Source organism: Devosia chinhatensis, assembly GCF_000969445.1.
Lineage (GTDB): Bacteria > Pseudomonadota > Alphaproteobacteria > Rhizobiales > Devosiaceae > Devosia > Devosia chinhatensis.
In genome coordinates this window covers 1,592,225-2,046,062 of record NZ_JZEY01000054.1, presented here as the reverse complement: position 1 = coordinate 2,046,062, position 453,838 = coordinate 1,592,225, and the positions used below count along the sequence as shown (strand labels likewise).

Sequence of the window (453,838 nt, the reverse complement as noted above, 5' to 3'; positions counted from 1 at the left end):
GACGGCAATGACCGGAACCTCGGCCTCGACCTTTGCGGAGAGCAGGGCGTCGAGCCCGCCTTCGCCCAGATCGGCCGCGCCGGTTGCAATCTTGGTGATGGCGTCGGACGAGCCACGCCCGGCAATGAGGGTAACATCCAGATCTTCGGCGGCGAACAGGCCCTGCTGCTGCGCCAGGTAATAGGCAGCGCGATCGCCGCCCGGAAGCCAGGAGAACTGGAACCGCACGACATCGGCGGCCAGCGTGGACGACGTTGCCAACAGGCTGGCGAGGAGAGCGGTCGAGACGAGAGAAATGCGCATTGTGACCCTTTCGACGGGGATGGGGATGAGCCGTTCGCGGTGGACGCCGTTTGCTGCGACGGCGCTATCAGGCCATGCAGGGCTGCATCGGAAAAGCGTTGAATTCCGCCACGTGTGCTGCAAAAAAGAGAACGCCGAACAGGAGTGTTCCACGTTGCATGCCCGCATCCTGCGCTATCTCGACGAGGTCGTGCGCACCGGCTCGATCCGCAAGGCGGCGGCTCGCCTGGGGGTGGCGTCGTCCTCGATCAGCCGGCAGATCACCGATCTCGAGGGGGAGCTGGGCAGCCCCGTGTTCGAGCGCATGCCGGGCAAGATGCGGCTGACGGCAGCCGGGGAAATGCTGATCAGCCATATCCGCCAGACCCTCAAGGATCATGAACGCCTGATGGCGCGCATCGGCCAGATGCAGCATCCCGGTGGCGGTCTGGTTCGGCTCGCAACGCAGAATGGGCCGATCAGCGGCCTCGTTCCGCGGCTGGCGCTGGACTTTTCGGAACGGTTCCCGGCCGTGCGGTTCTCGATCAATGCGCTGACCGGCCCAGCCCTCATGGCCGCGATCAAATCCGGCGAGGCCGATATCGGGCTGGGCTACAATCTGCCCAACGACGCCCGGGTCAAGGTCTTGCACCGGGTCGAGGCGCGACTGGGTGCTGTCATGCATCCCAGCCATCCCCTGGCCCGCAAGGCCAGCCTTCGACTGGCCGAATGCGCGCAGTATCCGATCATCCTGGCCGATGCGAGCCTGTCGCTGCGCCAGGTGATTGACGACGCCGCGCTGCGCATTCGCACGGTTCTGCACTCGACGGTTGACACCAATTCCACCGATCTGATGAAGGGTTTTCTGGACGACGGGGAATCGCTGACCTTCCTGTCCGAGCCGGACGTGCTGGACGATGTGCGGGCCGGCCGGCTGATCTACCTGCCGTTGCTCGACAAGAGCCTGACCGTGCAGACCCTGTCCCTCGTGCAGCGCGAAAATGCCGTGCCGGACTTTTCAGCAGCGCTTTTCGCCGAGGAAATCATGCGGGCGATGACAAGCCTGCCGGGTCGCGCGGCCCGGGAATGATCTGGCGCAGCTTGAGCTGAAGCCGATCCATGAACAAGGCCGCCGAGGGGTTTTCGCTGCCGCCAGGCCGTTCCACGAGAAGCAGGGGATTGGGGGTGAGCCGGTCCCTGAGCGGAATATAGACGAGGCTTCCACTTTCCACCTCGCTGTCGATATCGGGCGGCGAAAGAAAGGTGACGGCCCGCCCTTCGACCACGAGGTGCTTCATCATCTGCACCGAATTGGTCTCGAACGGGGCAGGCAGGTCGACGCCCACCTTGCGGCAGGCCTCATCGACGATTGCGCGGATGGTGAGCATGGAATCGGCGTGCACCAGCATTTCGCCGGCAAGGTCGGAGAGGCGGAGCTGCGCGCGGTCGGCCAGTTTGTGGCCGGGGGCAGCCACGACGCCAAGCTGAGCCCTGAAGGTTTCGACGACGCGCAGACTGGGTGAAGGCGCCAGATTATAGCCCAGCCCGAAGCTGACCTCGCCATCGGCAACGGCGCTGACGATCTCGGGCGCCAGAAGGCTTTTCACCTCGAAGCGGACACCGGGAAAGCTGCGCACGAAGTTCCGGCACAAGTGCGGGAGCAGGCCGCTGGCAAGCCCGTTCATCGTGCCGATGCGTATCGTACCGCGCCCGACCCCGCCCAGCTCGGCAATGCGAAAGCGGGCGCGATCATGGTCGCGCAGCGTCTGGCGGATGTGGTTGATGAGGATTTCGCCGGCGGCCGTCAGCCGCAGGCGGCGCGGCAGCCGCTCGAACAGCGGCGTGCCCAGTTCGGCCTCCAGCTCGATGATCTGCCGGTTGATCGAACTGGACGCGACGTTGAGCTTTTCGGCGGCGCGGCGGATGGACCCCGAGCGCACCACTTCGTCCAGATAACGCAGCAGGCGGGAATGCAGCATGGTGGGCGAGGTCCTTATCGCCTGCACCTTGCCGCGCTGCGGTTGCAAACTCAAGCGCTCAGCGCCGCGGCAAGGACCAGGCCGCGAATCGATGCTGGACGAGATCGACCAGCTTGAAAAAGGCCAGGCTCAGCAGAACCAAGACGACGAGGCCGGAAAAGGCCGCCGGGATGCGGAAGTTGGATGTTGAGAAGGTGATGTAATAGCCCAAGCCGCGGTCTGCCGCCACGAACTCGGCCACCACCGCACCGATCAAGGCCAGGGTGGTGCAGATGCGCAGCGCGGAAAACAGGTGGGGCAGCGCATAGGGCAGGCGGATCTGCCACATCTCGCGGCTGCGCCCCGCCCGCAGAGAACGGGACAGTTCGATCAGTTCGGGCGGCGTGGCCATGAGACCGGTGGTGGTGGACACGACGATGGGAAAGAAGGTGATGAGAAAGGTGATCATCACCCGCGGCAGGTCGCCCGAGCCCATGGTGACCACGATGATGGGCGCGACCGCCACGATGGGCATGGACTGGATCACGATGAGAAAGGGATAAAGCGTTCTCGACAAGGTCCGCGATGTGGCCAGGCCGATCGCCAGCGGCACCGAGACCAGAATGGCGATGGCGTATCCCAAAAGGGCGACCCGCACCGTCGCCCAGATATGGCCCGCCCAGAGGCCGGCATCGAGCCCGAACAGCGCTGAGACGATCATGCTGGGCGCGGGCAGAAGAAAGGTCGGCACCTGGAAAAGCCTGGTTCCGCCCTCCCACAGAACAAGCAGCACGACAAAGGCCAGGACGGGCAGGCCGGCATCGACAAGGCGCAAAAGGCGCTGCCGGATGGGACGGCTGGGCAGGTCAGTCATTGCAAGGGCCATGGGTCATGCCACCATCGGGCGGGTGAAAAGCTGTTCGCGAATATGGTTCGCCAGCTCGGAGAAGCGGGGCTCGGAAAAGCTCTGCATGGTGCGCGGGCGCGGCAGGTCGACATCGATCACCTCGCGGACCCGGCCGGGGCGCGATGACATCACCACGATCCGGTCCGCCAGCAGCACGGCTTCGGGGATGGAATGGGTGATGAAGATCACGGTCTTGGGTCGCTCCTGCCAGATGCGCAGCAGCTCGAAGCTCATTTCGTCCCGGGTCAGCGCATCGAGCGCGGAAAAGGGTTCGTCCATGAGCAGGATATCGGGGTCGAGCAGCAGGGCGCGGGCGATGGCGACGCGCTGCTGCATGCCGCCCGAAAGCGTTTCGGGCAGGCGCGCGGCAAATTCGGTGAGGCCCATCATGGCCAGCAAGGCGTCGGCGCGGGTGCGATCCTCGGCGGTGACACGACCGTATTTGTGGCGCATGGGAAAGGTGACGTTGTCGCGAACAGTATACCAGGGCAGCAGGGTCGGTTTCTGAAACACCATGCCGATTTCGTCGCGCGGTTCGCTCACCGTGCGTCCATAGATCGAGACGGTGCCGCTGGTGGGCAGCAAAAGGCCCGCGATCTGCCGCAAGAGCGTGGATTTGCCACAGCCCGAGGGGCCGAGAACGGCCAGGAATTCATTCTTGCGAATGTCGATGTCGAGGCCCGAGAGAGCGGTGACACCCGCGCCGGACGGGTCGGCAAACGTCTGGCTGACGCCATCGAAACGAATAATGGATGGAAGTTCCGGCATTAAGGCCTCCGGGTTGACGGGTGAAGCCTAGCCCCTGGGATCGGCGCAACAAGCGTCAATATTCGTCCCGGGCGTTGCGTTTTACGCAACGTATCGCTGTTGCCCGAAAGGCAACGCCTGGCGCTGAATTTGACGCTGGATGCGCAGCGCACATCGGGTTCAGTGTGGGCCTGTCGGTTCGGCAGATCGCCGTGAACCAACGCTGAAAGGACCGAAATCCCATGCGGATGGACCTTCTCAATGCTTCCGAAGCCGGAAAATCCCTCTGTGCGCGTGACTGCGCCACATGCGCCCTGCGGCCCTGCCAGTCGCCAGCGCCCGCGGAGAAGGATGCCGGATCGGCCAAAGCCAAAGGCTCGCACTAGCCTATGGCGCCTTCGGAGTAGAAGCAGTCAGACGCCCCAGGCGTCCGGTCATTGCTCCAGCACATACATTTCCAATGGAGACAATCATGACAGCACAGGCAGCGGCAGCCGAATATGGCTTGGCCGAACTTAACAAGGAAAAGGGCATTGGCGGTGTCGGCACCGTCATGCATCGCGACGTTCCGCAGATCGACATGAGCGATTTCGACAATCGCAAGGGCGAGATCGCCGACCAGCTCTGGGATGCGGCCACCCGGATCGGGTTTTTCCAGCTGATCAATCACGGCATTCCGCAAAGCCAGATCGATGCCGCCTTCGACATGACGGCAAAATTCTTCGATCTGCCCGAAGAGACCAAGGCGCAATACCCGCTGGGCAAGGGCACCAATGCCGGATGGGAATACAAGGCGCAGGTGCGCCCCTCGACCGGCACGGCCGACAACAAGGAATCCTACCAGATCACCACGCCGCGCATGGCGGGCCTGTGGCCAAGGGGTTCCGAACTGGCCGGGTTCAAGGCTACGATGCTGGCGTTCGAGCGGGCCAATTGGGCCTTGGGGATGCAGGTTCTCTCCTGTTTTGCCATGAAGCTCGGTTTCGAACCGGACTTCTTTACCGATGCCCATGACCCGCTGTCGCCCGAATATCAGAGCACGCTTCGGCTCATCCATTATCTGCCCATGGAAAATGCCAAACCCGACGACTTCAAGGGTTGGCGCGCCGGTGCGCATACCGATTTCGATTGCCTGACCCTGCTGCACCAGCGTGTCGGCCAAGGCGGATTGCAGCTTTGCCCGGGCAAGGAATCGGACGGGGAACTGGCCTGGACCGACGTGGAGCCCAAGGCTGGGGTGGTCACCTGCAATATCGGCGACATGCTGATGCGCTGGAGCGACGACCAGCTTCTGTCCACGCTGCACCGGGTGCGCATGCCGGCCGCGCATGAATATCTGGGGCCGCGCTATTCGCTGCCCTTCTTCTGCCAGGCCAACAAGGATGCGATCATCAAGGGGCCGGGCGGCAAGTACGAGCCGATCACGGCCCATGATTACCTGCAGCAGCGCATCGCTGCCAACCGCCTCTGAGAGCGCTAGTCGCCGGTGTCCGGGCTTTCTGCCCCGGGCCCCGGCAGATCAAGCGCGACCTCGAAGCCGCCAGCGATTACCCGCCCCCCGTCGAAAACCGGTTCCTCGCTCATGGTGGCCACTATCCGGGGGTCAGTGGCGACAGTCTTGACGGCCCGGTCGCGTATCTCTCGGCTTGGCCACTCGATCACCGAAACCACCACGGTCTCCGCGGCATCGGCTCCGGCCAGCCTTTTCATGTTGGGAAGGCTGGCCGGGGCATAATCGTCCATCGCATCGGCTGCATGGAAATCGGCGTCGTCGCTCGCCTCCTCGGACTGCCAGCAATCGAGCACACGCAGCGCGCCATGCTCCCGGTAGATCTCGGCGATGCGGGCGGAGAATGCGAGATAGGCTGCCTTGCGCTCGGTGCGCACCGGCACAATCGTAATGTCATGAAAGGGCATTATGTGTCTCGATCGTGTACGCGCCGAAGGATGGATCATTGCGGCGCCCATGGCAATTCATAGCCGGCGGGGGCAGGCCATCCCAATCCCGTGCTTGCATCGAAAGCGACCATGCGGCTAACGCTGGGGCGACCCACCAATCCATGGCTGGTCCGCTAAGACATGAAGGCAGACGGATGCAGGACCGTGACTATCCCACCCTGAGCGAGGCTATTCGCATCTGGGCCCGCATCGGCCTTCTCAGCTTTGGCGGCCCTGCCGGGCAGATTGCGCTCATGCATCGCATTCTCGTCGAAGAACAGCGCTGGCTGGGGGAGAAGCGGTTCCTCCATGCGCTCAATTTCTGCATGCTGCTGCCCGGTCCGGAGGCGATGCAGCTGGCCGTCTATATCGGCTGGCTGATGCATCGCACGCTTGGCGGGCTGATCGCCGGTGTGCTGTTCGTGCTGCCCGGCATGGTCGCGATCATGGGGTTAAGCTGGATCTATGCGCTTTACGGCGATGTCGGCCCGATCGAGGCGCTGTTCTTCGGGCTCAAGGCGGCTGTGCTGGCCATCGTCGTCCAAGCAGTGATCCGCATCGGGTCGCGGGCGCTGAAAAACACCGCGATGATGGGGATCGCCGCTGCTTCCTTCGTCGCGATCTTCGTTTTCGGCGTGCCGTTCCCGCTAATCATCCTGGCTGCCGGGCTGATCGGGTTTATCGGGGCGCGTCAGGGCCTGCCCGCCTTCCAGGGTGGTGGTGGCCACGGCAAGGTCGGGCAGGCAGAGGTCGATGACGCCGACACGCTGCTTGGCGAAGAATCGCCCGAGCACACCCAGGTCAATCGAGGCTGGGCCTTCCGGATCTCGGCCGTTTTTCTGATCTTCTGGCTGGCCCCTGTGGCCCTGCTGTTCGCGCTGTTCGGACCGGCCAATGTCTTCGCGCAGATTGCCGGATTTTTCAGCGTCATGGCCGTGGTGACATTCGGAGGCGCCTATGCCGTGCTGGCCTATGTCGCCCAGGAAGCAGTGCAGAATTTCGGCTGGCTGGCGCCGGGTGAGATGCTCGACGGGCTGGGCATGGCCGAGACCACGCCGGGTCCCTTGATCATGGTCACCCAATTCGTCGGCTTCATGGGCGCCTTTCGCGATGCGAACGGGCTCTCGCCCCTGGTGGCGGGCACATTGGGCGGGCTTTTGACCACCTGGGTCACGTTCATGCCCTGTTTCCTGTGGATTTTCCTCGGCGCGCCCTTCATCGAGCGGCTGCGCGACAATCAGGTATTGTCGGCGGCTTTGACGGCCATCACCGCAGCCGTGGTTGGCGTCATCCTCAATCTTGCCGTCTGGTTCGGCCTGCATGTGATCTTTGCTGAGGTCCGCACGATTGGCGGCTTCGGGCTCGATCTCGACGTGCCGGTCTTCACGTCGATCAATCCGGCAGCGGCGGCCTTGGCGCTCGCCGCGATTGTCGCTGTCTTTCGCTTCAAGCTCGGCCCGGTCAAAGTGCTGGCCGGCTGCGCTATCGCCGGCCTCGCCTTGCACGTTGCGGGCCTGGCCTAAACGCGGTTCAGCATATCTCGGCCTTGGATGGCGGAACCCGGTGAATTCCCTGCGTTCTAGGCTCTTTGCACGGTCGGAGCGCTGCGAATGAAACCGAGGATCGCCTGGGAGAGCGTGGGGATTTCGGCGGGGGTGATTTCGTGCCCGACCTTTTCGAGCACGGTCAGTCTTGCGTTGGGGATCAGCTCGTGAGTCTTTTTCGCTGCGGCGACCGAGATGAGCGGATCGCCCGCGCCATGGATGACCAAGGTCGGCCGGGTGATGTCGGCGGCGTGGAGGCCCGGGTCGATCTTGCCTTCCAGCATGGCGTGATTGAAGGCGCTCTGGATGGCGGATGTATGGTCCAGCTCGCGGCCGATGCGCTCAAGCGCCGCATGCCGGTCAAAGGGGCGATCGGGGGCGGCACTCAGCTCGGCAATGCGCAGCAGGAATTGGGTGACATCTTCGCGACGGCTCCAGTCGAGCGTGGCCATGCCGGAGAAATGCTCCATGATCTCAGGCGGCATGCCCTCGCCATCATAGGCGCTGTTCAGCGGCTCGCCGGCAAAGACGGTGAGGGTCGCGACGCGGCCGGGATGCTGGAGGGTGACGATCTGCGCCACCAGACCGCCCAAAGACATGCCCACGAGATGGACGGACGAGACCGCATAGGCGTCGAGAATGGCGATGACGTCCTCGACCAGGTCGGGGAGGTCGTAGGGTGGGGTTCCCGGAGGGAAAAGGGTGGAGCGGCCCGTGTCGCGGTGGTCGAAGACGATAACCTGGTAGCCGGCACCGGCCAGCGCGTCGATCAGGGCGATTGGCCACCAGGCCGAGGAGGCGGTGGCGCCCATGGCCAAGAGGATAGTGCCGCGCAGCGGCTGACCCCATGCCTGCGTGTAGAGCTGCGCATTCGGTCTTTGGACGTATTTTTCGATCATTGCCGGGAGCGCTCCAAGGAAAGACGAACAGGGTGCCGGAGGCACGGGCTCAAGTCATTACGGTTTGGCGCAACTTTGGGGCAGTTCGGCGGCAAGTGGTCCCAGACGATCTAGGCTGTCTGGGCGAAGCGTTCGTCGAAGGCGTAGCCGGCACCGCGGACGGTTCGGATCGGGTCGACCTCCTTGCCGCGATTGATCGCGCGGCGGAGGCGGCCGATATGCACGTCGACAGTGCGCTCGTCGACATAGACGTCATTGCCCCAGACGCCATCGAGCAATTGCTCGCGCGAATAGACGCGGCCGGGATGGCGCATGAGATATTCGAGCAGACGGTATTCGGTGGGGCCGAGATGGACGTCGCGGCTGGCGCGGCGCACGCGGTGAGTGGTGCGGTCGAGTTCGAGATCGCCGACCTTGAGGGCGGCGGTGACGAGGTTGGGGTTGGCGCGGCGCAGGAGGGACTGGATGCGCGCCAGCAGCTCGGGGACGGAGAAGGGCTTGACCATGTAGTCGTCGGCGCCGGTGGTGAGGCCGCGCACGCGCTCTTCTTCCTCGCCACGAGCGGTCAGCATGATGATCGGCACGTGGCTGGTTTCCTCGCGGGCGCGCAGGCGGCGGCAGAGCTCGATGCCGGAAATTTCGGGCAGCATCCAGTCGAGCAGGATCAGGTCGGGGAGTTTTTCGGCAATGGCATGGGTGGCTTCGTCGCCGGTTTCGGCGGTAACGACGCGAAAGCCCTCCGCTTCGAGATTGTAGCGGAGAAGGAGGGCGATGTCGGCTTCGTCTTCGACGATGAGGATGGTCGCGGGCATATGGGCGTGCTCCGTCGGTCGGCGCCGTAGGCGTGCCGTGTATGTGGTTATTTCCCGCCATTCGAGCCTTGTTCCCTCAATTCTTTCCACTGGAGAGAATTGCCTTGCGGGACGTTCCAAGCTCTTATGGCCTTAGCGGCCTGAAAGGCTCCACTGGAGCCTTTCGTCTGCTGCGCGGACCGCCCGCTAAGCCTTGATCTGCGTGCGGCGCAATTGCTGTTCCTCGCTGGTCAGCTGCTTGCCCGTGGCCAGGTAATAGGCGCGTTCGGCGATGTTGGTCGCGTGGTCGCCGATGCGCTCGAGATTCTTGGCGCAGAAGAGCAGATGGGTGCAGGTGGTGATGTTGCGCGGATCTTCGAGCATGTAGGTGAGCAGCTCGCGGAAGAGAGAGGTGTGCATGGCATCGACCTCGTCATCGCGGTTGCACACGTCGACGGAGGCGGCCGCCTCGCGGTTGCCATAGGCGTCGAGGCTGTCCTTGACCTGCCGCAGCACCAGGGCGGTCATGTTCTTGACGCCATTATAGAAGGTGGGCTGCAGGCTGATGCCTTCGAGCTTGAGCGAGCGCCGGGCCAGCTGCTTGGCCATGTCGCCGATGCGCTCGAGGTCATTGGCCACGTGGATGGCGGTGATGATCGACCGCAGGTCGGACGCCATGGGCTGGCGGCGGGCGATCATGGAGACGGCCATCTCGTCGATCCGGCGCTGCATGTCGTCGATGCGCTGATCGGCAATGATGGTGACATCGGCCAGCTCGCGATCGAGCTTGAGCAAGGCGCGGGTGCCGTTCTCGATGGCGACCTCGACCTGGCCGCCCATTTCGGCAATGGCCTGGGCGAGGGCGAGCAGCTCTTCATTGTAGGACGTGACGATGTGTTCGGCGCCGGTATTTGGCATGTTCTGATCCTCTCCCGCGCTTAGCCGATGCGGCCCATGATGTAGTCCTGGGTCTGTTTGTTCACCGGGTTGGTGAAGATTTCCTCGGTGTCGCCTTTTTCGATGAGGTTGCCGAGGTGGAAGAAGGCGGTCTTCTGGCTGACGCGGGCGGCCTGCTGCATTGAGTGGGTGACGATGACGATGGTGTAATTGGTGCGCAGCTCGTCGATCAGCTCTTCAATAATGGCGGTGGCGATGGGGTCGAGCGCCGAGCAGGGCTCGTCCATGAGAATGACTTCGGGGCCGACTGCGATGGCGCGGGCAATGCAAAGACGCTGCTGCTGGCCGCCGGAAAGGCCGGTGCCGGGTTCGGTCAGGCGATCCTTGACCTCTTCGAAGAGGCCGGCCTTGCGCAGCGAGGACACGACGATCTCGTCGAGATCGGTCTTGTTTCTGGCCAGACCGTGGATGCGCGGGCCATAGGCGACGTTGTCGTAGATGGACTTGGGGAAGGGGTTTGGTTTCTGGAACACCATGCCGACGCGGGCGCGCAGTTCGACCACGTCGAGATCGTTGGCGTAGATATCCTGGCCGTCGAGCTCGATCTTGCCGCCGACCTTGGCGCCCTCGATCGTGTCGTTCATGCGGTTGATGCAGCGCAGGAAGGTCGACTTGCCGCAGCCCGAGGGTCCGATAAAGGCGGTGACGGCGCGGTCGGGAATGTCGATCGAGATGCCATGCAGGGCCTGCTTGGCGCCGTAGTGCACGGTGACGTCGCGGGCGGTGAGGCGGATATTGGGCTCGATCATGTCCATGGGGTCCAGATTGGCGCTCAGGGTCTTCTTGGGGGCTTTAACCTTGCCGGCAAGCATATCCATTGTGGTTCTCCTTAAGCGCGCTTTTCAAGGCGGGATCGCAGGAAGATTGCGATGGCGTTGAGAGTGATCATGAAAGCCAGCAGCACCATGATGGCGGCGGAAGTGCGCGGCTCGAAGAAATTGCGGTTCTCATTGCCCTGCCAGAGGAAGATCTGGACGGGCAGGGCGGTGGCCTGATCAAGGGGCGTGCCCGGTACGGAGGCGACGAAGGCATTCATGCCGATGAGCAGCAGCGGGGCGGTTTCCCCCATGGCCTGTGCCACGCCGATGATGGTGGCGGTGAGGATGGACGGGAAGGTCACGGGCAGGACGTGGTGGAACACCATCTGCGTCTTGCTTGCACCCATGCCCAGAGCGGCCTGACGGAGGGCCGGGGACACGCCCTTGAGTGCGGCGCGGGTGGCGATGATGATGGTGGGCAGGGTCATCAGCGTCAGCACGAGGCCGCCGGCCAGGGGAGCCGAAAGCGGCAGGCGGAACCAGTTGATGAAGACCGCGGCGCCCAGAAGGCCAAAGACGATGGAGGGCACGGCGGCGAGGTTGTTGATATTGACCTCGATGAGATCGGTCAGCCGCGACTTGGGCGCGAATTCCTCGAGATAGATGGCGCTGCCCACCCCGAGCGGCACGGCCAGCACGATGACGATCAGCATCATCCAGAACGTGCCCATGAGCGCGCCGAGCAGGCCAGCGGAGGCGGGCGCGGAGCGGCTGTCGACATTGGTGAAGAGCGACCAGGCAAAGCCCTGGGTGATGGTGCCGTTTTCCTCGAAAATGTCGATGAGCGCACGGGCGGGGGCCGAGAGCTGCTGCTGGGCGTCGCCGAGGTCGCGGTTGATGTTGCCCTTGGCCCAGTTGTCGGTGTTTGCCGAGCCGAGCACGTCGATGGTCACGGTCTGCCCAAGCAGGCCGGGGTTTTCTACAAAGGCCTGGCGCACGCGGTGGCGGGCATCGCTTTCGGGGATGGTGAGCAGCTGGCGGCTGTCGATCTCGAAGCCTTCGGGCGCAGCCCGGCGCAGGGCCGCCTCGATGACAGTGTTCCAGTTGAGCATGGCCACCTGGCGCTCCCAGGCGAGACGCTGCGAGCGGTAGTCCGCATCGGACTGTCCGGCGGCGCGGACAGGCGCGGGATCGACATTGAGGACCTCGGGATCGAAGGTCACTTCAAGGCGCAGATTGGCCTGGGTGAAGGCCGGAATACCCTTGCGCAGCACATCGGTGAACAGCAGGGCGACAAAGCCCAGCGCCAGGCAGATGGCGACGATGCCGAACAGTCGGAACAGGCGTTCGCCCAGATGGCGGCGGGCGAGGCCGGCGCGCACCAGTTTGCGCCGTTCGGCGGCGGAAGCGAGCGTGGTGTCGGTCATTCGTACTGCTCCCGGAAGCGGCGGACGATGTAGAGGGCGACGATGTTGAGGCATAGCGTCATGATGAAGAGCGTGAGGCCCAGCGCGAAGGCGACCAGCGATTGCGGGCCGGTGAAATCGGTATCGCCGGTGAGCTGGTTGACGATGGAGACGGTAATCGTCGAGACCGGCTCGAGCGGATTGCCGCGCAGGATCGGGGCGTTGCCGGCGGCCAACACCACGATCATGGTTTCGCCGATGGCGCGGCTGACGGCGAGGAGGAAGGCGCCGACAATGCCGGGCAAGGCGGCAGGCAGCAGCACATTGCGGATGGTTTCGGACTGGGTCGCGCCCAAGCCATAAGCGCCATCGCGCAGGGTGCGCGGCACCTGGTTGAGAATGTCGTCGGAAAGCGAGGAGATGAACGGGATGATCATCACGCCCATGACGAGGCCCGCTGTCAGGGCCGAGGTCGCGCTGATGGAGAGGCCAACCGCATTGCCGAAGTCGCGCAGGAAGGGGCCGACGGTGACCAGGGCGAAGAAGCCATAGACGATGGTGGGAATGCCGGCGAGGATCTCGATGATCGGCTTGACGATCTTGCGCACATTGGCGTGGGCATATTGATTGAGATAGATGGCCGCCATCAGCCCCACCGGCACGGCCACGAGCATGGCGATGGCCGAGATCATCAGGGTGCCGGTGAGCAGCGGAAGAAGGCCATACTGACCGGCATCGCCGGTGCCGGTGGAGCTGAACCGGGGCGCCCAGACGGTGCCGAAGAAGAAGTCGAGCGGGTTGATATAGGTAAAGAAGCGGAAAGCTTCGGTGACCAGCGAGGCAACGATACCCACGGTGGTGAAAATGGCGACGGCCGAACAGGCGATCAGCAGCACAGAAATGGCGCGCTCGACCTCGTTACGGGCCCGAAGGCGGGGGCTGATGCGACGGCGGGCCAGGGTCAGGCCCAGAACGCCGAGGCCGGCAGCCGCAGCCAGCATGATGAGGAAGGAGAGAAGCTGGAAGCGGGCGAGGTTTTCGCCGGCGGCCTGCTCGAAGGGCTGAACTTCACCGGTCACGCCAAAGCCGGAGGCCAGATCGCGGATGCGCTGCAATTGCGCGTTGAGACCGAGCTGGTCGAGGCCCGTCAGCACTTCGGTGGGAAGCAGGGATACGGTGTACCAATGGGTGACGCCGGGCGAAAAGAACGCCCAGATGGCGAGAAAGAGAACAACAGGCACGAGGGTCCAGAGGGCCACCAGGGTGCCGTGATACTGGCCGCGCGAATGGACGCGCACGCCGTTTGCCGTCGAGAGCGCCCGGCTCTTGGACCAGCCCAGCTGATAGGCCAGGCCGAGAAGGACGATAAGCAGACCGGCGACGATGAAGGTGTTCACTTGTCAGACGTCCTCGATGGAGTGCCGCGCGAATATGCAGGCCGCGGACCCTGACAAGGCAGAGCCCGCGACCGGCAGATCTGGGTTACTGGCCGGCCTGGAAGGCGGCGAGAACTTCAGCGGTCTTTTCGGCCGGCTGGGGGATCAGGCCGGCGGATTCCAGAATGCCGCCCATGCCGGAAACGCCTTCGGACAGGAAGTATTCGGTGAACTCGGCGAGGCCCGGAATGGTGCCGATGTGCTGGCCCTTGACGTAGAAGAAGAGCGGGCGGGACACGGGGTACTCACCGGCAGCAACGGTTTCCAGCGACGGCTCGACGCCATCGACGGTGGCAACCTTGAGGGTGTCGCGGTTCTGGTCGTAGAAGGACAGGCCGAAGACGCCGACAGTGTTGGGATCGGCAGTCAGGCGGGCGAGGGTCTCGGTGTAGTCACCGGCGATCTCGACCACGACGTCCTGGCGGAACGTGGTTTCGACGGCTTCGATTTCCTCGTCGGAGAGGCCTTCGGGCAGCTCGGCTGCTTCGGCGCCGGGGGTCACGACGCGCTCCTGGAAGACTTCACGGGTGCCGTGATTGGAGCCCGGAATGGCCAGCGCGATCGGCTGCTCGGGGAGCGAGGGGTCGATCTGGTTCCAGGTGGTGTAGGGATTGTCGACGAGCTCGCCATCGACCGGCACCTTGGCAGCAATGGCCTTGAAGACCTGAACCGGGGTCAGGGCGAAATCGGGGCCGTTGGACGAGGAGGCGAAGACGATGCCGTCAAAGCCGAACTGGACCTCACGGATATCGGTGACGCCGGCGGCGGTGCAGGCTTCGCGTTCGCTGTCGCGCATGGCGCGGGAGGCATTGGCGATGTCGATGGTGTTTTCGCCAACGCCTTCACAGAACTGGCGGAAGCCGCCGCCCGTGCCGCCCGAACCGACGACCGGAGTATTGAACTCAGGGAACGTGGCGCCGAATTCTTCGGCGACGATCGAGGCAAAGGGCAGGACCGTGGACGAGCCGGCGATCTGGATGGTGTCGCGCGACTGAGCGAAAGCCGGAGCAGCGCCGAAGGCGGCGAGCGCGAGGACAGCGGCACTGGCGTAGAGTGCGGTCTTCATGGAAGTTCCCTTTCGGAATTCATTTGCAAACATGGCCAGCCGCTTCTGTGGGCCGCCCTGTGACGCGGCAGACCATAGGAGGGCTCGGCAACGGTTTTATTGCAGTTCCATGACTGGTTTGTGACAGTGCAAGTCCCGGAAATTGTTCCCTAATTTCTGGAATAACCTGCCGGCATGACGGGCGCCGCCACATAGAATGTGACGCTCGCAGGCGAGTCCACATCTGTCGCCGCTGGCCCATGGCCGGGATGTGACATCCCACTCCTCAGCGCAGGAGCGGGCGCAGCTCGGCCTGGACCTTGCGCATGAGCGGCAGGAAATGGGCGATCATCCGCGACGTCGGGGCGCGAGCCGTCTGGGCCCCGATATTGATGGCGGCGACCACCCGGCCGGTCGCGTCGCTAAGCGGCACGCCGATGGAACAAAGGCCCAGTTCCAGTTCCTGATCGATGACGGCAAAGCCCTGAGCCGCCACGACGGCGAGTTCGGTGGTGATGCTGGCCATGTCCGCCTTGGTGCGGTCGGTATAGGCGATGAGTTCGGAGCGCTCGAGAATGGCCTCGGCCTCGGATGCCGGCAAGGCGGCCAGAAGGGTGCGGCCCATAGACGTGCAATAGGCGGGCAGGCGGGCGCCGGGGGCAAGATTGATCGACATCACGCGACGGGTGGAGGCGCGGGCGACATAGAGAATGTCAGTGCCTTCCAGCACGGCGGCAGAGGTGCTTTCGCTGGTGGCGCGCGACAATTCCTCGAGGAAGGGCTGGATCAGCCGGGGGAGGGGCGTTGCCGCGAGATAGGAATGGCCGAGCTTGAGAATGCGCGGGGTCAGTTCGAAAAACTTGCCATCATAGGTGGCATAGCCCAGATGCACGAGCGTCAGCAGGCATCGTCGTGCGGTGGCGCGTTCCAACCCGGTGCGCTCGGCCACGTCGGTGATCGACATGCGGGCATGTTCCTCGTCGAAGCATTCGACCACGGCGAGGCCGCGAACCAGTCCATTGATAATGTCGCCGTCTCGCATGGGCGGGCCTCGAACATTGTGCGCATGGCGAATTATACGACGCGAAGGCGAGTGCGGGAAGGCGCGAGAGGCTAGGATGCAGGCGCGTCGAACGGGGTCATATCTCTCCCGTCGGAGCGATGCGAGGGGAGGCGGAATGGCGCGCCTGCGCGGCCCCGCGGGCAGAGCGCGCGTGGCTGGTGCTGCCAGGTGAAGATTTTTCCACCGGCAGCACAAACTTGCTGACAAGTCCTCTTTGACAGAGGGCGCGTCCCTGCTAAGACCCCCGGCAAGGGCCTATAGCTCAATGGTTAGAGCCGACCGCTCATAACGGTCTGGTTCCAGGTTCGAGTCCTGGTGGGCCCACCAGTTTGAGGCCGTTTCAGCTTTGGCTGAGACGGCCTTTTTGCTGGCGCTTTTCTCCCTGGCCTAGAGAGAGGTCGCCATCAGCGAGGCGTTGCCGCCGGCGGCGGTGGTGTCGATGCAGACATGGCGTTCCAGATAGAGACGCGCGGCATCGGCGGGGCTGGTGAGCAGGGGCAAAAGGGCGCCGTTGCGGCGGCTGAGCGCACGGCGGACCGCGGCAAGGCTCTCGCTATCGCCGAACCAGGCGACCGCGTCGAAGCCGGTGCCGGTTTCGAGCGCGGCAATATCGGCATCGGCTTCCCGTGTGGATACATTGGCAAGCCGCGCCATTTCCTTCTGCGCTGCCACGTCATCGGGGCTGGGGCCGAGGCAGAGAAGAGTGCCGCGCGGTCGGGTGGACAGACGATTGCTCTCTCCGGTCGGTCCGGGCAGGTCGAGGCCTTGGGGCAGGGGGGCAGCGCCGGTCAGGAAGCGCGGCAGATAATTGGGGCCACCCGCCTTGGGGCCCGTTCCGGAGAGGCCTTCGCCGCCGAAGGGCTGGGAGCCGACGACGGCGCCGATCTGGTTGCGATTGACATAGACATTGCCGACATGGACCGCGTTGGCGACCCGATCGATGCGGGCCGATATGCGGGTATGAAGGCCGAAGGTCAGGCCGTAGCCGGATGCGTTGATGGCGGCGATCACCTGATCAAGCGCGTCGGCCTTGAAGGTGGCCACATGCAGGACCGGCCCGAAGATTTCCTCGGGCAGATCGGCGATGGACTTTACCCGCAGCAGGGTGGGAGCGATGAAATGGCCCTCGGCAGGCGTGGCCAGCCGGTGCACAAGGGCATCGGGGCGCGCTGCGACGTAGTCGGCTATGCGGGTCTGTGCGGCCTTGTCGATCACCGGGCCGATGTCGCTGGCGAGGTGCCAGGGATCACCCAGGGTGAGTTCGTCCATGGCGCCCTGCAGCATTTCGAGCGTGCGCTCGGCCACGTCTTCCTGGACATAGAGGATGCGCAGGGCCGAACAGCGTTGGCCCGCGGACTGGAAGGCCGAGGCGACGATGTCGCGCACAGCCTGCTCGGGCAAAGCGGTCGAGTCCACGATCATGGCATTAAGGCCGCCGGTTTCGGCTATAAGCGGGGCACGCGGATCGAGATGGGTGGCCATGGCCTGCTCGATGCGGCGGGCGGTGGGCAGCGAGCCGGTAAAGGCCACCCCGGCAATGGCCGGATCCGATGTCAGGGCCGTGCCGACATCCGGGCCACCGGGCAGGAGCTGGATCGCATCAGCCGGTATGCCGGCCTCGTGCATGAGCTGGACGGCGCGGAAGGCGATGAGCGGGGTCTGCGGCGCGGGCTTGGCGAGAACCGGATTGCCGGCGACAAGGGCCGCGGCGATCTGGCCGGTAAAAATGGCGAGCGGGAAATTCCACGGCGAGATGCAGGCGACGGGCCCGATGGGAGACCCGGACTGGATCAGCGCCTGATCGGCATAATAGCGCAGGAAGTCCACCGCTTCGCGCAGTTCGGCGACGGCATCGGCCCAGGTCTTGCCGGCTTCGCGGGCCAGGAGGGCGAAGAATTCGGCGCTGTTGGCCTCATAGAGATCGGCAACGCGGCGCAGGCGGTCGGCCCGCTCCGCCACGGCGATTTCGGACCAGCCGGAATTGCGTGCCGCCGCGATGGCGGCATGGACCCGGGCGGTATCGGCTTCGCTCACACTGCCGAGCCGATCATCGGGCCGGGCGGGGTTGACCATGTCGCGCGGGGCCTGGGCGGAGCTGCCGGCCGCCAGGGGGAAGGCAGACCATTGGTGGGTGCGATAGGGGTCGCGGCGGGTATCCATGGTGCCGAAGGCGACAGGATCGGTCAGGTCGAGGCCATCGGAATTGCGGCGCGCGCCGAAAATGGCCGCGGGCTGGGGGATTGCAGGATTGGCGAGATCGTCACCGAGGGGGAGCAGCTTCTCGATTGGATCGACGGCGACGTCTCTTGCCGGAATGGTTTCGTCGGCAATCTGGTTGACGAAGGAGCCGTTGGCGCCGTTTTCGAGCAGGCGCCGCACGAGATAGGCCAGAAGATCCTTGTGGGGGCCGACCGGGGCATAGATGCGGGTGGTGGTGCCGCTATCCTGGCGCAGGATCTCGTGCAATTGCTCGCCCATGCCATGCAGCCGCTGCAATTCGTAGGTGTCGCTCGGGCGGCCTTGTTTCTTGGCCAGATGAAGGACGGCGGCCGCCGTGTGGGCGTTGTGGCTGGCGAACTGGGGATAGATGTTGGCGGTAGCAAAGAGGTGGCGCGCGGCCGCGATATAGCTGACATCGGTCGATGCCTTGCGGGTGAAGACGGGGAAATCGGGCAGGCCAAGCACCTGGGCGCGCTTGATCTCGGCATCCCAATAGGCGCCCTTGACCAGGCGCACCATGATCTTGCGACCGAACTTTTCGGCGGTCGCGTCGAGCCAGTCGATCAGCGGCAGGATGCGCTTGCCATAGGCCTGGACCACCACACCGAAACCGGTCCAGCCGGCAAGGTCTGGCGTGGCCAGGACGGCTTCGATGACGTCGAGCGACAGGTCGAGGCGATCGGCTTCCTCGGCGTCGATATTGAAGCCCATATTGGCCTTGGCGGCGGCGCGCGCCAGCGTGCGGGTGGTCTCGACCAGTTCTGCCAGGACCCGGTCGCGCTGGGCGAATTCATAGCGCGGATGCAGGGCGCTGAGCTTGATGGAGATGCCGGGATTGTCGCGGACAGCGGCGCTGGTGCAGCGGGGCGCCAGAGTGGTGATGGCCTTGAGATAGGCGTCGAAATAACGGCGCGCATCGTCGGCGGTGCGGGCGGCCTCGCCCAGCATGTCATAGGAGAAGCGATAGCCAATGGCCTCGGGCTTGCGGGCATTGGACACCGCTTCCTCGATGCTGCGGCCAAAGACGAACTGGCTGCCGAGAATGCGCATGGCCTGGCCGACCGCCGTGCGGATCACCGGCTCGCCCAGCCTGGCAATGGCGCGGTGAAGGGCGTTTTTCGGGCCCACTTCGGGGGTGCCGATGACGCTGGAGGTGAGGCCCAGCGCCCAGGAGGAGAAATTGACCAGAGGATCGGCGGAACCGCCGGCATGGCGAGCCCAGTCGGCGCCGCCGACCTTGTCCTGGATGAGCGCATCGACGGTGGCGCTGTCCGGCACGCGGAGCAGCGCTTCGGCAAGCGACATCAGCGCGATGCCTTCTTCGGTATCAAGACCATATTCGGCGAGGAAACTTTCCATCAGGCCCGGACGGCCCTTGCCGCGCACGGCCTCGATCAGGCGCGCCGCTTCGGCAGAGATCGCGGAGCGCTCTGCGCTGTCGAGACCGGTCTGCTCGATCATGTGCCGAACGAGCGTGTTCTCGTCGGCATAAAGGTGGTCGCGAAGGGCCTGGCGGGCGCGGATCTGATCCATGGGGGTGCTCGAATGTTGACGGTACAAGAATGCCAGAGATCAAACAGCGCTTTTGCCTATCTTGGGCTACTCGGCTAGGAAGAAGAAATGTTGATGAGGGTTGCGGCAGGTAAAATGCCCATGAAAGACGGTATGGATAGTGAATTGGACGCCCTGGATCGGCGTATCCTGGCGGAGCTGGAGCGCGATGGGCGGATCAGCGTGGCCGAGCTCAGCCGGAAAGTGAACCTGTCCAAGACGCCTTGCGCGGCGCGTATCAAGCGGCTCGAGCAATCGGGCCATATCCTGGGCTACCGGGCGGTGATCAATCCGCAACGCATGGGGCTTTCGCACGTGGCCTTCGTGGAAGTGCGGCTCAGCGACACGCGCAAGCCGGCGCTGGAAGCCTTCAACAAGGCGGTGCGGGCTTTGCCGGAGGTGGAGCGGGCGCATATGATCGCGTCCAATTTCGACTATCTCCTGCAGGTGCGCACCAAAGACATCGCCGCCTATCGGGAAGTGCTGGGCGAAAAGATTTCGGCACTGCCCCATGTGGCCCATACGTCCACGCATGTGTCGATGGAGGCGGTCAAGGAAGACGAAGGCTAGGTGCTTGCCCCCCGGGGATGGCGGGTCTATACCGGCGGGACGGTCTGCAGTTCACCGAGGCGTCGCCGTCCCGCGAGGGAAGCTAAACCTGCCCGATCCTGATCCTTCGACAGCGCATCTTCCCGTGCCCGTCGCAAGTCGGCGACCCTGACACCGCCTCCGCGCGGAACGGCACGCTTCAGGATGAGCCATGTCGAGACAAATCCAATCCATGACCATTGCCGATCTTTCGGCCTTTGCCCGAACGCTGCGCGAGCAGATCGGCAAGCATGACGGCCTGCCCAGCCATGTCGAAATGCTCAATATGCTGGCGAGGGCTGCCGGCTTCCGCAATTTCCAGCATTTCAAGGCGGCCAGCGCCACGGCGGTGCCGCTCGAGCCGGTGGACCTCAAGCTGGTCGAGAAAGTCAGCCGGCACTTCGATAGGCAGGGCGTGCTGATGCGCTGGCCGGCCAAGAACAGCCTGCAGCCCCTGTGTCTCTGGGCGTTGTGGAGCCATATGGAGCCGGGCCGTGACTATAGCGACGCCGAAAACACCGCGCTGCTGAATGCCTGGGCCAGCTTTGGCGATCATGCGCTGTTGCGACGGGCCATGGCCGATATGGGCTATGTGGACCGGACGCCGGACGGGCGCACCTATCGGCGCATCGAGCAGAAGCCACCCGGCGAATTGTCGGCGTTGCTGAAAAAGATCACCACGCAGGACGCATGACGGCGGCCGGGCCTTGTGCCCGGCGGCTTGGCTCAGACCCGCTTGGAGATGATGCGCGCCATGGCGATGCGGGAGCTGATATCGCCCATGCCGATGGCCTGCTGTTTCTGGATAGCGCTGAAACCACTGGCATGGGCATTGAGCCGAGCGGCGTCTTCCCGGGCGAGAGCGCGCCGCTCGCGATGGAAGGTCAACTGCTCGTAGGACGAGCGTTGGTAGGCATTCCAGCGCGTCATTTTTCCCGATATGGCCATGGATAAAGCATGGCCCGCACCGGTTAATGCGGGCTTAACGGCTAATGTTGGAGCACGACCAGGCCAGCGGCACCGGCCATCATGGCGCCTGCAGTCTTGTTGAGGCGCCCCAAGGCCTTCTCGCTGCGGAACATGTCGCGGGCAGCCGAAGCCAGCCAAGCATAGCCACAGCCGATGATCAGCAGGACGATCACCACGATCGCAGTGAGTTCGATGAAGGCGAGCGGGTTCATTTCGCCCAGTGGGACCACGGTGGGCAGAATGGCGAGATAGAAGACGATGGTCTTGGGATTGCCCATGGTCAGCGAAAAGCCAGCGAGAAAGGTCTTCCAGGGTGCTTCGTTCTTGGGCTTCATCTGTTCGGCGCCGGGCTTGGCCGTCCAGAACTTCCAGGCGATGTAAAGCAGATAGGCCGCGCCGGCCCAGCGGACGATCGTGAAGATGGCGCCGAAATGGGTAGCGATCGCGGCAAGACCAAAGACGGCAAAGAGGAAATAGACCAGATCGCCCGCGAGGATGCCGAGCACCATGGGGAAGGCGCCGCGGAAGCCGCCGCCCAGGGCGCGGGCGACCACGGCAGCAACGCCTGGGCCCGGAACCAGAACGGCAATGGCATAGGCCAGGGTGAAAGCGGCGAGCGTGAAGAGATCCATGGCCAAAGCGTCCAGACGAGAGAGTGCGGACATTATTCCGAGCGCGGGTCCTTGACCAGAGCGGTTGACGTGGGGCGCGGGACGATTATGTTCTAGCGATCGCAACCCGACCGGACGGTATCCAATGGATCGCATCCCACACGCACAGCCAACCTGCTCTGCCACTGGGAACCTTTCGATCCATGCCCCTATCCGTGACGATTTCGCATCTGACCTATACGGGTCCTGATAACCGCACCCTCTTTTCCAACCTTGACCTGACCTTCGGCCCCGGGCGCACCGGGCTTGTGGGTCGCAATGGCGTGGGCAAGAGCACGCTGTTTCGCCTGATCTCGGGCACGCTGACGCCTGCGTCAGGCGCCATCATGGTCAGCGGGCGTATCGGCCTGCTACGCCAGCAGGTTCAGCCCCAGCCCGAGGAAACGATCGCCGATCTTTTCGGTGTCCGCGACGGGCTCGCGCTCGTCGAGCGGGCGATGGCCGGGCTGGCTGAAGCCGAAGAGCTGGCCGAAGCGGACTGGACCCTCGAGGCGCGGCTGGGGGAGGCCCTGGCGGCCCTCAAGCTTTCGGTGACGCCACAGACAAGGCTGTCGACGCTTTCGGGCGGGCAGCGAACACGGGCGGCGCTGGCGGCGCTGGTATTCGACGGACCTGACCTGATCCTGCTCGACGAGCCAACCAACAATCTCGATGCGGAAGGTCGTGCGGCGGTCACCGAGATGCTGGCGCGCTGGCGTGGCGCCGCCATCGTGATCAGCCACGATCGCGACCTGCTGGACACCATGGATGCCATAGTCGAACTGACAGGGCTGGGCGCGACGACCTATGGCGGCAATTGGAGCTTTTACCGCGAGCGCAAGGCGCTGGACCTGGCCAATGCCCAGCATGATCTCGACGTGGCAGAGAAGCAGGTTCGCGATGCGGCCCGGGCGGCACAGGACGCGCGGGAAAAGCAGGACAAGCGCGATGCCAGCGGCCGGAGGAAGGGCGCCAGGGGCGACATGCCCAAGATCGTGATGGGCGGCCTCAAGCGGCAAGCGGAGGCGACGGCCGGCGGCCTCGACCGGCTGGCGCAGAAACAGGCCGATGCCGTGGAGGCGCAAGCGGAGGCGGCACGGGCGCGAATCGAGGTTTTGGCGCCCTTCGCGGTCAAGCTGCCCTCAAGCGGTGTGCCGTCGGGCAAGGTGTTGTTGCGGGCCAGCGGACTGACCGGCGGGCATGACCCGGAGCATCCGGTGATCCGCGATTTCGCCATGGACATGATCGGACCCGAACGTGTGGCGATCACCGGGCCGAACGGCGTGGGCAAGACCAGCCTGCTCAAGCTGCTGACGGGGCAATTGCAGCCGCTATCGGGATCGGTGCAGATCGGGGGCAAGCTGGCTTTGCTCGACCAGCAGGTCGGGCTGCTGGACCGGGGCGAGACCATTCTCGAGAACTTTCGGCGGCTCAATCCGGAAAGCTCGGTCAATGATTGCCGCGCGGTTCTGGCGGCGTTCCAGTTCCGCAATGCGGCGGCCCTGCAAGAGGTGGGTACCCTGAGCGGCGGGGAAATGCTGCGGGCCGGGCTCGCCTGCGTGCTGGGCGGCGGCGTGCCCCCCATGCTGATTGTGCTGGACGAGCCGACCAACCATCTCGATGTGGCGGCGGTGGAAGTGGTGGAGGCGGGGCTCCGTGCCTACGACGGGGCCCTGCTGGTGGTCAGTCACGACCGGGCGTTTCTGGAAAATATCGGCGTGGGCCGGGAGGTGCGGCTCTGACCTCTCCCCGGGGGGAGAGGGTAGCCTTCGGCTATCAGGGCAGGCGGGCCAGCCTTTCGGTCAGCAGCTTATAGAAGCCCTCGGCGTTACCGGAGCGGAAATAGGTCGCGTTATAGGCGCGACCGGTGACGTGCCAGTAATCCACCACGGTCATGCCGACCGTCAGCTCGCTGGCGGTTTCGATGGCCACGTTGCAATGGCGACCCTCGAACAGGTCGGGCTGGAGCAGGTAGGCAATGACGGTGGGGTCGTGCAGAGGCGCGCCGTCCCAGCCGTATTTCTTGAGATCGAAGCTCTCCGAGAAGGTGAGCATGTCATGGACGGCCTGCCCGCTCTTGTTGCCAATGGCCTTGATGGCGGCGAGGCGGGCGGGCGTGGACTGGATCATGTGGGTGACGTCGAGCGGCTGAATGGTGATCGGTGCACCGCAGCGCATGACGACATCGGCCGCCTCGGGGTCCACATAGATGTTGAACTCGGCGGCCGGGGTGATGTTGCCCACCTCGAAATAGGCGCCGCCCATCATGACGATTTCCTGGATGCGCTCGGCAATGGCCGGCTGCTTGACCAGTGCCATGGCGATATTGGTCAGCGGCCCCAGAGTGCAGAGGGTGATGGTCTTGGGCTCGGCATTCATCAAGGTTTCGATGATGTAGTCTACGCCATGCTGGGCCTGGAGCGGAATGGTGGGCTCGGGAAGGTCGGGGCCGTTGAGACCAGTTTCTCCGTGCACGTGTTCGGCCGTGACCAGATGGCGGCGCATGGGGCGCGAGCAGCCCGCATAGACGGGGATGTCGGTGCGGCCGGACAGCTCGACGACCTTGCGGGCATTGATGGCGTTCTGATGCACGCCGACATTGCCGGCAACGGCGACGATGCCCAACACGTCCAATTCCTCGGGCGAGGCCAGGGCCAGCAGGATGGCGACGGCGTCGTCCTGGCCGGGATCGGTGTCGATGATGATCTTGCGCGTCATGTCTGTTCTTCTGGGCAAAGGAGCGGATTCGGGCCGAGCTTATCCAAGCGCAAGGGCATGGTCGATGACCGAGATGGGCGCAGGAACGAATGTCCCCGCCGAAACGTTGGCTGGCATTCCCAAAGGTGGACACAGTATGCTGCAGCCAGGCGTCAAGGGGCGTCCCATCGACATGAATGAAAGCCAGTTCGAGCGGGTGCTCGGCAACGCGTCGCGACTGGCCATCGTCTTTGTCGGTTTCGTCGTCCTGCTGATGGCGCTGCAGGCCGGACAGGTGTTCCTGGCGCCGGTGACGCTGGCTATCGTCATCGGGCTGATGTTCGGCCCCGTGGCTGATCGGCTGGAACGCTGGGGCGTGCCGCCGGCGCTGTCGGCGGGCATCGTGGTGCTTTTGCTGCTTGGTGTCATCGGCGGCTTTGGAACATTGTTCGCGGTGCCGCTCAGCGACTGGGTGGCGCGGGCGCCGCTCATCTGGGAAAAGCTTCAGCAGCAGATCGCCAATCTGCGGGAGCCGCTGCAGTCGATCAGCGACTTCCAAGCGCAGATCGGCTCGATTCTGGGCACGGGTGAAGCCATGTCGGTGACCGTGGAGGATGGCAGCGCGGTGACGGGTATGGCCATGCTCGCCCCGGCAATCCTGGCGCAGATCGCTATTTTCCTCGCCAGCCTCTACTTCTTCGTCGCGACCCGCGACCATATCCGCATGTCGGTGCTCTCGATGTGCGTGACGCGCCGCATGCGCTGGCGCACGGCGCATGTTTTCCGTGACGTCGAGTTCAAGGTCAGCCGGTTCCTGCTGTCAGTGACCATGATCAATATCTGCGTCGGTACAGCTGTGACCCTGGCCATGTGGGCCATCGGCATGCCGTCGCCGCTCCTGTGGGGCGCCATGGCCGGCGTGCTCAATTATGTGCCCTATGTTGGGCAGGCCATCATGGTGACGACGCTTGTGGCTGTGGGGCTTGGCACGCAGACCAATCTCGTGGACATCCTGCTGCCGGTCATCTGCTATGCCAGCATCAACTTTGTCGAAGGCCAGATCTTTACACCGCATTTCATCGGGCGGACGCTGACGCTCAATCCCTTCGTAATCTTCCTGTCCATCACCTTCTGGATCTGGGCCTGGGGACCGGTGGGAGGGCTTGTGGCGGTGCCGACACTGCTGATCGCGCAATCTATCATTTCGCACGCCCTGCCAAGCAAGCCGGTGCAGCCCAAACGGCCGGTGCGACGAACCAAATATATGTCCGACCGGGACGAATTGCTGGCCAATGCCGCCCAGGTCATCCGCGAAAAGCGACATGGCGACGATAACGAGCAGCGCAAGCAGGAGCGGCTCGAGCCCCCATCGGGCACAGCGCCGAGCGGTATCGAGCCGGGCGGGACCTGAAGGCAAGCCATGCATCGGTGATGCTTGACGGCAGGGCCAAAGCGGCACCACTCTGGTGATCCAAGCGCTCTGGAGATTTCAATGGCAGGCGAGGTTGTTGCGCACGCGGCGGAAGCTGCGCATCACGGCGTGGACCTGATTCCGATCGTGGCGCTGCTGGCGGCCGGAACGATCGCGGTGCCGATCTTCAAGCGGCTCGGCCTGGGCGCCGTGCTAGGTTATCTGGCGGCCGGGCTGTTGCTCGGACCGTCCGGGATCGGACTGATCTCCGATCCGGCCGCGGTGCTTGCGGCCGCCGAACTGGGCGTCGTGCTGTTCCTCTTCATCATCGGTCTCGAAATGGAGCCCTCCAAGCTCTGGGCGCTGCGCAGGCAGATTTTCGGGCTGGGGGTGATCCAGGTGGGTCTGTGCGGGGCCTTGCTGACGGGAACGGGGATCCTGCTGGGGTTCACGCCCGTCGTCGCCTTCGTCTTCGGCATGGGCTTCGTGCTGACCTCGACCGCCATTGTCATGCAGATCCTGGGCGAACGGGGCGAGCTGGCCACCGATGGGGGCCAGAAAATGGTCTCGATCCTCCTGCTCGAGGATCTCGCCATCGTCCCATTGCTGGCTGTCGTGGCGCTATTGGCGCCATCGACGGGGGAAACCGACCTGCTCACGCGGGTGGTCGCGCTGGGAATCGCTGTCGGCGCCATCGTGCTGCTGATCTTTGTGGGGCGAAAGATCATGAACCCTTTCTTTGCGCTGCTGGCGCAGGCACGGGTGCGCGAGGTGATGACGGCCGGCGCGCTGCTGGTGGTGTTGGGGGCGGCGCTGTTGTTCCAGGTGAGCGGGTTGTCCATGGCCATGGGCGCGTTCCTCGCAGGGGTGCTGCTGTCCACCTCGACCTTCAAGCATCAGCTGGAGGCGGACGTCGAGCCGTTCCGAGGCCTGTTGCTGGGACTGTTCTTCCTGGCGGTAGGGATGTCGCTGGACCTGGCCGTCGTCTGGTCGAACTGGCAGATCATTGCCACGAGCGTCGTCTGCTACATGCTGGTGAAGGCCATTGCCATCTATGTCATCGCCCGGGTACTGCGCTCGGGCCATGCCGAAGCGCTGGAGCGCGCCGTGCTGATGGGGCAGGGCGGTGAGTTCGCCTTCGTGCTCTATACGACAGCGGTGGCCACTGGCCTCATCGATGCGCCCACCAATGCCATCTTCACCGCCACGGTCATCCTCTCGATGGTCCTGACGCCGTTCGCCATTATCGGCATGCGGTTCCTGATGCCCAAGACTGTCCAATCCATGGACGGCGTCGAGACGGCCAATGGGCTGTCGTCCAAGGTGCTGATCATAGGCTTCGGACGGTTCGGGCAGATTGCCAGCCAGCCGCTTCTCGCGCTGCGCCATTCGGTCTCGATCATCGACAACGATACCGACATGATCCGAGCCGCCGCCCAGATCGGCTTCAAGGTCTATTATGGCGACGGCACACGGCTCGACATCCTGCGGGCGGCGGGAGCAGGCACCGCAGACCTGATCCTGGTCTGTACCAACAACAAGCAGCAGACGACCCGGATCGTGGAATTGCTGGCCGAGGCGTTTCCGCTGGCCAAGGTGGTGGCGCGGGCCTTCGACCGACCGCATGGTATTGAGCTGGTACGGGCGGGCGCCGACATGCAGGTGCGCGAGACGTTCGAATCGGCGTTGGTCTTCGGTAGCGCCGCCGTCACGATGCTGGGCGCAACCCAGGAGGAGGCCGACGAGGTCATCGAGGGCGTGCGCAGTCGGGACCGGCAACGTTTCGAGCGGCAATTGGCGGGTGAGGACTGGCGCAATCTCAGCCAGCTCCTGATCAGCAATGCCCAGGAGCAGGCGCGCGAGAGCGGGGTTTCCATTTCACAGGAGAGCGCGGAACGCGCCGTTAGCCAAACACAAAGCAGCTGAGGGGAAGACTCTCGCGAGGGGGCTTTTCGATGCACAAATTAAGTGCAAGACTATCTCCATTCTGAGGGGAACATCGTCATGAACACTGGATTGCGATATGCCGCAAAAGCCGATCGTCTACGATGCGCCCACGCCCGAGCCCCGTGCGACAAATGTTGAAGCGCTGCAGTCGGAAATTCTTGAACGCCTGATTTATTCAGTCGGCAAGGACCCGATTGTCGCCCGTCCGCACGATTGGCTGCGCGCCACGATTCTCGTGGTTCGGGACCGCATCATGGACCGCTGGATGGAATCCTCCCGCGAGACATGGCGGACGTCCAACAAGCGCGTCTATTATCTAAGCCTTGAATTCCTAATCGGGCGCCTGATGCGCGACGCGATGAGCAATGTGGGGCTGATGGAGCCGGTCCAGCAGGCGCTCAAGAACCTCAATGTGGACCTGGGCGACCTCTTGAACCTCGAGCCCGACGCGGCTTTGGGCAATGGTGGCCTCGGTCGTCTGGCGGCCTGTTTCCTCGAATCCATGTCGTCAGTGAAGATCCCGGCCTATGGCTATGGCATCCGCTATGTGCATGGCCTGTTTCGCCAGGAAATGAGCGAAGGCTGGCAGGTCGAACTGCCCGAGGACTGGCTGGCTCATGGCAATCCCTGGGAATTCGAGCGCCGCGAAAGCGCCTATGAGGTGGGCTTTGGCGGCCATGTCGAGCCGGTGACCGATCCCGACGGGACCGAGCGACAGGAATGGCGGCCGAACGAGCATCTGCTTGCCGTTGCCTATGACACCCCCATCGTGGGCTGGCGCGGCGCGCGGGTGAACACCCTGCGGCTGTGGAGCGCCCAGCCGATCGACCCGATCCTGCTCGACAAGTTCAATTCCGGCGATCATATCGGCGCGCTGGAGGAGAGCGCCAAAGCAGAGGCGATCACCCGCGTCCTCTATCCCGCCGACTCGACGGCGGCAGGACAGGAATTGCGGCTGCGCCAAGAATTCTTCTTTTCCTCGGCGTCCCTTCAGGACATCGTGCGCCGGCACCTGCAGCAATATGGCGATCTCGGCTCACTGCCCGACAAGGTGGCCATCCAGCTCAACGATACCCATCCGGCCATTTCCGTGGCCGAGCTGATGCGCATCCTTGTGGATGACAACGGGCTCAAATGGGCCGAAGCCTGGAAGCTGACCAAGGGCACATTCGGTTATACCAATCACACACTGCTGCCCGAAGCGCTGGAAAGCTGGCCGGTGGCGCTGCTGGAGCGGCTTTTGCCGCGGCACATGCAGATCGTCTACCAGATCAATGCCGATGTGCTGACGGAAGCCCGCGGCAAGGCCGGCTTCAGCGACCAGCAGGTGGCCGCGGTGTCGCTGATCGACGAGCATGGCGGAAGGCGCGTGCGCATGGGCCAGCTGGCCTTTGTTGGCTCGCATTCGATCAATGGCGTTTCCGCGCTCCATACCGAACTGATGAAGCAGACGGTGTTTTCCGATCTGCACAGCCTCTATCCGGACCGCATCAACAACAAGACCAACGGCATTACGCCGCGTCGCTGGCTGATGCAGTGCAATCCGGGCCTCACCAAGCTCATCACCGAACGGATCGGACCGGATTTTCTCGACGATATCGACAAGCTCAAGGGGCTTTTAGCCCATGCCGAAGATCCCGGCTTCCAGCAGCAATTCGCCGCGGTCAAGCTCGAGAACAAGAAGCGCCTGGCCAAGCTGATCAAGGACCGGATGAATATCTCGGTGTCGCCAGACGCCCTGTTCGACGTGCAGATCAAGCGCATCCACGAATACAAGCGGCAATTGCTCAACATCATCCACGCCGTGGCGCTCTATGCCGAAATCCGGGCGCATCCTGAGAAGAACTGGGTGCCCAGGGTCAAGATCTTCGCGGGCAAGGCGGCACCGAGCTATTGGAATGCCAAGCTGATCATCAAGCTGATCAACGATGTGGCGCGGGTGATCAATAACGATCCGGCCACGCGTGGCCTGCTCAAGGTGGTGTTCCTGCCCAATTACAATGTGAGCCTTGCCGAAGTGATCGTGCCGGCGGCCAATCTGTCAGAGCAGATCTCGACCGCCGGCATGGAGGCCTCGGGCACCGGCAACATGAAGTTCATGGCCAATGGGGCAGTGACCATCGGCACCATGGATGGCGCCAATGTCGAGATGCACAAGGAAGTGGGCTCGGACAATATCGTGATCTTCGGCCTCACCACGGAGGAGGTCGAGGAAAAGCGCGGGCGCTCGGAAGTGCCGCGCTCGGCCATCGATGGTTCTCCACGATTGCGCGAAGCGCTGGAATCGATCTCGTCCGGGGTGTTCTCTCCTGACGATCCGCATCGCTATCGCGACTTGATCGGCGGGCTCTACGATCATGACTGGTTCATGGTCGCCCGCGACTTCGACGCCTATGCCGAGGCCCAGGCCAAGGTCGATGCGATCTGGAGCGATCCGGCACGGTGGAACGCCATGGCGATCCGGAATACGGCAAGTGTCGGGTTCTTCTCTTCGGACCGAACGATCCGGCAATATGCGCATGACATCTGGAACGTGAAGACGAGCTGAGGTGACGGATGCGTGTGGTCATAACCTTTTGAACGATAACGAGTCCGTGCGCGTTGTTCGGTCCCGTCGGGTTTTCGGCGGGACAGTGAGTGGGGGAAAGTGGGCGTGACGTCAAACAAGGAAAACTGGCAGGCCGAGCGCAGCGATGTCGAAGCGGTGGTGGCCGGTCGCCATCCCGATGCCTTCGGGTTCCTGGGACTGCATCAGGTGGGCGCGGACTGGGTGCTGCGCGCCTTCGTTCCGCATGCCGAGACGCTCAATGCCTATACGCTGGACGGCATGCCGCTGGGACATATGATTCCCCGGCATGCGGCGGGGTTTTTCGAAGCCAGGGTTGAGGTCGATCGCCGGCAACCCATCCGCTACGAGGCCAAGAATGCTGGCGGCACCTGGACGCTTTATGACGCCTATTCCTTCGGCCCGGTGCTGGGACCGATGGACGATTATTATATCGGCGAAGGCAGCCATCTGCGTCTCTTCGACAAGATGGGCGCCCACGAAATGGAATTCGAGGGTGTGCACGGCACCCATTTCGCCGTCTGGGCGCCCAATGCGCAGCGCGTATCGGTGGTCGGCCCCTGGAACGACTGGGACGGGCGGCGCAATCCCATGCGCAACCGGCAGGGCATCTGGGAGGTGTTCATTCCGGTGCTGGGCACGGGGACGATCTATAAGTACGAGATCGTGGCGGCCAATGGCGACGTCCTGCCGCTCAAGGCCGATCCCTATGCGCGCCAAGCCGAGGTGCGGCCGCGCAATGCGTCCGTGGTGCCCGATCCTACGCCCTTCACGTGGACCGACCAGAAATACATGGAAGAGCGGGCGAACCACGACTGGCGCCGCACGCCGATGTCCATCTACGAGGTCCATCTGGGCTCGTGGCGGCGGCGGCCGGACGGGAGCTTTCTGTCCTATGACCAATTGGCCGAGCAATTGGTGCCCTATGCGGCGGACATGGGCTATACCCATCTCGAATTCCTGCCCGTTTCAGAGCATCCCTTCGATCCGAGCTGGGGCTACCAGCCGACGGGGCTTTTTGCGCCCACGTCCCGCTTCGGCGATCCGGCCGGCTTCGCGCGGCTGGTCAATGCGGCGCACGAGGCGGGCCTCGGCGTCATTCTCGACTGGGTGCCGGCGCATTTTCCCACCGACGAGTTCGGACTGGCCCGGTTCGACGGCACTGCCCTCTATGAGCACGAAGACCCCCGGCAGGGTTATCATCCGGACTGGAACACGGCGATCTACAATTTCGGGCGCAAGGAAGTCTCCTCGTTCCTGACCAATAATGCGCTGTTCTGGTTCGAGACGTTTCATATCGACGGGCTGCGGGTGGATGCCGTGGCCTCCATGCTCTACCTCGACTATTCCCGCCAGCCCGGCGAATGGGTGCCGAACAAGCATGGCGGCAACCAGAACCTGGAAGCAGTCGCCTTCCTGCAGCGGGTGAATGCGGAGGTCTACAAGCAGTTTCCCGGCGCCTTCATGATCGCCGAGGAATCGACGTCCTGGCCCGGCGTCAGCGCGCCCACCTTTGCGGGCGGGCTGGGCTTCGGGTTCAAGTGGAATATGGGCTTCATGAACGACACGCTGCGATTCATGAGCCGCAACCCGATCCATCGCCGCTTCCATCACCATGACCTGACCTTCGGCATGGTCTATGCCTATAGCGAGAATTTCGTGCTGCCGCTCAGCCACGACGAAGTGGTGCATGGCAAGGGATCGCTGCTGACCAAAATGCCGGGCGACGATTGGCAGCAATTTGCCAATCTGCGCGCCTATCTCGCCTTCATGTGGGGTTATCCAGGCAAGAAGCTTCTGTTCATGGGACAGGAATTCGGCCAGCGAGACGAATGGTCCGAAAACAAGGCGCTGGACTGGTGGCTGCTCGACGCCCCGGCGCATGAAGGGCTGCGGCGGCTGGTTGCCGACCTCAACGCGGCCTATCGCAGCCTGCCAGCCCTACATGAACGCGATTGCGAGCCGGAAGGCTTTGAATGGGTGATCGCCAATGACCATGCCAATTCGGTTTTGGCCTGGCTGCGTCAGGCGCCCGGCGCTGATCCGGTGCTGGTGATCTCAAATTTCACGCCGGTGCCGCGCAGTAATTACAAGGTGCCGCTGCCGAAGGTGGGGCGCTGGGTCGAGCGGCTCAACAGCGATGCCGGCTGGTATGCCGGCGCCAATACGGGAAACCAGGGTGCGATCGAGGCCTATCCGGTCGAAGGGCGCCATCTGCCGGCCGAGGCGGAGCTCTATCTTCCGCCGCTGGCAACCATCTTTTTGAAATTCGAGCCGGCGTGAGCCGGGTTCTGGTTACGGTAAGACCCGGCGCAAACCGGGCAAAGAGGAGAGCGTAAAATGGTAGATCAAAGAGTTCCGTCCTCGCTGGCTCGTGAGGCCATGGCCTATGTCCTGGCGGGTGGCCGCGGGACACGGCTGATGGAATTGACGGATCGACGCGCCAAGCCGGCCGTCTATTTCGGTGGCAAGGCGCGTATTATCGACTTCGCGCTGTCCAATGCCATCAATTCGGGTATCCGCCGCATTTCGGTGGCAACGCAATACCAGGCCCATAGCCTCATCCGCCACCTGTCGCGCGGCTGGAACTTTCTCCGCCAGGAGCGCAACGAGAGCTTCGACGTGCTTCCTGCCAGCCAGCGCGTGTCCGAGACGCAGTGGTATGAGGGCACTGCGGACGCCGTCTACCAGAACATGGACATCATCGAGGATTACGGTGCGCGCTATATCGTCATCCTGGCGGGCGACCACATCTACAAGATGGACTACGAAATCATGCTGCGCCAGCATGTGGATACCGGCGCCGACGTGACCATCGGCTGTCTCGAAGTGCCACGCATGGAAGCGACGGGCTTCGGCGTCATGCACGTGGACGGTCGGGATCGCGTCGTCGATTTCGTGGAAAAGCCGAAGGATCCGCCGGGCATACCGGATCGCCCGGACATGGCGCTGGCTTCGATGGGCATCTATATCTTCGAGACCCGCTTCCTCATGGAGCAGCTCAAGCGCGACGCGGCGACCGAAGGGTCGAGCCGCGATTTCGGCAAGGATATCATTCCCTATATCGTCAAGAACGGCACGGCCTGGGCGCACCGCTTCAACCGCTCCTGCGTGCGGTCGAGCAACGAGAAGGTGGCCTATTGGCGGGACGTGGGCACCGTCGACGCCTATTGGAAAGCCAATATCGACCTGACCGATATTACGCCTCAGCTCGATCTCTACGATCGCGACTGGCCGATCTGGACTTATGCGGAAATTACCCCGCCGGCGAAATTCGTGCATGATTTCGACGGCCGGCGCGGCTCTGCGGTCAATTCGCTGGTTTCGGGAGATTGCATCATTTCAGGCGGTCACCTCCAGCGTACATTGCTCTCGACCGGCAGCCGCGTGCACTCCTATTCGGTGCTCGAGGAGGCCGTGGTGCTGCCCTATTGCGATATCGGCCGCAATGCCCGCCTCAAGAAGGTGGTGATCGATCGCGGCGTCAGCATCCCAGAGGGTCTGGTGGTGGGCGAAGACCCGGAATTCGATGCCAAGTGGTTCCGCCGGACCGAAGAGGGCGTGACGCTGGTTACCCAGGCGATGGTCAACAGGTACCTGGCGGATCGATGATCGAAGTTCTTTCGGTTAGCTCGGAGGTCTATCCTCTCATCAAGACCGGTGGACTGGCCGATGTGGCCGGTGCACTCCCCGGCGCGCTGTCGGGAACCGGGGTGAGCATGCGCACCCTCGTGCCGGGCTATCCGGCGGTGATGGGCAAGATGAAGGGCGGCCGGGAAGTCGCCCGCTTCGAGGACCTGTTCGGCGTGCCGGGACGGCTGATTGCCGGGCGGGCCGAAGGGCTCGATCTCATCGTGCTTGATGCTCCGGCGCTCTACGACCGGCCCGGCAACCCCTATATGAGCCCGGAAGGCTGGGACTGGCCGGACAATTGGAGACGCTTCGCCGCCCTGAGCTGGGTGGCATCGGAGCTCGGTCTCGGGCTGGTGGACGGCTATCGTCCGCAGGTTATCCATGCCCATGACTGGCAGGCGGGGCTGGTCCCGGCCTATGTCAAATATGGCCCTTCATCGACGCTCAAGACGGTCATGACCGTGCACAACATGGCTTTCCAAGGCACGTTCGGCGCGGACATCTTCGCGCAATTGCGTCTGCCGCAGCACGCCTTTTCGGTGGAAGGCGTGGAATATTACGGCGGCGTCGGCTATCTCAAGGCAGGCGTCGAATGTGCGGACGCGGTGACCACGGTGTCGCCCACCTATGCCGCCGAAATCCGTACACCCGAATTTGGCATGGGGCTGGACGGCCTTCTCAACAATCGCTCGGCCACCGTGTTCGGGGTGCTCAACGGCATCGACATGGATGCCTGGAATCCCGCGACCGACCCGGCCTTGGCGCAGACCTTTACCGCCAGCACGATCCAGAGCCGACAGGCCAACAAATGGGCGGTGATGGAAGCCTTCGGGCTCGACGTGCTGGACGGGCCGCTCTTTGCCGTCGTCAGCCGGCTGACCTGGCAGAAGGGCATCGATCTGCTGGCAGCCAATATCGACCTCATCGTCAATGAAGGCGGCCAATTGGCGGTGCTCGGATCGGGCGATGCCGAGCTCGAAAATACGATCCGTGCCGCTGCAATGCGTCACCCCGGCCGTGTTGGGCTGATCACCGGTTATAACGAGCCGCTCAGCCATCTGGTGCAGGGTGGCGCGGATGTGCTGATGGTGCCGTCGCGCTTCGAGCCATGCGGGCTGACCCAGCTTTACGCCCTGCGCTATGGCTGTGTGCCATTGGTCAGCCGGGTGGGTGGCCTCAACGATACCGTCATCGACAGCAATGTGGCGGCGCTTCAGGCGGAAGTGTCGACGGGCGTGCAATTCGCCCCGCCTGACGAAGGGGCGCTGGCCACGGCGATCCGTCGCACGCTGGCACTTTATGCCGACCAAAAATCCTGGAAAAAAATGCAGAGGCGCGGGATGAAATCGGATGTCAGCTGGGCGACCAGCGCGGCCCGATATGCCCAGCTCTACAGCTCCCTCAGCGGAATGAGCCTTCATGACAATCCTGACAGTTAAAACCACGCCCTATTCCGACCAGAAGCCGGGGACCTCCGGCCTGCGCAAGCGCGTTACGGTCTATCAGCAGCCCAATTACGTCGAGAATTATATCCAGGCCATCTTCGATAGCCTGGAAGGCTTTGGCGGGCAGACACTGGTGATCGGCGGGGACGGGCGGTACTACAACGACGTCGCCATTCAAAAGGCCATCCGCATCGCCGCGGCCAATGGTTTTGGGCGCGTGCTTGTGGGGCAGGGCGGATTGCTGTCGACGCCCGCTGCCAGCCATGTGATCCGCCACAACAAGGCGTTCGGCGGGCTGGTGCTGTCAGCCAGCCACAATCCGGGCGGACCGGAAGGCGATTTCGGCATCAAGTACAATATCGGCAATGGCGGGCCGGCGCCCGAGAAGATTACCGATGCGGTGTTTGCGCGGACCAGGGTCATCGAGAGCTACAAGACGCTCGATGCGCCCGATATCGATCTCAACGCCATCGGCCAGCAGCAGGTTGGTGGGATGGTGGTCGAGGTGATCGATCCGGTCGCCGATTATGCCGCGCTGATGCAGACCCTGTTCGATTTCGAGGCGATTTCCGCGCTGTTCCGCACGGGCTTCCGCATGACGTTCGACGCCATGCATGCCGTGACCGGGCCTTATGCCCACGCCATTCTGGAAGGTATGTTGGGCGCGCCCAAAGGCACGGTGATCAATGGCGAGCCCTCGCCATCGTTTAATGACGGCCATCCTGATCCGAACCTGGTCTATTGCAAGGACATGTATGACCTTCTGATGACCGCGGATGGCCCCGATTTCGGCGCGGCTTCGGATGGCGACGGCGACCGCAACCTGATCATCGGCAAGAACCGCTTCGTCACCCCTTCGGATTCGCTGGCATTGCTGGCGGCCAATGCCCATCTGGCGCCGGGCTATAGGGATGGTATTGCCGGCATCGCCCGTTCGATGCCGACGAGTGCCGCTGCCGACCGGGTCGCGGAAAAACTCGGCATCGAAATGCACGAGACGCCCACTGGCTGGAAGTTCTTCGGCAATCTGCTCGATGCCGGTCGCGTCACCATCTGCGGTGAGGAAAGTGCCGGCACCGGGTCCAACCACGTGCGCGAGAAGGATGGGCTCTGGGCTGTGCTGTTGTGGCTCAACATTCTGGCCGTGCGCAAGCAGGGCGTGGACGAAATCGTGCGCGAGCACTGGAAGACTTATGGCCGCAATTATTATACGCGGCACGATTATGAAGAGGTCGACAGCGCAATCGCCAATAGTCTGGTCGACGACCTGCGCGCCAAGCTTGGTTATTTACCCGGCCAGACGCTGGGCGAGGATATGCAGGTCGCCTATGCCGACGACTTTACCTATCACGACCCTGTCGATGGCTCGACCAGCGCAAAGCAGGGCATCCGGATAGGCTTTACGGATGGATCGAGAATAGTCCTTCGCCTGTCAGGAACCGGGACGGTAGGCGCCACGTTGCGGGTCTATCTCGAACGTTACGAGGCTGCCGATGGACGCCACGATCTCGACACCCAGTTTGCCCTCGAACCGCTTATCGCGATTGCAGAGCAGCTGGCAGGGATCAAGGCCAGAACCGGACGCCTCGAACCCAGCGTCATCACCTAGATCGGCTCTATCCATGAAACCAGAATTGGTGCCCAATGCCGGGCGTACCGAAACGCTTGGCGCGACGGTGACCCCTGAGGGGGTGAATTTCGCAGTCTATTCCGAAAGTGCCACCAATATCTGGGTGTGCCTTTTCGACGAAGCCGACCAGGAAATCGATCGGTTCGAACTGGATGTGCACCAAGATCACATCCGGGCGGGCCTAATCGCCAATGTCGGCGCCGGCGCGCGCTATGGCCTGCGCGCCGATGGTCCCTATGATCCGGACCAGGGCTTCTTCTTCGACCCGAACAAGCTTCTGGTCGACCCTTATGCGCGTCATCTGGACCGCGTGTTCGTGCGGTCGCCGCGCCTGCGCCTCGCCCGCGAGGATGCGGTGGACACCGCGCCTCTCGTTCCCAAGGGGATCGTGCGGGGGGTCGCCGAAGACCTGGCCAAGCCGCGAAAGAAGAAGGCGCCGGGCCTGTTCTACGAGCTCAACGTGCGCGGTTTTACCATGCGCCATCCGAGCGTACAGGGGCCGTTGCGCGGTACCGTTGCCGCTCTCACCACAAAGCGCGTGATCGATCACTTCAAGTATCTCGGCGTCGACACCGTCCAACTGATGCCGACTGCGGCCTGGATCGACGAAGGTCATCTGCCGGCTCTCGGACTGACCAATGCCTGGGGTTACAATCCGGTCGCCTATTTCGCCGTCGATCCGCGCCTCGTGCCGCGCGGGCCGCAGGAATTGCGGGTAATGACCGACGCCTATCGCAAGGCCGGTATCAACGTCATCCTCGACGTGGTGTACAACCATACCGGCGAGGGCGACCAGCAGGGCCCAATCCTGTCGATGATGGGACTCGATCCGCAGACCTATTATCGCTGGGTCGACGTCGACGGAAAGAAGTATCTCGTCAACGACACAGGCACCGGCAACACGCTGCGCTGCGACCACCCCGCCGTCCAGCGGCTGGTGATCGAAAGCCTGCGCTATTATGTCGAGGAACTGGGCGTTGCCGGGTTCCGGTTCGACCTGGCGACCATCCTCGGACGTGAGCCGGCTTTTAATCCGGAAGCCGAGATGCTCAAGAAGATCAAGGCAGATCCGGTACTGAGCAAGGTGATCCTTGTAGCCGAACCGTGGGATCCGGGCCCGGGCGGCTATGCCGTGGGCAAGTTCGGTGAAGAGTTCCAGGAGCACAACGACACCTATCGCGATGAAGTGCGCGCCTTCTGGAAGGGCGAGGGCAGCAAGATCGGGGCGCTGGCGGGCAAGGTGTCCGGCTCGGCGGAATTGTTCGATTTTGCGGGCCGCAAGCCGAGCCACGGCGTCAATATGCTGGCGGTTCACGACGGTTTCACGCTGCGAGACCTTGTGAGCTACAACGACAAGCACAACGACGCCAATGGCGAGAACAACAAGGACGGGCACAACAATAACCAGTCCTGGAATTGCGGCGTCGAAGGTGAAACGGATGACGAGGGCATCAATGCCGCGCGCAAACGCGACGTCCGGGCGATGCTGGCGACGCTGTTCCTCTCGCGCGGGACACCCCTGATCCAGCAGGGCGACGAGCTGTATCGGACCCAGCAAGGCAACAACAACGCCTATGCCCAGGACAATGAAATCACCTGGGTCGATTGGGACAATGCCGATGGCGCCCTGGTCGATTTCGTCGCTGCGGCCAACGCCTTCCGCAAGGCGCATCCGGCGATCCACCACGACCACTGGCTGAGCGGCCAGGATCGCAATGGCGAGCGAGACGTGATCTGGCTGCATCCCGACGGCCGCGAAATGAATGAGGGCGACTGGAACGATGCCGGCGCCTCGGTGCTGGGCATGCAGGTCTGGCACAAGGAGGACGAGGTCATCGTCTGGTTCAACCGCCGGATCGAACCCGTGGTCGCGCGTCTGCCCGAGGGCGATTGGGTTGTCGGCATCCAGTCCGATGATGGTCTCGAGGTGCCGCTGACCGAAGGGACGGCAACGCTGCCGCCGCGTTCTGTCGTGGCCCTGGTTCGGCCCAAGGCCGAATAGCACGACGCTTGATTGAGGATGAGCCCGTTCGATGCCTCGGCGTCGAGCGGGCTCATTTTTTTGCGGACAGGCCCCTTAGTGCCAAAAATGCCATGTCGGCATAATCAACAATGGGGCGTGTGCCGCCATCGCTGCGCCATGCGTCGAGCGAAAGGCGCGTCACACCGATGGCAAAGAGCGCGGCGAGGCGTAACTGCATGTCGTCCTCCATCGGCCAACGGCTGCGTAGCGCCTCGAGAACGATTTTTTCGTCGCGGATATAATTGGCCTGCTTGCGGGCCTGTACGCTTTCGATCGACATCATCATGGCGTCGATCGCCCGCATCTGCTCAAGCGAATAGGACGCGGCAATGCCGCGCATGGCGGCAAAGAGCGTATCAAGTGGCGAGGCTCCGTCGGGTTGATCAGACAATGCACTGACCAATTGCTCGCCGAGACCGGCCTGCTGGGACAGCAGAATGTCGTCCTTGGACCTGAAATAATGAAAGAAGCTGCGCCGCGAAATCCCCGCCGCGGCCGCTATTGCGTCGAGCGTGGTTGCCTCAAAGCCCTGCTCGGCGAAGAGCGCCATGGCGCTTTGCGTGATGCGCCGCGCGGTTTCCTGTCGCTTTGCTTCGCGGATGCCCATGCCGGTTTCTAGCGCGGAACGAAGGCTCTTGCAATTCTGCACTGAGTGCAATATTTAAAAACATGCACTGAGTGCAGAAATATGGAGCAGGGTGATGGGTAAGTGGACTTTGGCGCATATGCCGTCGCAGCAGGGCAAGCTCGCGGTGGTCACAGGGACAGGTGGGCTCGGTTACGAGGACGCGCTGGCGCTCGCGCGGAGCGGCGCGGACGTCATCCTGGCGGGACGCAGTGCGCAGAAGGGACAGGCAGCGATCGCCCAGATCAAGGCCGCCGTTCCAGCAGCCAAAGTACAGTTCGAGAAGCTGGATCTGGCCAGCCTCGCCTCGATCCGTGCGTTCAGCGAGCGTCTCGGCGCCCAGCACGACAGGCTCGACCTTCTGATCAACAATGCCGGCGTGATGGTGCCGCCGGACCGGCAGGTGACCGAAGACGGGTTCGAATTGCAGATGGGCACCAATTATCTGGGCCATTTCGCCCTGACCGGCGGGCTTATGCCCCTTCTGCGCCAAAGCCCGTCCGCGCGTGTCGTCAGCCTGTCCAGCGTTGCGGCGCGAGCCGGGCAGATCCATTTCGACGATCTGCAGTTCCAGTCCAATTATGTGCCGATGACGGCCTATGGACAGTCAAAGATCGCCTGCCTGATGTTCGGGCTGGAATTGCAGCGCCGCAGCGAGGCCTATGGCTGGGGTGTCACCAGCATCGCCGCGCATCCCGGCGTTTCGCGCACGGACCTGCTGCACAATGCACCGGGCAAGACCAGCGTGCAGGGGTTGGCCCGAACGTATCTGTGGTTCCTGTTCCAGCCAGCGGCGCAGGGCGCATTGCCGACGCTCTACGCTGCGACGGCGCCCGATGCGCGGGGCGGGGCATATTACGGCCCTGACGGACTGGCCGAAACACGTGGATATCCGGCAGAAGCCAAAATTCCCCCGCAGGCTCTCGACAATGACGTGGCGCGTCGGCTCTGGGATCGGTCGATGGAGCTGACGGGCCAGGCGTTTTCCTAGGCCCTTATTCGGGGATTTCTGCCATGCCCAAGCGTGCATAGAGAGAGCGAGCGACGTGATTGTCCCTGGCTACCTTGAGATCGACATGGCTGGCACCGCGTCGGGCAAAAATTGTGAAGGCCTCGTTCATCAGCGCCAGGCCAAGGCCCTGTCCGCGAAAGGGCGGGGCCACGACAAGATCCTTGATGAAGGCGCTGGTCCAGCACTGGACAAAGCCGGCTATCACGCCATCTTCGGCGCGGACGACGATGCAAAGCGCGGGGTCATATTCGCTGTCGGTGACGAGGCTTTCATGCCAGATGTCAAAGGGCGCAACGTCGAAAGCTGCCGAGAGAATGGCGTGCACGGCACGCGGATCTGCGGCGTCGAGACGAACCGGGCGTACCCTGTCAGGCCAGGATGGCACCGAGAGGGGCATGTCGAGCGACTTGCGCAGCCGGGCATAGGGCCTGGCTTCGGCCAGTGTCATTCGGCCGCCTGGGCGACGAAGCCCCCGTGCTTTTCGATGAAGCCGACGATCTGGTCGAGACTTTCGCGGCGCAGCAGATCCGTGAACACGTAGGGCCGACCGTCACGCACCTTCTGCGTGTCGCTTTCCATGATCTCGAGGCTCGCGCCGACATAGGGGGCCAGATCGGTATGGGTGATGACGAGCAGATCGGACCTGGAAATGGCCGGGCCGCCCTTGCGAGGGACCTTCTCGCCCTGCGCGACGGAGATTACATAAATGGTGAGATCCGCCAGGTCCGGCGAGAAGGTGGCGGCCAGATTGTCGCCGCCGCTTTCGATGAGAATGATGTCGAGATCGGGGAACTTGCGGTTGAGATCGTCTATGGCAGCGAGGTTGAGGGAGGCATCCTCACGGATCGCGGTATGGGGGCAGCCGCCGGTCTCCACACCCACGATCCTGTCCTCCGAAATGGCCTGGGCCCTGGAGAGGATGAGCGCATCCTCCTGGGTGTAGATGTCATTGGTGACGACGGCCATCGAGTAGCGATCGCGCATCGTCTTGAGCAGCATTTCGCAGAGCGTCGTCTTGCCCGAGCCGACGGGCCCGCCGATGCCGATGCGCAGTGGACCATTGAGGCTCTTGGACATGATCGAACTTCCCGGGTTCAGGAGAGGCGGATGACGACCAAGGCAATATAGCCCAGGCCGAGCAGGAGACAGAGCGGAGAATAGACGCGCCGGTCGTTGAGGCGGAAATTGGGTTCGGGCGTCTGGGCGGCCCACCAGCCGGTATAGCCGACAAGGCCGCGGGCGAGAAACAGCAGGGCAAGGCCGCAACCGGTGATGGTCAGCCAGGCGCCGCCACTATCGTGATCAGCGAGCGCCAGCGCCAGAATGCCGGCTGCAAGGGTGGCAATGGCCACGCCGAGCGAAGCCCAGCGCGGCGGCATGTGTTGAACTCCAGCAGTGCCGACCACCGTCTGGGCCAGAAGTTTCTCATCGCGGATGGGCCAGGTTCGCCCCAGCGCCCAGAGAAAATGCGCCATCGATACGGCAAAGAGCCCAATGAACATGAAGGACGCGATGAACATGTTCATGAGCGGAAAATCCTTGTCGTCAGCATTTCGTGCTTCATTTGCGCAATATCGGCGCCATACGCCACGGTTCCGATATCGTCCAGTGCGGCATGCTGGCACAGATCAGCGGCGGCCGCGATGGCCGGCTCCAGGCTCGCCATGATCGAGAGCCCGTCAGTCTGTCCGATGGGGATAAGGCGTACAGCCACCGACACCTGGCTGTGCACCGTCGCCGTCAGAAAAGCGATCAGGCTCTGCCGCAGATCGATATCATGGGCGCCGGTCGATGCGCCTACGGCAATCGGGTAGGGGCAGGGCTGCGGCAGCGAGAGTGGCCGTGCCGTGGGCCATGCCGCGCTGGCCAAAACGAAGGCGTTTCCGGTGGTGATCGTTTCGGCGTGTCGTTCGCGCGCCGGCGTCAGTGCCAGACATAGATCTGCCAACGCCATCAGGGTTGCAGGTTCCATGTAGCTCTTATGGGCGTGGGCCAGCAGAATGGCATCAGTGCGCAACCCGCCATGGTTCAGGGTTCCGGCAATCCAGTCCTGAGTTGTGTTCCGATCGGTAACCAGACCTTCGACAATTGCGGTTTCGAGACCGGCCGACCAGGCAAAGGCGCCCACCGGGAAGGCAGGCGATAGCCAGGTCAGCAGTTTCTGCAGATCGGCGCTCACCGCCGGTTGAGGAGGGCATGGCCCTCCTCGGCATGGCCATGGGCGTGATAGGCGCCATGTTCGGCAAAGAAGGGTTCTGTCACGTTGGAGACGGTGGCACCAAGGCCCTCCAGCATGGTCTTGAGCACGTGATCGCGCTTGATGAGGATGCGCGTCGGCTCGAGCTGCGCCGGGGTGTGGCGGTTGCCGATATGCCAGGCCAGCCGCAGAAGATGGCCACCGTCGCGGGCCGCGATTTCGTAGAGCAGTTCTTCGGCAGCGACCACTGCAACGTTGCGGCCATCGTCCAGCGCGAGACGGTCCCATGGCGAAAGGGTCATGGTCTGCGGCAGGTCGATCAGAAGATCGAGGCCGCCTTTGGTTCGCAGCATCTTGCGGCGCAGCCGTCGCTCGTCATGCTCGAGCACAACGCTGTCGAATTCGGGCTCGGATATGGTTCCGGCAGGCCGGATGGCAGTGACGCGCAGCATGTCTGGGCAGGGTCTCGTCGGTTTTACGGTGTGTTGCTGACTTCAGTGCAGGTCGCCAGTGGCTCGGCATCTTCATCCTGCATCAGGTCGCGCAGGGTGCCTTCACCCTGATGGCTCCACCATTCATAAGGCCCGGACACGTAGCGGGCGCCGGAAGCCGAAATGGTCGTGGCGAAGACGTGGTTGACGCCATCGACCGGAACGATTGCGAGGAAGTTCGGCGCGGCGTTGACGTATTGCACGCTCAGCGCCTGCTCGTCCTCGCACTGATAGGTCACGATGCGGCGCTCAATGTCGCCGGCACTTTCGAGAGTGAGGGACAGGGAGGCGCCGGTAGTCGCCTGGGCGTGCGACAAGCCCGTGGTGATCAGCAAAGCGGCGGCGGCGAGCGGCAAGGCATGGAAATGGCGCATCGGACTGGTCCTTTCTCGGTCTTGCCTCATTATTTCCCGGCCGGACGGCAGAAGTGAGACAATCATCGATCGCGGGCGAGGATGTAGAGCGCGCCTTTTATGGGGCGGTTGTCTTCAAGGCGAATGTCATGATCCTGCCGCCGCAAGACGATCAGGTCGTGCGTTTTTGCAAGCCGCTCAATATAAGCCGCGGAGTGAGCGAAACGGCCGCTGGCTCGGATTTCGACATCGTCCCTATCAGCTGTTTCGATGGAGAAAGCGAATAGTCCTTCGGGAGCGAGCCGGGCCACAATGGCGGCAAACAAGGTTTCGATGGCGCCGACATAGATGAAGACATCGGCTGCGACAGCGGTGTCGTAAGGGCCGGCAAAGTCGGCCTCGGTCGCCAAAGTGCGCGCTGCTTCGCCGACGGCAAGATTGCGATAGAACCCTGTCTCCCGAGTCTTTTCGACCATGCGCGGCGCAAGGTCGATGCCGTCGATGGCGCTGGCGGAAGCGCCGAGCGCCGCACCGACAAGGCCGGTGCCGCAGCCGATATCCAGGGCCGCGCCAAGGGGGCGCCCGGTTTCGCGGAGCAGATCTGCCAACGCCTGTGGCACACGATACTGCAGCTTGCCGGTCAGATGCGCTTCGAAATGGCCGGCATATTTGTCGAAGAGATCGGCGACATAGGCATCGTTGGTGGTGCCGGGCTGAGACAGGGCGCCAACCATGTGCGCAGTGAAATGGTCATCGGGCAAAGTCTTCCGAGCGCGTCGGAAGCTCTTGAGCGCGCCGTCCCGATCACCCAGCTGCAACTGGGCCTGGCCCAATTCGCGCAGCAATTTGCCGTTAGCGGCGTTGAGCGCCAGCCCTTTGAGGAGAATGTCGCGCGCCTTGACAGTTTCGCCCGCCGCCATCAGCGCCTGACCAAGATCGAGATGGAGGCCTTCAGACCCGGGCTTCAGCGCCAGAGCACGCTCGAAACTGCCAACGGCAATTTCGGGTGCGCTGGTGGTCATCGCCAGCGAGCCCATGAGGCGGTGGGCCTCAGGGAGCTCTGGGGCAATGTTGACCAGTTCGACGCTGGCGCGGACCGCTTCTGCAACCTTCCTGGCCTTGATCAGAGCTTCGCTTTCGGCCAGCAATTCGCGGGCGCGCAGGGCGAGGACCGGATTGGCCGGCATGCCAGCCGGGGCTTTTGCAGACGCTTTCATCAGAACAGGAAGTAGCGCTGGGCCATGGGAAGCACCGTCGCCGGCTCACAGGTCAGCAATTCCCCGTCAGCGCGCACTTCATAGGTTTCGGGATGCACATCGATATGGGGCGTTGCCGTATTGAGCATCATTGACGCCTTGCCGATGCCCCCGCGGGTATTGAACACCGGCAGCAATTGCTTTTCGACGCCGAGGCGGTTGCGCAGGCCGGCATCGTGCGCGGCCTGGGAAATGAAGGTCACCGAGGAGCGGCTCACGAGCTTGCCGTAGGCACCGAACATGGGACGATAATGCATGGGTTGCGGGGTGGGGATGGAGGCGTTTGGATCACCCATCGGAGCGGCGGCGATGGAGCCGCCGAGCAGGACCATTTCCGGCTTGATGCCAAAAAAGGCAGGGTTCCACAGCACAAGGTCTGCGCGCTTGCCCACCTCGACTGAACCGATATGGGTGGAGAGCCCATGTGCGATGGCGGGATTGATCGTGTATTTGGCGATGTAGCGGCGGACGCGGAAATTGTCGTTATCGCCCTTTTCCTCGGGCAGGCGACCCCGCTGGCGCTTCATCTTGTCTGCGGTCTGCCAGGTGCGGATCAGCACTTCCCCGACGCGGCCCATGGCCTGACTGTCCGAGGAGATGACCGAGAAGGCACCCATATCATGCAGGATGTCTTCGGCCGCGATGGTTTCCTTGCGGATCCGGCTTTCGGCAAAGGCCACATCCTCGGGGATGGACTGGTCGAGATGATGGCAGACCATGAGCATGTCGAGATGCTCGGCAATCGTATTGACCGTGTAAGGGCGGGTGGGGTTGGTCGAGGACGGGATGACATTGGGCAGGCCCGCGACCTTGATGATGTCGGGAGCGTGCCCGCCACCCGCGCCTTCAGTGTGGAAGGCGTGTATGGTGCGGCCCTTGAAGGCGCCGACCGTATCTTCGACGAAGCCGCTCTCGTTGAGCGTATCGGTGTGGATCATCACCTGGACGTCGAAGGCGTCGGCGACGGACAGGCAATTGTCGATGGCGGCGGGCGTCGTGCCCCAGTCCTCGTGCAGCTTGAGCGCGGAGGCGCCCGAGAGGATCATTTCTTCGAGCGGCGCCGGGACGGCGGCATTGCCCTTGCCGGCAAGGGCCAGGTTCATCGGGAAAGCATCGAAGCTCTCGATCATGCGCTCGATGTGCCAGGCGCCGGTGCAGGTGGTGGCGAGGGTGCCATGAGCGGGGCCCGAGCCTCCGCCGAGCATGGTGGTGACGCCGCTCATCAGGGCTTCTTCGATCTGCTGAGGGCAGATGAAGTGGATGTGGGCATCCATGCCGCCGGCGGTGATGATCTTGCCTTCGCCGGCAATCGCCTCGGTGGATGGGCCGATGATGATATCCACGTTTGGCTGTGTATCGGGATTGCCAGCCTTGCCAATGCCGGCGATCACGCCGTTCTTCAGTCCGATGTCGGCCTTGTAGATGCCGGTATGATCAACGATCAGCGCATTGGTGATGACGGTGTCGACGGCACCTTGCGCACGGGTGCGCTGTGACTGGCCCATGCCGTCGCGGATGACCTTGCCGCCGCCGAACTTGACCTCTTCACCATAGGTAGTGAAGTCCCTCTCGACCTCGATGAACAATTCGGTGTCGGCCAGGCGGACCCTGTCGCCGGTCGTGGGGCCGTACATGTCGGCATAGGTTGCGCGTGAGATACGTGCTGGCATGGTGTGTCCCGTGATGCGCGCGGCAGATGCTTCCCGGTGTGACATTGGCTTATTGTCCGCAAGGCTGGCAAGGCCGGATCATGCCTTTGCGCCCAGTCTCCAGCGATTTCGGAACCGCTTCACGAACGACCCGTTGGTCCGCCGACACAAGCGGAGTTCCAACATGTTTCGATTTGCACTTGTCGCGGCGCTGACCTTTGCGAGCTTGCCCGCTCTGGCGCAGGGGATAGAGGGCGCCGGCACGCAGACCCAATCGCTCGACCTGCTGGGTGGAGCGGTATCGGTCGAGTTGCAGTCTGGCGGCGATGTGTCGCTTGGGCGCGGAGATGATGGTGGCTCGGCCGGCGCATCCGTTTCGGTCAACGGAATAGGGATCGGGCTGGGCAATAGCGGGGGGACGTCCGGTTCCGCCCAGTCGGTTACCTCTGTACAATCTCGCGAAGATCGGCCGGCAGCGAATGAGACGTCCCGCTCGGGCGCGGTACTCTCTCCCGACGAGACGGGTGCGGATGGGGAGGCTTGTATCGCTCCGTCTGCTTGGGAGCTCGGGCAGGCGCTGGATTATCGTCTGGAAGTTGTCGTCCGAGCGTCGGAATGCCAGTTCGAGCCAGCGATCATCGACGAGCTGCTAAGCTCGCAGCGCATTCTTGGTGAGGCGCTTTCAGCCGCAAATATCAACTCGGACGCCGTTCAGGCGATCACGATTGGTGAGAAGATAGTGATATCACTTCGATAGTGTCGGTCGCAACTCTTTGATTTTAAACGAAAATGCAGTTTCGAAACTAACACTTATTAGCGCAGCGGGCGTCGTTAAAATTGGAACGAACCGCTTTTGAAGTTGTTTTCCTCCCCGAACCGCCAAGGTTTCGTTAATAAATAATTAAATGGAGGAAGCCATGCGTGCTTTCCATAAGGTTCTTATTAGTTCTGTTGCTGCCCTTTCGCTGACTTCTGCTGTTGCTTATGCGCAGAGCGGTGACAGCACCAATATTCTTGGTGATACTCTCGATACCGTGACCACTACGGTCGATGGCACCGTCGATGCCGTGAATGACACGGTGAACAGCACTGTCGACGGTACTGTGGGCGACACGCTCAATAATACCGTCACTGACACGCTCGACAGCACCATCGGCGGCGTGACCAATTCCGGTGATGTCGGTGGCGATGCTTCGGGCACGCTTGGTGATGTCGGCTCGGTCGGCAATGTTGCCAACTTCTCGGATGTCCTGTCGATGATCGAAGCCGGTAACGGCGATATCAGCGGCATCTCCGATGTCAGCGATGTTCGCGTGGTCGATATCGCCGACGTGGCAAACTTCGATGCCAATGCGCTGAACGATGCCCTTAACGGCAATGCCAGCAACATCTCGGCTCTTCAGGATGCCGTGAGCAACAATTCGGCCCTCAACGATCTGCTGTCGGCCAACTCGATCGACATCTCTGATGTTGTTGCCCTGAGCAACGACCAGGATGGCTCGCTGACGATCTATACGAACGAGAGCAACAGCTAACCCGAACTCTTCGGACTAGCTCAAAGCGCCGGACCCCTGGGTCCGGCGTTTTAGTTTTTCGTGGCCGCAATCCCTTTGCGCGTTACCGAAACGGTGCGATCGATCAGCGCGTCCAGTAATTGTTCTCCGGCAGCAATATCGGCGTCATCGCTCAGTCCCTTGGCAACCAGCGACACACTCAGCGCCTGCAGCGCATAGACGTGACCTGACTTGCCCGATTGCTGCATCTGATTGCCGCGCAGGCGGAACGAGGTCAGCAATTCGTCGAATTGCTGTGCGCTGAGAATGGTCTTGGCCTGACTCCACGTGTTCTGCCCCAAGCGGTCAGCAAGCTCGGTGGCGAGGCTGCCGATCAGCGCCATGGCTTCGACATTGCGGACGCCGTCGGACTTGAGGTCGGCCAAAGTGCTGGCAAGCTGGAGCTTGAACTGTTCCTTGCGCTGGGTGTCATCCATTTTTTCAGGGTCCGGCAAATCGTTTGATGCGGCTTAGATCAGCTTTCGCGCGCCGAGGCCATGCTGCTGAGGGGCAAGCTCACACTTGTCCCATTACCATCTGACGAAAGCCGAATATCCTGCGGTCACCCAAAATCGGCACAAGGCGGACTTCGCGACGCTGACCGGGCTCGAAACGCACGGCGGTGCCTGCGGCGATATCGAGGCGCATGCCGCGCGTCTTTTCGCGATCGAAGCTGAGACCAGCATTGGTTTCATAGAAATGATAGTGCGATCCCACCTGAATGGGGCGATCGCCGACATTGGCGACTTCGAGCACCACCTGTTCGGCCCCGACGTTGAGTTCGATATCGCCCTCGGCCGGAATGATCTGTCCTGGAATCACAAGTCTTCTCCTCGTTGGCAGGCGGGCGGCGCTAGCGGATGGGCTGGTGCACGGTGACCAGCTTTGTCCCGTCGGGGAAGGTGGCCTCCACCTGTACATCGTGAATCATCTCGGCAATGCCGTCCATGACCTGCTCGCGCGTGATGACATGGGCGCCCGCTTCCATGAGCTCGGAGACGGCGCGCCCATCTCGAGCGCCCTCCACGACGAAATCGGTGATCAGTGCAATGGCTTCGGGGTGATTGAGCTTGACGCCGCGCTCCAGGCGCCGACGGGCGACATTGGCCGCCATGGCAATGAGAAGCTTGTCTTTTTCGCGCGGGGTCAGGTTCATCGGGCTTGATCCTAGAGATGCCAGAGACGGGGCAAGCTGCCCGCGCCTGTCAGTTCATATAGAGTTGGAACGATCATACGTCGCAATGCAAGCCCAGTTTCAGCCATGGCGCGTATGACGAGACGCGGTCCGTTGACGCTGAGCGCGATGGCGCCGTCGGGCAGACGTTGTTGAATCCGAGTGGCGAGGGCGGCAGCAGCGTCGTCGTTGGCCGCAATATGCAGAATGCTGGCAAAGGCCTTGTTGCCGGCGAGAAGGGATGGCGCATCGCGCTCGTTGCCCTGCCCGGAGAGGCTGGTGGCCTCCGCATGGATGAGGCGACCGTTGCGCCGGACCCGCCAATTGTCGCGCAGGATCGCATCGTATGCATCTTCGCCCATGGCATCCCGCCCGAGAAGAACGGCCTCGATGGCAGTCAAGGTCGCCGCTTCCTCGAGATCCACGTTCAGCCAGCGGTGCAGCTTGCTGGCTTCAAAAAGGATGGTCTCCTGGGGCAGCCAGTCGAGATGCGCACCGGCCCGGACCTTGAGATCGATATGGACCTGGGCGACATCGCCGGTAGAGCGGTAGCTGCGTTCGCAGGCCTGGGTCGTTAGCACCAGACGTCCGCCGGCTGCGACGTCCGCGGCCCATGCCAGGTGATCGCCCCCGGTGATGCCCCCGGCAGTGTTGATGAGCACAGCCTCGAGCGCTGAAGAATGGGTATTGGGCAGGCGGATCTTGCTGCAGCCTTCCTGGAAGAGCGTATCGAGAACGGTGCGGCTGTCGCGCTGCTTGGTGCTGATCCGCCCGATGCCACGTGCGCGCTGGAGCCTCGCGGCCGGGAATTTTTCAGGGACAGCAAATTTCAATGCAACGATCCTTGAGGACGCTCGTTTTATGGATGAGCAAACGCTCTTTCAAAGAGAATTTTCAAGAGGTTATTAAAATGACCATTAAGTCCGCATTGAGTGTCTTCGCCCTGGTTACCGCTGTTTCGTTCGGTGGTGCAGCCTATGCCCAGACCATGGTTGGCGACAACGAAGTTTCCGAAACCGATCTGCCGATCGTGCAGCAGCACTGCGATGCCCTGTCGCTGGCTGACGCCCAGGGCACCCCTGCTGGTCTCGACCCCTCCGATCCGGCTGCCAGCACCTCCGGCACCACGGATGAGCCGACCGGCGCCCAGGCTGACCTCGATAGCCGCAACTCGGCGACCACGGTTGACCTCGACACCATCACCCTCGAAGATTGTGTTGCTGGCGGCCTCGTCAACTAAGCATTCTTCTGAAGTCCAAGACGCCCGGCTTAGGCCGGGCGTCTTGCGTTCATACCATGAGATGTTGCCGGACGTCGGCACGGTCCAAGTCGGCAGCTGGTCCGTTGTGCATGATTTCTCCGCGATCCATGACATAGATGTCGTCGGCTATCTCCCGGCAAAAATCGAGATATTGCTCGACCAACAGGATCGTCATTCCCTTTTCGTCGCGCAGAAACTGTAGCGCCCGGCCGATGTCCTTGATGATGGAGGGCTGAATGCCTTCGGTCGGCTCATCGAGCACCAGCACCTTGGGCCGGGTGACAAGCGCTCGTCCGATCGCCAATTGCTGCTGCTGGCCTCCGGAGAGGTCGCCGCCGCGTCGGTTGAGCATGGATTTGAGCACGGGAAAGAGTTCAAAAATATATGCCGGTACGTTGCGATCGCCGCGGGACAGGCCGGCATAACCGGTTTCCAGGTTTTCCTTGACCGTCAACAACGGGAAGATTTCGCGACCCTGGGGCACATATCCGATGCCCAGGCGGGCGCGCTTATAGGGTGGCGCCTTGCGCAGGGTGTCGCTGCCAAAGGCAATCTCTCCTGCCGAGATGTGATTGATGCCGGTGACCGCGCGCAGTGTGGATGACTTGCCGACCCCATTTCGGCCCAGAACGGCGGTGATCCGACCAGGAGCGCAGGTAATCGAGATGCGCTTGAGAGCCTGGGCCGCGCCATAATGGAGATCGATGTTGGAAATCGTGAGAGCAGTGCTCATCGGCCAAGATACCTTTCGATGACGACGGGATTGCCACTGACCTGATCGAGCGTTCCCTCGGCCAGTACGGCGCCCTCGGCGAGGCAGACGACGCGCGAGCCGAGTTCGCGTACAAAGCTCATGTCATGTTCGACGACGACAACGGAGCGGGTCTGGGAAATCTCGCGCAGCAGTTTTGCCGTTTCCTCGGTCTCGCTGTCGGTCATGCCCGCCACGGGTTCGTCGACAAGGAGCAATTTGGGGTCCTGCGCAAGCAGCATGCCGATCTCAAGCCATTGCTTCTGGCCATGGCTCAGATTGGCCGCGAGCTCGTCCTGACGATGACGCAGGCGCACCGTATCGAGGATTTCTTCGATGCGGACGACGTCGTCCCGGCCGGCCGTATAGAACAGCGTCGAAAAGACGCCGCGCGGCTTTTTCAGCGCCATTTCGAGGTTGTCCCAGACGGTATGGCTCTCGAACACCGTCGGCTTCTGGAACTTGCGACCAATGCCGAGATTGGCAATCGCAGCTTCGTCGAGCCGGGTCAGGTCGGTTCGACCATCGAAGAGGACGTCTCCCGCATCGGGGCGGGTCTTGCCGGTGATGATGTCCATCATCGTTGTCTTGCCTGCGCCGTTCGGGCCGATAATGGCCAGCATTTCGGCCGGACCGACAATGATCGAGAGGTTGTTTATGGCCTTGAACCCGTCAAAGGCGACCGAGACGCCGTTGAGGTAGAGCATGGTATCCTGCGCAGTGCTCATCGCCTTTACTCCGCTGGCCGGGTTTGGATGCCGGTATCAAAGGTGGCCGGGTCTTCGCCTTTTTCCATGTCGGCAGATTGCTGCGGCGTCGATGGCGGCGGGTCGACAGGCTTGCGGCGCCGGCCGAGCAGCTGTTTCCAGAGACCGACAATCCCCTTTGGAAGAAAAAGCGTCGAGAAGACGAAGAGCGCACCCAACGCAAAGAGCCAGAGCTCGGGCAGGGTGGTGGTGAACCAGGACTTGCCCAGATTGACCACGATGGCGCCGATGATGGGGCCGATCAGGGTGCCGCGACCGCCCACAGCGGTCCAGATGACCACCTCGATGGAATTGGCAGGATCGAATTCACCAGGATTGATGATGCCGACCTGCGGCACGTAAAGTGCCCCGGCGATGCCGGCCATGATTGCCGATACGGTAAAGGCAAAGAGCTTCACATATTCAACGCGATAGCCGAGGAAGCGGGTGCGACTTTCAGCGTCGCGGACCGCCACCATGACCTTGCCCAGCTTGGAATTGACGATGGCCGAGCAGACCAGAACCGAAAGGGCCAGGGTGATCGCAGTTGCCGCAAAAAGGGTGACGCGGGTGGTCTGGGCCTGAACGGGAACGCCGAGAATGTCCTTGAAGTCGGTCAGCCCGTTATTGCCGCCAAAGCCCATGTCGTTACGGAAGAAGGCCAGCAACAGCGCGAATGTCATCGCCTGGGTGATGATGGAGAGATAGACGCCAGTGACGCGGCTGCGGAAGGCGAAAAAGCCGAAGATGAAGGCCAGAAGCCCCGGCACGAAAACCACCATGGCCATGGCGAACCAGAAATTGTCAAAGCCCTGCCAGTACCAGGGGAGTTCGCGCCAGTTCAGGAACACCATGAAGTCGGGAAGATTGGGATTGCCGTAGACGCCGCGGCTGCCGATCTGACGCATGAGATACATGCCCATGGCATAGCCGCCCAAGGCAAAGAAAGCGCCATGCCCCAGGGAAAGAATGCCGCAATAGCCCCAGACCAGGTCGAGTGCGAGCGCCAGGATGGCATAGGCCAGATACTTGCCCATCAGCGAAACCAGATAGGTCGGGACATGGCCGAACTGGCCGGGCGGGATCAGCAGATTGGCCATCGGCACAAGGATGGCCACAGCCAGGAAAATCGCGATGACCCAGATCGCCTTCTTGTCGAGTGCGCGGAACAGGGCTTGGGTCAGCATGGGTAATATCCAGTCGCTTTGAGAAGCATCCTCATCCGGCGCTGCGCGCCACCTTTCCCTAAAGAGGAAAACGAACAAGAGGGGTGCGCCAATCCCCTCCCACCCGGGGAGAGGGCGGATCGGGCACAGCCCGAGACGGGTGATGGGGCCTTGAGCTGCATTGTCATCACTGCTCCACCGCCCGGCCCTTGAGCGCGAAGAGGCCACGCGGCCGGCGCTGAATGAAGAGGATGATCAGCACCAGGATCAGGATCTTGCCCAGAACCGCTCCGGCATAGGGTTCGAGAAACTTGTTGGCGACGCCTAGCGTCAGGGCGCCGACCAGCGTGCCCCAGAGATTGCCGACACCGCCGAACACCACAACCATGAAGCTGTCGATAATGTAGTTCTGTCCCAGGTTCGGCGAGATGTTGTCGATCTGGGTGAGTGCCACGCCGGCAAGGCCGGCAATGCCCGAGCCAAGGCCGAAGGTCATGGCATCGACGAAGGGTGTGCGGATGCCCATGGACGAGGCCATGCGCCGATTCTGCGTCACGGCGCGCATCTGCAGGCCCAATGCGGTGCGATTGAGCACGACCAGCAGCAGGGCAAAAACGATGGCGGCGAAGATCACGATCCAGAAACGGCCATAGGTTATGGACAGGCCATAGAATTCGAAAGAGCCGCTCATCCAGCTCGGGGCGATCACCATCTGGTTGGTGGGTCCGAAGATCGAGCGCACCGATTGCTGCAGGATCAGCGAAATGCCCCAAGTGGCCAGGAGCGTTTCGAGCGGCCGGCCATAGAGCCAGCGGATGATGCCGCGCTCGATCCCGATGCCGATGGCCCCGGTGACGAAGAAGGCGGCGGGCAGGGCGATCAGCAGCGAATAATCGAGCAGGCCGGGAAAGTTCTGACGGATCGTCAATTGCACGATAAAGGTCGTATAGGCGCCCAGCATGACCATTTCGCCATGCGCCATGTTGATGACGCCCATGACGCCAAAGGTGATAGCAAGGCCGATGGCGGCCAGCAGCAGCACCGAACCTAGCGAAATGCCGAACCACACATTCTGCAAAGCCCCCCAGACCGCGCGTTCCTGTTCAAGGCCTGAAAGTGCCGACTGGATGGCGGGGCGAACCTCTTCCGGCGCGGTGTTGAGTGCGCTGGTGAGGATGGTGATGGCGCCACGTCCGGCACCTGAGGCTATCAGAGGAACGGCGGCAATCTTGTCTTCGATCCCGGCGTCGTCGTCGCGGAGGATCGTGAGGGCGCGTGCGGTCTGCATGGCGCGCAGCACCTCGGCATTGGTTTCGACCGCGATGGCCTCGTCGAGCAGCGGCATATTGGCCGGATCGGGGCTCGCCAGGAATCCGTTGGCCGCCCGGAGGCGCGTCCCGGGGTTGTCGCTCATCAGCGTCATGCCAGCGAGGGCGGAGGCAATATCGCGCCGCAGGCTGTTGTTGACACGGATACGCGACAGGTCGGCATCGGATCCGAGATCGACGGCTTCGCCGGTCAGCGGATCGAGATGGCTCGCGCCCCGCTGGATGACCACGGCGCCAGAGCTGTCGTCCTGATACAGGTTGCCGTCTGCCAGGGCCTGCAGGGCGGGAACAATTGCGGCATCGCCGGTGCTGGCGAGATCGGTGACGATCTGGCCCAGTTCGCGAAGGTTGGCTTCGCCCATGGCCTGGATCAGCGCGGGTATGTCGGCTTCCTGTGCCCTGGCCGTTTGCATCGAGATCAGCAGGAACGGCAGGGCCAGAAGCACCAGGCGAAGAGCGCGGAGGGTGGTCATGGCTATGGCGTCCTTGTGGTTCTGGATTGGTGGGTGAGGGGCCCCACCCAACCTCCCCCTCACGGAGGGGGAGGAGTAGATTTGTGCGTGGGTGAAAGCTTGCCTGGCGCATCGGCCGGTTCCTCCCCCTTTGCAGGGGGAGGTCCGTGGCGGTGCCTTACTGCGCAGTCGCGCCGCAGGTCTGGGTTTCGGTGTTGTAGTTGCCGCAGTTGATCGGGGCGGTCCAGTCGGCCTCGAGCATGGCGCTTTCCGGCAGGAAATCGGACCAGGCATCACCGGGCACGAGATCTTCGGTTTCCCAGACTACGAAGAACTGACCATCGTCCTGGATCTCACCGATCAGGACCGGCTTGGTGATGTGGTGGTTGGGCAGCATGGTGGCGATACCACCGGTCAGGTTCGGGGTTTCCAAGCCGACGATGGAGTCGATGACGGCGTCGGCATCGGTGCTGCCGGCAGCCTCGACGGCCTTCACCCAAAGGTTGAAGCCGATCATGTGCGCTTCCATCGGATCGTTGGTCACGCGGTCTTCGGAGCCGATGAAGGCCTGCCAGTCAGCGATAAAGGCTTCGTTTTCCGGCGTCTCGACCGACATGAAGTAGTTCCATGCGGCCAGGTGACCGACCAGCGGCGTCGTGTCGAAGCCCGAGAGCTCTTCTTCACCCACCGAGAACGCGACAACCGGAATGTCTTCGGCGGCAACGCCCTGATTGCCCAATTCGCGGTAGAACGGCACGTTGGCGTCGCCGTTGATGGTCGAGACCACGGCGGTCTTCTTGCCGGCCGAGCCGAAGGCCTTGATGTCGGAGACGATCGTCTGCCAGTCGGAATGACCGAAGGGCGTGTAGTTGATCATGATGTCTTCAGGCGCAACGCCGCTGTCGAGCAGGTATTGCTCGAGAATCTTGTTGGTGGTCTGCGGATAGACATAGTCCGTGCCAGCCAGAACCCAGCGCTCGACGCCTTCTTCGTTCATCAGATAGTCGACGGCGGGAATGGCCTGCTGGTTCGGAGACGCGCCGGTGTAAAAGACGTTGCGCTGGCTTTCCTCACCCTCGTACTGAACGGGGTAGAAGAGCAGGGAATTGAGCTCTTCGAAGACCGGCAGGACCGATTTGCGGCAGACCGAGGTCCAGCAACCAAAGACCGCATCGACACCATCGACTTCGATGAGCTGGCGAGCCAGCTCGGCGGCCAGCGGCCAGTCGGAAGCAATATCGACCACGACCGGTTCGAGCTGCTTGCCGAGCACGCCGCCCTTGGCATTCTGCTGCTCGATCAGGAACAGCATCGTGTCCTTCAGAGTGGTCTCGGAAATGGCCATGGTGCCGGAAAGCGAATGCAGGATGCCGACCTTGATGGTGTCGTCCTGCGCCATGACCGAGGTAATCGGCAGGCAGACGCTGCCAGCGAAAGCGGCGGCGAGCAGAGCGCGCTTGGCGCTGAATTTGAACATTGTGAAGTCCCTCTGAGATTTGAGCCCCGAAGACACCAAGGGAGGCGTCTGAGGGCACACTGGGACCATTGTTAACGAGAGCCCTATACGTCGATTGACGTAGCCACATGTCGCACAGTTTCATCAGGTGCAGCGAAGAGCCTGAAAAACCGCGTGATTTCGCCATCAGAGATGGTAAAGAGGTTGTGGTGATTTTTTGAGCATGTTGCTCGATTGGTTAAGGCCTAGGCGAATGGCGCGGCAGCGGATCATCCCGATCAGGCGAGAATATAACCGCTGGGTGGCGAACCAGACGCTGGAAGATTATGCGCTGCGTTTCACCGCCAAGTCGGCGCGGCGATTTTCCAATGACAGAATCTCGCAGACCGCGATCGGAGCCATTTCGTTCCTTGCCCTTGAGGCCATAGGCGGGGCCATCACGCTCTCCTACGGCACGACGAATGCGCTGATTGCCATTCTGGTGGCATCGATCGCCATCCTGCTCGTGGGCGTCCCCATCGCGCGCTATGCGACACGTCATGGCGTGGATGTAGACCTGCTGACGCGCGGCGCGAGCTTTGGCTATATCGGTTCGACCATCACCTCGCTGATCTATGCCAGCTTCACTTTCATCCTCTTTGCCATCGAAGCATCGATCATGGCGAGCGCGCTGCAATTGGCGTTCGGACTGCCGCTCTGGATCGGCTACATCATTTCCGCCGTGGCGGTCATCCCGCTCGTGACCCACGGCATTCGCATGATCAGCCGCTTTCAATTGCTGACGCAGCCGTTCTGGATCGTACTCAACATCCTGCCGTTCTTCTTCATCGCCTTCATGGACTGGGAGAAATTCGATCTCTGGCGCGCATTCAACGGGTTGGGACGGCCCGAGGGCGCTGCGGGATCGATCGCGGCCTTCGACGTAGCCAAGTTCGGAGCCGCTTCCGCGGTGATCCTTGCGCTGATGACGCAAATCGGCGAGCAGGTGGACTTCCTGCGCTTCCTGCCGGCGGAAGGCGCACCGAAATGGCGGCAGAAACTGGGGATCTTTCTGGCCGGTGCCGGCTGGGTCGTGGTGGGTGCGCCCAAGCTGATTGCGGGGTCGTTTCTGGCGTTTCTCGCCCTCTCCTCGGGAGTGTCACCGGAGCATGCGTCCGAGCCGGGCTACATGTTCGCCGTGGCCTTCGGCTACATGATCCCCAACGAGTTTCTGGCGCTGATGCTGATGGCGGTCTTCGTCGTTATCAGCCAGCTCAAGATCAATGTCATGAATGCCTATGCAGGCTCGTTGGCGTGGTCGAACTTCTTCTCGCGGCTGACCCATAGCCATCCGGGCCGCGTCGTGTGGCTTTTGTTCAACGTGGCCATTGCACTGCTGCTGATGGAACTGGGTATCTATCGTCTGCTCGAGGAAACGCTGGGCATTTTCTCCATCATCGCCATGGCCTGGCTCTGCTCGATCTCGGCCGATCTCTTCGTCAACAAGCCGCTCGGCCTCGCCCCGCCGGGCATCGAATTCAAGCGCGCCCATCTCTATGACATCAATCCGGTCGGTGTCGGGTCGATGCTCCTGTCGGCGAGCATTGCGCTGATTGCCCATTTTGGCGCATTCGGCGAGATGGCAGCCGCTTTGGCCCCTTACATCGCCTTGATCGTCTGCTTCGTGGCCTCCCCGACCATAGCGTGGGCGACCAAGGGACGGTATTATTTGGCGCGCAAGCCGCGCAAGGCCTGGGCAAGCAAAACGTCGTTGACCTGCTCGATCTGCGAGCATCCGTTCGAGCCGGAAGACATGGCGTGGTGTCCTGCCTATGCGGCGCCGATCTGCTCGCTCTGCTGTTCGCTCGACGCGCGCTGCCACGACATGTGCAAGCCCAAGGCGCATTTCCGGGCCCAGACTCATGCGGTGGCGGCCAGCGTGCTGCCGCAATGGGCCATCGACAAATTGCAGACCCGGCTTGGCCGCTATGGCATGTCCATGGGCATAGCCTCGGCTATCCTCGCCAGCATACTGGGCCTCATCTATTATTTTGCCAGCCGGTCTGCCCCGCATACATCCGATGTCGTGGGAGGAACGCTGCTCGTTGTGTTCTTCGTCTTTGCGGTGGCGGCGGGGGTGATGACCTGGTTCCTCGTGCTTGCGCATGACAGCCGGCTCGTCGCGGAGGAAGAAAGCACGCGACAGAACACGCTGCTGCTCAAGGAAATCGATGCCCATTCGAGAACCGATGCCGAATTGCAGCGGGCCAAGGAAAAGGCAGAGGCCGCCAACCAGGCCAAGTCGCGCTATGTCGTCGGGCTGAGCCACGAATTGCGCACGCCGCTCAATGCGGTGATGGGTTATGCGCAAATTCTGGAGCGCGACGCTGCGGTGCCGGAGCACCGTCGTGGTTCCGTACAGGTCATCCGGCGCAGTGCCGAGCATCTGTCAGGACTGATCGACGGCCTGCTCGACATTTCCAAGATCGAAGCGGGACGACTGCAGGTCTATACCGGCGAAGTCAATATCCAGGACTTTCTCGACCAGCTGGTGGATATGTTCCGGATGCAGGCGGAAGCCAAGGGGCTTGGCTTCCGGCATAGCCGAGCAGCCGCTTTGCCCACCTATGTGCGAACCGACGAGAAGCGCCTCCGGCAGATCCTGGTCAACCTGCTGTCCAACGCCATCAAGTTCACCTCAGCGGGGGAGGTACGCTTCGAGGTTGCTTATCGCATGCAGGTTGCCACTTTCACCGTCGAGGATAGCGGCAGCGGCATTGGAGAGGAGGACCTGCCGCATATCTTCGAACCCTTCGTGCGCGGGCAGGCCGAGAAAAACCGCTTCACACCGGGCCTGGGCCTGGGGCTGACGATCACCAAACTGCTGACTGAAACGCTGGGCGGGGAAATAATTGTGGCGAGCGCACCGGGCAGGGGTACTCGTTTCCAGACGCGCCTGATGCTCTCGAAGGTGGAACGGCCTGCCCAGCGCGTGGCGGCAGCGCAACCGGTAAAGGGATATAGCGGAGCGTCGCGCAGCATCATGGTGGTCGATGACAATGACGACCACCGTGGCTTGATGCGCGAAATGCTTGCTCCACTCGGATTTGCCGTCTTCGACGTTGCGAGCGGGGAAAAATGCCTCGCCATGCCAGGCATGGCCGACATGGATCTCTATTTCATCGATATCCGGATGCCGGGGATGAATGGCTGGCAATTGGTGCAATCCCTGCGCAGCATGGGCGTTAACGCCCCGATCATCATGCTCTCGGCCAATATCGGTGACGGAGCGAACCCCACGGGCGCTGACGCGGGTCACTCCGATAGCCTCGCCAAGCCCTTCGATCTCAACCAATTGCTCGACAAGATCGGCGCGCAATTGAGGCTGGACTGGATTTATGAAGAGACGCAGGCAACAGAACAGGCAACAGGCGCGATGCGGTCTCCGGGGGCGGAGCACCTGCGCGATCTCGCCAGTCTGGGTCAGATCGGTCATGTGCGGGGTATCGAGGCGAAACTGGCCCAGCTGGCGACCGATCCTGACAACGGACCATTCGTGGATATTCTGCGCCGCCATCTGGACCAATTCGACTTCGAAGCCTATGCCGAGACGCTGGAGCGCGTAAGCCATGAGCAGAATTGAGCAAGAGCAGGATATCGTCCTACTCGTCGACGATTCTCCCGAATCGCTTGGCTTTCTCACCTCGGCTCTTGAAGATGCGGGCGTTACGGTGCTTGTCGCCAGGTCGGGCGAAGCTGCCATCAATATTGTGCAGCGCGTTACGCCCGATATCGTGCTCATGGATGCGATCATGCCCGGGCTGGATGGGTTCGAGACCAGCCGCCGCATGAATGCAATGCCACAGCTCACCCATGTCCCGATCATCTTCATGACCGGGCTGACCGAAACCGAGCATATCGTCCATGCTCTCGAGAGCGGTGGGGTGGACTACCTGTCCAAGCCGATCAATCTCGATGAACTGCGGGCGCGCATTCGAGTGCATCTTGCCAATGCAAGGCGGGCGCAGAGCGCGCGCATCGCGCTCGATGCGGCCGGGCGCCACCTGGTTGCCTTCGCGGCCGACGGGACAGTCCTGTGGTCGACGCCCCAGGCGAACCGGCTGCTTGAGCGGTCCGGCATGGATTCCAATCTGCAGAATGCCATGTCCCACGCCTTCGTGACGTGGCTGGCACAATCGGGACCTCCGGTGCCGGTCGGCGCCAGCTTCGAGATGACCGCCAATGGACCGGGGCTTCAATTCTCCTTTCTCGGCACCGTTGCCGGGGACGAACATCTGTTTCGTCTGGGTGCGTTGCAACAAGAAGGTCAGGTACCTGGCCTGCGTCAGGCCTTCGGCTTGACGCAACGCGAGAGCGAAGTTCTTCTCTGGATCTCGCGCGGCAAATCGAACCGCGATATCGGCGATATACTTGGCCTCAGCCCACGGACTGTGAACAAGCATCTTGAACAAGTCTATTCCAAGCTGGGTGTAGAAAACCGGGCCTCCGCAGCGATCAAGGCGATTCAGGCGCTCCAATCCGCGTTCGACGCCTAGCCTTAAGGCGGGGCCGCTTATCTCATGTGAAGGCTTGGCTGTTGCTGCCAAGCGCTCGCAAGCGGTCTAAATGCTGGTGGCGATCACAAAATTTGCGAACCGGGATTTGTCGGGAACAAGTCCGGCGCTCTGCCGTTTTGCTGGCGAACCGGATGAACGATCCGGGCCAGACATGGTGGAAAGCCAATAGAGCCTCCATCATCCGAACGGCGGACGCAGGGGGAGGTTGACGCTCCTTCTCCGGCTCCCCGAAGGGGTGCGAAACTTCGGTTTCGCACCCTATTTTTTTGCCCTGAAACATAGATAAGTTCGGCAGCTTAAGTAAATATAGATTAAAAACTGACATATATTCAGAATCAATGATTTGGAGCTGAATCACATGGCTCACATATATTGTGATCTTACTGGTCGGAACGAATCCAACTCTTCCTCGTAATTTTTATGCGACGCCGTGTCGCACGAAAGGAGATGGATCATGAAGCTTTTTACTACAACAGTGCTTTCTGCCGCTCTCGTGGCAGCCACGTTGACTCCCGCTTCGGCGCAGTCACTTCTCGGGATTATCGGCGGTCAGGATGACAAGGCGCTGGTTACGATCGGGTCCGGAGATGCGGGCACGTCGGGCCTCGTCAACCTGGGTCTTGGTGGCGACAATCAAGTCCTCGATGCAAATATCGGCAATGGCAATCTCGGTTCGGCAACGGTGGGCTCGGGTGGGTCGTCCGGCCTTGTCGATGCCGATGTGCGGCTGCTCAACAACAACGCCCGGGTGGGTGTTGGTGTCGGCGGTGACAGCCTTGTCGATGTTGGGGTGGGTATCGGCAATCCCGGCAACGGCAACGGCAATGGTCCGGGGAACGGAAATGGCAATGGCCCCGGAAACGGGAATGGTCCCGGTAATGGCAGCGGGAATGGTCCCGGAAACGGCAATGGTGGGGTCGGTGTGGCCAATACGGGTTCGGGTGGCGCAGCCTGTGTCGGCCTGTCCAACCGAGAGCTCGAGCGGCTGCTGGGTTCTACCCGGCTTGATGGATCGTGGTCGCGTGCCAGCAATGTGCAGATCCGTCCGGTCTCGATCTGCCCCGAGCAACGCTCCTGGCTGGCTGCGGCGCTGAGCAGCACTAATCTGGGGCCGGCCCTGCGTTCGGCGATTGCCGGCGACGATCTGCTGGCCGCCTCGCTGCGCCGTTCCTCCTATGACGCAGACCGGGTTTTCGCCGTCGAGCGTCGCGGTGGCCAACTAACGGTCTTCGTCTACTAAATATTCGTCCACCGCTTGCACATTGAGCGTCGTCCCGGTCAATTCGGTGAAATATCCGAATCCTTCCGGGGCGATGAGCGATGAGCCTGCAAATTGACCTGATCGATCGAAAGTTGCTCCGAGAATTGCAGCTGGACTCTCGACGCAGCGTGCAGGTGCTGGGGGATGCGGTCGGATTGTCGGCATCTGCCTGCCATCGCCGTATCAGGGCGCTGGAAGATGCAGGGTTCATTTCTAGCTACGTCGCAAAGCTCGATGCCAGCCGCCTCGGCTACACGATGCAGTTCTTCATCGAGGTGGGGCTGACCAGTCAGAGCGAGGGTGTCCTGGAGGCATTCGAACTGGCGGTCGCCGAAATTCCTGAAGTGCTCGAATGTCACCTGATGGCCGGCCAATCCGATTACATCCTGCGCGTGGTTTGCCGCGACCACGAGGATTTCGAGCGGCTTCATCGGAGGCTGAGCGCACAACTGCCCGGCGTGGCTCGCATTCATTCCAACCTCAGCATCAGAACCGTCAAGGCGCGCACGGGTTTGCCCCTCTAGGTGCCGCACGGGGCAGCAGGATGCTCATTGATTGGGCATCTGTGTTTTTTGATGACATTATAGACAAAATTTGCTTGCACCTGAAAAGAAGCTGGGTTTGATTTGCTCCAGATTTATTGGGGACGTCATCTATGCTTTCTCGCCGCCACCTCACCTGGACCGCGTTTGGCGCGGCTTTGCTGCTTTCGGGCATGTCGCTGCCGGCCTTTGCGCAGGCTACGGACATCAAGTTTACCCTGGACTGGAGGTTCGAAGGTCCGGCAGCCGGCTTCCTACTGGCGCAGGATAACGGTTACTTTGCCGAGGAAGGGCTGAACGTCACCTTTGATATCGGCAATGGCTCGGTGGAGGTTATTCCGCGCGTGGCGACGGGCGCCTACCAGATGGGCTTCGGCGACATCAATTCGCTGATCAAGTTCCTCGACGAAGATCCATCCCAGCCCATCGAGGCGGTGATGATGGTCTATGACAAGCCCGTCTTCTCGGTCATCGGCCGCAAATCTCAAGGCATTACGGACGACCCGAAATCGCTGGAAGGCAAGAAACTGGGCGCGCCGCCTCCGGATGGTGCATTTGCCCAATGGCCGGCCTTCGTTGAAGCAGCAGGGATCGACACCTCCGATATCACGCTCGAATCCATCGGTTTTCCGGTGCGCGAACCGATGCTGGCTTCCGGTGACGTTGACGGCGTCTTCGGCTTCGCCTTTTCGGTTATCCTCAACCTCAAGGCCAATGGTGTTCCAGACGAGGATATCTCCACCATCCTCTTCGCCGATCATGGGCTGAACCTCTACGGCAATGCCGTGATGGTCAACGAGACCTTTGCCGAAGAAAACCCAGATGCGGTCCAGGGCGTGCTGCGTGCATTGGCCAAGGGCTTTGCAGACGCCGTTGCCGATCCGGCTGCCGGCGCGGCCGCTGTCCTGGCGCGCAACGAGACGCTCAATATCGACACCGAGACCGCACGCCTCACCATGGCGAACGATATGAACATCCGCACGCCCTATGTCGTCGAGAACGGCTTCGGCGATGTCGACCCCGAACGGCTCGCGGCCTCGATCGAGACGCTGAAGCTGTCCATGGGCCTCAAGGGCAATGTGACGGCAGACGATGTGTTCGACGCTCAATATCTGCCGCCGGCCGCAGAGCGTATGCTGCCGTGATCGCAGATCCGCGTCCCTTCCGGGGATGCGTTCGATAACCCGGCTCGGGCGATAAAGGGCGCCCGGGCTTTGTGCCCCGATCCGTTCATACCGAGGGAACGGGAGCGGATCGGGGCGGGTTCTCCGCCGAATTATCTGGAGTTCCTGATGACTGCTCCACTGGTTTCCATCGAAAATGTCGACATGCGCTATGGCGGACCGGACGGCACGCTGGCGGTAAGCGGGCTGGACCTCAAGATCAATCGCGGTGAGTTTGTCGCCGTTGTCGGGCCATCGGGGTGCGGCAAGTCCACGCTAATGAAGCTCACCACCGGCCTGCAAATTCCCCAATCCGGCGCGGTGATCGTCGCTAACCAGCAGGTAACCAAGCCTGTCTCCATCGTCGGCATGGCCTTCCAGAACCCCACCATGTTGCCCTGGCGCACGACGCTCGAAAATATCCTGCTCCCCCTCGAAATCGTCGAAAGACACCGCCATCGCTTGCGCAAGCACAAGGCTGAGTATGTGGCCAAGGCGGAGAAACTGCTCGAAACGGTTGGCCTCAAGGGGTTTGGCAGCAAATTTCCCTGGCAATTGTCAGGCGGAATGCAGCAGCGCGCCAATCTTTGCCGTGCGCTGATCCATGAACCCGAGCTGCTGATGCTGGACGAACCCTTCGGCGCGCTCGACGCGTTCACGCGCGAGGAGCTCTGGTGTGTGATTCGGGACCTCCATGCCAGCCAGGATGTCACCATTGTTCTCGTGACCCACGATCTGCGGGAAAGCGTGTTTCTGGCCGATAAGGTCGTGGTGATGAGTGCGCGGCCCGGCAGGGTCATCTCCGAACATTCCGTGCCATTTGCGCGTCCGCGCCAGCTCGAATTGCTCTATGAGCCAGAGTTCAACGACATGGTGCAACGGCTGCACGGAGAAATCGCAACGGCGCGGGTGGCGGCATGACTGTTCTGGAGACAGCAACACCGGTGGCTGCGCCGCCGCGCCCAGGGTTCAAGATCAACTGGGTCCGGCTCGCGCCGGTGCTCTATACGATCGGACTTTTCGCACTGTGGGAGATTGGAGTGCGTCTCTCCGGCTTGCCGCATACCATCCTGCCGGCGCCATCGCGGGTCTTCGAGGCCATCGTCCAATATTGGTCGCCGATCTGGAAGAACTCGATGCAGACCCTCTATACGACGGTGCTCGGGTTTCTGATCGCAGTTGTCGCAGGCCTGGGCATAGGTCTCTTCATCGGCTGGTCCAAAACCATCTATGCGGGTCTTTATCCGATCATGGTTGGCTTCAACGCCATTCCGAAAGTGGCCCTGGTACCGATCCTCGTCATCTGGTTCGGCATCGGTACGGTTCCCGCGGTGCTTACTGCCTTCCTGATCTCCTTCTTTCCCATCGTGGTCAATGTGGCCACCGGCCTGGCCACGATCGAGCCAGAAACCGAAGACGTGCTGCGGGCTCTGGGAGCCAAGAAAATGGACATCATGCTCAAAGTGGGTATTCCGCGCTCGATGCCCTATTTCTTCGGGTCCCTGAAAGTGGCGATCACCCTGGCCTTTGTGGGGTCGGTCGTCAGCGAGACGGTCGCCTCCAACAACGGACTGGGGCAGATGATGGCTTCGGCGCAATCGAACTTCAACGTGCCGCTGGTCTTTGCCGGTTTGCTCATGCTGGCGGTCGAAGGCATCGCCATGTATGCGCTGATGGCATGGGTCGAAAAGCGGATGACGGGCTGGGCGCATCGTTCGACCATGGCCAATTAGGCGATAATTGTCTCGGCGCCGCTGACCACGAGCGCGGCGTCGGGGCGGGCAAGCGCGACCAGGGTCAGGCCAGCGGAGCGAGCGCGCTCCACTGCAAGGCTGGTCGGCGCCGAGATGGTCACAAGCATGGGGCAGCCGGCGCGGACGGTCTTTTCGACCAGCTCATAGGAGCAGCGCGCGCTGAGCAGGAAAAATCCGCTCGCCGGGTCCATGCCGGCGCGGGCGAGGGCGCCGATCAGCTTGTCGAGCGCATTGTGACGCCCCACATCTTCGCGCACGAGCTGGATCTGTCCATCGGGCGTGCAGAAGGCGGCAGCGTGGACGGCGCCCGTTTGGCGACTGAGCGGCTGATGATGCGGGAGCTCGTCCAGGGCCGCCCCAATGGCTGCGCGCGTGGTCGTGATGCGCGCCTTGAGCTGGGGCAGGGGCCGCAGGACCTCGGCGATATTGTCGATGCCGCATAAGCCGCAGGAGCTTTCGCCGACACGCCTGCGGGCCCGGACCATCACCTTTTGCATGGCGTCAGGGGGCAGTGCCACCCGGGTCACCCAGCCACCTTCGACCGCGCTGATCACAAGGCTCCCGATTTCCCTGGAGCCTCGAATCAGCCCCTCGGACAGCATGAAGCCGGTCAGGTAATCTTCCAGGTCGAGCGGGGTGGCCATCATCACCGCATAGCCGATGCCCCCAATATCAATGGCAATCGGCGCTTCGACCGGCACGTCGCGCACGGCCGGGGCGTCGCCTTCTGTCGCCAGGCCGAGGCGCTGGACGGCAATGGTCTGGGTTGGCTCGTAACTATGGGCGCTCACGTGACCACGCGGATCGGGATCGACTTTGCAGCCGGCGTGCCGCTGATCCGGTCATAGTGGTCGAGCGGAAGCAGGGGGTTCAACTCGGGGTAATACCCGGCTACCGCGCCGCGCGGCATGGGATAGTCCAGCACCGTCAGTCCGTCGACGCGCCGGTGGATGCCATCATGATAAATGGTCTCGATAGCGATCTTCTGCCCCGCCTCCAGGCCCCGTTCCTTGCGGTCATCCTCGTTCATGAACAGCACCAAGCGGTCATTATAGACTCCGCGATAGCGATCGGAATTGCTGTAGATCGTGGTATTGAACTGGTCATGGCTGCGCACGGTGGCAAGCCTCAGCATGTCCGGATCATCGACCGGTGCGTCGACCTGCAACCCTTCAAAAACAAGGAAGTTCGCCTTGCCATTCGGGGTTTTCCAAACACGACGCCGCGAGGGCACGTCGAGATGAAAGCCCTTGGGATTTTTGATCTTTTCGCCGAAATCGGCAAAAATGGACGGATAAACCTCGGCAATCTTGTCGCGAATGGCCGTATAATCGTCGATGAAGCGGGCCCAATCCACCTTGCTGTCGGGAAGGGTCGCCATGGCCATGCGACAGACGATTTCCACTTCGGGAAGCAGATGCTCTGACGCCGGCTCAAGAACGCCGCGCGATGGCGTTACATTGCTCATGGCGTCTTCGATGGTGACGACCTGCTCGCCGAGCTTGGTTCGCACGTGTTCGGAGCGCGCTACCACCGGCAGGATCAGCGCGTCCTGTCCGTGCACGAGGTGGCCCCTGTTGAGCTTGGTGGCAATGCCGACCGTCAGCCGCAGCTTGCGCATGGCCGCGTAAGCTTCGTTGGTGTCCGGAACGGCGCGGACAAAATTACCGCCCAGCCCGATGAAGACCTTGGCCGTTCCGGCCTTCATGGCCTCTACCGATTCAACCGTGTGGTGGCCATGGGCCCGCGGCGGCTCAAAGCCGAAGACATCGCGGACGCGATCAAGGTATTCAGGGCTGGGCTTTTCGTCGATCCCCACCGTGCGGTCGCCCTGCACGTTGGAATGGCCGCGGATAGGCGCAATTCCTGCGCCGGGCTTGCCGATATTGCCCTTGAGCAAAAGCAGCGCAGCCAGCTGTTGAAGCAGGCGGGAGCCCTGTTGATGCTGGGTCAGGCCCATACCGTAGCAGATGATGGTGGCTTTGGACCGGATGTAGATGTCCGCCACGCGGCGGATCTGCTCTTCGCTGATCCCCGAAACAGCGACGAGTTCCGCCCAGTCCTGCTGCACGACGTCGGCACGCAAGGCGTCGAGACCTTCCGTGTGCTCTGCGATAAAGGCTTGGTCGAGCACGTCCTCGCCGGCGGCGTCGCGCTCGAACATCACCTTCATCAGGCCCTTGAGCAGCGCGAGATCACCACCGATCTTGATGTGCACGAATTCGCTCGCGATGGGCGTCGACCCAAGCGTGGCCATCTGCACCACGTCCTGCGGCTCGGTGAACTTGATCAAGGCCCTTTCAGGCATCGGATTGACAGCGACGATGGGAATGCCGCGTTTGCGGGCCTCGACCAAATTGGTCATCATGCGGGGCGAATTGGTGCCGGTGTTCTGGCCGATGATGAAGATGGCCTCGGCCTCTTCGAAGTCCTTGAGGACGACCGATCCCTTGCCGATGCCCAGAACGGGCGGAAGCCCACGGCTGGTCGGCTCATGGCACATGTTCGAGCAATCGGGAAAATTGTTGGTACCGAATTCGCGAACGAAGATGGAATACAGGAAGGCCGCTTCGTTCGGTGTGCGCCCGGACGTATAGAACTCAGCCTCATGCGGGCTGTCGAGCGCGCGTAAATGCTGGCCGATAAGCGCGAAGGCCTCGTCCCAGGAGCAGGGGACATAATGATCGGTGGCCGCATCGTAGCGCATGGGCTCGGTCAGGCGACCCTGCATTTCCAGCCAATAATCGGACTGGTCCATGAGCTGGCTGACACTATGTTCGGCAAAGAACTCGCGGGTAAGCCGGTGCCGGGTGGCCTCATGTGCCAGCGCCTTGGCACCGTTCTCGCAGAACTCCAGCTTCTTGCGCTCATCCGCATCCGGAAACGCACAGGACGGGCACTTGAATCCGCCGGGCTGGTTCATCTCGAGAAGCGCCCTGGAGCCTTTGGTGATGACGCTTTGCTCCATCAGCACCTTGGCAGTGGCTGCGGCTGCGCCCCAGCCGCCGGCAGGCTTGTTGTAGGGCTGGTAATGGGGCGTTTTGGTCATCTTCGAACTCTGTTCCGGCCTCGCTTCGTGCCACTAGACCACATATGGTCGTGCTGCGTCATCCACTCATGGCTGGGCGGACGAGATCTCGTCCGCCTGTGCACCTGGGCCCACAAGCATGAGGCTTGGTTCCTCGCCAAAAAGGCGGCTGGCGACAGCCTGCACATCCTCTGCAGTGACTGCGGAAATCAGGCTCTCGCGCTCTGTCACATAGTCCAGCGGCAATCCGCGCACCTGCTGGCCGACCATTGCCCCGGCGATCGACACTGACGAGCCCAGCTGGTTTATGGCGTAGGCGCCGATGAGGTAATGCTTCACGCGCTCCAGCTCGCTGGGATCGGGTCCGTTCTCTGCCATGTCCGCAATTGTCGACTTGATTACGTCAAGAGCCTGATCGACATTCTCGGGGTTGGTCGCGGTGCCGATGGTCAGGGCGTCGGCATGCTTTAGAGTCACGAGCCCGCCGGAAACCCCATAGGTCAGGCCGCGCTTTTCGCGCACTTCGACATTGAGGCGCGAGAGCAAATTGCTGCCGGCCAAAAGTTCGGTCATCACGTAAGCCGCAAAGAAATCGGGATCTGTCTCCGGCACTCCGGGATAGGCCAGGTTGAGCCGCGTCTGGGGTAGCGGATAGTCCACAGCCAGGTCCTGCCCAAAAGTCAGCGTGGCATCCGTCACCGGCTGGACGTCGCCGGCTTCAGGGAGGGCAGCGAAAACGGCGTCGATCATTTCGCCCGCGGTCTTTTCATCCAGAGCGCCCACGATGCCGATCTTGAGCGAAGCTCGGGTAAAAACCGAACGATGGAGGGATTGGAGGTCCTCCGCCCCGATGGCTGCAAGGGTGTCCGGCGTGCCCTCTACGGGCCGCCCATAAGGATGGTCGCCGAAGAGCGCCCGGTTCCACATCTGGCCGGCAGCATAATTGGGATCGCGAGACCGCGAGACGAGGCCGGCAATGCTCTGGCTGCGCATGCGCTCCAACGCGGGAGGATCGAAGCGTGGAGACTGGACGGCGAGGGCGAGCAACTCGGTCGCGCCTTCGCGCTCGTCGGAAAGCATGCGGGCAAAGCCGGAAATATCGTCCTGGCTGGCACCAAAGCCCATTTCCAGCCCTACCTCGTCGGCACGGATCTGAAACGCTTCACTGTCGAGATCGCCCGCACCCTCATCAAAAAGGGTGGTCATCAGGGCTGCGAGGCCCAGCTTGTCCTGCGGGTCCTGCGAGCTGCCGCCTTCGAAGGAAAAGGCCAGCGTAACAATCGGCACGGTATAATCCTCAACGAACCAGGCTTCTAACCCCTGGGGCGAGGTGATGCTGCGAAAGTTGACCTCAGCCTGAGCGGGCAGGGCGGAAAACAGCAGCCAGGCAGGCGCAAGAATGCCGGCAGCGAGCCGGGCGAAAGAACGAACGCTCATGGGGTTTCCTCCTGGGCGAGGGGCAACAGATAGCCGCTGACGGCAATTTCGGGTCGGAGGTATTTTTCAGCGACCGCCTGTACATCCTCGGCGGTCACTGCCTCGACGCGCTGGGGCCAGGCGGCGACATCTTCAATCGTGCGTCCGTTGGAGAGCCAGCTGCCATAGACCTGCGCCATGCTCGCCTGGCTGTCTCGGGCCAGAATGGTGCTGCGGATGAAGCGGCGCTTGACCCGCTCCAGCTCGCCGTCGGTCAGTCCATTGGTGATGATGTCGTCAACCTGGGCAAAGATTTCTGTTTCCAGATCGGCAAGTTCGACGCCTGGACGCGGGGTGCCGTAGAGGACGAAGGTGCCCATGTCATAGCTGTTGCCGCCGTAATAGGCGCCGGCTTGGGCCGCCATGTCGGTCTCGACCTGCAATTTCTGATAAAGGCGGCTGCGGGTGCCATCGCTGAGAACGGCAGCCAGAACGTCCAATGCTTCGGCCTCGCCACTGGCCTCGGCCGTCCTGTAGCTCGGCACGAGCCAGTTGCTCGAAAAGCTCGGAAGGGTGACGCGCGCATCCTTGAGGGTCACGGAGCGGCTCGTATCGTGCGGAGGTTCCACTAGGCGTTGGCGCTCGACCAAATCCGGACCGGGCTGCACTTGGCCGTAAGTGTCGTTGGCAAGCGCTTCGACATCCGCTGGATCGACGTCACCTGCAACCACGACCAGGGCATTGTTCGGCGCATAGTAGCGATCATAGAACCCAAGGGCATCCTCTCGGCTCAGTTGCCGGATTTCTGACTCCCAGCCGATCACTGGAACACGATAGGGATGGTTCTGGAAAAGGGTGGCGTTGACTTCCTCGGCCAAAATCCCCTGCGGGTTGGAATCGATGCGCTGGCGTCGCTCGCCAAGCACGACGTCCCGCTCGGCCGCGACGACTTCAGGGTCGAGCTCAAGATTGCGCATACGATCGGCCTCGATCGCCATCATATCGCCAAGCGCTGAGGGCGGAATGGTCTGGAAGTAGGCAGTGACGTCGGCATTGGTGAATGCGTTGGTATTGCCACCCAGCTCGCTCACCGTCCGGTCCAGAGTGCCCGCGGGATATTGCTCGGTGCCTTTGAACATCAGGTGTTCGAGAAAATGCGCTATGCCCGAATGCCCGGCCGGATCGTCCGCGCCGCCGACCTTGTACCAGATCATGTGGGTGACGATCGGTGCGCGACGATCGGGAATGACGACCAATTCCAGTCCGTTATCGAGCGTGAAATGGCTGATATCGGCTTGCGGCGTCGTGTCCTGAGCGGCGACGGGCAGGGTCAGCAAAAAGGCGGCGCACAGCCCGAGGGCATTTGCATTCATATGTGTTCAGGCTCCGTCTTCGAGGGGGCGGTTGCAATGCGCCTATCGTTCGTACAAGGCGAGCATAAGGCGATCGTTCATTCGCAAGTGCGGTCCGCGCCCCTTTTTTGAGTGCGGGAGCGCCGGGGAACCGGATCGCCCCGTTGCCCCTCTGGCCCTCTTGGCCTACATAGGCCGCAATCTCCGAACGCTTCCAAAGAGGTCTCGACGCCATGGCGCGCCAATTCATTTATCATATGCACGGAATGAGTAAGGCTTATGCCGGCGGTAAAAAGGTCTTGGACAATATCCATCTCTCTTTTTACCCCGACGCCAAGATCGGCATCCTGGGCCCCAACGGCTCGGGCAAGTCGACCCTGCTCAAGATCATGGCCGGCATCGAAACCGAGTTCACCGGTGAAGCCTGGGCTGCCGACGGCGCCAAAATCGGCTATCTGGCACAGGAGCCGCAGCTCGACCCCAATTCCGACGTGCTGGGCAATGTCATGCTGGGCGTCAAGGAAAAGAAGGACATCGTCGACCGTTACAACGAGTTGATGATGAACTATTCCGACGAGACGGCGGACGAAGCCACCAAGCTGCAGGACATCATCGACAGCCAGAACCTGTGGGATCTCGAATCGCAGGTTGAAGTCGCGATGGAAGCCCTCGGCTGCCCGCCGGGTGACGCCTCGGTCGAGAATCTATCGGGCGGCGAGAAGCGCCGCGTGGCCCTTTGCGCGCTGTTGCTGTCCAAGCCCGACCTGCTGCTGCTCGACGAACCGACCAACCATCTCGATGCGGAAACCACCGGCTGGCTCGAGCGCCATCTGCGCGAATTCGATGGTGCAGTGCTGATCATCACCCACGATCGTTATTTCCTCGACAACGTGACCGGCTGGATTCTCGAACTCGATCGCGGTCGGGGCGTCCCCTATGAGGGCAACTACTCGGCCTATCTCGACGCCAAGGCCAAGCGCTTCGCGCAGGAAAAGAGCGAGGATGCGGCGCGCGCCAAGGTGCTGGAACGCGAAAAGGAATGGATGGGGCAGTCGCCCCAGGCGCGCCAGGCCAAATCCAAGGCCCGTATCCGTGCCTATGACGAACTGGTCAAGGTCAACGAAGCCCGCACCCAGTCGCACACCGCGCAGATCATCATTCCGCCCGGCGAGCGCCTCGGCCAGAACGTCATCACTGTCGAGGGGCTCTCCAAGTCTTTCGGCGATCGCATGCTGATCGACGATCTCAGCTTCAAGCTGCCGCCCGGCGGCATCGTCGGGATCATCGGGCCGAACGGCGCGGGCAAGTCGACGCTCTTCAAGATGCTGACTGGCCAGGAAAAGCCCGACAGCGGCAGCGTCACCGTGGCGGAGAATGTCCATCTCGGCTATGTGGACCAGAGCCGCGATGCGCTGAACCCCAACAAGACTGTCTGGGAGGAAATTTCCGAGGGTGACGAGGTGCTCATGCTGGGCAAGCGCGAGATGAACAGCCGCGCCTATACCTCGGCCTTCAACTTCAAGGGCGGGGACCAGCAGCAGAAGGTGGGCAATCTTTCTGGTGGTCAGCGCAATCGCGTTCACCTGGCCAAGATGCTCAAGAGCGGCGCCAACGTGCTGCTTCTTGACGAACCGACCAATGATCTCGACACCGAAACGCTTGCCGCGCTCGAAGAGGCGCTGGAGGAATTCGCCGGTTGCGCCGTGATCATCAGCCACGATCGCATGTTCCTCGATCGCCTGGCGACGCACATGCTGGCCTTCGAAGGCGACAGCCATGTCGAGTGGTTCGAAGGCAATTTCCAGGATTACGAGGCCGACAAGGTCCGTCGCCTGGGAGCGGATGCGGTCAATCCAAGACGTGCTACGTACAAGCCGCTGACGCGGTAGCGACAGAAGGGCGGCCGAGAGGTCGCCCTTTTTCTCACCAGCCTGAATGGCAGGGTATTTTTCTCACATCCGAACGCATTTTGGTTCGGGCGCCTTGGCCATAGACGACCTGGCCAGTGTAGAAACAGACACCATCGTTCCTCGGAGTTTCTGCAATGCGTCTTGCATCGCTCGCCGCCGCCGCTGCCTTCCTTGTTGCAGCGCCTGTCCTCGTCCAGGCCCAGGACGTCACCCCGCTGGTGACTGCCGAGTGGCTCAAGGCCCATGCCGGCGACGAGAACGTCAAGATCATCGATATCCGCGACAATATCGCGGAAACCGATCTGGGCGAGTTGCCCTATATCGCCGATGCCGTCGTTGCCCCTTATGCAAGCTATGGCTGGCGCAGCGAAGTGCAGGGCGTGCCAGGCCAGATTCCCGGTGACGAAGAGATCGCAGACCTGATCGGTGGTCTCGGTATCGATGGCGACGATCATGTGGTGATCGTGCCCTGGGGCACGGATTCCTCCGAATTCGGCGGGGCGACCCGCGTCTACTGGACGTTCAAATATCTCGGCCACGACGCCGTCTCCATCCTCGATGGCGGCTGGCGCCAGTATGACGCTGCCGGTGGTGAGCGCGTTGCCGAAGCGGTCGTTCCGACAGCAGTGGAGTTCCCGATCAACGTTCGCCCTGAATTCCGGGCTACGACAGCTGACGTCGAAGCGGCGCTTGCCGCAGGCACGCCGCTGATCGACGGTCGTCCCGAAGAGCAGTTCCTGGGGCAGTCCAAGAGCCCGGTCGTGCGGATCGAGGGGACCATTCCCGGTGCGCAGAACATTCCCCATTCCAAGTTCTACAGCGCCGACTATGCCAGCTTCGCACTTCCCGAAACGGTGGCGACGCTGACGCAGGCGGTCGGCCTCGAGCAGGACGAAAAGAATATCGTCTTCTGCAATACCGGCCATTGGGCCTCTATCGCCTGGTTTGCACTGAGCGAGGTTGGCGGCAACAAGAACACGGCCATGTATGACGGATCGATGGCAGAATGGGCAGCTGACCCGGCCCGTCCGATCCAGTAAAGGCCACTTCCAGCCAATGACGTGAGTTTTGGATGTTGCACCCGAGGGCCGCAGCATCCAAAACCATTTTGAATGGGGCATTTCAGAATCATGAGCGATATTTCCGCTTCCGCGCCGAAATTCCTGCCACCCGCTACAGCGGATCGGGCGCCGCTATTGGTGGCCGCGGCCTTTCTTGTCTTCGGCTTCTTTTTCATCACCTGGCAGGTGGACCTCCGGCAGGGCGCCTTGTTCCTGATCGGCGGCGGACTGGGCGTGGCGCTCTACCATGGTTCGTTTGGGTTTACCGGCGGCTGGAAGCGCATGGTGGTCGAGAAGCGTGGACGCGGCATGCGGGCGCAGATGCTGACCATCGGCGTTGCGGCCCTGGCAATGATCCCGCTCGTGGCTGCAGGCAATATCGGTGGCCAGCCCATGGTCGGGGCGATGGCACCGGTGGGCGTGTCGGTGCTGCTCGGCGCCGCGATCTTTGGGCTCGGCATGCAGCTCGGTGGCGGCTGCGGCTCGGGCACGTTGTTCACCGTGGGTGGTGGATCGGCACGCATGCTGGTGACGCTCGCGTTCTTCATTATCGGTGCTGTCATCGGGACTGCCCATCTGCCGTTCTGGCTGGAGCAGCCGGCGCTGCCGGCAATCAGCATCGGTGCCGAACTCGGCGTAGGCTTCGCCCTTGCCGTGACGATTGCGGGACTGGCTCTCGTCGCCTTGATCACCGCGCTGATCGAGAAAAAGGCCCATGGTGACATCGAGGCCGAGCCGGCGCCGGCACGGCAAGGGTGGAACTGGGTTTTCCGCGGACCCTGGCCATTGGTCGGCGCGGGACTGGTTCTGGCGTTGCTCAACATCGCCACGCTGCTTCTGGCGGGCCATCCATGGTCGATCACCTACGGCTTCGGGCTATGGGGCGCCAAAATCGCGCAGGCGGTAGGTATCGATGTCGGCTCCTGGGAGTTCTGGACCTGGCCGGCGCAGGCGCAGGCGCTTAATGCCAGCGTGCTGGCTGACAGCGTCTCGGTCATGGATTTCGGCCTGGTGCTGGGCGCTGCGCTTGCCGCCGCCATTGCCGGTAAATTTGCGCCCAAAGCAAAGTTGCCCCTTGGCTCCCTACTCGCCGCAATCTGTGGCGGGCTGTTGATGGGATACGGCGCGCGCCTCTCGTTTGGCTGCAATATCGGCGCCCTGTTCTCCGGCATCGCCACGGGAAGCCTGCATGGCTGGCTATGGTTCGCCGCGGCCTTTGTCGGTTCGATCGGTGGCGTCTGGCTTCGTCCCGTGTTTGGTCTTGATGGATTCAAAAAATGAGCGGCCGCAATACGCTACTTTTTGGTGCCGCCCTGGCGGTGTCCACCGCTGCCATCGCTGCTGACCATCTCAGCAAGCCTGTCCCTCCGCGTCCGGTTTATGGCACGGCCAGCGCAACAAGTTCGGGCACGGCGCCGTGTGCAGCCGCCCCCTGCGCCGCTGGTGCGGTTTCATCGCCGTGCGCGGCCGGTGCGCCGGTGGCTCCTTGTGCGGCCGGGGCCGCTACTAAGGCGGCGCCCCCACCGCCACCAGCACAGCGTCCTTCATCCGAAAACCAGCTGATGGCGCCTCCACCGCCACCAGCGCAGCGTCCGACCGAACCTGCGGCGCCGACGCTACAGGCTCCTCCGCCCGCGCCGCTTGCCAAGCCTGCGACGGAAGAAGCGCCGGATTTGGTGGTCGCGCCCTGATGACGTCGACGCGCGACCAGGCGCTGGCCGAAATGACCTTTTGCGAGGCGATCCTCGCCAAAGGCGGCCTCAACGTGTTGTCCGAAACCTTTGCAGGCGTCGACGCCATAGCCGCCTGGGATCATTATCCGCCGGGCGATGTGTTCGATCCGGTCAGCAAGTCGCAATGGTTTTATCATTGCCACCCTGCAGAGGATGACAGCCGTGAGCACGGCCACTTTCATTGCTTCGTGCGACCGGAAGGAGCCGATGGTCCCATCCATCATCTCGTCGCCATTGGCGTCGATGCTCAAGGCAGATTGCTGAGGCTTTTCACCGTGAACCAGTGGGTGGTCGGCGATGACTGGGTGGGTGCGAAGGAACTTGCAGCGCTTTTAGAGAAATTCGACGTGCAGATGCCTAAGCCTTCCTACCTCGTCAATCGCTGGCTAACTTCGATCATTGTCGCATATGAAGACGAAATAAGGTCGTTGATTGAACAACGTGATGTCGTGCTGACAGGACAGGGTGAAAGTCTTGACTGCGCCCTTGCTGATCACTCGATCGAGGTCACGTCGGAACTCGTAATCGAAAATTAAATTTTCGTCGGAACCATTTCGACTGCCATCCATTTGTCAGGTTCGGCGGTAGCGACGGGATGTCGCGAGGAGCAATTCGAACATGAATGCGGTAGACTATGCAGCGGTATTTGAAGCGCTGCCTAGCCCGTTCATGATCATTGACCGCGACCTGCGCTACGTTGCGCTCAATCAGGCTTATCTTGATACCTTGAACCGTGCCCGATCGTCGCTGATCGGGGAGTATCTGTTCGACATGTTTCCCAATGATGACGAGAGTGGCAAACGTCTGAAGCAGTCTTTTGATCGCGTGCTTGCGACCGGAGAGGCAGACACTCTTGCCTATCTCCCCTATCCGATCGCCATGGAAGACGGGACGATCGAGCATCGATATTGGACAGCGGTGCATGTGCCGCTCTTCGGGGATGACGGCTCCGTTGCCTTCATCATGCAGAACACGGTCGATGTGACAGAATTCGCGCGGATCCGCGAGGCGGCAACATTACCCTTTCATTCGCTTTCCGCAGCAACACGGCTTATTGAACGTACACGGGAAGCAGACGCCGCCAGCGCAGATTTTCGTCGGCTCTTTCAGCAAGCTCCAGGCTTTTTTGCCGTGCTGTCCGGTTCCCGACACGTTTTCACCTTTGCCTCCGACTCCTATGTGCGACTGGTCGGCGGCCGGCAATTGATCGGACTTCCTGTGGCCGCTGCATTGCCGGAAGTTGAAGGGCAGGGCTTTGTTGCTCTGCTGGATAAAGTTTTCCGCGAGGGCTACACGCATCAGGCTGAGGAGCAGATGCTCATGCTGCAGCGTGAGCCGTCCAAGGATCCGGAGGAGACATTCCTCGATTTTTCCTATCATCCCATTCGGGATTCGGAGGGCAGGATTTCCGGCATCTTCGTGCAGGGTACGGATCGGACGGAAACGGTTCGGGCAGCACGTCGGCAACGCCTGCTAATCGATGAACTCAACCATCGCGTGAAGAATACCCTGGCGACGGTGCAGTCCATCGCCAGCCAGACCTTGCGCAACACGAACGATATCGCCAGCGCCAAGCAAGCCTTTGAAGCGCGGATCATCGCGCTGTCCAAGGCGCATAACATGCTCAGCGAGCGGCAATGGCACGATACCGAAATCGGGCATCTGGTCTGTCAGGAACTCAGCGCCTACGATAGTGCGCTGGTGCAATTCGGTGGGCCTGTCCTGCAGATCAACGCGAAGGCTACGGTTGCTCTTGCTCTCGTCTTGCATGAGCTAGCCACCAATGCTGCAAAGCACGGTGCCTTATCGGCACCGGAAGGTCGGCTGTCCGTAAACTGGGCAGAGGATGACGCGGATAACCTGATCATCGAATGGCAAGAGAGTGGGGGCCCACCCGCACATGCGCCCTCCCGCACCGGCTTCGGGTCGCGCTTGCTTCGTACGGTGATTACAGGGGAGCTCACTGGACAGCTCGAAATGAATTACGCGGAAAAAGGCCTCTCCGCGAGAATGGTCATTCCGCCATCTGCTTACTGCGCGAGGGTGCAGGAAATTGTCTGACGCGCCTATCAAGCGGATCTTTGTCGTCGAAGACGAGACCTTGGTCCTGTTCAATCTTCAAGACATTCTGAGCGATCTCGGCTGGACGCTCGTCGGCCAGGCCATGTCCTTACCGCAAGCGGAAGCGTTGGCCGCGAGCGTCGAACAACCCGATGCGGCCATTCTCGATGTCAATATCGGTGGCCAGAAGGTGTTTCCCGCCGCGACGATCCTGGCGGCACGCGGCGTGCCCATCCTGTTTGCCACGGGATATGGCCGGGAAGGTCTTCCGCCGGAATGGCAGGAGCGCCCTGTTATCGTCAAACCTTATAGCCAGCGCGATGTCGAAGTGGCCCTGCAAGCGCTAAGCGGGCTTTAGCAACGATATACCTGCGGATTGCAAGGCTTTACCAAGTCACGACCCCATGCGAAAAGCCATTGGGTTGGTTCCGGCTTGTGCGATAAGATCTGCATCAGCGGTGGGACCAGATGAGTTCGCGTTCTTGGGGGAATGCATGAAGATGTTCGTGACGGGGGCGGTGCTGCTGGTCGGCCTTGCCCTCGCCGCTCCGGCCAGCGCCGCGCCGGGGCAATGCTCGCTCAGCGGCATCGGTGAATTCAGCTGTGATGTCAGCGTCGATGGGGGCGGCATAACCTTCTCCCTGCCAGATGGACGCCTCTTCGTCTTCGCGCATGTGTCGAACGGTGAAGGCTTGGCCTATATCGGTTCCGGCGAGCCCAGCCCCGGGCAATACCCTTCTGAGCTTGGGGCGTTCGTGCCTGCACAGGACAGAGCCGGGTGCTGGATGCAAGAGGACGGCGAGATGACATTCTGCGCGGCGTTGCTGCAGTGAACGACGCGCCTTCGGACCTCAGCACGCTCTTTTCCCTCACTGTAGGCCAGGCCGATATCTCGGGTGTCGAGCACGGCGAAGGTCTGCCCGTCGTCTTTCTGCATGCCGGGGTTTGCGACAAGCGCATGTGGCTGAGCCAGATGCAGGCCGTTGCCGAAGACGGTTGGCACGCAATCGCCTATGACCGGCGCGGATACGGCGACACCGAGAGCGCTGACGAAGTGTTCGATCACGTCGACGATCTCAAAGCGGTTCTGGACCAGCGCGACATTCACGCGGCCGTGTTTGTCGGCTGTTCGCTCGGCGGGGGCGTAGCAATCGATTTTGCGCTGCAATATCCGGGGCGGGTGCTCGGCCTGGTACTCATCGGTACATCCGTGACCGGGGCGCCGTGGAGTGCGACCAACGAGGAAAGTGCCATTGAAATGGCCGAGGATGACGCCTGGGAGCGCGGCGATCTCGACTTGCTGAACAAGGTGCAGGCTCACGAATGGCTTGATGGCCCGCGCAGCGCCAGCGGAAGGGTCGGGGGCGAGGTGCGCGCACTATTCCTCGACATGAATGGCAAGGCGCTGGCCAAGTCCCCGCTGACGCTGGAAGAAGAGCGCGCCGATGCCTGGTCTCGCCTCGAGGCGGTAAGTGCCCCCACCTTGCTTATGGTGGGGAGCGAGGATTTCTCTGCTATCATTGATAGGCATGAGACCCTGTCAGAAACCATGCCCAATGCCTTTGCGGCCCTGCTGGAAGGCGTGGCACATATCCCCAGCATCGAGCATCCCGCGCTGGTCAATTCGTTGTTGCTGCAGTTTCTCGACGCATTCGACGATGACGACGACGATCCGGAAGACGACGATCCGGAAGACTAGGCTCCCCCCTCATTGTGGGCAGCGCAGCCGAAGCTGCGCTGCCCACATCGGGCTGCCTAGACTGCAATGATGCCATCCAGATGCTTGTCCAATTGCTGGGTTGGCAGATTGGTCAGATCCTTGTCCAGCTCCGCGACGATGGTTTTCTTGACATGATCGGACAGCACCTTGCGCAGATTGCCCAGTGCAATTGGCGCTGCTGCTATGACGAGGCGGTCGAAAGCTCCCGATTTGGCCTGACTGTCGAGAGCGCCAGCGACATTCCGCACAAATTCAGCCTCGCGGTGCTGTGCCGGGTCGGTGCGGGCTTCCATGGCGCCGCCTGTCGGACCGCGACCTGAGCGATCGGTGTCGATGTCCTGGGATTGCAGCGGCGGTATGGACCACCCGAGCCCTTCGACGGCGCTAAGCCCTTTGCCGGGGCCATTGTGCTGGAGTACTCGCGCTTGTGTTCCGTCCGCAATCAGTACCCAGGTCACGGTCTTCTTCATTTGCTGCTCCTCAAGTTCGGTCGACGGTGGGCGAATGTTCGCCACCCACAGGCAAACGTGTGACTGAGACGAAAGGTTGGCGTGATCGATCATCAAAGCGTACCGGTACGATCACAAACTCTGATTGGTGACGGTCGGGATGGGCTGGTAGAGGGGCGAGGCGTCTTTGCGACGCGGAGCCCATCATGACCGAGCCCAGACCTGAACCGTTGAATGCAAGGGCCGGTACCGCCCCGAAAAATGTCGGCGCAGATGAGGTGCGTCGGGGCACGATCGCTGCGCTCACGGCCTATATGCTCTGGGGCTTCCTGCCGATCCTGTTCCGATTGCTGGACCAAGCCGGGTCGGTGCTGATCGTCGCGGAGCGCAGCATCTGGTCACTGGTTTTTCTGGCTTTCGTACTTTTTGCGATGCGGGGCTTTCGCGACGTCGTCGATCTGCTTGCAGACTGGCGTCGCATGCGCGTTGTCGCGCTCTCCTCATTGCTCCTGATCGGCAATTGGCTGCTTTTCGTGTGGGCGGTGGAAACCGGGCAATTGCTCGAGATCAGCTTCGGCTATTTCATCAATCCGCTCGTCAATGTGGCGATCGGCATGATCTTGCTGGGCGAGCGGCAGAACCGCCTGCAAAGTCTGGCGATCGGGATCGCAACGATTGCCATCCTGGTTCAGGCAGCCGGACTGGGAAATATCCCTTTTGTTGCCTTAGGCCTCGCCCTGACGTTCGGCTTTTATGGCTTCATTCGCAAAACCGTGCAGGCGGGACCAGCGACGGGCCTTTTCGCTGAGACACTGGTGGCCGCGCCCCTGGCCTTGGGCTATGTGATCTATGATCTCAGCGCCAACGGCCTGGGCGTCCATAGCGATCCAGGCCTGCTTTTCGTGCTGATGCTCACGGGCCCGGCGACAGCTGTGCCATTGCTTTGCTTTGCCTATGGGGTGAGGCGTCTGCGGCTGACAACAATCGGGATGTTTCAATACCTCGCGCCGTCAATCCAGTTTCTCGTCGCCATTCTTCTTTTCGGCGAGCACCTCAATTCAACGCGGCTGTTCAGCTTCGCCCTGATCTGGGTTTCGCTCATGGTCTTTTCCTACGACAGCTTCCGTCGGCATCGCGCGCGCCTCGTCTAGGCCGCGGCTGGCGCGAATGACTTTGACAATGCGCTCGAAACTTGCGGCAAACGGCGTGCCCTCGCGCCAGGCGAGACGCAATTGCCGCCCGGCTGCGGGATCGTCCAGCTGGTGCAGGGCAATACGGGGGTCGTTGCCTTCCTTGCGAAGAGCGATCTGAGGCAAAAGGGTAACGCCTTGGCCGTTGGCAACAAACTCGACAATGGTCGAAAGCGAGGTCGCAGCGAAAGTCCGCGAGCTCGACGCGCCTTCCAGCCGGCAGGCAGATATGGCCTGGTCCCGGAAACAATGACCTTCGTCCAGCAGCAGGATTCGTTCCGGTCGCAGGGCGGCCAGGGAAACAGGTTCTGCCGGCTTTTCGTTCGATGGCGTGGCCAGCACGAAGGGGTCATCGAACAGGGCGCGGGTGGCCAGACGCGGGCCTCCTGCGGGAGGCTCGGTGGCGATCAGCGCAACGTCAAGGCTGCCGTCATGCAGGCCGGAAATCAGAGCATCAGTACGACTTTCGCTGATCGTGAAGCTGAGCTCCGGCACATCCCTGGTCAGCACCGGAAATATTTCCGGCAAAAGGTAGGGCGCAACGGTGGGGATAAGTCCGAACCGCAGGGGACGGCCCGGCCGACCAGCTTGCGCGAGCGCGAAAGTGTCAAGCGCCTCAGCACTGCGAACCGCCTCTCGAGCAAGGTCGACGAATTCGCGGCCGAATGGCGTAAGGCGGGCTCCGCTCTTGAGACGGTCGAAAACCGGCGTGCCGCACAGCGCCTCCAGCGCCAGAATCTGCTGCGACAGGGCTGGCTGGGAAACGGCGCAAGCTTCGGCCGCCCGACCGAAATGACTGAAGCGTGCCACCGCAAGGACGTAGCGCATTTGTCGTAGCGTGATGCCCACGATAATTTCTTCCTATTCTGCTTGGAAGTTTTATCGATTGGTCTAATCGATGTCACGCTCTTATAAGGCCCTATTCATTTACGGAGGCCCCCATGACAGATCCTAACCCGAAACCCGCGGGCGAGTGCCCGATGGGTCATGGCAAGCCCGGCAAGCCAAGCAACAAGAGCTGGTGGCCCGAAGCGCTGGACATTGCTGTCCTGCACACCAATTCCACCCTTTCCGATCCCATGGGGCCGGATTTCGACTATGCCGAGGAGTTCAAGAAACTCGACCTCGCGGCCGTAAAAGCCGACCTGCACGCGCTCATGACCGATTCCAAGGACTGGTGGCCGGCAGATTTCGGTCATTATGGCGGTCTTTTCATCCGCATGGCCTGGCACAGCGCCGGCACCTACCGCATCACCGATGGACGCGGCGGCGCCGGCATGGGCCAGCAGCGTTTTGCTCCGCTCAATTCCTGGCCTGATAACGCAAACCTGGATAAGGCACGTCGCCTGCTCTGGCCGATCAAGCAGAAATACGGCAACCGGATTTCCTGGGCCGATCTGATGATCCTCACCGGCAACGTCGCGCTGGAATCCATGGGCTTCAAGACCTTCGGCTTTGCCGGCGGGCGTGCCGACGTCTGGGAGCCCGAAGAGCTGTATTGGGGGCCTGAGGGCACCTGGTTGGGGGATAGCCGCTATAGCGGCGAGCGCCAGCTGGAAGAGCCGCTGGCCGCCGTGCAGATGGGTTTGATCTACGTGAACCCCGAGGGGCCGAACGGCAATCCCGATCCGGTCGCCGCTGCCCGCGACATTCGCGAAACCTTCCGTCGGATGGCGATGAACGATGAGGAAACCGTGGCGCTGATCGCCGGCGGTCATACGTTTGGCAAAACCCATGGTGCGGGCGACCCCTCCCTGATCGCGGCTGACCCAGAAGGCGCCGATCTCGAAGACCAGGGTCTTGGCTGGAAGAGCTCGTTCAACAGCGGCTCGGGCACCGATTCGATCACGTCGGGTCTTGAGGTAATCTGGACCCAGACGCCGGTCCGCTGGAGCAACTTCTTCTTTGAGAACCTGTTCAAGTTCGAATGGGAGCTGACCGAGAGCCCGGCCGGTGCCAAGCAATGGCAGGCCAAGAATGCCCCGGCCGACATTCCCGATCCGTTCGATCCGAACAAGAAGCGTCTGCCGACCATGCTCACGACCGACTTGTCGTTGCGCTTCGATCCGATCTACGAGAAAATTTCGCGCCGCTTCCTCGAGAACCCCGACCAGTTCGCCGATGCGTTTGCACGGGCCTGGTTCAAGCTGACGCACCGGGACATGGGTCCGAAGGTCCGCTATCTCGGCCCCGAGGTTCCGGCAGAGGATCTGATCTGGCAGGACGTCATTCCCGCAGTTGATCACCCGCTGGTGGATGAGGGCGATATTGCCAACCTCAAGGATCGGGTGCGCAACAGTGGCTTGTCCGTCTCTGAACTGGTGGGCACCGCATGGGCATCTGCGGTCACGTTCCGCAAGTCCGACAAGCGTGGCGGGGCCAATGGCGCTCGCATTCGCCTTGCGCCGCAAAAGGACTGGGAGGTCAACAAGCCTCAGCAGTTGGCCAAGGTCATTACGGCGCTGGAAACCATTCAGGGCGAGTTCAATGCCTCGTCAGGAAACGGAAAGAAGGTCTCCCTGGCCGATCTGATCGTACTCGCCGGCGGTGTCGGCATCGAAATGGCGGCGCAGGCCGCGGGTGATACGGTAACGGTTCCCTTTGCGCCCGGCCGCATGGACGCATCGGCCGAGCAGACCGACGTCGAGTCGTTTGCGGCCCTGCAGCCGCGGGCCGACGCGTTCCGCAATTACCTCAGTGGCCGCCAGTTCATGCAGCCCGAAGAGGCTATGGTGGACCGCGCCCAGCTTCTGGGCCTGACCGGACCGGAAATGACCGTGCTGCTTGGTGGCCTGCGCGTCCTGGACATCGGGGTCACCCGCCATGGTGTGTTGACCGAGCGGCCCGGCACGCTGAGCAACGACTTCTTCACCAACCTTTTGACAATGGACATCGCCTGGCAGCCGCGTGCTGGCGAGGATGGGGTCTATGAGGGGCGGGACCGCGCAAGCGGGGAGCTCAAGTGGACCGGCACGCGCGTCGATCTGATCTTCGGCTCGCATTCGCAGTTGCGGGCCTTCGCCGAAGTCTACGCGCAGGCCGACTCGCCAGAAAAGTTCACGCGCCATTTCATTGCCGCGTGGACCAAGGTGATGAACGCAGACCGGTTCGATCTGCGCTGATCCAAGCCATTTGACAGACCGGCCCCGGAACCTGGTTCCGGGGCCGTTTCACGTCTGGGCAAGGGTCGGTACAATTTGAGTCAAATCCCCAATGCTGCCTTCAGGTCCCGCAAGACCTTCGCGGTCAAGGTGGTCGTGAACATACGGCAGAAGCCGGGAGAGACGATCCATGACCGATGTCACCACCGAACTGGACGAGAGCCACCGGGCCTTTGCCAATTTTCGTGTCTTGAACGGCGAGGATAACCATTCGGAACGCGAACAATTGTTCCGGAACATGGCGCGGCTGTTTAGTTTCGTTTCCGATCGGTGCGATGACGATCAGGTGGCCCAATATGACGAGGTGCTGTGCCAGCTGGCGGAGCTGGTCGAGGTCGAGGCGCGGGTTCACGTCGCCAAGCTGCTCGCGCCGCTCGACCGGGCTCCGGGGACGGTGGTGCTAAAGCTGGCGAACGACGATATCGAGGTCGCCCGGCCCCTGCTTGAATTTTCCAGCGTCCTCAGCGACGACGATCTCATCGATATCATCGCCAAGCAGTCCGAAGATCACCGCATTGCCATTGCCGGTCGCCCGGGCCTCAATGAACGGGTCGGTGGAGCCATCGCAGAGTTTGGGGATACCGCAAGCGTGGTGCGCCTCGTGCGCAATTCTCAAGCAGAACTGGACCGGTCCACCGTCGAAAAACTGGTGGAGCGGGCGAGCAAAGATGCCGAAATTGCCGCCGACTTGCGCGGCCGCACCGATATCGACTGGAAATCCCTGCGCGGCGAAATCGATGAAGTCGCCGGCAAGGTCCTGGAAGCTTTTGGTGAAGTGGAGCGCCGGCTGGATCCGGTGGCGGCCGGCAAGGTCAATTCGGTTGTCTACAACCGTATCCGCAACCGGGCAGGCTTCAACGCACAGGAATGGAAGGTCGCCTATAACCAGGTTCGCGGCCTGGCAGACCGCAAGCAGCTCAACGACCGTGCTCTGGCGCGCTTTGCCCGCTTCGGCTACGGCCATCATGCAGCGGCGGCCATGGGGGTGATGCTCAGCGTCTCGCCAGAGGTGGTGGTCAAGTGGCTGGCAAGCCAGGACTATGTCGCGGTGACCGTCGCTCTTCGCGCTGCCAAGGTGACACCGCAATTGTTCGAGGCGATCGTGTCCACGCTGCCATGGCGTGACCTGCCCAGCGAGGGCGACAAGCGCATGGTCCTGTCGCGCTTCGAGGCTCTGGATGGCGAGGACGCGCGGCACATCTTCGAGTTGTGGCGGGCCCATTCGTTTCGCAAGCGGGCAATGACCGAGGACCGGCAGAGCGCCTAAGCACGCACTGGGGTCTCCTGACGTTCCCATCCCGCTGGTGCGCTGACGCCTGCACTGCCCAGGCGTTGCATGTCGTGGCCCGCCGGGCTCTGGAAGACGCGCAGATCGAACTCGCCGAGGACGGCGTAAAGGTGGTCGAAAATGTCTGCCTGGATGCCCTCATAGCTCGCCCAAGCAATGGTGTCCGTGAACGCATAGAGTTCCATGGGCAAGCCTTCAGGGCCGGGGGCGAGCTGCCGCACCATGATGGTCATGCCCTGATGGATGTGGGGATGACTGCGCAGATACGCTTCGGCATAGGCGCGGAACGTGCCGATATTGGTCGAGCGGCGAGTATTGGCAGCATTCCGGGCCCTGTCGCCCAGCTTGCTGTTCCAGTCCGACATTTCCTCACGCTTCTTCTGCAAATAAGGCTCGAGCACGCCGATGGATTCGAGGCGGTCCAGCTCGTCCTGCGCCAAGAACCGGATGCTGCTCTGGTCGATGTGAAGCGATCGCTTGATGCGGCGTCCGCCTGCCTCCTGCATGCCGCGCCAGTTCTTGTAGGGCTCGGTGACCAGCTTGCGGATCGGGATCGTCGTGATCGTCTTGTCGAAATTCTGCACCTTGACCGTATGCAATTCGATCGCGATTACATCGCCGTCTGCCTTCTGGTCAGGCATTTCGATCCAGTCTCCGACGCGAACCATATCCGTGGAGGAAATCTGGATGCCCGCAACCAGGGAGAGCAGAGTATCCTGGAAAACCAGTATCAGGACGGCGGCCATGGCGCCGAGGCCCGAGAGCAGGATCAGCGGCGACTGATCAATCAAGGTCGCGATCATCAAGAGCGCGGCGACCACGTAAACAATGATCTTGAATACCTGAATGTAGCCTTTGATCGGACGGAGGCGCGCGATTGGCCGCCTGTGGTAGATGACGTCGGCGATGTTGAACATGGCGCTGATGGCCATGGCGACGGTGAGGATAATGGTGGCATTGGCGACATTTCGCACCACCACGACGAGGAAGTCAGGCAGGTTGGGAACGAAGGCGATACCGGTCGAAACCACGAGGGCCGGCATGACATTGGCCAGCCGTTCGATCACGCCATGTTTGCGCAATTCCTCGTCACGGCCATAAGGCGTGTAGGAGAGAAGCCTGTTCACCAGCCTGAGCAGGATCACCTTGATGACGAAATTGGCAAAGAGGGCTGCGCCCGCCAGCGCCAAGAGCGCGACCACTGTGCCAAGAATGGGATAGGTGTCGAAGATTTCGAACGGCATGTCTCTCCTTGCGCCCAATCAATAGCTGGAGAGGCAGAGCATCTTGTGGATGCCGCTCACAATTTTTCCAGCGTTAAGGGGGATGGTTTCGTTGCAAGACGCTTTTTTACTGAGCGGCTCGATAGCATGATTTTGTCTTGAGCTCAAACCGAGGGCAATATTTCGATATTTGCAGCGTGTCTTGTGGGCATCAGGGCCAATCAGCGCGCCTTTGAATTGAGATTGCAGAACGGGCTGGACCCGGACGCCGAAGTAGATATAAAGATGTCTTTATATCTGAGGTGTCCATGAGCGGTTTGAGTGATCTTGTTGGGGTGTTGAAGGCGGCGGGCGAAAGTACCCGCCTTCGCTTGCTCGCGCTTCTGGCCGACGGCGATCACTCGGTCAAGGATCTCACCGAAATCCTCGATCAGAGCCAGCCGAGGGTTTCGCGGCACCTCAAGTTGCTGGCCGATGCCGGCTTGGTCCAGCGTCACGCAGAGGGAGCCTGGGCCTATTATCGGTTGGCGCCCGAAGGGCAGGGGGCAGAGCTTGCCCGTTGGCTGACCGCACGGGTGGACTCGACCGATGCCGAGCGCCGCCGCGACCAAGAGCGGCAGGCGCAGTTGCGGGCGACGCAGCAAGCCCTAGCTGCAGATTATTTCGCCCAGGTTGCGGAAAGCTGGGACCTGCTCCGGACGCTGCATGTCCCGGAAGCGGCGGTGGAAGGGGCAGTGCTGGCAGAGATGGCTGGCCGAAGCGTGGATCTTCTGGTCGATCTCGGTACCGGCACCGGTCGCATGCTGGAGGTTTTGGCGCCGGCCTATCGGCGTGGCGTGGGTGTCGACTCGAGCCGTGAAATGCTCGCCGTCGCCCGGTCGCGCCTCGCTGCCGCGGGCCTGACCAATGCCCAGGTACGGCTGGGCGACATCGCCGCACTTGATCCCGCAATTGGTCCTGCCGATGTGATCGTCATCCATCAGGTGCTGCATTATTTCGACGACCCGGGCCGCATGCTGGCGCAAGCCCGGCGCCTGCTCAAGCCTGGCGGGGAAATCCTCATTGTCGATTTCGCTCCCCATCAGCTTGAGTTCCTGCGCGCCGACCACGCCCATCGCCGACTGGGCCTGTCGCGCGAGCAGATGAACGGCTGGGCCTCGATTGCAGGACTCGACGTGCTCGCGATGCGAGAATTTCCAGGTGATTCCAAGGATCAGGGGCTGACAGTCTGTCTCTGGCGCCTTCAGGACCGCAGCAGGACGGACTAATTGATGATCGACGACACACTTCGCCCCAGCCGCCAGACCGCAGACGAACGTCCGGACCTGCAGCTTTCCTTCGAGTTTTTCCCGCCAAAGACCGACGCCATGGAGGAGCGGTTCTGGGAAAGCATTCACAAGCTTGCACCGCTGCATCCGCGGTTCGTGTCGGTCACCTATGGGGCCGGCGGCTCGACGCGGGAACGGACGCTGCGCATGGTCAGTCGCATCAAGACGGATACGGGTGTCGCGGCTGCGGCCCATCTGACCTGCGTAGGCGCAACGCGTGAGGAAGTCGACGAGGTCGTCCGCGGTTATCAGCAGGCTGGCGTTAGCAGCATAGTGGCCCTTCGCGGCGATCCGCCGGAGGGGGTTGGCCAACCCTTCACACCGCACCCGGACGGCTACCAGAATGCCGCCGATCTCGTGGGCGGCATTCGGCGTATTGGCGATTTCGACATTTCTGTTGCGGCCTATCCGGAAAAGCATCCGCAAAGCGTCACTTGGGATGCCGATATCGACAATCTCAAACGCAAGCTCGATGCGGGTGCCAATCGTGCCATCACGCAGATGTTCTTCAGCAATGGCGACTTCCTGCGCTATCTGGAGCGAGCCCGAAAGGCCGGGGTGACGGCGCCCATCGTACCGGGCATCCAGCCAATTCATTCCTTCAAGCAGATTTCGGGTTTTGCAGCGCGCTGCGGCGCCTCGATCCCGGCTTGGCTGGCGGAGCGCTTTGAAGGACTGGAAGACGATCCCGATACGCACGCCCTGGTGGCGGCCGCCGTCGCGGCGGAGCAGGTCACGGAATTGTTGGACGAGGGTGTCACCGAGTTCCATTTTTACACGCTCAACCGCTCCAATCTGGTGCTCGCACTGGCCCGATTGCTCGGGCGGCGGCCCTGAGACGGGGCGTTCATCGTCCGTTCAGGCAGGGCTCTTCACATTGGCGCGGCCACCCTTCCATAATCTGGCCATGAAGAGGGGCATGTTCGCCGCCTTGAGGGCCACGCCGTTCCGGAATGATGCCAATGCAGTTTGATCGCCGTCGCGTAACCAATGGTCTGGCCTGGGCAGGGGCCGCACTCATCGTGGCTGTGCCGACCGCGGACCTGATCGCCCGCCAGTTTTCTTCGACGCCCGATCCGCAGGTGGCAGTGGTGGAAGAAGCGACGAGCGAGGTCGAGCCGCAAAGCGAGCAGGTTGCCGCCGTTGAGCCGTCTGCCCCCGCTGCTGAAAGTGTGCCTGAGGCTGCGCCGCAGTCGACGGCTGCACCGATTGCGACAAGCGGAGATGCCGTGGATTCGTATCTGGAAAGCGGCCGGGCGTTGCCCAGCTATATAAGCAATGGTGCGAGCCCTTCGACGGCCAATGCGAATGCCCCGGCACCGACGACAGTCGCTCCGCAATCTCCTCCGGCCCGTCCGAGTGCGCCCGAAGTCACCCAGAGCGCCGCGATTTCGCCGCAGCCGGCCCAGCCCTCTTCACAAGTCGAACAGACGACGACACGACCGATCATCACCGCGCCGCGTGCCGTTACCGGGTTTCCGACCCCTGTATCCGAACGGCCCCGCCCGGTACCGGTGCAAAGCGCCACTCCACAACCTGTGGTCCAGCCCGCAGCGCCCCCGCTCATCATCGATACGCCCGATCCGGTCATCACCGCCCAGGATCTAGAGGATTGGGAGACCGGACCCTTATCGGACTTTCTGGCCAATCGCAGTGGCCAGCGCGGCGGAGGCCAATCCAACCAATACACACCGGAGGGGTTCTGGCTCGATCAAGGCCCACAAGGCACGAGCGGTCAGTCCTATCCCCGCGCCTATGACGATTACTATTACCCGTTCGGCCAATAGGGCAGGGCTCACATGCGGGCCGGGCATGGACCTGAGGATCGCCAGCAGATAGTCTGCGCGCGAATACGAGAAGGTCCAAAAATGCTGTGCTGCGTGCGCAAGGCTGAAGAAAACCGGGATGTGTGGCACAAGTTCGCGCATTTTCTCGGCTCGTTCTCGGGCCGCACCGGGCTCGCCGGAAAAATCGCCGACATCCTCGATCCCGATACCTGGTTGCCCGGTGGGCGCGACGCTGCCTTCACGCTCGCCCTGATTGCCCTATCGGCCAAAATGGCCGTGGCCGATGGCGCGGTGACCGCGTCAGAAGTGCGCGCATTCAATGCTACTGTAGACATTGCCAAGGGCAGCGAACCGCAGGTCGAGCGGCTCTTCAACCTCGCCAAGCAGGATGTTGCGGGCTACGACGCCTATGCCCGCAAGGTAGCTCGGTTTTTTGCCGACACCCCCGAAACGCTCGAACACGTGCTCGATGGCTTGTTCTTCATTGCCACGGCAGATGGCCTCGTGCACGAGGCCGAACTGGACTATCTGCGCGATGTCAGCGCCATCTTCGGGTTTGATGAGGCGCGTTTCGAGCAGATTGCGTCCCAGCATGTGATGCTTGGTGCGGGTGTTGACCCATACATGGTGCTCGGCCTGTCTCATGATGCGCCACCGGAAGAAGTTCGCCGCGTCTATCGTCTGCTGGTCGCCGAGCACCATCCGGACAGGTTGATCGCCAAGGGCGTGCCCGAGGACCTGATCGACATGGCGACGGCGCGCATGTCGGCGATCAATCTGGCCTATCAGGCTATTACCAAGCCCAAGACGCCCAAGCTTCTGACAGCATAGCACGCTGCCGCACTTGACGCCGGCATTGGCCTCCCGCACATAGGCGCGGCCAGTTGACCGGGTGGCCGCTGGCATGGGGGTAACCTCATGCCGGAGGAAAGTCCGGGCTCCATCGAAACACGGTGACGGCTAACAGCCGCCGGGGGCGACCCCAGGGAAAGTGCCACAGAAAGCAAACCGCTCCGGCCTGACCGGAGTAAGGATGAAAGGGTGCGGTAAGAGCGCACCGGGCGCCTGGCGACAGGAGCCGCACGGTAAACCCCACCGGGAGCAAGACCAAATAGGGATGACGCGGGGAAACCCAGCCTGTTTCGAGGCCATGTCGTCCGGGTTGGTTGCACGAGCGCGCCGGCAACGGCCGCCGCAGATGAATGGTCACCACGTCGTGGAAACACGGCCCTACAGAACCCGGCTTATAGGTCAACTGGCGTTGACTCCTGCCGTCCATCGTCGCTAAACGATGCGCTTTCCTCCGCCGAACCACCGGCGGGCACACGCTGGTTGGAGTTTGGCGCGATGCCCCTGGCTACCCCCTATTATCTCGTCGACGAGCAGGCTCTCGACCGCAATCTTGCCCGGATCGACCGGTTGCGGGCTCTTTCCGGCGCCAAGTGCGTCATGGCGCTCAAAGCCTTTGCGACCTGGGCGACCTTCCCCCAGATCGCCCCCCATATGGATGGCTCGACGTCGTCTTCACTCAATGAAGTAAAGCTGGGCCGCGAGAAATTCCCCGGCGAAACCCATGCCTATTCCGTGGCCTGGTCGGATGGCGAGATCGATGACGCCATTGCCCATGCGGACAAGATCATCTTCAATTCGATCAGCCAGCTTGATCGGTTCGGCAGCAAGGCCAGCCATATTCCAGTGGGACTGAGGGTCAATCCCGGCGTCAGCCATTCGCATTTCGACCTGGCCGATCCCGCTCGGCCGTTCAGCCGATTGGGCGAGAGCGATATCGGTAAGGTCGAAGCGGTAATGGACCGGATTTCGGGCTTCATGATCCATTGCAATTGCGAGAACGATTCCTTCGCGTCCTTCGCTGCGCTACTCGACACATTCGAAAGCAAGCTGGGCCACCTTTTTGAGAGGATCGACTGGATCAGCTTCGGCGGGGGTATTCACTTCACGGGGGAGAACTACGCGCTCGAGGCGCTGGCCCAACGCCTCAAAGCTTTTGCGGCGAAATATGATCTCCAGGTCTATCTGGAGCCGGGCGATGCCGTCGTCACGCAGACGACCACGCTGGAGCTCTCGGTGCTCGATATTGTCGAGAACGGAAAGGCTATCGCCATTGTCGATAGCGCTGTCGAAGCCCATATGCTGGATCTGCTCGTCTATCGTGAGACGGCAAGCGTGGCACCAAATGCCGGGCAGCACCGTTATGTCATCGCCGGCAAGTCATGCCTTGCCGGCGACGTGTTCGGGGAGTTCGATTTTCCCGAAAAGCTAGAGATCGGCAGCCGCGTTACGCTGCTCAACGCCGGTGGATACACGATGGTGAAGAAAAACTGGTTCAATGGCGTGGCAATGCCCGCTATAGCCATTCGCAGAAAAAACGGCACGATCGAACTCGTCAAGGAATTCGATTATGCCGACTACGTCGCCAGCCTGTCCTGAGGACAGGCTGATCCCGTCCACCGAGAAAAAGGTGTTTCGTGCCAATTGAAAAAGAACCTGCTGATCATCGGCGCCGGAGGTGTCGCGCAAGTCGCTGCGTTTAAGGCGGCAATGCACAACGATGTGCTCGGAGACATTCACATTGCCTCCCGCACCCTATCCAAATGCGAAGCCATCATAGGCTCGATTTTGGAGAAAAAGGCGCTCCGTCGCCCGGGTATCCTCGCAGCCCACCAGCTCGACGCGATGGATATCGAAGCGACCAAGGCCTTGATCCGGCAGACCAAGTGCCAGATCGTTCTCAATGCCGGCTCGGCATTCCTCAACATGAGCATCCTGCGCGCCTGTATCGACATGGGTGTTGCCTATATCGACACGGCCATTCACGAAGACCCCAAAAAGGTCTGCGAGACCCCGCCCTGGTATGGCAATTACGAATGGAAGCATCGCGAGGCATGCGAGCGCAAGGGCGTTACAGCCGTGCTCGGCGCCGGGTTTGATCCGGGCGTTGTCAACGCCTATGCGGCGCTGGCGGCACAGGCCTATTTCGATCGTGTCGACAGTATCGACATCATCGACGTCAATGCCGGCAGCCACGGCCGTTATTTCGCGACGAATTTCGATCCGGAGATCAACTTCCGGGAATTCACCGGAACGGTGTGGAGCTGGCAGGAAAGCCAGTGGCGCGCCAACAAGATGTTCGAGATCAAGCGAACGGACGAATTGCCTGTCGTCGGCGCCCAGACAACCTATCTGACCGGTCATGACGAAGTGCATTCGCTGTCTGCCAATCTGGACGTCCCGGATATCCGGTTCTGGATGGGCTTCGGCGAGCACTATATCAATGTGTTCACGGTGTTGAACAATCTGGGTCTGCTGTCGGAAAAGCCGGTGGTTACGGCCGAAGGGCTTGAAGTCGTGCCGCTCAAGGTGGTCAAAGCCGTGCTGCCCGACCCGATGTCCCTGGCTCCCGACTATACCGGAAAGACTTTCATCGGCGACCTGGTGAAGGGAGTTCGCGACGGGGTCGAAGCCGAATTGCTGGTCTACAATATCTCAGACCACGAGGCCGCCTATTCCGAGACCAACAGCCAGGCGATTTCCTACACCGCCGGCGTGCCAGCCATCGCAGCGGCAATGCTGATCGCCCGGGGCGACTGGGATTGCCATCACATGGCCAATGTCGAGGAATTGCCGCCAGTGCCGTTCATCGATCTGCTTGGAAACATGGGCCTGCCCACCCGGATACGCGATGCGAAAGGCGATCGCGCGTTCAACGCGGCCGAGTTCTGCGGGGAACGCAGAAAAATCGCCCGTACCGGCGCATAAGCATCCAACACGGCCGGGCTTGTCCCGGCCGTGTTTTCATTGGGCCACATTTTTATGGCAGAAACGACCTGCCCTTGCGGGAGGTGCTTTGATCACGCGGCGAAGGTGACCAATACCTTGGTGCCGGGGCCGTCGGCATAGGCGATTTCGGCTTCCAGGCTATGCGCCATCGCGCGCACGATTCGCGAGCCCAGACCGGTGCCCTGAGGCTTGCCGACGCCCTTCCAGCCGATGCCGTCGTCTTCCACTACCAGGCGCACCTTGTCGCCCTCGCGCGCCATATGCACCCGGACTTCACCGGGATCACGGTCCGCATAGGCGTATTTCAGCGCATTGGTAACCAGCTCGGTGACAATGACGCCAAGCGAAGCCACCTTCTCGGTGCCCATGAGGAAGCCGTCCACATGCACTCGGATGCTGGGCGTGCGGTTTTCGGCCTGCATCGTGTTTTCGAGTTCACCGATCAGGCTATTGAGGTAGTCGCCGATCTGTACCCAGCGGGTGTCGTCGGACGTGTAGAGGTGGCGGTGGACCCCTGCAATTGCCTGGATGCGCGCCTGCGTTTCGCTCAGTGCGCGCTTGGCTTCGAGATCTTCCACGGCATTTGCCTGCAGTCCGACCAAGGCCGCAACCATTGCCAAGGAGTTGGCGACGCGGTGGTTGACCTCCCCCAGCAGCATTTCGGCGCGTTCGCGAGCGTCCTGCATCTCGCGTTCAGCAGTCGCCTTGGCGCGGGCAAGCCGCACATTGGCAATGGCCTGGTCGATAGCGGCCAAGAGCAGTTCCATGAACTCCTCGGTGCCAGACTTTGGTACGAAATCATTGGCCCCGGCTTTAAGCGCAGCAACGGCAATCGCCATTTCCGCAGAGCCGGTCACATAGACTACAGCGGGACGGTCGGGCATGCCCTCGAGCTTCTGCAACAGGTCAAGGCCCGTCCCGGTGGACAGGTAATGGTCCAGTGCCACGACATCGATGCCACCCTTGCCGATGATGTCGAGACCCGAGTCGGCGTCGTCAGCCTGGCTGAAGACGTAACCGCGACGCTGCATGGCTTTCTCGACCAGGCGCGTGAGACCCGGATCGTCATCGATGTAAAGAACATGCGGCGTGCGGTTTGGCATAATGTTCTATTCGGCCTCGGGAATCTGCATGACAGAGAAGAAGAGACCCAATTGCTTGATGGCGTTGGCAAAGCCATCATAGTCCACCGGCTTGGTGATGTAGACATTGGCGCCGAGGTCGTAACAGCGCTGGATTTCGCGCTGGTCGTCGGTGGTTGTCAAGACGACGACTGGAGAGCGGCGGGTATGCTCATTGGCTTTGACCTTCTCGAGAATGTCGATGCCGGTCATGTCAGGAAGATTGAGGTCCAGCAGGACGAGAAGCTGCCGGCCGGTATTGATCATGCCCGTACCGTCTTCCCCGAAGAGATAGGACAGGGCGTCGGTGCCATTGGTGAAGGGGACGATCTCGTTGGCGACACCGGCGCGGCGAATGTTCTTTTCGATGAGGCGGGCATGGCCTTCATCGTCTTCGATCATGATGATAGTGACCGGGCGTGCGTTATTCATGAGCTGGAATTCCCCAGGTAGAACCGCAGATCGCGCGGCAGATTGATGATGAAGGTGGTGCCTTCGCCCAACTTCGATTTGAGAGTGACGTCGCCGCCCAGACTGCGGACCATGGTCCGCACATGGGCCAGGCCGATGCCTTCACCCGGATGGTTCTGCGAACCGGAACGGCGGAACAGTTCGAACACGCGCTCGTGGTCGGTCTCGGCAATGCCGCGACCATTATCTTCTACTTCGATCAGGACGCGATTGCCCGGAACATGACGGGCACTGATCCTGACGCGAAGGGGGCGGCCGGGCTGCTGATACTTGACCGCGTTGTCGAGCATGTTGCCCAGGACCTGCTCGATCGAGAGCTTGTCGGTAATGATCTTGCCGATGCGAATATCGGTGGTGATTTCACCGTCATTGTCAGCCACCTGATGATGGACGGCTGCGGCACTGTTTTCAGCAATCTCGGCGACATCTACTGATTCCGCCTTGAGCTGGCGGCGCCCTTCGCGAGAAATCTTGAGAATAGCGTTGATCAGCCCGTCCATCTTGCGCGTGGCCGCGCGAATGAACGTGATCGCCTCCGGTAAGTCTTCGGTGGCTGCCAGCCGGGCATCCCCTGCCGTCGGATCGTCTTCTTCGGCGGGCCTTGATTGCATGTAAGCCTTGACCGATTCCACACTGGTCTCGAGCTCGCTGGTAAAGCCCATGATATTGACCAGCGGCGCACGCAGATCGTGGGTGACGATGTAGGCGAAGCGTTGAATTTCCTCATTGGCGCGGCCAAGGTCGGACGTACGCTCCTTGACCCGGTCCTCAAGGCTGGCGTTGGCCTCTTCGACAGCATTGCGGGCACGGGCCAGTTCCTGGGTGTAACTGAGTACGGCCCAGATCGCACCGCCTAGGACGAGAAGAATGATGATGCCGCCGCCAATCGAAACCCAGCGCAGTGCCGTGGTGGTGTTGCGTTGGTTGGCGACGCCCTCGACGAGACGATTGTCGATGGCCTCGATCAGCGCGTTGATGAAGAGGCGTGTGGAGTCCATTGCCTCCTTGCCGCGGTCGGTGCGAACCTGCTCGAAAGCGCCCTGAACGTCACCAGATTGGGCAAGGACGATCGTATCGCTCATTTCATCCAGCTTGAGCGCGATGTCCGCCTCGAGCTGGGCGACGGGGGCTTCCGCTTCGGGATAGGGCGCCAGGACACGCTTTAACTCGACCAGCTGGTCGTCGATTTGCTCGAGGGCGTTTTCGTATGGATCAAGATAATCGGGGTCGAGGGTAATAAGATAACCGCGCTGGCCGGTTTCGGCGTCCTGCAAACTGGTGCGCAATTCAATGGCTACCCGTCTTGCGATACGCCCTTCGAGCACTTCGTCAAAATAGACCTGCGAGCGTTCGACCAGCCACACATTGGTGCCCACGATACCGAGCAAGGTCAGCAAACCCACCAGCAGCAGCAGGGCTGTCGAGCGCACGAATGTCTTGCTGGTGATCGGCATTTCGCCTCCGGTTCGGCGCTCTTCATCGCCTGAACGTGATCGGAGGGCAATATGCATATGTTAAGTTGCCCTGTTTTCCGTAGCTTTGTCGGGAAATTGCCGTCCGCGAATGGGAAACAGAATCTTAAGCGTCGCCGTGGCAAGTTCGGTTGGAGTTTATGTATCCGGCTATTTGTCCGGGAGTGGAGTTGTGGCTGATATGGGCAAATTATCCCTGCCCGAAACCGAAGCGACAGAGGGACCCCATGTTCCCGTCTTGCTCGCCGAGGTGCTGGCGGCATTGTCGCCCGGGGTCGGCAGCCGCATTGTGGATGGCACATTCGGGGCAGGGGGCTATTCCCGCGCCCTGCTGTCCGCTGGCGCGCATGTCATTGGCATTGACCGCGATCCGAATGTAGCGCCGCATGTTGCTGCACTGAAGGCAGAATTTCCCGACACGTTCACCTTCGTCGCGGGCACGTTTTCCGAACTCGACAGCGTTGCGGCCGCCTTTGGGCCGGTCGACGGGGTTGTGCTCGATATCGGCGTTTCCTCAATGCAACTGGACGAAGCGGATCGCGGCTTTTCGTTCATGCGTGAAGGGCCGCTCGACATGCGCATGAGCCAGTCCGGCACAAGCGCAGCCGATCTTGTGAACGATCTCGACCAGGAGGCCTTGGCCAATCTGCTTTATGCCTTTGGCGAGGAGCGCAAATCCCGCCGCATTGCGCAGTTCATCGTCGCCGCGCGGCAGGATGGGCCGATTACAAATACGCTGCAGCTGGCCCGCATCATCGAGAAGGCCATTGGTCGCAAGCCCGGAGACGCGCATCCGGCTACCCGCTCGTTCCAGGCGTTGCGGATCGCGGTGAATGCCGAATTCGAACAATTGGTCGAGGGACTGTTTGCCGCCGAACGGTTGCTCGATGTGGGCGGGCGGCTGGCCGTGGTCAGCTTCCATTCCCTCGAAGATCGCATCGTAAAGCGCTTCTTCGACCCCGAAAAAGGTGGACCTGCGACCTCGCGGCACCTGCCGCAGACCGAGAGTGTACCAAGGCGTTGGAAGCCCGTTGCCAAGGCCCTCAAGGCTGGTCCGGACGAGTTGAAGCGCAATCCGCGTGCCCGCTCAGCCGTTTTGCGCAGTGCGGTTCGCACTGGAGAGAAAGCCCGCCCGGTCGATGAGACGGGGCTCAGTGTCCCCAGAATCGGAGGTGCTGCATGATCCGCACCATCAATATCATCCTGATCCTGGCATCCATCGTCATGCTGGCCAGCGTCTATGCGCTCAAGTTCTCCATTGAAGGCACGGCGTCCGAGCGCACGGCGCTGACCGCGTTGATCTCCGAGCAGGAAGGACAGCTCTCCCTGCTCAAGGCCGACTGGGCGGTGCTCAATCAGCCGGGCCATATCGATCCGATCGTCCGCCGGCACGAAGCGGAGTTGCAGATCGCGCAGGTCACGCAGGAGCAGTTCGGCTCGTTCACCGCGCTGCCGATGCGGCCTGCCAAGCCCGACAGCGCGGCCATGGACGCGCTTTTCGAGGCGATCGCGCAAGGCATCGACCCCATCGATGCAATCCTTGAACTTGAGGGTATCGAGTAATGGCCGTCGCTACGGAGGATTACACGCCCACGATCGCGCTCGACGGCGCCCGCAAGCAGCGTGGCAACCTTACGCAAGCCCGCATCCGCTGGATGATCCTGGGGGTTCTGCTCGGCTTCCTGCTGGTCGGAGGACGTCTCGTGCAATTGGGCATGGTGGAAACCGACCAGACGATCGAGGGCCAGACCCGGGATGCTATCCAAGCCAGCCGGCCGCCGATCCTGGACCGGAACGGGCTCGAAATGGCGCTCGATATCCGCGTGCCCTCGCTTTACGCAGAGCCACGCAGGATCATCGACGTCGAAGAGGCCGTGCAGAAGCTGCGCACCGTTCTTCCCAATCTCAGCGAAGAATGGCTGCGCAATCGTCTGAGCGGAGACCGTGGCTTTGTCTGGGTGCAGCGCGAACTCACCCCGGCTATCCAGGAGCAGGTAATGCGCCTTGGTATCCCGGGAATCGACTTCATCACCGAGTCCAAGCGGTTTTATCCCGGCATGAACGAAGCCGCCCATATCCTGGGCTCGACCAATGTCGATAACCAGGGCATTTCGGGCATCGAGCGGGCCATGGATAACGATTCCCTGGCCTTGCTTCAGGAATTGGGCTTGGCGCGCGGTAATGCGCTGACGCCGGTCGATCTTTCTGTCGACATGCGCGTGCAGCACGTGCTGCACAACGAACTGACCGATGCCATGCAGCGCTACCAGTCGATCGCGGCAGCCGGCGTCATCATGGACATCTATTCAGGCGAGGTCATTGCGCTGGCATCCTTGCCGGATTTCAACCCGAACGAGCCCGCCACGGCGCTGGTCAAAGATACTTTCAACCGCATCACCTCGGGCATTTTCGAGCCGGGTTCGATTTTCAAGACCGTCACGCTAGCCGGTGCGCTTGATGCTGGCGCTGTGCGGATGACCGACCAGTTTGATGCCCGCTATGGCGTGCGTTTCGGCCGGTATACGATCAGCGATTTCCACGGCAAGAACCGCATTCTCAGCCTGCCAGAGGTCTACAAATATTCCTCCAATATCGGCACCATCCGCATCATGCAGGAAATGGGCAAGGATAATTTCCGGGCATTCCTGTCGCGCCTCAAGTTCGACCAGCGCGTGGAGTTCGAGCTGCCGGAAATGCGTGTGCCGACAGTGCCCAAGGAGCTGTCCGAAGTCGCTGCAGCCACGGCATCGTTCGGGCACGGGCTTTCGGTCTCTCCGCTGCACATGGTTGCCGCCTATGCCGCATTTGCCAATGGGGGCAATTATATCGCCCCCACGCTCTACAAGCGGAGCGTCGCCGAGGCCGAGCAGCTTTATGAACGCGTATTACAGCCCCAGACCAGTGCCTATATGCGTTACCTCATGCGGCTCAACGCAATCTCGACCGGCGGCTCGGGCTCGCAGATGAATCGCGCTGCGCAGGGCTATCGCGCAGGCGGCAAGACCGGTACTGCCGAAAAGGTCGTGGATGGACGCTACTCGTCCAGCAAGGTCACGAACTTTTTCGCTTCCGCCTTCCCTCTCGACAATCCGCGCTATGCCATGCTGATCATGATCGACGAACCGCAGCGCGAGAATCCGCAATCGGGCACTACGGCCGGCTGGAATGCCGGTGCCATGACGGGCCGGGTGGTGCAACGCGTCGCGCCCATGCTTGGAATCGCGCCTGATTTCAGTGAAATGCTCGACCAGCAGATCGTGCCGCCAGAAGTCCGGCGCATCTTTCCAGAAGGATATTGATCGGTGTCTCTCAGCGTTAGCCAATTGCTCGAAGGATCAGGCGCCCGCCCAAAAAAAGGGCTTGGGGCCGTCTTCGGGCTGAATTCTGACAGCCGCCGGATCGAGCCGGGCGACATCTTCTTCGCATTGCCGGGCGCCAAGGTGCATGGCAATCAGTTCGTGAGCGATGCTGTCGACCGCGGTGCCCTTGCGGTCGTGACGGACACGGCGCCTCCGGGTGATCCGGGCGTGCCGATAATCGTGGTGAAAGATGTCCGGGCAGCCTATGCCCGCGCCGCCTCCCGCGTGTTCGAACCGCAGCCAGAAATCCAGGTGGCCGTCACTGGCACGAATGGCAAGACGTCAGTAGCCTCTTTTGTCCGCCAGATTTGGGAGCATGCCGGCATTGCTGGAGCCAGCATTGGCACGCTGGGCATCGAGACAGCCAATCGCCGCATCGAAGGTGCCCTCACCACTCCCGACTCCCGAACCCTTCACCAGGCCATGCGTGCGCTCAAGGCGCAGGGCATAGACCACGTGGCCCTTGAGGCCTCGAGCCACGGACTGGACCAACACCGGCTTGACGGCATTCACTTTGAGGCGGTCGCGTTCACCAATCTCAGCCGCGACCACCTCGATTACCACGCGGACATGGATGAATACCGCAACGCCAAACTGCGCCTCTTCACCGATCTTCTGGTGGATGGCGGTGCAGCTGTGGTCAATGTGGACGACCCCGAACACGAACAGTTCATGTTTGCGGCCCTGTCAGCCAGCGCGACGCTGCTGACGGTGGGTCGCGAGGGCGCCTATATCGAAATCTTGTCCATTGAGCCGGAGGGCTATGGCCAGCGGGTGGAAATTCGTCATATCGGCGAGAAAGTCAGTTTCCACCTGCAGATCCCAGGAGAATTCCAGGTTTCCAACGCGCTTGTTGCCGCCGCCCTTGCAATGTCGTCGGGCGTCGACAAGACAGACGCCTTTGCAGCACTTTCGCAGCTGGTAGGCGCGCGGGGACGGCTGGAACTGGTCGGCGAATACAATGGCGCTGCTATTTTCGTGGACTATTCCCATAAGCCCGAAGCGCTTCGGATGGCGCTCTCGACCTTGCGGCCATATGCCAAGAACAAATTGTCGGTGGTCTTCGGCTGCGGTGGCGATCGCGATAAGGGCAAGCGCCCTCAAATGGGCGAAATTGCCAGCGACCTTGCTGATGTGGTGATCGTCACCGACGATAATCCACGAACCGAAGAAGCAGCTTCCATACGCGCCGAGGTACTGGCCGGTGCAAAGGGGGCACGCGAAATTGCCGACCGCAAAGTCGCAATCAGGGAGTCTGTTCGGGCTCTTCAGCCAGGCGACGTCCTGCTGGTCGCGGGCAAGGGGCATGAGACCTACCAGATCATCGGGACCACGAAGCACCATTTCTCCGATCATGAAGAAGTGCTGGCCGCGATCAACACGTAGCGGGATCCTCTCATTCTCCTCGGGGGGCGCGGGAAGGGGTTGCGGCAGGGCCCTCGGCAAGCGTATCTCCTGCGACCCTTCCTCAAGCGTCGGCGAGCATTGATGACCAAAGCCCTTTTCACTCTCGACGCCGTCCTCGAGGCCACGGGCGGACGCGCCCAGGATGTCGAGGCGTCCGAGATCAACTCCATTTCCATCGACAGCCGCGAACTGGGCCCGGATGCCCTGTTCGTCGCCATCAAGGGAGACAGGTTCGACGGGCACGATTTCGTCGACACAGCCCTTGCCAATGGTGCGGTGGCGGCTCTTGTGAGCGAAGGCAATGGGAAGGGGAAGGGCCGCATCGTGGTGCAGGACGCGCTTGGTGGCCTGCGCGATCTGGCCCGGGCTGCCCGTCAACGCAATCGCGGCTTCATCGTCGGCGTGACCGGCAGCGTTGGCAAGACCACGACAAAGGAAGCGTTGCGGACGATCTTTGAGGCGGCGGGTCAGACGCATGCATCCATCAAAAGCTTCAACAATCACTGGGGCGTCCCGCTGACGCTGGCGCGCCTACCGGAAAGTGCCCAGTTCGGCGTGTTCGAAATGGGCATGAATGCGCCCGACGAAATCAGGCCGCTCAGCCAGATGGTGCGTCCGCATGTGGCGGTGATCACTGCCGTGGCGCCCGTGCACCTCGAGGGGCTGGGCAGCACGGAGGCCATTGCCCGTGCCAAAGCGGAAATCTTCGATGGGCTCGAGCCGGGCGGCACGGCCGTACTCAATGCCGATCACCAGCATCTGACGCAGCTTATGGATGCTGCAAAGGCCGCAGGCGTCGCCAACATCGTGACCTACGGGTTTTCGCGCGGGGTGGATTGGCAAATTCTGGACGCCCAATCGGCCGGCGAGCAGAGCTTTGCCACGATCCAGCATGCAGGCGAGCGTTTCGCCATGACGTTCGCCATACCGGGACGGCACATGCTGTCCAATGCGACAGCGGCCTTGGCTGTGGCGCATCTGGCGGGGGTGAGTCCCGAGGAGGGGCTCCGAGCGTTGGCAGGATTGCGAGCGCAGGCTGGCAGAGGACAGCGCCGCCCGTTGGGACCGGCAGAAAAGCCATTGGTTCTGATCAATGAAAGTTACAACGCCAATCCCGTTGCGGTGAGTGCCGCGCTGTCGGTTTTCGCCGATGTCGATGCCCCCGGAGGACGCAAAGTGCTGGTTCTGGGCGATATGCTGGAACTCGGCGACCAGGCAGAGGCGCTCCATGCCGGGCTGAACGAGGCAGTGCGCGCGAGCGGCGCCACGCGTGTGCACCTGGTGGGGCCGCACATGGCAGCACTGGCGGCAGCGTTGCCTGCAGCATTGGTGGCCAGCCATTTCCGGACGGCCGAAGAAGCCGAAGACGTTATCATCGCCGACCTTGCCTATGGAGACGCAGTTATGATCAAAGGGTCCAACGGTGTCGGGCTGTCGCGCATAGTGAATGCGCTCGTCGCGCGCTTCGAACACAGCTGAAACACCAAGCCAATAGCGGATCAGAATGCTCTATTTCCTCGGCCAGCTGGGCGAACAATTCACCGCCTTCAACGTCTTCCGCTACATCACCTTCCGCACGGCGGGAGCGGTGGTGACCGCGTTGTTCTTCGTGTTTCTGTTCGGTCCGGGCATGATCGCGCTGCTGCGCGTCAAGCAGGGCCGCGGCCAACCGATCCGCGAGGATGGGCCGGCCGGTCACCTGCTGACCAAGAAGGGTACCCCCACAATGGGTGGCCTGATGATCCTCTCGGGTGCAGTGATCTCGACGCTATTGTGGTCGAACCTGACCAATGGCTATGTCTGGGTAGTTTTGTTCGTCACCGTGGGCTTCGGTGCCATCGGGTTTTACGACGACTATCTCAAGGTTAAACGTATGAGCCATACCGGCTTTGGCTCCAAGCAGCGGTTGCTTTTGGAGGCACTGATCGGCGGCGTCGCGGCCTTTGCCATTTCCCAACTCGCACAGGGCGCCTACGGCACCTCGCTGCTCTTTCCGTTCGTCAAGGACTTGGCACTGAACCTGGGCTATTTCTACATCCTGTTCGGTGGGTTCGTGGTTGTGGCGGCGGGTAATTCTGTCAATCTCACTGACGGCCTCGACGGGCTCGCTATTGTGCCGGTCATGGTGGCTGCCGCCTGTTTCGGACTTATCGCCTATCTCGTGGGTTCGCAGAACTATGCCGATTATCTGCTGCTCAACGCAGTACCGGGTACGGCGGAGCTTGCCGTGGTGTGTGGCGCACTGATCGGTGCCGGCCTGGGCTTTTTGTGGTTCAACGCGCCTCCTGCCCAGATTTTCATGGGCGACACCGGTTCGCTCGCCTTGGGCGGTGCGCTCGGTGCCATTGCTGTCGCGACCAAGCATGAAATCGTCCTGGCCATTATCGGCGGACTGTTCGTGCTCGAAACTGTTTCGGTGATTGTGCAGGTGACGTCGTTCAAGCTCACGGGCAAACGCGTCTTCCGAATGGCGCCGATCCATCACCATTTCGAGCATATGGGATGGACCGAAAGCCAGGTGGTGATCCGCTTCTGGATCATTTCCTTCGTGTTGGCGCTGATCGGCTTGTCCAGCCTCAAGCTGCGCTAGAGCGGCGGGCGGGCAAAACCCTTGACGAGGATGGGGCCTGTGGGCCGGCCGGTGGGCGAACCGCCCTCGGGCTCCAGCGTGATCTCATACAATTGACCTGCCTGGGCCGGTGGCAGCCCGGCGCCAGCGAGGCGCAGCGTCTGCGGCTCCTCGAAAATGCCCAGCGATACCGGGCCGGTTTCCGCGTCCGGCAGCGTCCAGACTTCGAACACGCGATCTTCTGGCAGGATGAACCGCTCCAGCGGCACAAGCTGCACCGAGTCGTCGGCATAGGCTTCGATGATGGCCGCTGGCTGTGCGCCGCCGTCTTCTGTCAGAAGCACCGCAATCATCACGGGCTGCCGCTGACTCGTGAGCATCGTGCCCGCCAGGTATCCGACGCCGAGCGAGACGACGACACTTGCCGCCAGGGCCATGCGGCGCATCCAGCGATTGTCATTTGCGGCAACAGGCGCCGCAGGGTGCAGAGGATTGGCGGGCGAAACGCCGTCCAAGTGCAGTGCGATACGGTCCCAGAGCGCCGGGTCGGGTGCAATGCTCCCCGCGGTATCATCCAGTTTTTCGAGGTGTGTGCGGAATTTATCCAGCGCGGCGACCAGTTCGGGCTCTGCTGCGAGGCGGCCTTTGAAGGCGGCGCGCTCCGCGCCATCCAACAGGTCCAGGGCATATTCGCCGATGCGTTCGATGTCCTCGGGCGTCATGACAGGCACTCCTGCAGAGCGCTGACGCCGCGCCGCACCCAGGATTTTACGGTCCCCAGCGGCACATTCATGGTGGCGGCAGCCTCGCCGTGATTAAGGCCGGTCACATAGCAGAGCAGGATGGCTTCGCGCTTGGGTGCATCGAGTGACGACAGACAATGGCGAATGGCATCCTTGATCGAGAGCGCCTCGAAGGCATCACGCGCATCGCTGGCACGATCGCCCAGTTCCGCCAGCTTCTCACCATCCTCATAATCAATGCGAGCGCCGTCGCGGAGCATGTTGAGGGCACGGTTGCGCACCATGACGGTCAGCCAGCCGCGTGCCGTGCCGCGCTGCGGATCAAAGCCGGTCGCCGTCCGCCAGACGGACAGAAATGTTTCCTGCACAGCTTCCTCGGCCAGGTCGCGGCGGCGCAGCAGACGCTGCGCAATTGCCAACAGACGGCCAGCCTCGGCCTCGAAGAGACGCGCAAGTGCGTGGCGGTTACCCCTGGCAATGTCCAGGATCAAGGCTTCGGGCGTTTCGAGAACGGTCATTTTGGCAGGATGGCTTTATTTGGCACTCCTGTCGATTACCCGCGTATGGCCCATTGTGGATGCAGCGCGATTTTTTTTCGTCCCGGTGCATCTGCAGGGTGCCTCCCATGTGTACCCCCTTTGTAACGGCGCCCGGAGGCGCCCACAGAGGAGACGTTCAAATGACCAAATCTTCCCTTCTCGTCCTGCGCGCCGGCCTTGTCCTGGGTGCCACCGGTCTGTTGGCAAGTGCTGCCTATGCTGCTCCCGCTGTCGGCCTCGTGAATGGCACGACGCTGGTGATGTTCGATACCGAGACCCGCGCCGTTTCCGGCACGATGGATGTCACTGGCGTTGACGGTCTGGCCGGCATCGACGTGCGCCCGGCGGATCAGTGGCTGTATGGCGTGACGCTTTCGGGCGAAGTGGTGACCATCGATACCGCGACTGGCGAAGCAACCATGAAGTCGACGCTGTCCGAAAAGCTGCCGAGCTATGAAGGCGCTATTGTGGACTTCAATCCGGTCGCTGATCGCCTGCGTCTGATGGGCACCGATGGCACCAACCACCGCGTCAATGTCGATGATGGCATGGTGACCGTCGACGGTTCGCTCGCTTTTGAAGCCGGCGATATGCATGAAGGCGAGACGCCCGCAGTCGTGGCCGCCGCGTATACTAATTCCATCGGCACGCCCGAAGCCACCAAGATGTTTGACATCGACGCTACCATCGTCGCCCTGCTGCAGCAGGTCTCGCCCAATGACGGCACGCTTGCCGCCATCGGCAAGCTTGGTGTCGAAGGTGGTTCGACCTATGCCTTCGACATTGCTGCAACCGCCGAGCTCGAAAACACCGCTTACCTGGTGGTGGACAATGTCCTGCACACCGTCGATCTCGAAACCGGCGCCGCCGAAGCCTGGGGAGAGATCGAGGGCGTCGATGGCATGATCTCCGATATCGCCATCCTGCCGTAAGCGCTTGGCATAATATTGATACCCGGACCCAACCGGGTACTTCGTCCCCACCTGAAACCTTGGCAGTTTCGACCCCGGTCTGTCCGGGGTCTTTTTTTGACTTACGCCAGCCGGGCGACGAGTCGCAAAACGCAAAACCCTTGGCAAATCGGTAACCAAAGCCGCTTACAATTCGAGACAGTTTGTATCGAGTATCGGCTTTCCCATGATGTTTTCCCGCGCCGAAAAAACCCCGCTCGCAGAATGGTGGTGGTCGATCGACAAGGAATTGCTTGGCGCACTGATCATGCTTCTGACAGTGGGGGTCGTGCTTAGTTTCGGCGCCAGCCCGGCGGTGGCCGAGCGTATCGGGCTCGACGAGTGGCACTTCGTCATCCGTCACGCCCTGTTCGCTCTCCTCGCCGTGCCTGTCATGGTCGTCACGTCGCTGATGAGCCAGCGTCAGGCGCGCTTTGCTGCGCTGGGTGTGCTGATCGTGATGGTGCTCATGCTTTGGGCGACCCTGCGGTTTGGTACCGAGGTGAAGGGCGCGCGGCGCTGGCTGTCGCTGGCCGGACAGTCGTTGCAGCCGTCCGAATTCGTCAAGCCAGCTTTTGCGGTAATCGGAGCCTGGCTCTTTTCCGAATACATGATCCATCGCAACGTGCCCGGACGGCTGATCGCCACGGCAATCATGGCGGCCATTGTCGGCGCCTTGCTGCTTCAACCCGATATCGGGCAGACGGCACTGGTGCTGGCGACCTGGGCGGTGCTGCTGTTCTTTTCGGGTATTTCCTGGTGGATCATCATTGGGCTCGCCGGTGCCGGTGGCGCCCTGCTGGTGGGCGCCTATGTCTTCTTCCCGCACTTTGCGCGTCGTATCGATACCTTCCTCAACCCCGATGGCGGCGGCAATACCTATCAGATCGATCGGGCGTTGCAGTCTTTGATGGAGGGTGGCTGGTTTGGTCGCGGACCGGGTGAATCCCTGGCCAAGAAGCTGATCCCTGACGCGCATGCCGACTATGTATTCAGCGCGGCGGCCGGAGAATTCGGTATTCTGTTCTGCATGGGCCTTGTCGGACTGATCGGCTTCATCGTCGTCCGGGCCATGGTCGCCGCACAACGCCAGACCAGCCTCTTCGCGAGATTGGCTGCATCTACCATTGCGGTGCAGTTTGCGATGCAATCGGGCATCAACCTGGCGGTGAACCTCAACCTCATCCCGCCCAAGGGCATGACGCTGCCCTTCGTTTCCTACGGCGGTACCTCCATGCTGGCCGTGGCTTTCGGCATGGGCCTGATGCTGGCGCTGACCCGAACCAAGCCTGAAGAGCGCATGGCAACCGGGCTTCCCTCATACCGCAGTGCCGTGGTAGCGCCCGCAGAATGAAAACATTTGTCCTTATGGCCGGCGGTACAGGCGGTCACCTCTTCCCGGCCATGGCGCTGGCCCAGGAACTGCTGCGGCGCGGCCATGCGGTCGAGCTTATGACCGATCATCGCGTCGAGAGCTATGGCGCTGACTTCCCCGCCCGGCAGGTCCATATCATTCCGTCGGCAACGCCCTCGGGCAAGAACCCTCTCCGGCTTGTTCCGGTCGGCCTGACCATACTTCGGGGCATGGCCACGGCGCATGCAAAGCTACGGGCCATACGGCCCGATGCCGTGATCGGCTTTGGCGGGTATCCGACGTTCCCGCCGTTCATCGCCGCCAATGTCCTGGGCATTCCAGGCATCCTGCATGAGCAGAATGCGGTGATGGGCCGTGCTAACCGGGCCCTGGCCCGCTTTGCCGACATGTTGGCCATGAGCTTTCCGGAGACAAAGTTCGCCGATCAGAAGGGCCTCGATAAGGTCCTGACCGGTAATCCGGTTCGGGACCGCGTGCAGGCTGTGATCGGCACACCTTATCCAACTTTGGATGGCCAGGGCGTTATCAGGCTCGTCGTGACCGGCGGCAGTCAGGGTGCACGCGTTCTCTCCGATCTGGTGCCCGAAGCCATAGCACTTCTGCCACAGGACGTGCGCAAGCGCTTGCAGATCGTGCAGCAGGCACGTCCCGAAGACGTGGACAAGGTGGCCGACAGCTATCGGCGCTCGCGTACCAGCGTGGAAATCGCCAGCTTTATTCCCGACCTGCCGGACCGTATCGCAGGGGCGCATCTGGTCATCTGTCGCGCGGGAGCATCGACGGTAACCGAGCTGGCCGTGCTTGGTCGTCCGGCCATCCTCATCCCGCTGCCCGGATCGCTCGATGCCGACCAGAAGCACAATGCGCTCTTTCTCGAACAGGGTGGGGGCGGCTGGGTGATGGAACAGGCCACGCTTTCACCGCAATCGCTTGCCACTCGCCTTCACGAGCTCTTGACCGACCCCGCGCAACTGCAAAGGGCCTCGGATGTCGCGCGCACCCTCGGGCAGCCCAAGGCGGTAGAAAAACTGGCAGACCTCGCCGAGACCTTGGCGGGCAAGCCGATGCAGATTGAAAAAGGACCCAAATCATGAAGATGCCGCGCAATATGGGGCCGGTCCATTTCATAGGTATCGGCGGTATCGGCATGAGCGGTATAGCCGAAATCCTGCACAATCAGGGGTATATCGTTCAGGGGTCGGATGCGGCCCTCAATCCAAATGTGCAGCGCCTGCGCGACATGGGGATCAAGGTTGAGATCGGCCAGAACGGGGAAAACCTGGGCAAGGCCGAGGTCGTGGTGGTCTCCTCGGCCATCAAGCGCGACAATCCTGAGCTGATGGCGGCGCGGGCAAAGGCTCTCCCGATTGTGCGGCGCGCCGAAATGCTGGCCGAAATCATGCGGTTCAAGACCGCTATCGCCATTGGCGGCACCCACGGCAAGACCACGACGACGACGCTGGTGGCGACATTGCTGGATGCCGGCAATCTCGATCCCACGGTGATCAATGGCGGCATCATCAATGCTTATGGCACCAATGCCCGGTTGGGCGGCGGTGAGTGGATGGTGGTTGAGGCCGACGAAAGCGACGGCACCTTCGTCAAGCTGCCTGCCGACGTCGCCGTCGTGACCAATATCGATGCCGAGCACCTTGATCATTACGGCGACTTCGAAGGGGTCAAGCGCGCCTTCCACCAGTTCGTGGAAAACGTACCGTTCTATGGTTTTGCCGTGATGTGTCTCGACCATCCTGTGGTGCAGGCCCTGGTCGGCGAAATCCGCGACCGTCGCGTGATCACCTATGGCCGCAATCCGCAGGCCGATGTCCGTCTGATCGATCTCGAAAACCGCGACGGGGTGCAGCATTTCTCGGTGGAGATACGCGACCGCATCCGGCAGACGCAGCTGCGCATCGATGGGCTCGAATTGCCCATGCCCGGTATCCATAATGCGCTGAACGCCGTGGCCGCCATCGCCGTGGCCGATCAATTGCATGTGCCGGCAGAAGCGATCCGGCGCGGGCTCAAGGGCTTTACCGGCGTCAAGCGCAGGTTCACCAAGACTGGTGAGGTTGGAGGGGTGACGGTAATCGATGATTACGGGCATCATCCGGTTGAGATCGCTGCCGTGCTCAAGGCGGCACGGCAGTCTGCTCGCCGTGAGGTGATCGCCGTGGTGCAGCCGCATCGCTATAGCCGCGTCAATGATCTCTTTGATGACTTCGCCGCGTGCTTCAACGACGCCGACACCGTGATCGTCGCGCCCATTTATGCAGCGGGCGAGCAGCCCATTGCCGGTGTAACGCATGAGGAACTGGTCAACCGGATCATGGCGCGCGGCCATCGCGATGCGCGCGTGATCGACCGTCCGGAAGCACTGGCGCCTCTGCTGGCCAGTCGTGTCGAAGACGGTGATTACGTGGTTTGCCTGGGCGCCGGCAATATTACCCAATGGGCGGCTGCATTGCCGGCAGAGCTCGGTGAGCTGATCGGGGCAGAGCCGAAATGAGCAAGCATGTTGCCGTCCTGATGGGCGGGCTTTCCAACGAACGTCCGGTTTCCCTCAGCACCGGAAAAGGCTGTGCGGAGGCCCTGCGGCGGGCGGGATATCGCGTGACGGAGATCGATGTCGGCTACGACGTCGCCGAACGATTGCGCGACATCGCCCCCGATGTCGCCTTCAATGCGCTGCACGGCCGCTACGGCGAGGATGGGACGATACAGGGCGTACTCGAGTTCCTTCGCATTCCCTATACCCATTCGGGCGTTCTGGCCTCGGCTCTCGCGCTCGACAAGCACCAGGCCAAGATCATGCTCAAGTCGGCCGGCATTCCGGTCACCGATCACCTGATCGTCAGTCGGTCCGAAGTCGGGCGCGGTCATGTCATGGCGCCACCCTATGTGGTGAAGCCGATTTCAGACGGGTCCAGCTTCGGTGTCATCATCGTCAAATCCGACCAGTCGCACCCGCCCCAGGAAATCCTGGGGGAAGACTGGACGGGCGGCGAGGAAGTGATGGTGGAACGCTATATTCCTGGGCGTGAACTCACTTGTGCCGTCATGGGCGACGTAGCCCTGCCGGTCACTGAAATCGTGACCGACCTGAGCTTTTATAATTATGAGGCCAAGTATGTGCAGGGCGGCTCCCGGCACATCCTTCCGGCGGAAGTTAAACCCAAAATTTACGACAAAGTGCAAAAACTTAGCTTGGCTGCGCATGCGGCGCTCGGCTGTCGCGGCGTCACGCGGACTGACTTCCGCTACAACGACGCCGCTGGTGAAGACGGTGAACTGGTCTGTCTGGAAATCAACACCCAGCCAGGCATGACGCCGACCTCACTGGCACCCGAGCAGGCCGCGTATGCAGGCCATAGCTTTGAAGATCTGGTCTCCTGGATGGTGGAGGACGCGAGTTGCAACAGGTAAAGAGCGAGGCCTTTCTCGCCGGCGCGCAGATGGTGCATCCGCGCGCATTGCCTGTTCCTGCCCGCTCTCCCCACAGGCGCATCGCCAATCGTGTCAACCGCGCCTTTGTCCTGCATGGCAGGCTGATCCGCCGGGCTCTTATGGCCATGGCCCTTACGGCTGCCGCTGTCGCCGTCTATCAGGTTCGCGAGCCGATCGGCGTCATGGCAGCCACGGTCGGAGACCTGGCCCAGGGCAATTTCGCGCAGGCCGGCCTCGCCATCGGAGAAATCTCGATCTCGGGCCAAACCCTAACCTCCGAGCAATCTATCTTCGATGCTCTGGGTATCGCGCCACATACGTCGACGCTCGGTTTCGATGTGGAAGAAGCGCGTCAGCGGATCGCAGATTTGCCGGCAGTGGCAAGCGTTACAGTGCGCAAGACCTATCCGGGCGACGTTACCGTCAACATTACCGAAAAAGAGGCGGTGGCACGCTGGCGTGTTGACGGAGTGACCTTCCTGATCGACGGCCGGGGCGAGCAGATCGGAGAGGATGGCGGCGCCTATGGCGAGCTGCCGCTCGTGATCGGTGATGGTGCTGCGGACGACGCGCTGGTGATGATCCGCGCGCTGGATATGGTTCCGCAGTTACAGGATGGGCTGGTGGCGCTTTCGCGCATTGCGGACCGCCGGTGGGACATGATCTACGATACCGGACTGCGGGTGCAATTGCCCGAGCAGGGTGTTGCCCAGGCGCTACAAAGGCTCGTGGCCTATCAGAACGATTACCAATTGCTCGACCGTGACGTCGCGATCATCGATTTGCGTATCGATACGGTTGTCGCTATCCGACCCAACATCACCGAAGATCCCGACAAATCATGATGACCGATGCGATGACCTCCCGGCTGCGCCCGGTGCAGCCCGGCAAGACCACCCTGGTGGCGGTGCTCGATATCGGGTCGACCAAAATCTGCTGCGTCATCGCCCGCTTGGTCCCGCGTGCCGAGGGGAAGTCCCTTCGCGGGCGCAGCCATCAGGCGGAGGTCATCGGCTTTGGCTATGGCCCCTCCGTCGGGGTCAAGAGCGGCGTGGTTGTGGACATTGAAAAGGCCGAGCATGCCATCCGCAATGTCGTCGGCATGGCGGAGCGGGCCGCAGGCCTGACGCTTGAAAGCGTCGTCGTCAACGTCACTGCCGGTCGGCTCGGCTCCGAGACATTTTCTGCGGCAGTGTCCCTGGACGGTCAGGAGGTGGAGCAGGCCGATATCGTGCGCGTGCTCAAGGCCGTCAATTCCCGCTCGGTGCGGCCGGAGCGGTCCATCATTCATGCGCTGCCCATCGGCTATGCGCTCGATGGACAGAAGGGTATTCGCGATCCCAAAGGCATGGTGGGCGAAAAGCTCAGCGTCGATGTGGCAGTGGTCAGTGCGGAAACGCTGGCCATGCGTAATCTCGAACTGGTGCTGCATCGCTGCCACCTGCAGATCGAGGCGTTGGTGGCCACGCCCTATGCGTCTGGTCTGGCTACGCTGGTGGACGACGAGGCGCAATTGGGCGTCGCGTGCATCGACTTTGGTGGCGCGACCACCACTGTATCGGTCTTCAATGACGGACACATGGTCTATTCCGATGCCATCGCCATTGGCGGTCATCATTTGACACTGGACATCGCGCGACAGCTCTCGGTCAGCGTTGCGGATGCCGAACGGCTCAAGACCCTGCATGGTTCGGTGTTGCCGGGGCAGGCCGATGAACGCGAGATGATCGCCATTCAGCCGGTGGGTGCCAGCCATGACGAGGCGCCGGGCCAAATCCCCCGGGCCGTCCTAACGCGCATCATGCGTCCGCGTATCGAGGAAATCCTCACCGCTGTCCGCGATCGGATGCAGGCCACAGGCATGATGGATATCTGCGGTCGTCGCTTCGTGCTGACGGGCGGTGCCAGTGAAATGACCGGCCTGCCCGAAGTGGCGCGCAGGACGCTGGCGCGCAATGTGCGAAACGGCCGGCCCATGGGGATTTCAGGCCTGCCCGAGATCGCTAAGGGTGCCGCCTTTGCGAGCGTAGCCGGCATGCTTGTTTATCCGCAAGTTTGCGCTCAGGAATATGTCGAGCCACGCGGCCGCGGCAAGCTGACTGGTACCGATGGCTATATTGCTCGCGTCGGCAGCTGGCTGCGCAACAGCTTCTGAGGCTGGCCCGCCGGGCTGGTCGTGCCTGAGAGCATCTTTGCCTTCAGAAGGCGCTACAATGCGTCGACGTCGCCTGGTATCGGCAGTGGTCCTGAGCACAGCTGCGGCGTTCGGCGCTTCAAGCTCGACTGCTCCATGAATCCGCAATGAGAATTGCCTTTGCTCTAGCCAAGCGTGGGCGGGCGGACATGGTTAATGCAAACTCAATTTGTGATCGCAACCTGTCGCATTTTGCGCAGGAGTTAACCGGAAGGGTGGTTTTGTTAGGGTGGAGTTAACGAATGGGCGGGTAAATCTTAACCAACCACGCCACTATGGGGCCACCTATGACCATCAATCTGACCATCCCGGATATTCAAGAACTCAAGCCCCGCATCACCGTGTTCGGTGCCGGCGGTGCAGGCGGCAATGCTGTTAACAACATGATCGAGTCCGGCCTGGATGGGGTGGATTTCGTTGTTGCGAACACCGATGCGCAGGCGCTGGCACTAAGCAAGGCGCAGCGGATCATTCAGCTGGGCGTTGGCGTTACCGAGGGGCTTGGTGCGGGTTCGCATCCGGAAGTGGGTCGCGCCGCTGCCGAAGAAAGCTGGGACGAGATCAATGATCACCTCTCCGGCTCGCACATGGTGTTCATCACCGCCGGCATGGGTGGCGGTACCGGTACCGGTGCAGCTCCAGTCATCGCGCGAGCAGCTCGCGAGCAGGGGATCCTGACGGTTGGCGTGGTCACCAAGCCGTTCAATTTCGAAGGCAATCGTCGCGCGCGACTGGCTGAAGACGGCATTGATGAGCTGCATCGCCATGTCGATACGCTGATCGTCATTCCGAACCAGAACCTTTTCCGCGTCGCCAACGAAAAGACAACGTTCGCCGACGCCTTTGCGATGGCCGACCAGGTGCTGTTCTCCGGCGTCGCCTGCATCACCGACCTCATGGTCAAGGAAGGTCTGATCAACCTCGATTTCGCCGACGTTCGTGCGGTCATGCGCGGCATGGGTAAGGCGATGATGGGTACCGGCGAGGCTTCGGGCGAGGATCGTGCCCGGCACGCCGCTGAGGCTGCGATTGCCAATCCGCTGCTCGACGATGTCTCCATGCACGGAGCTCGCGGCCTGCTGATTTCCATCACCGGTGGCCCCGACCTTACCCTTTACGAAGTGGATGAGGCTGCCAGCCGCATTCGCGAGGAAGTTGACGCCGACGCCAATATCATCCTGGGCGCGACTTACGATCCGAACCTCAATGGAACGATCCGGGTCTCTGTCGTTGCTACCGGCACTGATGCCACGATGGTGCAGGCGCTTGAGCCCGCCAAGCCGCATGCTTCGCGTACGCCGCTGTCAGTCAAGCGCCATGTGCCAGCTGAGCGTTCCGTCGTGCCGCCGGCTCCCGAGCCGGTCATGGAAGAGGTGGAGGATATCGGCTACCAGGTCGAGGCTGCCGTGGCCGAAGCCTTTGCCGCTCAGCCCGCACCATCCTATGCCCAGGAAGACGATGGGGTCGTGGTCGAGCCCTATATGCCTGCCGCAGAAGCCATTGCTGAACCGGAAGAGGCTCCGATGGTTCAGGAGCAGCCGATTCCCAGCGTCTACGTGCCCTCGCACGCTGCTCGTCCCGACGGACAGCGCCGCATGCCGCGCACCGAGGAGCTTCCTGCTGTTGCGCGCCGGACACAGCCCGTTCAGGAACGGCAGGAAGCCGAGCCCCGCAACGCCCGGGCGCTCTTCAAGCGTCTCGCATCCAATGTTGGCCTCAACCTGAGCCAGCCGCAGCCACAACAGCGTAGCGAGCCGCGCTCTCCAGTGGCTGACGATGCGGCTGCGCGTAGCGCCATCGAAGCCGGTGGCGCAAGGGCTTCGCGGGTTTCTCCGGCGGTTGAGGGGGCTCGCGGTGCGCTCGATTCGCAGGGGCGCGCTCCCGCAGCTCCGGCAGCCAAGGATCACCTCGAGATCCCGTCCTTCCTGCGCAAGCACGGCTGATACGGGCTCTACCATCTTGCAAATCCTCTCTCGGTGCGGCTTCCGCACCGAGTTTTTTTTGGCTAACAGTTTTTTGAGCGTGACGTTTTCTCGGAGTATTTCATCGGATGAACAGGCTATCGACACGCCAGCGCACGCTCGCCGGCGAGATCAGTTTTGCGGGCTACGGCGTGCATGGCGCGCAGCCCGTCACTCTGACGCTGGGGCCTGCAGCGGCCGATAGCGGCTATCTCATTCGTCGCGTCGTCGAAGAGGGCAGGCTTACTCAGGCCGTGCCGGTGCACCATACCCGTGTCAGCCGTACGACGCTGTGCACCACGCTCGACTTGGGCGATAGCATCAGCGTTGCAACCGTCGAACATGTCGTGTCGGCGCTTTCGGGCATGGGCATCGACAATGCCATGATTACGCTAGACGGCCCTGAATGCCCGATCATGGATGGCTCTGCTTATCCATTCGCCGAGGCCATCCTTTCGCTTGGCATCGAAATCCAGCCGGCCCAGCGCAAGTTTCTCAAGGTGCTCCGCGCCGTCACCGTGCGCAATAACGACGCGTTTGCGGCTCTCGAGCCCTATAACGGCCGTGCACTCGACCTCGAGATCGACTTCGATTCCAAGGTCATCGGTCGCCAGCGCATGATTTTCGACTGGACGCCGCGTCGCTATTTCGAGGACGTCGCCCGCGCGCGCACATTCGGATTTGTACGGGACGCCAAGATCCTGCGTCAGGCAGGCTACGCCCTCGGATCCAGCCTCGACAATTCGATCACGGTGCACGAGGACAAGATTCTCAATCCTGGCGGTTTGCGTTTCGAGGATGAGTTCGTACGGCACAAATTGCTGGACGCCATCGGGGACCTGTCGCTGGGTGGATTGCCGATCTGGGGTCGCTTCCGCTCCTACAAGGGCGGCCATGCCCTTAACGCTCATGTGCTGGCCGGACTCTTTTCGAGTGAAGCCAATTATGAGATAGTGGGCGCTGAAGATCTGCCGCTGGAATTCGAAGCTTTCGATGACCAGCCGGATGGTCTGGAGGTTCATCATTATCTGCGATCCGTGCGCTGAACCGGTCCATACCGGAAGCGTCGCGCCACAGTTTTGATCCATTTGCCAACTACGCCGCAGCAAACATGCGGAATATCCAGGAACGGGGCAGTTCGTGAAACTTGTCGACTTGAGCCAGTTTTCCAGCCGGGCCGCCCGGGTTCTCAGCATTGGCCTGATGGCCGCGGTGCTTGCGGGCTGCAGCATTTTCGGGCCGCCCAAGGTCAAGGAAGAGCCTATCGTTCCGGCCGCCTCGCTTTATCAGGGTGCGTTGGACGACCTGGATCGTCAGTATTTCCAGACTGCCATCAAGAAGCTTGAGCAGCTCGAGCGTCAGCATCCGCGTGATCCGCTGACCGAGCAGGGCAAGCTGATGCTGGTCTATGCAAATTACCGCAGCGGCAAGCTGGAAGAGGCTATCCTTGCGGCCGACCGCTACCTGGCGCTCTATCCAAACGGCAAGGACGTGCCCTATGTGCTTTGGCTCAAGGGAACGTCGTACTTTGCCCAGATCAAGGACATCACGCGCGATCAGCAGCTTTCGCGTGATGCCATCGACACCTATCAGCTGTTGATCAACAATTATCCGCAGTCCGAGCATGCCAAGGACGCGCGAGAAAAGCTGCTGGTGGCGTCGGACCAGTTGGCGGGCAAGGAAATGTCCGTGGGTCGCTACTATCTTGGTAACGGACAGTATGCCGCAGCCATCAACCGCTTCCGAGAAGTGGTCGAGCGGTGGCAGACTTCGACCCATATCGAAGAAGCCCTCTATCGCCTGACGGAAAGCTATCTGCTGCTGGGCCTCACCAACGAGGCCATGTCGGCCGCCGCCGTGCTGGGTCACAATTATCCATCCAGCGATTGGTATAAGCGCGCCTTCGAACTTCTCGGCAAGCAGGGCCTCGCCCCGCAGCTCAATTCCGGCAGCTGGCTGGCGGCCGTCCGTCGCTGATGACTTAATGACGATGTGAATGAGGGGGCTCCGTGAGGGGCCCCTTTTCCATTGTCCGACACAGCACAATTGCGCAAGTCTGTTGCCAATTTGTTCTGATTTGCTATTGTCGGCACGTCCGTCTTGTCTGTGGACGTTACGCCGATCCATCCGCCTCGAAAGCCGGCTGGCTGATATACCGCATTGGTCCAATTCGGAAACTCGCGCATGCTCAACGCGCTCTCGGTTCGCAATATCGTCCTCATCGACCAGCTTGATCTGGCACTTGGCGCGGGCATGACGGTGCTGACAGGCGAAACCGGCGCCGGCAAATCCATTCTGCTTGATGCCCTAGCCCTGGCCCTCGGGGGACGGGGGGATGCTTCGCTCGTGCGCCAGGGACAGGACAGCGGCCAGGTCGTCGCGGTTCTGGAACTGGCGGCCGACCATCCGGCTCGTGCGCTGCTGCGGGACAATGCCGTACCCGACGATGAAGACGTCATCTTGCGCCGCGTGCAGTTTGCCGACGGGCGGACACGCGCCTTCATTAACGACCAGCCCGTTTCCGCTGCGCTGATGCAGAAGGTTGGTAGCCAGATCGTGGAAATTCACGGCCAGCACGATGACCGGGCGCTGGTGGACATGGCAACGCACCGGGCCGCCCTGGATGCCTTCGGCGAGTTGGGCACGGACGTCGCCGCCGTGCGCGAAAGCTGGGCCGTCCTGGCGGAAGTGCAGCAGGCGGTCGAGGAGCAGCGAGCCATGGTGGCCGAGGCCGTCGCTGCCGAAGATTACGCGCGCCACACTGTCGAAGAGCTTGAAAAACTCAGACCGGTTGCGGGTGAGGAAGAGGAATTGGCCGAGCGTCGCCAGCAATTGCAGCAAGCCGAGAAGGCCTCCGCGGACGTTGTGGAAATCGATGAGATCCTCAACGGCCCGAATGCGCCGGCCCCGGCCCTGGCGTCGCTGATGCGGCGACTGTTGCGGAAAGTCGACGGCGGGGCAGAATTGTTCCAGCCCATCGTCGATGCTCTCGATGCCTCACTGCAGGTGCTGGATCGCACGACCGACGCGCTTGAGGATCTCAAGCGGGAAATGGCTTTCGACCCGGCCGAGCTTGAGGCTGTCGAAGAACGTCTGTTTGCGCTGCGCGCTGCCGCGCGCAAGCATCAGACCTCCTGCGACGGATTGGTCGAGGTGCTGGAAAAATATCAGGCTGACCTAGATACCTTGCAGAGCGGGGAAGGGCGGCTCAAGGCCCTTGAGGGGCAGGAGGCTGCGGCGAGAGCGCGCTATCGGGAAGCGGCAGATATCCTCAGCAGCGGTCGGCAAAGGGCCGCCAATGCATTGAGCCAGGCGGTCGAGGCTGAATTGCCCGATCTCAAGCTCGGCGCGGCGCGCTTTATCGTGGACCATCAGATTGAGAGGGATCGTGTTGCCGCCAGCGGTTTCGACCAAATCGCCTTCCACGTGCAGACCAATCCCGGCACGGCAGCGGGGCCTCTGCTCAAGGTGGCGTCAGGTGGTGAATTGAGCCGGTTCCTGCTGGCGCTTAAGGTCGTGCTTGCCGATCGCGGGTCGGCTCCCGTTCTGATTTTCGACGAAATCGACACTGGCGTGGGTGGCGCAGTGGCCGATGCCATCGGGCGTCGGCTGGCTCGACTGTCGAGGGGCGTACAGGTGCTGACCGTTACCCATGCGCCCCAGGTCGCCGCGCGAGCCGACCGGCATCTTCTCATCGAAAAGCAGATGGTCGAGGAGGGCGCATTCATGCGCACCCATGTGCGACCTCTGGACAAGCCGGCGCGGCAGGAAGAGGTTGCGCGCATGCTGGCCGGCGCCGAAATCACCAACGAGGCGCGCGCTGCTGCCAAGAAGTTGCTCGGCGCCGTGGGATAACGCTTCTACCGTCCCTCCGGGTGTGGAACCTATCGGCTCCGATATTGCGATCAAGGGCTGGAAGACGAATAACGTGTTCAGGTCTATATCTGTCCCGAAGGTGAAACCCCATGCCGACTTTTAGGCTATTGGGCGATTTCACCCTGTCCTGCCAAAGGGTGGGAAGAGCGTAGCGAGTGTCTTCATGTCTGATTTGCCCCTAAAAGATGTCACCGAACTGACCGAGGACGAAGCCCGGTTGGAGCTCGAAAGGCTAGCATCGGCTATAGCGGCCGCGGACATTGCCTATCATCAGAACGATGCGCCCGAGATCACCGATGCCGATTATGATGCGCTGACACGGCGCAATGCGGCGATCGAGGAAGCCTTTCCGGAACTGGTGGGGAAGGACAGCCCAACAGGCAAAGTTGGCGCCGCGCCTGCAGAGGGATTTGCCAAGGTGCGGCATGGTGTGCCCATGCTGAGCCTGGCGAAAGCCTATACAGATCAGGATGTCGTCGATTTCATCGAACGCGGACAGCGGTTCTTCCAGCGTGACGAGGGGTTGGACCTGGCCTTTACGGCCGAGCCCAAGATTGATGGACTTTCGGCTTCCCTGCGCTATGTGAATGGGGTGTTTGTTCAAGGCGCCACGCGCGGCGACGGCAGCGTTGGGGAAGATATCACCGCCAATCTCCGAACGATCAAGGATATTCCCGAGAAGCTCGGCGGTTCAGGTTGGCCGGGAGAAATCGAAATTCGCGGTGAGGTGTATATGACCTATGCCGAGTTTCAGGCACTCAAGGAGCGCTCGGCTGCGGCTGGCGGACAAGACTATGTCAATCCGCGCAACACGGCAGCTGGCTCTTTGCGGCAGAAAGACCCGTCGATCACCGCAAGCCGCAACCTCAGATTCTTCGCCTATGCGTGGGGTCTGGCGAGCGAGGAGCCGGCGCAGAGCCAATATGAAGCCGTGCAGAAGTTTGCCGAATGGGGCTTTGCCGTCAGTCCGCTCATGGTTCGTGCCAGGTCGGCCGATGAACTCATCGCGCATTACCGGGCAATCGAAGCGCAGAGGTCATCTTTGGGCTACGATATCGACGGAGTGGTCTACAAGGTCGACCAGATCGAGCTTCAGAAGCGCTGGGGCTATGTGACCGGTGAACCGCGCTGGGCCATAGCCCACAAGTTCCCGGCCGAACGGGCGACCACCACGGTGCGCGGCATCGATATCCAGGTTGGCCGCACTGGCACACTGGCGCCCGTGGCACGGCTCGATCCGGTCAGCGTCGGCGGGGTGACCGTGGTCAATGTCACGCTCCATAACGAAGACTACATCGCGGGAAAGGACAGCACCGGACTGCCTATTCGCGAGGGCAAGGATATTCGTATCGGCGACAGCGTCGTCATCCAGCGTGCTGGGGATGTTATCCCGCAGATCGTCGATGTGCTGCTCGACAAGCGTCCGGCCGATGCTGCGCCGTATCAGATGCCCCATACCTGCCCGGTCTGCGGCTCTCCGGCAACGCGCGAAATCAACGAAAAGACCGGAAAGGAAGATTCGCGCCGCCGATGCACGGGCGAGCTGTTCTGTGCCGCTCAGGCGGTCGAAAACCTCAAGCATTTCGTATCGCGAGGGGCGCTCGATATCGAGGGTTTGGGCGCAGAGAACATCGAGCTGTTCCATTCCAAAGGCCTGGTGCGAAACGCTGCCGACATTTTCACGCTGAAGGATCGTCGTCTAGACGTTCAGAACGCCTTGGCAGAAAGGCGCGAAGAGCAGGCCCGAGCGCGCGAAGCGGCGACCGGCAAGACGCGGAAGAACGTGCGCAGCGTCGATGAGCGCAATTACGAGGGGCTGGACAAGCTCTTCGCCGCTATCGACGCTCGGCGTGAACCGGAACTCGATCGGTTCATTTTCGCGCTGGGCATTCGGCATATCGGCGAAACCACTGCGTCCGCTCTGGCTCGCACATTCGGCACAGTGGAGGACCTCTTGCGGACCGGCAAGGAGATCGCAGCTGCCGACGACCCTGTGGCGGCCTTCCCCTCCACGGATGGGATAGGAAGCACAGTGATCGAGGCGCTGGTGGATTTCTTTGGAAATGAGCGTAATGACGATGTGCTCGATGCGCTGCTGATGCAGGTTCGCCCGAAGCCCTATGTGATCACCATCTCGGCCGATAGTCAGGTCGCCGGAAAGACCGTCGTGTTTACCGGCACGCTCGAGAAAATGTCACGATCCGAGGCCAAGGCTATGGCCGAACGGCTCGGCGCGAAGGTTGCGGGCTCGGTTTCGGCCAAGACCGATATTCTCGTGGCCGGTCCGGGTGCAGGCTCCAAACTCAAGACCGCTCAGGAGCTGGGTATCGAAGTGATCACCGAGGACGAATGGTTCGAGCGCGTCGGCCGCTAGAACACGCGGGGAGAGGGCGATGAAACGATTTTTCGCTGCGATATTAGGCGTGGTATTGGCTGTATCGGGTGCGGCACGGCGAGTGAAGCTGGAGATCGGCTGCCGGATTTGCTCTATTCCGGCCAGGCTGTGGCAGAGCGCGGCTACTATGAGGATCGCTGCGCCGAGCTTCATGCAGATGCCTGCTTCGGTCTCGGCCTGATCGATCTCATCGATGGCTACCAGACACTGGCCCGCTCGCTTTACCGTCATGGTGCGACTGCCCCTCAAAGCTCGGCGGCGGCGATGTTCCTCGGTCTCGAGAGCGACCTGACACCTCGCACCTCCGGCAATGCCGATCCGGAACCGCTCACTTATGACGGGTTACGGACGATCCTGGCCACCTTCGTGGCTGATCTCGATCGTGCCGGCGAGGGCTTCGAACTTGCTGCGGCAGCGGATGATTATGTCGTTCTCATCGATCCCCTGCGGGTGCGTGTCGATCTGGATGGGGATGGCGAAGCAGACGAATCCGAGACGCTGGCTTTGCTGCTGCGCGACCTGCAGGATTTCGATGCTCTCGCCCCAAGGGACAAAACGAAGGGCAAGACCGCGACGCTCGACCTCAGCATAGGCTTCGACAGGGCGGACGCGATCTGGTTGGCAGGCTATTCGCAGGTGGCCGCGATCCCGTTCGACTTTATGTTGTCGCACGATTTCAGCCAGTTCTACGACGCGGTCCTGCATCGAGTTTTTCCCAAGGCTGGCTTGCCAATGCAGGATTTCGCGAGCAGCAGCGGTTCTCTTTTTCTGGACCGTGAAAGTGATGCCTTGCTGGCAGACATGATCGCAGCCATTCATGAGGCCAGTTTTCCGGTAGTCGATGCACGGCGTCTCGCCGGTGTCCTCGAACGCATGAGGATGGTGACCGCCCTGTCGCGGCAAAATTGGGACGCCATCCTTGCGGAAACCGATGACAATCGTGAACTCGTGCCCTCTCCCAAACAGACCTCGATCTTTCCCCAAGTCGAAGTAACGCAGGAAGTGGTCGACGCGTGGATGAGTACGCTCGACACTGTCGATCTGCTGCTCGCAGGCGACTTGCTGGTGCCGCATTGGCGCTTCGAGCAGGGCATCAGCCTCAAAGCTTATTTTGAGACGGCGATGGAGACGGACATCGTGCTTCTTCTCACCGGGCAAGGTGCCTTGCCGTTCCTTCGGGACGGACCCGCGGCAGACGAGAGCAGCTTTGAAGCCGGCAATTCTGTCTTCGGCGAAAACTGGCCTAATTTTATCGTTTGGTTCAACTGAACAATGGAGGCGCGATTGCGTCTGATAGCACTGGCGGCCGGATGTGTCCTCGCCATGTCGAGCCTGGCATGGGCACAAGGCTACGATTCTCCCGAGGCTTTGCTCGAGGCATTCTACGAGCCTTATTTCACAGACGATTTTGTCGACGACGAAAGTCTGTTCCGCTCGGCGCGGCTAAACGCGCTCTACGAGGCTGATGCGGAAAGCACGCCGGAGGGGGAAATGGGTGCCCTCAGCTTCGATCCCTATATCGATGGTCAGGATTACCAGCTGTCGAACCTCGAGATTGGAGAAGCAGAGGTCGATGGCGATAGCGCCGTGGTTGACGTCAGCTTCGAAAACTTCGATCGACCCACCTTCCTCACCTATGAGCTGGTGCTGGAGGACGATGGCTGGAAAATCGACGACGTGGTTTCCGAAGAGGGAGAATATCCCTATCGGCTGAGCGACATCTTCGCCTCCACGCTCGGCGAGTAAAATTGAGAGGGGCGCATGGCGCCCCTCGTCTGGTTACAGTTCGCGCATTTAGATGGCAGCAGTGGCGCGGGTCAGCCAGTCCTTGACCTTGCCATCGACCAGCGGCCCGATCTCGGCGAGGACGCGCGCGTGAAAGCCGTTGAGCCAATTTCGCTCGTCTTGCGATAGCAAGTCCATATCGATCAGCCTTGTGTCGATGGGCGCCAGTGTGATCGTCTCGAAATCGAGATAGCCTGGAAACTGCTCGGCATCCCGCACGACCACCAGGTTCTCAATGCGGATGCCGTATTCGCCCGCCTTGTAATACCCTGGTTCGTTGGAGAGCACATTTCCAACTTCGAGCGGGGTGGTATAGCGCGGTGCGATACCGACCGGGCCCTCATGGACGCCCAGAAAGGCGCCGACTCCGTGGCCGGTGCCGTGATTGTAGGTGATACCAGACTGCCAGAGAAACTGGCGGGCCAGAATGTCGATCTGCGCGCCGGTTGTGCCCTTTGGGAAACGCGCCATTGAAATGGCAATCATTCCCTTCAGGACGCGCGTATAGCGATCCTTCTGTTCGGCGCTGGCTGCGCCGGTAAAAAGCGTGCGCGTGATATCGGTGGTCCCGGACAGGTATTGTGCACCGCTGTCGACCAGCATCAGCTCGCCGGCGGCAAGCCGTCGATCGGTTCCAGTGGTCACGCGGTAATGGACTATGGCGCCGTTCGGGCCGGCACCGGAAATGGTGTCAAAGCTGGCGTCGATGCAGGTGGCCTCCTCTCGACGGAACGCCTCGAGCGCGGTGACGATACCGATCTCGGTCAATTCTCCCTTCGAAGCCTCTTCGTCGAACCAGGACAGGAACTTCGCCATGGCGATACCGTCCAGCCGGTGCGCTTCGCGCATGCCGGAGAGTTCGACGTCGTTCTTGCGGGATTTGGGGCCAAGAACGGGATCGCGCTTTTCGATTACGCGTGCGCCGCTGTCCTTGAGCCTTGCGGCAATGGCTGCCGGCGCTGATTGCGGGTCGACGATCACGGCTTTGCCGGCTTTGCCCAAGGCCGCCAAGGCCTGGTCCAGATCGGATGTCGCGGCGATGTCAGCGACGCCATCCAGCCCCTTGAGCAGCTCCGGCGTGATCTTGGCTGCATCGAGGTAGAGAATGGGCTGGCCGGTCACCGGCACAATGGCAAAACCCAGAACAAGAGGCGTATTGGGCACATCGCGCCCACGCATGTTGAACAGCCAGCAGATCGATTCCGGGAGCGTGAGCGCAACCGCATCAGCACCTTCGGCGACAAGGACATCGCGCATATAGGCGATCTTGTCCTGTGCGGTGCGACCGGACCGGTTGTGCCCCAGGAACTCGACGGGGCTCAAGGGGGGGGCAGGGCGATCCTGCCAGACAAGGTCGACGAGATTGGCATGTGGCACGACCTCTGCATGACCCGCAAGCTTGTCGGCGAGATCGCGGAGTTCGGCCGGCGTATGCAGCCAGGGGTCATAGGCTAGTCTGCCGCCGGCCCTCACATACCGATTTATCTCCGCGCTTATACCGCCCTGAACTTCGATGACATCGACCCGGGTGACATCCGTTTGGGCAGGCGCCTGAAGGGTATAGCGACTGTCAACGAACAGCGCCGCTTTCTCCGTGCCGACAATGGCCATGCCCGCCGAGCCGGTAAATCCAGTGACATAGGCCAGCCTGGCCTCGCTGGGCGGGACCGATTCGCCTCGATGCGCGTCAGCGCGCGGAATCAGGAAGGCGTCGATATCGGCCTCGACCATCGCCTTCCGCAGAGCGGCTAGACGCGGCGCGACCTGTGCCGGATCGGCCTTTTCCTCAAAGGACTGGAATTGGGCGGGCGGAAAAGGGGAGGCGGTCATGTCTATCCTTGGCGCCGGAGTGCGCTCCGGTCATGGTTGGTTTGTCGGATCGGCGATTTTGGCCGAGGCATCGGACACTATCTTACACATCGCGGACGGGAGAGAAAAATGAGTAAGGCACGCGAATTCGTCCAGTGTCATGCTGATCCGATCGTGGAGGTAGGAAGTGCTCTTCCTCACCCAGTTCACTGGCTACACTCAGCCCAGGAGAACAAGGTGAACGCCCGTTAACTGCGCCTTGCGCATTCGTCATGGCTGGCTTGTTCGCAAAGGGCTAACCGGGCCGGTGCGAACAGGCTAGATAGAACATGTCCAAGGGTAATAGACCCTCGACGCATGGAGTAGAAGATGACTGAGAGCAAGAATGGTTTCCGCACTGCACTGGGAGGTCTGATCGACGCCCGCGGTCGTGAAGCCTCCCGTCAGGTCAGCTACCGCATGCAGCATCAGCTGATTGGCGCGGTTACCAAGCGCCCCTAAGGCTGCTGCCTCTGCAACGCTGATCCAAGCCGATCCCCGAAGCCAGCTTCGGGGATTTTGCTTTTTGGGGGTAGGTTTGTTCTGACCGCAATCTTCATCGCGGGAAGGGCGCACTTTCCAGACATCAAGTGAACTGGCGCGTTAGTGCTTGCGCAGGACCAGTGTTGTCCAGTCTTTGCGCTTGAGATGCTCCACAAGGCTAAAGCCTGCAGCCTCATAGGCGGCAATTACCCCGTCTGCCTGAGTGTTCAGAATGCCTGAGAGGATTGCGATACCCGAACTGTCGGCAATCTGGCCCATGCCGGGTGCCAGGTCGGTCAAGGGCCCGGCCAGGATATTGGCAACGATGAGATCGTAGGGCGCCCCGTCGACAATTTCGGGATGGTCGAGGCCCGTGGCCTCAATGGAATGGATCTGCTCAGCTACATTGTTGTCGCGCGCATTTTCAATCGTCGTGGTGACCGCGATGGGATCGATGTCTGTCGCCAAAATCCTGGCCTCGACACGCTTGGCCAGAGCGATTGCCAGGACGCCCGTGCCGGTTCCGATATCGATCATGCGACGGGGCGTCCGCCTGCGCAGAATCATCTCAATGGCTTCGAGGCATCCGGTAGTTGTTTCGTGGTGGCCGGTGCCGAAGGCCTGGGCGGCCTCGATGCGCATCGGGGTCAAGCCTTCGGGAATAGCGTCTGTCGAATGGCTACCGTAGACGTAAAAGCCGCCTGCGATGACGGGCGCCAGGCCTTCAAGCGACTTGGCGACCCAATTGACTTCCGGATCGATCGCCTCGACTGAGAACGTGACGTCGCCTCCGAGAACCTGACGAGCAAGCGCAGAAAAGCCGTCCATGTCCGGCGGGCTATCGCAGGTGGCCTCGAAAACCCATTCGCCGGTTTCCTCGATCTCGTGCGCAGACGCGGTCAGCGCCAGGTCATCGCGCTCTGAAACGGCGTCGACCAGCGCATAGGCCTGGTCCTTGGAGAGGGACACGGAAAGCTGGTCTACGGACATCTGGCAACCTCGACTGGATGGCGCCTTCAATGCGGCAGGTGGGGGCGCCAGTCAATGGTGGCTAGAGCCTAACCGCTGTGCCCGAGACAGAGACCATCAGCATGGAGCCACCCTGTCCAACAACTTCATAATCGATGTCCACGCCAACGACGGCGTCCGCACCCATGCGGCGGGCTTCGTCAGAGAGTTCGCGAAAGGCTTCGCGACGCGCATCTCGTAGTGTCGATTCATAGGCACCCGCCCGTCCACCGACGATGTCGCGTACCCCAGCAAACAAGTCCTTGAAGATATTGGCGCCAACGATGACTTCTCCGGTCGCGATGCCGAGATAGTCCCGGATAGGGCGGCCTTCGAGAGTAGGCGTGGTGGAAATGATCATGGTCTCGCTCCTCTGTGAGTTGCCAAGACATGGTGTGCCGGCGCTACGCTACAAGACTTCCGAAGTCAGCCCTTGTTGATAAAGCTCTCCAGAACCTTCTTGGTGCCCGCCTTTTCGAAATCGATGGTGAGCTTGTTGCCCTCAATACTCATGACTTCGCCATAGCCGAACTTGAGATGGAAGACGCGGTCGCCCAAGGCATAGCCACTGGACTGGCCGCCCAGATCCACCGACCGGGCCACGAGTTCACCCTCGATGGTGAGAGGGCCGCCGCCCTTGCGCGTCGACTGGTTGGCGCGGGCTCGTTGCCAGCCGGGAGTGTCGTAGACGCTTTCGAAGGGATCGGCCTTGTTGAAGCGGCTGGTAGCGCCACCACCATAGCCATAGCCACCATAGGCCGAGCCGCGGTCGGTGACGGTGACGGCATCGGGCGGCAGCTCGTCGATAAAGCGGGAGGGCATGGCCGATTGCCACAGACCGTGAATGCGTCGGTTCTGCGCAGCGGAAATGCGCACACGTTTGCGGCCGCGGGTGATCCCGACATAGGCAAGGCGTCGCTCCTCCTCGAGACCGGCGCGGCCACTTTCATCCATGGTGCGCTGGCTGGGAAAGGTCCCTTCTTCCCAACCGGTCAGGAAGACGGTGTTGAACTCAAGCCCCTTGGCGGAATGCAGGGTCATGATCGTCACAGCGTCGCTGGCATCGGCATTGTCTCGATCCATCACCAGAGAGATGTGTTCGAGGAAACCGCCCAGGGTTTCGAAATCCTCCATGGAGCGACTGAGTTCCTTGAGGTTTTCCTTGCGACCTTGAGACTCAGCCGACTTGTCGGCCGTCAGCATGTCCATGTAGCCGCTCTCTTCCAGGATCTGCTCGACCAGCTGATAGGGGGGAAGGTTTTCTCCGCTATAGGCCCAGTTGTCGAATTGCGAGACAAGGCTGCGTAGGGTGGAGCGCTGCTTGGGCTTGAGCTCTTCTGTCTCGATCATCATCCGGGTGGCAGCAAGCAGAGGCACGTTCTGGTGCCGGGCCGCTTCCATCAACATCTTGACCGTGGAATCGCCTAGCCCGCGCTTTGGTACGTTGATGATGCGCTCGAAAGCGAGGTCATCGGCGGGCTGGGCCACAAGCCTCAGATAGGCCAGGGCGTCGCGGATTTCCTTGCGTTCATAAAAGCGCGGGCCGCCGACAACGCGATAATTGAGGCCAAGCGTGATGAAGCGTTCTTCGAGTTCGCGCATCTGGAAGGATGCACGCACGAGGATGGCCATGGAATTGAGCGTTTCGCCCGCACGCTGATATTGCTCGATCTCCTCGCCGATCGTGCGCGCCTCTTCTTCGGAATCGTAGACCTGCGTGAACGAAATCGGCTCGCCGGCCTCCGCCACATCCGTGAACAGGGTTTTGCCCAGGCGCCCTTCATTATGGGAAATCACGGTCGAGGCCGCCTTGAGGATATTGGCAGTGGACCGATAATTGCGCTCAAGCTTGATGACTTTGGCGCCAGGAAAGTCGCTCTCGAAGCGCAAGATATTGTCCACCTCGGCGCCGCGCCAGCCATAGATGGACTGGTCATCGTCCCCGACCACGCAGATATTGGCCTCAGGTGCGGGCTTGCCCTGCGCGAGCAGACGAAGCCAGAGATATTGGGCTGTGTTGCTGTCCTGATATTCGTCTACCAGCATGTATTTGAACTTGCGGTGATACTCGGCCAGAACATCGGGGTTTTCGCGGAAGAGCCGAATGCATTCGAGCAGCAGGTCGCCGAAGTCTGTGGCGTTCAGCGCCTTGAGACGTGCCTGATAGTCGTAATAGAGCTTGCCGCCCTTGCCGTTGGCGAAGTAGGCGCTGTCGGCCGATGGCACATCCTTGGGCAAAAGACCGCGGTTCTTCCAGGCATCGAGCATGCCGGCGAACTGGCGCGCCGGCCATCTTTTCTCATCGATATTCTCAGCGTCCAGCAATTGCTTGATCAGCCGGATCTGATCGTCGGTATCGAGGATCGTGAAGGTGGATTGCAAGTCCACAAGTTCGGCATGAGCGCGCAGGATGCGGGCTGAAATGGAGTGGAAGGTGCCCATCCAGGGCAGCCCATCGAGAAGTGGCACCTGTTCGTGGATGCGCTTTTTCATCTCGCTGGCGGCCTTGTTGGTAAAGGTCACCGCCAGGATCTGGCTGCCCCAGGCCAGCCGCTCATTGAGAATATGGGCAATGCGGGTCGTGAGAACACGAGTCTTGCCGGTGCCCGCACCGGCAAGCACCAGCAACGGCCCCTCAGTGGTCAGCACCGCATCGCGCTGCTCGTCATTGAGCCCAGCCAGATAGTCCGGGCGGTGGCCCTGGCGCAATTGACTGGTGATCGGCCCGCCGACAGGGCGGGGGAGGGGTGCAGTATCGGCCATGCGTGCTTTATCGTTTCGCTTCGCAAGGCCGACGGCACGGTGACGGCTGCGCCTTGACGAATCTCATTTTGTTCCGGGTGCCAATATAGGGACGCGGACACCTCCTGTACAGGCGCGCGGTCTTTCACGGCCCCGTCAGAGCGATGCCATAGTCGATTGAGCCGCGATGCGCGGAACGCAGCAAGCTTTATCGCATCGCAATGGTTCGGCGCTGCTCAAAAAGGGGTCATGCGACTTGCGCCTTGGCCCCAAGTGCCTACACTCCCGAGCGGTTTCAGCCGGGACAGAACGCACACAGTGCTCAATCGTATTTATATCGTGGTCGGCATCTTTGCCATCGTGGTGCTGACCGGCGCCTTCGTCGCGCCGTTCTTCATTCAATGGGGGGACTATCGCGACCGCATGGAGGCGCTTGCCACGACCGTGCTGGGGGCCGAAGTGTACATTCGCGGCGACATTTCGTTCTCCCTGCTGCCCAGCCCGAAACTCGAGTTTACCGATGTGGTAGTGGGAGATATCGAGTCGCCGACCGCACGGGTAGCGTCGGTCGAGGCACAATTTGCGCTCTTCGACTTCCTTCGAGACAATTACAACGTCACCTCGCTGACCCTAACCGGTCCGGTCGTTGATCTGGTGCTCGATGAGAATGGGCTGTTCAGCACCGGTGTGGACCTGTCGGCGGCGGGCAGCACCGTCATCCTTGGCCATGCCCGTATCGCCAATGGCAGCGTGCGTCTCACAGACCTGCGGGCTGACGAAACCTTTGCGATCAGCGGCGTCGATGGCGATCTCCGCCTGTCGAGCTTCGTAGGGCCGTTTCAGTTCCAGGGGGCGCTCGATTACGGCGCGGCGCGGTATGATGTTCGCTTCAATGCGGCCGCCAGCGACGCAGTGGGCGCCAACCGTATTGCGGCCTCGCTGCGTGAAGCGAGTGGTGCCATCGCCGTGACTGCGGACGGTACGCTTATTCCGGGTATGGCTCCCAAGTTCGACGGGACCCTCATCTATCGGCAGATGCCGAATCTGGAGGAAGAGGCCGATGACGTCCGCGGCGCCATGGTACTCGAGAGCCCGGTTTCGGCCTCCACCGACAGGGTCGTCTTCTCGGGATTTACACTGCTCGCCGACGAGAACCGGGCAGGGATGCGGCTGACAGGGACGGCCAATGTGCAACTTGGCGCGCGGCGCAGTTTTGACGCTGTCGTTTCGGGAGGCGTTTTCTCTCTGCCGCCCCGCCCGGCAACCGAGATCGCCGGGCAACTCCCCTATGAGCTTGTCCGAATGCTCGGCGAGCTTCCATCTCCCCCGTTGCCTGCCATGCCTGGAACGCTCGATGTCGACCTCGCCGAAGTGGGGCTCAGGGGCTTTGCCTTGCGTGATTTACGGCTTGACGCCAGCACCGATGGGCAAAGCTGGCAGATCGAACAGGCTGTCGCAAGCTTGCCGGGCGAAACGGAAGTGCGGCTTTCGGGGACCTTGGTCAGCGAAGGAGGACGTCCGGGTTTCAAGGGTGACTTCTCGCTGGTTTCTCGGCGGCTGGACGCGCTTGCCCAGCTTTGGCGCCGACCGGGGGATAACAACCCTCTGTTCAACCAACCCGGTTCCCTTACCGGACGCCTGTTGCTGGCTGGAGATGCCTTTGGCTTGACGAACGGTCGCATGGAATTTGCCGATCAGACCCACGCGCTGGAGATCAGGCTGGGTTTTGGCGACGAAAAGCGCCTTGATAGCGTCGTCCAGCTGGGCCGCCTCAATGCTGCGCAGACCGAGGCGTTCGCGGCCCTTCTGCCGAACGCGACCGCAGATGGATCCTTTGCAGCATCCTTTCCGGAGGGAAGTTTCGCCGTAAACGCCCAGGCCGTGGACGTACTTGGCCTGACGGCCGAAGCCTTTGCCATCGAAGGGCAATGGACACCGGAGGAGCTGCGTTTGTCGCGGCTTGCCACCAGCGGCTGGGGAGGGCTCTCCTTTGATGGCCGACTGCGACTAGCCGGGGCTCTCACCGCGCCGCGGGTGACTGGTTCGGGTCAAATGTCGGTTTCTGCCGCCGACAGCGAAGGCCTGATCGCCCTCTATGAAATGGCCGGCGTCCCGTATGGTTGGCAGGAGGGTTTTGCGGGCCTATGGCCGGGGTCACTGCAATTCGTGCTCTCCGATCAGGATGACGGTATCGGACAGGTTCTGACGCTCGGCGGCGATGTCGGCGCTGCAGCGCTCGACTTGAGGCTGGAGATGGCGGACGGCCTCAGCGAACTGGAGACTGGAGACCTTCAGGTCGCCTTGTCGCTGGAAGGCGAGGATGCCCTCGCCGTTCAGGAGCAGTTCGGCTTCGGCGCCGTGCCGCTGTTCGATGGAGAGGGCGCGATCCTGGCCAGTGTGTTTCTCGAGGGCAGGGGCGGAGAGGGCTTCGAGGGGCGTGCCGCAGTCAGCCAGGAGGGGCAATCGCTGAGCTATTTCGGTCATGTCGATGTCGCCGAAAGCGGTGAAATCAGTGGCGAGGGCACGCTGGATGTGTTGCTGGACGCCGGTAACGGCCTGGCCAGCCTGGCGGGCGTTACGGACGTTGCCTTACCCGCCATGGAGGGTGCGGCCGGCTTGAGGTTCACAGGCTGGCAGGACTTGACCTTTGACGACATCGCAGGCGTTAGCGGCGATACCGCTTTTGTCGGCCGCGTTTCCAAAAATCTGCTCGGCCAGCTCCCCACGTTCACTGGGTCGATACAGGCCGATAGCGTCGACCTGCGCAGCCTCGCGGAAGCGTTGTTCGGCGCTGTCGCGATTGATGTCCCTGGCGATGGTGTCTGGCCGGACGGTCCGCTTGCCGTCGATGCGCTCATGCACACGTCGCGTGGCGACATTTCCTTTACGGCAGGCGCGCTGACGGCCAATGGCTCTCCAATCCTTGGATCGACGCGGTTCGGGTTTGCCTGGACCCCTGATCGTGTCTCCATCGAGCAGTTCGTGGGCGCGGCTGGCGATGGAGAGGTCAGTTTCAACGTCAGCCGCTGCTGTGCCGGTGCCCTGACCGACCGTACGTTGTCAGGCCGGGTTGGGCTGGATGACGTCGACATCGGCGCGCTGAGCGTGCCAGGACTTGTCTTGGGCGTCTCCGGAATTATCGATGCCGGTGCTCAGTTCGAGGGGACCGGTGCCAGCCTTGCGAACGTCATGCGGGCGCTGAGCGGTGAAGGCAATTTCTCCGTGACCGATTTCCAGGCCAGCGGCCTGTCTCCGAGCGTGTTCGATACCATAGCGGGGATAGACGACGCCTTGACCCTAGAGCCGGACGCTCTGGAAACGCTGATCGGCATCGGTCTTTCCAGTGCAGGTTTTGCCGCTGAAGACGCGCGCGGTGCTTTTACCGTTGCCGGTGGGGTCCTGCGTATTGCGAATGTGATTATCGACGGTGATGGCGGCCGGCTGGCCGGTAGCGTCGGGCTGGCTTTAAGCAGCCTTGGACTGGATGGAAGCTTTGTGCTCACGCCACGGAACTTCAGCGACCCTTCAGGCCTCGTGGAGCCTGAAACCGCAAGGATCATCGCCCGAATAGCGGGCACGCTGGTGCAGCCGGCAGTGACGCTCGATCTGGCTGAAATTGTCGCGGCGGTCCAGGTGCGGGCCAACGAACTCGAACTGGAGCGGCTCGATATTCTGCGCCTCGAGGACGAAGCGCGGCAACGTGCAGCAGCCGAGGAACGCAATCGCCTGGCCGAGGAGCAGCGCCGACGGGCGCAGGAAGAGGCCGCGCGACGGGCAGCTGAAGAAGAAGCGCGACGATTGGAAGAGCAGCGAAGTCTTGAGGAACAGGCGCCGGCCGATGTGCCGGTCCTGCCGCCCGGCGCGCTTGATCTGGGTTTCCCGCCGGTCGTCAATAATCCGCAGATCTAGTAATTCGCGCTGCGGCGCCGCTCAAGGTTGGGGGCGATCGCGGTACCAGGCCAGTACGGCCAGTCGAACGGCGGACGAGAGATTGGTGGTGCGACGAGTTTCGTCGATTTCACGCACAAGCCCCGCAAGGCTCAACTCACGTGCTCCAGCCATGGCTTCGAGTCCAAGCCAGAAATCGGGCTCCAAGGCGATGGATGTCCTGTGCCCGGCAATGGAGAAGGAGCGCTTTTCCATGCCTCCCTCAGCGCCTAGGGTTTCTTGCGGAACGCATCCAGGCTGACGACTTTTTCACCCTTGGTCTCGTCCCCGGACTCGGCTTCTTCTTCTGTCGCAGCATCGGCGGCAGCTTCAGCGCCTTCCTCGTCACGCGTCGCGGTGGCAGGATCGAACTGCAGGCCGAACTGCACGGAGGGATCGAAGAAGCCCTTGATTGCCGAGAAAGGCACGACCAGAAGCTCGGGCTGACCGTTGAAGCTCAGGCCCACTTCGAATGTACTTTCGGTGACCTTGAGGTCCCAATATTGGTTCTGCAGCACGATGGTCATTTCCTTGTCGTACTGCTTGAGCAATTCTTCCGACAGCCGTACGCCCGGAGCGCGGGTGGCAAACGAGATGAAGAAGTGGTGCTCACCCGGCAGACCGGTGCGCGAGACCTCTGCCAGAACCTTGCGCACGACGCCGCGCAGGGCTTCCTGGGCGAGAATGTCGTATCGCATGTGGTCTTCGGCCATAATGCCCTTCACTCCTTTTCGGTGCGGGAGAATCCCGAACGGCCCATATCAGCCCTACGTGCCGAGAGATTTCAAGGACAAAGGCGACAAAGGTGAACAAGATTGGATGAAGTGCAGGCTTCTGTTGCCAGGTGCCTGCGAACCCCGCCTGCCGCCCGGCTAGGAGCGGAGGACTTTAATTCCCAGTGCTAGCACCGCTTACGCGGCGAGAGCGACCGGAGCCTTATTGTTGTCATTAGCAACTATAAGTTTCGGACCGATAACGGTGGTACCTCACCGAGCAAAAGCACACTCTTTACGCCCTCGTCGATCCTGTTTCGTCCCCATTGGCTTCCCCGGTAGGGAAGATGGTGGAGACGCCGGGTACTGCCCCCGGGTCCGATGGGTTTATTACAATGACCGTTTATTGCCATAGCCCTTGCGAGCACCCCTTATATAGGGGAGGCGCAGGTGGGATGCAAATGCCCGGGACAAAGAAAAAGTCCGGCGTGGATGACCACGCCGGACTGTGTCGTCGACTGCTACCGAGCCTATTGAGCCGGCGCAGGTGCCGGTTGAGTAGCCGGGGCAGGCGTTGCCGGGGCGGTCGGCTCGACGGGGGCAGGAGCCTCCGTGCCGATGGTCGGGGACAATTCCGAGCCATCTTCGAGCGTAATGCTCGGAGCGACGGTTTCCTCGATGCCCAAGCCGTCGAGGGCAGGAGTGTCGGTCGTGGCCGGAACCTCGACGCTCGAAGCCGGCGGCAGGGGCGTGCCGAAGGTGGTGCTGGCCGCAGGCAATTGCCCATCCGAACCGAAGTAACGGAAGAAGGCGCTGTCCGGGGAGAGCACCATGGTGGTGCCGGAATTGGCCAGAGCTATGCGATAGGCTTCCATAGAACGGTAGAACTCGAAGAATTCCGGATCCTGGCCATAGGCGGCCGCAAAGATGCGGTTTCGTTCGGCGTCGCCCTGACCGCGGATGATTTCGGCATCGCGGGTGGCTGCGGCGACAATTTCCACGGCCTGACGATCGGCAATAGCGCGCAGGCTCTGGGCCTGTTCCTGACCGCGGGCGCGGAGCAGGGCGGCTTCTGCCAGACGTTCGGCACGCATGCGTTCGAACGTGGTGGCGGAAACATCGGCATCAAGATCGGTGCGCAGGATGCGCACGTCGACAATGTCGAGACCCAGTTCGGCAAGGTCCGGACGGATTAGGTCGCGGGTTTCCTGCATCATCTGCGTGCGTTCATCCGAAAGAGCATCAGTGAACTCGCGCAGACCATAGACCTGGCGCAGGGCGGCATCAAGACTGGCCCCGATACGCGCTTCGGCCACGGAAAGCTGGCCGGTGGCGCGTTCGCGGAACAGGCGGGCATCGGCGATGCGATAGGTCAGGAAGGCATCGACCTGATAGAAGGCGTTGCCCGACACCTGAACGCGCATATTGGCGATGTCATAGCGCAACAGCCGGTCGTCGACGATCTGCACGCTATCCACGATATCGGTCGGGATCTTGAAGTAAAGGCCCGGCTCGGTGCGGATATCGGTGATCTGGCCGAACCGCATGACGATGGCCTGTTCGCGTTCGTCGACGATATAGATCGAGGAGAAGAGGACGTAGAGCGCGCCGACAATGACGGCGCCAATAATGAAGAGACGGTTTGTCATGGTCAGTTCCCCGTCGTGCTGTTAGCGCGCGAGCGCAGTTCAGGGAGCGGCAGGTAGGGCACGACGCCCTGACCATTCTGGCCGTTCTCGATGAGGACCTTTTCCGATCCGCCGAGCACTTCTTCCATGGTTTCGAGGAAAAGGCGCTGACGCGTGACGTCCGGCGAATTCACATACTCGGCGTAGATAGAATTGAAGCGTTCCGCCTCACCGGTGGCTTCCTGCACCACGCGGTTGGTGTAGGCAGCGGCATCTTCGCGGGCAGCCGCCGCTTCACCGCGCGCATTACCCAGCAGGGTATTGGCGTAGGATCGGGCTTCTTCCTGAAGGCGGGTTTCGTCCTGGCGGGCGCGCTGAACTTCGTTAAACGCGTCGATGACCTCTGCCGGTGGGCTCGCGTTCTCGATCAGGATCTGGCTGACAGTGACGCCGAGGCCGTAATTGGTCAGAGTGTTCTGCGTGATCCGCAGCACATCAGCCTGGATACCGGCACGGTCGTCGGAATAGACCTCTTGAGCCGGACGCCGACCGACGACTTCGCGCATGGCGCTTTCGGCAGCGTAGCGGACGAGGCTGTCCTGATCGCGGACATTGAAGATGTACTCGGTCGGGTCGCTGATGAACCAGAACACGGAGAACTGAACATTGACGATGTTCTGGTCGCCCGAAAGCATCAGCCCGTCGCTGGCGCCCGCGCGGGTGCCACTGGCATTGGCCACGCCGATCTGGATCTGATTGACGGTGGTGACCACGCGCTCGACGGTGTCGACCGGCCACAACATGAAGTGCAGGCCCGGGCCGGACAGTTCCGGCTTGGGCTTGCCGAAGCGCAGCTCGACACCCACTTCCTGCGGATTGATGGTGTAGATGGAATTGACGCCCCAGAATGCGAGCAGCGCAAGCACGCCGCCCACGATGGCCCAGCGTCCACCGGGCACGCCGCCCTTGAACTGATCCCGGCCCCTGTTCAGAATGTCTTCGAGATTGGGAGTGTTGTTCCCACCGGGACGACGTGGGCCGCCGCCACCTCCGCCACCGCCTGGGGCCTGACCCCAGGGGCCGCCGTTATTGCGGCCGCCTCCGCCTCCATTATTCTCCCAAGGCATCGCATTCCTTTCGGTGTCTAAGAGAAAACTGTGATGCCATATATAAGCAAGGCGCGTGCACGATCAATGCGCGCTACCGTGATAGCGCTCATAGACCTCGATTGAGTAGGCCGCCTCATCCTTTTCCGAGCGCGGTACATCCGGTCGGTCGACAATCGCCCAAGTTTCCGGGTCTATCGCGGGAAAAAAGACATCCCCCGGTGGCTCGAGGTCCACGCGAGAAATATAAAGGCGATCCGCCAATGGCAGCGCCTGCGCGTATATGTCGCCGCCGCCTATCACCATGATCTCGCTCTGGTGACTGGCCTCCGCCAGCCTGTGGCCAGCTGCAAGCGCCTCCTCAAGGTTGTGATGGATGATGACATCCGCCGGCGCATAATCGTGCTGCCGTGTGACGACAATGTGGGGGCGCCCCGGCAAAGGCTTGGAAAACGTTTCGAATTGCTTTCGGCCCATGATTATGGGTTTGCCCATGGTCGTTTGCCTGAACCAGGCGAAATCAGACGGGATCCGCCAAGGAATGGTTTGATGCGCACCGATTACGTTATTCCGTGCTACGGCAGCAATCAGGCTGATCTTGATCGTCATGACTGGCTCAAGCGTGCCAGCGCTTCACCCTCGACCCTGACCTTGGTCCATTCGTCCTGCATGACCCCGCCCTGGCTTTTGTAGAATTCGATGCTCGGTTCGTTCCAGTCGAGAACCCACCACTCGAAGCGGCCAAGGTCTTCGCGTATGCAGCGCTGCGCCAGGTTCACCAGGAGTGCCTTTCCAATGCCTTTGCCGCGCATGGCGGGGTCGACATAGAGGTCTTCAAGCCAGATACCGTGGCGGCCTTGAAAGGTCGAATAGGTGTAGAACCAGAGCGCAAACCCTCCCGGCCTGCCATCCCATTCGGCGATTTCACAGAACACTTTCGGATCCGAGCCAAACAGATCGCGCGTGATGTCCGCAGCACTGGCCTTTGCCTCATGCGCCAGCTTCTCATACGCAGCCAACGCCTTGATGAATTCGACGATCAGGTCGGCGTCGCCGGCCATGGCCGGGCGGATGGTTAGGTCTTTGTTCGCTGTCACGACGTCCACCAGGTTATCCCCGCAAGAGCGGGGACGTCTGTTTCATTCCGGGGCTTGCGCTTTGTTGGGCCTGGCCCTGCGCAAACACATGATCGCAGGATGCCTCAATAATCCATGTCATGTCGTTCCAGGATCAGGATTTCCAGCTCGCGTTCGGGCCAGAAATTCTCCTCGACCATTTCAAATGTGGTGGGCCCGATTTTTCTGACATTATTGCCGCAGAAGGAGACGAGGTTTCGCTCGTCGCCCTTATCCACGACGAGGCGAAACTTTTCGATGCCGCCACCGGCCCAATTGCCACCCGTGCTGAGAATGTAGGAAATCCAGCTCTCGAAAAATGGGGCCGACCAGACCTCGTCAGGATTCTTCAGCGTTTTTCTGACAGCCGCCAGAAATGCCTCGTCGGTGCAGTATTTGCGCGCGTAGTCGGCAGCCGGGTCGTAATTCTCATAGGGTTCGGACAGGAAGCTGACGCCGGTGGTGCCGCCGACGCTGGGCTTGTAGCGATGTTCGACGGTGACCCGTTCGCCGGCGGGGAAGGTGGCTTCCCACGTATAGGTGGCGCGATAGGTCCAGTTGGGCCAGTGATGCGTCTCCATGCCCTCGCCGACATCGTAGATGTCCGGAATGGCGAGGCCCAGATGGAGCAGTTTCGCGGTGGTTTCTTCGTCCAGTGCATCTACGGCTGCAATTGCTTCATCGCTTATGGACACGATGGGCAGGCCGAGTTGCCGGATCAGATCCGTGCGGTCGACACCGGCGGCATATGCATATTCGTGCAGCACTGCCTCGACCGGCTCTCCATTAAAGGTCGTCTCGAACTCAAACAGATTGTCCAGGGGGCCTGTCGGAAAGGCATCCGGAGTGAAATGGCTCGGTGTTATGTCAGGCATTGGAAAGGCGACGAGAAGCGACTGATCCTGATCGCTGTCATTGCGGAAGACATACGTGACGCGGATTTCATCACGCGAGATGTAAAGGTCTTCGCTTTCCATGGCGATTTCGCCGTGGCTGATAAACTCCAGCCCGCCGGTGGTCAGGACCGCGGCCGTGTCATTGGCGAAAGCTGGTGACGCGGAAAACACGATTGCGGCAAGTATAGCGTTTCTCATCCCGAACCTCCCGGATGTGCTGCCTTGGTGTATCACGACAGTCCGAATTGGACAGTGCAAACCTTTACGGAGTGCTGCCAAGGTATTGAAACCACTTGCGCTCCAGCGCCGTCTCGAGATCGATGTCGTTGTGGCGGGCAAACAGCAGCAGCATGGCCAGAACGTCCGCTGCCTCGTCTTGCATGGCAGTCCGGATGGTCGGCATATCCGCTCCTTTGAGGCGTGCACGGGATGTCGTCTTAAGATATTCAGCAACCAGCTCGCCCAGTTCTTCCTGCACCTTGAGCAGATACCAGTCATCGTCCCGAGCGATGACGTTACGCGATGCATAAATGTCGGACACTTCCGAAAGCAAATCGGTGAGCTCTGCAAGCGAGCGGCTCATACGGCGACGGCGGCCTTGATATGAGGATGGGGATCGTAGCCGTCGAAGGCGAAATCTTCGAAGACGAAATCCTCCAGGTTCCTGCGTTCCGTGTTCATGATCAAGCGCGGCAAGGGACGTGGCTCCCTGGTCAGTTGCAGTCGGGCCTGTTCGAAATGGTTGGAGTAGAGATGCACGTCGCCAAAGGAGTGGACGAAATCGCCGACGTCCAGATCGCATACCTGGGCTACCATGTGGGTGAGGAGCGCGTAGGAAGCGATGTTGAAGGGGACACCGAGGAAGGTGTCGGCGGAGCGCTGGTAGAGCTGGCAACTCAGCTTGCCGTTGGCGACATAGAACTGGAAGAGGCAATGGCAAGGCGGTAGTGCCATCTCGTCGACTTCTGCGGGGTTCCAGGCGGAAACGATGTGACGGCGGCTGTCCGGCTTGGTCTTTATGGAATGAATGACATTGGCGATCTGGTCGATCTGACGGCCATCGGGAGCAGGCCATGACCGCCATTGGCTGCCATAGACCGGGCCAAGGTCACCATTCTGGTCGGCCCACTCATCCCAGATCTTGACGCCATGCTCCTGCAGCCAACGCACATTTGTCTTGCCGCGGATGAACCAGAGCAGTTCATAAATGATGGACTTCAGGTGCAGCTTCTTGGTCGTCAGCAAAGGGAAACCCTTCGCGAGGTCGAAGCGCATCTGGTAGCCGAACAGGCTGCGCGTCCCGGTGCCGGTCCGATCAGCCTTGTCTGTGCCGTGTTCGAGAATGTCGGAGAGAAGTTGAAGATAGGGCTGCATGAGCGAAATCTAGCGCGATTCGGCCCGAGCGAAGCGCGTGCAGGGCGAGTTCTTCACCGTTGACAGATGCGGCAATAGAATACCGCATTTGTTCCTGTCAGGATGTGTGTGTCTCAAGGCTCATCCTGAAAGAAAAGGATAGTGCGATGAGCCCGAGACTTCGTCCGTTGAGACCTCGCGAGGATATGCCGGACTTCGTGCGTCTGGCACTGGAGACAAATGGTCTGCGTGCCCGTTACGACGCGCGGCCGCCTTATCAGCGAAACGATTACCTGCTCTGGATCAACAAGGCGCAGCGCGATGAGACAAAGCGGAAGCGGCTCGCCCAGATGCTGGACGAACTGAAGACCGGGGGCGTCTACATGCGGATGAGATGGAACGGCTAGGCCAGGGCGCTGTAGAATTCGGTCTCGTCACGTTCCCAGGTGTGGGATTGGTCGATGTGGGCAAGGGACCAGGCGAACATTTTCTGCATTTCGCGCAGGTCGCGCGCAGCCACGGCTTCCTCGAGCAATTCGTTCATACGCATCTTGGCGGGGAGGTGGCCCTCTGGTCCGACCCGCTCGAATTCCACCGAGATGCCTGCTTGGACCCATGCACCGACTAGGCCTGCAAATTCCTCCGAGACGAGGAATTCGGAAAATCGCAGCACCAGGATAGTGATGGTGTCGTTGTTGAAAGACTCCGAGCGGATCACGACACCACTGCGCTCGGGATGCCATTCCGGCCCGAGCTCGGGGAGAAAGAACCAACCGCAGTAAAAGCCCCGGCACACCTGCGGCCGCACATCGTAGACCGTGCAGCCCTTGTCCGCTGCACAGTGCGCGCAGAGCGTATTGGCAGGCTTTTTAAGGGTTTCGACGCGGATTGGCGCGAAGGAACAACAGGCAGTGCATGTGCCGCAGCTTCGTCCCTCCAGAATAGTCATCGACACTGATGCGCCTCCTGCGGTGTCTCCGCTGGGAAAAAGCTAGGCGGAAAACTCCGATGATGTCCAGCGTCAGGCCTACCGGACGAACTCATCCTCCGCATAGCCCTGCAGGTAGAGAAGAGCTGTCAGGTCGCCGTGATCGATCCGCAGGCCAGCAGCGTCCGCCACGGCAGGCTTGGCATGGAGGGCGACACCGAAGCCGGCGACGCTGATCATGTCGAGATCATTCGCCCCGTCTCCCACCGCCATGGACTGGTCGAGGGAGAGGCCGCGTTCGCTGGCGAGAGCCAGCAGGCGCTCGCGCTTGGTGTTCTTGTCGACAATCGGTTTGGACACTGTGCCGCTGAGTCGATCCCCGTCAAATTCGAGAACGTTGGCGATGGCTTCGTCAAAGCCGATGCGCCTGGCGAAATAGTCGGCAAACAAGGTGAAGCCGCCGGACACCAGCGACGTATAGGCGCCATATGCTTTCATCGTATGCACCAGGGCGCGGCCCCCAGGCGTCAGGGTTATCGTCTCGCGACGAACTTCCTCGATCACGCTGCGCTCCAATCCGCGCAGCAGCGCGACGCGCGTATCCAGCGCCTGGCCGAAATCGAGCTCACCACGCATGGCGCGATCGGTGATTTCGGCGACTTGCGGCTTGAGGTCGAGGGCTGCGGCAAGTTCGTCTATGCATTCCTGCTCGATCATGGTGGAGTCCATGTCGGCCACCAAAAGCAGCTTGCGGCGCCCCTCGGTCGGCACGACATTGGCATCCACGGCCCTGCCCAGAAGACTATCGCGCGCGATTTCCAGTGCGTCGGAAGCCTCTGGCTCGATGATGTCGCAGGCAACGCCATGGTTTAGCCAGTTGAGTTCGCCGCCCGTTTTTGCGACCACGGCGGCAACAAGCGCGGGGCTCAGTTCGGGGTCTGCAGGATTGGCGATCAGGGACAGAACCGGCATGATGGCTGAAACTTTCGGAGACGTGCGGTGAGCGACCAGAGACGCGCTGTGCTGATAGCGGGTCCCACTGCCAGCGGCAAGTCGGCCCTGGCTCTGGCCAGAGCCCGGCAGTCGGGGGGCGTGATCGTCAACGCCGATTCCATGCAGGTCTATGACACACTTCGCGTTGTCACCGCCCGTCCCAGCGTGGAGGAGGAGGGTATGGCCGAACATGCCCTTTATGGCGCTGTACCGGCAGGGCAACGATTTTCGACGGGGCAATGGGTGCGCGCAGTGACTGCGCTGATTGCTCAAGTTGATCCGGAGCGTGAGGTCATTTTCGTCGGTGGAACAGGACTTTACTTCGATGCCCTGACAAGCGGATTCGCGGACGTGCCCGATGTGCCGGCGTCTGTCGTGCTCGTGGTTCAGCAAGAGATCGATGCCTTGGATGAGGCAGGCCGTATGGCGAAGTTGCTGGCGGAGGATCCAGATACGGCCCGACGCCTCAAGGTCGCCGACCCCCAAAGGGTCGTCCGCGCTTTGGCCGTCAAGCGCGCCACCGGGCAGCCAATATCCCATTTTCAGCAGGATCAGCAGCCTGGGCTGCTGGATGACTGGCATATCGAGAAGACCATTGTCTGGCTCGAGCGTGAGGTGCTTCGTGCCCGGATCGCCAAACGTTTTGAAGCCATGTTCGAAAGTGGGGCTGTCGAAGAAGTCGAAGCGCTCATGGCACAGGGGCTCGATCCCTCTCTGCCGGCGATGAAGGCCATCGGCGTGCCAGAAATATCGGCCTGGCAGGCGGGCCGCATGACGCGCGCCGAAGCCATAGACCGCGCAATTATCGCTACGCACCAATATGCCAAGCGGCAGCGGACCTGGTTTCGCAACCGAATGGCAGATTGGCCGCGCCTGGAGATGGAAGCCAGGCCGCTCTAGACGATCTCAAGCGGTCGCAGCAGTCCCAGGCGTTCGCGCATGGCAAATCGGGCGACCAGAAGAACGGCCACGAATGCCAGGCCTGCCGCCAGACCGAGCCAGATGCCCACGCCGCGCAGCTCCAATACGAAGCCCATCAGATACGCTATGGGCAGCCCCACGCACCAATAGCCGAAGATGGCCATAAGCATCGGGATCTTGGTGTCGCTGAGCCCCCGCAGCGCATGCGCTGCCACGACCTGAGCGCCGTCGACAAGTTGAAACAGGCCGGCGATGGCCAGGAAGGACGCGGCCAGAAGCAGGGCATTGGCATTTTCTGGCACGCTCGGATCGAGGAAGACGGAAACGATCGCGGGGCCGAAAAGAATAAAGCACATCGCCGAGACGGCCATGAAGCAGGTGCCCAGGGCGAAGCTCATCCAACCGGCCTTGCGAATGCCTTCGGCGTCCCTGCGCCCATAGGCGATGCCGACCCGCACGGTGGCGGCCACACCGAGCCCCAAGGGGACCATGAACGCCAGCGAAGCACATTGCAAGGCGACGGCGTGCGCTGCGAGTTCGTCGGTCCCGAGGCGTCCCATGAGAATTGCCGCAGCGGCAAAGAGACTAACTTCGGCCAGAACGGTGAGGCCGATAGGCGTACCGATTTTAAAGATTTCGCTGAAGCGCGGCCAATCCGGCTTCCAGAACCGGATAAGAATGTTGAACCGCTTGAACCGACGATGCCGCAGAACATAGGTGAGCATGGCCGCGAGCATGAACAGGTTGGTGATGACCGTGCCAATGGCCGCGCCGCGCAATTCCAGGCGCGGCAGCCCGAAATGGCCGAACATCAGAAGGTAATTGGCGCCTGCGTTCAGCATCACTCCGCCGACGGTGATCAGCAGGATGATGCGGGTGGCGTCGAAGGTCGAGAGCAGGGATCGCAGTACGATGACGCCCATGGCGGGGAATAGCATCAGCACCGCGATCTGAATGTATTCCTCGGCGCGGGCCGCCAGGATCGGGTCCTGGCCGAGCCAGCTATACACCGTCTTGATCTGGAGAATGACTGGTGCAAGCAACAGTGCCAGGACAAAGGCTGCCCAGAAGCCTTGCCGTACGACGCGGCGAATGGCCTTGATGTCGCGAGCGCCACGAGCCTGTGCGGTGAGCGGCGCAACGGCGCCCACCACGCCGACGCCGAACAGAAAAAGCGGCATGATGAAGCTATTGGCAAGTGTGCCCGCAGCTAGGGCCTGCGGGCCGAGCCAGCCCATCATCAGAACGTCTGTAGCCTGCAAGGCATTCTGCGCCACCTGTGCGATGACCAAGGGCCAGGCCAGCGCAAAGGTGGCACTGAGTTCTGCTCCCCATCCACCCATCTTGGGCGGCAAGGCTTCCCCGGTATCGATCGCCGCGACTTTGTCACTCATTGTCGTTTCTCACACTCGCAGTGCATGCTCTAGTCTAATCCCCATGGCGGGGAAAGGCGTTCCGGCGCAGGGAGATTGGACCGTGCATCACCGCTTTCTCCTGGCAGCAGCCGGAATTGTTGGGGCCTTGGGCGTGGCCGCAGCCGCCAGTGCCTCCCATGCGACGGACTCGCGTAACATGCTGGCACTGGCTGCGATCTGCCTCTCGCATGGCCCCGCACTCCTCGCCTTGGGATTGGCGGGGCACTCGAAGGCATTGAGATATGCGGGCAGCGTTCTGGCCATCGGAACATTGCTCTTTGCAGCTGACCTTGTGGCCCGCGAGAGGCTGGGCCAGGGGTTGTTCCCAGCGGCTGCGCCTATTGGTGGAGCCGCCATGATCCTCGCCTGGGTCGGCATCGCCGTGGCAGGGCTGGCTGGAGCCAAAACAAATAAGTTCAAGAAAGATTAAAATGCGTCAGGAACCTTTGCACGAGCATCTGCATTCTTTCGACCGAGCATCTCGTCGGAGGAATTCCATGCATAAGATCCTGATCATCGCCGCCACCGCACTTTCGCTTGCGGCCTGTACGACCACCCAGCAGGGCGCCACTGTCGGCGCTATCGGCGGCGGTGTGGTTGGTGCCGCTGCCACCGGTGGTAGCCTTGTCGGCACCGCAGTCGGTGCTGGCGTTGGCGCCGTTGCCGGCGCAGCAGTCGGCGACTACCTGCGCGTCCATAACCGCGCCACCAACCAGTGCGTCTACCGTGATCGCAATGGCCGCGAATATATCGACGTCTGCCCGCGTGGCTAAGTCGGTTCCCTATGCCGTAGCGCCCCCTGCGGCGTAAGCGCCTCCAGGCGCCAGACACCCGGTTGGAGCTTCCAGCCGGGTGCTCTTCTGTGTGGAATGATCGATCTTGAAAAAATCCAAACAGCGAGAGATAATGTTCTTACGTGCCACTTGTCTTGCGCTACCTGAACGGCCGGCTTGCCGGAAACTAGGCTACCTCCTGATCTCGTGAATCGTAAGTCCGGTTCAGCCGGATAAACCCTTCCGCCGCATGTTGCGGCACAACAGACCAAGAGGTTTTCTACCATGGCCGCCATCACTGGGACCGTGAAATTCTTCAACACCACCAAGGGCTACGGCTTCATCTCGCCCGACAATGGCGAGAAGGACGCATTCGTGCACATTTCGGCTGTCCAGCGTTCGGGCCTGCAGGGCCTTTACGAGGGCGACAAGGTCAGCTTCGAGCTGCAGACCGGCCGTGATGGCAAGGTTTCGGCCACGGACCTCACCCTGCTGAGCTAAGAGCGGCGGATTTCCATCCGAAGCGCATCAATTTGAATGGGCCCCTTCGGGGCCCTTTCTCGTTGTAACCTAGACTCCTGCAGGCAAGCCATGCCACAGGGCCGGGGATGGAAGATTAGAGGCCAGGCGATGCGTGAATTTCTCAAGAATTGGAGTCCGAAGGTCGAGACACCCTCGGCGCTGCGACAGGCTGGGGCCTTGCCCTATGCCCTGGTCGATGGGCGTATGGCTTTTCTGCTCGTAACCTCTCGCCGTAGCGGAAAATGGATCTTTCCCAAGGGCGCCATCGAGCCTGGTCTTACGCCATGGGACAGCGCCGCAAACGAGGCCCTCGAGGAGGCTGGCGTTTCCGGCGCTATCGAACAGACGCCCGTCGGCAGCTACCGGGCCAGCATCGGCAATGATGGGGTCACGCTTGTGGATGTCGATCTCTACCCATTGCTCGTCACGCAACAGCATGAACATTGGCGGGAAGACAACCAGCGGCTTCGCCATTGGGTGACGTTGTCGGAAGCCAAGCGTCTCCTGGCGGATCGCTCTCTCGGACGGCTGGCTGCGCAATTGCATGCGCGCCATTTCGAGGCGGCTAAATAATCAGATCAAGGATCAGGTAGAGCAGGCTCGAGAGCAGAGCCGCCGCCGGCACGGTCACGACCCAGGCCGCAAAGATGCTGTAGACATGTTGGCGCCGCACCAGCAGGCGCCCTTCGACCTGCCTGGCATTGGCCAGAGCTTCTTCAGGCGTGCCGTTCAACTGGCTCGAATCCACAAAGCGCGCATTGACCGGCACCGAGCTGCCATGAGCATCCCGGCGGGATATGTATTCACGCAGGAAGCCGACGCCAAAGACGGCGCCCACGGCAATATGCGTGGAGGAGACGGGCATGCCCAGAGCCGATGCGACGAGCACGGTGATCGCAGCCGAGAGTGCAGCGCAATAGGCACGGATTTCGTTGAGCTTGGTGATCTGCTCGCCAACCGTGCGGATCAGGCGCGGGCCGAAAAGTGCCAAGCCCAGGGAAATGCCGACTGCGCCAATTGCGAGCACCCAAAGCGGCAGCACGATGCCGGCGACCTCGCCCTGGCCGGTCTGGACCGCGGTGACGATGGCGGCGAAAGGCCCAATGGCATTGGCAACGTCGTTAGCGCCGTGCGCGAAAGATAAGAGCGCTGCCGCTACGATCAGGGGTAGACGGAAAAGCGTTGCGACATGCTTCTTGCGGTTCTCCATGTTTCGCGATTGCTTGCGCACCCAAGGCATGGCCAGGAGCCACCCAAGCGCGGCAAAAACGATACCCAACCCCAATGTGGTCAGGAAGTCCGGTCTCCAGATGCGGCTTAAGCCCTTCGTGGCCAGATACATGGCAAAAATGCCGGTCATGGCGGCGACAAAAATGGGGACCCAGATCCGTGCTGCGGAAATCTTGTCGAGGCGATTGGTGATGGTCGTCTGGATGATGAGGAGGAAGGCAGCTGCAAAGATTCCGCCGAGAACCGGCGAGATGACCCAGCTTGCCGCGATAGTGCCGATCACGCTCCAATTGACGATGGCGAAGCCAGCCGAGGCGATACCCGAGCCCACGACGCCGCCGACCACCGCATGGGTGGTGGATACCGGGGCGCCGATGAAAGTCGCGAGATTGACCCAGAGCGCCGAGGCCAGCAACGCAGCCATCATGACCAGGATAAAGGTCGTCGTCTCGATTTCCGGCGTGAGCAGCAGGTCCCGTGCCACGGTGTTGACTACGTCGCCACCCGCCAGGAGTGCCCCGGCCGCTTCGAAAATTGCGGCGATCACCAGCGCGCCGACCATGGTGAGTGCGCGCGAGCCGACAGCAGGCCCCATATTGTTGGCGACGTCGTTGGCGCCGACATTCAGCGCCATATAGCCTGCAATAGCAGCGCCGATGACAACTATGTAAGTGGAGGGGCCTTGGCCGACCGCGAAACTGGCCCAGACCGCCACGACCAGCAGAAAGACGAGCGCTATGCCTGGTGCGGCCAGCGAACGGCTGAGGTCATGGGTCGCGGTCTCCAGACCGGAAACCCGCTGCAAGTCCTTGTCCAGCGCGCTTTTGCTCATGTCATCGAACTGTCATAAATTGCGATGGTTGCGGCTTTAACATCCTTGTGCGGTGCTGCAATCCCTTAAATGGGCAGCAATGGCAGTGTCCCCACTTCATATGAGCGCGCTTACATGTGATTGGCTTGACTTTTGCCGCTCGATGCACTTATCAATGCCGCGTCTAGAAATTTGGAGCGGTCCAGTGCGGTCACTCATTCTCGTAGTAAGCAGGCGCATCGGCAACGTGGGGTGACACCCCGCGCGATAGCTGGTGCGCCGAACATGAGGTCCCGAACGGGGCCTTTTTTATTGCCTTTTTTCCGCCGCGCGGGGAGGGGCGGAAAACGACGAACTGACCCCGGGAGGGGCAAGTATTCAGGAAGGGCTGACAATGGCCGAGAAAATGACCGGCGCTGAAATGGTGATCCAGGCGCTGACCGATCAGGGTGTCGAGCACATCTTTGGTTATCCGGGCGGCGCTGCATTGCCGATCTATGACGCCATGTTCCAGCAGGACTTCGTCAAGCATATCCTGGTTCGCCATGAACAGGGTGCCACTCACATGGCCGAGGGATACGCGCGTTCGACCGGCAAGCCCGGCGTGGTTCTGGTCACCTCGGGCCCCGGCGCCACAAATGCCGTCACGGGGCTGACCGACGCCCTTCTCGACTCTATTCCGCTGGTCTGCATCACCGCGCAGGTGCCGACCACGCTGATCGGCACCGATGGCTTTCAGGAATGCGATACCGTCGGAATCACGCGCTCCTGCACCAAGCACAATTACCTCGTGAAGAACGTCGCGGACTTGCCGCGCGTGCTGCATGAGGCTTTCCACATTGCCACCACAGGTCGTCCCGGACCTGTCGTCATCGATATTCCCAAGGACGTGCAGTTCGCCGTCGGCGACTATTACAAACCCGAGCCGGGTTCACTCCGCCACAAGTCCTATCGGCCCCAAGTCGACGGTGACCTCGGTGCCATCGAGGCGGCCGTTGACCTCATGCTCAAGGCGGAGCGTCCGATCTTCTATACGGGCGGCGGCGTGATCAATGCGGGTCCGGAAGCGTCCGAAAACCTGCGTGAGCTGGCCGAACTGACCGGTTTCCCGGTGACGTCGACGCTCATGGGCCTGGGTTCCTTCCCGGCGTCCAATCCGCAATGGATGGGCATGCTGGGCATGCATGGGACCTACGAAGCCAATATGGCGATGCACGATTGCGACGTGATGATCAATATCGGCGCGCGTTTCGACGACCGCATTACCGGGCGGGTGGACGCCTTTTCGCCTCACAGCACCAAGATCCATGTCGACATCGACCCGAGCTCGATCAACAAGATCATCCGCGTCGACTTGCCGATCGTGGGCGATTGCAATCGCGTGCTCGAAGAGATGATCCGGATCTGGCGCAGCAAGACCAATCAGCCGCGCACCGAGGCGATTGCGCCCTGGTGGTCGCAGATCGAGAAGTGGCGTTCGGTCAATTCGCTCGGCTTCAAGAATTCGGACGAGGTGATCAAGCCGCAATGGGCCATCCAGCGGCTCTACGAAGCCACGAGGAAGCAGGCTAAGGAGGTCTACATCACCACTGAAGTCGGCCAACACCAGATGTGGGCGGCCCAGCATTTCCATTTCGACCAGCCTAACCGCTGGATGACCTCGGGTGGTCTGGGCACGATGGGCTATGGGCTGCCGGCTGCGGTGGGTGTGCAGGTGGCGCATCCTGACGCACTGGTGATCGACATCGCAGGAGAGGCCTCGGTTCAGATGACGATGCAGGAGCTTTCCACTGCCGTGCAATACCGCCTGCCGATCAAGGTCTTCATCCTCAACAACGAACGCATGGGCATGGTGCGACAGTGGCAGGACCTGTTGCACGGTTCGCGCTACGCCCATTCCTATTCGGAATCGCTGCCTGATTTCGTCAAGCTGGCCGAGGCCTATGGGGCCAAGGGCATCAAATGCGACACGCCGGCAGAATTGGACGCAGCGATCGCCGACATGATCGATTATGACGGCCCCGTTTTGTTCGACGTGCTGGTGGAAAAGGACGAGAACTGCCTGCCCATGATCCCGTCCGGCAAGCCGCATAACGAGATCATCCTGCCCGACACCGCCAATATCGGCGACATCATCGACGAGAAGGGACGCGCGCTGGTCTAGGCCGGTCGTGGAGGTAAAGAACATGAACGCACATTTGCAACCCACCGGTTCCGCCTATTTCCTGACCCAGGAAACCCAGCAGGCCGAGCGCCATACCTTGTCCGTGCTCGTGGACAATGAGCCCGGTATCCTGGCGCGGGTCGTTGGTCTGTTCTCGGCGCGTGGCTATAATATCGAGAGCCTGACGGTCAGCGAGACCGAACACGACAAGCGACTTAGTCGCATCACTGTCGTCGTCGTCGCCACGCCCAAAGTGCTGGTGCAGATCAAGACGCAGCTCGAAAGGCTAGTACCCGTTCATAGGGTGCATGACCTCACGGCCGAAGGTGCATACCTCGAGCGCGAACTGGCGCTGATCAAGGTGAAGGGTTCGGGCGAACATCGAGCCGAGACCCTGCGTCTGGCAGATGCCTTCCGCGCCCATATTGTCGACGCGACCGTCGAAAGCTTTGTTTTCGAAGTGACGGGCAAGCCCGATAAGGTGGACAGCTTCATTGCACTAATGGCTCCGCTCGGGCTCGTCGAAGTGGTGCGCACCGGTCTTGCCGCGATCAGTCGCGGTCCCGAGGGCATGTAGCATCCTCACTGATCGAGCCTATCAAAAGGTTCGATTGGGCGGATCGTCCAGTGTGGTGTATGGCAGGGCCTGAACAGATCGAGTCCTGCCATGACCCTGCTTTCCGTCAATCTCAATGCTGTCGCGCAGCTTCGCAATCGGCGCAATCTGCCCTGGCCAAGCGTGACCCACATTGCGCGTGTCGTGCTGGATGCGGGGGCCAGTGGCATTACCATCCATCCCCGTCCCGACGAACGACACATCCGCCGGAGCGATGTCTACGATCTTTCAGCACTGTTGAATGCTGAATATCCGCGGGCCGAATTCAACATCGAGGGCTATCCGAGCGAGGACTTCCTTGCTCTGATCGAGGATGTTCGTCCGCATCAGGTGACCCTCGTACCCGACGATCCAGCACAGGCCACGTCGGATCATGGCTGGGATTTTCTGGGCGAGGGCAATTTTCTCACATCGGTCGTCCAGCGTCTGAAGCGACCCGGACGACGGATTTCCCTGTTCTGCGATCCTGATGCAGGAGAGGATGGCGTTGCTGCAGCTCACGCAACCGGCGCCGATCGCATCGAGCTCTTCACCGGTCCCTATGGTGCTTGCTTTAATGACCCTCAGGAAGCACAGAGGCAGCTGGAGGCGCTCTCACAGACCAGCGTCGCCGCTCGAGCGCTGGGCCTGGGCGTCAATGCCGGCCATGACCTGACGCTTGAAAACCTTCCAGCCTTTCAAGCCGCAGTTTCCGGTGTCGCTGAGGTGTCAATCGGGCATGGCCTTACGGCCGACGCACTGATCATGGGATTTGACTCGGCGACGCGTCGTTATATCTCGGTCCTGGCGGGCTAACCACGCAACCTCGTTCGCCAATATGGAACAATGCGTTTGCTGATCGGTTTTAAGACGGGCCGTGCTCGGAGCGAGCGGCCCTAAATGCAGCAGAAAACTCAGTACAACCGATACTTACATATGTGTGCCTGGGGTGCCATTTTGTTCCCGGCAGACACTGGCGTGCCCTCTTGAGGTTCTTTAGCCCAGGCACATATATCGCCTCAGTTACGATTTGTTACCAAGGAGGGCAGAGATGTCCAAACTCAAGATCGGCGTCGTTATTTCGTCCACCCGTGATACGCGCTTCGGCGAAAAGCCGGCTCAGTGGATTCTCGATAAGGCCAATGAACGCCCCGAGATCGAGGCCGAACTGATCGACCTACGCGATTTCGACCTGCCGTTCTTCAATGAGGCCGCGTCGAACCTCTGGATGCCCTCGAGCGACGAGCATGCAGTTGCCTGGCAGAAGAAGATCGGCGAATTCGACGGCTTCATCTTCGTCGTTGCCGAGTACAACCGTTCGATCACTGGCGCGCTTAAGAACGCCCTCGATCAGGCCTATAACGAGTGGAACCGCAAGCCCTTCGGCATTGTCGGCTACGGCGCTGTCGGCGCTGCTCGCGCCGCCGAGCACCTGCGCGGTATCGGCGTCGAACTGCAGATGGTTTCGACCCGCTCGGCCGTTCATATCGGTGGCGGCGACTTTTTCGCCGTGCACCCGCTCGGGCAGCAGAACAAGCCTTTCAGCGAGATCGAAGGTTCGATCGGTCCGTCCGCCAAGGACATGCTGGACCAGCTGGTATGGTGGGGCAACGCCACCAAGGCCGCTCGTTCCTAAGTCTTTCGAGGACTTCGACGTCTTCGCTTACCTGGCCGGGGCCGCTTCGCAAGAGGCGGCCCCGACTGGTTTATGAACCAATCGTTCGAGCAGGCATTGTGTGTGGCGGGCGGCGGGTGTATAGCGGCGCCCGCCTTGAAACAGTGAGAGCCCAAAAGCTCATGACGCGTACGGATGATGCCGGTCACAAGGCCGGTGACGTAGCGACCTCCCAGGCCAGCCACGCAAAAAGCAGTCTTCCGCTCCTGACAATCGGAGCAATCGGCGTGGTCTACGGCGATATCGGCACCAGCCCGATCTACGCCTTCCGCCAAGCCATGCATGTCCGGCCAGGCGCTGCGGCATCTCATATCGAGATTCTGGGGCTTCTCTCGCTCATCGTCTGGGCTTTGACCCTTACGGTCGCCGTGAAGTACGTTTTCTTCGTCACTCGGGCCGACAATAATGGCGAGGGTGGCACGCTCAGCCTTATGGCGCTTGCACGCAAGACCTTTGCAAAACCGCCTGCCTGGATTACCGGCCTCGGCGTGCTCGGCGCTGCCTTGTTCTTCGGCGATGCCATTATTACACCTGCTATTTCCGTGCTCTCAGCGGTCGAAGGCATCGATCTGGTCGCTCCAGGCATGGGCCGCTGGGTCGTCCCGATCACGCTCGTCATCATCATTGGTCTTTTCGCCGTTCAGCGGTTCGGTACCGCCAAGGTGGCCACGGTTTTCGGGCCGGTTACGGCCGTGTGGTTCCTGACGCTGGGTGTCAGCGGCCTCGTTCACATCATTGAATATCCTGCGGTCTTGCAGGCGCTGAACCCGTTTCTGGGTATCCAGTTTCTTGCCACCCATATCGGGATTGCCTTCGTCGTCATGGGCGCGGTGTTTCTGGCAGTGACCGGCGCCGAGGCGCTCTATGTCGATCTCGGGCATTTCGGGCGCAAGCCGATCGTGATCGCCTGGTTCGGCCTGGTTTTCCCGTGCCTGCTGCTGAATTATTTCGGGCAGGGCGCCTTCGTGCTCCAGGTGGGGGTGGAGAATGTGCAGAGCCCGTTCTTCGAGATGCAGCCGGATTGGGCGCTATTGCCGTTCGTCGGCCTGGCGACGCTCGCCACCATCATTGCCAGCCAGGCAGTGATCACCGGCACCTATAGCCTCGCGCAGCAGGCCATTGCCATGAACATGCTGCCGCGCATGATCGTGCAGCACACATCGGCGACGCAGAGCGGGCAGATCTATATGCCGCAGATCAATGCCATGCTGATGATCGGGGTGCTGCTGCTCGTGCTCATTTTCCAGAGTTCGGAAGCTCTTTCAAACGCTTACGGCATCGCCGTGTCCGGCGTGATGATCGTGACGCTGTCCCTGCTCGTGGTCGTCATGTGGCGCAACTGGAAATGGCATCCGGCCGCCGTCATCGGCTTCGGCGCGGTCTATCTTATTATCGACGGTGGTTTTTTTGCCGCCAATGCGGCCAAGCTGTTCCAGGGCGGCTGGGTTCCGGCAGTTGTGGCGCTGGCCGTCGCGCTGCTGATGTGGAGCTGGATGGCCGGGCGAAAGCGGCTTTCCGACAAGACGCGACGGGATGAGGTGCCGCTGGAATTTCTGGTCAACAACCTGGCCAAGAAGCGGCCGACGGTGGTGCCGGGTACGGCGATATTCCTGACCTCCGACGTCGAGGGTGCGCCGACGGCGCTGTTGCATTCTCTCAAGCATTACAAGGTGTTACACGAGCAGAACGTCATCCTGACGGTGCGGACTTCGACCTCGCCGCGCGTGCCGGACGATGAGAAGGTGACCATCGATGCCTATAACGAGCTGTTCTCGCGGGTGGTGGTGACCTTCGGGTTCATGGAAAGTCCCAATATTCCCAAGGCCTTGGCGCTGGCGCGAAAGCTGGGCTGGAAGTTCGACATCATGTCGACCTCGTTCTTCCTGTCGCGGCGCTCGCTGAAGGTGGGACAGAAGGGCGGGCTGCTAAGGTTCTGGCAGGACAGGCTTTTCATCCGCCTGGCGCGCAATGCCAGCGACGCGACGGAATATTTCCATATCCCGACCGGCCGCGTGGTGGAGATTGGCACTCAGGTTGTCATCTGAGGCCAATTCGTCAGCAGACTGTGCACGTTGAGTGTGTCAGCGGGGCATGTCGGGGCAAAGATAGGGCACACTGGCGGGAGCAAAGCGCACTTCCTCGTCGCCACCGACCAGCTTCATGGTCAGAACCAGCTCGTCAGGTGTCAGCGAGGTGATGTCGGCGCTGATGGTCATACCGTCCTCGTCCCACGAAATTTCGGTGTCGGACACCTGCTGCCAGTTGGAGAGGCGATAGGTCTCCCAGCACGAATCGCTGACCAGCGTGCCATCGGCCAAAAAGATCTGCATGCTGCCCGGCAGGCCCGAATCGGCATCGGAGCGGACCCAGACACGGTTGAGCAGCGGGTTGTCGCTGCCGGCCTCGCCGGCTTCCTCGGCGGCGGGCGCTTCGCTGTCCTGCGCCATGGCGGGCAGGGCGGTGCAGGCGCCCACGCCCCAGGCGGCCATCAGGGCCATGATTGCAGCCTTTTTATCCATGGCTTGTCTCCTCGTTGCGTCGAGCAGAAGGTGAACCCGCTACTGGGGCGGAATTAGGGTGAGCCGGTACGCGCATGCAGGAGCCTCTGTTCAACGGAGGTCTCACCTGCAGCGATCAAAGTGGGGGCGGGCCCTTATCCCGGCCGGCGCCCCCCGTTCTCGTCAGCCCTTGGCTGCGACCATCAGGCGATCGTAGTCGGCGACGCGCTGGGTCTGGACGGGCCAGGCGGTGTAGTCGCCGCCGAGCGCGGTATTGGCGTGAAGCGGCCAATTGGGATCGGCCAGGGCGCCGCGCGCCAGGGCGATGAAGTCCGCCTCGCCATTTTCCAGGATCGCCTCGGCGCCATGGATATCGCCAAGCACGCCGACGGCCATGGTGGGAATGTCGGCGCCAGCGCGCACGGCATGGGCAAAAGGCACCTGATAATTCGGGGCGGACTTGATGCGCCCCTGGGCGAGACCGCCGCTGGAGCAATCGATGGCGTCAACGCCACGGGCCTTGAGTTCGCGCGCCAGGACCACACTGTCCTCGACGGTCCAGCCGCCTTCGGCATTGTCGCTGACCGAGAGACGGGCGAGCAGCGGCTTGTCGGCGGGCCAGACAGCGCGAACGGCTTCGGCAATCTCGAGCACGAGACGCATGCGGTTCTCGCGGCTGCCGCCATATTCATCGGTGCGCTGGTTGGCCAGCGGCGAGAGGAACTGGTTCAGCAGGTAGCCGTGAGCGGCGTGGATCTCAACGGTGTCGAAGCCGGCCTTTTCCGCGCGCTGCGCCGCAGCGACGAAGCCATCGATCACCCGGCGAATACCGTCCTTGTCGAGGGCAGTGGGCACCTGGTAGTCGGCATTGGCAGGATCATGGGAGACGGCGCTGGGGGCGACGGGCTGCCAATGCTCGTAGCCGAGCTTCTGCTGTTGTTCCTCGGTGGCCAGATCGTCGGCGGTGAGCCAGGAGACGGGCGTCGAGGCCTTGCGGCCGGCATGGGCCAGCTGGATGCCGGCGGCAGCGCCCTGGCTGTGGAGGAAATCGACGATGCGGGCGAGCGGAGCGATGTGCTCGTCCTTCCACAGACCCAGATCCGCGAAGGAAATGCGCGCTTCGGGGAGGACGCCGGTGGCTTCGAGGATGACGAGACCGAAACCGCCAATGCCGAAGCGGCCAAGATGCACCATGTGCCAGTCGTTCACGAAACCATCGATGGCCGAATATTGGCACATTGGGGCAACGACCGTGCGGTTGCGCAGAGTAAGGCCCCGCAGGGTAACGGGGGACATGAGCTTGGACGATGTGGACACGTGCAATTCCTTGGCGGAGACAGCGGATAATCAAGAGCCTCTACATGGGGTATTTGCGTTTCATCGGCAAGTGCCGATGAAACGCAAAGATCACTGTCGTGCTTGTATGGAAGAGGCTAGTCTGGGGCAATTGTCGTTGACCCGGAGTCGCTTGTGAGCATTTCCCGAAGCCGTTTCCGCCAATTGCTGGCGTTCGAGGACCGGACCGTTGCCCTGATCTCGAGCCGCGAGGAAACTGCCGGCGATTATGTCATCGAGCATTTGCGCCTGCGGATCGGGGAGGACGATGTTCGCGGTATCCTGACCCGCCCGGCGGAGCCTTCCGGACCGATGCCTGCCATTCTTTACGGGCATTCGCATGGCGGCGGCTATGCCATCGGCGCCAGTGAACTGCTGGACGGGCGGGACTATCTGCTCGACCCGCTCGGGCCGGTTTTTGCCCGGGCAGGGTATGTGACGCTCTGCATCGACATGCCGGTGTTCGGCGAGCGGGCTACGGCGACGGAAAGCGCGGTGGCCAAGGCGCTGCTGTGGCAGGGCAAGTCCTTGTTCGGTGCCATGCTGTCGGACCACGCGGCAGCCCTGACCTATCTCGCGGGGCGGCCGGACGTGGATGCCACAAGGATCGGGGCGTTTGGCCTGTCGATGGGTTGTGTGCTCAGCTATTGGCTGGCGGCGCTGGACGAGCGGATCGCGGCGGTGGCGCATCTTTGCTGCTTTGCCGATTTCCGCACCATGATCGCGCTGGGCGCGCATGACGGGCACGGCATCTATCTCACCGTGCCCGGCCTGTTGCGCGAAGCCGACGGCGGTACCATTGCCGGGCTGGTAGCGCCACGGCCGCAACTGATCTGCGTGGGCGAAGAGGATGCCCTGAGCCCCATGCCTGCGGTCGAGCGGGCGCTGACGGAGCTTCGTCCCGCCTATCGAGGGGCGGAGGATCGGCTGGACGTCCTCAGCGAAGCCGGGGTGGGGCATCAGGAAACGCCAAGGATGCGGGAGGCCGTGCTCGCCTTTTTCGGGCGCTGGCTGAGCTAGTGATGGGCAGCGCCGATCAGCGCATGCCGATCATCGTCTGGGTCTGGGCCCACAATTCCTGGGCGACTTGCGGGTTGAACCACAAAAAGGCGATGGCGGCGACGATGCCGGCGACCAGAGCCAGGCCGAACAATTTCTTCAGCACCGAAAAAACCAGCCATAGGACGATGACCGCGCCGATTGCGAGACCGATCAGCGTCTGTGGATCATTGGGCATGGTGTGCTTCCTTTCGGCAGGGACGCGCTCGTAGGGCCAGCGCGAAACTTTGGCAAGTCTGTTGCATTGCTAAAGGGCCCCCACCTTGCAGAGGATGCGCCCGCGCACCAAATAGGACGCAGAAAAAGGAGACGAGATGACCGCTGATCGCGCCTATGCCCAATATGACATCGAAAAGAAATCCCTTGTGGTGGCCTACGTGCTCTGGGCGTTCCTGGGATATGTGGGGGCGCACCGGTTTTATCTTGGCAGGCCGCTGAGCGGGATGTTCATGCTGATGCTGTCCAGCATCACGCTGATCCTCACCTTCGTGAGCTTCGGGTTCCTAGGCTTTTTGTGGTTCATCGTCGGCCTCTGGTGGCTGATCGACGCGCTGTTGATCCCCGGCATCGCAGCCGGCCGCAACCAGCGGATCGCCGACCGGGTGCTGGGCTACCGGCGTTAAGCGCGTCACGACTGTAGGACCACCGGGACGACCCCGGTGGTCATGCTGGAAAAAGTGCACCTTCGGGATCAGTGCACCCTGCGGTGCGTGATCTTGAAGGCAGCGCTCAGGCGCGCTCTTCCCATATCTTGGCCAATTCGATGACTGTGGCGACCGCCTTTTCCATGTCCTGGCGGCTGATCCACTCGAGGGGAGAATGGAAGGCGTGGCCGCCGGCAAAGATGTTTGGGCAGGGCAGGCCCATGAAGGAGAGGCGGGACCCGTCGGTGCCGCCGCGAATGGAGCCGCGCACCGGAGCCATGCCCGCCCGGCGGATGGCGTCCACGGCATTCTCGACGATCTCCGGATACTGATCGAGCACCACTTTCATATTGCGATATTGCTGCTTGCGGGTCGCCGTGAGGGCGGAGCCGGGGAAGTCCGCAAGGACCTCCCGGGCAATGGTCTCGACCATGCCATGCTTTTCCGCGAGCCCGGCTTCGGTGAAGTCGCGCACGATGAACTGGAGGGTGGCGCTGTCCATGGAACCGGAGATGTCGACCGGATGAACGAAGCCGTCGCGGCCCTCGGTGCCCTCTGGTGAGACCTCGCGCGGCAGGCGGGCGACGATGGCCGAGGCGATCTTGATGGCGTTTTCCATCCGGTCCCTGGCGAAGCCGGGATGGATGGCGACGCCGGTGATCTCAAGGGTCAGGGCATCGGCGGAAAAAGTCTCGTCCTCGATGGTGCCGGCGGTTTCGCCATCGAGTGTATAGGCGAAGCGGGCGCCAAGCTTTTCGAGATCGACCTTGTCGACGCCGCGCCCGATTTCCTCGTCGGTGGTAAAGAGCAGGCGAATGGTGCCGTGCTTGATGGACGTGTCCCTGATGAGGATTTCGGCGGCGGTGATGATTTCGGCCAAGCCCGCCTTGTCGTCTGCGCCCAGCAGGGTGGTGCCATCGGTGGTGATGACATCATTGCCAATCTGGTTGTTCAGTTCGGGATGTTCGGCGACGCGAATGACGCGGCCTGAATTGCCCAGGGCAATGTCGCCGCCGGCATAGTTGTGGATGATCTTTGGGCGGACATCGGTGCCGGTAAAGTCGGGGGCAGTGTCCATATGCGCGCAAAAGCAGATGACCGGCACGTCGGGCTTGTCGGTATTGGCCGGGACGGTGGCATAGACATAGCCGTGTTCGTCGAGATGCGCGTCGGCGATGCCGATGGCCTGGAGTTCGTCGACCAGAAGGCGGCCGAGTTCCTTCTGCTTTTCCGTGGAGGGCTGGGTGAGCGAATTGCCATCGGACTGGGTATCGATGGCAACGTAGCGCAGGAAGCGGTCGAGAACGGTGTCGGTCATGTCAGGTCCGGCGTGGTGAGCTGGCCCCAGGGTCTAGCAGCGCCCGGGAGGAAATCAAACCCGCAGCCATCAGTCATCCCGGTCCGGTTGCGGCAATCGGGCGAACCACTCGGCATAGGGCGTATTGCGCGCCATGTGCCGATTGTAGTCGGGCGCGCCGTCATGCCACCAGACCGGGCCCCGTTCGCCCAGGGCTCGTTTGGCCGCATCCACCTCGGCGCGGGCGGCGGCCTTTTCGTCGCCGTCGTCGGAGCGGACGCGGCGGCGCGCGGCCATCAGCCGGTCCACCTGCGTCTGGCGCTCAACGGACGACAGGCCGGGATTGCTGGCGCGCCAGAGCCGGCCACGCACGACAATGTAACGACCATCGGGCGTTTTTGGCGGCTGGGTCATGATTTTCCTTCCGGGCAGGAATGACGGCGCCGAGGGGCGGGTTCCCGGAGCGGGGACGGAGACAAGATTCCACTTGCTTCGAACCGTACCGTACGGTACGCCAGCGAACGAATTGCCGCCGGACCGTTCGGCGCGACACGCAAGGGAGAGGTTCCCGTGGCCCTGGCCATCAAGGTCAACGAAGAGACGTTCACCCCGCGCCAGCAGGCTGTGCTGACCGCGGCGCTGGACCTGCTCGTCGAGAATGGCGACGGGCTCACCATGACGGCGGTGGCGCGGCGCGCCTCATGCTCGAAGGAAACGCTCTACAAGTGGTTCGGCGACCGCGAAGGCCTGTTGACGGCGACGGTGCAATGGCAGGCCGCCAAGGTGCGCATGCCCTATGTCGATCGCAGCCATCTCAGCACCAAGGCGCTGCGTGCCAGCCTCGAGCAATTCGCCCGCGACCTGCTGACCACCATTATCGGGGAAGTGTCGATCACCCTCAACCGCACCGCGATCACCCATGCGGCGCAGGAAAAGGACGATCTGGGCCATATCGTGCTCGAAAACGGCCCCATGGCGGTGCGCCGGCGGCTCAAGCCGATCCTGGAAGCCGCGCGCGACGCCCGGCTCCTGCGCTTCGCCTCTAGCGAGGAGGCCTATCGCACCTTCTATGGCCTGGTCGTGCGCGACGTGCAGATCCGTCTGCTGCTCGGCGACAAGGCCCTCACCCAATCCAATGTCGAGGCCAACATCGAAGCCGATGTGAAGGTCGCGACGGACCAGTTCCTGGCCCTTTACGGCGCCAAGGCAAACCCATAACAAGCCGCTTTTCCGAGGGAGAACCCCAATGCGCGTCTATTACGATCGTGATGCCGATCTCAACATCATCAAGTCCAAGAAGGTGGCCATCATTGGCTACGGTTCGCAGGGCCATGCCCATGTGCTGAACCTTCGCGATTCGGGCGTGACCGATGTCGTGGTGGGCCTGCGCCCGAATTCCCCGTCGGCCAAGAAGGCCGAGGGCGAAGGCCTCAAGGTGATGAGCGTCGCCGACGCATCCGCCTGGGCCGACGTCATCATGCTGCTGACCCCGGACGAGTTGCAGGCCGAGATCTACAAGAAGGACATCGAGCCAAATATCCGTGACGGCGCGGCGCTGGCCTTCGCCCATGGCCTCAACGTGCACTTCAACCTGATCGAGCCCAAGTCGACCGTCGACGTGATCATGATCGCGCCCAAGGGTCCGGGCCACACCGTGCGCGGCGAATACCAGAAGGGTGGCGGCGTGCCGTGCCTGATCGCGGTGCATCACGACGCCTCGGGCAATGCCCATGACATCGCGCTGGCCTATGCATCGGGCGTTGGCGGCGGCCGTTCGGGCGTCATCGAGACCAATTTCCGCGAGGAATGCGAAACCGACCTGTTCGGCGAGCAGGCCGTGCTCTGCGGCGGCCTGGTCGAGCTGATCCGCGCCGGTTTCGAAACGCTGGTGGAAGCCGGCTATGCGCCGGAAATGGCCTATTTCGAGTGCCTGCACGAAGTGAAGCTGATCGTCGACCTGATCTACCAGGGCGGCATCGCCAACATGAACTACTCGATCTCGAACACGGCCGAGTGGGGCGAATATGTCACCGGCCCGCGGATCATCACCTCGGAAACCAAGGCCGAGATGAAGCGCGTGCTGCACGACATCCAGTCGGGCAAGTTCACCAGCGACTGGATGCAGGAATACAAGGGCGGCGCATCGCGCTTCAAGGCGACCCGTCGCCTGGCCGACGAGCATCCGATCGAGGAAGTGGGCCACAAGCTGCGCGACATGATGCCGTGGATCAAGGCCGGCGCCCTGGTCGACAAGGCCAAGAACTGATCGCAGGTTTTCCGGTGCCGGCCCGCGCGGCCGGCAGGGAGCAAACAAGGGCGGGGGCGTAAGGCCCCCGTTTTTCATCATGACTGTCGACATCCTGCCCATCAACGGCACCGACGTCCGCCTGGTGCCCGGGACCTGGCCGCTGCCCGATGCCATGCGCGCCGCCGTGCCCCAGACCTGGGCGCGGATGAAGGCTGCAAAGCCCCATACCTGGGACGGGCGTATCCTGGGCTTTACGCAGCCGGTGATCGGGGCGGACGGTATCCTGCGGGCAGAAGCCCGCGAAGACGCCTATTCGGCGTTTCTCACCTGGCGCGAAGCGGGGTTTCCCGAGATCGGCATCCATCACGTGTTCGGCACGGCGCTGATCCTGTCATCGGACGGAGCGCTGATCATGGGCGTTATGGGCGGAGACACGGTCAATTCCGGACGGGTTTATCCCCCCGGCGGGTCGCTCGAGCCGCGCGACGTCACGGCGGACGGCAGCGTGGACGCGGAACGCTGCGTTACGCTCGAATTGTGGGAAGAGACCGGGTTGCGCGCCGAAGATGCCGAGAAGGGTCCGCTGCTCACCATCTTCGAGGGCCCCAAATTGTCGATCTCGCGGGTGTTCCGCTTCCCCCAGGATGCCGAAAGCCTGGTCGCGGACATCCGCGCCAATCTCGAGAAACAGGAAGAGCGCGAGCTGGCCGACGTGGTGGCGTGCCGCGATGTCGCCGATGCGGCCGCGGCCGGGGCCGTGGCGAGCTATGCCGCCGGGCTGCTCGACGCCATAAGTAGCGGCCGCGTCACGCTCTGACGCTTCAAATCCGGGCGCAAGTGGACTAGAGCTTTTGTCTTTAGGGGGGAAAAGCTCATGGCGTTACCAGACTTTCCAGTCGAGGGCGGATGTTCGTGCGGACGGGCGCGTTACCGGCTCAAGGCGTCGCCGCTCAGCGTCTACAATTGTCATTGCAAGGACTGCCAGCGCTATTCGGGCGCGGCCTGGTCGATGTCGATGATCGTTCGCGATGGCGACTTCGAGGTGCTTTCGGGCGAAACCGCGACCTATGATCGGCGGGCCGACAGCGGCAATGTCATTGCCATGAAATTCTGCGCCCATTGCCATGGCTGGCTGTGGAACGAGCCCCCCATGCCCGGCATCAAGGTCGTGCGGGCCGGCACGCTCGACGACCTGGACTGGGCCCGTCCGGTGGGCAATATCTGGACCGACAGCAAGGCAGGATGGGTCGATATCGACCCGGCCCTCACCAATTTTCCCAAGGGTCTCGTCGACCGCACACCGCTGTTCGACGCCTGGACCCGTTCGCAGCAGGACTGACGATGAGCGCTCAAGACGATATTGCCGTGGTCAAGCGGCAGGAAGCCGAACTGGTCCTGCCGGCATTCGACGAGGCCGTGGCTTTCGATATCGGTGCGGCGATCCGGAAGCGGGCGCTGGAAGAAGGCCTGTCGCTGGTGGTGGATATCCGCACCTGGGACCGGCAATTGTTCTTTGCGGCAACGCCGGGCACGAGCGCGGACAATGCCGAATGGGTGCGGCGCAAGGTCAATTCGGTGAAGCGCTTCCAGCGCGCCAGCTACAGGCTGGTGCTGGAACGGGGCGAAGAGCCGTTTTCGGTGCAATCCGGCGCCGACCCCGCGGATTACGTCATTGCCGGCGGCGGCTTTCCCATTCGTGTGCCGGGCGCGGGCATTATCGGCGCGCTGACCATTTCCGGGTTGCCGGGACGGAAAGATCACGGCGTGGCCGTTGATGCGCTCTGCGATCATCTGGGCAGGGAACGCAGTGATTTCGCGCTACCGGAGGCCAGCTCGTGAAACTGCCCTATCTGGTTCTGGACGTCTTCACCAAATCGGCGCTGTCCGGCAATCCGCTGGCGGTGGTGCCCAAGGCCGATGGCTTGCTCGACGGGGAGATGCAGGCCATCGCCAAGGAATTCAACCTCAGCGAGACGGTGTTTCTGTGCAAGCCGCAGAACGAGCGGAACTCGGCGTCGGTACGGATTTTTACCCCCTACACGGAATTGCCCTTTGCCGGCCACCCCACGGTGGGGGCAGCAGTGGTGCTGGGCTTGCAGAGCAAGGCAGCGGCATTGCGGATCGAAGAAAAGGTGGGCCTGGTGACGGCTTTGTTCGACCGCGTCGACCGCCGCACGGGGGAAGCACGCTTCACCCTGCCCAGGCTGCCGGCGCGCCTGGCCGAGCTGCCCAACAAACTGGCCATCGCGCAGGCACTGGGTATCGAGGTCGAGGATATCGGCTGCGATCTCTTCAAGCCCTGCGTGTTTTCGGCCGGGGTCACGTTCCACCTGATTCCGGTGCGCGACGCTGGCGTGCTCAAGCGCATTGCGGTCAATCGCACGGCGTGGAACCAGGTGTTCCACCACGATCATCATTCCGCCTATGTGTTCACGCTGACCCCCAACGAGCCGGAAAACGACATCGCCGCCCGCATGTTCGGCATGGGCCTGGGTGAAGATCCGGGGACCGGGTCGGCAGCTGCGGCCTTGATCGGATTGCTGGCCGAGCAGGAAATGGCGAATGGACAATTCGAGCTGGTGCTACGCCAGGGGGTGGAAATGGGCCGGGCCTGCCATATCCAGCTTCAGTTCCGCAAACAGGATGACAAGCTGACCCATGGCGCCATCGGCGGGCACGCGGTGGTGGTGGCCGAAGGTGTGCTCGACCTGGGCGATTGAGCGCGGCGTGAACCAAAGAGCCTAGAAATGACCCGTGAGACCGGCGGAGAGTTTGCCGCCAAAGGTACTGAGCCAGGCCGGGTAGGGGCCGAGTGGGGACGCGAGGCCCGGGCCGAAAAGGACGTCGCCCATGCCGTAAGTGCCCTGGACTTCGCCGGAAACAACGAGGGCCAGATTTTCTGAAATGGACCAGTCGTGGGCGAGGCCCGCTACGGCCGAAATCGTGGTGAAGCCGTAGACGATATTGGGTGTGCGCCCGAGATCGGCGCGCAGCAGATGGCTGTCGAAGACCCTGAGACGGCCTACGGCCAGTTCCCCATAGGCCGTGAACGTGCCGTGTGCGCCTTCGGTCTGCCAGGCGCCGCCGAGGCCGATATCTCCAGAATATATAGCCTGTTCGATAACCGCCTGGCCGGCGGGCAGCGGGCCTACGGCGCAGGCCAAAGTACAGATCAGCCCATGGGCCGTGAGCGCGGTGGCTTCAGCTGATGTGGTGACATAGGGTCGGAACTGACCAGCGCCGAGGGGGAAGGCGGCCATTTGCGGTGGCGCGAACTTGAGGCCCGCCTGGAGCTTACCGCCGCGAACATCGCTCCATGTATCGGAGAACAGCAGATTGCCGGCCAGATAATCGGTGTCGTGGAATGCACCCATGACAAAGGTCGTGGCCGTCAGGTCGGCCTTTACATAAACGGGGTCGAGCAGGCCTGTGCTTGCCGAGAGGGATAGACTTGGCCCGATCAAAGCGACGTGGTCGAGAATCGACGTCGGCGATCCCAGGATCGGAAATTGGGCACTGGCATCATGCCAGATGGTGAAGCGCTCAGCGGCAAGACCGGCATCGACGCTCACCTCGACTTCGGCCTGGGCCAGTGCCGGCCCGGCTGCGAGCAGAAAGAGGAGTGCAGCGGTCGGCTTCATCATCACATCCGTGCCCTCAGCCTGATGCCGATGTCCTGGCTTTCATAATCATAGAACACATTATCCGACACCTGCTTTGAATATTGATAATAGAGCATGGGAATGAAAGGGCCGAGAGCCAGCGCCTGATGGCCGATTTCGGCCCTGCCAACGGCAAAGACATCCACCTGATTTGGACCCAGGGAGAGGGGCGGGGGCATATTGTGCAGCCGCGTGCCCAGCGTTGCGCTGGCGCCCAGGACGAGGCCGTTGTGCCCCATATAATCGAGCCGGGTCATGATCTCGGCGGTGAGGCGATGCCGCTTGAGATCGTCGGGCAGATCGAGCGCGCCGCCAAGCTTGTTGGTCACGGTCAGTTCCGGCGTCAGGACATAGGCATGGGCAATGCTGGCTTCGAGATAGGTGCCATCGAGGTAGGTCTTGACGGGATAGCGCGCGAGATAGGCGGTGGTTTCGAGACTGAGCAAGGAGCCCGGCTGGACTTGCCAGGCGGCAAAGCCCCTGACGCCGATGCGCAATCGCTCAAGACCGACAGAGTCGAAATCGGCACCGAAAAGCGGGGCGAATCCATAGGTGACGGCGCCGCGCTGGAAGCTGACCGGCGTCTCGAAGGTCATGCGGGGGGCAAACGAGCGCGTGACCGTCGAGTAATCCAGTTCTCCCCGAACCAGCATCGAGACAGCCATATTCCCGGCATTGAAGAGCCCGAAGCTGACATTGGCGCCGCCGCGCAGGGTGACGCCCGAGGTCGCGCGGTTGGCGTCGGGTATGACCAGCCCATTGAGATTGGTGGCCGCCGTCTGCCGGTTGGCATTGGTCGAGGGAATGATGTCGCCATAAATGCTGAATACCGGTCCTGCGGCCACCGCAAGAGTGCGGCGAAGGGTCAGCACGACATCGCGGGCATCGCCTTCGGGCAGAAGGGCGAGCATGACGTCGAGCCGCTGTGCCGCCGAAGACTCGTCGCCCCGCTCGATATCGCACAGGTAGAGCAATTGGTGGGCGGACATGAAGCCGGGGCGGATCACCGCGAGGGTTTCCAGCAACGGGGTTGCGGACAGGCAGTCGCCGCCGGCAATGCGTCGCGTCGCCTCGACATAGACGACAAAGAAGTCGCCCGCTTCCGCCGTATCGAGACGCAAGGCCGCCTGCTCGGCGGAGACGAAATCACCGCCGGCAATATGTGCCTCGAGCTCGGCGAAACTGGCAGCGTAGGTCGCCATCGTCGCCCAGAGCAGGGCGACGATGGCAAGCAGGATGCGTTTCAGGCGCATGGATGCTTACGGGACCTTATTGCCGAAGAACCCGCCGCCGACCGGGACGACCGCGCCGTTGACCGTGCCATTGCCGCTGACGACGCCTGCGATTTCTTCGGCATTGGGGCCATAGAAGCTGCCGACCACCTGGGCACTGTCATTGACGCCGAGGGCGCCGAAAGCCAGCGTTCCGACGAAGCGGTTGCCATCGATGGTGGCGGTGCCGGTATCGGTGAAGCTGTTGTCGAGAGCGGTCGCAGTCCAGTTGAGGCTGCGATTGGCGAAATCGGCCTGTGCAAGGAAGTTGCCGTTTTCGAAGGATTGCGGCGTGACGGTGAACCATTGGCCACTGTAATGGACGATCTGGGACGGCATGCCGTTGATCGGGGTTTCCCCGCCCGTGGCGATCATGACGAAGCCGTCATTGACGTGAGGCTGGTTCTGCATCGCGTCCCCGGCATTGCGCAGGAACATGGCGAGGGAAGAATAGGTGCCGTTCACCAGGATCGCGGCGTCCTTGCGGTCAGCGTTCGAGGGGAAAGCGCCATCGGTGCTAAAGCCATAGGCGACGTAATCCTGACCATTGATTGTCACGGTCGCGGGCCCCGCGGTAAAGTCCTGCAGGGCGAAGGTGCGGCCCTCGACGGTGATCTCCAGGGATTGGCGATCCGGCGAGATCTTGACCACGGCGGTCTTGAAACTGCTGGCGCTGGCGGACGCGGTGGGCAGGCGCGGACCGGCCGCATAGCCGGCGATGCCCGTGGTCTGTGCTGCGGTGACGGAGGTGAAGGCGGGCGTCGCGAAGGTCTGCGTATAGGCTCTCAGGACCTGCGAGGAACTGAGATTGGTACTCGCGGCGGAGCCGGCAGCCGGGGGTGTCGCCGGCGCGGGCGCCACCGGGGCGGCATTGCTCATGAGATTGGCAAGGCTGCAGCCGGACAGCAGAGTTGCGCAGGTTACGGCCAGTACAAATTTTGCAAGCATTTCTGCCCCCACAGAAAAAATCAGGTCTTAACTGTTTCTTAAGGGGTGGCGGCAAGTGGCGTCATACCCTTTATTGGGGATGACCAGGCGAATGATGCGCAGGAGCGAGGCGAACGCATTTTGGCGGTTTGGTCTTGCATCCTATCGCCAGGTGACGCATTGTTCGGTCCAGACACACGCGCATCAGAGCTTGATCGTATGCAGCGCCGCCGGGCCAAAGCCATTGCCATCGCACACCAGCAGGTCATGACGACCCGACTGGTCGTTGCCGCTGGCCTGCTTCTGCTGCCCGCGCTTCTCCTCCTTCTTATCAGCCCCTGATCACCGGCAGCTCGGATCACCGAGCGGGTCGTCAGGGGATTGCGCCATAAACCGAACAAATCGATTGTCCGGTCCAGCGAGCCATTGCCTCGGGGCCGATAGGAAAAGAGCCTGAAATGTCTGCTTCTGCCACCCAGTCCAACAAAGACCGCGTCTTCATCTTCGACACCACGCTGCGCGACGGCGAGCAATCGCCCGGCGCGACCATGACGCTGGAGGAGAAACTCCAGGTGGCCGATGCGCTGGACGAGATGGGCGTCGATATTATCGAAGCCGGCTTCCCCATTGCGTCGGTGGGAGATTTCGAGGCCGTGGTGGCCGTCGCCAAGCATGTCAAGAAGGCGCGCGTGGCGGGGCTGGCCCGCGCCATAACGGCCGATATCGACCGGGCGGGCGAAGCGGTGCGCCATGCCCAGCAGGGACGTATCCATACCTTCGTGTCGACCTCGCCGATCCATCTGGCGCACCAGATGAAAAAGACCGAGGACGAGGTGATCGAGATCATCGCCCGCACGGTGGCGCAGGCGCGCAACCTGATCGACGACGTGGAATGGAGCGCGATGGATGCGACCCGCACGCCGCTGGAATTCCTCAAGCGCTGTGTGGAAACGGCCATCAAGGCCGGCGCGACGACGATCAACTTGCCCGACACGGTGGGCTACGCGGTGCCCGAAGAGCATTTCAAGATGTTCAAGGACATCATCGAGAGCGTGCCGGGCGCCGATAAGGCCATCTTCTCGGTGCATTGCCATGACGATCTGGGCATGGCCGTCGCCAATTCGCTGGCCGGTGTCGCGGGCGGGGCGCGGCAGATCGAATGCACGATCAACGGATTGGGCGAGCGCGCGGGCAATGCCGCGCTCGAGGAAGTGGTGATGGCCTTGCGCACGCGCGGGGATGCCATGCCCTATTACACCGAGATCGAAACCACCCAGCTGTCGCGGGCCAGCCGGATCGTGTCGGCGGCGTCGAATTTTCCGGTGCAGTACAACAAGGCAATCGTGGGAAAGAACGCCTTCGCGCATGAAAGCGGCATTCATCAGGACGGCATGCTCAAGAATGCCGAGACCTATGAGATCATGACCCCGGCGAGCGTCGGCATCAAGGAAACCACCTTGGTGATGGGCAAGCATTCGGGCCGCGCCGCGTTCAAGGACAAGCTCAAGGAGCTGGGTTACGAGCTGGGCGACAATGCTTTTCAGGAAGCTTTCGTGCGCTTCAAGGACCTGGCCGACCGCAAGAAGCATGTCTATGACGCCGATATCGTGGCGCTGGTCGATGACGAGGTCGGCTCCGTCGGGGACCGCATCCGGCTGGTGGATATGGAAGTGGTCAGCAAGACCGGCGGCACGCACAAGTGCAATCTGGTTGTGACCATCGACGGCGAACAAACCGCCGTGTCCTACGAAGGGACAGGCTCGGTCGACGCGATCTTCAACGCCATCAAGGCGGCCTCGGGACAGGACCCGCATCTGGTGCTCTATGCCGTCGATGGCGTGACCGGCGGTACCGACGCGCAGGCCAGCGCCCATGTGCGCCTCGAAATGAACGGGCGGATCGCTTCGGGCAATGCGGCCGAGCCCGATACGCTGGTGGCATCGGCCCGCGCTTATCTCAACGCGCTCAACCGGGTGATGATCGAACGCGGCGCTTCGGCCCAGGGCGCGCTGGCGGGCTAGGCGCGTCTCGCTGCCCTCGGCATTGAGTGTCGAGGGCGGTTTGAACGCCATTTTTTGCCGGCTGAGGGCTGGAGGCGTTCGTCGGGTCTCAGGGCATGCCGAGTGACATCGAAGGGGACGTCATGGCCTATGCATTGGTTGAAGTGTCCAAGCCCGGTGACTGGACCGATTTCCATGCCATTCGCCGGGTGGAGCTGTTTGAGTCCAAGGGCAGGATCGGGGTTTATAATGACCGGCATCCGGATGATTATGCCGATTTTGCGCATCCCTTCCTTTTGAAACTTGACGAGCGGGCGCTGGGCACGACCCGGCTCGACCTTTTTGGGGATGGGCGGGCGGCAGTTCGTTTGGTGGCCATAACAGCTTCCGAGCAGGGGCGGGGGCATGGGCGCGTGATGGAACACCTTGTGAGCGTGCGGGCGCGCGAGTTCGGCGTCGAGACGCTTCTGGTCAACGCTGCGGCCGAGGCTGTCGGCTTCTATGAAAAGACGGGATGGCAGCCCTTCGACTGGGACCCTACCGAACTCGTGAGCATTGCGGCTTCTTGCATCCAGATGCGGAAGCTGCTCTAGCCTTTTCGGGCTATGACCGGTTCGGAGGCTGGATGCTGAGCAAGGCTGAATTTCGCGGGGGCCTGCTGGCCGTATCGGCGATCCTGATCGTGGTGCTTCTGGTGGTGTCGCTGTCGCCCGGCTTGCCGGGCGAATTGCTGTTGCAGACGCTGCGATTCCATCTTTTGGCCGCAGGGCTGGGACTCGCTGTCCTCGCCATTCTTTTCGGTGCCCGCTGGCGCGGCCTGATCGTTCTGCTGATCGTGCTGGCGAGCGGCGCGCATGGGGCGCTTTTCGTGCGCGAATTCTACGAACGCCGCACGCCCGTCGCCGAGGCGCCCGCTGCCCAGTTCCGTTTCCTCAGCTTCAACGTGCTCAACGGCAACAGACAAGCGGCCCAGCTGGTCGACGCAGTGATCGCCGATCCGCCCGATGTCATGCTGGTCATGGAAACGCCCGGCATCGAAACCCATCTCGACCGGCTGGCACAGGTGCTGCCCTATCGACTTGGCTGCGCGGTGACGACGACCTGCGATATTTCCCTGCTGTCGCGCTTTCCCATCGAAGATGGCGAAATCCGCCGGCCGCCACCCTATCATTTCGAACGGCTGGCGATCGGCCGGATCGTGGTGGACGGTCAGCCGATCACCATTGCCGGCATTCATCTGTCCAAGCCCTATTTCGACCAGTCCTCGTGGATCGAGCTGCATTCGATCGGCCGCATCCTGAGTGCGGTGGAGGGACCGATGGTGGTCGCGGGCGACTTCAATTCGGCGTTCTGGACCGAGCCCATGGCCAATCTGGGCGCTCAGCTGGACCTTGCGCCCGGGCCCTGGCCGGCAGCGACCTGGCCAGTGCGGCTGGGCCCTCTGGGCGTACCGATCGATAATGTCTTTACGAGCGGCAATGCGCGCCTGCTGACGCTGGAGGCTGGCGAGAATTACGGATCCAACCACCGTCCGCTGTGGGCGGACGTGGCGATCTATCCCGGTTCGTAGGCTGCGCGCAGGGCTTGAGGAAGCGCGTCCGCAAAAAGCTCCAGCTCTGCGTCAGGGGCGGCGCTGACGCGGATATGGCGATCGAGACCGGGCGCCATTGGCTTGCGGATGAACACAGCCCGCTGGGCCAGCTCTGCCAGGACGCGAGCGGCGAAATCGCCGTCACCGCCACAATCGATGGTGACGAAGTTCGTCGCGGACGGCAGGGCCTCCAGCCCATTGGCGCGGGCAATGGCGGCGATGCTCTCGCGGCTGCGTCCGATCGCGGCAATGGCGCTTTCGAGATAGGGCCGATCCCCAAGGGCGGCAATGGCGGCGGCCTGACCAGGACGTGTGATGCCAAAGTGATTGCGAACCCGATTGAAGCCGCCGATCAGCGTGGGATGTCCGAATGCATAGCCCAGGCGCATTCCGGCCAGCCCATAGGCCTTTGAAAAGGTGCGGAAGCGGATGAGATTGGGCTGGTCGAGATCGATGGCGGGCAGGGTGCCGTCCGGGGCGGTCTCGCCATAGGCTTCATCGAGCAGGATGATGCAGCCTTCCGGCACGGAAGCGATGAACGCAGCGATGGCCGGCGCTGGCCAATGCGAGCCCATCGGATTGTCGGGATTGGCGAGATAGACCATGCGCGCCTTGCTGCGCCGGACTTCGGCCGCGAGCTGGTCGAGATCTTCGTGGTGACCGGCATAAGGCACGAACTGCAATACGCCGCCAAACCCCGTGACGTGATAATTGAATGTCGGGTAGGCGCCCAGCGAGGTCACGACGACATCGCCCGGAGCGATGAAGAGCCGCACGGCAAGGCTGAGAAGCCCATCTATGCCTTCTCCAGGCATGACGGCGTGGGCCGGGATGCCCAGATGCGCGCCGAGGGCGTAGCGCAGATCGTGATTTTCGGGGTCGGGATAGCGCCAGGCGTCGGCACCGGCCTCCGAAAGGGCGGCGATGACGCGCGGACTGGGGCCAAAACCCGATTCATTGGCACCCAGACGAGCGCGGATGGTGATGCCGGAGCGACGCTCCAAGGCCTCGGGGCCGACAAAGGGCACGGTTTCCGGCAGGGCGGCGACGAGAGGCGAAAACGGCGGCAGGGGCAAGGGGCGGCACCAACATGATCGATTCTCGAGCATTCTAATGCTGCAACGGCCAAGTGCCAGCGCGGAAAACGAGGCTCCGATTCGGCAGCCGGACAATGGCGAGGCGCATTGCAGCGATCGTCCCCAGTCTTGTGCACAAGAACAATAAAACTGTGATCGGGGGCAAAGCCCCGCCACAGCGGGAAAATTGGCGACGGCGTTCCCTGAGGACCCATTTGGATAAAATGCCATGGATTGGCGCAAGGAGTCGCCAACTAACCTGCTGCAGGTTGAGGTCACGCCTGCCTCCCCAGGCGTTTCATGACTTCCCGAGCTATATTGAAGGAGACCTCGATTGCCTCCCACCTACGTGCTTGCGCGTGACCATCTTCAGCGCGCCGCCACCATCCTGCAGGGGGCGGACCAGCGTTCGCGGCAACTTCGCCATATCATCGAGCGCACGATCGGGCTTATGGACGATTACCGCCCCGAGCCGCCCCGCGCCAATAACGTGCTCGAACTGAACGACTATCGGCACTTGCGGACATAGTATCAATGGCGCCCGGTCGGCATCGGACCGGGCGCATTGCATTTTATCCCCACAATCTGATGACGGGCGCTGGACAGGTCGGAATCGCTTTGCTAGAGAGGCGCCACTTTGGTGCCGGACGGTAACGCCGACGGGTGCATAGCTCAGATGGTAGAGCAGCTGACTCTTAATCAGCGGGTCCAAGGTTCGAGTCCTTGTGCACCCACCAAAGTCTTCCCGTAGACTAAAAATACTTTCGGCCCTCATGGATTTCGCAACCCTGCGGAATCCTCGTGCGTTGGCCCTACTCGTCTAACCGAGGAGGCCATGATGGCACAGGACCAGACCACACGCGGCCGCAACCAGGACCGCGACCGCGTTGCCGGTGGGCAGGACCATGAAGTCGATTACGAAGCCGGCAAGATGGATGCGAGCCGGAAGGATGTGCGAGACGCTGTAAAGTCCGAAGGCAATTCGCGCGCAGCCGTAGAGAAAAAATTGAAAGAATAGGGAACCTATCGCGATACAGGGACGTTGTGGCTGTATCGGAAGGCGATAGAAATATCCCCAACGATGAAAAAAGCCCCGAAGGCGTCAAGCCTCCGGGGCTTTTTCGCGTTCTGACGCCGGGTCGGTTTTCCAAAGTTTCATGTCCCGGACGCGTTGCGGAGAGGTGGCTGGTCCCAAGGTGCGGCCAGTGCATTGCTGAAGGACGCAAAGAAGATGAAGCAGGATCACGATGATCATCATGCTCACGATCCCGGTTTCGGCCACGATCTCAGGTTCATGCTGGGGCGGCGGCGCTTTCTGGCCCTGACCGGCGGCCTCGGCGCGCTGATGGTGGCCGGCGGACCGGCAGCCGCCTTGGATTGCGTTGCCTTGCCCTGGGAAACGGCCGGTCCTTATCCGGCGGACGGGAGCAATGCCAAGGCCGGGCAGGTGGTGAACGCGCTGACCCAGGATGGCGTGATCCGGCAGGATTTGCGGACCTCGTTCGGCGGACTCACGCCGGTCGCAGACGGCCTGCAACTCGATCTTGAGGTGACGCTGGTGGATGCCGATGGCTGCACGCCCCTTGCGGGGCACGCGATCTATGTGTGGCATTGCGATCCAGTGGGGCAATATTCGCTCTATGACGTTGTCGAGGCCAATTACCTGCGCGGCGTGGGTGTCGCCGATGCCGATGGGCGGCTCGGTTTCACCACGATCTTTCCCGGCTGCTATGACGGGCGGTGGCCGCATGTGCATTTCGAGGTGTTCGAGAGCATCGAGAAGGCGGTGAGCGGGGACGCGTCGCTGCTGACGGCGCAGATGGCCTTGCCCGAGGCGGAGTGTGCCGCGCTTTATGCCGCCGATGGGCGATATGCCAATGGCGTCGCCAATTTGGGACGGATCAGCATCGCCAGCGACAATGTGTTCGGCGACAACAGCGCCGAGGAGATCGCGCAGCAGACGCTGGCCCTCAGCGGCGATCCGTCGTCGGGCTATGTCGGCACGATCACCATCGCCATCGACCGCAATGCCGAGCGCAGCGCTGCCGGGCCCGGCATGCCGCCGATGGGCGAAGGACCGGGGCCGATGCCCGGAACCGAGGGCGCGCCAAAGCCGCCGCCGGGCTCCTGAGGCGGCCAGGGTGCAGCGGGATCCTGTCGCCTGCCTGTCCGGAAGTGGCCGGACATCGCCAAAAACGCCAAATGTGATCCGAAATCGGCAAGAAGGCCTTGCGGGCGACAAAGCGGAGGAGTAGCTGCAACGCGCCTTTTCCGGCGTTTCCCCGCAAGGACCCTTCCATGTTCGGCATCGATCCGAGTTTTCTGTCGTCGCTCTTCCAGGTGATCATGATCGATCTGGTGTTGGCGGGGGACAATGCCGTCGTCATTGGCCTGGCGGCTGCCGGGCTGGCGCCGAAGCTGCGGCGCAAGGCGATCCTGATCGGCATCCTTGCGGCAACGGTACTGCGCATCTGCTTTGCGCTGCTGACGACGCAATTGCTGTCGCTGGGCGGCGGCCTGCTCATCGCCGGTGGCGTGCTGCTGCTCTGGGTGTGCTGGAAGATGTATCGCGAGCTCACTGTTTCCCATGACGAGGAGCAGGAGGCGACCGAAGCGCTGGCCAATGCCGATCTCAATGCCGATGGCAGCGTAGCCTCCAGGGCACCCAAGAAAACGCTGCGGCAGGCGGTGACGCAGATCATCATCGCCGATGTGTCGATGTCGCTGGACAATGTGCTGGCGGTGGCCGGGGCGGCGCAGCACCATTTCGAGGCGCTGATCTTCGGGCTGGCGTTGTCTGTGGTGCTGATGGGCGTTGCCGCGACCTTCATCGCCCGCCTGCTGCATCGCTTCCGCTGGATTGCCTGGATCGGCCTCGTGATGATCCTGATCGTCGCCGTGCGCATGGGCCTCGAGGGACTGGGTGCCTTCGTGGCGATTCCGGAAATTCCGTTCCTATATACGCCTCATGCCGTCGCCGGCGCGGCGGCCGTCGCGCATTAGCCTTTGGTAACCAAGGCCGAAGGTTTGCGGCATTTGCACGCCGGCACTAGGAATTTGCACACCTGCGCCCATTAGGGTCCGGCTGAACACACACAGCCGGAAGATCCCGCCATGTCGGCCATTGCAGGTTTGGTTTCCGAAACCATGACGTTCTCGCGCCAGCAGGAGCAGGCCGCCAGTCCCGCCGGTGCGCTGCTCATGCACCGCGTCGAGGGGGCCTATTGGGACAGCGTGGTGGGCAGTTTCGATGGCGTCTGCCAGGAACAGCTGCATGGCTTTGCCGCCATCCGCTGGCCGGGCGTGACGCTGGAGCCGAACCTTTTCGCGCGCGACGGACGGATCGTGGGCGGCGCGCTGATCATGGTGCAGAAGCTGCCGCTGGGCGTCGGGCGGATCGCGCTCGCCAAGTGGGCGCCGATGCTGGCGGACATGCATGCCGAGGACGCTCCGGCGATCTATGCCGGGATGATCGACGCGCTGGTGAGCGATTATGCGAACAAGCGGGGCATGATGCTGTCCATCCTGCCGCATACGTCCGCAGCGCCGGTCAACGGCGATTACCTGGCCTTGCGGGCGCGCGGCTTCCGGCGCGGCTTTGCGCTGACCTACCCGCATCGCTATCTCGTCAACCTGCGGCTCAGCGACGAGGCGCAGCGCAAGAGCTTCCAGCAGACCTGGCGCCGCCAGCTCAACAAGTCGGAAAAGGCCGAGCTCGGCTTCGAGCATGCCGGACCCGAGCGCCTGGGCGAATTCAAGACGCTCTACGAGGCGATGTCGGACCGCAAGCAATTCCCCGATCATTCGGCCTATGACACGATCGACCAGCTGATGGGCATGGACGAGCCATTGCGGCCCGAGCTGTTCTTCGTGCGCGAAGGCGGGGAAATCGTCGCCGGGGCACTGATCTTCAAGGCGGGCGACCGGGCGGTCTATCTCTATGGCGCCACCAATGACCGCGCCCTGCCGCTGCGCGCGGGCTATTTCATGCATTGGCACATCATCCGCTGGCTGCGCGACCATACGCGCGCCAATTGGTACGACCTGGGCGGGACCGACGGTTTCCTGGGGCTGCACCAGTTCAAGAAGGGCATGGTGGGCGATGCGGGCCTGATCCAGCCTGTGCCGCCGGTGGCCAATTATGCATCACGCCCGCTGGCCTTCTGGCTGGGCAATGCTGCGTTCGGTGCACGCGAGGCGGTCAACGTGGTCAAGCGCCGGATCGATGCCGTGCGGCCCGGGCGCGCCAAGCCAGACCAGCCCGTGCCCGAACTGGACGATTACTTGCGATGAGCCTTGCCCGGAGGCTCGCCTCCCAGTCCACCATCATCTTTGGCGGGCGCCTGTTCGGCGCCGGTCTCATTTTTCTCGTTCAGGCGTTCATCGCGCGCTTCTGGGGCGCGGCAATCCTGGGCGAATATCTGCTGATCATCGCCACCGTGAACCTGATTGCGGTGGCCATGCCGCTCGGTTTCCAAACCGTGGGCACTTATTTTGCCGCGGAGTATCGGGCGCGCGGGGAAAAGCGGCAATTGGTGGCATTCATAAAGCGCGCCTATGGCCACGTGCTGCTGGCCTTCGTGGCGCTGGTGATCGTCGGGCCGCTCCTGCTGGGGGCGCTGGGGCAGGCCGGCGGCGTGGTGGGCAACCACTTCGTACCGGTGGCTCTATTGTCGCTGGCCACGGCACTTGTCTATGTCAACGGCGGGGTGCTGGTCGGGCTCAAGCGCCCGTTTGCCGGCTTTTTCGCCGATGGCATCTTCCGACCGATGGTGGTGCTGGGGACCTTCCTTGCCTGTGCGGCTCTGTTCGAACCGGAGACCGGGTTCGGCACCATGCTGTGGATCATCGCGCTGGGCTATGTAGCGATCGCGGCGGTCCATTTCGGCTTCGTGATGCGTACATTGGGGCGGCTGGAGGACAGCGGGCCGGAGCGGGCGAGCGAATGGCCGCGCTGGTGGCGGTTCGCGGCGCCCTGGGTGCTGATCACGCTGGCAACCGACTTCTTCTTCGACATCGACTTGCTGCTGCTGGCCACGCTGCTCGACAAGGAGGAACTGGCCATATTCGGGGTCTGTACCCGCATCTTTTCGCTCGTCTCCTTCGGGGTGGCGGCCGTCTATGCGGTGACCTTGCCGGATATGTTCGAGAGCGAGGCGCAGGACGATCGCGCCGCGTTCCACCGCAAGGTTGGCGAAGCAAATCTCGTGGCGACGCTGGTGTCGCTGGCTCTGCTGGTGCTGGTGATCCTTGGCGGCCCCTTTGCCCTGCTGCTGTTCGGCGACGGGTTCACGGCAGGAGCGACGCCGCTGGCGATCCTCTGCCTGGCGCTGGTCGTGCGCTCGGCGCTCGGGCCGGCCTCGATGGTGCTGTCGATCCATGACCGGCCTTGGGCGAGCCTGCCGGCGGTGCTGCTGGGCATGGGCACGCTGGTTGCCGGCAATGCGGTTCTGGTGCCGGCCTATCACCTGATCGGCGCGGCCATGGCAGCACTGATCGGGATCACCGTGTGGTCCCTGGCGCTCTGGGTCATTGCGCTGCGCACGGCCGGGATCGATGTGTCGATCCTGCAATGGTTTCGCAGCCGGCGTGTCGCGGCGCCCGCCGAATAGTAGACCGGTCCCCATAGAGCTTTTGCGGCTTGGCCGGACATGCAAACACCCTCAGGTGAGGCCCGAGGGTGTCGCTGGAGTTCGTCTTGGGATGGAGGCTTGCCCTATGCGCCGACGAGGCTCTTCAGGCGCTGCTTGAGCCGACCCAAACGGCCGACATAGCCGCTGTCATAGGGGCCATCCTGGCGAGTATAGAACTTCTCGATCAGCAGATAATCCTCCCCGAAGATGTGCTTTTCGAGAAGGGCGGTCTCGCGATAGCCATAGCGCTTGAGCAGGGCACGGGCGACCTCGTTTTCCGGGCGCACGAAGGTGTAGGCCTTGTGGAAGCGCGAATTGTCCCAATGCTCGTCGAAGGCCCGCATGCCGAACATGCCCAAGCGTGTCTGGCGGTGGGAGGGGAAGACCCAGCTCCAATAGCGGAAAACGGCGCCGCATTCGGGACCCGAGATCATGGCGCCGCCCGGCACGCCATCGGCGCACATGATCATGATGTGCCAGGGATCGATGGACAAAAGCCCCTTGAGGAAGGTCTTGTCGAGACGGCCCGCCTCGTGGCTCTTGAAGCGCTCGCTGTAATGGGGCGAGGACATGATGACGTCGCCCAGTTCGCGGTGGATCAGGTCTATGTCCGCCAGAGTGGCGGCGCGGATAGTCATCTCGGCCATGGGCAGCTCCCGATGAAAGGCCCGATCAGTCTAGTGCAAGTCGGTTAACGGCATGTACCCGTGCCCATTCGGCATATCCCCTTGCCGCAATAGGCATGAAGTCTCACCCGCAAGCCCTTGCCGCTCCGATGCGTGCTGATTAGAACGGTTCGTGGGAGAGACTAGGGAGGAAGACGATGAGCGACCAGCTCTTGTTCCAGCCAAGTGCGGCTGCGCTCGAACGCACCCATACCAATGCCGAGCAGTATGCGGCGCTTTATGAGCGTTCGATCCAGGATCCGGACGGGTTCTGGGCCGAGCAGGCCCAGCGCCTCGACTGGATGACCTTTCCCAAGACCATCAAGAACACCACGTTCGAGTATCCGGATGTGTCGATCAAGTGGTTCGAGGACGGCGTGCTCAACGTGGCTGCCAATTGCATCGACCGGCATCTGGCGGAACGCGGCGACGACATCGCCATCATCTGGGAGCCGGACAATCCCAATGATGCGGCCGAATATATCTCCTATCGCACCCTGCACGAAAAGGTCTGCCGCTGCGCCAATGTGCTGACGTCCCTGGGCGTCAAAAAGGGCGACCGCGTCACCATCTACCTGCCCATGATCCCGCAGGCCGCCTATGCCATGCTGGCCTGCGCGCGCATCGGGGCGGTGCATTCGGTGGTGTTCGGCGGCTTTTCGCCGGACGCGCTGGCCGGTCGCATCAACGATTGCGATTCGGCCGTGGTGATCACTGCCGATGAAGGCCGCCGCGGCGGCAAGACGGTGCCGCTCAAGGCCAATGTCGACAAGGCGCTGGAAGACTGTCCGGGTGTCTCCAAAGTGCTCGTGGTCCACAATACCGGCGCCGACGTTGCCATGAAGGGCAGCCGCGACGTCTGGTGGCACGAGGCCGCCGCCGGCGTCGAGCCGTTCCACGATCCCGAGCCGATGAATGCGGAAGATCCGCTGTTCATTCTTTATACGTCCGGCTCCACCGGCAAGCCCAAGGGCGTGCTGCACACCCAGGGCGGGTATCTCACCTATGCCGCGCTCACCCATGAGCTGAGCTTTGACTACAAAAAGGGCGAGGTCTTCTGGTGCACGGCCGATGTGGGCTGGATCACCGGGCACAGCTATATCGTCTATGGGCCGCTGGCCAATGGCGCGACGACGGTGATGTTCGAGGGCATTCCCTCCTGGCCCGATGCCAGCCGCTTCTGGCAGGTGGTGGAGCGCCACAAGGTCAATATCTTCCACACCGCGCCAACGGCGATCCGCTCGCTGATGGGCGCGGGCGCCGAATATGTCGAAAAGCACGACATGCCCAGCCTGCGGCTGCTCGGCACGGTGGGCGAACCGATCAATCCCGAAGCCTGGATGTGGTATCACAACAAGGTGGGCAAGGGGCGCTGCGAGATCGTGGATGCCTGGTGGCAGACCGAGACCGGTGGCCACATGATCGCGCCGTTCCCCGGCGCCATTCCGACCAAGCCGGGTTCTGCCACCAAGCCCTTCTTCGGCATCAAGCCGGCGGTGCTCTCGCCCGAGGGCAAGCTGCAGGACCAGACCAAGGCCGAAGGGGTGCTGGTCATCCAGGACAGCTGGCCCAGCCAGGCCCGTACCATCTGGGGCGATCACGGCCGGTTCGTTTCGACCTATTTCGAGACCTACAAGGGCAATTACTTCACCGGTGACGGCTGTCGTCGTGACGAGGATGGCTATTACTGGATCACCGGGCGCGTCGATGACGTGCTGAACGTTTCCGGCCATCGGCTGGGCACGGCCGAGGTGGAAAGCGCGCTGGTGGCTCATCCCAAGGTGTCCGAGGCCGCCGTGGTCGGCTTCCCGCACGACATCAAGGGGCAGGGCATCTATTGCTACGTTACCCTGATGGCCGGCGAGAACTATACCGACGAGCTGCGCGGCGAATTGCGCAATTGGGTGCGCAAGGAAATCGGCCCGATCGCTTCGCCCGATTATATCCAGTGGGCGCCAGGCCTGCCCAAGACGCGTTCGGGCAAGATCATGCGTCGCATCCTGCGGAAGGTTGCCGAGAACGATTTCGGCTCGCTGGGGGACACCTCGACACTGGCGGACCCTGCGGTGGTCGACGACCTGATCGCCAACAGGCAGCACAAGCCGGCCTGATCGCGGATCGGTGCAGGGGCAAGCGTCTTGGCGCTTGCGCTCGCCGATGGTGACCACCGGGTTTATCCAGGCGGTCCCGGCATGGGGTCGGCAAACCTGACCGCAGATAAAAACCGGGCGGTGGTCCCGAGACCGCCGCCCGAAAAGTTAGGTGGTGACCGGTTGGACGGTTGAAATCCCCCCGACATGCTCCACCAATGCCAATTGTGATGATCGCTCACGCATTCGGCATCCCCTAAATTAGGGGTGAACATTGTCTTGCCCGGTTTTGCCGGTCATCCTGCCCTCGATTTTTCGATTCATGTCCGGATATTGCCTTGAACCGCTTAGCTTGTTCCGCCGTCGCGCTGCTTCTCATGGCATCGTCCGCATCCGCCGCAACGCTCGAAGAGATGGCGGGCCAGATGATCGTCGTGGGGTTCGAGGGCGACAGCGTCGATGCGGCTGGCGTTGCAGCCGTGCGCACGGCGCTGGAAGAGGGCCGGCTGGGCGGGGTGATGTATCTCAAGAAGAACGTCGCGAGCCTTTCGGCCGTGCGCGAAATGAACGCGATGTTCCGGGCGGCGGCGCCGGACATCTTGCCCTTCATCACGCTCGACCAGGAGGGCGGGGCCGTGGAGCGCCTGACCAAGGATGTCGGGTTCAGGGAAATCCCTAACGCTGCCAGCATCGCCGCCAATAATACGCCGCAGGATGCCCAGACCATCTATGCCGAGATGGCAAAGGACATTGCCGCAGAGGGCTTTACGGTCAATTTCGGGCCGGTGGCCGATCTCAGCACCAATCCCGACAACCAGGTGATCGCGCGGTTCGGCCGCGCCTTTTCGGCCGATCCCGATACGGTCATAGCCTATGACGAGGCCTTCATCCGCGCTCATCATGCAGCCGGGCTCATGACCTCGCTCAAGCATTTCCCCGGGCATGGCTCTTCGACGGCCGACAGCCATGAGGGCTTTGTCGACATTACCCGCACCTGGTCTGAAAACGAGCTCGAGCCCTATCGGGTGCTGATCGCGGAAGGGCTGGCCGACATGGTGATGGTGGGGCACCTCTACCATGCCGACTACGCCGATGCGGATGGGGAGACACCGTCCTCGCTGTCGCCGCGCTGGATCGACGGAGTGCTGCGCGATGAGCTCGGTTTTGACGGGCTGGTGATCAGCGATGACCTGGAAATGGGCGCGATCCGCGATCATTTCACCCTCGAGCAGACGGTGACCAAGGCGGTGCGCGCGGGGATGGATGTGCTGCTGTTTTCCAATACCGCCAAGTATCGGCCTGAATTGTCCCAGGAAATCCTCGATATCCTGCTGAGCGAGGCCGAGGCCGATCCCGAATTCGCGGCGCGAATCGAACAGAGCTACGAGCGGATCGTGGCGCTCAAGACGCGAGCGGAGTAGGGCCGCGCGCCGGTGGCGCGATGTGTCACGCTGGATGGCCCGAAGTTTCCCCGGCTTTCTCCACGGGTGTGTTTGCATGGCCAGTGGCAACTTGTAATGTGCCCGCGAACCAGCAGGAGGCCATGGGGCTGATGGCGGAAGACCGCGAGGTCCGGCGCGTCCGGGCGCTGTTCCTGTCCGATGTGCATCTGGGCATGAAGCCGATCCGCAGCAAGCAGCTGATCGAGTTCCTGCGCGTGCACGATGCGGAGACCATCTACCTGGTCGGCGACATCCTCGATGGATGGCGGCTGGCCAAGCAATGGCACTGGCCGGCCGAATACAACACGCTGCTCGACCTGTTGCTGGCCAAGGCCAATGCCGGTACGCGCATCGTCTACCTTCCGGGCAATCACGACGAATTCCTGCGCGAATATCTGGGCACCTATTTCGGCGAAATCGAACTGGTGGATCGCACGATCCACACCTCGGCCACCGGCAAGACCTATCTCGTCATCCATGGCGACCAGTTCGACGTGGTGGTGATGAACATGAAATGGCTCGCCCATGTGGGGGACTGGGCCTATAACGCGGCGCTGCGCATCAATATCGCCATCAACTGGGTGCGCCGGCGGCTGGGCCTGCAATATTGGTCGCTGAGCGCCTGGGCCAAGCAGAAGGTGAAGAACGCCGTGTCGGTGATCGGGCGCTTCGAGGAAGCGCTGGTGCACGAAGCCAAGCAATCCGGCGTCGACGGGGTGATCTGCGGGCATATCCACTTTGCCGATATCCATGACCGGCTGGGCATCCAGTACATCAATACCGGCGACTGGGTGGAAAGCTGCACGGCGATCGTCGAGAATCACGATGGTGCGTTCGAGCTGATCAAGTGGACCGAGATGGTAACAGGCGAGGCGCGGCGGCTGCGGCCCAGGCGGGCAAACGGGCAATAATTTTCTGCACGCGGTTGCCAGAGGCGGTGCGCGGATAAAAGCCATCCGATAGCCTGCACAAACGCTTGCATTGCAACGATTTACAAGGCACGAAACGACACGCGGCGCGGTTTTGCGTCGGGAGTTGTTTTTTCCATGCCTTCGGCACTTTCGCGCTGGGACACTCCCGAGCTGCGCGCCTCCATTTATCAGTTCACCGTCTATGTTCCCGGCGGCGTCGCCTCGGTCTTCTTCGGCATCTGGCTCAGCGAGCACGGTATTCCAGCCGATCAGATCGGCATCATCAATGCCCTGCCGACGCTGTGCCTGCTGCTGCTCAACATCATCGTGGGGCGCATTGCCGACAAGGCGGACGACTGGCGCACGGCACTGCTCTATATCTCCTTCGCCTCGGCCCTCGCGCCGCTGCCGCTGTTCTTCGTTTCCGAATTCTGGGGCATCCTGACGATCTGGGCGCTGACCGCGACCAGCAATGGCCTTGTGGCGCCGGTGATCGACGCAGCGACGGTGCGGATGACGCGGCGCAACGGCACCGATTTCGGCGCCATCCGGGCATGGGCCACGGTCGGCTACGTGTTTGCCGCCGGAGGCATCGGGCTGTTGCTCGACGTGCTGGGTTCGAGTGCCTTCGTGACGCTCTATGTGGCGACGGTGGTGGCGCGGGCGGGCCTGGCGTTCCTGCTGCCGCGCTTCCGCGCGCCGGCGCCGAAGGTGACGCTGGCCAATACCGCGCCCGAAAGCGTGGCGCAGCCCAGCCGGCTGCGCGACAGTCTGCAATTGTGGTTCGTGCTGCCGCTGCTGGCCTTCGCGCTGGTCAATTCATCCAATGCGCTGATCGGCAGCTTTGCCGTGCTGGTGTGGCACGAGAACGGTATTCCGAGCTATTTCCTGGGACCGCTGCTGGGTATTGCGGCGGTGGGCGAGGCGATCCTGATGTTTGCCTGGCGGCGCTTTGGCGGGCGGGTGACGGCGCGCAACATGATCCTGGCGGGTGCGTTGGCGGGCCTGTTGCGGTTCACCATCATGGCGTTCAATCCGCCGGTGGAAGTGCTGTTCCTCACCCAGCTGCTGCACGCCTTCAGCTTCGGCATGGGCTATTTCGGGGTGGTGCACTTCATCGCCAACTGGACCAACGAGGCCAATGCCGCCGAGGCGCAGGGCTTTGCCAACATGCTCAACATGGCCACCGCAATGATCGCCCTGATCGCTTTCGGCGTGCTGGTCGAGCATTTCGGCACGCATGCCTTCTTCTATTCCACCGTCACCTGCCTGATGGCCATCGGCTGCGTGGTGTGGTCGCTGGCGCTGCGGCCGCCCAAGTCACTGGTCACCTGAAGGCTGGCGGACAGCGGTCAGTCAAAGGAGAGGCGGGCCGAGGTGCGATATTCGAGCGGCGCCTGACCGGCATGGCGACGAAACGCCTTGGCAAGGTAATTGGGGCCGGCAAAGCCGGTGGCCGTGGCGATGGCGGCAATGCCCAGATCGGTGGCGACCAGCAACCGCTCGATCCTCTCCATGCGCCTCAACCATACAAAGCGCGACGGGGGCATGCCCATGGCGGCGGTGAACTGGCGCACAAAATGGGCGCGGCTCAGTTCGGCCAGGCCGGCGAGGCGCTCGACATGCAGCGGCTCGGCTATATTGTTCTCGATATGGGCGATAACGCGCCGCAGGGCCGGCGAGAGGTCGGGTTCCGGCCGATCGGCAGCGGCAAAGGCGTGATCGTAGAGCGCGACCATGGCGCCGTAAGCCGACAGCGAAGCCGCGCCGGGACTGGTCATGGACTTGTCGAGCAGGGTCAGGCAGGAGGCCGCCAGGCGGTCGACAATGGCCGCGTCGGGCCTTAGCACCGGGCCATGGGCCGCGATAATGTCCCGCGCAAGGCGCAGCGCCTCGCGGCCATTGAGAACGAGCCAGAAATATTCCCATTCGCCGCCGCGCTCGAGCCAATAGCGATGCGCATGGGGCAGGGTGACGATCATGGTGTCACCGGGCCGAAGGCGATGGCGAACGCCCGAGAAGTCGAGCCTGCCTTCGCCCACCAGCGTATGCTGGACAATCACGAAGGGCGCGGTGCCGCGCTGGGTCCCATCCCAGGAATAGACCTCGTTGCGACGCTGCTCGTAGCCGGTGCTGATCGCCATGCAGTGGAGCGGCACCGGTGCCTTGGGCAGGCCCAGCACACGGATATCGTGGCCATGATCGAGCAGCTGGGCGAGCACAAAATTACCCTCGTTCGCACAAGCTTTCTCTATCACCGGGGGGCCGCTGAGCGCTAGCACATTACCTGAAATTCCCAGATGCCCGGAGGAGCAACACATGTCATTCAAGGTTACGGTGATCGGCGCCGGATCAATCGGCTTTACCAAGACACTGATCTCTGACCTGTTGAAGGTGCCCGAATTCGCCGATGTCGAATTCGCGCTGACAGACATCAACCCGCACAATCTGGATATGGTGAAGCAGGTGATCGAGACCATTGTTTCGGTCAACAAGCTGCCTGCCAAGGTGAGCGCGACGACCGATCGTCGAGCAGCCATTACCGGGGCGCGCTATATCATGAGCTGCGTGCGCGTCGGGGGGCTTGAGGCCTTTGCCAGCGACATTTCCATTCCGCTCAAATATGGCGTCGATCAGTGCGTGGGCGACACGATCTGCGCCGGCGGCATTCTCTACGGCCAGCGCAACATTCCGGTGATCCTCGATTTCTGCAAGGATATCCGGGAAGTGGCCGAGCCAGGTGCGCTGTTCCTCAATTATGCCAATCCCATGGCCATGAACACCTGGGCAGCCGAAATGTATGGCGGCGTCAATGTCGTGGGGCTCTGCCACGGCGTGCAGCATGGCGCTCACCAGATCGCCGAAGTGCTGGGCGTCACCGATGACGAGCTCGACTATGTCTGCTCCGGCATCAATCACCAGACCTGGTATATCGACATCCGCGCCAAGGGCCGCAAAATCGAGAAGGAAGAATTGATCGCCGGGTTCGAAGCCCATCCGATCTATTCCAAGACCGAAAAGGTCCGCATCGACGTGCTGAAGCGCTTCGGTGTCTATTCGACCGAGAGCAACGGCCATCTTTCCGAATACCTGCCCTGGTATCGCAAGCGTCCCGACGAGATCAATCGCTGGATCGACATGAGCCACTGGATCCATGGCGAGACTGGCGGCTATCTGCGTTATTCGACGGAGCGCCGCAACTGGTTCGAAACCGATTTCCCGGTGTTCAAGGAAGAGGCCAACAAGCCTTTGTCCGACTACAAGCGCACCAGCGAACATGCCAGCTACATCATCGAGGCCATTGAAACCGGCCGGGTCTATCGTGGCCACTTCAACCGCCGCAACAATGGCATCATTACCAATCTGCCCGATGACGCGATCATCGAAAGCCCCGGCTACGTCGACCGCTTCGGCATCAACATGATCGAGGGCATTACCCTGCCCACCGCCTGCGCAGCGACATGTTCGGTGTCCGTATCGGTGCAGCGCCTGTCGGTGGAAGCAGCGATGAGCGGGGATATCGACATGCTCAAGCTCGCCGTGCTGCATGATCCGCTGGTCGGAGCCATCTGTACGCCGGACGAAGTGTGGGCCATGGTCGACGAGATGGTGGTCGCCCAGGCGCAATGGCTGCCGCAATATGCCAATGCCGTGCCCGCCGCCAGGGAGCGCGTTGCCAAGTCCACGGTCAAGACGCGGGATTGGGAGGGGGCTGCGCGCAAGCGGGTGCGCTCGGTGGAAGAGCTTCGCGAGCTGAGCGGCAGCCACAGCTGATCTTGAATTGGCCGTGGCGGGCTCTGGCATTGAACGATGCCAGAGCTCGCCGCGGCCGTTTCGGTGCAAAGCGCGTGCGAGTTGTGCAGACGCATCCGGTGCTGACGCCGGGGGCGGACAGCACGAAGTCGATCTCGGAGGGGTCCGTCTGTCCCGGTCTTTTCTCCGGCTTTCTCAGAAACGCATGGAGACCGTGTTGCCCCCGCTTGTCGCCGATCCAAGCGCCTTCTAGCTTCTGTCCGAGGAGGAAAGCGGCATGGAAAAACCAGCGCATTTCGTGATCGTGGGCGGCGGAACAGCGGGCTGGATCGCGGCCTTCATCCTGCAGGATGAGGCGCGCCGGCGAGGGCTCAACATCAAGCTCTCGGTGGTCGAAAGCTCCCGCATTCCGACCGTGGGCGTCGGCGAAGCCACGACGGCCGCATTCCGCGTGCTGCTCAAGCATTTCGGCATCGACGAGTTCGAATTCTTCCGCAAGACCGATGCCAGCTTCAAGCTGGGGATCCGGCACGAGGATTGGCGGCGCAAGGGTTATACCTATTACGGGCCGATCGACGACCCGCACCAGGTGGTGCAGGCGCCGGCGGGCGCACCCAGCGACTACCTCAATGTCTATGCAGTGGCGGCTGGACGACCGGTTCAGGACATGCACCTGTTCCAGCCGCTGCTGGAGCAGAAGAAAGCGCCCTATGCGCGCAAGGCCGATGGATCGCTGATCCCGCTGGGGCCGTTTCATCATGCCTTTCATTTCGACCAGGCGCTGGTGGGCAAGTTCTTTGCCAGCAAGTCGCGGGGGGTCGATAAGGTCGATGCGCAGGTGGCGGGCGTCGAGCGGGACGGGGAGAGCGGCGATATCGCGGCCCTGGTGATAGATGACAATTCCCGGCTCGAGGGCGATTTCTTCATCGACGCCACCGGGTTCCGCAAGCAGATCATCGTCAAGGCGCTAGAGGCGCCATGGGTGTCCTATGCGCATGAATTGCCGGTCAATCGGGCCTTGCCGTTCTGGGTGGAGGTGAAGCCAGGGGAGGAGCTGGCCAACTACACGCGCGCCTGGGCACAGAATGCGGGATGGATGTGGCAGATCCCGACGCGCACCCGCTATGGCTGTGGCTATGTCTATTCGGACGAATTCTCGACATCCGAGCAGGCCAAGGCGGAAGTCGAGCGCGTGCTGGGCCACGAGATCGAGGTGCGGGGCGATATCCGCTTCCAGATCGGTCGGCTGGAAAAGGCCTGGATCGGCAATTGCGTGGCAGTGGGGCTGAGTTCGAGCTTTCTCGAGCCGCTCGAATCCACGTCCATCCATGGCACGATCGTCCAGATGATGCTGTTCGCACAGCGCTACATGGACCAGCCCGCGCGCATGACGCAGGACAAGCGGGACGATTACAATGCGCGGGTGGGGCGGCAGGTGGACGATTTCCGCACGTTCGTGAACACCCATTATGTCACCGAGCGCGACGACACGCCGTTCTGGCGCGAGGTGCGGGCAAACCGCATCCATCCCGAAACCAGAGAGCGGCTGGCGCACTGGCAGCGGGAAATGCCGCGCCATGAGCATTTCCCGAGCTATCTGGGCGGGCTGCCGCATATCGAGACGCAATTGCACTATCCGGTGCTCAACGGGCTCGGCCTGCTCGACCAGACCCTGGCGCGGCAGGAAATGGAGCGCGACCCCAAGCTGCGCCGCTTTGCGCAGGAGACCTTCGAGGGGCTGGTACGCGAATATCGGTCCGCGGCGCGGCAGGCGATGGGGCACGCCGAATTCCTGCAGGCCGTGCAGGACATGGGCTGACTTCTGCCGGCTGGTTGGGGCCGGGTTGGGGAGAAGCCGGCGAAAAAAGACCCCGGCGCGGGCGCGCCGGGGCTTCTGGAAGCAGAGGGAGGTCGATGCGTTGCCTCAGGCGACGCGCTGCTTCCGAGTTCCGCGCGCCCATTCGGGCAGCATGTCGCCATGCGCCTCGAGCAGATCGTCCACGAGGTTCCAGATCTGGTCGAGGTCGAGCTCTGCCGCCGTGTGCGGGTCCATCATGGCAGCGTGATAGATATGCTCGCGGTTTTCCTCGACGAGAGCCCGCACGGTCAGTTCCTGCACGTTGAGATTGGTGCGGATCAGCGCCGTCAGCTGGGGGGGCAGGTCGCCGATATAGGTGGGCTGCAAGCCGTTGTCGTCCACGAGGCACGGCACTTCGACGGCCGCATCATTGGGCAGGGAGGTGATGACGCCGTTATTGCGCAGATTGCCGTAGATCACCGAAGGTTCGCCGGTCCAGACCGAGTTGACGATCGAAGACGCATATTCCTTGGACTGCTTGACCTCGATGCGGTCGGCCCGCTTGTAGTCCTCGGAGGTCTGCTTCCAGCGGGCGATCTGTTCGACGCAGCGCTTGGGATATTCGTCGAGCGGAATACCGAATTTCTCGATCAGGTCCTCGCGGCCTTCCTTGATGAAATAGGGGGTGTATTCAGCGAAGTGCTCTGAGCTTTCGGTAACGAAATAGCCCAGGCGCGTCATCATTTCGTAGCGCACCTTGTTGGGGCAGCGCGGATTCCAGCCGGGCTTGGGCGCGCGGCCTTCGCGATAGGCGCGGTGCAGCTCGGGATAGAGATCCTTGTAGGTGCCGTCGGGCTGGCGATGCTCGAAATTGAGGAAGAAGGCCATGTGGTTGATGCCGGCCGAGCGGTAGCGGATGTCCTCGTAGGGGATGTCGAGGTCATGGGCGAGTTCGGCCGCCGTGCCCTGCACCGAATGGCAGAGGCCGACCTGCTTGATGGTCGGGTATCTCTCCGAGATGGCCCAGGTGTTGATGGCCATGGGATTGACGTATTGCAGCATGATGGCGTCGGGTGCCACCTCCAGCATGTCCTCGCAGATGCTCCAAAGATGCGGCACGGTGCGCAGGCCGCGCATGATGCCGCCCACGCCGAGTGTGTCGGCAATGGTCTGGCGCAGGTTGTATTTGCGCGGCACGTCGAAATCGATGACCGTCGAGGGCTCGTAGCCGCCGATCTGGAAGCAGACGACGACGAAATTGGTGCCGTCCAGCGCCTGGCGCTGATTGGAATAGGTCTGCACGGTTGCCGGCACGCCGAGGGTGGAAATCAGCTTGCGGGCGATGATCTCGCTTTCCTCGAGGCGGGTGGGATTGATGTCCATCAGCCGCACTTCGGCCCCGGCAAGGGCGGGGCGCTGCAGGATGTCACCAACGATGTTCTTCATGAACACCGAGGAACCGGCGCCGATGAAGGTGATCTTGGGATTTGCCATTTTCAGTGTAACTCCAGGGTCAGGCGGCAATTTCGAACGCGGCGCGCACAAGGCGGGCCGTGTATTCGGTTTTGGGATTGATGAGAACTTCGTTCACCGGCCCCTGTTCGACGATCTGGCCATGCTGCATGACCATGACCCGGTGACAGAGGGCGCGCACGACCTTGAGGTCGTGGCTGATGAAGAGATAGGACAGGCCCCGCTCGTTCTGCAGCTTGCGCAGCAGATCGATGATCTGGGCCTGCACCGACAGGTCGAGCGCGGAGGTCGGCTCGTCGAGCAGGATGAATTCGGGCTCCAGCGCGATGGCGCGGGCAATGGCGATGCGCTGGCGCTGGCCGCCGGAAAATTCGTGCGGGAAGCGGTTGAGGATCGTGTCGGGCAGGCCGGCATCGACCAAGGCCTGGCGGACGCGATCGATCCGCTCCTGAGTGTTGGCGCCGATGCCGTTCACGATCAGCCCTTCCTCGATGATCTGGCGGATGGACATGCGCGGATTGAGGCTGGCAAAGGGGTCCTGGAAGACGATCTGCATCCGGCTGCGCAAGGGGCGCATGCCCTTGCGGTCCTTCCCGTCGATGCGTTCGCCATCGAACCAGATCTGGCCACCCTGATTGCCGATGAGACGAATGAGGGCCTGTCCAAACGTGGTCTTGCCCGACCCACTCTCGCCCACGATGCCCAGCGTTTCGTGGCGCATGAGCTTGATGTCGAGATTGTCGACCGCCTTGAGCTCGAAGAAGTCGGGCTTGAAAAAACCGCCCCGTTTCAGCGTGAAGGCGACCTTGACCTCCTTGCCCTCGAGCACGACGTCATGCGCGCCCTCGGCCAGCGGCAGGGCCGTACCTTTCGGTTCGGATGCAAGCAGATGCCGGGTATAGGCATGGCGCGGATTGGCGAAAAGCTGTTCGGTCTCGTTGTGCTCCTGAACCCGTCCATTCTGCATGACATAGACATATTCGGAGAATTGCCGGACGATCGTCAGGTCATGGGTGATGAGGATCACCGCCATGCCGTACTTGTCCTTGAGATCCTTGATCAGGTTGAGGATCTGCGCCTGAACGGTGACATCGAGCGCCGTGGTGGGCTCGTCGGCGATGAGCACGTCCGGCCGATTGGCGAGCGCCATGGCGATCATGACCCGCTGGCGCTGGCCGCCCGAGAGCTGATGGGGGTAATTGTTGAGGCGCGCGCGGGGCTCGGGGATCTGCACTTCCTCGAGCAGCTTTTCGGCGCGCTTCATGGCTTCATCGCGCGAGACGCGATTGTGCAGGTGGATAATCTCGCAGATCTGCTGGCCTATCGTATAGACCGGATTGAGCGAGCTCATCGGCTCCTGGAAGATCATGGCGATGTCGTTGCCGCGCAATTTGCGCATGGCCTTGTCGCTCATGCCCACGACATCCTTGCCCGAAAGCGTGATGCGCGTGTCGGGCAGGATAGTGGCGCGCTTGGTCAACAGCTTCATGATGGTGCGGGCGGTCACCGACTTGCCCGAGCCGCTTTCGCCGACAAGGGCGATGGTCTCACCCTTGTGTAACTGGAAGGACACGTCGCGTACGGCATTGACCACGCCGCTCTCGACCTTGAAGTCCACTCCGATATTGCGTGCATCCAGGATCAGTTCGCGGCCGTGCTTGCCGAGATCGTGCCGTTCTGCAGGCGCCAGTTCCGTTTCGGTCATCTGCTGTTCCTCAATAGGGGTCTACGGCATCGCGCAGGCCATCGCCGAGCGCGTTGAAGGCAAAAACGGTGATCAGCACGAAGATGACGGGGCTCAAAATCCACGGATAGGAGCCGATCACCGAAAAGGTGCCGGTGTCCTGCAGCATGAGGCCCCAGGAGACGAGCGGGGGCTTCACCGCGAAGCCGAGAAAGCCAAGGAAGCTCTCCAGCAGCACGACGGAGGGGATGGCCAGGGTGATGGCCACGATGATGTGGCTGAGCACATTGGGCAGGATGTGCCGCAGGATAATGCGGCGATCGGTGGCACCTACGGCGATTGCCGCGCGCACATATTCGATGCGGGCCAGTGACAATGTCTTGGACCGCACCTCCCGGCTGAGCTGGGCCCAGCCAAGCACCGCCATCACGAAGATGACGAAGGTGAGGAAGACATTGGACGGCGCCGTAACCGGGATCAGCGAGGTGAGCGCCAGATAGAGCGGCAATTGGGGGAAGGCGAGAACGAATTCCACGAAGCGCTGCACCCAGGCGTCGACGGCGCCCCCGATATAGCCGGAGGTAATGCCCACGAGCGTGCCGACAATGGTCGTCATGGTGACCACGGCCAGCGCGATCATCAGGCTGATGCGCGACCCGATAATGCCGCGCGAAAGGATATCGCGGCCGAACTTGTCGGTGCCCAGCAATTGGATCGGGCGGCCGTCTGTGGACCCGAAGAAATGGATATTGGTCGGGATCACCCAGAACAGGCGATAGCTGTAGCCCTGCACGAAAAAGCCGGTTGGGGTCGGGTCGTCCTTCACCGCGCCGGTCAGTGGCTGGTAGGTGATGGGATCGAATTCGCCCGTGTCGCCGATGGGATAGACGTAGGGAATGAGGCTGAAATTGCCCTGGGGGTCTTCGAAGGCGATGAGGTCCGGCGGGGCAAAGGGCAGGTTGGTTGCCCTGGGGTCCATGGGCGCGAAGAAGTCGGCGAAAATAGACACCACCAGCAGGAGCATGACCAGCACGAGCCCGATCATGCCCATGGTAGAGCGACGGAACCGTCGCCAGACCAGCATGGCGTAGGTTTCGCTCTTGGCGCCGAAGCGGGTAACGACAGCGCTTGCCGACGATTCTTCGGCCGGCGTGGGTGCGGGGCCGCCTGCAGCATCGGTAGGCAGCGGAATGGACGAATGATTGTCGGTGCGGCTCATTCCTTGTTGCCTCCGAGGCGAATGCGCGGATCGAGCGCAACGAGCAGGATATCGGCGATGATGTTGCCGATGATGAGCGTGGCGGCCAGAACAAGCATGAAGCTGGCGGTGACGAAGACGTCGCCGACGGCCATGGAGCCGACAATGGCCGGGCCGACCGTGGCGAGGCCGAAGACGATGGCGACCTCGATCTCGCCCGTCAGCATGTAGGGGAGGACGACACCCTGATAGGCGACCAGGGGATGCAGTGCGTTGGGCACGGCATGCTTCATGATGACTGCGCCCTCGGGCAGGCCCTTGGCCCGGGCCGTCTCGACATATTGGGAATTGAGCACGTCCAGCAGATTGGCGCGCATCACCCGCATATTATAGGCGAGCCCGCCGAAGGTGGCGATGAAGATGACCGGCCACACATGGGAGACAAGGTCGACAAACCGGCCCCAACCCCAGGGCTGGCCGCCCCAATAGGCTGAATTGAAATTGCCGATTTCGTTGACGCCCATGCGGAAGACGAGAACGTAGAGGATGACGATGGCGAGCAGAAACCGCGGAATGGTCATGCCCAGGAAGGAGATGATGCCCAGAAGCGTATCGGCCCAGCTGTACTGGCGGGTGGCGGCGATGATGCCCAGGCCGATGCCCAGGAACGATGCCAGGAGGTGGCAGACCAGAGCGAGGGCAATGGTCGGCGGCAGGCGCTCGGCGATCACATTGCCCACCGGCTTGTTGTAATAAAGCGAGTGTCCGAAATCGAAGCGGGTGACGATGCCGGTGATCCAGCGGAAATATTGCATGACCAGCGGGTCGTTGAGGCCATTGGCTTCGCGATAGGCCTGAGCCTGGATTTCAGCCAGGTCGGGCCGCACCCCACCCTGATTGATCAGCATGGAGCGGATGTAATCGGCATAGTCGCCGGGCGGCGCCTGGATGATGGCGAACGTCACGACGCTGAGCAGGAACAGCAGCGGGATCGCGCCAAGAATGCGGAAGACGAGAAAGCGAAGCATAAAGGCCTCATTGACTAGGGATAAACCCCATACCCCGACCCTCCGCCCCTGAGGGCGAGGGGGCAGACCGCGCATTGGGCGCGATCTTGCCAAAGGTCACTGAGTTGGTTCCGGCCCTTGCGGGCAGAGGGCTGCAGAGGGGCGGCGGTGGCCGCCCCTCGTTGGTTTCCAATCAGACGGCGCCCGCGCCGCCCGGTTCACCCGGCAGGGTTTCAGGATGCAGCTCATAGCCGCCCTGCTGGTCCTCCGGCACGAACACCCGTTCACGGATGATGTTGTCCTCGGCCCAGTTGAACTGGAAGATCGGGGCGCCGGCCGGGATATTGGCAAAGCGCTTGTTGATGATCAGCGCGCCCGGATATTGGGTGAGCCCGATGGAGTAGATGTTCTCGGTGAAGATGCGCTGGTAATCCTTCATGATCTCGGCGCGTTCTTCATTGTCGCTGGTGGTGACGAAGCTGTTGACCAGATCGACCAGCTCCTGCTCGAACGGCAGGAGATCCAGCGTTCCATCGCTGCCGGCACGGTGGAAGGTGTGGATGCGCGGACCCGTCGGCGCCAGGGCCGCCGTGTTCTGCACGATGGACACCATTTCAGCGCCCTGACGCACCACCGACCAGTCAAACTGGCCCGAGGCCGCCATGTCGTCACGCGCATTCCCCTGCTGGAAGTTGGCGATGACGCGCAGGCCGAGCGGCTCCATCATGGCAATCACGCCTTCGGCGAGATTTGTATCGGTGCCGTAGTCGGAATTGGCCAGCAGCGTGATTTCCACGTCCGCCCCGCCGGCTGTGCCTTCGGGGAAATTGCGGACGCCATTGCCGTCGGTATCCATCAGTCCCAAGCCATCGAGAAGCGCATTGGCCGCTTCAAGATCGTAGGGATAATAGACGGTGGACTCCTTGTCGTAGAAGCTCGTGCCGGCATAGAGCCCGCCCGGATAGATGGCAGTGAAGGGACCACGCACCAAAGCATCGCCCAGGCGCTGCCGATCCAGGCCAATCGAGATCGCCTTGCGGAAATCGAGATCACGGTTCAGCTCGCGAACGGCCTGAGCGCGGGCATCGGGTTCGCCCCAGCCATTGCCCGACATATTGGGCTGGAGGGCATAGCCGATCGTGCGGGCGCCGAATTGCAGGCGGGCGGGCGCAGAATCCTCAGCGGAACGACGCAGCGATTCGACGTAGCTTTCGGCCTGCTCAAGGTTGGAGAAGTCGCCCGAGCCGGCAACGGCCTGGACGTCACGATCTGCCCAGGTGGAGAGCCGATAATGCATCTCGTTGAGATAGGGCAGCTGATTGCCGTTCTCGTCGACCTTCCAGTAATAGGGATTGCGCCGCATCACGATGATGTCGTCCGGGCGATATTCGACCGGCACCCACGCGCCCATGACCGGCATGTTCATATATTCGGGCGGGAAAGCGTTCTTGTACTGCTCGTAGGTGTTGTCCGAATAGTTCGGGTGCTGCGGCTTGAGCAGGTGGCTGGGGCCCGGACAGAACGTGCCATAGGCCATGGTGTAGAGATATTGGGTAGGGAAGGCTTCCTGGAAGGTCCACTTGATGGTGTAGGCATCAATGGCTTCGAGCGTGGTGCCGACGCCGAAGGATTCAGGGGTGGCGCCGTTGAGCGGGGACACGTTGGCATCCATGACGTTGTCGTTCCAGTAGAACATCACGTCTTCGCTGTCGAACGGATCGCCGTCGGACCACTTGGCACCCTCGATCAGGTGCATGGTCAGTTCCTTGCCGTCTTCCGACCATTCCCAGCTCTTGGCGAGGTTTGGCATGGGCTCGAGCTCTTCGGCCTTGACCATGAAGAGCGGGCCTGTGCGCGTCAGGCATTCTGAGAGGCCGATGTCGATGCCGCCCCAACCCTGGCTCTGGCCGCCGATATAGTTCCAGCCTTCGGGGCGGCCGCCGATGACGTGGCGCATGGTGTCGCCATAGACGCCGACGCCGTCGGGCATGTTGCCGACCTTGTAGACCATCGGCTCCTTGGGCAGGCGCTCGGCCACGGGCGGCAAGGTGCCGGCATCCACATATTTCGAGGTGACCCAATCGGGCTCATGATATTCGGGCAGAGCGCGGTATTCGAGGATGTCAGAAATGCTGACGAAGATCGGCTCGCTCTGCGCGGCAAATTCCGGCGGGTCTGGCAACTCGCCGCTGAGCTCCTGCGCGGGCAGGGCCAGCATGGATACGGACAGCAAAAGTCCTGCCCCGCCAAGGGCATAGATAGGCTTTCTCAAAGGAACCTCCCATTTTTGCCGGGGCTGCAAATGCAGAATGCGGGCCGCTCACTCCTCCGGCCTTGACCCCGTGCATGAGGGAAAGCCTAGCGCTTGCCAGTGTCGAAACAATCCGAAATAGTAGAGACTTCTTCCGGGATTCAAAGAAATGACGGAAAAGTATGATTGAGGATGGCGAGCGCATCAGCGTGACCGAAAAGCGGGCGCCGCGCCCCACGCCGCGGCCCGACCGAAGCTTTTATGCGTCGGGGAAAGCCTTCGGGCGGTTCGGCATCCGCATCTTTCCGCCCCAGATCATGGCGCAACCCCACACCCATGGGCATATCGAGTTCAACTGGCTGACCCAGGGCCGTATGGACTACGTGTTCGACGGCGGCGGGGTGAGCGTGGGGCCCAACCGGCTGATCGCCTTCTGGGCCGGCATTCCGCACCAGACGGTCAATCTGGATGCAGTTGGCGAGGGGCGACAGCTCAACATCTACCTGCCCATGGATTCGTTTCTCGAAATGTCACAGCTGGGCCGGCTGACCGAAACGCTGATGGGGGGAGGGGTCATCCAGCTCTCGCCCGAATGCGTGGGGCTGGAAACGCTCGAGCGCTGGCACGCCGATTACCGCAGCGGCAATTCTCTGCGCACCGATCTGGCGCGTACCGAAATCGGCTCCATGTTCCGGCGCGCGGCAATCATCGGCTGGGAAACATTGCTGCCGGCATGGCTGGAGAAGTCGGGAACGCGGACGCGCAGCGCAACGCCGGTGCGCTATGTGGTGCGCATGGTGCGCCATATCGTGGAGAACATTGCCGATCCGCTGACGGCGCAGGACATTGCCGAAGTTGTGGACCTGCACCCCAATTATGCCGCAGATCTGTTTTCCAAGGTCATGCATATCTCGATCCAGAAATTCGTGGTGCGCATGCGGCTGATCCGGGCGCGATCGCTGCTGTTCGACGGCAATCAATCGGTCGCCAATATCGCCTTCCAGGCCGGGTTCGGCTCGCAGACCCAGTTCTACGATCATTTCCGCCGCGCCTATGGCATGACGCCCAACCAGATGCGGCGCGACAATATCCGCTAGGCATGGCGCACGTGGTGTAACCGCCCAAGAAGAAGGCCCCGGATTGCTCCGGGGCCTTCGTCCTTTTTCGGATCTCGCGCGATCAGCTGAGGCGGCCGCTGGCATGGGCGAGGGTGGTATAGACCTTGCCGCGATCGGACAGCAGGTAATCGCGGGTCTCGCCCGACGGATTGGGCCCGGCGGCGGCGCGCTTGAGCAGCTGCTCGAACTCGCTCATGTAGGCCTGGGCCGTACGGGCGAAATCGGCGTCGCGCTGCATGCGGCGACGGACCTCGTCATAGGTGCCCTGGCCGGTCAGCGAATAGATCCTGCGGGTAAAGACGTTGGACTCGCCGGACTGGTATCGGGACCAGGCATCGGCGAGGGCGCCGTCATCGATGGCCCGCACGATTTCCTCGCTGAGACCGGAGAGGCCGGTTTGGGGTGCTGTGTTACCGGCCTGCTGCTTGGCGGAGGCATTGCGCAACACGTCGCGAAGCCAGCCGCCCTCGGCCTCGGGCTGTTGCTGAGCGGTGGGAGCTGCGGCAGGAGCGGGGGCAGGGGCCGATGCGGGTGCAGGTGCAGGTGCCGGCTGCGGAGCCGGGGCGCTGCGGATCGGATCGACCAGAACCTGACGGGCCGGCTCGGCGCGATAGGTTTCGCGCGGGGCTTCGACCTGCTGGCGCGGCGGCTGGTAAGACGGCTGCGGTTCAGCTTGGCGCGGCGCACGCTGCGGCGAGCGGCGGTCGATGAGGTCGTGGCTGGCGGGCTGGGCACGCACGATGGCGTTGAGCTCGCTCAGCGCCTCGATCTGCTCGGCCACGACGCGGCGCATTGCGGCGGCGCTGGCACGGGTTTCCTCCGGCAGCTCGTTGACGCCGCGGGCCAGCTCGGCGCGGGTGGCTTCGAGCTCGCCGCCGACTTCGCGCGCCGTGTCGCGCATCGAGCGGGCCGTCTCGGCGAAGCGCTTGGTGGCATCCTCGATGGCGCGCTGCATTTCCTCGACCATGCGCTGCTGGGCTTCCTGCAGGGCAGAGCTGGCGCGGCGGCCCTCGGTATCGGCAACCGAGTGGAATTCACCCAGCTTGCCGGTGACTTCGTCGGAGGTTTCGTCGAGGGCGCGGCGCAGGTGGCCGGTATTGGATGCAATGGCGCTGCGCACCGAATTGGTCGAGTCCGAGATGGTGTCGGCCAGGCTGCTGGTGGTGGTGGTGAGCACGTCGGTGACGGAACTGGCCGTCGAGGTGAGAACGTCGCTGACCTTGGCGGCATTTTCCTCAAGCGCGGAATTAACGTGATCGGTCTGGTCCGAAAGGGCGAACCGGATCGAGCTCGTCGTCTGGTTGAGCGCTGCAGCGGCGGCCTCGGCAGCGCGCTGGACGGCAGAGTCCATCTGCGAAACGCTGCTGTTGAGGTGCGAGTTGAAGCGCTCGCTGGTGCTGTAGAGGGCGTTGTTGACGCTGCTCGTATTGCTTTCCAGTGCCTCGGTAAGCGTGGTCGTTGTCTGCTCGAGAACGTCGTGCACGGAATGGGACGTGGCCTGGAGGGCGTCGTCCATGGCGCGGCGGGCCGAGATCAGGCGACGCTCTGTATCGTTGACCGTATCGGCGATGGTCTGGGCGAACAGACGCATGCGACCGTCGATATCGTCGGCGCGGGCCGCAAAGCTCTGGGCCAGGGCATCCATGGCGCCACGACGATCCTCGAGATTGTCGAGCGCGGTGCTGCTGCTGGTTTCCAAGGCCTGCGAGGCCTGGGTGAGGCCGACAGCTTCGGCGTCGAGGCGGCCGAGAATGGAGGAGAACTCGTCCACCATGCTGCGGATGGTGTTCTGCAGGGCGCCCACATGCTGGGTGACCATTGCGCCGGCCTGTTCGGTCTGGCCCATGGCTTCGCGCATGGTGGTCGAATAGCTCTGAGTCTGCTGGGCGACGCTGGTTTCGAGGCTCGCCAGGTTGGCCGTGGAGGCATCGAGAACGCGCTGCAGCAGCAGGTTGGAATCGTTGAGCTTGTTGAGGGCGTTGGTGACGTCGCTGAGAATGCGCGTGGTCGAGACAGACATGATCTGCTCGGCTTCATGGGCATTTTCGGCAAGGGCGTCGCGCAGCAGGTTACCGTGGCTGGCCAGGGCATTCTGCAACTCGGCTGAACGGGTCGTGACGAGTTCCGAGAAGTGAGAGGTCTTTTCCTCGACGGTCCGGTTGATGTCGCTGAGGCGCCCTTCGATAGCATCGACGGCACCCACGGCCTTGACCGAGACGATCTGGTCGATATTGGCGGCCGCAAGACGGATCTGGTCGAGCGCGTCGCGGACAGCCGAATCCATGCGGGTCGCGGTGGATTCGACATTGTCGGAAATAGCCGATGCGGCAGCGGTTATGCGCGTGGCAATGGTTTCCTCGATGCGGTCGGCGCCGGCTTCGAGGTCGGTCATGGACTGGGTGATCGAGGTGCTGATCGAGGCGTTGAGGGCGGCCAGGCGCTCGGCAGTGATGTCGGCGCGGGCGGTGATTGCCTCGGGCAGGGTGCCCAGGCGCTGATCGACCATTTCGGCAATGGCGTTGCGGGCCGAGGTCACTCCGCTCTCGATGAGGGCTGCGGCCTGGCGCGCACTTTCGCCCACGCTCTGGCTGGCCTGCTCGATGCTGGCGGCAATACCCTTCTCGGCGTCGGAAATGCGGACAATGGCCGTGTCGAGCCCGTCGCCGAGGCTGGTATTGACCTCTGCAACCTTGCCCGAGACGACTGTGGACATTTCATCGAGACGCGCCTGCATGGTGCTGGTGACCTGGCGCAGCGAGCCATCGATATTGTCGCGGGCGCGGGCACTTTGCTGTTCGAGCGTCTCGGCCAGCTCGGCCGTATGCAGTCCGATGGTCTCGCCGATCGACGTGGTGTGCGTGGCCAGCGTATCGGACAGGGCCTGGGTACGCCCGGCAAGCGCTTCGGACAGGAGCTGAGTGCGGTTCTGCACGGCCCCGGCCAGTTCCTGGGTGCGGGTGTCGAGGACGCCCGACAATTCCTGGCTGCGCGTGTCGAGAACATTGGCCAGTTCCTGGCCGCGGGTTTCCAGAACACCGGACAGATGCTGGCTGCGGCTCTCGATGGCACCGGAAAGAGCCTCGGTGCGGCTCTCGATGGCAGAGGAAAGGGCATCGGTGCGGCTCGCCAGCATGCCGGCGAGGGCGTCGGTACGGCTATCGAGTGCGCCGGAGATTTCCTGCGAGCGTTCTTCGAGGCGGCTGACAAGGGTGCCGGTGCGCTCGTCGATCTGGCCGTACAGGTCGTTGGTCCGGGTTTCCAGCTCGAGCGAAAGCGCATTGGTGCGCTCGGAGAGCGTGTCGGCGAGGCGCTGCGTGCGACCGGCAATAGCCTGGTCGAAGGCCTGGGTGCCGGTGCCGAGCGTCTGTCCCAGCTCCTGGGACCGGATGCGGATGGCTTCGTTCATCTGGCTGGCCTGGCCCGCAAGCGCCTGCTGCAGCTCGGCAGACCGCGTTTCGAGGGTTTCGGCGATACCGGCAGTCTGGGCACCCAGGGTCTGCTGCAATTCATCGGTACGAATGGCGATGGAGGCGGCGATTTCCGAGGCGCGGGCGGCCAGGGTCTCGTCCAGCTCGGTGGTGCGGATGCCAATGGCCTCGGTGACCTGGCTGGCACGGGCGGCCAGAATTTCGTCGATGTGCCCGGCGCGGCTGTCGAAGGTTTCGGCGAGCTGGCCGGCGCGGCTGTCGAGCGTCTCGGCAATTTCGCGCGTGCGGTTGCCGATGGTCTCGGAGACCGACTTGGTCTTGGCGCCAAGCACCTCGCTCAATTCGCGGGTCCGCTCGGAGACGATGTCGTTGAAGCGCCCCGATTCTTCATTAAGCGCCATTTCGAGCACATTGGCGCGGGCGGCAAAGCTCGTGCCCTGCTGGTCAAGGCGCGAGATCAGGTTTTCGCCCTTGTCGCCGATGACATTGTCGAGGGCATGCAGCTTTTCGTCGAGCAGGCCGGTGATTTCTGTCAGGCGGGTGTCGAACAGACCAAGTGAATCCTGGCCGGCGGTCGAGAGCGTCAGGCGGGCGCGTTCCGAGGTTTCGTCCAAGGCGCCGTTGATCTCGATGATCGCCGATTGGAGGCGACTATCGAGCGCATTGAGCTGAATGGAGACCGATTCATCGAGCTGGCGCGTCATGGTCGCGAGCAGCAATTCGGCCTCGGTGGCGCGACCGGAAATGTCACCGGAGACGCGGGCGCCGATCTCGGCGAGGGCGGCGCTGACTTCGTCGCCGCGGCTGCGCAGCTGGTCGAGCAGGGAAGAGCCGCCATCGGTCAGAAGATTGGCCAGCGTATTGGTGCGGTCATCGAGGGCCGAGGCCAGTTCGCCCGTGCGCGCCTCGATGAGGCCGGCAATGGTACGCGACCGATCTTCGAAACTGGCCGTGGCCGCATCTGTGCGATCGGCGATCTGCTGGGTGCGGGCGTCGATGGCGGAGGCGATGCCCGAGGCATGGGCGTCCAGCGCATCATTGAGAATGGCAATGCGGTCTTCGATGCCCGAATTGAGCTGGGCGGAACGCGCGTCAAGGGCACGCTCCATGGCGGCAGTCTGCTCGTCAAAGCCCAGCGAGAGGCGGTCGGAGCGCTGGTCTAGAGCGCCGAGGAAATCGGTGGTGCGATTTTCAACAAGACCGACAAAGCTGTCGGCGCGCTCGCTGAAGCCGCTATTGAGCGTATTGCCGGCAGTTTCGAGAGCGCGGGTGAGGTTGCCGCCGCTTTCCACGATGGTGCCGGCAATGCGCTGGCTGATCATGTCCAGATCGAAGACGAGGCCGGTATGGCTTTCGGTGATCGCTTCGCGCACGCGCTCGGTATTGGTGAGCACGCTTTCGCGCTGGCTGGCCAGTTCAGCGATGAGGGCGCGCATACGCGATTCGTTGTCGGAATAGGTGCGCTCGAGGGCGGTGACCTCGTTGTGGATCATCACTTCGAGCTCGCCAGCGCGCGACAGGGCCCGCTCCAGGCCATCGCCCAGGGCGTTGACCTCGCGGCGCACCGCCTGGCCGACGGACGCGACCTTATCGGCGGCGGTCACTTCAGGTTCGGCAAGGCGGATGGCCGCCTGGGTGATGGACGAGGCGGCGTTGCGCAGGTCGGCGGCGCGACGGAACAGGGTGGCGACCGCAAAAAAGCCCAGGACCGGAAGGACCATGATGGCGAGTACGGCGACAAACTCGATGGTGCCGACAAAGGCACTGAAATTGGTCATCTGCGGACCAAGGCGCAGCCATGCCACGACGCCAGTGGCGGCAACCCAGATGACGGAGAGCACGAAGGCCAGCCAGGTCGGGGCAGACGAGGAACGCGTCTGCAGACCGTAGAGCAGCTTTGACGCCGAAATGCGGTCGTCATTGGCGACGGCGCCGGCTTGCTGGGCGATCTTGTCAGCAGCACGCAGCCGCTCCGAACGCGCCGGCTCCGCAGCCTTCTTTTCGGATTTCTTTTCGGAAGGCGTGTCCAGGCTGAACACCGAATCCTTGAGAGCGTCCTCTACGGCCGAGAAGGCCAGGGCGGCCGGATCGTTCTGCGGGGTCGGATTCTTCGCCATACTCTTTACAACTCTCGCGTCGACATAGCAGCGACAAGGCGGTTTTCGGGAGTAGACATGACGCCATAGCCCTTTCCGGGCCCAAAGCCATTTCGGAACAATTCGATGCAATTGCCCCGCATCGTTCCCCCAACCACTCGCCGCCGCGCGCTGGTTCAAAGCCCATTCATACATTCAATTTTATGCAAACCGAACGGTTTCTTACCCAAAGGTTAATTTTTCGGGTGGAAACGTTAAGGAATGGACGGCTGAACCAAGGCGAAGATGTGGCTTAATCTCTGATTCACGCGCCGCCCCTAAAGTCTTCAACACCGAAATGGAGATGACGGTCGCAGCGCCGTCGGTTTGGAGAGCCCGATGGCCCAGAGAGCCGTTGCAGAAACGCCCGTTGCCCAGGGCATGACCCGACCGGCGCGACCGGTGGACCTAGTGCATCTGACCAAGCAATGCCTTGGCGACGAAAATCTCGAGCTGGAAATCCTGCGGCTCTTCGATACCACGCTCACCACCTATTTCGGCCGGCTCAAGCTGGCTTCCAGCTTCGACGACCTTGCCATCAACCTGCATTCGATCAAGGGATCGGCAGCGGGGGTAGGGGCCTGGGGCATCGTCGACATTGCAAAAGCCTGCGAGGCCGACCTGCGGGCAGGCCGACCGTTGCGAGCGGAGCGGATCGACGATCTGGGAATCGCGGTGGAGGAAGTGCGGGTCTTCGTGACCCGGATGCTGGCCGGCGTGGATGACTGAACCTTCGGCCCCGGGGCGCCGGCATTTGACCCAAAAAGGCTCTGCACCTATATAGCGGCCAGATATTCTGATGCGCCGCGCCGGTTGCGGTTGCCCAACAGTCCAGCGTTCCATGTCCATTGCTTCTGCTGCCGAGGTCTCGCCCCGGCCTGTTTCCGAACCATACCGCCTGCGGCGTACCTTTGCGATCATTTCGCACCCCGACGCCGGCAAGACGACGCTGACCGAACGCCTGCTGGCGGCCGCGGGCGCGATCCAGTCCGCCGGTGCCGTGCGCGGCAAGGCCGGCCAGCGCTCGACGCGCTCGGACTGGATGGAAATGGAGCAGCAGCGCGGCATTTCCATCACCTCATCGGTGATGACCTTCGATTATGACGGGCTGACCCTCAATCTGCTCGACACGCCGGGCCACTCGGACTTCTCCGAGGACACCTATCGTACCCTGACCGCAGTGGACGCCGCGATCATGGTGATCGACGCCGCCAAGGGCATCGAGGCGCAGACCCTCAAGCTCTTCGAAGTCTGCCGGCTGCGCGACATTCCGATCATCACCTTCATCAACAAGGTCGACCGCGAGGGCCAGTCGCCGCTCGACCTGATCGACGAAATTCAGGGCAAGCTGGCGCTGGACCTGACGCCGGTCCTGTGGCCGATCGGGCAAGGCGTGGATTTCGGCGGTTATATAGACCTCATCGAAAAGCGCGTGCTCAATCCGCAGGGCAAGATCATCGCCGAGTACGAGGCGCTCGAAGACCTGCTTGAGGTCGAGGCGCTGGTCGAAAACCCGGTCTTCATGACGGCGCTCGAAACGCTGGAAATGGCCCAGGCCATGCTCCCGACTTTCGATCTCGACACGTTTCATGCCGGTCATCTCAGCCCGGTGCTGTTCGGCTCGGCGCTCAAGGGCGTGTCGGTGGCCGAGTTGCTGCGCACGCTGGGCGACTGGGGCCCGGAGCCGCGGCCGCAGCCGGCCATCCCGGCGCCCATCGCTCCAGCGGACAAGAAGGTAACGGGCTTCGTGTTCAAGGTGCAGGCCAATATGGACGCCAATCACCGCGACCGCATTGCCTTCGTGCGCCTGTGCTCGGGGACATTCGAGCGCGGCATGCGGCTGAAGAATGTGCGTTCGGGCAAGGACATGGCCGTTTCGAACCCGATGTTCTTCTTCGGGAATAATCGCGAGCTGGCCGAAGAGGCCGTGGCCGGAGATATCGTCGGCATTCCCAATCACGGCACATTATCGGTCGGCGATACATTGACCGAAGGCGCCAATATCAATGTGACGGGCATTCCGAACTTCGCGCCGGAAATCATCCGCCGCGTGCGGTTGACCGATGCAATGAAGACCAAGCAGATGGCCAAGGCGCTTTCCGACCTCTCCGAGGAGGGCGTGACCCAGGTGTTCCGGCGCATGGTCGGTGCCGACTGGATCGTTGGCGTGGTGGGCCAATTGCAGCTCGAAGTTTTGTCGGCGCGGGTAGCCAAGGAATATGGCGTGCCGATCACGTTCGAATCGCTGGGATATGAAGTGGCGCGCTGGGTCGAGAGCGACGATCCCGAAGAGCTCAAGCGCTTCATCACCGCCCAGAAGATGAACATGGCGGAAGATCGCGCCGAGGCGCCGGTGTTCCTGGCGCAGAATGCCTGGTGGGCGGACAGGGCCAAGCAGGACTGGCCCAAGATTCGCTTTCTCACCACCAAGGAGCGACATTGACCACGCTCGACCGCATCGGCGAGTTCGTCGCTGCGGTGCAGCTCGCTTTCACCGAAGGAACGCTGACGCGCCTCAAGCTCGGTGGCTATCAGGGCCCGGAAGCGGAACTCAAATCGGCCGAGGCCCGCAAGGTCGCCATCAAGGCCGGGGAGCGGTTGAGCTTCGTTTTCCGCTACAAGACGCGCGACATCACCAAGAACCTGACGCTCAATGAAGCGGCGCTTTTACTGACCACCGGGCTTACCGAGGATTGGCGCAGCGCACGGCTGGAGACCATGGGCTTTGACCTGCAATTCGAGCGGCAGGGCGACACGATGCGGCTCAAGCGGAGGGATGTGGCTGGGCGAGAGGCAGCGTCAAGTGGGCATGATCGCGCCAAGAACAGACCTCTGGCCGAGACAAGCAAGCCTTGGCTGTACGCTCTTGGCATTACGGGCAAGGACGGTGCAGTGCGCAACACTGCCCAGGATAAGTTCCGCCAGATCAACAAGATGGTCGAAATCTTTGCGCCCCTGATTCAGGGACTTAAGGCAGAAAGTCCACGGATCGTGGATATGGGCGCAGGCAAGGGTTATCTCGACTTTGCGCTCTACGACTATCTCGCGAGCCAGGGCGCAAGGGCAGAGGTCATCGGCGTCGAGCTGCGCCCGCAATTGGTGAGCGACGGCAATGCCACGGCACAGGCGTCCGGTTTCGAGGGGCTTCGCTTCGAGGCGGGGTCGATTCTCGATTATGATGCCAGCGGCGCTAACGCCGTGATCGCGCTGCATGCCTGCGACACGGCGACGGATGATGCGATTTACCGGGGTATCTCAGCGGGGGCAGAGCTGATTGCCGTCGCGCCATGCTGCCACAAGCAGATCCGCCGGCAGATGGAGGCGGGTGTGCCGGACCAGAGTCTCGATTTCCTCCTGCGCCATGGCACGTTCATGGAAAAGCAGGCCGAGATGGTCACGGACGGGCTGCGCGCCTTGATCCTCGAAGCCTCGGGTTATCGGACCAAGGTCTTCGAATTCGTCTCGGACGCGCATACGCCCAAGAACAACCTGATCGTCGCGCAGAAGGGCGGCGCAGGGTCGCGGCAGGCCGCGCTTGACCGTATCGCGGCGGTCAAGACACTGTTCGGCATCGACAAGCATTATCTCGAAGGCCTTCTGGGCCTTTGATCTTCGAAAGACACACAGGCTCCCCATGACCAAGATCACCTATGTCACCTCCCAGGGCGAACGCATCGACACCGAAGGGGAGAACGGCTCGACCGTCATGGAAACCGCGATCATGAACGCGGTGCCTGGCATCGTGGCAGAGTGCGGCGGCGCCTGCACCTGTGCCACCTGCCATGTCTATGTCGACGACGCATGGCGCCAGACCGTGGGCGGCCCTTCGTCCATGGAGGAAGACATGCTCGATTTTGCTTTCGACGTGCGCGACAGCAGCCGGCTTTCCTGCCAGATCAAGGTGCGACAGGAGCTGGATGGGCTTGTCGTGCATGTGCCGACCCGCCAAGGCTAACTGGCAAAAATTTCTCTCCAGGCTATGTCCACAGATTCATTTGGCGGCACGCGGCAAAAGTCATTGTCGGCGTTCCAAAGGACGGCTCTGCAGGGAAATATAAAAGCGATTGATTCTCAGCGCCTTGTTGTGGGCGCTCCGCTTGGGGTATCTGTGCCTATCTCATGGACAAGGACAGCATGCGGCACCTCAACACATTTCCGTTGAGCTACAAGGTAAAGGGCAAGCGTATCATCATCGTCGGCGGCGGCGATGAAGCCCTCAATAAGGTCCGGCTGGTTTCCAAGACGACTGCTTTAGTCGAGATTTATGCCGAGCACGTCGAGGCTGATTTCTCCTCCTTTCCCGTGACGATTTTCAACCGTGCCCTTACGGCTGGCGATGTTGCCGGGGCGGCACTGGTTTTTGTCGGCGAGGAGAGCGCAGCGGCCGAGATCGCCAAGGCCGAAGCGCGGCGGCTGAACATTCCGCTCAATGTGGTCGACGTTCCGGCAGAGTGCGATTTCTACACCCCCTCCATCGTCGAGCGGGCGCCGCTGACGGTGGCTATTTCCACTGAAGGCGACGCTCCGGTGCTGGCGCGGCTGGTGCGAGCGCAGGTCGAGGCGCTGCTGGCGCCGGGGATCGGCAGAATTGCCAGGCTGGCCGGTGGGTTGCGCCAGCGGGTTGAAAGCCTGATTCACGACGGTCCGGCGCGTCGGCGCTATTACGAGGCGCTGGTGTCGTCCCCTGCCGTCGAGCGCGCGGTGTCGGCCAGCCCCGTGGCGGGGCTCGCGGAAGCCGAATTCCTGCTTTCGGCCCATGCCGCACAGGAACGCGGGCAGGGCGTCGTCTGGCTCATCGGTGCAGGTCCCGGTGCGGAGGACCTGCTGACGTTGCGGGCCCAGCGGCTGCTGCAACAGGCCGACGTGATCGTGCATGATCAATTGGTGCCTGCTGCCGTGGTGCAGATGGGCCGTCGCGATGCCGAGCAGATCTGTGTCGGCAAGGCGCGAGGACATCATTCGTTTTCGCAGGCGCAGATCAATACGCTGATTGTCCGGCTGGCCGGCGAAGGCAAGAAAGTCGCGCGTCTCAAGTCCGGCGATCCCATGGTGTTCGGTCGGGCGGGCGAGGAAATCGAGGCTCTGCGCAAGGCGGGGCTACCCTACCAGATCGTGCCCGGCGTAAGTGCGGCGCTGGCTGCCGCGGCCGATACGGCCACGCCGGTGACGCTGCGCAAGGTATCGAGCGGCTTTGTCATGGCGACGGCGCATGGCGCTGACGATAGCGATCTGGCGCATTGGGCCTCGCTGGCCCAATCTGGTTTGACGCTGGCCCTCTACATGGGCAAGGCCATTGCGGCGGAGACGGCATCGCGCCTGATGGCCCAGGGTGCTGCCGCTGACCTGCCCATCGGGATTGTCGTCAATGCCGGGCGTTCGGACAGCACCTCCTATGCAGGCACGCTGGGAGCCCTGGCAGCTGGCGCCGTGGATTTCGTAAACGGTCCGGCCGTCATCCTGGTGGGCCGCGCGGTGGCGCAGGGCGACTGGCACAATGCCGCCGCGGCGGCTGCGACTAATTTCAAGGTAGCTTAGGCATGGAAATTCTCACCGGCAATGAATTGACCTCAGGCGGTACAGTCTATCTCGACGCCAATGGCGCCTGGGTGGAAGATCTGCAGGCCGCACGCCTGTTCTCAAAGGACGAGATTGCCGAGCGCGATGCGGCCCTGGCCGCCACCAAGGCGACCGGACGCATCATCAGCCTTGAAATCGAAGAAGTGACGCAGGAAGGCGGCCAGATCGTGCCCAAGCGCCTGCGCGAACGCATCCGGGCGGCGGGCCCCACCGCTCCCCTAACTCTCAATGGGCAGGCGTATGATCGCCAGCACTTAGGTGACGACGGGCATGTATCGATATGACGAATTCGACGCCGCTTTCGTAGCGGGTCGCACGGCGCAGTTTTCCGACCAGGTGAAGCGCCGTCTTTCGGGTGAGTTGAGTGAGGACCAGTTCCGGCCTTTACGGCTTATGAACGGGCTCTATCTGCAGCTTCACGCCTATATGCTGCGGATCGCGGTTCCCTACGGCACGCTCAGTGGACGCCAGATGCGCAAGCTGGCCCATATCGCGCGGACCTATGACCGCGGCTATGGTCACTTTACGACGCGGCAGAACATCCAGTTCAACTGGCCCAAGCTCAAGGACATTCCGGTGATCCTCGAAGAGCTGGCGAGCGTGGAGATGCACGCCATCCAGACCTCGGGCAATTGCATCCGCAATGTTACCACCGACCAGTTTGCCGGCGCCGCGGCGGACGAGATCATCGATCCGCGCCCCATCGCCGAAATCCTGCGGCAATGGTCGAGCCTGCATCCGGAATTTTCCTACCTGCCGCGCAAATTCAAGATCGCCATCACCGGCTCGCCGAACGATCGTGCTGCGATCCGCTTCCACGACATCGGCCTGCAGGCGGCGGTGAATGCGTCGGGCAATATCGGCTGGGAAGTCTGGGTCGGTGGAGGCCTCGGCCGCACGCCGATGATTGCCAAGCTGATCAACAGCTTCGTGCCGAACGAGCATTTGCTGGCCTATCTCGAGTCCATTATGCGCGTTTACAACCGCTATGGCCGCCGGGACAACAAGTACAAGGCGCGCATCAAGATCCTGGTGCATGAAGAGGGCCTCGAAAGCATCAAGGGGCAGGTGGAAGCTGAATTCGCCGAAGTGCGCGGGGGCGTGCTGACACTGCCGCAGGAGGAGCTCGACCGGATCACGGCCTATTTCGCGCCGCCCGATTTTGCCGACCGCTCCGGCGACACGGTTGACGTGGCCTATCAATCGATCATCGACCCGGCCTATGGCCGCTGGCTCGACAACAATCTCCATCCCCATCGCGTGCCCGGGTATGCCTCGGTGACGATTTCGCTCAAGCCCATTGGTGGCGCGCCCGGCGATGCCACCGATGTGCAGATGGACGTGGTGGCGGATCTGGCCGAGCGCTATTCCCATGACGAATTGCGGGTGACCCATGAGCAGAACCTGGTTCTGCCCCATGTAGCGGTCGGCGATCTGAGGGCGGTCTATGACATCCTGGTGGCCAATGGTCTGGCGGAGGGCAATAACAACCTCATCACCGACATGATCTGCTGCCCGGGGCTCGACTTCTGCGCCCTGGCAAACGCCCGCTCGATTCCGATCGCGCAGGAAATTTCCAAGACCTTTGCCGCGCCCGAGCGGCAGAAGGACATCGGCGATCTCAAGATCAAGATTTCCGGCTGCATCAATGCCTGCGGGCATCATCATGTGGGCCACATCGGCATTCTGGGCGTCGAGAAGAAGGGCGGCGAGCTCTACCAGATCACCCTAGGCGGCGACGCTACGGAAGGTGCGTCGGTGGGCAAGATCATCGGGCCGGGCTTCGAAGCCGACGCGGTGCCGGGCGCCATCGAAAAGCTGGTGGACTTCTATATCGCCCAGCGGCAGAGCGCGGATGAGACTTTCCTCGCGACCTACCGCCGGCTGGGTGACGCTCCGTTCAAGGAGGCGTTGTATGGCAATGCCTAAACTCGCCCCTGTTCCGGTGGCCAATGACAAGCTGCGGGCCCTGGGCATTCTTGCGCTCAATGGCATGTTCGACGAAATGGATGCGGTCGGGGTGTTGCGCTATGCGGTGAGCGACGTCCTGCCAGGTGACCTCGCCATCGTTTCGTCCTTCGGTGCGGATTCTGCCGTACTGCTGCACATGGTGGCGCAGGTCGATCCATCCATGCCGGTCTATTTCCTAGAAACCGGCAAACACTTCGCCGAGACGCTGGACTATGTCGAAACGCTGAAGTCGCAGTTCGGTCTCATCAACGTTCATGCCATCCATCCCAATCCGGACGACGTGAAGCGGTTCGATCCCAAAGGCGATCTTTGGGAGACAGACCCCGATTCCTGCTGCCATATCCGCAAGACGGAGCCGCTGGAGCCGATCACCGAGCAATATGGCGGCTGGGTCACCGGGCGTAAGCGCTACCAGACGAAGGAACGGGGCGTACTGCCGCATTTCGAGTTGACCAGCGACGACCGCATCAAGGTCAATCCGCTGGCCTATTTCACCGATGCGGACGTGGTCGAATACCGCCAGAAGCATAACTTGCCCGAGCATCCGCTCTATGCCAAAGGCTACAAGTCAATCGGCTGCGCGCCCTGTACCTCGATCGTTGCCGAGGGCGAGGATCCGCGCGCCGGACGGTGGCGCGGCCTCAACAAGAAGGAATGCGGCATCCATTACGATTTCAGTGGAGCGATCGCCAATCCGATGAAAGCTGCAAACCGCCATAATCTGTTCAAAGACGGTGCCTTCATCGCCGACCCGTTCAAGGACTGGGAAGAGGGCGCCAATCCATCCGAAGCGCGCTATGTGCATGTGCCGCTGCCGGTCTTTCTCGCGAACCGCGCGGAGTTCCTGGCCAATCCGCATCCGCTCGGCCTCCTGGTGTCGCCTGGCGAAAAGATCGAAGACGTGGTTGACGACCTGACGCGCTTTGCTTCGGTGGCGATCCGGTTCCCGGCCTTTACAGATGGTCGGGGCTATTCCACGGCGCGGCTGCTCTCCGAGCGCTATAGATATGCGGGCGAAATCAGGGCTATAGGCGATGTTCTGCAGGACCAGATTCCGTTGATGCGTCGCTGCGGGATCAATGCGCTGGTCGTCACCCACGAGCCGACACGCGAGGCCTTGATCGAAAACCGTCTGCCGGAAGTGGCGGTGTTCTACCAGCCCGTCGGTGTCACGGAAATTCCGCTGGGTACGCGCCCCTTCCTTCGCCGCGTATCGTAAGATAAGTGGATTGAGTTAGTCGCCTTTACGGGCAGAGCCGGGGCCGCTGGTGACAGCGGCGGTTCCCATCAACACAAGCGGGGCAGCGTGCCCCGATGGGACCAAGTCCGGAACCCCATGCGGTTCCGGTGTCGAATGGACTTTGAAGATGAGCACTGAGATCACCACCGATGTCGTTGTCATTGGCGCGGGCCCCTGCGGGCTGTTCGCAGCCTTCGAACTCGGATTGCTCGACCTTAAATGTCACTTCATTGACATTCTCGACCGCCCGGGCGGGCAGTGTGCCGAGCTTTATCCGGAAAAGCCGATCTATGACATTCCCGGCTTTCCGGTCGTCACTGGCCAGCAGCTGACCGACAATCTGATGGCGCAGATCGCGCCATTCTCGCCCGAATTCCATTTCTCGCGCATGGTCAATTCCATCGAGAAGCTGGAAGACGGTTCGTTCAAGTTGCAGACCGATGCCGACGAGACCTTTTTCACCAAGGTGGTGGTGATCGCGGCCGGTGGTGGCTCGTTCCAGCCCAAGCGCCCGCCTGTGCCCGAAATCGAGCAGTATGAGAACAAGTCGGTCTTCTATGCCGTGCGCAAGATGGAAGATTTCCGCGGGCAGGACGTGGTCATTGTCGGCGGTGGAGATTCGGCGCTGGACTGGACGCTCAACCTGCAGCCCATCGTACGGACGCTGACGCTGGTGCATCGCCGCGACGCCTTCAAGGCGGCGCCGGCATCCGTCAACAAGATGAAGGAGCTGGTGGCCGAGGGTAAGGTCAATTTCCAGCTCGGCCAGATCGCCAAGCTCGACGGCGATGACGGACAGATCAACCATGTGCATCTGGCGACCGAGGCCGGTGACCTTTCGATCCCGGCGACGCGCCTGCTGCCGTTCTTCGGCCTCACCATGAAGCTCGGTCCGGTGGCCGATTGGGGGCTGGAGCTCAACGACAATACGATCGTGGTCGATACCGAGAAGTTCGAGACCTCGGTGCCTGGCATCTTCGCCATCGGCGACATCAACTACTACCCCGGCAAGCTCAAGCTGATCCTCTCCGGCTTCCATGAAGCCGCGCTGATGGCGCAGGCGGCCAAGGCCATCATCTCGCCGGGCGAACGAGTGGTGTTCCAGTACACGACCAGTTCGACAAAGCTGCAGAAGAAGCTGGGCGTGGCGTAAGGCACTATCCGCGCCTCCCGGGTCATTGGCGGACTTGTCCTGGCAGTACAGCTCAGCGGGAGCATGGACCACCCGGTAAAGCCGGGTGGTGCCGCAGGAAGGATAGCCTTGCGGGTGGCCCCTCAACCCGCTATCCCCATCGCGCTGTTGAGGAGCGCTTTTTCATGAAGATCATCGTTACCGACCAGGCTGGCGACGTGCACGAGCTCGAAGGGCTCGAGGGCTGGCGCGTCATGGAAGTGATCCGTGACTGGGGCCTCAATATCAAAGCCGAGTGCGGCGGGGCGCTGAGCTGCGCCACCTGCCACTGCTATGTGGATTCGGAGTGGCTCGACGCGGTTGGCGCGCCGAGCGACGAGGAAGAGGATATGCTCGACAGCGTCGGCGATGTGAAGACGAACTCGCGCCTCTCCTGCCAGATCCTGTGCTCAGACGCCCTGGACGGACTGAAGCTGACGCTGGCACCGAGCGCGGCCAAGGACTGATCACAAGTCATCGTCATTGGCGATGCGTTAAGGCCTGTTGCTGCAGGATGAGGAAAATTCCTTATTCTATAGTAACATAGGTTATCAAATGGGCACAGGTTGCCAGGGCTGCCGTGACGGCGAAGAATTTCCGTTGCCCTTTACAATGGCCTTTCACCCCATTGTCGACATGGGTGCCCAGCGCATCTGGGGCTATGAGGCTCTTGTGCGCGGGATGGACGGCCAGGGGGCGGCGTCGGTCCTCTCCGCCGTGACGGATGCCAACCGCTACGTTTTCGACCAGGCCTGCCGGGTCAAGGCCATCGAGCTGGCGGGCCAATTCCTGCCCGAAGCATCGGATGCGCGGCTCTCGATCAACTTCATGCCCAATGCCGTTTACGAGCCGCGCGCCTGTATTCGCGCCACGCTTGCCGCCGCCGCCCGCACCCGCTTCAATCCCACGCGGCTGATGTTCGAATTCACGGAGAACGAGCACATGGCCGATGCGGCCCATGTGGCCAATATCGTGGCCGAATACAAACGCATGGGCTTCATAACGGCGCTGGATGATTTCGGTGCCGGTTATGCGGGCCTTGGGCTGCTGGCCAAGTTCCAGCCCGATCTCATCAAGATCGACATGGACCTGCTGCGTGGCGTGGACACTTCGCCCGCCCGACAGGTTATCGTTGCCGGGATCGTCAGCATTGCGCGCCAGCTCGATATCGAGGTGCTGGCCGAGGGCGTGGAAACGGAAGCCGAACTGCTCACATTGCGGGGCGCCGGGATCAACCTCTTTCAGGGCTATTACTTCGCCAAGCCGCAGATCGAGGCCTTCGCCTCGTCCGAACAGCTGGCGCTAGCCGCCTGAGCCCTTGCCGGCATCCTGGGTAACCTTGACCAGTTCGGGAATAAAATCCCGGACCATGGGTTGGGGCAGGGCGTCGAAGGGCAGGGGGCGGACGACGCGCATGGCGGCGATGCCGACACGCACGGTCATGAGGCCATTGACGACGCCTTCGCCCAGCCGGGCGGCGAGCTTGGCGGCAAGCCCTTGGCCGACCAGTTGCTCCACGACGCCATCGGTGAGCACGAGGCCGCCGGTGACGGCGAGGTGGGCAAGCACGGAGCCTGCCAGCCGCCAGAAGCCGAAAAAGCCGGGGCGCGCGCCATAGAGCGCGGCGATGGCACCGGCGAGGCGGATGCTTTCATAGATGACGAAGGCGATGTCGATCAGCGCACGGGGCGAAACGGCGGTGACCAAGGCCACGCGCCGCGCGGAGGCGGCGGTCAGCGCCTTGGCGCGCGCATCGAGCGGGGCCATGAGGCTGCGTTCGGCCAGGGTAATGACTTCTTGGCCGTCGAAGAGATTGGGAAGATTGGTTATTACGGTTTCGCGGGCGCGGGCGAGATCGGGACGGGCGGCATAGACGCCCTCGAGGTGGTCGATGACTACCCCTGCGCGCTTTCGGTCGTTGTCGGCGGCGGCGCGGGTGGCGTCGGCCTTGAGCGCGTCGAGCACGCGGAGACGGCGCAGAGCGAGGACTTCGCGCAGCACCAGGGCCGCGATGGCGACGAGGAATGCGCCCAGCAGGCCGAGCCCGACATAGCCGAGATATTGGTTGCTGGCGAAAAGGTCGCGGATCAGCCGGTCGGCGGCAAGGCCGAGGCCGGCGGAAACGAGAATGCCGCCCGTGGTCCAGGCGACGCGCCCGATCCAGCCCATGCGGCGAGGCGGGGGCGTGATCAGCTCGGGATCCGGCGCGGGATCGAAGGCCACCTCGACGATTTCGGCGCGGTCGGGCGTGAAGGCGCGCGGGGCGCGGCTGGCACCGGCAGCATCCTCGGGGCGGGTGATCGTGTGGGCGACGGGGCGCTTCATGCCATCCAGTCTCCAATGAGGTAGTCGAGCGCCCGGTCGAGGCGGATATGGGGCAGGACGGGTTCGCCATCGGCATTGCGCTCGAGCCGCTGGGGCGGGGCGAAGCGCAGGAAATTCAGCCCGACCGGATTGCCGTTCTCGAACAATGAATCCGGACGCTCCGGCAGGTCACCGGGAAATAGAGCAATTTCGGTTTTGCCATCATAGCTGGTGCCGTCCAGCACTTCGCCATTGAGCGGGGTGCCGATCAGCGTGGGCAGGGTTTCGCCATTCTCGCGGATCGTGCCCTCGCTGGTGGAGCGAATGCCGGCCATGGCGATGGAGCGGGTTTCGGCGCCTGCGAAACGCGCGCGGTTTCGCGCCATGCCGACCAGGCGATTGAGGATGGCTTCGAGCCGGTCGTGACTGGTGTGATGGACATGGTCGGCCTTGGTCGCGGCAAAGAGAATGCGATCGACGCGGCGATTGAAGGGGCGCAGCAGCAGGTTGGACTCGCCCTGGCGGAAGCAGGCGAGAACCTCGGTGAGGGCGACTTCGAGGTCGTTGACGGCGGCCGGGCCGGCATTGAGGGCGCGTAGCGTATCGACCAGCACGATCTGGCGGTCGAGACGGGCGAAATGATCGCGGAAGAAGGGGCGGACGATGCGGTCCTTGTAGGATTCATAGCGGTTTTCCAGCATGGCATAGAGGCTGGAATTGCGGTGTGTGCCAACGGGCCGGGGCAGGGGCGCAAAGGTCAGCGCGGGAGAACCTTCGAGATCGCCGGGCAGCAGGAAGCGACCGGGCGGGAGGGTCGAGAGCGCGCCATGTTCGCGCGAGCGGCGCAGATAGGTGGTGAAGGCAGAAGCGAGGCGTTCCGCATCGATATCGTTGGCGTCCCTGGAGATATCGGTGCTGTCGAGCTCGCGGAGGAATTCGGTGGCCTCGGCTTCATGGCCCGGTTGGCGGGCCCGATCCAGCGCCTGGGCGCTCCATTCGGCAAAGGACAGGCCCAGCAAAGGCAGGTCGAGCAGCCATTCGCCGGGATAATCGACGATATCGAGATTGAGCGTGGCGGGGCCGCGCATGCCGGACCACCATTTGGCCGACTGATATTTGATGACAATGCGCAGCTGGGAAATCCGCCGCGTGCTTTCCGGCCAGAATGGGGGATTGGCCGTCAGCGCCGCCAGATGCTGCTCATAGGCAAAGCGGGGAATGGTGGCGTCGGGATATTCGGCCAGCTTGGCGCCGATGAAGCGGCCATCGGCCAGCGGGGCAAAGCCGGGCAGTCGCCCCTGGGTCAGCAGGTTATGCACGAGGGCAGTGATGAAAATGGTCTTGCCGGCGCGGCTGAGGCCGGTGACGCCGAGGCGAAGGGTGGGCGTGAAGACGCCCGTCGCGCTATCGGCCAGATTGGAGAGGGCTATGCCCAGTTCGTCGGTCAGTGTGGTCGGCGGCTGCGGCAAGGCGGAATCCCTCTTGTTCATGCAAGGTAGGGGCTCGTCCCGGCAATGCAAGAGCGGCGCGCCGTCATCCAATTGTCATTGCGTTGTTACCGGGACGTCAGGCGCAGCGCTTAAGCCCTCCCGGTCCGCCCCGACAGGCGGTTGCTGTGAGGAGCACCCGATGAACGACCAAACCCCGATCTTCAAGACGTCCCAGCTGGAGGCTGCCGATGCGGCGCCGCGGAATACGTCCGGCAATCCCACGATGGGCGAGCTGATCAGCGCCCGCTTTTCCCGCCGCGGTTTTCTCAAGGGCTCGCTGGCCGTTTCGGCCATCGCCGCCACGGTCAGCCCGCTGGCGATCCTGACCGCAGGCGACGCCAAGGCTGCCGGCAATTCGGCTTTCTCCTTCAATGAAGTCGAAGCCGGCGTGGATGAAACCCATCACGTCGCCGAAGGCTATGACGCCGATGTGCTGCTGCGCTGGGGCGATGGCCTCTTCCCCGATGCGCCCGAATTCGACCCGGCCAACCAGAGCGCGGCCGCCCAGGCGCGCCAGTTCGGCTACAATAACGACTATGTCGGCTATATCCCGCTCGATGGCTCGGACGAACACGGCCTGCTCGTGGTCAACCACGAATATACCAATCCGCACCTGATGTTTCCGGGCCTGGTGACCCTTGCCGAAGGCGAGATCACCATGAATGCGCTCACCAAGGAGCAGGTCGATATCGAGCTGATGGCCCATGGCGGCACGATCGTTGAGATCGAGAAGGTCGACGGCAAGTGGCAGGTGGTCAAGGACGGCCAGTACAATCGCCGCATCACCGCGGAAACCGAGATGCAGCTGACCGGCCCGGCCGCCGGCCATGACCGGCTCAAGACCAATGCCGATGCGACCGGAACCAAGGTATTCGGCACGATCAACAATTGCGCCGGCGGCGTCACGCCCTGGGGCACCTACATCATGGCCGAGGAAAACATCCACGGCTATTTCGGCGGCGAGTTGCCGTCCGATCATCCCGAGGCTGCCAACTATGACCGCCTGGGCATTCCGGAAGGCTCCTATGAATGGGCCGCGCATTACGATCGCTTCGACGTCTCCAAGGAGCCCAACGAGCCCAACCGCTTCGGCTATATCGTCGAAGTCGACCCGATGGACCCGAACTCGGTGCCCAAGAAGCGCACGGCGCTGGGCCGCTTCAAGCATGAAGGCGCGGAATCCATCGTCAGCAAGGATGGCCGCGTCGTCTTCTATCTCGGCGACGACGAGCGCTTCGACTATGTTTATAAGTTCGTGACGTCGGGCACCTACAATCCCGATGATCGTGCGGCCAATATGGACCTGCTGGACGAGGGCACGCTCTATGTCGCCCGCTTCGCAGAAGACGGCTCCATGGAGTGGATGCCGCTGGTTCACGGCCAGGGTCCGCTGACGGAAGATAACGGCTTTGCCAGCCAGGCCGACGTCGTCATTGAAACGCGCCGCGCCGCCGACCTGCTCGGCGCCACCAAGATGGATCGCCCCGAGGACATCGAACCCAATGCCAGCAATGGCAAGGTCTATGTCATGCTGACCAACAATACCCGCCGCGAGGCGGACCAGGTCGATGCCGCCAACCCGACGGCCAAGAATGCCTTCGGTCATATCATCGAAATCGCCGAGGCGGATGGCGACTTCGCTGCCGAGACCGGCAGCTGGGAAATCCTGCTTAAATGCGGTGACCCGTCCATCGCTGAAGTCGGCGCCACCTTCTCGACCGACACCACCGCCAATGGCTGGTTCGGCATGCCGGACAATTGCGCCGTGGACAGCGATGGGCGCCTGTGGGTGTCCACCGATGGCAACAGCCCGTCCGGCACGGGTCGTACCGATGGCCTTTGGGCCGTGGATACCGAGGGCGATGCCCGCGCGACGTCCAAGCTCTTCTTCCGCGTGCCGGTGGGCGCTGAAATGTGCGGCCCGGTCTTTACTGAGGATGGCGAAACGCTGTTCCTCGCCGTGCAGCACCCGGCCGATGGCGGCGACGACTGGGAAGGCTTCGGCCGTCCGTCCTACTACGAGGACCTCTCCACCCGCTGGCCTGATTTCGACGATGCCATGCCGACCCGCCCGTCGGTAGTCGTCGTCACCAAGCAGGGTGGCGGCAAGATCGCCGTCTGATCCGGTGGAATGCCAATAGGAAGGGGCCCAGCAGGGCCCCTTTTTTAGTTTCCGATCTCGTCCAGTCTATAGGGCGTGGTCTGGTAGATCTCGTTGATCCAGTTCTGGAACAGCAGATGGGCGTGGCTGCGCCAGCGGTTTTCCGGCTCCTGGCTGGTGTCGCCATCGGGGAAGAGATTGGCGGGCGGCGGCGTGTCGAGGCCAGCGGCGATGTCGCGCTCATATTCGTCGGCCAGCGAGCGGTTGTCATATTCCAGGTGATTGAGGAAATAGACCGCGCGTCCATCCTTGCGTTCGAGCATGCAGAGCCCGAGATCGGCATTGTCGATCAGCACGTCGAGATCGTCGCCGATGCTGGCGCGGTCGATGTCATTGTAGCGCGAGACCGGGATCATCGGGCTGTCGGACAGGCCGCGCAGCCAGGGCGAGCCGGGCTTGACGATCTGGTGCCGGAAGACGCCGAAAGCCTTGTTGTCCATGCGGTAGCGGCGCGCGCCGTGGAAATGGTGCAACGCGGCCTGTGCCCCCCAGCAGATGAACATGGTGTGGTGCACATTGGTGCGCGTCCACTCCATGATTTCGAGCATTTCGGGCCAATAGCGCACATCCTCGAAGGGGATATTGGCGATGGGGGCGCCGGTGACGATGAAGCCGTCGAACTTGCGCTCCTTCACCTCTTCCCAGGTCTGGTAGAAGGAGGTGAGGTATTCCTCGGACGTGTGCTTGGACTGGTGTTCGGTGATGCGCACGAGGCTGAGATTGATCTGCAGCGGGGTGGCGCCGATCAGGCGAGTGAACTGTGTCTCGGTGCGCTCCTTGTTCGGCATCAGGTTGAGCAGGCCAAACTCGAGCGGGCGGATGTCCTGCCGCGCGGCGCGGCTGGAATCCATGACATAGACGCCCTCGGCTTCAAGGGTTTTTCTGGCGGGCAGGTTATCGGGAATTCGGATAGGCATGACAGCCTCTTAGCTGGGTGCAATGAGAAAGCGATTCAAGCGTGGCGCGTACTCCGGGTGTTCCCGTAGAACGCGCTAGCGCATTCGCTTCTCGATGGCGGCGGCAACCAGATCGACGAATTCGTCGCCATCGCGGACGATGGCAAGATCGGAGGCTTCCACCACATAGCCGAAATTGTCGGCCAGCGCCTGATAGCGAGGCAGGCGGTCGCGCAGGAGGGCTTCGAAGCCCCAGGCGCCGAAGCCGGCAGGGTCCACGTCATCGTCGTCGTGGATGCCATGGATCAGTTTGTACTCGGCCCATTTCTGCACAAGAAATTCGGGGCGGTAATACATCGGTTTTGGCGACTTTCTGAACCGCTTGACCAGATCGACGGCATTATCCTCGGTGCCGCGGATATAGATGAGGGCCGTGTGATCGGTCAGCGTTTTGACCACCGCATCCTGCGGATCGGTGGGATCGATCACCTCGATCAGCGAGCCGCCGGTATCGGCGATGAAATCGTCATAGCCATAGAGTGTCTTGGCGCGGTCGATGAAATAGGGAAGGTCGCCCAGGGCGGCGATTTCGGCCACCCGGTGCTGCTCCTGACGACGCTGGTATTCCGCAAGCGGCAGGCCGCCGCGATTGGGATCGCCGGGCGTGCCCAGATAGGTCGAGAGCGGGTCGAGGTTATCGAAGGTGATATTGGATGAGATATAGATTGAGTCCGTGCGCAGCAGCTGCGCAAGGAACGGCACCTTCATCGCCTCGTGCTTGAAATTGTCGACAATGAACTCGCCCATGTAGCGCGTGCCGATGCGGTAGTCGGCCGAGTAGTGAAACCAGTGATTTTCGCGCAGCATGTTGGACAGGCGGGTCTTGCCGACACCGGCCATGCCAAAGACGGTGACCGCGCGGCGTGGGGCTTTGACAAATTCATCGACGCTGGAAAACAGCATATGCACCGCTCCGCAGGGCTGGCCGCCCAAATTGCAGCCGGGGCAGGGCGCCCCGTTTGGCGAAGGCAATAACCCAACGAGCCCTGCATCACAAGCGCACGGCAAATTCTGCCGCCCACCCGGATTCTTCTGCCGCCTTATCGCCGTATTCTGCCGCGTTCAGACGAAAAACCCTCAATGAATCAAGGGCCGAGCACTTTGGCATTTCCCTTGCATTGCTGGGTGGGAAAAGCGTCCAGGGGCGCGATCGGGTTTACGGAGTGACAGATGGGTATCTATGGGGCTCTTTCCAGCGCGGTGACCGGCCTGCGGGCGCAGGCGCATTCGCTGGAGAACATTTCGGGCAATATCGCCAATTCTCAGACCATCGGCTACAAGCGCATGGAGACGAGTTTTGTCGATCTGATCCCCGATGCGCCGCTGAAAGCCCAGGTGCCAGGCGCCGTCCTGGCGCAATCCCGAGCGACCAATAACCTTCAGGGCGATATCCAGACCAGTTCGAACGAGACGTTCATTGCGCTCAATACCAACGGCTTCTTCGTGGTGGAGCCCAAGGTCGGGCAGTCTGACGGTAATTCGGTCTTCGCCGGTTCGAACTACTTTACCCGCCGCGGCGATTTCGAAATCGACAAGGACGGTCTGCTGGTCAACGGTGCCGGCTATTATCTCAAGGGGCTGCCGATTGACCCGGCGACCGGCAATATCTCGGGTTCCGTTCCGGAGGTGATCCGGCTCTCCAACGCCTTCCTGCCCGCCAATGTGACGCGCACGGTCAATTACCAGGCCAACCTGCCGCAGATGCCCAAGCCGGCAGCCTACAATGCGACCACGCCAAACAGCGAGCTGCTCAAGCCCTGGACCTATTCCAACGTGCAAGGCGCGCCGGTCATTCCGCATACCAGCGGTGGGGCGCTGAACAGTTTTGCCTCGATGATTCCGGCCCGTGCGACCGGTGGCGAATATCTCGGCAATGCCGCTGCTTCCACGGTCATCAACGACCGTGACGTGATGCGCATGTCCGTGGGTGGCACGACCTACAATTTCCGCTTCAATACGGGTGGCGGTGTCGACCCCATGGTCAGCGCCGTCAGCGCCACGGCTGGCGACGGTATCACTGCCGGCACGACGAACCTGCGCATCTCGCAGGACGATCTGGCGGCCCTGCATGCCATAGGCACGTTCGATGTGGGCGGCGTCACGGTCAATTTCGGTGCGCAGACCGCCGATAGTGCCGGGCTGCAGGCTGCTACTCAGGCAGCCTTCGCCGGCTCCACAACGACCTATGATCCTGCCACAGGTGACCTAGCCATTACCCATGGTCTCGGCGTTCATCCGGCCTACAACACGGCCAGCGCCGGTGAAATCACCATAGACGCCACTGGCGATATCGATGCCACCCTGGCAAGCCTGCAGACCGCCCTCCAGGGCATCGATCCGACCATGACCGCCAAGATGCGCAATGGGAAGGTGGAGATCAGCGGTGGGGCCACCAGTACCGCTGCCCTGCAATTTGCTACATATCGCGCCGTCGGTGGGGCCACGACCGGCAACATGCTGGGTATTGGCGCCGGCCCGCACGTGCATGTGGTGGGAAGCGCGATGACTGCGGCCAACATGCCGGCAGACCTGGTCGTTTCCAACGGACAGACCATGAGCGTGACGGTTGGCAACATCACCCGCACCTATGTCTTCGATACCGATGGCACCGTAACGCCGACCGCCGGACAGACCGAGATCAATGCCGGCCAGTCCCTCGAGCAGATGCTGGCCGCAATCCAGGCCGATCTGCGCGCCAATGGAGGCGCAGGTGCTGCGGCGGTCGAAGTGGGCTATTCCAATGGCGCCGTGCAGGTGAACTTTGCCGGCAACTACCATTACGACGTGACTATCTCGGGCAATGGCGCCGTCGCCCTTGGCGTCGATGGCACCATGCCCGCAGCAACGGGTTCGCTCGACTACATCACGGCCGCCAACGAGGACCAGTTCATCGCCCAGTCGATCGAGGGCGGCGCGATCACAGTCTATGCCAGCAATGGCGCACCGGCGAACGTGCAACTGCGCTGGGCCAAGGTGGACAGTGCAGCGGCAGGCGGGGTGGATACCTGGAACCTGTTCTATCTCACCGACAGCAACGCAGTAGGCGGCGCGCCGGCCTGGCGTAATGTCGGCGAAACCTATCAGTTCGGCGCCAATGGCTCGCTGATGGGCAGCGGAACGCCGACAGTGATGATCAACAACCTGACCGTCAACGGTATCCAGATCGGCAATGTGGAGCTGCGGCACGAAGCCAACGGCGTTTCCCAGTTCGCTGACGTCAACGGTACGGTGTCGGTCTCGCGGCTCAATCAGAACGGCTACGGCGCCGGCGAATTCCTGTCGGTGGCGATCACGGATTCGGGTCGCGTCGTGGCTACCTATTCCAATGGTGAGCGCATCGACATGGCGCAGGTGGTGACCGCCCAGTTCAACGGCGTCAATTCGCTCAAGCGTCTCGATGGCGGCGTCTACCAATCGACCTCGGAATCGGGCGAGCCGATCTTCGATCTGTCAGGTTCCGGGATTCTGGGTGGAGCGCTGGAAGCCTCCAATACCGATATCTCGGACGAGTTCACCAAGCTGATCATCACCCAGCAGGCCTATTCGGCAGCGACCCGCATCGTCTCGACTGCCGACGAGATGCTGCAGGAAGCCCTGAACATGGTCCGCTGAGACGCGGTTCGAACATTCGGTTCGGGGCAGGACCCCGAACCGACGTCCTGGGGTTGAGGGCCGCCTAGATGGGTCTGATTTCGTCGCTTTCCAATGCCGTTTCGGGTCTGCGGACCAGCCAGGACTCGATTTCGGTCCTGAGCCGCAACGTGGCCAATGCCGGCACGCCCGGCTATCACAAGCAGTCGCTGAACGTTGTCGACTACAATTCGGTCAACTCGTCCTATGCCCGCACCACGGGCATCAATCGCGCCTTCAACCAGAGCCTGCAGACCTATTACAATCGCCAGGTGTCCGACACGGCCTCGGCCTCCGTCGCCGGCGACTATCTCAACAAGCTCCAGGCTCTTCTGGGCAAACCCGGTGCCAGCGGCTCGCTGGACACCATGTTCGGCTCATTCAAGAACTCACTCCAGGCGCTGGCAACCAGCCCCGATGATTATCCGGCTCGCGCCAATGTCGTCGCCGAGGCCCAAGGCATGGCCCAGCGGCTCAACATGCTTTCGGGCATGGTGCAGGAAATGCGCCAGGAAACCGAAACGCAGATCGCCAATAACGTCACCAACGTCAACGCAATGCTCGTCTCGCTCAACGAGGTGAACAATCGCATGCTCGATCTGGGCATGACGGATACCGCCAGAGCGTCGCTGCTCGACCAGCGCGACCGGCTCGTGGCAGGCATTGCCGGCGTGATCGACGTCCAGGCCGATTATCGGGCCAATGGTACGGTGGCCCTGATGACCCGGTCGGGCGTCGGTCTTATCGACAATGGCGCCAGCACCTTCAAATTCACCTCTGCCGGCGCTCTGTCTCCCGGTGCACTGGCAACATCCGAAGCCACCGACAGCCGCGTCGGTACCCTGCAATTGGTGACGCCATCGGGCCTTACCATCGACTTGATCCGGCAGGGCGTGCTGCAGGGTGGCGAGCTTGCGGGCCTGGTGCAGCTGCGCGACAAGACTCTCGTGGAAGCGCAGAACCAGCTCGATGAGATTGCCGGCGCGCTGGCGAAGTCGTTCTCGACCATCACCACTCCTGGCAGCTCTGCAAATGATGGGGCAGGGCGCACCGGGCTCGTCGCCGACATTTCGCACCTGCAGCCCGGCAATGACGTCTCCCTCACCTATACGGTGAACGGGGCGGAGCAGCGGGTGCGCATCGTCCACAGCACCAATGGCCAGGACTTTGTCGATGCCAGCGGCCAGCGCGTCATCTCGGTGGATCTGTCCAATGCCGGCGCGGCCGCAGCGATACTCCAGACCAAGCTGCCGGGCATCGCCATAACCAGCCCTGCCGCCGGCAAGTTGCAAGCACTCGACGACGGCGCCAACGGCACCCGGGACATTACCGGTCTGACCACCCGCGGCACGGCCAATGGCATGCAGACGGGCGAGCTCGGCATGGCCTTGTTCGTCGATCAGGGCGGGTCCGCCTTTACCGGCAATCTCAATACCGATCCGCCGCAGATCCTGGGCTTTGCCGCGCGCATCAGCATCAACCCGGCGGTCGTGGCCGACAACAGGCTTCTTGTGCAGTTTGATGTCGATCACACGCTGGGTGACGCCTCACGCCCCGAATATGTGCTCAAGCAGCTCAATTCTATGAGCTTCGTTTCCGGCACGACGCCGGCCCAGAATGCGGGGCGCCATCAGTTGAATGGCAATGTGGAGCAATTGATCGGGCAGGTACTCAACTATCAGGGCACCATGATCGGTGCGGCCCTGTCCCAGCGCGATGACCGGGTGCTGACCCTCGATACCATCACCAGCCAGATGGAAACCGAATATGGGGTCAACATGGACGAGGAGATGGCGCGGCTGACCCAGTTACAGAGCGCCTATGCTGCCAATGCCCGCATTGTATCGGTGGTCAAGGAACTGCTCGATACCCTGTTCCGGTCGACTTGAAGGAGTAGCGCGCCATGATCGTCAACAAGTCGATGTTTCCGCTGCAGACCGGCTTTGGGGTCATCTCCAAAATGCAGGACAAGTTCGCCACGCTGCAGATGCAGTTGGGGACGGGCGTGAAAGCGCAAACGCTTGCCGATATGGGCCGCGACCTGCCGGTCTCGCTGTCCGTTCGCTCCCGGCTCAGCACAATTTCAGGCTACAATGCCAGTATCGAGCAGGTGTCGTTGCGCCTCAGCTTCTACGACAATGCGCTCAGCCGCATGGACAAGATCGAGGGCGAGGCGCGCAACTCGGCGCAGCTGGGCCAGTACGGCACCAACAATATCAACATGGCTACCATCTCGGCGCAGTCGCGGGCACGGCTGGACGAAATGGTCACCATGCTCAATTCCGATGTCGGAGGCCGCTACCTGTTCGGTGGCTCGGTAACCGACAAGCCGCCGCTGCCGGATACCGATGTGCTCATGAATGGTGCTGGTGGCCGGGCCGGATACCAGACTGTGCTGACCGAGCGCCGCGCCGCCGATGCCGGTGTGAACGGAATGGGTCGCGTGGGCGCGAGCATCGATCCGCTCTCTCCCAACGTGGTCACGGTGAGCGAGGACGGTGTCCACCCCTTCGGGTTCAAGCTCTCCACCCTGTCGAGCACGGGCGGGGGCGTTACGCTGTCGGAGCCCAAGGCTGGTCCCGCGCCTTTGGGCGACCAGGTTTCGATCAGCTTCCACAATCCGCCGGCCGACACGGTCAAGCCAGGCCAGACCATTACCTTGGGGCTGACCTTGCCCGATGGCACGGAAACCCAGATCACCCTCACGGCGACCGATGCGGCCAATGCTACGGGCAAGCCGGGCGAGTTCATCATCGGTGCCGACGCCGATCCGGCGATCGCCGTCGGTCAGACAGCCAGTAATTTCATGGATGCCATGCACGCCAAGCTGGCCCAGACCGCGCCCGGTGAACTTGCTGCAGCCTCGGCTTTTGCTGCGGCTGAGAATTTCTTCAACGCGGCCGGCGAACCTGTCTTGCGCGTGAGCGGCAATCCGGCGACGGCGACAGCCCTGCGCGTGGCCAGCCCCAATGACACGGTGATGTGGTATGGTGGCCAGACGGCTGCCGTATCTGCCGTCGGAATGGGGCGACTGGAAGCGAGCCAGAGCTACGATGCCGATGCTGCGGGTGTGCCTCCCAGCCCGACGGGTCGCGTGTCGCTGACGGAAAACTCGCCGGTATCGCCGGCCCATGGGTTCCGCATCACCAGCGCGGTGACGGGGCAGTCGACGTCCGGTACCAGCCCGGCAACAACCTATTCGCCCGGCGTTTCCGGCGGTCCCGCCTCGATGAACGTGGTGTTCGACGGCACAGAGCAGCCCGGCGACAGCGTAACGCTGACCCTCAAGGAGCCGGCGCCGAGCAATCGCATGCGCGAAGTTACCCTGACTGCTGTTTCAGGCAAGGCCGGTCCCGGCCAGTTCTCTATCGGTGCATCGATCGAGGAGACCTCGAAGAATTTCGAGAAGGCCATGCTGCGCTCTGTCACCGAGGCAGCGGCCGACGCCGAAGGCAATCCGCGCCAATCCGTCTCGGCGTCGGTAGAAGATGCGGGCCGGGTCAATTACGGCATGCAGGCCAATGAAAGTGGCTATCTGCGCATGATGCGCTCGTTCGCGGCCATGTCGGCGGAGACCTATCCCGAGGTCCTCAACGCTACCGATCCCAGCGCCGCATCACTGGATCCCGCCAAGCAGCGTTTCGACGCCATGGCGCGCCGCCAGCAGCTGCAATTGTCCGAGGCGCGCAATGTCGAGCGCGGCTCTATCGAGCTGGTGGCCATGGAGATCGGCGTCGCCTGGTCGACCATGAATGCAGCCAGCCAGCGTCATACCAATTACAAGGCTCAGCTCGACAATCTGCTCAGTGATGTCGAGACGGTCAGCAAGGAAGACGTGGCCATGGAAATCATGGCCCTGCAGACTCGGCTGACGGCCAGCTACCAGGTGACCGCCATGGTGAGCAAGCTGAGCCTCGTCAACTTCCTCTAGCCCGCCAAAGCAAAAGGCCCCGCTTGCGCGAGGCCTTCCGGCATTTGCTGCTTTGGACCGTCTACATGCCGCGCAAGCCGGCAGCGATCTGGCGATTGAGGCGGACGAGAACCTCGAGTTTCTGAGCCCGTGGCTCCATCATCATCTCGCGGGTCTGGTTCATCACGAAAAGACCCAGATTGGCGATGTTCTGGCGGATTTCCTGGGGGAGGGGGTTATCTTCCTTGGTCACTGCAACCATGAAGATGGACCAGAGCTTGCGGTTGAAGGCCAGGGCCTGCTCCAGATCATCAAAGCTGTTGGGCCATTCGTCCTTTACCTTCTGCAAACTGGCCGCCGCGCGCATCAGCAGGGCCGATTCCCGCTCGCGTGGGGATTCAACGACTTTGGTCGTCTGAAGGTAGGCGTTGGCGCCCTGTTGATACATGGGAAAGGACTTCCTGTTCGTACTCGATCAGCTTCTGGCCAGCTTTTAGGGCTTTGTATAACTGCCCGGTTAATATCTCGTTGTTTATTTGCGTCACTATCTCGGTGGCCGATGGAACCGCCTGCACAAAGTCGTCCACGAGGCCAAAATATTCCTCGCGCGTCGTGCTGATATCGTCCTCGATATACATGAGCTGCACGGCCAGATAGATGCGCTTGGCGGGCGTGTCTGCGGTCTCTGCGGTCAGAATGTCCTTCTCGCGCAGGATGGGGGCGCGGCCTTCGATGAACAGGCGCGTCCGCTGATCGGAATTGGTGATGATGCAATTGCCGACGAGCAGTTTCTCGCCTGGTTTCAGTTCGACCTTCAGGGCCATTGTTTCGCCTCATGGACGTCCGGAATGGAAGTAGCTTACGCGCTGGAGGGAGCCAAAACAACAAAGGCGGGCACCTGAGCCCGCCCTGCTGGAATGGCGACGTCGATGGCGCCTTAGCGGAGCAGCTGGAGCACTGACTGGTCGGCCTGGCTGGCCAGCGACAGCGAGTTGGACGACAATTGCTGACGCGTCTGCAGCGCGAGAAGATTTGCGGCTTCTTCGTTCATGTCGGCCAGCGTCAGGTTGGCAGCGCCGGTTTCCAGCGTGTTGATCATGTTCTTGGTGAACGCCTGGCGATTTTCGACCATGGACAGGTTTTGGCCGAAGGTCGAGGCCTGGGTGCGCACCGAGGATAGCGCTATCTTGACCGTCGAAAGCAGTTCGTCGATGTCCGTATCGAGATCGAGCTCTTCGGGCTGGATGTTGAAGAGATTGAGCTTGGCCGAGTTCAGCGCCATCTCGTCCTTGGTCTGGACGTCGATCGAGGAGGTGCCCGTCTCGTTGAACATGATGGTCAGCTGGTCGCCGCGCAGCAGATTGACGCCGTTGAAGGACGCGTCGTCGCTGAGCTTGTCCAGCTGGTCGCGCAATTCATTGAACTGCCGCGTCAGGTCGGAACGGACGGTGTTGCCGATGATCTTGGCGCCGGTGGTGCTGCCACCGACAATGGTGCCGGCAGAATCGACGCCGTTGACCGAGAGTTCCTGAGTGGACTGGTTTTCGATGCGCAGCTTGCCATTGTCGTTGGAGGCCCGAACACGATTCTTGAGGTGCTCGTTGTTGTTGACTGCGTTGACCAGCTCGTCGGAATTGTAGTTGAGGCCGGAGATCGTTGCAGCGCCAAGCGATACCGAAGAGGCTGCGCCCGTCTGCTTGGATGTGACGGTTATGGTGTTGCCGCTTGCAGAGGCGGTAACGCCGTCGATCTTGGCTGCGAGGATTGCCGCGAACTCGTTGGCGCTGTCGATGGTGCCGTCGCTGTTGCCCACCCGCAGGACGTCCTTGCGAGTGATCTCGATCTGCTGGTTCACGCCATTGATATTGGCGGTGAAGCTGATGCGGGCATCGTTGTTCACCTGGATCGGAGTTCCCGACCAGGTCAGCGTGTTGGAGCCCGCGCTTGCCGGACCAGTGGCCTGACCGTCATCGGAAGTCGCAGCGGCAAGCCCGAGATTTGCGACAACGGCGTTGTCGGTGGTGTCGAGACCGTTGTCGGTGATCGTCGCTGCACCGAAGCTGACGGTAGAGGCGACGCCGGTGGAGGCGGATGTCACGACAATCTCGCCACCGACCACGGCGGCGGTCGCGCCTGTAAGCTGATCGTTGAGCACAGCAACCAGGTCGTCATTGTCGGTAATGTCGCCACCCACCAGACCCGCAGCCGTCAAGGCAGCTGCGTCCAGGGTAATGGGCTGAGCGACGCTATCGATCACCACATTGAACGACACCGTATCGTCACCCAGACCGAGAGGACCGGTAACGGAGAATGTGCCTGTACCATTGGTTGGGCCACCGGCGCTTCCGGCAGTGCCAGCGCCGCTCGGAGCGGCCATGCCCAGAGCCGTGTTGGTCAAGCCCAGGTTCTGAAGGGGAATGCTGCGGGTCATGGGCCCTACGGACCCGTCGGCGAAGGTGATATTGCCGGTAGCGCCTGGCGAAATCTCGTAGGAGGCCGTGTAGAATGTCTTGTCTTGCCGCGCCTGGCGCAGCACTGACTGCATCGATTCCAAGGTCTTGGTGATCGCCGACAGGCCATTATCAGCCGCTTGCAGCGTCTGGATGCCGTTGGCCATGCCGTCGAGCAATTGTCCAAGGTCACCAGCGCGGGCATTCAGCGCCGAGGCGGTGAAGAAGTTTGTGGGGTTATCGAGAGCCGAATTGACCTTGTTGCCGGTCGCCAATCGGTTCTGCGTCTTTTCCATGAGGGAAGCGGTGTTCTGCAACGACAGCAGGTTCGACCGGACCGCTTTGGACAATGAAATATCGGACATGGTGCTTCCCTCAAAACAGCGTCGGAATCAGAGCGATTCCGTCCCTGGACATGAGATAAGCGTTAATCAATGAATCCTAACGAGGTGTTAACTCTAACCTCTGGTTAACCATCCCGGTTAAGCTTTGGCGAGAAATTTAGCGGGGCGCAACGAAAAGGGCGGACCTTGCGGCCCGCCCCTTTGCGATCTGGTAGGCGTCGCTGACTTTTAGCGGAGCAGCTGCAGCACCGACTGGTCGGCCTGCGAAGCCATCGACAGAGCCGAGGAGCTCAGCGACTGGCGAGTCTGCAGGGCCAGCAGGTTGGCGGCTTCTTCGTTCATGTCGGCCAGCGTCAGGTTGGCAGCGCCAGTCTGAAGCGTGTTGATCATGTTCTTGGAGAAGTCCTGACGGTTCTGCACCACCGAGAGCGATGAGCCGAAGGCCGAAGCCTGCGAGCGCACAGTATTGATCGCAGTCTTAACACCGGCGATCAGCGTATCGATGTTTGAATCCCGGTCGAGATCGCTGGCCTGCAGGTTTGTGTTGAGGCCGAGGATGGCGGAGCTGATGCCCTGTTCATCCTTGGAACGGATATTCAGTTCCGACGTGCTGGTCTCGTTGAAGGTGATTTGCAGGTTGTCGCCGCGCAGCAGGTTGATACCGTTGAACGAAGCGTCGTCCGCCAGCTTGTCCAGCTGGTCGCGAAGATCGCGGAACTGTGCCGCAAGATCGGAACGAGTGGTATTGCCACCAACTTCAACTGGCGTGGCAGTGGTTCCATCAATCGCATTTTCTGCGCCGATGCCAGCAATGTCGAGGTCGGTGGTCGACAGGTTTTCGATGCGCAGTTTACCGTTATCGTTTGACGCACGGATGTTGCCGCGCAGGTCGGCGTTTCCATTAATAGCCGTCACCAGATCATTGACTGAACGCACGGTCCCTTCGCCAGTGGCGCCAGGCGTAACCGTCGGAGCGGTGTTGGCACCGAAGATGGCGTTCAAAGCAGCGGTGCTGCCGGTGATGGTAACGTTCGCCGAACCGTCAGCCGGTCCATTGATGCGGATGAAGCCACCGTCCTCCTCCGCAGAAAAGCCGTCGGCAGAGATTGCGGAGTTAATCGTGGCCGCAGCAGTGGTCGCATCGGATGCGTTAGTGCTGTTGAGGACAACTTCACGACCGGCAACAGTCACGGTGAAGCTTTCAGGCGCATCACCAGCGCTCGTGCGGTTGCCGACGGCAAAGCCTGCGAGCGCAGCATCAGCACCTGCAACAGTGATGCTGCTGCCCTCGGTGGCGTTGCTGAGGGTCAGTACGTCGCCGGTGGTGTCCACCACGATATCGGCCAGTGCTGCCTGCTGGGCGGCCGTACCATTGTCTCGAAGGTCTTCAATCTGCGCTGCGAGTGCAGCAACGGTTTCCCCGGCGTCGTAGTTCGCGCCGCTGCTATTTGTGATGGAAACGTCAACGCCGTTGACCGAGAACGTCATCGAGGCATTGTCATTCAGCGCGGTAGGCGCCGTGCCAATCAAATCGTCAGGTGCAGTGCCTGCGCTCGGAGCAGTGAAGCCGGTGCCGACTGCCGTGGAGACGGTCGGAGCTGCGTCCGCCGTGTTCAGGGCGACGTTGACGCTGCCGGTGATCGAACCACCCGAAAAGGTCAAGTTCTTGACGTCAGCAGTGTCGATCGACGTCGGATCGAAGCTGAACGACTCGGTCTTGAACGACTTGTCCTGACGCGCCTGGCGGAGGGTCGACTGCATGGACTCGAGCGTCTTGGTGATCGCAGAAAGGCCATTGTCGGCAGCCTTGATAGTCTGGATGCCATTGGCCATGCCATCGAGGAGCTGATTAATGTCGCCAGCGCGGCTGTTGAGCGATGCAGCAGTGAAGTAGTTGGTCGGATTGTCCAGAGCCGAATTCACCTTGTTACCAGTAGCAAGACGCTCCTGCGTCTTTGCCATCATGGAAGCGGTGTTCTGGAGGGAAAGCAGGTTCGAGCGAACGGCTTTCGAGAGCGAGATATCACTCATTGGCTGGGTCCTTTTCTAGGATTACGCATGTACGACACCTCTCCTGAGGCTTGCCGCATCCTGACCGTGAGACCATAAAGAAGCGTTAAGCCGCCGCGTAAGACTTGCGGCAATTCAGCTTGATCCGGACGCTCGGAATGCAAAAAGCCCCGGCTTTCGGGGCTTTTTAAAGTGGTGATGCGGCTTTTTCAGGCGGCGGTAACTAAGCCAGAATGTCTTTGAGGCGCGCCTCGGATTCCTGCGGGATTTCGCTCATGCCGATGCGACGGATCAATTCTTCCATCGACTTGGGCACCGGCGGCAATGCGCCAGCGATGATCGCGGCGGCAAACATGGATGAGGAGCTGCGCTGCGGCGGCTCGGTCCGCGCGTTTTCCTGTCGGCGGTCTCCTTGCCGCTGCTCGTTGCGTGGCTGCGGGCTGGGCTGCGGTCTGGCGGCGCTGTCCGGCAGCATCGTGCGCTCGCCCATGGCCGGGCGATGGCGGAAATCGTGAAGATGTGTCGTGCCCGGCAGCACCGGCTCTACAACAAGGTTTGTCACCATTGGCATTTCCCCGAAAGCACCAATTCAGGGAAACGCTATAACAGCCCGGTTTAGGGCCAGGTCACCGCCGATGCCTGCAATTGAATCAAATGCGCGGCTTTTCGGGGCCGGTCAAAGCGCCCTGTTGATGGCCAGTCCCCTGGCCGATGCGGCTGGATCGGCCGACACCTGGCCGCCCGTGCCATAGGTCCTGGTGCGGTTCTGCTGGCCAACCATGCGCGCCACGTCGGTGAGCACATCCTCGGTGACGGTCTTGGCCGTAGCCAGCACGCGCAGGTTCTCTGCCATCTGGGTGGCCAGGCTTTCATGACCGGAGCGCAGCCGGGTCAGCGCTTCTGGCGCCTCGGCGGCCAGCCGGGCGGATTGCCGCTGAATGGTGCGGGCCAGGGTGACATAATCCTGAGCCAGGCGAGCCTTGTCAGGCGTCAGCTTTCCGGCTTCACGCAGGTGTCCCGCACGCAGGAGCGTGGTTTCCTGGTTCATGACGTCGACCAGAGCCGCAAGAGCCGTTTCGGCATGACTGCACAGGTCAAGGGCCGGCATGGCGTCGAGGGCAGCAAGGCGGGCGGCTGCGGTCATTTTCCGTAAACTCCGTTACTGGGATACATCATCGTGCGGGACGCATTGGCCGCTTCCTGCGCGGCGATCATTTCGCCCATCAGCTGATCGGCAATGCCGACGCCGCCGCTGCGCGCAATGGTGTTGGCGAGTTCTTCCCCCTGCATGGAGCGCCAGGTCTCTTCACCGAAACCGCCGCCGAAATTCTCGTCCGGCTTGAGGCCGGAAAACATCTGCTTGGTGAGCATGTTGAGGAACACGCCCTCCATTTCCTCCGCCTGCTGGCGAATGCGCAGCGTCTGCTGCGGGGACAGGGCGCCGGCCTTGTCGATCGTGGTCATCACAGCACCTCGATTTCGGCCTGGAGAGCGCCAGTGACCTTGATCGCCTGCAGGATGGCGATGAGGTCGCGGGGAGAGATCCCCAGGGCATTGAGGCCGTCGACCAGTTCCTGAAGCGTGACGCTTTCCGGCACCACCTGAAGCGCGCTGTCTGTCTGGTTGACGTTGAGGGTGGTGTTGGGGTCGACATTGGTCTGGCCCTGGCTCAGCGGGTTCGGCTGAACCGTCTGCGGGTTTTCCGCAATGGTCACCGTCAGGTTCGACTGGGCGACGGCCACGGCCGAGACGCGGACGTCCTTGCCCATGACGATGATGCCGGAATTTTCGTCGATGACGATCTTTGCCGGCTGGTCGGTCTGGACAATCAACTGCTCGATGTCGGTCAGCAGGTCGACGATGTTGCCGTTGAAGCCGCGGGGCAGGGTGAGGCGCACCGTGGCAGGATCCTCGGGCACCGCCGTGGGCGCGCCGATGAAATCGTTGACCGCCAGGGCGATACGACGCGCCGTGGTCAGGTCCGGGTTGCGCAGGGCCAGACGCAGCGAATTCTGAGATCCGAGGTGAAAGTCGATTTCGCGCTCGATCAGCGCGCCCGAGGAAATCCGGCCCGTCGTCGGTACGCCCGAGACCACCGTGGCGGCGTCGCCCTGTGCCTTGAACCCATTGATCGATACCGAGCCCTGGGCAATGGCATAGACCTCCCCATCGGCGCCGAGCAGAGGGGTCACAAGGAGCGTGCCGCCCTGGAGACTGTCGCTGTCCCCCAGGGCCGACACGGTCACGTCCATGCGCGAGCCCTGGGTGGAGAAGGCCGGCAAGTTGGCCGTTACCATCACGGCCGCCACATTGGCGGTCCGGACATTTTCGCCCTGAGTGTTGACGCCCAGCCGTTCGAGCATGGATTGCAGCGACTGCTTGGTGAAAGGCGAATTGTTGAGGCTGTCGCCCGTGCCGTTAAGGCCGACCACCAGGCCATAGCCGACCAGCTGGTTCTCGCGGACGCCCTCCATGTCCACGATGTCCTTGATCCGCGCCGGAGCGGCCTGCGCCGAGAGAGGCTGCAAGGCCAGCGCGGCGCAAAGCGTTGCGGCGATCATGGTGCGGAACAGGCGTTTTGGCATCTTCAACCCCGGAACAAGTCGCGTCATGGTATGGCGCGGCCTTTGTCGTGACAGATGCCAGAAGCGTGCCAGACTGGCTGAGTACCCTTAAGGCATTGAATTTAAATATCTAAATTTTCCTGCTGGTGTCGGCTCTCCTGTCCCGGTGAGAGTGGTGTGCAATTCTTGCCGGGTAAATTAACGCTCTGTTAACGAGGCTGGGCAGATTTTGCCGTCATCGCTTCTCCGGCAGATGAGTCCGCCTTTGCGCATCGACGGCCCAAATCGCACCAATTCCGTTGCCGGCCGGTCACAAGCCAGCCGGTCGGGCAGCGGACCGGCTTTCGTGCCGGCTGGTGAGCATGGTGCGGCGCGCGTGTCCAATGCCACGCCGGTGGCGCCGACCGCTGGACTGGATGCCATTCTGGCGCTCCAGGCCGTGGGCGATTTTCGCGAAAGCCGCCGCCGCGCGGTCAAACGCGGCAGCCAATTGCTGGACCTGCTCGAAGATCTCAAGGCAGACTTGTTGGTCGGGGGTATCGGCGCCGGCCAGCTCGACGCCCTGGCAGGTCAGATTGCGGGCTTGCGCGAACGGGTCGACCCTGCACTCGATGCCCTGGTCGATGAAATTGAGCTGCGGGTTCTGGTCGAACTGGCAAAGCGCGGGCGCTATCCGCAGGGCTGAGCATCCCGGCCGTCATCACCTTGTCGTCACCTCTGCGCTAAGCGCCGGTAAAGCGGGCTCGTTGCCCGTTAACGAGAGGTAACTTGTGCGCTTGCCCGAGGCGGGCGAGCGGCATATATAGGCCGCCAAGGGGCGTATTGGAGTTGAGTCTGCTCATGTCTTCAGTTGACGTAACGGACTATCGGCCGAGCGAGGACGAGACGTTCATGAACCCGCGCCAGCGGGAATACTTCCGGAACAAGCTGCTGAACTGGAAGGACGAAATCCTGCGTGAGAGCAGGCTGACCCTCGAAAACCTGCAGGAAGAGAGCCAGAACCATCCGGACATGGCGGACCGGGCCAGCTCCGAAAGCGATCGCTCCCTCGAATTGCGCACCCGTGACCGGCAGCGCAAGCTGATCTCCAAGATCGACTCTGCCCTAAAGCGTATCGACGACGGCACCTACGGGTATTGCGAGGAAACTGGCGATCCGATCGGTATTGCCCGCCTCGATGCCCGTCCGACGGCAACTCTGAGCCTGGAAGCCCAGGAACTGCACGAGCGCCGCGAAAAAGTCTACCGCGACGAGTAGGCTGGCGCATCGGTCTTGAAAAACGCCCCGTAACGGGGCGTTTTTATTGAATTGAAGGGTTTATCGCCTCAGCGGGCAAAGTGATCGCGGTTGCGGTCATGGACGGCCTGGGCGTCCGGCGTCATGACCTCATCGAAGGCATCGAGCTCCATGATTGGACGAATCTCGATCTCGCTGTCGGTTGGCATCGGATTGGGGCAGCGTTTGACCCAGGCTATTGCCTCGTCCATGTCCTTGACATTCCAGACCCAGAACCCGGCCACCAATTCCTTGGTTTCGGCAAAGGGGCCGTCGATGACGGAGCGTTGGGTGCCGCTGAAAGCAACGCGCTTGCCATAGGATGACGGCCTCAGCCCGTCGCCGCTCTGCATGATCCCGGCCTTGATCAGCTCTTCATTGAAGTGGCCCATGGCCTCCAGCATTTCGGGCGACGGCATTGCGCCCGCTTCACTATCGGCAGTGGCCTTGACGAAGACGATGACGCGCATCTTGCTCTCCTTATGATCCGGGCGTGAATGCCCTGTTGTCTGCCGACGAATACAGGCGGCCGGCTTCGACATATCGAGTGCGAATTTTGCGCGACGCAGGGCAGGATGCAATCAGAAGCCGAAGACTGTCGTGATGCCGGAGAGGCCATTGCCCGATTGCAGGCATTGGGCATTAGTGCGCGTGCCGAACTGGAACAGGCCGCAGGAATTATTGTTGCCGTTCTGCTCGATGATCCCCGTATGGCCGTTACCATCCTGGATGATGATGCCCCTGTTGTTCCGGCCTTGCTGGGCGATCCCGGCGGCATTGCCGCTGCCATTCTGCTCGGCATAGGCACCCGACGATATACCCCGCACCAACGAATAGATCTGCAATCCAGTCGAGAGCGTCCGGGCTTGGTCCGGATTGGCAGGCGTAAAGCCGAAGGAAATCTGGCCGCCTGCCATGGCCGGCAATGTGGAAAGGCCGAGCGCGAGGAAAAGGCCGGCAATGGTCCTGCAAGTGCGTGTCATCATGTGCTCCCGTCTGTCTGGGGCCGAGGGGGCCGTTCTCTTGTCAGCTAGATTCAGCTCTGCGCCGTAAGGCGCTGAGAGCAATCGTAAGTTTGTCCCTTGGCGGTGACCGTGAAGTCGATGTCCACCCGCGCATCTGCATTCAGGCTGGCCTGACCCAGTATGGTGGATGTACCGGCTTCGATGCTGAAGGGACCGCCCTGGCTGATTGTGCTGGAGCCACCGTTGCTTTTGCCGACAAGGGCAAAGCGGTAGTCGCCGATGAGTTTGCCCGGGGCCTCGACCACGCCTTGAAAAGTTGTCATGCCATGGGCCGTGCGGGTCGCGACGCCACAGCTGACACCGCCCTGTGTGGGAGCGGGATTGCCACTTCCCGCAAGGGCTGCACCGCCCAAGGCGAGCAGGGCGATGACGCCGAGGGTAAAAGGCATCTGGACCATGGCTTCCTCCTGTCTTGTCGGGGCGGGCCGGCCCAGGGGCCGGCCACGTCCGGATGATTACTTGCAGACCTGCACGAAGGCGGTGACGTTGTTGGAGCCGCGCTGCACCACGTCCGCACTGCAGCCATTGCCCACCTGCACGCCAGCCGTGACGTTGCCGTAGCCGTCCTGGGTGATCACCGAGGTATGGTTATCGCCGAACTGGCCGATACCAGCGGCATTGTTGCGGCCGTTCTGCCAGACCTGGCCGAGATTGCGGTTGCCCTGCTGGCCGATGGCCGAGGTGTTGCGACTGCCGTTCTGCTGGCTGATGGCATTGTTCCACCAACCCTGCTGCTTGACGCCGAAACGATTGTTCCAGCCGGACTGGTTGCCGCCGACCTGATTGCCGTAGCCATACTGATCGATGATGATGTCATTGGCGGTCGCGGGGGCCAGGGCACCTGCCAGCAGGGTGGCGGTGAGGGCGCTGATGAGAACGGTGCGGATCATTTCAGTCTCCTTGAACTGCGGCCCCTCCGGCCGCGTCGTTGATGGAAACTGTTCTAGACCTCTGTTCTCGAACGGCGCCTGAGCAGCGGGTTCAGCTGGCGTTCATCGTGGTCAACGCGCGGAAACTGAATCCGCGCGTTGACCTAACAAATTGGAAGATAATAGGTTTTATGCGCCATAGCGCGTACGCAGATGCGCCTTGAAGTGATCGGCGTTGAGCGGCTCACCAGTGGCGCGGGTGATGAGGTCGGGCGTTGAGTAACGCGACGCCTGGTTCCAGACCCGGTCCGCGCGCCATTGATTGATGGCGGCGAACTCGCCCTTGCGCATCTGCGTGCCCATGTCGGGAATATCCTTGCGCATGGCAGCGCCGAGCTGAGCAGCGATCATGGCGCCCAAAGTGTAGCTGGGGAAATAGCCGAAGGCGCCGCCGGGCCAGTGCACGTCCTGCATCGGGCCGTCCTTGGGATCGTTCAGGGTCGAGATCCCCAGATATTCGGTCATCTTGGCGTCCCAGGCTTCCGGGATCTGGCTGGCCTCGATCCGGCCGGAGACGAGGTCCTGCTCGAGCTCATAGCGCAGGATCACGTGCAGCGGGTACGTCACCTCGTCGGCGTCGACGCGGATATAGCCGCGCTCGACGAAGTTCACCTCGGCCAGGATGTCGTCGATATCCCAACCGGCGATGGCATCTGCACCCAGATGCTGGTGCACCAGCGGCAGCATGAATTCCCAGAATTCGGCGCTGCGGGCGATCTGCATCTCCACGAACAGGCTCTGGCTTTCATGCATGCCCATGCCGCGCGCCTTGCCCAGCGGCCAATGCGACCAGTCCTTGGGCAGACCCTGCTCATAGAGTGCGTGACCCGTCTCGTGCAGAACACCCATCAGGGAAGACAGGAATTCGTCTGTGCGGTAGCGCGTCGTCATGCGCACGTCCGTCGGCACGCCGCCACAGAAGGGGTGGTGTGAGACGGCGAGCGAGCCATGGGTGAAGTCGAAGCCAGTGGCGCGCATGGCGGCAAGGCCAAGTTCCCGCTGCTTTTCGATCGGGTAGGGACCATTGAGGCTCTTGCGCGCCCGCTGGGCGAGACGCTGCTCCTGCACCGCGAGCGCCTCGGGCACGAAATCCTTGAGGAAGCCCTTGAGATCGGTGAAGACGCCATCGATCTCCGCGGTGCGGTTGCCCGGATCATATTGGTCCATGAGGGCATCATACGGCGCCAGGCCGGTGGCGTCGGCGCGCAGGGCCGCCTCTTCGCGCACCAGAGCCACCACGCCTTCCAGCGCGGGCAGGAAACTAACCCAGTCACCCTTGGCGCGGAGGTCTCGCCAGAGCTGTTCGGAGCGCATGGTGGCCGCGGTGCGGCGCTGAACGAATTCAGTCGGCAGGCAGGTCGCATTGACATAGCTGCGCTCGAACTCGGCGACGGCCAGGCGCTGGTCGCTGTCGAGGTCCTCGTTTTTGGCCTTTTCGATCCAGTCGCCAATTTCGGGGGCGGTGGCTTTGGCATGATACATGCCGGCAAGGTTGGACATGGCCTCGGCCCGCTTTTCACCGCCGCCCACGGCCATATGCGTGGCCTCGTCGGCGCCGAGGATGGAGAGGGCGTGTTCGAGCGCTTCCAGCTGGCGGCCGAGCGCGTCGAGTTTGGCAAAGGACATGGAAGGCTCCTGCAATCTTGAGCCTGATCTCTTCCATAGAGGTCCAGCAGGATCAAGGGTCGCGGCGGGCTTCGTTCAGTCTCGTCCGCCTCCTGCGCGGAAAGTCGTAACTCCTGCGTCCGGAAAGAAGAAACGGAAATGGGGAAAGGCGCAGCCGGGGAAGCTGCGCCTCTTTGGGGGGCGAGGCGACGCCATTGGGGGAACGCGGCGCCTTGCAGTCTGGCCGGGCAAAGTTCGTCGCCTGGCCGGGGGACGACAATGCCCTCGGGGAAGGGCATTGTCGGATGGGGGAAATCAGAAGGGGAGGATCGCGTCCATCACCTGCTGGCCGTAGCGGGATTGCTGGACGTCCGTGATCTGGCCGCGACCACCATAGGAAATGCGGGCTTCGGCGATCTTGCTGGACTGGATCGTGTTATTGGCCTGGATATCGGAGGGGCGGACGATGCCGGCGACGATCATGTCGCGGACCTCGAAATTGACGCGCACTTCCTGGCGACCTTCGATCACCAGATTGCCGTTGGGCAGCACTTGAGTGACCACCGCTGCGACCGTGGTTTCGAGGTTCTCCTTGCGATTGACCGAGCCGGTACCGGCATCGCGCATACCCGAATTGAAATCGATGGCGGCCGCAGGGTCGACGCTGGCGCCCACCACATTGGTGAAACCTGCGCCGAAGATCCCGCCCATGCCGGCGGAGTTCGAGGAGGTACGATTGCGCTGGGTCTGGTTATTGATCTGGGCGCTGTCGTCGATGGTAACGAGCACGGTCAGGATGTCGCCGATGCGGTGGGCCCGCTCATCCTTGAAGAAGCCCTTGGCCGAGGTGCGGTAGAGCGAATTGGGCTGGTAGGTGTCTGCGATGGGCTCGGGCATCGGCATGCGGACGGGCTGGTAGCCGGCCATGGCAGTCGGATCGTTGATCGCATTCAGCGCCGGGGCCTGGCCGACATTGGCGAGGCGGTCCATGGTCTGGCAACCGGCGAGACTGGCGGCGACGGTCAGGATGGCGGCGAGCTTGAAGAGGTTCATTGGTGTCGATCCCGAATTAGAGGCCGGCCAGGGTCATCGGCGCGGAAGTGACTTCCACGGCACCCGGGGCGATTGCTTTGGCAGTGATGACGCGCTTGGAGATCAGGTTCAGCACCTGCAGCGGCGTGTCCTTGGCAGCGCCGGTAACGGCCTGTCCACGAACGGTGAGGGTCATCGGACCCTGGCGATAATAGATGGTGACCAGATCGTTCTTGGCTACGGTCAGGGGCACGCTGACGTCGCTGGGGCGCACCAGCATGCCCTCGCGGCTCTGGCGGTTGAGCGCCATGCCGACCAATTGCTCGAGCGGCGCGATCCCCTGCGCATCGGCCTGTTGAAGCGAGATGGGGCGCATCACGAAATTATCAGGTTGGAGCACCGTACCGGCCGGCAGGTTCGAGGCCAGATGGGCGGCTTCCACGCTCAGTGCGATCGTGCCTGACAGATCCAGCGGCTGGGCCAAACCTGCGACGATGAAGCGTGCGGAGAACGAGCCGTTGCCGGGCAGGTAGCGCAGGGTATCGAGCTGTGCCGGCACGTCCCGGGCTTCGGCCTGGATAGGATCGAGTGGCCGGGAGAGCTGCACCTCGGCCATGGTGCCGCCGGCAAGGATGCCTCGGCTGCGCAAATCCTCGACGATGAGGCCTGACAGAAGGGTTTGATCCACCAGGGCTGAGGCCCTCGAGACGCGGACCATGGCCAGCCCATTGGCTTCGAAGCTCTCGAGCCCGATACGGCTGGTTGCCGCCTGGATCGCGGTCAGGTCGACATTGCCGGTGGTGCCGGGCAGGGGCGCGCGGAACAGCGGCTGCTCGGCCAGCGTGCCGGCATTTTCGAACATGTCGCCGACCGTGACGATCGGCTCGATCACCACGACGCTCGACTTGAGCACGGGATTGGCCAGGGCGCTCCCGGTGGAAAGCACCAGAGCAAGGAGGGCGATGATGGAGCGGTTCACTTTCATGTCGTCCTCCTAATCAGCGCAGCTGGCTCGTCGCCTGCATCATCTGGTCGGCACCGGAGATGACGCGAGCGTTCATTTCGTAGGCGCGCTGGGCTGCGATCAGATCGGCGATTTCGGTCACCGAGTTGACGTTGGCCAGTTCGAGATAGTTCTGCAGCAGGTCGCCGGCGCCATCCGCATTGGGCAGGCTGACCTGGGCCGGGCCGCTGGCGGCGGTTTCCAGGAACAGATTGTCGCCCATGGATTCGAGGCCAGACTTGTTGACGAAGCGGGCCAGTTGCAGTTGGCCAAGCTGGGTCGGAGCGGTATCGGTGCCGATATAGGCTTCGACGGTGCCTTCGGGCGAAATCGAGACGCCGCGGGCGTCGCCAGGCACGGTGATACCGGGGTCCACGACATAGCCGGAGGAATTGACCAGCGTGCCGTCGGCGCTGCGCTCGAACGAGCCGTCGCGGGTATAGCCCGTGCGGCCGTCGGGCAGCTGGATCATGAAGAAGCCCTCGCCGCGGATGGCGACGTCCAGCTCACGCTCGGTCATGTTCACCGAGCCCTGGCTCATGACGCGGGGGGTGGCCACGGTGCGCACGCCCGAACCAATTTCGAGGCCGGCCGGCACCATGGTGCCCTGGTCGGAGGTCTGCGAACCGGCGCGGGTGATCTGCTGGTAGAGCAGGTCCTGGAATTCGGCACGCTGGCGCTTGTAGCCGGTCGTGCGCATGTTGGCGATGTTGTTGGAAATGACTTCGACATTGCGTTCCTGGGCGCTCATGCCGGTCGATGCGATGTAAAGGGCTTTCATGGCTTCGGCTCCTCAGGATCAGGCGTTGGTGTCGCCGAGACGCTGGATGGCCGAGCGACGGAGCTCGTCCTGCTTCTGCGTCAGGGAGGCAATGGATTCATAGGCGCGGGTCACGCGGATCAGTTCGGCCATTTCCGAAACACCCGAGACGTTGGACTTCTCGATATGGCCCTGCATGACGCGCGTGCCGGCATTGGCGCCGGGCGTGCCGCCGGAGAACAGGTTGCTGCCTTCGCGCACCAAGGCCTGCGGATTGGCGAATTCGACGATCCGCAATTGCCCCTTGGCGCCGGCGCTGCTGGCGATCGATCCATCGGGAGCGATGGTGATGCCGCTTTCATCCGGGCCGAACTGGATCGGGCCGCCATTACCCAGAACAGGATTGCCGGAGAGGTCGACCAGGGTGCCGGCATTGTCGATCTGCAGCGAGCCGGCGCGGGTCCAGCGCTCGCCGGCCGGAGTCTGCACTGCCAGGAAGCCGTTGCCGTTCAGGGCAATGTCGAGCTCGTTGCCGGTCTGGACCATCGCGCCGCCGGACAGATCGTGGATCGTTGCCCAGTCCTGTACATAGGCCAGAGGCTGGTCGAGATTGGGGAAGGTGCGGTCACGGGCGACGGGCATCTCGTATTGCTCGAACAGGATCTGCTCGGCCTTGAAACCGGTCGTGTTGATGTTGGCGACATTGTGCGCCACCACATCCATCTGCCGCTGAAGCGCAATCTGCCGCGACAAGCTGATGAGTTGTGCATTCCCGATCATGACGATCCCCGTATTCAATCCCCGAAGTGACCCGCTTCCCCAAGCCGGCCGCCTCGCCATTTACTTTGCAGAAACCATGCCAAGGCTGGTATTTTAATAAAATCAGTGGGTTAGCAATCTCCTGGCTGTAAGCCTGTCGAGGTAACCCTTGGTGTGGCGGCAAAAGCTGCCCGGCAAAAACTGCCGGTTTGGGCTCGGTGGTAACTATTCGTTAACCAACTCGCCCTTAGCTGGTCGAGACGACGGAATTGTCCGGAATCGCTGGGTTGATGGGGCATTCAATGGCTGCGGAAGCAGAAGTCGCGACGGAAGCGCCGGAGAAGAAGGGCATTCCCAAGCTCTTCATCATCATCGGTGCCGCCGTGCTTGTGCTGTTGCTTGCGGGCGGCGGCCTCTTCTTCTTCATGTCCTCGTCTGGCTCGGCTCCCGCAGAGGGTGCTGCCGATGGGCATGGCGCCGAGCAGGCTGCGGCGCACGACACCTTCATTTTCAACCTCGCGCCCATGATGGTGAATCTCAACACCGAGGATGACCGCACTTCCGTCATGAAGCTCACCGTCGGGCTGGAAGTGGCCGACGAGCACATGATGACCGAGATCCAGCCGCGCCTGCCCAAGGTGATCGATGCGTTTCAGGTCTATATGCGCGAATTGCGGCGCAGCGACCTCGAAGGGTCGGCCGGCATCTATCGGCTCAAGGAAGAATTGCTGCGGCGGGTCAATCTCGCCATTTATCCTGGCCACGTGAAGAGCATCCTCTTCCGCGAAATCCTGGTGCAGTGATGCCCGGACCCAGCGACCAGGATAAGCTCAGCGACGATTGGGGCCTTGACAGCCTCGACATTGCCGGCGCTCCGGACAGCACCGAAAATGCGGAAATGTCGGAGGAAGAGCGCGCTGCAGCCGCGGCTGCGGAATGGGCCGCCATGCTCGAAGGCGGCGATGGAGGCGATGACGGCGGGCCGGATCGCGTCCTCAACCAGGACGAGATCGACAGCCTGCTCGGATTCGACGCCAGCGCTGCGGGCAATGTCGAGCTCAGCGGCGTCCAGGCGCTCATCAATTCGGCGCTGGTCTCCTATGAACGCCTGCCAATGCTCGAAATCGTCTTCGACCGGCTGGTGCGGCTGGCGACGACCTCGCTGCGCAATTTCACCTCCGACAATGTCGAGGTGACGATGGATTCGATTTCTTCGGTCCGCTTCGGCGACTATCTCAATTCCATTCCGCTGCCGGCGATCCTTTCGGTCATCAAGGCCGAGGAATGGGAGAATTACGGCCTTCTGACGGTCGATTCCAATCTCATCTATTCCATGATCGACGTGCTGCTCGGCGGTCGCCGGGTGGGTGGCAATATCCGCGTCGAGGGCCGGCCCTATACGACCATCGAGATGGCGCTGGCCCGGCGCATGATCGAGGTTATCCTCGAAGACACCCATCGTGCCTTCGAGCCGGTGACGCAGGTTCATTTCCGGCTCGAGCGCATGGAGACCAATCCGCGCTTCGCCGCCATTTCCAGACCCGGCAATGCGGCCATCCTGATCGAGTTGCGGATCGAAATGGACGATCGCGGGGGGAAGATCGAAATTCTGCTGCCCTATGCGACCATCGAGCCGATCCGCGAACAGCTGCTGCAGATGTTCATGGGTGAAAAGTTTGGTCGCGACCCCATCTGGGAAGGTCATCTGGCCACCGAAATCTATCAGGCCGACGTCGAGATCGAGGCGGTGCTACACGAGCAGAACCTGCCATTGTCCAAGGTGCTCAACCTAGAGCCGGGGCATACCTTGATGTTCGAGCGCACGCCCACCGACCCGATCCGGCTGCGCTGCGGCGATGTCGAGCTTACCGAGGCCATCATGGGCCATATCGGCAAGAATGTTTCCGTGCGGGTCACACGCCCGCTCAATCCGCCCAAGGTCACCATGGCGGCCTTCGAGGCAATAGACGAGACGATGGAAGGACGATGATGTTCGGGCTGCCGCTGGGAATTTTTGTCGAAGGCGCCGTGGCTGTGCTGCTGGCTTTGACGATCGGCTATTGCATTGTCCTCAACCAGCGCCTCAAGCGCCTGCATCAGGACAAGGACGCGATGCGCCAGATGATCGCCGATCTGATCGGGGCCACCAATCTGGCCAATCAGGCGATCAAAGAGCTCAAGTCCAGCGCGGTTGAGGCCGATTTGGCGCTGACGGCGCGGCTCGAGGAAGCCGAGCGGTTCGGCATCGAACTTGCCAACCACGTCAATGCCGGTACCGTGCTGATGGAACGCATTGCGCGCATCACCAGCGTGGCTCGCCACAGCCAGGCCGTCGAGCCGGTCGAAGAGCCCAACAAGGTCCAGTCGGCGCTGCAGCAATTGTCGTCACGTGTGCGGAACCGCGGAGCCGCGGCGTGAACAACATTCGCCTCCTGCCCATCGTCATCATGGCTGTCGCAGCCCTGCTGGTCCTCAAGACCGCAGGCCTGCTCACCAATGGCGGCTATGTGCTTGCAGGGGTGACGCGAGCCGAAGCCGCGGGTGGCGGCGGGCATGGCGGCGCGGCTCCTGCCGCGGCGCCGGGCGAGACCGTTTCGCTGCCGTCCGAACCGACGCTGGCGGACGTGACGCCGACCGTGACCGACACCACGCCGGTGCTTGGTGCCGAGGCGGCATCGGCCGGGCATGGCGCGTCTGCGGGGGCGCATGGGGCCCCGGCCGAAGCTCCTGCGACTGAGGCTTCAGATACAAGCGACCCCGAAGCGGCGCACGCCGGGGCTGAGCATGGCGGCGAGGTGACCAATGTTGTCGCTGCCGAGAATGCCTGCGCTCCCCGTCCAGTGGGTGAAGGCGAACAGACTGCAGCCGACGGCCAGCTGACGGTGATTGCAGGCGATTGCCCGCCTCCCGCTGATGCCCTGCCGCAATTGGTGACCTCCGAAGGCATGGTGCCCATGAGCGCCGGTGATAATGGCGCCACCGAGCAAGCGCTGCTCGAGCGTCTGGCCAGCCGGCGTACCGAGCTGCAGACCTACGAGCAGGAACTGGCCATGCGTGCCTCGCTGGTCGACGCGGCCGAAAAGCGCATCGAAGAGCGGCAGGCGACCCTGCAGTCCATCGAGGATCAGATCGCCTCCCTGGTCGAGCAGCGCAAGCAGATGGAAGAAGGCCAGTTTGCCAGCATCGTCTCCATGTACGAGACCATGAAGCCCAAGGATGCGGCAAAGATTTTCGACAATCTCGACATGGACGTGCTGTTCCGCGTCTCCAAGATGATGAACCCGCGCAAGATGGCGCCCATCCTTGCCGAGATGAGCACCGCGCGCGCCCAGGAATTGACGGTGCGCATGGCTTCCGCAGACGCCGACCCGCTCGACAGCATGACACCCGACGCCCTGGCGGCACTGCCGCAGATCGTTGGCCAGTAAATGCCGCCAATGCCCTTAGGGGGACGTTAAGCCCGCTTCGCTAGGGTCGAGCCATCTTGGTGTAAACCTCGCGTTTTAAGGCCTGGGGGCCAGAAGTCCTGGGCACAACACGTGCAGCATTATGGCGTCGGGCGGGCAGAAAGCCGGTGAAGACCGCATGTATCGCAGCTTTGCGACGGGCAAGAACTGCCCTGATCGCGGCGGCAATGACCAGTCTTCTGGCATTGGCGACGCCTGCCTTTTCGCAGGAAAAGGGCCAGCTTTTTGCGGCCGAGCAGGACGGATATGGCCGCCTGATCCTGAGCTTTCCTGAACTTGACGAACTCCCCAAGCATGATTTCCGCGTCGAGAACGGCGTCATCTCCATTGTTTTCGATCAGCCGGTCGAAGTGGTGCTGCCTGATGTCGGCGTCACCATGCCCAATTATCTCAGCGTCGCCAGGGTTGATCCCGATGGCCGCGGTCTTCGCATTGGTCTCAAGGCCGGGTTCAACTTCAACCGCATCGAGGCCGCCGAGCAGCTTTATATCGACCTGATGCCCTCCACCTGGCAAGGCATGCCGCCGCCGCTGCCGCAGGATGTCATCGACAAGCTGGCCGAGCGCGCGCGCCTGGCGGCGATCAATGCCGAGCGTGAACGCAAGGCCCGCATGGCCGCCGAGCTCGAGCCCGCCGTCAATGTGCGGGTCGGCCGCAACGCCACCTTCCTGCGCGTCCAGTTCGACTGGACTATCCCCACCGACGCCCAGTTCAGCAAGAAAGGCAATATTGGCGCCGCGACCTTCGAATGGCCGGTCGAGATGGACATGTCGGCGCTGCTTACCGGCCTGCCCGAGGAATTGGTGTCGGCCCAGGCTGGCCTGTCGCCGGACGGCGCGGCCGCGACCTTTGTCTTTGCCGAGGGCGTCGAGCCACGGTTCTATGAAATTTCTCCCAGCCAATATGTGCTTGATATCGACATCAAGGGGCAGGGCCTACCGGTCTTGACCCGCGCTGCGCTCGAAAGCGAAACGACCCACGCGGCAGCCGATGCACCAGAACATGGCGCAGGGCCCGCGATTGCGGCGCTTCAGCCGGCCGCCGCCGAAACCATCAAGCCCTTCGTCAACGTCCTGGGCTCCACTTTGCGCGTGGTGTTCCCCTTCGAGCAGGATACGCCGGCCGCTGTGTTCCGGCGCGGCGATACGGTCTGGATGGTTTTCGATACGGTGACCGGTATTCAGTCTCCGGCTCCCTCGACTGACCTTGATGCCCTGGCGTCCGAATTTGCCGTCATTCCATCGGGCGATACGCAGATCGTGCGTATCGATCTGTCTCAGGACCGTCTGGCCACGCTGGGTTCGGAGGGTATGGCTTGGGTGCTGTCCCTGGGCGACATGATGCTCAGTCCCACCGAGCCGATGACACTGAGCCGGCGGCGGGACATCGAGGGCTCGTTCGAGATGGTGGCTGATATTGCCCGTCCGGGTCGTGTGCATGATTTCCGCGACCCGCTGGTGGGCGACATGCTCAAGGTGGTCACGGCCTATCCGCCGGCGCGCGGGCTAACCCGCACGCTCGATTATGTCGACTTCACGGCCCTGCGCAGCGTCCATGGCCTTGTGGTCATGCCCAAGTCGGCGGGGCTTCGCGTGGCGGTGGAAAATCCTCTTGCAGTGATTGCAGACACGGGCGGGCTGACCGTGTCCGCCGCAGACGGGCCGCGCAATGTGGGCAGCGAAGCCCAGCAGACGGCCCGGGCGGGCTTCATCAACCTTTCCGCACTGGAAGAGCGCGATCCGCTCAAGCTCATGGAAAAGCGCGATGCACTTGAATTGGCGGCGTCCGCGGGTGAGGGGGCAGACCGCGATATGGCGCGGCTCGATCTTGCCCAGTTCTACCTCGGCAATCGTTTGGCATTCGAGGCACTGGGCGTCTTGCGTGTGCTCGAGGCTGATCTCAAGTCCGAAGACCTCATCAAGCCGATGCGCATGACGCAGGCGGTCGCCAATGTCATGGCAGGCCGTCCTCGCGAAGCTATGCAGGCGCTCAATGCGGCCGCGCTCAACCGCGAGACCGATGCGCTGTTCTGGCGATCCCTGGCCCGGACCGCCGCAAGCGATTTTCCCGGTGCTCGCGCCGACGCGATCGAGGCTCAGGACATCCTGCCGTCTTACCCGGAATGGCTGCGCAATGAGTTTCGTCTGTCTGCGGGCCGGGCAGCGCTCGAAACTGGCGATGCCGCCTTTGCCGAACGGCTGCTCGACCAGATCGAGTTTGCCAGCCTGAGCGTCGAGGATGCCTCTCGCTATCACCTGCTCGAAGCGCGCCTCGACGAGGCCAATGGCCATATGCAGGAGGCGCTGGACACCTATGGGCAGGTCATTGCCGCCGAGGTCCGTCCGACCCGAGCCGAGGCTGTTTATCGGACGCTGCTCCTGCTCGACAAGGAACAGAGGCTGGATCTCAACAAAGCGACCCAGACGCTCGCCGCCGAAGCCATGCTGTGGCGTGGCGATGCGCTGGAGGCCGAAATGCAGACGCTGCTCGCCCAGCTCTATTTCCGCAATGGCGACTATCGGCATGGCTTTGAAACCGTTCGCGATGCCATCGCCGGCTTTCCCGATAGCCCCGCCGTCAACACCTTGCGCGATCAGGCGCAAACCATGTTTGCCGATCTTTTCCTGAATGGGGTGGCCGATTCCATCCGTCCCGTCGAGGCGCTCGGTATCTATTACGATTTCCGCCAACTCACACCCTCCGGCGCGCGTGGCGATGAGATGATCCGCAATCTGGCCCGCCGCCTGGTGCGGATGGACCTGCTGCCGCAAGCAGCCGAACTGCTGCAATATCAACTCGACAATCGCCTGCGCGGCGTGGCGCGAACGCAGCTCGCTGCCGATCTTGCCGTGATCTATCTGGCCGACCACAAGCCGCAGGATGCTGCACGCGTGCTGGAAGACACGCGGTTGCCCGACATTCCGCAATCGCTGGAACGCCAGCGGCGCATTCTGGAAGCACGGGCCATGATCGATCGTGGCCGTGACCAGCTTGCGCTCGATCTCATTCGCAATCTCGAGGGCAAGGATGTTGCCCTGATGCGGGTCGACGCCAATTGGACGGCGGGTCGCTATCGAGAGGCGGGGGAAATGATCGAGGCGCTCTATGCCACCCAGTCTTCGGTACAGGCTCTCGACCGTCTCGGCAGAATGTCCCTCATCCGCGCTGCGGTCGGTTATGTGCTGGCCGGTGACACTATGGGCCTCTCGCGGTTGCGATCCAAATTTGGCGAGCAGATGGTCAATTCGCCCGAATGGCCGATGTTCGACTACGTGACGGGGCCGATCGAAGTCACAAGCCTCGAATTCAAGAAGGTCGCGGCCGAAGTGGCAGCGCAAGACAGCCTGACGGCATTTCTCGCTTCCTATCGCGAGGCCTATGCCGGAAACGGAGCGCTGGCTCCTGAAAATGCAGGTCCGGTCGCGCCGGCCCTGACCGCAGCCCGTTGATTGTCCGCTCACCCGAGTCGCTGCCCCCGGCCTGGGGATCAATGCTCACTTACAGCGTTGAACAGCCGGTTCGCCTTTCCATGCAGGCAAAGCATTTGCTAGACCTTTGGCGATGTCCCGATTCGGGACGGCCTCTGCCTCTTGGAGCAAGTGACCATGGCATCGACGCCGCTCGGCGAGGATAATTACCCGGAACCGGTGATGGATGCAGGGCGGGGGGCTGCCGGCATCTGGCGTGTCGTGTTGCTCGGGCTGGGTCTTGTTCTGATCGCGACGGCCTTTTCGCTGTTCGGCGATCGCATCCCGCCCGAAGCCGTTATGGCTTTTGTCGGCATCCTCGCGGTGGCGGGCGTCTTCTTTCTCTTCGGCCTCGTGGCAGGCCTGTTCCGCTTTTCATCGACCGACAGCCGGCGCACGCTCAGCAATGCGGTGGTGGATAGCCTTCCCTTCGGCACGGTGATTGCCGACCGCGAGGGCAAGATCACCTATGTCAATCAGCACTATGGCAACTTTCCGGGTGCGGTGAACAATGGCGTCCCGGTGGGCGTTCCGCGCCTGTTTGCCGGCCATGCCGATGCGGGGGAGGCCATCTACCGGTTGTCACGCGCGGCCAAGGATGGCCGCAATGCAATGGAAGACATCCGCGTGCCCGGTGGTCTTGGCGGATCGCAGGCCGAAGCGGGGCGAGTCTTCTGGTACCGGGTGGCCGTGCGGCCGCTGCCCGAGACAGATGAAACGCGCAAGGCTCTGGTCAGCTGGACGATCGAGGACATCACGCGCGATCGCGAAAACAACGAGACCGCATTTCGCGATCTGCAGCGCGCCATCGACTATCTCGATCATTCGCCTTCGGGTTTCTTCTCGGCCGATGCCCATGGCCGCATCCAATATCTCAATTCGACCCTTGCCGACTGGCTGGGTTACGATCTGGCCGAGTTCAATTCAGGGCAGCTGGACCTAAAGGACATCGTGCGCGGCGATGGCGCTTCCCTGCTCATGCGGGGCAGGGGCGATGGCGAAATCCGTACCGAGATCATCGACATCGACCTCGTCCGTCGCAATGGCACGGCCCTGCCGGTTCGCCTTTTGCATCGGGCAGCGCGCCTGGCGGACGGAGAATTGGGCGAAACGCGCACTCTGGTGCTGGACATGTCCAATGCGCCTGACAGCGAAGAGGAATTGCGCGCCGCTGAAGTCCGGTTTTCCCGCTTTTTCAACGACACGCCCTTCGCCATCGCGACGCTCGACGGCCAGGGGCGCATCATGCGCACCAATGCTCCGTTCGGACGGATTTTCCGCTGGTCGGGCGAAGAGAAGAGCCTCGAAATGCGGGCCCTGCAAGAATTGGTGGGCGAGGCCAGCCGCGACAAGCTGGGGCGCGCCCTCGCCGATGCCATTGCCCAGCGCACGGAAGTCGAACCGGTCGATGCCCTGCTGAGTGTCGAAGGCGACCACGCTGTGCGCCTTTATATTTCGACCTCCGAGACAAGCGCAGGCTCCCCCGAGCAGGTCAATGTCTATGCCCTGGACATGACCGATCAGCGCAAGCTGGAAGCGCAGTTCGCGCAGAGCCAGAAGATGCAGGCGGTTGGCCAGCTTGCTGGCGGCGTAGCGCACGACTTCAACAACCTGCTGACTGCCATCATCGGTTTCTCCGACCTGCTGCTGCTCAAGCACAAGCCGGGTGATCCCTCCTTCAACGAGCTCATGCAGATCAAGCAGAACGCCAATCGCGCAGCCGGGTTGACCCGACAATTGCTGGCGTTCTCCCGTCGCCAGACCCTGCGGCCGCAGGTGCTGGAATTGCCGCTGATCGTCGACGACCTCACGGTGCTGCTCAAGCGGATGATCGGGGACAAGAACGTGCTCTCGGTCGAGCATGGCCGCAATATCTGGCCTGTTCGCGCCGACGTGGTTCAGCTCGAACAGGTCATCATCAACCTTGTGGTCAATGCGCGCGACGCCATGCCCAATGGCGGCTCGATCACCATCCGCACCTCCAATGTCACCGAGGCCGACACTGCGGGCATGAAGTTCGAGGGCATGATCGCCGCCGATTATGTGCTGATCGATGTCGAGGACACCGGCACCGGAATGAGCACGGAAGTGCTCGAGAAGATTTTCGAGCCCTTCTTCACCACCAAGGAACTGGGCAAGGGAACGGGCCTGGGGCTTTCCACGGTCTATGGCATCGTCAAGCAGACCGAGGGCTATATCTATCCGGTTTCAACGGTGGGCGTCGGCACGACCTTCAAGATTTTCCTGCCGCGCTATGTGCCCACTGCCGAGGAAACGGCGGCTAAGGCAGCGGTCGCTGCGGCTCCGGCAAAGGATCTGACCGGACAGGAACGCATTCTCCTGGTCGAGGACGAGGAAAGTGTTCGCGCCTTCTCGGCGCGCGCCCTCAAGGCGACCGGCTACGAGGTTTTCGAGGCCGATGGCGGCGAAGAGGCGCTCGAAGTGCTCGAGGACCTCGATTACGAGGTCGACCTCATCATTTCCGACGTGGTCATGCCCGAAATGGATGGTCCGACCATGCTCAAGGTCATCCGGGAAAAGATGCCCAATCTCAAGATCATCTTCGTTTCGGGCTATGCCGAGGAAAGCGTGCGCCGCGACATCGAGGACGATCAGAGCGTGGACTTCCTGCCCAAGCCCTATTCGCTCGACCAGATCAATTCCAAGGTCAAGGAAGTGCTGCGCCGTCTGGACAAGGAGGGATAGGGCCATGACGGCCCATCCCCGCTTTGAGGGCTCAAACGAGCGCAATGTGCTGGGCGAAACGCTTCAGCCCTGCTCCAACGATCCGCTGACCGGCTTCTTCCGCACCGGCTATTGCGCCGCGGGTCCTGAGAGTGCGGCGGTGCATCTGGTCTGCATCGCCGCAAGCGATGACTTTCTTGCCTATTCGGCCAGCGTCGGTAACGACCTCTCGACGCCACGTCCTGAATTCGGTTTCCCGGGGCTCGTAGCAGGCAATCGCTGGTGTCTCGTGGCCGCGCGCTGGCTACAGGCCCACGAGGCGGGCAAGGCACCGCGCGTTTATCTGCGTGCCACCAACGAGAAGGTTCTGGGCTTGCTGCCGCTTGAAATCCTCAAGGCTTACGCGCTCGATCTCAATTAGTCAGGCGGTGCCCCCTGGGATCGGTGTGCCGGGCGTCAGCAGGCCTTTGTCGGCCAGTGCAGTCCAGAGGCCATCTGGAATCGGGGTTTTCCACCAGTCCAGAATAGCATCGAGTTCCGCCGGCGATCTTGGGCCGGGCAGGACGGTGCAGACAGCAGGATGAGCGAGTGGAAATTGCAGGGCGGCGGCGGGCAGGGGCACGCCGAAGTCGCGGCAGATCGCATCGATGGCCCGCACCTTGGTCACGATATGTGCAGGGGCCTTGGCATAGTCGAAGGTGTCGCTGCCGACCAGGATGCCGGAATTGAACGGACCGCCGATCACCACCGAGGCCTGCCGCTTGAGGCAGGTCGCCAGGAACGGCTCGAGCGATGTCTGCTCGAGTAACGTATAGCGCCCCGCCAGCAGGAACACGTCCCAGTCGCCCAGGGCGAAGGCGTCCATGAGTATTTCCCACTCGTTCACCCCAAGACCGATGGCGCGCACCACGCCACCATCGCGAAGTTCACGCAGGGCTTTGTACCCGCCGCTTTCGAGCTGCGCCCACAGGCGCCTGTTGTCATCGGTGCCATGGGTCATGGTGCCAATATCGTGGACGTAGACGATATCGACGCGATCCAGCCCCAGCCGTTGCAGGCTGTCCTCGAACGACCGCATCACCGCGTCATAGGAATAGTCGTAATGTTGGTCGAACGGCAGGGGATGGGCCCAATTGCCCTTGTCCTGACGCGCGGGCGCGACCGGCCGCAGCAATCGACCGACTTTGGTGGAAATAACGGGACGCCGCGCCTGGTCCCGCAACACCTCGCCCATGAGGTGCTCAGAGAGCCCCAGACCATATTGAGGGGCCGTATCGACATAGGTGATGCCCATCTCGAGCGCCCGGGCGATGGTTGCCCGGGCCTGATCGGCGGGAACGGCGCTGAAGATGCCGGCCAGGCTCGCCCCGCCCAGGCCGAGAGTGGTGACCTCGAGGTCGGTCTGCCCGATGCGGCGCCTTTCGAAACCTGGCATGGCTCTCTCCTTGCGCCTATTGTCGGATGGTCAGTAGAGGCCGCCGATGATGACTGGCTTTTCTTCCTCGACCCGCACCGGATTGCGCAGCGGCAGGCCGAACTGGCTTTCCTCGATCTCGAAAATATCGTTCGAGCGCGTCGAGATGCCGTCGGCAAAACTCAGCGTCGCCGTACCGAACATGTGCACATGCACGTCACCCCGCTGACGGAACAGCTCGTATTTGAAGTGGTGATATTCGAGATTGGCGATGGTGTGGCTCATATTGTCCTCTCCCGAAAGGAAGGGCTTTTCCCACACCACTTCGCCGTCGCGGATGATGCGCGATTTGCCCTCGATATGGCGCGGCAGGTCGCCGACGCGCAGTTCCGGGCCGAACGAACAGGCGCGCAGCTTGGAATGGGCGAGGTAGAGATAGTTGACCCGCTCGGTCACGTGGTCGGAAAATTCATTGCCCAACGTGAAGCCGAGGCGGCGTGGCTGGCCGTGCTGGTCGATGACGTAAATGCCGGCAATTTCGGGCTCTTCACCAGCGTCCAGTGCAAAGGACGGGGATGGGATCGGATGGCCCGGATTGGCCACGATATGACCATTGCCCTTGTAGAACCATTCCGGCTGCACGCCCCGTTCGCCGGCAGCAGGCTTGCCACCTTCAAGGCCCATGCGGAACATCTTCATGCTATCGGTCATCTCGCCGGCGGGCTTTTCGCCATTGGCTTTGTGCATGGCGTCGCGCGTCGCGGCCGAACCCAGATGGGTGAGGCCGGTGCCGGTGACATGCATGTGGGCGGGATCGGGATGGTCGATCGGGGCCAGCATACGGCCCTCGGCGAGCAAGGCCGCCTTGTCGACGGGCTCGCCCTGCTGCATCGTCGCGATCACGGCCGGCAGTCCACCGATTGTCGTCGTTGCCGCCATGGCCAGATCATAGATGCTGGAAGCCTCCAGCAGCTGGCGGGTCTGCCCACCTTCGGTGACGCCAACGGCGCGGTTTCCCTGGGAATCGAGATACTGGATCAGATGCATGGCGCAAGCCTCGGCTGGAAACCCCTCACCGGGGCGGTTGCCCGGCATAAAACGCATCGCCGCCGTGCCTGTCCAGCTAAAAATCATACTTATGCGCCGGCCGGCATGAACGGGCGACGCTGCACGTCGGGACGACAGGCATTCCGGAGCCGTGGACGCGACGCGCGGCTTGGCCTGTCCTTGTCAACCGCCGAAGGCCAGGGGGACATCAAAGGTCCAGCTGTTGCGCGCGGCGGCCGCCGGGATGGGCGGAAAGGGCGCGGCGCGCTGGACGAGCGCAGTGCCGGCCGCGTCGACCACGGGATTGCCGGAACTGCGCGCAACGCTGACAGCTTGCAGGTCGCCGCTGGCGCCCACGGTGAAACGGACGATCATCTCGCCCCGGTCACCGCCGCGGCGCATGGCATTGCGCAATTTGCCGATCACCTGGCTCGGATAGCGGGCAATTTCTGCCTGACCGCCTGTGCCTGTATTGGCTTGCTGCGGCGGCGTTCCGCCTGCCGAGGCAATGCTGTCGGCCTGACCGTCGCCGCCATTGCCTTCTCTCTGAGGCGCTATTGGCCTGGGCCTGGCTTCTTCCGGGGCTGGCCTGGGCCGATCTGGCGGGCGTTGCGAAACCGGTGTGGGCATGGCGGGCGGCGTTACCAATGTCTGGGTCTCGATGGGAGCCAGGTTTTCGGCAAGGCTTGCCAGCGCCAAGGACGCGACGTCTATTACCTGCTGTCGCGTCACGCGGGCCGGGGTTAAAGGCTGTATCGCGTCCGGGCTTTCCGCCGTTGTGCTGAGTTGAACCGTCTCGGCCGGATCAGCGGTGACTGCCTCGATAATTTCCGCCCGGACCGGCTCCGCCTCTCGGATCACCGGTTCCAGCACGGCGGGCGGCATCTCGCTGATCGTCTCCGGCCCTCCGGCCGAAAGGCTGCTGATCGTGTTGTCGGCAGACAGCACTTGGGTGGCATTGCTGGCCACGTTCGAGAGCGGGATGATGTTGACCGTTACCGGCGCTGGGGCCGCGGCATCGTCGGCCTGGGGCCAGACGAAACCCAGGCCGAGCAGCGCGACACAGCCAGCATGCGCAAGAGCCGATCCCGGTAAGGCGAGGCGCATCTAGGGCGCCTCTTTGCGGTCGGTGATGAGCCCGATCTGGCCATAGCCTGCGGCCGACAACGCACCCATCACCTCCATGATCGCGCCATAGGCGGCAGTGGCGTCACCGCGCACATAGAGCCTTTCGTCGGTGCCTTCGACGGCCAGGGCGCTTACGCTTGCGACCAGACGATCCATGCCGACCGGCTCTCCGTCGATACTCAGCGTGCCGTCAGCGGCCACGGTCACGGTAATGGGCTTGCGTTCGATCGGCATGGCCTGCGCGTCGGTTTTGGGAAGGGTGATCGGTACGCCCATGGTCATCAATGGCGCTGCCACCATGAAGACGATTAGCAGCACCAGCATGACGTCGACCATCGGGGTGACGTTGATCTCGCTGATCGGTGGCGCGCCGATGCGGCCCCGACCGCGCAGGTTTCGGCCGCCCCCCGGCAGGGATCCCATGCCCATCAGATGGCCCGACCGCTATCGAGTTGACGCGAGAGCAACGCCGATAGCCGGTCTGCAAAGGCGCCTAGCCGAAACGTAAGCTTGCCGGCGTCGGCCGTAAGCTTGTTGTAGGCAATGACCGCAGGGATCGCGGCAAGCAGGCCCAGGGCCGTGGCCAGCAAGGCTTCGGCAATGCCCGGCGCGACGACGGCTAGACTGGTATTTTCCGCCGTCGCAATGGCGGTAAAAGCGTTCATGATGCCCCACACGGTGCCGAAAAGGCCGATGAAGGGACCCGCACTGCCGACAGTTGCGAGGATGCCCAGCCTTTTTTCCAGCGCGGAAGCCTGTTCGGCAACGGCCAGATCGAGCGCGATTTCCAGTCGTCCCTTGAGGCCTTCGGGCGTGGCCGCGTGCGCGGCATGGCTGCGGTCCCATTCTTCGAGCCCCGCGCGGAGAACGGCAGCCAGTCCGGCTTGATGCTCGGCGCCAAATCGCAGGTTCAGTTCCTCAAGCGAGTGTCCTTGCGCAAAGGCTCTGTCGAACTCGCCCATCTGTTTGCGTGCGCGGGCAAAGGTCGCGGTGCGGTTGGCGATGATGGCCCAACACCAGACCGATGCCAGAAGCAGGCCGATCATGATGGATTTCACCACCCAATCGGCCTGCATGAACAGGCCGATCATGGAGAAGTCGTGTGTCGCCGCTTCCATCGGATCAGACCCCCAAGTCGATATTGGTGCGCGAGTGCGTGGCGAGGCCCTGCATGCAGCTGTCCGCAGCCAGGCCCTCGCCATCGCAGGCCGTGATGTCGTTGATCAGCACTCGGCTCAGATTGGTACAATCCAGCCCGGCCAGCTCGAATTGCAGAACCTTGGTCTTGCCGGGGCTCAGAGCCTTGAAATCGAGCGTTACGATGCGCTCGATGGCGCCGTCACTGTCAAAGAGGGCGGTTTCAACCGACGCGCGCTCCAGAGTGTCCTCGAAGCCGTTTACGGCAAGAAAGGTCAATCGGCAGCCCGCATCGGCAGGTTGCACGGCGTTCAGTTCAAGGGAGAGGCCTGCCGGAAGGGCCTCCTGTGCATGGGCAGGCACAAGGCTTGTCGTGGCGGCAATCGCAAGGGCAAAGAGGATGCGCATTCAGGCTACCTGGATGTGAGAAGATGAAGATTGTCCGGCAGATTGCGGGAGCACGAAGGGCTGGCTCGGCCGTGGCGTCACGCCGACGCGCAAGGGAGCGGCGAAGACGGCTTGGATATTGGCGTCGGTCAAAACGTCCGAGGGCGTGCCGCTGGCTGCGAGGCGGCCGCCGGACAGGGCGATGATGGTGTCCGCATACATGGCGGCCAGGTTGAGATCGTGTAGCACCGCCAGAACCCCGCCACCGGCATCGGCAAAGCGGCGGGCGACATCCATGACGATCAACTGATGCTTGACGTCGAGACTCGAGACCGGCTCATCGAGAAGCAGGAATCGTGGAATGCCATCCAGCACCGGCTGCCAGACCTGGCAGAGCACGCGCGCCAATTGCGCGCGCTGCTGTTCACCCCCGGAAAGGTCGCCATAATAGCGTGCGCCGAAGCCGGAAAGATCCACTTTATGCAGTGCTCGCTCCGGCAGGCTGCGCAGGCTTTCGCCGACCGGACCCGGGCGGCCGGCGCCGATGCCCATAGCGACCACTTCGCGGACCGTGAAGGGAAAGGGCAGGGTACTCGATTGCGGCAGCACGGCACGGATCGTCGCCGCTTCCATGCTGCTCATGTCCTGCAGGTCGCGCCCGTCAAAGCGGATGTTGCCAGAATAGGCATGGTCGCGGCAAAGAGCCTTGAGCAGGGTGGACTTGCCCGAGCCATTGGGGCCGATAATGGCCGTGAACCTGGCTTCGCGCGCCACAAAGCTGATATCCGAGAGGATGGTGCGGCCGCTGAGCGCCACGCCCAGGTGGTCGATCTCGATCATGGCATCACCACGCGATGGCGGCGCGGCGCCGCAGCAGGATCCAGAGAAAGAACGGACCGCCAAAGGCCGCGGTCACGATGCCGATCGGTAGTTCCGCTGGGGCAACGATCGTCCGGCTCAGGGCATCGGCCAGCAGCAGGAAGCTGGCTCCAAGAAGTGCCGTCGCAGGGAGCAGGTAGCGGTGGTCGGGACCGATCACCAGGCGCAGCAGATGCGGCACCACGATGCCGACAAAGCCGATGCCGCCGCTGACCGCCACCGATGCGCCGGTGGCAGCGGCCACCGCCAGGATGGCAACGCGCTTGAAACGCTGGACCGGGACACCGAGATGGGCTGCCGTTGCCTCGCCCAAAGTCAGGGCATTGAGTCCCTTAGCCAGAAAAGACGATGTGACCAACGCCAGGACGATGATGGGACCAGCGGCGAAGATCTTGATCCAGGTGGCGCCCGCTAGTGATCCCATGCCCCAGAATGTCAGATCGCGCAGTTGCGCATCGCTGGCGACATAGACCAAGACGCCCGAAATGGCTCCGGCCAATGCTCCCAGAGCAATGCCGGCCAGAAGCATGGTTGCGATTGCGGTCTGTCCGCCGCGCGTCGCGACCCTATAGAGGATGGCGGTGGTAAAAAGCCCGCCAAGGAACGCTGCGGCGGGAAGCGTGAAAATGCCCAGAGCCTGGGTGAGTGGGGCGAACATGGTCGTGCCCAGCACGATGACGCTGACTGCGCCAAGCGCCGAACCGCTCGACACGCCGACGAGGCCCGGATCGGCCAGCGGATTGCGGAAAAGCCCCTGCATCAAAAGGCCAGATACCGCCAGCCCGGCGCCGATCAGCATGCCCAGGAGCATGCGCGGCAGGCGGATATTGATGACCACCGCATGGTCACGCACGAGCTGGGTTGCGTCTGCGTGCCCAAAGCCGAGCCAGTGGCCGAGCAATGACCAGGCGGAGGCTCCCGAGGCGCCTGTGGTCATGGACAGGGCCATGGCCACCAGCAGCACGAAAGCCAGCACGATTATGGATAGCCGGCCCAGGTGCGCGCGGTCTCCGGCGGCCCGCACCGGCGCGGTTATCGCATCTGCCCCTGACAGTTCCGCCAGCATGGACGTCCCCTAATGTTCGCCGTAGATAAGGCCGGAGAGCTCGGCGGCCGCCTTGGCCGTGCGCGGGCCAAAGCCGAGCAGATAGGCGCCGTCGAGACGGTAGATGGCCTTGTTCTGTCCGGCCGGCGTCAGCGCGATGGCCGGATGCTCGAGCAGTTCGGCATCGGAAGCCCCATGGTCGCCGCCACGATCCATCATCACGATGACGTCCGGCGCCGCCTCGGTGATCGCTTCTTCCGAGAGCGCCTTGTATCCGGGATAATCGGTGACGGCATTGACGGCGCCGGCCAGCGCGATGATGCCATCGGCGGCAGTCCCTGTGCCTGACGCCTGGATCTGGCCGCCCTGATTTGAAAGAATGAACAGAACGCTTTTTGGCTCGGTGATGCCGGCATTTTGCTCCTTGAGAGCGGCAAACTCGGTTTCGAGCTCGGCGGCCAGAGCCTCGGCCTTGTCGGAAACGCCCAAGACCTCACCCACGGCGCGCACCTTGGCCAAAACGCCCTCGGCCGAGTAGCTTTCCGGCACGGTCTGGTAGGCGACGCCGGCATGGGACAGTACATCGAGTGCATCGGGCGGCCCGCTTCCCTCGAGCACGAGCAGGGCGGTAGGGCTGACGGACAAGACGCCTTCGGGCGCCAGCTGACGCATATAGCCCACATCGGGAAGCGCGGTGACGGCCTCGGGGTAAGTGGCGGTCTGGTCACGGGCGACTAGGCGGCCGTCCTCTCCCAGCGCATAGATGATTTCGGTCAGCGAGCCGCCGATGGACACAAGGCGCGATGTGTCGGCAAAGGCCGTCAGCTCCTGAGCAGAAGCCACATTGGGGAGTGCAAGGTAGGCGGCGAGCGCCAGGGCGGCGATGGGAAAGCGCATGGTTCTGTTCACGCAGCGTTGGAGGTGGAATGGAGCGGCAGCGTCTCGACGAGGCTGCGCCAGGGCGCACGTTCGTCGGTGCCCTCCTGGCGTTGCCCGAAGAACTGGATGATCAGCTCGCGGTCGGCGTCATAGAGTTCGACCGAGGTGACATGGCCATCGGCCGTTGGCTTGCGCACGGCCCAGGCAGAGACGACCTGGTCGAGCCGCAGGTGAAGGTGGAAGGTCTCATCCATGACGTTGAGCCAAGGGCCCATGGGCGCAACCTTGCTGATCGGCCCGGCATGGATCTGGATGCAGGCATGGTTCCCCACAAAGACCATGATCGGCAATTGCCCGGCAGCCGACTGGTCGAAGAGGCATTTGACGGCGGCGTGGTCGAGCTGCCAGGCATAGTCCTCGCCCACCATTTCCAGTGCATCGAGGCGGGGCAGGTTGAGCTTGCGCAGCATGGGGAAGAATTGGTGCGTGTCGGTCATCGCTGCCCAGTGTTCGCGCAGGCTGGCAAGGCTTGCAGGGTCTCCCAGGGCCTCGGCCACTGTGGGCTGCGACACGGCAATCCTATCGCTCTGTTCAGGATGGCGGAGATTCTCGACCAGAAGGGACCAGGCTTCGAGGTCCGTCGCCGGACGGGCGTGGACCTTGTGCGCGGCCATGCCCTGGGCATCGAAAAACTGCAGCGACCGCCGGACTGTGCCGTCGTCATTGGTCTTTTCCACGGCATAGCCATGGGCCCAGCGCTTGGGAAAAATGCGCAGGTCGATCTGCTCGCCCAGAACCATCGATGCCATCGGCCCGGTAACGATCTTTTCGTAGGGCCCGATCTTCTCGTGCACCGCGCTTTCGTTGCGCGTCAGCGCCATGACTTCGCCGACGGCGGTCAGGCCATTGAGAAGAACCTCCACGTCCGGCCTCAGGCGGACGGCACTGCGTCCCACTTCAGCGGCGACCAGTTCGGCTTCGGAGATGGAATGGATGCGGGCGAAATCGCGCTCGCGCATTTCGGGGTGCTTGGCCCGCAGGTCGCGGATCTCTTGAGGGGTTTTGCGCATGGTGAAGAGGTGACGCCTATTTGGTGAGAATGAGCTTGTCGTTGCGGGTCACCCGCAACCGATACGGCACGCCGGCATGCCAGACGATGACCTCTGTCGCGCCCTTGAACAGGTCTTCCGCAGCGATGGAGCGCGGCTGGAAATTATCGTTCTGGGACTCTGACATGGCGACGTCGGTGACCTTTTGACGTTTGAAAACAGTGGCTTGCTGTGACCACAAACGATGATGTCTGTGGATCAGAAAACTTGACTCCAATAGCCATATTATGTAGCAGGCGCAATAGGTGATTTTAATTGTCACCTTTAGCCAGCCAGCCGACGCCAGCCAGCCAACTCGAAAAACAATTGGAGAATGACATGGGGCTGGTTAGGTCGCGTGGCGTCGCATTGATGTGCGGCGTCGCGCTTGGAATGGGTGTGGTGCAGGGCGCTGCGGCACAGCAGAACATCAATGCGACGAACATCACGCTGCTCGAGCGGCTGGTGATCGGCCTCGGCGTCCCCAAGGTGGCGATCGATACGCCGCAAGCCGTGACGGTGCTGGAACAGGCCGATATCGACCTGCTGCAGGCCACGACCACGGGCGAAATCTTCAAGAGCGTTCCAGGCGTCACCATCGTCGGCAGCGAACGCCAGTTCGGTGAAGCCTTCAATATCCGGGGCATCGGCACGACCGAGAATTCGTCGGACGGGTCCCGCGTGGTCGTCAATGTGGATGGGACGCCCAAATTCAACGAGCAATACCGGATGGGCTCGTTCTTCTCCGATCCCGAGCTCTATAAGCAGGTCGAGGTTTTGCGTGGCCCGGCATCGGCAACGCTATACGGCGCCGGTGCCCTGGGGGGCGTTATCAACTTCACGACCAAGGACGCCTCGGACTTCATCCGCGACGGCTATACCGGCGCGCTCAACGTCAAGACCGGCTTTTCGAGCAACGGTCTGGGCACGGTCACCTCCGCCATCCTCGCGCAGCAGATCAGCGACACATTCGAGGTGCTGGCAGCCGGCAATTGGCGTCGCCAGAACGATCTGACCCAGGCCAAGGGGACGACGCTCGCCGGGTCCGGCTTTGACACCCTTTCCGGCCTCGTCAAGGGCACGGCGCATTTCGGCGACCGCAATGAGCAAAAGCTCACCTTGTCCTATCAGCACTGGACCAGCGACGCCGACAACCAGGCTTACGCCCAGACCAGCACGCAGGCGGCATTTGGTGTCGTCGACCGGGCTGTGCTCGACCAGACGGCGGTGTTGCGTTGGGAAAACCCTGCCACCGATAATCCCTGGGTCGACCTCAATGTGCAGCTGAGCTACTCGAATACGATCAATGACCAGACCAATCACCGCTATGCGCTGGGTGCACCGCGAACGGTCATCGGTCCTGTCAGCCCGGCCTCGCCGCAGAACGTGGCGGCGGACAGCATCCTGCTCGACACCCAGTATGGGTACAAGACCTGGCAACTGCAGGCGGACAACACCGTCGACTGGATCGGCGCGGGCTTTGAAAATTATTTCACCTTCGGTGGCCTTGTGTCCACGCAGGATCGAACGGCAGTTCGCCCCGGCACGGCAGCCGCGCTGCCGGCGCATCCACAAGGCACGGAGAGCAAGCTGGGCCTGTTTGCGCAGAACGAATTCATCTGGGATGAGCGGCTGACCCTGATTGCCGGTGCGCGCACCGACACGCATTGGGTGAACTCCACCACCGGGCTACCAGAGAGTGCCGACACCGCCTTCTCACCGAAATTATCGGCGCTCTACCAGATCAACGACACTTTTGGTGTGTTCGGTTCTGTGGCTCACACGGAACGTCTGCCCACGATCGACGAGCTCTATTCGGTTGCAGCGCCGGCACGAGGGTCGACGGCCAAGACGGCCAGCCTCAACCTCCGCAAGGAAATGGCCAACACCGTCGAGGGTGGCCTGACGATCTCGACCCAGGATCTATTCAGGTCGGGAGATGTGGCAAGCATCAAGACGACGGCCTTTTATAGCGATCTGACGGATCTGATTGTGTCCAACACTGCGCCGGCCCTGCCGGCTGCGCCCGTGCCCTATTACGGCAATGTCGGCAAGGCGCGGATCTATGGCCTCGAAATCGAAGGCGCTTATGACAGTGAATGGTTCTACGCCAACCTGGCCTATTCGGCGACGATCGGCGACAATCTGGTTACCAATATGCCGCTCAACACCGTGCCGCAGAGCAAGGTGGTCGCCACAATTGGCCTCAAGCAGGAAGAGTTCGGCCTCGACTATGGCGCTCGTCTTACCCTGGCCGATCTCGGGCGCTATGTGGCCCCTATCATCCAGCAAGGTCAGGTCGTGGCCGACGGTCCGGCAGTGGGTTTCGGCACGCTCGATCTCTTCGCCAGCTGGAAGCCGCAGAGCGGACCGCTCGCTGGTACTCAGATCCAGGCTGGTATCGACAATGTCCTCAATGCCGATTACCGCGAGAATCTTTCTTCAGACCGCTCGACCGGGCGAACCTTCAAACTCAGCCTCTCCAAGCAGTTCGACTATTAAGCTGGTACGCGGCCCGCTGCGGGCCTCACACTCTTGATCAACATGGTTGGAGCGGCCGCGTGCAGACGTGGCCGCTTGCCTCTCCGACGCGGCGTTCACCACCGTCCTCTTTAGCCGTCTCGCGACCGCTCAGTGGAGCCGCGGATGACCAGTTCACCGATCAGGCCCAATCTTTGGGGCGGCAAATCGTTGACGATCCCGTCAGGCCCGATCCGGGAGGCCAGCAGGCGCAAGGCGGCGATACCCATCTTCTGATACGGCACCCGCACGGTGGTGATGCCGGGGGACATCTGGCTGGCCACGGTATAGTCGCCAAATCCGGTGACGGCGGCCTGCTGCGGTACGGATATGCCCATGCGCATCAGCTCCGACATGACCATCACCGCCACCATGTCATTGCCGCAGACATAGGCGGTGGGCTGATAGCTGCGGGCAAACAGGGCCTCCATCGCCTGGCGGAATTCGACAGCGGCGCTGTCCTCTGAAAAACCGATTTCCTCGACTTCCATGCCCTCGACCGTCTCGGCAAAATCTCGCAGCGCCTCGCAGCGGAGAATGCGGCCGGCCAGGCCCGATTGGCCGTGCACATAGATGAAGCGGCGGTGACCGGCCGAAGCAAGATGGGCGGCGAGCCTGGCGGAGCCTTCACGGTCTGCGCCGGCGACGTGATCCATGGGTTCAAGCGGTGGCAGGGGGCCCCCGATGCGTACACAGGGCAACCCGGAGGTGCGGACGGCATCGAGCATGTCGTCGCCATGCGGGCCGATAAGCATGATGCCGTCCGTTTCGGCCGCCAATTGGGCGATCAGGCCCGGGTCATCGGTCCAGCGCGCCGTGGTGGTCACACCGCGCTTGGCGCCTTCCATCTGCGCTCCGGCCTGAACATGGCTCCAGAGCTCCCGGTACATGGAGCGCAGGTCGTGGTAGAGAATTTCGACGTGGACCGGCGCGGCCGCCCGTGCGCGCGGGATATAGCCGAGGGCCTCGGCCATCTCGACGACTGCGGCGCGGGTGGCATCGCTGACGCCGGAATGTCCGCTCAGCGCGCGTGAGACGGCAAATTTGGAAATGCCCAGCCTGTCGGCAATGGCCTGAACCGTCACGCGCGCCATGCATTTCCCCGTAGAACCAGGGACTGTTTATAGGGCTACTTGCCCGGCGCAGAAAGATGGTCGAGCGCCGCGATCAGGGCCGAATGGTCCTTATCCCCAAGCCCAATGGCAAGCGCAGCGTTCATCAATTGCTGTGTCATCGCCGTATTGGGCAGGGCCAGGTTCAGCGCCTTGGCCGCATCGGCGGCCAGCGACAGGTCCTTGCGATGCAGGCGAATGCGAAAGCCTGGATCGAATGTTTCATCGATCATCCGCTGGCCATGCACTTCCAGAATACGCGACGCCGCAAATCCGCCCATCAGCGCTTCGCGGACCTTTGCCACATCGGCGCCAGCCCGTCTGGCAAAAAGCAGCGCCTCGGCCACGGCCTCTATGGTGAGGCCCACGATAATCTGGTTGGCGACCTTCGCCGTCTGCCCGTCCCCAACGCCGCCGATATGGGTGATCGACTTGCCCATGATTTCCAGCAGGGGCAGCGCCCGCTCGAAATCGGTCTGTTCGCCGCCCACCATGATGGTGAGCGCGGCGTTCTTCGCGCCCATTTCGCCGCCCGACACCGGCGCATCGAGATAGCCAACGCCCTTTTGTTTCAATCGCTCGGCGAACGTCCTCGTGGCCATCGGTGAAATCGAACTCATGTCGATCACCAGTTTGCCGGCCGACAAGCCCTCGGCAACGCCATCGGCACCAAATAGCACGTCTTCGACATCGGGCGTGTCGGGAAGCATCAGGATGACGATGTCGGAGGCTTCGGCAACCGCGCGGGCATTGTCGAGCGCAATGCCGCCCTTATCGACCAGAAACTGGCTGGCGGGCTTTACGCGGTACAGCGCAACCTTATGTCCCGCGGTGATGAGATGCTCCGCCATGGGACGGCCCATGACGCCCAGCCCGATAAATCCGATCATGTGTTTCTCCTGCGCGAGGCTCAATATCCCGCCGCCTTGTCCACGCGATTGACGAAGTCGTCGCGCCCGGCGACATAGCGGCGGAGGTTGTCGAGAAAGATGGCGAAGCCGCGCTCCCGCGTGGCCTCGGTGGTGGCCCCGTTATGGGGTGTGATGAGAGTGTTCGGCAGGTCCCAGAAGGGGCTTTCGGCCGGCAGCGGCTCCTGTCCGTGCGCATCCAGTCCGGCGCCTGCGAGGCGGCCGTCCTGCAGCGCTGAAAGCAGGGCTGCATCGTCGATGATGCCGCCGCGCGAAAAGCAGACGATAAAGGCGGATGGCTTCATTGCCGCCAAGGCCGCCTTATCGATCATACCTTTGGTTTCCGGCGTTAGCGGCGCGGTCACCACAACGAAATCGCATTGCTCCAGCATTGCGTGCAATTGCTCGCGCTGGAAGAACTGATCGAAATTTGGGGCAGGGCGGTCGGAGCGGCGCAAGCCCAGCACCCGCATGTGAAAAGCCTTGGCCTTGAGCGCCAGATCCGTGCCCGAATGGCCGGCTCCGATGATCCCGAGCGTCAGGCCGTTGAGTTCTGCATGGGTGAAGCGATCCCATCTGTGTGCGCGCTGGCTATCGATCCAGCGCAGGGCGTTCCGGTTGAGCATGAGCATCAGCATCATGGCATGCTCGGCCAGGGGCACCGCGCCATTGCCTGCCGAAGAGGTCAGCATGGCTGTGTGTGCGGCAAATTCGGGATAGAGCTGATGGTCCGGGCCCGCTGCCCAGCTGTGCACCCATTTCAGGTGTTCCGCCTGCGCCAGCACGCGCTGCGGGACAGACCCCGCGACGATCTGGGCCTGAGGCAGATGACGCTCGAAGCTGGCGCCGTCGTTCCCGTGCAGGATCGTGGCGCCAGGCGCTGCCGCAGCGATGTCGGCAAGTCGTTCGGCGGCGACATCGGCACTGACGAGGATAGTGGGCTCTGTACGGGGCATGATTTATTCGCCTGGATCGGTCATGAGCTGGCGCAACCGCCCGCGCCAGGATCGGCTCGGGGCCGGGCCGGAAGATTGCCGCTCGACGAGATGGGGTACGAGATTGACGCGCTGCGGCGGCAGGCCTTCCAGCTCCGGGCTGTCATTGGCGCGGCCCAGCAACAGGCGTACCGCGGCCACGCCCATCTGCCTGTGGGGCATGTGAACCGTGGTCAGTTGCGGGGAAATCTGTGTGGCGATGCTGTAATCGGCATGGCCCACCACCGAGACGTCTTCGGGAATGCGCAGGCCCATGCGCATCAGTTCGGACAGCACCGTGACGGCCACGCCGTCGCTGCCGCAGAAAAAGGCGGTGGGCTCGAAGCCGTCCTCGATCATGGCGAAAATCGCCTCGCGCAGATCGTCGGCGGCCTGATCGTCGGAAAAGGCCACCTCGCGCACTTCCATGCCCTCGATGGCGTCGATCGCTTCGGCAAAGCCGCGCATACGTGCAATTCGTCCCGGATAGCCGAGGCGACCATGGGCGTAGACGACCTTGCGATGCCCGAGCCTCGCCAGATAGCGGGCGACATAGACGCCGGCCTCCACGTCGGTGGCGCTGATCTGGTCGAGCGCCAGCAAGGGTGGCACCACATGATTGACCACCACGGCCGGGGTGGGCCCGGCATCGACAGCTTCGAAGATCGCTGCGCTCTGCGGGCCGATCAGCACCAGCCCCGAAGCGTCTGCAGCCAGCCGCTCCACGAGCGAAACATCGGATGTCCACCGAACCGTCATCGCATAGCCGGCACGCTGCGCTTCGCTGTCGACCCCATCCTGTACATCGATCCAGAGCTCGCGGTTGGCGGTGGTGCGATCCTTGAAGATCACCTCAATGGCCTGGATGTTCTGGGGCGCACGACGGCGCTGGTCGTAACCGAGCCTGTCCGCCGCTTCGCGCACCTGCCGGCGTGTCTGCTCGCTGACGCCTGACTTGCCGGTCAGTGCCCGCGACACCGCGAATTTCGAGATGCCCAGGTGATCGGCAATGTTCTGAATTGTAACGCGCGCCATGGTTGGTGCCGATCGGCACACCCCTCCCGCTGCCGGTTATCGTTTGTTTTGTTATTTGTTATGTCCGGAGTTGATCTGTGTCAATCATTAACGCCCGATGCTGGAATTTGTTATTTTGTTATCAACATCAGCAATGCTGACCTAGCGGTCACTTAATCTTTGATTTATATGCATTTTACTGCGGTACGCTAGTCACTCCGGAGCATTTGGGGACAGGCCAGGCCCAAATTTGGCATTGACGCATTTTCGAGATGATGTATTCGTTAGCCTAACATTGTGCAAACAACGCAGTTTGAAGCGTGCACGAACTTGGGAGGAGGAGCGTGTCATGTCTGGCCCCTCTGGCGCTGGCGAGGCTTCTGCCGTGACAGTGTCTGATACCGCTACACGTCAGCCGGAACCGGCAGCCATCGGCCTGGCCACGCAGCGCCAGCTGGTCTGGATGAAGTTTACCGAGCACAAGCTGGCGTTGATCAGCCTTTATGTCATCGGGCTCATCTATCTGGTCGGGGCGTTCTGCGAGTTCGTCGCGCCGCGCTCCCCGGACTATTACAATTCCGCCTATACGATGCTGGCGCCGCAGCCGCTCAAGCTGTTCTACACCGACGACGCCGGCAATACGCAGTTCGGCCTGCATGTCACCGGGTTCTCCTCCCAGCGCGATCCGGCAACATTGCGGCGCGTCTTCACCGCCGACGAGAGCGTGCGCATTCCGGTGGGTTTTTTCGTCGAGGGAGAGGCCTATCGGCTCTGGGGGCTGATCCCGATGAACCGGCACCTGATCGGGCCGGTCAATCCGGAAGATCCCTTCTATCTCATGGGCTCCGACCGTCTTGGGCGCGACGTCTTGAGCCGCACCGTCTATGGCACGCGGGTATCGACCTCGATCGGGCTGATCGGCGTGGCCATCAGCCTGGTGCTCGGCGTCATCCTTGGCGGCATTTCCGGTTATTTCGGCGGCGCCATCGACAATATCATCCAGCGCGTCATCGAGTTCATCATGTCGGTGCCGACCATTCCGCTCTGGATGGGGCTGGCCGCCGCCATTCCGGTCACCTGGTCGCCGGTGCTGGTCTATCTGATCATAACCATCATCATCTCGCTGATCGGCTGGACGTCGCTGGCGCGCGAAGTGCGTGGCCGGTTCATGAGCTGGCGCAACGAGCCCTTCGTGGTGGCGGCGCGGCTCGATGGCACCAGCCAGATGACCATTATCGGGCGCCATCTCGTCCCCGGCTTCGTCTCGCACATCATCGCGTCGGTGACCCTGGCAATCCCGGCCATGATCATCGCCGAGACCTCGCTTTCCTTCCTCGGCATCGGCCTGCGCCCGCCGGTGGTCAGCTGGGGCGTGCTGTTGCAGGAGGCGCAGAACATCCGCTCGCTGGCTGAAGCGCCCTGGCTGCTGCTGCCCGGCTTCCTTGTCATCATTACCGTGCTTTGCCTCAACTTCCTGGGCGATGGCTTGCGCGATGCTGCGGATCCCTATTCATGACCAGCGAGCCCCTTCTCTCGATCAAGGACCTCAAGGTGCAATTCGCGCTGCGCGAGGGCGTCATCCGTGCAGTCGACGGTGTCGATCTCGACGTCGAGGCCGGCAAGACGCTCTGCATCGTGGGTGAAAGCGGCTCGGGCAAGTCGATGATGGCCCGCTCCATGCTCCAGATCGTGTCTTCGCCCGGCCGGGTAACCGACGGTGAAATGATCTTCCGCCGCCCCGGCCAGGAGCCGGTGGATATCGCCAGGCTCGACCCGAAAGGCAAGCCGATCCGCGCCATTCGCGGCCGCGACATCGCCATGATCTTCCAGGAGCCGATGAATTCGCTCTCGCCCGTCCATAGCGTCGGCAGCCAGTTGATCGAAAAGATCCTGCTGCACCATCCCATCGGCAAGAAAGCGGCCATTGACCGGGCGATCGAGGCGCTGGACCGGGTCGGCATCCCCAACCCCAAAGAGCGCCTGCAAAACTATCCGTTCGAGCTCTCCGGCGGCATGCGTCAACGCGTGATGATCGCCATGGCTTTGGCCTGCCGCCCCGCCTTGCTGATTGCCGACGAACCGACAACGGCGCTCGACGTCACGACACAGGCCAACATTCTCGACCTCATCGCCGAGCTCCAGAAGGAATTCGGCATGGGCATGATCTTCATCACCCATGACCTGGGCGTGGTGGCCGAGATCGCCGACAGTGTGGCGGTGGTCTATCTGGGCCGGGTGGTGGAGCGGGGGAGTGCGGAGGACATCTTCTACAATCCGCAGCATCCCTATACGCAGGCATTGCTCTCTTCCATTCCAAAGCTCGGCGCGCGCCGGGCACGCGGCCAGCGCCTCCATGCCATCGAAGGCATGGTGCCTCATCCGCTCAACCGGCCTGCCGGCTGTCCGTTCAACACAAGATGTCCCGAGGCACGGGCCGGTCTCTGCGACGTCAAAGACCCGCGACATCTGGAGCTTGAGCCCGGTCACATCGTCGCCTGCCACATGCGCGACCCCGCCATCATCGAGGACCTGGAGGTGAGCGCATGACGTCCCCGGTGACTAATGGTGCCCTGCTGATGCGCGCGACGGACGTCAAGGTGCATTTCCCGATCAAGCGCGGCGTGCTCAAGCGCACGGTGGGGCATGTGAAGGCCGTCGATGGCATCAGCCTCGATATCCGTGCGGGCGAAACTCTCTCCATCGTCGGAGAAAGCGGTTGCGGCAAGACCACGTTCGGGCAGAGCCTCGTGCGCGTGCTCGAGCCGACCCACGGCACTATCGAATACTTCGGCAAGGGGGATGGCGCCGACATCGCGCATCTCAGCGAAACCGAATTGCGGCCCTATCGCTCCGATATCCGCATGATCTTCCAGGACCCCTTTGCCTCGCTCAACCCACGGCGACGGGTCATCGACATCATCGGAGAGTCGCTGCGCAATTTTGGCGCGCTCAGCGAAGCCGAGGTCAAGGATCGTGTCGCCAGGCTGCTGGCCAAGGTCGGGTTGCAATCGGAATATATGTCGCGCTTTCCATACGCCTTTTCCGGCGGCGAACGGCAGCGCATCGGCATCGCACGAGCGCTGGCTGTGCATCCGAAGCTCGTCGTTGCCGACGAATGCGTCTCGGCGCTCGACGTCTCGATCCAGGCGCAGACGCTCAACCTGATGCAGGATCTGCAGGAAGAGCTTGAGCTGACCTATGTGTTCATCAGCCATGACCTCAGCGTCGTCGAATATATCTCCGACCGTGTGGCGGTGATGTATGCCGGCCGGGTGGTCGAACTGGCCGAAACCGAGCCGCTTTTTGCCAGGCCGCGCCATCCCTATACGGCGGCGCTTCTGGCCTCGGTTCCTCGGCCCGATCCGAGGCTGGCCAAGACGCGCAAGCAAATGCGCCTGCGCGGTGAAGTCGCCGATCCATCCAATCGACCTCCGGGCTGCGCCTTTCATCCACGCTGTCCTTTCGCCACCGATCTCTGCCGCCAGGAGGACCCGCAATTGCGCGGTGTTGGCGCCAGTCAGGTCGCCTGCCACCACGCCGAACGTCTCGACCTAGAGGGAGTGAGCAAAGATGCTGCATGAACATGAACAGGGATCGGCCAGCACCGACACCAAGACCTGGTGGCAGCGTCCCTACCGCATGATCCAGACCAATCTGCGCCAGCCGGACGCGCTGGTGGACCAGAAGATGCTGGCCCGGCAGGTCAAGGATTTCGGCGCCGATGTGCTGCTCTATAATATCGGCGGCATCTTTGCGTTCTATCCGACCAGGCTCGAGCTGCACGCCGTCAATCCTTATATGAAAGGCGATGCGCTGGGCGATGCCATCGAGGCGGCGCATTCCGAAGGGTTGGCCCTGGTTGGACGGTTCGACATGTCCAAGGCCACCCGCATTGCCTATGAGGCGCATCCGGACTGGTTCGTTCACAATGCCAGGGGTGAAAGCCTTGAATATAACGGCACCTACCAGGCCTGCGTGAACGGGGGCTGGTATCAGGACTATGCGCTCCAGATCATCTCGGAATCGCTGGGCAAGTACGATGTCGACGGCGTGTTCTTCAACATGTTCGGCTACACGAACTTCAACTATTCGGGCGAGTATTTCGGCACCTGTGCCTGCGCCAATTGCCAGCGCCGTTTCCATGACATGTATGGCAAGGCGCTGCCGCTGAAGGAGGACTTTTCCGATCCTTCCTATGCCGACTATCTCGAGTTTAAGGATCGCACGGCCCTCGAGCTGCGCTCGAAGGTCTATAAACACATCAAGCAGGTTGCCCCCAAGGTCGCCATGACCGGCTATCGCGGCGACAGCGATCTCATCCGCATGGAAACGCAGCGTGCGCTCGAGCGGCCGCAGCCGGAATGGGCCTATCAGGCCGGCGAGCAGGCGCGATGGGGCAGGGCCTATGGGCGGGGCAAGACCATGTCCTCCACCTCCGCCAATTTCATCGACTATGCCTGGCGCTTCACCTCCGAAACCGGAGCTTACCAGCTCGCCCGCGCCGCCCAGCAGCTTGCCAATGGCGCCACGCTCGACTTCTACCTGCTCGGCGTCATGGATCAGGATGACAGAAAAGCTTTCCCGGACACCTCGCGCCTCTTCAAGTGGCACCGAGACAACGAGCAGAGCTACAAGGGCCTCTCGAGCGGCGCAAAGATCGCACTCTATTCCTCGCACAAGTCCGGCATGTATCGCGGCCGCACCGCCAGCCGCACGACCGCAGCCGACGCGTTTCGCGGCGCCTATCGCGCGCTGGTCGAGGCGCGGCTGCCCTTCGATTTCGTCTCCGACGAGATCGTCGATGAGGATGGGATCAAGGCGCTCGAGGCCTATGAGGCCATCGTCATGCCCAATATCACCTGCCTGTCCGATGCTGAAGCCAAGGCCATCGACACCTGGGTATCCAAGGGTGGCGTGCTGCTGGTGACGGGCGAAACCGGTTTTTACGACGCACGCGGCAACCGGCGCGAGAGAGTCGCCCTTGCCTCGGTCCCCGTCGAGGGCCTGCCCATGCAGCGCAAGAACATGAAGGGCTCCTATTTCCGCATTGCAGATGGCGAATTGCCGCTGCCCGGCGTGGGCCTTCTGATGCTGGACGAGGATTACTATGTCGCCACTCCCGCATCGGGTGCGGAGACTGTCCTGACCCTTCTGCCGCCGCAGCGTTTCGGCCCGCCCGAATTGTGCTTCCCCGATTTCGAGAGCACCCTGCCCGGTGCGCTGGTGGGCGCTCATGGTAAGGGCAAGGCCATCTACGCGCCCTGGCATGCCGACGCGCTCTATTACCGCGACAGCTTGCCCGATACCCGCGTCTTCCTGACCGATCTGATCCTGCGTCACATCGCGCCCGCACCGGTAAAGGTGAAGGGTCGGGGCTCGATCGAGCTCACCATCCAGCGCCAGCAGGCATCGGGCAATATCCTGGTCCACCTCGTCAATTTTGGTGGCCAGCGCAACAATCTCTATGAAGATGCGCCGGCTTTGCATGGCCTGCGCCTCGGCGTCCGCGGCGCCGGCGCTAATGGCAGGGCGCTGGTCTCGGGCCAGAGCGTAGCCGCAGAGGGCCCGGCGGACAGCGAGGGCTATGTGTGGTTCGACCTGCCGCCCGTCGAGGCCTTCGAGGCCGTCGAGTTCGCACCGGCCTGACCAGCAAACAAAGGACGAGTGGAAGCCAATTCCACCGCACCCAACCGACCCAAGGAGGAAAACGACATGTCTCTCAGCCGTTCACCGCTCCAGCGTTTCGCTGCGGGCACATTGGCAACCCTGCTCCTGTGCGGCACCGCGCTGGCGCAGGATTTTTCCGAAGCCCCGGTACTCGCCGAACAGGTGGAATCCGGCAATCTGCCCCCGGTCGCCGAACGCCTGCCGGCTGATCCCATGGTGGTCGAGCCGTTTGAGAGCGTCGGCCAATATGGCGGTACATGGCGGCTGACGATGAATTCGGCCAGCGACATTTCCACCTTGGTCCGCACCATCGGCTACGAGAATCTCACCCGCTGGGAAACCTGGCAGCCCGACCAGGTGCAGGAAGACATCGTTCCCAACGTCAAGCCGAACGTGGCCGAGAGCATCGAGATCGAGGACGAGGGTCGCGCCTATGTCTTCAAGCTGCGGGAGGGCATGAAATGGTCGGATGGCGCCCCGTTCACCGCCGATGACATCATGTTCTGGTACGAGGACGTGTTCCTCAATACCGAACTCTTTCCGTCCCAGCCGCGCTGGTCGACCCGCGCCGGGGGCCTGACGGTCGAAAAGATCGATGACCTGACCGTCCGCTTCAGCTTCCCCGAACCCAATGGCATGTTGCTCCAGCAATTCGCCATTCCGGCCAATGCCACCGAGCCCAATGTGCCGACGGCCTATCCGCGGCATTACCTCGAGCAGTTCCATCCGGACTTCAACGAGAATGCCGAGAGCGAGGCGCAGGCATCGGGGGCGCAGAACTGGGTCACCAATTTCCACGCCATGGCCGATGCCTGGCGCAATCCCAATGTGCCGCGCCTCAATCCCTGGATCGTGGAAGTCGGCATCGGACAGGGCGCCGGCACGCAGGTCATCGCCCAGCGCAATCCCTACTATTTCAAGGTCGATACCGAGGGGAACCAGCTTCCCTATATGGATCGCGTCACCGTCGACATCATTTCGGATAACCAGGTGACCCTGCTCAAGGCCGCCAATGGCGACTTCGACATGGTGGACTCCTATATCGGCTTCGTCACCACGCCGGAAAACCGCGGCACGTTCTTCGACAACCAGGAACGCGGCCAGTACGAATTTTACGAGGTGCTGCCCAACCGCGCCAATATGATGATCATTTCGCTCAACCTGACCCACAAGGATCCGGTCAAGCGCGAGATCTTCAACAACCTGCAGTTCCGCCAGGCCCTGTCCACCGCGATCGACCGCGAGGAAGTGATCGAGCTGGTCTGGCTGGGCCAGGGCCGTCCGTTCCAGACCGTCGAGCGCCCCGAATCTCCGCTCTTCGACGAGGAGATGGCGACCCAGTTCACCACCTTCGATATCGCGCTGGCCAACCAGATGCTCGACGAGGCCGGCTTCACCGAGAAGAATGGCGAAGGCTTCCGCCTCGGTCCCGACGGCAATCCGATCCAGATCACCATGGACATTTCGGTCCTGCGTCAGCCCTGGATCGACAGTGCCGAGCTGATCAAGGGCTATTGGCGCCAGGTTGGCATCGATCTTCTGATCAACACGTCCGATACCACCGCACTCAACCAGCGGGTGCGGGCCAATGACCATGATGCGGCCGTCTGGTCGGCTTCAGGTGGTGCCGACACGATCTTTGATCCGAAATATTATGTGCCATCCAGTCAGGACGCCTTCTACGCGACCACCTGGGGCCAGTGGTATGCCGGCCAGCCCAATCCGGAGGAGCCCCCGCAGGCGGTTCAGGAGCAGATGGCGCTCTATGACGAGATTTTCCAGACCGTCGACGTGCCCCGCCGTCTCGAGCTGATGCGCCAGATCATGCAGACCGCCAAGGAGCAGCTCTACACGATCGGCGTCATGCAGCCGACCACCGATTACGGGATCATCAACCGGCTGATGCGGAACGTGCCGCAGGTCCTCTTGGCCAGCACGCAATACACCCATCCCGGCTCCGCCAATCCGGAGCAGTTCTACTACGCCTCCGAATAACCTCCCCAACGCGCCTGCCTCTCCCGTGCCCCGGCATGGGGGAGGTGTCACGCAGGAGTTTGAGACATGGCCGCCTTCATCGCCCGCCGCTTTTTCTACATGCTGATCACGCTGGTCGCCATTTCGGTGATGACCTTCGTCATCATTCAGCTGCCCCCGGGCGACTTCGTCACCGCCATGGTGGCGCAGCTCAATCTGCAGGGCGTGACGGTCGAACCCGAAGCCATGGCCGCCATGCGCGCCCGCTACGGTCTCGACGATCCGATCTATGTCCAGTACTGGAAATGGATTTCCGCCATCATCTTTGCCGGCGATTTCGGCTATTCGCTGGAATGGCGTCGCCCGGTATCCGAGCTGCTCTGGAACCGGCTGGGCCTGACCTTCGCCCTCGCCTTCATCACTCTCCTCTTCATCTGGGCCATTTCCCTGCCCATCGGCATCTACAGCGCCGTCAAGAAGAACACGGTCGGCGACTACATCGTCACCATCATCGGCGTGCTCGGCCTCGCCATTCCCAATTTTCTCTTCGCCCTCGTGCTCATGTACGTTTCGTTCCGCTATTTCGGCACGGGCATCGGCGGCCTGTTCTCGCCCGAATACGAGAATGCGCCCTGGAGTTGGGGCAAGGTCCTCGATCTTGGCCAGCACCTCATCATCCCGACAATCGTGCTGGGCACGTCGGGCACAGCCGCGCTGATCCGTATCCTGCGCGCCAACCTGCTCGATGAACTGAGCAAGCCCTATGTCACGACAGCGCGCGCCTATGGCTTGTCCGAGCGCCGCCTGCTGCTCAAGTATCCGGTGCGGATTGCGCTTAATCCCTTCATCTCCACTGTCGGCTGGGTGTTGCCGACACTGGTGTCCGGCGCGACCATCACTGCCGTTGTGCTCAATCTGCCCATGACAGGCCCATTGCTGCTGCAGGCGTTGATCAGCCAGGACATGTACTTGGCTGGCAGCTTCATCATGATGCTGAGCGCGCTGACGGTCATCGGTACTTTGCTGTCCGACCTGCTCTTGGCCTGGCTCGACCCGCGCATCCGCTATTCGTGAAATTGCGGATAGGCGATCGCAGCTCCCGGGTGAAAACAATCGCAATGGAGCGGTCATCGCCGGCCTGTGCCGCGCTAAGAAATTCAAACTTGATGTTCATATAATGAACATTTACACCGGGCTATCGACAGTCTGTGTGGAATGTTCTCCCGATGAAAAAACTGCTCAATTCTCCCGGTAGCTATGTGGACGACGTCCTCAACGGGCTGGTCCTTGCTCACCCCGACATGGTCCTCGATGGCCAAAGCAAGCGCGTGGTGCGGCGTGCAGCAGGGGCCAGGGCGGGAAAAGTTGGCATTGCATCGGGCGGTGGCTCGGGCCATTTGCCGCTGTTCACCGGCTATGTCGGTCACGGACTTCTCGACACCTGCTCGATCGGCAATGTCTTTGAGGGGCCCAACCTCGCCTCCTGCATGGATGCAATCCAACTGGCGAATGGCGGTGCCGGGGTTCTGCTGCTTTTCGGAAATTACGGTGGCGACAAGATGAACTTCGCCATGGCGGCGGAAATGCTCGAAGACGAAGGCATCGTCACCCGCACGGTGCTCGGCACCGATGACATTGCCAGCGCTGGCCCTGATGAAGCCGCAAAGCGACGGGGCGTCGCCGGGCTGATCTACGCCTATAAGATTGCCGGCGCTGCTGCCGAGGCAGGCCATGATCTCGACACCGTGGCGCGTCTGGCGCAAAAGGCGGTCGACCACACCCGGACGATCGGCGTTGCCCTCAGCTCCTGCCAGGTGCCCGGTGCCGCAGCGCCCAATTTTCAGATTGCCAACGACGAAATCGAAATGGGCATGGGCATCCATGGAGAGCCTGGAATCTGGCGCGGCAAGCTCAAGCCTGCCGGCGAACTGGTCGAGGAAATGGTCGAACGGCTGCTCGTGGAATTGCCGGAGGTCGAGGGCAAGCGCGTATCGGTGCTGGTCAATGGACTGGGCGCGACCCCGCTCGATGAATTGTTCATTCTTTATGCCGAGGCGGCGCGGCGCCTTGAAGCAGCGGGCCTCACCATCGTCCAGCCGTTGGTCGGCAATTACGTGACATCGATGGAAATGGCTGGCACCTCAATCAGCCTCATCGCGCTTGATGACGAGCTGCAATCGCTTCTGGCCGCCCCGGCTGATTGCCCTTTCTGGAAGGTTTGACCATGTCCCTCACCAGCGGAACGCTTCGCGACGCGGTCGCCCGTATCGCATCCGACCTGCCAGGTCTTGAGCGTGAACTGAACGAAGCCGATAGCAGGCTCGGCGATGGCGATACCGGCGGGATGCTGGCGCGCGTCGTTCAGGCCATCAACGAAGCAGCGCCCGACAATGGCGATGATGTGGGGGCGACGCTTTCCGGCTATGCCCGTGCTACGGCCGGAGCCACAGGGTCCAGCCTGGGTACGCTCATCGCCACGGCGCTGATGACGGCCGCGCGCCAGACCAAGGGCCGCAGCGAAATTCCGTGGTCGGAACTCGGCGCCATGCTGGGCGATGCCCGCGACGCCATGCTGGCCCGTGGTGGCGCCAGCCTCGGGGACAAGACCGTGCTCGATGCGCTGGATGCGGTCGCCAAAACCATTGCCGGGCTCGATCAGGGGTCGGTTATCCACGCTGCTGCGCTGGTCGCGGCGCGTGCCGCTCTTGAGGAATTTAGGGATCGCCCCAATAAGATGGGTCGGGCGCGCATGTTCGCCGAGGCCTCTAGGGGCCTCGATGATCCGGGCATGCTTGCAATGGTCAGGGTGATCGAAGCAATCGGGAGATAGACGTGGCGGCAGAACCGAAAAGCATAGTGGAAACGGCGCGGACCGAGGCCACTGGCCAGATGCTGTCCTATTTCAAGATGATGGCCGTGCTGGAATGCTTTTCGCGCAGCGACAAGGCATTGACCGTCCTGCAGATTTCCAAGCGGATCAACCTGCCCCGGACCACGGTTCATCGCCTTGTCAGCACGCTCAAGACCCTGGGTCTGCTCGAGCAGGATCGAGACCGCGAGCGTTACCGGCTCGGGCTGAAGCTGTTCGAGCTGGGCAATACCGTGCTGGCCAACATGGACGTGCAGCGCGAAGCCATAGAGAGCATCAACACCCTTTCCAACAAGACGGGTCTATCGGTTCACCTGGGTGTCTTCGACGGCCACGGCATCATCATGGTCAGCCGTCATGATTCGCGCGGTCTGAACAACGTCATCACCCTCGAGAGCGCCGCTGCCCATTGCAGCGCCACGGGCAAGGCGGTCCTTGCGCATCAAAGCCCGACCGTTGTCGAGCGGGTGATCAGTCAGGGCCTCCAGGCCTTCACCCCCCATTCCATCACCGAGCCGGAGGTCTTGCGCGAGGAACTGCGCAAGACGCTGGCGCGCGGCTATTCCATCGATGACATGGAATACGAGGAATGGCGGCGCTGCGTGGCAGCGCCGATCTGGAATGCCAGCGGCAGGATTTTCGCCGCCATCAGCGTCACCGGCGACAAGGCGCGTTTCGATGACAAGACCATTCCCGAGTTTGCCGCACTGGTGAAGCAGCAGGCCCGGCTGATCTCGACACGGCTGGGCGGCGATCCCGACCTGCATGGAGAATGAGATCCAAAGACCCGCTTGACCGCGAACAATATGTCCATTAATCAGACATCGTGTCCGGTTAATGAGGAAGTCATGTCGTCCGCTCAGTTTTACGGTGTCATCCCCCCCACCACCACGCCCTTCAATGCCGAGGGCGAGATCCAGTATGATCAGTTGAAGGCCCAGATCGACTGGATGGTCTCTTCGGGCGTGCATGGTGTCTGTGTCGGCGGCTCTTCGGCAGAAGGCCATACGCTGGACGCAGACGAGTTGCAGAAGCTGCTCGAAACCTCTCAGGATGCTCTTGCAGGTCGCGTTCCGCTGATCGCCGGCATCATCATCAATTCCACCCGCCAGGCCGTCGAACGGTCCAAGCGGGCGCGCGAAGCCGGCTCGGTGGCGCTGCAGGTGACCCCGCCCCATTATGTGTTCCGTCCCTCCGATGATGCGCTGGTCGATCACTTCCGCGCCATTGCCGAAGAGAGCGGATTGCCTGTCCTCATCTATAATGTCGTGCCGTGGTGCTATCTGCCGCCGGCGCTGCTGAAGCGGATCATGAACGAAGTGCCCGGCGTCATCGGCGTTAAGCAGTCGAACGGCGATCTCAAGCTGACCGCCGACCTGCTGCTCGACCTGCCGGAAGGCAAGCTGGTCTTCACGGCGGTGGACGCGCTGCTCTATCCCAGCTTCGCGCTGGGTGTGCATGGCACGATCGCTGCCAATCCCGCTGCCGCGCCCAAGGCCGTGGTCAAGCTTTGGGACCTGGTCAAGGCCGGCAATCATGCCGAGGCCAAGACGCTGCATGCGGGCCTGCTGCGCTTCTGGAACGCCATCCTGACCGACAATCTGCCGGCCAACATCAAGTATGCCCAGTCGCTCCAGGGTGTGCCCTTTGCCTATCCGCGCGCACCGATGCAGGCGCCCGACGATGCCCGCAAGGCGCTCATCGCAGAAGCGCTTAAGGCCATTCCGCACTGAACCTCATACCCAATACTGCCTCCGCCATCGGCGGAGGCAGAGATTAAGACGTCAACAAAAGGGAGGATCCTTTGAACAAACTCTTCGCAACCGCCTTCGCCGCCTCGGCCCTTCTGGGCTCGGTCTCGACCATCGCCATGGCCCAGGAATGGCCGCAGCGTCCAGTGCAGCTGGTCGTGGTGGCCGGTGCCGGCGGCGGCTCGGACTACACCTTCCGCCTGCTGGCTGCAGAGCTCGAAGCCGCGCTCGGCCAGCCCTTCCCGGTGGTCAACCAGGCCCAGGCTTCGGGCATTGTCGGTTACACCGCCTATACGTCCGCCGCGCCCGATGGCTATACGCTCGGCCAGCTGTCGCCGATCGCCCAGTTCACGCTGCTCGGTCAGGCCGACTTCCAGCCCGAAAGCTTCACCGCGATCGCCCAGTTCAATGCCGACCCATCGGCTATTCATGTCTCGGCCGATTCCGAATATCAGGACCTGGGCGCGCTGATCGAGGCGATCAAGGCCGACCCCGCCGGCTTCAATATTTCCTGTGGCGGCACCTGCAATGCCAGCTGGGACATTCCCTTCGTCTCGATGCTGCTGGGTGAGGGCGTCGATGTCAGCCAGCTCAACCTGATCCCGGCCCAGGGCTCCGCATCGGCGCTGCAGGAACTGGCCTCGGGCGGTATCGACATCGTGCTGTGTTCCATGCCCGAAGTCACCGCGCTCAAGGATGCTGGCGTGGTCAAGACCATCGCCGTGATGAGCGAGCAGCGTGTCGCCATCGATGAAGAGGTCCCCACCGTGGCCGAGGCCATCGGCACGTCCTATGTCGGCGGCACCTGGCGCGGCATTGCCGGCCCGGCGGGCATGGACCCGGCGCTGGTGGCCCAGATCGAAGCCGCCATCGCCGATGCCATCGAGCAGGAGCGCTTCGTGACCGGCATGCAGGATCGCGGTTTCGGCATTTCCTACCTCAATCATGAAGACTTCACCGCCTTCCTCGCCGACCATTTCCGCGAGACCGACACCGTGCTCAAGGCATTGTCCGGCAACTAGGCGCAAAGCAGGGATTGCGAACACGGCAATCCGCTCGCCTTATGGATGGAATGCCGGCGACAGGGTGCGTCGGCATTCCCCTTTCGGCAACAAAGCTGAGCAAATCGCATGACTGATAGAATGCTTGGGCTGGGGTTTGCCGCCCTTGGCCTCGTTATCCTGGTGCTGTCCCTGCAATTGCCGGCGCCGATAGCGGCGACGCGCATCGACTATGGGCCGGGCTTCTTTCCCACCATATTGGGCGTGGTCATCGCGCTGAGCGGACTGGCCATGGTGGTCTTCAAGCCCGAGCCTGTCGATCCGCAGGATGAGGAAGAGCCCAGCGACAAGAATTACCTCCGTCCGGCCTTCGTCCTGGTCGCCGCGCTCGTCTATATCTTCTTCAGCCAGCAGATCGGCTTCCTGCTGCTCGCGCCCCCGATCCTCTTCAGCCTGCTCATGGTCGGGCGCGCCGCGCTTGTGCCCTCCGTGCTGATCAGCATCATCGGCTCGATCGTGGTCTATTTCCTGTTTGCCAAGCTGTTGCTTGTGCCGCTGCCGCTCGGCCTGCTCACTCCTCTGGGAGGCTATCTCTGATGGACAATATCCTCGCCGGCCTGACGCTGCTCTTTGACCCCTATGTGCTCATGGTCATGGTCGCCAGCGCGGCCTTCGGCCTCTTCATGGGCGCGCTTCCAGGACTTACCGCAACCATGGCCGTGGCGCTGCTCGTGCCCGTGACCTTCTACATGGAGCCTGTGCCCGCCATTGCCGCCATGGTGACGGCGTCTGCCATGGCCATGTTCTCGGGCGATATTCCGTCGGTCCTGCTGCGCATGCCCGGCACCCCGGCATCGGCGGCCTATACCAATGACGCGTTCTCCCTCACCAAGAAGGGGCAGGCCCATATCGCCATGGGCATCTGCCTGCTGACCTCGGCGATCGGCGGGCTGTTCGGCGCGCTGGTCCTCGCCACGCTCGCGCCCCCGCTGGCCAGCGTCGCGTTGCGCTTTTCCTCCTATGAGTATTTCTGGCTCTGCCTGCTTGGCCTCACCACTGCCGGCTTCATGATCCAGTCCTCGCGGGCGCGCGGCGTTATTTCGCTGGCTCTGGGGCTGTTCGTGGCAACCATCGGCATTGATCCGGTCAGCGGTGTGCCGCGCTTCACCTTTGGCAGCACCGCCCTGATCGGCGGCCTTTCGCTCGTGCCGGTCATGATCGGTCTCTTCGCCATTGCCGAAATCTTTCGCTTCTATGCCAAGCGCGTTCAGCCCATGAAGCTCGAACAGGCCGAAATCAAGGGCGTGTTCGAGGGGCAGGGCAAGATCCTCTGGCAGGAGCGTCGAGCGATCGCGCAGGGCAATGTGCTCGGCACCGTGCTCGGTATCCTGCCCGGCGCAGGCGCCGACATCGCCGCCTGGATTTCCTATTCGCTGGCCAAGCGCTTCTCGCGCAATCCGCAGGAATTCGGCCGCGGCTCCAAGGAAGGGCTTGCCGCTGCAGGCGCCGCCAATAATGCAGCAGTCAGCGGCGGCTTCATTCCATCGCTCGTATTTGGCATTCCCGGTGACGCCATCGCAGCCATCATCATCGGCGTGCTGTTCATGAAGGGGGTCAATCCGGGCCCGACCATCTTCCTCAACAACCCGGCAGTGGTTTATGCGATCTTCGGCATCTTCTTTCTCGCCAACCTTTTGATGATTCCACTGGGCTGGGTGGCCATCAAGCTGAGCCGGCTGATGCTGTCGGTGCGGCTCAACATCCTGATGCCGATCATCTTCATCTTCTGCATCGTCGGCGCCTTCGCGATGGAAAACACCATCACGGCCGTGGGCGTGGCGCTCGTTTTCGGCGTGGTCGGCTTTGTCATGGAAGCCAACCGCATCCCGCTGGCGCCGTTCGTGCTCGGCATCGTGCTCGGGCCGCTGCTGGAGCAGAATTTCCTCACGTCGATGATGAAGTCGAACGGCAATCCGATGACCTTCATCGATCGTCCCATTGCCGGCGCCCTGGCCGCGCTGACCCTCCTCATCTGGACCTGGCCTGTGCTGCGGCGCCTGCTGAAAGGGCGGCAGCATCAAACCGGCTGACAGGCCCTGACGATCGACCTGGATTTTGCGGGTGTAGCGAGAATCGCTGCGCCCGCTTCTCGTTTGGGGACATAGACGTTCTCATTTTGTCTCTTGACGCCATGGAAACAAAATGAGAACAAATGAGGCACGGAAAGTACACACAGGCCAATTGTCCCTCTCGTTGCGTCACCATCGAGAGCGTGAAATAAGGAGACAGCATTATGGCAGCTTCGCCGCTTCGCGTTGTAGAGGGTGGATCGATGGACAAGGACAAGGCGCTGGCAGCAGCGCTGAGCCAGATCGAGCGGAATTTCGGCAAGGGCTCTATCATGCGCCTGGGCGAAGCCTCCTCGATCGAGGTGGAATCGATCTCGACCGGGTCGCTGGGTCTCGATATCGCTCTGGGCATTGGTGGTCTGCCCAAGGGTCGTATCGTCGAAATCTTCGGGCCGGAAAGTTCGGGCAAGACCACGCTCGCTTTGCACGTGATCGCCGAAGCCCAGCGCAAGGGCGGCATCTGCGCCTTCGTGGACGCCGAACATGCCCTCGACCCGATCTATGCACGCAAGCTCGGCGTCAACGTCGATGACCTGCTGATCTCTCAGCCCGATGCCGGCGAGCAGGCCCTCGAGATCACCGATACGCTCGTGCGCTCCGGCGCCATCGACGTGCTGGTGGTCGATTCGGTTGCGGCGCTGACGCCGCGCGCCGAACTTGAAGGCGAAATGGGCGACAGCCTTCCCGGCCAGCAAGCGCGCCTTATGAGCCAGGCCATGCGCAAGCTGACCTCCTCGATTTCCAAGTCGAAGTGTCTCGTCATCTTCATCAACCAGATCCGCATGAAGATCGGTGTGATGTACGGCTCGCCCGAAACCACCACGGGCGGCAACGCTCTCAAGTTCTATGCCTCGGTTCGTCTCGATATCCGTCGCATCGGCGCCCTCAAGGACCGCGAGGAGATTGTCGGCAACCAGACGCGCGTCAAGGTGGTCAAGAACAAGCTTGCACCCCCGTTCCGTCAGGTCGAGTTCGACATCATGTATGGCGAAGGCATTTCCAAGACCGGCGAATTGCTGGACCTGGGCGTCAAGTCGGGCATCGTCGAAAAGTCCGGCGCATGGTTCTCCTGGGAAAGCCAGCGATTGGGGCAGGGGCGCGAAAATTCCCGCCAGTTTCTCAAGGACAATCCCGAGATCGCGGCCACTATCGAGCATGGCGTACGCGAAAGCTCCGGTCTTCTGGGCGAGGTGCTGCTGGTCGCCGGTGGGGAAGACGACAGCTCCAGCGACGAATAACCTCCGACTGTCCCATGCATGTCTTGGCCCCCGCTCGTCGGGGGCCTTTTTTGTTCCAGCTTCTGGACCTAACCTGGGTCAAGGCCGGAACGGCGCCGTCCTGGGAGGATTGAGCCCGCAGTCACCTCATCCCGGAGAAGGGCATGCGCGCGCTCAATATCATCACTCTCATCCTTATTATCGTGGGCGGGCTCAATTGGGGCCTGGTCGGTCTGTTCCAGTTCGATCTGGTCGCGGCGCTCTTTGGCGGCCAGGATGCGGCGCTGGCGCGTATTGTCTATGTGCTGGTGGGTGCATCGGCCGTGTGGCAGCTGGTGCCGCTCATGCGGTCTTTCTCTGATGGAGAGACCGCGGCACAGGGCCGCCGTCACTAGCACGATCAAGCCTCTGCGCTGCTTTGGCTCCCGGTCCCTCGTGACCGGGAGCTTTCTTTTGAGCAGTGCGTGGCGGGGCTCACGGAAAAAAGCGCCACGCGGCGGGTCTTGGTCCGGCCACAATGCTGGACATGTCGCCCATGGGCACGATAAAAAGCCGCGTTTTTCCTAACGGGCGCGCTCGCGCCCGCTCGCCATGAAAGCCTCTGCATGACCAGCGTAAACGATCTTCGCTCGAGCTTTACCGGTTACTTCGCGCGCAATGGCCATGAGGCCGTAGCGTCGAGCCCGCTCGTGCCGCGCAACGACCCGACGCTGATGTTCACCAATGCGGGCATGGTGCAGTTCAAGAACGTGTTTACGGGCGTCGAAAAGCGCCCCTATTCGACCGCCACCACGGCGCAGAAATGCGTGCGGGCAGGCGGCAAGCACAACGATCTCGACAATGTCGGCTTCACCGCACGGCATCATACTTTCTTCGAGATGCTCGGCAATTTCTCGTTCGGCGACTATTTCAAGGATCGCGCCATCGAACTGGCCTGGACCCTTCTCACCAAGGATTGGGGCCTGCCCAGGGAAAAGCTCATGGTCACCGTCTACGAGGACGATGACGAGGCCATGGAGCTCTGGAAAAAGATTGCCGGCCTTTCCGAGGATCGCATCGTGCGCCTGGGCGCCAAGTCCAATTTCTGGCAGATGGGCGATACCGGGCCCTGCGGTCCGTGCTCGGAAATCTTCTACGATCACGGCGATAAGGTCTGGGGTGGCCCTCCGGGCTCGCCCGACGAGGACGGCGACCGCTGGATCGAGATCTGGAATCTGGTCTTCATGCAGTTCGAGCAGCACGCCGATGGGTCGCGCACCGGTCTGCCGCGTCCCTCCATCGATACCGGCATGGGGCTCGAGCGTATCGCCGCCGTCATGCAGGGTGTGCACGACAATTACGATATCGACCTGTTCAAGGCGCTGATCGGCGCGGCGGCCAATGCCACCAATGCCGATGTCAACGGCCCGGGCAATCGCAGCCTGCGCGTCATTGCCGATCATCTGCGGTCCATGAGCTTCCTGATCGCCGAAGGCGTGCTGCCCTCCAACGAAGGGCGCGGCTATGTCCTGCGCCGCATCATGCGCCGCGCCATGCGCCATGCGACCCTGCTCGGTGCAAGTGAGCCGACCATCTACAAGCTGGTGCCGACGCTGGTGCGCGAAATGGGCCAGGCCTATCCCGAGCTGAGCCGGGGCGAGGCCATGATCACCGAGACGGTGCGCCTCGAGGAGGGCCGGTTCCTCAAGACGCTGGGCCGCGGTCTGCAGATTCTCGAAGCCGAAACCGCCGACCTTGGCGAAGGCGCGACGCTGGATGGCGCCACCGCCTTCAAGCTCTACGATACTTATGGCTTCCCGCTCGACCTGACCCAGGATGCGCTTCGCTCGCGTAACATTGCTGTCGATCAGGTCGGCTTCGATGCCGCCATGGCCCAGCAGAAGGCCGAGGCGCGCAAGAATTGGGCCGGTTCGGGCGAAGCGGGCACGGACACCGTGTGGTTCGGCCTGGCGGACAAGCTCGGGCCCACCGAATTCCTGGGCTATGAAACCGAAACCGCCGAGGGCGAAATCAAGGCGCTGCTCGTCGATGGCAAGGAAGTCGACACGCTCGCATCCGGCCAGGATGGCGTCGTCGTCGTCAACCAGACGCCCTTCTATGGCGAAAGCGGCGGTCAGGTCGGAGATACCGGCCTCATCAAGGCCGAGGGCGTCGTCGCCGAAGTGACCGATACCAACAAGTATCAGGGCGTGTTCGCCCATCGCGTCTCGGTCCGGGAAGGTGCGCTCAAGGTCGGCCAGCCGGTGGAGCTGGTCGTCGACCACCAGCGCCGCTCGGCCATCCGTGCCAATCACTCCGCGACCCACCTGCTGCATGAAGCGCTCCGCCTGGTGCTGGGTGACCACGTCGCGCAGAAGGGTTCGCTGGTCTCGGCAGATCGCCTGCGCTTCGACTTCGTGCACACCAAGCCGATGAGCCCCCAGGAAATGGCCGAGGTGGAGGATATCGCCAATGCCATCATCCTGCAGAACACCACGGTTGAGACGCGCCTGATGGGCGTCGAGGAAGCCAAGGAATCCGGTGCCCGCGCCCTGTTCGGCGAGAAGTACGGTGACGAGGTGCGCGTCGTGTCCATGGGCGAGCCCACCGGCAACGGCCTCGGCTGGTCAGTGGAATTGTGTGGCGGCACCCATGTGCGCCGCACCGGCGATATCGGCCTGGTTTCGGTGGTCGCCGAAGGCGCGGTCGCGGCGGGGGTGCGGCGCATTGAGGCGCTGACGGGCAATGCTGCGCGTCACCGCGGCAATGCCAGCACCAATATCGTGGCGTCGGCCGCCGGCATTCTCCGGTCGGGCACCCATGAGGTGCTGGAGCGCATCGAGGCGCTGCAGAGCCAGCTTAAGAGCGCTGAAAAGGCACTCTCCGATGCCCGCCAGAAGCTGGCCCTGGGCGGCGACAATGGGGCCGGCGCCGCATCCGAGACGGTCAATGGCGTCACCTTTGTCGGCCGCGTCGTCGAGGGCGTTGCAGCCAAGGATATCAAGTCGGTGGTCGATGCTGAAAAGAAGCGCATCGGCTCGGGCGTTGTGGTGATCGTTCTCAAGGGCGAAGACGGCAAGGGCACGGTGGCCATTGGCGTCACCGAGGACCTGACCGGCACTTATGCCGCCGGTACGCTGATCAAGTCGGCAACGGCGGCTCTGGGCGGACAGGGGGGCGGTGGCCGTCCCGACATGGCCCAGGGCGGCGGCCCCGATGGCAGCAAGGCCGACGAGGCGATTTCGGCCATCCGCGCGCTGATCTAAACGTCTTTCCGTGACCTGAAAAACCCCGCGTCGACGGCGCGGGGTTTCTTGCTGCCCTATTCGCCGATACGGAAGAAGAAAATGCGCGGCTTCCAGCGGATCGGCCGTTTCTCGCTCAGCACGTTGGCGAGGCCCGCGCCGACGACGATCAGCATGCCGACAATGGCGATCCAGTCGGGATATTCCCCGAAGAACAGCGCCCCGAACAGGATCGCCCAGATCAACTGGCTATATTGCACCGGCGCGATGAGGTTGGCCGGCGTCTGCTTGCTGGCCTGGATCAGCAGCAGACCGCCCATGCCGCCGAGCAGGCCGATGCCGAGCAGAATGGCCAATTGCTCGAATGTGGGCACGACGAAGGTGGGGATCATCAGGATGGCGTTGAAGATGCCCGAATAGAGCACCTGCAGCCCCACGAGGCTGGTGCGCCGTTCGCGCGGCGCCACATGGCGCAGGATTGTCGTCGTGATGGCCCCGAGAACTGCGCCGATCATCATGATGTAATGGCCGGTTTCCAGCTCCTTCATGCCCGGCCGGATCACCAGGATCACGCCGAGGAAACTGATCAGCAGCAGCGCCCAGCGATGGGCGGCGACATGCTCGCGCAAGAGCAGTACCGAGAGCAGCGTCACGAAAAGCGGCGTGGTGAAGCCGATGGCATAGACATCGGCGAAGGCGATATGGGTGAAGGCGTACATCACGCACGCCGTGCCGCAGATTGCCGAGGCGCAGCGCAGGTGCACCAGATAGGGGTGGCTGAGCTTGTACATGTCCCGCCACCGCTCGCCGCGCTTGGTCACCATGGCGGGGATGATCGAGAAGCTCGTGGTGAAGAACGCGATCTCGAAGACGGACAGCGCCGGGCCGGTGGCCTTGATCAGGGCGTCGGCCACCGAAAAGCTGGCATAGGCGATGAACGCAAGAAGGACGCCGATCGGCATGGCAAGATCCGCGAGGGGGAGGGAATCAGTCCCCAAGCTCTACCATACGAGACGGGCCGCGCATCCCACCTTGTTGGGTGGCAATAAAAAAGGTGCGGATCGCTCCGCACCTTTCTGATCCGAGAGCCAGTAAAGGCTTACGCCATGGCCTTCTGCAGGTTCTGGTCGATGGCGTCGAGGAAGCCAAGGGTCGAGAGCCACGGCTGATCGGGACCGACGAGCAGGGACAGATCCTTGGTCATCTTGCCTTCTTCGATCGTGTCGACGGTGACCTTTTCGAGCGTGGCGGCGAACTTTGCCAGCGCTTCGTTGTCGTCGAGCTTGGCGCGGTGGGCGAGGCCACGGGTCCAGGCAAAGATCGAGGCGGTGGAATTGGTCGAGGTTTCCTTGCCCTGCTGGTGCTGGCGATAATGGCGGGTCACGGTGCCGTGGGCGGCTTCGGCTTCCACGATCTTGCCATCTGGCGTGGCCAGAACCGAGGTCATCAGGCCCAGCGAGCCGAAGCCCTGTGCCACGATATCGGACTGCACGTCGCCGTCATAGTTCTTGCACGCCCAGACATAGCCGCCGCTCCACTTGAGAGCAGAGGCGACCATGTCGTCGATCAGGCGGTGTTCGTACCAGATCTTGGCTTCCTCGAACTTCTCCTTGAATTCGGCTTCGTAGATCTCCTGGAAGATATCCTTGAAGCGGCCGTCATAGGCCTTGAGGATGGTGTTCTTGGTGGAGAGATAGACCGGCACGCCGCGGGCCAGGCCGTAGTTGAAGCTCGAATAGGCGAAGTCGCGGATCGAATCGTCGAGATTGTACATGGCCATGGCCACGCCGGCGCCGGGGGCCTGGTAGACTTCGTGCTCGATGACCTGGCCATCTTCGCCGGTGAACTTGATCGAGAGCGTGCCCTTGCCGGGGAACAGGAAGTCGGTGGCGCGGTACTGGTCGCCGAAAGCGTGACGGCCGACGATGATCGGCTGGGTCCAGCCGGGGACGAGGCGCGGCACGTTCTTGCAGATGATCGGCTCGCGGAAGATCACGCCGCCCAGGATGTTGCGGATCGTGCCATTGGGCGACTTCCACATCTTCTTGAGCTTGAATTCCTCGACGCGCTGCTCATCGGGGGTGATGGTGGCGCATTTGATGCCGACGCCGTGCTTCTGAATGGCATGGGCGGCATCGACCGTGATCTGGTCGTTGGTAGCGTCGCGGCTTTCCACCGACAGATCGTAATATTCGATCGGCAGGTCGAGATAGGGATGGATGAGCTTGTCCTTGATCGCCTGCCAGATGATCCGGGTCATCTCATCGCCGTCGAGGTCCACGACCGGGTTGGCGACTTTGATCTTGCTCATCGAAAAACTCCCTTTGAAATCCGTCTGCGGCCTTTGGCCAGTTCGAGCGCCCGTATAGCATCGCTGCAAAAAAGCGCAAAGGCAGCCTCGGCAAGGGGGCTTGCCGGATGGCGGTCTGGCCGTTTCCAGCTATTTGGCTGGCAGGCTCCGCACGAAGGCGAGCGCACTTGTCAGCCAGCCTTCGAGCGCCGCGTCGTCCTCCAGGGCGTCGCCATCCACCACGACGAAGCCGCTCATCCGCCGTCCGGCCATGTCCATCGTTGCGGCGCCCGGCTGCTCGAGTGCTGCGGCCATGCCGTCCTTGCCCACGCGCACGATAAGCTGGCCCTCCCGGGTCGGGCAGACCAGCATATTGCCATCGACCATGAAGGCGATCCCGCCGAACATCTTTTGTTCCCGCACCAATAGGGCCGGCGGCAACACGCTGCGGATGCGCTCGGCGAGGGCGTCGCAGGCCATGCTCATGTGCTTTTGTCCGGGCGATAGGCATCGTGGCGGGGCAGGGCATCATCGACCAGATCCCATGCGCAATGGCTGCGCGCGAAGATCAGCTGGTTTGGTGCGAACCAGTCGTTCTGGCCAGCGAACAGGCCAACCGGCAGGATGCGGAAAGCCGGTGCCCGCGAGGATTGGGCATAGAGCGTGGTGCCGCATTCCGGGCAGAAGTGGCGTGTGAAGGTCGCTCCGGAATCGGCTGGCCGCGCAGTGCTTTTGGTGGCGCCCACAAGGCGCACGGCGTCATTGGGCAGCAGCACGACCGAAGAATGGCCGCTTCCCGAAACCTTCTGGCAGTTGAGGCAGGCGCACTGAAACATCGAGATGGCCGTGCCTATCGCGCTGAGGGTGACGGCGCCGCAATCGCAGCTGGCTTTGAGATCGAGATGGGGCATCGTGCTCATGGGCCAAGGCTGGCATGCCGAAAGCGCGTCCGCAAGGCGCGTGCTTGCCAATGCAGACGTCACAGACCAGACTGCCCTGCGAGAAAGGCAATGCCATGGCCCTGCGCCCCGCCTATCCCATCGTTACCGGACGCCTCAGGCTCCGGCCTTTTACGCGCGGCGATGTCGACGCGGTCTTTGCCTATCGCAGCCGCGCAGATGTTGCCCGCTTTCTGTTCGATCCGCCGCTCAGTCACGAGGAATGTACCCTGGCGGTGCAGCAGCGCACCTGTCAGCTGGCGCTGGAAGCGGATGGTGATCGCATCATCCTTGCCGTGGAAACCCTGGCCGATGGCGCCCTCGTCGGAGAAGTGTCGCTGACCTGGCGTTCCGTCGAAGCCCGGCAGGGCGAGATGGGGTGGATTTTCCACCCCGACCACCAGGGAAGGGGCTATGCCAGCGAGGCCTCGATGCGGCTGCTTGACCTCGCCTTCGGTGAGGCAGACCTGCACCGGGTCTATGCCCGCTGCGATGCGGCCAACACGCCCTCCTGGCGGCTCATGGAGCGGCTTGGCATGCGGCGCGAGGCCCATTTCCGCGATCATGGGTTTTCAAAAGGTCGCTGGGACGAGGAGTTCTACTACGCCATCCTGCGCAGGGAATGGCTTTCTCGCCGGGAATCGGGGCCTTCCGGCCTCCATTAAGGGCCTGGACCCCCAGCAAAAATTTCTGCGACATATCAGGAACTTCCAGCTGAGACCGGCGTTTCTGGAACAGGGCTTTCCACCATTCCGCCCGGAGTTCCTGACATGTCTAGTTTGCGCTTGCCGATCGAAACCAGCCACCTTGTCCTGCGTCCGTTCGAGCGGGCCGATTGTGACGCGGTGGCGCGCTATCACACCTTGCCTTCGGCACAGCGCTACGTTGACCGTCCGACCCGGTACCCCGAAGAAGTTTCTGCTGCGGTCGCCATCATGCGAAAGCAGGTCGAGTTGCATCGTCCCGGCGATATCCTGTCGTTGGCCATGGTGCGCAAAGGTGATCATGCCCTTGTGGGTCAGGTCAGCCTCAAATGGTCGGATGCGACCTCGGGTCAGGGCGAAGTGCGGTTTCTGATCGATCCGGCCCATAGCGGTCGCGGCTATCTGACCGAGGCCATCAGCGCCATGCTGGATCTGGCCTTTTCCCATTTCCGCGTGCATCGCGTCATGGTCCGCTGCGACGGTCGCAGCCACCATTCGATCAAGCTGATGCAGAAGCTCGGCATGCGCCTTGAAGCCCATTACCGCGAACATGCTCTGTTCCAGGGTGAATGGGACGAGGAACTGCACTTCGCCATGCTGGATCGCGAATGGAAGCGCGACAGCAAGGTTCTAGACCTCCCCCTGCGCGATCGCGTCGCCTGATGGGCGGCGTGGCTCCGTCACCAGACTGAACCGGCGATTGTCGAAATACTTTCGCTTGCCGACCGGGCAATGTATGAGGCCAGGCGCGCGGGCCGCAATCGGGTATAATCCCGGCATCTGCCCGCCTGACCATCAGAAGGGCAGCAGCATGGCCGGCACGGATCGTTCCCAGGAAACCAGTTTCAAGGCGTGTCCCGCCATCATTCTGTGCGAGCCGCAGCTGGGTGAAAATATCGGTTCGGCGGCGCGGGCCATGGCCAATTTTGGTCTGTGGGACCTGCGTCTCGTGCGCCCGCGCGATGGCTGGCCCAATGAAAAGGCGGTCGCCGCTGCGTCGCGGGCGGATCATGTGCTCGACCGGGTACGTGTCTTTGAAACCCTCGAAGCGGCAATGGCCGACCTCACTTTGGTCTATGCGACCACTGCGCGCTCGCGCGACATGCAGAAGGAAGTGCTCGGCCCCGAAGAGGCGTCCGCCAATATGGCGGCCCATATTGCCGACGGAAAAGGCGTGGGCCTGCTGTTCGGGCGCGAGCGCTGGGGTCTGCTGAACGACGAAGTGGCGATGGCCGACGCCATCGTCACTCTGCCGGTGGAGCCGGCCTTTGCCTCGCTCAATATTGCCCAGGCCGTGCTGCTCATGTCCTATGAATGGCGGCGCACCAGCGCAGAGGGTAGGGCGCTGCCGTTTTCCGACGGGCTCGACGAGGCGGCGCCGCGCACGGAACTGGTGGGGCTGTTCGAGCATCTCGAAGGCGTGCTCGATCAGACCGGCTTTTTCACGACGCCCGACAAGCGGCCGAGCATGGTCAACAATCTGCGGACCGCATTGACCCGTGGCCGGTTCACCAGCCAGGAAATCCGCACGCTGCGCGGGGTGATTTCCTCGATCGACCGGCGCCACGAGCGGCCCAATCCCAATCGGCAGAAAAAGGTCGAGGAATAAACCCCGTCCGCCTTTCTGCGTCACCGAACGGTTTGCCCGGTTTCCGACTTTGACCGATCATCGCCGAAATGCGATGGCTGATCCATGAGCACGCCCGCAGCCGAACCGTCAAAATACGCCTTCCATTATCGCGGTTTCCGCTTTTTCTGGCTGACGACGCTCTTCGTCAGCTTCGCGGTGCAGATCATGGCGGTGTCCGTGGCCTGGCAGGTTTATGACGTCACCGGCAATGCTTTCCTGCTCGGCGTCGTGGGGCTGTGTCTCTTTGCGCCGGCTCTGCTGCTGATCCTGGTCACCGGGCTCACCGCCGACCGCTTCAGCCGCCGTGGCATCATGCGCATCTGTCTTTTGGTCGAAGCCGCCTGTGCAATTGGCTTCTTCCTCCTCGCCAATGCCGATGCCGACCAGATCTGGCCCATCTTCGCCATTCTGTTCCTTCTGGGTACGGCACGGGCGTTCTGGGGGCCGGCAGCGCAATCGCTCGCGCCCAATATCGTGCCGCCCCAGGCGCTGGCCAATGCCATCACCGCCAATGCCTCGGCTTGGCAATTCGCTTCGATCATGGGCCCGGCGGCCGGTGGGCTGCTTTATGGCCTCTCGCCCGAAATCGCCTTCGGCACCGCGGCCGCGCTGATCCTTTTCGCCGTGCTCATGGTCTCGCTCATTCCCCGCCCGGCGCAGATTCGCGACACGCAGGCCAAGAGCCTCGAAACCCTGCTCGGCGGGTTCCGCTATATCTTTTCCAATCGCGTGGTATTGGGCGCCATGTCGCTCGACATGTTCGCCGTCATGGCCGGTGGTGCCGTGGCGCTCATGCCCATCTATGCCAAGGATATTCTCCAGGCCGGCCCCGAGGAGCTGGGCCTGCTGCGCGCTGCGCCGGGCATCGGGGCGCTGGTCATGGCCCTCTGGCTCATGCGCCATCCGGTGCGCGACCATGCGGGCAAACTCTTGTTCGTCTTCGTGGGTCTGTTCGGTGTCTTCACCATCGTCTTCGGCCTTTCCACCAATGTATGGCTCTCCATGGCCGCGCTGGCGCTGGTCGGTGCGGCCGACATGGTCAGCGTGACCATCCGCGAAACCATCATGCAGCTCTGGACGCCCGAGGCGGTGCGCGGACGCGTCAATGCGGTCAATTCCGTCTTCATCGGCGCGTCCAACGAATTGGGCGATTTCCGCGCCGGGACAGTGGCCCACCTTTTCGGCCCGGTACCCGCTGCGGTGATGGGCGGCATAGGGGCGGTCGTGATAGCCGTGGCCTGGGCCGGGCTCTTCCCGCAATTGCGCGACCAGCGCAGCCTCGACAAGCGCATGGCCTAGGGGATCGGCGGGGGCAGCACTTGACTCGCCCCCTCTGCCCCTCTAAGACGCGCCCACCTATTCCGGCCTTCGGGCCCATAGGCGCACCCGGGATTCTCTGTTGGGAGTCTGTCGGTCCTGTCGCAAGGCAGGGCAGAGGAGGGCGCGATCCATTCAACGTTTGAAAAAGGATACGCGATGTCGAAGCGTCATTCCGTAAAGTACAAGATTGACCGCCGCCTTGGCGAAAACATCTGGGGCCGTCCCAAGTCCCCGCTCAACGCCCGTGCCTATGGCCCCGGCCAGCATGGTCAGCGCCGCAAGGGCAAGCTCTCGGACTACGGTCTGCAGCTGCGCGCCAAGCAGAAGCTCAAGGGCTATTACGGCTCGATCACCGAAAAGGGCTTCCGCCGTCTTTACGACGAAGCCAGCCGCCGCAAGGGCGACACCGGTGAAAACCTGATCGGCCTGCTCGAATCGCGCCTGGACGCCATCGTCTACCGCGCCAAGTTCGTGCCGACCGTGTTCGCTGCCCGTCAGTTCGTGTCCCATGGCCACATCCTGGTCAACGGCAAGCGCGTCAACATTCCGTCCTACCAGGTCAAGATCGGCGACAAGATCGAGATCCGCGATCGCTCCAAGCAGCTGACCGTGGTGCTCGAGGCCAACCAGCTGGCCGAGCGTGACATCCCCGACTACCTGGACGTCGATCACGGCAAGCAGACCGCCACCTATGTGCGCGTCCCGGCTCTGTCGGACGTGCCCTATCCGGTCCAGATGGAACCGAACCTGGTCGTCGAATTCTACTCGCGTTAATCGCGAACCGACCGAGACAGAATCGAAAGGGCCGCTCCTCGGGGCGGCCCTTTTTCTATGCCTTGCCGGGCTGAGCCAGCACGACAAGGTTTCCGTCCGGATCGCGCAGCTGCACGATGGTGGTGTAATCGGCCTCCTGCACCGTGCCGGGTTCAAACCCCGCTTGTGTCAGCCGCTCATGCTCGGCTCGCACATCGTCCACAATGAGGGTCAGCGTGCCATGGCCGGCCTTGTCCGGACCCTCGAACACTTGCAGGCCAGCCCCAGCGAAATGCCATTCTACCAATCCCTTCATGGGATTGGCGTCGGGCGAGCGGGCCAGGATGGTCTCGTACCAGGGGATGCTCGTTTCAAGGTGTGAGCAGCTGATATTGGCAAAGATGGCCTTTATGGACATTGCAAGTCTCCTCTCCGGGACACAAGCCGCATTGGTGTCCGGTCGTTCCATTGCAGCAAAAAGGCCGCCCATGGGCGGCCCTTCTTCGTCATCCTGTTCGACGCGGCGCTGCGCCCCGGTCAGAACTGTGCCGGCTGCTCGGGTATGGCGTCGCTGGTCTTGGGTTCCGAGAACACGAGGAAGCGCGGATCGTCGTAGTCGACCCCCGAGATCGCATCCTCGGGAATATTGGCCTCGAAGGCCCGCAAGCGCTTATAGACCGAGATCAGCGAGATGATCGTGGTCCAGGAATTGGCGAGGAACCGGAAGGAATCCTCCACTTGGCCAAAGGCATTGCTGACTTGCTGGAACAGGCCCAGCGTCATGGTCCCTGCCACGATGGAGGGCGCCATGGCGATCAGCGGTACGAAATTGGCGCCCTGGAGATAGAGGTAGCGGGCGACGTTGAAATAGAGATAGTGCCCGTAGAGCCGGAAGTAATTGTGCTGGACGCCCAGGAACAGCTCCCGGATCGTGGGCGGATCGGCCCGGTCCTTTTCGTCTTCGCCATAGACCAGCTCCTTTCGGAAGGCGGCCTCCACCCGCTGGTTCTGGAATTCGAGGCCGGGCAGGCGGATACCCACCAGGCCCAGCAGCACCGTGCCGAAGATGGCCGACATGAGCGCGACCCAGACAAGGCTGCCATTGACCGGGCCGACTATGGGCAGCTCGGTAATGTTCTGCGACAGCTCCCAGAGCAGGGGCAGGAACACGAGCAGGGTCATGATCGAGCCGACCAGCGATACGGCAAGACCCTCGACGATATTGGAGAAACGCTGCGCATCTTCCTGGATACGCTGGGACGCGCCTTCGATATGGCGCAGACGCTGCCAGTGGGTCTGGTAGAAGAACGTCATCGCCCGGCGCCAGCGGAACAGGTAATGCGCGATGAAGAAGGCGTTCAGCACGAGAACGGCGATACGCGGCAATAGCACGTAGAGCACCGTGCTCAGCTCGGACCAGAACCGCTCGATCGGCACGGAGCCCGGCGATTGCAGCGCACCCTGGATCAGGTTGAAGAATTCGCCATACCAGTCGTTCATCCACGCGCCGATCTGCACGTCGAAATAGACGACCTCGATGATGGTCACGGTGCCCACCACCGACCACCAATACCAGCGCTTGTTGGTGTTGAGAAAATACCAGGGTACGCAGAACAGGTATCCGGCCATCAGGATATATTGGTAGAGCCAGACGCGGTCGGCATTGAAGAAAGGCTCGCCTTCGGCACCGGCCGGCGGCGCACCGATCAGTGGGGCGATATTGAACACACTCTGCAATCGCTGGCCGAAGCCATACCAGAGGGCCATCGCCAGGATGGTCCAGGCGAGTGCGGAGGTGAAGAACAGTCGAGGCTGGGGGAAAAAGGAGCGAAACACCGTGAGACTCCAGAGGGTGCCGTTGAGACAGCACCATCTAACTGGGGCAACGTGATTAAAACAAGTTCGGGAAGTTAAACCTTGGTAAGGTTCTCCAACGCCGCTTTGACTTCCCATCGCCCCATATCGGCTGTATCAGCGTGGCGAACCAATATTTTGAGAGAGTTGCCATGAGCGCGGTGATGGATGCCCCCGCTACGCAGGACGATGCCGACGTTGCTGGCGCGCATCCGATCTTTGCTCACGCGCCGCGATCGGTGGAATTCAACAAGCTGCGCAAGCGGCTCATCCGCAATGTGCGCGAGGCGCTCGACAAATTCGCCATGGTGCGGCCGGGCGACAAGTGGCTGATTGCCCTTTCGGGCGGCAAGGACAGCTATGGCCTGCTCGCCATCCTGCTCGATCTTAAGTGGCGCGGCCTGCTGCCGGTTGACTTGCTCGCCTGCAATCTGGATCAGGGCCAGCCCAATTTTCCCAAGCACATCCTGCCTGAATTCCTCACAGGTCTCGGCATCGCGCATCGCATCGAGTATCAGGACACCTATTCCATCGTTACCGACAAATTGCTGGCGGGCGCCACCTATTGCTCGCTCTGCTCGCGCCTGCGCCGCGGCAATCTCTATCGCATTGCGCGCGAAGAGGGCTGCACGGCTCTGCTGCTCGGTCATCATCGGGACGACAGCCTCGAAACCTTCTTCATGAACCTCTTCCATGGTGGCAAGCTTGCCGCCATGCCGCCCAAGCTGGTCAATGATGAAGGCGATCTCGAAGTGCTTCGCCCGCTGATCTATTGCGCCGAGGAGGATCTGCAGCGGTTCTCGGACGCCATGGCGTTCCCGATTATCCCCTGCGATCTGTGCGGCAGCCAGGACGGCTTGCAGCGCAACGTCACCAAAGCCATGCTCACAGACATGGAAAAAGCCATGCCCGGGCGCAAGGATGTGATGATCCGCGCCCTGGGCAATATCAATCCCAGTCATATGCTTGACCCGCGCCTGTTCGACTTCGCAGGCCTCGCCCCTCAGAAAAAGGACTGATCGCATGAATATCGACCGCCTGGCCGCCATCCTCAAACAGGCCGCCAAGCAGGAGATCATGCCGCGCTTCCGGCGGCTGGACGAGGGCATGATCCACACCAAGACCAGCGCCTTCGACCTGGTCACGGAAGCCGATACCAATGCCGAGCGGCTCATCACCGCCGCTATCCTCGAGCACGCCCCCGACACCCTGGTTATTGGCGAAGAGGCGGTCGCCGCCAATCCGGCGCTGCTTACGTCCAACCTCGAAGACAGAATCACCATTTACGTCGATCCGGTTGACGGTACTGCCAATTTCGCCGGCGGACTGCCGCTCTTTGCCGTCATGGCTGCGGTGGTGCAGAACGGCGAACCGGTGGCCGGCATCATCTACGATCCGATGGGCGACGATTTCCTGATGGCCGAAAAGGGCTGCGGCACCTGGCAGGTCTTTCCCGATGGGCGCCGCGTCCGCATGAAATTTGCCGATCCCGTGTCTCTGGCCGAGATGGGCGGAGCCGCCTCCACCACCTATTTCCCGCCCGAGCAGCGCCAGGTGATCCTGGGCAATCTGGGCAAGGTCCGCATGCTCGCCGGCTATCGGTGCGCGGGCCACGAATATCGCTTCGCCGCCGGAGGCAGCCTGCATTTCCTGGCCTATGGCAAGCTGATGCCCTGGGACCATGTCGCGGGCGCGCTGATGATGCGCGAATGCGGGGCCCATGTCGCCAGGTTCGACGGCTCCGTCTATCGTCCCGGCGACACGGATGGCGGGCTGCTGGTCGCGCCGGACAAGGACAGCTGGAACGAGTTGCGGCGCGAGGTCTTCACCGTCTGAAGGCCGCACGGCCGGCCGTGTCGAAACCAGGTGGTGTAGAACGTCGTCGCTTTACCAGTCACGAACAGCGGGTGCGCTCATGTCCTTCCAGGCCTATCTCGATGCGGTCGAAGCCAAGACCGGCAAGACGCCACGGCAACTTGTCGACCTGGCCAGGGCTAAGGGGTTCGATGACCCAAAGGTCAAGGCCGGGACCATTCTCGACTGGCTCAAGGCCGATTTCGATCTTGGGCGCGGGCATGGCATGGCCATTGTCCACGTCATCAAGAAGGGCCCCGAAGTCGACAGCAAGCATGTGGGCACGACCGGCGCCCACCGCGACGACAGCGCTCTGCTCTGGCTCGACGGGGTGGCTACGAAGCCCCGCTGAGGGCCTTGGCCGCCGCCTCCAGCGCTCCTTTCCCATGCGGGATAGTCAGCGCCGTCAGGCCGGCTTCCATCGTGCCCAGCACGCCCATGACCATATGAGCGTTCACGTGGCCCATATGGCCGATGCGCAGGTAATCGCCATAGGCCGCTTCGCTGGGCAGCGCCATGCCGAGGCCGATGCCCAGCGTCACGCCCGCTTCCTGTTCCAGCCACGCCCGCAGCCGGCCGGCGCCGCCATTGGGGAAGGTGGCTGCCGTGACAGAATGACCACGCGCGGCCGGGTCGCGCACATTGAGCGCGATGCCCGAGCCATCCGCGCCCCAGGCATCGAAGGCGGCCCAGATCGACCGGGCCAGCCGACCATGACGGGCCCAGAGCGCTTCGAGCCCCTCTTCTTCGACGATCATGGTCAGCGCCTCGTGCAATCCATAAAGGTGCTGGGTGGGCGGTGTGCCGCCGAAATATTGCCAATAGGCATCGGGGCGCACGCGGGGGCCGATCGACCAATAGGGCGTTGCAAGATCGGCCTCGCCGGCCCGGGCCAGTGCCTTGTCCGAAAACCATAGTAGGGCCAGGCCAGGCGGCAACATCATCCCCTTCTGGCTGGCGCCCACCAGCACGTCTATCCCCCAATCGTCCATGTGCAGTGGGTCGCAACCCAGCGAGGCTATGGCGTCTACCGCCAGCAGGGCAGGGTGCCCGACGCTGTCCATGGCGCGGCGGATCGCGGCGATGTCGTTCTTGACGCTCGAGGCGGTGTCCACATGCGTCACCAGCACATATCGAATTGCCTTGTCCGTGTCGGCCTTGAGGGCTGCGGCGATCCGCTCCGGGTCTGCGGCCTGCCGGCCGAAATCGAGCAGTTCCACCGCCACGCCCATCCTCTGGGCGGCACTGGCCCAGCCCATGCCGAAAACGCCGGTCGTCACCCCCAGGGCCCGGTCGCCCCGCGAGAACATGTTGGTCAACGCCGCCTCCCAGCCGCCATGGCCATTGGCGATATAGATCGCGGCGTGGTGCCTGGTGCCGGCCAGCTGCTTGAGCCGGGTGAAGATCGTCTCGGTCATGCCGATGATCTCCCCCTCGTAGATATTGGGGGAGACGCGGTGCATGGCGTTGAGCACCCGGTCGGGAATGACCGAGGGGCCCGGAATGGCAAGATAGGTGCGGCCGGTAATGGGAGGCATGGAAGAGAGAATCCGATGGCAATACCCTCACGCTATCCTAACCGGCACACCGGGTCATTCCCATCAGTTCAGCCCGCAGTGATTCACCTCACTGGGCCGGCTTGCATGACTCATAAGTCTGTGCTTATTTGATTGCATGAACGACACCGAGATTTTCAAAGTTCTGGCCGATCCGACCCGTCGGGCAATTCTCGAACGCCTGTCCGGCACCGAGATGACCGCGACCGATCTGCGCGCGGGCTTTGCCATCACCCAGCCCGCCATGTCGCAGCACCTCGCCGTGTTGCGCGGCGCGGGTCTGGTTACCGAGCGGCGGGAGGGGCGTTACATCCACTATCGCATCACCCCGGACGGGTTTGCCCCGCTGCATGACTGGCTGGCGCGTTACCGCGACTTCTGGCCGGGCCGGATCGATCGCCTCAAGGACCTGCTCAGGGAGATGGATCAATGACCGACACCGAGAATTCCGTCGTGTTCGAGACCATTCTCGATGCGCCGCCGGAGAAAATCTGGCGGGCGCTGACCATCCCCGAATATCGCGATCACTGGTTGCAGCCGCCCGATGACGTTAGCCTGGCTTTGGTGACGGTCAACGTTAACAGGGTGCTGACCTATAGCTGGAAAGAGCGAGACGAAGAGAGCCTCGTGACAATCGAGCTCACCCCGCAGGACAATGGCCGTACGGGCTTCCGCCTAACCCACGTTCCGGTCCGCATTCCGGCCGCTGCCAACAGCAATGACGGTGCTCCCACCATGCTGCGCGCTGCCTAGCGTTGTCGCCTAAACCGTTGAAAATCAAAGGAGGTCGCCGATGCGCGACATGATGAATCTCGTCCCTATGGTGGTGGAGACGTCCAGCCGCGGCGAGCGGGCTTTCGACATTTATTCCCGGCTGCTGCGCGAGCGGATCATTTTCGTCAACGGCCAGATCGAGGATGGCATGGCCTCCCTGATCTGCGCCCAACTCTTGTTCCTTGAATCCGAAAATCCCGCTAAGCCTATATATCTCTACATCAATTCGCCGGGCGGCGTGGTGACCGCGGCGCTGGCCATGTACGATACGATGCAGTTCATCAAGGCCCCTGTCGGCACCCTCTGCATGGGCATGGCGGCTTCCGCCGCGACGTTGCTGCTGGCTGCTGGCGCGCCGGGAATGCGGGCCAGTTTGCCCAATGTTTCCATCATGTTACACCAGCCTTCCGGTGGCTATCAGGGCAAGGTGACGGACATCATGATCCATGCCGAAGAAAGCCTGCGGCTCAAGCGTCGGACCAACGAAATCTATGCCCGCCATTGCGGCCGAAGCTACGATGAGGTGGAAACGGCGCTGGAGCGAGATCGCTACATGGAGCCGGAAGAGGCCCAGGCTTGGGGCCTCATAGACCATATTTATTCCGACCGATCCCAGATCGAAGCTCCGGGACCGGTCGAAAAGTCTTAGTGCGCGTCCATGATCGGCGCGGCGTCAGACTTGGAATAGCCTTCTCCGACGCCGAACAGCCGGCCCTTTTCAGCGATCAGGATGCAGACCAGCGCCATGACGCCCATCAGGAAGTAGCCGGTCGCCGTGGGCACTGTGGTGCCGTCGAAAAGCTGGCCCGTATACGAGCCGATCAGCGCGCCGCCAACGGTCTGGATGAAGCCGAAGACGGACGCCGCAGTGCCCGCAACGTTGCCAAGTGGTTCCATTGACAGCGAGTTCATGTTCGACGCCGACCAGCCGAAGCAGAACATGATGATGGCCAAAAGGCTGAAAAACAGCCAGAGCGGCAACATGTCATTGAGCGCCAGTACCAGCCATAGGCCCGAAAACGCCGTAAAGATCAGCATGGCGCCATGGGAAAGGCGGCGCATGCCGAAGCGACGCACCACCTTGGAATTGGTGAAGGAGGAAATGGCCATCAGCCCTGCCATGGCTGCGAATGCGACGGGGAAATAGACGCCGAGGCCATAGATATCGACATAGATCTGCTGGGCGGAGGTGATGAAGCCGAACAGCGCACCGAAAAGGAACATGCCCGCCAGGCCATAGGAAATGGCGACCCGGTTGGTAAAGACGATGCGAAAGCTGTCCAGAATGCCGCGTGCGCTCAGCGGGCGGCGCTGGTTGACCGGCAGGGTTTCGGGCAGACGCAGAAAGGTCCAGACCCACAATGCCGCCGCCAGAAGGCCCATGAAAAAGAAGATGGACTGCCAGGGACCGGTCAGCAGCAGGATTTGCCCGATACCTGGTGCGATAATGGGAATGGCCATGAACACCATGAAGGTCAGCGACATGACTTCCGCCATTTCGCGCCCCGAATAGCGGTCGCGCACGACAGCCTGAGAGATAACGCGGACGCTTGCGGCGCCCATGCCCTGAATGAAGCGAAGCACAAGCAACATGGTGAAGTTGGGGGCGAATGCCGCGATTATCGCGGCCACGACGTAGATCGCAACGCCCACCAGCAGCGGGCCGCGGCGACCGAAGCGGTCGGTCAGCGGGCCAAAGGCAAGCACGGCCAGACCCATGCCGAGCATGTACGCACTGACGACGAATTGCCGCTCGTTCTCGTTACTGATGCCAAGCGCTTCACCCATATAGGGCAGGGCAGGCAGCATGACGTCGATGGCCAGCGCATTCACCGCCATCAGGGCAGCAATGAGGGCAATGAATTCAGGGCGCGAGAGCACCCGTGTGAAATGATCGGACATTATTGAAACTCGTCAGCGCTGCGCCAGGCGCAGCTGAAAGGAATGCTCGGACCATGAACGCAACCGCTTCGCATTGCAAGTCGTCAATCGGCATTAGCCGATGGAAGGCTAGGCTGCCCTTAGCGCAAAGGCACCGTCGCTGCGTTCATTGATCGGAATGTGGATGGCGGCCGATGCCAGGCCCAGGATGATGCCGAGATACCAGACGAGGTCGTAGGCACCGGTGAGGTCGTAGACGAAACCGCCAAGCCAAACGCCGAAGAATGATCCGATCTGGTGGCTGAGGAAGGCGATGCCATAAAGCATGCCCATATAGCGCGGTCCGAAGAACAGGGTTACAAGGCCAGCTGTCAGCGGGACGGTCGAGAGCCAGAGCAGGCCCATGGCGGCAGCGAAGGCGTATGCGGTGACTTCACTGACCGGGACCAACAAAAACGCGGCGATGGCAATGGCGCGCAGGAAGTAGATCGTGGCCAAAAGCAATTGCTTGGGAAGCCGGCTGCCGAGCCATCCCGAGAGGAGGGACCCGGCAATGTTGAAAAGACCGATAACGGCAATGGTCCATGACCCAACCTCCGGAGACAGGCCGCATTGCACGAGATAGGCAGGCATGTGCACGTTGATGAAGGCGAGATGAAAACCGCAGACGAAGAAGCCGATGACCAGGAGCCGATAGGACCCATAGCCCCAAGCGCGTGAGAGGGCCTGCATGAATGGCAGGTCCGCCTGGCCCGGCACCGACTCGGCGCGGCCGCGCAGGGCGGCAGAGAGCGGAATGATCAGGAGGAGCAGCATGGCGATCCAGACCAGAGCCATCTGCCAGCCGAACGCATTGATGAAGCCCTGTCCGAGAGGCGCGAAGATGAACTGGCCGGCAGAAGACGCCGCCGTGGCAATACCGAAGACAAAGCTGCGCTTTTCGGCGGGAACGACGCGACCGAATGCGGCCATGACGACACCGAAGGAGGCGATAGCGATACCGACGCCCGTCACTAGTCCCGCGGTCAGCGTCATGGTCAGTGTGTCGGTGGAAAAGGCCATGCCGAGCACGCCCAGCGCGTAAATGACGCCGCCCACAGCCAGAACCCGGCCGGAGCCATAGCGATCGGCCATGCCACCGGCGAAGGGTTGAGCGAGACCCCAGACGAGGTTCTGGATGGCCATCGCCATGCCCCATTGTTCACGGCTGAGACCGAGGTCGTCGGTGACCGGCAGCGTGAAGAGACCGAACGAACCCCGCGTGCCGAAGCCGATGGCGGCGATGATGCACCCGGCGATGATGACGAGCGGCATCGGTACAGCTGGGCGAACGGCGGTGGACATGAACGGAATCTCCGGAAGGCGCAGCAGCATAATCCCGCTGTCAGCCTTGCGTAAAACGATAATCGGCAATGGAACCCATCAGGCCTGATGATGGGTTGACCTTTGCGTCAAAGCGGACGACAGGAAGCCTCAAATACGGAGACTGCCTTGATCCGCCATATCGTTTTCTTCACTGCCAAGTCTCCGGACAAGGTGGATGCCATCTGCGAAGGCCTGTCCCTGCTGGCCGCAATTCCGTACAGCCTCACATTCGAGGTTACTCGCAACGATAAGGTCGATCTCTACGGCAACGAGATCGATGTGGTGGTCTATGCTGAATTTGCCGACCGCGCCGCCTTCGATGCCTACAAGGCCCATCCCAATTATGATGAAGCGACGCGACGGGTGCGGCCGCTACGCGAACTTCGCTATGCCGCCGATATTCCGGCTGAAAGCGCCGTGATGGCGTAAAAAAAAAGACCCCGCCGGAGGCGAGGCCTTTGAAAATTGGGAAAAGACGATCAGGCGCTCTGCTTGACGGCTATGCCGGCTTGCTCAAGTTGGGTCTTCAGTTCGCCCGACTGGAACATTTCGCGTGCGATGTCGGCGCCGCCGATGAATTCGCCCTTCACGTAGAGCTGGGGAATGGTCGGCCAGTTGGTATAAGCCTTGATGCCATCCCGCAGCTCTTCGCTTTCGAGAACATTGGCGCTGTCAAATTCGACGCCTAGGTAGTTGAGGATCTGGACGACCTGGCCTGAGAAGCCGCATTGCGGAAAATCAGGCGTGCCCTTCATGAATAGGAACACGTCGTTGTTCTTTACCTTGTCGTCGATGAAGGCATTGATGTCGGTCATGGCTGGAGCCTTTCAGAAATCCGGGTTCAAGGGCCGGTTGCGTTCGCCTTTAGATAGGTCAGGATTTCAGCGCTGTCGAGGGTATCGCGGAGTGCTGAATTGAGCTTGGCTCCAATGCTAGGGAGTACTTACGGAGCCAGTTTCTGAGCAATCCAGGGATGCGCGAGAAAGTCCTTCTGTGTCTCGAAAAGTGCCGCATCCCAACCAAAGGCTCTGGCACCGTCGATGACTTTGGGTGTGTCGTCGAAAAACAGGGGCGGCTCACTCTGTGGCCCCATTCGGGCCTGAGCGAACTCGAAAAAGTCCTTGTGTGGCTTCAATACGCCGGCGCGCGCCGAATAGAAAATGTCCTCGAACAGCTCCGACAGGCGTAGCGTTTGCCAGAGCCACTGCGCCCGCATGTGATCCTGGTTGGTTGCGATGTAGAGCCTGATACCGCTGCTGTCCTTGAGACGCCGGATGGCGTCCAGCAGCTCGGTATTCAATCGGCTGTCATGGCTCAGCCAATATTGCGCGAAGACCATCGACGACCCTGTAAAGCCCAGACCCGGCAGACGCCGGTCCAGCGCCTCGATCAGGGACATCTGGCCGATCACGACCTTCTTGATGAAAATGTCGAAGATGAACTCTGTGCGAAACCGCTCAGGGTCGACGCCCAGATCGGCCAGCAGGTTTTCGTCCCAGCGCTGCTGCAGTTCAGGTCTTGCGTGGTAGCCATGGACCAGGACGCCATCAACATCAAAGACGAGAGCCCGGCTCACTTGGATTTGGCTCCCATTGCGCCCAGCCCGTTCAGGACATCCTGTGGAATTGCCAAGTCCAGGATGACGTCCTGATGTCGCCGGAAGCCGATGATCTCGCGCTGGACGAAATAGGACCAAACGGCGTCACGAGCTTCGGACAGATAGGGCTCGCGCTCAGCGGCGGCATTGAGCGCAGCAATGGCTTTCTTGACGCGTGCTTCCGCGGCATTGACGGAATTGGCGCGCTCGGCATTGATCTCATGGTCAAGCGCTGCAGTGCCGGCTTCGGGCCGGACTATGCGGATTAGATCGAGCGAGTCGCGCAGCCCAGCCATCAGTCGGGCACGTTGGTTTGCAGTGCCAGGGCGTGCAAGGCGCCACCCATGTCACCCTGCAGGGCTGCATAGACCAGCTGATGCTGTTGCACGCGGGACTTGCCGCGGAACGCCTCCGAAATCACGGTTGCTGCGTAATGGTCACCATCGCCGGCAAGGTCGCGGATTTCGATCGTGGCATCGGGCAGGGCAGTCTTGATGCGGCGCTCGATTTCATTGGCGTCCATGGGCATGGGCTGTCTCCCGGAAATAGACGGCGCGGCCGGATGGTCGCACCTGTCCTTGATATGGCATGCGCGTGCGGCTGCTTCAACCGGGGGAGGGACTGAACCCTAAGGCGTTTCGAGCGCGCCCTCGTCGGGGAGAACCGAGGCGCCTACGCAGCAATCGGCATCGGAGCGGGTCGAGAAATTGGCGATGATGAAATCAACGATTGGACGGGCCTGTTCGGCTTGAGCGGCATCGAAAATGCAATCGAGAACATAACCGCGCCCGGAGGAGACGGCCTCCGTATGAACCAGCGTCAGGGGCATGCCCATGGCAGAATCCGTACTGGTACCCTCATAAGTCAGGGCCGTGGCGTCCTGATATGCCGTGGTGCCCTTGTTCGATATGGTGAAGCCCGGCAGCGGACCGGACCAGGAGGCGGCTATGGCGCCATCGTCCAGTTCGCCCAGCGCCGCATCTGCCGTCCAGTCGGTGTCGTCCACCGAGACCACGCTCAGATCGCATTGCAACGGGGCGCTTGAATGATTGATCGTCAGCGGCGCATCGCCGCCGCCGGATGCCACCATTTCGGCTGGATAAATCAATGTGTAAGGCAGATTGGTCAAGACCGAGCGCGTGACGTTCACACTCTGCGCCAAGGCTAATGGCGGCATCAGGGCCACGCACAATGCCGCCAGAACAGCCAGCCCGCGATTGTGCGTCATAGTCCACTCCATACCTGTTCGCCGTATTGGAGCAATGCGCTCCAAAGAACGGCGAACATAAGGCGCATGGCCGAGAATGGAAGCTCAGCCGTTCATATAGCTGGGGAACCAGCTCTCATGCGCCTGGGTCAAAGTGGCCAGAGGAACAGGCTGCGCCGCCCCGAGCGTCAGGGTGCTGCCGCCCGTCGTGCCGATCCAAGGCGCATAAACTCCCAGGCTCTCAGCCTCGGCCCAAAGGTCTGCAATCGCGTCGCCCTGAGGATCTAGATTGAGGGTGAGAAGATAGCGTCCCTGATCCTCGCCAAAGAAGGTCAGAACCGGATCATTGCCCTCGACATCGGTGACGTTGGCGCCAATGCCGCCGGCGATCGCCATTTCTGCCAAAGCGACGCCCAGGCCGCCATCGGACAGGTCGTGACAGGCTGTGACGACGCCCGAGCGGATAAGTTTGCGAACGAAGTCGCCAGCCTTGCGCTCGGCAGCGAGGTCGACATGAGGCGCGTCGCCATCGCGACGGTCAAAGAGATCGCGCAGATAGATGGACTGGCCAAGATGGGTGCCGCGCTCGGCAGGCCCGCCGATCAGGAGGATCGGCTGGTTCTCGGCGACAAATCCGATGCCGACGCTCTTTTCCCATTCTGGCAGCAGACCCACGCCGCCGATCGTGGGGGTCGGCAGGATGCCGCGGCCATTGGTTTCGTTATAGAGGCTGACATTGCCCGAGACGATGGGAAAATCGAGTGCGCGGCAGGCCTCGCCAATGCCTTCGACGGCCTTGACGAACTGTCCCATGATCTCAGGACGCTCGGGATTGCCGAAATTGAGGTTGTCCGTGGCCGCCAGCGGCTCCGCACCGGTCGCGGTGAGATTGCGCCAGGCTTCGGCGACCGCCTGCTTTCCACCCTCGAATGGGTTCGCTTCGCAATAGCGCGGATTGACGTCGGAGGTGAAGGCCAGGCCCTTGGTCTCAGCTCCGTCGACGCGGATGACGCCCGCATCGCCGCCGGGGCGTTGCATCGTATTGCCCTGGATCAGGGTGTCATATTGCTCATACACCCAGCGGCGCGACGAGCAGTGATGGCCACCGATCAAGGCAATCAGCGCTTCGGAGACGTCCATTTGCGGGACGTCGGTATGGGCCAGAGCCGCCGGGATTTTGGGCTCGGTCCAGGGACGGTCATATTCGGGCGCTTCGTCGCCCAACTCCTTGATCGGCAGGTTGGCGACTTCTTCGCCCTGCCAGTACACGCGGAAGCGCAAATCGTCGGTGGTCTTACCGACGGTGGCGAAGTCGAGTTCCCACTTTTCGAACACAGCGCGCGCTGCAGCTTCCTTGTCCGGATGGAGCACCATGAGCATGCGCTCCTGGCTTTCGGACAGCATCATTTCGTAGGCGGTCATGTGCGCTTCGCGCACGGGTACCTTGTCGAGGTCGAGTTCGATGCCGAGATCGCCCTTGGCGCCCATTTCGACGGCGGAGCAGGTGAGACCTGCCGCGCCCATATCCTGAATGGCGATCACGGCGCCGGTGGCCATGAGTTCCAGGCAAGCCTCAAGCAAACGCTTCTCGGTAAAAGGGTCGCCGACCTGCACGGTGGGGCGCTTTTCCTCGATGTCGTCGCCGAATTCTGCCGAGGCCATGGTTGCGCCGCCCACGCCATCGCGCCCGGTTTTGGCGCCCAGATATACAACCGGCAGGCCGACGCCTTCGGCCTTGGAATAAAAAATCTTGTCGGTATCGGCGAGGCCAGCCGCGAAGGCATTGACGAGGTTATTGCCGTTATAGCGGGCGTCGAACTCGACTTCGCCGCCGACGGTCGGTACGCCAAAGGAATTGCCGTAGCCACCCACGCCGGCCACTACGCCATTGACGAGGTGACGGGTCTTTTCGTGCTCGGGCGCGCCGAAGCGGAGCGCGTTCATCGCTGCCACGGGACGAGCGCCCATGGTGAAAACGTCACGAAGGATACCGCCCACCCCGGTCGCGGCGCCCTGATAGGGCTCGATGAAGCTGGGGTGATTGTGCGATTCCATCTTAAAGACAACGGCCTGGCCATCGCCAATATCGACGACGCCCGCATTCTCGCCTGGGCCCTGGATTACGCGCGGGCCCGAGGTCGGCAGGGTGCGTAGCCACTTCTTGGAACTCTTGTAGGAGCAATGTTCGTTCCACATGGCCGAGAAGATGCCGAGTTCTGTATAGGTCGGCTCGCGCCCGATCAGGTCGAGGATTTTCTGGTACTCATCCGGCTTGAGGCCGTGATTGGCGACGAGTTCGGGCGTAATGGCGATGTCGGTGCGAAGGGTCATTGGGTAACTGTCCGGGACGTTCGGGCAAGAAGCATGTCGGCTGCGATGACGAGAGCCGCCAGCACGGCTAGAAAGAGGCTCATATAGATGGCGTTGATGCCGACCTGGCCGTAGCCGAGCCGGACGGCGTTGAGGATAGGATAGGGATATTCCTGCACCCAGGCTCCACGGGCCATGGCATAGACGAAATAGACCAGTGTCGGGACCAGCATCATTGGCAGGCTGGACCATCGCAGCGATCCGTGGCGCTGGGTGATCGCCCACCAGGCTACATAGAGCACAGGGGCGATGTAATGCAGGATCGTATCCGCAACGAGGAACGCGCCATCCAGCGTTTGCAGGAAGCGCAGCACGAAGAATACATAAAGCCCCACCAGCGCGATATTGGCGGTTACGATGCCGCGCACCAGCGGGCCGCGGAACGGCGACAGCCAGCCCCATGACGTTGCGGCCGAAAGATAGACCAGGACCACCGCAATGTTGTTGAGGATCGTGTAATACGAGAAGAAATGGCCGAGCGCCCCGGGCAGATCCCGTCCACCAGCCATCAGGGCTTGCATGGAGATGGTGAATTGCAGCGTCAAGCCCGCCGCGCCGAGCAGCAGACCCAGCCAGGTCAGCGCGCGGCGCCCGCTCATTTATGCGACCTGCTGCAGCGCGGCCGCGAAAAGGGCGCGCCCGTCATCCCCGCCATGGGCGGCCTCGATCAGGTTTTCGGGATGGGGCATGAGGCCCAGCACATTCTTCTGCTCGTTGAAGACGCCGGCAATATTGTTCAGCGAGCCGTTGGGATTGGTGCCCTCTGCGTAGCGGAAGGCAACCTGACCATTGTCCTCGATGCGCTTGAGGGTTTCGGAATCGGCGAAATAATTGCCGTCGTGGTGGGCAACCGGGCAGCGAATGATCTGGCCCTTGGCATAGCCTCGGGTGAAGTCGGTCTGCGCATTGACGACCTCAAGCTTTACCTCGCGACACACGAATTTCAGCGAGGTATTTCGCATCAGCGCGCCCGGCAGCAGCCCGGCCTCTATGAGAATCTGGAAGCCGTTGCAGACACCCAGGACCTTGACGCCACGTGCAGCGCGTTCGCGCAGCTTTTCCATGATGGGCGAACGTGCCGCGATGGCTCCGCACCGCAGGTAATCGCCATAGGAGAAGCCTCCCGGGATGACGATGAGATCGGCGTCGGGAATGTCGGCATCCTGGTGCCAGACGACGGCGGGATTCGTACCCCCGATCTTGCTCAACGCCGCGATCATGTCGCGGTCGCGATTGAGTCCCGGAAACACGATGACAGCGGCCTTCATCGCTTGATCCTTTGTCTCTGAGGGGTATGCGAGGCCCTTGTGGTGAGTCTTGCGCAAAAAGGCAAGAGCCTGGCGCATGCCGGCCGGCAAAAGCTGGGCGGTTTGAACTTCTCCCGCCCTGCTTTTAGAGCTGGTAACCTTATTCAGCCGGCACCGCAGCCATTGGCTTTTCGCGCCGAGTACCAGGCAGGTGCGCCCATGCTGGGCGTTCGAACAGGAACCGGCCAAATCCGACCCTTTGCACGATCCACCAGAGGAGAAGCGGGGAAGTGATGGCGACGACCATGGTGATGAGACTGACAATGTTCGGGTTGTCGATGCCAAAACGCAGAAGTGCGATGCGGGCAATGCCCATGGGCAGGACGAAGGCTACATAGACGACCAGAGATTTCGAACCCAGCCATTTGAGCCAGGCCATCCAGGGCAGCTTCACCAGAAGCGAAGCCACAATGACAATGGCGAGTGAACCGGCTAGCGCCATGATCAGATGCAGGCCCGGCAGGGCAGCCCAACCCATCTGGATGTGGACGGGGTCGATGTGGAAGCCAGGGCTGAACACCATTACGGCGTTGCTCAAAGCCCAAGCGGCCAGAAGCGCGAGCGCTGCTGTCGTATGATCGGCTGCCCAGGCCGCTAGCCGGAAGATCTGCGGCGCCAACACGTAGCCCGCATAGAAATAGACGAAATATGCGGCGAACTGATCGACGAGGTAGCTTCCAGTCTGAATGCTTGCCATCTGCAAGAGGGCAGCAATGGCCAGCAAGCCCAGATGTGGCGCCTTGATGTCGTGCAGGAACTTGCTCGCCAGCCCCATAATGCCCAGCATGTAGATGAACCATAGAACGCCATACGGCGACACAACCGCCCATGCCAGCGAAGTAGCGGCGCCGAGAGGTTCGCGCCCCACAAGGGCTTCCTTGAAAAGAATGTGGATCAGCGCCCAAAGAGCATAGAAGTAAAAGTAATGGACGACCCTTCGGTCTGCATAGGCTCGCCAGGGTCGAGCAATTACGTTGCCCAGGAAAAGGCCGGAGAGCAGGAAGAACTCCGGCATGCGGAATGGCATGGCGAATGCGATCGTCCAGTGGAGGAACCCGATCTGACCGGTGTCCTCGCCCACGCTGGAAGCGCAATACATGATGACGACCAGAAATATGGACAGGCCCTTGGCCATATCCACCCAATCTAATCGAGTAATGCCGCGTTCCATCCTCACACCCCCAAAAGCAGATTGGGGTCAGCATAGACCACGCTGTCTCACTGCCGCGTTAAGCGCGCCAGGTCCGGCGGGAAAGTCACAGGCTTGGTAAGGATTTCGCTAAGCAGACCGATAAAGGCCAGTGCTTAGACCGGGACCGACGCATATGCTGCGAACAGCAGGCCAAGAGAGGCGAAGAACATGACGGAGAGAGCAATCTGGGTCTTACGCATGGCTATATGGTCCTGCGCCAAACGGGCGCGACTAGTAGTCTGCCGCAAAGCGGTTAATTTGAAATTTCGATCGCGTAGTTTTCGATCACGGTGTTCGCGAGCAGCTTTTCGCACATCGCACTGATCTGTGAACGCGCGGATTCCGTGTCGGTTCCGTGGATTTCTAGATCAAAAACCTTGCCCTGCCGAACACTGTTAACGCCGCCGAATCCGAGGCTTGCCAGGGAGCCTTCGATGGCCTGGCCCTGAGGATCGAGAACGCCGGTCTTGAGGGTGACGATGACGCGCGCCTTCATCTGATCTGTTCCCGAAATTACTGGACAAGGCGCGGACCGGTGGTCAGCGCATTGTCGTTTTCAACTAGGATGCCGAGGCGCTGGGCCACTTCGCGATAGCTTTCGACCAGGCCGCCAAGGTTCTCACGGAAGCGGTCCTTGTCGAGCTTATTGCGCGTCTTGATGTCCCACAACCGGCAATTGTCCGGGCTGATCTCGTCGGCCAGCACGATGCGCATGAGGTCGCCTTCATAGAGCCGGCCAACTTCGATCTTGAAGTCCACCAACTGGATGCCGACGCCCATGAAGAGGCCGGTCAGAAAGTCGTTGATACGGACGGCCAGGCTCATGATGTCGTCGAGCTCGGCGGGGTTGGCCCAGCCGAAGGCAGTAATGTGTTCTTCGGAGACCATGGGGTCGCCCAGTGCATCGTCCTTGTAGCAGAATTCGATGATCGAACGGGGCAGGCGGGTGCCGGGTTCGAGGCCGAGACGCTTTGCCAGAGAACCGGCAGCATAATTGCGCACGATGATCTCGAGCGGGATGATCTCGACTTCCTTGATCAACTGCTCGCGCATGTTGATGCGGCGCAGGAAATGGGTCGGAATTCCCAGATCGTTGAGCTTGGAGAAGATAAACTCGGAAATCCGGTTGTTCAGCACGCCCTTGCCATCGATCACTTCATGACGCGCGCCGTTTCCGGCAGTGGCGTCGTCCTTGAAGTATTGCACCAAAGTGCCCGGCTCGGGACCCTCGAACAGGATCTTGGCCTTGCCCTCATAGATTTTGCGTCGACGGTTCATCTCGAATCCGTTGCCTTTGAGAGGTGGGGTGGATTGGGCCGCTTCATGCGCCAGAACGGGACAAGAAAGCAAGGGCTTTCCTGCCACACTGGCGGGCCATGGCAAGGCGTCGCAGCCTTGGGGGCGGCGTTGATTTGCGGGAAAAGACCGCCTATGTCCAAGGTGACAGCCGCTTATGCGGCACCAGACAGACCTTGGGAGAGAACATGAGCCAGTTTGAAGATCGGCAGAAGGGCCAGGAAGCCAAGTTTGCCTTCGACGCGGAGAAGAAGTTCAAGGCCGAAGCCCGCCGTAACAAACTCCTGGGTCTTTGGGTGGCCGAAATGCTCGGCCTCAGCGGTGACGCTGCCAATGCCTATGCTGCGGAAGTGGTCGCTGCCGATTTTGCAAAGCCGGGTGACAGCGACGTTTTCGATAAGGTGTCGGGCGATCTCAAGGCGAAGGGCGTTGCCATCGATGATGCCGCAATTCGCGCCAAGATGGATCAGCTGGTAGGCGTTGCCAACGAGCAGGTCGCCTCGGAAGGCTAAGACCTGTGCCGGCGCACAAGTTCGAGGGAGTCGGCATTGCCGGCTCCCTTTTTCGTTGCGCTATGCTCAGCTGAGGTCGATACTTGTCACGTCGTGCGCCGAGCCATTCTGTTGCCAGTGGACGGTAACCTTCTGGCCAACCTTGATGTCGGGCGCCTTGTAGGCGGCGGGCATGTAGAACCAGCTGCCGTCTTCGAGCTCCAAAGAGCGGGCTTGGGTGTTGAAGAACTTGACCACTCCAGATGTGGTCTGTTCCGCAGCGCTGGTGGCCGCCGCCGGCGCGGCCGAAGCGGCGAAGCTTGCTCCGGCCGGAGCCAGGGCAATAAGGACGAGGAAGGCGGAAGCGATATGTTTGCGCATGATATGTCTCCGTAAAGACAGCGCGGGCCGAAGGCGGCCCATTCGTAGCCGGTTTTCGGGAAGCGTCGCGTCGCAGGTTTCTTTGCTCCTGCCGGCGTTTCCAAACCAGCGGATGTTGATTTAGGCCCGTGGCTTCGGCTTCTCAAGTTAAGAAGATTTAATGCCAAAGATGGCGCGAACGCCCAAATTACAGGGGTTTGCGGCGCCATTTCGGCGAAGTAGCGAGTGGATTCAGGCGTCTGAGCCCACTCGCCTTGCCATGCCGACGGATGCCGGCGTGACGAGTTGGAATCCGAACTTTGCGTAAAGGTGGCGAGCGTCGCCGTCCGCTATCAGGCTGACATAGGCGCCGCGCGGGGCGTGGGCTTCAAGACGCTCCGTCAGTGCGGCCATGATTTGCTTGCCGAGACCCTTGCCCTGATGCGCAGGCTCAAGTGCAATGTCAACGATCTGAAAGGCAGTGCCACCGTCTCCGATGATGCGGCCCATGCCGATGGCTCTGCCTGATGCCATGATGGTGACGCCAAACCAGGTGTTGGGAAGTCCCCGTGATGCTTGTTCTTCGGTCTTTGCGCTGAGGCCGGCCGATACGCGTAGCCTGAGATAGTCCTCAACCGTCGGGGTGCTGGGGATGATTTCGTAGCCGTTCATCACAGCCTCTGCATCAGCCGGGTAAACATGAGCAGGCCTTCCGGCCAGGGACCATGACCGGACTCGAGGTTGAGATGGCCGGCTTCGCCGGCTTCATGGAAATCTGAGCCCCAGGCGCTGGCCAGATCTGCAGCGCGCTCGAGACTGCAATGGGGATCGTTGGACGAGGCGACCAGGAGGGACGGAAAGGGCAGGGGGTCGCGTGGTACCGGCAGGAAATCGCGGACGGCATCGGGCGCATGCGGACGCTCGAGATCGGGAGGCGCGACCAGCAGCGCGCCGCGGACCTTGGTGTTCAATCGCGGGGCGGCACGTACCGCTGCGATGCAGCCGAGCGAATGGGCTACGATCACGGCCGGCTTGCCCGCCAGTTCGACGGCCTGCACGATGGTGTCGGCCCAGTCTTCGGGGTCTGGGTCATGCCATTCGGCCTGCTCGACGATTGCAGCCGTACGCATTTTCTCGGCCCAGCGGACCTGCCAGTGACCGGGCCCGGAATTGCCGAGGCCGGGAACGATCAGGATAGCGGCGTCGGCGATCCTCATGCGCCGAACACTCGCGCAAAGATCGTGTCCACATGCTTGAGGTGATAGGCGTCATCGAACATTGCATCGATTTGCTCATCACTGAGAGTCACTTGCGGGTCAGCCTTGAGGTTTTGCGCGAACAAGCCTGCGCGGTCGCCGCGATGTTCCCACACCTTCATGGCGTTGCGCTGAACGGCGGCATAGCTGTCCTCGCGGCTGTAGCCGGCCTGAGTCAGGGCCAGCAACATGCGCTGCGAATTGTGCAGGCCACCGAGCAGGTCGAGATTCTTGCGCATGTTCTCGGGATAGACGACGAGCTTGTCGATAACGCCGGTGAGGCGGGCCAGCGCGAAGTCGAGCGTGATGGTGGCATCGGGGCCGATCATGCGCTCGACCGAGGAGTGCGAGATGTCACGTTCATGCCAGAGCGCGACGTTCTCCAGTGCCGGGGTCACCATGCCGCGCACGAGGCGGGCAAGGCCGGTGAGGTTCTCCGTCAGCACGGGGTTGCGCTTGTGCGGCATGGCCGACGAGCCCTTCTGGCCCGGGGAGAAATATTCCTCGGCTTCGAGCACTTCGGTGCGCTGGAGGTGGCGGATTTCGACGGCAACGCGCTCGATTGAGCTGGCAATGACGCCCAGCGTCGCGAAGAACATGGCATGGCGGTCGCGCGGGATGACCTGGGTCGAGACCGGCTCAATGGAGAGACCGAGCTTTTCGGCGACATATTCTTCGACCGATGGGTCGATATTGGCGAAAGTACCTATGGCGCCAGAAATGGCGGCCGTAGCAATCTCATCACGGGCGGCGACGAGACGGGCGCGGTTGCGGCTGAACTCCGCATAGGCCTCCGCGAGCTTGACGCCGAATGTCGTCGGCTCAGCGTGGATACCATGGCTGCGACCGATGGTGATGGTGTTCTTGTGCTCATAGGCGCGCTTCTTCAGCGCTGCCAGCAGGGCATCTATGTCGGCCAGCAGCAAGTCGGCGGCATTCTTGAGCTGGACGGACAGCGTGGTGTCGAGAATATCCGACGAGGTCATGCCCTGGTGTACGAAACGTGCGTCCGGGCCGACGATTTCGCTGAGGTGGGTCAGGAAGGCGATGACGTCGTGCTTGGTAGTGCGCTCGATCTCGTCGATGCGCTCGACATCGAAACCGTAATCGCCCAACTCCGCCTTGCGAGCGTTCATCACTTCCCAGATCTTATCGGCGCTTTCCTTGGGCACGACGCCGAGCTCGGCAAGCTTGGACGTGGCGTGCGCCTCGATCTCGAACCAGATGGCAAAGCGGCTCTCGGCCGACCAGTTTGCGACCATTTCGGGACGGGAATAGCGCGGGATCATGGATTTAGCCTTGATGGGTGAGACATTGATTCAACCAGGAGGGCACATGACAAGATGCGCCCGCCTGGCGGCCCTTCACTACAGCGGCACCGCGCCGAGGGCCAGCCCCATGTGACAGGGCCGTGGCTGTGAACAATGGCATTTTAACGAACCGGTTATGATTCTCTTTGGCGACTCGGACCAGACCGGGGGCATGTTCAGAGAACGCCGCACCGCCGATCGCAAAGCCGTCAACACCCGTGCCATTGTCGTCTGGGGGGACGACCTGATGCGGGCTTTCGCCATCATTTTGGATATGTCGCAGACTGGCCTGCGGATACGCCTTGATCACGAGGCGCAGATCGAAACCGACGGCTATATCTTGTTCGACAATCGCATGGAGCCCTTCCGAGTCGCCTGGCAGGCAAGCCGGTCGGCAGGGCTACAGTTCACCATGCCGCTCGAAGGCTAGGCCCTGATACTCGCGGCATCGCGAATGGCCCTAATGCGGTTGCCATAGGTCTTAGGGTCATTTCCGGCATAAATGGCGGAGCCCGCAACAAGGACGTTTGCCCCAGCGGCCACGATTGCCGCCGCATTGTCGGCTGTCACGCCGCCATCCACTTCGAGATCGATGTCCCGCCCACCGATCAGCGCCTTGGCCTGGCGGATCTTCGTGAGGCTTTCCGGAATAAAGCTTTGACCGCCAAAGCCTGGGTTGACGCTCATGATCAGGACCAGGTCGCAATCGTCGATGACGTGCTGAATGACGGAAACTGGCGTGGCGGGATTGAGCGCCACACCCGCCTTCCTGCCCAGAGAGCGGATCGCCTGGAGCGAGCGGTGGAGATGAGGGCCAGCCTCGGCATGGACGGTGATGATATCGGCGCCCGCCTTGGCGAAATCGGTAAGATAGGGATCGACCGGTGCAATCATCAGATGAACATCAAAAATCTTATCGGTGAGCCCGCGTACAGCCTTCATGACCGGCGCACCGAAGCTGATATTCGGCACGAAATGGCCATCCATGACATCGACGTGGACATAGTCAGCACCGGCTTCGGCAATGGCCTGCACTTCCGCGCCCAGCCGAGCAAAGTCGGCGGACAGGATAGAGGGGGCGATACGAAGCGGACGTGTGATCATGAACGGTCTCGGATGGAGGAGATTGTCTTCTGCTTAACGCAGGAGGCTCTTCCGGGACAAGGCATTCGGCTCAGGCCGGGATGGCCGCGAAGCAAACGCGATTGCGGCCGGCGCGCTTGGCATCCAGCAGCGATTGATCGGCATGGCGGAACAGGTCTTCGTAATGCATGGTCGTGACGCTTCTTGCCGCGCCGATACTGACACTGAGCGGATAGGGCTGCCCACTGGGAGCAAATTCAATCGCGTCGATTGCCACCCGGATGCGCTCCGCCACCTGGGCGGCCTGATCGTGGTCGGCTGTGGGCAGCAGTACCCCGAATTCTTCGCCACCGAGCCGCCCAACAGCATCAACGGAGCGGACATTGTCACGAATGGCCTCTGCAATAAGCCTAAGGGCTACGTCGCCCGTGTCGTGGCCGAATTGATCATTGATGCGCTTGAAGTGGTCGACGTCGATCACCAAGAGCGCGCAGCCCTGACCAGAGGACCGAGGCTTTTGTGCAAATGACGAGAACGCCCGGCGGGTGAGGCACTGGGTCAACCAATCGGTCGAGGCGATCACGTCAAGCTGCCCATAGGCAAGATTGATCTGTTCAATCCGGGCAAAGAGCCACAGGCAGATTGGTGTCGCCAGCAGCAAGGGCAGCAAGACAGCCATCGCATATCCGAGGCCGGTCTCTGGGATATCCAGGAAGAGGTAGCACAGGAATGTAATGAAGACCGATGAAGCAATACACAGAGCCACAACTGATCCGGCGCGCAATGCGACGCGGATCCGATCCCGACTTGTCAATCTGGGCAGTATGTCCTGCATCGCCCGCTCCTTGTCGAAACCGTAATTCCGGCTTTCCATGTGTGCAACGAAAGGCTCTGGCGATAGGAAAGAAAGCGTCAAGGCCCGCCGGGATAGCCGAGCGAGCCTTGAACATTCAGCCGTTTTGGACCGGCGCGAAGTTGTTCCTGTCATCCAGCTTGGTCTTGAGCCTTTCCTGCAGCACAGAACGTGCCTGCCACCAATCCCTGCTGCGCACCGGCACGCGGGCCACCAGCGTCACCTTGTTTTCATCGAGGCCATCTACGAGCACTTCAGGGCTGTCCGCAGCATCGGAATAGTCACTGCGCAGGATCTCGGTGATTTCCGAGCGAACCTGTGCGAGATCGGCCGAGCGCGGCACTGTGAACTTGGTTTCGACAACGCGGCTTGCCTCGCGGCTGTAATTGATGATTTTTGCGTTGGAGAGCTTTGAGTTCGGCGCGAACATATAGACGCCTTCATAAGTGCGTAGCCGGGTCGCAAAGAGCTCGACCTCGACGACCCACCCTTCGATGCCGTCGGCGTTGATATAGTCGCCGACCTTGAAGGGCTTGAGGAAGACCAGCATGATCCCCGCGGCAATATTGGACAACGTGCCCTGCAAGGCCAGCGCGATGGCGAGCCCTGCGGCACCGAGCACCGCCAGGATCGAGGCGGTTTCTACACCGAATTGCCCCAGGACCACGATAATGGTGACGAAAAGAATGGAGTAGCGGACGATCTGTCCGACAAGCGGCGCTATGGTCGCGTCGTTCTTGAGGCGCGCATTGATCAGCGTCCGCACCTGACGGGAGATGAAGCCGGCCAGAATCCAGCCGACAGCCAGGACGATAATGGCGACGAGGACGTTCCACGCATTCGCGAGGACCCAGGCGGTGGAGACGCCGAAGAGATCGTTGTTATTCACGGTGCTTTCCCTGATTGCAATCACAGAGGCAAAGACAGAAACGCCCTCTATGGTTGCGTGATTTTTTGGCATGGCAGGCATTTGTTGCGCGAGGGCTGCCCGCGTAGAGCCTGCTCAAATGCCCGCGATGCGACGGTGCGGCTCATTGCTTTGTGGCTGCAAGGCGCTACACAGGACACCAAGCAAGGAGCGTCGCCGTGGAATTTTCCCTGCCTCTGGTCATCGGTGCGGGTGTCTTGAGCTTTCTTAGCCCCTGTGTCCTGCCGCTTGTGCCGCCGTATCTGACCTACATGAGCGGGGCCAGCTACGACCAATTGCGCGCCGAGTCGGCGGGCGTCGGCGGTCGCCTTCAGCTGCGGGTCGCCGTCACATCAATTTTCTTCATTCTCGGGTTTACGGTGATCTTCGTTGCCTTGGGGGCGACGGCGACCGCATTCGGCCAGGTCTTCCGCCAGCTCCTGCCCATCCTCACACCGATTGCCGGCATCGTCATCATCGCCATGGGCCTGCACTTTATCGGCGTCTACCGCATCGGTCTGCTCGACCGGCAATTGCGGCATAATGGGCCTGGAGTAGCCTCGGGGCCCCTGGGTGGATTTCTGTTGGGTCTGGCTTTCGCCATTGGCTGGACGCCCTGTATCGGGCCGGTTCTGGCGGCCATTCTGTCAGTTGCAGCCAGCCGTGAGACGGCATGGGAAGGGGCGTCGCTTCTCGGGCTCTATTCGCTGGGGCTGGGCATTCCCTTCTTTCTGGCCGGCATTGCTGTGGGACCTTTTCTGACCTTCTTCCAGGGGTTCAAAAAGCATCTTGGTGTCGTGGAAAAGGTCATGGGTGGGCTGCTTGTTCTCACCGGCGTGCTTTTTCTCACCGATAATTTCACCCGTATTTCTTACTGGTTCCTGGAGACCTTCCCAGTGCTAGCAACTTTCGGCTAGACGGCAAGCGCGCATTAACCCTTGGACAATTTGCCGGCTCTGCGCTGCTTGCAGGGTGCCAATTTTCAGGACTGATTTACCCGGCCGGACAATGCTGGCGACGAATTCGTTCGGGGGTCTTCGGTGAACGCCAATATTCAACCGCTTGCGGGGATCATGGATGGTCTGGTTATTGACCAGCCTGAAATCGCATCGATCGCGCTCGACCGCATTGCCATTCGCGTTACCCAGCGCATAGAGGACGTCGAAGGCGACTGGCGCCGGCTAACGGCAAGAGGGATCGAGTCACCCGGCCAGAGTTTCGACTTCATTCGGCTGTGGGTGCGCGACCGCGCGATTCCCGAAAGCCATCAGCGTTACGTCGTGGCCGAACTGGATGGTCAGGTGGTCGCACTGCTGCCGCTTCATCTCAAACGCGTTTTTGGGGTGCGCGTGCTGACCTGGTTTCCCGGTGCCAATGCCGGATGCTATGCCCCGATCGTCGATCTGGAGCGCCTTGAAGCGCTTGGGGCAGAGGGCCGGACCGCTCTCTGGCGCTCCGTGGCATCCCTTCTTTCCGGCGCGCATTTGCTTTTTCTGCGCTCTATTCCGCATCCGCAGACAGACAAGGCCAGGCTGTTCGGCGAATTGGGGACGGCGCTCGAAACCGAGAGCCTGTATCGCGCGGAATTCACCTCTTGGGAGCACTGTGACGCCGAGCAGCGCAGCCGCTCGCGCCGTAAGCATGATCGGCAGCAGGGCGACCGCCTGGCTGCCTTGGGTGCCGTAACATTCGAGGAAATCAGCGACCCGGAGCGTGCGCGTCCGGTGATCGACACCATGTTCCGCCAGCGCTCGGAGCGGTTTCGCAAACAAGGCATCCGCGATTGCTTTGTCGAGGACAAGCTCACAGGCTTTTATCAGGCGGCCATGGCGGCCAGTTCTGGCCTGGACGTGAGGTTGCACGTTCTGCGTCTCGATGGCGAGGTGGTGGCGGTGCGATACAATGTCGTCCATGGCGAGCGGATGTTCTGCCTGATTTCGTCAATGATCGACAGCGATCGCATCCAGAATGGCTCGCCTGGGAAGCAGTGCCTGCTACGGGTCATGCAAACGGTATTCGGTGACGGTATTCGAACCTTCGATATGGGCGCCGGTCTTACCGACGAGAAGCGGCACTGGTGCAATGTGCAGATCCCGCTGCGCCACCACTATATCAGCCTTTCTCCCTTCGGGGAGGCAGTGATCGACGTGCATACAAGCGTTCAGCGTTTGCGCAGGTGGGCCAAGTCCAGTCCAGCTGTCAAAGGCATGCTGCGCCGCGTACAGCAATGGCGCGACAGGGGCCAGGCCAAGGGCGCATCAGATCAGCTTGAGACCCCGAAGTGAGGCATGGCCGGATTTTCCGATGATAAGGTGGTCGTGCAGCACGATGCCCAGCGGCTTGGCAATGTCTGCAATTTCTCTTGTCATGCGCACGTCTGCCGATGACGGAGCTGGGTCGCCGGACGGATGGTTATGGACGAGGATCAGCGCTGTCGCGGACAGTTCAAGGCTGCGCCGGATAACCTCGCGGGGATAGACCGGCGTGTGGTCGACCGTGCCGACCTGCTGCACCTCGTCGGCGATCAGCCGGTTCTTCTTGTCGAGGAAGAGAATTCGAAACTGCTCGATGGTTTCATAGGCCATCTGGCTGCGACAATAATCGATCAGTTGCGACCACGATGCCAGAATCGGTTGTTCGCGGTCGATCTGGTCGCGGCCATAGCGCTGCGCGACGGCCTGGATGACCTTGAGATTGGTGATCGAGGTTTGGCCGAGCCCTTTGACCTCCGCCAGGCGGGCAGGGGATGCCCCAAGCACGGCTGAGAACGACCCGAAATGGGCCAGCAGGGTCTTGGCGAGAGCCTTGGTGTCACGCTGGGGCAGCAGGATATGGAGCAGCAGCTCCAAGAGTTCATAATCTGCAAGGGCCTCACCGCCCACAGCATTGAAACGTTCACGGGCGCGTTCGCGATGGCCGAGGTAATGCGGTTTTGCCGCCTCGGCCATGCCCGATTCCATGTCCGCGGTTTTTTTGCTCACGCTTTGGTCCGGCTCGCGAGGGGATTGAACAGGCCGCCGGGTGAGCCCGTGAAGATTTCACAGCCCGTTTCGGTAATGCCGATGGAGTGTTCGCATTGCGCCGAAAGCGTGCGGTCGCGCGTCACCGCCGTCCAGCCGTCCGAAAGAATTTTCACGTGCGGCCGACCCAGGTTGATCATCGGCTCGATCGTGAAGATCATGCCCGGCTTGAGCGGTACGCCGGTGCCAGGGGTGCCGAAGTGAAGGATATTGGGCTCATCGTGGAAGAGCTTGCCCAGCCCGTGGCCCACGAAGTCGCGGACGACGCTCATGCGTTCGGCTTCGGCCAAGCCCTGGATCGCCGCGCCGATATCGCCGGTCGTATTGCCCGGCCTGGCAGCGGCTATGCCCGCCTCCAGACAGTCGTAGGTCACCTCGATCAGGCGCTCGGCCTTGCGGGAGATTTCGCCCACCGCGTACATGCGGCTAGAATCTCCATGCCAGCCGTCCACCACCAGCGTCAGATCGATATTGACGATGTCGCCGTCGCGCAGCGGTCGTTCATCGGGAATGCCGTGGCACACGACATGGTTGATCGATGTGCATAGCGAATGGCGATAGCCCTTGTAGAAGATCGTTGCCGGAACCGCGCCATTGTCGCGAGCGAATTCATAGGCGATCTGGTCGAGCTTGGCCGTCGGCACGCCGGGTTCGACATATTCGGTCAGAATGTCCAGAGCCTGTGCGGTCAGGTTCCCGGCCTTGCGCATGCCCTCAAAGCCTTCGCTCCCATGCACAGGGATAACCCCGGGGGTGCGGCGGGCTTTGTTGCTAGCGTCGACGTAAGTGATCATGAGAGCTCTCCTGGCCGCAAAATAGGGGGATCGTCCTTCGATGGGAAGGCCACTGGGCGGCTTGACACTGCTTTGTCTGCCAAGGCATCCAGAAGGGCCTTATCGGAAATCGGACCATGACCCAGCCAGAACAACGCGTTACCGCCGGAATGATCGTCATCGGCGATGAAATCCTGTCCGGACGCACCAAAGACGTCAATATCGGCGCGGTCGCCGATTTCTGTACCGATCTGGGCATTGATCTCACCGAGGTGCGTATCGTCTCCGACGACATGGAAGCCATTGTCGAGGCCGTGAATACATTGCGCGCACGCTATACCTATGTTTTTACCACCGGCGGCATCGGGCCGACGCACGACGACATCACTGCCGATGCCATCGCAAGGGCGTTCGGCGTCGCGCTGCCCATCAATGCGCAGGCCCGCGCCATGCTGGAAGCGCGCTGGCAGCAGACCGGAACCGAGGTGAACGAAGCGCGGCTGCGCATGGCGAGAATCCCCGAGGGCGCTGACCTCATCGTCAATTCCGTCAGCGCCGCGCCGGGCTTCCGCATGGGCAATGTGCATGTCATGGCTGGCGTGCCGGTGATCATGCGCGCCATGCTCGAGGCGCTGGCGCCAACGCTCCAGGGTGGCAAGAAGGTCATGTCGGTGACCGTCAAGGCGGCGGTAGGGGAGGGCACCGTGGGCGGGCCGCTCGGCGCGCTTCAAGAGCAATACCCCGACGTCAAAATGGGCTCCTATCCCCAAATGGGCCAGACCCGCGTGATGACCGAACTGGTTCTACGCTCGTCCGATCCGGTGCGGCTCGAAGAGGCGGCCGGTAAGGTGCGTGAAATGGTGTCGGAAGCTCATCGCAAGGCTGGCATTGCGCCACCAGACGACGCTTATTAAGCCCTTGGTGCGGCAATAACGGGAAATTGCCGCTGGAGAATTGGCGGAACGCCCATGTTTTGCTAAGCACACTCCCTTATTTCGTTGCGCCGCCGCCAGGAGAGCCTTGTGAGCAACCCGAACCAGAAGTCGTTTCCCGTCACTTGGGATCAGTTCCACCGTGACAGCCGCGCGCTGGCCTGGCGCCTTGCCAGTGTCGGCCCGTTCGACGCCGTGGTCGCCATTGCCCGCGGCGGCCTCGTCCCGGCGGCCATTGTGGCGCGCGAGCTTAATATCCGCACCGTGGAGACCGTTGCCTGTAAGAGCTACGACCACCAGAACCAAAGCGGGATCAAGGTGCTCAAGGAGATCAGCCAGCCGGTGCTAGACCTGGCTCGCAATGGTGGCAAGGTGCTGATCGTCGACGATCTGGTGGACACCGGCAACACCGCCCGCGTCGTGCGCGACATGCTGCCGGGTGCGCATTTTGCGACCGTGTATGCCAAGCCAAAGGGCCGGGACATGGTGGACACGTTCATCACCGAGGTCAGCCAGGACACCTGGATCTTCTTTCCCTGGGACCTGGATGTAGCGTATGTGGCGCCGATTTCGGGCGGCACGGACTAACAGCTCAACTTATCCTCACCTGAACGCACAATGACATTCTGCCCTCTCGGCACAAAGAGGGCAGAACATGACAAAGCTATCCGCACGACTTCAATCGGTTCGTAAAGCACTTCAGGAACTGACCGAGTTAAAGGCGTTTGAGAGTTATATCCGTCTCGGGACGGTGCCTGAAGCATTACACAGACTCAGGACTTTAGCGGGCGACGAGCAAAAATTCCTCGACCTCTGTGCCGGCCTTTCTCTCAAGACGTTGAGGGATGGCAGACCCACAACACACTACACCTGGCGCACGGCTGGCGACGACAAGGTTCGCCATGCACATGCGGCTCTAAACGGCCGGATTTTCCCTTGGTCTGATCCGCCCGCTGGAGGGCATCCTGGCTCAGCGATAAATTGTCGATGTTGGGCTGATCCGTACTACGGGAATCCAAATGTGCCGGATTCGCTCTTGCAGCTTTCGCGCAGCCGGGAAGTTGCGACGAGTCTAACCCAGCAAATTGCCGCTATTGAAAAACTTGTCCGTCCCGATGGCAGCATTGCTGCGTCCATTATCGACGTCTTCGATGGCACGAGGATCATCTCCGTATTTCAAGCTGACAGCGTTTCACAAAAGGTATTGTTACCTGATGGCGCCGCATATCAATCGGTGAGATCTACCGGTGTTCAGGAGACAACAGTTCATGAGGTGGGACGACCGAAAGTAACTGTGGCACAGCTTCGCATTTTTGCTCCTTGGACCACACCGCCTCTCCCACTGGCATCGGCTGTATCTCAGATCGAACCAAGTGAGAACCAAACCGAGCCCATCACGCTTGTGGTTGGAATTGTTCCAGTTGCTCTCCGTGCCGCAATCAGACTGTTCAATGCCGCAGTAGCAGCCCCACATGCCTTGGGATTAGGCGAGGGCGACATACCAGTCATTGCATTTAGAGTTTGGACAGGAGGAACGGCGGGAGATGTGGTTAATCTGCAACAAGAATCTCTGACCGCGGAGCAAGTTGCTCAGGCTTGTAGGGCTCTGCCGAATGTCCAGACCTGGACTACTGAGGCTGCGACAGTGAACTTGCCGCAACGCTCGTCGATGTCGGCCCGGGAATGGGGAAACAATGTCCATTGGGCGATCCATAAGCGAGTAGAAGAGCTGAAGCGCGCCTTTCCGAGCACGTTCGCCAATATTTTTTCCGAACTGTCGGTGGACGGGCAAAGGCTGGATAGCACTGCAGCAGGAGGACCTCGCTATGGCCAGCGGGGGACCACCCGTCTCGACATCGTCGAAAAGGTGAATGCAACGATGTATTGCGTGTACGACGTCAAAACTGGGACATCCGGTCTTTCGGAATCACGAATTTTGGAAATTTTGAGCAAGCTGCCCAAGGATATCCTCGTCTACATAGTGGAAGTGCGACCATTTGAATGACAACCGACGCCGACGTAAGGAAAATTTCGCAACCGTTCTTGACCCGAAACAGAGAGTTTCGTTACCGGAAGCGCGAAATTTTTCGGCACCCTATCCAACACATGTGGACGGGGTTCTTTATAGATAGATTGTCTTCAGCCAGGGATGTCCGCACATCATGGTTCGCCGGAGTTTTATTCGGCCCGCCGCCCTCGTTCGTTGCCGGCATTGGAAATATGATAGACGGTGCGAGCGGATCTCTTGACGACCCGGCTTTCGCCGAGCAGTTTCTAGAAAATCTAGAACAGGTCACAGTCGAACTTTTCCCCCAGATAGATACACTCCGAGGTCTCCTCAGATATACGTGGGTGCCGTTTCTTGGAACCGGGAAGTCGCCAATTTCCAAAGCTTTACTACATACTGCGCTTGGAGAATTCGAAGCGGCAGAAAGTATACTTTCCGAGTGGGTTCATTCTGAAGAAAAGCATTTGCAGTGGAATGCCGCTCGCATTGCGCAATACTACAAGAAAGGAAGCAAGGGTTGGCAGCGACAGCAACGTTCCCAAGACGCCTTAGTCGAGAGGTTGTCCGAACTCGCGACGCTCCTCGAGTTAATATCTGGCTCAAAGTGCGCCTCAATTGCGTCGTTGCTACACCGGTGGGAAACGCTAAGCGTCCAAGAGCGCGGAGTTTTACGCTACTGGGAGCCTTCGCCTTTTCCGTTTGAGCTGGCCTGAATTTTTGTTGGCTCGGGATGTGTATCTCATTGTTCGAAGAGATCGGTAAAACTTGGTGCGGGCGGCGGGAATCGAACCCGCAAGGCTAGCGCCGAGGGATTTTAAGTCCCTTGTGTCTACCAATTCCACCACGCCCGCTTGGCCCGGCCGCCCGTCTTTGTCACAAGGCTCTGCGCAAGACAATTGCATGCTGACGATTCTTTGATGGAGAGCAGATGATCGAGCGTATTGAAACCGGTATCGCGCCCTCTTCGGCGCCCATCAATGATGCGGTGCGGGCGGGCAAGCATGTGTGGCTGGTGGCGATTGCAGAGGACCCAGAGACCGGGGACATTGTCGATGGCGGGATAGAGGTACAGACGCGTCGCTGCATCGAAAATCTCGAGATTGCAGTCAAGGCCGCGGGCGGCACGCTGGCGAACTTGGTCATGGTGCAGATTTTCCTCGTCGACAGCACTGATGCGCCAGGCATGAACGCGGTTTATCGTGAATTCTTCACGGCCCAACCCTTCCCGGTGCGCGCCACGGTTGTGGTCAAGGAATTGCTGGCCAAGGGCCTCAGGATCGAAATGACGGCCACGGCGGTGCTGGACTGATGCTGCTCAAGCGCGACCTGCTCGAAGAGATCAAAGCGGGCAAGGTGGATCTCATCTTCCGGCGCTGGAACCGTCCGACAGTCAAGGCCGGCGGCACGCTCAAAACCAAGGTAGGGCTGCTGGCGATCAAAGACGTCACCGATATGAGCCCCGACGATGTTACCGATATGGAGGCGCAGCGGGCTGGGTTTGCCGATCTGGCGGCGTTCTACCGCTGGCTCGACACGATGAAGGACGGCGCGCTCTTTCAGCGGATCGAGGTGGAATATATCGGGGAATAGAGCTCAAACGATTCAGAACGGCAGTGGCGCTCTGAAGGTCATGAACGCGCCCGTGGTGGGATGGGTAAAGCCCAGTTCTGCGGCGTGCAATTGCAACCGTTCGGCTGCTGAAAAGTCTGCAGCTTCAGCATAAAAGGCATCGCCCAGAATCACATGGCCAATGGCCTTCATGTGGACCCTGAGCTGGTGCGTGCGGCCGGTGAGCGGCACGAGCTTGACACGAGTGGCCGTGTCTTCGCGCTCAATGACCTGCCATTCGGTCTGCGACGGGCGTCCATGATCTTGATCGACGCGCTGGCGCGGCTTGTTCAGCCAGTCGGTGGCCAGCGGCAGATCGACGAGGCCAGTGTCATCTTTCATGATACCCGAGACGCGCGCCACGTAGTGCTTGGTGGTCTTGCGGTGCTCGAATTGGCTGCCGATGAATCCGTGCGCTTTCTTGTTGAGTGCCAGCACCAGGACGCCAGACGTGTCCTTATCGAGCCGATGGCACATGCCGGCGCTTGGCCAGGTCTGGCGCGCACGATGTTCGATGCAGTCCCATAGGCTCGGGTCCTTGCCCGGAACGCTCAAGAGCCCGCTCTGTTTGTCCACGACGAGGATATCGTCATCGACGTGCAGGACATTGAGGTAGGGATCGGTTGGCGGGTGGTAATCGAGAAGCGTGGGCATTGCTGGCATGGTGGATTGTCTAGCAGAGGCGGGAAGGATTGACCATTTGTGCCGACCGTCCGCGTGACTAACTTGTGATAAGTGCCGCAGGAACGGCCACGGGGCACTGCGGGTTGTATCGGCGAGTTTCTTGAAAGGAGACCGTCATGCACAAGGATGAAGTGAAGGGCGCCGGCAAGCAGGCCAAGGGTGCAGTCAAGGATGCCGTCGGCGGTTTGACTGGCAATAGCAAGCTGCAGGCTGAAGGCAGGATGGACAAGGCCGAAGGCAAGGTCCAGCAGAAGGCCGGCGAAGTTAAAGACAAGGCTGGCAAGGCCCTAAAGAACTAATATGATGCTGATTTCTCAGGGCCCCCTCGCGGGGCCCTTTCTTTTTGTGCCAGCCGCGGGGGCAGGATGTACCCCGGCTCAGAAGTCCGTACTCCTGGCACTAAGCTAAGTCCTAGTGCCCCGTCTGTTCGATTGCCTTGCCGTGTGTCGCTCGCTAGCGCCATCCAGTCACATTACGATACCATCGGGTCGGTCTCGGCAGGGCATTGTCGGGCCTTATCTGGCAGCGGGACACAGGGTGAGTGACATGGGCGTCGAGATTGAGCGAAAATTCTTGGTGGCGGGCGACGGTTGGCGAGCCTGCGTGACGTCCGTGTGGTCGATGCGCCAGGGCTATCTATCGACTAATGCCAAGGCCACGGTGCGCATCCGGATCGTGGACGATGCAAAGGCCATCCTCACGCTCAAGGGGCCGACCAGCGGCATTTCGCGGGCCGAATTCGAATATGAAGTGCCAATCGAGGAGGGCAGGGCGCTGCTGGAGATCGCGCGGCCAGACGTGGTGGAGAAAAGCCGGCATATTGTGCCGTATCGCGGCCTTGAATGGGAGGTTGACGTATTCGATGGCGCCCATGCCGGACTGATCATTGCCGAGGTGGAACTTTCGAGCCCAGATCAGGCCATCGATATGCCCGAATGGGCGGGGCAGGAAGTGAGCCAGGATGATCGCTACGCCAATGCAAGCCTCTCCCGCCAGCCAGGCGTGCCGCAGCCTCCAACCTCAGGCTGAACGCACTGTTCAGTCCCGACTTTGACCTCGATCATGGCGTGGCCGGGTTTGTGTCCCTACATCAAGGGTACAAACCAAGGAGATTACCATGAACAAGGATTTTGCAGGCAAGGTCGCCTTCGTCACCGGCGCAGCTTCGGGTATCGGCGAGGCTGTTGCCCGGCAATTGGCGGAGCGCGGAGCCAAGGTCGTCGTGGCCGATCTCAAGATGGATGCGGCTGAGAAAGTGGTTGCTGCCATCAAGGCATCGGGCGGGGAGGCCGCTGCCGTTTCCGTGGATGTAGGTCAGGCGGACCAGGTCGACAGCGCCGTGCAATTCGCGGTCGACACGTTTGGCCGGCTCGACGTGGCCGTGAACAATGCCGGCATCGGCGGCAAGGCCGCCGCCTTGGGCGATTACAGTCTCGACGACTGGCACAAGGTCATCGACGTCAACCTGCATTCGGTCTTTTATTCGATGAAGGCGGAAATTGCCGCCATGCTCAAGACAGGTGGCGGGTCCATCGTCAACATGGCGTCGATCCTTGGAACGAATGGCTTTGCCAGTGCCCCGGCATATGTCGCAGCCAAGCATGGCGTGGTGGGCATGACGAAGGCGGCGGCCATCGATTATGCGCAAAAGAACATACGCGTGACCGCCGTAGGTCCTGGCTTTATCGAAACCCCGCTTCTGGGCGCGAACATGTCCGAAGAGGCCATGTCGGGGCTCAAGAGCCTGCATCCCATTGGTCGGCTAGGCAAGCCGGACGAAGTGGCGGCGATGACGCTGTTCCTGCTGTCCGATGCCGCGTCCAACATCACGGGCTCCTACCATCTCGTCGATGGCGGCTACGCCGCGCAGTAACCCCCTGGGGATCGCATCCATGCCTGTCTGCGTTGGCCCAAGCGGCAACGGGGACCGGCATGGACAGCATCTTTACGGCAAATCTGCTCAACGTGATTACCCGCACCATCGAATGGTGCGGGATCGCCATCATAGTGGGCGGGCTGATCTATGGCAGCGTGCGCTTCGCGCTCAGCGTTGTTTTGGCCAAAGCCGATGAACCTAGGTTTCGACGCTACCGCGCCGACGCCGGGCGCGGTATCCTGCTCGGGCTGGAATTTCTCGTAGCAGCGGACATCATCGCCACGGTTGCCATCGAGCCCAGCCTCGAAAGCCTGGCAGTCCTTGCTGGCATCGTGGCGATACGCACCTTCCTCAGCCTCTCGCTTGAGGTCGAAGTGTCGGGTCGCTGGCCATGGCAACAACCCTCAACCGAAGTGCAGCAGCGGCAGCAGAGCAAATGATTATTGCCAGCGCTTGAACGTCTTGAGGTGATCGAGTGCACCAGTGACAGTCCGCACGATTTTCTCCGGGCTGTCGGTGACCGGGACATTCAGTACATTCTCGGTTGTCGGGTCGGGCTTTTCGAGGGTGGCGAACTGGCTGTCGAGCAGGCTGGTCGGCATATATTCATGGTTGCGCCTGGCCATGCGCTCGGCAATCACATCGCGGCTGCCATCCAGATAAACGAACAGCACGGCTTCGCCTGCCTTTTCCGTGATGAAATCTCGATAGGCCTTTTTCAGGGCCGAGCAGGCTCCGACGGCAACGCCCTTTTTCTGCGCGGCTTCCTTCAGCGCGGCGGTCAGGGCTTCTAGCCAGGGCCAGCGGTCCTCATCGGTCAACGCAATGCCATTACGCATTTTCTCGACATTGGCTTCGGGGTGATACCTGTCGCCATCGAGAAAGGGGGCATGCAATGCCCGGCCGAGCGCGGCGCCCACGGTCGATTTTCCTGACGAGCTAACGCCCATCACGATGATGATGCGAGCCGGCTCAAACCGTGGCTGTGAAGGCGCCGTCGACATAAAGAATGTGTCCATTGACAAAGCGTGAGGCCTCGGAGGCCAGGAAGACGGCAGCACCGCCCAGTTCTTCGGGCTGGCCCCAACGGCCCATGGGGGTACGGCCGGAAATCCAGGAATTGAACTTCTCGTCCTTGAGCAAGGCGTCGTTCATCTCGGTGGCGAAATAGCCGGGGGCGATGCCGTTGACATTGAGTCCATGCCGGGCCCAGTCCACAGCCATGCCACGGGTGAGATTGGCGACGGCACCCTTAGTGGCCGCATAAGGAGCGATGGAGGGCCGCGACACTTCGGCCAGTAGCGAACAGATATTGATGATCTTTCCGTGTCCGCGCGAGATCATGTGGCGCGCCACCGGCTGGGCGACGTTGAACACGGAAGTCAAATTGGTGTTGATGATCTGGTCGAACTTTTCCGGCGGAAACGCTTCCAGCGCCGAGCGAAACTGCATGCCGGCATTGTTGACCAGAATGTCGATCGGGCCGATCTCGTCTTCGATATGGCTGACTGCATCGTTGACGCTGTCGCGATTGGTCACGTCGAATGCCACCGCAGTGACCCTATGGCCCATCTGGCCAAGATCGGCGGCCGCGTTGCCTAGCGCGACGCTGTCTCTGGCATTGAGCACAATGGCAGCGCCTGCTTCTGCAAGAGCTTTTGCCATGGCAAAACCAAGGCCGCGGCTGGATCCAGTGACCAGTGCCCGGCGTCCCGCAAGGTCGAATGGCGACTTCGTGCTCATCTTGGCTCCCATGTTCCCTCCGAGCTTGTTAGTTTACGCTGACCAGGTGCGCAAGGATGGATAAAACTTCCATACAAGGCAGGGGCGATGGTCGAAAAGTGTGCATTCGGCCCTTCCTTCGCGCGCCATATTGTGGTCATTTCGCCGCCGCGCGCCATGCGCTGCATGCATGATACGACGATTTCGGAAGGACTTTGCGGATGTCGACTGCGGATATCGGCCTGATCGGCCTGGCGGTGATGGGTTCCAACCTGGCCCTCAACATCGCGGAGAAGGGCTATACCGTCGCCGTTCACAACCGGTCGCCCGGCCGCATCGACGAATTCGTTGCCGAAGCCAAGGCGCAGGGCCTCGACGGCAACACGATCCCGAAATATGACCTGGCCGATTTCGTCCAGACGGTGAAGGCACCGCGCTCGATCATCATCATGGTCAAGGCCGGCCAGCCGGTCGACGACATGATCGAGCAGTTGCTGCCGCACCTTGAGGCTGGCGATGCCATCATCGAATGCGGCAATTCGCTTTATACCGACACGCAACGCCGGTTCGACTATCTCAAGCCCAAGAATATCGGCTATCTCGGCGTCGGCGTGTCCGGCGGTGAAGAGGGCGCCCGCCACGGTCCCTCGATCATGGTCGGTGGTTCCAAGGAACAGTGGCACAATGCCGAGGCCGTGCTGACGGCCATCGCGGCCCAGTTCAACGGTGAGAGCTGCTGTGCCTATCTGGGTGAAGGCGGCGCCGGCCATTTCGTCAAGATGATCCATAACGGCATCGAGTATGGCGACATGCAGATGATCGCCGAAATTTACGGCGTGATGCGCGATGGTTTGGGCATGTCTCCCAAGGAATGCGCCACTGTCTTCAAGGAGTGGAACAAAGGTCCGCTCAATTCCTATCTCATCGAAATCACCGGTCATGTGCTCGACGCCGTCGATGGCGAGACCGGCAAGCCGCTGGTCGAACTGATCCTCGACAAGGCAGGCCAGAAGGGCACAGGCGTCTGGTCAGCCATCGTGGCCCAGCAGATGGGCGTGCCCGCCACCGCCATCGAAGGCGCCGTGGCCGCCCGCTCGATTTCCTCACGCAAGGCTGAGCGCGTTGCCGCGGAGGCTGTCTATGGCAAGCCGAACCGTCCCAAGACCGACGTGACCCTGGCGGACCTCGAAAAGGCGCTACTGGCCGGCAAGATCGTGTCCTATGCGCAGGGCTTTGCCGTCATCGCCAAGGCTTCGGAAGAATTCGGCTGGTCGCTGCCGCTGGCAACAATCGCCAAGATCTGGCGTGCCGGATGTATCATCCGGTCGCGGTTCCTCGACCAGATGTCGAGCGCCTATGCCAAGGGTGAAGCGGTGAACCTGCTTGTGGTGCCGGACTTCGTTTCGATCATGAAGGATAGCCATCCGAGCCTGCGAAAGGTGATCGCCGCAGCAGCGATCGGCGAATTCCCGATGATCTGTCTGTCTGCCTCGCTCAGCTATTTCGACAGCTACCGCCAGGCTCAGGGCACGGCAAACCTCACCCAGGGCCAGCGCGATTTCTTCGGTGCCCATGGCTTCGAAATCGAAGGTCGTGGCACCGACCTGCACGGCACGTGGCCGTCGACGCTGGGCAAGTGAGTTTTCGAGATCTGATTACAAGAGGCCGGGCTTGCCCCGGCCTCTTGCTTTTGGGCGACGTCTAGACGTCCAGCCGCATCTGCGGTTCATCGTCAGCCTCGTCCTTTGTCGCTGACAAGCGTTCCAGGAAGCCTTGCGCCCGCGCCCGGATATTGGCTAGCGCGGCGGCATCCATCCTGTCGAGGTTGCGATAGGGCATCTTCATCCGAGGATTGGACTGCAGCGTATGTCGGTTCTCAACGAGGAAGTTCCAGTAGAGCAGGGTGATCGGACAGGCTTTCTCGCCGTCCCTGGTCTTGGGGCTGTATCGGCAATTGCCGCAATAGTCGGACATGCGGTTGATGTAGGCTCCGGACGCCGCATAGGGTTTTGAGGCCAGCAGCCCTCCATCGGCGAACATCACCATGCCATGAACATTGGGCAGCTCGACCCAATCGAAGGCGTCGATATAGACGGCCAGATACCAGGCTTCGATTTGCGCGGGCGCGATGCCGGCAAGGAGTGCAAAATTGCCGGTGACCATGAGCCGCTGAATGTGATGGGCATAAGCATGGCGCGCAGTGTCGGCGATCGCCTGTTTCAAGCAATTCATGGTCGTCTTGCCTGACCAGTAGAACCAGGGCAGGTCGCGTCCAGCGCCGAGGACGTTTGATTTGGAATAGTCCGGCATCTTCCACCAGTAAATGCCGCGCACATATTCACGCCAACCGATGATCTGGCGAATGAAGCCCTCGACGGCGTTCAAAGGCGCGTCACCCTGGTAATATGCCCGTTCTGCCGCCCGGCAAACCTCGTCCGCGGTCAACAGGCCCACATTGAGATAGGGCGAGAGCAAGCCATGATGCAGGAATGGCTCCCCGGTACGCATTGCGTCCTGGAACGTGCCGAAACCGGGCAGGGCGGTCTCGATGAAATGATCCAGTGCCTGCAAAGCGCCATCGCGCGTCACTGCCCATTCGAAGGGTTCGAGATCGCCGAAATTGCTAGAATAGCGTTTACGGACCTGGTCGATCACGGCCTGGGTTTCGGAGTCCGGTTCAAAGCGCAGGCGCCGGGGCGGCACATATTCGGCAGGAAGAGGCTCGCGGTTCTCCGCGTCGAAATTCCATTGCCCGCCTTCGGGTTCGGTGCCCGCCATCAATAGCCCGGTCTTACGGCGCATTTCCCGGTAGAAGAACTCCATCCGCAGCGACTTTCGGGGCTCGGCCCAAGCGCGGAATTCGCCGTGGCCGCAAACAAAGCGATCGTCGTCCCGGATTTCGACCGGCAGGCCCAGACGCGTCTGCCAATTGTCCATCATCTCGCGCACACGCCACGCGCCGGGCTCGGTTACCACCACAGCCTCCACGTGGTGGCGCATAAGGGCTCGTTCCAGTTCCCCTTCCAGATTCTGGCTGTTCCCGCTGTCGTCGAGCTTGATGTAGTCGACCTTGATGCCTTCCTCGCGCAAGCCCTGTGCGAAGTGGCGCATTGCCGCGTAGATGAAGACAAGCTTTTGCTTGTGGAATCCCACAACGCTGGATTCGCTGCCCACCTCGGCCATCAGCACGATGTCCGATTGCGGATCGATATCCTGAAGGGCGGTGACGCGTCGCGACAGGTGATCACCCAGAATGAAGCGCAGTTTTGCCATGGCATCATTACGCGCTGGTGCGCATCCCGGTTCAGCGCGCAAGAGGGCGGCTAGAGCGTCTGGAACATCACAAAGGCGTCGACATAGCCATGGACGGGGTGGTGAAAGGCGCCGGGCAGGATGCCGACGATGTCAAAGCCCAGCTTTTGCCATAGGGCCACGGCGCCGCGATTGGTGGACACGACATGGTTGAACTGCATGGCGCGGAAGCCGCGTTGCCGCGCCCGATCGAGCGAGTGTCGGCACATGGCGCTGGCAATGCCCTGTCCCTGCGCAGCAGCGGCAGTGACGTAACCACAATTGGCGACATGGGCGCCGCCGCCATGCCGATTGGGCATCAGGTAATAGGTGCCCAGGACCTGTCCGTCGCGTTCGGCCACGAACACCTCATGCGCATCCATCATCCAAAAAGTGCGGATGGCGTCATCGTCGAGATCGCGGTCGACGGCATAGGTCTCGCCAGCGGAAAAGACCGGCTTGAGCATGGCGAGCAGGCTCGGCCAGTCACCGTCATGGGCGGGTCGGATCGTTATAGGGCTCATCGTCATCTATCGGTGGGGTACGGACCTGCCCCGGCGGCGCCATTTCCGGGGCATGGGGGTGATCGGCGATGCTGGGCCTGTGCCCCAGCTCGAACCGCCACGCGGCAAAGCCAAAGAGCACCAGTGCCGCAGCGACGCTGACGCTGGCAGCGATGAACGGGGCGCCGGGAAAATAATGATCGGAGCCGGAGGCGGTGTAGTATGAAAAAATCTGTGTGGCGACGAGGGGGCCTATAATGGTGGCCAGAGAACTGGCGGCATTGACTGCGCCCTGCAATTCGCCCTGGCTGTTGTCCGGCACCTGCCTGGACAGGACGCCATTGATGGCAGGCGGCGCCAGACCGCTCACCGTGCCTACGAGAATGAACAGATAGAGATAGTAGACGTCCTCGGCGAAGGCGATGCCGGCAAAGGCCGCTACGGCGGCTAGTAGGCCGATCATGGCCACGGCCGGCTCGCCCAGACCCCGTGACAGCGGACCGGCCAGCACCGCCTGGCTGATGGCAAAGCCTAGTCCGAATGCGCCCAGCGTTCGGCCGATGGTGGAGGACGTGAAGTTGAACATCTCGACCGTGAAATAGCTGAAGACAGTCGGAAGCGCCTGAGCGGAGAGCTGGAAGAAGAACAGCACGCCCAGGAGCCAAAGCACGGAGGGATACTTCTTGAGGGCGAGAACGGCGCCCAGGGGGTTGGCGCGGCGAATGTCGAACTTGCGACGCGAGGCCTTGGGAAGGCTTTCGGGCAAGACCAGGAGGCCGAAAAGAAAATTACCGAATGCCAGGGCGGCGGCGGCGTAGAAGGGCACGCGCGGGCCGATTTCGCCGAGCTCGCCGCCAATGACCGGTCCGATGATAAAGCCAAGGCCGAAGGCGGCGCCTATGAGCCCGAAGCGCTGGGTACGTTTGTGCGGCGGGGTGATATCGGCCATGTAGGCTGTTGCCGTCGCCAAAGCTGCCCCGGCGATGCCGGCGATAATGCGCCCGATGAAGAGATACCAGACGAAGGGCGCAATCGACATCATGAGGTAGTCGAATGTCAGGCCCAGAAGCGATATCAGCAGGACCGGGCGGCGCCCGAAGCGGTCGGAGAGATTGCCCAGGATTGGCGAGAAGACGAATTGCATGAAGGCATAGGCAAAGACCAGGTAGCCCCCGATCACCGCCGCGTCTGCTACGCTGCCGCCGGTCAGTTCCTCCAGCAGCTCGGGCAGAACCGGCACGATGATGCCCACCCCGATCATGTCGATAAGGATCGTGATGAGAATGCAGGTGAGGGTAAGTCGGGAGCGGGTCGCAGCTTGCATGCGGTTTTTCGAACCTTTTTCCTGTCCCGCTCCGCAGGCTCAAGCCATGCAATTGACATGGCCCAGCCCGGTTACGCAAGGTCGGCTAGCTGTTCGCTGCCGCCTTGTAGCTGTAAATCCAGCCCAGTCGCCGCAAGTGGGCGCGGGGGCCCTGCGCTGACATGACCATGTCTCGCGCGGTGCTCATGGGCCAGGGCAGATGGAAGATGCGCCCGTTTTGTGCGGAAAGCGCGGCAACGCGCTCCACGCGCTTCTGTCGCAGACCCGCATAATGCGCAAACGCGGCATCAGCGTCTTTCGTTTCCATCAGCAGCGGTGCAAGCACGCTTGCATCCTCTATTCCCATCGCGGCGCCCTGCGCCTGGAACGGCACCATGGCATGAGCGGCGTCGCCAATGAGACCGATATTGCCGACGTGCCAGGAGCGGGTGTGCACGGTATGGAGCGGCCAGGGCGTCCAGCTGTCGCCGGCTGCGCTCATCAGGCTTTCCACTTTTGCGCCAGGCCGCACCAAGCGCGGCTGTCCTGTGGGTTCATGGGTCCTGTCCGGCAGGAAGAGGGCAAGATTGACTTGCCCGCGATGGGGCAGCGGATAGCAGACAAGGTGGAAGCCGGAGCCGAAGAAAACCGAAACCCGATCCGCCGCAAGCTGCCCAGACAGCATTTCGGCCGGAACCAGGGTCCGCCAGGCGATGCGTTTGCCAAACCTGGCATCGGGCCCGCCAAGGACGGTGCGGCGCGTTCTGGAATGGACGCCATCGGCGCCGATAAAGGCATGGGCCCTGGAAGTCCGGCTCTGTCCATCCGCTTCGTCGATGGCGACGCTCACGCCGCGCGCATGAGAAACCACGTCCCAGTGCCGCACGCCGAAGCTGATGTCGATGTTGGCAAAGCGCCGGCAGGCACGATGTAGCAGGTCTGCCAGGTCCGCACGGTGCATGACTGTGTATGGTGCGCCGAAGCGCTCGCGCATAATGTCGCCTAGTTCCATGCTCATCGAGGGAGCAAGGCGTCCCTGCGCATAAAGGTCTAGGGCTGCGGGCTCAAAGCCTATCGCGTCCAGGGCCGGCCCGAGACCGAGCTGGTGCAGGCAGTGGCGCGCATTGGGGCTGATCTGCAGGCCCGCGCCGAACTCCTGCAAGTGGGGGCTGCGGTCCAGGACGAGCACGCCTGCGCCAAACTTGGCCAGAGCAAGAGCCAGCGTCAGGCCGGATATGCCGGCCCCTGCGATGATGAAATTGCGACCCCCTTCGGGCATGAGGTCACTCAGGCGGCGTCAGCCTCGAACACGGCTGAAGCGGGGTGGGCATGACCCGCGCCTAGCTCGGCCTTGAAGATGTAGAGCGTCGAGCAGTAGGGGCAGACGGCCTCGTTGTCCTTGCCCATGTCGATGAAGATGTGCGGATGATCGAAGGGCGGCAAGGCGCCGACGCACATGAATTCCTTGGAGCCGACCTCGATCGTGCGCAGACCTTGGGTATTATGGAAATGCGGGGTCGAGCCGTGAGCCATGGTCCGGAACCTGGGTAGAATTGGAATTGGCGCGACCATAGCCAAAGCTCTGAGTCAAGAAAAGGGCAAAGGCGCGCCGCAGCGCAAAGGGCCTTTGCATCCCGATTGGGCTTGCAATTGTCGGCTCAACCCGCAAAACCCACGGCAAGGAAACCGCATCGAGCTCGTCATGCCCCACTTTTCAACCTCCGGTCTTTCTCTGGCCTACGACGTTCATGGTGATGGCGCTCCGGTTCTCTGCATTCATGGCTTCGCCTCGAGCGGCAAGGTTAACTGGCTCGATACCGGCTGGATCGAAACACTGACCGGGGCCGGCTATCAGGCGATTACCATCGACAATCGTGGGCATGGATTGTCCGACAAGCCGCATGATCCCGAATTCTATCATCCGGGTCTCATGGCCGATGATGCGGTCGCTCTGCTCGACCATCTGAATATCGGAACAGCGGCCGTCATGGGATATTCCATGGGGGCGCGCATATCTGCGTTCATGGCCTATGCTTATCCCGAGCGTGTCGCCTGCGCCATCTTTGGCGGCATGGGCCTCAATCTCATCAATGGCCTGACCGACGGCAATGACATTATTGCAGGACTTCAAGCCCCGGATCTCTCGGACCTGACACATCCTACCGCGCGCCAGTTTCGCATCTTCGCCGACCATACCGGCTCCGATCGCAAGGCGCTGGCTGCCTGCATGGAAACCTCGCGTCAGCCGATGGCGCGAGCCGATGTCCGGCGTATCAATGTTCCTGTGCTCGTGGCAGTGGGTGGAACGGACGACATGGCGGGCAGACCTGCGCCGCTGGCTGATCTGCTGCCCCACGGAGAGGCCGTGATAATTCCGAAGCGTGACCACATGCGCGCGACCGGCGATAAGGTTTTCAAGTCCGCGGCGCTGGAATTTCTGGGCAGAACATTTCGCGCTGATCCGGTTTCGTGAACCAAATCGTCCGCAAGACCTTTGTCTTGGAGAATGATCTGACCTATATCGTCAGTTATCGATGAAGCGGAGTGCCACAAGATGAGCGGCAGCGCCAAGAAGTCAGTTCAGATCCAGTCTGTCGATCCCGTGTGGGCCGCCGTGCGTGCCGGGGCGCAGCAGATTTTGGACACCGAGCCCTCTCTGGCCAATCTGGTGCTCTCCAATGTGCTCAACCACGAAAGCTTCGAGGATGCGCTTGCGCATCGGCTCGCCGCCCGCCTCGATCACGAGGAAGTCTCCGCCGATATGATCCGGCAGGCTTTCGCCGAAACCCTACGTGACAATCCAGCTATTGGAGAGGCGGCTCGCGTGGATCTGGCGGCTACGCTGGAACGCGACCCGGCCTGCCATCGGGCGGTGGAGCCACTGCTTTATTTCAAAGGCTACCAAGCGATCCAGACGCATCGCTTCGCGCATGCGATGCACAAAGCTGGTCGTCGGGATTTTTCGCTCTATCTGCAGAGCCGTTCAAGCCAGGTCTTTCAAGTGGATATCAACCCCGCCGTGTCGATCGGCAAGGGTATCATGCTCGACCATGGCACCGGTCTCGTGATCGGGGAAACATCGGTCGTGGGCGATAATGTCTCCATGTTGCAGAATGTGACGCTGGGGGGGACAGGAAAATCCGACCAGGATCGGCATCCCAAGATCGGCAATGGCGTGCTTATCGGGGCAGGGGCCAAGGTTTTGGGCAATATCAAAGTCGGCGATTGCTCCCGGATCGGGGCTGGTTCAGTGGTGCTCAAGGAAGTTCCGCCGCGTACCACCGTCGCCGGTGTTCCGGCCAAAGTGATTGGTGAAGCGGGCTGCGCGCAGCCCGCGCTTGTCATGGATCAGATGGTGCTCGTGCACGACGCGTCCTAACCCGGACGCAAGTCCGCGAGCCGCGTTATTACCGGAAAATGCCGCGTCCCGGGGGTTGTCAGCGCCGGGGCAGTCACTAGATTGCCGGCTCAACAAACAACAGGATCTGTTTCGTGAACCATCCCGAGATCATCAAGCTGCAGAAGTTTCTGCAACGCACTTTCAACAACCGCAACATCGACGTGCGCCCGCGCGCCAAGCTCAATGATTCCGTTGAAGTGTTCATCGGCGAGGAGTCTATCGGGCTTATTCATCTCGACGACGAAGATGGCGACAAGTCCTACATGTTCTCGATGTCGATCCTCGACATCGACCTTGAAGATATCGACTGACGGAACGGCGGCGCCTCTGCGCTGCCGATCCTAAAGCGCTCCGATCCGACCGAGCCAGGCTGCCAACTCGATGTCGAACTGCCGCCAGTGCTGCAAGGCTGTGGCATCAAAGCTGAGGACGGCGGCCAGCCCGCTCTGAAGATGAATTGTGCGCAGACATTGCGCCGGCCGGCCCGGCTCCACCGGGTTGGCACATTTTGCGACGAAGGGGCTTGGCGAGAGCGGGTCATACCAGACCGTCTCGCCGGCATAGCCCTCCCGGGCCGTCAATTGCTTGCCCACAAGGCCGGGCACCCCGCCCACCGATCCATCCTCGAACTGGTGCAGATAGACGGCGTCCAGCAAGGCGCTGCTCGCCCGGGCCCGGCTGCGCGGCAGCAAGGTCGCACCAACCGGGGTGGGGGATGCCCCAGAATCCAGCGTCAAATACAGGCGCAGGTCGATCTGGCTGGCAAAGCCCTCCTTGACCTGCTCGCCGTAACGAAACCACAACAGCGGAATGTCGAGGTCGCGACCCGACAGGGTCTGCCTGACGGTGTTGATATCGTTGAGCATCGGTAAGGCGCGGCTGTCTGCCTGACTGGCGCGATCGATCAGATATGCCACCCCCACGGCCAGCAGGAACACCAGCACAGCTATGCCGGCGAGGTTATAGGCCAGGCTCGAGCGCGGCTCTGCCAGGACATGTGTGGATATCGGCGCCCGCATTAACCAGTTTTTCCGCCAGAAGGTGACAGGCCATAGGGCAATCAATATGCTTAACAAAAGGTAAAGAGTTTTTAGGGTGCCGGCATGACCAGAGAACTGCTCCTCGCTGCGTTCATCATGGGCGTCGGGCTCTGCATGGCTGGGATGTTGACGCATCTCTATCAGTGGCTGGCGCGGCAGCCGGCGATGCTGCGCATGGACGGACGCAACTATGCTGCGGCCATGGGCAATCTGGCGATGAGCTTCGTGTGCGGCCCGTACATCATGCTGCAGCAGGGCTGGCGGCATGAAGAGGGCGGCACGATCTCCATGACCTCCGTGCTGGTTTCAGCGCTAGTGGCCTTTGGCTGGGCCTTCATCACCGGGCTTTTGTTCATGAGCGCCTATGTCGCGTTGCGCTTCTGAGCTCGTTTGAAACAGCAAGGCCGGCTCCGCTTGCGCGAGGCCGGCCTTGCTCTTCAGACCCCTATCAGGGTTAGGCTTTTGGGCGGGGTCCGGAAACTCAGTTGCCGTTGGCGGCGACGATGGTCACGCGGTCATCGATCATGTCGACCCACTGGCCGGCGTGAGCCTGAGACTGGCGCTTGACGTATTTGTACGGCGTTTCGCTCCAGAGGCGGATGGCGCCGTGCTGGTTGTCGAGAACCATGTCGCCGCGATCGGTGCGGGCGATGAGAACGGCGTGGCCATTGCCGTTGGCTTCCTTGACGACAGCGATGAGCAGGGTGCTCGGGTGCCAGCCGGCGGCGATGAGGTCGCGGCGCTTGATCAGGGCGAAATCTTCGCAATCGCCATAGCCGTTGGGATAGGTCCAGAACTCTTCGGTCTGATAGAGCTCCATGTCGGTGACCGGCACAATCGTTTGATTATAATAGTTATTTACCGAGACCAGCTGCTGCCAGTTGGCTTCGTTGAGCACGGTTGCGGGCTCGATGCGGTCGTGCGGGCGGCATTCGGCCGGGCGGGACTGGCAGAACTCGAGATGGCCGACCGGAATGGAGGTGGTGCCGGTGGCGGTCTGGATGAAAGCGACGTTGGTAAAGTCGATGGCGGCGGCGGGATTTGCCAATGCGATCAAGGCTGTAACCAGCCCAACCAGCAGTCCCTTCGAGTTCAAAGCCATTGTGTAGTCTCCCTGATGGAGACCACGTTAGGCGGGCCGGCTTAGGCCGATGCGAAAAGTGCCACGCAGTTTTTATGCGTATTTTATCGAGGTGCGCAGGCTCTGCTTAACCATGACATCTGGGGCGAAAACGCTAGCAGACTGTGAGCGTTCAGTTCACGCGCAGGTTCTGTTGGACAACATTGAGCATTTCCTGCGCGGAAGCGAACTCGACCGCGACCCCGTTCTGGAAATGACGGACGACGCGCGCCCGCATCCGGCCCAGGGTGACGGGCGTGCCCATGGCGGGACGCACGTCCAGCTCGATGGCGGCGCCGGAGAGCGAAATGTCGATGATCTTGCAATTGTAGCGCCGGCCATCATCGAGGACGACGGTGGAATGACGGATGTCGGGCACGACGCGTTCGTGGCGACGGTCCTCGGGCAGGTTGAGCAGATCCTTGTTGGCGAGCCAGGTCAGCTGGGCGGCCATCTTGTCGCGCTTGCGGGGGGAGGCGCTGATATCCATGACGAAACCGCCATCGACCTGTTGCAGGATCGTGCCCTCGATGCGGCCGAGGTGATCGAGATAGGCGATGATGCGTTCGCCCACGATGCCCGCGACCGGGGCGATGACGACGGCGTCGCCCGGGGACATCGAGAGGACCTGGCAGGGAAATTCGCGGCGGTCGGCCAGCATGTAGCGGCCCAGGATCGAGACGGTGACGCGCTGGAAGCGCTGTTCCATCGCGACGCGATCGCGGCCGGCAGCGGAACGGGGCGTGGAAAAATCGTCACTGAGCATAAGCAAACCCGCCCCACGCGTCGGAATAAGTGCGGGAAGGTTAGCGCGTCTTGGTTAACGCTTGATGAGGCCGGCCGGCGCGATTAGGCGCAAAGGCCGACGAAGTCGATCAGTTGCGGCCGCCGTCGATCACCGCCAGATGGGCATAGCGGCGGGCGCTGCGGCCATAGATGGTGGTGGGCATGCCCGAGGGCGAGGCGGGCGCGGTGAAGCGCACGTCGTTGACGACATTGGAGATGACATCGCGCGAGACATCGCCGCCCGCGGCCTCGTCGGGCCAGATCAGGCGCAGGCCGGTGATGCGCTGCTCGAGAATCGGCTGCACGCCCAGCCAGTAGGGGTCCTCGAGCGCGGTCATGGCGCCCAGGATGCGGGTATGGGTGGAGCCGTTATGGCGCAGCGGCATGAGGATGGTTTCGAAATTGACCTTGGTCTGGAGCGCCGTCGAGCCCTGGAAGGTGACGAGGGCGACCGCATGATCCTCGGTGACCGCGCGGATCAGGGTTTCCATGGCGTCGCTGTCGCGATCATGCCAGAGCGCGGAGAAGGAGCGGCCCTTCAATTCGCGGCAATAGCTGGTGCACAGATGCGAGCCCGCGAGCCGGAAGGAGAAGAGGTCGTTGTCATCGAGTTCGAGGATGAAGGTATTGGCCAGCGATTCACGGATGCGCGTCGGGTCGATGTCACGGCGATCGGGCGCGCTGCGCGAGCCGCGAATCGTGTTCCAATAGGTATAGAGCGACATCGTGCTCGGCATCTGCATGGTCAGGACCCGGTCTGGAGATCTCGGAGAACCCCCCGAGGTCCATCCGTAACGCCTCGACCATCGCAAAATGCCGCCGCAAATGCCCGCTTAAAGAAGTTTTAAGGTTAACGCCGCCGGCCGCATGTGGAAAAGGGAAAGCCATTCCATGTGCTGCCGGGGCTTCAGGACTTTTCCATGAGTGAACAAGACCAACCCCCCGGCGTGCCGGGCTCTCCGGCGCGAGAGCCGGTGTTTCTGCTGCCCAGCGCCGTGGCGGCGCTGGCCGGGCTGATCGTGGCCATTCACCTGGCATCAACCCTTGTTCTTAACGAGGAGGGGCAGATCGAGCTGTTGTTCTGGTTCGCGTTCCAGCCCTATCGCATCGTGCTGATGGGGGAGGACCCGAGCTTCGGCCTGCCGCTGCTGTGGTCGCCCTTTTCCCATGCGCTGCTGCATGCGGGATGGGACCATGTGCTGTTCAACGTGGCGTGGCTGGTGATCTTCGCAACGCCGGTGGCGCGGCGCTATGGGGCCGGGGCCATGGTGGCCCTGTTCCTCGTGTCCTCGGCGGCGGGCGCCGCCTTTTTCGCGGCGACGACGCTGTACCAGGGCATCTACCTGCTCGGCGCCTCGGGCGGGGTGGCGGGGCTGACGGGCGCGGCCATCCGCTTCATGTTCCAGCCGGTGCTGATGGGCCGGAACCCCGAAACCGGCGAGCCCGTGGTGCTGGGGCGGCGCCTCGCCAGCGTGGGAGAAGTGTTCACCAATCCGCGCTCGCGCTATTTCGCGCTGATCTGGCTGGTGCTGAACGCCGCCGTGCCGCTGGTGCCCGTATTGACGGGGCAGGACCTCAACATCGCCTGGCAAGCCCATCTCGGCGGCTTCTTCGCCGGCCTGCTGCTGGTGGGGTTGTTCGAGAAGAAGGGGTAGGGGCAGATAGGGGGTCGCTGACAGGCGAATATTGCAAAAGTAGGAGATGCTAACGCTCCCACATTTGCCATATGTTGTCAGCAAACTGTGCTCTCACCTTGTTGTGCTACGAGTCATTGGGGACCACTGAGCAGGCATCTGGGCCTAGCGCTCTTTTGTCGGCCAGACGAGGGGCCTCCGTTGCTGCCTGGCAAGTTCTTCCATACCTAACAGGGATGCCGCATCTTTAGGGTCGCGACGTCTTTTGATGTCCCGGTACTCGCCAAGGAAGCCCACCACTAAGCCTGCCATTTTCGCATCTATTCGGCTAAACAGTGCATCATCGTTGCAGAAGCGATAATGCTTGCCCCAGCCCCTAATGATGCTGTCGACACGGTCGAGAGTTGCTACTAGAGAATGCTTTCTAGGGATGGTTTCGCCTCTCTTAGTGTCGCGCATTCCCTTAGTGCTTTCCCTAAAGCGCTTTTGTACATTCAGCTCCAGCTTCGAGATAGCCTTCGATGATGGACGGACGAAGCCGTTATTGAACTCGATTCCAAGCCAATCGAACTTGTCGGACACTCTCAGCGGTGCCGTCGAAGATTTTTCCTCGGAAAGGGTCATGCCGAACTCATCCAAAATGCTAATGGCCAATCGCATTCGGGCTTTCGCGGCTGCCGCTGAAGGCGCAAGGATGATAAAGTCGTCGATATATCGGATGCACACGCAGTCACCATCATTCATGCGGCGATCAAAGTCATGAAGTAGGATATTGCCTAGCAGAGGTGATAAAGAATTCCCTTGGGCAACCCCGATAGCCTCTATTGGAAAGTCCTGTGCTTTTTCTTTAAGCTCCGCCATGTTTGATAGTTCGAGCCGAATGGAATCTTCAAACAATAAAACGAACGGTGGATCTTGCGTGACCTTCGCTATTATATCTGTCACTAGGGGTTTGGGTATTTTGGTGAAGAAGGCACGTATGTCGGCAAATGCCACATGGGTGGCACCATTGCCTATCGCAGTTAGCACAGCCTGAACTGCGGCAGGGACTGCCGATAGCCCATCCGTCTGCTTCTTTATACCGCCGAAGCTGTTCGGATTGTCAAAATAGCGGCTGAGGCCCGGAACTGTTCCCAAAGCCTCAAGTACGGCGCGCTGGACGATGCGCGAACGTAGCGGGGCCAGTACAAGCGGGCGAAATTTGGCGCTTTTGCTTTGCCGCCCATTCTGCGCGGATGAGACCGTGACCTGCGCCACCGCCTCCCCGCCGCACTCCACATCCAACGCCCTGGATAATCCAGCCGCCGAAATGAAGGCGAATGCTCAGGCGCAATGTATCTCACATGTGCCCGATTTTCTTCAAGTGTTCTTTGGCAGGCTTATCTACTAATCGGCACCAAAAAGAACTCGGCCTGAAGTTTCCACGTGGCATTTCTGCCGTGAGCTTTTTCCCTGCGAGGATTTTCTCGTTCAGGATCTATGCTTTGTTTGCTACGCAGACACATAGAAGCTTCCAATAGGACCGCTTCGGCGAGCCCAAACTTCCATCGGAATGACAGCAATGGGCTCACGAGCTGATGCTGTATTGCTACCTTCTCACCCTCCATAAACCGCCTTTGGGTCGAAGAGACGGGGCAGGCCGGTGTCGGCCAGCTGGGCGGCGCCGTGTTCGACGATGACCTGGCGGTAGAAGCAGGATTTGCGGCCGGTGTGGCAGGCGGCGCCGCGGCCGGTCTGGTGGACGGACATGACCAGGCAATCCTGGTCGCAATCGGTGCGCAGCGCGACCACCTGCTGGGTTTCGCCGGAGGTTTCGCCCTTTTTCCAGAGCGCCTGGCGCGAGCGGGACCAATAATGGGCGATGCCGGTTTCCAGCGTCAGCGAAAGGGCGTGGGCATTCATGTGGGCGACCATGAGAATATCGTTGGTGCCGGCCTCGACGGTGACCACGGTGATGAGGCCCTGGGCATCGAAGCGCGGGGCGAAGGCGGTGCCTTCCTCGAGCGCGGCATGGTCGAGGGCTTGGGGATCGGCAAAGGCGACGGTCATGGCCGGGGCTCCTGTTGAGGATGGCCGGGCTTTAGCGCGGATGGGGCGCAGGGGGAAGAGGTTGGCGCGCGCGGGCAAGGGCGGCGGGAGCGGAGAGCCGCCGGTTTCGCGGGGAAGCCGTTTGGGAGGTTTCGGGGCTAGAGCCAGCCTTTGCGCTTGAAGAACAGATAGGGCAGGACGGCAAAGAGGATCATGAGGCCGATGGCGAAGGGATAGCCGAAATCCCAATGCAGCTCGGGCATGATGTCGAAGTTCATGCCGTAGATGGAGGCTACCAGGGTCGGCGGCAGGAAGACCACGGCAGCGACCGAGAAGATCTTGATGATCTGGTTCTGCTCGAGATTGATGAGGCCGAGCGTGGCATCGAGCAGGAAGCTGGCGCGACCGTTGAGCCCGCGCGCATGTTCGCCCAGCGAGAGCGCATCCCGCTGGATGACCTTGAGAAGATTGCGGTTTTCCCGGGCGGGCAGGGATTTCCGCGGCGTCTCGTCCATGGCATTGTGATAGGCGGTGAGCCGGCCGATACTGACCAGGCTTTCCTGGATGAGATTGAGCAATTCGGCCTTGGCGCCGATCTTTTCGATCACGGCCTGGAGGTCGCGGGTTTTCTTGGAAACGTTGCGCGCCTTGTTGCGGAAGATTTCGCGCGAGATGTGGTCGACATCGGTGCCGATGCGCTCGAGGGCGTCCGCCATGCGGTCGATCAGGGCTTCAAGCAGGCCGAGCATGACATGTTCGCCGCTGCGGGCGGGCGTATCCTTCTGGCGGGCGGCGCGGGCGCGATAGGCGGCGAAGGGCCGGGGATCGCACCAGCGCACGGTGACGAGCGTGGTGCCCTTGAGGATGAAGGTCACCGGCATCTTGACGGCGTCGTCGCTGTCGAGATTGGCGAGGGCAGTCATGGTGAGGAATTCGGCGCCGTCCTCGTGATAGAGGCGGGAGGACAATTCGATCTCGGCCATGTCGGCCTGGGTGGGGATCAGCACGCCCAGCGCCGCCTCGACGGCCTGGTCTTCCTCGCGGGTGGGATTTTCGAGATCGATCCAGACAAGCCCGCTCGCGTCGCCGGAAAAAGGCACTTCGGTCAGAAGATCGCTGGTGCAGGTAAAGGCTTTCAGCATGGATTGTCCCCGGCAGGATGGCGGCGCGCTTATAACAGAGATGCGGCCCGGTCCCTATCGGGGAGCCGGGCCGGATCGCATAGCCAAGGATGGCGCAGACTTGTGACGGCTTAACGGCGGCCGGCGACCATGGCGAAGAAGCGGTCCTGCTCGACGCGATCCTCGGCGAAGACGCCGGTGAAGCGGTGGGTCACGGTCTTGACGTCGTGCGCCTTCACCCCGCGCATCGTCATGCACATATGCTCGGCCTCGAGCATGACGGCGGCGCCGCGGGGCCCGAGATTTTCGTTGATGGCGTCGATGATCTGCGCCGTCATGGTCTCCTGAGTCTGCAGGCGCCGGGCGAAGACTTCCACCAGCCGCGCCAGCTTGGAGAGACCGACGACACCGTCATGGGGCAGGTAGGCGATGTGCGCCTTGCCGTAGAATGGCACCATGTGGTGTTCGCAATGGGCGTAAAAGGGGATGTCCTTGACCAGGACAAGGTCGTCATAGCCGCCGACTTCCTTGAAGGTCTTGGACAGGACCGCCTCGGCATCCTGGCCATAGCCGGCGAAAAGCTCGCCATAGGCCTTGGCGACGCGGGCAGGGGTTTCGAGCAGACCTTCGCGGTTCGGATCGTCGCCGGCCCAGGCGATCAGGGTGCGAACGGCGGCTTCGGCTTGTTCGCGGCTGGGGCGATCGACGGGCTGACCAGCGGCAACGGCCGGCTTGAGCGGCGTGGCGGGGGCGTCCATGGGTCTGGCTCCTTGCGTGTGACCGCTTCAATAACGCAGGTTAAGTCCGGTCGGATCATGCCAGGATGTTATTCCCCTGACAGGGGCCTGCAGAGCACCTATATAGAAAGCGCAGCGGCCCGGAACAAGAAACGAATACCGGCACAATGGAACTGAGCGACCTCTACTCCGAAAAGATACTCGACATCGTCGGCAATGCCCCCCAGCCGGGGCGCCTGGCGGATGCGGACGGGTCGGCACGCAAGGTCAGCCGGGTCTGCGGATCGGTGGTCGAGGTGGATGTGCGCGTCGAGCACGGGATAATCGTGGGCTATGGGCACGAGGTCTCGGCCTGTGCGCTGGGACAGACCTCCGCCGCAATCGTGGCGCGCGAGATCGTGGGCACGCCGGTCGAGAGTTTCCGGCAGCTGCGGCAGGCCATGCACGACATGCTCAAGGCCGATGGCGCGGCGCCGGGCGGGCAATGGGCGGATCTGGGCTATCTGGCGCCGGTGCGGGACTATCCCAACCGGCATGCATCGACCCTCCTGGTGTTCGATGCGGTCGAGGCGGCCCTGGCAAAAGCCGTGTCCGAACAGGGCGTTGCGGCGCAAGGCTGATGGATCGATTCACTTCGCTGTTCTGGCGGCTCGTCGACTTTCCGTTCAAGCTCGCCGCAGTGTTCCTGATCACCGTCTATCGCTACACGCTCTCGGCCTTTGCCGGGCGAACATGCCGGCATTTGCCGACCTGCTCGGAATATACGCGGGACGCGATCTGGCAATATGGCTTCTGGCCGGGCGGCTGGATGGGGCTGGCGCGGTTCTGGCGCTGCCGGCCGGGGGGAAGCCATGGCTATGACCCGGTGCCCGAGGGCCTTCCGGCACAAGGCAGATGGTATCTGCCCTGGCGGTATGGACGCTGGCGCTAGCCGGCAATCCAGCGCTTGGGATTGGCGCCGCTCATGGCGTGGATGGCATAGCCCGAATCCTTGAGCGTGACGATGTTGCGCGAGAGATTGTCGAGCACGACTTCGCCGGCCGTGGTCTTGACCACCAGGATCAGGTGCTTTTCGCCGCGACGCGTGGCTGTGACGGCGAGGCGCAGGGCCCCGGCCGGGACGCCCAGCTCGATCAGGCGGCTGCGCTTGGTGAGCGCATAATCGTTGCAATCGCCGGAGGCGGGGTTGATCTTCCAGCCGCCGCGAGGATTGGCCTGCGGGCGAATGGCGGCGTTGACCTGCATGTTGACCTGATGAAGGGTCTTGTGCAGCTGGTCGTTCCAGCGCGCCTTGGTGTCCTTGCCGGCAACGCATTCGCGCGGATTGCTGGCGCAGAAGAATTGCATGGGCAGCGGCGTCATGATGGTGGAGCCGGGAATTGCCCCGCGCGGGCCCTGGCTGGCCTGCGCGGCGCCGGCCAGCAGCAATGCCAGGGCGGCGGCGCCGAAAAGACGGGGAGCGGTGCGGGTAACGAAGGTTTCCAGGCTCGACATGGCTGCAATTCCTCTGCGCGATCAAAGCAACTTCTGTGCTGACCCAAGGTTTGCCCAAGAGTTCGAGACAATTTCTCTCAAGTTTCGTCGCAATTTTAATCAAATGCGCTGCATCGAAGGTCGGCGCGCGCGGTGCCGCTTTGGGCTGGCAGAAAAGCAAAAGCGTGCTATTCAGGCCGCCTTGCAGCGACGGACGCTGCATTCAACCCAATTTCTGGAGACATGAAATGTCGATCAAGGTGACGTTCCCCGATGGTGCAGCTCGCGAATTTCCGCGCGGCACCACCGGCACCACCGTGGTCGAGGGGATCTCCAAGAGCCTGGCCAAGAAGACGGTCGCCATGAAGTGGAATGGCGTGCTGTCCGATCTTTCGGACCCGCTCGAAGCCGATGGCAATATCGAGTTCGTGACACGCGACAGCGGCTCGAAAGACGCGCTGGAGCTGATCCGGCACGATGCCGCGCACGTGCTGGCCGAAGCGGTGCAGGAGCTGTGGCCCGACACGCAGGTGACGATCGGCCCGGTGATCGAGAACGGCTTTTATTACGACTTCTACCGTCCGGCAGGTCCGTTCACGGAAGACGAGCTGCGCACAATCGAAAAGAAGATGAGCGAGATCATCGAGCGCGGTGCGGCCTTTACCAAGGAAGTGTGGAGCCGCGACCAGGCCAAGGATTTCTTCCGCGCCAAGGGCGAAGAGTTCAAGGTCGAACTGGTCGATGCCATTCCGGCCGACCAGTCGCTCAAGATGTACAAGCAGGGTCAGTGGATCGACCTCTGCCGCGGCCCGCATATGCGCTCGGTCAAGGATGTCGGGCAGGCGTTCAAGCTGACCAAGGTGGCCGGCGCCTATTGGCGTGGCGACAGCAATCGTGAAGTGCTCAGCCGCATCTACGGCACGGCCTTTGCCACCAAGGAAGAGCTCGACGCCTATCTGCTGATGGTGGAAGAGGCCGAAAAGCGCGACCACCGCCGGATCGGCCGCGAGATGGACCTGTTCCACATGCAGGAAGAAGCGCCCGGGCAGGTGTTCTGGCACCCCAAGGGCTGGAGCATTTATGTGGCCCTGCAGGACTATATGCGCCGCAAGCAGCGCGCCGATGGCTATGTGGAAGTGAACACGCCGCAGGTCGTCAGCCGGAAGCTTTGGGAAGCATCGGGCCACTGGGACAATTACCAGGAAAACATGTTCATCGTCGAAGTGGACGAGGAGCATGCCAAGAACAAGACGGTCAATGCGCTCAAGCCGATGAATTGCCCCTGCCACGTCCAGGTGTTCAACCACGGGCTCAAGTCCTACCGCGACCTGCCGCTGCGCATGGCCGAATTCGGCTCGTGCAACCGCTATGAGCCCTCGGGCGCGCTGCACGGGATCATGCGCGTGCGCGGCTTTACCCAGGACGACGCGCATATCTTCTGTACCGAGGACCAGATCGAGGCCGAGACGAAGAAGTTCATCGACCTCCTGTCCGGCGTCTATGCCGATCTGGGCTTTACGGGCTGGCGCATCAAGCTGTCGACGCGCCCCGAAAAGCGTATCGGCTCGGAAGAAAGCTGGGATCGGGCAGAGGCTGCGCTTGGCAATGCCTGCAAGGCTGCCGGGCACGATTACGTCGTTTTCCCGGGCGAGGGCGCCTTCTATGGCCCCAAGCTCGAATTCGTGCTGACCGACGCAATCGGCCGCGATTGGCAGTGCGGCACGCTGCAGGTCGACCCGAACCTGCCGGAACGGCTGGACGCAGAGTATGTGGGTGCCGATGGCGCCAAGCATCGTCCGATCATGCTGCACCGCGCTGTCGTCGGCAGCTTCGAGCGCTTTATCGGCATCCTGATCGAGAACAGTTCCGGCAAGTTGCCGATGTGGCTGGCCCCGACCCAGGTGGTGGTGACCACTATCGTGTCGGAAGCGGACGCGTATGCCGAAAAGCTGGTCAACCAGCTTCGTGCTGCCGGGATCCGCGCCGAGATCGACACCCGCAACGAGAAGATCAACTACAAGGTGCGCGAGCACTCGGTGGGCAAGGTGCCGCTGCTGTTCGTGGTCGGCAAGCGCGAGGCCGAGGAGGGCAACGTGTCCATCCGCCGCCTCGGCACCGAGGGCCAGCAGGTGCGTCCATTCATGGATGCATTAGTCGATCTTTTGGCCGAGGCCACCCCGCCCGACCTGCGGGAAAAGGCCGAGAAGGCTGCCTGATGCCGCAACGTCCGTCCAATCGGGAAATGAAGGCACTGTTTCATCTGGGCGAGGACAAGGTCCTCGGCCCGGATGACTTCAAGGATATCGGCGAAAAGACCTTTGCCGGCATGCTGAAGAAGAAATGGGTCGAGGAAGTCGAGCCGGGCAAGTTCCGGACGACGGAGAAGGGCCGCATCATCCACGATGAAGAAGTCTACTTCACCGGACGCTGGAAGCGCTGACGACCGCCGGACCGCTTCGTCGTCGAGGCGGGGCAGTTACAAGATGGTCGCCCGGGATGCTCGTTTTTTGCGTCATCGTGGAGAAAACGAGGCATCGAGAAGGGGCCCTCGTCAAGGGTGAGAGCAGGAGCGGGTATCGATGGCCGAACTGATTCAGATCACCCGTTCGATTGCCATCGATCCGTCCGAGATCGAAGAGACGTTCGTGCGCGCTTCGGGGCCGGGCGGGCAGAACGTCAACAAGGTGGCCAGCGCCGTTCAACTGCGCTTCGACCTCGTCAACTCACCCAGCCTCTCGGAGCCGGTGAAGCGACGCGTCGCGGCCCTTGCGGGGAGCCGGCTGACCAAGGACGGCGTGGTGGTCATCACCTCCAATTCGCATCGCGACCAGCCGCTGAACCGGGCGGAAGCGCTGGCGCGGCTGGTGGCGCTGATCCGCGAGGGGGCTTACCCGCCCAAGCCGAGAATCGCGACGCGTCCGACGCTGGCCTCCAAGAAGCGGCGGCTCGAGGGCAAGTCCAGGCGCTCGGAAGTCAAGCAGATGCGGGGACGTCCCGGGCAGGACTGACCGCGTCGTGGCAGGAGCGTCGTGTTGACGCGCGCCCGCCCGATGCCGGACGTTTTTTGCTCAATCCTGTACCGGCGGATTTGTTGTCCGTTAACACTTTAAGTGTCTTAATCGACTGCGTGCCGAGAAGAGATCTTGGCCGGAGGACAAAATGAGACAACAGGCCAGTGTCGCCCACCAGAATGGTCTTGCGCTGCCGCGCGGCGTGGTGCTGCTCGGGATGACCGCCTTGTCCTGGATCGGCGTTTTCGCCCTCTGGCACAGCTTTACCAGCATCGCGGCGGCGCTGGGCTTCTAGGCCTAGACAACGCGCATTACCGCTGCGCAGATCTTTGAAATTTTTGCCGAAGCGCGCAAAAGCCAAGCAAAATTGCAGCGACTCCTTTCCGCCCTGCCGCTAATACTGCGCGGCCGGACGCGGAGGCTGTCATGAAGATTGCAATGGTTGGGGCAGGATATGTCGGGCTCGTGACCGGCGTGTGCCTGGCCGATTTCGGTCATGAGGTCATCTGTCTCGACCGCGACGCCGACAAGATCCGCGCGCTTCAGGACGGCATCATCCCGATCTATGAGCCCGGACTGGCCGAGCTGGTGAAAGCCAATACCGAAGCGGGGCGGCTGTCCTTTTCGCACGAGATGAAGGCGGCGATTGGCGCATCGGACGTGGTTTTCGTGGCGGTGGGGACACCCTCGCGGCGCGGCGATGGCCATGCCGACCTCAGCTATGTCTATGCCGCCGCGCGGGAGATAGCGGCCAGCCTCGAGGGCTTTACGCTGGTCGTCACCAAATCGACGGTGCCTGTCGGCACGGGCGACGAGGTGGCGCGCATCATCGCGGCGGAAAACCCCAATGCCGATGTGCTGGTGGTATCCAATCCGGAATTCTTGCGCGAAGGGGCGGCCATCGAGGATTTCAAGCGTCCCGACCGAATCGTGGTGGGCATCGAAGACGAGCGTGCCCGGGCAGTGATGACGGAAGTCTACCGGCCGCTCTACCTCAACCAGGCGCCGCTGCTGTTCACCAGCCGTCGCACGGCCGAGCTGATCAAGTATGCCGCCAATGCGTTCCTGGCCATGAAGGTCACGTTCATCAACGAGATTGCCGACCTTTGCGACCGCACCGGCGCGGATGTGCAGCAGGTGGCGCAGGGCATGGGGCTCGACAAGCGGATCGGGGCGAAATTCCTCCATGCCGGGCCGGGCTATGGCGGATCGTGCTTTCCAAAGGACACGCTGGCGCTGGCCAAGATCGGCCAGGACAATGACGCGCCGATGCGGCTCGTCGAGGCCACCATCGCCGTCAACGAGCAGCGCAAGCGGGCCATGGCGCGCAAGATCGTGGCAGCCTGTGGGGGCGATGTGCGGGGGCGGACCATCGGCATTCTCGGACTCACGTTCAAACCCAATACCGACGACATGCGGGAGGCGCCCTCGATCGACATCATCCGCGGGTTGCAGGACCGGGGGGCCAGGATCGTTGCCTTCGATCCGCAGGGCATGGCGGCGGCGGAAGCCGTTCTGGACGACGTGCGGTTTGCCGACAGCGCCTATGCGGTGGCCGAAGGGGCCGATGCCCTGGTGCTGGTCACCGAATGGAACGCGTTTCGCTCGCTGGACCTGGCGCGGCTCAAGTCGCTGATGGCGGCGCCGGTCTTCGTGGATCTGCGCAATGTCTACCGGGCGCCGGAAATGGTGCGGCACGGCTTCACCTATGCCAGCTTGGGGCGACCCGACGCGGCGATGCCGGCGCTGGCGGGGCAGGGCGAGGCTGCCGGCATCGAGGCCTTGCTGGGCGAGTTGACCGCCGGGACGTAATCGCCTTAATTGGCGCGCCGACCATGCCGGCCCGGAGGCAGAGAAGCGTCATGTCCCCAACCAGCCTGAGCTTTGGAACCAGCGGCCTGCGCGGTCTTGCCCGTGATCTCGAGGGGCAGGCGGCACGTCGCTATACGCGTGCCTTTATCCGGCATCTGCGTGCAGTTGCGCCGTCCATGTCGGGCGCTGTCTATCTTGGTGCGGACTTCCGGCCATCGAGCAAAAGCATTCTGGCCGATTGTGCGCTGGCGATAGCCCAGAGCGGGCTGACGCCGGTGTCTTGCGGGGCTGTGCCGACACCGGCGCTGGCGCTGCATGCGCAGGCGCAGGGCGGCGCGGCGATCATGGTGACGGGCAGCCATATTCCGGCCGACCGGAACGGGCTCAAATTCTATCTGCCCAGCGGCGAAATCAGCAAGGCGGACGAGGCCGGCATCGTGGCCGCGCTGGACGATGCACCGGTCGAGGGACCGGCAGCGGAGGTCGTCGATGAAGGCGCAGAAGCGCTGGGGCGGTATAGCGACCGGTTTGCCGGACTGTTGCCGGCAGGGGCGCTCTCGGGGTTGCGCATCGGCGTCTATCAGCACACGACGGTGGCGCGGGACCTGCTCGGCGACATTATCGGCGGGTTCGGCGCCGAGATCGTGCCGCTCGGCCGGCTTGAGGGCTTCGTGCCGGTGGACACCGAAGCGTTCGCCGATCCGGTCCTTGCGCCGCTGGCAGGCTGGGTGCGCGAGCACGGCCTCGATGCCATCGTTTCGGCCGATGGCGATGGCGACCGGCCGCTGCTGATGGACGGCGAGGGTGATTTCGTGCGTGGCGACGTGCTGGGCCTTCTGGCCGCCCGGCATCTGGGTGCGCGGACCATCGTCACGCCGGTAACGTCCAATTCCGGCATCGAACGGGTCGAGGGCTTCGACAGGGTGATCCGCACGCGGGTCGGGTCGCCCTATGTGATCGAGGCGATGGCGGCGGCCGGATCGGGCGTTGTGGGCTTCGAGGCCAATGGCGGCACCTTCGTGGGACCAGGCGTGACGGCACGGGGTGTCAGCCTGCCGCCCCTGCCGACGCGGGACGCTTTGTTGCCGCTGCTCTGTGCGCTGGCGCAGGCCATGGCCTCGGGCACGACACTGGCGCAGCTGCAGCGCGGGCTGCCGCTGATGCACGCCCTGGCGAACCGGCTGCAAAATGTCCCGCGCGAAAAGAGCCTGGCCTTCCTCGACAGGCTGGGCCAGGTGCCCGGTTTTGCCGAAACGCTGTTCGGCGATCTCGGCGTCAGCCGCAAGGCCGTGATCGACGGGGTGCAGGTGTGGACCGGATCGGGCGACATGGTGCATTTTCGCGCCTCCGGCAATGCGCCAGAACTGCGCTGCTATGTTGAAGCGGCGCAGGAGGGCCAGGCACGCCTTCTGCTCGAATGGGGCCTGCGCAAGGCCGCGGAAGCCGTCGGCACCTGACCTTTTGCGCCATTGGCCGGCATTTGATGCAAGTTTGAGACGAGCTTGAGCCGAATTGCCACGGTCATCTCAACATGCCGGTTGCCTGGCCGGAATAAGACCCCAGGACCAGCCGGAACCGGAATTTCGGCATTTGAATAAAATTGTACCGAATTTGCGAATTCGGCAGCAATTTGTCGCGCGCATCCTGCTGACATCAACTCATCAGGGGATGGCTCAAATGAACACCAAATTCGCAGCAGCGCTGACTGGCCTCACGATGGCGGTCACCTTGTTCTCCACCGGCGGCGCAGCCGCCTATAATGCGGTCGGCAACTTTGCGGCCTTCGAGCGGGTCACGCACACCGCCGCACTGACCCCACTGTCGATGCAGTATTTCTGCGCCAAGCACCGCAATGAATGCGCCGGCGGCGGCAGCAGCAAGGTCACCATGTCATCCAACCTCCTGGCCGTGCTCAAGCAGGTCAATGGCCATGTGAACCGCTCCATCCGTCCGCAGCGCGACAATGTCGATAGCTGGGAGCTCAATCCCACGAGCGGCGACTGCGAGGATTACGTGCTGTCCAAGCGCAGCGCCCTGGTTCGCAACGGCGTCTCGGCCGGTGCCCTGCGGATCGCCTATACCCATACCCGTCGCGGTGAGCCGCATGCCGTGCTGGTGGTCCGCACCAGCGAAGGCGACCTCGTGCTCGACAACCTGACGGACTCGATCAAGACGCTGCGCGCGTCGGGTTATAATATTCGCTCAATGTCTTCGCCCAACCCTTCCCGCTGGACTGCCGGCTGATCACCTCTTTGAAAGCTGAGTTCGCCGCCGGTACCCCAGGGGTGCCGGCGGTAACTATTTTAGCGGGTGAGTACGTGGGTTCGTATGCTTGTAGTTGGTGGCGCGACAAGGCCGTGTTATTGGTTTGTGACCAAATGAGGGCTGAACGCCGTTGCGGTTCGATACAAAGTTGGCGATTTTGCCGCTCTTCCTGATATTGGCGTTGTTGGGAATGTGGGCAGCGGCCCAGGAGGCCGAAGCTTTCCTCGTGTCCGGCACGACACCGGTCGATCGCGTTGCCGCCCTGACGCCCAATCCCACGACGCCCGGCCTGGCCGTCGGCACCCGCGAACTGGCGCTGCGCGACTGCGCGACCGTCGTAAACCGTCTCGGCTCGCTCGAAATGCTCTACCGGCCCGAGGCCGAGCGGCAGGCCATGGCCGAGGCATGCCTTGAAATGGCGTCCTCGATCACCGCCGAAATGCCCAATTATTCGTATGGCTGGTATGTCGGTGCCGCAGCGGCCGCAGCACTCAAGGACTGGACCGAAATGAACGATCGGCTGTGGCGGTCGCAGGTCAGCGGGCCGACGGAGCAGTGGATCGCCATGGAGCGCGTGGCGCTATCGGAGCGATATGTGGACAAGCTCGACGCGCGGGCGCTGGCCGCCGAAGATGCCGACCTGCGCATGATCGTCGTCAGCAGCCGCGGCATTCGCGCCTTGGCGCGCTCCTATGTCAGCCGCCCGCAATTCCGCGAGCGTGTGACGGGGATCGTCGAATCCATGCCCAGTCGCGACCAGCGGCGCTTTCTCTTCGTTCTCAACGAACACCTGGCGGCAACACGATGAGCGGTCTGGATATCACGGCGAGCGAAGGTCATGCCGTGACGCGCAAGGGGCGTCGCTCGCGCCTCAAGAGCGGGCAGTCCCATCTCAACGGCCGCCTGTTCTGGGCTTTGCTGGTCGTCGTGGCGCTGAGCCCGCTGCCATTCGGCAGTGCCCGCCCGTTCCTCAGCGCGGCCTGGGCCGTCTATGTGGGGCTGGCGGGAGCGATCTACCTTCTGGCCATGAGCCGGGCAGGGGAGGCGCTGCGACGCTCCTGGAGCGAGCTGGGACTGCCGGCTTTGCTGTTCATCGTCTTCTGCGGCTTCCTTGTCGTCCAGATCATACCGTTCGGCTGGATTGCCGGGCCGGTTCCGGTGTTCGCGGTGGACGGCTGGACCGCCACGGTGCCGCAGATCAGTATCTCGCCGGGCATGACAATCCTGATGCTGTTGCGGCAGCTGACCTATGGCCTCTTCTTCTTTCTCTGCCTGCAAGTTCTCGCCAATGATGCGCGTCGCTCGCTGATGCTCAAGGTGGTGCTGGGGGTGGTGATCGCCTATGCGCTGCTGGGCATGATCAACCTGCAGGCCGGCGATACGCTGATGGGCTTTCCGAAATGGGCCTATTTCAACGTGGCGACCGGCCCCTTCGTCAATCGCAACAGCTTTGCCACCTTCCTGGCCCTTGGCGCCGTGATGGCGCTGGGACTGGCGGCGAGCCAGCTGGTGCGGCGGGCCGAGCGGCACCGGCACGATGGCGTTCCGCCCAATGTGATGAGCAATTTCTTCCTGTTCATGATCGCCTATGGCGGTTTGCTGGTGGTGATTGTGGCAACGCAGTCGCGCATGGGCCTCGTCGCCTGCCTCGCCGGCTCGGCAGTCGTGGTGATCCTGACCGCCCATGCCCTGCGCAGCCTGGGACCATTGCTCTATGGCCTGCCCGTGGCGCTGCTCGGCTTTATCGGCATTTTCCTGCTCTATGGGCAGGGATTGTTCGAGCGGCTGGAATCGGTGGACGCCGCCCGCGAGGTGCGCGGCGACCTTTATGCGCAGGTGCTGGAGCTCATTGCCATGCGGCCGCTGACCGGCTTCGGTGGCGGCAGCTTTGCGACAGCGTTCCCCCTCGTCCATGCGCCGCCGGTCAACCCGGATTATGTCTGGGAAAAAGCGCACAGCACCTATCTCAGCCTCTGGTCGGAAACCGGGATCGTGTTCGGCAGCCTGCCCATCATCGCCGTGGCTCTGGTGGCCATCCGGCTACTCGCCAACCTGGTGCAGAACAAGGGGTCCTGGTCGGCCCAGGCCATCGCGCTGGGCGCGATCACCGTGGTGGCCGTGCATTCGACGGTGGATTTCAGCCTCGAGATCAGTGCCGTCACCTTCCTCTTCGTCGCCCTTCTGGCAGCGGGCGTAAGTGCCCGCGCCAGCAGCCAGAAGCGATAGAGCCAATGATGTTCGAAGCCCTGCGAAATCTTTTTGGTGGCAAGGGCGAGAGCGCTGCCCCGCAAGCGACAAGACCGCGCCTCAGCGCCGAGGCCTGGCCCGACGCGCTTTATGCCGTTGGGGATATTCACGGCTGCCTCGACCCGTTGCGGGCGCTGGAGGAACAGATTTTCGCCGACGCTGCCGAGCAGGGCGGCGAGGCCTGGATCGTCTATCTCGGCGACTTCGTGGATCGGGGGCCTGAATCAGCGGGCGTGCTCGACCGGCTGACGGCACGGGCGCCGAAAAACGTGCGCCGGATCTGCCTGACGGGCAATCACGAGACCATGATGCTCGACTATCTGGCCAATCCGCGCGCCGATGCGGACTGGCTGCAATTCGGGGGCATGGAAACGCTGTTTTCATACGGTCTTTCACAAGCGGTGATCACCGGGCCGGCAAAAGCCTGCCGGGCCGCCCTGGCCAGCCACATTCCCGATGAACACGTCGCGTTTCTCGAAGGGCTCGCCCTGTCCATGAGCGTGCCGGGCGCGGTGTTCGTGCATGCCGGTTTGCGCTCGGGCGTGCCGCTGGACCAGCAGGTGGAAAAGGACCTCCTCTGGATCCGCACCGAGTTCTTCAACGCCGAACCCGAGCCCGGACGGCTCGTGGTGCATGGGCATACGCCGGGGGAGGCACCCATCGTGGCCCCGGGGCGCATCTGCATCGATACAGGCGTGTTCGCCACCGGGCGTCTCACTGGCGTGAGGCTTTTTCCAGACGGCGAGCCGCGCTTCTTTACCGGTACAAGTGCTGCCAGTAACCAGCAGGGCAGCTTTGCACCTTAATTTCAAGAATCCGGTATCCACTCTTACCAAAAGCAACGTAGATACAGTCTAGATTGCGACTGAGGAACCCGAATGGACGACACCCAGATTAACCTGCGCGCAATATTTGGTCTGCTGCAGCGCCAATTCAGGTTGATCCTGATTGTTCTGATCTCTGCGCTGGCACTGGCGACCATCGCCGCCTTCGCGCTGACGCCGATCTACACATCCTCGGCGTTGATCATGGTGGATCCCAGCGCCAAAAACCTCTTGGAACCGGAGACCGGGATGACGAGCGCCAGCTCGGACAGCGCCCGCATCGATAGCGAAGTGGAGCTCGTACGGTCGGACAATGTCTTGCTCAAGGTGATCCAGGAGCAGAACCTCACCTCGGATTCCGAATTCGGCGTGACGCTGGGCACCACTGCGCGCATCCTGCAATTCCTGCGCCTGCGCGAGCCGCAATTGCCCAGTGGCGAGGCTGCGCTGAACGAGGCGCTCTCCACGCTGCGCAACGCCGTCACCGTGCAGCGCCGGGCGCTGACCTATCTGATATCCGTGCAGGTCCGCTCGGAAAGTCCGCAGAAGGCGGCCGACCTCGCCAATTCGCTGACGCGGGTCTATATCGCCGATCAGCTGGCCTCCAAGGTCAACAGCGCGCTCGCCTCCCGCGATACGCTCCAGGCCCGACTGTCCCAGGCGCGCGAGCTGATCGTGAGCTCGGAGGGCTCGTTCGACAGCTTCATCGCGCAGAATATCGACCGCATCACCCAGGATACCGGCCGCAACGACCTGGCGCAGATGCAGGCGCAGTTGGACCAATTGCTCGCCGCGCGCCAGCAGACGGCTGCCCTGGCCGACAGCGCCCGCGCCTTGCTCGACCAGGGCGATCTTGACGGCATCGTCGCCAGCCTGCAATCCGACGCGTTGCTGGAGCTTGAGCGGCAGCGCGACGAAATGACTGCCAACCTGGCGGCAGCCGAGGCCGGGTCACCCCTGGCGGTCAACCTGCGCCAGGAACTGGCCGCCATCGAGGGACGGTTGCGCAATACGGCGAGCTCGGAAATCAATGCCCTGCGCGACACGGTCCAGGCGGATCAGGCTCAGGAAGACAGCCTGCGGCAGGATTTGCGGTCGCAGGTGCTGACCAGCGAATTGTCCGGCGACGTTCTGGCGCAGCTCTACGAATTGCAGCAGAACGCCCAGATTGCCCGCACGCAGTACCAGACGCTTTTGGCGCGGACGCAGGATCTCGAGGCGCAGGCTACGCTTCAGCTGGCCGATAGCCGCATCGTGTCGCCGGCGCTGGCGCCGCAATCGCCGTCCTTCCCCAACAAGACGCTGATCGTGCTGGTCTCGGGGTTGATCGGCATTGGTCTGGGCATCGCGCTGGCCTTCCTCTATGAAAACCTCATCGGCGGGTTCACCAGCGAAGAGCAGGTCGCCTCGGTGCTGAAGACCCCGGTGGCGGCGACGGTTCCGCGTGAGCGCAGCAAGACGGAGAATGCGAGCCTTGCCAACCTCATGGTCACGGCGCCGCTCTCGATCTATGCGGAATCCGTGCGGCGCGCCCGCGCAGCGGTCGACCATGCCATGCGCAAGCGCGGCGAGACCCCGAGCGAAGCAGCTGCCCAGGGCAAGGTGGTGATGCTGACATCGACCGCCCCCAATGAGGGCAAGACGACCCTGGCGCTGTCGCTGGCGCGCTCCTATGCGCTGTCGGGCCACAGCGTGTTGCTGATCGACTGCGACATGCGCAAGCCCAGTATTCATCGCCATATCGGCGCCGAGCCGTCAAAGGGGCTGCTGCAATTTCTCAGCTCGGACTCGATGACCGATATCAGCGGCATCGTGCAAAAGGATGAATTGACCGATGTGACCATCGTGGTCGGGGCGCGTCGCAGCGATCTGCCCACCGACCAGCTGATTGCGGGCCGGGCCTTTTCCAGCCTTATCCGGTCGGCGCGGCAGAGCTTCGATGTGGTGGTGCTGGACACGCCGCCTATCGGACCAGTGGTCGATGGCCTTTATATCGCCGCCCATGCCGATGCGATCCTGTTCATCACGCGCTGGGCCAGCACGTCCCAGCTCGACGCCCGCAAGTCGGTGGCGGCGCTGGAAAACGCCAAGGGACCGGACTGCCAGATCATTGCAGTGCTCAACGAGCGCGATGCGTCGGCAGCATCCTATCAGCGCAAGTATGGCGGCTATTACTCTTACACGACAGGCTGACGCTCAGCGGGTCGAGGGGTCCTCGAGAAGGAAGGCCTCGACCTGACGCTGCAAGCCCTGCAGCATCTCGATTTGGGCATCCACCGTATCCAGCCGGGCCCGGCCGGCGCTGGCCCGCTGTTCGGCCTGGCTGATCGCGGTCTCGTCGGCAGCGGCGCGATCGGCGAAGTCTCCGGACTCATCCATGATCGCCACTGCCGTGCTGTAATATTCCTCGATGCGGCGCCGCAGGCCATGGCGCTCGCGCTCGGCGTCGGCAATGGCGGTCGATATGGCGGCACTCACCGCCGCAAAGCGTGTCCGGTTGGTTTGCTGGTCGCGATCCGGTGACCGGGTGCGGAAGCTGAGCTTGAGGGCCATTGGCGGGTCCGTTGGTGAGATTGCGCAATTATGGGCGATCCGCGCCATTTCGCAAGGCCGATGAAAAGCAAACTTTGCCAAGACCTTGGCCGATGATGTTCGCCTTATTCTCCCTCTGCCGGCCGACCGGATAATGGGTGTGAGCATAATGGAGACTCACATGCCTGATCGCTTTTCATCTCACAGCAGCGGCCTCGATGCCCCGGCTACCCACGGCTTTGCCATCGTACCGCATGACAGCAACGACCTCGCCGAAGTGACGCGCGCCATTTTCGTATCCGGCGGCGGTAATCTCGTGGTGCAGATGGCCAGTGGCGCGACGCTGAATTTCGGCGGCATCCCCGCCGGCACGCTGCTGCCGATCCGTGCGAACCGGGTGCTTGCCGCCAGCACAGCCAGCGGCCTTGTGGGTCTGGTCTGATGCCGGGATTTTTCAGCATGGGGCTGGGCCTGCGGCCGCGTGTGGGGGTGCAGTGGCTGGAGGAGACGGCAAGCCTGATCGCCCGCATGAGCACGCCGCCCTCGCCGGCGAGGGCAGGGCTCATCAACGACCTGATCGGGGCGCTCAAACAAGCCGGCATCTGGCCGCGGCTGGACGCTTTCTACATGCTGGCTGCACACGACGCGCAGGCGGCGCGGTGCAATTGGGTGGCCGATACCTACAACCTGGTCGTCACTGGTGCTCCGGTCTTCGAGGCCAATCGCGGCTATACGGGGGGACCCGGAGGTCATTATCTCGATACCGGATTTAACCCCGCGACGATGGGTCTCTTTTCTCTTTCCGATGCCCATATCGGGGTCTATTGCCGTACCAATGTCGCCGAGGACGTAGGCGATTGCGGCAATCTCAACTCCCGCATCTTCACACGAACCCTGGGTGGCCGGATTTCGGGCCGCATGAACGACAATGCAGCACCTTCGGTGCTGCCGACGACGAACACATCGGTCGGCCATACGCTTTTTTCGCGCCACTCCACCGATGGCTACCGCATCGATCGAAACGGCGAGGTGCTGGCCACGACCAGCAATGCAGCAAGCGGGCTGACCTCTGCCAATTTCGTGCTTCTAGGTGCCGGGCCGAGCGTAAGCACAAAGCAGGTGGCGGCAGGGCATTTCGGCTTAAGCCTTACAGTCGCCCAGAGTTCAGCGGCAAGTAGTGCAATTCAGGCCTACTTTAACGCTATTGGGGCCTGAAGCAGAGGACTGGCTTGCCCGCAGGCTTGGGGCCGCTGTAAGTTCATTTCATATGCCGGCCATTCGCCCAGATTTGGCTGTGTCTGAATGAAAGCCAATGAATTGCTTCGCGTCTCATTCTGGAAAATTCTCTGCGCCGCTGTGTTCTTCATTTCGATGATCACGGCGGTGCCTGAGCTCATAGCGGTTTCGCGGGGGCAGTTCGGTGCGGATGAGTTCGGTCCGGGTCGCATAATTCGAGAAGTATTGTTCCTTGCGATGTTCGGGTTCACGGTCCTGAACCTCAATCGACTGCCAGCATCATATGCGCAGTTTTTTGTGATCGCCCTACTGGCGTTGGTTTCCTATCTGGTGCTGCTTGGCCTGCTGCGACAAGACAGTCTCATCGCCATCGTGGTGGTGCTGCGGTACCTGCTTATCCTGACCATCATCTATTTTTTCCTGGCGGCATATTTCAAAGATGTGGATCAAACCGACAAATACGTCGCGAGCCTGATCCGTGTCTTCGTTATCATCTGTGTTCCGATCGCCATCTGGCAGGTGCTCTACCTGCCACCTGTGAAAGGAGCGACTTTTCTTGGGTCTCGTGCGTTCGGTCTGTCCCCGAACCCAATCCTGTTCTCCCAAATTCTGGCAGCCTTCGGTCTCTTCTTCTTCGTCGTAAAACCACCCAGAACGTTTGCGTGGCTGGTTGTGCTGTTCAGCTTGTCGCTGACCACGGGTGGACGCTCAGGCGTGCTGGCGCTGGCCGGCCTCTTGGCACTGCATTTGATCCGCCAGTCACGGCTCGACCCGGTGGTCACGCGCCTTGCCTACCTCCTAGCGCTGTTGGGGGCATTTCTCGGCTATGGTCTGCTCAGTTCCGAGGCGGTCTCCGGGCGCGTGATCAACAGTGCCAGCATTGGATCGGAGGCGCGTCTCGATAATTGGGGCACGCTGATCAGCTATTATATCCACTCCGGCTGGCAATGGCTCTTCGGGGTGAATTTCGGGCTGGGCATGAATGCCTATACTGGTCTCACCGGTCGCCCACTGATCGATGGCTATCTCTACATTCCAGCAGATAACATGTTTCTTTCACTACTCCTCAATTTCGGCCTGGTGGGCCTTATCCCAGTTGTGTTGGCGCTGCTCGCCATCGGAAACATGGCCAAGGGGATCAACGGCTTGGCTATCCTGTTCACAATCGCACTTCTCGGGCTTACTCAAAACATCGTCGAAATTCACGTCGTCAACCTCATCATCCTCGCTGTATTGGCGCGTACACTCGTGCTTTCGACGAAACCGGCCCCGGCCGCCGGAACGGGGCGGCAGGCGCGACTGGCGCAAGCCTAGCGATTTACCAAGCATCGAGTGGGTGCTTCTTTTTTCTTTGGCTATGAAATAGAAACGACCTGTGATGCAGTCCTCGTCCCGTAGCCGAGGACTTCGCGTCGAAGAGGCGGGCTTATTTCATGGCTAAACATTCCAAATCCCTCTGGGGCGAACTTGCAGTGCCGTCCCAGATTGGTCTTGTGCTTGGAATTGTTCTGTTTTTCAGCGTTTTCGTCAATCTTCTGGTGCTGACCTCGCCCATCTACATGATGCAGATATACGATCGGGTGCTGGTCAGCGGACAGATCGAGACGCTTATCTTCCTCAGCCTCATCGCGCTTGGCGGTTTCGTTGCCATGGCAGTGTTCGACAGCGTTCGCGGTTACGTCCTTGTCAGGCTCGGACGCTATCTCGATCTCACCCTGCGCGAACCGGTGCTGGAAAGCGCCATCGGTTATTCGCGCCGCGGCGGCGCTGCGCACCGCAAGCTGGTCGATGACCTCAGCACAGCGCGCAACTACATCGGCAGCCAAGCCGTGCTGCCCTTCATCGATGCGCCGTGGGTGCCGTTCTTCGTGGCCGTCATCTGGATCATTCACCCCTGGCTGGGCATGCTGGCGCTCGGCTCTGCGCTGCTGCTATTCGGCGTGGCCTTGCTCAACGATCATCTCAGCCGAAAGCTGATGCTCTCCGTGGCGCGCCAGCAATATGCCGCCGGAGAGTTTGCCAGCGCGGCGATCCAGCAGGCAGACGTCGTCCATGCCATGGGCATGAAGGGCGCCGTTTATGCCCGCTTTCGTGGCCTTGTCGACGAAATGGGCCTGGCCAACCAGCAGGTGGGCGACATCGCCGCTCTGGTGAGCGCCATATCGAAATCCCTTCGCTATCTGGTGCAGAGCGCTGCGCTCGGCCTTGGCGCCTATCTCGTGATCAGCGCACAGATGACGCCGGGCGGCATGATCGCCGGATCCATCATCCTGGGCCGCGCGCTGGCGCCGATCGAGCAATCGATCGGATCGTGGCGGCAATTCGTGGGCGCCCGCGAGGCCTATATCCGGCTGCGCGATTTCCTCAGCAGCGTGCCCGCCCGCAACGAGCCCATGCGCCTGCCGGCGATCAAGGGAAGCCTGCGGGTAGAAGAGCTTTTGTACATGATGCCGGAAGCGGATGCGCCTGTGCTCAAGCGGGTGTCCTTCGGCCTCGAGCCGGGCACGGCGCTGGCGGTGGTCGGCCCGTCTGCCTCGGGAAAGAGCACGCTGTGCCGCTTGCTGGTAGGGGCACTCGCGCCGACATCAGGCCATGTTCGGGTGGATGGCGCCGATATCGTCAGTCTGCACAGCGCCGACGCTCAGGCAGCCATCGGCTATCTGCCGCAGAATATCGAACTGTTCGCCGGCACTGTGCGGGACAATATTGCCCGCTTCGGTGGCCGCGACGACAATGCCGTCGTGGCGGCTGCGCGTGCAGCAGGCTGCCACGACATGATCCTGCGACTGCAGAAGGGCTATGACACCGAAATCGGGGTGGGGGGCATGTTCCTCAGCGGCGGCCAGCGACAGCGCGTGGCACTGGCGCGGGCGCTTTATGGCGCGCCGCGCTACCTAGTGCTCGACGAGCCCAATTCCAATCTCGACCAGGAAGGCGAGATCGCCCTGGTCAAGGCCATCGACCAGGCAAAGCAGGAGGGGGCTACAGTGATCGTGGTCAGCCATCGCTCGACACTGATGCAGCCCATCGACAAGCTGGCCGTGTTGCGCGACGGCATTCTCGAAAAATTCGGCGACCGCGACGAGGTGCTGCGCGAGCTCGCGCCGAAGCCGGCGCAGCCCAAGCCCACACTTGTGGCCAAGGCCAATGTCGGCGCACAGGGTGGGGGAGCAGCGCAATGACGATCATGGACGCCGGCAAGCCCGGACAAGGCCTCGTACCGGCGGCGATTACGCCAGCCAATGACACCAGCGCGGCCGTATCGACCCTGTCGCTACAGAAGGGGCCGCTGCTGTTTGGCCTGTCGGCGCTCGTCGTGTTCGTGGGCGTGTTTGGCGTCTGGGCCGGGCTGGCGCCGTTGTCGAGCGGCGCGCTGGCCAGCGGCATCGTGGGGCCGGATTCCAGCCGCAAGGTGATCCAGCACCTCGAAGGCGGCATCGTCAGCGTGCTGCACGTGCGCCAGAACCAGCAGGTGAAGGCCGGCGAGCCGCTGATCACGCTGGAATCCGTGCAGGCGGAGGCAAGCTTTTCCGCGCAGCGCTCGCAATGGGCGCGACTTCTGATCATGCGCGAGCGCCTGGATGCGCAAATGGACGGGCGATCCGATTTCAGCCTGCCCGAGGCCGAGCAATGGGCCGACAATGTGCAGCTGGCCGAGTTTACCCAAAGCCAGCAGCAATTGCTTTCGACCCGCCAAGCAGCGCTGAAGCAGCAATCAGAAATTCATGAAACCCAGATCGCCCAGCTGCATGACGAGATCAATGCGATCGACGCCGAGAATGCCGGGCTCGACAAGCAGATGGAACTGATGGCCGAGGAAATGGCCAACAAGGCGCGCCTGCTTGAGCAACAGCTGATTTCCCAGCCGGACTATATGCTGCTGCAGCGGCAGATGGCGCAGCTGGAGAGCAGCAAATCCGCCAATACGGCGCGCATTGCCAGGGCGGCGCAGCAGATCAACGAAGTGCGCCTGCAGATGCTGCAATTGCAGGAAACCTACAGGGACAGGGTGGCCGAAGAGAGCACCCAAGTGAACAACGAGATCGCCCAGATCGAGGAGCGCATGGCATCGGCCGGTGACATTCTCAAGCGTACCATCATCACCAGCCCGGTAGACGGGATCGTGCTCAACCTCCAGGCCCAGACCACAGGCGGTGTCATCCGTCCGGCCGAGCCCATCATGGAAGTCGTGCCGCTCAACGACGACATGATCATCGTTGCGCGCTTGGCGCCCAAGGATATCGATATGGTTACGGTAGGGCTCGAGGCGCGAGTGAGCCTCTTGCCCTTTGCGTCGCGGAATGAATTGCCGCTGATCGGGTCGGTTACGGAAGTGGCTGCGGACAGTACCTATGACGAGGCCAGCCGGACCTATTATTACGAGATGCGCGTGCGCGTTTCCGCAGACGAGCTTGCCAAGCACGAGGGGATCTATCTTTCGCCGGGCATGCCGGCCGACGTCACCATCGTCACCGGGGAGCGCACCATGCTGCAATACCTCGCCGAGCCCCTGGTGCGGTCAGTGACGCGGGCTTTTGTCTACGACTGAAACGTCTCCCATGCAGCAAATTGAATGAAAAAGCCCCCGGCGGACTATCCTGCCGGGGGCTTTTTCTTGGGCGCCAAGTTTTCCTCAGCATTTTTACTGATGTCATAAGTTTAGGGCGAAAATGGCGGATTTGCTCGTGATTTCAATGGCCGGCCAAGGGCTCGCAGGTGGCAGAGCAGGGTCGCAAGTGTTCACAAGTAACCATTCAAGAAACGACTCGTAGATTCAAGTTGACTTCAAACCGGTCGGCAGTGTCTATTCCCTAACAAGGCGTTAATGTTGTTCCATATCGGGACAGCCGGAGGGCCGGGGGACATGGCTGACGATTGGGCGGGACACTTGCGTGTCTGAGGACGCTCGACTTCATCCAAAATTCTGAAAGTTCTGATCTGCGCGCCATGGCTCGATACGAGGCATTGCTGCGCGATCCGAAATGTTCGCGCGTGGTGATCGCCACGCTGTCGCAACAGCCAGGTCCCCAGTTTGAAATTCTCGGGTCACCGCGGACGGCAGCAGCCGGCCTGCGTCCTGACCCGTCGCGCATCGATATTGCCCGCCTTGAGGGTGTCGGCAGAAACCGTGAGTTGGAGAAGTAGTATGGCATTCGAAGTCACAAGCGTCGTCGCCAAGGTCTGGAACGGAAGCGCCTTTGTCGCCGACAATTCGGTCAACCGCACCAATATCGGGGCCGGTGGCCAGTTTCAGCTGACCGTCACCTTCTCGGCATCGGCCAACACGGCCTTCACGCCGATCTTCTACTTCAACGGCGACGAGAACCCCGCAGGCGTGCTGAACTTCATCAGCGGCGTGTGGAGCAATGCCAACAAGACCTACACGATCACCTACGGCATCCTCGACGATGCCACGTTCCAGATCGACGACATTGACCTCAACGTGACCAATGTCCGTTCGGGCACCAACCAGGATCTGGGCGTGGCGACGATTGAGAATGTGTTCTCAGTCGACCTTGCCATGCCGGCAGCGTCCGCACCCGACCTGCTGGCCGCTTCCGACAGCGGCGCATCCAACAGCGACAACCTGACCAACGACACGACGCCGACGGTGCGCGTCACGCTGCCCGACGGCATCGAGGCCGGCGACACCGTCCGTATCCTCACCACGTCCGGTATTCTGGCGACCTTCGCCGTCAATGCCGGCCATGTGTCGGCAGGCTATCTCGACGTCACGTTGATCCTCACCGAAGGCACGCATGCGCTCAGCGTGGCCTTCGAAGATCCCGCCGGTAACAAGTCGGTTTCTGCCGACAGCCTGACGATTGTCGTCGACACCTCGGTTGATGCTCCGGTCTTTACCGGCGGCAACACCCCGGTCGGGCAGAATGTCGTGCTGACCGGCACGGTCGATCCGGATGCCACAACCACGATCAGCGTCAACGGCGTGACCTATTCCGCCAATGACATCGATATCGACGCCAATGGCAATTTCACGCTCGAGATCGATGCGGCAAGCTTTGCCGCCGATGGCCTGCCGATCCCGGTCGTGATCACCACGACCGACCTTGCCGGCAATACGAGTGCACTGACCAGCAGCATCACGGTCGGCCTCGAAGGCAACAATGTCGCGTCCAGCACTGCCGCCGACGAGGACTTCAACCTCGGCGCAGGCCGCGACACGGTCCAGTTCCTGGGCACTTATGCGGATTCCACCATCACGCTGGGCGCCGGCGAGATCACCGTTTCCAACGCCGCCGACGGCACCGACACCCTGAGCGGGGTGGAGATCCTCCAGTTCGTCGACACCACGGTCCTGGTCGTCGACGCCACGCCCGGCTATGAAGGCTATACCAGCATCCAGTCGGCCCTTGCCGCGGCAAATGCCGGCACCGGGCACTTCACCATCCTGGTGCGCAATGGCGATTACACGCTGACCAGCACGCTGACCCTGAGCAAGTCGATTGCGATCGTGGGTGAGAGCGAAGCCGGCGTGAAGATCAATGCCGCCGCTGTTTCCGGCTATGGCATCCTAGTGGAAGGCGACGGGGTTTCGCTCTCCAACTTCTCGCTGACCGGTCCGGCCGCCAATGCCGGCTCAAGCTATGGCATCAAGGTCGAGCCTAACTCCACCGACCCGGCGGATCGCCTGCTCGATTTTGCCCTGAGCCATGTGACGGTTTCGGGCTCCGGCCGCAGCGAGATCGATCTCAATGGCGTCAACGGCGCAGTGCTGAGCAATGTCACGGCCAATGGCCTGGGCACTGCGGGCGTCGGCATCGCGATGACCAATTCGGCCAATGTCGAGCTGAACCACGTTTCGACAAGCGGCAACAATTGGGGATCGGTGGCGCTCTATCCGAGTGTCGGGCCCTATAACCAGGCCGTCGACAATATCGAATTTACCGGCACGTTCAGCACCACCGATGCCATCGGCGTCTTCGTGCAGACCAAGCCGGGCGCGGCGCCGCTGGGCGATGTCAGCTTCCCGCCGGCCTGGTCGGCCGACGGCGATGGTGTCTGGACCGTGGTCAATGCCGCGCACCGTCCGGGTGGCGAAGCCTTCACCTTCTTCTTTGCCGACCGCGACGATGCGGAAGCCTTTGCCGCTGTGCTCGAAGGGGTCAACGGCAACACCAATTCAGTGGTCACCGGCCCTGACGGGGTCATCTACGGCTCCGTCGCGATCGACACCCTGCATATCGATGGCACCTGGGCCGATTTCACCATCAGCGAAGCCAATGGCGTCTATACGCTGACCGACACCCGCGCCGTGCCGGAATATGATGCGCCGATCCTGGTCAATGGCATCGCCAATTTCGCCTTCAGCGACGGCACCATGCCGGTTGCTGATCTGCGCAATGACGACCCCTCCGGCATTACGCTGGGCGCCCTCACGCTGGCTGAAGATGCCGCCACCGGCACCATTGTGGGCCAGGTGACAGGCGTTGCCGACGCCGATGGTGCGTTCGACGCGCATACCTTCGAGATCGTCGGCGGCGATGGCCGGTTTGCCATCGATGCCGTGACCGGTGTCATCACCGTGGCGGATGGCGGTTTCGACTTCGAAACCGAAGCCAGTATCGACATTACAATCCGCGCAACCGACGTCCATGGCGCCTTCTACGACACAAGTGTCACTATCGGTGTGACCGACGTTAACGAAGCGCCAGCGGTGTCGCTGGCCAATGTGATCGCTTCGATTGCCGAGAACACCGACACCACCACCTCGGTCAAGGTCGCCGATATCGTCATCACCGACGATGCGCTGGGCACCAACAGCCTCAGCCTGTCGGGCGCCAATGCGTCGTTGTTCGAAATCGTGGCCAATGGCAATGCCTTCGAGCTTCACATCAAGGCCGGCACGGTGATCAATTACGAAGCGCTGGCCGAGCTCAATGTCAGCGTCACGGTGGCCGATGCCACCTTGCCCTCGACCAGCGACAGCGTGGCTCTCGCCCTCAGCGTCGATGATGTCAACGAAGCGCCGGTTTTCGGCTTCAACCAGTCGTTTGACGCCAACACGGCAGGCATCCAGACGCTCAATGGCGCCTATGGTGCGGCCGTGGTGGTTGCGAGCGGCACCAACGGCATCGCTTCGCCCGATGGGTCGTCCTTCGCGATCCTCACCCAGACCGCCCATAATGGTTCCAACGCGACCGGCCCCTATACGTTCTTCGACGGCAAGCACAGCGAGTTCGTCAACGGGCTCACGGCCAGCACCAGCGTCTATCTGGACACCAACTGGGCCAATGGCGAAGGCTTCGACTATTCCGTCAGCGCCCTCAAGGCCGACGGCACGTTCCTGCGCGACTTCATCTTCCATGTGAGCAAGGATACGAGCAGCAATGCGTTGCTGGTCGGCGGCAGCAACAACACCAATTTTGCACCGCGCCAGGATCTCGACAGCCCCGGCTACGTGGCGGCCAATGGTCCTGCCTTTGCCGTTACCCAGAGCGGCTGGTACACGCTGCAGCACACGTTCAAGAACGCGGGCGGAGTGCTCGCCGTCGAGCTGAGCCTGCTTGACCAGGCCGGCACCGTGCTCTGGTCGCTGACCAAGTCTGCGCTATCCGACCTGATCGCAGCGGGCCCGGGCTGGCCGGGTGCCGGCGGCGTCAATTATGGCTGGTTCACCAATATCGATGTGACCGGCGGCATTGCCGTCGACCAGATCGCGCTGGGCGACTACACCGCCAAGGTGACCGAACTGCTCGATGGCGCTGATAATGAAGGCACCGAAGTGCACGTCGCAAAGGGCGTCATCACGTTCCGCGATGTCGATGCCGGAGACAGCCATACTGTGTCCGTAACCGCGCCGAGCGGCGCCCTGGGCAGCCTTTCGGCCAGTGTCGTCAATGCCGATGGTGATGGCGAAGGCTTTGTGGCCTGGACCTTCAGCGTCGCCGATGCCGATATCGAGCACCTCAAGGGCGGTGAAACGCTGACCCAGACCTTCACGCTCACCCTGACCGATGCCGCTGGGCTCCCGGTGACCCAGGATGTGACGGTTACCCTCGTTGGCACCAACGATGCTCCGGTGATCACCGGCGATGTCAGCAAGACGGTTTCGGAAACCGATGCAGCGCTGACGATCACCGGCACGGCCATCGCCACCGATGTCGATGCCGACGAAAGCGGTTTCGAGGCAGCGTCCGGTCAGCAAGGCACCAATGGCGGGACTTTCTCGATCGACGCGGATGGCAACTGGACCTATGTGGCCAACAGCGCCTATGACAACCTGGCCGTCGGCCAGTCCTTCGTGGACAGCTTTATCGCCAAGACGATCGACGGCACCGAACAGCTGATCTCGGTGACGATCGAGGGCACCAATGACGCACCGGTGATCATCGCCGGCGGCAATACCGGCACCGCTTGGGAAGCCGGCGACGCGATCAACAACCTCCTGAGCGCTGCGACCAACGGCACCTTTGATCTGTCGGTCGACTACAGCGCCACAATCCTTGCAGAAGGTGTGCCGCATTCGCGACAGGACATTGATGGGCTGATTTCCGCTCTCATGAACGCGGGGGCAGGAGAAGCCGAGGCCATCGCGGCGGTCTGGGATCACTACGACGACAATTTCGGCGGTTATAGCGCGCCGCCGCGCGACGAAGCCATGGCCTGGCTCGGCGTCTACTATGCTGACTATCTCAAGCAGAACAAGCAGCCGCTGACCTTCGTGGCCAGCAAGTATGCGGCCGATTCCAACAATAGTGGCGCGCCCGATCGCCTGCAGCCCCTGCACGATAACCTGCTGGGCAACCTGTGGTGGCAGGATTTGCAGGAGCGTCTCGACCAGAAGGGCACGGCCACCAGCTACGCGGATATCGTCGCTGCCCTGACCGCTGTCGATCCGGCCTTTTCGACGCTCTCGGTCAGCCGTTATCCCTATTCGGGCAATGAGGGCGTGGTGAATACCGCCAAGGCCTATGACCTGGCCAACGGCCTGGTGCCTTCGCTGAGCGGGCAGCTGTCGGCGACGGATGTGGATGACGGTGACGTGCTCACCTGGTCCATTGCGGACGCCGATGCACAGGGCCTTTACGGCACGCTCGTCGTCAACGCGGACGGCAGCTGGAACTATGTTCTGGACGAAGCCCTGGCCGGGTCTCTCAATGCCGGCGAAAGCGCCTCGGACACCTTCACGGTTACCGTCACTGACGGGAAGGAAAGCGTGTCCACCAGTGTGACCATCAATGTGCTGGGCACCAACGACGCGCCGGTCGCGCAGGTTGCGACGGCGGCGGTTGACGAGGATGCTACCATCGATGGCGCGGTGACCGCGAATGACGTCGATGCGGGCCAGACCGAAACCCTGACCTTCGAACTGGTCGGCACGGCACCAGCCGGCCTTACCTTCAATGCTGACGGCACCTACAGCTTCGATGCCTCGTCCTATGACGCGCTCGGTGAAGGCGAGGAGAGCGACGTTGTCGTCACCTTCATCGCTCGCGACGCCAATGGTGCCGCTTCGGCACCGCAGACACTGACCATCACCGTGACGGGCAAGAATGACGCTCCCACGATCGATGGTCCGAGTGTGGTGGTTGGCCGGGCCTTCGAGGCTGCACAGCTCAAGGGCATCATCTCGGCAGAGACCAATGTGAATATTTCCGGAATCGGCAATTTCACGCATAGCTTCTCGCTCAGCACCGATGCCGTCGATGCCATGAACGGTCTCTTGGTCGATGCCAACAATGTTTCGGCCGTTCTCGACCTGCTCGCAGCAGAAGTGGGCGGGCGCCCGACGGCGATAGCGGTCCTCTGGGACTTCCTGGACGCCAATTACGGGTCCTATGTCTCGGTGACCAACGAGTCCTTCCTGCGGCTGGGTGTCGAATATATCGATTATCTCGCCGATGGCGGAACGCCGTTTACGGAGGTGATTGCCAAGTTCAGCCCGACCCGCGAGCAGAGCTTGCATGACAATCTGCTGGGCAATTTCAACTGGGACGACGTGAACTACCGCTTCCCGGCTTCCACGCCGGCGCGCCAGGAAATCATCACGCTGCTGGTCAATGCCGAGCTGGTCGATCCGGCCGTCGCGGCAGATCTCGTGGACTTTGCCCAATATGGCCGGGACAATCTGCCAGCGGGCGCCGGGGTGCTGACCCGCCCGGTTTTCGACGGCAATTTGAACAACACCAATAATCCAAATGGTGTGTTGAGCCGCGACTGGGATGCTGGCACCCCGTATTTCGACGGTGAAGTGCTCGGCGGTAAGCTCGTCGCCGAGGATGTCGACGCCAATGACGAGATTACTTGGTCGACCGACCCGCTGGTCGGGACTTACGGCACGCTGACTGTCGATGCGTTCGGCAACTGGAGCTACCTGCTCGATGCCGACAAGGCCCAGACGCTTGCGGCCGGACAGTCCGAAACCGACGCATTCGTCGTGACCGCGTCCGACGGAAAGGGCGGTACGGCGTCCGTGACGATCGAGATCAACGTGCACGGCGCCAACGATGCGGCCAAAATCGTGGCCAGCGCTGATGAAGACCTGGCAGTGGTGGAAGCCGGCGGCGTCAACAATGCCGATCTCGGCGACGCAGTCGCCGGCGGCACGCTGACCGTCATGGACGTCGACACGGGTGAGAACGTGTTCGCCGAAGTCGATGCGGCAGACCTTGAAGGCGCCTATGGCTCCTTCACCTTCGACAGCCAGACCGGGGCCTGGACCTATGTCCTCGACCAGGACAAGGCCGATATCCTCAAGGACGCGGCGATCGAAACGCTGGTGGTCAAGTCCCTGGACGGGACGGCAAGCTACACGATCACCGTCAATGTCACGGGAACGAACGATGCCCCCGTCGCCTCGGTGATCGCCAATGCGACGGCAGAGCAGGACCAGGCGTTCAGCTTCACGGTCGATGCCTTTACCGATGTCGACGATGCGGTGCTGAGCTACGAGGCCAGCCTCGCTGACGGTTCGCCGCTCCCGGCATGGCTCTCCTTCGATCCAGTTACGCTGACCTTCTCGGGCACCCCTGCCAATGGCGATATCGGGACGCTGAGCGTGAAGGTGACGGCGCTCGACGCCGACAATGCCTCGGCCAGCGCCACGTTCGAAATCGAGGTGGGCAATGTCAACGATGCGCCCGAGTTCCTGTTCACCGGATCTCTGACCATCAACGAGGACGAGATCGTTTACCGCACCGCGGAGCAAGTTCAGGCGCTCGTCGATGCCTATGTCCGCGACATCGACGGCGATGACGTCACCGTCACTGTCGAAATCAAGGATGGCGACGAAAGGGTCGGATACTACGTCTATCCCGAAGATGGAGACTTCGACTTCACCCCGCCCAGCAATTTCAACGGGTCCTTGACGGTTATCATCACGCTGGATGACGGAAAGCTCGAAGCCAACAGTGTCGTCACGAAGACGCTGACGCTTGCGGTCAATGCAGTGGACGATCTGGTAGCCGAAGACGATGCTTTCGACGGTCTCGAAGATGAGGCAATCGAGGCAAGCGTGGCCGCCAATGACAGCACCACGTCCGGTGGTACGCTGTCCTACGAGCTGGTCAGCAGCACTGAATCGGGCGATCTGGTGTTCAACGCCGATGGGTCGTTTGTCTACCAGCCTGAGGCAAATGCATCGGGCGTCGTCAGCTTCACCTACAAGGTCACCGATGCCGAGGCCCGCGAAGAGGCGGTGCGTACGGTCACCCTGACTATTGCCGCGGTGAATGACAGCCCGACCCATACCGGTGCGCTTACCCTGCTCACCAACGAGGATGCCGATCAGGCGACGCTCGACCTCCTGGCGGGTGCCGTCGATGTGGATGGCGACACGCTCAGCGTCGCCAATGTGACCCTCACCGGCCCCAGCGCCGGCGTCTCGGTCGTCAACAATTCGGTGTCGATCAACCCCAACGCCTACAATTATCTGGGTGACGGGCAGAGCGCCGTGGTGACGATTTCCTACAAGATCGTCGACGGCAATGGCGGATCGGTCGATCGCACCGCCACCATCACCATCGAAGGCCGCAACGAACTGGTTGTCGGCAGCGACTTCGACGATGTGGGGCTCAATGCCCTGCAGGGCTCCAACTTCGCCGACACCATCTATGCCGGCGACGGTGATGACACGGTCTATGGTGGCTCGGGCGACGACATCATCTACGGCGAGGCCGGCGATGACTCCCTCTATGGCGGTTCGGGCAACGACACCATCTACGGTGGCGACGGCGATGACTACATCGAGGGTGGCTCGGGAGATGACTATCTCCTGGGTGGTGCGGGTGACGACGAAATCCGCGGCGGTGCTGGTTCGGATCGCATTGAAGGTGGTCTTGGTCGCGATATGCTTTATGGCGGCAATGGAAATGACATCTTCATCTACCGTTCGGCAGCGGACTCCGAGGTCGGCGCGCAGCGCGACGTGATCGCGGACTTCTCTTCCGGTGACAAGATCGATCTGCGCGACCTTATCCCTGGTGGGGACGACGGTTTCACATTCCTCGGTCGCGGTACGGCGACACGAACGATGGAGTTCGGAAATCTTAAGTACTACTATTACGCAGGGGATACCTACATTGTCGGTAGCGTAGATGGTGACAAGGAAGCCGACTTCCAAATTCGACTTCTCGGCGAACATGTGTTGACGTCCGCTAATTTCCTTGGTGTCTCAAAATCGATAATTAGCGGGACCGGAAACCCGGATACGCTGGTGGGTACTTCAGGAAACGACATCTTCCTGGGTGGACGTGGTGCCGATGTTATCAATGGCAATGGCGGCAGCGACACTTACCTGCTCCTCAGTACCTCTGACAGCCGCGTTGGTGCCGAAGGCCGTGACGTGCTGACAAACTGGAACTCGACCAGCAAGATCGACATCTCGGCAATCGACGCCAATACCAAGGTGGACGGGCATCAGGAATTCCTGTTTGTCGGTCAGGGCGCTGCGGATCGCTCGGTGGGGACAAGCCAGATCAAGTACTATCACAGCGGCGGAAATACCTTTGTCGTGGGTGATACCAATGGCGATGGCGACGCCGACTTCCAGGTCCAGCTGAATGGCATTCATCACCTGACGGCAGACAATTTCGTCGGTGTAAAGCCGGGCGTTATCATCGGCACGTCAGCCGGCGACCGGCTGGCAGGCACAACAGGCAACGATATCTTCGTCGGCGGCCTTGGTCGCGACGTGCTCGGCGATGACGATACCGGCGGGCTGGGTTCGGATCGGTTCGTGTTCCTGTCCAAGGCCGACTCGGTTGTGGGTAGCAACCGTGACGTCATCCGCAACTGGGACTCTTCGGACGTCATTGACCTGACGGCTATCGATGCAAATGCGTCAGTCAGCGGCCATCAGCGCTTCATCTTTGATGGCGACGTCCCTGGCACGCCAGATACCATCGTGGAGCAGGGGCACATCAAGTTCTATCATGTTGGAACGAGCACGTTTATCGTCGCCAATACCGGAACTGGAAATCAAGCGGACTTCCAGATCGCGCTGCAGGGGATTCATTTCCTTACAGCTGAGAACTTCGACGGCTTGCTATAGATACTGAGCTATCGAAACCGATCACCAAGAGGGTGGCGGCCGCAAGGCCGCCACCCTTTGTTCTCTTTTGGGTCAATGAGCCCTCAAACCGTCCTTAGGCTGCAGGTCAGCCCTGCTACTTATGCATAGGTGAGGGGGGTGTATTGGAAAATTGCGCCCCAATAGACTGGAAAGCATGGTAAATCCGATGCAATACTATGGTTTCCTTATTGTTTTTGGAGTTTTCGCGGATGGATTTGCCTCGAAAGGGTAAATGAAAGGTAAAACAAATCTTGACCGCCTGAGGGGCCGAGCGTAGGGTCCGGACGTGGCGCAAGATTGAGGTTTCAGAATGCGTAAGCCCCTACCGTATATGGTCCTGGCGATTGGTTTGGCGCTCGGTTCCGCTGGTGGCGTTGCGGCCGCCCCGGTGGCTGGCAATGCAGACTACGTTACTCTTTATGACGCAGCCTTTTCCGGCTGCACCGTGCCTGCAGGTTCTGTGGCAGCGTGCGAAGCGGCCCTGACGGCATATTCGAGCCGCCTGGTCGCCGACAACATCGAGATCGAGGTGGCCAATGCCTCGTTCAGCGCACTTCGCATCGATGTCCGTGCTGCCAATGCGGGCAATCCCGAGTTCCAGGCTTTGATCGAAGCCCTGTTCGAGCAGCTGCTGCCCGATTCCGGTGCGATCGCTGGTCCTGTGACCGGCACGGCCCCTGTGGGTGCTGACCCGAGCAGCCCTGGTGCTGGTAGCCCCACGGCTCCCACTCCAGGCCCGGGCAACCCGACCCCGGCCAGCCCGACCTGATCTCAGTCACGTCCGGCTTTGGTTTCATGCCTCGCGCTTAATGGTGCGGGGCATTTTTGTTGCGGATTGATCGAGGCGATCGGTTCAGCGACGCCTGTGTTACTGCTGACTACCAGCCTTGCACTTTTGTGCAGGGTGCGCCCAGATATCAACGATCAACCCTCATATTTGGGCGCAATACGGAATTATGTACTGCCTGCGCCGTCTTTCTAGGAATTCTGTTTTTCTGCCTATTAGGTTGTGCAATTCGCGTTCCTAAACAAGGGATTGGCAATAATTCAGGATTTGGTAACCTTGGCTTGCGGCTGACTTGTATGGGTACGGGCAATTGTCCGTGCCGACACGCTTCGGAGCTTTGCGATGAGTAGTGTTGATTTCGTAGGCCGCGGCGTCGCTATGCTGTCGCCAGATTCTGCAGCCGAGCGGCCCCCGGTCGTCCTGCAAAGTGGCCTTCCCTACGCTGGTGCCGTCGCCCTTACGCCTGAAGTTCTGGCGGAGCCCAGACGGCGCCGTCACCTGTTCGCCAAGCGGGTTGTCGACATCCTGCTGTCTGGCGCCGCGCTGATCGCTCTCATGCCGTTGATGCTGCTGGTTGCGGCAATCATCAAGATCACCAGTTCGGGGCCGGTGACGTTCCGGCAATGGCGCGAGGGCGTCAATGGCACAAGCTTTGAAATCCTGAAGTTCCGCAGCATGCGCCAGGATATGTGCGACCTGTCCGGCGTTGCGCAAACGGCGTCCAATGATCCACGCGTGACAGCAATCGGCCGGTTCATCCGTCGCACCAGTATCGACGAGCTGCCACAGCTGATCAATGTGCTACGAGGCGACATGTCGCTCGTTGGCCCGCGACCGCATGTCGACAATATGCGCGCCGGTGGCATGGCCTATAAGGAACTGGTGCCCTATTATCACCTGCGCCTGCAAATGCAGCCAGGCCTGACCGGCTGGGCGCAGGCCAATGGCTTTCGCGGTTCCACCACCGATCCGGTGCGGGCGCGTCAACGGATCGATCACGACATCGCCTATATCCAGAATTTCTCGATCTGGCTCGACTTGCGGATCATCTTGATTACCTTGGTCCGAGAATTTGTTGGAGGGTCGGGCGAATAGCGCCGGATGCGCTGCCTGCTGTACCCTTCTTAGAAATCGGATCCATCCGGATCCTTCCAACCTAAAGGTGTAGCATGAGCAAAACGGTCTCGCCGACGTCCTCCGTCAGGGCCATCCTGGCCAGCGCACTCCTCTGTCTTGCCTCTTATCCGATCCTCGCATCGGCCCAGCAGCAGGAGGCTGCTTCCAGGGCGAGCGCAGACGATGCATCCTCGCAAGCCACTGTCCCGGAAGTGGAGGACGTCGAAGCGGCCTTCGCCGAGGCGCGCGCCTTGCTGGCCACCGGCGCTGACAGCGCACAATGGGCCGAAGGAGTGGAAAAGCTCCGCATCGCCGCAGATGGCGGGGTGGTGTCCGCCATGCTGCAATTGGGTGACGCGCTTGTGGAGGGGCGGTTCGGGCTTGAGGCCGAGCCTGAAGCAGCGGTGCCCTATTACCAGCTGGCCGCCGATGCCGGCGAGGTCAATGGACTTTTGCGCCTTGGCAATCTCTACCGTGACGGCGCCGCTGGTCTTGAACCGGACGGCTCGGCCGCCAGCCGTTTCTACGAGGAAGCTATCGCAGCAGACAATAATGCTGCGCGCCGGTATCTGGGCACGTTGCTGCTGGAAGGACGGCTGATCGATGCCGATCCGGATCGCGGCGTTGCGCTCTACCAAGAGGCCATTGCGCAGGGCGACGCGTCGGCAGCCATCGGGCTAGCCAATATCTATCGAGACGGGACTGGCATTGCCCCTGATCCATCCCGGGCCGTTGCTTTGCTCGAGCCACTCGCGGAGGCCGGCAATACGAGCGCACTCAATGCGCTTGGCGATATCTACAGGGCCGGAGGGCAGGGGCTGACGGCTGATCCGGAAAAGGCGCGCGACTATTTTGCGCTGGCTGCGGACTTGGACAACAGTACGGCTGCGCGCAAGCTGGCTGACATGATGATCCGGGGTGAAGGGGGTTCTGCCGATTTTGCAGGAGGCGTTGCGCTCCTTTCTGAGCGAGCCGAGGCTGGCGACGATGCCGTGCTGCTGCCGCTGGGAGATTATTATGCCGATACCGCGTTGGCTGAATCCGACGCGGGCATGGCGGCCGAATTTTACGAGCGGGCCGCTGCAGCCGGTAATGTAACCGCGCTGTTGCGTCTCGGAGCGCTCTATCGTGACGGAGGGCCGGGCCTTGCGGCCGATGGAGCCCGGGCCCGAGCCTATTTCGAGGAGGCCATCGACCAAGGCAACAATGCCGGTCGCCGCGCGCTGGCCGAGATGCTTTTGTCCGGCACAGCGATCGAGGCCGATCCTGCCGCGGGGGAGGCGCTTTACCGGGCTGCCATTGCCGAGGGCGACAATGCTTCGGTTTTGCAGCTCGCCGAGGCTTATCGCACAGGGCTCGGTGTTGCTGCCGATGGCGCCATGGCCGCAGCCGTGCTTGAGCCATTGGCGGCAAGCGACAATGTATCCGCGCTCAACGCGCTGGGCGACCTCTATCGAACCGGTGCGCCGGGCCTTCCGGCCGATCCAGACGCGGCAAAGGCGAATTTTGCGCAAGCGCAACAGCTCGGCAATTCGACGGCCGCGCGCAAGATTGCCGATATGATCATCCGCGGCGAGGGCGCAGAGCCTGATTTCGAAGGCGGGCTTTCGATCTTGCGCAGTCTTGGGGGCGAGGGCAATCCAAGCATAGCGCTCGCCATTGGCGATTATTATGCCGACGCATCGCTCGGCAATGTCGATGCCGACCAGGCTGTCGCCAATTACCGCCAGGCCGCCTCCGACGGCAGCGTTGCCGGATTGCTGCGGCTTGCCGATCTTTATCGCACTGGAACCGAAGGGCTTCCGCCCAATGGTGAACTGGCCGTCGCTGCCCTGCAGGAAGCCTCCGACGCCGGCAATAATGTGGCACGGCGAACCCTTGCCGGGATGCTTGTCGCCGGCGATCTCGGGCAAAAAGACGTCGACCGCGGATTGGCGTTGCTCGATGCCGCTATGGGGGAAGGCGACCGGCAGGCCGCCCTGCTTTTGGGGGAATTTCGATCCAATGGTCGTTATATGCCCGCGGACTATGACGAGGCGATGCGCGCATTTGATGCGGCAATTGCTGCCGGTCACCCCTCGGCCGAGGTCAGCAAGGCCTTGGCCTTGACGTCGGGACCGCTGGCCCGAGAATATAAGGCCGAGGGCGTCGAACTTCTCAAAGCCGCTGTCGCTCGGGAAGTCCCAACCGCTAGACTGGCTCTTGCCCAAGCCCAATTGGCGGGCCGGGTGGACGGAGATGGATTGGCCGATGCGATGGCGACGCTCGGCCCAGCAATCGAGGCCGATGACAGCGCTGCAATTCGTTTCCTTATCGGTTTCTACCGAGACGGCCAGCGAAACGTCGCACGACCTGACCTCGCGGCTGCGCGTCAGTTGGTGGAGCAAAAGGCGGGAGTGCTCGGCGCGCCACGCGTCGCACTCGAGAACATGTTGATCCTCGCCAAGGAACCGGGATCAAGCGGTCGCCTTGGCGCTTTCGACGCCTATTTCCAGGTATTGGAGCCACAAACGCGGTCAAGCGCAGTCATACTCATTCATGCGGCGAACCTGAACGCCTATGTCTATCTCCTGCAGCGGGGACTTGCCGAAAAGGGCCTATATGACGGCGTGCCGAATGGGCAGCTGGGTCGGACGACGATCAATGCGGTCGCTGCGTTCTGCTCCAGTGCTGGGATCAGGTCAGTGTGCGACCGGGGTCCGCTTACGCCTCAGGCGGCGCGTGCTATCGCCAATGCTCTCTTTGTCAATCAATAGGCTCGATCAACAGTTTGAGCCCAAGTTCATGCGCACCCACCATGCGCTGCGTGCATTAGTTATATTTCCGCTAATCAGTTGTTATGCGTAGGAGGCGCGTGGCAGAAAGCTAGCACTGTTCCTGCTCGGGGGGCCTTCGTTCGAGGGTTGTGTGGGGTTCAGCGCATTAAGGCCGAATTGTCTGTTTGCGTAAGTGCAGGAGTTGCTTCGCATCGCCTTTGGGCAATGCGACAGGCAAGTCCTGTGGCGGTTTAGGAGCTAGGTTTTGCGTAAAGTCGCGTTGATTACCGGGGTGACTGGCCAGGATGGTGCGTATCTGGCGCAGTTGCTCCTCGACAAGGGATACACGGTGCATGGTCTTAAGCGCCGATCATCCTCCTTCAATACCGGGCGTATTGAACACATCTATCAGGATCCGCATGATCCGGATCCCAGGCTTATTCTTCACTACGGAGATCTGACGGACGCGACAAATCTCATCCGCGTCGTCCAGGAAGTGCAGCCGGACGAAATCTACAATCTGGCCGCGCAAAGCCATGTGCAGGTTTCCTTTGAAACTCCCGAATATACGGCGAACGCGGACGGAATCGGGACGCTGCGGCTTCTCGAAGCCATTCGCATCCTCGGACTTCAGCAGAAGACCCGGTTCTACCAGGCTTCGACATCTGAATTGTATGGGCTGGTGCAGGAGACCCCACAACGGGAAACTACTCCCTTTTATCCGCGCTCGCCCTACGCGGCCGCAAAACTATACGCGTACTGGATCGTGGTGAACTACCGCGAGGCCTATGGCATCCACGCCAGCAATGGCATTCTCTTCAATCACGAGAGCCCGTTGCGCGGCGAGACTTTTGTCACTCGCAAGATCAGCCGTGCCGTGGCCGCTATCAAGCTGGGTCATCAGGACAAACTCTATCTCGGTAATCTCGACGCCAAACGAGACTGGGGGCATGCCCGCGAATACGTAAAGGGCATGTGGCTGATGACGCAGCAGGACAAGGGCGATGATTATGTTCTCGCTACAGGCGTCACCACCCCCGTGCGCGATTTCGTGACCTGGGCCTTTGAGGATACCGGCGTTACACTGGAGTGGCGCGGGCAGGGTGTCGATGAGCGTGGCTTCGATGCCGCTACCGGGAGATGTCTGGTCGAAGTCGACCCCCGCTACTTCCGGCCCACCGAGGTTGAGCTCCTTCTGGGCGATCCGACCAAAGCCCAGGAGAAGCTGGGATGGACACACCAAACTTCGGTGCGTGACCTTGCTGCAGAAATGGTGCGCGAAGACCTCAAGGTCATGCAGACCTCTCCGGTGATGAAGGAAGCGTGATGTACGCGCTCGACGGCAAACGTGTCTGGGTTGCTGGGCACCGAGGTATGGTTGGTAGTGCAGTGGTTCGTCGCCTTCAATCGGAAGGATGCGAGGTCCTGACGGCGAGCAGGTCTCAGGTTGACCTGAAGCGGCAGTCCGAAGTCGAGGAATACCTGGCGGATACCCGCCCGGATGCCATAGTTATGGCGGCAGCCAAGGTAGGTGGTATTCAGGCCAACGCCTCCTATCCAGCAGACTTTTTGTACAACAACCTCATGATAGAGGCCAACATTGTCGAGGCGGCTCACCGCAACGACGTCGAGCGCATGCTGTTCCTGGGATCCTCCTGTATTTATCCAAAGCTTGCGCCCCAGCCCATTCCGGAAGATGCGTTGCTGACGGGGCCGCTCGAACCAACAAACGAGTGGTATGCCATTGCCAAGATTGCGGGCATCAAGCTCGCGCAGGCGTATCGGACGCAGCACAATCGCGACTACATCTCGGCCATGCCGACGAACCTTTATGGCCCAGGCGACAATTTTGATCTGTCGTCCAGCCATGTCCTACCCGCCCTCATTCGCAAGGCCCATGAAGCAAAGCTGGCGGGAGCCAGGTCCATGACAGTTTGGGGAACAGGTACGCCGCGGCGCGAATTTCTTCACGCCGATGATTGTGCCGACGCGTTGGTGTTTCTCCTCAAGTCTTATTCAGATTACGAGCACGTCAATGTCGGGTCGGGCGAAGATGTCAGCATTCTTGAGCTCACGCGGATGGTTTGCGGCGTGGTGGGGTTTGAAGGAGAGTTGCAGCATGACTTGTCCAAGCCCGACGGAACGCCGCGCAAGCTGATGCAATCCGACAAGTTGCGCGGCATGGGCTGGAAGCCCCGCATCGACCTGGAACAGGGCATCGCCAGCACCTATGCCTGGTTCCTCGAAAATTATGGGGCCGCTCAATGAACACAACGGCCATTATCTTCGGCGGGTGTGGGTTCTTTGGGACCCACTTGGCCCGGCACCTGGCGCTCGACGACACGGTGACGAGGATTATCCTCGCCGATATTCGCGAACCGAGGGAGCTGACGGCCAAATCCGAATATGTCCGGTGCGATGTCCGCGAGCCAATTGACATCGCAGTAGAGGGCAAGTCCGTCATCTATAATTTTGCCGCCGTTCATACCACTCCCGGTCACGAGGACTGGGAGTATTACTGGGCTAATGTCCGGGGCGCTATCGAAGTGTGCCGATTTGCAGAGCGCAAGGGCTGTACTCGCATTTTTTTCACTTCCACGATGGGTATCTACGGACCTCAGGAAGACATTGTGGACGAGCAGACCGTGGCACAGCCCGTAAGCGCCTATGGCAAGTCAAAGTTGCTGGCGGAAAAAATACATGAAGATTGGCAGGCGCGGCACGCAGACTCTCGGCGCCTTGTAATCATGCGTCCAGCTGTGACGTTCGGCGAGGGCGAGCATGGCAATTTCGAGCGTCTGGCAGGCCTGCTGCGTCGCGGACTTTTCGTTTACCCAGTTCGCAAGACCACGATCAAGGCCTGCGCGCCGGTGGAGGAAATGCCGGAGTGCTTTGCATATATGGCCGCATTCGACGAGCCGGTCATCCGATTCATTTTCGCCTATCCTGACCGCACCACCACTGAGGACATCAATCGGGGATTCCATGAGGCAGCTGGATACAAGATGCCGGGCGTGGTGGTACCTGGCTGGATCATCAACACGGCCGCCTTGGGCTTCGAAGTCCTCGCCAAACTTGGTCTGAAAACCTCGATCAACAGAGCGCGTGTCCGCAAGCTCGTTCAGTCGACCAACATCTATCCACGCGAACTTGTCTCTCGCGGCTGGACATTCAAACTTCCACTGGCTGAGGCGCTGCGCCGCTGGCAGAAAGCGAATGACTTCAAATGAGCACTTCGTTTGACAAGCGTTGCAAGATTTTCTTTCACGACTACGGCGGTCATGCCTTCACCGCGCAGATAGCCCGGGCGATGGCAAAACGCGGTGCAGATGTTCTCTATGCTTCGTTCGGTGGATTTGCGACGCCTAAGGGCAAGGTGGACGGCGAAAGTACCGATCCTACTGGTTTCAGAGCCGAGCAAATCACAATTTCCGAGCCTTTTGATAAGGATAATCTTCTGCGTCGCCAGCGCCAGCAGATTGAGTACGCGCGGATTGCGGCAGCAAAGGTTCTGGCTGAGAGACCGGATATCGTCTTCTCCTCTAATTCTCCGCTGGAAGTGCAGAAGCATCTGATGGATGCCTGTAAAGAGGTCGGTGCCAAGTTCGTTTTTTGGTTGCAGGACATCCACAGCGAAGCGATCGAGCGCATCATCGGCAAGAAGTCCGCTCTGCTCGGACGCCTGGCAGGGGCCTATTATCGTCGTCTGGAGATCAAGCTTCTCAAAAGTAGCGACCGGGTCATCGTTATCGCGGATGCCTTCAAATCCCTGCTCAATGGCTGGGGCATGGACACACGGTCCATGGTGGTGATCGAAAACTGGGCGCCCCTAGAGGACATTCCGATGCTTCGGCCCGATAATGATTGGGCGATGAAGAACCTGCGACCAGGCCGCAAGCGGATCATCTATTCAGGCACGCTGGCCCGAAAGCACAATCCGGATATGCTTCTCCATCTGGCGCGTAATCTGGATGTCGACGTTCACCTGTTCTCGCAAGGCTCCAATGCCGATTACGTGCAGAGCGTCGCCGCCAAGGAGGGTCTCGACAACATGATCGTGCGACCGTGGGTCGCCGTTCACGACCTACCCAGTATGCTCGCTTCGGCAGACATCCTTTATGCCGTCATCGAAAAGGATGCTGGACATTTTTCTGTTCCGTCCAAGGTACTCTCCTACCTCGCCGCTGGCCGGGCCATTCTTGCTTCGATACCGCAGGACAATCTTGCCAGCATGAATATCCAGCGGGCAGAGGCGGGAATGGTGTCGGCGCCTGATGACTTGAATGGCCTATTGAGCAATGCCCGGCAAATGCTTGAGGATGATTCTCTGCGCCAGCGTTTCGGCGCCAATGGTCGTGCTTATGCGGAAACACTTTTCGACATCGACGCGATAACCGACCGGTTCGTCGATATTGTTCAGTCCGCGCTGGGACAATCCCGGACTTTGACCATGGCCCTGCCAACAAATCCCACACCGTCTGCGTCCGTTTTGTAAAGAGTACTTGTCATGACAACCAGCGCGCCGCGCATCGCCCTCGTCTCCGGTTTCTGGGGCCAGAATATCGGCAACGCCTTTTTCAATATCGGTGGGCACTGGATCCTGCGGCAGGTCTTTGGCGAAGACAACGTGGCGTTTATCCAGGATCAGCCGGGCTATCGTACCTTCCACAAGCAGGCGACCGGCAACCCGCGAAACGATATCGAGATGCTACGCTTTCTGGACATCGACTACATTGTGCTACAGGGCCCGCTGATGACGACGTCACTGGAGGCGCTCTGGCGACCGACCCTTAAGGCGCTCGCGGCTCGGGGTACGCGCATCATTTTGCTCGGCGCGGCCTTCTTCAAGTACAACGAAGCCGAGTTTAAGGCGGTAAAGAGCTTCCTGGCGGAGTTCAAGCCAGCCGTCATCTCCACGCGCGACAGCCGCTCCTATGAAGTCCTGAAAAGCTGGGAGACGGATATTCCGCTCTATGACGGCATGGACAGCGCGTTTTTCGTCCCCAAAGCCTATACGCCGTTCAAATATGCTATAGACCGGTATCTGGCTCTGAACTTCGACCGTTTTCCAGAGCCGGACATTCGCCTCGCAACGGCCAAAGATCCGGAAGCAAATTTTTCTTTCGAGCATCGCGGCAAATGGTGGAACCTGCATGTTCCCAAGGTGCAGGATTATTTCTCGCACAAGGGCAAGGCGGTGGCCTATCTGGGCCACCTGCTGGATCGCCGCAAGCTGCCAGTTGAAGTGGATGGCCTTATGGTCATGCGCCCGGAGCATCGCTTCAACCCGCACATGACCCGCAAAATCTATCAGCATCCCAATGCGGTCGCATCCGACGAGCCGTGGACCTATTTCAACATCTACGCCAATTCCGAATTTGTCCTCGCCGATCGCGTCCATGCCTGCGTTGCGGCGCTGGCTTATGGCCGCGAGGCCATGCTGTTCACTCCGTCTCCGCGCCAGGCTCTTTTTGCGCGCGTTGGTGCGCATGACATTCGGAGCCGGCCGGTCCGTATTGATCTCGACTGGCTCGAGCAGGAACGCATGGATGAACTGGCCTGGCTCAAGGACAAGTTGAGCTGATGGGTGAAGGCCGGATATTCTTTTGTGGGCCGTTTCCCGGCGTGGTGACCGGGCAGACGGTGACAACCGAGTTCCTGTTTTCACGTCTTGCTTTGAAGGTCGAGCCGAAAAAATTGGTCCGCCTCGATGTTTCCCGAGCCAACGTCAAAAAGCGATTTGCCAGTTACGGCATCAGGTTAGCTCGCGTAGCCAAGGCCTTATATCAGTTGGCTGTCCGTCCACATAAGTCGGATACGGTATATCTCTCGGTCGACGCCAATCGCGGCATGATTGTAACCATTGCATTGGCACAGTTGACGAGCTTGCGCGGTGCGGAGCTCGTTCTACATCATCATACTGCAGCGCATATCGACCGGCCCAGCGCTTTGATGCGGGCGTTGGTCCGGGCCTCGGGCAGCGCGGCAGTTCATCTCACTATTTGCGATGCGATGAGCCAAGCGTTAGTTCGCCGCTATCCCGAAGTCCGCCATACTGCGGCGCTATCCAACATTGTTCATGTGCGTGGCGAGCAAGACCTGTCGACGCGCACGGATAGCCACTTCAAGCTCGGGTTCATGTCGAAGCTTGTGGAGGAGAAGGGTCTGTTCATCGCCCTGGACCTGCTCAAAGCTCTTCGCGCGGCAGGGATCGAGGCCAGTCTTCATCTCGCTGGTGCATTTCCCAACGACGCAACCCGGCAGTCCTTTTCCGATCGTGCCGGCGAATACATCAAGTATATCGTTCAGCATGGTTTCCTTGACCAAGCCGGAAAGCAGCAGTTTTTTGCTGAGCTGGACCTGTTTGTCTTTCCCACGATCTATGCCAACGAAACTCAGGGCATCGTCAATCTCGAGGCGCTGGCCAATGGTGTGCCCGTCGCAGCTTATGGACGCTGCTGCATACCGGGCGACCTCGAGAGTTCCGGAGGTCTGGTCGTCCCGCCGGATGCAGACTTTGTAACTGAGACATCGGTCTTCATTCGAGATCTCATTTCTAACCACGGTCAGTTGGATGCGGCAAAGCAGGCCTCACGCAACCGCTTCCTGCAGTTACGTGGCGCTTCGGAAGCGCAGTTACAGGCCTTTGATCGTCTTCTGATCGGCAGGGTTTCGTGAATGGGCGCCTATGTTGTCTACGGGGCCTTTGGCGGTCTCAATGCTGGTGATGAGATGATCCTGCGCGCGACAGTGCAGCAGATCACAAGCAGGGACCGACAAGCGGATATCAACGTCTTGCCATTGTCTCGGAAAATCGCGCCGGAAGCTGCACAGGATTACGTCCAGGCCGGATGGCGTTGTCTGCGGTCAGACAACTGGCGGGCTCTATTTGGGGTGCTTTCGCGAGCCGATCTCGTGATTGCGGGGGGGCAATTGCTCAACGGAAGACCGTTTCCGAAGAGCCTTATTTTCCTGTTCGGCGCAGCGCTATTGGCTCGGGCGTCAGGTCGGCGTGTGCTGATGGTCGGAACGGGATCCCGAGACGTGTCCAAGTTTGTGCTGTCGCGGTTTCTCGTCCGTGTAATCCTTTGGCTTTGCACATTTTCGGCTGTCAGGGACGATGCAACACTACGAGATCTCCAGACAAGCGGGGTGAAAGGAAAATACCAGCCGCATCTCACTGCGGATGTGGTTTGGACTCTGGGGACATTGGGCCGGCAAGGGCTGGAGCGTCGCACCATTGTTTTTGCCGTGCATCGCGATCCGGGAGAAATTCATGCGGCCCTTGATCGTCACCTGCAAATGCTTGCTTCGCTTCGCGAGGCGTTCCCCGACTATTCCATTGCCGTTGCAGCGCACGATTGGCGCGATCGATTCGACGGTGGGCTAGTCGCGGACATGCACAGGGCTGCTCCGACAATGTGCGTTCCGGTCCTGCTTCACTCGGCATCAGATGCAGAAGCTCTGTATGAGAAGGCGGCTGTCGTCGTCAGTTCTAGAATGCACCCACTGATCATTGGAAGTCTCTGCGGAGCGTCCATTGTTCCAATCGCGTCCAGCACGAAAGTCGATGGGCTGGCGCGCCATTTCAATCTTGAGCCTATTACCTGGAATGCAGATCGCGCAGCACTGACGTCTGCTGTGCATGCTGCCCTTACACACCAGCCCCGGCGTAATCCGGATATCATCAGGCAATTGCAAGCCCGGTCCATGCTAAATTTCTCTTGGCTTGGTCATGGAGCCTGATCAGTCTTTGCCTGGTCGGCCGGACGCCGTGCCGAAGCATTCACTAAAGAGCGTTTTCACGCGTGCGCTTCGTATATTTGGGCTTCTGGCAGGCCGTTTCACGGGTACCGGTTTTCAGTTTCTCTCACAGGTTTTGGCCGGGCAATTGCTCGGCCCCGCAGCTGTGGGGCTGATGGGGGCCGCGCAGGGCTACATTATGCTGTTCGGAACAATCGGCACCATTGGGAGTCCGTTTTTCCTTCTGCGCCGGGTGGTGTCTCGACCGGGCCGCGATGTGTCCCGCCAGCGCCAGGACTGGCTGCGGTTTGCGCTGATCGGCGCGGGAATTGGCGGTGCAATTTCCACGGCAGTCTTTGGGATCTTCTGGCTGCTGACACCGAATGATCTCAACGCACGTCAATCGACATTGGCTTGGGTCACAATTGCAGTTGGCGTTTTCTCCTATGCCTTGGCCAAATGCTATGTGGAGTATCTCAAAGGGTTGGGGCAATCGAGCAGAGGGCTGATGCTTGAGTTCACCCTGCCTTACGCCGTTACCCTGCTCTTTACCGGCCTTGTCGCCATCATCGACTTCGGTTCGCTTGACGTAGTCATTCCGACTATGGGGTACGCTTTTGCCCTGCTTATCATTGCTGCGCTGTTCATACGCCGGGCAAGACAGGGCAGACCCTTGTCTCAAGGACAAATCAGATCGCGTCTGCGCAGGAACTGGAAAGAATTACTGACCCTTTCGCTTGTCCAGGTCGGTAACAACCTTGCGTTTTCGTTGCCGGTCGCCGTTGTATTCGCTGTTTCGGGTCCGGTAAGTGCAGGACTTCTCGTCATCATTCTGCGCGTCACTGGCCTGACCGCGACGATTTCTGCGGTCTTTGCGTCTTATTTCTCGCCTCTGGCAGCATCCGCGCACCGACAGGCCGATTGGCAACGGATGCGGCGACTTTATCTGGCAAGTTCGCTGACCAACGGCACAGCCTGCGCGAGCTTGTGTGCCCTGCTCATCGTTTTTCCCCAGCAATTGCTTTCGATTTTCGGCGAAGCTTTCGTAGATCCGTCCGCTATTTTTGCCCTGCAATTGTCTGCAGGGGTGAGGCTGTTGAGGCATTTTCTAGGACTGACGGAGGTCTTTCTGACCATGAGTGGAAGGGCTAGCCTTGATCTGGTGTCGCAGTCGTTGTCCGTGGGTGCGCTGGTCATCGGCATGACGATCCTGATTGTGATCGGGGCCACAGGTGACCTACCTTCAGTTGCAGCCGTAGTTGCGGTGTCGGGCGCTGTGCGTCCGGTTGTTTCGGCCGCGTTTATAATCGGCAGCAGAGGCATAATTAAAGTCTAGGATCGGGTTCGCCGTCGTTCACGCCAGGAAGGCGAGCCATGCATGCGCGCCCTTTTCATTAGGCTTGCAATATGCTCCGATACATTATGATCAGACAACAGCGAGGCTAGACATGAAGACCGCTACTTTGGCGATTTTGGGCATGCTTGTTGTGGCTCCATTTGCCGCAGCCTCTGGAAGCGTAGCGCAGGAGGCGGCGTGCAGTATTGCCGGCACCTACGCTTTCCCGGATCTACCACCCAGCCGCAACAATATTGTTCCAAGCGTACAAAAACAGTTTGCGGCCATAGGCCTTCAGGCCAAGCAGGCGGGATGCGATATTGCCGTCACTTGCGCCTATCAAGCCGGGGCAGGAGCGACGGCGCGAGACCGCAGCAATTCGCAGTGCACGTCTGCTTCTATTCTTATTACCATGTACGAAACGCGCGGCACCGTTCGCAGCAGGCTGCGTTCGGAAATGACGGTGGAAAATCTGCGGCGGCCAGACATGACGTCACTCACCCCCGGGACGGTTTACGTCACGCTCCGGTAAGTTGCTGGGTTAAGGCTGAGGTTGCAACCCTTGCTGGAACCGTTCGGTCCTCAGCAAGGGTCAGAGCGATCAGGTTCTGCCGAATTCGTCCTCGATGCGGATGATGTCGTCTTCGCCGAGATATGAGCCTGTTTGGACCTCGATCAGCTCCAGTTCGATCTTTCCAGGGTTGGCGAGCCGATGCACGCAGCCAAGTGGCAAATAGATCGACTGGTTCTCGGAAAGTACCGTCACGTTACCATCGACAGTCACCTCGGCGGTACCGCGGACCACGATCCAATGCTCAGCGCGATGGTGGTGTTTCTGCAAGCTCAGTTTCTTGCCTGGCTTGACGAACAACCGTTTGACCTGGAACCGCTCGCCATTGAGGACCGAAGCATAACCTCCCCAGGGGCGGTACGCGGTCCGATGGATTTCCGTCAAGGCACTTGTCTGCTGTCGCGACTTGAGGCGCTTGACCACATCGCTGACTTTCTGCGCCTCTGAAAGGCGGCCGACATAGACGGCGTCATTGGTGGCAATCACGGCGATGTCCTCCAAGCCGGTTACCGCCACATGAGCATGGTCAGTGATGACAAGTGATCTGGATACGTCAGTGAGTGTCACCGCGCCGACACTAACGTTTTCGGCGTCATCCTGTTCGCCGTTCTTCCAGACCGCGTCCCAGCTGCCGAGATCTGACCAAGCAAAATCCACGGCCACTACTGAGGCCCGTTCGGTTTTCTCGAAGATCGCGTAATCAATGGAGATCTGAGGTGCCTTGGCAAAACTGGCTTCTTCCAATCGGATAAAGTCCAAGTCCTCTCTAGCCTGCGCCACGGATTCGACAGCTGCCCTATACGTATCAGGCGCAAGGCGCTCGGCCTCTGCCAATAGGCGTCGTGCCTCCAACATAAACATGCCAGAATTCCAGAGGTAGCCGCCTTCGCTGAGCATCTTGTGGGCGCGCTCGGCATCAGGTTTTTCTGCAAAGTGCTGGACCGCTGAAGCCGCACCACCGACCCGAGCCTCAGACCGTATGTAGCCAAAACCAGTTTCGGGGTAGGTGGGACTGATCCCAAACGTCACCAACTGGCCCCGTGTCGCGGCATCTGCGGCGTTATCAAGGGATGCCCAATAACCATCATCGACTATTACCTTATGGTCCGAAGGCAAAACATGGATCAGGGAGTCCGGTCCGAACCGTCGTGAAATGAACGCCGCACCAGCAATGATCGCAATTGCTGTATTGCGCGCCACGGGTTCGAGTAGAACCGCGGTCAGATCAACACCGATTTCTGCAGCCTGCTCGCCAATGATAAAGCGATATTCTGAATTTGTGATGACGACCGGTGCCGCGTATCTTTGGTTGGCCACTCTCTCCAAGGTCTGCTGAAACAGGCTCGTCGGCCCAGTGAGTGGTAGAAACTGCTTAGGACGCGCGGCCCTTGACATAGGCCATAAGCGCGTCCCCTGGCCGCCAGCCAGGATAAGAGGGACAACGACAGTGCTCATAAGCGTGCTTCTCCGCAGACACTTCACCACAGTCATATGCCAAGATTGCAATACTGTCTCTCGGCACCGAAACGCAATGTTTCCATGGTTAAATTTGGTGGCAACGGGGAGATATTTGCACGCGTGATCTTGCACATGGGAGCTATGCGCAAATGGCAAATATGAGGTTGGGGATGCACAAGGGCGGCGGGTAGGGTGGGGCTCGTGATAATCATCCTCTTTGGGAGAGCCAAAATGCTCGCGTCAGAAGATCGGCCACGGGATAACACTTATGCCATGCCTTGGGGCATGAACGATAACTGATCCACTAGGACTGCCGCTAGTCTTCGTCGTCTTCGACGTCGGTGAGGTAGACGGAGATTTCGATGTCGATGCCGTGCGTTGCTATGGCGGTGGCGGCGTGGGCGGGGAGGCGGGCGGACATGGCTTCGCCTTCGGCCGGGTAATCGAAGGCGATATCGAGCACCGCCTTGCCGATGCGCCGGTCTTCGAGCATGGCGGCGAGCGCAGGGCCGGAACGATCGGCGAGCTCAAGAATGGCGCGGACCGGATTATCGACGGGGACGTCGATCTGGGCATAGAAGCTGTCTTCAGCGTCCTCGGGCTCGTAGCGCACGCTGAGCTGGCGCAGTGCCGCGTCGAGATCGGCCTGGGCGATGGAGACGCCCGAGAGGCGCAGGGCCATGGCAAACGGCTCGAACTGGCTCATGCGTCGCGCCCTGCGGTTGCCGCGAACAGCGCAATCGCAGCCGCGTTGGAGACGTTGAGGGACTTGATCGGGCCGGGCATGTCGAGCCTCACCATCTCGTCGCACAATTCCCGGGTGCGCTGGCGCAGGCCCTTGCCCTCGGCGCCCATGACCACAGCCATGGGAACGGCCTCGGCGCGCGGCGTCAGGCGCTGGCTGGCTTCAGAGTCGAACCCCAGAACCAGAAGGCCACGCGCCTTGAGCTTTTCAAGCGTGTCACCGAGATTGCGCACTTCGATCATCGGTACCAAATCGAGCGCGCCTGAAGCGGCCTTGGCCATGACACCGGTTTCGCGGGGGGAGTGGCGGGCCGTGGTGATCACCGCATCGGCGCCAAAAGCGCAGGCGGTGCGCAGGATGGCCCCGACATTGTGCGGATCGGTGAGCTGATCAAGCACGACGACGAGCTTGAGATCGGCAATGTCCTCAAGGCTGAACCGGCTCACCGGATCGACTTCCAGCGCAACGCCCTGGTGCACCGCTTCCCCGCCGAGCAGGCGATCGAGTTCCTTGGGGTTGGTCTCGGTTACCCGGACCTTGCCGATCTCGCCCGTCTCCTTGAGCCGGTTGAGAGCGTTCGGCGTCGCCAGCAGCGTGGTCTTGACGCGATGGGGATTGTCCAGCGCGGCGCGCACCGTATGCAGGCCATAAAGATAGACCGGACCGGTATCAGGATCGTATTTGGGCTTGGGCGGAAACTTGTTGCGGCTCATGGCCGAGCGGTAGCCCTTTTGCAGCGCCTTCGCAATCCAAGACTGTGCGGCAGGCACAGCTTCCGGCACTCGATCTGCAACCGCACGGTCAGATGCAATTCTACTTCTCCCCGCAAGCACTAACTAACCAATGCGTTAAGCGTGAGGGAACGCCGGTGCTGCTTGCGCTATTGGGGAAGGGACTTCGGGGGGAGTTCAATGCACGACGACTGCGACATCGACGATCGGTTAAGGCGCTCCTTGCGAATCCTTCGGGCCTGGCTCTGGATGATGCGCCTCACGCGTGATCCGGATGAGGTTGCCATGCTCTTGCGCACAGAAGCGCGGGCACTGGTGGCCCTGGGCCGCAAATATCCCAGCAAAGCCCGCCAGATCGGCCGGTTGATCGTCGGCTATCACCGCGCCCTTGAAAAGCTCAAGGGAATGTTTCCACCGCCTGATGTGAAATTGCCAGCGTGAAGGGGAATGGAGCGGGTAGCGGGAATCGAACCCGCGTATTCAGCTTGGAAGGCTGCTGCTCTACCATTGAGCTATACCCGCATCGTGCGTTCGCTTAGCAAGTTCGGCCCACTTATGGCAAGGGTGCGGTGTCGTCGTCCCCAAAATTTGGCAAGCTACACAATTTCTTGCCGGTGAGATGCGCTTGGGTGTTGACACCTTTGCGACAGCCAACCATAAACCGCCCCGACGAACGCGACAGCATTCGTGTCCTGCCCAAAATGTGGAGGGGTGGGAGAGTGGTTAAATCCATCAGACTGTAAATCTGACGCCTCAGGCTACACTGGTTCGAATCCAGTCCCCTCCACCAAATCCTCGACAGAACGACATCGAACCGGGGCGGCCACCGAGCAGGCCGCACATCGCCTGCATTTGCTGAGTCGATGCATTTGCTGAGCCAAATGCCGGGTGAATCGCATAAGGCTGGTTGCCAGACGATTCCTCTCTGGCGATTTGCTTCGATGAAAACCTATATACTTCCCCATACCGAACTTGCCCTTTCCAGCGTGGTGCTGGGGCTGATGCGCATCGCGAAGATGAGCAATGGCGAAATCCAGGCTCTCGTGGGCGCAGCGCGCGAGGTGGGTATCACGGTATTCGACCATGCCGATATCTATGGGGGTGAACGGCATCTCTGCGAAGCGCGCTTTGGCGAAGCGATGCAGCTGAAGGCCGCCGACCGGGAACAGATGGTCATTCAGTCCAAGGTGGGAATCAGGCGCGGCTGGTTTGATTTTTCCAAGGAGCATATCCTGCAGACGGTGGATGAATCGCTTGCCGCCTTGCGCACGGACTATCTCGACGTGCTGCTGCTGCATCGCCCCGATACGCTGGTGGAGCCCGAGGAGGTGGCAGAGGCGTTCGACAGGCTTTATGCCTCCGGCAAGGTTCGGCATTTCGGCGTGTCCAATCATACGCCGGGTCAGATCGAATTGCTCAAGTCGGCCGTTCGCCAGAGGCTGTCGTTCAATCAGGTGCAACTCAGCGTCACGCATGCTAATCTCTTTGCGCAGGGCATCGCGGCCAACATGGCCGGTCTCGACCAATCGATCTCGCGGGACGTCGGTCTTCTGGATTATTCCCGGCTCAACGGGGTGATGCTGCAGGCCTGGTCTCCCTTCCAGAAGCAGTTCTTCGATGGCGTTTTCCTTGGCGATCAGGAGAATTATGCCGAACTCAACACCGTGCTCGACGAACTGGCCGCTAAATATGGTGTGACGCCCACCGGCATTGCCGTGGCCTGGATCACCCGGCACCCGGCCAATATCCAGGTCGTGCTGGGCACTACCAAGCCCGAGCGGGTCAGGGAATCAGCGGCAGGTTCGGATGTGCGCCTCGAGCGCGAGGAATGGTACCGGCTGTTCCGCGCTGCGGGCCACAAGGTCCCCTGAGGCGACACAACTAGCGGGGATTGGGATGCAAGACCCACTTGCATCCTTCCTTCTTTGCCATTAGACACGGCCTCGCCTGAAGGGGTTTAGCTCAGTTGGTAGAGCATCGGTCTCCAAAACCGAGGGTCGTGGGTTCGAGTCCCCCAGCCCCTGCCAGGCACAATCACCGACATTTTCTCTCCGACGATCGGGCCGTGCACCGGCACTTGCTTGGCCGGTCCTTCTGATTTCTGTTAGGCTGGCATGCCTGGTCAGCAGTTGGAACTCGTTCGGGCTCCTGCGCCTTAATGCTGATCGTTTTCCTGGGTGCGACACGTGACCAACCAGATTTCTCCTGACGCGGTAGAAAAATTTCTTGAAACACCCGACCTTGCCGATGCGTTCGAAAACGAGCGCTTCCGGCAGTTTCTCGACCATATGCCATTTGGCGTTGCGGTGTCGGAAATGAGCCCGCAAGAGCGGATCGTCTACTTCAACCCGGCTTTTGCCGAATATATGAAGATCGACGGTTCGCTGGTCGGCAAGGATTGGAAGGCGCTGCCGGAATGCCTGGCATCGGCGGAAAGCGGTCAGCCGCTTGTTGAGCAGATCGATAACGTGGAAGACCATCTTGGCGGCTTTCATGGTCCCAGTGACGTCCACATCGAGGCGTGGAGCAGCCTGATCGAGGACGATGCAGGCATAGCCCAGTTTCGTATGCTCGCCGTTGTGCCGATGCCGAGCCGCAATGATGCCTTGCTCAGCCAGATCACCGAAAAGGATACGCTGCTGCGCGAATTGCAGCACCGGGTGAAGAACAACCTGCAGATGATCACCGCGCTGATCCGGATGGAAGCTCGGCAATTGCCGGATGAAAGCGGTGATGCCTTCCAGCGGCTGGCTGGGCGCATCAACTCGCTCGCGCTGCTCTATTCGGCTCTCTACGATCAGAATACCGAGGAGGGCATCGATCTCGGTGCGTATCTGGGACAAGTCGCTTCCGCGGTAATGGCAGCGCAGGCCAAGGAGGGCATTCGGCTCAACCTCCAGGTGGATACCTGGCCCTGCTCGATCAACGTGGCCATGCCCACAGGCCTGGTGGTCAATGAACTTCTGACCAACGCGCTCAAGCACGCTTTTCCTGACGGAGAGGGCGGAACGATAAAGCTGCATGCGCTGGTGGACGAGCGCGGATGCAAGGTGATCGTGGCCGATGATGGGGTGGGCTTTTCAGGGGATGCGAGCTGGCCCAAGCCGGGCAAGCTCAGCGCACTCATCGTGCACTCGCTGCGCGAAAATGCCGGCGCATCGCTCGACGTGCAATCGGCGCCGGGGCAGGGGGTCAGCGTGGAGATTTTCTTTGCGCGTCAACGCGCCGAGCCCGAAGCCTGAGCGTCTACTCCGCAGCAACAGGTAAGTGATCGGTTGCCAGTTTTTGCGTGTGACGGGCCTTGAGCTTGTTCAGCTGATGTGCGGCATGGGTGAGCAGCGCGGTGCGAACCTGATCATGGGGCACATGGCCGCAATCGGCCTTCACCGGAAGGTCGAGCGAATACTGGGTGATATTGCCCATGAAGGTTTCCCTGATGCGCACGCGCACGGCGCCGGTGATCCTTTGGGGAATCGCCTTGTGCGGACCGAAATGCAGGAGCTGACAGCCAACCACTTCGAAAGACATCGCTCCCTCCATGAGCTCTGCCAACTTTTGGGCACATTTCAATCCAATGCCAAAGAAAGCCCCGGTGCAAGCGGATTCCGCGCTGTTTTGCACTTATGCTTTACAAGCGGGTGTTTTCGCGGGGTGCCTGCGGCAGCGATTCTCTTGTGGTGCCCTGTTGCAATATGCAGCCAAAGTCTCTAGATAGCCCGCTCTAGCCGTGCGGGAAACCTGCGCGGCCTTTGGTTTTGCACCAAGAAACGAGTTGATTTGCCCATGGCCCGCACGAACCCGATCCAGTTTCTCCAGCAGGTTCGCTCGGAAGTCAGCAAGGTTACCTGGCCCAGCCGCAACGAAGTCCTGATCTCCTCGATCATGGTCGTCGTGCTGGTGATCATGGCCAGCCTGTTTTTCCTGCTGGCCGACCAGGTGATCTCCTGGCTCGTGTCTCTGATGTTGTCGATCCGCTAAGCGGGTCTGGTTTTTAAGGTTTACTGGGAGCGGCACCCTCTTATGGCCAAGCGCTGGTACATCGTTCAGGCGTATTCGAACTTCGAGCGCAAGGTGGCGGAAGACATTCGCCAGAAGGTTGCGCAGAAGAAGCTCGAGCACCTGTTTGAAGACGTGATCGTGCCGACCGAGAAGGTCGTGGAGATTCGTCGTGGCCGAAAGGTGGATGCGGAACGCAAGTTCTTTCCCGGCTATGTGCTGGTGAAGATGGACATGACCGACGAGGCGTTCCATCTGATCAAGAATACCCCGAAGGTGACCGGTTTCCTGGGTGCAGACAACAAGCCCATGCCGATCTCGGAGAACGAGGCCATGTCGATCCTGCAGCAGGTGCAGGAAGGCGTGGATCATCCCAAGCCCTCCGTCAGCTTCGAAGTGGGCGAGAACGTGCGGGTGTCGGACGGTCCGTTCGCCAGCTTCAACGGCGTGGTCGAGGAAGTTGACGAAGAGCGCTCGCGCCTCAAGGTCGAGGTGTCGATCTTTGGCCGCCCGACGCCCGTGGAGCTCGAATACGGTCAGGTCGAAAAGGTCTGATCCGGCGCGGCCGCGACCGCGTCAAATGAGATTTCGGCGACAGCCGGAAACTGCCGGAGCGATCCGGCAAAACCCGTGGAAGGGGATGGCGCTTAGCCAGCGTCAGGAAACTGTACCACGGCTTCAACTGCCACTCGTGGCATTTTGGAAGGATAGAACATGGCTAAGAAGATTACGGGCTATATCAAGCTCCAGGTGCCGGCTGGCTCTGCCACCCCGTCGCCCCCGATCGGTCCTGCTCTCGGTCAGCGCGGCCTCAACATCATGGAATTCTGCAAGGCCTTCAATGCGGCCACGCAGGAACTGGAAAAGGGTTCGCCCATTCCGACCGTGATTACGGCCTATGCCGACAAGAGCTTCACCTTCGAGATGAAGCAGCCGCCGGTGACCTACTTCATCAAGAAGGCGCTCAACCTCAAGTCCGGCTCCAAGCTGCCGGGCAAGGACAGCGCCGGCACGATCTCGCAGGCACAGCTGCGCGACATCGCCGAGAAGAAGATGAAGGACCTCAACGCCGACGACGTTGAAACCGCAATGACCATGATCGCCGGTTCCGCGCGTTCCATGGGCATCCAGGTCGAGGGCTAAGTACCATGGTAAAGATCGCAAAGAAGGTCGCCGCCGCTCGTGAAGGCATCGACCGCAACAAGCTCTACAGCCTCGAGGACGCCATCAAGATGGTGAAGTCGAAGGCCTCGGCCAAGTTCGACGAATCCGTCGAGATCGCCATGAACCTGGGCGTCGACCCGCGCCACGCAGACCAGATGGTCCGCGGCGTCGTCTCGCTGCCCAACGGCACCGGCAAGACCGTTCGCGTCGCCGTGTTCGCTCGTGGCGCCAAGGCCGATGAAGCCAAGGCCGCTGGTGCTGACATTGTCGGTGCCGAAGACCTGATGGAGACCATCCAGTCCGGCAAGCTCGATTTCGATCGCTGCATTGCCACTCCGGACATGATGCCGCTGGTCGGTCGTCTCGGTAAGATCCTGGGCCCGCGCAACCTGATGCCGAACCCCAAGGTCGGTACCGTGACCATGGACGTCAAGGGTGCCGTCGGGGCAGCCAAGGGCGGCGCCGTTGAATACCGCGTCGAGAAGGCTGGTATCATCCATGCCGGTATCGGCAAGGTGTCGTTCTCCGAGGAAGCACTCCTGCAGAACATCAAGGCCTTTACCGACGCCGTCGTGAAGTCCAAGCCGGCTGGCGCCAAGGGCACCTATGTCAAGAAGGTCGCCGTGTCGTCCACCATGGGCCCCGGTGTCCATGTCGAGCCGGGTACGGCCATCTAAGGAAATTCCGGGCGGTTCGCCGCCCGGTTTCGCCGCTCCCTTCGGAGCTGCGTAAAGTCCTGTCCCAGACTGCCGGCCGGCGCAAGCCGTTAATCCCGATTTCGGGGCCTGCAATAGACGGGGTGAAAACCCAATTCCTGAGCCTTAGGCTGATGGGTTGCGGTTCGAACCTAAGCCAGTTGCCCCTCGGGGCGCTCGGTTGGCAGGCACTAACCGTTGTTCCCCGGCCCCAAAGGGGTGGGGGGCAGCAATTGGCAATGGCTCCAAGGGTTCGCCCAAAGAGCCAGACTAGTGGAGACTAGTGTGGAAAGAGCGGAAAAGAGTGCCGTTATCGCCTCGCTCCAGGAAGCCCTCGCGGGCGCTGGATCGATCGTGGTCGCGCACAATACCGGCCTGACCGTCGCTGCGTTCACAGATCTGCGTGTGCAGGTCAAGAAGGCTGGCGGCAAGGTCAAGGTCGCAAAGAACCGCCTTGCCAAGCTTGCTCTTAAGGAAACCGATGTCGCGGACATTTCGGGCCTGTTCACCGGCCCGACCGTCATCGCCTATGCGGAAGACCCCGTCGCTGCACCCAAGATCGCAGCGGCCTTCGCCGAGAAGAACCAAAAGTTCGTCATTCTCGGTGGTGCCATGGGTCAGACCGCTCTCGACGCCGATGGCGTCAAGGCGCTGGCTACGCTGCCGTCGCTCGATCAGCTGCGCGCAAAGCTCGCAGGCCTGGTCAAGCAGCCGGCAACGAACATCGCTTCCATTCTCGTGCAGCCGGGTGCGGGCATTGCTCGCGTTCTCAAAGCTCACGCAGAAAAGAGCGAAGCGGCGTAAGGCCGTTCCAAACTACCTCAACATTCGAACCCAAACCCAAACTGAAAAGAGTATAAAATGGCTGCTGATCTCGCCAAGCTCGTTGACGACCTGTCCGCCCTGACCGTTCTGGAAGCTTCCGAACTGTCCAAGCTGCTGGAAGAAAAGTGGGGCGTTTCCGCCGCTGCTCCGGTTGCTGTCGCTGCTGCCGCTGGTGGTGGTGCCGCTGCTCCGGCCGCTGAAGAAAAGACCGAATTCGACGTGATCCTCGCCTCCTTCGGCGACAACAAGATCAACGTCATCAAGGAAGTCCGTGGCATCACCGGCCTGGGCCTGGGCGAAGCCAAGGCGCTGGTCGAAGGCGCTCCGAAGGCCGTCAAGGAAGGCGTGTCCAAGGCTGAAGCCGAAGACATCAAGAAGAAGCTGGAAGATGCCGGCGCAAAGGTCGAACTGAAGTAATTTCAGTTTTTGCCTTGAAATATGCGAAATGGCGCTTTATGTGCCATTTCGCTTTTCCGTTTCTGACGGAACGATTCGCCAGGGCCGATTGGATGGGTCCAGGCGCCAATTTGCGGAAATATATGACGATTTCGGATGTCGCGGGCATAAACAAGCCTCTGATGACCTCGCTGCGGCCTGTGCCGCGTGCGGGGCTTTAGTCGCTGTTCACGCGTCTGTGATCTCGCTCCCGGCCGGGGCGGGGTCCGTCCAAGCTTTCTTCAGGCCGGACTGAATTGACGACCAGGCATATATCCCGAGCGCCGACGGCTGATAGTCGGGTCTTTGGATATCTGCCTCCGAGACAATGCCATAACAACGCAGTGCCGAAAAAGGTTCTCAGACTTTTTTCGGTGCAGCGCAAAATACTGAAACAGGAGCTTTCATGGCTACCACGTTCAACGGCCGCCGCAAGGTTCGCAAGTCCTTCGGGTCCATCCGCGAAGTCACGGAGATGCCCAACCTGATCGAAGTCCAGAAGGCTTCCTACGATCAGTTCCTGCTGGTCGACGAGCCCAAGGGCGGTCGTCCGGACGAGGGGCTTCAGTCCGTGTTCCGCTCGGTGTTCCCGATCACCGACTTCTCGAACACGGCCAGCCTGGAATTCGTGCGCTACGAATTTGAACAGCCCAAGTATGACATCGACGAGTGCCGTGCGCGCGATATTACCTTCGCTGCCCCGCTCAAGGTGACGCTGCGGCTGATCGTGTTCGAAGTGGACGAGGAAACCGGCGCCAAGTCCGTCAAGGACATCAAGGAGCAGGACGTCTACATGGGCGACATGCCCTTCATGACGTCGAACGGCACGTTTATCGTGAACGGCACCGAGCGCGTCATCGTCTCGCAAATGCATCGCTCGCCCGGCGTGTTCTTCGATCACGACAAGGGCAAGACCCATTCCTCGGGCAAGCTGCTGTTCGCCGGGCGCATCATTCCCTATCGCGGTTCCTGGCTCGATATCGAATTCGACGCCAAGGACATCGTCTATGCGCGTATCGACCGCCGCCGCAAGATTCCGGTGACGTCGCTGCTCAAGGCGCTCGGCATGGATGCCGAGGAAATCCTGGCGACCTATTACAACACCCTGCAGTACGAGAAGTCCGACAAGGGCTGGCGCGTGCCTTACGATGCTGAGAAATGGAAGGGCGCAAAGCCCAGCCATGACCTGATCGACGCCAAGACCGGCGACGTGGTGCATGAGGGCGGCAAGAAGCTTTCCGCCCGGCAGGCCAAGAAGCTGGCCGAGAACGGCCTCGAGCACCTGCTGGCGGTCGATGAAGACCTCTACGGCATGTACATCGCCGAAGACCTGGTCAACCTCAAGACCGGCGAAATCTATGCCGAGGCCGGCGACGAAATCGACGAGAAGGTGCTGACCAAGCTGGTCGACCTCGGTTTCGACGAGCTGCCGATCCTTGACATCGACCACATCACCATCGGGGCCTATCTGCGCAACACGCTCGCCGTGGACAAGAACGAAAGCCGTGAAGACGCGCTGTTCGACATTTACCGCGTGATGCGTCCGGGTGAGCCCCCGACCGTTGAAACTGCCGAAGCCATGTTCCAGTCGCTGTTCTTCGACAGCGAACGCTATGACCTGTCCGCCGTCGGTCGCGTGAAGATGAACATGCGCCTCGAGCTCGATGCTCCCGACACCATGCGCACGCTGCGCAAGGAAGATATCGTTGAGGTTGTCCGCACTCTGGTCGACCTGCGCGATGGTCGTGGCGAAATCGACGACATCGACAATCTCGGCAATCGCCGTGTTCGTTCGGTCGGCGAACTCATGGAAAACTCCTATCGCCTTGGCCTGCTCCGCATGGAACGCGCCATCAAGGAGCGCATGAGCTCGGTCGAAATCGACACGGTGATGCCGCAGGACCTGATCAACGCCAAGCCGGCTGCCGCCGCGGTGCGTGAGTTCTTCGGTTCTTCGCAGCTGTCGCAGTTCATGGACCAGACCAATCCGCTCTCGGAAATCACCCACAAGCGCCGCCTGTCGGCTCTTGGACCTGGTGGTCTCACTCGCGAGCGCGCAGGCTTCGAAGTCCGTGACGTGCATCCGACCCATTATGGTCGTATCTGCCCGATCGAGACGCCGGAAGGCCCGAATATCGGTCTGATCAACTCGCTGTCGACCTTTGCCCGCGTCAACAAGTACGGTTTCATCGAGACCCCGTACCGCAAGATCGTCGATGGCAAGCTGACCGACGAGGTCGTTTACCTCTCGGCCATGGAAGAGGCCAAGCACTACGTCGCCCAGGCCAACGTCACCTTCACCAAGGATGGCGAGCTCGAGCACGATCTGGTGGTTGCACGCCATGCCGGCGACAACGGCCTAACGCCTAAGGAAAACGTCGACCTCATGGACGTTTCCCCCAAGCAGATGGTGTCTGTCGCCGCCTCGCTGATCCCGTTCCTGGAAAACGACGACGCCAACCGCGCTCTCATGGGCTCGAACATGCAGCGTCAGGCCGTGCCGCTGCTGCGTGCCGAAGCCCCGTTCGTGGGCACCGGCATGGAGCCTGTCGTGGCCCGTGACTCCGGCGCCGCCATCGTGGCCAAGCGCACCGGTATCGTCGATCAGGTCGACGCCACCCGCGTCGTCATCCGCGCCACGGAAGAAACCGATGCGTCGAAGTCGGGCGTGGACATCTACAACCTGATGAAGTTCCAGCGTTCGAACCAGTCGACCTGTATCAACCAGCGTCCGCTGGTTGTCGTGGGCGACCACATCAATGCCGGTGACATCATTGCTGACGGCCCATCGACGGAACTGGGCGACCTGGCCCTGGGTCGCAACGTGCTCGTCGCGTTCATGCCCTGGAACGGCTACAACTTCGAAGATTCCATCCTGCTCAGCGAAAAGATCGCCATGCAGGACGTCTTCACCTCGATCCACATCGAGGAATATGAAGTGATGGCCCGCGATACAAAGCTTGGCCCCGAGGAAATCACGCGCGACATTCCGAACGTGTCGGAAGAAGCGCTCAAGAGCCTCGACGAAGCCGGTATCGTTCACATCGGTGCCGAAGTGCAGCCGGGTGACATCCTGGTGGGCAAGATCACGCCCAAGGGCGAAAGCCCGATGACGCCGGAAGAAAAGCTCCTGCGCGCCATCTTCGGTGAAAAGGCCTCGGACGTTCGCGATACCTCGCTCCGCGTGCCGCCCGGCGATGCCGGTACTGTCGTTGAAGTGCGCGTGTTCAACCGCCACGGCATCGACAAGGACGAGCGTGCCATGGCCATTGAGCGCGAGGAAATCGAGCGACTGGCCAAGGACCGTGACGACGAACAGTCGATCCTTGACCGTAACGTCTATGCCCGCCTCAAGGAGATGCTGTTCGGCAAGGCCGCGACGGCGGGTCCGAAGGGCTATGTCACCGGCACCAAGCTCAACGATTCCATCTTCGAAGCGCAGCCGCGCGCGAAGTGGTGGCAGTTCGCGGTCGAAGACGACAAAGTCATGACCGAGATGGAAGCTCTTCATGCCCAGTATGAAGAGAGCCGCCGTCTGCTTGAACAGCGCTTCATCGACAAGGTCGACAAGTTGCAGCGCGGCGACGAACTTCCGCCAGGCGTGATGAAGATGGTCAAGGTCTTCATCGCGACCAAGCGCAAGATCCAGCCGGGCGACAAGATGGCCGGCCGCCACGGTAACAAGGGTGTGGTTTCCCGCATCGTGCCCGTCGAAGACATGCCGTATCTCGAAGACGGCACCTCGGTGGACATCGTGCTGAACCCGCTCGGCGTGCCCTCGCGCATGAACGTGGGCCAGATCCTCGAGACGCACCTGGGCTGGGCTTGTGCCGGCATGGGCAGGAAGATCGACGAGATGGTTCGCGCCTATCATGCCAAGGGCGACCTCAAGCCGCTGCGTCTCGAAATCGGCGAGCTCTTTGCCAATGACGAGACGATCACCGATCTCGACGACGACGGTCTGATCCGTCTGGGCGAGCACCTGTCCAAGGGTGTTCCGATCGCGACCCCGGTGTTCGACGGCGCCAAGGAAGCCGATATCGTCGAGATGCTGGAGCGGGCAGGACTGAAGTCCTCGGGTCAGTCGACCGTCTTTGATGGCCGAACCGGCGAGCAGTTCGACCGTCAGGTGACGGTTGGCTACATCTACATGCTCAAGCTGGACCACCTGGTGGACAACAAGATCCACGCGCGTTCCATCGGGCCGTACTCGCTGGTTACCCAGCAGCCGCTGGGCGGCAAGGCCCAGTTCGGTGGTCAGCGCTTCGGCGAAATGGAAGTGTGGGCTCTCGAAGCGTATGGCGCCGCCTATACGCTGCAGGAAATGCTCACCATCAAGTCGGACGACGTGGCAGGTCGTACGAAGGTCTACGAGGCCATCGTGCGCGGCGACGACACCTTCGAAGCGGGTATCCCGGAAAGCTTCAACGTGCTGGTCAAGGAAATCCGGTCGCTCGGTCTCAATGTCGAACTTGAGAACCGCGAGCTGGATGGCCCGGCCAACGAAGCTGAAGGCGAACTCGCGCCTCCTCAGGAAGCGGCGGAATAATCCGGCACTTCCAACCCCATTCACCTTCCGGTCGGATCAGCAGCCAAGTCTGCGATCCGGGCGGATAGAGGAGAGAATAGATGAACCATCATTCCCACGTCATGGACCCGTTCAACCCGGCCATCCCGGTGCAGACCTTCGATCAGATGAAGATCTCGATCGCGTCGCCGGAAAAGATCCTTTCCTGGTCCTACGGCGAGATCAAGAAGCCCGAGACCATCAATTACCGCACGTTCAAGCCCGAGCGTGACGGCCTGTTCTGCGCGCGCATCTTTGGCCCCGTGAAGGACTACGAGTGCCTGTGCGGCAAGTACAAGCGCATGAAGTTCAAGGGCGTCATCTGCGAAAAGTGCGGTGTGGAAGTCACCCTCAGCCGCGTCCGCCGCGAGCGCATGGGCCATATCGAACTGGCCGCTCCGGTTGCCCACATCTGGTTCCTCAAGTCCCTGCCGAGCCGCATCGCGCTGCTGCTCGACATGACTCTGAAGGATATCGAGCGCATCCTCTATTTCGAGAACTATGTCGTTCTCGATCCGGGCCTGACCCCGTTCACGCAGAACGAACTGCTCACCGAAGAGCAATTCCTCGATGCGCAGGACGAGTATGGCGCCGACACCTTCACCGCCAAGATCGGCGCCGAAGCGATCCGCGATATCCTCCTCAACCTCGACCTCGAAAAGATCGCGGCTGACCTGCGCGTGGAAATCGCCGAGTCGACCACTGAGCTGAAGCCCAAGAAGCTGGCCAAGCGCCTCAAGATCGTCGAGCAGTTCATCGTGTCGGGCAACAAGCCCGAATGGATGATCATGACCGTCATCCCGGTCATTCCGCCCGAGCTGCGCCCGCTTGTTCCGCTCGATGGCGGCCGGTTCGCGACGTCTGATCTCAACGATCTCTACCGTCGCGTCATCAACCGCAACAATCGCCTCAAGCGCCTGATCGAGCTGCGTGCGCCGGACATCATCATCCGCAACGAAAAGCGCATGCTGCAGGAAGCTGTGGATGCTCTGTTCGACAACGGCCGCCGTGGTCGCACCATCACCGGTGCGAACAAGCGTCCGCTCAAGTCGCTCTCCGACATGCTCAAGGGCAAACAGGGTCGCTTCCGCCAGAACCTGCTTGGCAAGCGCGTGGACTATTCGGGCCGTTCGGTCATCACCGTGGGGCCCAACCTCAAGCTGCACCAGTGCGGTCTTCCCAAGAAGATGGCGCTCGAGCTGTTCAAGCCCTTCATCTACTCGCGCCTCGAAGCCAAAGGTTTCAGCTCGACGGTGAAGCAAGCCAAGAAGCTGGTCGAGAAGGAAAAGCCCGAAGTCTGGGATATCCTGGACGAAGTCATCCGCGAGCATCCGGTTCTGCTGAACCGCGCGCCGACGCTTCACCGTCTTGGCATCCAGGCCTTCGAGCCGATCCTGATCGAAGGCAAGGCCATCCGTCTGCATCCGCTCGTCTGCTCGGCCTTCAATGCCGACTTCGACGGCGACCAGATGGCCGTGCACGTCCCGCTGTCGCTCGAAGCGCAGCTGGAAGCGCGCGTGCTGATGATGTCGACCAACAACATCCTGCACCCGGCAAACGGCCAGCCGATCATCGTGCCCTCCCAGGACATCGTGCTGGGTCTCTACTATCTATCGCTGATGAATGACGGCGAGCCGGGCGAAGGCATGGCCTTCGGTTCCTATGCCGAACTCGAGCATGCCATCGACAACAAGGTCGTCACCCTCCACACCAAGATCAAGGCGCGCGTGCCGGCTTGGGACGAGAATGGCAACAAGACCACCGAGATCGTGGAAACGACCCCGGGCCGTATGCTCATCGGCCAGATCCTGCCCCAGAACCCGGCAGTGCCGTTCGCCACGGCGAACCAGCTGATGACTAAGAAGATGATCTCCAAGATGATCGACACCGTGTATCGCGGTTGCGGCCAGAAGGAGACGGTCATCTTCTGTGACCGCGTCATGCAGCTCGGCTTCAAGAACGCTTGTGACGCAGGCATTTCGTTCGGCAAGGACGACATGGTTATCCCGGCGTCCAAGTACACGATCGTGGACGAGACCCGTAAGCTGGTCGAGGAATTCGAGCAGCAGTACAATGACGGCCTGATCACCCAGGGCGAAAAGTACAACAAGGTCGTCGACGCCTGGGCCAAGTGCGGCGACAAGGTTGCCGAAGAAATGATGGACGCGATCCGCAAGGTTCAGATCGATCAGGAAACCGGTCGCCAGAAGCCGATCAACTCGGTTTACATGATGAGCCATTCCGGTGCTCGTGGTTCGCCGGCACAGATGAAGCAACTCGCCGGCATGCGCGGCCTGATGGCCAAGCCGGATGGCTCGATCATCGAGACGCCGATCACCGCAAACTTCAAGGAAGGCCTGAACGTGCTGGAGTACTTCAACTCCACCCACGGTGCCCGCAAGGGTCTGGCCGATACCGCCCTGAAGACCGCCAACTCGGGTTACCTGACCCGCCGTCTGGTGGACGTTGCGCAGGACGCGATCATCATCACCGAGGATTGCGGCACCGAACGCGGCCTGACCATGGAGCCGATCGTCGATGCCGGCCAGGTGGTGGCTTCGATTGGCCAGCGTGTTCTGGGTCGCACCACTGCGGATGACGTGTTCCATCCGTTGACCGGCGACTTGATTGCGCCCAAGGGCACTCTGCTCGAGGAAAAGCATGTCGACGTGATCGAAGAGGCTCGCATTCAGTCGATCCGCATCCGCTCGCCGCTGACCTGTGATCTGCGTCAGGGTTGCTGCGCGGCCTGTTATGGTCGTGACCTGGCACGCGGTACCCCGGTCAATATCGGTGAAGCTGTCGGCGTGATCGCCGCTCAGTCCATCGGTGAACCCGGCACCCAGCTGACCATGCGTACCTTCCACATCGGTGGTACGGCGCAGGTGGTCGACAGCTCGTTCCTGGAGTCGGGCGCCGAGGGCAAAGTCGAGATCCGCAATGCCAACCTCGCCACTGTCGAAGGCGGCAAGCAGGTCGTCATGGCTCGTAACGTGTCGCTCGTCATCGTCGATGGGGAAGGCAAGGAGCGCGCTACTCACAAGGTGACCTACGGCTCCAAGCTGCTCGTCAAGGAAGGCGACACTGTCCGCCGTGGCCAGCGTCTTGCCGAATGGGACCCCTATACCCGTCCGATCCTGGCAGAAGTCGAAGGCGAGGTTGTGTTCGAGGACCTGGTCGATGGTGCTTCCGTTGCGGAAAACACCGACGAGGCCACCGGCTTCACCAAGCGCGTGGTCATCGACTGGCGCGGCAATCAGCGCGGTGAAGGCCTCAAGCCTGCCCTCGCAATTTCTCGTGGCGGCTCGATCGCCAAGGTCGAACGTGGTGGCGATGCCCGTTACCTGCTCTCGGTCGACGCGGTTATTGCCGTGGAGCCGGGCGAGAAGGTTGCTCCGGGTGACGTCCTGGCCCGTATTCCGCTGGAATCGGCCAAGACCAAGGACATCACCGGCGGTCTGCCGCGCGTGGCCGAACTGTTTGAAGCCCGTCGTCCGAAGGATCACGCTATCATCGCCGAGATCGATGGTACGATCCGCTTCGGTCGCGACTACAAGAACAAGCGTCGCGTCATCATCGAGCCGAATGAAGACGGTGCCGATCCGGTCGAATACCTGATCCCGAAGGGCAAGCCTTTCCACCTCCAGGAAGGCGATGCGATCGAGAAGGGCGAGTACATTCTGGACGGCAATCCCGCTCCGCATGACATCCTTGCCATCAAGGGCGTCGAAGAGCTGGCGCGCTACCTCGTGAACGAGATCCAGGAAGTCTATCGTCTGCAGGGCGTGTTGATTAACGACAAGCACATCGAAGTGATTGTTCGCCAGATGCTGCAGAAGGTCGAAATCGTCGATCCGGGTGAGAGCGGCCTGCTCAAGGATGAGCAGCTCGACAAGCTGGACTTCGACGAGCTCAACGATGCGTTGGTCGCCGAAGGCAAGAAGCCTGCAACGGCCAACCCGGTCCTGCTCGGCATTACCAAGGCGTCGCTGCAGACCCGCTCGTTCATCTCTGCGGCATCCTTCCAGGAGACGACGCGCGTCCTCACCGAGGCTGCAGTGTCCGGCAAGGCCGACCTTCTCGAAGGTCTGAAGGAAAACGTCATCGTGGGCCGACTGATCCCGGCCGGTACCGGTGCCGGCCAGTCCAAGGCCAAGCAGATCGCCTCCAAGCGCGACGATCTGATCCTGGATGAACGCCGCCGCCAGGCGGAGACGGTGAAGATCGCCGCTCCCGCCGCCGAGTAAGACGACCGTCATTCGTGAACTGGAAAGGGGCCCTCGGGCCCCTTTTCTTTTGCCCTCCGAGCACCGCTTGACGACATTCATTAAAAATGGAATGTTTGTTTCGCAGGTGGCTTAAAATAGAACATACGGGCCATTTCTGCGGAGGTTCACGAGGGAGGAAATCGATGAACATTCTTACGAAGGGCCTCGCTGCCCTGGCGCTTGCCGCTGCCGTTTTGCCGGCCACCGTCATGCCTGCCGCCGCGGAGGGAGAGCGGTTCGTGCTTGTGTCCCATGCTCCGGATTCGGACAGCTGGTGGAACACGATCAAGAACGCCATTGCCCTGGCAGGCGAACAGATGGATGTGACCGTCGAGTATCGCAACCCACCGACCGGTGACCTCGCCGACATGGCTCGCATCATCGAACAGGCTGCTGCGTCCGGCCCCAATGGCATCATCGCGACCATCGCCGACTTCGACGTGCTCAAGGGGCCGCTGGCCGATGCCGTAGACCGGGGCATTCCAGTGATCACCATCAATTCGGGGACGGTCGAGCAGTCCAAGGAAATCGGGGCGCTGCTGCACGTTGGCCAGCCGGAATACGATGCGGGCTTCGGGGCAGGGGAGCAGGCAAAGGCAGCCGGCGTCACCAGCTTCCTGTGCGTCAACCACTACATCACCAACCCGGCCTCGGTTGAGCGGTGTCAGGGTTTTGCCGATGCGCTGGGCGTCGAGCTGGGCAATCAGATGATCGATGCCGGACAGGACCCTGGCGAAATCCAGTCCAAGGTCGCGGCGTACCTGCAGACCAATCCCGACACCAATGGCATCCTGACTCTCGGCCCAACCTCTGCACATCCGACCATTGCCGCTCTCAATGCTACCGGACAGGCCGGCGCCATCTTCTTCGGTACCTTCGACCTTTCCACCGAGATCGCCGCTGCCGTGAAGGACGGTACGATCAACTTCGCCATCGACCAGCAGCCGTTCCTGCAGGGCTATCTCCCTGTCGTCGTGCTGACCAATCTGGCGCGTTACGGCGTGGTGCCGGGCAATTCGATCAATTCGGGCCCGGGCTTCATCACCAAGGACAATATCGCCCTGGTCGAGCAATATGCGGGTCAGTACCGCTGATCTTTTCCGGTCATCCGGGGCCGCTTCGGCCCCGGATATTCTGACAGGCGCGTGGCGCCCTCTGTATCTCGGAGACATCTGAATGGTTGACCAGCCCCCGGGCGCGCCGACCGCCGATGAACGTGTTCAGCGGCAGTCGACCCTGCGTCGTGCCTTTGTCCGCCCCGAACTCGGCGCCATGGCGGGCACAGTGCTTGTATTCATCTACTTTGCCATCGTCGCCGGCGGTACCGGCATGTTTGCGGCCGACGGCATCATGAACTGGGGTGTCGTATCGGCGCAGTTCGCGATCATCGCGGTGGGTGCCTGCCTGCTGATGATCGCGGGCGAGTTCGACTTGTCCGTGGGCTCGATGATCGGGTTTGCCGGTATCGTGATCGCCCTGCTCAGCGTGCATCTGGGTTGGCCAATGTGGGCCTCGATCATCGCGGCTTTCATCGTAGCGATGCTGATTGGGGCGGCCAACGGGTACCTGGTGATCAAGACCGGCCTGCCATCCTTCATCGTCACCTTGGCCTCGCTCTATATCCTGCGCGGCCTGACCATCTACCTTTCCATCTCCACGACGCGGCAGACCATTATCGGTGGGGTCCGTGAGGCGGCGCAGGGCGACTGGCTAGCTACCCTGTTCGGGGGGAAGGTCCTCGGGTTCATTTTCTACTGGCTGGCGGATATGGGCTGGATTGCAACCTTTCAGGCGGGCAACCGGGCAGGGCAGCCGGTCGTCGACGGGATTCCCATGCTGATGATCTGGGCCATTGCCCTCATCATCTTCGCTCATGTGCTTTTGACCCGGACGCGTTTCGGCAACTGGATCTATGCCGCCGGCGGCGATGCCAAGGCGGCCCGCTATGTCGGCGTGCCTGTCGATCGCGTGAAGATTGCCATGTTCGTGTTCTCGGCTTTCTGCGCGACGATCTTTGCGGCCTGCCAAGTTATGGAATTCGGCTCGGCAGCGGCGGACCGTGGCCTGCTCAAGGAGTTCGAGGCCATCATTGCCGTTGTGATCGGCGGCGCGCTCCTGACCGGCGGTTATGGCTCGGTGATCGGTGCAGCTCTGGGTGCACTGATCTTCGGGGTGGTGCAACAGGGTCTGTTCTTCGCAGGTGTCGAAAGCTCGCTGTTCCGCGTGTTCCTTGGGGTTATCCTGCTGCTGGCGGTCATCCTCAACACCTATATCCGCCGCCTCATTACAGGGGAGCGCTGAGCCATGGCCGATACACCTCTTATCGAGCTCATCGACATCAAAAAGCAGTTCGGTCCGGTAATTGCGCTCAATGGCGTGTCCGTTTCCGTCATGCCGGGCGAGTGTCATTGCCTGCTGGGGGACAATGGCGCTGGCAAGTCGACCTTCATCAAGACAATGGCGGGCGTACACAAGCCGACTTCTGGTGAAATCCGGATGAACGGCAAGAGCGTCAGCTTTGCCGATCCGCGTGAGGCCATGAATGCCGGTGTTGCCACCGTCTACCAGGACCTCGCGATGATCCCGCTCATGTCGGTAACGCGCAATTTCTGGATGGGCCGTGAACCGCGCAGGCGCTTCGGACCCTTTCAGTTCCTCGATATGGATCGCGCAAATCGGATCACGCTCGAGGAAATGCGGCGCATGGGCATTCAATTGCGGGCGCCGGACCAGGCCGTGGGGACCCTCTCGGGCGGTGAACGGCAGACCGTGGCCATTGCGCGTGCGGTCTATTTTGGGGCTAAGGTGCTCATTCTCGACGAGCCCACCTCAGCGCTGGGTGTGCGCCAGACTGCGAATGTGCTGGCGACCATCGATCGGGTTCGCAAAACCGGTGTGGGCATCGTCTTCATTACCCACAATGTGCGGCACGCCATGGCCGTTGGTGATCGGTTTACGGTGCTCAATCGCGGCAAGACATTGGGCACGGCCCTCAAGGGGGAGCTGCAGCCGGAGCAATTGCAGGACATGATGGCGGGTGGCGCCGAGATGGCTGAACTCAGCTCGTCACTCGGCGGTACTGTCTAGAAGGATCGGATCAGGACATGTCGAATACGATTGGCGTCGGGCTTATCGGCACGGGCTATATGGGCAAGTGCCACGCTCTGGCCTGGACCTCCGTCAAGGCGGTTTTCGGAGCGGGGCCCCGTCCGAGGCTTGTGCATCTTGCAGAGGCCAATGAAGAACTGGCCTTTAAGAAAGCCGATGAGTTCGGCTTTGACCGCGCCACGGGAGACTGGCGTCAACTGATTGCCGATAGCGAGGTGGATGTGGTGTCGGTGACGACGCCCAATGCCTTTCACGCGGAAATGGCGATTGCGGCTCTGGAGGCGGGCAAGCATGTATGGTGCGAAAAGCCCATGGCGGTAAGCCTGGTCGATGCGCAGCGCATGGCCGATGCTGCCCGCGCCAGCGGCCGGGTGGCCATTTTGGGCTACAATTACATCCAGAACCCCATGGTGCGGCAGATTGGCGACCTGATCGCATCGGGCGCAATTGGCGTGCTCAACCATGTGCGGGTCGAGATGGATGAGGACTTCATGGCCGATCCTGAGGCCTTGTTCTATTGGAAGAGCGAAGCCAGTTCCGGCTACGGTGCGCTGGACGATTTCGCGGTCCACCCCCTCAGTTTGCTCCAGACGCTGATCGGCAATCCGACAAGGGTGTTCGCGCACCAGGCCAAGCCTTATGCGGACCGTCCGCTGGCCGACGGCGGCCGCCGGACCGTAGAGACGTTCGATATCGCCAATGTGCTGTTCGAGATCGGTGAGATCAGCGGCGTGCTTGCCGTCAATAGGTCTGCCTGGGGTCGCAAGGGCAGGATCGCGTTGCAGATCTTCGGTTCAGCGGGAAGTATCGTGTATGATCAGGAGCGGATGAATGAGCTTCAGATCTACCAAGCCAACGGACCGGCCGGAGCACAGGGATATACAAGCATTCTGGCGGCGCCCGTGCACATGCCTTATGACCGATTCATTCCGGCGCCGGGCCACGGCCTGGGTTTCAACGACCTCAAGATCATCGAATGTCACGAATTGCTGAATGCCATGTCGGGCATGCCAGCACGCGTTGTCGACTTCGACAGGGGTCTGGAGATCGAGCGGATTGTCCATGCCATGGCTGCCAGCCATGACAGTCAGGACTGGGTCCATATCGCGGCGGAGTAGGGCCGCCGGAGCGGCCCGCCCCCTCATCAAAACATTTCGTTATTTTCATCTGGCTGAGGCAAGGTCTTGCCATCGGGCCTGTCGAGGGCATCGAGCCTGGCCACGTCATCGGCGGAGAGGGTGAAATCCCAGACGTCGAAATTTTCTGCGGCGCGTTCGGGCTTGCTGCTCTTGGGCAGGACAATGAGGTTCTGCTGGATATGCCAGCGGATGATGACCTGAGCAGCCGATTTGCCGTGACGTTCTGCAATCTCAGAGATTGCAGGGTTCTCGAACAGCCCAGTGTCCTTGCCGCCCAGCGGACTATAGCATTCAAGCTGAATATCGTGGTCGCGATGCCATTCGCGAATGTCCCGCTGTTGATAGGCGGGGTGAAGCTCCACCTGGTTGACTGCGGGAACCACGCCGGTTTCGGCTATGATGCGCTGGATGTGCTCGGGCAGAAAGTTGGACACCCCGATCGAGCGCACTCGGCCCTGCTTCTGAAGCTCGACGAATGCTTTCCACGTTTCTGCATATTTGTCATGCGCCGGTGCAGGCCAGTGGATCAGGAACAGGTCCAGATAATCGAGTTGCAGCCGGTCGAGCGATTCTTCCAAGGATCGCATGGCGCTGTCATAACCCTGATGGCCGTTCCGCAACTTGGAGGTGATGAAGAGATCTTGCCGATCGATGTCAGCTTCGGCAATCGCGCGGCCGACGCCGGCCTCGTTGTCGTAACCCTGGGCCGTGTCAATGTGACGATAACCGGCCTTGATCGCTGCGCCCACCACATCAGGTGCGTCATCTTCCTCAAGCCTCCAGACGCCGAATCCGAGCTGGGGTATGGCCTGGCCGTCATTAAGGGGGATCGCGGGACATTTCTGCATGACAAATTCTCCTTTTGGTCCCTAACGGCACCAACAACGCCCGGGCTGCACAAATCGAAAAATGTTAATTGAAGGGTAGGGACCAGCATGCCCTCCCTGTGTAGCTTGCGCTTGGGTCCGCCGAACGCTTTTCTGCATTATCGTCCAGTGCCTGTCGCGGTGCGTATCTGGGTCCAATCCCGCGAAACGCATGGCTCTCCCTCGGATTTTTCACGAAAGAATCCTTGACGGAGCGAGTCATCGGTTCTAAACAGCGCCTACCTTAGCGGTCGGTCGTGATTGTCACACCGGGTCCCTGCCACCTAGCGCGGGAATCCAGGACGATCAAACACACTGTCGGGTAACTAGACGAAGTAAATCCTTGTGCGCATGACTGCTGCCTTTGCGGGTAGGTGGTCCGCTGCAATTGAGGCGCCGCCGAGTCCGTAGAGGGTTCGTGCGAGCGCCGCTTTGGTTTGCTTGTGTAGACCGTATAATTTTGGACCAATGGAAAGAGCGCAATGCCCACCATTAATCAGCTGATCCGCAAGCCACGCGCCAGCAAGCCAAAGCGGAACAAAGTTCCGGCCATGGAAGCAAATCCGCAGAAGCGCGGCGTTTGCTCTCGTGTGTACACGACGACCCCGAAGAAGCCGAACTCGGCTCTCCGTAAGGTTGCCAAGGTTCGCCTGACCAACCAGCGTGAAGTGATCTCGTACATCCCGGGCGAAGGTCACAACCTTCAGGAGCACTCCGTCGTGCTCATCCGCGGCGGCCGCGTTCGCGACTTGCCGGGTGTTCGCTATCACGTGCTCCGCGGCGTCCTCGACACGCAGAGCGTGAAGGATCGCAAGCAGCGTCGTTCGAAGTACGGCGCGAAGCGTCCGAAGTAAGGAGATCGAGATATGTCCCGTCGTCACCGCGCAGAAAAACGCGACGTTATTCCTGATCCCAAGTTCGGCGATCTGGTCGTCACCAAGTTCATGAATTCCCTGATGAAGGACGGCAAGAAGTCTGCTGCCGAATCCATCGTCTATGGCGCCTTCGACATCGTCGAAAGCAAGACCAAGCAGGACCCTATCACCGTGTTCCACGGCGCCCTGGACAATATCCGTCCGGCTGTCGAAGTGCGTTCGCGCCGCGTTGGTGGTGCCACGTACCAGGTTCCAGTCGAAGTCCGTACTGACCGTCAGCAGGCCCTGGCCATCCGCTGGCTCATCGACAGCGCCCGCAAGCGCGGCGAGAACACCATGCGTGAACGCCTCTCCGGCGAGCTCATGGATGCGATGAACGGCCGTGGTCAGGCCGTCAAGAAGCGCGAAGATACGCACCGTATGGCTGACGCCAACCGTGCCTTCTCGCACTACCGCTGGTAGTAGGAGCGCCCCATGGCACGCGAATACCCCATCAATCTTTATCGTAACTTCGGCATCATGGCCCACATCGATGCCGGCAAGACGACCACGACCGAGCGTATCCTTTACTACACCGGCAAGTCCCACAAGATCGGCGAAGTCCACGACGGCGCCGCGACCATGGACTGGATGGAGCAGGAGCAGGAACGCGGCATCACCATCACGTCGGCTGCCACGACCACGTTCTGGAAGTCGCGCGATGGCGTGATGCACCGTTTCAACATCATCGACACCCCCGGCCACGTGGACTTCACCATTGAAGTCGAACGCTCGCTGCGCGTGCTCGACGGTGCCGTTGCCCTGCTGGACGCCAATGCCGGTGTCGAGCCGCAGACCGAGACGGTCTGGCGTCAGGCTGACAAGTACCACGTTCCGCGTCTGATCTTCGTCAACAAGATGGACAAGATCGGTGCCGATTTCTACCGCTGCGTGGAGATGGTCGGTTCGCGTCTGGGTGCCAAGGGCGTCCCGGTCCAGCTGCCGATCGGCGCCGAGAACGAGTTCAAGGGCGTCGTCGACCTGATCGAGATGAACGCTCTGGTCTGGCGCAACGAAGAGCTCGGTGCCCAGTGGGACGTCGTGGAAATCCCGGCTGATCTCAAGGAAAAGGCCGAGAAGTACCGCGAAGCCATGATCGAAGCTGCCGTCGAGATGGACGATGCAGCCATGGAAGCCTATCTCGAAGGCGAAATGCCGAACAACGACACCATTCGTCGTCTGCTCCGCAAGGGCGTGATCGAGACCAAGTTCTTCCTGATCTTTGCTGGCTCGGCCTTCAAGAACAAGGGTGTGCAGCCCCTGCTCAACGGCGTTATCGACTTCCTGCCGTCGCCGATCGACGTGCCGGCCATCCAGGGCATCGATGCCAAGACGGAAGAGCCGATCGAGCGTCATGCCGACGACAGCGAACCGCTTTCGATGCTGGCTTTCAAGATCGCCAACGACCCGCACATGGGTTCGCTGACCTTCTGTCGCATCTATTCGGGTCACCTCGAAGCCGGCGTCAGCCTGGAAAACACCGTGAAGGGCAAGCGCGAGCGCGTTGGCCGCATGTTCCAGATGCACGCCAATTCCCGCGAGCAGATCACGGAAGCCTTTGCAGGCGACATCGTGGCGATCGTTGGCCTCAAGGACACCACGACTGGTGATACCCTGGCTCCGAGCAACTCGCAGGTTATCCTCGAGCGCATGATCTTCCCGGATCCGGTTATCGACATCTCCGTCGAGCCGAAGTCCAAGGCCGACCAGGAAAAGATGGGCCTCGCGCTCAACCGCCTGGCTGCCGAAGATCCGTCGTTCCGCGTCAAGACGGACGAAGAATCCGGCCAGACCATCATCTCGGGCATGGGCGAATTGCACCTCGACATTCTCGTCGACCGCATGAAGCGCGAGTTCAAGGTGGAAGCCAATATCGGTCAGCCGCAGGTGGCGTATCGTGAAACGATCACCCGCAAGACCGACAAGGACTACACCCATAAGAAGCAGTCCGGTGGTTCGGGTCAGTTTGCCCGTATCAAGATCACCGTCGAACCGGGTGAAGTCGGCAAGGGCCTCGAATTCGTCAATGCCATCGTCGGCGGTGCTGTTCCCAAGGAATACATCCCGGGCGTGAGCAAGGGTATCGAATCGGTCATGGGCGCAGGCCCGCTGATCGGCTTCCCCGTGGTTGACGTGAAGGTGACCCTCACCGACGGCGCCTACCACGACGTGGACTCCTCGGTCCTGGCCTTCGAAATCGCAGGTCGCGCGGGTTTCCGCGAAGCCCTGCGTGAAGCCGGCCCGAAGATCCTCGAGCCGATCATGAAGGTTGAAGTTGTCACGCCAGAAGATTACATGGGCGACGTCATCGGCGACCTCAACTCGCGTCGTGGCCAGATCCAGGGCACTGAAAGCCGTGGTGTTGTCCAGGTCGTGAATGCGTTCGTGCCGCTTGCAAACATGTTCGGGTATGTGAACTCGCTGCGCTCCATGAGCCAGGGTCGTGCACAGTACACCATGGTGTTCGATCACTACGAACAGGTTCCGCAGGCTGTCGCCGACGAAGTCCAGGCCAAATACGCCTAACAACAGCGCAAGCTAAAAAACTCAACTGAAAGTCGGCGATTGCGCTGACGAATTTGGAGAAAAGCGATGGCAAAGGAAAAGTTTTCCCGCACCAAGCCGCACTGCAACATCGGCACCATCGGTCACGTTGACCATGGCAAGACCTCGCTGACCGCAGCGATCACCAAGGTCCTGGCCGAAACCGGCGGCGCCACCTTCAAGGCGTATGACCAGATCGACGCCGCTCCGGAAGAGAAGGCCCGCGGTATCACCATCAACACCGCCCACGTCGAGTACGAGACGCAGAACCGTCACTACGCTCACGTGGACTGCCCTGGCCACGCCGACTATGTGAAGAACATGATCACCGGTGCTGCCCAGATGGACGGCGCGATCCTGGTCGTGTCGGCTGCCGACGGCCCGATGCCGCAGACCCGCGAGCACATCCTGCTCGCTCGTCAGGTCGGTGTTCCGGCTCTGGTGGTGTTCCTGAACAAGTGCGACATGGTCGACGATCCGGAACTGCTCGAACTCGTCGAGCTCGAAGTGCGCGAACTGCTGTCCTCGTACGACTTCCCCGGCGACGATATTCCGATCATCAAGGGCTCGGCCCTCGTTGCTCTGGAAAACGGCGACGCGAAGCTCGGCCATGACGCCGTTCTCGAGCTGATGGCTGCTGTCGACTCGTACATCCCGCAGCCGGAGCGTCCGGTTGACCAGCCGTTCCTGATGCCGATCGAAGACGTGTTCTCGATCTCGGGTCGTGGTACCGTTGTGACCGGCCGTGTCGAACGCGGCATCGTCAAGGTTGGCGAAGAAGTCGAAATCGTCGGCATCAAGGCAACCCAGAAGACGACCGTGACCGGCGTTGAAATGTTCCGCAAGCTGCTCGATTCGGGTGAAGCTGGCGACAACATCGGCGCGCTGATCCGTGGTATCGACCGCACCCAGGTTGAGCGCGGCCAGGTGCTGTGCAAGCCCGGTTCCGTGACCCCGCACACCGACTTCGTTGCTGAGGCCTATATCCTCACCAAGGAAGAAGGCGGCCGTCACACTCCGTTCTTCGGCAACTACCGTCCGCAGTTCTACTTCCGCACCACCGACGTGACCGGCATCGTGACGCTGCCGGAAGGCACCGAGATGGTCATGCCGGGCGACAACATCAACATGAACGTTCAGCTCATCGTTCCGATCGCCATGGAAGAGAAGCTCCGCTTCGCTATCCGTGAAGGTGGCCGCACCGTCGGCGCCGGCGTCGTCGCGAAGATCCTGAAGTAAAACGTCCTTGAGACTTTCGCGGCGCGCGATAAAGCGCGCCGCGATCCATTTTGTCAGGATTTGAGAAGATGAACGGTCAGAATATTCGCATCCGCCTCAAGGCGTTTGACCATCGCGTGCTCGACACCTCGACCCGCGAGATCGTCAACACGGCCAAGCGTACGGGTGCGCAGGTACGGGGCCCGATCCCGCTGCCGACCCGCATCGACAAGTTCACCGTCAACCGCTCGCCGCATATCGACAAGAAGGCACGCGAGCAGTTCGAGATCCGGACCCACAAGCGTCTGCTTGACATTGTGGACCCGACTCCCCAGACGGTCGATGCACTGATGAAGCTCGATCTCGCCGCCGGCGTCGACGTCGAAATCAAGCTCTAAAGACAAGAGTTTCCGCGCCTGCCGCAAAAAGGGTCCTCTGAAGACATGACCCGGCAGAGCGCCAAATGAAAAGGTAAAACCGATGCGTTCTGGATTGATCGCACAGAAGCTGGGGATGACCCGCATCTTCGCAGAGGACGGCTCGCACGTCCCCGTGACGGTGCTCAGCCTGCAGAACTGTCAGGTGGTTGGGCAGCGGACCGTCGAGAAGGATGGCTACGTCGCCCTCCAACTCGGCGCGGGCCAGGCCAAGGCCAAGAACATCTCCAAGGCCGAGCGGGGGCAGTATGCCGTCGCCAAGGTCGAGCCAAAGCGTCACGTGGCCGAGTTCCGCGTGGATGCCGACAGCCTCATCGAGGTTGGCGCAACGTTCAAGGCCGACCATTTCGCCGAAGGCCAGCTGGTCGACGTGACCGGAACCTCCATCGGTAAGGGTTTTGCCGGCGGTATGAAGCGCTGGAACTTTGGTGGTCTGCGTGCGTCTCACGGCGTGTCCGTGTCGCACCGCTCGATCGGTTCGACCGGTGGTCGCCAGGATCCGGGCAAGACCTTTAAGAACAAGAAGATGCCGGGCCACATGGGTGATCGTCGCATCACCACGCAGAACGTCAAGGTCGTCAAGACCGACGTGGAGCGTGGGCTGATCATGATCCAGGGTTCGGTCCCGGGCGCCAAGGGTGCCTGGATCATGATCAAGGACGCCGTCAAGAAGCCGGCTCCCGCGAATGTAGTCCTGCCGGGCTCGTTCGAGGCCGCTGCTGCGGGAGAAGCGAAGTAAATGGAACTCAAGGTAACCACACTCGACGGCAAGTCCGCCGGTACGGTCGATCTCAAGGACGAGCTTTTCGGTCTTGAAGTCCGTCCGGACATCCTGCACCGCATGGTTCGCTATCAGCAGCTTAAGGCCATGGCCGGCACGCATGACGTGAAGAACCGGTCGGAAGGCTCTGCTACGGGCAAGAAGTTCGTGAAGCAGAAGGGCTCCGGCGGCGCTCGTCACGGTGATCGCAAGGCCCCGCAGTTCCGCGGTGGTGGCCGTGCTTTCGGTCCGACCCCTCGCAGCCATGCCATCGACCTTCCCAAGAAGGTTCGCGCCCTGGCTCTCAAGCACGCCCTGTCGTCCAAGGCCAAGGCTGGTTCGCTGATCGTCATCGACAGCGTTTCCCAGCAGGAAGCCAAGACTGCAGCGCTGTGCACGACCTTCGGCAAGCTGGAATGGGCGAATGCCCTGATCATCGATGGCGCAAATGTCGACCAGAACTTTGCTCTGGCCGCACGCAACATCCCGAATATCGACGTGCTGCCGGTGCAGGGGATCAACGTTGTGTCGATCCTGAAGCGTGACAAGCTCGTCCTCACCAAGGCAGCGCTCGAAGCGCTCGAAGCGAGGTTCGCATGAACAAGCTTGCCGCTTACGACATCATTCGTAACCCCGTCGTGACCGAAAAGTCGACCATGGCTTCCGAAGCCAACCAGGTCGTCTTCGACGTCGCCATCGACGCCAACAAGACCGAGATCAAGGCCGCCGTCGAGCAGCTGTTTTCGGTCAAGGTCAAGGCAGTGAACACCCTGGTCCGCAAGGGCAAGGTGAAGCGCTTCCGCGGTCGCGTCGGTGTCCGGAACGACATCAAGAAGGCCGTTGTAACCCTGGTTGACGGCCAGTCGATCGATATTTCGACCGGCCTCTAAGGGACGAGAGACAGACAAATGGCTCTAAAGACTTACAATCCCACCTCCGAAGGCCGTCGTACCCTCGTTACGACCGACCGTTCGGAACTGTGGAAGGGCAAGCCGGTCAAGGCATTGACCGAAGGCCTGAGCAAGACCGGTGGCCGTAACAATCACGGCCGCATCACCGCGTTCCATCGTGGTGGTGGTCACAAGCGCAGCTACCGCATGATCGACTTCAAGCGCGTGAAGTTCGACGTGGTCGGGACCGTTGAACGTCTCGAATACGATCCGAACCGCACGGCCTGGATCGCTCTGATCAAGTACGAGGACGGCGAGCTCGCCTACATCGTGGCACCCCAGCGTCTGACCGCCGGCGACAAGATCATCTCGTCGATGAACGGCGCCGACGTGAAGCCGGGCAATGCCATGCCGCTCGAGCGCATGCCGGTCGGTACGATCGTGCACAACATCGAGCTGAAGCCCCGCAAGGGTGGGCAGGTTGCCCGTTCCGCCGGCGCCTATGCCCAGTATGTGGGCCGCGACCAGGGTTGGGCCATTCTGCGCCTCAACTCGGGTGAGCAGCGCCGCGTGCACGGCTCGTGCCTGGCCACTGTTGGTGCCGTGTCCAACCAGGATCACTCCAACACCTCGCTCGGCAAGGCGGGTCGTAACCGCTGGCTCGGCCGCAAGCCGGTCAACCGCGGTGTGACCATGAACCCGGTCGACCACCCGCATGGTGGTGGTGAAGGCCGTACCTCCGGTGGCCGCCACCCGGTGAGCCCGTGGGGCAAGCCGACCAAGGGCAAGCGTACGCGCAGCAACAAGGCTACGGACAAGTTCATCGTTCGCAGCCGTCACGTGAAGAAGGGCAGGTAAGACATGACCCGTTCGATTTGGAAGGGGCCGTTCGTCGACGGCTATCTGCTCAAGAAGGCCGAGAAGGCCCAGACCTCTGGCCGCAACGATGTGGTCAAGATCTGGTCGCGTCGCTCGACCATCCTGCCGCAGTTTGTCGGCATCACGTTCGGCGTGCACAACGGCCAGAAGCATATCCCGGTCTCCGTGACCGAGGAAATGATCGGCCACAAGTTCGGTGAGTTCGCTCCGACCCGTACCTATTACGGGCACGCGGCCGACAAGAAGGCCAAGAGGAAGTAAGAGATGAGCAAGCCAAAGACTGAGCGCGCTCTCAAGGATAACGAGGCCAAGGCTGTGCTGCGCATGCTGCGCATCAGCCCTCAGAAGCTGAACCTCGTCGCGCAGTTGATCCGTGGCAAGAAGGTCGAGAAGGCTCTGGCCGATCTTGAGTTCAGCCACAAGCGCATCTCCGGCCAGGTGAAGAAGGTGCTCGAGAGCGCCATCGCCAACGCCGAAAACAACCATGGCCTGGACACCGACGCCCTCGTCGTTGCCGAAGCCTATGTGGGCAACTCGCTCGTCATGAAGCGTTTCACCGCTCGCGGTCGCGGCAAGTCGGCGCGTATCGAGAAGCCGTTCTCGCATCTGACGATCGTCGTCCGGCAAGTTGAGGAGGCCGCATAATGGGCCAGAAAATCAATCCGATCGGCTTCCGCCTTGGCATCAACCGCACCTGGGACAGCCGCTGGTTCGCCAACAAGGGCGAATACGGCACCCTTCTGCAGGAAGACCTGAAGATCCGTACGGCTCTGATGGAAGACCTGAAGGCCGCTGCGGTTTCCAAGATCGTCATCGAGCGTCCGCACCGCAAGTGCCGCGTGTCGATCCACACCGCCCGTCCGGGCATCGTGATCGGCAAGAAGGGCGCAGACATCGACAAGATCCGCGCCAAGGTGAAGAAGTTCACCGACTCGGAAGTGCACATCAATATCGTTGAAGTGCGCAAGCCCGAGACCGATGCGACGCTGGTTGCCCAGGGCATTGCCCAGCAGCTGGAACGCCGCGTGGCCTTCCGTCGTGCCATGAAGCGCGCCGTGCAGACCGCGATCCGCATGGGCGCCGGTGGTATCCGCGTCAACGTTGGTGGCCGTCTCGGTGGTGCCGACATTGCTCGTACCGAATGGTACCGCGAAGGTCGCGTGCCGCTTCACACTCTGCGTGCCGATATCGACTACGGTACTGCCGAAGCCGAAACCACGTACGGCATCATCGGTATCAAGGTCTGGATCTTCAAGGGCGAAGTCCTTGAGCATGATCCGTCGGCTCACGAGCGTCGTGCCACCGAAGGTGGTGAAGGTGGTCAGCGTAGCGAGCGCGAACCGCGCCGTGACCGCGGCGACCGCGACCGCGAACGCGCATAAGAAGGTCAGTTCATTATGCTGCAACCTAAGAGAACCAAGTTCCGCAAGGCCCACAAGGGCCGCATCCATGGCCTGGCCAAGGGTGGTACCGACCTGGCATTCGGCCAGTACGCACTCAAGGCCACCGAGCCGGAACGCGTCACTGCCCGCCAGATTGAAGCTGCCCGTCGCGCAATCACTCGCGAAATGAAGCGTCAGGGCCGCGTGTGGATCCGGATTTTCCCGGATCTGCCAGTCTCCAAGAAGCCGACCGAAGTCCGAATGGGTAAGGGTAAGGGCTCCGTGGAATACTGGGCCGCACGCGTAAAGCCGGGTCGTATCGTTTTTGAGATTGACGGCGTACCCGAAGACGTTGCAAAGGAGGCGCTTCGCCTCGGAGCGATGAAGTTGCCGATCACCACGCGTATTGTCACGCGTATTGCCGACTAAGGGACACGAGCATGAAAGCCAGTGATGTGCGGGCCAAGACCGCAGACGAACTGAAAGATCAGCTCGTCGACCTGAAGAAAGAACAGTTCAACCTGCGTTTCCAGCGTGCTACCCAGCAGCTGGAAAAGCCGGCCCGGGTCAAGGAAGTCCGCCGCGACATCGCGCGGATCAAGACGATCCTGACCCAGAAGAACGCAGCTAAGTAAGGATAGATCCATGCCAAAGCGCGTTTTGCAGGGGACTGTTGTCTCCGACGCCAATGACAAGACCATCGTGGTTCGTGTCGAGCGCCGTTTCACCCATCCGCTTCTGAAGAAGACCGTGCGTCGTTCGAAGAAGTACCACGCCCACGACGAAAACAACGTCGCGAAGGTCGGTCAGACCGTGTGGATCGAGGAAACTGCGCCGATCAGCAAGAACAAGCGCTGGGCGCTTGTTCCGTCCGCGTAAGAGAAACAATTCAGGTCGGTGCGCCGGATGACGGTGCTGCCGATAACTTAGAAGGCATCCAGTCATGATCCAGATGCAGTCCAATCTCGACGTCGCCGACAATTCCGGCGCCAAGCGAGTCATGTGCATCAAGGTGCTGGGCGGTTCGCACCGGAAATACGCCTCGGTCGGCGACATTATCGTCGTTTCGGTCAAGGACGCCATTCCGCGCGGTCGCGTCAAGAAGGGCCAAGTGATGAAGGCCGTGGTGGTTCGCACCGCAACCAACATCCGTCGCCCCGATGGCACCGTCATCCGTTTCGACAAGAACGCCGCCGTTCTTCTGAACAATCAGAAAGAGCCGATCGGCACCCGTATCTTCGGACCGGTTCCGCGCGAACTCCGCGCCAAGAACCACATGAAGATCATTTCGCTCGCTCCCGAGGTGCTGTAATGGCCGCCAAGATCAAGAAGGGCGACAAAGTGGTCGTCCTGGCCGGCAAGGACAAGGGCAAGACCGGTCAGGTCCTCTCTGTCATCCCGTCCGAAACCCGCGCGATCGTCCAGGGCATCAACCTGGTCCGTCGTCACCAGAAGCAGACTGCCTCGCAGGATGCCGGCATCTTCACCAAGGAAGCGCCGATCCATCTGTCGAACCTGGCCGTCGCCGACGCCAATGGCAAGCCCAGCCGCGTCGGTTTCCAGATCAAGGACGGCGTGAAGTCCCGCGTCGCCAAGACCACCGGAGATCAGATCGATGGCTGAGACCGCTTACGTTCCGCGTCTCCGGACCGAGTACGACAACACTATCAAGGCTGCACTGCGTGAGCAGTTCAACTACAAGAACGTCATGGAGCTGCCGCGCCTTGACAAGATCGTCTTGAACATGGGCGTTGGCGAAGCCGTCAACGACACCAAGAAGGTCAAGTCGGCTGCCGACCAGCTCGAGCTGATCGCAGGCCAGAAGCCGGTCATCACCCATGCTCGCAAGTCGATCGCCGGCTTCAAGGTCCGCGAGCACATGCCGCTCGGCGTGAAGGTCACGCTGCGCAAGACGCGCATGTACGAATTCCTGGACCGTCTGGTGAACATCGCCCTGCCGCGCGTCCGCGACTTCCGTGGTCTCAACCCGAACGCCTTCGATGGTCGTGGCAATTATGCCTTCGGCATCAAGGAACACATCATTTTCCCCGAAATCAACTACGATCAGATCGATCAGGTTTGGGGCATGGACATCGTGATCGCCACGACGGCCAAGAATGATGACGAGGCCCGCGCGCTTCTCAAGGCATTCAACTTCCCCTTCCGCCAGTAAGCGGGCAGGGAAGGGAAAAAGGATCAGGACATGGCAAAGACCAGCTCCATCGAAAAGAACAAGAAGCGCGCCGCGTTGACCAAGCAGTATGCTGACAAGCGCGCTGCCCTCAAGGCGACCGTCAAGAACCAGGACACTCCGATCGAGGAGCGTTTCAAGGCCAGCCTCAAGCTGGCTGAACTGCCGCGCAACTCGGCCAAGGTCCGCATTCGCAACCGTTGCGAAGTGTCGGGTCGTCCGCGTGGTTACTATCGCAAGCTCAAGATGAGCCGTATCGCCCTGCGTCAGCTGGGCAACCTGGGCCAGATCCCGGGTCTGGTGAAGTCGAGCTGGTAAGGAGAAACTAGAGATGAGCTTTTCCGATCCCATCGGCGATATGCTGACCCGTATCCGCAACGCTCAGCAGCGTCGCAAGAATTCCGTTTCGACTCCGGCTTCGACCCTGCGTGGTCGGGTGCTGGACGTTCTCCAGTCCGAGGGTTTCATCCGCGGCTATTCGGAGACCAAGTTCGAGAACGGCGCATCCGAGTACGAAATCGAATTGAAGTACTCGGACAATGAAGGCGTGATCCGCACCATCGAGCGCGTTTCCCGTCCCGGCCGCCGCGTTTATGCGTCGGTGAAGAATATCCCTCAGGTTGCCAACGGTCTCGGTGTGTCGATTCTCAGCACCCCCAAGGGTGTGATGGCCGACCATGAAGCCAAGGCCGCCAATGTGGGTGGCGAGGTACTCTGCCGCGTCTTCTAAGGAAGACGTGGCAAGACGATTACTCAAGGAAGCATTATGTCACGTACTGGCAAGAAACCGGTGGCCCCGGTGAATGGCGTTACGGTCACGATCAATGGTCGTGACGTGTCCGCCAAGGGCCCGAAGGGCGAACTGAGCCTCACGCTCATGGATATCGTCAATGTTGAGCAGGGCGATGATGGCGTGTCCATCACTCCGGCCAACGATTCCCGTGAGGCACGCGCCGCCTGGGGCACCACCCGCGCGTTGATCCAGAACATGGTCACCGGGGTGAGCGCCGGCTTCGAGAAGAAGCTTGCCATCCAGGGCGTGGGTTACCGCGCAGCGATGCAGGGCAAGGATATCAAGCTCTCGCTCGGTTTCAGCCACGAAGTGATCTACAAGGCTCCTGAAGGCATCACCCTTGCGGTGCCGGCACCGACCGAGATCGTCGTGACCGGTATCGACAAGCAGGCTGTTGGCCAGGTTGCGGCCGAGATCCGCGGCTGGCGTCCCCCCGAGCCCTACAAGGGCAAGGGCGTGCGTTACGCCGGCGAGCAGGTCTTCCGCAAAGAAGGCAAGAAGAAGTAAGGAGCGCCGGAAATGGCAATTTCTGCAAAAGGTGCGGATCGTCGCAAGGCCCGCGTCCGCAAGGCGCTCAAGGCTCGTGCCTTCGGTCGTCCCCGTCTGTCGGTTTTCCGTTCGGACAAGAATATCTACGCCCAGATCATCGACGACAGCACCGGCCGCACGCTGGCCGCTGCGTCGACCCTGGAAAAGGACATCAAGTCCTCCGTCAAGAATGGCGCGACCTCCGAGGCTGCTGCCACCATTGGCAAGCTGATCGCCGAGCGCGGTGTGAAGGCTGGGGTTGGCGAAGTCGTTTTCGATCGTGGCGCCTACATCTATCACGGCCGTGTTAAGGCCCTTGCAGACGCTGCCCGTGAGGGCGGTCTGCAGTTCTAACCCGGCGAGGAAGAGATAAAATGAGCAGAGACGTTCAAGAGCGCGAAAGCGAGTTCGTCGATCGCCTGGTCCACATCAATCGTGTGGCCAAGGTTGTGAAGGGCGGCCGTCGCTTTGGTTTTGCGGCACTCGTCGTCGTCGGTGACCAGAAGGGTCGCGTCGGGTTCGGTCACGGCAAGGCCCGTGAAGTTCCTGAGGCAATCCGCAAGGCCACCGAGCAGGCAAAGCGCCAGATGATCCGCGTTCCCTTGCGCGATGCCCGTACGCTGCACCACGACGTTACCGGCCGCCACGGCGCCGGCAAGGTCATCCTGCGTGCAGCCGTCCCGGGTACTGGTATCATCGCCGGTGGTCCGATGCGCGCCGTGTTCGAAACGCTTGGCATCAACGATATCGTTGCCAAGTCGCAGGGCACTGCAAATCCCTACAACATGGTTCGCGCCACGTTCGATGCGCTCAAGCGCGTCGACAGCCCCCGTTCGGTGGCTTCCCGTCGCGGCCTCAAGGTTTCCGAACTCCAGGCTCGCCGCGGCGAGGCTGCAGTCGAAGCCTGATAGCAGGCACGGAGAAGAACTATGGCTAAAGACAAGACCATCGTCGTCCAGCAGGTCGGTTCGCCGATCCGCCGCGAGAAGAGCCAGCGCGCGACCCTGATCGGGCTCGGGCTCAACAAGATGAACAAGCAGCGTGAGCTGGTTGATACGCCCGAAGTCCGCGGCATGATCAACAAGATCCCGCACCTCGTCCGCGTAATCGGCGAGTAAGGGAGTTACGAAACATGACCCGTTTGAACGATCTTCGTGACAATCCCGGAGCCAACAAGACCCGTGTCCGTATCGGCCGTGGTATCGGCTCCGGCGTCGGCAAGACCGGTGGTCGCGGCGGCAAGGGCCAGACGGCCCGTGCCGGTGTTGCCATCAACGGCTTCGAAGGCGGCCAGATGCCCCTTCACATGCGTATGCCGAAGCGCGGCTTCAATGCTTGGAATCCGAAGGATTTCAACGAAGTGCGCATCGACCGCGTGCAGGCCTATATCGACAGCGGCAAGCTGGATGTGAAGGGTGTGGTCGACGCGGCTGCTCTCGTTGCAGCTGGCGTGATCCGTCGTCCGAAGGACGGCGTCCGCCTGATCGGTTCGGAAGGCTTCTCGGCCAAGAAGGTTACCTTCAAGGTTGACTATGCCACCAAGGGCGCAGCTGCTGCCATCGAAGCTGCCGGCGGCAAGCTCGATCTGATTCCGGTCAAAGAGACCTGGAAGAAGCCCCCGCGCGCCGAGTAATCCACTCGGCAGGGCGCACGCGGCGATCAGCGCCGGGTGCGCTCTTGTGGTTTGTTGCGTCTGGCGGGGACATATCCCATATATGCTCCTCCAGCGCTCCGAGCGCACCTGGCATATAGGCCATAGGAGCGATTTATATGGCGTCCGCAGCCGAACAGCTCGCACGTAATCTGTCTTTCTCGACCTTTTCGAAGGCGAAAGCCCTTCAGCAGCGCATCTGGTTCACACTGGGCGCGCTGCTTGTTTATCGTTTGGGCACCTACATCCCCCTGCCGGGCATCGATCCCGATGCGTTCCGCGCGACCTTCGAGCAGTCGCAGCAGGGCATTATCGGCATGTTCAACATGTTCGCCGGTGGCGCTGTCGAGCGCATGGCGATCTTTGCGCTGAACCTCATTCCTTACATTACCGCGTCCATCGTGGTGCAGGTCGTTTCGACTGCATCACCGCGCCTGGAAGCCCTCAAGAAAGAGGGTGAGGCGGGCCGTCGCAAGATGAATCAGTACACCCGCTACCTGGCGGTTCTGTTCTGTGCCATCCAGGCCTATGGTATTGCTGTGGGCCTCGAAGGCAGCCAGGGCGTCGTTCTGAACCCCGGTTGGTTCTTCCGCATCTCCACCGTGATAACCTTGGTGGGCGGCACCATGTTCCTGATGTGGCTGGGTGAGCAGATTACCGCGCGTGGCGTGGGCAACGGTATTTCGCTGATCATCTTCGCCGGTATCGTCGCCAACCTGCCTGCCACGGTGGCGCAGACGCTGGAACTGGCTCGTACCGGAGCCATCCCGGGCTTTGCCGGTCTGGGCATGCTGCTTCTGGCGCTTATCGTCATCGCGGTTATCGTGTTCTTCGAACGAGCCCAGCGGCGCTTGCTGATTCAGTATCCGAAGCGCCAGGTCGGCAATAAGATGTTCCAGGGCGACACATCACACCTGCCGCTCAAGCTGAACACTTCGGGTGTGATTCCGGTGATCTTTGGCTCGTCGCTGTTGTTGCTACCTGCGACGATCGCGTCCTTTGCCGCGCAGGGCGATGCGCCGGGATGGCTGACAACGGTTACGGCCCTGTTGGGTCGCGGCCAGCCGCTTTACCTTGCGCTCTTTGCGTTCTTCATCATCTTCTTTGCCTTCTTCTACACGGCCATCGTGTTCAATCCGACCGAAACGGCCGACAATCTGAAGCGGTCGGGTGGCTTCATTCCGGGCATTCGGCCCGGCGAGCGGACGGCGCAGCACATCGACTACGTGCTGACGCGTATCACCGTGGTCGGGGCGATCTACCTGGCGGTAGTGGCGCTGATACCGGAAGTCATGTTCAGCCAGCTGGCTGTCAGCCAGTTCATCGGCGGTACGTCGCTGCTGATCATGGTGACGGTGACGCTGGATACCATTACGCAAATCCAGAGCCATCTGGTGGCCCAGCAATATGAAGGGCTGCTGAAGAAGTCACGACTGGGAGGAGGCAAGCGTCGATGAGGTTGATCCTGTTGGGCCCGCCGGGGGCGGGGAAGGGGACACAGGCAAAGATTCTGGTGGATGCCTATGGCATTCCCCAGCTCTCGACGGGCGACATTCTGCGCTCTGCCATTGCGGACAAGACGCCGCTCGGGTTGGAAGCCAAGGCCATCATGGACCGCGGCGACCTGGTTTCGGACGATGTCGTCAACGGGATTGTTTCCGAGCGTCTCGATGCCGAGGATTGCAAGCCGGGTTTCATTCTGGACGGTTTTCCGCGGACGATCGCCCAGGCCGAGGCCCTGGACAGGATGATGGCCGACAAGGGCATCAAGCTCGATGCCGTTATTGAGCTCAAGGCTGATGCCGATGAGCTTGTGCGTCGGGTGATCCAGCGCGCTAAGGACAGCAATCGTCCCGACGACAATCCGGACGTCATCCGCAAGCGCCTGGGTGTCTATGAAAGCAGCACCGCTCCGCTGGTGGACTTTTATGGTCGTCAGGGTCTGGTGAAGACGGTCGATGGCATGGCCGCAGTTGAAGACGTCACGGGCTCGATCAAGTCGGCGCTCGGCAGATAACTTTAGGGTCGGGCGGGGCTGTTGACTCCGACCGGTCTTATCCTTAAAGAACCGCACCAGTCTCATGGATCATCGGGCTGGATTCGGTTTTCCCTTAGTTGGGGGTCGAAATCCGGTCCCTTGTTGTTTAAAGGCACCCGCCGTGATGGCGCGTGTTGAATGAAGGAGAGCAGACGTGGCTCGTATTGCTGGCGTCAACATCCCGACGAATAAGCGCGTGGTTATCGCGCTGCAGTATATTCACGGGATCGGCGACAAGTTCGCCAAGGACATTACTGAAAAGGTCGGCATTCCTGCCGAGCGCCGTGTCAACGAACTGACCGACGCCGAAGTCATTCAGATCCGTGAAACGATCGACCGTGACTACGTCGTGGAAGGCGATCTTCGTCGTAACGTTGCGATGAACATCAAGCGTTTGATGGATCTCGGCAATTATCGTGGCCTGCGCCACCGTCGCGGCCTTCCGGTTCGTGGTCAGCGTACCCACACCAATGCTCGTACCCGCAAGGGTCCGGCAAAGCCGATCGCTGGCAAGAAGAAGTAATTCCGTGCCCGCCTGGTGCGGGCCGGTCGTTGGACTGGGTTTTGCGGGGCAGGGCTTTTGGGTGGCTCGATAGAGTTGCCGAAAGGGCTTGAACCGCTAAATCCGTGGTGGAGCTGCTGGCATTACGGCAGCGCCGATATCCTAGAGGATAAGAATGGCTAAGACTGAAGTCGCGCGCGTCCGTCGCAAAGAGCGCAAGAACATCACTTCCGGCGTCGCGCATGTGAACGCCTCCTTCAACAACACGATGATCACCATCGCCGACATGCAGGGCAACACGATTTCGTGGTCCTCTTCGGGCGTGATGGGTTTCAAGGGCTCGCGCAAGTCGACCCCCTATGCCGCGCAGGTTGCGGCCGAAGATGCGGCCAAGAAGGCCCAGGAACATGGCATGAAGACCCTCGAGGTCGAAGTTCGTGGTCCTGGTTCAGGCCGTGAGTCCGCTCTTCGTGCCCTTCAGGCTGCCGGTTTCAACGTGACTTCCATCCGCGACGTTACCTCGATCCCGCACAATGGCTGCCGTCCGCGCAAGCGGCGCCGCGTCTAACAAGACCATTGGTACGCCCCCGGCCGATTGAATGGGTCGGGGGTGCTAATTGTGTTTGCGGCGATGCGGCCGTCGAGGGCCGCGATTTTGAAAGGACAATACCGTGACGATCCAGAGGAACTGGCAGGAACTTATCAAGCCGACCAAACTGGAGATTGTTTCGGGCAGCGATAACGCGCGCGTGGCCTCGGTTGTTGCCGAGCCGCTTGAGCGCGGATACGGGCTTACCCTTGGTAATGCCCTGCGTCGCGTGCTGCTGTCGTCGCTTCAGGGCGCGGCAGTGACGGCAATCCAGATTGACGGCATTCTGCATGAATTCTCCTCGCTTCCAGGCGTGCGCGAGGACATCACCGACCTGGTGCTGAACGTCAAGGAAATCGCCCTGAAGATGGGTGGCGAAGGCCCAAAGCGCCTCACGCTGTCCAAGCAGGGCCCCGGAGCCGTCACCGCTGGTGACATAAAGGTTTCGGGTGATATTGAAGTGCTGAACCCAGAGCTGGTCATCTGCCATCTCGATGACGGCGCCGAGATCAATATCGAGTTCACGGTCAATACCGGCAAGGGCTATGTCCCGGCCGATAAGAACCGGCCCGAAGACGCCCCGATCGGCTATATCCCGGTCGATGCGCTGTTTTCGCCGGTTCGTCGCGTGAGCTACAAGGTCGATGCGACCCGTGCGGGCGAAAGCCTCGACAAGGACAAGCTGACCTTGTCCGTTGAGACCAATGGCGCGCTGTCGCCTGAAGATGCCGTGGCTTTCGCTGCGCGTATCCTTCAGGACCAGCTGTCGGTCTTTGTGAACTTTGAAGAGCCCACCAAGGAAAAGGCCCAAGATTCGGTTCCCGAACTGGCCTTCAACCCGGCGCTGCTCAAGAAGGTCGACGAGCTCGAGCTTTCCGTGCGCTCGGCAAACTGCCTCAAGAACGACAATATCGTCTATATCGGCGACCTAATCCAGAAGACGGAAGCCGAGATGCTGCGGACGCCGAATTTCGGCCGCAAGTCGCTCAATGAAATCAAGGAAGTCCTGGCACAGATGGGGCTTCATCTCGGAATGGACGTCAATAACTGGCCCCCCGAGAATATCGATGACCTCGCCAAGCGCTACGAAGATCATTATTGATCCGGCGCTGACCAGACTTTAGGAGATAACCCATGCGCCACGCTAATCGAGGCCGCAAGTTCAGCCGGACCGCATCGCACCGCAAGGCGATGTTCGCGAACATGTCCGCCGCGCTGATCAAGCACGAACAGATCGTCACCACGCTTCCCAAGGCAAAGGACCTGCGTCCGATCGTCGAGAAGCTCATTACCCTGGCAAAGCGCGGCGACCTGCATGCCCGCCGCCAGGCAATTGCCCAGATCCGCGACGAGGGCCAGGTTGCCAAGCTCTTCGCCGTTCTCGGCCCGCGCTATGCCGAACGTCAGGGCGGCTATATCCGCATTCTGAAGGCCGGATTCCGCTATGGCGACAATGCGCCTATGGCCGTGATCGAGTTCGTTGATCGCGACGTGGATGCCCGTGGCCAGGATTCGGGTCCGGTGCAGTATAACGACGACGAAGCCGAAGCCGCATAAAGTCGGTTTTCTTCAGCAGAATCGAAACGGCCCCGGGCATGCTTCGGGGCCGTTTCTTTTTGCCGGTCCGAGCGGAATGGCCCTAGCGTGTTCTCTTCAAGTGCCAGGCGTCGTAAAGAGCATCGAGTTCGCCTTGGTTGGCGACGAAATGGTGCGGTAAGTCCATACGGGAGATGCGCTCACGCGTCCGTTTGGCGGAATGCCGGGTGTGCCAGATCCAATGAATCATCTGCCACTTGATGGTATCTCGGTTTCCCGGCAGGGCGCCTGCGCGCTTTCTCTTCTGCGTCGTGCGCCAGACATAGCGCCAATAGCGCCTGACCAGGCTGTCGTCGATGACAAGCACAGAAGTGGCGCGTGCCAACCGCTGAGGCAGTAGCGCGGAGTAATTGCCTTCCACGATCCAGGCATCTGACGCGATGGCCTCATCGTGCAGCCGCTGGAAGTCTGCGTCGTCTCGTTGTTGCCAATCTGTGTGCGGGAGGTGGCGATAGACGTCGAGATGATGCACGGGGAGGTGGAGGCATTGTCCCAGGGCCGAGGCCAGGGTGGATTTGCCAGCATTGGAGGGTCCCATGATGACAATACGGTGCCCAAGGCTTGTGATGGTCGGAAGGTGGCCCATGGATTTGTCCTCCAAAGACGAAAAGGCCGCCCCGACATGTGCCAGGGCGGCCTCTGGTTTGAGATGGCGTGATTATTCGGCGGGAGCCATGTCCTTGCCGGTATAGACTTCTTCGACCCAGTACTGGTCGCGACGGATGAAGCCATTGAACGGGGTCAGCGACGCCTGGGTATAGGCCCCCATCAGGCCGAACTCGATCCAATCGTCCTCGTCGATGTCGGCAGGCAGAGTGAAGACCTGGGGCAGGACGTCGTAGCTGTCGCAGGTCGGGCCCCACAGGGTGAATTCGCTAAACTCGCCATTGTTGTCATGCAGGCGCGGACCGCGCCACACGCGGACCGGCGGCGTGAAGTGCATGAACTTGACTTCCATCAGCGCGCCATAGGCTCCATCATTGACATAGACCGACTGGCCGCCGCGCTGATGCTTGACGCGAAGCAGCAGCGAAGTGGAGGACGTGACGAGGGCGCGGCCAGGCTCAATGATCAGCTCGGGCTTGTTCTTGCCGAAATGGTCATCGACGGCCGTTCCGATGGTCTCGAAGTAATGGCTCATTGGCGGCGCTTCGCTGGTCGGATAGGGGGCTGGGTAGCCGCCGCCGATATTGAGGCGCTTGAGTTCAATGCCTGCTTCCGCGACGATGCGGGCTGCCGCAGCGATGTGGCGCTCATACGCATAGGCATCTTCACACTGGCTGCCGACATGGAAACACAGGCTCGGCGTGTAGCCCATCTTCTCGACTGCGGTGACGATTTCGGCTGCCGACTGTTCCATGACACCGAACTTGATGCCGAAGTCATAGGACTTGAGCGCCTTGCCGGCCTTGAAGCGGGTGGTGACTTCCACATCGCGGCTGGGCGAAACCACGGCTGCAAGCTGATCGAGTTGCTGGGGGTGGTCGATGGTGAAGCTGCGGACCCCGAATTCCTCATAGGCGCGTTCGATCTCGCGCTTGTTCTTGATGGGGTTGTTGTAGTGCATGGCTGCGCCCGGGGCGTAGTCGCGCACCAGTTCCATTTCCACATTCGAGGCCACGTCGAAGGCCTGCAGCCCTTCGGCATGCAGCTGAGCAATGATGTGGGGCGAGGGATTGCACTTGACCGCGTAGGTCAGCAGCCCGTCAAAGCCCTTCTTGAACACCTTGATCGCCCGGTGAAATTCCCGTTCGGAGAACAGGAAGGAGGGATAGTCCGGCGCTTCGGCGGCGATCAGCGCGGAAGTATTGGCATGGACGATCTTCGGCTCGTCGGTCATTGGACAACAGGCCTTTCAGGGGCTGGAGAGAAGGTGGAAACGTCAATGCGCCTCAGGGTTTCCACTCCCTTATGCGCACCAAAGTGAGCGCTGCATATAGGGCTGCACGCCCCCTCGCGCAAACGTTTATTTGGCTGCAATACCAACAATGCCGAAACGTCATTTTGATGACAGATTCCGGGCGTTTTGCTCATCGCGTCGAAATGCGGTTTTTCGGCTGAGAGATTGAGTCCGAAGGTTTCACCATGTCGTTGCGAACGCTGGTATTTTCAACTTCCACTCTCGCGGTAATTGCTGTCGGAGGAACCCTTGCACTCGGGCCCTGGACCACTCCTGCGCCACAGGCGGAAAGTGGGCCCCGGACAGCCGCCACTGAGATGGTCGTCGCGGAGACACGTGTGGTGCCTGAGGCGCAGCAACAGGTGCAGTTGAGCTTTGCTCCGGTGGTGCAGGCAGTCTCGCCATCGGTGGTCAACGTCTACGCCACCCGCATCGAACAGCGGTCCGCGTCACCTTTTGCCAACGATCCGTTCTTCTCTCGGTTCTTCGGCGATCAATTCCAGACACGGCCGCGCGAGTCCCGTTCGCTGGGCTCTGGCGTCATCGTCGATGCCGGCGGTGTGATCCTCACCAATAGCCATGTCATCAACGGCGCCACCGATATCCGCATCGCTCTCAATGACGGTCGGGAATTTGCCGTCGACCTCGTGGTGGAGGACCAGCAGACCGATCTTGCCGTTCTGCGCGTACGCGATGCGAATGGCACGGATTTCCCTGCCATCACCTTTGCCAATAGCGACGATCTGCTGGTGGGAGATCTGGTGCTGGCTATCGGCAACCCCTTCGGGGTGGGGCAGACGGTAACGAGCGGCATCGTTTCGGCTCTGGCGCGCACAGGTGTCGAGGCGTCGGACTACGAGTTCTTTATCCAAACGGATGCGGCCATCAATCCGGGCAATTCCGGCGGTGCCCTGGTCGACATGCGGGGAAACCTTGTGGGCATCAACACCGCTATCTACTCGCAGACAGGCGGGTCGGTTGGAATCGGCTTTGCCATTCCCGCAAACATGGCTCGGCTTGTGGCGGAGGCCGGGGTCAGCGGGGGCGAGATTGTCCGGCCCTGGTTCGGCGCGAAGATGCAGGCCGTCACCGCCGATATCGCGGTCAGCATGGGAATGGCTGCCCCCCATGGCGCCATGATCACCGAAGTGGCGCCCGATGGCCCGGCGGAACGCGCCGGCTTCCGGTCGGGTGATGTCATTCTCTCGGTGGACGGGCTGCGGGTCGATGATCCGAGCGCCTTCAATTTTCGTCTGGCAACGCGGCCTATCGGGCAAACCGCACAGCTCGAGCGGCTGCGGGGTGGCGCCACAGAGACGATTTCCTTCCCTCTCGAAGCGGTTCCGTCGGCCGCAGCGGAGGCAGTCGCGAGCATTTCGGGCAATACCCGTTTTGCCGGTGTGACGGTGCGCCAGCTCGATCCGGCGCTCAGCGAGGCCAAGGGCCTGCCTTATGACGCAAGCGGCGTCATCGTCACCGCCATCGAGCCGGGCTCGGCTGCCGAGGCCATGGGGCTGCGTGTGGATGACCTCATCCTCGCCCTGAACGATGCGGAAATCGGCACGGCTTCGCGCTTCGCAGAAATCGCCAGCCAGCGGGCACGCACCTGGCAGATCATCCTGCAGCGTAATGGCCGGGTTACCCGCTCCATCGTTAGTGGCTGACATATACCCTTCAGCCTCGTGGAACCTCGCGGCTGAGGCATGTTCCGGTGTCCAGTGCCACAGGAGGCGGTGACGCATCCCCTTTCTCGCGCTAGAACCCTTCCATGTCCGATCTCTTCGCCGCCGACCCTCAAGAAACCGACAAGGCCCGCCCGCTCGCCGATCAACTTCGGCCGCAGACGCTCGCGGAGGTCATCGGGCAGGAAAGTCTGCTCGGGCCGGCGGGCACGCTTACACGCATGCTGGCATCCGGCCGATTGGGATCGCTGATCCTCTGGGGGCCGCCAGGTACTGGAAAGACCACGGTCGCCCGGCTCCTCGCCGACCAGATCGGTTATCGCTTCGAGCAGATCTCGGCGATCTTTTCGGGCGTCGCCGATCTCAAGAAGGTTTTCGAGAAGGCTCGGTTCGAGCGCCTTTCCGGCCATCGTACCCTGCTATTCGTGGACGAGATCCATCGCTTCAATCGTGCGCAACAGGACAGCTTCCTGCCCGTTATGGAGGACGGCACTGTCGTGCTGGTCGGCGCGACCACTGAAAATCCGTCCTTCGAACTCAACGCCGCACTCCTCTCGCGCAGCCAGGTCCTGCGCTTCCAGTCGCTCGGGCGAGATGAGCTCGAAAAGCTGCTGGGGCGGGCGGAAACGTTGCTCGGTTCGACCCTGCCGCTCGACGAGACTGCTCGAGGGACGTTGCTCGGCCTTGCTGATGGTGACGGGCGGGCGCTGCTGGGATTGGTAGAGGAAATCCTCGCCTCGACGCGGGAGGGCGAAACCCTCGATGCCACCAGCCTGCTGACCGTGGTGCAGCGGCGTGCACCCATCTACGACAAGGCTCAAGAGGGCCACTACAATCTTATATCGGCACTGCACAAGACCATCCGCGGCTCCGATCCCGATGCGGCGCTGTATTACTTCGCCCGCATGCTGGATGCCGGCGAGGATCCGCTTTTCCTGGCGCGGCGCCTGATCCGGATGGCCTCCGAAGACATCGGGCTGGCGGATCCACAGGCCCTGCCACTGGCAATCGCGGGGCGTGATGCCTACCAGATGCTGGGAACGCCGGAAGGCGAGCTATCGCTGGCGCAGGTGGTGGTCTACCTTGCCCTAGCGCCCAAGTCGAACGCGGTCTATACGGCCTACAAGGCCGCAATGTCGCTCGCGAAGGCGACCGGTTCGCCCATGCCGCCCATGGTCATCCTCAATGCGCCGACAAAGATGATGAAGGGGCAGGGCTACGGCGAGGGCTATATCTATGACCACGACACGCCAGAAGCGTTTTCGGGCCAGGAATATTTCCCCGAAAAGATCGGGCGGCAGGATTTCTACAATCCCGTTGAGCGCGGCTTCGAACGCGACCTGCGCAAGCGAATGGACTATTTCGAGCGGTTGCGGGCGGCCAAGAGGGCCGCAGATGCGGAGGAGTAGGGCATGCAGGCGTTTCTGCTGGTCGGGGCGGGAGGCGCTATCGGCGCCATGAGCCGGCATGGTCTTGCCCTGCTGATCGGCCGCTTGTGGCAAGGAACCTTTCCCCTGGCGATCCTGCTCGTCAATGTCTTGGGTGCCATGCTGATGGGTGTGGTCATCGGTCTTCTCTCGCGCTTTTTGCCAGCGTGGCAGGAGCAGGCGCGGCTTTTCTTGGCGGTCGGCATATTGGGGGGCTTTACCACCTTTTCCTCCTTTTCGCTGGATACGATCGTCCTGATCGAGCGTGGCGAGGTGTTTCAGGCTGGGCTCTATGTCGTCTTGTCGGTTGTGGTTTGCCTTGCGGGGCTATATCTCGGGCTTCTTGTGACCAGAGGCGGTGCAGTATGAGTGGCGTTCAACATCGACAGGTGAGCGAAGACGATGAGGGGATGCGGCTCGATCGCTGGTTTTCGAAGCATTTCCCGCAACTGGGCTTTGCTCGGCTGCAGAAGTTGATCCGCAATGGCGAGGTCAAGGTCGACAAGGCCAAGGTGCAGACCAGCACCCGCCTGAGCGAAGGTCAGACCGTGCGTATTCCGCCGATCGACGATCCGGACACGGTACGGGCGTTTCGGGTCAACCAGGACGACGTGCGGTTTCTCAAGGATATCATCCTCTACGAGGACGATGATCTCTACGTCTTCAACAAGCCGCATGGCTTGGCGGTTCAGGGCGGTAGCGGGACGCTGCGGCACATGGATGGGCTGTTGAAGAACCTGCCCAACAAGCAGGGCGAAGCGCCGCGCCTCGTGCATCGGCTGGACCGCGATACATCGGGTTGCCTCGTGGTGGCCAAGACTGCGGCAGCTGCCAAGCATTTCGGCTCGGTGTTCCGGTCACGCTCGGCGCGCAAGATTTACTGGGCCGTTGTTGCCGGTAACCCAAGTCCGCGCCAGGGTGAGATTTCCTGTTTTCTGGCCAAGCAGCAGACGACCGATGGAGAGCAGATGGTTGTGGTGCGCAATGGCGCGCCGGGCGCCGTGCACTCATCGAGCTATTATTCCACCACCGATACCGCCAGCCGGCGGTTTGCCTGGGTGACGCTGAAGCCTGTGACCGGACGCACCCATCAGCTGCGTGTGCACATGGCCCAGCTCGGCACGCCGATCATTGGCGATCCGCGCTATTTCAACATTGAGAACTGGCAGGAAGCACCGGGGCTTGCAGACGGGCTGCATCTGCATGCACGACGCATCGCCCTGCCGCTGCGCAACGGAAAAAAGATCGATATTTCAGCACCTTTGCCGCCGCATATGCGGCAGAGCTTCGAGGCGCTCGGCTTTGATCCTGATCGGTTCGATGCACAGAATGTCGATCCGGAGGTCGGCGCGTGAAGCTTGTCATGTTCGACATGGACGGGACGCTGATCGATACGGCTGCCCTGATCACCGAGCATATGACGACAACCTTTGTCGGCGCAGGGCTGGAACCGCCGACACCGGCGCAATCGCGGCGGGTGATCGGGCTGAGCCTGCCGCAGGCCATGCTGCATCTGTTGGGGTCGGACGACAACGAACTGGCCGAAAGGCTGGCCGAGGACTATCGCCGGCATTACCGGGCGTCGCTGGTGTCCGCAGAGGGGCGGGAGGGTCTGTTCCCCGGGGCCCGGGAGGCACTGGACCTGTTGCGGGCGCGAGCGGACACGCTGCTGGGTATTGCCACCGGCAAGGGCCTACACGGCGTGCACAGATTGATCCAATTGCATGACATTGCTGAGCATTTTTCGACGCTCCAGACACCCGACCACAACCCGTCCAAGCCGCATCCGGGCATGATGTTGCGGGCGATGGATGAGACCGGGGCTGAAAAGCAGAGCACAGTCATCATCGGCGACACAACGTTCGACATGAAAATGGGCAAGGCCGCCGGGACGAAGACCATAGGCGTTACATGGGGTTATCACCATGCCGACGAGCTCGTCGAGGCTGGTGCTGACCTGCTGGTGGACGATTATGCGGCCTTGCCGGCAGCAATCGACCGCGTTCTGGAGACCTGACGATGCGCGATCAACTTGAAGATGCCCACAAGCACATGGACGATGGCTATGGGCGGGCGCAGCACCTCAACAAGGTAGAATTGCCAAAGCGCTTTTATAGCAGCGTCGATGTGGCTCGGGGAGAGAATGGCTACTCGGTAACCCTGGACGGCAAACAGGTTCGCACGCCCGGGCACAAAATTCCCGTGGAAGTCCAGTCGCTTGTCATTGCTCAGGCGATGGCCGAGGAATGGGCTGCGCAGGGCGAATTCGTCGATCCGGCCACCATGCCGATGGTACGGCTGATCAATTCGGCCGTGGAGAGTGGCGAGGCGATGGCGCCGGCGTTCCGCGCGGAAGTCGGCAAGTTCGCGAGCAGTGATCTGCTGCTCTATCGTGCTGATTCTCCTCAGGAATTGGTCGAGACTCAAGAGGCGGTCTGGGACGACGTGCTGGTCAAGCTGGCCCGACATTTCGATGTGGCGTTTCAGCCGACGATCGGAATTATCCATCAGAAACAGCCTGATAGCACGCTCGAGAAGCTCGATGCGGCGCTTGAGGGGCAGGGGCTGCACATGCTGACGGCGCTGGTGTCGATCACCGGTCTGACCGGTTCGGGACTGCTGGCAATTGCCTTTTTGCATCAACTGCTTAGCGCAGACGATGTCTGGCTGGCGGCGCATGTCGACGAGGATCACCAGATCCGGCTCTGGGGCGAGGACGACGAGGCCATGGAGCGCCGCGCCAAGCGACGCACGGAATTCGACGTTGCCGTAAAGGTGGTCGAGGCTTTGCGTTGACGCGCAATTGGCTAGCAGACTGTTAGCGTTGAGTGTCGCCTAGACCCGACTAACGAGCCAATCGGCGACGTCCGGCGCGATTTCGCGCAGCGGCGCGAGGACGAAGTCCCGTTCATGGGCGAAACGATGCGGCAGGGTCAGCTTGGCGCTGTCCATTTCGACCCGCTCATAGGCGATGACGTCGATGTCGATCAGGCGCGGCCCCCAGACTTCGTGCCGCACCCGTCCCATGTCGCGCTCGATGTCGAGACAGGCGTGGAGAAGGTCGATTGGCGACAACGTCGTGTCAATGCCAATGGCCATGTTGGCGAAGTCTGGCTGATCTGTCTTGCCCCAGGCCTTGGTCCGGATAATGGCGGATCGGGTGGTGACCGTGATCTCGTGGCTGGCGTCGAGCCGGCGGACGGCCTCGGTCAGCTGGGCAGAGGGGTCGCCAATATTGGCGCCGAGGCTGAGCCAGGCCTGTGCCATCAGAGGGGCCTCACGCGGTGCAGTTCAATGGCGGCCTCGCCGCGCACCATGGCAATGGGCGCCTCGGGCTTGCGGACACGGACGATGACCCAGGTGATGTCGGAGAAGGCGGTGAAGAGGGCGTCGACGATGTTCTGTCCGACGGCCTCGATCAGATGCATGCGCCTGGTCTCGAAGGCCGATTTCACAACATCGTAGATGTCGGCATACGAAACGGTGGCGCCGATAGTGTCGGTCTGGGCGGGGCTCGACAGATCCACCCCGCATTGCAGGTCGATGAGAAAGCGCTGGCCGAGGCGCGCTTCTTCGTTGAAGAGACCGTGATAGCCGTAAAAGCCCAGATCGTTGAGAATGATGCGATCGCCGGAAAAGGGTGTGGTCATGTCGGATCAATCCTCGGACTGGGGCGGGCCATAGAGCGTGGCCTGCGCCACACGCAGCGCGTCGCGGTTTTCCGCCACGTCGTGGACGCGGAAGATGTGGCCGCCGCGCTCATAGGCCTGAACAGTGGTGGCCAGGGTGCCGGGCAGGCGCTGGCTGGCTTCATTGCCGAGCAGGCGACCGATCATCGACTTGCGCGACGTGCCGATCAGTAGGCCCTGGTCGGGAAAATTGCGAGTCAGATCGGGCAGTTGCCGCAGAATGCTGTAATTCTGATTCAAGGTCTTGGTGAAGCCGAAGCCCGGATCGAGCACGATCTGGCTCGAGGCGATGCCGTGACGGTTGGCAATGGCGAGCGTCTCGGTGAAAAAGCGGATCATGGCCGGGATGGGATCGGTCGCTGCGGTCCAGGCGCGGTCCCAATGCATGGCGATGATCGGAGCGTCATGGAAGGCCGCAATCGCGGCCATCTCGGGAGAACCCTGGAGGCCATTGACGTCGTTGACGATGTCCGCGCCGGCCTGGAGGGCCTGATCGGCAATCAGCGGCTTCATGGTGTCGATGGAAATGGGCACGGCGATTCCGGCGGCGCGAATGGCGTCGATCACCGGCATGACCCGATCAAGTTCTTCCTGGGCACCGACAGGCTCGGCCCCGGGACGGGTGCTTTCGCCGCCAATGTCGAGGACGTCGGCGCCCTGGTCGAGCATGATGTGGGCATGGGCAAGGGCCGCTTCGACATGGTTGTGGCGGCCGCCATCGGAGAAGCTGTCCGGCGTGACATTGAGGATGCCCATGACCAGCGGACGCTGGCCGAGAACGAGGGGCGGGCGATGGCGCAGGGCGAGCGAATGGGTCTTGTGCATGCGGTGAGGGTTCCGGCCCGTAGAAGGCGTATTTATACACCGCGCCTTTCGCTTGGAAGCGGTTACCCCGGTGCAGTGAAGAAACAGGGCGTGCCGCCTTTGCGGAGATGACCCAAGACTGGCCCGGAATGGACTAGGCGTGTCGGCGGGCTTCGAGCACGGATTTGATGATCAGCGTCACCACGGCGATCAGGGTGAGCGTCGAGGCGGCGGCAAAGGCGCCGGTGACATTGAAATCGTTGAACAGGAGATTGATCTGGAGGGGCAGGGTATTGGTCTGGCCGCGAATGGCGCCGGATACAACGGATACGGCGCCGAATTCGCCCATGACGCGGGCATTGGTGAGCACGGCGCCGTAGACCAGGGCCCAGGAGATGTTCGGCAGGGTGACATGGAAGAACATCTGCCAGCCATTGGCGCCGAGCGAGAGGGCGGCCTCCTCGTCCTCGGTGCCCTGCTGGCTCATCAGCGGGATCAGCTCGCGCGCGGCATAGGGTGCGGTGACGAAGAGGCTGACCAGCACGATGGCCAGCGGAGTGAACATGATCTGGATGCCTGCCGCCTGCAGGCTTGGGCCGAGCAGCCCCTGGCCGCCGTAGAGGAAAAGATAGACCACGCCGGCCACGATGGGGCTCATGGCAGCTGGCAGCTCGATGAAGCTGACGAGCAGCTGTCGGCCACGGAACCGGAAGCGGGTGACAAGCCAGGCCAGAGCTGCACCCACCACGATATTGATGGGAACGACGATGAGGGCGGTCAGGACCGTGAGCCAGATGGCGTGCAAGGTATTGGGGTGGACGATATTGGCAACATAGACCTCAAGCCCTTCGCGCAGGGCGAAGGAGAAGATGAGGACGAGCGGCACGACCAGAATGAGCCCGGCAAGAAGGAACGACAGGGCCACGAGCATTTTGGCGCCAGGAGAGCTGGGGTGCGGGGTCATGGCGTCCTCTTCTGGAGGAGGCTGGTGGGAAGGGCGGGAAGGAACATTGATGGCCGCATCACGCAGCGCTCCGGTCTACATAGCGCGTCTGCCAGGCGGCAAGGGCGTTGGTGGCAAGCAGAGTCAGGAACGCGACGGCCAGAAGGACGGAAGCGAGCGCCGCGGCGGCCTCGTAATTGTATTCGTCGAGCCGGATGAAGATCAGCAGCGAGACAATTTCGGTGACGCCGGGGAGATTGCCGGCAATGAAGACGACGGCGCCGAACTCGCCGAGGGAGCGGGCGAAGGACAGAACACAGCCGCTGATGAAAGCGGGCATGATGGTGGGCCAGACGATGCGGGTGAAAATCTGCCAATTGCTGGCGCCCAGCGTCTGCGCCGCGGCTTCGAGGCCGAAATCGAGATCTTCGAGGACCGGCTGGACGGAGCGGACCACGAAGGGAATGGAGGTGAAGCTCATGGCAGCGACGATGCCGAGCTGGGTATAATTGACCTTGATGCCGCTGGGTTCGAGCAGCTGGCCGTACCAGCCGTTGTCGGCAAAAAGGGTAACCAGCACGAGGCCCGCAACAGCAGTGGGCAAGGCAAAGGGGAGGTCGACGAGGGCATCGAGGACACGCCGGCCCGGAAAGCGATAGCGCGTCAGCACCCAGGCCAGCAGCAATCCGACCGCACCATTGAGGATGGTGGCGTAGAGCGCGGACGAGAACGTGATCTGGTAGGCCGCAACGGCACGGCGCGAGGAAATGATGCGCCAGAATTCTTCCCAGCCCATGCCGGCGACCTTGAGCAGCATGGCCGCGATGGGCAGGAGAATGATCAGTGTCACATAGAACAGCGAGACGCCCATGGTCAGCCCAAAGCCGGGAAGCAGGTGCTTGCTGCGGGATGCGGGCATTGCGGCGGGTCTCATTTCAACGCGTTGAGGCGGGCAAGGGCCCGCCTGTGTTCTGGACTAGAATCGGCGGCAGGCTTGTCGACCCGCCTTCTGTTTCAACCCCGGATCTCGACACCTTGCTTGTAGCGGCGATCGCTCCTGCTGCAAGATGAATTGCCGGGATGAACCCGGCAATGATGGTGGAAAGCTGGTACCCGAGGCGGACGACGCCCCGGGCGGATGCCAGATCCTTACTGGTTGACGAAGACCGTATCGAGCAGGCCGCCATCAGCGAAGTGCTCTTCGGCGACGCGATCCCAGCCGCCGAAGGCGGTGTCGACGTCGATCAGCCGGATGTCGGGGAAGCGATCGGCGAATTCTGCGGCGACGGCTTCGTCATTGACGCGGTGATTGCGTTCGGCGGCGACGCGCTGACCATCGGTGGAGTAGAGGAAGTCGAGATAGGCCTTGGCCAGGTCGCGGCTGCCGCGGGCATCGACGACGCGATCGACGATGGCGACGGGGAATTCGGAGAGCAGGCTCACCGACGGCACGACGGCCTGGTAATTTTCGGCCCCGAGCAGGTCGACGGCGCTGAGCACTTCGGCTTCGAAGGTGATCAGGACGTCACCCAGCTGACGCTCGGTGAAGGCAGTGGTGGCGCCGCGACCACCGGTTTCGAAGACGGGAACGTTGAGGAACACCTTGGTCAGGTAATCCTCGACCTGGGCCTGGTCGCCGCCGAATTCCTCATCGGCCCAGGCGCGGGCGGCCAGATAGGTGTAACGCGCATTGCCGGAGGTCTTGGGATTGGGGAAGATCACCTGGACGTCGTCGCGGGCCAGATCGGCCCAATCGGTGATATTCTTGGGATTGCCGGCGCGCACGAGGAAGGCGGGGAAGGAATAGAAGGGGGAGGCGTTATTGGCAAACTCCGTCTGCCAGTCTTCCGAGACGAAACCGCCTTCGACCAGCCGCTGGATGTCGGTGACCTGATTGAAGGTGACCACATCGGCCGGGAGGCCCTCGAGAATGGCGCGGGCCTGGGTGGACGTGCCGGCATGGGACTGGTTGATGGTGACGGCAACGCCATTGGCCGCTTCATAGGCCGGCACGAAGGCGGCGTTTTCCGCGTCGAACAGCTCGCGCGCAATGTCGTAGGAGGCGTTGAGCAGGTCGGTCGGCTGGGCCAGGACCGGGCTCGCGGCGAGCAGCAGGGCGGCAGTGGCGGAAACGAAGAGCTTGTTCATCGGCGCGGAACATCCATCTCGGGAAAGGGCAATTGGCACCTTGATGCGATGGGGTTCAGCGACAGGTAAAGCGGTAAATGCTTGTGGGGGATGAGTAATTTACGATGGCAGCGTGCCCGGCAAAGTCATTGCGCCGGGCACGGCTTTTGCGCCAATTCCTTCCGGCCTAGCGCCGGATGGCCCGGGCAATGGCGATCAGGATACAGGCCCCGATAAATCCGGCCACCAGGTAGCCGAGCCAGCCGCCGAAGGATATGCCCAGAATGCCGAAAATCAGGCTGGCGACGATGGCGCCGACAATGCCCAAAAGGATGTTCATGAACACGCCAGTGCCTGTCTTCATGAACATGCTGGCGAACCAGCCGGCCAGGCCACCGATGATGATGGCTGCGATCCAACCCACTCCGTCAAAACCCATAATGCACTCCTCTCGCAATTGAGTCTCTCGACAACGTGATCGTGGCAGAGTGGTTGCGAAAGACACGTTTCGCCAGCGCTGGTCCTGTGCCAAACAGGAGGGGGAGGAAAATCATGACACTATTGCACACGACGCTCGGGCCGCTGGAACGCCATCAGCTGGGGCTGATCCTGCCGCATGAGCATGTGTTCGTCGATCTGCGGACGCCGGACCAGCCGGGCTATGCGGAAGCGGACGCAGACGACGTCATCGCGCTGATGGCGCCGCAAATCGCTGCGGCGAAGGACAGAGGCGTGACCGCGATCGTCGAATGCACCACCGGCGGGGTGGGGCGGCGTGCCGATATCGACATTGCCGTCTCCAAGGCGACGGGCATGCCCATCGTGGTGCCGACGGGCAATTATCGCGAGCCGTGGATTCCGGCCTGGGTAGCCGAGGCGAGCGAAGACGCGCTCGAGCGCTGGATGCTCAAGGAATTGACCGAAGGCATGGACGAGACCGGCGTGCGGGCCGCCTGGATCAAGATCAGTGCCGGGGACGATGGGATCACGCCGATGGAGGAGAAAATCCTGCGCGCGGCCGTGCGGGCGGCGATACCCACTAATGCGGTGATCGGCTCGCATACGATCAAGGGACGGGTGGTGCTGGACCAGCTCGATATCATCGCGGAGGAGGGCGGGAATGCCGGACGGTTCATCTCCATCCATAGCCAGGCCGAGCCGGATTTCGGGCTCAATCTGGCGGTGGCGGAGCGCGGCGCGTGGATCGAATACGATCATATCGGCCGCGACCCCGATGATGAGGTGCTGGCGCTGATCATGCGCGCACTGGAGGCGGGGCTCGGCAAGCAGATGCTGCTCAGCCATGACCTTGGCTGGTACGATCCGGCGCAAAAGGGGGGCGGTGTGCCGCGGCCCTATACGCATTTGATGGATTGGCTGCTGCCAGCGCTGCACGATCGGGGGGTCGGTGCCGAAATCGTGCGGCAGGTGACGCACGACAATCCGTTCGATGCGTTCGCCCGCTAGAGATCAGGCGGCGTCGCGGATCTGGTAGGGCACGCGGGCCAGAAGCTGGCGGCCCGAATCCTCGATCTCGAAACAGCCACTCGACGGTTCATCGGCCAGATGGACGGCGCCGCGCGCGGCAAAGCTTGCCTCTTCAAGCGCGGTGTTGAGCGAGGGCAGGAGAATGCCGTCAATGTCGATCTGCAGCTGGCCGTCAGCGTCGCGATGATTGAAGAAATAGCGTTCCATGATCAGTGTCCCCAGTGGATTTCGAACCCTGAACGCCAGAACGCCCGGGACGTTGCCCGGGCGCTCATCACATTTACACTTCGTTAAGACGAGCTAGGCCTGCGCCGGCTCGGCGAAGAGATCGTATTCGTCATTGTCGGTAACCTTCACCGAGACGATGTCGCCGATCTTGATATTGGCGGCGTTGTCGATGATGACCTGGCCGTCGATCTCCGGCGCGTCCCACTTGGAGCGGGCAATGACCCGGTTTTCTTCGGGGCGGACATCGTCGACGATGACGTCGATGGTGCGGCCGACCTTCTTCTGCAGCTGGTGGAAGGAGACGTTCTGCGCCACTTCCATGAGCTGGGCGAAGCGCTCTTCCTTGACCTCGTCGGGAACGATGCCTTCGAGTTCGTTGGCGGTGGCGCCGGTGACGGGCTCGTATTTGAAGCAGCCGGCGCGGTCGATCTCGGCTTCCTCGATGAAATCGAGCAGCATTTCGAAATCTTCATCGGTCTCGCCGGGGAAGCCGACGATGAAATTGGAGCGCACGGTGAGGTCGGGGACCTGGCGCTTCCAGTCGAGGATGCGGTTGAGGGTCTTTTCCTGATGCGCGGGGCGGCGCATGGCCTTGAGCACGTTGGGAGAGGCGTGCTGGAAGGGAATGTCGAGATAGGGCAGGACGAGGCCTTCGGCCATCAGTTCCATGACCGGATCGACATGGGGATAGGGGTAGACATAGTGCAGGCGCACCCAGGCGCCGAGCTCGCCCAGTTCCTTGGCGAGGTCGTAGAACTTGGCCTTGACCTCGCGGCCGCGATATTTGGACGTCGCGTATTTCAGATCGAGGCCATAGGCGCTGGTATCCTGGGAGATGACCAGCAATTCCTTGGCGCCGGAACGGATCAGGCCTTCGGCTTCCGAAAGGATGCCGGCAGCGGGACGGGAGGCAAGGTCGCCGCGGATCTGGGGAATGATGCAGAAGGAGCAGCGATTGTTGCAGCCTTCGGAAATCTTGAGATAGGCGTAGTGGCGCGGCGTCAGCTTGAGACCGCTCTCGGGCACGAGATCGACGAAGCGGTTCGGCACCGGGGGCAGGTGGTCGTGTACCGCCGAAACCACGCTCTCATATTGATGTGGGCCGGTGATGGCGAGCACCGAGGGATGGGTCTCGCGGATCAGGTTTTCCTCGACGCCCAGGCATCCGGTCACGATGACCTTGCCGTTCTCGTTAAGCGCCTCGCCGATGGCCTCAAGGCTTTCCTGCTTGGCCGAGTCGAGGAAGCCGCAAGTATTGACCAATACGATATCGGCGCCGGCATAATCGCGGCTGAAGGAATAGCCCTGCGCGCGCAGGGTCGTCATGATGCGCTCGCTGTCCACGAGTGCCTTGGGACAGCCGAGGCTGACGAGGCCGATTTTGGGCGCCTGGTTCATGCGCGTGCGAATTCCGCTTGTCTGTTGGTGCATCGGTGCGGCTGCAAAACCGCGTCAGAAAAGGGGCCGATACTGGAAATGATGGCGCGTCATACCGAAAGTCGGGCGGTTACGCAATGTGACTGCCCCGCAGATGGTGCGCAGGAGGCCTGTGCCAAGCGGTGAACACGGGCTCTTGAATGGTGCGCGATCGTGAACAGTGCGTGCGTCAACCACCCGATATTGCCGGACACGCCTTTCCGCTAGCCCTTTGCGATCGCGCCATCGGCGCAGCCCAAAAGGAGTCTATGCCTTGTTCGACCGTCTCTCCGCCTATGCGCCGCAGGCCCTCGCCGTGCTGCGCATTGTTGCCGCTGTCCTGTTCTTCTTTCATGGCACGCAGAAGCTGTTCGGCTTCCCCGCGACCGAGTTCATGCCGCCGGTGGGCAGCATTTTCTGGTTTGCCGGCGTCATCGAAATCGTGACTGGCATCCTCATCGCCATCGGCTTCTTCACGCGGCCCGCCGCGTTCCTGGCTTCGGGCACCATGGCGGTCGCCTATTGGATGGTGCATGCCCCCGGCCATCTCTTCCCGACCAATAATGGTGGCGATGCGGCAATCCTGTTCTGCTTTGTTTTCCTCTACCTGGTCTTTGCCGGCCCGGGCGCCTGGAGCGTCAACAAGAAGTAGGAGATCTGCGCTCTTCACCGTCGTTATCGCCGGGACAGGCCCGGCAGTGACGGTTAAGAGGAGCATCTCCAAACAAAAAGGCCGCCCCGGGGCGGCCTTTCGCGTTTCAGATATCGGTCCGCGGTGGCGTCCGCCTCGCGGTGCGCCGGGAGCGGAACGTTTCGCCGGGCCGCGTGGCCGGCGCGCGCAGATCATTATCAAGATCTGAGGCTGTCGTCGGCTGGCGGGGGACCGGGTCGGTGGCCGGGGTGAAATCATATTCATCGGCCTCGGCGTAATCGCTGTCCTGGCCTTCCTCGGCCAGATCACGGATGGCGTCGCGCACCTCGTCGAGAAGCGAGGCGGAATAGCGGGACCGCGCCATGCTATCGCCGGTCTGCTGATGGCTGCGGAACCAGACCATCAGCGCCTCGCAGCCTATCCGCAGGCCAA

General features: G+C 61.6%; 438 protein-coding genes, 6 tRNA genes, 2 other RNA genes and 1 pseudogene (2 of these 447 cut by a window edge). 263 read left to right on the top strand and 184 right to left on the bottom strand.

Annotated features, from left to right (window positions below; translation table 11 throughout):
• Positions 1–303, bottom strand: partial view of an ABC transporter substrate-binding protein gene (locus VE26_RS09865; protein WP_046104768.1) — the beginning only. 687 nt of this gene lie to the left of the window's left edge; only the first 303 of its 990 coding nucleotides appear in the window; the start codon lies at positions 301–303; the stop codon falls past the left edge of the window.
• 154 nt (positions 304–457) lie between these two features.
• On the opposite strand from VE26_RS09865, the gene VE26_RS09860 reads away from it, so the two are divergent.
• On the top strand, positions 458–1,372 hold the full coding sequence (locus VE26_RS09860) for a LysR family transcriptional regulator (protein ID WP_046104767.1): 915 nt from the start codon (positions 458–460) through the stop codon (positions 1,370–1,372).
• Here the strand turns inward: VE26_RS09860 and VE26_RS09855 are convergent.
• From VE26_RS09855 to VE26_RS09845, 3 genes are read right to left on the bottom strand one after another with little or no spacing between them, the layout of a single operon-like run.
• Entirely contained in the window at positions 1,326–2,261 is a 936-nt protein-coding gene (locus VE26_RS09855) for a LysR family transcriptional regulator (protein WP_160297827.1), read from the bottom strand. The two genes, VE26_RS09860 and VE26_RS09855, sit on opposite strands and share 47 nt — an antisense overlap.
• Positions 2,262–2,319: 58 nt before the next feature.
• Positions 2,320–3,126 (bottom strand): ABC transporter permease, encoded by an 807-nt coding sequence (locus tag VE26_RS09850; protein ID WP_244465652.1) that lies wholly within the window; start codon positions 3,124–3,126, stop codon positions 2,320–2,322.
• A gap of 3 nt (positions 3,127–3,129) precedes the next feature.
• A complete protein-coding gene (locus VE26_RS09845; RefSeq protein ID WP_046104766.1) occupies positions 3,130–3,915 on the bottom strand; it encodes an ABC transporter ATP-binding protein in 786 nt (261 codons plus the stop codon).
• Between the two features lie 451 nt (positions 3,916–4,366).
• On the opposite strand from VE26_RS09845, the gene VE26_RS09840 reads away from it, so the two are divergent.
• The gene (locus VE26_RS09840) at positions 4,367–5,365 is read left to right on the top strand and encodes an isopenicillin N synthase family dioxygenase (RefSeq protein ID WP_046105225.1); all 999 of its coding nucleotides are present in this window, start codon (positions 4,367–4,369) and stop codon (positions 5,363–5,365) included.
• A 5-nt stretch (positions 5,366–5,370) separates the two neighbouring features.
• Here the strand turns inward: VE26_RS09840 and VE26_RS09835 are convergent, their stop codons facing one another.
• Complete coding sequence (locus VE26_RS09835) at positions 5,371–5,811, bottom strand: DUF1428 domain-containing protein (protein WP_046104765.1); 441 nt, start codon at positions 5,809–5,811, stop codon at positions 5,371–5,373.
• A gap of 143 nt (positions 5,812–5,954) precedes the next feature.
• Between VE26_RS09835 and chrA the strand changes: the two genes are divergently transcribed.
• A complete protein-coding gene (gene chrA / locus VE26_RS09830; RefSeq protein WP_425283841.1) occupies positions 5,955–7,355 on the top strand; it encodes a chromate efflux transporter in 1,401 nt (466 codons plus the stop codon).
• Between the two features lie 56 nt (positions 7,356–7,411).
• Here chrA and VE26_RS09825 read toward each other — a convergent pair whose 3' ends face one another.
• The 8 genes from VE26_RS09825 to VE26_RS09790 all read right to left on the bottom strand — a co-directional run bounded on the left by VE26_RS09825 (position 7,412) and on the right by VE26_RS09790 (position 15,710).
• The gene (locus VE26_RS09825; protein WP_046104763.1) at positions 7,412–8,275 is read right to left on the bottom strand and encodes an alpha/beta fold hydrolase; all 864 of its coding nucleotides are present in this window, start codon (positions 8,273–8,275) and stop codon (positions 7,412–7,414) included.
• A gap of 110 nt (positions 8,276–8,385) precedes the next feature.
• Complete coding sequence (phoB, locus tag VE26_RS09820; RefSeq protein WP_046104762.1) at positions 8,386–9,087, bottom strand: phosphate regulon transcriptional regulator PhoB; 702 nt, start codon at positions 9,085–9,087, stop codon at positions 8,386–8,388.
• 186 nt (positions 9,088–9,273) lie between these two features.
• Positions 9,274–9,984, bottom strand: a complete 711-nt coding sequence (gene phoU / locus VE26_RS09815) for a phosphate signaling complex protein PhoU (RefSeq protein WP_046104761.1) — start codon at positions 9,982–9,984, stop codon at positions 9,274–9,276.
• Positions 9,985–10,004: 20 nt separating this feature from the next.
• Positions 10,005–10,778 (bottom strand): phosphate ABC transporter ATP-binding protein PstB, encoded by a 774-nt coding sequence (gene pstB, locus VE26_RS09810; RefSeq protein ID WP_244465679.1) that lies wholly within the window; start codon positions 10,776–10,778, stop codon positions 10,005–10,007.
• A 74-nt stretch (positions 10,779–10,852) separates the two neighbouring features.
• The gene (pstA, locus tag VE26_RS09805; protein WP_046104759.1) at positions 10,853–12,208 is read right to left on the bottom strand and encodes a phosphate ABC transporter permease PstA; all 1,356 of its coding nucleotides are present in this window, start codon (positions 12,206–12,208) and stop codon (positions 10,853–10,855) included.
• Positions 12,205–13,584: a phosphate ABC transporter permease subunit PstC gene (pstC, locus tag VE26_RS09800; RefSeq protein ID WP_046104758.1), complete on the bottom strand. Its 1,380-nt coding sequence runs from the start codon at positions 13,582–13,584 to the stop codon at positions 12,205–12,207. Before pstC ends, pstA begins: the two co-directional genes overlap by 4 nt.
• A gap of 85 nt (positions 13,585–13,669) precedes the next feature.
• Positions 13,670–14,689: a PstS family phosphate ABC transporter substrate-binding protein gene (locus VE26_RS09795; protein WP_046104757.1), complete on the bottom strand. Its 1,020-nt coding sequence runs from the start codon at positions 14,687–14,689 to the stop codon at positions 13,670–13,672.
• Between the two features lie 265 nt (positions 14,690–14,954).
• A complete protein-coding gene (locus VE26_RS09790; protein ID WP_046104756.1) occupies positions 14,955–15,710 on the bottom strand; it encodes an IclR family transcriptional regulator domain-containing protein in 756 nt (251 codons plus the stop codon).
• A gap of 272 nt (positions 15,711–15,982) precedes the next feature.
• On the opposite strand from VE26_RS09790, the gene VE26_RS09785 reads away from it, so the two are divergent.
• Positions 15,983–16,058, top strand: a tRNA-Ile gene (locus tag VE26_RS09785).
• Positions 16,059–16,118: 60 nt separating this feature from the next.
• Here VE26_RS09785 and putA read toward each other — a convergent pair.
• A complete protein-coding gene (gene putA / locus VE26_RS09780) occupies positions 16,119–19,484 on the bottom strand; it encodes a bifunctional proline dehydrogenase/L-glutamate gamma-semialdehyde dehydrogenase PutA (RefSeq protein ID WP_046104755.1) in 3,366 nt (1,121 codons plus the stop codon).
• Positions 19,485–19,616: 132 nt separating this feature from the next.
• Here putA and VE26_RS09775 point away from each other — a divergent pair, with 132 nt between their 5' ends.
• Positions 19,617–20,072, top strand: a complete 456-nt coding sequence (locus VE26_RS09775) for an Lrp/AsnC family transcriptional regulator (protein WP_152658787.1) — start codon at positions 19,617–19,619, stop codon at positions 20,070–20,072.
• A 190-nt stretch (positions 20,073–20,262) separates the two neighbouring features.
• Complete coding sequence (locus VE26_RS09770; protein ID WP_046104753.1) at positions 20,263–20,784, top strand: DUF2087 domain-containing protein; 522 nt, start codon at positions 20,263–20,265, stop codon at positions 20,782–20,784.
• Between the two features lie 32 nt (positions 20,785–20,816).
• On the opposite strand, the gene VE26_RS09765 is transcribed toward VE26_RS09770, so the two are convergent.
• Together VE26_RS09765 and VE26_RS09760 are read right to left on the bottom strand one after the other, a co-directional pair.
• Positions 20,817–21,020 carry a hypothetical protein gene (locus VE26_RS09765; protein ID WP_046104752.1) on the bottom strand — a complete coding sequence of 68 codons (204 nt, stop codon included), beginning with the start codon at positions 21,018–21,020 and terminating at the stop codon, positions 20,817–20,819.
• 59 nt (positions 21,021–21,079) lie between these two features.
• Positions 21,080–21,691, bottom strand: a complete 612-nt coding sequence (locus VE26_RS09760) for a LysE family translocator (protein ID WP_046104751.1) — start codon at positions 21,689–21,691, stop codon at positions 21,080–21,082.
• Between the two features lie 182 nt (positions 21,692–21,873).
• Here VE26_RS09760 and VE26_RS09755 point away from each other — a divergent pair, with 182 nt between their 5' ends.
• Positions 21,874–23,451, top strand: coding sequence for an ABC-F family ATP-binding cassette domain-containing protein (locus tag VE26_RS09755; protein WP_046104750.1), 1,578 nt, complete (start codon positions 21,874–21,876; stop codon positions 23,449–23,451).
• A gap of 34 nt (positions 23,452–23,485) precedes the next feature.
• Here VE26_RS09755 and VE26_RS09750 read toward each other — a convergent pair whose 3' ends face one another.
• On the bottom strand, positions 23,486–24,427 hold the full coding sequence (locus VE26_RS09750) for a nucleoside hydrolase (RefSeq protein WP_046104749.1): 942 nt from the start codon (positions 24,425–24,427) through the stop codon (positions 23,486–23,488).
• Between the two features lie 136 nt (positions 24,428–24,563).
• Here VE26_RS09750 and VE26_RS09745 point away from each other — a divergent pair, with 136 nt between their 5' ends.
• The 8 genes from VE26_RS09745 to glgX all read left to right on the top strand — a co-directional run bounded on the left by VE26_RS09745 (position 24,564) and on the right by glgX (position 39,040).
• Positions 24,564–25,817, top strand: a complete 1,254-nt coding sequence (locus VE26_RS09745; RefSeq protein WP_052715795.1) for an AI-2E family transporter — start codon at positions 24,564–24,566, stop codon at positions 25,815–25,817.
• 81 nt (positions 25,818–25,898) lie between these two features.
• Positions 25,899–27,743: a monovalent cation:proton antiporter-2 (CPA2) family protein gene (locus VE26_RS09740; protein WP_046104748.1), complete on the top strand. Its 1,845-nt coding sequence runs from the start codon at positions 25,899–25,901 to the stop codon at positions 27,741–27,743.
• Between the two features lie 97 nt (positions 27,744–27,840).
• Positions 27,841–30,312 carry a glycogen/starch/alpha-glucan phosphorylase gene (locus tag VE26_RS09735; RefSeq protein ID WP_046104747.1) on the top strand — a complete coding sequence of 824 codons (2,472 nt, stop codon included), beginning with the start codon at positions 27,841–27,843 and terminating at the stop codon, positions 30,310–30,312.
• A gap of 105 nt (positions 30,313–30,417) precedes the next feature.
• On the top strand, positions 30,418–32,613 hold the full coding sequence (glgB, locus tag VE26_RS09730) for a 1,4-alpha-glucan branching protein GlgB (RefSeq protein ID WP_152658785.1): 2,196 nt from the start codon (positions 30,418–30,420) through the stop codon (positions 32,611–32,613).
• A 57-nt stretch (positions 32,614–32,670) separates the two neighbouring features.
• Positions 32,671–33,942, top strand: a complete 1,272-nt coding sequence (gene glgC / locus VE26_RS09725) for a glucose-1-phosphate adenylyltransferase (RefSeq protein WP_046104745.1) — start codon at positions 32,671–32,673, stop codon at positions 33,940–33,942.
• Positions 33,942–35,402, top strand: coding sequence for a glycogen synthase GlgA (gene glgA, locus VE26_RS09720; RefSeq protein ID WP_046105223.1), 1,461 nt, complete (start codon positions 33,942–33,944; stop codon positions 35,400–35,402). The genes glgC and glgA overlap by 1 nt, the downstream gene beginning before the upstream one ends.
• Positions 35,383–37,017, top strand: coding sequence for an alpha-D-glucose phosphate-specific phosphoglucomutase (locus VE26_RS09715; protein ID WP_046104744.1), 1,635 nt, complete (start codon positions 35,383–35,385; stop codon positions 37,015–37,017). Before glgA ends, VE26_RS09715 begins: the two co-directional genes overlap by 20 nt.
• A 13-nt stretch (positions 37,018–37,030) precedes the next feature.
• A complete protein-coding gene (glgX, locus tag VE26_RS09710) occupies positions 37,031–39,040 on the top strand; it encodes a glycogen debranching protein GlgX (protein WP_046104743.1) in 2,010 nt (669 codons plus the stop codon).
• A gap of 52 nt (positions 39,041–39,092) precedes the next feature.
• On the opposite strand, the gene VE26_RS09705 is transcribed toward glgX, so the two are convergent.
• The gene (locus VE26_RS09705; RefSeq protein ID WP_046104742.1) at positions 39,093–39,668 is read right to left on the bottom strand and encodes a TetR/AcrR family transcriptional regulator; all 576 of its coding nucleotides are present in this window, start codon (positions 39,666–39,668) and stop codon (positions 39,093–39,095) included.
• Positions 39,669–39,762: 94 nt separating this feature from the next.
• Between VE26_RS09705 and VE26_RS09700 the strand changes: the two genes are divergently transcribed.
• Positions 39,763–40,677: an oxidoreductase gene (locus VE26_RS09700; RefSeq protein WP_046104741.1), complete on the top strand. Its 915-nt coding sequence runs from the start codon at positions 39,763–39,765 to the stop codon at positions 40,675–40,677.
• Between the two features lie 4 nt (positions 40,678–40,681).
• Here the strand turns inward: VE26_RS09700 and VE26_RS09695 are convergent, their stop codons facing one another.
• From VE26_RS09695 to ureC, 8 genes are all read right to left on the bottom strand, one after another.
• Positions 40,682–41,146, bottom strand: a complete 465-nt coding sequence (locus tag VE26_RS09695) for a GNAT family N-acetyltransferase (protein WP_052715794.1) — start codon at positions 41,144–41,146, stop codon at positions 40,682–40,684.
• Positions 41,143–41,775, bottom strand: coding sequence for an urease accessory protein UreG (ureG, locus tag VE26_RS09690; protein WP_046104740.1), 633 nt, complete (start codon positions 41,773–41,775; stop codon positions 41,143–41,145). The genes VE26_RS09695 and ureG overlap by 4 nt, the downstream gene beginning before the upstream one ends.
• 17 nt (positions 41,776–41,792) lie before the next feature.
• Positions 41,793–42,224, bottom strand: coding sequence for a DUF3995 domain-containing protein (locus VE26_RS09685; protein ID WP_084620196.1), 432 nt, complete (start codon positions 42,222–42,224; stop codon positions 41,793–41,795).
• Complete coding sequence (locus tag VE26_RS09680; protein WP_046104738.1) at positions 42,221–42,877, bottom strand: urease accessory protein UreF; 657 nt, start codon at positions 42,875–42,877, stop codon at positions 42,221–42,223. The genes VE26_RS09685 and VE26_RS09680 overlap by 4 nt, the downstream gene beginning before the upstream one ends.
• Positions 42,874–43,347, bottom strand: coding sequence for an urease accessory protein UreE (locus VE26_RS09675; protein ID WP_046104737.1), 474 nt, complete (start codon positions 43,345–43,347; stop codon positions 42,874–42,876). Before VE26_RS09675 ends, VE26_RS09680 begins: the two co-directional genes overlap by 4 nt.
• A 23-nt stretch (positions 43,348–43,370) precedes the next feature.
• Positions 43,371–43,760 carry an MliC family protein gene (locus VE26_RS09670; RefSeq protein WP_046104736.1) on the bottom strand — a complete coding sequence of 130 codons (390 nt, stop codon included), beginning with the start codon at positions 43,758–43,760 and terminating at the stop codon, positions 43,371–43,373.
• Positions 43,761–43,822: 62 nt separating this feature from the next.
• Positions 43,823–44,926, bottom strand: a complete 1,104-nt coding sequence (locus tag VE26_RS09665; protein WP_160297826.1) for a methyltransferase — start codon at positions 44,924–44,926, stop codon at positions 43,823–43,825.
• A 29-nt stretch (positions 44,927–44,955) separates the two neighbouring features.
• On the bottom strand, positions 44,956–46,665 hold the full coding sequence (ureC, locus tag VE26_RS09660) for an urease subunit alpha (protein WP_046105220.1): 1,710 nt from the start codon (positions 46,663–46,665) through the stop codon (positions 44,956–44,958).
• 163 nt (positions 46,666–46,828) lie between these two features.
• Between ureC and VE26_RS09655 the strand changes: the two genes are divergently transcribed.
• Together VE26_RS09655 and VE26_RS09650 are read left to right on the top strand one after the other, a co-directional pair.
• Positions 46,829–47,401 (top strand): hypothetical protein, encoded by a 573-nt coding sequence (locus VE26_RS09655; protein ID WP_046104735.1) that lies wholly within the window; start codon positions 46,829–46,831, stop codon positions 47,399–47,401.
• Positions 47,402–47,561: 160 nt separating this feature from the next.
• The gene (locus VE26_RS09650; protein ID WP_152658784.1) at positions 47,562–48,179 is read left to right on the top strand and encodes a hypothetical protein; all 618 of its coding nucleotides are present in this window, start codon (positions 47,562–47,564) and stop codon (positions 48,177–48,179) included.
• Between the two features lie 50 nt (positions 48,180–48,229).
• Here VE26_RS09650 and VE26_RS09645 read toward each other — a convergent pair whose 3' ends face one another.
• From VE26_RS09645 to VE26_RS09630, 4 genes are all read right to left on the bottom strand, one after another.
• On the bottom strand, positions 48,230–48,634 hold the full coding sequence (locus VE26_RS09645) for a hypothetical protein (protein WP_046104733.1): 405 nt from the start codon (positions 48,632–48,634) through the stop codon (positions 48,230–48,232).
• A 79-nt stretch (positions 48,635–48,713) separates the two neighbouring features.
• On the bottom strand, positions 48,714–49,019 hold the full coding sequence (locus VE26_RS09640) for an urease subunit beta (RefSeq protein WP_046104732.1): 306 nt from the start codon (positions 49,017–49,019) through the stop codon (positions 48,714–48,716).
• A 31-nt stretch (positions 49,020–49,050) separates the two neighbouring features.
• On the bottom strand, positions 49,051–49,353 hold the full coding sequence (locus tag VE26_RS09635) for an urease subunit gamma (RefSeq protein ID WP_046104731.1): 303 nt from the start codon (positions 49,351–49,353) through the stop codon (positions 49,051–49,053).
• 11 nt (positions 49,354–49,364) lie between these two features.
• Positions 49,365–50,204: an urease accessory protein UreD gene (locus VE26_RS09630; RefSeq protein WP_052715792.1), complete on the bottom strand. Its 840-nt coding sequence runs from the start codon at positions 50,202–50,204 to the stop codon at positions 49,365–49,367.
• 77 nt (positions 50,205–50,281) lie between these two features.
• On the opposite strand from VE26_RS09630, the gene VE26_RS09625 reads away from it, so the two are divergent.
• Entirely contained in the window at positions 50,282–50,611 is a 330-nt protein-coding gene (locus VE26_RS09625) for a hypothetical protein (protein ID WP_046104729.1), read from the top strand.
• A gap of 49 nt (positions 50,612–50,660) precedes the next feature.
• On the opposite strand, the gene urtE is transcribed toward VE26_RS09625, so the two are convergent.
• The 5 genes from urtE to urtA all read right to left on the bottom strand — a co-directional run bounded on the left by urtE (position 50,661) and on the right by urtA (position 56,552).
• Positions 50,661–51,365: an urea ABC transporter ATP-binding subunit UrtE gene (gene urtE / locus VE26_RS09620; protein WP_046104728.1), complete on the bottom strand. Its 705-nt coding sequence runs from the start codon at positions 51,363–51,365 to the stop codon at positions 50,661–50,663.
• Positions 51,362–52,111, bottom strand: coding sequence for an urea ABC transporter ATP-binding protein UrtD (gene urtD / locus VE26_RS09615; RefSeq protein ID WP_046104727.1), 750 nt, complete (start codon positions 52,109–52,111; stop codon positions 51,362–51,364). The genes urtE and urtD overlap by 4 nt, the downstream gene beginning before the upstream one ends.
• 5 nt (positions 52,112–52,116) lie before the next feature.
• On the bottom strand, positions 52,117–53,316 hold the full coding sequence (urtC, locus tag VE26_RS09610) for an urea ABC transporter permease subunit UrtC (protein WP_046104726.1): 1,200 nt from the start codon (positions 53,314–53,316) through the stop codon (positions 52,117–52,119).
• Between the two features lie 166 nt (positions 53,317–53,482).
• On the bottom strand, positions 53,483–55,096 hold the full coding sequence (gene urtB, locus VE26_RS09605) for an urea ABC transporter permease subunit UrtB (protein WP_046104725.1): 1,614 nt from the start codon (positions 55,094–55,096) through the stop codon (positions 53,483–53,485).
• A 157-nt stretch (positions 55,097–55,253) separates the two neighbouring features.
• Entirely contained in the window at positions 55,254–56,552 is a 1,299-nt protein-coding gene (gene urtA / locus VE26_RS09600) for an urea ABC transporter substrate-binding protein (protein ID WP_046104724.1), read from the bottom strand.
• 232 nt (positions 56,553–56,784) lie between these two features.
• Here urtA and VE26_RS09595 point away from each other — a divergent pair, with 232 nt between their 5' ends.
• The 7 genes from VE26_RS09595 to VE26_RS09565 all read left to right on the top strand — a co-directional run bounded on the left by VE26_RS09595 (position 56,785) and on the right by VE26_RS09565 (position 65,786).
• Positions 56,785–60,153, top strand: coding sequence for an ATP-binding protein (locus VE26_RS09595; RefSeq protein WP_046104723.1), 3,369 nt, complete (start codon positions 56,785–56,787; stop codon positions 60,151–60,153).
• Positions 60,140–61,066, top strand: a complete 927-nt coding sequence (locus VE26_RS09590) for a response regulator transcription factor (protein WP_046104722.1) — start codon at positions 60,140–60,142, stop codon at positions 61,064–61,066. The genes VE26_RS09595 and VE26_RS09590 overlap by 14 nt, the downstream gene beginning before the upstream one ends.
• A 475-nt stretch (positions 61,067–61,541) precedes the next feature.
• The gene (locus VE26_RS17140; protein ID WP_152658783.1) at positions 61,542–62,327 is read left to right on the top strand and encodes a hypothetical protein; all 786 of its coding nucleotides are present in this window, start codon (positions 61,542–61,544) and stop codon (positions 62,325–62,327) included.
• An 80-nt stretch (positions 62,328–62,407) separates the two neighbouring features.
• A complete protein-coding gene (locus VE26_RS09580) occupies positions 62,408–62,872 on the top strand; it encodes an Lrp/AsnC family transcriptional regulator (protein ID WP_152658782.1) in 465 nt (154 codons plus the stop codon).
• Between the two features lie 131 nt (positions 62,873–63,003).
• On the top strand, positions 63,004–64,035 hold the full coding sequence (locus VE26_RS09575; protein ID WP_046104721.1) for an ABC transporter substrate-binding protein: 1,032 nt from the start codon (positions 63,004–63,006) through the stop codon (positions 64,033–64,035).
• Positions 64,036–64,182: 147 nt separating this feature from the next.
• On the top strand, positions 64,183–64,974 hold the full coding sequence (locus VE26_RS09570) for an ABC transporter ATP-binding protein (protein WP_244465651.1): 792 nt from the start codon (positions 64,183–64,185) through the stop codon (positions 64,972–64,974).
• Positions 64,971–65,786, top strand: a complete 816-nt coding sequence (locus VE26_RS09565) for an ABC transporter permease (RefSeq protein WP_046104720.1) — start codon at positions 64,971–64,973, stop codon at positions 65,784–65,786. Before VE26_RS09570 ends, VE26_RS09565 begins: the two co-directional genes overlap by 4 nt.
• On the opposite strand, the gene fdhD is transcribed toward VE26_RS09565, so the two are convergent.
• The 4 genes from fdhD to VE26_RS09545 all read right to left on the bottom strand — a co-directional run bounded on the left by fdhD (position 65,783) and on the right by VE26_RS09545 (position 71,624).
• Positions 65,783–66,598 (bottom strand): formate dehydrogenase accessory sulfurtransferase FdhD, encoded by an 816-nt coding sequence (fdhD, locus tag VE26_RS09560; RefSeq protein WP_084620190.1) that lies wholly within the window; start codon positions 66,596–66,598, stop codon positions 65,783–65,785. The genes VE26_RS09565 and fdhD overlap by 4 nt on opposite strands.
• On the bottom strand, positions 66,595–68,856 hold the full coding sequence (locus tag VE26_RS09555; protein ID WP_046104719.1) for an FdhF/YdeP family oxidoreductase: 2,262 nt from the start codon (positions 68,854–68,856) through the stop codon (positions 66,595–66,597). The genes fdhD and VE26_RS09555 overlap by 4 nt, the downstream gene beginning before the upstream one ends.
• 66 nt (positions 68,857–68,922) lie before the next feature.
• Positions 68,923–70,272: a M16 family metallopeptidase gene (locus VE26_RS09550; RefSeq protein WP_046104718.1), complete on the bottom strand. Its 1,350-nt coding sequence runs from the start codon at positions 70,270–70,272 to the stop codon at positions 68,923–68,925.
• Positions 70,269–71,624 (bottom strand): M16 family metallopeptidase, encoded by a 1,356-nt coding sequence (locus tag VE26_RS09545; protein WP_052715790.1) that lies wholly within the window; start codon positions 71,622–71,624, stop codon positions 70,269–70,271. The genes VE26_RS09550 and VE26_RS09545 overlap by 4 nt, the downstream gene beginning before the upstream one ends.
• Before the next feature lie 212 nt (positions 71,625–71,836).
• On the opposite strand from VE26_RS09545, the gene ettA reads away from it, so the two are divergent.
• From ettA to VE26_RS09505, 8 genes are all read left to right on the top strand, one after another.
• Positions 71,837–73,492: an energy-dependent translational throttle protein EttA gene (gene ettA / locus VE26_RS09540; RefSeq protein ID WP_046104717.1), complete on the top strand. Its 1,656-nt coding sequence runs from the start codon at positions 71,837–71,839 to the stop codon at positions 73,490–73,492.
• 155 nt (positions 73,493–73,647) lie between these two features.
• Entirely contained in the window at positions 73,648–74,553 is a 906-nt protein-coding gene (locus VE26_RS09535) for a sulfurtransferase (RefSeq protein WP_046104716.1), read from the top strand.
• A gap of 90 nt (positions 74,554–74,643) precedes the next feature.
• The gene (locus VE26_RS09530; RefSeq protein ID WP_046104715.1) at positions 74,644–75,855 is read left to right on the top strand and encodes a YeeE/YedE family protein; all 1,212 of its coding nucleotides are present in this window, start codon (positions 74,644–74,646) and stop codon (positions 75,853–75,855) included.
• Positions 75,856–76,264: 409 nt separating this feature from the next.
• A complete protein-coding gene (locus VE26_RS09525) occupies positions 76,265–76,843 on the top strand; it encodes a DUF6969 family protein (RefSeq protein WP_046104714.1) in 579 nt (192 codons plus the stop codon).
• An 82-nt stretch (positions 76,844–76,925) separates the two neighbouring features.
• Complete coding sequence (locus tag VE26_RS09520) at positions 76,926–78,368, top strand: sensor histidine kinase (RefSeq protein ID WP_046104713.1); 1,443 nt, start codon at positions 76,926–76,928, stop codon at positions 78,366–78,368.
• Positions 78,361–78,726: a response regulator gene (locus tag VE26_RS09515; protein WP_046104712.1), complete on the top strand. Its 366-nt coding sequence runs from the start codon at positions 78,361–78,363 to the stop codon at positions 78,724–78,726. Before VE26_RS09520 ends, VE26_RS09515 begins: the two co-directional genes overlap by 8 nt.
• A gap of 136 nt (positions 78,727–78,862) precedes the next feature.
• On the top strand, positions 78,863–79,201 hold the full coding sequence (locus VE26_RS09510; RefSeq protein WP_046104711.1) for a hypothetical protein: 339 nt from the start codon (positions 78,863–78,865) through the stop codon (positions 79,199–79,201).
• Positions 79,198–80,067, top strand: coding sequence for an alpha/beta fold hydrolase (locus tag VE26_RS09505; RefSeq protein ID WP_052715789.1), 870 nt, complete (start codon positions 79,198–79,200; stop codon positions 80,065–80,067). Before VE26_RS09510 ends, VE26_RS09505 begins: the two co-directional genes overlap by 4 nt.
• 56 nt (positions 80,068–80,123) lie before the next feature.
• Here the strand turns inward: VE26_RS09505 and VE26_RS09500 are convergent, their stop codons facing one another.
• Positions 80,124–80,558: a host attachment protein gene (locus VE26_RS09500; protein WP_046104710.1), complete on the bottom strand. Its 435-nt coding sequence runs from the start codon at positions 80,556–80,558 to the stop codon at positions 80,124–80,126.
• A 185-nt stretch (positions 80,559–80,743) separates the two neighbouring features.
• Between VE26_RS09500 and rarD the strand changes: the two genes are divergently transcribed.
• Positions 80,744–81,688: an EamA family transporter RarD gene (gene rarD / locus VE26_RS09495; RefSeq protein WP_084620185.1), complete on the top strand. Its 945-nt coding sequence runs from the start codon at positions 80,744–80,746 to the stop codon at positions 81,686–81,688.
• On the opposite strand, the gene VE26_RS17440 is transcribed toward rarD, so the two are convergent.
• Positions 81,596–82,576, bottom strand: coding sequence for a hydrogen peroxide-inducible genes activator (locus tag VE26_RS17440; RefSeq protein WP_152658781.1), 981 nt, complete (start codon positions 82,574–82,576; stop codon positions 81,596–81,598). The genes rarD and VE26_RS17440 overlap by 93 nt on opposite strands.
• Before the next feature lie 92 nt (positions 82,577–82,668).
• Here VE26_RS17440 and katG point away from each other — a divergent pair, with 92 nt between their 5' ends.
• Both katG and VE26_RS17130 read left to right on the top strand, forming a co-directional pair.
• A complete protein-coding gene (gene katG / locus VE26_RS09485; protein WP_046104707.1) occupies positions 82,669–84,849 on the top strand; it encodes a catalase/peroxidase HPI in 2,181 nt (726 codons plus the stop codon).
• Positions 84,850–85,018: 169 nt separating this feature from the next.
• Complete coding sequence (locus VE26_RS17130; RefSeq protein ID WP_052715787.1) at positions 85,019–86,155, top strand: DUF2336 domain-containing protein; 1,137 nt, start codon at positions 85,019–85,021, stop codon at positions 86,153–86,155.
• Here VE26_RS17130 and VE26_RS09475 read toward each other — a convergent pair.
• Complete coding sequence (locus VE26_RS09475) at positions 86,152–87,420, bottom strand: mechanosensitive ion channel family protein (protein WP_046104706.1); 1,269 nt, start codon at positions 87,418–87,420, stop codon at positions 86,152–86,154. The two genes, VE26_RS17130 and VE26_RS09475, sit on opposite strands and share 4 nt — an antisense overlap.
• A 287-nt stretch (positions 87,421–87,707) precedes the next feature.
• Between VE26_RS09475 and VE26_RS09470 the strand changes: the two genes are divergently transcribed.
• The 7 genes from VE26_RS09470 (at position 87,708) to VE26_RS09445 (ending at position 94,291) form a co-directional block, all read left to right on the top strand.
• Positions 87,708–88,667, top strand: a complete 960-nt coding sequence (locus VE26_RS09470) for an ArsR/SmtB family transcription factor (protein ID WP_046104705.1) — start codon at positions 87,708–87,710, stop codon at positions 88,665–88,667.
• A 3-nt stretch (positions 88,668–88,670) separates the two neighbouring features.
• Positions 88,671–89,564, top strand: a complete 894-nt coding sequence (metF, locus tag VE26_RS09465) for a methylenetetrahydrofolate reductase [NAD(P)H] (RefSeq protein ID WP_046104704.1) — start codon at positions 88,671–88,673, stop codon at positions 89,562–89,564.
• A 125-nt stretch (positions 89,565–89,689) separates the two neighbouring features.
• Positions 89,690–90,514, top strand: coding sequence for a hypothetical protein (locus VE26_RS09460; RefSeq protein WP_046104703.1), 825 nt, complete (start codon positions 89,690–89,692; stop codon positions 90,512–90,514).
• A 93-nt stretch (positions 90,515–90,607) separates the two neighbouring features.
• Positions 90,608–91,345: a J domain-containing protein gene (locus VE26_RS09455; RefSeq protein ID WP_244465650.1), complete on the top strand. Its 738-nt coding sequence runs from the start codon at positions 90,608–90,610 to the stop codon at positions 91,343–91,345.
• Between the two features lie 49 nt (positions 91,346–91,394).
• Positions 91,395–91,777: RNase P RNA component class A (gene rnpB / locus VE26_RS17150), an RNA gene on the top strand.
• 84 nt (positions 91,778–91,861) lie between these two features.
• Positions 91,862–92,962 carry a carboxynorspermidine decarboxylase gene (locus VE26_RS09450; protein WP_046104701.1) on the top strand — a complete coding sequence of 367 codons (1,101 nt, stop codon included), beginning with the start codon at positions 91,862–91,864 and terminating at the stop codon, positions 92,960–92,962.
• 45 nt (positions 92,963–93,007) lie between these two features.
• The gene (locus VE26_RS09445) at positions 93,008–94,291 is read left to right on the top strand and encodes a saccharopine dehydrogenase family protein (protein ID WP_046104700.1); all 1,284 of its coding nucleotides are present in this window, start codon (positions 93,008–93,010) and stop codon (positions 94,289–94,291) included.
• Positions 94,292–94,383: 92 nt separating this feature from the next.
• Here the strand turns inward: VE26_RS09445 and VE26_RS09440 are convergent, their stop codons facing one another.
• The 3 genes from VE26_RS09440 to VE26_RS09430 are packed head-to-tail and all read right to left on the bottom strand — an operon-like array spanning position 94,384 to position 97,358.
• On the bottom strand, positions 94,384–95,415 hold the full coding sequence (locus VE26_RS09440; protein WP_046104699.1) for a sensor histidine kinase: 1,032 nt from the start codon (positions 95,413–95,415) through the stop codon (positions 94,384–94,386).
• A 6-nt stretch (positions 95,416–95,421) separates the two neighbouring features.
• Positions 95,422–95,865: a response regulator gene (locus tag VE26_RS09435; protein ID WP_046104698.1), complete on the bottom strand. Its 444-nt coding sequence runs from the start codon at positions 95,863–95,865 to the stop codon at positions 95,422–95,424.
• Positions 95,862–97,358 carry a sensor histidine kinase gene (locus tag VE26_RS09430; protein ID WP_046104697.1) on the bottom strand — a complete coding sequence of 499 codons (1,497 nt, stop codon included), beginning with the start codon at positions 97,356–97,358 and terminating at the stop codon, positions 95,862–95,864. The genes VE26_RS09435 and VE26_RS09430 overlap by 4 nt, the downstream gene beginning before the upstream one ends.
• Before the next feature lie 199 nt (positions 97,359–97,557).
• Here VE26_RS09430 and rsmH point away from each other — a divergent pair, with 199 nt between their 5' ends.
• The 6 genes from rsmH (at position 97,558) to mraY (ending at position 104,732) form a co-directional block, all read left to right on the top strand.
• A complete protein-coding gene (gene rsmH / locus VE26_RS09425; protein ID WP_046104696.1) occupies positions 97,558–98,559 on the top strand; it encodes a 16S rRNA (cytosine(1402)-N(4))-methyltransferase RsmH in 1,002 nt (333 codons plus the stop codon).
• The gene (gene ftsL / locus VE26_RS09420) at positions 98,556–98,939 is read left to right on the top strand and encodes a cell division protein FtsL (protein WP_046104695.1); all 384 of its coding nucleotides are present in this window, start codon (positions 98,556–98,558) and stop codon (positions 98,937–98,939) included. Before rsmH ends, ftsL begins: the two co-directional genes overlap by 4 nt.
• A complete protein-coding gene (locus VE26_RS09415) occupies positions 98,939–100,675 on the top strand; it encodes a peptidoglycan D,D-transpeptidase FtsI family protein (RefSeq protein WP_046104694.1) in 1,737 nt (578 codons plus the stop codon). Before ftsL ends, VE26_RS09415 begins: the two co-directional genes overlap by 1 nt.
• 3 nt (positions 100,676–100,678) lie before the next feature.
• A complete protein-coding gene (locus VE26_RS09410) occupies positions 100,679–102,121 on the top strand; it encodes a UDP-N-acetylmuramoyl-L-alanyl-D-glutamate--2,6-diaminopimelate ligase (RefSeq protein WP_084620182.1) in 1,443 nt (480 codons plus the stop codon).
• Positions 102,122–102,223: 102 nt separating this feature from the next.
• The gene (locus tag VE26_RS09405; protein ID WP_046104692.1) at positions 102,224–103,621 is read left to right on the top strand and encodes a UDP-N-acetylmuramoyl-tripeptide--D-alanyl-D-alanine ligase; all 1,398 of its coding nucleotides are present in this window, start codon (positions 102,224–102,226) and stop codon (positions 103,619–103,621) included.
• A 25-nt stretch (positions 103,622–103,646) separates the two neighbouring features.
• Positions 103,647–104,732 carry a phospho-N-acetylmuramoyl-pentapeptide-transferase gene (gene mraY, locus VE26_RS09400; protein WP_046104691.1) on the top strand — a complete coding sequence of 362 codons (1,086 nt, stop codon included), beginning with the start codon at positions 103,647–103,649 and terminating at the stop codon, positions 104,730–104,732.
• Here the strand turns inward: mraY and VE26_RS09395 are convergent.
• Entirely contained in the window at positions 104,729–105,433 is a 705-nt protein-coding gene (locus VE26_RS09395; protein ID WP_046104690.1) for an anti-sigma factor, read from the bottom strand. The two genes, mraY and VE26_RS09395, sit on opposite strands and share 4 nt — an antisense overlap.
• Entirely contained in the window at positions 105,430–105,972 is a 543-nt protein-coding gene (locus VE26_RS09390) for a sigma-70 family RNA polymerase sigma factor (RefSeq protein WP_046104689.1), read from the bottom strand. The genes VE26_RS09395 and VE26_RS09390 overlap by 4 nt, the downstream gene beginning before the upstream one ends.
• A 161-nt stretch (positions 105,973–106,133) precedes the next feature.
• On the opposite strand from VE26_RS09390, the gene VE26_RS09385 reads away from it, so the two are divergent.
• The 15 genes from VE26_RS09385 to VE26_RS09320 all read left to right on the top strand — a co-directional run bounded on the left by VE26_RS09385 (position 106,134) and on the right by VE26_RS09320 (position 123,937).
• Positions 106,134–106,925, top strand: a complete 792-nt coding sequence (locus tag VE26_RS09385) for a DUF4394 domain-containing protein (RefSeq protein WP_046104688.1) — start codon at positions 106,134–106,136, stop codon at positions 106,923–106,925.
• 205 nt (positions 106,926–107,130) lie between these two features.
• The gene (locus tag VE26_RS09380) at positions 107,131–108,297 is read left to right on the top strand and encodes an FtsW/RodA/SpoVE family cell cycle protein (protein ID WP_342018400.1); all 1,167 of its coding nucleotides are present in this window, start codon (positions 107,131–107,133) and stop codon (positions 108,295–108,297) included.
• The gene (murG, locus tag VE26_RS09375) at positions 108,294–109,412 is read left to right on the top strand and encodes an undecaprenyldiphospho-muramoylpentapeptide beta-N-acetylglucosaminyltransferase (RefSeq protein WP_046104687.1); all 1,119 of its coding nucleotides are present in this window, start codon (positions 108,294–108,296) and stop codon (positions 109,410–109,412) included. The genes VE26_RS09380 and murG overlap by 4 nt, the downstream gene beginning before the upstream one ends.
• Positions 109,409–110,827, top strand: coding sequence for a UDP-N-acetylmuramate--L-alanine ligase (gene murC, locus VE26_RS09370; protein ID WP_046104686.1), 1,419 nt, complete (start codon positions 109,409–109,411; stop codon positions 110,825–110,827). Before murG ends, murC begins: the two co-directional genes overlap by 4 nt.
• Positions 110,824–111,744, top strand: coding sequence for a D-alanine--D-alanine ligase (locus VE26_RS09365; protein WP_046104685.1), 921 nt, complete (start codon positions 110,824–110,826; stop codon positions 111,742–111,744). The genes murC and VE26_RS09365 overlap by 4 nt, the downstream gene beginning before the upstream one ends.
• Positions 111,732–112,610: a cell division protein FtsQ/DivIB gene (locus tag VE26_RS17125; protein ID WP_052715786.1), complete on the top strand. Its 879-nt coding sequence runs from the start codon at positions 111,732–111,734 to the stop codon at positions 112,608–112,610. Before VE26_RS09365 ends, VE26_RS17125 begins: the two co-directional genes overlap by 13 nt.
• The gene (gene ftsA, locus VE26_RS09355) at positions 112,607–113,920 is read left to right on the top strand and encodes a cell division protein FtsA (protein ID WP_152658780.1); all 1,314 of its coding nucleotides are present in this window, start codon (positions 112,607–112,609) and stop codon (positions 113,918–113,920) included. The genes VE26_RS17125 and ftsA overlap by 4 nt, the downstream gene beginning before the upstream one ends.
• Before the next feature lie 326 nt (positions 113,921–114,246).
• Positions 114,247–115,902: a cell division protein FtsZ gene (gene ftsZ, locus VE26_RS09350; protein ID WP_046104684.1), complete on the top strand. Its 1,656-nt coding sequence runs from the start codon at positions 114,247–114,249 to the stop codon at positions 115,900–115,902.
• 107 nt (positions 115,903–116,009) lie between these two features.
• Positions 116,010–116,966, top strand: a complete 957-nt coding sequence (gene lpxC, locus VE26_RS09345; RefSeq protein ID WP_052715785.1) for a UDP-3-O-acyl-N-acetylglucosamine deacetylase — start codon at positions 116,010–116,012, stop codon at positions 116,964–116,966.
• Between the two features lie 94 nt (positions 116,967–117,060).
• Entirely contained in the window at positions 117,061–117,897 is an 837-nt protein-coding gene (locus tag VE26_RS09340) for an outer membrane protein assembly factor BamD (RefSeq protein WP_152658779.1), read from the top strand.
• A 207-nt stretch (positions 117,898–118,104) separates the two neighbouring features.
• On the top strand, positions 118,105–119,775 hold the full coding sequence (recN, locus tag VE26_RS09335; RefSeq protein ID WP_046104683.1) for a DNA repair protein RecN: 1,671 nt from the start codon (positions 118,105–118,107) through the stop codon (positions 119,773–119,775).
• Between the two features lie 184 nt (positions 119,776–119,959).
• Complete coding sequence (ligA, locus tag VE26_RS09330) at positions 119,960–122,170, top strand: NAD-dependent DNA ligase LigA (RefSeq protein ID WP_046104682.1); 2,211 nt, start codon at positions 119,960–119,962, stop codon at positions 122,168–122,170.
• Between the two features lie 19 nt (positions 122,171–122,189).
• Complete coding sequence (locus VE26_RS17770; RefSeq protein ID WP_152658778.1) at positions 122,190–122,372, top strand: hypothetical protein; 183 nt, start codon at positions 122,190–122,192, stop codon at positions 122,370–122,372.
• 185 nt (positions 122,373–122,557) lie between these two features.
• On the top strand, positions 122,558–123,460 hold the full coding sequence (locus VE26_RS09325; RefSeq protein ID WP_152658777.1) for a hypothetical protein: 903 nt from the start codon (positions 122,558–122,560) through the stop codon (positions 123,458–123,460).
• Positions 123,461–123,475: 15 nt separating this feature from the next.
• Positions 123,476–123,937 carry a DUF3828 domain-containing protein gene (locus VE26_RS09320; protein ID WP_160297825.1) on the top strand — a complete coding sequence of 154 codons (462 nt, stop codon included), beginning with the start codon at positions 123,476–123,478 and terminating at the stop codon, positions 123,935–123,937.
• Positions 123,938–123,985: 48 nt separating this feature from the next.
• Here the strand turns inward: VE26_RS09320 and VE26_RS09315 are convergent, their stop codons facing one another.
• On the bottom strand, positions 123,986–125,806 hold the full coding sequence (locus tag VE26_RS09315) for an aminopeptidase P family protein (protein WP_046104679.1): 1,821 nt from the start codon (positions 125,804–125,806) through the stop codon (positions 123,986–123,988).
• A 348-nt stretch (positions 125,807–126,154) separates the two neighbouring features.
• Between VE26_RS09315 and VE26_RS18705 the strand changes: the two genes are divergently transcribed.
• Positions 126,155–126,286 carry a hypothetical protein gene (locus tag VE26_RS18705; protein WP_280136880.1) on the top strand — a complete coding sequence of 44 codons (132 nt, stop codon included), beginning with the start codon at positions 126,155–126,157 and terminating at the stop codon, positions 126,284–126,286.
• A 141-nt stretch (positions 126,287–126,427) separates the two neighbouring features.
• On the opposite strand, the gene VE26_RS09310 is transcribed toward VE26_RS18705, so the two are convergent.
• The 3 genes from VE26_RS09310 to VE26_RS09300 all read right to left on the bottom strand — a co-directional run bounded on the left by VE26_RS09310 (position 126,428) and on the right by VE26_RS09300 (position 130,078).
• Positions 126,428–127,297 carry a 50S ribosomal protein L11 methyltransferase gene (locus VE26_RS09310; protein ID WP_046104678.1) on the bottom strand — a complete coding sequence of 290 codons (870 nt, stop codon included), beginning with the start codon at positions 127,295–127,297 and terminating at the stop codon, positions 126,428–126,430.
• Between the two features lie 61 nt (positions 127,298–127,358).
• Complete coding sequence (locus VE26_RS09305; protein WP_046104677.1) at positions 127,359–127,676, bottom strand: heavy metal-binding domain-containing protein; 318 nt, start codon at positions 127,674–127,676, stop codon at positions 127,359–127,361.
• A gap of 65 nt (positions 127,677–127,741) precedes the next feature.
• Complete coding sequence (locus VE26_RS09300) at positions 127,742–130,078, bottom strand: ATP-dependent helicase (protein ID WP_046104676.1); 2,337 nt, start codon at positions 130,076–130,078, stop codon at positions 127,742–127,744.
• Between the two features lie 297 nt (positions 130,079–130,375).
• On the opposite strand from VE26_RS09300, the gene VE26_RS09295 reads away from it, so the two are divergent.
• Entirely contained in the window at positions 130,376–133,966 is a 3,591-nt protein-coding gene (locus tag VE26_RS09295) for an AsmA family protein (RefSeq protein WP_046104675.1), read from the top strand.
• A 21-nt stretch (positions 133,967–133,987) separates the two neighbouring features.
• On the opposite strand, the gene VE26_RS09290 is transcribed toward VE26_RS09295, so the two are convergent.
• From VE26_RS09290 to VE26_RS09250, 10 genes are all read right to left on the bottom strand, one after another.
• Positions 133,988–134,200 (bottom strand): ribbon-helix-helix domain-containing protein, encoded by a 213-nt coding sequence (locus VE26_RS09290; RefSeq protein ID WP_046104674.1) that lies wholly within the window; start codon positions 134,198–134,200, stop codon positions 133,988–133,990.
• A 14-nt stretch (positions 134,201–134,214) separates the two neighbouring features.
• Positions 134,215–134,697 carry an SspB family protein gene (locus tag VE26_RS09285; RefSeq protein ID WP_046105207.1) on the bottom strand — a complete coding sequence of 161 codons (483 nt, stop codon included), beginning with the start codon at positions 134,695–134,697 and terminating at the stop codon, positions 134,215–134,217.
• A 110-nt stretch (positions 134,698–134,807) separates the two neighbouring features.
• Positions 134,808–135,162: a transfer-messenger RNA gene (gene ssrA / locus VE26_RS17435) on the bottom strand.
• 65 nt (positions 135,163–135,227) lie between these two features.
• The gene (hflC, locus tag VE26_RS09280; RefSeq protein WP_046104673.1) at positions 135,228–136,346 is read right to left on the bottom strand and encodes a protease modulator HflC; all 1,119 of its coding nucleotides are present in this window, start codon (positions 136,344–136,346) and stop codon (positions 135,228–135,230) included.
• Positions 136,347–136,348: 2 nt separating this feature from the next.
• Entirely contained in the window at positions 136,349–137,452 is a 1,104-nt protein-coding gene (gene hflK / locus VE26_RS09275; RefSeq protein WP_046104672.1) for an FtsH protease activity modulator HflK, read from the bottom strand.
• Between the two features lie 63 nt (positions 137,453–137,515).
• The gene (locus tag VE26_RS09270; RefSeq protein ID WP_046104671.1) at positions 137,516–138,040 is read right to left on the bottom strand and encodes a dihydrofolate reductase; all 525 of its coding nucleotides are present in this window, start codon (positions 138,038–138,040) and stop codon (positions 137,516–137,518) included.
• Positions 138,037–138,492, bottom strand: coding sequence for a GNAT family N-acetyltransferase (locus VE26_RS09265; RefSeq protein WP_046104670.1), 456 nt, complete (start codon positions 138,490–138,492; stop codon positions 138,037–138,039). The genes VE26_RS09270 and VE26_RS09265 overlap by 4 nt, the downstream gene beginning before the upstream one ends.
• 140 nt (positions 138,493–138,632) lie before the next feature.
• A complete protein-coding gene (locus VE26_RS09260; protein ID WP_046104669.1) occupies positions 138,633–139,640 on the bottom strand; it encodes a DUF4424 domain-containing protein in 1,008 nt (335 codons plus the stop codon).
• A gap of 64 nt (positions 139,641–139,704) precedes the next feature.
• Positions 139,705–140,025 carry a nucleoside triphosphate pyrophosphohydrolase family protein gene (locus tag VE26_RS09255; protein ID WP_046104668.1) on the bottom strand — a complete coding sequence of 107 codons (321 nt, stop codon included), beginning with the start codon at positions 140,023–140,025 and terminating at the stop codon, positions 139,705–139,707.
• Positions 140,022–140,816: a thymidylate synthase gene (locus tag VE26_RS09250; protein WP_046104667.1), complete on the bottom strand. Its 795-nt coding sequence runs from the start codon at positions 140,814–140,816 to the stop codon at positions 140,022–140,024. Before VE26_RS09250 ends, VE26_RS09255 begins: the two co-directional genes overlap by 4 nt.
• Before the next feature lie 146 nt (positions 140,817–140,962).
• Here VE26_RS09250 and VE26_RS09245 point away from each other — a divergent pair, with 146 nt between their 5' ends.
• Positions 140,963–141,202, top strand: a complete 240-nt coding sequence (locus tag VE26_RS09245) for a YdeI/OmpD-associated family protein (protein ID WP_046105206.1) — start codon at positions 140,963–140,965, stop codon at positions 141,200–141,202.
• Here the strand turns inward: VE26_RS09245 and VE26_RS17765 are convergent.
• Together VE26_RS17765 and serB are read right to left on the bottom strand one after the other, a co-directional pair.
• Positions 141,199–141,750 carry a YkgJ family cysteine cluster protein gene (locus tag VE26_RS17765; protein ID WP_152658776.1) on the bottom strand — a complete coding sequence of 184 codons (552 nt, stop codon included), beginning with the start codon at positions 141,748–141,750 and terminating at the stop codon, positions 141,199–141,201. The two genes, VE26_RS09245 and VE26_RS17765, sit on opposite strands and share 4 nt — an antisense overlap.
• Positions 141,751–141,822: 72 nt before the next feature.
• Positions 141,823–142,698, bottom strand: coding sequence for a phosphoserine phosphatase SerB (serB, locus tag VE26_RS09235; protein ID WP_200897235.1), 876 nt, complete (start codon positions 142,696–142,698; stop codon positions 141,823–141,825).
• A 24-nt stretch (positions 142,699–142,722) separates the two neighbouring features.
• Between serB and miaA the strand changes: the two genes are divergently transcribed.
• Positions 142,723–143,616, top strand: a complete 894-nt coding sequence (gene miaA / locus VE26_RS09230; RefSeq protein ID WP_046104664.1) for a tRNA (adenosine(37)-N6)-dimethylallyltransferase MiaA — start codon at positions 142,723–142,725, stop codon at positions 143,614–143,616.
• Here the strand turns inward: miaA and VE26_RS09225 are convergent.
• Complete coding sequence (locus tag VE26_RS09225) at positions 143,613–145,031, bottom strand: MATE family efflux transporter (RefSeq protein WP_084620176.1); 1,419 nt, start codon at positions 145,029–145,031, stop codon at positions 143,613–143,615. The two genes, miaA and VE26_RS09225, sit on opposite strands and share 4 nt — an antisense overlap.
• An 82-nt stretch (positions 145,032–145,113) precedes the next feature.
• On the opposite strand from VE26_RS09225, the gene VE26_RS09220 reads away from it, so the two are divergent.
• From VE26_RS09220 to VE26_RS09205, 4 genes are all read left to right on the top strand, one after another.
• Positions 145,114–145,482 (top strand): DUF423 domain-containing protein, encoded by a 369-nt coding sequence (locus tag VE26_RS09220; protein ID WP_244465649.1) that lies wholly within the window; start codon positions 145,114–145,116, stop codon positions 145,480–145,482.
• A 67-nt stretch (positions 145,483–145,549) separates the two neighbouring features.
• Positions 145,550–145,825 carry a glycine zipper domain-containing protein gene (locus tag VE26_RS09215; RefSeq protein WP_046104662.1) on the top strand — a complete coding sequence of 92 codons (276 nt, stop codon included), beginning with the start codon at positions 145,550–145,552 and terminating at the stop codon, positions 145,823–145,825.
• A 285-nt stretch (positions 145,826–146,110) separates the two neighbouring features.
• On the top strand, positions 146,111–146,326 hold the full coding sequence (locus VE26_RS09210) for a cold-shock protein (protein ID WP_046104661.1): 216 nt from the start codon (positions 146,111–146,113) through the stop codon (positions 146,324–146,326).
• Between the two features lie 129 nt (positions 146,327–146,455).
• Positions 146,456–146,920: an NUDIX hydrolase gene (locus VE26_RS09205; RefSeq protein ID WP_046104660.1), complete on the top strand. Its 465-nt coding sequence runs from the start codon at positions 146,456–146,458 to the stop codon at positions 146,918–146,920.
• On the opposite strand, the gene VE26_RS09200 is transcribed toward VE26_RS09205, so the two are convergent.
• The gene (locus VE26_RS09200; protein WP_046104659.1) at positions 146,913–148,409 is read right to left on the bottom strand and encodes an inorganic phosphate transporter; all 1,497 of its coding nucleotides are present in this window, start codon (positions 148,407–148,409) and stop codon (positions 146,913–146,915) included. The two genes, VE26_RS09205 and VE26_RS09200, sit on opposite strands and share 8 nt — an antisense overlap.
• Positions 148,410–148,782: 373 nt before the next feature.
• Here VE26_RS09200 and VE26_RS09195 point away from each other — a divergent pair, with 373 nt between their 5' ends.
• From VE26_RS09195 to VE26_RS09175, 5 genes are all read left to right on the top strand, one after another.
• A complete protein-coding gene (locus tag VE26_RS09195) occupies positions 148,783–150,552 on the top strand; it encodes an acetolactate synthase 3 large subunit (protein ID WP_046104658.1) in 1,770 nt (589 codons plus the stop codon).
• Positions 150,553–150,574: 22 nt separating this feature from the next.
• Entirely contained in the window at positions 150,575–151,129 is a 555-nt protein-coding gene (ilvN, locus tag VE26_RS09190) for an acetolactate synthase small subunit (RefSeq protein WP_046105204.1), read from the top strand.
• Positions 151,130–151,219: 90 nt separating this feature from the next.
• A complete protein-coding gene (locus tag VE26_RS09185; protein ID WP_046104657.1) occupies positions 151,220–151,963 on the top strand; it encodes a pyridoxine 5'-phosphate synthase in 744 nt (247 codons plus the stop codon).
• A 235-nt stretch (positions 151,964–152,198) separates the two neighbouring features.
• Entirely contained in the window at positions 152,199–152,783 is a 585-nt protein-coding gene (locus tag VE26_RS09180) for an NADPH-dependent FMN reductase (protein WP_046104656.1), read from the top strand.
• 161 nt (positions 152,784–152,944) lie between these two features.
• Positions 152,945–154,867, top strand: coding sequence for a potassium transporter Kup (locus VE26_RS09175; RefSeq protein ID WP_046104655.1), 1,923 nt, complete (start codon positions 152,945–152,947; stop codon positions 154,865–154,867).
• A gap of 36 nt (positions 154,868–154,903) precedes the next feature.
• On the opposite strand, the gene VE26_RS09170 is transcribed toward VE26_RS09175, so the two are convergent.
• Positions 154,904–155,341: a hypothetical protein gene (locus VE26_RS09170; RefSeq protein WP_052715783.1), complete on the bottom strand. Its 438-nt coding sequence runs from the start codon at positions 155,339–155,341 to the stop codon at positions 154,904–154,906.
• Positions 155,342–155,503: 162 nt separating this feature from the next.
• Positions 155,504–156,637 (bottom strand): NADH:flavin oxidoreductase/NADH oxidase, encoded by a 1,134-nt coding sequence (locus tag VE26_RS09165; protein WP_244465648.1) that lies wholly within the window; start codon positions 156,635–156,637, stop codon positions 155,504–155,506.
• A 153-nt stretch (positions 156,638–156,790) separates the two neighbouring features.
• On the opposite strand from VE26_RS09165, the gene VE26_RS09160 reads away from it, so the two are divergent.
• A complete protein-coding gene (locus tag VE26_RS09160) occupies positions 156,791–157,675 on the top strand; it encodes an alpha/beta hydrolase family protein (RefSeq protein ID WP_046104653.1) in 885 nt (294 codons plus the stop codon).
• Between the two features lie 16 nt (positions 157,676–157,691).
• Here VE26_RS09160 and VE26_RS09155 read toward each other — a convergent pair whose 3' ends face one another.
• Complete coding sequence (locus tag VE26_RS09155; RefSeq protein WP_046104652.1) at positions 157,692–157,892, bottom strand: hypothetical protein; 201 nt, start codon at positions 157,890–157,892, stop codon at positions 157,692–157,694.
• A gap of 136 nt (positions 157,893–158,028) precedes the next feature.
• Between VE26_RS09155 and VE26_RS09150 the strand changes: the two genes are divergently transcribed.
• Complete coding sequence (locus VE26_RS09150; protein WP_046104651.1) at positions 158,029–158,337, top strand: TM2 domain-containing protein; 309 nt, start codon at positions 158,029–158,031, stop codon at positions 158,335–158,337.
• A gap of 106 nt (positions 158,338–158,443) precedes the next feature.
• Here VE26_RS09150 and pepT read toward each other — a convergent pair whose 3' ends face one another.
• Positions 158,444–159,676, bottom strand: coding sequence for a peptidase T (gene pepT / locus VE26_RS09145; protein ID WP_046104650.1), 1,233 nt, complete (start codon positions 159,674–159,676; stop codon positions 158,444–158,446).
• A 69-nt stretch (positions 159,677–159,745) separates the two neighbouring features.
• Entirely contained in the window at positions 159,746–160,069 is a 324-nt protein-coding gene (locus VE26_RS09140) for a hypothetical protein (RefSeq protein ID WP_046104649.1), read from the bottom strand.
• Between the two features lie 156 nt (positions 160,070–160,225).
• On the opposite strand from VE26_RS09140, the gene VE26_RS09135 reads away from it, so the two are divergent.
• From VE26_RS09135 to VE26_RS09110, 6 genes are all read left to right on the top strand, one after another.
• Positions 160,226–160,873: a TetR/AcrR family transcriptional regulator gene (locus VE26_RS09135; protein WP_046104648.1), complete on the top strand. Its 648-nt coding sequence runs from the start codon at positions 160,226–160,228 to the stop codon at positions 160,871–160,873.
• Positions 160,874–160,901: 28 nt separating this feature from the next.
• Positions 160,902–161,921, top strand: a complete 1,020-nt coding sequence (ilvC, locus tag VE26_RS09130) for a ketol-acid reductoisomerase (protein WP_046104647.1) — start codon at positions 160,902–160,904, stop codon at positions 161,919–161,921.
• A gap of 79 nt (positions 161,922–162,000) precedes the next feature.
• The gene (locus VE26_RS09125) at positions 162,001–162,720 is read left to right on the top strand and encodes an NUDIX hydrolase (RefSeq protein ID WP_052715782.1); all 720 of its coding nucleotides are present in this window, start codon (positions 162,001–162,003) and stop codon (positions 162,718–162,720) included.
• A gap of 57 nt (positions 162,721–162,777) precedes the next feature.
• The gene (locus VE26_RS09120) at positions 162,778–163,242 is read left to right on the top strand and encodes a GFA family protein (protein ID WP_046104646.1); all 465 of its coding nucleotides are present in this window, start codon (positions 162,778–162,780) and stop codon (positions 163,240–163,242) included.
• A gap of 2 nt (positions 163,243–163,244) precedes the next feature.
• Complete coding sequence (locus tag VE26_RS09115; RefSeq protein WP_046104645.1) at positions 163,245–163,742, top strand: heme-degrading domain-containing protein; 498 nt, start codon at positions 163,245–163,247, stop codon at positions 163,740–163,742.
• Positions 163,739–164,623, top strand: coding sequence for a PhzF family phenazine biosynthesis protein (locus VE26_RS09110; RefSeq protein WP_046104644.1), 885 nt, complete (start codon positions 163,739–163,741; stop codon positions 164,621–164,623). Before VE26_RS09115 ends, VE26_RS09110 begins: the two co-directional genes overlap by 4 nt.
• A gap of 21 nt (positions 164,624–164,644) precedes the next feature.
• Here the strand turns inward: VE26_RS09110 and VE26_RS09105 are convergent, their stop codons facing one another.
• Genes VE26_RS09105 through VE26_RS09095 form a run of 3 tightly spaced genes read right to left on the bottom strand, consistent with a single transcriptional unit; the run spans position 164,645 to position 167,784 of the window.
• Positions 164,645–165,544: a hypothetical protein gene (locus VE26_RS09105; protein WP_046104643.1), complete on the bottom strand. Its 900-nt coding sequence runs from the start codon at positions 165,542–165,544 to the stop codon at positions 164,645–164,647.
• Positions 165,545–165,546: 2 nt separating this feature from the next.
• On the bottom strand, positions 165,547–166,818 hold the full coding sequence (locus tag VE26_RS09100; protein WP_046104642.1) for a surface lipoprotein assembly modifier: 1,272 nt from the start codon (positions 166,816–166,818) through the stop codon (positions 165,547–165,549).
• 6 nt (positions 166,819–166,824) lie between these two features.
• Positions 166,825–167,784 carry a transferrin-binding protein-like solute binding protein gene (locus VE26_RS09095; RefSeq protein ID WP_046104641.1) on the bottom strand — a complete coding sequence of 320 codons (960 nt, stop codon included), beginning with the start codon at positions 167,782–167,784 and terminating at the stop codon, positions 166,825–166,827.
• Between the two features lie 437 nt (positions 167,785–168,221).
• Here VE26_RS09095 and VE26_RS09090 point away from each other — a divergent pair, with 437 nt between their 5' ends.
• The 3 genes from VE26_RS09090 to VE26_RS09080 all read left to right on the top strand — a co-directional run bounded on the left by VE26_RS09090 (position 168,222) and on the right by VE26_RS09080 (position 171,333).
• Positions 168,222–169,784 carry a 2-isopropylmalate synthase gene (locus VE26_RS09090; protein ID WP_046104640.1) on the top strand — a complete coding sequence of 521 codons (1,563 nt, stop codon included), beginning with the start codon at positions 168,222–168,224 and terminating at the stop codon, positions 169,782–169,784.
• 95 nt (positions 169,785–169,879) lie between these two features.
• Positions 169,880–170,356, top strand: a complete 477-nt coding sequence (locus tag VE26_RS09085) for a GNAT family N-acetyltransferase (RefSeq protein ID WP_052715780.1) — start codon at positions 169,880–169,882, stop codon at positions 170,354–170,356.
• A 32-nt stretch (positions 170,357–170,388) separates the two neighbouring features.
• Complete coding sequence (locus VE26_RS09080) at positions 170,389–171,333, top strand: endonuclease/exonuclease/phosphatase family protein (protein ID WP_052715779.1); 945 nt, start codon at positions 170,389–170,391, stop codon at positions 171,331–171,333.
• Here the strand turns inward: VE26_RS09080 and VE26_RS09075 are convergent.
• Positions 171,318–172,430: a pyridoxal phosphate-dependent aminotransferase gene (locus VE26_RS09075; protein ID WP_244465647.1), complete on the bottom strand. Its 1,113-nt coding sequence runs from the start codon at positions 172,428–172,430 to the stop codon at positions 171,318–171,320. The genes VE26_RS09080 and VE26_RS09075 overlap by 16 nt on opposite strands.
• A gap of 334 nt (positions 172,431–172,764) precedes the next feature.
• Here VE26_RS09075 and VE26_RS09070 point away from each other — a divergent pair, with 334 nt between their 5' ends.
• The 7 genes from VE26_RS09070 to VE26_RS09040 all read left to right on the top strand — a co-directional run bounded on the left by VE26_RS09070 (position 172,765) and on the right by VE26_RS09040 (position 178,042).
• On the top strand, positions 172,765–172,959 hold the full coding sequence (locus tag VE26_RS09070) for a hypothetical protein (RefSeq protein ID WP_046104638.1): 195 nt from the start codon (positions 172,765–172,767) through the stop codon (positions 172,957–172,959).
• A gap of 132 nt (positions 172,960–173,091) precedes the next feature.
• Positions 173,092–173,167: transfer RNA gene (locus VE26_RS09065), tRNA-Lys, on the top strand.
• A gap of 101 nt (positions 173,168–173,268) precedes the next feature.
• Positions 173,269–173,448, top strand: coding sequence for a DUF3606 domain-containing protein (locus VE26_RS09060; RefSeq protein ID WP_046105199.1), 180 nt, complete (start codon positions 173,269–173,271; stop codon positions 173,446–173,448).
• Between the two features lie 213 nt (positions 173,449–173,661).
• Positions 173,662–174,561 carry a dioxygenase family protein gene (locus tag VE26_RS09055; RefSeq protein WP_046104637.1) on the top strand — a complete coding sequence of 300 codons (900 nt, stop codon included), beginning with the start codon at positions 173,662–173,664 and terminating at the stop codon, positions 174,559–174,561.
• Positions 174,562–174,728: 167 nt separating this feature from the next.
• Positions 174,729–175,433 carry a TerC family protein gene (locus VE26_RS09050; RefSeq protein WP_084620170.1) on the top strand — a complete coding sequence of 235 codons (705 nt, stop codon included), beginning with the start codon at positions 174,729–174,731 and terminating at the stop codon, positions 175,431–175,433.
• Between the two features lie 111 nt (positions 175,434–175,544).
• Positions 175,545–176,723, top strand: a complete 1,179-nt coding sequence (locus VE26_RS09045; RefSeq protein WP_046104636.1) for a lipid II:glycine glycyltransferase FemX — start codon at positions 175,545–175,547, stop codon at positions 176,721–176,723.
• Complete coding sequence (locus VE26_RS09040) at positions 176,720–178,042, top strand: lipopolysaccharide biosynthesis protein (protein WP_046104635.1); 1,323 nt, start codon at positions 176,720–176,722, stop codon at positions 178,040–178,042. Before VE26_RS09045 ends, VE26_RS09040 begins: the two co-directional genes overlap by 4 nt.
• Before the next feature lie 104 nt (positions 178,043–178,146).
• Here the strand turns inward: VE26_RS09040 and VE26_RS09035 are convergent, their stop codons facing one another.
• Positions 178,147–178,710 (bottom strand): GNAT family N-acetyltransferase, encoded by a 564-nt coding sequence (locus VE26_RS09035; protein WP_046104634.1) that lies wholly within the window; start codon positions 178,708–178,710, stop codon positions 178,147–178,149.
• Positions 178,711–178,886: 176 nt separating this feature from the next.
• Here VE26_RS09035 and acs point away from each other — a divergent pair, with 176 nt between their 5' ends.
• From acs to VE26_RS09015, 4 genes are all read left to right on the top strand, one after another.
• A complete protein-coding gene (gene acs / locus VE26_RS09030) occupies positions 178,887–180,839 on the top strand; it encodes an acetate--CoA ligase (protein ID WP_046104633.1) in 1,953 nt (650 codons plus the stop codon).
• Positions 180,840–181,156: 317 nt separating this feature from the next.
• On the top strand, positions 181,157–182,239 hold the full coding sequence (locus tag VE26_RS09025) for a glycoside hydrolase family 3 protein (RefSeq protein WP_152658773.1): 1,083 nt from the start codon (positions 181,157–181,159) through the stop codon (positions 182,237–182,239).
• A 131-nt stretch (positions 182,240–182,370) separates the two neighbouring features.
• The gene (locus tag VE26_RS09020; protein ID WP_046105196.1) at positions 182,371–183,171 is read left to right on the top strand and encodes a UDP-2,3-diacylglucosamine diphosphatase; all 801 of its coding nucleotides are present in this window, start codon (positions 182,371–182,373) and stop codon (positions 183,169–183,171) included.
• A gap of 135 nt (positions 183,172–183,306) precedes the next feature.
• A complete protein-coding gene (locus VE26_RS09015) occupies positions 183,307–184,506 on the top strand; it encodes an MFS transporter (protein WP_046104632.1) in 1,200 nt (399 codons plus the stop codon).
• Positions 184,507–184,523: 17 nt separating this feature from the next.
• Here VE26_RS09015 and VE26_RS09010 read toward each other — a convergent pair whose 3' ends face one another.
• A complete protein-coding gene (locus tag VE26_RS09010; RefSeq protein WP_046104631.1) occupies positions 184,524–185,393 on the bottom strand; it encodes an AraC family transcriptional regulator in 870 nt (289 codons plus the stop codon).
• Between the two features lie 97 nt (positions 185,394–185,490).
• On the opposite strand from VE26_RS09010, the gene melA (VE26_RS09005) reads away from it, so the two are divergent.
• Together melA (VE26_RS09005) and VE26_RS09000 are read left to right on the top strand one after the other, a co-directional pair.
• A complete protein-coding gene (melA, locus tag VE26_RS09005; RefSeq protein WP_046104630.1) occupies positions 185,491–186,945 on the top strand; it encodes an alpha-glucosidase/alpha-galactosidase in 1,455 nt (484 codons plus the stop codon).
• 256 nt (positions 186,946–187,201) lie between these two features.
• The gene (locus tag VE26_RS09000; protein ID WP_046104629.1) at positions 187,202–188,743 is read left to right on the top strand and encodes a tryptophan halogenase family protein; all 1,542 of its coding nucleotides are present in this window, start codon (positions 187,202–187,204) and stop codon (positions 188,741–188,743) included.
• A 105-nt stretch (positions 188,744–188,848) separates the two neighbouring features.
• Here VE26_RS09000 and melA (VE26_RS08995) read toward each other — a convergent pair whose 3' ends face one another.
• From melA (VE26_RS08995) to VE26_RS08975, 5 genes are all read right to left on the bottom strand, one after another.
• Complete coding sequence (gene melA, locus VE26_RS08995) at positions 188,849–190,216, bottom strand: alpha-glucosidase/alpha-galactosidase (RefSeq protein ID WP_046104628.1); 1,368 nt, start codon at positions 190,214–190,216, stop codon at positions 188,849–188,851.
• Between the two features lie 19 nt (positions 190,217–190,235).
• Complete coding sequence (locus tag VE26_RS08990; RefSeq protein ID WP_084620164.1) at positions 190,236–191,900, bottom strand: ABC transporter ATP-binding protein; 1,665 nt, start codon at positions 191,898–191,900, stop codon at positions 190,236–190,238.
• Positions 191,901–191,910: 10 nt separating this feature from the next.
• Complete coding sequence (locus VE26_RS08985) at positions 191,911–193,098, bottom strand: ABC transporter permease (protein ID WP_084620161.1); 1,188 nt, start codon at positions 193,096–193,098, stop codon at positions 191,911–191,913.
• On the bottom strand, positions 193,095–194,105 hold the full coding sequence (locus VE26_RS08980; protein ID WP_046104627.1) for an ABC transporter permease: 1,011 nt from the start codon (positions 194,103–194,105) through the stop codon (positions 193,095–193,097). Before VE26_RS08980 ends, VE26_RS08985 begins: the two co-directional genes overlap by 4 nt.
• Before the next feature lie 172 nt (positions 194,106–194,277).
• Positions 194,278–196,302 carry an ABC transporter substrate-binding protein gene (locus VE26_RS08975; protein WP_046104626.1) on the bottom strand — a complete coding sequence of 675 codons (2,025 nt, stop codon included), beginning with the start codon at positions 196,300–196,302 and terminating at the stop codon, positions 194,278–194,280.
• A 215-nt stretch (positions 196,303–196,517) separates the two neighbouring features.
• Here VE26_RS08975 and VE26_RS08970 point away from each other — a divergent pair, with 215 nt between their 5' ends.
• Positions 196,518–197,432: a helix-turn-helix domain-containing protein gene (locus VE26_RS08970; RefSeq protein ID WP_046104625.1), complete on the top strand. Its 915-nt coding sequence runs from the start codon at positions 196,518–196,520 to the stop codon at positions 197,430–197,432.
• An 82-nt stretch (positions 197,433–197,514) separates the two neighbouring features.
• Here the strand turns inward: VE26_RS08970 and VE26_RS08965 are convergent, their stop codons facing one another.
• Positions 197,515–202,998 carry an apolipoprotein A-IV repeat region-like domain-containing protein gene (locus VE26_RS08965; protein ID WP_046104624.1) on the bottom strand — a complete coding sequence of 1,828 codons (5,484 nt, stop codon included), beginning with the start codon at positions 202,996–202,998 and terminating at the stop codon, positions 197,515–197,517.
• Positions 202,999–203,355: 357 nt separating this feature from the next.
• Between VE26_RS08965 and VE26_RS08960 the strand changes: the two genes are divergently transcribed.
• The 11 genes from VE26_RS08960 to VE26_RS08910 all read left to right on the top strand — a co-directional run bounded on the left by VE26_RS08960 (position 203,356) and on the right by VE26_RS08910 (position 214,289).
• Positions 203,356–203,745: an Hpt domain-containing protein gene (locus VE26_RS08960; protein ID WP_046104623.1), complete on the top strand. Its 390-nt coding sequence runs from the start codon at positions 203,356–203,358 to the stop codon at positions 203,743–203,745.
• Positions 203,746–203,857: 112 nt separating this feature from the next.
• Positions 203,858–205,459: a peptide chain release factor 3 gene (locus VE26_RS08955; protein ID WP_046104622.1), complete on the top strand. Its 1,602-nt coding sequence runs from the start codon at positions 203,858–203,860 to the stop codon at positions 205,457–205,459.
• Entirely contained in the window at positions 205,456–206,625 is a 1,170-nt protein-coding gene (locus VE26_RS08950; RefSeq protein ID WP_052715777.1) for a class I SAM-dependent methyltransferase, read from the top strand. The genes VE26_RS08955 and VE26_RS08950 overlap by 4 nt, the downstream gene beginning before the upstream one ends.
• A 25-nt stretch (positions 206,626–206,650) precedes the next feature.
• On the top strand, positions 206,651–206,971 hold the full coding sequence (locus VE26_RS08945; protein ID WP_046104621.1) for a 2Fe-2S iron-sulfur cluster-binding protein: 321 nt from the start codon (positions 206,651–206,653) through the stop codon (positions 206,969–206,971).
• Between the two features lie 179 nt (positions 206,972–207,150).
• Complete coding sequence (cysG, locus tag VE26_RS08940) at positions 207,151–208,551, top strand: siroheme synthase CysG (protein WP_046105192.1); 1,401 nt, start codon at positions 207,151–207,153, stop codon at positions 208,549–208,551.
• A 2-nt stretch (positions 208,552–208,553) separates the two neighbouring features.
• Positions 208,554–208,877 carry a DUF2849 domain-containing protein gene (locus VE26_RS08935; RefSeq protein WP_046104620.1) on the top strand — a complete coding sequence of 108 codons (324 nt, stop codon included), beginning with the start codon at positions 208,554–208,556 and terminating at the stop codon, positions 208,875–208,877.
• Complete coding sequence (locus VE26_RS08930) at positions 208,864–210,522, top strand: nitrite/sulfite reductase (protein ID WP_046104619.1); 1,659 nt, start codon at positions 208,864–208,866, stop codon at positions 210,520–210,522. The genes VE26_RS08935 and VE26_RS08930 overlap by 14 nt, the downstream gene beginning before the upstream one ends.
• Positions 210,509–211,783 carry a phosphoadenylyl-sulfate reductase gene (locus VE26_RS17430; protein ID WP_084620155.1) on the top strand — a complete coding sequence of 425 codons (1,275 nt, stop codon included), beginning with the start codon at positions 210,509–210,511 and terminating at the stop codon, positions 211,781–211,783. The genes VE26_RS08930 and VE26_RS17430 overlap by 14 nt, the downstream gene beginning before the upstream one ends.
• 148 nt (positions 211,784–211,931) lie before the next feature.
• Complete coding sequence (locus VE26_RS08920) at positions 211,932–212,957, top strand: NAD(P)/FAD-dependent oxidoreductase (protein ID WP_046104618.1); 1,026 nt, start codon at positions 211,932–211,934, stop codon at positions 212,955–212,957.
• 164 nt (positions 212,958–213,121) lie between these two features.
• Positions 213,122–213,442, top strand: coding sequence for a 2Fe-2S iron-sulfur cluster-binding protein (locus tag VE26_RS08915; protein ID WP_046104617.1), 321 nt, complete (start codon positions 213,122–213,124; stop codon positions 213,440–213,442).
• Between the two features lie 88 nt (positions 213,443–213,530).
• The gene (locus VE26_RS08910; RefSeq protein ID WP_046104616.1) at positions 213,531–214,289 is read left to right on the top strand and encodes an EAL domain-containing protein; all 759 of its coding nucleotides are present in this window, start codon (positions 213,531–213,533) and stop codon (positions 214,287–214,289) included.
• On the opposite strand, the gene VE26_RS08905 is transcribed toward VE26_RS08910, so the two are convergent.
• Complete coding sequence (locus VE26_RS08905) at positions 214,278–215,300, bottom strand: YcjF family protein (protein ID WP_046104615.1); 1,023 nt, start codon at positions 215,298–215,300, stop codon at positions 214,278–214,280. The two genes, VE26_RS08910 and VE26_RS08905, sit on opposite strands and share 12 nt — an antisense overlap.
• Complete coding sequence (locus VE26_RS08900) at positions 215,297–216,769, bottom strand: YcjX family GTP-binding protein (protein ID WP_046104614.1); 1,473 nt, start codon at positions 216,767–216,769, stop codon at positions 215,297–215,299. Before VE26_RS08900 ends, VE26_RS08905 begins: the two co-directional genes overlap by 4 nt.
• A 139-nt stretch (positions 216,770–216,908) precedes the next feature.
• Between VE26_RS08900 and VE26_RS08895 the strand changes: the two genes are divergently transcribed.
• Complete coding sequence (locus VE26_RS08895; RefSeq protein ID WP_046104613.1) at positions 216,909–218,891, top strand: PhoX family protein; 1,983 nt, start codon at positions 216,909–216,911, stop codon at positions 218,889–218,891.
• Positions 218,892–218,935: 44 nt separating this feature from the next.
• Here VE26_RS08895 and VE26_RS08890 read toward each other — a convergent pair whose 3' ends face one another.
• Entirely contained in the window at positions 218,936–219,847 is a 912-nt protein-coding gene (locus tag VE26_RS08890) for a homoserine O-succinyltransferase (RefSeq protein WP_046104612.1), read from the bottom strand.
• A 75-nt stretch (positions 219,848–219,922) separates the two neighbouring features.
• Positions 219,923–220,789 carry a hypothetical protein gene (locus VE26_RS08885; RefSeq protein ID WP_046104611.1) on the bottom strand — a complete coding sequence of 289 codons (867 nt, stop codon included), beginning with the start codon at positions 220,787–220,789 and terminating at the stop codon, positions 219,923–219,925.
• 267 nt (positions 220,790–221,056) lie between these two features.
• Here VE26_RS08885 and VE26_RS17120 point away from each other — a divergent pair, with 267 nt between their 5' ends.
• The 3 genes from VE26_RS17120 to VE26_RS08870 all read left to right on the top strand — a co-directional run bounded on the left by VE26_RS17120 (position 221,057) and on the right by VE26_RS08870 (position 227,447).
• Positions 221,057–223,498 (top strand): flagellar hook-basal body complex protein, encoded by a 2,442-nt coding sequence (locus tag VE26_RS17120; RefSeq protein ID WP_052715776.1) that lies wholly within the window; start codon positions 221,057–221,059, stop codon positions 223,496–223,498.
• A gap of 68 nt (positions 223,499–223,566) precedes the next feature.
• Complete coding sequence (gene flgK, locus VE26_RS08875; protein ID WP_046104610.1) at positions 223,567–225,405, top strand: flagellar hook-associated protein FlgK; 1,839 nt, start codon at positions 223,567–223,569, stop codon at positions 225,403–225,405.
• A 14-nt stretch (positions 225,406–225,419) separates the two neighbouring features.
• Positions 225,420–227,447: a hypothetical protein gene (locus VE26_RS08870; RefSeq protein ID WP_046104609.1), complete on the top strand. Its 2,028-nt coding sequence runs from the start codon at positions 225,420–225,422 to the stop codon at positions 227,445–227,447.
• 61 nt (positions 227,448–227,508) lie between these two features.
• Here VE26_RS08870 and flaF read toward each other — a convergent pair whose 3' ends face one another.
• From flaF to VE26_RS08830, 8 genes are all read right to left on the bottom strand, one after another.
• Positions 227,509–227,874, bottom strand: coding sequence for a flagellar biosynthesis regulator FlaF (flaF, locus tag VE26_RS08865; RefSeq protein ID WP_046104608.1), 366 nt, complete (start codon positions 227,872–227,874; stop codon positions 227,509–227,511).
• Complete coding sequence (gene flbT / locus VE26_RS08860; RefSeq protein ID WP_046104607.1) at positions 227,825–228,250, bottom strand: flagellar biosynthesis repressor FlbT; 426 nt, start codon at positions 228,248–228,250, stop codon at positions 227,825–227,827. Before flbT ends, flaF begins: the two co-directional genes overlap by 50 nt.
• Positions 228,251–228,363: 113 nt before the next feature.
• Positions 228,364–230,241: a flagellin N-terminal helical domain-containing protein gene (locus VE26_RS08855; protein WP_046104606.1), complete on the bottom strand. Its 1,878-nt coding sequence runs from the start codon at positions 230,239–230,241 to the stop codon at positions 228,364–228,366.
• Positions 230,242–230,448: 207 nt separating this feature from the next.
• Positions 230,449–232,251: a flagellin N-terminal helical domain-containing protein gene (locus tag VE26_RS17115; RefSeq protein ID WP_052715775.1), complete on the bottom strand. Its 1,803-nt coding sequence runs from the start codon at positions 232,249–232,251 to the stop codon at positions 230,449–230,451.
• Positions 232,252–232,453: 202 nt separating this feature from the next.
• Positions 232,454–232,795, bottom strand: coding sequence for a hypothetical protein (locus tag VE26_RS08845; protein WP_046104605.1), 342 nt, complete (start codon positions 232,793–232,795; stop codon positions 232,454–232,456).
• A 111-nt stretch (positions 232,796–232,906) separates the two neighbouring features.
• Positions 232,907–233,374 (bottom strand): flagellar protein FlgN, encoded by a 468-nt coding sequence (locus VE26_RS08840; RefSeq protein WP_052715774.1) that lies wholly within the window; start codon positions 233,372–233,374, stop codon positions 232,907–232,909.
• The gene (locus VE26_RS08835; protein WP_046104604.1) at positions 233,371–233,694 is read right to left on the bottom strand and encodes a rod-binding protein; all 324 of its coding nucleotides are present in this window, start codon (positions 233,692–233,694) and stop codon (positions 233,371–233,373) included. The genes VE26_RS08840 and VE26_RS08835 overlap by 4 nt, the downstream gene beginning before the upstream one ends.
• Positions 233,694–234,791, bottom strand: coding sequence for a flagellar basal body P-ring protein FlgI (locus VE26_RS08830; protein WP_046105187.1), 1,098 nt, complete (start codon positions 234,789–234,791; stop codon positions 233,694–233,696). The genes VE26_RS08835 and VE26_RS08830 overlap by 1 nt, the downstream gene beginning before the upstream one ends.
• A 268-nt stretch (positions 234,792–235,059) precedes the next feature.
• On the opposite strand from VE26_RS08830, the gene VE26_RS08825 reads away from it, so the two are divergent.
• Positions 235,060–235,479: a flagellar assembly protein FliX gene (locus VE26_RS08825; protein ID WP_046105186.1), complete on the top strand. Its 420-nt coding sequence runs from the start codon at positions 235,060–235,062 to the stop codon at positions 235,477–235,479.
• A gap of 155 nt (positions 235,480–235,634) precedes the next feature.
• Positions 235,635–236,051: an RNA polymerase-binding protein DksA gene (dksA, locus tag VE26_RS08820; RefSeq protein ID WP_046104603.1), complete on the top strand. Its 417-nt coding sequence runs from the start codon at positions 235,635–235,637 to the stop codon at positions 236,049–236,051.
• 68 nt (positions 236,052–236,119) lie between these two features.
• Here the strand turns inward: dksA and VE26_RS08815 are convergent, their stop codons facing one another.
• From VE26_RS08815 to flgF, 9 genes are all read right to left on the bottom strand, one after another.
• Positions 236,120–236,539 carry a YciI family protein gene (locus VE26_RS08815; protein WP_046104602.1) on the bottom strand — a complete coding sequence of 140 codons (420 nt, stop codon included), beginning with the start codon at positions 236,537–236,539 and terminating at the stop codon, positions 236,120–236,122.
• A gap of 111 nt (positions 236,540–236,650) precedes the next feature.
• Positions 236,651–237,052, bottom strand: coding sequence for a hypothetical protein (locus VE26_RS08810; protein WP_046104601.1), 402 nt, complete (start codon positions 237,050–237,052; stop codon positions 236,651–236,653).
• 53 nt (positions 237,053–237,105) lie between these two features.
• Positions 237,106–237,492: a curli-like amyloid fiber formation chaperone CsgH gene (csgH, locus tag VE26_RS08805; RefSeq protein WP_152658771.1), complete on the bottom strand. Its 387-nt coding sequence runs from the start codon at positions 237,490–237,492 to the stop codon at positions 237,106–237,108.
• Between the two features lie 57 nt (positions 237,493–237,549).
• On the bottom strand, positions 237,550–237,984 hold the full coding sequence (locus VE26_RS08800; RefSeq protein ID WP_046104599.1) for a curlin: 435 nt from the start codon (positions 237,982–237,984) through the stop codon (positions 237,550–237,552).
• 168 nt (positions 237,985–238,152) lie between these two features.
• Entirely contained in the window at positions 238,153–239,649 is a 1,497-nt protein-coding gene (locus tag VE26_RS08795; RefSeq protein WP_046104598.1) for a carboxypeptidase M32, read from the bottom strand.
• A 294-nt stretch (positions 239,650–239,943) separates the two neighbouring features.
• Entirely contained in the window at positions 239,944–240,681 is a 738-nt protein-coding gene (flgH, locus tag VE26_RS08790; RefSeq protein ID WP_046104597.1) for a flagellar basal body L-ring protein FlgH, read from the bottom strand.
• 16 nt (positions 240,682–240,697) lie between these two features.
• On the bottom strand, positions 240,698–241,645 hold the full coding sequence (flgA, locus tag VE26_RS08785; protein ID WP_046104596.1) for a flagellar basal body P-ring formation chaperone FlgA: 948 nt from the start codon (positions 241,643–241,645) through the stop codon (positions 240,698–240,700).
• A gap of 13 nt (positions 241,646–241,658) precedes the next feature.
• On the bottom strand, positions 241,659–242,444 hold the full coding sequence (gene flgG, locus VE26_RS08780; RefSeq protein WP_046104595.1) for a flagellar basal-body rod protein FlgG: 786 nt from the start codon (positions 242,442–242,444) through the stop codon (positions 241,659–241,661).
• 18 nt (positions 242,445–242,462) lie between these two features.
• A complete protein-coding gene (gene flgF / locus VE26_RS08775; protein WP_425283837.1) occupies positions 242,463–243,203 on the bottom strand; it encodes a flagellar basal-body rod protein FlgF in 741 nt (246 codons plus the stop codon).
• A gap of 281 nt (positions 243,204–243,484) precedes the next feature.
• Here flgF and VE26_RS08770 point away from each other — a divergent pair, with 281 nt between their 5' ends.
• The 7 genes from VE26_RS08770 (at position 243,485) to VE26_RS08740 (ending at position 253,222) form a co-directional block, all read left to right on the top strand.
• Complete coding sequence (locus VE26_RS08770) at positions 243,485–243,985, top strand: flagellar basal body-associated FliL family protein (RefSeq protein ID WP_052715771.1); 501 nt, start codon at positions 243,485–243,487, stop codon at positions 243,983–243,985.
• Entirely contained in the window at positions 243,985–245,172 is a 1,188-nt protein-coding gene (gene fliM, locus VE26_RS08765; RefSeq protein ID WP_046104593.1) for a flagellar motor switch protein FliM, read from the top strand. The genes VE26_RS08770 and fliM overlap by 1 nt, the downstream gene beginning before the upstream one ends.
• Complete coding sequence (locus VE26_RS08760) at positions 245,172–245,600, top strand: DUF6468 domain-containing protein (RefSeq protein ID WP_160297824.1); 429 nt, start codon at positions 245,172–245,174, stop codon at positions 245,598–245,600. Before fliM ends, VE26_RS08760 begins: the two co-directional genes overlap by 1 nt.
• A complete protein-coding gene (locus VE26_RS17110) occupies positions 245,597–246,610 on the top strand; it encodes a MotE family protein (protein ID WP_052715769.1) in 1,014 nt (337 codons plus the stop codon). Before VE26_RS08760 ends, VE26_RS17110 begins: the two co-directional genes overlap by 4 nt.
• 206 nt (positions 246,611–246,816) lie before the next feature.
• On the top strand, positions 246,817–250,098 hold the full coding sequence (locus VE26_RS08750) for a tetratricopeptide repeat protein (protein WP_046104592.1): 3,282 nt from the start codon (positions 246,817–246,819) through the stop codon (positions 250,096–250,098).
• 156 nt (positions 250,099–250,254) lie between these two features.
• On the top strand, positions 250,255–252,822 hold the full coding sequence (gene cckA, locus VE26_RS08745) for a cell cycle histidine kinase CckA (RefSeq protein WP_046104591.1): 2,568 nt from the start codon (positions 250,255–250,257) through the stop codon (positions 252,820–252,822).
• A gap of 4 nt (positions 252,823–252,826) precedes the next feature.
• The gene (locus VE26_RS08740) at positions 252,827–253,222 is read left to right on the top strand and encodes a DUF2237 family protein (protein WP_046104590.1); all 396 of its coding nucleotides are present in this window, start codon (positions 252,827–252,829) and stop codon (positions 253,220–253,222) included.
• Here VE26_RS08740 and VE26_RS08735 read toward each other — a convergent pair whose 3' ends face one another.
• From VE26_RS08735 to hemP, 11 genes are all read right to left on the bottom strand, one after another.
• On the bottom strand, positions 253,223–254,236 hold the full coding sequence (locus tag VE26_RS08735) for an aldo/keto reductase (protein WP_046104589.1): 1,014 nt from the start codon (positions 254,234–254,236) through the stop codon (positions 253,223–253,225).
• Between the two features lie 30 nt (positions 254,237–254,266).
• A complete protein-coding gene (gene araD1 / locus VE26_RS08730; RefSeq protein ID WP_046105182.1) occupies positions 254,267–255,262 on the bottom strand; it encodes an AraD1 family protein in 996 nt (331 codons plus the stop codon).
• A 183-nt stretch (positions 255,263–255,445) separates the two neighbouring features.
• Positions 255,446–256,369 carry a cell envelope integrity protein TolA gene (gene tolA, locus VE26_RS08725; protein WP_046104588.1) on the bottom strand — a complete coding sequence of 308 codons (924 nt, stop codon included), beginning with the start codon at positions 256,367–256,369 and terminating at the stop codon, positions 255,446–255,448.
• Complete coding sequence (locus VE26_RS08720) at positions 256,370–256,819, bottom strand: ExbD/TolR family protein (protein ID WP_046104587.1); 450 nt, start codon at positions 256,817–256,819, stop codon at positions 256,370–256,372.
• The gene (gene tolQ, locus VE26_RS08715; RefSeq protein ID WP_046104586.1) at positions 256,819–257,508 is read right to left on the bottom strand and encodes a protein TolQ; all 690 of its coding nucleotides are present in this window, start codon (positions 257,506–257,508) and stop codon (positions 256,819–256,821) included. Before tolQ ends, VE26_RS08720 begins: the two co-directional genes overlap by 1 nt.
• Before the next feature lie 4 nt (positions 257,509–257,512).
• Complete coding sequence (locus VE26_RS08710) at positions 257,513–257,935, bottom strand: hypothetical protein (RefSeq protein ID WP_046104585.1); 423 nt, start codon at positions 257,933–257,935, stop codon at positions 257,513–257,515.
• Positions 257,936–258,754: a heme ABC transporter ATP-binding protein gene (locus VE26_RS08705; protein WP_046104584.1), complete on the bottom strand. Its 819-nt coding sequence runs from the start codon at positions 258,752–258,754 to the stop codon at positions 257,936–257,938. It abuts the gene before it with no gap.
• A gap of 4 nt (positions 258,755–258,758) precedes the next feature.
• Complete coding sequence (locus tag VE26_RS08700; RefSeq protein ID WP_046104583.1) at positions 258,759–259,859, bottom strand: FecCD family ABC transporter permease; 1,101 nt, start codon at positions 259,857–259,859, stop codon at positions 258,759–258,761.
• 9 nt (positions 259,860–259,868) lie between these two features.
• Positions 259,869–260,735, bottom strand: coding sequence for a heme/hemin ABC transporter substrate-binding protein (locus tag VE26_RS08695; protein WP_046104582.1), 867 nt, complete (start codon positions 260,733–260,735; stop codon positions 259,869–259,871).
• An 8-nt stretch (positions 260,736–260,743) separates the two neighbouring features.
• Positions 260,744–261,787: a hemin-degrading factor gene (locus tag VE26_RS08690; RefSeq protein WP_046104581.1), complete on the bottom strand. Its 1,044-nt coding sequence runs from the start codon at positions 261,785–261,787 to the stop codon at positions 260,744–260,746.
• 16 nt (positions 261,788–261,803) lie between these two features.
• A complete protein-coding gene (hemP, locus tag VE26_RS08685; protein ID WP_152658770.1) occupies positions 261,804–261,953 on the bottom strand; it encodes a hemin uptake protein HemP in 150 nt (49 codons plus the stop codon).
• A 191-nt stretch (positions 261,954–262,144) separates the two neighbouring features.
• On the opposite strand from hemP, the gene VE26_RS08680 reads away from it, so the two are divergent.
• Positions 262,145–264,307 carry a TonB-dependent receptor domain-containing protein gene (locus tag VE26_RS08680; protein ID WP_152658769.1) on the top strand — a complete coding sequence of 721 codons (2,163 nt, stop codon included), beginning with the start codon at positions 262,145–262,147 and terminating at the stop codon, positions 264,305–264,307.
• Positions 264,308–264,417: 110 nt separating this feature from the next.
• Here the strand turns inward: VE26_RS08680 and VE26_RS08675 are convergent, their stop codons facing one another.
• Genes VE26_RS08675 through VE26_RS08660 form a run of 4 tightly spaced genes read right to left on the bottom strand, consistent with a single transcriptional unit; the run spans position 264,418 to position 268,354 of the window.
• Positions 264,418–265,419, bottom strand: a complete 1,002-nt coding sequence (locus VE26_RS08675) for a LacI family DNA-binding transcriptional regulator (RefSeq protein ID WP_046104578.1) — start codon at positions 265,417–265,419, stop codon at positions 264,418–264,420.
• A 35-nt stretch (positions 265,420–265,454) separates the two neighbouring features.
• Entirely contained in the window at positions 265,455–266,327 is an 873-nt protein-coding gene (locus tag VE26_RS08670; RefSeq protein ID WP_046104577.1) for a 2-hydroxy-3-oxopropionate reductase, read from the bottom strand.
• 20 nt (positions 266,328–266,347) lie between these two features.
• Positions 266,348–267,301 carry a D-2-hydroxyacid dehydrogenase gene (locus VE26_RS08665; protein WP_046104576.1) on the bottom strand — a complete coding sequence of 318 codons (954 nt, stop codon included), beginning with the start codon at positions 267,299–267,301 and terminating at the stop codon, positions 266,348–266,350.
• A gap of 3 nt (positions 267,302–267,304) precedes the next feature.
• Positions 267,305–268,354, bottom strand: a complete 1,050-nt coding sequence (locus VE26_RS08660) for a LacI family DNA-binding transcriptional regulator (protein WP_046104575.1) — start codon at positions 268,352–268,354, stop codon at positions 267,305–267,307.
• A 370-nt stretch (positions 268,355–268,724) separates the two neighbouring features.
• Between VE26_RS08660 and VE26_RS08655 the strand changes: the two genes are divergently transcribed.
• The 16 genes from VE26_RS08655 (at position 268,725) to alaS (ending at position 288,186) form a co-directional block, all read left to right on the top strand.
• Positions 268,725–269,849 (top strand): ABC transporter permease, encoded by a 1,125-nt coding sequence (locus tag VE26_RS08655; RefSeq protein ID WP_046105181.1) that lies wholly within the window; start codon positions 268,725–268,727, stop codon positions 269,847–269,849.
• Positions 269,846–270,880, top strand: a complete 1,035-nt coding sequence (locus VE26_RS08650) for an ABC transporter ATP-binding protein (protein WP_046104574.1) — start codon at positions 269,846–269,848, stop codon at positions 270,878–270,880. The genes VE26_RS08655 and VE26_RS08650 overlap by 4 nt, the downstream gene beginning before the upstream one ends.
• Positions 270,877–271,914: an ABC transporter ATP-binding protein gene (locus VE26_RS08645; RefSeq protein WP_046104573.1), complete on the top strand. Its 1,038-nt coding sequence runs from the start codon at positions 270,877–270,879 to the stop codon at positions 271,912–271,914. Before VE26_RS08650 ends, VE26_RS08645 begins: the two co-directional genes overlap by 4 nt.
• On the top strand, positions 271,904–273,979 hold the full coding sequence (locus tag VE26_RS08640) for an alpha-amylase family protein (protein ID WP_046104572.1): 2,076 nt from the start codon (positions 271,904–271,906) through the stop codon (positions 273,977–273,979). The genes VE26_RS08645 and VE26_RS08640 overlap by 11 nt, the downstream gene beginning before the upstream one ends.
• A 66-nt stretch (positions 273,980–274,045) precedes the next feature.
• Entirely contained in the window at positions 274,046–275,995 is a 1,950-nt protein-coding gene (locus tag VE26_RS08635) for an ABC transporter substrate-binding protein (protein ID WP_152658768.1), read from the top strand.
• A gap of 66 nt (positions 275,996–276,061) precedes the next feature.
• Positions 276,062–277,048: an ABC transporter permease gene (locus VE26_RS08630; protein ID WP_046104571.1), complete on the top strand. Its 987-nt coding sequence runs from the start codon at positions 276,062–276,064 to the stop codon at positions 277,046–277,048.
• Between the two features lie 152 nt (positions 277,049–277,200).
• On the top strand, positions 277,201–278,196 hold the full coding sequence (locus tag VE26_RS08625) for a dihydroxyacetone kinase subunit DhaK (RefSeq protein ID WP_046104570.1): 996 nt from the start codon (positions 277,201–277,203) through the stop codon (positions 278,194–278,196).
• Positions 278,197–278,198: 2 nt separating this feature from the next.
• Positions 278,199–278,804, top strand: coding sequence for a dihydroxyacetone kinase subunit L (locus tag VE26_RS08620; protein WP_046104569.1), 606 nt, complete (start codon positions 278,199–278,201; stop codon positions 278,802–278,804).
• Positions 278,805–278,806: 2 nt separating this feature from the next.
• On the top strand, positions 278,807–279,619 hold the full coding sequence (locus VE26_RS08615) for an IclR family transcriptional regulator (protein WP_052715767.1): 813 nt from the start codon (positions 278,807–278,809) through the stop codon (positions 279,617–279,619).
• Positions 279,620–279,691: 72 nt separating this feature from the next.
• Positions 279,692–280,576, top strand: a complete 885-nt coding sequence (locus tag VE26_RS08610; protein WP_046104568.1) for a dihydrodipicolinate synthase family protein — start codon at positions 279,692–279,694, stop codon at positions 280,574–280,576.
• Positions 280,577–280,647: 71 nt separating this feature from the next.
• Positions 280,648–281,616 carry a Bug family tripartite tricarboxylate transporter substrate binding protein gene (locus tag VE26_RS08605; protein ID WP_046104567.1) on the top strand — a complete coding sequence of 323 codons (969 nt, stop codon included), beginning with the start codon at positions 280,648–280,650 and terminating at the stop codon, positions 281,614–281,616.
• Positions 281,617–281,724: 108 nt separating this feature from the next.
• Positions 281,725–282,192 carry a tripartite tricarboxylate transporter TctB family protein gene (locus tag VE26_RS17105; RefSeq protein ID WP_084620146.1) on the top strand — a complete coding sequence of 156 codons (468 nt, stop codon included), beginning with the start codon at positions 281,725–281,727 and terminating at the stop codon, positions 282,190–282,192.
• Positions 282,192–283,685 (top strand): tripartite tricarboxylate transporter permease, encoded by a 1,494-nt coding sequence (locus tag VE26_RS08595; RefSeq protein WP_046104566.1) that lies wholly within the window; start codon positions 282,192–282,194, stop codon positions 283,683–283,685. Before VE26_RS17105 ends, VE26_RS08595 begins: the two co-directional genes overlap by 1 nt.
• A 203-nt stretch (positions 283,686–283,888) precedes the next feature.
• On the top strand, positions 283,889–284,962 hold the full coding sequence (gene recA / locus VE26_RS08590) for a recombinase RecA (protein WP_046104565.1): 1,074 nt from the start codon (positions 283,889–283,891) through the stop codon (positions 284,960–284,962).
• A gap of 143 nt (positions 284,963–285,105) precedes the next feature.
• Positions 285,106–285,336, top strand: coding sequence for a DUF378 domain-containing protein (locus VE26_RS08585; protein ID WP_046104564.1), 231 nt, complete (start codon positions 285,106–285,108; stop codon positions 285,334–285,336).
• A gap of 210 nt (positions 285,337–285,546) precedes the next feature.
• Positions 285,547–288,186 carry an alanine--tRNA ligase gene (gene alaS, locus VE26_RS08580; RefSeq protein ID WP_046104563.1) on the top strand — a complete coding sequence of 880 codons (2,640 nt, stop codon included), beginning with the start codon at positions 285,547–285,549 and terminating at the stop codon, positions 288,184–288,186.
• A gap of 56 nt (positions 288,187–288,242) precedes the next feature.
• Here the strand turns inward: alaS and VE26_RS08575 are convergent, their stop codons facing one another.
• The 4 genes from VE26_RS08575 to VE26_RS08560 form a co-directional block, all read right to left on the bottom strand.
• On the bottom strand, positions 288,243–289,127 hold the full coding sequence (locus VE26_RS08575; protein ID WP_046104562.1) for a DMT family transporter: 885 nt from the start codon (positions 289,125–289,127) through the stop codon (positions 288,243–288,245).
• A 137-nt stretch (positions 289,128–289,264) separates the two neighbouring features.
• The gene (locus VE26_RS08570; protein ID WP_046104561.1) at positions 289,265–290,476 is read right to left on the bottom strand and encodes an NADP-dependent isocitrate dehydrogenase; all 1,212 of its coding nucleotides are present in this window, start codon (positions 290,474–290,476) and stop codon (positions 289,265–289,267) included.
• 129 nt (positions 290,477–290,605) lie between these two features.
• On the bottom strand, positions 290,606–290,941 hold the full coding sequence (locus VE26_RS08565; RefSeq protein ID WP_200897218.1) for a TfoX/Sxy family protein: 336 nt from the start codon (positions 290,939–290,941) through the stop codon (positions 290,606–290,608).
• Positions 290,938–291,375: a GFA family protein gene (locus VE26_RS08560; protein WP_052715765.1), complete on the bottom strand. Its 438-nt coding sequence runs from the start codon at positions 291,373–291,375 to the stop codon at positions 290,938–290,940. Before VE26_RS08560 ends, VE26_RS08565 begins: the two co-directional genes overlap by 4 nt.
• Positions 291,376–291,470: 95 nt before the next feature.
• On the opposite strand from VE26_RS08560, the gene VE26_RS08555 reads away from it, so the two are divergent.
• The 5 genes from VE26_RS08555 (at position 291,471) to rpsD (ending at position 295,821) form a co-directional block, all read left to right on the top strand.
• Positions 291,471–292,058 carry a GNAT family N-acetyltransferase gene (locus tag VE26_RS08555; protein ID WP_046105176.1) on the top strand — a complete coding sequence of 196 codons (588 nt, stop codon included), beginning with the start codon at positions 291,471–291,473 and terminating at the stop codon, positions 292,056–292,058.
• A 105-nt stretch (positions 292,059–292,163) separates the two neighbouring features.
• Positions 292,164–292,760: a GNAT family N-acetyltransferase gene (locus VE26_RS08550; protein WP_046104559.1), complete on the top strand. Its 597-nt coding sequence runs from the start codon at positions 292,164–292,166 to the stop codon at positions 292,758–292,760.
• Between the two features lie 148 nt (positions 292,761–292,908).
• Complete coding sequence (locus VE26_RS08545) at positions 292,909–293,706, top strand: RNA methyltransferase (RefSeq protein WP_046105175.1); 798 nt, start codon at positions 292,909–292,911, stop codon at positions 293,704–293,706.
• An 84-nt stretch (positions 293,707–293,790) separates the two neighbouring features.
• Positions 293,791–295,026, top strand: coding sequence for an MFS transporter (locus VE26_RS08540; protein WP_046104558.1), 1,236 nt, complete (start codon positions 293,791–293,793; stop codon positions 295,024–295,026).
• 177 nt (positions 295,027–295,203) lie between these two features.
• Positions 295,204–295,821 (top strand): 30S ribosomal protein S4, encoded by a 618-nt coding sequence (rpsD, locus tag VE26_RS08535; RefSeq protein WP_046104557.1) that lies wholly within the window; start codon positions 295,204–295,206, stop codon positions 295,819–295,821.
• Between the two features lie 55 nt (positions 295,822–295,876).
• Here rpsD and VE26_RS08530 read toward each other — a convergent pair whose 3' ends face one another.
• Positions 295,877–296,341 carry a VOC family protein gene (locus tag VE26_RS08530; RefSeq protein WP_342018406.1) on the bottom strand — a complete coding sequence of 155 codons (465 nt, stop codon included), beginning with the start codon at positions 296,339–296,341 and terminating at the stop codon, positions 295,877–295,879.
• Positions 296,338–297,636, bottom strand: a complete 1,299-nt coding sequence (gene sbmA / locus VE26_RS08525) for a peptide antibiotic transporter SbmA (protein ID WP_084620143.1) — start codon at positions 297,634–297,636, stop codon at positions 296,338–296,340. Before sbmA ends, VE26_RS08530 begins: the two co-directional genes overlap by 4 nt.
• Positions 297,637–297,806: 170 nt before the next feature.
• Here sbmA and ttcA point away from each other — a divergent pair, with 170 nt between their 5' ends.
• The 3 genes from ttcA (at position 297,807) to VE26_RS08510 (ending at position 299,860) form a co-directional block, all read left to right on the top strand.
• Positions 297,807–298,673 carry a tRNA 2-thiocytidine(32) synthetase TtcA gene (gene ttcA / locus VE26_RS08520; protein ID WP_046104555.1) on the top strand — a complete coding sequence of 289 codons (867 nt, stop codon included), beginning with the start codon at positions 297,807–297,809 and terminating at the stop codon, positions 298,671–298,673.
• 4 nt (positions 298,674–298,677) lie between these two features.
• On the top strand, positions 298,678–299,490 hold the full coding sequence (locus VE26_RS08515; RefSeq protein WP_046104554.1) for an inositol monophosphatase family protein: 813 nt from the start codon (positions 298,678–298,680) through the stop codon (positions 299,488–299,490).
• Positions 299,491–299,569: 79 nt separating this feature from the next.
• The gene (locus VE26_RS08510; RefSeq protein WP_046104553.1) at positions 299,570–299,860 is read left to right on the top strand and encodes a DUF4287 domain-containing protein; all 291 of its coding nucleotides are present in this window, start codon (positions 299,570–299,572) and stop codon (positions 299,858–299,860) included.
• Here the strand turns inward: VE26_RS08510 and VE26_RS08505 are convergent.
• Entirely contained in the window at positions 299,844–301,046 is a 1,203-nt protein-coding gene (locus VE26_RS08505; RefSeq protein WP_046104552.1) for a pyridoxal-phosphate-dependent aminotransferase family protein, read from the bottom strand. The two genes, VE26_RS08510 and VE26_RS08505, sit on opposite strands and share 17 nt — an antisense overlap.
• 136 nt (positions 301,047–301,182) lie before the next feature.
• Here VE26_RS08505 and VE26_RS08500 point away from each other — a divergent pair, with 136 nt between their 5' ends.
• Genes VE26_RS08500 through VE26_RS08490 form a run of 3 tightly spaced genes read left to right on the top strand, consistent with a single transcriptional unit; the run spans position 301,183 to position 302,487 of the window.
• On the top strand, positions 301,183–301,497 hold the full coding sequence (locus VE26_RS08500; RefSeq protein ID WP_046104551.1) for an ArsR/SmtB family transcription factor: 315 nt from the start codon (positions 301,183–301,185) through the stop codon (positions 301,495–301,497).
• Positions 301,494–301,817, top strand: a complete 324-nt coding sequence (locus VE26_RS08495) for an SRPBCC family protein (protein WP_046104550.1) — start codon at positions 301,494–301,496, stop codon at positions 301,815–301,817. Before VE26_RS08500 ends, VE26_RS08495 begins: the two co-directional genes overlap by 4 nt.
• A 40-nt stretch (positions 301,818–301,857) precedes the next feature.
• On the top strand, positions 301,858–302,487 hold the full coding sequence (locus VE26_RS08490) for an ATP-dependent Clp protease proteolytic subunit (protein WP_046104549.1): 630 nt from the start codon (positions 301,858–301,860) through the stop codon (positions 302,485–302,487).
• Here VE26_RS08490 and VE26_RS08485 read toward each other — a convergent pair.
• Together VE26_RS08485 and VE26_RS08480 are read right to left on the bottom strand one after the other, a co-directional pair.
• The gene (locus VE26_RS08485) at positions 302,484–303,740 is read right to left on the bottom strand and encodes a multidrug effflux MFS transporter (RefSeq protein ID WP_046104548.1); all 1,257 of its coding nucleotides are present in this window, start codon (positions 303,738–303,740) and stop codon (positions 302,484–302,486) included. The two genes, VE26_RS08490 and VE26_RS08485, sit on opposite strands and share 4 nt — an antisense overlap.
• Before the next feature lie 108 nt (positions 303,741–303,848).
• Positions 303,849–305,063, bottom strand: coding sequence for an MFS transporter (locus VE26_RS08480; RefSeq protein WP_046105173.1), 1,215 nt, complete (start codon positions 305,061–305,063; stop codon positions 303,849–303,851).
• Positions 305,064–305,210: 147 nt separating this feature from the next.
• On the opposite strand from VE26_RS08480, the gene VE26_RS08475 reads away from it, so the two are divergent.
• On the top strand, positions 305,211–305,513 hold the full coding sequence (locus VE26_RS08475) for a Dabb family protein (RefSeq protein ID WP_046105172.1): 303 nt from the start codon (positions 305,211–305,213) through the stop codon (positions 305,511–305,513).
• A 50-nt stretch (positions 305,514–305,563) separates the two neighbouring features.
• Here the strand turns inward: VE26_RS08475 and grxD are convergent, their stop codons facing one another.
• The 11 genes from grxD to purC form a co-directional block, all read right to left on the bottom strand.
• Positions 305,564–305,899 (bottom strand): Grx4 family monothiol glutaredoxin, encoded by a 336-nt coding sequence (gene grxD / locus VE26_RS08470; RefSeq protein WP_046104547.1) that lies wholly within the window; start codon positions 305,897–305,899, stop codon positions 305,564–305,566.
• A gap of 128 nt (positions 305,900–306,027) precedes the next feature.
• A complete protein-coding gene (locus VE26_RS08465; protein WP_052715763.1) occupies positions 306,028–306,660 on the bottom strand; it encodes an HAD family hydrolase in 633 nt (210 codons plus the stop codon).
• Positions 306,657–306,977 (bottom strand): DUF6665 family protein, encoded by a 321-nt coding sequence (locus VE26_RS18065; protein WP_052715762.1) that lies wholly within the window; start codon positions 306,975–306,977, stop codon positions 306,657–306,659. Before VE26_RS18065 ends, VE26_RS08465 begins: the two co-directional genes overlap by 4 nt.
• Positions 306,977–307,210: a BolA family protein gene (locus tag VE26_RS08455; protein ID WP_046104546.1), complete on the bottom strand. Its 234-nt coding sequence runs from the start codon at positions 307,208–307,210 to the stop codon at positions 306,977–306,979. Before VE26_RS08455 ends, VE26_RS18065 begins: the two co-directional genes overlap by 1 nt.
• A gap of 99 nt (positions 307,211–307,309) precedes the next feature.
• Positions 307,310–307,909: a hypothetical protein gene (locus VE26_RS08450; protein ID WP_046104545.1), complete on the bottom strand. Its 600-nt coding sequence runs from the start codon at positions 307,907–307,909 to the stop codon at positions 307,310–307,312.
• 84 nt (positions 307,910–307,993) lie between these two features.
• Positions 307,994–310,219 carry a phosphoribosylformylglycinamidine synthase subunit PurL gene (gene purL, locus VE26_RS08445; protein WP_046104544.1) on the bottom strand — a complete coding sequence of 742 codons (2,226 nt, stop codon included), beginning with the start codon at positions 310,217–310,219 and terminating at the stop codon, positions 307,994–307,996.
• Positions 310,216–310,857: a Pr6Pr family membrane protein gene (locus tag VE26_RS08440; RefSeq protein WP_046104543.1), complete on the bottom strand. Its 642-nt coding sequence runs from the start codon at positions 310,855–310,857 to the stop codon at positions 310,216–310,218. Before VE26_RS08440 ends, purL begins: the two co-directional genes overlap by 4 nt.
• Positions 310,858–311,526 carry a phosphoribosylformylglycinamidine synthase subunit PurQ gene (gene purQ / locus VE26_RS08435; protein WP_046105169.1) on the bottom strand — a complete coding sequence of 223 codons (669 nt, stop codon included), beginning with the start codon at positions 311,524–311,526 and terminating at the stop codon, positions 310,858–310,860.
• Positions 311,527–311,665: 139 nt separating this feature from the next.
• Complete coding sequence (locus VE26_RS08430; RefSeq protein ID WP_244465677.1) at positions 311,666–312,700, bottom strand: acyltransferase family protein; 1,035 nt, start codon at positions 312,698–312,700, stop codon at positions 311,666–311,668.
• A gap of 310 nt (positions 312,701–313,010) precedes the next feature.
• Complete coding sequence (purS, locus tag VE26_RS08425; protein ID WP_046104541.1) at positions 313,011–313,253, bottom strand: phosphoribosylformylglycinamidine synthase subunit PurS; 243 nt, start codon at positions 313,251–313,253, stop codon at positions 313,011–313,013.
• Between the two features lie 17 nt (positions 313,254–313,270).
• A complete protein-coding gene (purC, locus tag VE26_RS08420; RefSeq protein ID WP_046104540.1) occupies positions 313,271–314,035 on the bottom strand; it encodes a phosphoribosylaminoimidazolesuccinocarboxamide synthase in 765 nt (254 codons plus the stop codon).
• Positions 314,036–314,241: 206 nt separating this feature from the next.
• Between purC and VE26_RS08415 the strand changes: the two genes are divergently transcribed.
• Entirely contained in the window at positions 314,242–314,565 is a 324-nt protein-coding gene (locus VE26_RS08415) for a DUF1476 domain-containing protein (RefSeq protein ID WP_046104539.1), read from the top strand.
• Positions 314,566–314,631: 66 nt separating this feature from the next.
• On the opposite strand, the gene VE26_RS08410 is transcribed toward VE26_RS08415, so the two are convergent.
• From VE26_RS08410 to purB, 4 genes are all read right to left on the bottom strand, one after another.
• On the bottom strand, positions 314,632–314,925 hold the full coding sequence (locus tag VE26_RS08410; protein ID WP_046104538.1) for a DUF1344 domain-containing protein: 294 nt from the start codon (positions 314,923–314,925) through the stop codon (positions 314,632–314,634).
• A gap of 231 nt (positions 314,926–315,156) precedes the next feature.
• The gene (locus VE26_RS08405; protein ID WP_046104537.1) at positions 315,157–315,576 is read right to left on the bottom strand and encodes a GNAT family N-acetyltransferase; all 420 of its coding nucleotides are present in this window, start codon (positions 315,574–315,576) and stop codon (positions 315,157–315,159) included.
• Positions 315,576–316,121 carry an RBBP9/YdeN family alpha/beta hydrolase gene (locus VE26_RS08400; protein ID WP_046104536.1) on the bottom strand — a complete coding sequence of 182 codons (546 nt, stop codon included), beginning with the start codon at positions 316,119–316,121 and terminating at the stop codon, positions 315,576–315,578. The genes VE26_RS08405 and VE26_RS08400 overlap by 1 nt, the downstream gene beginning before the upstream one ends.
• A complete protein-coding gene (gene purB / locus VE26_RS08395; protein ID WP_046104535.1) occupies positions 316,118–317,449 on the bottom strand; it encodes an adenylosuccinate lyase in 1,332 nt (443 codons plus the stop codon). Before purB ends, VE26_RS08400 begins: the two co-directional genes overlap by 4 nt.
• Positions 317,450–317,642: 193 nt before the next feature.
• Here purB and VE26_RS08390 point away from each other — a divergent pair, with 193 nt between their 5' ends.
• Positions 317,643–317,900 (top strand): PilZ domain-containing protein, encoded by a 258-nt coding sequence (locus VE26_RS08390; RefSeq protein WP_160297823.1) that lies wholly within the window; start codon positions 317,643–317,645, stop codon positions 317,898–317,900.
• On the opposite strand, the gene rpe is transcribed toward VE26_RS08390, so the two are convergent.
• From rpe to VE26_RS08375, 3 genes are all read right to left on the bottom strand, one after another.
• Complete coding sequence (gene rpe / locus VE26_RS08385) at positions 317,897–318,574, bottom strand: ribulose-phosphate 3-epimerase (protein WP_425283833.1); 678 nt, start codon at positions 318,572–318,574, stop codon at positions 317,897–317,899. The genes VE26_RS08390 and rpe overlap by 4 nt on opposite strands.
• Positions 318,575–318,644: 70 nt before the next feature.
• The gene (locus VE26_RS08380; protein WP_046105167.1) at positions 318,645–319,388 is read right to left on the bottom strand and encodes a GGDEF domain-containing protein; all 744 of its coding nucleotides are present in this window, start codon (positions 319,386–319,388) and stop codon (positions 318,645–318,647) included.
• A gap of 115 nt (positions 319,389–319,503) precedes the next feature.
• The gene (locus VE26_RS08375) at positions 319,504–320,295 is read right to left on the bottom strand and encodes a mechanosensitive ion channel family protein (RefSeq protein ID WP_160297822.1); all 792 of its coding nucleotides are present in this window, start codon (positions 320,293–320,295) and stop codon (positions 319,504–319,506) included.
• Positions 320,296–320,492: 197 nt separating this feature from the next.
• Between VE26_RS08375 and VE26_RS08370 the strand changes: the two genes are divergently transcribed.
• The gene (locus VE26_RS08370) at positions 320,493–321,230 is read left to right on the top strand and encodes a cytochrome c biogenesis CcdA family protein (protein WP_046104533.1); all 738 of its coding nucleotides are present in this window, start codon (positions 320,493–320,495) and stop codon (positions 321,228–321,230) included.
• 123 nt (positions 321,231–321,353) lie between these two features.
• Positions 321,354–322,598, top strand: a complete 1,245-nt coding sequence (locus VE26_RS08365; RefSeq protein WP_046104532.1) for a GNAT family N-acetyltransferase — start codon at positions 321,354–321,356, stop codon at positions 322,596–322,598.
• Here VE26_RS08365 and radC read toward each other — a convergent pair.
• Both radC and map read right to left on the bottom strand, forming a co-directional pair.
• Positions 322,572–323,261, bottom strand: a complete 690-nt coding sequence (gene radC / locus VE26_RS08360; RefSeq protein ID WP_052715833.1) for a RadC family protein — start codon at positions 323,259–323,261, stop codon at positions 322,572–322,574. The genes VE26_RS08365 and radC overlap by 27 nt on opposite strands.
• A 29-nt stretch (positions 323,262–323,290) precedes the next feature.
• Complete coding sequence (gene map, locus VE26_RS08355) at positions 323,291–324,127, bottom strand: type I methionyl aminopeptidase (RefSeq protein WP_046104531.1); 837 nt, start codon at positions 324,125–324,127, stop codon at positions 323,291–323,293.
• Positions 324,128–324,243: 116 nt separating this feature from the next.
• Here map and VE26_RS08350 point away from each other — a divergent pair, with 116 nt between their 5' ends.
• The 3 genes and pseudogenes from VE26_RS08350 to VE26_RS17425 form a co-directional block, all read left to right on the top strand.
• The gene (locus VE26_RS08350; protein ID WP_046104530.1) at positions 324,244–325,020 is read left to right on the top strand and encodes a competence/damage-inducible protein A; all 777 of its coding nucleotides are present in this window, start codon (positions 324,244–324,246) and stop codon (positions 325,018–325,020) included.
• 108 nt (positions 325,021–325,128) lie between these two features.
• On the top strand, positions 325,129–325,626 hold the full coding sequence (gene gpt, locus VE26_RS08345) for a xanthine phosphoribosyltransferase (protein WP_046105164.1): 498 nt from the start codon (positions 325,129–325,131) through the stop codon (positions 325,624–325,626).
• A gap of 64 nt (positions 325,627–325,690) precedes the next feature.
• Positions 325,691–327,043 (top strand): annotated as a pseudogene (locus VE26_RS17425) (phage minor head protein); the annotation flags it as partial.
• A 769-nt stretch (positions 327,044–327,812) separates the two neighbouring features.
• On the opposite strand, the gene VE26_RS08330 reads toward VE26_RS17425, so the two are convergent.
• Positions 327,813–327,897, bottom strand: a tRNA-Leu gene (locus VE26_RS08330).
• A 77-nt stretch (positions 327,898–327,974) separates the two neighbouring features.
• Here VE26_RS08330 and VE26_RS08325 point away from each other — a divergent pair.
• Positions 327,975–328,355, top strand: coding sequence for a RidA family protein (locus tag VE26_RS08325; RefSeq protein ID WP_046104527.1), 381 nt, complete (start codon positions 327,975–327,977; stop codon positions 328,353–328,355).
• The gene (locus VE26_RS08320) at positions 328,355–328,636 is read left to right on the top strand and encodes an ASCH domain-containing protein (protein WP_046105163.1); all 282 of its coding nucleotides are present in this window, start codon (positions 328,355–328,357) and stop codon (positions 328,634–328,636) included. Before VE26_RS08325 ends, VE26_RS08320 begins: the two co-directional genes overlap by 1 nt.
• A 12-nt stretch (positions 328,637–328,648) precedes the next feature.
• Here the strand turns inward: VE26_RS08320 and VE26_RS08315 are convergent, their stop codons facing one another.
• On the bottom strand, positions 328,649–329,317 hold the full coding sequence (locus VE26_RS08315; RefSeq protein ID WP_046104526.1) for an RluA family pseudouridine synthase: 669 nt from the start codon (positions 329,315–329,317) through the stop codon (positions 328,649–328,651).
• Between the two features lie 137 nt (positions 329,318–329,454).
• Between VE26_RS08315 and VE26_RS08310 the strand changes: the two genes are divergently transcribed.
• The 4 genes from VE26_RS08310 to VE26_RS08295 all read left to right on the top strand — a co-directional run bounded on the left by VE26_RS08310 (position 329,455) and on the right by VE26_RS08295 (position 331,654).
• On the top strand, positions 329,455–329,637 hold the full coding sequence (locus VE26_RS08310; protein WP_046104525.1) for a CsbD family protein: 183 nt from the start codon (positions 329,455–329,457) through the stop codon (positions 329,635–329,637).
• A 247-nt stretch (positions 329,638–329,884) separates the two neighbouring features.
• Positions 329,885–330,367 (top strand): CYTH domain-containing protein, encoded by a 483-nt coding sequence (locus VE26_RS08305; RefSeq protein WP_046104524.1) that lies wholly within the window; start codon positions 329,885–329,887, stop codon positions 330,365–330,367.
• 88 nt (positions 330,368–330,455) lie between these two features.
• Positions 330,456–331,211, top strand: coding sequence for an SDR family NAD(P)-dependent oxidoreductase (locus VE26_RS08300; protein ID WP_046104523.1), 756 nt, complete (start codon positions 330,456–330,458; stop codon positions 331,209–331,211).
• A 59-nt stretch (positions 331,212–331,270) separates the two neighbouring features.
• The gene (locus VE26_RS08295; RefSeq protein ID WP_046104522.1) at positions 331,271–331,654 is read left to right on the top strand and encodes a DUF1622 domain-containing protein; all 384 of its coding nucleotides are present in this window, start codon (positions 331,271–331,273) and stop codon (positions 331,652–331,654) included.
• Here the strand turns inward: VE26_RS08295 and VE26_RS08290 are convergent, their stop codons facing one another.
• Positions 331,655–332,164 (bottom strand): gluconokinase, encoded by a 510-nt coding sequence (locus tag VE26_RS08290; RefSeq protein ID WP_342018405.1) that lies wholly within the window; start codon positions 332,162–332,164, stop codon positions 331,655–331,657.
• Between the two features lie 22 nt (positions 332,165–332,186).
• Positions 332,187–332,957, bottom strand: a complete 771-nt coding sequence (locus VE26_RS08285) for a glucose 1-dehydrogenase (RefSeq protein WP_046104520.1) — start codon at positions 332,955–332,957, stop codon at positions 332,187–332,189.
• A gap of 200 nt (positions 332,958–333,157) precedes the next feature.
• Here VE26_RS08285 and gndA point away from each other — a divergent pair, with 200 nt between their 5' ends.
• On the top strand, positions 333,158–334,576 hold the full coding sequence (gene gndA, locus VE26_RS08280; RefSeq protein WP_046104519.1) for an NADP-dependent phosphogluconate dehydrogenase: 1,419 nt from the start codon (positions 333,158–333,160) through the stop codon (positions 334,574–334,576).
• A gap of 61 nt (positions 334,577–334,637) precedes the next feature.
• On the opposite strand, the gene VE26_RS08275 is transcribed toward gndA, so the two are convergent.
• The 5 genes from VE26_RS08275 to VE26_RS08255 form a co-directional block, all read right to left on the bottom strand.
• Positions 334,638–336,209 carry a cryptochrome/photolyase family protein gene (locus VE26_RS08275; RefSeq protein ID WP_046104518.1) on the bottom strand — a complete coding sequence of 524 codons (1,572 nt, stop codon included), beginning with the start codon at positions 336,207–336,209 and terminating at the stop codon, positions 334,638–334,640.
• A 50-nt stretch (positions 336,210–336,259) separates the two neighbouring features.
• Positions 336,260–336,742 carry a GNAT family N-acetyltransferase gene (locus VE26_RS08270; RefSeq protein WP_046105162.1) on the bottom strand — a complete coding sequence of 161 codons (483 nt, stop codon included), beginning with the start codon at positions 336,740–336,742 and terminating at the stop codon, positions 336,260–336,262.
• Positions 336,720–338,054 (bottom strand): TCR/Tet family MFS transporter, encoded by a 1,335-nt coding sequence (locus VE26_RS08265; protein ID WP_084620126.1) that lies wholly within the window; start codon positions 338,052–338,054, stop codon positions 336,720–336,722. Before VE26_RS08265 ends, VE26_RS08270 begins: the two co-directional genes overlap by 23 nt.
• An 85-nt stretch (positions 338,055–338,139) precedes the next feature.
• Positions 338,140–339,312 carry an FAD-dependent monooxygenase gene (locus tag VE26_RS08260; protein WP_046104517.1) on the bottom strand — a complete coding sequence of 391 codons (1,173 nt, stop codon included), beginning with the start codon at positions 339,310–339,312 and terminating at the stop codon, positions 338,140–338,142.
• A gap of 8 nt (positions 339,313–339,320) precedes the next feature.
• Entirely contained in the window at positions 339,321–339,566 is a 246-nt protein-coding gene (locus VE26_RS08255) for a zinc-finger domain-containing protein (RefSeq protein WP_046104516.1), read from the bottom strand.
• 157 nt (positions 339,567–339,723) lie between these two features.
• Between VE26_RS08255 and VE26_RS08250 the strand changes: the two genes are divergently transcribed.
• The 3 genes from VE26_RS08250 to VE26_RS08240 all read left to right on the top strand — a co-directional run bounded on the left by VE26_RS08250 (position 339,724) and on the right by VE26_RS08240 (position 341,744).
• Positions 339,724–340,506, top strand: a complete 783-nt coding sequence (locus VE26_RS08250) for an alpha/beta fold hydrolase (protein ID WP_046105160.1) — start codon at positions 339,724–339,726, stop codon at positions 340,504–340,506.
• An 81-nt stretch (positions 340,507–340,587) separates the two neighbouring features.
• The gene (cysE, locus tag VE26_RS08245; protein WP_046104515.1) at positions 340,588–341,412 is read left to right on the top strand and encodes a serine O-acetyltransferase; all 825 of its coding nucleotides are present in this window, start codon (positions 340,588–340,590) and stop codon (positions 341,410–341,412) included.
• A 113-nt stretch (positions 341,413–341,525) separates the two neighbouring features.
• The gene (locus tag VE26_RS08240) at positions 341,526–341,744 is read left to right on the top strand and encodes a DUF3126 family protein (protein ID WP_046104514.1); all 219 of its coding nucleotides are present in this window, start codon (positions 341,526–341,528) and stop codon (positions 341,742–341,744) included.
• Between the two features lie 30 nt (positions 341,745–341,774).
• Here the strand turns inward: VE26_RS08240 and VE26_RS08235 are convergent, their stop codons facing one another.
• A complete protein-coding gene (locus tag VE26_RS08235; RefSeq protein ID WP_046104513.1) occupies positions 341,775–342,452 on the bottom strand; it encodes a hypothetical protein in 678 nt (225 codons plus the stop codon).
• An 84-nt stretch (positions 342,453–342,536) separates the two neighbouring features.
• On the opposite strand from VE26_RS08235, the gene VE26_RS08230 reads away from it, so the two are divergent.
• Complete coding sequence (locus VE26_RS08230) at positions 342,537–342,857, top strand: DUF6949 family protein (protein ID WP_046104512.1); 321 nt, start codon at positions 342,537–342,539, stop codon at positions 342,855–342,857.
• Between the two features lie 97 nt (positions 342,858–342,954).
• Here VE26_RS08230 and VE26_RS08225 read toward each other — a convergent pair whose 3' ends face one another.
• The 3 genes from VE26_RS08225 to VE26_RS08215 form a co-directional block, all read right to left on the bottom strand.
• A complete protein-coding gene (locus VE26_RS08225) occupies positions 342,955–343,575 on the bottom strand; it encodes a transglutaminase-like cysteine peptidase (RefSeq protein WP_046104511.1) in 621 nt (206 codons plus the stop codon).
• 151 nt (positions 343,576–343,726) lie between these two features.
• Positions 343,727–344,302, bottom strand: a complete 576-nt coding sequence (locus tag VE26_RS08220) for a PilZ domain-containing protein (RefSeq protein ID WP_046105159.1) — start codon at positions 344,300–344,302, stop codon at positions 343,727–343,729.
• Between the two features lie 166 nt (positions 344,303–344,468).
• Entirely contained in the window at positions 344,469–345,122 is a 654-nt protein-coding gene (locus tag VE26_RS08215) for a PAS domain-containing protein (RefSeq protein ID WP_046104510.1), read from the bottom strand.
• A 177-nt stretch (positions 345,123–345,299) separates the two neighbouring features.
• Here VE26_RS08215 and VE26_RS08210 point away from each other — a divergent pair, with 177 nt between their 5' ends.
• Positions 345,300–346,034, top strand: a complete 735-nt coding sequence (locus VE26_RS08210; protein WP_046105158.1) for a rhomboid family intramembrane serine protease — start codon at positions 345,300–345,302, stop codon at positions 346,032–346,034.
• A gap of 144 nt (positions 346,035–346,178) precedes the next feature.
• On the opposite strand, the gene VE26_RS08205 is transcribed toward VE26_RS08210, so the two are convergent.
• The 4 genes from VE26_RS08205 to folE form a co-directional block, all read right to left on the bottom strand.
• Positions 346,179–347,270, bottom strand: coding sequence for a reverse transcriptase domain-containing protein (locus tag VE26_RS08205; protein ID WP_152658764.1), 1,092 nt, complete (start codon positions 347,268–347,270; stop codon positions 346,179–346,181).
• Between the two features lie 339 nt (positions 347,271–347,609).
• On the bottom strand, positions 347,610–348,062 hold the full coding sequence (gene hisI / locus VE26_RS08200) for a phosphoribosyl-AMP cyclohydrolase (protein ID WP_046104509.1): 453 nt from the start codon (positions 348,060–348,062) through the stop codon (positions 347,610–347,612).
• 137 nt (positions 348,063–348,199) lie between these two features.
• Entirely contained in the window at positions 348,200–349,183 is a 984-nt protein-coding gene (gene corA / locus VE26_RS08195) for a magnesium/cobalt transporter CorA (protein WP_046104508.1), read from the bottom strand.
• A gap of 110 nt (positions 349,184–349,293) precedes the next feature.
• Positions 349,294–349,920: a GTP cyclohydrolase I FolE gene (folE, locus tag VE26_RS08190; protein ID WP_046104507.1), complete on the bottom strand. Its 627-nt coding sequence runs from the start codon at positions 349,918–349,920 to the stop codon at positions 349,294–349,296.
• Between the two features lie 146 nt (positions 349,921–350,066).
• On the opposite strand from folE, the gene VE26_RS08185 reads away from it, so the two are divergent.
• Both VE26_RS08185 and yidD read left to right on the top strand, forming a co-directional pair.
• Positions 350,067–350,519 (top strand): iron-sulfur cluster assembly scaffold protein, encoded by a 453-nt coding sequence (locus tag VE26_RS08185; protein WP_046104506.1) that lies wholly within the window; start codon positions 350,067–350,069, stop codon positions 350,517–350,519.
• Positions 350,519–350,830, top strand: coding sequence for a membrane protein insertion efficiency factor YidD (gene yidD / locus VE26_RS08180; protein WP_046104505.1), 312 nt, complete (start codon positions 350,519–350,521; stop codon positions 350,828–350,830). Before VE26_RS08185 ends, yidD begins: the two co-directional genes overlap by 1 nt.
• Here the strand turns inward: yidD and VE26_RS08175 are convergent.
• Positions 350,827–351,393, bottom strand: coding sequence for a transglutaminase-like cysteine peptidase (locus tag VE26_RS08175; RefSeq protein WP_052715757.1), 567 nt, complete (start codon positions 351,391–351,393; stop codon positions 350,827–350,829). The genes yidD and VE26_RS08175 overlap by 4 nt on opposite strands.
• Before the next feature lie 227 nt (positions 351,394–351,620).
• Here VE26_RS08175 and thrS point away from each other — a divergent pair, with 227 nt between their 5' ends.
• The 11 genes from thrS (at position 351,621) to VE26_RS17100 (ending at position 363,724) form a co-directional block, all read left to right on the top strand.
• Entirely contained in the window at positions 351,621–353,588 is a 1,968-nt protein-coding gene (gene thrS, locus VE26_RS08170) for a threonine--tRNA ligase (protein WP_046104504.1), read from the top strand.
• Positions 353,588–353,812 (top strand): hypothetical protein, encoded by a 225-nt coding sequence (locus VE26_RS08165; RefSeq protein WP_152658763.1) that lies wholly within the window; start codon positions 353,588–353,590, stop codon positions 353,810–353,812. Before thrS ends, VE26_RS08165 begins: the two co-directional genes overlap by 1 nt.
• Before the next feature lie 139 nt (positions 353,813–353,951).
• Complete coding sequence (gene arfB, locus VE26_RS08160; RefSeq protein WP_046104502.1) at positions 353,952–354,380, top strand: alternative ribosome rescue aminoacyl-tRNA hydrolase ArfB; 429 nt, start codon at positions 353,952–353,954, stop codon at positions 354,378–354,380.
• A 151-nt stretch (positions 354,381–354,531) separates the two neighbouring features.
• Positions 354,532–354,678 carry a hypothetical protein gene (locus tag VE26_RS18060; protein WP_160297821.1) on the top strand — a complete coding sequence of 49 codons (147 nt, stop codon included), beginning with the start codon at positions 354,532–354,534 and terminating at the stop codon, positions 354,676–354,678.
• 131 nt (positions 354,679–354,809) lie between these two features.
• Positions 354,810–356,195 carry a UDP-glucose dehydrogenase family protein gene (locus VE26_RS08155; protein WP_046104501.1) on the top strand — a complete coding sequence of 462 codons (1,386 nt, stop codon included), beginning with the start codon at positions 354,810–354,812 and terminating at the stop codon, positions 356,193–356,195.
• A gap of 50 nt (positions 356,196–356,245) precedes the next feature.
• Entirely contained in the window at positions 356,246–357,652 is a 1,407-nt protein-coding gene (locus VE26_RS08150) for a phosphohexomutase domain-containing protein (RefSeq protein ID WP_046104500.1), read from the top strand.
• A 220-nt stretch (positions 357,653–357,872) separates the two neighbouring features.
• Positions 357,873–358,439, top strand: a complete 567-nt coding sequence (locus tag VE26_RS08145) for a transglutaminase-like cysteine peptidase (RefSeq protein ID WP_052715756.1) — start codon at positions 357,873–357,875, stop codon at positions 358,437–358,439.
• A 211-nt stretch (positions 358,440–358,650) separates the two neighbouring features.
• Positions 358,651–359,268 (top strand): hypothetical protein, encoded by a 618-nt coding sequence (locus VE26_RS08140; RefSeq protein ID WP_046104499.1) that lies wholly within the window; start codon positions 358,651–358,653, stop codon positions 359,266–359,268.
• Positions 359,265–360,686, top strand: a complete 1,422-nt coding sequence (locus VE26_RS08135; RefSeq protein WP_046104498.1) for an O-antigen ligase family protein — start codon at positions 359,265–359,267, stop codon at positions 360,684–360,686. The genes VE26_RS08140 and VE26_RS08135 overlap by 4 nt, the downstream gene beginning before the upstream one ends.
• A gap of 5 nt (positions 360,687–360,691) precedes the next feature.
• Positions 360,692–361,513 carry a metallophosphoesterase family protein gene (locus VE26_RS08130; protein ID WP_084620117.1) on the top strand — a complete coding sequence of 274 codons (822 nt, stop codon included), beginning with the start codon at positions 360,692–360,694 and terminating at the stop codon, positions 361,511–361,513.
• A gap of 72 nt (positions 361,514–361,585) precedes the next feature.
• Positions 361,586–363,724, top strand: a complete 2,139-nt coding sequence (locus VE26_RS17100; protein ID WP_052715755.1) for a GumC family protein — start codon at positions 361,586–361,588, stop codon at positions 363,722–363,724.
• A gap of 3 nt (positions 363,725–363,727) precedes the next feature.
• On the opposite strand, the gene VE26_RS17095 is transcribed toward VE26_RS17100, so the two are convergent.
• Positions 363,728–364,084: a hypothetical protein gene (locus tag VE26_RS17095; protein ID WP_052715754.1), complete on the bottom strand. Its 357-nt coding sequence runs from the start codon at positions 364,082–364,084 to the stop codon at positions 363,728–363,730.
• Between the two features lie 160 nt (positions 364,085–364,244).
• On the opposite strand from VE26_RS17095, the gene VE26_RS08110 reads away from it, so the two are divergent.
• The 19 genes from VE26_RS08110 to VE26_RS08020 all read left to right on the top strand — a co-directional run bounded on the left by VE26_RS08110 (position 364,245) and on the right by VE26_RS08020 (position 394,102).
• Positions 364,245–364,505 carry a spike base protein, RCAP_Rcc01079 family gene (locus VE26_RS08110; protein ID WP_046104496.1) on the top strand — a complete coding sequence of 87 codons (261 nt, stop codon included), beginning with the start codon at positions 364,245–364,247 and terminating at the stop codon, positions 364,503–364,505.
• Entirely contained in the window at positions 364,505–365,278 is a 774-nt protein-coding gene (locus tag VE26_RS08105) for a hypothetical protein (RefSeq protein ID WP_046104495.1), read from the top strand. Before VE26_RS08110 ends, VE26_RS08105 begins: the two co-directional genes overlap by 1 nt.
• Before the next feature lie 87 nt (positions 365,279–365,365).
• Complete coding sequence (locus VE26_RS08100) at positions 365,366–366,613, top strand: hypothetical protein (RefSeq protein ID WP_046104494.1); 1,248 nt, start codon at positions 365,366–365,368, stop codon at positions 366,611–366,613.
• A gap of 119 nt (positions 366,614–366,732) precedes the next feature.
• On the top strand, positions 366,733–368,481 hold the full coding sequence (locus VE26_RS08095; RefSeq protein ID WP_052715753.1) for a type I secretion system permease/ATPase: 1,749 nt from the start codon (positions 366,733–366,735) through the stop codon (positions 368,479–368,481).
• The gene (locus tag VE26_RS08090; RefSeq protein WP_046104493.1) at positions 368,478–369,848 is read left to right on the top strand and encodes an HlyD family type I secretion periplasmic adaptor subunit; all 1,371 of its coding nucleotides are present in this window, start codon (positions 368,478–368,480) and stop codon (positions 369,846–369,848) included. The genes VE26_RS08095 and VE26_RS08090 overlap by 4 nt, the downstream gene beginning before the upstream one ends.
• A 398-nt stretch (positions 369,849–370,246) precedes the next feature.
• A complete protein-coding gene (locus tag VE26_RS08085; RefSeq protein WP_046104492.1) occupies positions 370,247–370,444 on the top strand; it encodes a hypothetical protein in 198 nt (65 codons plus the stop codon).
• A gap of 1 nt (position 370,445) precedes the next feature.
• Entirely contained in the window at positions 370,446–379,811 is a 9,366-nt protein-coding gene (locus VE26_RS08080) for a VCBS domain-containing protein (RefSeq protein WP_046104491.1), read from the top strand.
• A gap of 331 nt (positions 379,812–380,142) precedes the next feature.
• Positions 380,143–380,601, top strand: a complete 459-nt coding sequence (locus VE26_RS08075) for a hypothetical protein (protein ID WP_152658762.1) — start codon at positions 380,143–380,145, stop codon at positions 380,599–380,601.
• Between the two features lie 360 nt (positions 380,602–380,961).
• On the top strand, positions 380,962–381,714 hold the full coding sequence (locus VE26_RS08070; protein ID WP_244465646.1) for a sugar transferase: 753 nt from the start codon (positions 380,962–380,964) through the stop codon (positions 381,712–381,714).
• 74 nt (positions 381,715–381,788) lie between these two features.
• Positions 381,789–384,491, top strand: coding sequence for a tetratricopeptide repeat protein (locus tag VE26_RS08065; RefSeq protein ID WP_046104489.1), 2,703 nt, complete (start codon positions 381,789–381,791; stop codon positions 384,489–384,491).
• Between the two features lie 265 nt (positions 384,492–384,756).
• Positions 384,757–385,818, top strand: a complete 1,062-nt coding sequence (gene gmd / locus VE26_RS08060; RefSeq protein ID WP_046104488.1) for a GDP-mannose 4,6-dehydratase — start codon at positions 384,757–384,759, stop codon at positions 385,816–385,818.
• Positions 385,818–386,759 (top strand): GDP-L-fucose synthase, encoded by a 942-nt coding sequence (fcl, locus tag VE26_RS08055; RefSeq protein WP_046104487.1) that lies wholly within the window; start codon positions 385,818–385,820, stop codon positions 386,757–386,759. The genes gmd and fcl overlap by 1 nt, the downstream gene beginning before the upstream one ends.
• Positions 386,756–387,721, top strand: a complete 966-nt coding sequence (locus VE26_RS08050; protein ID WP_046104486.1) for an NAD-dependent epimerase/dehydratase family protein — start codon at positions 386,756–386,758, stop codon at positions 387,719–387,721. The genes fcl and VE26_RS08050 overlap by 4 nt, the downstream gene beginning before the upstream one ends.
• Positions 387,718–388,986, top strand: coding sequence for a glycosyltransferase family 4 protein (locus tag VE26_RS08045; RefSeq protein WP_046104485.1), 1,269 nt, complete (start codon positions 387,718–387,720; stop codon positions 388,984–388,986). Before VE26_RS08050 ends, VE26_RS08045 begins: the two co-directional genes overlap by 4 nt.
• A 12-nt stretch (positions 388,987–388,998) precedes the next feature.
• Entirely contained in the window at positions 388,999–390,075 is a 1,077-nt protein-coding gene (locus VE26_RS08040; RefSeq protein WP_046104484.1) for a polysaccharide pyruvyl transferase family protein, read from the top strand.
• Positions 390,075–391,169 carry a glycosyltransferase family 4 protein gene (locus tag VE26_RS17090; protein WP_052715752.1) on the top strand — a complete coding sequence of 365 codons (1,095 nt, stop codon included), beginning with the start codon at positions 390,075–390,077 and terminating at the stop codon, positions 391,167–391,169. The genes VE26_RS08040 and VE26_RS17090 overlap by 1 nt, the downstream gene beginning before the upstream one ends.
• Complete coding sequence (locus VE26_RS08030) at positions 391,170–392,237, top strand: polysaccharide pyruvyl transferase family protein (RefSeq protein WP_046104483.1); 1,068 nt, start codon at positions 391,170–391,172, stop codon at positions 392,235–392,237.
• Positions 392,227–393,570 (top strand): lipopolysaccharide biosynthesis protein, encoded by a 1,344-nt coding sequence (locus VE26_RS08025; RefSeq protein WP_046104482.1) that lies wholly within the window; start codon positions 392,227–392,229, stop codon positions 393,568–393,570. Before VE26_RS08030 ends, VE26_RS08025 begins: the two co-directional genes overlap by 11 nt.
• A gap of 112 nt (positions 393,571–393,682) precedes the next feature.
• Entirely contained in the window at positions 393,683–394,102 is a 420-nt protein-coding gene (locus VE26_RS08020) for a hypothetical protein (RefSeq protein ID WP_046104481.1), read from the top strand.
• A gap of 69 nt (positions 394,103–394,171) precedes the next feature.
• Here the strand turns inward: VE26_RS08020 and VE26_RS08015 are convergent, their stop codons facing one another.
• From VE26_RS08015 to rlmB, 3 genes are all read right to left on the bottom strand, one after another.
• On the bottom strand, positions 394,172–395,596 hold the full coding sequence (locus tag VE26_RS08015; protein WP_046105148.1) for a mannose-1-phosphate guanylyltransferase/mannose-6-phosphate isomerase: 1,425 nt from the start codon (positions 395,594–395,596) through the stop codon (positions 394,172–394,174).
• 319 nt (positions 395,597–395,915) lie between these two features.
• Entirely contained in the window at positions 395,916–396,305 is a 390-nt protein-coding gene (locus tag VE26_RS08010; RefSeq protein WP_046104480.1) for a hypothetical protein, read from the bottom strand.
• Entirely contained in the window at positions 396,302–397,057 is a 756-nt protein-coding gene (gene rlmB / locus VE26_RS08005; protein ID WP_046105147.1) for a 23S rRNA (guanosine(2251)-2'-O)-methyltransferase RlmB, read from the bottom strand. Before rlmB ends, VE26_RS08010 begins: the two co-directional genes overlap by 4 nt.
• Before the next feature lie 198 nt (positions 397,058–397,255).
• Between rlmB and VE26_RS18055 the strand changes: the two genes are divergently transcribed.
• Positions 397,256–397,516: a hypothetical protein gene (locus VE26_RS18055; RefSeq protein ID WP_046104479.1), complete on the top strand. Its 261-nt coding sequence runs from the start codon at positions 397,256–397,258 to the stop codon at positions 397,514–397,516.
• Between the two features lie 7 nt (positions 397,517–397,523).
• Here VE26_RS18055 and VE26_RS07995 read toward each other — a convergent pair.
• A tRNA-Gly gene (locus VE26_RS07995) sits at positions 397,524–397,597 on the bottom strand.
• 183 nt (positions 397,598–397,780) lie between these two features.
• Here VE26_RS07995 and VE26_RS07990 point away from each other — a divergent pair.
• The 4 genes from VE26_RS07990 to VE26_RS07975 all read left to right on the top strand — a co-directional run bounded on the left by VE26_RS07990 (position 397,781) and on the right by VE26_RS07975 (position 400,317).
• Positions 397,781–397,865, top strand: a tRNA-Tyr gene (locus VE26_RS07990).
• Between the two features lie 151 nt (positions 397,866–398,016).
• Complete coding sequence (locus tag VE26_RS07985; protein WP_046105146.1) at positions 398,017–398,946, top strand: aldo/keto reductase; 930 nt, start codon at positions 398,017–398,019, stop codon at positions 398,944–398,946.
• Positions 398,947–399,026: 80 nt separating this feature from the next.
• Positions 399,027–399,102, top strand: a tRNA-Trp gene (locus VE26_RS07980).
• A 159-nt stretch (positions 399,103–399,261) separates the two neighbouring features.
• Positions 399,262–400,317: a sensor histidine kinase gene (locus VE26_RS07975; RefSeq protein WP_046104478.1), complete on the top strand. Its 1,056-nt coding sequence runs from the start codon at positions 399,262–399,264 to the stop codon at positions 400,315–400,317.
• Between the two features lie 4 nt (positions 400,318–400,321).
• On the opposite strand, the gene VE26_RS07970 is transcribed toward VE26_RS07975, so the two are convergent.
• Positions 400,322–400,603: a hypothetical protein gene (locus VE26_RS07970; RefSeq protein ID WP_046104477.1), complete on the bottom strand. Its 282-nt coding sequence runs from the start codon at positions 400,601–400,603 to the stop codon at positions 400,322–400,324.
• Between the two features lie 255 nt (positions 400,604–400,858).
• Between VE26_RS07970 and secE the strand changes: the two genes are divergently transcribed.
• The 12 genes from secE (at position 400,859) to VE26_RS07910 (ending at position 417,251) form a co-directional block, all read left to right on the top strand.
• Positions 400,859–401,053, top strand: coding sequence for a preprotein translocase subunit SecE (gene secE / locus VE26_RS07965; protein WP_046104476.1), 195 nt, complete (start codon positions 400,859–400,861; stop codon positions 401,051–401,053).
• Positions 401,054–401,095: 42 nt separating this feature from the next.
• A complete protein-coding gene (gene nusG / locus VE26_RS07960; protein WP_046104475.1) occupies positions 401,096–401,626 on the top strand; it encodes a transcription termination/antitermination protein NusG in 531 nt (176 codons plus the stop codon).
• 159 nt (positions 401,627–401,785) lie between these two features.
• The gene (gene rplK / locus VE26_RS07955; protein ID WP_046104474.1) at positions 401,786–402,214 is read left to right on the top strand and encodes a 50S ribosomal protein L11; all 429 of its coding nucleotides are present in this window, start codon (positions 401,786–401,788) and stop codon (positions 402,212–402,214) included.
• A 5-nt stretch (positions 402,215–402,219) separates the two neighbouring features.
• Positions 402,220–402,912, top strand: coding sequence for a 50S ribosomal protein L1 (gene rplA, locus VE26_RS07950; RefSeq protein ID WP_046104473.1), 693 nt, complete (start codon positions 402,220–402,222; stop codon positions 402,910–402,912).
• Positions 402,913–403,215: 303 nt separating this feature from the next.
• Positions 403,216–403,734: a 50S ribosomal protein L10 gene (gene rplJ, locus VE26_RS07945; protein ID WP_046104472.1), complete on the top strand. Its 519-nt coding sequence runs from the start codon at positions 403,216–403,218 to the stop codon at positions 403,732–403,734.
• A gap of 57 nt (positions 403,735–403,791) precedes the next feature.
• On the top strand, positions 403,792–404,172 hold the full coding sequence (gene rplL / locus VE26_RS07940; protein WP_046104471.1) for a 50S ribosomal protein L7/L12: 381 nt from the start codon (positions 403,792–403,794) through the stop codon (positions 404,170–404,172).
• A gap of 424 nt (positions 404,173–404,596) precedes the next feature.
• A complete protein-coding gene (gene rpoB / locus VE26_RS07935) occupies positions 404,597–408,739 on the top strand; it encodes a DNA-directed RNA polymerase subunit beta (protein ID WP_046104470.1) in 4,143 nt (1,380 codons plus the stop codon).
• A gap of 80 nt (positions 408,740–408,819) precedes the next feature.
• Positions 408,820–413,004, top strand: a complete 4,185-nt coding sequence (rpoC, locus tag VE26_RS07930) for a DNA-directed RNA polymerase subunit beta' (RefSeq protein WP_046104469.1) — start codon at positions 408,820–408,822, stop codon at positions 413,002–413,004.
• A 164-nt stretch (positions 413,005–413,168) separates the two neighbouring features.
• Positions 413,169–414,119: a sugar ABC transporter substrate-binding protein gene (locus VE26_RS07925; RefSeq protein WP_046104468.1), complete on the top strand. Its 951-nt coding sequence runs from the start codon at positions 413,169–413,171 to the stop codon at positions 414,117–414,119.
• 82 nt (positions 414,120–414,201) lie between these two features.
• The gene (locus VE26_RS07920) at positions 414,202–415,326 is read left to right on the top strand and encodes an ABC transporter permease (RefSeq protein ID WP_046104467.1); all 1,125 of its coding nucleotides are present in this window, start codon (positions 414,202–414,204) and stop codon (positions 415,324–415,326) included.
• 3 nt (positions 415,327–415,329) lie between these two features.
• Positions 415,330–416,112: an ATP-binding cassette domain-containing protein gene (locus VE26_RS07915; RefSeq protein WP_046104466.1), complete on the top strand. Its 783-nt coding sequence runs from the start codon at positions 415,330–415,332 to the stop codon at positions 416,110–416,112.
• A 17-nt stretch (positions 416,113–416,129) separates the two neighbouring features.
• Positions 416,130–417,251: a Gfo/Idh/MocA family protein gene (locus VE26_RS07910; protein WP_046104465.1), complete on the top strand. Its 1,122-nt coding sequence runs from the start codon at positions 416,130–416,132 to the stop codon at positions 417,249–417,251.
• A 26-nt stretch (positions 417,252–417,277) separates the two neighbouring features.
• Here the strand turns inward: VE26_RS07910 and VE26_RS07905 are convergent, their stop codons facing one another.
• A complete protein-coding gene (locus VE26_RS07905; protein WP_046104464.1) occupies positions 417,278–418,120 on the bottom strand; it encodes an aldo/keto reductase in 843 nt (280 codons plus the stop codon).
• 500 nt (positions 418,121–418,620) lie between these two features.
• Here VE26_RS07905 and rpsL point away from each other — a divergent pair, with 500 nt between their 5' ends.
• From rpsL to rplQ, 31 genes are all read left to right on the top strand, one after another.
• Positions 418,621–418,992, top strand: a complete 372-nt coding sequence (rpsL, locus tag VE26_RS07900; RefSeq protein ID WP_035080811.1) for a 30S ribosomal protein S12 — start codon at positions 418,621–418,623, stop codon at positions 418,990–418,992.
• A gap of 12 nt (positions 418,993–419,004) precedes the next feature.
• Positions 419,005–419,475, top strand: a complete 471-nt coding sequence (gene rpsG / locus VE26_RS07895) for a 30S ribosomal protein S7 (RefSeq protein ID WP_046104463.1) — start codon at positions 419,005–419,007, stop codon at positions 419,473–419,475.
• Positions 419,476–419,487: 12 nt separating this feature from the next.
• On the top strand, positions 419,488–421,578 hold the full coding sequence (gene fusA, locus VE26_RS07890) for an elongation factor G (RefSeq protein WP_046104462.1): 2,091 nt from the start codon (positions 419,488–419,490) through the stop codon (positions 421,576–421,578).
• A 66-nt stretch (positions 421,579–421,644) separates the two neighbouring features.
• Positions 421,645–422,835: an elongation factor Tu gene (gene tuf / locus VE26_RS07885; protein ID WP_046104461.1), complete on the top strand. Its 1,191-nt coding sequence runs from the start codon at positions 421,645–421,647 to the stop codon at positions 422,833–422,835.
• A gap of 68 nt (positions 422,836–422,903) precedes the next feature.
• Positions 422,904–423,212, top strand: coding sequence for a 30S ribosomal protein S10 (rpsJ, locus tag VE26_RS07880; protein ID WP_035080820.1), 309 nt, complete (start codon positions 422,904–422,906; stop codon positions 423,210–423,212).
• A gap of 82 nt (positions 423,213–423,294) precedes the next feature.
• Positions 423,295–423,990 carry a 50S ribosomal protein L3 gene (gene rplC, locus VE26_RS07875; protein ID WP_046104460.1) on the top strand — a complete coding sequence of 232 codons (696 nt, stop codon included), beginning with the start codon at positions 423,295–423,297 and terminating at the stop codon, positions 423,988–423,990.
• A complete protein-coding gene (rplD, locus tag VE26_RS07870; protein WP_046104459.1) occupies positions 423,991–424,611 on the top strand; it encodes a 50S ribosomal protein L4 in 621 nt (206 codons plus the stop codon).
• The gene (locus VE26_RS07865; RefSeq protein WP_046104458.1) at positions 424,608–424,901 is read left to right on the top strand and encodes a 50S ribosomal protein L23; all 294 of its coding nucleotides are present in this window, start codon (positions 424,608–424,610) and stop codon (positions 424,899–424,901) included. The genes rplD and VE26_RS07865 overlap by 4 nt, the downstream gene beginning before the upstream one ends.
• An 18-nt stretch (positions 424,902–424,919) precedes the next feature.
• Positions 424,920–425,759, top strand: a complete 840-nt coding sequence (gene rplB, locus VE26_RS07860) for a 50S ribosomal protein L2 (protein WP_046104457.1) — start codon at positions 424,920–424,922, stop codon at positions 425,757–425,759.
• A 3-nt stretch (positions 425,760–425,762) separates the two neighbouring features.
• Positions 425,763–426,041, top strand: coding sequence for a 30S ribosomal protein S19 (gene rpsS / locus VE26_RS07855; protein WP_046104456.1), 279 nt, complete (start codon positions 425,763–425,765; stop codon positions 426,039–426,041).
• A gap of 3 nt (positions 426,042–426,044) precedes the next feature.
• Positions 426,045–426,425 carry a 50S ribosomal protein L22 gene (gene rplV, locus VE26_RS07850; RefSeq protein ID WP_046104455.1) on the top strand — a complete coding sequence of 127 codons (381 nt, stop codon included), beginning with the start codon at positions 426,045–426,047 and terminating at the stop codon, positions 426,423–426,425.
• Positions 426,425–427,162, top strand: coding sequence for a 30S ribosomal protein S3 (gene rpsC, locus VE26_RS07845; protein ID WP_046104454.1), 738 nt, complete (start codon positions 426,425–426,427; stop codon positions 427,160–427,162). Before rplV ends, rpsC begins: the two co-directional genes overlap by 1 nt.
• Positions 427,163–427,177: 15 nt before the next feature.
• Complete coding sequence (rplP, locus tag VE26_RS07840) at positions 427,178–427,591, top strand: 50S ribosomal protein L16 (RefSeq protein ID WP_046104453.1); 414 nt, start codon at positions 427,178–427,180, stop codon at positions 427,589–427,591.
• A gap of 11 nt (positions 427,592–427,602) precedes the next feature.
• The gene (gene rpmC / locus VE26_RS07835) at positions 427,603–427,797 is read left to right on the top strand and encodes a 50S ribosomal protein L29 (RefSeq protein WP_046104452.1); all 195 of its coding nucleotides are present in this window, start codon (positions 427,603–427,605) and stop codon (positions 427,795–427,797) included.
• Positions 427,798–427,807: 10 nt separating this feature from the next.
• Positions 427,808–428,041, top strand: coding sequence for a 30S ribosomal protein S17 (gene rpsQ / locus VE26_RS07830; RefSeq protein ID WP_046104451.1), 234 nt, complete (start codon positions 427,808–427,810; stop codon positions 428,039–428,041).
• A gap of 64 nt (positions 428,042–428,105) precedes the next feature.
• A complete protein-coding gene (rplN, locus tag VE26_RS07825; protein ID WP_046104450.1) occupies positions 428,106–428,474 on the top strand; it encodes a 50S ribosomal protein L14 in 369 nt (122 codons plus the stop codon).
• Positions 428,474–428,785, top strand: a complete 312-nt coding sequence (rplX, locus tag VE26_RS07820; RefSeq protein WP_046104449.1) for a 50S ribosomal protein L24 — start codon at positions 428,474–428,476, stop codon at positions 428,783–428,785. Before rplN ends, rplX begins: the two co-directional genes overlap by 1 nt.
• Complete coding sequence (rplE, locus tag VE26_RS07815) at positions 428,778–429,335, top strand: 50S ribosomal protein L5 (RefSeq protein WP_046104448.1); 558 nt, start codon at positions 428,778–428,780, stop codon at positions 429,333–429,335. The genes rplX and rplE overlap by 8 nt, the downstream gene beginning before the upstream one ends.
• Before the next feature lie 30 nt (positions 429,336–429,365).
• A complete protein-coding gene (gene rpsN / locus VE26_RS07810; protein ID WP_046104447.1) occupies positions 429,366–429,671 on the top strand; it encodes a 30S ribosomal protein S14 in 306 nt (101 codons plus the stop codon).
• 13 nt (positions 429,672–429,684) lie between these two features.
• The gene (gene rpsH / locus VE26_RS07805) at positions 429,685–430,083 is read left to right on the top strand and encodes a 30S ribosomal protein S8 (RefSeq protein ID WP_046104446.1); all 399 of its coding nucleotides are present in this window, start codon (positions 429,685–429,687) and stop codon (positions 430,081–430,083) included.
• Between the two features lie 36 nt (positions 430,084–430,119).
• Positions 430,120–430,653 (top strand): 50S ribosomal protein L6, encoded by a 534-nt coding sequence (rplF, locus tag VE26_RS07800; RefSeq protein ID WP_046104445.1) that lies wholly within the window; start codon positions 430,120–430,122, stop codon positions 430,651–430,653.
• A 12-nt stretch (positions 430,654–430,665) separates the two neighbouring features.
• A complete protein-coding gene (rplR, locus tag VE26_RS07795) occupies positions 430,666–431,028 on the top strand; it encodes a 50S ribosomal protein L18 (protein WP_046104444.1) in 363 nt (120 codons plus the stop codon).
• A 20-nt stretch (positions 431,029–431,048) separates the two neighbouring features.
• Entirely contained in the window at positions 431,049–431,582 is a 534-nt protein-coding gene (rpsE, locus tag VE26_RS07790; RefSeq protein WP_046104443.1) for a 30S ribosomal protein S5, read from the top strand.
• 21 nt (positions 431,583–431,603) lie between these two features.
• Positions 431,604–431,792 carry a 50S ribosomal protein L30 gene (gene rpmD, locus VE26_RS07785; protein WP_046104442.1) on the top strand — a complete coding sequence of 63 codons (189 nt, stop codon included), beginning with the start codon at positions 431,604–431,606 and terminating at the stop codon, positions 431,790–431,792.
• A gap of 14 nt (positions 431,793–431,806) precedes the next feature.
• Positions 431,807–432,307, top strand: coding sequence for a 50S ribosomal protein L15 (gene rplO, locus VE26_RS07780; protein ID WP_046104441.1), 501 nt, complete (start codon positions 431,807–431,809; stop codon positions 432,305–432,307).
• 137 nt (positions 432,308–432,444) lie between these two features.
• Complete coding sequence (gene secY / locus VE26_RS07775) at positions 432,445–433,782, top strand: preprotein translocase subunit SecY (RefSeq protein WP_046104440.1); 1,338 nt, start codon at positions 432,445–432,447, stop codon at positions 433,780–433,782.
• Positions 433,779–434,342, top strand: coding sequence for an adenylate kinase (locus VE26_RS07770; protein WP_046104439.1), 564 nt, complete (start codon positions 433,779–433,781; stop codon positions 434,340–434,342). Before secY ends, VE26_RS07770 begins: the two co-directional genes overlap by 4 nt.
• A gap of 175 nt (positions 434,343–434,517) precedes the next feature.
• Positions 434,518–434,886, top strand: a complete 369-nt coding sequence (gene rpsM / locus VE26_RS07765; RefSeq protein WP_046104438.1) for a 30S ribosomal protein S13 — start codon at positions 434,518–434,520, stop codon at positions 434,884–434,886.
• 154 nt (positions 434,887–435,040) lie between these two features.
• Positions 435,041–435,433, top strand: a complete 393-nt coding sequence (gene rpsK, locus VE26_RS07760; RefSeq protein WP_046104437.1) for a 30S ribosomal protein S11 — start codon at positions 435,041–435,043, stop codon at positions 435,431–435,433.
• Between the two features lie 103 nt (positions 435,434–435,536).
• Complete coding sequence (locus tag VE26_RS07755) at positions 435,537–436,556, top strand: DNA-directed RNA polymerase subunit alpha (protein ID WP_046104436.1); 1,020 nt, start codon at positions 435,537–435,539, stop codon at positions 436,554–436,556.
• Positions 436,557–436,588: 32 nt separating this feature from the next.
• The gene (rplQ, locus tag VE26_RS07750) at positions 436,589–437,011 is read left to right on the top strand and encodes a 50S ribosomal protein L17 (protein WP_046104435.1); all 423 of its coding nucleotides are present in this window, start codon (positions 436,589–436,591) and stop codon (positions 437,009–437,011) included.
• An 82-nt stretch (positions 437,012–437,093) separates the two neighbouring features.
• Here the strand turns inward: rplQ and VE26_RS07745 are convergent, their stop codons facing one another.
• On the bottom strand, positions 437,094–437,636 hold the full coding sequence (locus VE26_RS07745) for a P-loop NTPase family protein (RefSeq protein ID WP_046104434.1): 543 nt from the start codon (positions 437,634–437,636) through the stop codon (positions 437,094–437,096).
• 72 nt (positions 437,637–437,708) lie between these two features.
• The gene (locus VE26_RS07740; RefSeq protein WP_046104433.1) at positions 437,709–438,890 is read right to left on the bottom strand and encodes a type III PLP-dependent enzyme domain-containing protein; all 1,182 of its coding nucleotides are present in this window, start codon (positions 438,888–438,890) and stop codon (positions 437,709–437,711) included.
• Between the two features lie 401 nt (positions 438,891–439,291).
• Between VE26_RS07740 and VE26_RS07735 the strand changes: the two genes are divergently transcribed.
• The 6 genes from VE26_RS07735 to VE26_RS07710 all read left to right on the top strand — a co-directional run bounded on the left by VE26_RS07735 (position 439,292) and on the right by VE26_RS07710 (position 444,855).
• Entirely contained in the window at positions 439,292–440,614 is a 1,323-nt protein-coding gene (locus VE26_RS07735; protein ID WP_244465645.1) for a DegQ family serine endoprotease, read from the top strand.
• 104 nt (positions 440,615–440,718) lie between these two features.
• On the top strand, positions 440,719–442,041 hold the full coding sequence (locus VE26_RS07730; RefSeq protein WP_046104431.1) for a replication-associated recombination protein A: 1,323 nt from the start codon (positions 440,719–440,721) through the stop codon (positions 442,039–442,041).
• 3 nt (positions 442,042–442,044) lie between these two features.
• Positions 442,045–442,428: a fluoride efflux transporter CrcB gene (gene crcB, locus VE26_RS07725; protein WP_046104430.1), complete on the top strand. Its 384-nt coding sequence runs from the start codon at positions 442,045–442,047 to the stop codon at positions 442,426–442,428.
• Positions 442,425–443,414 (top strand): RluA family pseudouridine synthase, encoded by a 990-nt coding sequence (locus VE26_RS07720; protein WP_046104429.1) that lies wholly within the window; start codon positions 442,425–442,427, stop codon positions 443,412–443,414. The genes crcB and VE26_RS07720 overlap by 4 nt, the downstream gene beginning before the upstream one ends.
• Positions 443,411–444,076, top strand: coding sequence for an HAD family hydrolase (locus VE26_RS07715; protein ID WP_052715751.1), 666 nt, complete (start codon positions 443,411–443,413; stop codon positions 444,074–444,076). The genes VE26_RS07720 and VE26_RS07715 overlap by 4 nt, the downstream gene beginning before the upstream one ends.
• A gap of 2 nt (positions 444,077–444,078) precedes the next feature.
• Positions 444,079–444,855 (top strand): ATP12 family chaperone protein, encoded by a 777-nt coding sequence (locus VE26_RS07710; RefSeq protein ID WP_046104428.1) that lies wholly within the window; start codon positions 444,079–444,081, stop codon positions 444,853–444,855.
• A 39-nt stretch (positions 444,856–444,894) separates the two neighbouring features.
• On the opposite strand, the gene folK is transcribed toward VE26_RS07710, so the two are convergent.
• From folK to VE26_RS07675, 7 genes are all read right to left on the bottom strand, one after another.
• A complete protein-coding gene (folK, locus tag VE26_RS07705; protein ID WP_046104427.1) occupies positions 444,895–445,326 on the bottom strand; it encodes a 2-amino-4-hydroxy-6-hydroxymethyldihydropteridine diphosphokinase in 432 nt (143 codons plus the stop codon).
• Positions 445,326–445,709 carry a dihydroneopterin aldolase gene (gene folB / locus VE26_RS07700; protein ID WP_046104426.1) on the bottom strand — a complete coding sequence of 128 codons (384 nt, stop codon included), beginning with the start codon at positions 445,707–445,709 and terminating at the stop codon, positions 445,326–445,328. Before folB ends, folK begins: the two co-directional genes overlap by 1 nt.
• Positions 445,710–445,715: 6 nt before the next feature.
• On the bottom strand, positions 445,716–446,573 hold the full coding sequence (folP, locus tag VE26_RS07695) for a dihydropteroate synthase (RefSeq protein WP_046104425.1): 858 nt from the start codon (positions 446,571–446,573) through the stop codon (positions 445,716–445,718).
• 133 nt (positions 446,574–446,706) lie between these two features.
• Complete coding sequence (gene cysW / locus VE26_RS07690) at positions 446,707–447,483, bottom strand: sulfate ABC transporter permease subunit CysW (protein ID WP_084620113.1); 777 nt, start codon at positions 447,481–447,483, stop codon at positions 446,707–446,709.
• A 91-nt stretch (positions 447,484–447,574) separates the two neighbouring features.
• Positions 447,575–448,414 (bottom strand): sulfate ABC transporter permease subunit CysT, encoded by an 840-nt coding sequence (cysT, locus tag VE26_RS07685; protein ID WP_152658761.1) that lies wholly within the window; start codon positions 448,412–448,414, stop codon positions 447,575–447,577.
• Between the two features lie 230 nt (positions 448,415–448,644).
• The gene (gene cysP / locus VE26_RS07680; RefSeq protein ID WP_046104422.1) at positions 448,645–449,643 is read right to left on the bottom strand and encodes a thiosulfate ABC transporter substrate-binding protein CysP; all 999 of its coding nucleotides are present in this window, start codon (positions 449,641–449,643) and stop codon (positions 448,645–448,647) included.
• 166 nt (positions 449,644–449,809) lie between these two features.
• On the bottom strand, positions 449,810–450,061 hold the full coding sequence (locus VE26_RS07675; RefSeq protein WP_046104421.1) for a GlsB/YeaQ/YmgE family stress response membrane protein: 252 nt from the start codon (positions 450,059–450,061) through the stop codon (positions 449,810–449,812).
• A 113-nt stretch (positions 450,062–450,174) separates the two neighbouring features.
• Between VE26_RS07675 and VE26_RS07670 the strand changes: the two genes are divergently transcribed.
• Complete coding sequence (locus tag VE26_RS07670) at positions 450,175–451,089, top strand: phosphotriesterase family protein (RefSeq protein ID WP_046104420.1); 915 nt, start codon at positions 450,175–450,177, stop codon at positions 451,087–451,089.
• Positions 451,090–451,092: 3 nt separating this feature from the next.
• Here the strand turns inward: VE26_RS07670 and VE26_RS07665 are convergent, their stop codons facing one another.
• A complete protein-coding gene (locus VE26_RS07665) occupies positions 451,093–451,317 on the bottom strand; it encodes a DUF6894 family protein (RefSeq protein ID WP_046104419.1) in 225 nt (74 codons plus the stop codon).
• 93 nt (positions 451,318–451,410) lie between these two features.
• Positions 451,411–452,736 (bottom strand): 30S ribosomal protein S12 methylthiotransferase RimO, encoded by a 1,326-nt coding sequence (gene rimO / locus VE26_RS07660; RefSeq protein ID WP_200897215.1) that lies wholly within the window; start codon positions 452,734–452,736, stop codon positions 451,411–451,413.
• Positions 452,737–453,028: 292 nt separating this feature from the next.
• Between rimO and VE26_RS07655 the strand changes: the two genes are divergently transcribed.
• Positions 453,029–453,406 carry a DoxX family protein gene (locus VE26_RS07655; protein WP_046104417.1) on the top strand — a complete coding sequence of 126 codons (378 nt, stop codon included), beginning with the start codon at positions 453,029–453,031 and terminating at the stop codon, positions 453,404–453,406.
• A 106-nt stretch (positions 453,407–453,512) separates the two neighbouring features.
• Here the strand turns inward: VE26_RS07655 and VE26_RS07650 are convergent, their stop codons facing one another.
• A protein-coding gene (locus VE26_RS07650) for a DUF4282 domain-containing protein (protein WP_046104416.1) crosses the window boundary here: on the bottom strand, positions 453,513–453,838 show its 3' portion. It continues 217 nt past the right edge of the window; only the last 326 of its 543 coding nucleotides appear in the window; the start codon falls outside the window, past its right edge; the stop codon is at positions 453,513–453,515.

What these genes read in the sequence shown, in the direction of transcription:
- VE26_RS09855 (WP_160297827.1), bottom strand. Translation starts at nt 2,261, where the DNA reads ATGCTGCATTCCCGCCTGCTGCGTTATCTGGACGAAGTGGTGCGCTCG.
- VE26_RS09850 (WP_244465652.1), bottom strand. Translation starts at nt 3,126, where the DNA reads ATGGCCCTTGCAATGACTGACCTGCCCAGCCGTCCCATCCGGCAGCGC.
- VE26_RS09845 (WP_046104766.1), bottom strand. Translation starts at nt 3,915, where the DNA reads ATGCCGGAACTTCCATCCATTATTCGTTTCGATGGCGTCAGCCAGACG.
- VE26_RS09840 (WP_046105225.1), top strand. Translation starts at nt 4,367, where the DNA reads ATGACAGCACAGGCAGCGGCAGCCGAATATGGCTTGGCCGAACTTAAC.
- VE26_RS09835 (WP_046104765.1), bottom strand. Translation starts at nt 5,811, where the DNA reads ATGCCCTTTCATGACATTACGATTGTGCCGGTGCGCACCGAGCGCAAG.
- chrA (WP_425283841.1), top strand. Translation starts at nt 5,955, where the DNA reads ATGGCTGGTCCGCTAAGACATGAAGGCAGACGGATGCAGGACCGTGAC.
- VE26_RS09825 (WP_046104763.1), bottom strand. Translation starts at nt 8,275, where the DNA reads ATGATCGAAAAATACGTCCAAAGACCGAATGCGCAGCTCTACACGCAG.
- phoB (WP_046104762.1), bottom strand. Translation starts at nt 9,087, where the DNA reads ATGCCCGCGACCATCCTCATCGTCGAAGACGAAGCCGACATCGCCCTC.
- phoU (WP_046104761.1), bottom strand. Translation starts at nt 9,984, where the DNA reads ATGCCAAATACCGGCGCCGAACACATCGTCACGTCCTACAATGAAGAG.
- pstB (WP_244465679.1), bottom strand. Translation starts at nt 10,778, where the DNA reads ATGGACATGATCGAGCCCAATATCCGCCTCACCGCCCGCGACGTCACC.
- pstA (WP_046104759.1), bottom strand. Translation starts at nt 12,208, where the DNA reads ATGACCGACACCACGCTCGCTTCCGCCGCCGAACGGCGCAAACTGGTG.
- VE26_RS09795 (WP_046104757.1), bottom strand. Translation starts at nt 14,689, where the DNA reads ATGAAGACCGCACTCTACGCCAGTGCCGCTGTCCTCGCGCTCGCCGCC.
- VE26_RS09790 (WP_046104756.1), bottom strand. Translation starts at nt 15,710, where the DNA reads ATGCGAGACGGCGACATTATCAATGGACTGGTTCGCGGCCTCGCCGTG.
- putA (WP_046104755.1), bottom strand. Translation starts at nt 19,484, where the DNA reads ATGGATCAGATCCGCGCCCGCCAGGCCCTTCGCGACCACCTTTATGCC.
- VE26_RS09775 (WP_152658787.1), top strand. Translation starts at nt 19,617, where the DNA reads ATGGATAGTGAATTGGACGCCCTGGATCGGCGTATCCTGGCGGAGCTG.
- VE26_RS09770 (WP_046104753.1), top strand. Translation starts at nt 20,263, where the DNA reads ATGTCGAGACAAATCCAATCCATGACCATTGCCGATCTTTCGGCCTTT.
- VE26_RS09765 (WP_046104752.1), bottom strand. Translation starts at nt 21,020, where the DNA reads ATGACGCGCTGGAATGCCTACCAACGCTCGTCCTACGAGCAGTTGACC.
- VE26_RS09760 (WP_046104751.1), bottom strand. Translation starts at nt 21,691, where the DNA reads ATGGATCTCTTCACGCTCGCCGCTTTCACCCTGGCCTATGCCATTGCC.
- VE26_RS09755 (WP_046104750.1), top strand. Translation starts at nt 21,874, where the DNA reads ATGCCCCTATCCGTGACGATTTCGCATCTGACCTATACGGGTCCTGAT.
- VE26_RS09750 (WP_046104749.1), bottom strand. Translation starts at nt 24,427, where the DNA reads ATGACGCGCAAGATCATCATCGACACCGATCCCGGCCAGGACGACGCC.
- VE26_RS09745 (WP_052715795.1), top strand. Translation starts at nt 24,564, where the DNA reads ATGCTGCAGCCAGGCGTCAAGGGGCGTCCCATCGACATGAATGAAAGC.
- VE26_RS09740 (WP_046104748.1), top strand. Translation starts at nt 25,899, where the DNA reads ATGGCAGGCGAGGTTGTTGCGCACGCGGCGGAAGCTGCGCATCACGGC.
- VE26_RS09735 (WP_046104747.1), top strand. Translation starts at nt 27,841, where the DNA reads ATGCCGCAAAAGCCGATCGTCTACGATGCGCCCACGCCCGAGCCCCGT.
- glgC (WP_046104745.1), top strand. Translation starts at nt 32,671, where the DNA reads ATGGTAGATCAAAGAGTTCCGTCCTCGCTGGCTCGTGAGGCCATGGCC.
- VE26_RS09715 (WP_046104744.1), top strand. Translation starts at nt 35,383, where the DNA reads ATGACAATCCTGACAGTTAAAACCACGCCCTATTCCGACCAGAAGCCG.
- glgX (WP_046104743.1), top strand. Translation starts at nt 37,031, where the DNA reads ATGAAACCAGAATTGGTGCCCAATGCCGGGCGTACCGAAACGCTTGGC.
- VE26_RS09705 (WP_046104742.1), bottom strand. Translation starts at nt 39,668, where the DNA reads ATGGGCATCCGCGAAGCAAAGCGACAGGAAACCGCGCGGCGCATCACG.
- VE26_RS09700 (WP_046104741.1), top strand. Translation starts at nt 39,763, where the DNA reads ATGGGTAAGTGGACTTTGGCGCATATGCCGTCGCAGCAGGGCAAGCTC.
- VE26_RS09695 (WP_052715794.1), bottom strand. Translation starts at nt 41,146, where the DNA reads ATGACACTGGCCGAAGCCAGGCCCTATGCCCGGCTGCGCAAGTCGCTC.
- ureG (WP_046104740.1), bottom strand. Translation starts at nt 41,775, where the DNA reads ATGTCCAAGAGCCTCAATGGTCCACTGCGCATCGGCATCGGCGGGCCC.
- VE26_RS09685 (WP_084620196.1), bottom strand. Translation starts at nt 42,224, where the DNA reads ATGAACATGTTCATCGCGTCCTTCATGTTCATTGGGCTCTTTGCCGTA.
- VE26_RS09675 (WP_046104737.1), bottom strand. Translation starts at nt 43,347, where the DNA reads ATGCTGCGCGTCACTGCCATCCGGCCTGCCGGAACCATATCCGAGCCC.
- VE26_RS09670 (WP_046104736.1), bottom strand. Translation starts at nt 43,760, where the DNA reads ATGCGCCATTTCCATGCCTTGCCGCTCGCCGCCGCCGCTTTGCTGATC.
- VE26_RS09665 (WP_160297826.1), bottom strand. Translation starts at nt 44,926, where the DNA reads ATGCCGGCCAATCCGGTCCTCGCCCTGCGCGCCCGCGAATTGCTGGCC.
- ureC (WP_046105220.1), bottom strand. Translation starts at nt 46,665, where the DNA reads ATGCCAGCACGTATCTCACGCGCAACCTATGCCGACATGTACGGCCCC.
- VE26_RS09655 (WP_046104735.1), top strand. Translation starts at nt 46,829, where the DNA reads ATGTTTCGATTTGCACTTGTCGCGGCGCTGACCTTTGCGAGCTTGCCC.
- VE26_RS09650 (WP_152658784.1), top strand. Translation starts at nt 47,562, where the DNA reads ATGCGTGCTTTCCATAAGGTTCTTATTAGTTCTGTTGCTGCCCTTTCG.
- VE26_RS09645 (WP_046104733.1), bottom strand. Translation starts at nt 48,634, where the DNA reads ATGGATGACACCCAGCGCAAGGAACAGTTCAAGCTCCAGCTTGCCAGC.
- VE26_RS09635 (WP_046104731.1), bottom strand. Translation starts at nt 49,353, where the DNA reads ATGAACCTGACCCCGCGCGAAAAAGACAAGCTTCTCATTGCCATGGCG.
- VE26_RS09625 (WP_046104729.1), top strand. Translation starts at nt 50,282, where the DNA reads ATGACCATTAAGTCCGCATTGAGTGTCTTCGCCCTGGTTACCGCTGTT.
- urtE (WP_046104728.1), bottom strand. Translation starts at nt 51,365, where the DNA reads ATGAGCACTGCTCTCACGATTTCCAACATCGATCTCCATTATGGCGCG.
- urtD (WP_046104727.1), bottom strand. Translation starts at nt 52,111, where the DNA reads ATGAGCACTGCGCAGGATACCATGCTCTACCTCAACGGCGTCTCGGTC.
- urtC (WP_046104726.1), bottom strand. Translation starts at nt 53,316, where the DNA reads ATGCTGACCCAAGCCCTGTTCCGCGCACTCGACAAGAAGGCGATCTGG.
- urtB (WP_046104725.1), bottom strand. Translation starts at nt 55,096, where the DNA reads ATGACCACCCTCCGCGCTCTTCGCCTGGTGCTTCTGGCCCTGCCGTTC.
- urtA (WP_046104724.1), bottom strand. Translation starts at nt 56,552, where the DNA reads ATGTTCAAATTCAGCGCCAAGCGCGCTCTGCTCGCCGCCGCTTTCGCT.
- VE26_RS09595 (WP_046104723.1), top strand. Translation starts at nt 56,785, where the DNA reads ATGGCGCGGCAGCGGATCATCCCGATCAGGCGAGAATATAACCGCTGG.
- VE26_RS09590 (WP_046104722.1), top strand. Translation starts at nt 60,140, where the DNA reads ATGAGCAGAATTGAGCAAGAGCAGGATATCGTCCTACTCGTCGACGAT.
- VE26_RS17140 (WP_152658783.1), top strand. Translation starts at nt 61,542, where the DNA reads ATGAAGCTTTTTACTACAACAGTGCTTTCTGCCGCTCTCGTGGCAGCC.
- VE26_RS09580 (WP_152658782.1), top strand. Translation starts at nt 62,408, where the DNA reads ATGAGCCTGCAAATTGACCTGATCGATCGAAAGTTGCTCCGAGAATTG.
- VE26_RS09575 (WP_046104721.1), top strand. Translation starts at nt 63,004, where the DNA reads ATGCTTTCTCGCCGCCACCTCACCTGGACCGCGTTTGGCGCGGCTTTG.
- VE26_RS09570 (WP_244465651.1), top strand. Translation starts at nt 64,183, where the DNA reads ATGACTGCTCCACTGGTTTCCATCGAAAATGTCGACATGCGCTATGGC.
- VE26_RS09565 (WP_046104720.1), top strand. Translation starts at nt 64,971, where the DNA reads ATGACTGTTCTGGAGACAGCAACACCGGTGGCTGCGCCGCCGCGCCCA.
- VE26_RS09555 (WP_046104719.1), bottom strand. Translation starts at nt 68,856, where the DNA reads ATGACCAAAACGCCCCATTACCAGCCCTACAACAAGCCTGCCGGCGGC.
- VE26_RS09550 (WP_046104718.1), bottom strand. Translation starts at nt 70,272, where the DNA reads ATGAGCGTTCGTTCTTTCGCCCGGCTCGCTGCCGGCATTCTTGCGCCT.
- VE26_RS09545 (WP_052715790.1), bottom strand. Translation starts at nt 71,624, where the DNA reads ATGAATGCAAATGCCCTCGGGCTGTGCGCCGCCTTTTTGCTGACCCTG.
- ettA (WP_046104717.1), top strand. Translation starts at nt 71,837, where the DNA reads ATGGCGCGCCAATTCATTTATCATATGCACGGAATGAGTAAGGCTTAT.
- VE26_RS09535 (WP_046104716.1), top strand. Translation starts at nt 73,648, where the DNA reads ATGCGTCTTGCATCGCTCGCCGCCGCCGCTGCCTTCCTTGTTGCAGCG.
- VE26_RS09530 (WP_046104715.1), top strand. Translation starts at nt 74,644, where the DNA reads ATGAGCGATATTTCCGCTTCCGCGCCGAAATTCCTGCCACCCGCTACA.
- VE26_RS09525 (WP_046104714.1), top strand. Translation starts at nt 76,265, where the DNA reads ATGACGTCGACGCGCGACCAGGCGCTGGCCGAAATGACCTTTTGCGAG.
- VE26_RS09520 (WP_046104713.1), top strand. Translation starts at nt 76,926, where the DNA reads ATGAATGCGGTAGACTATGCAGCGGTATTTGAAGCGCTGCCTAGCCCG.
- VE26_RS09510 (WP_046104711.1), top strand. Translation starts at nt 78,863, where the DNA reads ATGAAGATGTTCGTGACGGGGGCGGTGCTGCTGGTCGGCCTTGCCCTC.
- VE26_RS09500 (WP_046104710.1), bottom strand. Translation starts at nt 80,558, where the DNA reads ATGAAGAAGACCGTGACCTGGGTACTGATTGCGGACGGAACACAAGCG.
- rarD (WP_084620185.1), top strand. Translation starts at nt 80,744, where the DNA reads ATGACCGAGCCCAGACCTGAACCGTTGAATGCAAGGGCCGGTACCGCC.
- katG (WP_046104707.1), top strand. Translation starts at nt 82,669, where the DNA reads ATGACAGATCCTAACCCGAAACCCGCGGGCGAGTGCCCGATGGGTCAT.
- VE26_RS17130 (WP_052715787.1), top strand. Translation starts at nt 85,019, where the DNA reads ATGACCGATGTCACCACCGAACTGGACGAGAGCCACCGGGCCTTTGCC.
- VE26_RS09475 (WP_046104706.1), bottom strand. Translation starts at nt 87,420, where the DNA reads ATGCCGTTCGAAATCTTCGACACCTATCCCATTCTTGGCACAGTGGTC.
- VE26_RS09470 (WP_046104705.1), top strand. Translation starts at nt 87,708, where the DNA reads ATGAGCGGTTTGAGTGATCTTGTTGGGGTGTTGAAGGCGGCGGGCGAA.
- metF (WP_046104704.1), top strand. Translation starts at nt 88,671, where the DNA reads ATGATCGACGACACACTTCGCCCCAGCCGCCAGACCGCAGACGAACGT.
- VE26_RS09460 (WP_046104703.1), top strand. Translation starts at nt 89,690, where the DNA reads ATGCAGTTTGATCGCCGTCGCGTAACCAATGGTCTGGCCTGGGCAGGG.
- VE26_RS09450 (WP_046104701.1), top strand. Translation starts at nt 91,862, where the DNA reads ATGCCCCTGGCTACCCCCTATTATCTCGTCGACGAGCAGGCTCTCGAC.
- VE26_RS09440 (WP_046104699.1), bottom strand. Translation starts at nt 95,415, where the DNA reads ATGCCAAACCGCACGCCGCATGTTCTTTACATCGATGACGATCCGGGT.
- VE26_RS09435 (WP_046104698.1), bottom strand. Translation starts at nt 95,865, where the DNA reads ATGAATAACGCACGCCCGGTCACTATCATCATGATCGAAGACGATGAA.
- VE26_RS09430 (WP_046104697.1), bottom strand. Translation starts at nt 97,358, where the DNA reads ATGCCGATCACCAGCAAGACATTCGTGCGCTCGACAGCCCTGCTGCTG.
- rsmH (WP_046104696.1), top strand. Translation starts at nt 97,558, where the DNA reads ATGGGCAAATTATCCCTGCCCGAAACCGAAGCGACAGAGGGACCCCAT.
- ftsL (WP_046104695.1), top strand. Translation starts at nt 98,556, where the DNA reads ATGATCCGCACCATCAATATCATCCTGATCCTGGCATCCATCGTCATG.
- VE26_RS09415 (WP_046104694.1), top strand. Translation starts at nt 98,939, where the DNA reads ATGGCCGTCGCTACGGAGGATTACACGCCCACGATCGCGCTCGACGGC.
- VE26_RS09405 (WP_046104692.1), top strand. Translation starts at nt 102,224, where the DNA reads ATGACCAAAGCCCTTTTCACTCTCGACGCCGTCCTCGAGGCCACGGGC.
- mraY (WP_046104691.1), top strand. Translation starts at nt 103,647, where the DNA reads ATGCTCTATTTCCTCGGCCAGCTGGGCGAACAATTCACCGCCTTCAAC.
- VE26_RS09395 (WP_046104690.1), bottom strand. Translation starts at nt 105,433, where the DNA reads ATGACGCCCGAGGACATCGAACGCATCGGCGAATATGCCCTGGACCTG.
- VE26_RS09390 (WP_046104689.1), bottom strand. Translation starts at nt 105,972, where the DNA reads ATGACCGTTCTCGAAACGCCCGAAGCCTTGATCCTGGACATTGCCAGG.
- VE26_RS09385 (WP_046104688.1), top strand. Translation starts at nt 106,134, where the DNA reads ATGACCAAATCTTCCCTTCTCGTCCTGCGCGCCGGCCTTGTCCTGGGT.
- VE26_RS09380 (WP_342018400.1), top strand. Translation starts at nt 107,131, where the DNA reads ATGATGTTTTCCCGCGCCGAAAAAACCCCGCTCGCAGAATGGTGGTGG.
- murG (WP_046104687.1), top strand. Translation starts at nt 108,294, where the DNA reads ATGAAAACATTTGTCCTTATGGCCGGCGGTACAGGCGGTCACCTCTTC.
- murC (WP_046104686.1), top strand. Translation starts at nt 109,409, where the DNA reads ATGAAGATGCCGCGCAATATGGGGCCGGTCCATTTCATAGGTATCGGC.
- VE26_RS09365 (WP_046104685.1), top strand. Translation starts at nt 110,824, where the DNA reads ATGAGCAAGCATGTTGCCGTCCTGATGGGCGGGCTTTCCAACGAACGT.
- ftsA (WP_152658780.1), top strand. Translation starts at nt 112,607, where the DNA reads ATGATGACCGATGCGATGACCTCCCGGCTGCGCCCGGTGCAGCCCGGC.
- ftsZ (WP_046104684.1), top strand. Translation starts at nt 114,247, where the DNA reads ATGACCATCAATCTGACCATCCCGGATATTCAAGAACTCAAGCCCCGC.
- lpxC (WP_052715785.1), top strand. Translation starts at nt 116,010, where the DNA reads ATGAACAGGCTATCGACACGCCAGCGCACGCTCGCCGGCGAGATCAGT.
- recN (WP_046104683.1), top strand. Translation starts at nt 118,105, where the DNA reads ATGCTCAACGCGCTCTCGGTTCGCAATATCGTCCTCATCGACCAGCTT.
- ligA (WP_046104682.1), top strand. Translation starts at nt 119,960, where the DNA reads ATGTCTGATTTGCCCCTAAAAGATGTCACCGAACTGACCGAGGACGAA.
- VE26_RS17770 (WP_152658778.1), top strand. Translation starts at nt 122,190, where the DNA reads ATGAAACGATTTTTCGCTGCGATATTAGGCGTGGTATTGGCTGTATCG.
- VE26_RS09315 (WP_046104679.1), bottom strand. Translation starts at nt 125,806, where the DNA reads ATGACCGCCTCCCCTTTTCCGCCCGCCCAATTCCAGTCCTTTGAGGAA.
- VE26_RS18705 (WP_280136880.1), top strand. Translation starts at nt 126,155, where the DNA reads ATGACTGAGAGCAAGAATGGTTTCCGCACTGCACTGGGAGGTCTGATC.
- VE26_RS09310 (WP_046104678.1), bottom strand. Translation starts at nt 127,297, where the DNA reads ATGTCCGTAGACCAGCTTTCCGTGTCCCTCTCCAAGGACCAGGCCTAT.
- VE26_RS09305 (WP_046104677.1), bottom strand. Translation starts at nt 127,676, where the DNA reads ATGATCATTTCCACCACGCCTACTCTCGAAGGCCGCCCTATCCGGGAC.
- VE26_RS09300 (WP_046104676.1), bottom strand. Translation starts at nt 130,078, where the DNA reads ATGGCCGATACTGCACCCCTCCCCCGCCCTGTCGGCGGGCCGATCACC.
- VE26_RS09290 (WP_046104674.1), bottom strand. Translation starts at nt 134,200, where the DNA reads ATGGAAAAGCGCTCCTTCTCCATTGCCGGGCACAGGACATCCATCGCC.
- VE26_RS09285 (WP_046105207.1), bottom strand. Translation starts at nt 134,697, where the DNA reads ATGGCCGAAGACCACATGCGATACGACATTCTCGCCCAGGAAGCCCTG.
- hflC (WP_046104673.1), bottom strand. Translation starts at nt 136,346, where the DNA reads ATGACAAACCGTCTCTTCATTATTGGCGCCGTCATTGTCGGCGCGCTC.
- hflK (WP_046104672.1), bottom strand. Translation starts at nt 137,452, where the DNA reads ATGCCTTGGGAGAATAATGGAGGCGGAGGCGGCCGCAATAACGGCGGC.
- VE26_RS09270 (WP_046104671.1), bottom strand. Translation starts at nt 138,040, where the DNA reads ATGACGATCAAGATCAGCCTGATTGCTGCCGTAGCACGGAATAACGTA.
- VE26_RS09265 (WP_046104670.1), bottom strand. Translation starts at nt 138,492, where the DNA reads ATGGCCGGCGACGCCGACCTGATCGTCGAATTCATCAAGGCGTTGGCT.
- VE26_RS09260 (WP_046104669.1), bottom strand. Translation starts at nt 139,640, where the DNA reads ATGAGAAACGCTATACTTGCCGCAATCGTGTTTTCCGCGTCACCAGCT.
- VE26_RS09255 (WP_046104668.1), bottom strand. Translation starts at nt 140,025, where the DNA reads ATGAGCCGCTCGCTTGCAGAGCTCACCGATTTGCTTTCGGAAGTGTCC.
- VE26_RS09250 (WP_046104667.1), bottom strand. Translation starts at nt 140,816, where the DNA reads ATGCAGCCCTATCTTCAACTTCTCTCCGACATTCTCGAACACGGCACA.
- VE26_RS09245 (WP_046105206.1), top strand. Translation starts at nt 140,963, where the DNA reads ATGAGCCCGAGACTTCGTCCGTTGAGACCTCGCGAGGATATGCCGGAC.
- VE26_RS09225 (WP_084620176.1), bottom strand. Translation starts at nt 145,031, where the DNA reads ATGAGTGACAAAGTCGCGGCGATCGATACCGGGGAAGCCTTGCCGCCC.
- VE26_RS09215 (WP_046104662.1), top strand. Translation starts at nt 145,550, where the DNA reads ATGCATAAGATCCTGATCATCGCCGCCACCGCACTTTCGCTTGCGGCC.
- VE26_RS09210 (WP_046104661.1), top strand. Translation starts at nt 146,111, where the DNA reads ATGGCCGCCATCACTGGGACCGTGAAATTCTTCAACACCACCAAGGGC.
- VE26_RS09205 (WP_046104660.1), top strand. Translation starts at nt 146,456, where the DNA reads ATGCGTGAATTTCTCAAGAATTGGAGTCCGAAGGTCGAGACACCCTCG.
- VE26_RS09200 (WP_046104659.1), bottom strand. Translation starts at nt 148,409, where the DNA reads ATGAGCAAAAGCGCGCTGGACAAGGACTTGCAGCGGGTTTCCGGTCTG.
- VE26_RS09195 (WP_046104658.1), top strand. Translation starts at nt 148,783, where the DNA reads ATGGCCGAGAAAATGACCGGCGCTGAAATGGTGATCCAGGCGCTGACC.
- ilvN (WP_046105204.1), top strand. Translation starts at nt 150,575, where the DNA reads ATGAACGCACATTTGCAACCCACCGGTTCCGCCTATTTCCTGACCCAG.
- VE26_RS09185 (WP_046104657.1), top strand. Translation starts at nt 151,220, where the DNA reads ATGACCCTGCTTTCCGTCAATCTCAATGCTGTCGCGCAGCTTCGCAAT.
- VE26_RS09180 (WP_046104656.1), top strand. Translation starts at nt 152,199, where the DNA reads ATGTCCAAACTCAAGATCGGCGTCGTTATTTCGTCCACCCGTGATACG.
- VE26_RS09175 (WP_046104655.1), top strand. Translation starts at nt 152,945, where the DNA reads ATGACGCGTACGGATGATGCCGGTCACAAGGCCGGTGACGTAGCGACC.
- VE26_RS09170 (WP_052715783.1), bottom strand. Translation starts at nt 155,341, where the DNA reads ATGGATAAAAAGGCTGCAATCATGGCCCTGATGGCCGCCTGGGGCGTG.
- VE26_RS09155 (WP_046104652.1), bottom strand. Translation starts at nt 157,892, where the DNA reads ATGCCCAATGATCCACAGACGCTGATCGGTCTCGCAATCGGCGCGGTC.
- VE26_RS09150 (WP_046104651.1), top strand. Translation starts at nt 158,029, where the DNA reads ATGACCGCTGATCGCGCCTATGCCCAATATGACATCGAAAAGAAATCC.
- pepT (WP_046104650.1), bottom strand. Translation starts at nt 159,676, where the DNA reads ATGACCGACACCGTTCTCGACCGCTTCCTGCGCTACGTTGCCATCGAT.
- VE26_RS09140 (WP_046104649.1), bottom strand. Translation starts at nt 160,069, where the DNA reads ATGACCCAGCCGCCAAAAACGCCCGATGGTCGTTACATTGTCGTGCGT.
- ilvC (WP_046104647.1), top strand. Translation starts at nt 160,902, where the DNA reads ATGCGCGTCTATTACGATCGTGATGCCGATCTCAACATCATCAAGTCC.
- VE26_RS09125 (WP_052715782.1), top strand. Translation starts at nt 162,001, where the DNA reads ATGACTGTCGACATCCTGCCCATCAACGGCACCGACGTCCGCCTGGTG.
- VE26_RS09120 (WP_046104646.1), top strand. Translation starts at nt 162,778, where the DNA reads ATGGCGTTACCAGACTTTCCAGTCGAGGGCGGATGTTCGTGCGGACGG.
- VE26_RS09115 (WP_046104645.1), top strand. Translation starts at nt 163,245, where the DNA reads ATGAGCGCTCAAGACGATATTGCCGTGGTCAAGCGGCAGGAAGCCGAA.
- VE26_RS09105 (WP_046104643.1), bottom strand. Translation starts at nt 165,544, where the DNA reads ATGAAGCCGACCGCTGCACTCCTCTTTCTGCTCGCAGCCGGGCCGGCA.
- VE26_RS09100 (WP_046104642.1), bottom strand. Translation starts at nt 166,818, where the DNA reads ATGCGCCTGAAACGCATCCTGCTTGCCATCGTCGCCCTGCTCTGGGCG.
- VE26_RS09095 (WP_046104641.1), bottom strand. Translation starts at nt 167,784, where the DNA reads ATGCTTGCAAAATTTGTACTGGCCGTAACCTGCGCAACTCTGCTGTCC.
- VE26_RS09090 (WP_046104640.1), top strand. Translation starts at nt 168,222, where the DNA reads ATGTCTGCTTCTGCCACCCAGTCCAACAAAGACCGCGTCTTCATCTTC.
- VE26_RS09085 (WP_052715780.1), top strand. Translation starts at nt 169,880, where the DNA reads ATGCCGAGTGACATCGAAGGGGACGTCATGGCCTATGCATTGGTTGAA.
- VE26_RS09080 (WP_052715779.1), top strand. Translation starts at nt 170,389, where the DNA reads ATGCTGAGCAAGGCTGAATTTCGCGGGGGCCTGCTGGCCGTATCGGCG.
- VE26_RS09060 (WP_046105199.1), top strand. Translation starts at nt 173,269, where the DNA reads ATGGCACAGGACCAGACCACACGCGGCCGCAACCAGGACCGCGACCGC.
- VE26_RS09055 (WP_046104637.1), top strand. Translation starts at nt 173,662, where the DNA reads ATGAAGCAGGATCACGATGATCATCATGCTCACGATCCCGGTTTCGGC.
- VE26_RS09050 (WP_084620170.1), top strand. Translation starts at nt 174,729, where the DNA reads ATGTTCGGCATCGATCCGAGTTTTCTGTCGTCGCTCTTCCAGGTGATC.
- VE26_RS09045 (WP_046104636.1), top strand. Translation starts at nt 175,545, where the DNA reads ATGTCGGCCATTGCAGGTTTGGTTTCCGAAACCATGACGTTCTCGCGC.
- VE26_RS09040 (WP_046104635.1), top strand. Translation starts at nt 176,720, where the DNA reads ATGAGCCTTGCCCGGAGGCTCGCCTCCCAGTCCACCATCATCTTTGGC.
- VE26_RS09035 (WP_046104634.1), bottom strand. Translation starts at nt 178,710, where the DNA reads ATGGCCGAGATGACTATCCGCGCCGCCACTCTGGCGGACATAGACCTG.
- acs (WP_046104633.1), top strand. Translation starts at nt 178,887, where the DNA reads ATGAGCGACCAGCTCTTGTTCCAGCCAAGTGCGGCTGCGCTCGAACGC.
- VE26_RS09020 (WP_046105196.1), top strand. Translation starts at nt 182,371, where the DNA reads ATGGCGGAAGACCGCGAGGTCCGGCGCGTCCGGGCGCTGTTCCTGTCC.
- VE26_RS09015 (WP_046104632.1), top strand. Translation starts at nt 183,307, where the DNA reads ATGCCTTCGGCACTTTCGCGCTGGGACACTCCCGAGCTGCGCGCCTCC.
- melA (WP_046104630.1), top strand. Translation starts at nt 185,491, where the DNA reads ATGTCATTCAAGGTTACGGTGATCGGCGCCGGATCAATCGGCTTTACC.
- VE26_RS09000 (WP_046104629.1), top strand. Translation starts at nt 187,202, where the DNA reads ATGGAAAAACCAGCGCATTTCGTGATCGTGGGCGGCGGAACAGCGGGC.
- melA (WP_046104628.1), bottom strand. Translation starts at nt 190,216, where the DNA reads ATGGCAAATCCCAAGATCACCTTCATCGGCGCCGGTTCCTCGGTGTTC.
- VE26_RS08990 (WP_084620164.1), bottom strand. Translation starts at nt 191,900, where the DNA reads ATGACCGAAACGGAACTGGCGCCTGCAGAACGGCACGATCTCGGCAAG.
- VE26_RS08985 (WP_084620161.1), bottom strand. Translation starts at nt 193,098, where the DNA reads ATGAGCCGCACCGACAATCATTCGTCCATTCCGCTGCCTACCGATGCT.
- VE26_RS08980 (WP_046104627.1), bottom strand. Translation starts at nt 194,105, where the DNA reads ATGCTTCGCTTTCTCGTCTTCCGCATTCTTGGCGCGATCCCGCTGCTG.
- VE26_RS08975 (WP_046104626.1), bottom strand. Translation starts at nt 196,302, where the DNA reads ATGCTGGCCCTGCCCGCGCAGGAGCTCAGCGGCGAGTTGCCAGACCCG.
- VE26_RS08970 (WP_046104625.1), top strand. Translation starts at nt 196,518, where the DNA reads ATGATTGAGGATGGCGAGCGCATCAGCGTGACCGAAAAGCGGGCGCCG.
- VE26_RS08965 (WP_046104624.1), bottom strand. Translation starts at nt 202,998, where the DNA reads ATGGCGAAGAATCCGACCCCGCAGAACGATCCGGCCGCCCTGGCCTTC.
- VE26_RS08960 (WP_046104623.1), top strand. Translation starts at nt 203,356, where the DNA reads ATGGCCCAGAGAGCCGTTGCAGAAACGCCCGTTGCCCAGGGCATGACC.
- VE26_RS08955 (WP_046104622.1), top strand. Translation starts at nt 203,858, where the DNA reads ATGTCCATTGCTTCTGCTGCCGAGGTCTCGCCCCGGCCTGTTTCCGAA.
- VE26_RS08945 (WP_046104621.1), top strand. Translation starts at nt 206,651, where the DNA reads ATGACCAAGATCACCTATGTCACCTCCCAGGGCGAACGCATCGACACC.
- cysG (WP_046105192.1), top strand. Translation starts at nt 207,151, where the DNA reads ATGCGGCACCTCAACACATTTCCGTTGAGCTACAAGGTAAAGGGCAAG.
- VE26_RS08935 (WP_046104620.1), top strand. Translation starts at nt 208,554, where the DNA reads ATGGAAATTCTCACCGGCAATGAATTGACCTCAGGCGGTACAGTCTAT.
- VE26_RS08930 (WP_046104619.1), top strand. Translation starts at nt 208,864, where the DNA reads ATGTATCGATATGACGAATTCGACGCCGCTTTCGTAGCGGGTCGCACG.
- VE26_RS17430 (WP_084620155.1), top strand. Translation starts at nt 210,509, where the DNA reads ATGGCAATGCCTAAACTCGCCCCTGTTCCGGTGGCCAATGACAAGCTG.
- VE26_RS08920 (WP_046104618.1), top strand. Translation starts at nt 211,932, where the DNA reads ATGAGCACTGAGATCACCACCGATGTCGTTGTCATTGGCGCGGGCCCC.
- VE26_RS08915 (WP_046104617.1), top strand. Translation starts at nt 213,122, where the DNA reads ATGAAGATCATCGTTACCGACCAGGCTGGCGACGTGCACGAGCTCGAA.
- VE26_RS08910 (WP_046104616.1), top strand. Translation starts at nt 213,531, where the DNA reads ATGGGCACAGGTTGCCAGGGCTGCCGTGACGGCGAAGAATTTCCGTTG.
- VE26_RS08905 (WP_046104615.1), bottom strand. Translation starts at nt 215,300, where the DNA reads ATGAAGCGCCCCGTCGCCCACACGATCACCCGCCCCGAGGATGCTGCC.
- VE26_RS08900 (WP_046104614.1), bottom strand. Translation starts at nt 216,769, where the DNA reads ATGAACAAGAGGGATTCCGCCTTGCCGCAGCCGCCGACCACACTGACC.
- VE26_RS08895 (WP_046104613.1), top strand. Translation starts at nt 216,909, where the DNA reads ATGAACGACCAAACCCCGATCTTCAAGACGTCCCAGCTGGAGGCTGCC.
- VE26_RS08890 (WP_046104612.1), bottom strand. Translation starts at nt 219,847, where the DNA reads ATGCCTATCCGAATTCCCGATAACCTGCCCGCCAGAAAAACCCTTGAA.
- VE26_RS08885 (WP_046104611.1), bottom strand. Translation starts at nt 220,789, where the DNA reads ATGCTGTTTTCCAGCGTCGATGAATTTGTCAAAGCCCCACGCCGCGCG.
- VE26_RS17120 (WP_052715776.1), top strand. Translation starts at nt 221,057, where the DNA reads ATGGGTATCTATGGGGCTCTTTCCAGCGCGGTGACCGGCCTGCGGGCG.
- flgK (WP_046104610.1), top strand. Translation starts at nt 223,567, where the DNA reads ATGGGTCTGATTTCGTCGCTTTCCAATGCCGTTTCGGGTCTGCGGACC.
- VE26_RS08870 (WP_046104609.1), top strand. Translation starts at nt 225,420, where the DNA reads ATGATCGTCAACAAGTCGATGTTTCCGCTGCAGACCGGCTTTGGGGTC.
- flaF (WP_046104608.1), bottom strand. Translation starts at nt 227,874, where the DNA reads ATGTATCAACAGGGCGCCAACGCCTACCTTCAGACGACCAAAGTCGTT.
- flbT (WP_046104607.1), bottom strand. Translation starts at nt 228,250, where the DNA reads ATGGCCCTGAAGGTCGAACTGAAACCAGGCGAGAAACTGCTCGTCGGC.
- VE26_RS08855 (WP_046104606.1), bottom strand. Translation starts at nt 230,241, where the DNA reads ATGTCCGATATTTCATTGTCCAAAGCGGTCCGGTCGAACCTGCTGTCG.
- VE26_RS17115 (WP_052715775.1), bottom strand. Translation starts at nt 232,251, where the DNA reads ATGAGTGATATCTCGCTCTCGAAAGCCGTTCGCTCGAACCTGCTTTCC.
- VE26_RS08845 (WP_046104605.1), bottom strand. Translation starts at nt 232,795, where the DNA reads ATGGTGACAAACCTTGTTGTAGAGCCGGTGCTGCCGGGCACGACACAT.
- VE26_RS08840 (WP_052715774.1), bottom strand. Translation starts at nt 233,374, where the DNA reads ATGACCGCAGCCGCCCGCCTTGCTGCCCTCGACGCCATGCCGGCCCTT.
- VE26_RS08835 (WP_046104604.1), bottom strand. Translation starts at nt 233,694, where the DNA reads ATGACCACGATCGACAAGGCCGGCGCCCTGTCCCCGCAGCAGACGCTG.
- VE26_RS08830 (WP_046105187.1), bottom strand. Translation starts at nt 234,791, where the DNA reads ATGATCGCCGCAACGCTTTGCGCCGCGCTGGCCTTGCAGCCTCTCTCG.
- dksA (WP_046104603.1), top strand. Translation starts at nt 235,635, where the DNA reads ATGTCTTCAGTTGACGTAACGGACTATCGGCCGAGCGAGGACGAGACG.
- VE26_RS08815 (WP_046104602.1), bottom strand. Translation starts at nt 236,539, where the DNA reads ATGCGCGTCATCGTCTTCGTCAAGGCCACTGCCGATAGTGAAGCGGGC.
- VE26_RS08810 (WP_046104601.1), bottom strand. Translation starts at nt 237,052, where the DNA reads ATGACACGCACTTGCAGGACCATTGCCGGCCTTTTCCTCGCGCTCGGC.
- csgH (WP_152658771.1), bottom strand. Translation starts at nt 237,492, where the DNA reads ATGGTCCAGATGCCTTTTACCCTCGGCGTCATCGCCCTGCTCGCCTTG.
- VE26_RS08800 (WP_046104599.1), bottom strand. Translation starts at nt 237,984, where the DNA reads ATGATCCGCACCGTTCTCATCAGCGCCCTCACCGCCACCCTGCTGGCA.
- VE26_RS08795 (WP_046104598.1), bottom strand. Translation starts at nt 239,649, where the DNA reads ATGTCCTTTGCCAAACTCGACGCGCTCGGCCGCCAGCTGGAAGCGCTC.
- flgH (WP_046104597.1), bottom strand. Translation starts at nt 240,681, where the DNA reads ATGAACCTCTTCAAGCTCGCCGCCATCCTGACCGTCGCCGCCAGTCTC.
- flgA (WP_046104596.1), bottom strand. Translation starts at nt 241,645, where the DNA reads ATGAAAGTGAACCGCTCCATCATCGCCCTCCTTGCTCTGGTGCTTTCC.
- flgG (WP_046104595.1), bottom strand. Translation starts at nt 242,444, where the DNA reads ATGAAAGCCCTTTACATCGCATCGACCGGCATGAGCGCCCAGGAACGC.
- flgF (WP_425283837.1), bottom strand. Translation starts at nt 243,203, where the DNA reads ATGATCGGGAATGCACAACTCATCAGCTTGTCGCGGCAGATTGCGCTT.
- VE26_RS08770 (WP_052715771.1), top strand. Translation starts at nt 243,485, where the DNA reads ATGGCTGCGGAAGCAGAAGTCGCGACGGAAGCGCCGGAGAAGAAGGGC.
- fliM (WP_046104593.1), top strand. Translation starts at nt 243,985, where the DNA reads ATGCCCGGACCCAGCGACCAGGATAAGCTCAGCGACGATTGGGGCCTT.
- VE26_RS08760 (WP_160297824.1), top strand. Translation starts at nt 245,172, where the DNA reads ATGTTCGGGCTGCCGCTGGGAATTTTTGTCGAAGGCGCCGTGGCTGTG.
- VE26_RS08750 (WP_046104592.1), top strand. Translation starts at nt 246,817, where the DNA reads ATGACCAGTCTTCTGGCATTGGCGACGCCTGCCTTTTCGCAGGAAAAG.
- cckA (WP_046104591.1), top strand. Translation starts at nt 250,255, where the DNA reads ATGGCATCGACGCCGCTCGGCGAGGATAATTACCCGGAACCGGTGATG.
- VE26_RS08740 (WP_046104590.1), top strand. Translation starts at nt 252,827, where the DNA reads ATGACGGCCCATCCCCGCTTTGAGGGCTCAAACGAGCGCAATGTGCTG.
- VE26_RS08735 (WP_046104589.1), bottom strand. Translation starts at nt 254,236, where the DNA reads ATGCCAGGTTTCGAAAGGCGCCGCATCGGGCAGACCGACCTCGAGGTC.
- araD1 (WP_046105182.1), bottom strand. Translation starts at nt 255,262, where the DNA reads ATGCATCTGATCCAGTATCTCGATTCCCAGGGAAACCGCGCCGTTGGC.
- tolA (WP_046104588.1), bottom strand. Translation starts at nt 256,369, where the DNA reads ATGCGCCTCGCCTTACCGGGATCGGCTCTTGCGCATGCTGGCTGTGTC.
- VE26_RS08720 (WP_046104587.1), bottom strand. Translation starts at nt 256,819, where the DNA reads ATGGGCATGGGATCCCTGCCGGGGGGCGGCCGAAACCTGCGCGGTCGG.
- tolQ (WP_046104586.1), bottom strand. Translation starts at nt 257,508, where the DNA reads ATGGAAGCGGCGACACACGACTTCTCCATGATCGGCCTGTTCATGCAG.
- VE26_RS08710 (WP_046104585.1), bottom strand. Translation starts at nt 257,935, where the DNA reads ATGCGCATCCTCTTTGCCCTTGCGATTGCCGCCACGACAAGCCTTGTG.
- VE26_RS08705 (WP_046104584.1), bottom strand. Translation starts at nt 258,754, where the DNA reads ATGATCGAGATCGACCACCTGGGCGTGGCGCTCAGCGGCCGCACCATC.
- VE26_RS08700 (WP_046104583.1), bottom strand. Translation starts at nt 259,859, where the DNA reads ATGCTGGCGGAACTGTCAGGGGCAGATGCGATAACCGCGCCGGTGCGG.
- VE26_RS08695 (WP_046104582.1), bottom strand. Translation starts at nt 260,735, where the DNA reads ATGCGCTTTCCCATCGCCGCCCTGGCGCTCGCCGCCTACCTTGCACTC.
- VE26_RS08690 (WP_046104581.1), bottom strand. Translation starts at nt 261,787, where the DNA reads ATGCGCAAAACCCCTCAAGAGATCCGCGACCTGCGGGCCAAGCACCCC.
- hemP (WP_152658770.1), bottom strand. Translation starts at nt 261,953, where the DNA reads ATGTCAGAGTCCCAGAACGATAATTTCCAGCCGCGCTCCATCGCTGCG.
- VE26_RS08680 (WP_152658769.1), top strand. Translation starts at nt 262,145, where the DNA reads ATGGGGCTGGTTAGGTCGCGTGGCGTCGCATTGATGTGCGGCGTCGCG.
- VE26_RS08675 (WP_046104578.1), bottom strand. Translation starts at nt 265,419, where the DNA reads ATGGCGCGCGTGACGGTTCAGGCCATTGCCGACAGGCTGGGCATTTCC.
- VE26_RS08670 (WP_046104577.1), bottom strand. Translation starts at nt 266,327, where the DNA reads ATGATCGGATTTATCGGGCTGGGCGTCATGGGCCGTCCCATGGCGGAG.
- VE26_RS08665 (WP_046104576.1), bottom strand. Translation starts at nt 267,301, where the DNA reads ATGCCCCGTACAGAGCCCACTATCCTCGTCAGTGCCGATGTCGCCGCC.
- VE26_RS08660 (WP_046104575.1), bottom strand. Translation starts at nt 268,354, where the DNA reads ATGGCGCGCGTTACAATTCAGAACATTGCCGATCACCTGGGCATCTCG.
- VE26_RS08650 (WP_046104574.1), top strand. Translation starts at nt 269,846, where the DNA reads ATGACCAGCGAGCCCCTTCTCTCGATCAAGGACCTCAAGGTGCAATTC.
- VE26_RS08645 (WP_046104573.1), top strand. Translation starts at nt 270,877, where the DNA reads ATGACGTCCCCGGTGACTAATGGTGCCCTGCTGATGCGCGCGACGGAC.
- VE26_RS08640 (WP_046104572.1), top strand. Translation starts at nt 271,904, where the DNA reads ATGCTGCATGAACATGAACAGGGATCGGCCAGCACCGACACCAAGACC.
- VE26_RS08635 (WP_152658768.1), top strand. Translation starts at nt 274,046, where the DNA reads ATGTCTCTCAGCCGTTCACCGCTCCAGCGTTTCGCTGCGGGCACATTG.
- VE26_RS08630 (WP_046104571.1), top strand. Translation starts at nt 276,062, where the DNA reads ATGGCCGCCTTCATCGCCCGCCGCTTTTTCTACATGCTGATCACGCTG.
- VE26_RS08625 (WP_046104570.1), top strand. Translation starts at nt 277,201, where the DNA reads ATGAAAAAACTGCTCAATTCTCCCGGTAGCTATGTGGACGACGTCCTC.
- VE26_RS08620 (WP_046104569.1), top strand. Translation starts at nt 278,199, where the DNA reads ATGTCCCTCACCAGCGGAACGCTTCGCGACGCGGTCGCCCGTATCGCA.
- VE26_RS08610 (WP_046104568.1), top strand. Translation starts at nt 279,692, where the DNA reads ATGTCGTCCGCTCAGTTTTACGGTGTCATCCCCCCCACCACCACGCCC.
- VE26_RS17105 (WP_084620146.1), top strand. Translation starts at nt 281,725, where the DNA reads ATGACTGATAGAATGCTTGGGCTGGGGTTTGCCGCCCTTGGCCTCGTT.
- VE26_RS08595 (WP_046104566.1), top strand. Translation starts at nt 282,192, where the DNA reads ATGGACAATATCCTCGCCGGCCTGACGCTGCTCTTTGACCCCTATGTG.
- recA (WP_046104565.1), top strand. Translation starts at nt 283,889, where the DNA reads ATGGCAGCTTCGCCGCTTCGCGTTGTAGAGGGTGGATCGATGGACAAG.
- VE26_RS08585 (WP_046104564.1), top strand. Translation starts at nt 285,106, where the DNA reads ATGCGCGCGCTCAATATCATCACTCTCATCCTTATTATCGTGGGCGGG.
- alaS (WP_046104563.1), top strand. Translation starts at nt 285,547, where the DNA reads ATGACCAGCGTAAACGATCTTCGCTCGAGCTTTACCGGTTACTTCGCG.
- VE26_RS08575 (WP_046104562.1), bottom strand. Translation starts at nt 289,127, where the DNA reads ATGCCGATCGGCGTCCTTCTTGCGTTCATCGCCTATGCCAGCTTTTCG.
- VE26_RS08570 (WP_046104561.1), bottom strand. Translation starts at nt 290,476, where the DNA reads ATGAGCAAGATCAAAGTCGCCAACCCGGTCGTGGACCTCGACGGCGAT.
- VE26_RS08565 (WP_200897218.1), bottom strand. Translation starts at nt 290,941, where the DNA reads ATGAGCATGGCCTGCGACGCCCTCGCCGAGCGCATCCGCAGCGTGTTG.
- VE26_RS08560 (WP_052715765.1), bottom strand. Translation starts at nt 291,375, where the DNA reads ATGAGCACGATGCCCCATCTCGATCTCAAAGCCAGCTGCGATTGCGGC.
- VE26_RS08555 (WP_046105176.1), top strand. Translation starts at nt 291,471, where the DNA reads ATGGCCCTGCGCCCCGCCTATCCCATCGTTACCGGACGCCTCAGGCTC.
- VE26_RS08550 (WP_046104559.1), top strand. Translation starts at nt 292,164, where the DNA reads ATGTCTAGTTTGCGCTTGCCGATCGAAACCAGCCACCTTGTCCTGCGT.
- VE26_RS08545 (WP_046105175.1), top strand. Translation starts at nt 292,909, where the DNA reads ATGGCCGGCACGGATCGTTCCCAGGAAACCAGTTTCAAGGCGTGTCCC.
- VE26_RS08540 (WP_046104558.1), top strand. Translation starts at nt 293,791, where the DNA reads ATGAGCACGCCCGCAGCCGAACCGTCAAAATACGCCTTCCATTATCGC.
- rpsD (WP_046104557.1), top strand. Translation starts at nt 295,204, where the DNA reads ATGTCGAAGCGTCATTCCGTAAAGTACAAGATTGACCGCCGCCTTGGC.
- ttcA (WP_046104555.1), top strand. Translation starts at nt 297,807, where the DNA reads ATGAGCGCGGTGATGGATGCCCCCGCTACGCAGGACGATGCCGACGTT.
- VE26_RS08515 (WP_046104554.1), top strand. Translation starts at nt 298,678, where the DNA reads ATGAATATCGACCGCCTGGCCGCCATCCTCAAACAGGCCGCCAAGCAG.
- VE26_RS08510 (WP_046104553.1), top strand. Translation starts at nt 299,570, where the DNA reads ATGTCCTTCCAGGCCTATCTCGATGCGGTCGAAGCCAAGACCGGCAAG.
- VE26_RS08505 (WP_046104552.1), bottom strand. Translation starts at nt 301,046, where the DNA reads ATGCCTCCCATTACCGGCCGCACCTATCTTGCCATTCCGGGCCCCTCG.
- VE26_RS08500 (WP_046104551.1), top strand. Translation starts at nt 301,183, where the DNA reads ATGAACGACACCGAGATTTTCAAAGTTCTGGCCGATCCGACCCGTCGG.
- VE26_RS08495 (WP_046104550.1), top strand. Translation starts at nt 301,494, where the DNA reads ATGACCGACACCGAGAATTCCGTCGTGTTCGAGACCATTCTCGATGCG.
- VE26_RS08490 (WP_046104549.1), top strand. Translation starts at nt 301,858, where the DNA reads ATGCGCGACATGATGAATCTCGTCCCTATGGTGGTGGAGACGTCCAGC.
- VE26_RS08485 (WP_046104548.1), bottom strand. Translation starts at nt 303,740, where the DNA reads ATGTCCGATCATTTCACACGGGTGCTCTCGCGCCCTGAATTCATTGCC.
- VE26_RS08480 (WP_046105173.1), bottom strand. Translation starts at nt 305,063, where the DNA reads ATGTCCACCGCCGTTCGCCCAGCTGTACCGATGCCGCTCGTCATCATC.
- grxD (WP_046104547.1), bottom strand. Translation starts at nt 305,899, where the DNA reads ATGACCGACATCAATGCCTTCATCGACGACAAGGTAAAGAACAACGAC.
- VE26_RS18065 (WP_052715762.1), bottom strand. Translation starts at nt 306,977, where the DNA reads ATGGCTGGGCTGCGCGACTCGCTCGATCTAATCCGCATAGTCCGGCCC.
- VE26_RS08455 (WP_046104546.1), bottom strand. Translation starts at nt 307,210, where the DNA reads ATGCCCATGGACGCCAATGAAATCGAGCGCCGCATCAAGACTGCCCTG.
- VE26_RS08450 (WP_046104545.1), bottom strand. Translation starts at nt 307,909, where the DNA reads ATGACGCACAATCGCGGGCTGGCTGTTCTGGCGGCATTGTGCGTGGCC.
- purL (WP_046104544.1), bottom strand. Translation starts at nt 310,219, where the DNA reads ATGACCCTTCGCACCGACATCGCCATTACGCCCGAACTCGTCGCCAAT.
- VE26_RS08440 (WP_046104543.1), bottom strand. Translation starts at nt 310,857, where the DNA reads ATGAGCGGGCGCCGCGCGCTGACCTGGCTGGGTCTGCTGCTCGGCGCG.
- purQ (WP_046105169.1), bottom strand. Translation starts at nt 311,526, where the DNA reads ATGAAGGCCGCTGTCATCGTGTTTCCGGGACTCAATCGCGACCGCGAC.
- VE26_RS08430 (WP_244465677.1), bottom strand. Translation starts at nt 312,700, where the DNA reads ATGGCCAAGGGCCTGTCCATATTTCTGGTCGTCATCATGTATTGCGCT.
- purS (WP_046104541.1), bottom strand. Translation starts at nt 313,253, where the DNA reads ATGAAGGCGCGCGTCATCGTCACCCTCAAGACCGGCGTTCTCGATCCT.
- purC (WP_046104540.1), bottom strand. Translation starts at nt 314,035, where the DNA reads ATGAACCGTCGACGCAAAATCTATGAGGGCAAGGCCAAGATCCTGTTC.
- VE26_RS08415 (WP_046104539.1), top strand. Translation starts at nt 314,242, where the DNA reads ATGAGCCAGTTTGAAGATCGGCAGAAGGGCCAGGAAGCCAAGTTTGCC.
- VE26_RS08410 (WP_046104538.1), bottom strand. Translation starts at nt 314,925, where the DNA reads ATGCGCAAACATATCGCTTCCGCCTTCCTCGTCCTTATTGCCCTGGCT.
- VE26_RS08405 (WP_046104537.1), bottom strand. Translation starts at nt 315,576, where the DNA reads ATGAACGGCTACGAAATCATCCCCAGCACCCCGACGGTTGAGGACTAT.
- VE26_RS08400 (WP_046104536.1), bottom strand. Translation starts at nt 316,121, where the DNA reads ATGAGGATCGCCGACGCCGCTATCCTGATCGTTCCCGGCCTCGGCAAT.
- purB (WP_046104535.1), bottom strand. Translation starts at nt 317,449, where the DNA reads ATGATCCCGCGCTATTCCCGTCCCGAAATGGTCGCAAACTGGTCGGCC.
- VE26_RS08390 (WP_160297823.1), top strand. Translation starts at nt 317,643, where the DNA reads ATGTTCAGAGAACGCCGCACCGCCGATCGCAAAGCCGTCAACACCCGT.
- rpe (WP_425283833.1), bottom strand. Translation starts at nt 318,574, where the DNA reads ATGATCACACGTCCGCTTCGTATCGCCCCCTCTATCCTGTCCGCCGAC.
- VE26_RS08380 (WP_046105167.1), bottom strand. Translation starts at nt 319,388, where the DNA reads ATGCAGGACATACTGCCCAGATTGACAAGTCGGGATCGGATCCGCGTC.
- radC (WP_052715833.1), bottom strand. Translation starts at nt 323,261, where the DNA reads ATGGCCGAGGCGGCAAAACCGCATTACCTCGGCCATCGCGAACGCGCC.
- map (WP_046104531.1), bottom strand. Translation starts at nt 324,127, where the DNA reads ATGATCACTTACGTCGACGCTAGCAACAAAGCCCGCCGCACCCCCGGG.
- VE26_RS08350 (WP_046104530.1), top strand. Translation starts at nt 324,244, where the DNA reads ATGACCCAGCCAGAACAACGCGTTACCGCCGGAATGATCGTCATCGGC.
- VE26_RS08325 (WP_046104527.1), top strand. Translation starts at nt 327,975, where the DNA reads ATGATCGAGCGTATTGAAACCGGTATCGCGCCCTCTTCGGCGCCCATC.
- VE26_RS08320 (WP_046105163.1), top strand. Translation starts at nt 328,355, where the DNA reads ATGCTGCTCAAGCGCGACCTGCTCGAAGAGATCAAAGCGGGCAAGGTG.
- VE26_RS08315 (WP_046104526.1), bottom strand. Translation starts at nt 329,317, where the DNA reads ATGCCAGCAATGCCCACGCTTCTCGATTACCACCCGCCAACCGATCCC.
- VE26_RS08310 (WP_046104525.1), top strand. Translation starts at nt 329,455, where the DNA reads ATGCACAAGGATGAAGTGAAGGGCGCCGGCAAGCAGGCCAAGGGTGCA.
- VE26_RS08305 (WP_046104524.1), top strand. Translation starts at nt 329,885, where the DNA reads ATGGGCGTCGAGATTGAGCGAAAATTCTTGGTGGCGGGCGACGGTTGG.
- VE26_RS08300 (WP_046104523.1), top strand. Translation starts at nt 330,456, where the DNA reads ATGAACAAGGATTTTGCAGGCAAGGTCGCCTTCGTCACCGGCGCAGCT.
- VE26_RS08295 (WP_046104522.1), top strand. Translation starts at nt 331,271, where the DNA reads ATGGACAGCATCTTTACGGCAAATCTGCTCAACGTGATTACCCGCACC.
- VE26_RS08290 (WP_342018405.1), bottom strand. Translation starts at nt 332,164, where the DNA reads ATGGGCGTTAGCTCGTCAGGAAAATCGACCGTGGGCGCCGCGCTCGGC.
- VE26_RS08285 (WP_046104520.1), bottom strand. Translation starts at nt 332,957, where the DNA reads ATGAGCACGAAGTCGCCATTCGACCTTGCGGGACGCCGGGCACTGGTC.
- gndA (WP_046104519.1), top strand. Translation starts at nt 333,158, where the DNA reads ATGTCGACTGCGGATATCGGCCTGATCGGCCTGGCGGTGATGGGTTCC.
- VE26_RS08275 (WP_046104518.1), bottom strand. Translation starts at nt 336,209, where the DNA reads ATGGCAAAACTGCGCTTCATTCTGGGTGATCACCTGTCGCGACGCGTC.
- VE26_RS08265 (WP_084620126.1), bottom strand. Translation starts at nt 338,054, where the DNA reads ATGCAAGCTGCGACCCGCTCCCGACTTACCCTCACCTGCATTCTCATC.
- VE26_RS08260 (WP_046104517.1), bottom strand. Translation starts at nt 339,312, where the DNA reads ATGCCCGAAGGGGGTCGCAATTTCATCATCGCAGGGGCCGGCATATCC.
- VE26_RS08255 (WP_046104516.1), bottom strand. Translation starts at nt 339,566, where the DNA reads ATGGCTCACGGCTCGACCCCGCATTTCCATAATACCCAAGGTCTGCGC.
- cysE (WP_046104515.1), top strand. Translation starts at nt 340,588, where the DNA reads ATGAGCGGCAGCGCCAAGAAGTCAGTTCAGATCCAGTCTGTCGATCCC.
- VE26_RS08235 (WP_046104513.1), bottom strand. Translation starts at nt 342,452, where the DNA reads ATGCGGGCGCCGATATCCACACATGTCCTGGCAGAGCCGCGCTCGAGC.
- VE26_RS08230 (WP_046104512.1), top strand. Translation starts at nt 342,537, where the DNA reads ATGACCAGAGAACTGCTCCTCGCTGCGTTCATCATGGGCGTCGGGCTC.
- VE26_RS08225 (WP_046104511.1), bottom strand. Translation starts at nt 343,575, where the DNA reads ATGGCTTTGAACTCGAAGGGACTGCTGGTTGGGCTGGTTACAGCCTTG.
- VE26_RS08220 (WP_046105159.1), bottom strand. Translation starts at nt 344,302, where the DNA reads ATGGAACAGCGCTTCCAGCGCGTCACCGTCTCGATCCTGGGCCGCTAC.
- VE26_RS08215 (WP_046104510.1), bottom strand. Translation starts at nt 345,122, where the DNA reads ATGCAGATGCCGAGCACGATGTCGCTCTATACCTATTGGAACACGATT.
- VE26_RS08210 (WP_046105158.1), top strand. Translation starts at nt 345,300, where the DNA reads ATGAGTGAACAAGACCAACCCCCCGGCGTGCCGGGCTCTCCGGCGCGA.
- hisI (WP_046104509.1), bottom strand. Translation starts at nt 348,062, where the DNA reads ATGACCGTCGCCTTTGCCGATCCCCAAGCCCTCGACCATGCCGCGCTC.
- corA (WP_046104508.1), bottom strand. Translation starts at nt 349,183, where the DNA reads ATGCTGAAAGCCTTTACCTGCACCAGCGATCTTCTGACCGAAGTGCCT.
- folE (WP_046104507.1), bottom strand. Translation starts at nt 349,920, where the DNA reads ATGGACGCCCCCGCCACGCCGCTCAAGCCGGCCGTTGCCGCTGGTCAG.
- VE26_RS08185 (WP_046104506.1), top strand. Translation starts at nt 350,067, where the DNA reads ATGGAACTGAGCGACCTCTACTCCGAAAAGATACTCGACATCGTCGGC.
- yidD (WP_046104505.1), top strand. Translation starts at nt 350,519, where the DNA reads ATGGATCGATTCACTTCGCTGTTCTGGCGGCTCGTCGACTTTCCGTTC.
- VE26_RS08175 (WP_052715757.1), bottom strand. Translation starts at nt 351,393, where the DNA reads ATGTCGAGCCTGGAAACCTTCGTTACCCGCACCGCTCCCCGTCTTTTC.
- thrS (WP_046104504.1), top strand. Translation starts at nt 351,621, where the DNA reads ATGTCGATCAAGGTGACGTTCCCCGATGGTGCAGCTCGCGAATTTCCG.
- VE26_RS08165 (WP_152658763.1), top strand. Translation starts at nt 353,588, where the DNA reads ATGCCGCAACGTCCGTCCAATCGGGAAATGAAGGCACTGTTTCATCTG.
- arfB (WP_046104502.1), top strand. Translation starts at nt 353,952, where the DNA reads ATGGCCGAACTGATTCAGATCACCCGTTCGATTGCCATCGATCCGTCC.
- VE26_RS18060 (WP_160297821.1), top strand. Translation starts at nt 354,532, where the DNA reads ATGAGACAACAGGCCAGTGTCGCCCACCAGAATGGTCTTGCGCTGCCG.
- VE26_RS08155 (WP_046104501.1), top strand. Translation starts at nt 354,810, where the DNA reads ATGAAGATTGCAATGGTTGGGGCAGGATATGTCGGGCTCGTGACCGGC.
- VE26_RS08150 (WP_046104500.1), top strand. Translation starts at nt 356,246, where the DNA reads ATGTCCCCAACCAGCCTGAGCTTTGGAACCAGCGGCCTGCGCGGTCTT.
- VE26_RS08145 (WP_052715756.1), top strand. Translation starts at nt 357,873, where the DNA reads ATGAACACCAAATTCGCAGCAGCGCTGACTGGCCTCACGATGGCGGTC.
- VE26_RS08140 (WP_046104499.1), top strand. Translation starts at nt 358,651, where the DNA reads ATGTGGGCAGCGGCCCAGGAGGCCGAAGCTTTCCTCGTGTCCGGCACG.
- VE26_RS08135 (WP_046104498.1), top strand. Translation starts at nt 359,265, where the DNA reads ATGAGCGGTCTGGATATCACGGCGAGCGAAGGTCATGCCGTGACGCGC.
- VE26_RS08130 (WP_084620117.1), top strand. Translation starts at nt 360,692, where the DNA reads ATGATGTTCGAAGCCCTGCGAAATCTTTTTGGTGGCAAGGGCGAGAGC.
- VE26_RS17100 (WP_052715755.1), top strand. Translation starts at nt 361,586, where the DNA reads ATGGACGACACCCAGATTAACCTGCGCGCAATATTTGGTCTGCTGCAG.
- VE26_RS17095 (WP_052715754.1), bottom strand. Translation starts at nt 364,084, where the DNA reads ATGGCCCTCAAGCTCAGCTTCCGCACCCGGTCACCGGATCGCGACCAG.
- VE26_RS08110 (WP_046104496.1), top strand. Translation starts at nt 364,245, where the DNA reads ATGCCTGATCGCTTTTCATCTCACAGCAGCGGCCTCGATGCCCCGGCT.
- VE26_RS08105 (WP_046104495.1), top strand. Translation starts at nt 364,505, where the DNA reads ATGCCGGGATTTTTCAGCATGGGGCTGGGCCTGCGGCCGCGTGTGGGG.
- VE26_RS08100 (WP_046104494.1), top strand. Translation starts at nt 365,366, where the DNA reads ATGAAAGCCAATGAATTGCTTCGCGTCTCATTCTGGAAAATTCTCTGC.
- VE26_RS08095 (WP_052715753.1), top strand. Translation starts at nt 366,733, where the DNA reads ATGGCTAAACATTCCAAATCCCTCTGGGGCGAACTTGCAGTGCCGTCC.
- VE26_RS08090 (WP_046104493.1), top strand. Translation starts at nt 368,478, where the DNA reads ATGACGATCATGGACGCCGGCAAGCCCGGACAAGGCCTCGTACCGGCG.
- VE26_RS08085 (WP_046104492.1), top strand. Translation starts at nt 370,247, where the DNA reads ATGGCTCGATACGAGGCATTGCTGCGCGATCCGAAATGTTCGCGCGTG.
- VE26_RS08080 (WP_046104491.1), top strand. Translation starts at nt 370,446, where the DNA reads ATGGCATTCGAAGTCACAAGCGTCGTCGCCAAGGTCTGGAACGGAAGC.
- VE26_RS08075 (WP_152658762.1), top strand. Translation starts at nt 380,143, where the DNA reads ATGCGTAAGCCCCTACCGTATATGGTCCTGGCGATTGGTTTGGCGCTC.
- VE26_RS08070 (WP_244465646.1), top strand. Translation starts at nt 380,962, where the DNA reads ATGAGTAGTGTTGATTTCGTAGGCCGCGGCGTCGCTATGCTGTCGCCA.
- VE26_RS08065 (WP_046104489.1), top strand. Translation starts at nt 381,789, where the DNA reads ATGAGCAAAACGGTCTCGCCGACGTCCTCCGTCAGGGCCATCCTGGCC.
- fcl (WP_046104487.1), top strand. Translation starts at nt 385,818, where the DNA reads ATGTACGCGCTCGACGGCAAACGTGTCTGGGTTGCTGGGCACCGAGGT.
- VE26_RS08050 (WP_046104486.1), top strand. Translation starts at nt 386,756, where the DNA reads ATGAACACAACGGCCATTATCTTCGGCGGGTGTGGGTTCTTTGGGACC.
- VE26_RS08045 (WP_046104485.1), top strand. Translation starts at nt 387,718, where the DNA reads ATGAGCACTTCGTTTGACAAGCGTTGCAAGATTTTCTTTCACGACTAC.
- VE26_RS08040 (WP_046104484.1), top strand. Translation starts at nt 388,999, where the DNA reads ATGACAACCAGCGCGCCGCGCATCGCCCTCGTCTCCGGTTTCTGGGGC.
- VE26_RS17090 (WP_052715752.1), top strand. Translation starts at nt 390,075, where the DNA reads ATGGGTGAAGGCCGGATATTCTTTTGTGGGCCGTTTCCCGGCGTGGTG.
- VE26_RS08030 (WP_046104483.1), top strand. Translation starts at nt 391,170, where the DNA reads ATGGGCGCCTATGTTGTCTACGGGGCCTTTGGCGGTCTCAATGCTGGT.
- VE26_RS08025 (WP_046104482.1), top strand. Translation starts at nt 392,227, where the DNA reads ATGGAGCCTGATCAGTCTTTGCCTGGTCGGCCGGACGCCGTGCCGAAG.
- VE26_RS08020 (WP_046104481.1), top strand. Translation starts at nt 393,683, where the DNA reads ATGAAGACCGCTACTTTGGCGATTTTGGGCATGCTTGTTGTGGCTCCA.
- VE26_RS08015 (WP_046105148.1), bottom strand. Translation starts at nt 395,596, where the DNA reads ATGAGCACTGTCGTTGTCCCTCTTATCCTGGCTGGCGGCCAGGGGACG.
- VE26_RS08010 (WP_046104480.1), bottom strand. Translation starts at nt 396,305, where the DNA reads ATGAGCCAGTTCGAGCCGTTTGCCATGGCCCTGCGCCTCTCGGGCGTC.
- rlmB (WP_046105147.1), bottom strand. Translation starts at nt 397,057, where the DNA reads ATGAGCCGCAACAAGTTTCCGCCCAAGCCCAAATACGATCCTGATACC.
- VE26_RS18055 (WP_046104479.1), top strand. Translation starts at nt 397,256, where the DNA reads ATGCACGACGACTGCGACATCGACGATCGGTTAAGGCGCTCCTTGCGA.
- VE26_RS07985 (WP_046105146.1), top strand. Translation starts at nt 398,017, where the DNA reads ATGAAAACCTATATACTTCCCCATACCGAACTTGCCCTTTCCAGCGTG.
- VE26_RS07970 (WP_046104477.1), bottom strand. Translation starts at nt 400,603, where the DNA reads ATGTCTTTCGAAGTGGTTGGCTGTCAGCTCCTGCATTTCGGTCCGCAC.
- secE (WP_046104476.1), top strand. Translation starts at nt 400,859, where the DNA reads ATGGCCCGCACGAACCCGATCCAGTTTCTCCAGCAGGTTCGCTCGGAA.
- nusG (WP_046104475.1), top strand. Translation starts at nt 401,096, where the DNA reads ATGGCCAAGCGCTGGTACATCGTTCAGGCGTATTCGAACTTCGAGCGC.
- rplK (WP_046104474.1), top strand. Translation starts at nt 401,786, where the DNA reads ATGGCTAAGAAGATTACGGGCTATATCAAGCTCCAGGTGCCGGCTGGC.
- rplA (WP_046104473.1), top strand. Translation starts at nt 402,220, where the DNA reads ATGGTAAAGATCGCAAAGAAGGTCGCCGCCGCTCGTGAAGGCATCGAC.
- rplL (WP_046104471.1), top strand. Translation starts at nt 403,792, where the DNA reads ATGGCTGCTGATCTCGCCAAGCTCGTTGACGACCTGTCCGCCCTGACC.
- rpoB (WP_046104470.1), top strand. Translation starts at nt 404,597, where the DNA reads ATGGCTACCACGTTCAACGGCCGCCGCAAGGTTCGCAAGTCCTTCGGG.
- rpoC (WP_046104469.1), top strand. Translation starts at nt 408,820, where the DNA reads ATGAACCATCATTCCCACGTCATGGACCCGTTCAACCCGGCCATCCCG.
- VE26_RS07925 (WP_046104468.1), top strand. Translation starts at nt 413,169, where the DNA reads ATGAACATTCTTACGAAGGGCCTCGCTGCCCTGGCGCTTGCCGCTGCC.
- VE26_RS07920 (WP_046104467.1), top strand. Translation starts at nt 414,202, where the DNA reads ATGGTTGACCAGCCCCCGGGCGCGCCGACCGCCGATGAACGTGTTCAG.
- VE26_RS07915 (WP_046104466.1), top strand. Translation starts at nt 415,330, where the DNA reads ATGGCCGATACACCTCTTATCGAGCTCATCGACATCAAAAAGCAGTTC.
- VE26_RS07910 (WP_046104465.1), top strand. Translation starts at nt 416,130, where the DNA reads ATGTCGAATACGATTGGCGTCGGGCTTATCGGCACGGGCTATATGGGC.
- VE26_RS07905 (WP_046104464.1), bottom strand. Translation starts at nt 418,120, where the DNA reads ATGCAGAAATGTCCCGCGATCCCCCTTAATGACGGCCAGGCCATACCC.
- rpsL (WP_035080811.1), top strand. Translation starts at nt 418,621, where the DNA reads ATGCCCACCATTAATCAGCTGATCCGCAAGCCACGCGCCAGCAAGCCA.
- rpsG (WP_046104463.1), top strand. Translation starts at nt 419,005, where the DNA reads ATGTCCCGTCGTCACCGCGCAGAAAAACGCGACGTTATTCCTGATCCC.
- fusA (WP_046104462.1), top strand. Translation starts at nt 419,488, where the DNA reads ATGGCACGCGAATACCCCATCAATCTTTATCGTAACTTCGGCATCATG.
- tuf (WP_046104461.1), top strand. Translation starts at nt 421,645, where the DNA reads ATGGCAAAGGAAAAGTTTTCCCGCACCAAGCCGCACTGCAACATCGGC.
- rpsJ (WP_035080820.1), top strand. Translation starts at nt 422,904, where the DNA reads ATGAACGGTCAGAATATTCGCATCCGCCTCAAGGCGTTTGACCATCGC.
- rplC (WP_046104460.1), top strand. Translation starts at nt 423,295, where the DNA reads ATGCGTTCTGGATTGATCGCACAGAAGCTGGGGATGACCCGCATCTTC.
- rplD (WP_046104459.1), top strand. Translation starts at nt 423,991, where the DNA reads ATGGAACTCAAGGTAACCACACTCGACGGCAAGTCCGCCGGTACGGTC.
- VE26_RS07865 (WP_046104458.1), top strand. Translation starts at nt 424,608, where the DNA reads ATGAACAAGCTTGCCGCTTACGACATCATTCGTAACCCCGTCGTGACC.
- rplB (WP_046104457.1), top strand. Translation starts at nt 424,920, where the DNA reads ATGGCTCTAAAGACTTACAATCCCACCTCCGAAGGCCGTCGTACCCTC.
- rpsS (WP_046104456.1), top strand. Translation starts at nt 425,763, where the DNA reads ATGACCCGTTCGATTTGGAAGGGGCCGTTCGTCGACGGCTATCTGCTC.
- rplV (WP_046104455.1), top strand. Translation starts at nt 426,045, where the DNA reads ATGAGCAAGCCAAAGACTGAGCGCGCTCTCAAGGATAACGAGGCCAAG.
- rpsC (WP_046104454.1), top strand. Translation starts at nt 426,425, where the DNA reads ATGGGCCAGAAAATCAATCCGATCGGCTTCCGCCTTGGCATCAACCGC.
- rplP (WP_046104453.1), top strand. Translation starts at nt 427,178, where the DNA reads ATGCTGCAACCTAAGAGAACCAAGTTCCGCAAGGCCCACAAGGGCCGC.
- rpmC (WP_046104452.1), top strand. Translation starts at nt 427,603, where the DNA reads ATGAAAGCCAGTGATGTGCGGGCCAAGACCGCAGACGAACTGAAAGAT.
- rpsQ (WP_046104451.1), top strand. Translation starts at nt 427,808, where the DNA reads ATGCCAAAGCGCGTTTTGCAGGGGACTGTTGTCTCCGACGCCAATGAC.
- rplN (WP_046104450.1), top strand. Translation starts at nt 428,106, where the DNA reads ATGATCCAGATGCAGTCCAATCTCGACGTCGCCGACAATTCCGGCGCC.
- rplX (WP_046104449.1), top strand. Translation starts at nt 428,474, where the DNA reads ATGGCCGCCAAGATCAAGAAGGGCGACAAAGTGGTCGTCCTGGCCGGC.
- rplE (WP_046104448.1), top strand. Translation starts at nt 428,778, where the DNA reads ATGGCTGAGACCGCTTACGTTCCGCGTCTCCGGACCGAGTACGACAAC.
- rpsN (WP_046104447.1), top strand. Translation starts at nt 429,366, where the DNA reads ATGGCAAAGACCAGCTCCATCGAAAAGAACAAGAAGCGCGCCGCGTTG.
- rpsH (WP_046104446.1), top strand. Translation starts at nt 429,685, where the DNA reads ATGAGCTTTTCCGATCCCATCGGCGATATGCTGACCCGTATCCGCAAC.
- rplF (WP_046104445.1), top strand. Translation starts at nt 430,120, where the DNA reads ATGTCACGTACTGGCAAGAAACCGGTGGCCCCGGTGAATGGCGTTACG.
- rplR (WP_046104444.1), top strand. Translation starts at nt 430,666, where the DNA reads ATGGCAATTTCTGCAAAAGGTGCGGATCGTCGCAAGGCCCGCGTCCGC.
- rpsE (WP_046104443.1), top strand. Translation starts at nt 431,049, where the DNA reads ATGAGCAGAGACGTTCAAGAGCGCGAAAGCGAGTTCGTCGATCGCCTG.
- rpmD (WP_046104442.1), top strand. Translation starts at nt 431,604, where the DNA reads ATGGCTAAAGACAAGACCATCGTCGTCCAGCAGGTCGGTTCGCCGATC.
- rplO (WP_046104441.1), top strand. Translation starts at nt 431,807, where the DNA reads ATGACCCGTTTGAACGATCTTCGTGACAATCCCGGAGCCAACAAGACC.
- secY (WP_046104440.1), top strand. Translation starts at nt 432,445, where the DNA reads ATGGCGTCCGCAGCCGAACAGCTCGCACGTAATCTGTCTTTCTCGACC.
- VE26_RS07770 (WP_046104439.1), top strand. Translation starts at nt 433,779, where the DNA reads ATGAGGTTGATCCTGTTGGGCCCGCCGGGGGCGGGGAAGGGGACACAG.
- rpsK (WP_046104437.1), top strand. Translation starts at nt 435,041, where the DNA reads ATGGCTAAGACTGAAGTCGCGCGCGTCCGTCGCAAAGAGCGCAAGAAC.
- rplQ (WP_046104435.1), top strand. Translation starts at nt 436,589, where the DNA reads ATGCGCCACGCTAATCGAGGCCGCAAGTTCAGCCGGACCGCATCGCAC.
- VE26_RS07745 (WP_046104434.1), bottom strand. Translation starts at nt 437,636, where the DNA reads ATGGGCCACCTTCCGACCATCACAAGCCTTGGGCACCGTATTGTCATC.
- VE26_RS07740 (WP_046104433.1), bottom strand. Translation starts at nt 438,890, where the DNA reads ATGACCGACGAGCCGAAGATCGTCCATGCCAATACTTCCGCGCTGATC.
- VE26_RS07730 (WP_046104431.1), top strand. Translation starts at nt 440,719, where the DNA reads ATGTCCGATCTCTTCGCCGCCGACCCTCAAGAAACCGACAAGGCCCGC.
- crcB (WP_046104430.1), top strand. Translation starts at nt 442,045, where the DNA reads ATGCAGGCGTTTCTGCTGGTCGGGGCGGGAGGCGCTATCGGCGCCATG.
- VE26_RS07720 (WP_046104429.1), top strand. Translation starts at nt 442,425, where the DNA reads ATGAGTGGCGTTCAACATCGACAGGTGAGCGAAGACGATGAGGGGATG.
- VE26_RS07710 (WP_046104428.1), top strand. Translation starts at nt 444,079, where the DNA reads ATGCGCGATCAACTTGAAGATGCCCACAAGCACATGGACGATGGCTAT.
- folK (WP_046104427.1), bottom strand. Translation starts at nt 445,326, where the DNA reads ATGGCACAGGCCTGGCTCAGCCTCGGCGCCAATATTGGCGACCCCTCT.
- folB (WP_046104426.1), bottom strand. Translation starts at nt 445,709, where the DNA reads ATGACCACACCCTTTTCCGGCGATCGCATCATTCTCAACGATCTGGGC.
- folP (WP_046104425.1), bottom strand. Translation starts at nt 446,573, where the DNA reads ATGCACAAGACCCATTCGCTCGCCCTGCGCCATCGCCCGCCCCTCGTT.
- cysW (WP_084620113.1), bottom strand. Translation starts at nt 447,483, where the DNA reads ATGCTCGTGGCCCTGTCGTTCCTTCTTGCCGGGCTCATTCTGGTCGTG.
- cysT (WP_152658761.1), bottom strand. Translation starts at nt 448,414, where the DNA reads ATGCCCGCATCCCGCAGCAAGCACCTGCTTCCCGGCTTTGGGCTGACC.
- cysP (WP_046104422.1), bottom strand. Translation starts at nt 449,643, where the DNA reads ATGAACAAGCTCTTCGTTTCCGCCACTGCCGCCCTGCTGCTCGCCGCG.
- VE26_RS07675 (WP_046104421.1), bottom strand. Translation starts at nt 450,061, where the DNA reads ATGGGTTTTGACGGAGTGGGTTGGATCGCAGCCATCATCATCGGTGGC.
- VE26_RS07670 (WP_046104420.1), top strand. Translation starts at nt 450,175, where the DNA reads ATGACACTATTGCACACGACGCTCGGGCCGCTGGAACGCCATCAGCTG.
- VE26_RS07665 (WP_046104419.1), bottom strand. Translation starts at nt 451,317, where the DNA reads ATGGAACGCTATTTCTTCAATCATCGCGACGCTGACGGCCAGCTGCAG.
- rimO (WP_200897215.1), bottom strand. Translation starts at nt 452,736, where the DNA reads ATGAACCAGGCGCCCAAAATCGGCCTCGTCAGCCTCGGCTGTCCCAAG.